Annotated in this window: 462 protein-coding genes and 6 tRNA genes (2 of these 468 only partly in view); 230 read left to right on the top strand and 238 right to left on the bottom strand. The window is 64.9% G+C overall.

The genetic code is table 11. From position 1 onward, the window contains the following. On the top strand, positions 1–1,063 hold the 3' portion of the coding sequence (locus ASG11_RS10720; protein WP_055778828.1) for an MFS transporter. It extends 332 nt beyond the left edge of the window; 1,063 of the gene's 1,395 nt are visible here — the last part of the coding sequence; its start codon lies beyond the left edge, outside the window; its stop codon occupies positions 1,061–1,063. Positions 1,064–1,069: 6 nt separating this feature from the next. On the opposite strand, the gene ASG11_RS18750 is transcribed toward ASG11_RS10720, so the two are convergent. Continuing rightward, positions 1,070–1,555, bottom strand: a complete 486-nt coding sequence (locus ASG11_RS18750) for a DUF4760 domain-containing protein (protein WP_156363733.1) — start codon at positions 1,553–1,555, stop codon at positions 1,070–1,072. 12 nt (positions 1,556–1,567) lie between these two features. Further along, the gene (locus ASG11_RS10715) at positions 1,568–3,304 is read right to left on the bottom strand and encodes a DUF885 domain-containing protein (RefSeq protein ID WP_055780715.1); all 1,737 of its coding nucleotides are present in this window, start codon (positions 3,302–3,304) and stop codon (positions 1,568–1,570) included. Between the two features lie 128 nt (positions 3,305–3,432). On the opposite strand from ASG11_RS10715, the gene ASG11_RS10710 reads away from it, so the two are divergent. Then, a complete protein-coding gene (locus ASG11_RS10710) occupies positions 3,433–4,305 on the top strand; it encodes an alpha/beta fold hydrolase (protein WP_055778825.1) in 873 nt (290 codons plus the stop codon). 136 nt (positions 4,306–4,441) lie between these two features. Here ASG11_RS10710 and ASG11_RS10705 read toward each other — a convergent pair whose 3' ends face one another. Together ASG11_RS10705 and eno are read right to left on the bottom strand one after the other, a co-directional pair. Further along, positions 4,442–4,753, bottom strand: a complete 312-nt coding sequence (locus ASG11_RS10705) for an FtsB family cell division protein (protein WP_055778823.1) — start codon at positions 4,751–4,753, stop codon at positions 4,442–4,444. Positions 4,754–4,818: 65 nt separating this feature from the next. Beyond that, positions 4,819–6,099, bottom strand: a complete 1,281-nt coding sequence (gene eno, locus ASG11_RS10700; RefSeq protein ID WP_055778821.1) for a phosphopyruvate hydratase — start codon at positions 6,097–6,099, stop codon at positions 4,819–4,821. Between the two features lie 153 nt (positions 6,100–6,252). Here eno and ASG11_RS10695 point away from each other — a divergent pair, with 153 nt between their 5' ends. The 5 genes from ASG11_RS10695 (at position 6,253) to ASG11_RS10675 (ending at position 8,446) form a co-directional block, all read left to right on the top strand. Continuing rightward, the gene (locus ASG11_RS10695; RefSeq protein WP_236697457.1) at positions 6,253–6,786 is read left to right on the top strand and encodes a hypothetical protein; all 534 of its coding nucleotides are present in this window, start codon (positions 6,253–6,255) and stop codon (positions 6,784–6,786) included. 23 nt (positions 6,787–6,809) lie between these two features. After that, complete coding sequence (locus tag ASG11_RS10690) at positions 6,810–7,151, top strand: phage holin family protein (protein WP_055778819.1); 342 nt, start codon at positions 6,810–6,812, stop codon at positions 7,149–7,151. Then, positions 7,148–7,519, top strand: a complete 372-nt coding sequence (locus ASG11_RS10685) for a DUF3618 domain-containing protein (RefSeq protein WP_055778817.1) — start codon at positions 7,148–7,150, stop codon at positions 7,517–7,519. Before ASG11_RS10690 ends, ASG11_RS10685 begins: the two co-directional genes overlap by 4 nt. Then, complete coding sequence (locus tag ASG11_RS10680) at positions 7,516–8,013, top strand: hypothetical protein (protein ID WP_082472707.1); 498 nt, start codon at positions 7,516–7,518, stop codon at positions 8,011–8,013. The genes ASG11_RS10685 and ASG11_RS10680 overlap by 4 nt, the downstream gene beginning before the upstream one ends. 208 nt (positions 8,014–8,221) lie before the next feature. After that, a complete protein-coding gene (locus ASG11_RS10675) occupies positions 8,222–8,446 on the top strand; it encodes a DUF4170 domain-containing protein (protein ID WP_055778813.1) in 225 nt (74 codons plus the stop codon). A gap of 160 nt (positions 8,447–8,606) precedes the next feature. On the opposite strand, the gene ASG11_RS10670 is transcribed toward ASG11_RS10675, so the two are convergent. The 5 genes from ASG11_RS10670 to carA form a co-directional block, all read right to left on the bottom strand. Then, positions 8,607–9,236, bottom strand: a complete 630-nt coding sequence (locus ASG11_RS10670; RefSeq protein ID WP_055778811.1) for a rhomboid family intramembrane serine protease — start codon at positions 9,234–9,236, stop codon at positions 8,607–8,609. Positions 9,237–9,245: 9 nt separating this feature from the next. Then, positions 9,246–9,722, bottom strand: a complete 477-nt coding sequence (gene greA / locus ASG11_RS10665; RefSeq protein WP_055778808.1) for a transcription elongation factor GreA — start codon at positions 9,720–9,722, stop codon at positions 9,246–9,248. 79 nt (positions 9,723–9,801) lie between these two features. Then, positions 9,802–13,134 (bottom strand): carbamoyl-phosphate synthase large subunit, encoded by a 3,333-nt coding sequence (carB, locus tag ASG11_RS10660; RefSeq protein ID WP_055778805.1) that lies wholly within the window; start codon positions 13,132–13,134, stop codon positions 9,802–9,804. Then, positions 13,134–13,511 (bottom strand): ribonuclease E inhibitor RraB, encoded by a 378-nt coding sequence (locus ASG11_RS10655; protein WP_055778804.1) that lies wholly within the window; start codon positions 13,509–13,511, stop codon positions 13,134–13,136. The genes carB and ASG11_RS10655 overlap by 1 nt, the downstream gene beginning before the upstream one ends. Beyond that, positions 13,508–14,707, bottom strand: coding sequence for a glutamine-hydrolyzing carbamoyl-phosphate synthase small subunit (gene carA, locus ASG11_RS10650; RefSeq protein ID WP_055778801.1), 1,200 nt, complete (start codon positions 14,705–14,707; stop codon positions 13,508–13,510). Before carA ends, ASG11_RS10655 begins: the two co-directional genes overlap by 4 nt. Positions 14,708–14,825: 118 nt before the next feature. Here carA and ASG11_RS10645 point away from each other — a divergent pair, with 118 nt between their 5' ends. The 11 genes from ASG11_RS10645 (at position 14,826) to ASG11_RS10595 (ending at position 25,439) form a co-directional block, all read left to right on the top strand. Next, a complete protein-coding gene (locus tag ASG11_RS10645) occupies positions 14,826–15,278 on the top strand; it encodes a GatB/YqeY domain-containing protein (protein WP_055778798.1) in 453 nt (150 codons plus the stop codon). Positions 15,279–15,397: 119 nt separating this feature from the next. Then, on the top strand, positions 15,398–15,817 hold the full coding sequence (locus tag ASG11_RS10640) for a GIY-YIG nuclease family protein (protein WP_055778794.1): 420 nt from the start codon (positions 15,398–15,400) through the stop codon (positions 15,815–15,817). Continuing rightward, positions 15,814–17,706, top strand: coding sequence for a DNA primase (gene dnaG / locus ASG11_RS10635; protein WP_055778790.1), 1,893 nt, complete (start codon positions 15,814–15,816; stop codon positions 17,704–17,706). The genes ASG11_RS10640 and dnaG overlap by 4 nt, the downstream gene beginning before the upstream one ends. Then, a complete protein-coding gene (gene rpoD / locus ASG11_RS10630) occupies positions 17,706–19,733 on the top strand; it encodes an RNA polymerase sigma factor RpoD (protein ID WP_055778788.1) in 2,028 nt (675 codons plus the stop codon). Before dnaG ends, rpoD begins: the two co-directional genes overlap by 1 nt. Before the next feature lie 145 nt (positions 19,734–19,878). Beyond that, positions 19,879–20,427 carry a PAS domain-containing protein gene (locus ASG11_RS10625; protein ID WP_055778787.1) on the top strand — a complete coding sequence of 183 codons (549 nt, stop codon included), beginning with the start codon at positions 19,879–19,881 and terminating at the stop codon, positions 20,425–20,427. A 112-nt stretch (positions 20,428–20,539) separates the two neighbouring features. After that, positions 20,540–21,205: a DUF6975 family protein gene (locus ASG11_RS10620; RefSeq protein ID WP_055778785.1), complete on the top strand. Its 666-nt coding sequence runs from the start codon at positions 20,540–20,542 to the stop codon at positions 21,203–21,205. 81 nt (positions 21,206–21,286) lie between these two features. After that, on the top strand, positions 21,287–22,141 hold the full coding sequence (locus ASG11_RS10615) for an AAA family ATPase (RefSeq protein ID WP_055780712.1): 855 nt from the start codon (positions 21,287–21,289) through the stop codon (positions 22,139–22,141). 12 nt (positions 22,142–22,153) lie between these two features. Beyond that, positions 22,154–23,008, top strand: a complete 855-nt coding sequence (locus tag ASG11_RS10610) for a DUF817 domain-containing protein (protein ID WP_055778783.1) — start codon at positions 22,154–22,156, stop codon at positions 23,006–23,008. A gap of 200 nt (positions 23,009–23,208) precedes the next feature. Beyond that, on the top strand, positions 23,209–23,775 hold the full coding sequence (locus ASG11_RS10605) for a CHAP domain-containing protein (protein ID WP_055778782.1): 567 nt from the start codon (positions 23,209–23,211) through the stop codon (positions 23,773–23,775). 141 nt (positions 23,776–23,916) lie between these two features. Next, a complete protein-coding gene (locus tag ASG11_RS10600; RefSeq protein WP_055778779.1) occupies positions 23,917–25,095 on the top strand; it encodes a vWA domain-containing protein in 1,179 nt (392 codons plus the stop codon). A gap of 41 nt (positions 25,096–25,136) precedes the next feature. Then, positions 25,137–25,439 carry a hypothetical protein gene (locus tag ASG11_RS10595; protein ID WP_055778775.1) on the top strand — a complete coding sequence of 101 codons (303 nt, stop codon included), beginning with the start codon at positions 25,137–25,139 and terminating at the stop codon, positions 25,437–25,439. Positions 25,440–25,443: 4 nt separating this feature from the next. Here ASG11_RS10595 and ASG11_RS18745 read toward each other — a convergent pair whose 3' ends face one another. The 4 genes from ASG11_RS18745 to ASG11_RS10580 all read right to left on the bottom strand — a co-directional run bounded on the left by ASG11_RS18745 (position 25,444) and on the right by ASG11_RS10580 (position 27,859). Then, positions 25,444–25,587, bottom strand: a complete 144-nt coding sequence (locus ASG11_RS18745) for a hypothetical protein (protein ID WP_156363732.1) — start codon at positions 25,585–25,587, stop codon at positions 25,444–25,446. Positions 25,588–25,716: 129 nt separating this feature from the next. Further along, complete coding sequence (locus tag ASG11_RS10590) at positions 25,717–26,058, bottom strand: PilZ domain-containing protein (protein WP_055778772.1); 342 nt, start codon at positions 26,056–26,058, stop codon at positions 25,717–25,719. Positions 26,059–26,114: 56 nt separating this feature from the next. Next, positions 26,115–27,311: an exo-beta-N-acetylmuramidase NamZ family protein gene (locus ASG11_RS10585; protein WP_055778769.1), complete on the bottom strand. Its 1,197-nt coding sequence runs from the start codon at positions 27,309–27,311 to the stop codon at positions 26,115–26,117. After that, a complete protein-coding gene (locus ASG11_RS10580; RefSeq protein ID WP_055778766.1) occupies positions 27,308–27,859 on the bottom strand; it encodes a DOMON-like domain-containing protein in 552 nt (183 codons plus the stop codon). The genes ASG11_RS10585 and ASG11_RS10580 overlap by 4 nt, the downstream gene beginning before the upstream one ends. Before the next feature lie 158 nt (positions 27,860–28,017). Between ASG11_RS10580 and rimO the strand changes: the two genes are divergently transcribed. Then, positions 28,018–29,346 (top strand): 30S ribosomal protein S12 methylthiotransferase RimO, encoded by a 1,329-nt coding sequence (gene rimO / locus ASG11_RS10575; RefSeq protein ID WP_055778763.1) that lies wholly within the window; start codon positions 28,018–28,020, stop codon positions 29,344–29,346. Between the two features lie 5 nt (positions 29,347–29,351). Here rimO and ASG11_RS10570 read toward each other — a convergent pair whose 3' ends face one another. The 3 genes from ASG11_RS10570 to ASG11_RS10560 all read right to left on the bottom strand — a co-directional run bounded on the left by ASG11_RS10570 (position 29,352) and on the right by ASG11_RS10560 (position 32,685). Further along, positions 29,352–29,816: a hemerythrin domain-containing protein gene (locus ASG11_RS10570; protein ID WP_055778761.1), complete on the bottom strand. Its 465-nt coding sequence runs from the start codon at positions 29,814–29,816 to the stop codon at positions 29,352–29,354. A gap of 98 nt (positions 29,817–29,914) precedes the next feature. Further along, positions 29,915–30,304 carry an MAPEG family protein gene (locus tag ASG11_RS10565; RefSeq protein ID WP_055778759.1) on the bottom strand — a complete coding sequence of 130 codons (390 nt, stop codon included), beginning with the start codon at positions 30,302–30,304 and terminating at the stop codon, positions 29,915–29,917. Continuing rightward, positions 30,304–32,685 (bottom strand): membrane-bound PQQ-dependent dehydrogenase, glucose/quinate/shikimate family, encoded by a 2,382-nt coding sequence (locus ASG11_RS10560; protein ID WP_055778756.1) that lies wholly within the window; start codon positions 32,683–32,685, stop codon positions 30,304–30,306. Before ASG11_RS10560 ends, ASG11_RS10565 begins: the two co-directional genes overlap by 1 nt. 196 nt (positions 32,686–32,881) lie before the next feature. Here ASG11_RS10560 and ASG11_RS10555 point away from each other — a divergent pair, with 196 nt between their 5' ends. Next, complete coding sequence (locus tag ASG11_RS10555; RefSeq protein ID WP_055778753.1) at positions 32,882–34,264, top strand: leucyl aminopeptidase family protein; 1,383 nt, start codon at positions 32,882–32,884, stop codon at positions 34,262–34,264. A 190-nt stretch (positions 34,265–34,454) separates the two neighbouring features. On the opposite strand, the gene tpiA is transcribed toward ASG11_RS10555, so the two are convergent. Next, positions 34,455–35,201 carry a triose-phosphate isomerase gene (gene tpiA, locus ASG11_RS10550; protein ID WP_055778750.1) on the bottom strand — a complete coding sequence of 249 codons (747 nt, stop codon included), beginning with the start codon at positions 35,199–35,201 and terminating at the stop codon, positions 34,455–34,457. A 139-nt stretch (positions 35,202–35,340) separates the two neighbouring features. On the opposite strand from tpiA, the gene ASG11_RS10545 reads away from it, so the two are divergent. Together ASG11_RS10545 and trpE are read left to right on the top strand one after the other, a co-directional pair. Then, the gene (locus ASG11_RS10545; RefSeq protein ID WP_055778746.1) at positions 35,341–37,290 is read left to right on the top strand and encodes a peptidylprolyl isomerase; all 1,950 of its coding nucleotides are present in this window, start codon (positions 35,341–35,343) and stop codon (positions 37,288–37,290) included. A gap of 5 nt (positions 37,291–37,295) precedes the next feature. Further along, positions 37,296–38,810: an anthranilate synthase component I gene (gene trpE, locus ASG11_RS10540; RefSeq protein ID WP_055778743.1), complete on the top strand. Its 1,515-nt coding sequence runs from the start codon at positions 37,296–37,298 to the stop codon at positions 38,808–38,810. A gap of 4 nt (positions 38,811–38,814) precedes the next feature. Here trpE and ASG11_RS10535 read toward each other — a convergent pair whose 3' ends face one another. After that, entirely contained in the window at positions 38,815–39,237 is a 423-nt protein-coding gene (locus ASG11_RS10535) for a hypothetical protein (protein WP_055778740.1), read from the bottom strand. A 129-nt stretch (positions 39,238–39,366) separates the two neighbouring features. On the opposite strand from ASG11_RS10535, the gene ASG11_RS10530 reads away from it, so the two are divergent. The 4 genes from ASG11_RS10530 (at position 39,367) to moaC (ending at position 42,415) form a co-directional block, all read left to right on the top strand. Continuing rightward, complete coding sequence (locus ASG11_RS10530; protein ID WP_055778737.1) at positions 39,367–39,951, top strand: anthranilate synthase component II; 585 nt, start codon at positions 39,367–39,369, stop codon at positions 39,949–39,951. 124 nt (positions 39,952–40,075) lie between these two features. Beyond that, positions 40,076–41,071, top strand: a complete 996-nt coding sequence (gene trpD / locus ASG11_RS10525; protein ID WP_055778734.1) for an anthranilate phosphoribosyltransferase — start codon at positions 40,076–40,078, stop codon at positions 41,069–41,071. Beyond that, positions 41,068–41,853, top strand: coding sequence for an indole-3-glycerol phosphate synthase TrpC (gene trpC, locus ASG11_RS10520; RefSeq protein WP_055778731.1), 786 nt, complete (start codon positions 41,068–41,070; stop codon positions 41,851–41,853). Before trpD ends, trpC begins: the two co-directional genes overlap by 4 nt. 94 nt (positions 41,854–41,947) lie before the next feature. Next, positions 41,948–42,415, top strand: a complete 468-nt coding sequence (gene moaC, locus ASG11_RS10515) for a cyclic pyranopterin monophosphate synthase MoaC (RefSeq protein ID WP_055778728.1) — start codon at positions 41,948–41,950, stop codon at positions 42,413–42,415. Positions 42,416–42,637: 222 nt separating this feature from the next. On the opposite strand, the gene ASG11_RS10510 is transcribed toward moaC, so the two are convergent. Further along, on the bottom strand, positions 42,638–44,974 hold the full coding sequence (locus tag ASG11_RS10510) for a TonB-dependent receptor (protein WP_055780708.1): 2,337 nt from the start codon (positions 44,972–44,974) through the stop codon (positions 42,638–42,640). A gap of 450 nt (positions 44,975–45,424) precedes the next feature. After that, positions 45,425–46,999, bottom strand: a complete 1,575-nt coding sequence (locus ASG11_RS10505; protein ID WP_055778727.1) for a hypothetical protein — start codon at positions 46,997–46,999, stop codon at positions 45,425–45,427. 231 nt (positions 47,000–47,230) lie between these two features. Here ASG11_RS10505 and ASG11_RS10500 point away from each other — a divergent pair, with 231 nt between their 5' ends. The 3 genes from ASG11_RS10500 to lexA all read left to right on the top strand — a co-directional run bounded on the left by ASG11_RS10500 (position 47,231) and on the right by lexA (position 50,731). Further along, positions 47,231–48,715 carry a hypothetical protein gene (locus tag ASG11_RS10500; RefSeq protein WP_156363731.1) on the top strand — a complete coding sequence of 495 codons (1,485 nt, stop codon included), beginning with the start codon at positions 47,231–47,233 and terminating at the stop codon, positions 48,713–48,715. A 111-nt stretch (positions 48,716–48,826) separates the two neighbouring features. After that, the gene (locus ASG11_RS10495; RefSeq protein WP_055778719.1) at positions 48,827–50,011 is read left to right on the top strand and encodes a molybdopterin molybdotransferase MoeA; all 1,185 of its coding nucleotides are present in this window, start codon (positions 48,827–48,829) and stop codon (positions 50,009–50,011) included. A gap of 54 nt (positions 50,012–50,065) precedes the next feature. Further along, the gene (lexA, locus tag ASG11_RS10490; protein ID WP_055778716.1) at positions 50,066–50,731 is read left to right on the top strand and encodes a transcriptional repressor LexA; all 666 of its coding nucleotides are present in this window, start codon (positions 50,066–50,068) and stop codon (positions 50,729–50,731) included. Between the two features lie 339 nt (positions 50,732–51,070). Here lexA and ASG11_RS10485 read toward each other — a convergent pair whose 3' ends face one another. Continuing rightward, on the bottom strand, positions 51,071–53,314 hold the full coding sequence (locus ASG11_RS10485) for a ComEC/Rec2 family competence protein (protein ID WP_201781307.1): 2,244 nt from the start codon (positions 53,312–53,314) through the stop codon (positions 51,071–51,073). 27 nt (positions 53,315–53,341) lie between these two features. Between ASG11_RS10485 and gltX the strand changes: the two genes are divergently transcribed. The 4 genes from gltX (at position 53,342) to ASG11_RS10465 (ending at position 57,505) form a co-directional block, all read left to right on the top strand. Then, a complete protein-coding gene (gene gltX / locus ASG11_RS10480) occupies positions 53,342–54,787 on the top strand; it encodes a glutamate--tRNA ligase (RefSeq protein WP_055778713.1) in 1,446 nt (481 codons plus the stop codon). A gap of 25 nt (positions 54,788–54,812) precedes the next feature. After that, a complete protein-coding gene (locus tag ASG11_RS10475; protein WP_055778709.1) occupies positions 54,813–56,096 on the top strand; it encodes a citrate synthase in 1,284 nt (427 codons plus the stop codon). Between the two features lies 1 nt (position 56,097). Further along, the gene (locus ASG11_RS10470) at positions 56,098–56,298 is read left to right on the top strand and encodes a hypothetical protein (protein WP_055778707.1); all 201 of its coding nucleotides are present in this window, start codon (positions 56,098–56,100) and stop codon (positions 56,296–56,298) included. Between the two features lie 133 nt (positions 56,299–56,431). Next, a complete protein-coding gene (locus ASG11_RS10465; protein ID WP_055778703.1) occupies positions 56,432–57,505 on the top strand; it encodes an AI-2E family transporter in 1,074 nt (357 codons plus the stop codon). On the opposite strand, the gene ASG11_RS10460 is transcribed toward ASG11_RS10465, so the two are convergent. The 4 genes from ASG11_RS10460 to ASG11_RS10445 all read right to left on the bottom strand — a co-directional run bounded on the left by ASG11_RS10460 (position 57,471) and on the right by ASG11_RS10445 (position 61,571). Next, complete coding sequence (locus tag ASG11_RS10460; RefSeq protein ID WP_055778701.1) at positions 57,471–58,859, bottom strand: sensor histidine kinase; 1,389 nt, start codon at positions 58,857–58,859, stop codon at positions 57,471–57,473. The genes ASG11_RS10465 and ASG11_RS10460 overlap by 35 nt on opposite strands. Continuing rightward, positions 58,856–59,995 (bottom strand): DUF2336 domain-containing protein, encoded by a 1,140-nt coding sequence (locus tag ASG11_RS10455; RefSeq protein WP_055778698.1) that lies wholly within the window; start codon positions 59,993–59,995, stop codon positions 58,856–58,858. The genes ASG11_RS10460 and ASG11_RS10455 overlap by 4 nt, the downstream gene beginning before the upstream one ends. A gap of 35 nt (positions 59,996–60,030) precedes the next feature. Next, on the bottom strand, positions 60,031–61,212 hold the full coding sequence (locus ASG11_RS10450; protein ID WP_055778696.1) for a hypothetical protein: 1,182 nt from the start codon (positions 61,210–61,212) through the stop codon (positions 60,031–60,033). A 65-nt stretch (positions 61,213–61,277) separates the two neighbouring features. Then, the gene (locus tag ASG11_RS10445) at positions 61,278–61,571 is read right to left on the bottom strand and encodes an Hpt domain-containing protein (RefSeq protein WP_055778693.1); all 294 of its coding nucleotides are present in this window, start codon (positions 61,569–61,571) and stop codon (positions 61,278–61,280) included. 97 nt (positions 61,572–61,668) lie between these two features. Here ASG11_RS10445 and ASG11_RS10440 point away from each other — a divergent pair, with 97 nt between their 5' ends. Continuing rightward, on the top strand, positions 61,669–63,990 hold the full coding sequence (locus tag ASG11_RS10440) for a hypothetical protein (protein ID WP_082472706.1): 2,322 nt from the start codon (positions 61,669–61,671) through the stop codon (positions 63,988–63,990). A 198-nt stretch (positions 63,991–64,188) separates the two neighbouring features. Here ASG11_RS10440 and ASG11_RS10435 read toward each other — a convergent pair whose 3' ends face one another. The 24 genes from ASG11_RS10435 to ASG11_RS10320 all read right to left on the bottom strand — a co-directional run bounded on the left by ASG11_RS10435 (position 64,189) and on the right by ASG11_RS10320 (position 86,808). Further along, complete coding sequence (locus ASG11_RS10435; protein ID WP_055780701.1) at positions 64,189–64,458, bottom strand: DUF1467 family protein; 270 nt, start codon at positions 64,456–64,458, stop codon at positions 64,189–64,191. An 8-nt stretch (positions 64,459–64,466) separates the two neighbouring features. Continuing rightward, positions 64,467–66,047 carry a ribonuclease J gene (locus ASG11_RS10430; protein WP_055780698.1) on the bottom strand — a complete coding sequence of 527 codons (1,581 nt, stop codon included), beginning with the start codon at positions 66,045–66,047 and terminating at the stop codon, positions 64,467–64,469. Between the two features lie 185 nt (positions 66,048–66,232). Then, a complete protein-coding gene (locus ASG11_RS10425; protein ID WP_055778691.1) occupies positions 66,233–67,015 on the bottom strand; it encodes a type III pantothenate kinase in 783 nt (260 codons plus the stop codon). Between the two features lie 103 nt (positions 67,016–67,118). After that, complete coding sequence (locus ASG11_RS10420) at positions 67,119–67,814, bottom strand: biotin--[acetyl-CoA-carboxylase] ligase (protein WP_156363799.1); 696 nt, start codon at positions 67,812–67,814, stop codon at positions 67,119–67,121. A gap of 5 nt (positions 67,815–67,819) precedes the next feature. After that, on the bottom strand, positions 67,820–69,265 hold the full coding sequence (gene nuoN, locus ASG11_RS10415; RefSeq protein WP_055778685.1) for an NADH-quinone oxidoreductase subunit NuoN: 1,446 nt from the start codon (positions 69,263–69,265) through the stop codon (positions 67,820–67,822). Beyond that, the gene (locus ASG11_RS10410; RefSeq protein ID WP_055780695.1) at positions 69,262–70,803 is read right to left on the bottom strand and encodes an NADH-quinone oxidoreductase subunit M; all 1,542 of its coding nucleotides are present in this window, start codon (positions 70,801–70,803) and stop codon (positions 69,262–69,264) included. The genes nuoN and ASG11_RS10410 overlap by 4 nt, the downstream gene beginning before the upstream one ends. 11 nt (positions 70,804–70,814) lie before the next feature. Further along, positions 70,815–72,905: an NADH-quinone oxidoreductase subunit L gene (gene nuoL, locus ASG11_RS10405; protein WP_055778682.1), complete on the bottom strand. Its 2,091-nt coding sequence runs from the start codon at positions 72,903–72,905 to the stop codon at positions 70,815–70,817. Positions 72,906–72,912: 7 nt separating this feature from the next. Beyond that, positions 72,913–73,218, bottom strand: a complete 306-nt coding sequence (nuoK, locus tag ASG11_RS10400) for an NADH-quinone oxidoreductase subunit NuoK (protein ID WP_055778679.1) — start codon at positions 73,216–73,218, stop codon at positions 72,913–72,915. 46 nt (positions 73,219–73,264) lie between these two features. Beyond that, the gene (locus tag ASG11_RS10395) at positions 73,265–73,876 is read right to left on the bottom strand and encodes an NADH-quinone oxidoreductase subunit J (protein ID WP_055778675.1); all 612 of its coding nucleotides are present in this window, start codon (positions 73,874–73,876) and stop codon (positions 73,265–73,267) included. Between the two features lie 33 nt (positions 73,877–73,909). Next, positions 73,910–74,395 (bottom strand): NADH-quinone oxidoreductase subunit NuoI, encoded by a 486-nt coding sequence (gene nuoI / locus ASG11_RS10390; protein ID WP_055778673.1) that lies wholly within the window; start codon positions 74,393–74,395, stop codon positions 73,910–73,912. Beyond that, positions 74,392–75,570 (bottom strand): NADH-quinone oxidoreductase subunit NuoH, encoded by a 1,179-nt coding sequence (gene nuoH / locus ASG11_RS10385; RefSeq protein WP_055778670.1) that lies wholly within the window; start codon positions 75,568–75,570, stop codon positions 74,392–74,394. The genes nuoI and nuoH overlap by 4 nt, the downstream gene beginning before the upstream one ends. Further along, positions 75,567–77,567 (bottom strand): NADH-quinone oxidoreductase subunit NuoG, encoded by a 2,001-nt coding sequence (gene nuoG, locus ASG11_RS10380; RefSeq protein ID WP_055778667.1) that lies wholly within the window; start codon positions 77,565–77,567, stop codon positions 75,567–75,569. The genes nuoH and nuoG overlap by 4 nt, the downstream gene beginning before the upstream one ends. Next, entirely contained in the window at positions 77,560–78,246 is a 687-nt protein-coding gene (locus ASG11_RS10375; RefSeq protein WP_156363730.1) for a hypothetical protein, read from the bottom strand. Before ASG11_RS10375 ends, nuoG begins: the two co-directional genes overlap by 8 nt. Then, positions 78,243–79,547 carry an NADH-quinone oxidoreductase subunit NuoF gene (gene nuoF, locus ASG11_RS10370; protein ID WP_055778662.1) on the bottom strand — a complete coding sequence of 435 codons (1,305 nt, stop codon included), beginning with the start codon at positions 79,545–79,547 and terminating at the stop codon, positions 78,243–78,245. Before nuoF ends, ASG11_RS10375 begins: the two co-directional genes overlap by 4 nt. Continuing rightward, a complete protein-coding gene (locus tag ASG11_RS10365) occupies positions 79,547–80,215 on the bottom strand; it encodes a complex I 24 kDa subunit family protein (protein ID WP_055778659.1) in 669 nt (222 codons plus the stop codon). Before ASG11_RS10365 ends, nuoF begins: the two co-directional genes overlap by 1 nt. Further along, positions 80,208–80,456 carry a hypothetical protein gene (locus ASG11_RS10360; protein WP_055778655.1) on the bottom strand — a complete coding sequence of 83 codons (249 nt, stop codon included), beginning with the start codon at positions 80,454–80,456 and terminating at the stop codon, positions 80,208–80,210. Before ASG11_RS10360 ends, ASG11_RS10365 begins: the two co-directional genes overlap by 8 nt. Beyond that, the gene (locus ASG11_RS10355) at positions 80,453–81,688 is read right to left on the bottom strand and encodes an NADH-quinone oxidoreductase subunit D (RefSeq protein ID WP_055778652.1); all 1,236 of its coding nucleotides are present in this window, start codon (positions 81,686–81,688) and stop codon (positions 80,453–80,455) included. The genes ASG11_RS10360 and ASG11_RS10355 overlap by 4 nt, the downstream gene beginning before the upstream one ends. Further along, positions 81,688–82,587 (bottom strand): NADH-quinone oxidoreductase subunit C, encoded by a 900-nt coding sequence (locus ASG11_RS10350; protein ID WP_055778650.1) that lies wholly within the window; start codon positions 82,585–82,587, stop codon positions 81,688–81,690. Before ASG11_RS10350 ends, ASG11_RS10355 begins: the two co-directional genes overlap by 1 nt. Next, the gene (locus ASG11_RS10345) at positions 82,584–83,123 is read right to left on the bottom strand and encodes a NuoB/complex I 20 kDa subunit family protein (protein WP_055778647.1); all 540 of its coding nucleotides are present in this window, start codon (positions 83,121–83,123) and stop codon (positions 82,584–82,586) included. The genes ASG11_RS10350 and ASG11_RS10345 overlap by 4 nt, the downstream gene beginning before the upstream one ends. Further along, complete coding sequence (gene ndhC / locus ASG11_RS10340; protein WP_055778644.1) at positions 83,114–83,488, bottom strand: NADH-quinone oxidoreductase subunit A; 375 nt, start codon at positions 83,486–83,488, stop codon at positions 83,114–83,116. The genes ASG11_RS10345 and ndhC overlap by 10 nt, the downstream gene beginning before the upstream one ends. 197 nt (positions 83,489–83,685) lie before the next feature. After that, positions 83,686–84,498: an inositol monophosphatase family protein gene (locus tag ASG11_RS10335; RefSeq protein WP_055778643.1), complete on the bottom strand. Its 813-nt coding sequence runs from the start codon at positions 84,496–84,498 to the stop codon at positions 83,686–83,688. Positions 84,499–84,660: 162 nt separating this feature from the next. Beyond that, entirely contained in the window at positions 84,661–85,224 is a 564-nt protein-coding gene (gene efp, locus ASG11_RS10330; RefSeq protein WP_055778640.1) for an elongation factor P, read from the bottom strand. A gap of 38 nt (positions 85,225–85,262) precedes the next feature. Continuing rightward, positions 85,263–85,805: a M23 family metallopeptidase gene (locus ASG11_RS10325; RefSeq protein ID WP_236697456.1), complete on the bottom strand. Its 543-nt coding sequence runs from the start codon at positions 85,803–85,805 to the stop codon at positions 85,263–85,265. A 73-nt stretch (positions 85,806–85,878) separates the two neighbouring features. Beyond that, positions 85,879–86,808, bottom strand: a complete 930-nt coding sequence (locus tag ASG11_RS10320; RefSeq protein ID WP_236697455.1) for a L,D-transpeptidase family protein — start codon at positions 86,806–86,808, stop codon at positions 85,879–85,881. A gap of 113 nt (positions 86,809–86,921) precedes the next feature. On the opposite strand from ASG11_RS10320, the gene ASG11_RS10315 reads away from it, so the two are divergent. Then, positions 86,922–87,515 carry a DUF882 domain-containing protein gene (locus ASG11_RS10315; RefSeq protein ID WP_055778635.1) on the top strand — a complete coding sequence of 198 codons (594 nt, stop codon included), beginning with the start codon at positions 86,922–86,924 and terminating at the stop codon, positions 87,513–87,515. Between the two features lie 100 nt (positions 87,516–87,615). On the opposite strand, the gene ASG11_RS18415 is transcribed toward ASG11_RS10315, so the two are convergent. Genes ASG11_RS18415 through ASG11_RS10290 form a run of 6 tightly spaced genes read right to left on the bottom strand, consistent with a single transcriptional unit; the run spans position 87,616 to position 90,554 of the window. Beyond that, positions 87,616–87,807: a type II toxin-antitoxin system RelE/ParE family toxin gene (locus ASG11_RS18415; protein ID WP_236697454.1), complete on the bottom strand. Its 192-nt coding sequence runs from the start codon at positions 87,805–87,807 to the stop codon at positions 87,616–87,618. Further along, positions 87,770–87,964, bottom strand: a complete 195-nt coding sequence (relB, locus tag ASG11_RS10310; protein WP_055778632.1) for a type II toxin-antitoxin system RelB family antitoxin — start codon at positions 87,962–87,964, stop codon at positions 87,770–87,772. The genes ASG11_RS18415 and relB overlap by 38 nt, the downstream gene beginning before the upstream one ends. A 37-nt stretch (positions 87,965–88,001) precedes the next feature. Next, positions 88,002–88,472, bottom strand: coding sequence for a GFA family protein (locus ASG11_RS10305; RefSeq protein ID WP_055778629.1), 471 nt, complete (start codon positions 88,470–88,472; stop codon positions 88,002–88,004). Continuing rightward, positions 88,469–89,194 carry a thiamine phosphate synthase gene (gene thiE / locus ASG11_RS10300; RefSeq protein ID WP_443024454.1) on the bottom strand — a complete coding sequence of 242 codons (726 nt, stop codon included), beginning with the start codon at positions 89,192–89,194 and terminating at the stop codon, positions 88,469–88,471. Before thiE ends, ASG11_RS10305 begins: the two co-directional genes overlap by 4 nt. Further along, on the bottom strand, positions 89,154–89,636 hold the full coding sequence (locus ASG11_RS10295) for a hypothetical protein (protein WP_236697453.1): 483 nt from the start codon (positions 89,634–89,636) through the stop codon (positions 89,154–89,156). Before ASG11_RS10295 ends, thiE begins: the two co-directional genes overlap by 41 nt. A gap of 9 nt (positions 89,637–89,645) precedes the next feature. Next, a complete protein-coding gene (locus tag ASG11_RS10290; protein ID WP_055778625.1) occupies positions 89,646–90,554 on the bottom strand; it encodes a class I fructose-bisphosphate aldolase in 909 nt (302 codons plus the stop codon). A 199-nt stretch (positions 90,555–90,753) separates the two neighbouring features. Here ASG11_RS10290 and ASG11_RS10280 point away from each other — a divergent pair, with 199 nt between their 5' ends. After that, complete coding sequence (locus ASG11_RS10280; RefSeq protein ID WP_236697452.1) at positions 90,754–91,227, top strand: TlpA family protein disulfide reductase; 474 nt, start codon at positions 90,754–90,756, stop codon at positions 91,225–91,227. Positions 91,228–91,389: 162 nt separating this feature from the next. On the opposite strand, the gene ASG11_RS10275 is transcribed toward ASG11_RS10280, so the two are convergent. The 3 genes from ASG11_RS10275 to gap form a co-directional block, all read right to left on the bottom strand. After that, positions 91,390–92,583: a phosphoglycerate kinase gene (locus tag ASG11_RS10275; protein WP_055778616.1), complete on the bottom strand. Its 1,194-nt coding sequence runs from the start codon at positions 92,581–92,583 to the stop codon at positions 91,390–91,392. After that, on the bottom strand, positions 92,580–93,035 hold the full coding sequence (locus ASG11_RS10270) for an MOSC domain-containing protein (RefSeq protein WP_330218902.1): 456 nt from the start codon (positions 93,033–93,035) through the stop codon (positions 92,580–92,582). Before ASG11_RS10270 ends, ASG11_RS10275 begins: the two co-directional genes overlap by 4 nt. A gap of 95 nt (positions 93,036–93,130) precedes the next feature. After that, positions 93,131–94,153, bottom strand: coding sequence for a type I glyceraldehyde-3-phosphate dehydrogenase (gene gap, locus ASG11_RS10265; protein WP_055778613.1), 1,023 nt, complete (start codon positions 94,151–94,153; stop codon positions 93,131–93,133). 264 nt (positions 94,154–94,417) lie between these two features. On the opposite strand from gap, the gene ASG11_RS19005 reads away from it, so the two are divergent. From ASG11_RS19005 to ASG11_RS10250, 4 genes are all read left to right on the top strand, one after another. Continuing rightward, positions 94,418–94,594 (top strand): hypothetical protein, encoded by a 177-nt coding sequence (locus ASG11_RS19005; RefSeq protein WP_168371725.1) that lies wholly within the window; start codon positions 94,418–94,420, stop codon positions 94,592–94,594. A gap of 13 nt (positions 94,595–94,607) precedes the next feature. Then, positions 94,608–94,907 carry a cell division protein ZapA gene (locus ASG11_RS10260; protein ID WP_055778611.1) on the top strand — a complete coding sequence of 100 codons (300 nt, stop codon included), beginning with the start codon at positions 94,608–94,610 and terminating at the stop codon, positions 94,905–94,907. A gap of 383 nt (positions 94,908–95,290) precedes the next feature. Further along, positions 95,291–95,830: a 5-formyltetrahydrofolate cyclo-ligase gene (locus tag ASG11_RS10255; protein ID WP_082472702.1), complete on the top strand. Its 540-nt coding sequence runs from the start codon at positions 95,291–95,293 to the stop codon at positions 95,828–95,830. Next, complete coding sequence (locus ASG11_RS10250) at positions 95,827–96,039, top strand: DUF2842 domain-containing protein (protein ID WP_055778606.1); 213 nt, start codon at positions 95,827–95,829, stop codon at positions 96,037–96,039. The genes ASG11_RS10255 and ASG11_RS10250 overlap by 4 nt, the downstream gene beginning before the upstream one ends. A 171-nt stretch (positions 96,040–96,210) precedes the next feature. Here the strand turns inward: ASG11_RS10250 and ASG11_RS10245 are convergent. Together ASG11_RS10245 and ASG11_RS10240 are read right to left on the bottom strand one after the other, a co-directional pair. After that, positions 96,211–96,287 (bottom strand) — tRNA-Asp (locus ASG11_RS10245). 82 nt (positions 96,288–96,369) lie between these two features. Then, the gene (locus ASG11_RS10240) at positions 96,370–97,617 is read right to left on the bottom strand and encodes an AI-2E family transporter (protein WP_055778603.1); all 1,248 of its coding nucleotides are present in this window, start codon (positions 97,615–97,617) and stop codon (positions 96,370–96,372) included. A gap of 69 nt (positions 97,618–97,686) precedes the next feature. On the opposite strand from ASG11_RS10240, the gene glpK reads away from it, so the two are divergent. After that, entirely contained in the window at positions 97,687–99,177 is a 1,491-nt protein-coding gene (gene glpK / locus ASG11_RS10235) for a glycerol kinase GlpK (RefSeq protein ID WP_055778600.1), read from the top strand. Positions 99,178–99,262: 85 nt separating this feature from the next. On the opposite strand, the gene ASG11_RS10230 is transcribed toward glpK, so the two are convergent. Beyond that, positions 99,263–101,026 carry a class I adenylate-forming enzyme family protein gene (locus tag ASG11_RS10230; protein ID WP_055778596.1) on the bottom strand — a complete coding sequence of 588 codons (1,764 nt, stop codon included), beginning with the start codon at positions 101,024–101,026 and terminating at the stop codon, positions 99,263–99,265. 156 nt (positions 101,027–101,182) lie between these two features. Between ASG11_RS10230 and ASG11_RS10225 the strand changes: the two genes are divergently transcribed. The 5 genes from ASG11_RS10225 to ASG11_RS10205 all read left to right on the top strand — a co-directional run bounded on the left by ASG11_RS10225 (position 101,183) and on the right by ASG11_RS10205 (position 108,160). Further along, complete coding sequence (locus tag ASG11_RS10225; protein WP_156363729.1) at positions 101,183–102,418, top strand: serine hydrolase domain-containing protein; 1,236 nt, start codon at positions 101,183–101,185, stop codon at positions 102,416–102,418. 108 nt (positions 102,419–102,526) lie between these two features. Continuing rightward, positions 102,527–104,557, top strand: a complete 2,031-nt coding sequence (locus tag ASG11_RS10220) for a 3-hydroxyacyl-CoA dehydrogenase NAD-binding domain-containing protein (RefSeq protein WP_055778590.1) — start codon at positions 102,527–102,529, stop codon at positions 104,555–104,557. A 150-nt stretch (positions 104,558–104,707) separates the two neighbouring features. After that, complete coding sequence (locus tag ASG11_RS10215; protein WP_055778587.1) at positions 104,708–105,898, top strand: acyl-CoA dehydrogenase family protein; 1,191 nt, start codon at positions 104,708–104,710, stop codon at positions 105,896–105,898. A gap of 97 nt (positions 105,899–105,995) precedes the next feature. Then, positions 105,996–107,123, top strand: coding sequence for an acyl-CoA dehydrogenase family protein (locus ASG11_RS10210; protein ID WP_055778585.1), 1,128 nt, complete (start codon positions 105,996–105,998; stop codon positions 107,121–107,123). Positions 107,124–107,278: 155 nt separating this feature from the next. After that, positions 107,279–108,160, top strand: a complete 882-nt coding sequence (locus ASG11_RS10205; RefSeq protein ID WP_055780678.1) for an acyl-CoA thioesterase — start codon at positions 107,279–107,281, stop codon at positions 108,158–108,160. Here ASG11_RS10205 and ASG11_RS10200 read toward each other — a convergent pair. The 6 genes from ASG11_RS10200 to ASG11_RS10175 all read right to left on the bottom strand — a co-directional run bounded on the left by ASG11_RS10200 (position 108,157) and on the right by ASG11_RS10175 (position 114,620). Then, positions 108,157–109,215, bottom strand: coding sequence for a methyl-accepting chemotaxis protein (locus tag ASG11_RS10200; protein ID WP_055778582.1), 1,059 nt, complete (start codon positions 109,213–109,215; stop codon positions 108,157–108,159). The genes ASG11_RS10205 and ASG11_RS10200 overlap by 4 nt on opposite strands. A 51-nt stretch (positions 109,216–109,266) precedes the next feature. Beyond that, positions 109,267–110,070 (bottom strand): SDR family NAD(P)-dependent oxidoreductase, encoded by an 804-nt coding sequence (locus tag ASG11_RS10195; RefSeq protein ID WP_055778579.1) that lies wholly within the window; start codon positions 110,068–110,070, stop codon positions 109,267–109,269. Between the two features lie 104 nt (positions 110,071–110,174). Further along, on the bottom strand, positions 110,175–110,939 hold the full coding sequence (locus ASG11_RS10190; protein WP_055778576.1) for an SDR family NAD(P)-dependent oxidoreductase: 765 nt from the start codon (positions 110,937–110,939) through the stop codon (positions 110,175–110,177). 126 nt (positions 110,940–111,065) lie between these two features. Further along, positions 111,066–112,118 carry a phosphotransferase family protein gene (locus ASG11_RS10185; protein ID WP_055778573.1) on the bottom strand — a complete coding sequence of 351 codons (1,053 nt, stop codon included), beginning with the start codon at positions 112,116–112,118 and terminating at the stop codon, positions 111,066–111,068. Beyond that, entirely contained in the window at positions 112,118–113,203 is a 1,086-nt protein-coding gene (locus tag ASG11_RS10180) for a Zn-dependent alcohol dehydrogenase (protein WP_055778571.1), read from the bottom strand. The genes ASG11_RS10185 and ASG11_RS10180 overlap by 1 nt, the downstream gene beginning before the upstream one ends. 139 nt (positions 113,204–113,342) lie before the next feature. Then, entirely contained in the window at positions 113,343–114,620 is a 1,278-nt protein-coding gene (locus ASG11_RS10175) for an acyl-CoA dehydrogenase family protein (RefSeq protein ID WP_055778568.1), read from the bottom strand. 141 nt (positions 114,621–114,761) lie between these two features. On the opposite strand from ASG11_RS10175, the gene ASG11_RS10170 reads away from it, so the two are divergent. Both ASG11_RS10170 and ASG11_RS10165 read left to right on the top strand, forming a co-directional pair. Beyond that, positions 114,762–116,009, top strand: a complete 1,248-nt coding sequence (locus tag ASG11_RS10170) for a TetR/AcrR family transcriptional regulator (RefSeq protein WP_156363728.1) — start codon at positions 114,762–114,764, stop codon at positions 116,007–116,009. 185 nt (positions 116,010–116,194) lie between these two features. Continuing rightward, positions 116,195–117,379, top strand: coding sequence for an acyl-CoA dehydrogenase (locus tag ASG11_RS10165; RefSeq protein ID WP_055778565.1), 1,185 nt, complete (start codon positions 116,195–116,197; stop codon positions 117,377–117,379). Here ASG11_RS10165 and ASG11_RS19265 read toward each other — a convergent pair. Then, positions 117,357–117,725, bottom strand: a complete 369-nt coding sequence (locus ASG11_RS19265) for a hypothetical protein (protein ID WP_236697514.1) — start codon at positions 117,723–117,725, stop codon at positions 117,357–117,359. The genes ASG11_RS10165 and ASG11_RS19265 overlap by 23 nt on opposite strands. Here ASG11_RS19265 and ASG11_RS10160 point away from each other — a divergent pair. From ASG11_RS10160 to ASG11_RS10145, 4 genes are all read left to right on the top strand, one after another. After that, the gene (locus ASG11_RS10160) at positions 117,606–118,694 is read left to right on the top strand and encodes a CaiB/BaiF CoA transferase family protein (protein WP_236697508.1); all 1,089 of its coding nucleotides are present in this window, start codon (positions 117,606–117,608) and stop codon (positions 118,692–118,694) included. The genes ASG11_RS19265 and ASG11_RS10160 overlap by 120 nt on opposite strands. A gap of 132 nt (positions 118,695–118,826) precedes the next feature. Next, positions 118,827–119,951, top strand: coding sequence for a CaiB/BaiF CoA transferase family protein (locus ASG11_RS10155; RefSeq protein WP_055778559.1), 1,125 nt, complete (start codon positions 118,827–118,829; stop codon positions 119,949–119,951). A gap of 64 nt (positions 119,952–120,015) precedes the next feature. Beyond that, entirely contained in the window at positions 120,016–120,774 is a 759-nt protein-coding gene (locus tag ASG11_RS10150) for a class II aldolase/adducin family protein (RefSeq protein ID WP_055778556.1), read from the top strand. Positions 120,775–120,902: 128 nt separating this feature from the next. Beyond that, on the top strand, positions 120,903–121,946 hold the full coding sequence (locus tag ASG11_RS10145) for an aspartyl/asparaginyl beta-hydroxylase domain-containing protein (RefSeq protein ID WP_156363727.1): 1,044 nt from the start codon (positions 120,903–120,905) through the stop codon (positions 121,944–121,946). A 20-nt stretch (positions 121,947–121,966) separates the two neighbouring features. On the opposite strand, the gene ASG11_RS10140 is transcribed toward ASG11_RS10145, so the two are convergent. After that, positions 121,967–122,779 (bottom strand): DODA-type extradiol aromatic ring-opening family dioxygenase, encoded by an 813-nt coding sequence (locus ASG11_RS10140; RefSeq protein ID WP_055778550.1) that lies wholly within the window; start codon positions 122,777–122,779, stop codon positions 121,967–121,969. Between the two features lie 101 nt (positions 122,780–122,880). Between ASG11_RS10140 and ASG11_RS10135 the strand changes: the two genes are divergently transcribed. From ASG11_RS10135 to ASG11_RS10125, 3 genes are all read left to right on the top strand, one after another. Continuing rightward, positions 122,881–123,432: a (2Fe-2S)-binding protein gene (locus ASG11_RS10135; RefSeq protein ID WP_055778547.1), complete on the top strand. Its 552-nt coding sequence runs from the start codon at positions 122,881–122,883 to the stop codon at positions 123,430–123,432. Between the two features lie 113 nt (positions 123,433–123,545). After that, positions 123,546–124,490, top strand: a complete 945-nt coding sequence (locus tag ASG11_RS10130; protein ID WP_055778542.1) for an RcnB family protein — start codon at positions 123,546–123,548, stop codon at positions 124,488–124,490. An 85-nt stretch (positions 124,491–124,575) separates the two neighbouring features. Continuing rightward, a complete protein-coding gene (locus tag ASG11_RS10125) occupies positions 124,576–125,253 on the top strand; it encodes a prolyl hydroxylase family protein (protein WP_055778540.1) in 678 nt (225 codons plus the stop codon). A 76-nt stretch (positions 125,254–125,329) separates the two neighbouring features. Here the strand turns inward: ASG11_RS10125 and ASG11_RS18740 are convergent, their stop codons facing one another. Further along, the gene (locus ASG11_RS18740) at positions 125,330–125,467 is read right to left on the bottom strand and encodes a hypothetical protein (RefSeq protein ID WP_156363726.1); all 138 of its coding nucleotides are present in this window, start codon (positions 125,465–125,467) and stop codon (positions 125,330–125,332) included. Positions 125,468–125,562: 95 nt separating this feature from the next. Next, positions 125,563–126,846, bottom strand: a complete 1,284-nt coding sequence (gene guaD, locus ASG11_RS10120; RefSeq protein WP_055778537.1) for a guanine deaminase — start codon at positions 126,844–126,846, stop codon at positions 125,563–125,565. Positions 126,847–127,002: 156 nt separating this feature from the next. Here guaD and ASG11_RS10115 point away from each other — a divergent pair, with 156 nt between their 5' ends. Both ASG11_RS10115 and ASG11_RS10110 read left to right on the top strand, forming a co-directional pair. Beyond that, positions 127,003–127,815: a hypothetical protein gene (locus ASG11_RS10115; RefSeq protein ID WP_156363725.1), complete on the top strand. Its 813-nt coding sequence runs from the start codon at positions 127,003–127,005 to the stop codon at positions 127,813–127,815. Between the two features lie 157 nt (positions 127,816–127,972). After that, complete coding sequence (locus ASG11_RS10110) at positions 127,973–128,497, top strand: gamma carbonic anhydrase family protein (RefSeq protein WP_055778531.1); 525 nt, start codon at positions 127,973–127,975, stop codon at positions 128,495–128,497. 98 nt (positions 128,498–128,595) lie between these two features. On the opposite strand, the gene ASG11_RS10105 is transcribed toward ASG11_RS10110, so the two are convergent. Continuing rightward, on the bottom strand, positions 128,596–131,178 hold the full coding sequence (locus ASG11_RS10105) for a M1 family metallopeptidase (protein WP_055778528.1): 2,583 nt from the start codon (positions 131,176–131,178) through the stop codon (positions 128,596–128,598). A gap of 114 nt (positions 131,179–131,292) precedes the next feature. Here ASG11_RS10105 and ASG11_RS10100 point away from each other — a divergent pair, with 114 nt between their 5' ends. Then, positions 131,293–132,264 (top strand): NAD(P)H-dependent flavin oxidoreductase, encoded by a 972-nt coding sequence (locus ASG11_RS10100; RefSeq protein WP_055778525.1) that lies wholly within the window; start codon positions 131,293–131,295, stop codon positions 132,262–132,264. Positions 132,265–132,413: 149 nt separating this feature from the next. Here the strand turns inward: ASG11_RS10100 and ASG11_RS10095 are convergent, their stop codons facing one another. Further along, on the bottom strand, positions 132,414–132,872 hold the full coding sequence (locus ASG11_RS10095) for a DUF1465 family protein (protein WP_055778521.1): 459 nt from the start codon (positions 132,870–132,872) through the stop codon (positions 132,414–132,416). A gap of 117 nt (positions 132,873–132,989) precedes the next feature. Beyond that, on the bottom strand, positions 132,990–133,187 hold the full coding sequence (locus ASG11_RS10090) for a YdcH family protein (RefSeq protein WP_055778518.1): 198 nt from the start codon (positions 133,185–133,187) through the stop codon (positions 132,990–132,992). A 174-nt stretch (positions 133,188–133,361) separates the two neighbouring features. Here ASG11_RS10090 and ASG11_RS18410 point away from each other — a divergent pair, with 174 nt between their 5' ends. Then, complete coding sequence (locus ASG11_RS18410; RefSeq protein ID WP_082472700.1) at positions 133,362–133,517, top strand: YdcH family protein; 156 nt, start codon at positions 133,362–133,364, stop codon at positions 133,515–133,517. Positions 133,518–133,657: 140 nt separating this feature from the next. On the opposite strand, the gene dksA is transcribed toward ASG11_RS18410, so the two are convergent. The 4 genes from dksA to ASG11_RS10070 all read right to left on the bottom strand — a co-directional run bounded on the left by dksA (position 133,658) and on the right by ASG11_RS10070 (position 136,194). Further along, positions 133,658–134,116, bottom strand: coding sequence for an RNA polymerase-binding protein DksA (gene dksA / locus ASG11_RS10085; RefSeq protein WP_055778515.1), 459 nt, complete (start codon positions 134,114–134,116; stop codon positions 133,658–133,660). A gap of 642 nt (positions 134,117–134,758) precedes the next feature. After that, the gene (locus ASG11_RS10080) at positions 134,759–135,394 is read right to left on the bottom strand and encodes a hypothetical protein (protein ID WP_156363724.1); all 636 of its coding nucleotides are present in this window, start codon (positions 135,392–135,394) and stop codon (positions 134,759–134,761) included. Positions 135,395–135,454: 60 nt separating this feature from the next. Beyond that, positions 135,455–135,646 (bottom strand): hypothetical protein, encoded by a 192-nt coding sequence (locus tag ASG11_RS10075; RefSeq protein ID WP_055778509.1) that lies wholly within the window; start codon positions 135,644–135,646, stop codon positions 135,455–135,457. A gap of 107 nt (positions 135,647–135,753) precedes the next feature. Beyond that, entirely contained in the window at positions 135,754–136,194 is a 441-nt protein-coding gene (locus ASG11_RS10070) for a host attachment family protein (protein WP_055778507.1), read from the bottom strand. 94 nt (positions 136,195–136,288) lie between these two features. Between ASG11_RS10070 and serS the strand changes: the two genes are divergently transcribed. The 5 genes from serS (at position 136,289) to ASG11_RS10045 (ending at position 141,320) form a co-directional block, all read left to right on the top strand. Next, positions 136,289–137,566 carry a serine--tRNA ligase gene (serS, locus tag ASG11_RS10065; protein WP_055780672.1) on the top strand — a complete coding sequence of 426 codons (1,278 nt, stop codon included), beginning with the start codon at positions 136,289–136,291 and terminating at the stop codon, positions 137,564–137,566. 134 nt (positions 137,567–137,700) lie between these two features. Beyond that, a complete protein-coding gene (gene surE, locus ASG11_RS10060; protein ID WP_055778504.1) occupies positions 137,701–138,465 on the top strand; it encodes a 5'/3'-nucleotidase SurE in 765 nt (254 codons plus the stop codon). A gap of 13 nt (positions 138,466–138,478) precedes the next feature. Beyond that, entirely contained in the window at positions 138,479–139,591 is a 1,113-nt protein-coding gene (locus tag ASG11_RS10055; protein ID WP_055778501.1) for a M23 family metallopeptidase, read from the top strand. Positions 139,592–139,630: 39 nt separating this feature from the next. Next, the gene (gene tyrS, locus ASG11_RS10050; RefSeq protein WP_055778498.1) at positions 139,631–140,857 is read left to right on the top strand and encodes a tyrosine--tRNA ligase; all 1,227 of its coding nucleotides are present in this window, start codon (positions 139,631–139,633) and stop codon (positions 140,855–140,857) included. A gap of 145 nt (positions 140,858–141,002) precedes the next feature. After that, entirely contained in the window at positions 141,003–141,320 is a 318-nt protein-coding gene (locus ASG11_RS10045; protein ID WP_055778497.1) for a PilZ domain-containing protein, read from the top strand. Positions 141,321–141,353: 33 nt separating this feature from the next. Here the strand turns inward: ASG11_RS10045 and recG are convergent, their stop codons facing one another. Further along, on the bottom strand, positions 141,354–143,414 hold the full coding sequence (gene recG / locus ASG11_RS10040; RefSeq protein WP_055778494.1) for an ATP-dependent DNA helicase RecG: 2,061 nt from the start codon (positions 143,412–143,414) through the stop codon (positions 141,354–141,356). Positions 143,415–143,487: 73 nt separating this feature from the next. Between recG and ASG11_RS10035 the strand changes: the two genes are divergently transcribed. From ASG11_RS10035 to ASG11_RS10025, 3 genes are all read left to right on the top strand, one after another. Continuing rightward, positions 143,488–143,754 (top strand): FAD assembly factor SdhE, encoded by a 267-nt coding sequence (locus tag ASG11_RS10035; protein ID WP_055778491.1) that lies wholly within the window; start codon positions 143,488–143,490, stop codon positions 143,752–143,754. 111 nt (positions 143,755–143,865) lie between these two features. Continuing rightward, positions 143,866–147,318: a transcription-repair coupling factor gene (mfd, locus tag ASG11_RS10030; RefSeq protein WP_055778488.1), complete on the top strand. Its 3,453-nt coding sequence runs from the start codon at positions 143,866–143,868 to the stop codon at positions 147,316–147,318. Positions 147,319–147,450: 132 nt separating this feature from the next. Further along, positions 147,451–149,511 carry a M13 family metallopeptidase gene (locus tag ASG11_RS10025; RefSeq protein ID WP_055780669.1) on the top strand — a complete coding sequence of 687 codons (2,061 nt, stop codon included), beginning with the start codon at positions 147,451–147,453 and terminating at the stop codon, positions 149,509–149,511. A 112-nt stretch (positions 149,512–149,623) separates the two neighbouring features. On the opposite strand, the gene ASG11_RS10020 is transcribed toward ASG11_RS10025, so the two are convergent. Both ASG11_RS10020 and ASG11_RS10015 read right to left on the bottom strand, forming a co-directional pair. Then, positions 149,624–150,046 (bottom strand): YybH family protein, encoded by a 423-nt coding sequence (locus ASG11_RS10020; protein WP_055778486.1) that lies wholly within the window; start codon positions 150,044–150,046, stop codon positions 149,624–149,626. Next, on the bottom strand, positions 150,043–152,025 hold the full coding sequence (locus tag ASG11_RS10015) for a putative bifunctional diguanylate cyclase/phosphodiesterase (RefSeq protein WP_055778483.1): 1,983 nt from the start codon (positions 152,023–152,025) through the stop codon (positions 150,043–150,045). The genes ASG11_RS10020 and ASG11_RS10015 overlap by 4 nt, the downstream gene beginning before the upstream one ends. A 156-nt stretch (positions 152,026–152,181) precedes the next feature. On the opposite strand from ASG11_RS10015, the gene moaA reads away from it, so the two are divergent. From moaA to ASG11_RS09990, 5 genes are all read left to right on the top strand, one after another. After that, entirely contained in the window at positions 152,182–153,177 is a 996-nt protein-coding gene (moaA, locus tag ASG11_RS10010; protein ID WP_055778480.1) for a GTP 3',8-cyclase MoaA, read from the top strand. Further along, positions 153,174–153,950 carry an NAD kinase gene (locus tag ASG11_RS10005; protein WP_055778477.1) on the top strand — a complete coding sequence of 259 codons (777 nt, stop codon included), beginning with the start codon at positions 153,174–153,176 and terminating at the stop codon, positions 153,948–153,950. The genes moaA and ASG11_RS10005 overlap by 4 nt, the downstream gene beginning before the upstream one ends. A 78-nt stretch (positions 153,951–154,028) precedes the next feature. After that, positions 154,029–154,103: transfer RNA gene (locus tag ASG11_RS10000), tRNA-Asn, on the top strand. A 238-nt stretch (positions 154,104–154,341) separates the two neighbouring features. Further along, positions 154,342–154,983 carry an SOS response-associated peptidase family protein gene (locus ASG11_RS09995; RefSeq protein WP_055778474.1) on the top strand — a complete coding sequence of 214 codons (642 nt, stop codon included), beginning with the start codon at positions 154,342–154,344 and terminating at the stop codon, positions 154,981–154,983. A 183-nt stretch (positions 154,984–155,166) separates the two neighbouring features. Next, the gene (locus ASG11_RS09990; protein ID WP_055778471.1) at positions 155,167–155,802 is read left to right on the top strand and encodes a PEPxxWA-CTERM sorting domain-containing protein; all 636 of its coding nucleotides are present in this window, start codon (positions 155,167–155,169) and stop codon (positions 155,800–155,802) included. A gap of 60 nt (positions 155,803–155,862) precedes the next feature. Here the strand turns inward: ASG11_RS09990 and ASG11_RS09985 are convergent, their stop codons facing one another. Continuing rightward, positions 155,863–156,186: a hypothetical protein gene (locus tag ASG11_RS09985; RefSeq protein ID WP_055778468.1), complete on the bottom strand. Its 324-nt coding sequence runs from the start codon at positions 156,184–156,186 to the stop codon at positions 155,863–155,865. A 268-nt stretch (positions 156,187–156,454) separates the two neighbouring features. On the opposite strand from ASG11_RS09985, the gene ASG11_RS09980 reads away from it, so the two are divergent. Both ASG11_RS09980 and ASG11_RS18405 read left to right on the top strand, forming a co-directional pair. Beyond that, the gene (locus tag ASG11_RS09980; RefSeq protein WP_156363723.1) at positions 156,455–157,957 is read left to right on the top strand and encodes a recombinase family protein; all 1,503 of its coding nucleotides are present in this window, start codon (positions 156,455–156,457) and stop codon (positions 157,955–157,957) included. A 108-nt stretch (positions 157,958–158,065) separates the two neighbouring features. Further along, the gene (locus ASG11_RS18405; RefSeq protein WP_236697450.1) at positions 158,066–159,232 is read left to right on the top strand and encodes a helix-turn-helix domain-containing protein; all 1,167 of its coding nucleotides are present in this window, start codon (positions 158,066–158,068) and stop codon (positions 159,230–159,232) included. A 56-nt stretch (positions 159,233–159,288) separates the two neighbouring features. Here the strand turns inward: ASG11_RS18405 and ASG11_RS09970 are convergent, their stop codons facing one another. Genes ASG11_RS09970 through ASG11_RS09960 form a run of 3 tightly spaced genes read right to left on the bottom strand, consistent with a single transcriptional unit; the run spans position 159,289 to position 161,277 of the window. After that, on the bottom strand, positions 159,289–160,563 hold the full coding sequence (locus tag ASG11_RS09970) for a Y-family DNA polymerase (protein ID WP_055778460.1): 1,275 nt from the start codon (positions 160,561–160,563) through the stop codon (positions 159,289–159,291). Then, the gene (locus ASG11_RS09965) at positions 160,560–161,003 is read right to left on the bottom strand and encodes a LexA family protein (RefSeq protein ID WP_055778457.1); all 444 of its coding nucleotides are present in this window, start codon (positions 161,001–161,003) and stop codon (positions 160,560–160,562) included. Before ASG11_RS09965 ends, ASG11_RS09970 begins: the two co-directional genes overlap by 4 nt. A 22-nt stretch (positions 161,004–161,025) precedes the next feature. Beyond that, positions 161,026–161,277 carry a hypothetical protein gene (locus tag ASG11_RS09960; RefSeq protein ID WP_443024453.1) on the bottom strand — a complete coding sequence of 84 codons (252 nt, stop codon included), beginning with the start codon at positions 161,275–161,277 and terminating at the stop codon, positions 161,026–161,028. Positions 161,278–161,367: 90 nt separating this feature from the next. Between ASG11_RS09960 and ASG11_RS09955 the strand changes: the two genes are divergently transcribed. The 3 genes from ASG11_RS09955 (at position 161,368) to ASG11_RS09950 (ending at position 162,448) form a co-directional block, all read left to right on the top strand. Then, entirely contained in the window at positions 161,368–161,604 is a 237-nt protein-coding gene (locus tag ASG11_RS09955; RefSeq protein WP_201781306.1) for a hypothetical protein, read from the top strand. Further along, on the top strand, positions 161,589–162,005 hold the full coding sequence (locus tag ASG11_RS18400; RefSeq protein WP_236697449.1) for a thermonuclease family protein: 417 nt from the start codon (positions 161,589–161,591) through the stop codon (positions 162,003–162,005). The genes ASG11_RS09955 and ASG11_RS18400 overlap by 16 nt, the downstream gene beginning before the upstream one ends. Before the next feature lie 71 nt (positions 162,006–162,076). Further along, positions 162,077–162,448 (top strand): hypothetical protein, encoded by a 372-nt coding sequence (locus ASG11_RS09950; RefSeq protein WP_055778454.1) that lies wholly within the window; start codon positions 162,077–162,079, stop codon positions 162,446–162,448. A gap of 282 nt (positions 162,449–162,730) precedes the next feature. Here ASG11_RS09950 and ASG11_RS09945 read toward each other — a convergent pair whose 3' ends face one another. Together ASG11_RS09945 and ASG11_RS18390 are read right to left on the bottom strand one after the other, a co-directional pair. Then, positions 162,731–162,967, bottom strand: coding sequence for a hypothetical protein (locus ASG11_RS09945; RefSeq protein ID WP_055778452.1), 237 nt, complete (start codon positions 162,965–162,967; stop codon positions 162,731–162,733). A gap of 220 nt (positions 162,968–163,187) precedes the next feature. Then, positions 163,188–163,508, bottom strand: coding sequence for a hypothetical protein (locus ASG11_RS18390; protein WP_082472813.1), 321 nt, complete (start codon positions 163,506–163,508; stop codon positions 163,188–163,190). Positions 163,509–163,803: 295 nt separating this feature from the next. On the opposite strand from ASG11_RS18390, the gene ASG11_RS18735 reads away from it, so the two are divergent. Continuing rightward, on the top strand, positions 163,804–164,145 hold the full coding sequence (locus tag ASG11_RS18735; RefSeq protein WP_236697448.1) for a hypothetical protein: 342 nt from the start codon (positions 163,804–163,806) through the stop codon (positions 164,143–164,145). Between the two features lie 11 nt (positions 164,146–164,156). Here ASG11_RS18735 and ASG11_RS09935 read toward each other — a convergent pair whose 3' ends face one another. From ASG11_RS09935 to ASG11_RS09905, 6 genes are all read right to left on the bottom strand, one after another. After that, on the bottom strand, positions 164,157–168,788 hold the full coding sequence (locus ASG11_RS09935) for a thermonuclease family protein (RefSeq protein ID WP_156363720.1): 4,632 nt from the start codon (positions 168,786–168,788) through the stop codon (positions 164,157–164,159). After that, positions 168,785–169,966, bottom strand: a complete 1,182-nt coding sequence (locus tag ASG11_RS09930; protein WP_156363719.1) for a hypothetical protein — start codon at positions 169,964–169,966, stop codon at positions 168,785–168,787. Before ASG11_RS09930 ends, ASG11_RS09935 begins: the two co-directional genes overlap by 4 nt. Before the next feature lie 11 nt (positions 169,967–169,977). Continuing rightward, on the bottom strand, positions 169,978–170,277 hold the full coding sequence (locus ASG11_RS09925) for a hypothetical protein (RefSeq protein ID WP_055778439.1): 300 nt from the start codon (positions 170,275–170,277) through the stop codon (positions 169,978–169,980). Beyond that, the gene (locus ASG11_RS09920; RefSeq protein ID WP_156363718.1) at positions 170,274–170,666 is read right to left on the bottom strand and encodes a hypothetical protein; all 393 of its coding nucleotides are present in this window, start codon (positions 170,664–170,666) and stop codon (positions 170,274–170,276) included. The genes ASG11_RS09925 and ASG11_RS09920 overlap by 4 nt, the downstream gene beginning before the upstream one ends. Further along, positions 170,666–170,848: a ribbon-helix-helix protein, CopG family gene (locus ASG11_RS09915; RefSeq protein WP_055778433.1), complete on the bottom strand. Its 183-nt coding sequence runs from the start codon at positions 170,846–170,848 to the stop codon at positions 170,666–170,668. Before ASG11_RS09915 ends, ASG11_RS09920 begins: the two co-directional genes overlap by 1 nt. 575 nt (positions 170,849–171,423) lie before the next feature. Further along, the gene (locus tag ASG11_RS09905) at positions 171,424–171,636 is read right to left on the bottom strand and encodes a helix-turn-helix domain-containing protein (protein WP_236697507.1); all 213 of its coding nucleotides are present in this window, start codon (positions 171,634–171,636) and stop codon (positions 171,424–171,426) included. 181 nt (positions 171,637–171,817) lie between these two features. Between ASG11_RS09905 and ASG11_RS09900 the strand changes: the two genes are divergently transcribed. The 4 genes from ASG11_RS09900 to ASG11_RS09885 are packed head-to-tail and all read left to right on the top strand — an operon-like array spanning position 171,818 to position 173,082. After that, entirely contained in the window at positions 171,818–172,126 is a 309-nt protein-coding gene (locus ASG11_RS09900; protein ID WP_055778422.1) for a hypothetical protein, read from the top strand. A gap of 3 nt (positions 172,127–172,129) precedes the next feature. Beyond that, entirely contained in the window at positions 172,130–172,582 is a 453-nt protein-coding gene (locus ASG11_RS09895; RefSeq protein WP_055778420.1) for a hypothetical protein, read from the top strand. A gap of 3 nt (positions 172,583–172,585) precedes the next feature. After that, positions 172,586–172,813, top strand: a complete 228-nt coding sequence (locus ASG11_RS09890; protein ID WP_055778417.1) for a hypothetical protein — start codon at positions 172,586–172,588, stop codon at positions 172,811–172,813. Further along, on the top strand, positions 172,813–173,082 hold the full coding sequence (locus ASG11_RS09885; RefSeq protein ID WP_055778415.1) for a hypothetical protein: 270 nt from the start codon (positions 172,813–172,815) through the stop codon (positions 173,080–173,082). The genes ASG11_RS09890 and ASG11_RS09885 overlap by 1 nt, the downstream gene beginning before the upstream one ends. A 91-nt stretch (positions 173,083–173,173) precedes the next feature. On the opposite strand, the gene ASG11_RS09880 is transcribed toward ASG11_RS09885, so the two are convergent. The 4 genes from ASG11_RS09880 to ASG11_RS18725 form a co-directional block, all read right to left on the bottom strand. Next, positions 173,174–173,776, bottom strand: coding sequence for a hypothetical protein (locus ASG11_RS09880; protein ID WP_156363717.1), 603 nt, complete (start codon positions 173,774–173,776; stop codon positions 173,174–173,176). A gap of 854 nt (positions 173,777–174,630) precedes the next feature. Next, positions 174,631–175,143, bottom strand: a complete 513-nt coding sequence (locus tag ASG11_RS18730) for a hypothetical protein (RefSeq protein WP_156363716.1) — start codon at positions 175,141–175,143, stop codon at positions 174,631–174,633. Next, positions 175,136–175,594 (bottom strand): helix-turn-helix domain-containing protein, encoded by a 459-nt coding sequence (locus tag ASG11_RS18385; protein WP_168371723.1) that lies wholly within the window; start codon positions 175,592–175,594, stop codon positions 175,136–175,138. The genes ASG11_RS18730 and ASG11_RS18385 overlap by 8 nt, the downstream gene beginning before the upstream one ends. Next, positions 175,554–175,961, bottom strand: a complete 408-nt coding sequence (locus ASG11_RS18725) for a hypothetical protein (protein ID WP_055778409.1) — start codon at positions 175,959–175,961, stop codon at positions 175,554–175,556. Before ASG11_RS18725 ends, ASG11_RS18385 begins: the two co-directional genes overlap by 41 nt. Positions 175,962–176,430: 469 nt before the next feature. Here ASG11_RS18725 and ASG11_RS09870 point away from each other — a divergent pair, with 469 nt between their 5' ends. After that, positions 176,431–177,150 (top strand): hypothetical protein, encoded by a 720-nt coding sequence (locus ASG11_RS09870; protein WP_156363715.1) that lies wholly within the window; start codon positions 176,431–176,433, stop codon positions 177,148–177,150. A 41-nt stretch (positions 177,151–177,191) separates the two neighbouring features. Here the strand turns inward: ASG11_RS09870 and ASG11_RS09865 are convergent, their stop codons facing one another. The 8 genes from ASG11_RS09865 to ASG11_RS09830 form a co-directional block, all read right to left on the bottom strand. Continuing rightward, a complete protein-coding gene (locus ASG11_RS09865) occupies positions 177,192–178,703 on the bottom strand; it encodes an AAA family ATPase (protein ID WP_055778403.1) in 1,512 nt (503 codons plus the stop codon). Continuing rightward, entirely contained in the window at positions 178,700–179,752 is a 1,053-nt protein-coding gene (locus ASG11_RS09860) for a CHC2 zinc finger domain-containing protein (RefSeq protein WP_055778401.1), read from the bottom strand. Before ASG11_RS09860 ends, ASG11_RS09865 begins: the two co-directional genes overlap by 4 nt. Beyond that, positions 179,749–179,997: a hypothetical protein gene (locus ASG11_RS09855; protein ID WP_055778399.1), complete on the bottom strand. Its 249-nt coding sequence runs from the start codon at positions 179,995–179,997 to the stop codon at positions 179,749–179,751. Before ASG11_RS09855 ends, ASG11_RS09860 begins: the two co-directional genes overlap by 4 nt. Further along, positions 179,990–180,376, bottom strand: a complete 387-nt coding sequence (locus ASG11_RS09850) for a hypothetical protein (protein WP_055778397.1) — start codon at positions 180,374–180,376, stop codon at positions 179,990–179,992. Before ASG11_RS09850 ends, ASG11_RS09855 begins: the two co-directional genes overlap by 8 nt. After that, positions 180,376–180,570 (bottom strand): hypothetical protein, encoded by a 195-nt coding sequence (locus ASG11_RS09845; protein WP_055778395.1) that lies wholly within the window; start codon positions 180,568–180,570, stop codon positions 180,376–180,378. The genes ASG11_RS09850 and ASG11_RS09845 overlap by 1 nt, the downstream gene beginning before the upstream one ends. 206 nt (positions 180,571–180,776) lie before the next feature. Then, complete coding sequence (locus ASG11_RS09840) at positions 180,777–180,944, bottom strand: helix-turn-helix domain-containing protein (protein ID WP_082472696.1); 168 nt, start codon at positions 180,942–180,944, stop codon at positions 180,777–180,779. Between the two features lie 137 nt (positions 180,945–181,081). Further along, positions 181,082–181,774 (bottom strand): hypothetical protein, encoded by a 693-nt coding sequence (locus ASG11_RS09835; RefSeq protein ID WP_156363714.1) that lies wholly within the window; start codon positions 181,772–181,774, stop codon positions 181,082–181,084. Then, positions 181,771–182,955: a tyrosine-type recombinase/integrase gene (locus ASG11_RS09830; protein ID WP_055778385.1), complete on the bottom strand. Its 1,185-nt coding sequence runs from the start codon at positions 182,953–182,955 to the stop codon at positions 181,771–181,773. The genes ASG11_RS09835 and ASG11_RS09830 overlap by 4 nt, the downstream gene beginning before the upstream one ends. Positions 182,956–183,303: 348 nt before the next feature. Between ASG11_RS09830 and ASG11_RS09825 the strand changes: the two genes are divergently transcribed. Beyond that, on the top strand, positions 183,304–183,903 hold the full coding sequence (locus tag ASG11_RS09825) for a CC0125/CC1285 family lipoprotein (protein WP_055778383.1): 600 nt from the start codon (positions 183,304–183,306) through the stop codon (positions 183,901–183,903). A 199-nt stretch (positions 183,904–184,102) separates the two neighbouring features. Here the strand turns inward: ASG11_RS09825 and secA are convergent, their stop codons facing one another. Together secA and ASG11_RS09815 are read right to left on the bottom strand one after the other, a co-directional pair. Beyond that, positions 184,103–186,841 (bottom strand): preprotein translocase subunit SecA, encoded by a 2,739-nt coding sequence (secA, locus tag ASG11_RS09820; RefSeq protein WP_055778380.1) that lies wholly within the window; start codon positions 186,839–186,841, stop codon positions 184,103–184,105. A gap of 106 nt (positions 186,842–186,947) precedes the next feature. Continuing rightward, the gene (locus ASG11_RS09815) at positions 186,948–187,223 is read right to left on the bottom strand and encodes a hypothetical protein (RefSeq protein ID WP_055778376.1); all 276 of its coding nucleotides are present in this window, start codon (positions 187,221–187,223) and stop codon (positions 186,948–186,950) included. A gap of 193 nt (positions 187,224–187,416) precedes the next feature. Here ASG11_RS09815 and ASG11_RS09810 point away from each other — a divergent pair, with 193 nt between their 5' ends. The 6 genes from ASG11_RS09810 to ASG11_RS18720 all read left to right on the top strand — a co-directional run bounded on the left by ASG11_RS09810 (position 187,417) and on the right by ASG11_RS18720 (position 193,328). Next, positions 187,417–188,544 carry a zinc-binding dehydrogenase gene (locus ASG11_RS09810; RefSeq protein ID WP_055778373.1) on the top strand — a complete coding sequence of 376 codons (1,128 nt, stop codon included), beginning with the start codon at positions 187,417–187,419 and terminating at the stop codon, positions 188,542–188,544. Between the two features lie 176 nt (positions 188,545–188,720). Then, positions 188,721–189,941 carry a bifunctional glutamate N-acetyltransferase/amino-acid acetyltransferase ArgJ gene (gene argJ / locus ASG11_RS09805; protein ID WP_201781305.1) on the top strand — a complete coding sequence of 407 codons (1,221 nt, stop codon included), beginning with the start codon at positions 188,721–188,723 and terminating at the stop codon, positions 189,939–189,941. Continuing rightward, the gene (locus ASG11_RS09800; protein ID WP_055778367.1) at positions 189,941–190,744 is read left to right on the top strand and encodes an inositol monophosphatase family protein; all 804 of its coding nucleotides are present in this window, start codon (positions 189,941–189,943) and stop codon (positions 190,742–190,744) included. The genes argJ and ASG11_RS09800 overlap by 1 nt, the downstream gene beginning before the upstream one ends. Before the next feature lie 5 nt (positions 190,745–190,749). Further along, the gene (locus tag ASG11_RS09795) at positions 190,750–191,358 is read left to right on the top strand and encodes a glutathione S-transferase family protein (RefSeq protein ID WP_055778364.1); all 609 of its coding nucleotides are present in this window, start codon (positions 190,750–190,752) and stop codon (positions 191,356–191,358) included. A gap of 110 nt (positions 191,359–191,468) precedes the next feature. Next, the gene (locus ASG11_RS09790; RefSeq protein WP_236697447.1) at positions 191,469–192,464 is read left to right on the top strand and encodes an MlaA family lipoprotein; all 996 of its coding nucleotides are present in this window, start codon (positions 191,469–191,471) and stop codon (positions 192,462–192,464) included. A 144-nt stretch (positions 192,465–192,608) separates the two neighbouring features. Then, positions 192,609–193,328: a hypothetical protein gene (locus tag ASG11_RS18720; RefSeq protein ID WP_156363713.1), complete on the top strand. Its 720-nt coding sequence runs from the start codon at positions 192,609–192,611 to the stop codon at positions 193,326–193,328. A gap of 84 nt (positions 193,329–193,412) precedes the next feature. On the opposite strand, the gene trxA is transcribed toward ASG11_RS18720, so the two are convergent. From trxA to ahcY, 8 genes are all read right to left on the bottom strand, one after another. Continuing rightward, positions 193,413–193,736, bottom strand: a complete 324-nt coding sequence (trxA, locus tag ASG11_RS09780) for a thioredoxin TrxA (protein ID WP_055778358.1) — start codon at positions 193,734–193,736, stop codon at positions 193,413–193,415. A gap of 73 nt (positions 193,737–193,809) precedes the next feature. Then, a complete protein-coding gene (gene addA / locus ASG11_RS09775) occupies positions 193,810–197,244 on the bottom strand; it encodes a double-strand break repair helicase AddA (RefSeq protein WP_055778355.1) in 3,435 nt (1,144 codons plus the stop codon). A gap of 192 nt (positions 197,245–197,436) precedes the next feature. Then, positions 197,437–200,412 carry a double-strand break repair protein AddB gene (gene addB / locus ASG11_RS09770; protein ID WP_055778352.1) on the bottom strand — a complete coding sequence of 992 codons (2,976 nt, stop codon included), beginning with the start codon at positions 200,410–200,412 and terminating at the stop codon, positions 197,437–197,439. Further along, positions 200,405–201,163, bottom strand: a complete 759-nt coding sequence (locus ASG11_RS09765; RefSeq protein WP_055778349.1) for a nucleotidyltransferase family protein — start codon at positions 201,161–201,163, stop codon at positions 200,405–200,407. The genes addB and ASG11_RS09765 overlap by 8 nt, the downstream gene beginning before the upstream one ends. Next, on the bottom strand, positions 201,160–202,125 hold the full coding sequence (locus ASG11_RS09760; protein WP_201781304.1) for an aminoglycoside phosphotransferase family protein: 966 nt from the start codon (positions 202,123–202,125) through the stop codon (positions 201,160–201,162). The genes ASG11_RS09765 and ASG11_RS09760 overlap by 4 nt, the downstream gene beginning before the upstream one ends. Further along, positions 202,122–202,556 carry a tRNA (adenosine(37)-N6)-threonylcarbamoyltransferase complex ATPase subunit type 1 TsaE gene (gene tsaE, locus ASG11_RS09755; protein WP_236697446.1) on the bottom strand — a complete coding sequence of 145 codons (435 nt, stop codon included), beginning with the start codon at positions 202,554–202,556 and terminating at the stop codon, positions 202,122–202,124. The genes ASG11_RS09760 and tsaE overlap by 4 nt, the downstream gene beginning before the upstream one ends. A gap of 17 nt (positions 202,557–202,573) precedes the next feature. Continuing rightward, complete coding sequence (locus tag ASG11_RS09750; RefSeq protein ID WP_055780658.1) at positions 202,574–204,868, bottom strand: PAS domain-containing sensor histidine kinase; 2,295 nt, start codon at positions 204,866–204,868, stop codon at positions 202,574–202,576. A 445-nt stretch (positions 204,869–205,313) separates the two neighbouring features. Continuing rightward, a complete protein-coding gene (gene ahcY / locus ASG11_RS09745; protein WP_055778345.1) occupies positions 205,314–206,735 on the bottom strand; it encodes an adenosylhomocysteinase in 1,422 nt (473 codons plus the stop codon). 193 nt (positions 206,736–206,928) lie between these two features. Between ahcY and ASG11_RS09740 the strand changes: the two genes are divergently transcribed. Beyond that, the gene (locus tag ASG11_RS09740) at positions 206,929–207,945 is read left to right on the top strand and encodes a phosphatase PAP2 family protein (RefSeq protein WP_055778342.1); all 1,017 of its coding nucleotides are present in this window, start codon (positions 206,929–206,931) and stop codon (positions 207,943–207,945) included. Here ASG11_RS09740 and ASG11_RS09735 read toward each other — a convergent pair. Continuing rightward, a complete protein-coding gene (locus ASG11_RS09735; protein ID WP_055778340.1) occupies positions 207,942–208,502 on the bottom strand; it encodes a YqgE/AlgH family protein in 561 nt (186 codons plus the stop codon). The two genes, ASG11_RS09740 and ASG11_RS09735, sit on opposite strands and share 4 nt — an antisense overlap. Before the next feature lie 119 nt (positions 208,503–208,621). Between ASG11_RS09735 and ASG11_RS09730 the strand changes: the two genes are divergently transcribed. The 4 genes from ASG11_RS09730 (at position 208,622) to ASG11_RS09715 (ending at position 211,794) form a co-directional block, all read left to right on the top strand. Beyond that, complete coding sequence (locus ASG11_RS09730) at positions 208,622–209,101, top strand: peroxiredoxin (protein ID WP_055778337.1); 480 nt, start codon at positions 208,622–208,624, stop codon at positions 209,099–209,101. Positions 209,102–209,204: 103 nt separating this feature from the next. Beyond that, complete coding sequence (locus ASG11_RS09725; protein WP_055778334.1) at positions 209,205–209,513, top strand: hypothetical protein; 309 nt, start codon at positions 209,205–209,207, stop codon at positions 209,511–209,513. A 264-nt stretch (positions 209,514–209,777) separates the two neighbouring features. Next, on the top strand, positions 209,778–211,229 hold the full coding sequence (locus ASG11_RS09720) for an AMP nucleosidase (RefSeq protein WP_055778331.1): 1,452 nt from the start codon (positions 209,778–209,780) through the stop codon (positions 211,227–211,229). Positions 211,230–211,305: 76 nt separating this feature from the next. Continuing rightward, positions 211,306–211,794: a hypothetical protein gene (locus ASG11_RS09715; RefSeq protein WP_055778328.1), complete on the top strand. Its 489-nt coding sequence runs from the start codon at positions 211,306–211,308 to the stop codon at positions 211,792–211,794. A 148-nt stretch (positions 211,795–211,942) separates the two neighbouring features. On the opposite strand, the gene ASG11_RS09710 is transcribed toward ASG11_RS09715, so the two are convergent. Genes ASG11_RS09710 through ASG11_RS09670 form a run of 9 tightly spaced genes read right to left on the bottom strand, consistent with a single transcriptional unit; the run spans position 211,943 to position 218,591 of the window. Then, entirely contained in the window at positions 211,943–212,677 is a 735-nt protein-coding gene (locus ASG11_RS09710; RefSeq protein ID WP_168371722.1) for an SIMPL domain-containing protein, read from the bottom strand. A gap of 2 nt (positions 212,678–212,679) precedes the next feature. Then, on the bottom strand, positions 212,680–214,491 hold the full coding sequence (locus tag ASG11_RS09705; protein ID WP_055778322.1) for a M2 family metallopeptidase: 1,812 nt from the start codon (positions 214,489–214,491) through the stop codon (positions 212,680–212,682). A gap of 56 nt (positions 214,492–214,547) precedes the next feature. Further along, a complete protein-coding gene (locus tag ASG11_RS09700; RefSeq protein WP_055778320.1) occupies positions 214,548–215,321 on the bottom strand; it encodes an alpha/beta fold hydrolase in 774 nt (257 codons plus the stop codon). After that, positions 215,302–215,736: a GFA family protein gene (locus ASG11_RS09695; protein WP_443024480.1), complete on the bottom strand. Its 435-nt coding sequence runs from the start codon at positions 215,734–215,736 to the stop codon at positions 215,302–215,304. The genes ASG11_RS09700 and ASG11_RS09695 overlap by 20 nt, the downstream gene beginning before the upstream one ends. Before the next feature lie 36 nt (positions 215,737–215,772). Further along, entirely contained in the window at positions 215,773–216,210 is a 438-nt protein-coding gene (locus ASG11_RS09690) for a GFA family protein (protein WP_055778312.1), read from the bottom strand. Next, the gene (locus tag ASG11_RS09685; protein WP_055778309.1) at positions 216,207–216,632 is read right to left on the bottom strand and encodes a type II toxin-antitoxin system VapC family toxin; all 426 of its coding nucleotides are present in this window, start codon (positions 216,630–216,632) and stop codon (positions 216,207–216,209) included. Before ASG11_RS09685 ends, ASG11_RS09690 begins: the two co-directional genes overlap by 4 nt. Continuing rightward, on the bottom strand, positions 216,629–216,889 hold the full coding sequence (locus tag ASG11_RS09680) for a FitA-like ribbon-helix-helix domain-containing protein (RefSeq protein ID WP_055778306.1): 261 nt from the start codon (positions 216,887–216,889) through the stop codon (positions 216,629–216,631). Before ASG11_RS09680 ends, ASG11_RS09685 begins: the two co-directional genes overlap by 4 nt. A 27-nt stretch (positions 216,890–216,916) precedes the next feature. Then, on the bottom strand, positions 216,917–217,507 hold the full coding sequence (locus tag ASG11_RS09675) for a DUF2238 domain-containing protein (protein ID WP_055778303.1): 591 nt from the start codon (positions 217,505–217,507) through the stop codon (positions 216,917–216,919). A 55-nt stretch (positions 217,508–217,562) separates the two neighbouring features. Next, a complete protein-coding gene (locus tag ASG11_RS09670; protein ID WP_055778301.1) occupies positions 217,563–218,591 on the bottom strand; it encodes an aspartate-semialdehyde dehydrogenase in 1,029 nt (342 codons plus the stop codon). A 323-nt stretch (positions 218,592–218,914) separates the two neighbouring features. Between ASG11_RS09670 and ASG11_RS09665 the strand changes: the two genes are divergently transcribed. Beyond that, positions 218,915–219,313, top strand: coding sequence for a putative quinol monooxygenase (locus ASG11_RS09665; RefSeq protein WP_055778297.1), 399 nt, complete (start codon positions 218,915–218,917; stop codon positions 219,311–219,313). 45 nt (positions 219,314–219,358) lie between these two features. Here ASG11_RS09665 and ASG11_RS09660 read toward each other — a convergent pair whose 3' ends face one another. The 6 genes from ASG11_RS09660 to ASG11_RS09635 form a co-directional block, all read right to left on the bottom strand. Beyond that, complete coding sequence (locus ASG11_RS09660; RefSeq protein ID WP_236697445.1) at positions 219,359–220,009, bottom strand: PEPxxWA-CTERM sorting domain-containing protein; 651 nt, start codon at positions 220,007–220,009, stop codon at positions 219,359–219,361. A 388-nt stretch (positions 220,010–220,397) separates the two neighbouring features. Then, positions 220,398–221,993 (bottom strand): isocitrate lyase, encoded by a 1,596-nt coding sequence (locus ASG11_RS09655; RefSeq protein ID WP_055778292.1) that lies wholly within the window; start codon positions 221,991–221,993, stop codon positions 220,398–220,400. A gap of 148 nt (positions 221,994–222,141) precedes the next feature. Then, positions 222,142–223,593 (bottom strand): S41 family peptidase, encoded by a 1,452-nt coding sequence (locus tag ASG11_RS09650; protein ID WP_082472692.1) that lies wholly within the window; start codon positions 223,591–223,593, stop codon positions 222,142–222,144. A 105-nt stretch (positions 223,594–223,698) separates the two neighbouring features. After that, the gene (locus tag ASG11_RS09645; protein ID WP_055778287.1) at positions 223,699–225,087 is read right to left on the bottom strand and encodes a helix-turn-helix domain-containing protein; all 1,389 of its coding nucleotides are present in this window, start codon (positions 225,085–225,087) and stop codon (positions 223,699–223,701) included. A 287-nt stretch (positions 225,088–225,374) separates the two neighbouring features. Continuing rightward, positions 225,375–225,758 carry a type II toxin-antitoxin system death-on-curing family toxin gene (locus ASG11_RS09640; protein ID WP_055778286.1) on the bottom strand — a complete coding sequence of 128 codons (384 nt, stop codon included), beginning with the start codon at positions 225,756–225,758 and terminating at the stop codon, positions 225,375–225,377. Positions 225,759–225,764: 6 nt separating this feature from the next. Further along, positions 225,765–226,010, bottom strand: a complete 246-nt coding sequence (locus tag ASG11_RS09635) for an AbrB/MazE/SpoVT family DNA-binding domain-containing protein (RefSeq protein ID WP_330218896.1) — start codon at positions 226,008–226,010, stop codon at positions 225,765–225,767. Positions 226,011–226,120: 110 nt separating this feature from the next. Here ASG11_RS09635 and ASG11_RS09630 point away from each other — a divergent pair, with 110 nt between their 5' ends. Beyond that, the gene (locus ASG11_RS09630) at positions 226,121–227,074 is read left to right on the top strand and encodes a cation diffusion facilitator family transporter (RefSeq protein ID WP_055780649.1); all 954 of its coding nucleotides are present in this window, start codon (positions 226,121–226,123) and stop codon (positions 227,072–227,074) included. A 270-nt stretch (positions 227,075–227,344) separates the two neighbouring features. Here ASG11_RS09630 and ASG11_RS09625 read toward each other — a convergent pair whose 3' ends face one another. From ASG11_RS09625 to ASG11_RS09615, 3 genes are all read right to left on the bottom strand, one after another. Then, on the bottom strand, positions 227,345–227,974 hold the full coding sequence (locus ASG11_RS09625; protein ID WP_082472810.1) for a DUF4893 domain-containing protein: 630 nt from the start codon (positions 227,972–227,974) through the stop codon (positions 227,345–227,347). Between the two features lie 219 nt (positions 227,975–228,193). Further along, positions 228,194–228,979: a 3-hydroxybutyrate dehydrogenase gene (locus ASG11_RS09620; protein WP_055778282.1), complete on the bottom strand. Its 786-nt coding sequence runs from the start codon at positions 228,977–228,979 to the stop codon at positions 228,194–228,196. 35 nt (positions 228,980–229,014) lie between these two features. Beyond that, a complete protein-coding gene (locus ASG11_RS09615; protein WP_055778280.1) occupies positions 229,015–230,157 on the bottom strand; it encodes a patatin-like phospholipase family protein in 1,143 nt (380 codons plus the stop codon). Positions 230,158–230,289: 132 nt separating this feature from the next. Between ASG11_RS09615 and ypfJ the strand changes: the two genes are divergently transcribed. Further along, positions 230,290–231,198 (top strand): KPN_02809 family neutral zinc metallopeptidase, encoded by a 909-nt coding sequence (gene ypfJ / locus ASG11_RS09610; protein WP_055778279.1) that lies wholly within the window; start codon positions 230,290–230,292, stop codon positions 231,196–231,198. A 346-nt stretch (positions 231,199–231,544) separates the two neighbouring features. On the opposite strand, the gene ASG11_RS09605 is transcribed toward ypfJ, so the two are convergent. Both ASG11_RS09605 and ASG11_RS09600 read right to left on the bottom strand, forming a co-directional pair. Next, entirely contained in the window at positions 231,545–232,573 is a 1,029-nt protein-coding gene (locus tag ASG11_RS09605) for a DUF2171 domain-containing protein (RefSeq protein ID WP_055778276.1), read from the bottom strand. Between the two features lie 288 nt (positions 232,574–232,861). Beyond that, positions 232,862–233,152, bottom strand: a complete 291-nt coding sequence (locus ASG11_RS09600) for a hypothetical protein (RefSeq protein ID WP_055778274.1) — start codon at positions 233,150–233,152, stop codon at positions 232,862–232,864. Between the two features lie 181 nt (positions 233,153–233,333). On the opposite strand from ASG11_RS09600, the gene ASG11_RS09595 reads away from it, so the two are divergent. The 5 genes from ASG11_RS09595 (at position 233,334) to ASG11_RS09575 (ending at position 238,639) form a co-directional block, all read left to right on the top strand. Next, positions 233,334–233,660: a DUF485 domain-containing protein gene (locus tag ASG11_RS09595; RefSeq protein WP_082472691.1), complete on the top strand. Its 327-nt coding sequence runs from the start codon at positions 233,334–233,336 to the stop codon at positions 233,658–233,660. Then, a complete protein-coding gene (locus ASG11_RS09590; protein ID WP_082472690.1) occupies positions 233,657–235,360 on the top strand; it encodes a cation acetate symporter in 1,704 nt (567 codons plus the stop codon). The genes ASG11_RS09595 and ASG11_RS09590 overlap by 4 nt, the downstream gene beginning before the upstream one ends. A gap of 160 nt (positions 235,361–235,520) precedes the next feature. After that, positions 235,521–235,967: a MarR family winged helix-turn-helix transcriptional regulator gene (locus tag ASG11_RS09585; protein WP_055778267.1), complete on the top strand. Its 447-nt coding sequence runs from the start codon at positions 235,521–235,523 to the stop codon at positions 235,965–235,967. Continuing rightward, positions 235,960–237,039 (top strand): HlyD family secretion protein, encoded by a 1,080-nt coding sequence (locus ASG11_RS09580; protein WP_055778264.1) that lies wholly within the window; start codon positions 235,960–235,962, stop codon positions 237,037–237,039. Before ASG11_RS09585 ends, ASG11_RS09580 begins: the two co-directional genes overlap by 8 nt. After that, positions 237,026–238,639, top strand: a complete 1,614-nt coding sequence (locus tag ASG11_RS09575; protein WP_055778261.1) for a DHA2 family efflux MFS transporter permease subunit — start codon at positions 237,026–237,028, stop codon at positions 238,637–238,639. The genes ASG11_RS09580 and ASG11_RS09575 overlap by 14 nt, the downstream gene beginning before the upstream one ends. A 197-nt stretch (positions 238,640–238,836) precedes the next feature. Here ASG11_RS09575 and ASG11_RS09570 read toward each other — a convergent pair. Continuing rightward, a tRNA-Ala gene (locus tag ASG11_RS09570) sits at positions 238,837–238,912 on the bottom strand. 124 nt (positions 238,913–239,036) lie between these two features. On the opposite strand from ASG11_RS09570, the gene ASG11_RS09565 reads away from it, so the two are divergent. The 3 genes from ASG11_RS09565 to ASG11_RS09555 are packed head-to-tail and all read left to right on the top strand — an operon-like array spanning position 239,037 to position 241,878. Beyond that, a complete protein-coding gene (locus tag ASG11_RS09565) occupies positions 239,037–240,395 on the top strand; it encodes a hypothetical protein (RefSeq protein WP_201781302.1) in 1,359 nt (452 codons plus the stop codon). Then, the gene (locus tag ASG11_RS09560) at positions 240,392–241,150 is read left to right on the top strand and encodes an NUDIX hydrolase (protein WP_055778258.1); all 759 of its coding nucleotides are present in this window, start codon (positions 240,392–240,394) and stop codon (positions 241,148–241,150) included. Before ASG11_RS09565 ends, ASG11_RS09560 begins: the two co-directional genes overlap by 4 nt. Further along, a complete protein-coding gene (locus tag ASG11_RS09555) occupies positions 241,150–241,878 on the top strand; it encodes an extensin-like domain-containing protein (protein WP_055778254.1) in 729 nt (242 codons plus the stop codon). Before ASG11_RS09560 ends, ASG11_RS09555 begins: the two co-directional genes overlap by 1 nt. A 126-nt stretch (positions 241,879–242,004) precedes the next feature. Here ASG11_RS09555 and ASG11_RS09550 read toward each other — a convergent pair whose 3' ends face one another. The 11 genes from ASG11_RS09550 to ASG11_RS09500 all read right to left on the bottom strand — a co-directional run bounded on the left by ASG11_RS09550 (position 242,005) and on the right by ASG11_RS09500 (position 251,919). Beyond that, positions 242,005–242,544, bottom strand: coding sequence for a hypothetical protein (locus tag ASG11_RS09550; RefSeq protein WP_443024450.1), 540 nt, complete (start codon positions 242,542–242,544; stop codon positions 242,005–242,007). Between the two features lie 280 nt (positions 242,545–242,824). Next, positions 242,825–243,121, bottom strand: coding sequence for a hypothetical protein (locus ASG11_RS09545; protein ID WP_055778249.1), 297 nt, complete (start codon positions 243,119–243,121; stop codon positions 242,825–242,827). Positions 243,122–243,188: 67 nt separating this feature from the next. Then, a complete protein-coding gene (locus tag ASG11_RS09540) occupies positions 243,189–243,968 on the bottom strand; it encodes a transglutaminase-like domain-containing protein (protein WP_055778247.1) in 780 nt (259 codons plus the stop codon). A 219-nt stretch (positions 243,969–244,187) separates the two neighbouring features. Beyond that, the gene (locus ASG11_RS09535; protein WP_055778244.1) at positions 244,188–244,925 is read right to left on the bottom strand and encodes a Bax inhibitor-1/YccA family protein; all 738 of its coding nucleotides are present in this window, start codon (positions 244,923–244,925) and stop codon (positions 244,188–244,190) included. Positions 244,926–245,118: 193 nt separating this feature from the next. Further along, positions 245,119–245,652: a superoxide dismutase family protein gene (locus ASG11_RS09530; protein WP_055778239.1), complete on the bottom strand. Its 534-nt coding sequence runs from the start codon at positions 245,650–245,652 to the stop codon at positions 245,119–245,121. Between the two features lie 101 nt (positions 245,653–245,753). Continuing rightward, a complete protein-coding gene (locus ASG11_RS09525; protein ID WP_055780640.1) occupies positions 245,754–247,157 on the bottom strand; it encodes an NAD(P)H-dependent flavin oxidoreductase in 1,404 nt (467 codons plus the stop codon). 78 nt (positions 247,158–247,235) lie between these two features. Beyond that, positions 247,236–248,387: a glycosyltransferase family 4 protein gene (locus ASG11_RS09520; protein WP_055778237.1), complete on the bottom strand. Its 1,152-nt coding sequence runs from the start codon at positions 248,385–248,387 to the stop codon at positions 247,236–247,238. Positions 248,388–248,479: 92 nt separating this feature from the next. Continuing rightward, a complete protein-coding gene (locus tag ASG11_RS09515; RefSeq protein ID WP_055778234.1) occupies positions 248,480–248,659 on the bottom strand; it encodes a CsbD family protein in 180 nt (59 codons plus the stop codon). A 281-nt stretch (positions 248,660–248,940) separates the two neighbouring features. Continuing rightward, positions 248,941–250,056, bottom strand: coding sequence for a glycosidase (locus ASG11_RS09510; protein ID WP_055780637.1), 1,116 nt, complete (start codon positions 250,054–250,056; stop codon positions 248,941–248,943). Positions 250,057–250,211: 155 nt separating this feature from the next. Further along, entirely contained in the window at positions 250,212–250,970 is a 759-nt protein-coding gene (locus ASG11_RS09505) for an SDR family oxidoreductase (RefSeq protein ID WP_055778231.1), read from the bottom strand. 88 nt (positions 250,971–251,058) lie between these two features. Continuing rightward, complete coding sequence (locus ASG11_RS09500; RefSeq protein ID WP_055778228.1) at positions 251,059–251,919, bottom strand: alpha/beta fold hydrolase; 861 nt, start codon at positions 251,917–251,919, stop codon at positions 251,059–251,061. Positions 251,920–251,956: 37 nt separating this feature from the next. Here ASG11_RS09500 and ASG11_RS09495 point away from each other — a divergent pair, with 37 nt between their 5' ends. The 3 genes from ASG11_RS09495 (at position 251,957) to ASG11_RS09485 (ending at position 255,716) form a co-directional block, all read left to right on the top strand. After that, a complete protein-coding gene (locus ASG11_RS09495) occupies positions 251,957–253,321 on the top strand; it encodes a protein adenylyltransferase SelO (protein WP_055778225.1) in 1,365 nt (454 codons plus the stop codon). A 167-nt stretch (positions 253,322–253,488) separates the two neighbouring features. Next, positions 253,489–254,904, top strand: coding sequence for a succinylglutamate-semialdehyde dehydrogenase (astD, locus tag ASG11_RS09490; protein ID WP_055778222.1), 1,416 nt, complete (start codon positions 253,489–253,491; stop codon positions 254,902–254,904). 182 nt (positions 254,905–255,086) lie between these two features. Then, a complete protein-coding gene (locus ASG11_RS09485) occupies positions 255,087–255,716 on the top strand; it encodes a peptidylprolyl isomerase (RefSeq protein WP_055778219.1) in 630 nt (209 codons plus the stop codon). A 97-nt stretch (positions 255,717–255,813) separates the two neighbouring features. On the opposite strand, the gene ASG11_RS19260 is transcribed toward ASG11_RS09485, so the two are convergent. Then, positions 255,814–256,482: a PEPxxWA-CTERM sorting domain-containing protein gene (locus ASG11_RS19260; protein ID WP_055778216.1), complete on the bottom strand. Its 669-nt coding sequence runs from the start codon at positions 256,480–256,482 to the stop codon at positions 255,814–255,816. 192 nt (positions 256,483–256,674) lie between these two features. On the opposite strand from ASG11_RS19260, the gene cobA reads away from it, so the two are divergent. From cobA to ASG11_RS09455, 5 genes are all read left to right on the top strand, one after another. Continuing rightward, positions 256,675–257,463: a uroporphyrinogen-III C-methyltransferase gene (gene cobA, locus ASG11_RS09475; protein WP_055778213.1), complete on the top strand. Its 789-nt coding sequence runs from the start codon at positions 256,675–256,677 to the stop codon at positions 257,461–257,463. Further along, a complete protein-coding gene (locus ASG11_RS09470) occupies positions 257,460–257,756 on the top strand; it encodes a DUF2849 domain-containing protein (RefSeq protein WP_055778210.1) in 297 nt (98 codons plus the stop codon). The genes cobA and ASG11_RS09470 overlap by 4 nt, the downstream gene beginning before the upstream one ends. Before the next feature lie 264 nt (positions 257,757–258,020). Continuing rightward, on the top strand, positions 258,021–259,652 hold the full coding sequence (locus tag ASG11_RS09465; RefSeq protein WP_055778207.1) for a nitrite/sulfite reductase: 1,632 nt from the start codon (positions 258,021–258,023) through the stop codon (positions 259,650–259,652). 135 nt (positions 259,653–259,787) lie between these two features. Next, on the top strand, positions 259,788–260,216 hold the full coding sequence (locus ASG11_RS09460) for a DUF934 domain-containing protein (RefSeq protein WP_055778204.1): 429 nt from the start codon (positions 259,788–259,790) through the stop codon (positions 260,214–260,216). Beyond that, the gene (locus ASG11_RS09455; protein ID WP_055778202.1) at positions 260,209–260,964 is read left to right on the top strand and encodes a phosphoadenylyl-sulfate reductase; all 756 of its coding nucleotides are present in this window, start codon (positions 260,209–260,211) and stop codon (positions 260,962–260,964) included. Before ASG11_RS09460 ends, ASG11_RS09455 begins: the two co-directional genes overlap by 8 nt. A 145-nt stretch (positions 260,965–261,109) precedes the next feature. Here ASG11_RS09455 and ASG11_RS09450 read toward each other — a convergent pair whose 3' ends face one another. From ASG11_RS09450 to ASG11_RS09440, 3 genes are all read right to left on the bottom strand, one after another. Continuing rightward, a complete protein-coding gene (locus ASG11_RS09450) occupies positions 261,110–262,483 on the bottom strand; it encodes an RNB domain-containing ribonuclease (protein WP_236697506.1) in 1,374 nt (457 codons plus the stop codon). 25 nt (positions 262,484–262,508) lie between these two features. Further along, complete coding sequence (locus ASG11_RS09445; protein ID WP_055780634.1) at positions 262,509–264,002, bottom strand: replicative DNA helicase; 1,494 nt, start codon at positions 264,000–264,002, stop codon at positions 262,509–262,511. Between the two features lie 137 nt (positions 264,003–264,139). Next, positions 264,140–264,715 carry a PEPxxWA-CTERM sorting domain-containing protein gene (locus ASG11_RS09440; RefSeq protein ID WP_055778195.1) on the bottom strand — a complete coding sequence of 192 codons (576 nt, stop codon included), beginning with the start codon at positions 264,713–264,715 and terminating at the stop codon, positions 264,140–264,142. Between the two features lie 362 nt (positions 264,716–265,077). Here ASG11_RS09440 and ASG11_RS09435 point away from each other — a divergent pair, with 362 nt between their 5' ends. The 4 genes from ASG11_RS09435 to dcd all read left to right on the top strand — a co-directional run bounded on the left by ASG11_RS09435 (position 265,078) and on the right by dcd (position 267,451). After that, a complete protein-coding gene (locus ASG11_RS09435; protein ID WP_055778192.1) occupies positions 265,078–265,560 on the top strand; it encodes a UPF0262 family protein in 483 nt (160 codons plus the stop codon). A gap of 6 nt (positions 265,561–265,566) precedes the next feature. Next, positions 265,567–266,259 carry a GH25 family lysozyme gene (locus ASG11_RS09430; protein ID WP_236697444.1) on the top strand — a complete coding sequence of 231 codons (693 nt, stop codon included), beginning with the start codon at positions 265,567–265,569 and terminating at the stop codon, positions 266,257–266,259. 106 nt (positions 266,260–266,365) lie between these two features. After that, positions 266,366–266,830: a cytidine deaminase gene (locus tag ASG11_RS09425; RefSeq protein WP_055778189.1), complete on the top strand. Its 465-nt coding sequence runs from the start codon at positions 266,366–266,368 to the stop codon at positions 266,828–266,830. A 66-nt stretch (positions 266,831–266,896) separates the two neighbouring features. Next, positions 266,897–267,451 carry a dCTP deaminase gene (gene dcd / locus ASG11_RS09420; protein WP_055778187.1) on the top strand — a complete coding sequence of 185 codons (555 nt, stop codon included), beginning with the start codon at positions 266,897–266,899 and terminating at the stop codon, positions 267,449–267,451. Positions 267,452–267,580: 129 nt separating this feature from the next. Here the strand turns inward: dcd and ASG11_RS09415 are convergent, their stop codons facing one another. The 5 genes from ASG11_RS09415 to ASG11_RS09395 form a co-directional block, all read right to left on the bottom strand. Next, on the bottom strand, positions 267,581–267,934 hold the full coding sequence (locus ASG11_RS09415; RefSeq protein ID WP_236697443.1) for a tetratricopeptide repeat protein: 354 nt from the start codon (positions 267,932–267,934) through the stop codon (positions 267,581–267,583). Between the two features lie 170 nt (positions 267,935–268,104). Further along, positions 268,105–268,533, bottom strand: coding sequence for an ExbD/TolR family protein (locus ASG11_RS09410; protein WP_055778184.1), 429 nt, complete (start codon positions 268,531–268,533; stop codon positions 268,105–268,107). Positions 268,534–268,563: 30 nt separating this feature from the next. Beyond that, on the bottom strand, positions 268,564–269,049 hold the full coding sequence (locus ASG11_RS09405; RefSeq protein WP_055778181.1) for an ExbD/TolR family protein: 486 nt from the start codon (positions 269,047–269,049) through the stop codon (positions 268,564–268,566). Between the two features lie 96 nt (positions 269,050–269,145). Next, on the bottom strand, positions 269,146–269,928 hold the full coding sequence (locus ASG11_RS09400) for a MotA/TolQ/ExbB proton channel family protein (protein WP_055778176.1): 783 nt from the start codon (positions 269,926–269,928) through the stop codon (positions 269,146–269,148). Positions 269,929–269,996: 68 nt separating this feature from the next. Beyond that, positions 269,997–270,665: an energy transducer TonB gene (locus ASG11_RS09395; RefSeq protein ID WP_055778173.1), complete on the bottom strand. Its 669-nt coding sequence runs from the start codon at positions 270,663–270,665 to the stop codon at positions 269,997–269,999. Between the two features lie 281 nt (positions 270,666–270,946). Between ASG11_RS09395 and ASG11_RS09390 the strand changes: the two genes are divergently transcribed. Further along, on the top strand, positions 270,947–271,714 hold the full coding sequence (locus tag ASG11_RS09390; protein WP_236697442.1) for a hypothetical protein: 768 nt from the start codon (positions 270,947–270,949) through the stop codon (positions 271,712–271,714). A 3-nt stretch (positions 271,715–271,717) separates the two neighbouring features. Here the strand turns inward: ASG11_RS09390 and ASG11_RS09385 are convergent, their stop codons facing one another. Further along, complete coding sequence (locus tag ASG11_RS09385; RefSeq protein ID WP_055778167.1) at positions 271,718–272,050, bottom strand: Rossmann fold domain-containing protein; 333 nt, start codon at positions 272,048–272,050, stop codon at positions 271,718–271,720. Then, positions 272,047–272,418 (bottom strand): dihydroneopterin aldolase, encoded by a 372-nt coding sequence (locus tag ASG11_RS09380; RefSeq protein WP_055778164.1) that lies wholly within the window; start codon positions 272,416–272,418, stop codon positions 272,047–272,049. Before ASG11_RS09380 ends, ASG11_RS09385 begins: the two co-directional genes overlap by 4 nt. A 161-nt stretch (positions 272,419–272,579) precedes the next feature. Here ASG11_RS09380 and ASG11_RS09375 point away from each other — a divergent pair, with 161 nt between their 5' ends. From ASG11_RS09375 to ASG11_RS09360, 4 genes are read left to right on the top strand one after another with little or no spacing between them, the layout of a single operon-like run. Beyond that, positions 272,580–273,092 (top strand): GNAT family N-acetyltransferase, encoded by a 513-nt coding sequence (locus ASG11_RS09375; protein WP_055778161.1) that lies wholly within the window; start codon positions 272,580–272,582, stop codon positions 273,090–273,092. A 39-nt stretch (positions 273,093–273,131) separates the two neighbouring features. After that, entirely contained in the window at positions 273,132–273,698 is a 567-nt protein-coding gene (locus ASG11_RS09370; protein WP_055778158.1) for a DUF1285 domain-containing protein, read from the top strand. Beyond that, entirely contained in the window at positions 273,695–274,294 is a 600-nt protein-coding gene (locus ASG11_RS09365) for a CoA pyrophosphatase (RefSeq protein WP_055778155.1), read from the top strand. The genes ASG11_RS09370 and ASG11_RS09365 overlap by 4 nt, the downstream gene beginning before the upstream one ends. Continuing rightward, positions 274,282–275,481, top strand: coding sequence for a CCA tRNA nucleotidyltransferase (locus tag ASG11_RS09360; protein ID WP_055778152.1), 1,200 nt, complete (start codon positions 274,282–274,284; stop codon positions 275,479–275,481). The genes ASG11_RS09365 and ASG11_RS09360 overlap by 13 nt, the downstream gene beginning before the upstream one ends. Here the strand turns inward: ASG11_RS09360 and ASG11_RS09355 are convergent. The 3 genes from ASG11_RS09355 to ASG11_RS09345 form a co-directional block, all read right to left on the bottom strand. Further along, a complete protein-coding gene (locus ASG11_RS09355; RefSeq protein ID WP_236697441.1) occupies positions 275,457–277,154 on the bottom strand; it encodes a putative bifunctional diguanylate cyclase/phosphodiesterase in 1,698 nt (565 codons plus the stop codon). The two genes, ASG11_RS09360 and ASG11_RS09355, sit on opposite strands and share 25 nt — an antisense overlap. 97 nt (positions 277,155–277,251) lie before the next feature. Next, a complete protein-coding gene (parC, locus tag ASG11_RS09350) occupies positions 277,252–279,507 on the bottom strand; it encodes a DNA topoisomerase IV subunit A (RefSeq protein ID WP_055778149.1) in 2,256 nt (751 codons plus the stop codon). Between the two features lie 22 nt (positions 279,508–279,529). Continuing rightward, the gene (locus ASG11_RS09345) at positions 279,530–280,420 is read right to left on the bottom strand and encodes a LysR substrate-binding domain-containing protein (protein WP_236697440.1); all 891 of its coding nucleotides are present in this window, start codon (positions 280,418–280,420) and stop codon (positions 279,530–279,532) included. Positions 280,421–280,550: 130 nt separating this feature from the next. Here ASG11_RS09345 and ASG11_RS18710 point away from each other — a divergent pair, with 130 nt between their 5' ends. Then, complete coding sequence (locus ASG11_RS18710; protein ID WP_156363712.1) at positions 280,551–280,721, top strand: hypothetical protein; 171 nt, start codon at positions 280,551–280,553, stop codon at positions 280,719–280,721. Here the strand turns inward: ASG11_RS18710 and ASG11_RS09340 are convergent. Next, on the bottom strand, positions 280,718–281,902 hold the full coding sequence (locus ASG11_RS09340) for a glycosyltransferase (RefSeq protein ID WP_055778143.1): 1,185 nt from the start codon (positions 281,900–281,902) through the stop codon (positions 280,718–280,720). The two genes, ASG11_RS18710 and ASG11_RS09340, sit on opposite strands and share 4 nt — an antisense overlap. A gap of 124 nt (positions 281,903–282,026) precedes the next feature. Here ASG11_RS09340 and ASG11_RS09335 point away from each other — a divergent pair, with 124 nt between their 5' ends. From ASG11_RS09335 to purQ, 5 genes are all read left to right on the top strand, one after another. Then, entirely contained in the window at positions 282,027–282,941 is a 915-nt protein-coding gene (locus ASG11_RS09335) for an alpha/beta hydrolase (protein WP_236697439.1), read from the top strand. Positions 282,942–283,017: 76 nt separating this feature from the next. Beyond that, a complete protein-coding gene (locus tag ASG11_RS09330; protein ID WP_156363711.1) occupies positions 283,018–283,866 on the top strand; it encodes a hypothetical protein in 849 nt (282 codons plus the stop codon). A 98-nt stretch (positions 283,867–283,964) separates the two neighbouring features. Next, complete coding sequence (gene purC, locus ASG11_RS09325) at positions 283,965–284,744, top strand: phosphoribosylaminoimidazolesuccinocarboxamide synthase (RefSeq protein WP_055778137.1); 780 nt, start codon at positions 283,965–283,967, stop codon at positions 284,742–284,744. Positions 284,745–284,747: 3 nt separating this feature from the next. Further along, positions 284,748–284,978 carry a phosphoribosylformylglycinamidine synthase subunit PurS gene (gene purS, locus ASG11_RS09320; protein ID WP_055778134.1) on the top strand — a complete coding sequence of 77 codons (231 nt, stop codon included), beginning with the start codon at positions 284,748–284,750 and terminating at the stop codon, positions 284,976–284,978. Continuing rightward, positions 284,975–285,643, top strand: coding sequence for a phosphoribosylformylglycinamidine synthase subunit PurQ (purQ, locus tag ASG11_RS09315; RefSeq protein WP_055778130.1), 669 nt, complete (start codon positions 284,975–284,977; stop codon positions 285,641–285,643). The genes purS and purQ overlap by 4 nt, the downstream gene beginning before the upstream one ends. 113 nt (positions 285,644–285,756) lie before the next feature. Here the strand turns inward: purQ and ASG11_RS09310 are convergent, their stop codons facing one another. Together ASG11_RS09310 and ASG11_RS09305 are read right to left on the bottom strand one after the other, a co-directional pair. Beyond that, positions 285,757–286,074: a hypothetical protein gene (locus ASG11_RS09310; protein ID WP_055778127.1), complete on the bottom strand. Its 318-nt coding sequence runs from the start codon at positions 286,072–286,074 to the stop codon at positions 285,757–285,759. Continuing rightward, positions 286,071–286,799, bottom strand: a complete 729-nt coding sequence (locus tag ASG11_RS09305) for a queuosine precursor transporter (RefSeq protein ID WP_055778124.1) — start codon at positions 286,797–286,799, stop codon at positions 286,071–286,073. Before ASG11_RS09305 ends, ASG11_RS09310 begins: the two co-directional genes overlap by 4 nt. Before the next feature lie 82 nt (positions 286,800–286,881). On the opposite strand from ASG11_RS09305, the gene ASG11_RS09300 reads away from it, so the two are divergent. Both ASG11_RS09300 and ASG11_RS09295 read left to right on the top strand, forming a co-directional pair. Next, positions 286,882–286,958 (top strand) — tRNA-Arg (locus tag ASG11_RS09300). A 24-nt stretch (positions 286,959–286,982) separates the two neighbouring features. After that, positions 286,983–288,284, top strand: coding sequence for a M20/M25/M40 family metallo-hydrolase (locus tag ASG11_RS09295; protein WP_055778121.1), 1,302 nt, complete (start codon positions 286,983–286,985; stop codon positions 288,282–288,284). A gap of 113 nt (positions 288,285–288,397) precedes the next feature. On the opposite strand, the gene ASG11_RS09290 is transcribed toward ASG11_RS09295, so the two are convergent. Both ASG11_RS09290 and ASG11_RS09285 read right to left on the bottom strand, forming a co-directional pair. Then, positions 288,398–288,766 carry a winged helix-turn-helix domain-containing protein gene (locus ASG11_RS09290; protein WP_055778118.1) on the bottom strand — a complete coding sequence of 123 codons (369 nt, stop codon included), beginning with the start codon at positions 288,764–288,766 and terminating at the stop codon, positions 288,398–288,400. A 1-nt stretch (position 288,767) separates the two neighbouring features. Further along, entirely contained in the window at positions 288,768–288,974 is a 207-nt protein-coding gene (locus ASG11_RS09285; RefSeq protein WP_055778114.1) for a TOBE domain-containing protein, read from the bottom strand. Positions 288,975–289,036: 62 nt separating this feature from the next. On the opposite strand from ASG11_RS09285, the gene ASG11_RS09280 reads away from it, so the two are divergent. Continuing rightward, entirely contained in the window at positions 289,037–291,088 is a 2,052-nt protein-coding gene (locus ASG11_RS09280) for an NAD(+) synthase (protein ID WP_055778111.1), read from the top strand. 28 nt (positions 291,089–291,116) lie between these two features. On the opposite strand, the gene ASG11_RS09275 is transcribed toward ASG11_RS09280, so the two are convergent. Together ASG11_RS09275 and ASG11_RS09270 are read right to left on the bottom strand one after the other, a co-directional pair. After that, on the bottom strand, positions 291,117–291,446 hold the full coding sequence (locus ASG11_RS09275) for a DUF6481 family protein (RefSeq protein ID WP_055778107.1): 330 nt from the start codon (positions 291,444–291,446) through the stop codon (positions 291,117–291,119). 42 nt (positions 291,447–291,488) lie between these two features. Next, positions 291,489–291,578: transfer RNA gene (locus ASG11_RS09270), tRNA-Ser, on the bottom strand. A 163-nt stretch (positions 291,579–291,741) separates the two neighbouring features. Here ASG11_RS09270 and hspQ point away from each other — a divergent pair. From hspQ to ASG11_RS09250, 4 genes are all read left to right on the top strand, one after another. Next, on the top strand, positions 291,742–292,122 hold the full coding sequence (gene hspQ / locus ASG11_RS09265; RefSeq protein WP_055778104.1) for a heat shock protein HspQ: 381 nt from the start codon (positions 291,742–291,744) through the stop codon (positions 292,120–292,122). Between the two features lie 142 nt (positions 292,123–292,264). Further along, positions 292,265–292,645, top strand: coding sequence for a 50S ribosomal protein L21 (gene rplU, locus ASG11_RS09260; protein ID WP_055778101.1), 381 nt, complete (start codon positions 292,265–292,267; stop codon positions 292,643–292,645). Between the two features lie 13 nt (positions 292,646–292,658). Next, positions 292,659–292,931: a 50S ribosomal protein L27 gene (gene rpmA, locus ASG11_RS09255; protein ID WP_055778098.1), complete on the top strand. Its 273-nt coding sequence runs from the start codon at positions 292,659–292,661 to the stop codon at positions 292,929–292,931. Between the two features lie 167 nt (positions 292,932–293,098). Next, positions 293,099–293,647, top strand: coding sequence for a GNAT family N-acetyltransferase (locus ASG11_RS09250; RefSeq protein ID WP_330218895.1), 549 nt, complete (start codon positions 293,099–293,101; stop codon positions 293,645–293,647). A gap of 42 nt (positions 293,648–293,689) precedes the next feature. On the opposite strand, the gene ASG11_RS09245 is transcribed toward ASG11_RS09250, so the two are convergent. Further along, positions 293,690–294,562 carry a metal-dependent hydrolase gene (locus ASG11_RS09245; RefSeq protein WP_055778095.1) on the bottom strand — a complete coding sequence of 291 codons (873 nt, stop codon included), beginning with the start codon at positions 294,560–294,562 and terminating at the stop codon, positions 293,690–293,692. Between the two features lie 67 nt (positions 294,563–294,629). Here ASG11_RS09245 and ASG11_RS09240 point away from each other — a divergent pair, with 67 nt between their 5' ends. The 9 genes from ASG11_RS09240 to ASG11_RS09200 all read left to right on the top strand — a co-directional run bounded on the left by ASG11_RS09240 (position 294,630) and on the right by ASG11_RS09200 (position 302,448). Then, entirely contained in the window at positions 294,630–295,214 is a 585-nt protein-coding gene (locus ASG11_RS09240) for a TetR/AcrR family transcriptional regulator (RefSeq protein WP_055778092.1), read from the top strand. 110 nt (positions 295,215–295,324) lie between these two features. Then, positions 295,325–296,371: a GTPase ObgE gene (obgE, locus tag ASG11_RS09235; RefSeq protein WP_055778091.1), complete on the top strand. Its 1,047-nt coding sequence runs from the start codon at positions 295,325–295,327 to the stop codon at positions 296,369–296,371. Positions 296,372–296,401: 30 nt separating this feature from the next. Next, on the top strand, positions 296,402–296,956 hold the full coding sequence (locus ASG11_RS09230) for a Uma2 family endonuclease (RefSeq protein ID WP_055778088.1): 555 nt from the start codon (positions 296,402–296,404) through the stop codon (positions 296,954–296,956). A gap of 51 nt (positions 296,957–297,007) precedes the next feature. Continuing rightward, positions 297,008–298,126 (top strand): glutamate 5-kinase, encoded by a 1,119-nt coding sequence (gene proB / locus ASG11_RS09225; protein ID WP_055778085.1) that lies wholly within the window; start codon positions 297,008–297,010, stop codon positions 298,124–298,126. A 109-nt stretch (positions 298,127–298,235) separates the two neighbouring features. Next, a complete protein-coding gene (locus tag ASG11_RS09220; protein WP_055778082.1) occupies positions 298,236–299,144 on the top strand; it encodes an NAD-dependent epimerase/dehydratase family protein in 909 nt (302 codons plus the stop codon). A 62-nt stretch (positions 299,145–299,206) separates the two neighbouring features. Further along, positions 299,207–299,449 (top strand): acyl carrier protein, encoded by a 243-nt coding sequence (locus ASG11_RS09215; RefSeq protein ID WP_055778080.1) that lies wholly within the window; start codon positions 299,207–299,209, stop codon positions 299,447–299,449. A 4-nt stretch (positions 299,450–299,453) separates the two neighbouring features. Continuing rightward, a complete protein-coding gene (gene spt / locus ASG11_RS09210) occupies positions 299,454–300,713 on the top strand; it encodes a serine palmitoyltransferase (RefSeq protein ID WP_055778077.1) in 1,260 nt (419 codons plus the stop codon). Between the two features lie 127 nt (positions 300,714–300,840). After that, positions 300,841–301,611 (top strand): N-acetylmuramoyl-L-alanine amidase family protein, encoded by a 771-nt coding sequence (locus tag ASG11_RS09205; RefSeq protein WP_055778075.1) that lies wholly within the window; start codon positions 300,841–300,843, stop codon positions 301,609–301,611. An 87-nt stretch (positions 301,612–301,698) separates the two neighbouring features. Further along, positions 301,699–302,448, top strand: coding sequence for a polyphosphate kinase (locus ASG11_RS09200; protein WP_055778073.1), 750 nt, complete (start codon positions 301,699–301,701; stop codon positions 302,446–302,448). A 21-nt stretch (positions 302,449–302,469) separates the two neighbouring features. On the opposite strand, the gene nadA is transcribed toward ASG11_RS09200, so the two are convergent. The 6 genes from nadA to ASG11_RS09170 all read right to left on the bottom strand — a co-directional run bounded on the left by nadA (position 302,470) and on the right by ASG11_RS09170 (position 308,077). Beyond that, positions 302,470–303,492: a quinolinate synthase NadA gene (gene nadA, locus ASG11_RS09195; protein ID WP_055778070.1), complete on the bottom strand. Its 1,023-nt coding sequence runs from the start codon at positions 303,490–303,492 to the stop codon at positions 302,470–302,472. A gap of 37 nt (positions 303,493–303,529) precedes the next feature. Further along, positions 303,530–304,321, bottom strand: coding sequence for a hypothetical protein (locus tag ASG11_RS09190; protein WP_236697438.1), 792 nt, complete (start codon positions 304,319–304,321; stop codon positions 303,530–303,532). Between the two features lie 51 nt (positions 304,322–304,372). Further along, entirely contained in the window at positions 304,373–305,086 is a 714-nt protein-coding gene (locus ASG11_RS09185) for a DUF4230 domain-containing protein (RefSeq protein ID WP_055778067.1), read from the bottom strand. Then, entirely contained in the window at positions 305,086–305,979 is an 894-nt protein-coding gene (locus ASG11_RS09180) for an MBL fold metallo-hydrolase (protein WP_055778064.1), read from the bottom strand. Before ASG11_RS09180 ends, ASG11_RS09185 begins: the two co-directional genes overlap by 1 nt. 182 nt (positions 305,980–306,161) lie before the next feature. Beyond that, positions 306,162–307,712, bottom strand: coding sequence for a M56 family metallopeptidase (locus ASG11_RS09175; RefSeq protein WP_055778061.1), 1,551 nt, complete (start codon positions 307,710–307,712; stop codon positions 306,162–306,164). Continuing rightward, entirely contained in the window at positions 307,709–308,077 is a 369-nt protein-coding gene (locus ASG11_RS09170; protein WP_055778058.1) for a BlaI/MecI/CopY family transcriptional regulator, read from the bottom strand. The genes ASG11_RS09175 and ASG11_RS09170 overlap by 4 nt, the downstream gene beginning before the upstream one ends. Before the next feature lie 116 nt (positions 308,078–308,193). Here ASG11_RS09170 and ASG11_RS09165 point away from each other — a divergent pair, with 116 nt between their 5' ends. The 13 genes from ASG11_RS09165 to ASG11_RS09105 all read left to right on the top strand — a co-directional run bounded on the left by ASG11_RS09165 (position 308,194) and on the right by ASG11_RS09105 (position 319,658). After that, on the top strand, positions 308,194–309,108 hold the full coding sequence (locus ASG11_RS09165; protein WP_055778056.1) for an SMP-30/gluconolactonase/LRE family protein: 915 nt from the start codon (positions 308,194–308,196) through the stop codon (positions 309,106–309,108). A gap of 207 nt (positions 309,109–309,315) precedes the next feature. Further along, the gene (locus ASG11_RS09160) at positions 309,316–310,023 is read left to right on the top strand and encodes a CoA transferase subunit A (RefSeq protein ID WP_055778051.1); all 708 of its coding nucleotides are present in this window, start codon (positions 309,316–309,318) and stop codon (positions 310,021–310,023) included. Next, positions 310,020–311,000: an HAD family acid phosphatase gene (locus ASG11_RS09155; RefSeq protein ID WP_082472689.1), complete on the top strand. Its 981-nt coding sequence runs from the start codon at positions 310,020–310,022 to the stop codon at positions 310,998–311,000. The genes ASG11_RS09160 and ASG11_RS09155 overlap by 4 nt, the downstream gene beginning before the upstream one ends. Position 311,001: 1 nt before the next feature. Beyond that, on the top strand, positions 311,002–311,637 hold the full coding sequence (locus ASG11_RS09150; RefSeq protein WP_055778048.1) for a CoA transferase subunit B: 636 nt from the start codon (positions 311,002–311,004) through the stop codon (positions 311,635–311,637). Positions 311,638–311,641: 4 nt separating this feature from the next. After that, positions 311,642–312,328: a glutathione S-transferase family protein gene (locus ASG11_RS09145; RefSeq protein WP_055778045.1), complete on the top strand. Its 687-nt coding sequence runs from the start codon at positions 311,642–311,644 to the stop codon at positions 312,326–312,328. Continuing rightward, a complete protein-coding gene (locus tag ASG11_RS09140) occupies positions 312,329–313,276 on the top strand; it encodes an NAD-dependent epimerase/dehydratase family protein (protein ID WP_055778042.1) in 948 nt (315 codons plus the stop codon). It begins immediately after the preceding gene. A gap of 81 nt (positions 313,277–313,357) precedes the next feature. Further along, positions 313,358–314,794: a 3-isopropylmalate dehydratase large subunit gene (gene leuC, locus ASG11_RS09135; protein WP_055778039.1), complete on the top strand. Its 1,437-nt coding sequence runs from the start codon at positions 313,358–313,360 to the stop codon at positions 314,792–314,794. Between the two features lie 180 nt (positions 314,795–314,974). After that, a complete protein-coding gene (leuD, locus tag ASG11_RS09130; RefSeq protein ID WP_055778035.1) occupies positions 314,975–315,604 on the top strand; it encodes a 3-isopropylmalate dehydratase small subunit in 630 nt (209 codons plus the stop codon). After that, positions 315,567–316,568 carry an NADPH:quinone oxidoreductase family protein gene (locus ASG11_RS09125; RefSeq protein ID WP_055778032.1) on the top strand — a complete coding sequence of 334 codons (1,002 nt, stop codon included), beginning with the start codon at positions 315,567–315,569 and terminating at the stop codon, positions 316,566–316,568. Before leuD ends, ASG11_RS09125 begins: the two co-directional genes overlap by 38 nt. Before the next feature lie 115 nt (positions 316,569–316,683). Beyond that, positions 316,684–317,007 carry a DUF1476 domain-containing protein gene (locus tag ASG11_RS09120; RefSeq protein WP_055778031.1) on the top strand — a complete coding sequence of 108 codons (324 nt, stop codon included), beginning with the start codon at positions 316,684–316,686 and terminating at the stop codon, positions 317,005–317,007. Between the two features lie 2 nt (positions 317,008–317,009). Further along, complete coding sequence (locus tag ASG11_RS09115) at positions 317,010–317,243, top strand: BolA/IbaG family iron-sulfur metabolism protein (RefSeq protein WP_055778027.1); 234 nt, start codon at positions 317,010–317,012, stop codon at positions 317,241–317,243. 10 nt (positions 317,244–317,253) lie between these two features. Further along, entirely contained in the window at positions 317,254–317,583 is a 330-nt protein-coding gene (gene grxD, locus ASG11_RS09110; RefSeq protein WP_055778024.1) for a Grx4 family monothiol glutaredoxin, read from the top strand. 425 nt (positions 317,584–318,008) lie between these two features. Next, on the top strand, positions 318,009–319,658 hold the full coding sequence (locus tag ASG11_RS09105) for a thiamine pyrophosphate-binding protein (protein WP_055778022.1): 1,650 nt from the start codon (positions 318,009–318,011) through the stop codon (positions 319,656–319,658). 66 nt (positions 319,659–319,724) lie between these two features. Here the strand turns inward: ASG11_RS09105 and ASG11_RS09100 are convergent, their stop codons facing one another. Continuing rightward, positions 319,725–319,895 (bottom strand): CsbD family protein, encoded by a 171-nt coding sequence (locus tag ASG11_RS09100; protein WP_055780608.1) that lies wholly within the window; start codon positions 319,893–319,895, stop codon positions 319,725–319,727. Positions 319,896–319,994: 99 nt separating this feature from the next. Here ASG11_RS09100 and ASG11_RS09095 point away from each other — a divergent pair, with 99 nt between their 5' ends. Then, positions 319,995–320,534 (top strand): class I SAM-dependent methyltransferase, encoded by a 540-nt coding sequence (locus ASG11_RS09095; protein WP_055778018.1) that lies wholly within the window; start codon positions 319,995–319,997, stop codon positions 320,532–320,534. 39 nt (positions 320,535–320,573) lie between these two features. On the opposite strand, the gene ASG11_RS09090 is transcribed toward ASG11_RS09095, so the two are convergent. Further along, on the bottom strand, positions 320,574–320,756 hold the full coding sequence (locus ASG11_RS09090; protein WP_201781301.1) for a hypothetical protein: 183 nt from the start codon (positions 320,754–320,756) through the stop codon (positions 320,574–320,576). A gap of 161 nt (positions 320,757–320,917) precedes the next feature. On the opposite strand from ASG11_RS09090, the gene dut reads away from it, so the two are divergent. The 6 genes from dut (at position 320,918) to ASG11_RS09060 (ending at position 327,737) form a co-directional block, all read left to right on the top strand. Then, complete coding sequence (gene dut, locus ASG11_RS09085; protein WP_055778013.1) at positions 320,918–321,376, top strand: dUTP diphosphatase; 459 nt, start codon at positions 320,918–320,920, stop codon at positions 321,374–321,376. Between the two features lie 8 nt (positions 321,377–321,384). After that, a complete protein-coding gene (locus ASG11_RS09080) occupies positions 321,385–321,801 on the top strand; it encodes a hypothetical protein (protein WP_236697437.1) in 417 nt (138 codons plus the stop codon). Further along, a complete protein-coding gene (locus tag ASG11_RS09075; RefSeq protein WP_055778010.1) occupies positions 321,798–322,574 on the top strand; it encodes a HesA/MoeB/ThiF family protein in 777 nt (258 codons plus the stop codon). The genes ASG11_RS09080 and ASG11_RS09075 overlap by 4 nt, the downstream gene beginning before the upstream one ends. Before the next feature lie 131 nt (positions 322,575–322,705). Continuing rightward, entirely contained in the window at positions 322,706–323,845 is a 1,140-nt protein-coding gene (wecB, locus tag ASG11_RS09070) for a non-hydrolyzing UDP-N-acetylglucosamine 2-epimerase (RefSeq protein WP_055778007.1), read from the top strand. Then, positions 323,829–325,127, top strand: a complete 1,299-nt coding sequence (wecC, locus tag ASG11_RS09065) for a UDP-N-acetyl-D-mannosamine dehydrogenase (RefSeq protein ID WP_055778004.1) — start codon at positions 323,829–323,831, stop codon at positions 325,125–325,127. Before wecB ends, wecC begins: the two co-directional genes overlap by 17 nt. Before the next feature lie 531 nt (positions 325,128–325,658). After that, positions 325,659–327,737 carry a S8 family peptidase gene (locus ASG11_RS09060; RefSeq protein WP_055780602.1) on the top strand — a complete coding sequence of 693 codons (2,079 nt, stop codon included), beginning with the start codon at positions 325,659–325,661 and terminating at the stop codon, positions 327,735–327,737. 11 nt (positions 327,738–327,748) lie between these two features. Here ASG11_RS09060 and ASG11_RS09055 read toward each other — a convergent pair whose 3' ends face one another. From ASG11_RS09055 to rpsU, 4 genes are all read right to left on the bottom strand, one after another. After that, the gene (locus tag ASG11_RS09055) at positions 327,749–328,765 is read right to left on the bottom strand and encodes a hypothetical protein (protein ID WP_055778000.1); all 1,017 of its coding nucleotides are present in this window, start codon (positions 328,763–328,765) and stop codon (positions 327,749–327,751) included. 431 nt (positions 328,766–329,196) lie between these two features. Further along, on the bottom strand, positions 329,197–330,066 hold the full coding sequence (gene galU, locus ASG11_RS09050; RefSeq protein WP_055777997.1) for a UTP--glucose-1-phosphate uridylyltransferase GalU: 870 nt from the start codon (positions 330,064–330,066) through the stop codon (positions 329,197–329,199). Between the two features lie 118 nt (positions 330,067–330,184). Then, positions 330,185–330,817, bottom strand: a complete 633-nt coding sequence (locus tag ASG11_RS09045) for an FKBP-type peptidyl-prolyl cis-trans isomerase (protein WP_055777992.1) — start codon at positions 330,815–330,817, stop codon at positions 330,185–330,187. Between the two features lie 105 nt (positions 330,818–330,922). Then, entirely contained in the window at positions 330,923–331,129 is a 207-nt protein-coding gene (gene rpsU / locus ASG11_RS09040) for a 30S ribosomal protein S21 (RefSeq protein WP_034160206.1), read from the bottom strand. Positions 331,130–331,377: 248 nt separating this feature from the next. Here rpsU and ASG11_RS09035 point away from each other — a divergent pair, with 248 nt between their 5' ends. The 4 genes from ASG11_RS09035 (at position 331,378) to cysS (ending at position 336,075) form a co-directional block, all read left to right on the top strand. After that, on the top strand, positions 331,378–332,097 hold the full coding sequence (locus tag ASG11_RS09035; protein WP_055780599.1) for a response regulator: 720 nt from the start codon (positions 331,378–331,380) through the stop codon (positions 332,095–332,097). Next, on the top strand, positions 332,084–333,373 hold the full coding sequence (locus ASG11_RS09030) for an ATP-binding protein (protein WP_055777990.1): 1,290 nt from the start codon (positions 332,084–332,086) through the stop codon (positions 333,371–333,373). Before ASG11_RS09035 ends, ASG11_RS09030 begins: the two co-directional genes overlap by 14 nt. Before the next feature lie 92 nt (positions 333,374–333,465). Next, positions 333,466–334,377, top strand: a complete 912-nt coding sequence (locus ASG11_RS19105; RefSeq protein ID WP_055777987.1) for an intradiol ring-cleavage dioxygenase — start codon at positions 333,466–333,468, stop codon at positions 334,375–334,377. A 198-nt stretch (positions 334,378–334,575) separates the two neighbouring features. After that, positions 334,576–336,075, top strand: coding sequence for a cysteine--tRNA ligase (gene cysS, locus ASG11_RS09020; protein ID WP_201781300.1), 1,500 nt, complete (start codon positions 334,576–334,578; stop codon positions 336,073–336,075). Positions 336,076–336,186: 111 nt separating this feature from the next. Here the strand turns inward: cysS and ASG11_RS09015 are convergent, their stop codons facing one another. From ASG11_RS09015 to lepA, 4 genes are all read right to left on the bottom strand, one after another. Then, on the bottom strand, positions 336,187–336,795 hold the full coding sequence (locus ASG11_RS09015; protein WP_055777981.1) for an ATP-binding cassette domain-containing protein: 609 nt from the start codon (positions 336,793–336,795) through the stop codon (positions 336,187–336,189). Next, positions 336,785–337,474 carry a molybdate ABC transporter permease subunit gene (gene modB, locus ASG11_RS09010; RefSeq protein WP_055777978.1) on the bottom strand — a complete coding sequence of 230 codons (690 nt, stop codon included), beginning with the start codon at positions 337,472–337,474 and terminating at the stop codon, positions 336,785–336,787. The genes ASG11_RS09015 and modB overlap by 11 nt, the downstream gene beginning before the upstream one ends. A 13-nt stretch (positions 337,475–337,487) precedes the next feature. Further along, complete coding sequence (modA, locus tag ASG11_RS09005) at positions 337,488–338,258, bottom strand: molybdate ABC transporter substrate-binding protein (protein WP_055777977.1); 771 nt, start codon at positions 338,256–338,258, stop codon at positions 337,488–337,490. A gap of 150 nt (positions 338,259–338,408) precedes the next feature. Then, positions 338,409–340,277 (bottom strand): translation elongation factor 4, encoded by a 1,869-nt coding sequence (gene lepA / locus ASG11_RS09000; protein WP_055777974.1) that lies wholly within the window; start codon positions 340,275–340,277, stop codon positions 338,409–338,411. Positions 340,278–340,389: 112 nt separating this feature from the next. On the opposite strand from lepA, the gene ASG11_RS08995 reads away from it, so the two are divergent. From ASG11_RS08995 to ASG11_RS08985, 3 genes are all read left to right on the top strand, one after another. Then, positions 340,390–341,358: a CsgG/HfaB family protein gene (locus ASG11_RS08995; RefSeq protein ID WP_055777972.1), complete on the top strand. Its 969-nt coding sequence runs from the start codon at positions 340,390–340,392 to the stop codon at positions 341,356–341,358. Positions 341,359–341,446: 88 nt separating this feature from the next. Next, on the top strand, positions 341,447–341,983 hold the full coding sequence (locus tag ASG11_RS08990) for a redoxin domain-containing protein (protein WP_055777969.1): 537 nt from the start codon (positions 341,447–341,449) through the stop codon (positions 341,981–341,983). Positions 341,984–342,021: 38 nt separating this feature from the next. Then, on the top strand, positions 342,022–342,312 hold the full coding sequence (locus ASG11_RS08985; RefSeq protein ID WP_055777965.1) for a UvrB/UvrC motif-containing protein: 291 nt from the start codon (positions 342,022–342,024) through the stop codon (positions 342,310–342,312). Here ASG11_RS08985 and ASG11_RS08980 read toward each other — a convergent pair. Both ASG11_RS08980 and pnuC read right to left on the bottom strand, forming a co-directional pair. Then, entirely contained in the window at positions 342,309–342,827 is a 519-nt protein-coding gene (locus ASG11_RS08980) for an AAA family ATPase (RefSeq protein WP_055777963.1), read from the bottom strand. The genes ASG11_RS08985 and ASG11_RS08980 overlap by 4 nt on opposite strands. Further along, entirely contained in the window at positions 342,824–343,381 is a 558-nt protein-coding gene (pnuC, locus tag ASG11_RS08975; RefSeq protein WP_055777960.1) for a nicotinamide riboside transporter PnuC, read from the bottom strand. Before pnuC ends, ASG11_RS08980 begins: the two co-directional genes overlap by 4 nt. Positions 343,382–343,494: 113 nt before the next feature. Here pnuC and ASG11_RS08970 point away from each other — a divergent pair, with 113 nt between their 5' ends. Then, positions 343,495–344,796 carry an FAD-dependent oxidoreductase gene (locus tag ASG11_RS08970; RefSeq protein ID WP_055777957.1) on the top strand — a complete coding sequence of 434 codons (1,302 nt, stop codon included), beginning with the start codon at positions 343,495–343,497 and terminating at the stop codon, positions 344,794–344,796. Positions 344,797–344,839: 43 nt separating this feature from the next. On the opposite strand, the gene ASG11_RS08965 is transcribed toward ASG11_RS08970, so the two are convergent. Beyond that, a tRNA-Pro gene (locus ASG11_RS08965) sits at positions 344,840–344,916 on the bottom strand. Positions 344,917–345,084: 168 nt separating this feature from the next. On the opposite strand from ASG11_RS08965, the gene dinB reads away from it, so the two are divergent. After that, entirely contained in the window at positions 345,085–346,167 is a 1,083-nt protein-coding gene (gene dinB / locus ASG11_RS08960) for a DNA polymerase IV (protein WP_055777954.1), read from the top strand. A gap of 27 nt (positions 346,168–346,194) precedes the next feature. Here the strand turns inward: dinB and ASG11_RS08955 are convergent, their stop codons facing one another. The 4 genes from ASG11_RS08955 to ASG11_RS08940 all read right to left on the bottom strand — a co-directional run bounded on the left by ASG11_RS08955 (position 346,195) and on the right by ASG11_RS08940 (position 350,414). Continuing rightward, complete coding sequence (locus ASG11_RS08955) at positions 346,195–347,094, bottom strand: ROK family protein (RefSeq protein WP_236697436.1); 900 nt, start codon at positions 347,092–347,094, stop codon at positions 346,195–346,197. Further along, the gene (locus ASG11_RS08950; protein WP_055777951.1) at positions 347,091–348,320 is read right to left on the bottom strand and encodes an NAD(P)/FAD-dependent oxidoreductase; all 1,230 of its coding nucleotides are present in this window, start codon (positions 348,318–348,320) and stop codon (positions 347,091–347,093) included. Before ASG11_RS08950 ends, ASG11_RS08955 begins: the two co-directional genes overlap by 4 nt. A gap of 4 nt (positions 348,321–348,324) precedes the next feature. Next, complete coding sequence (gene fghA / locus ASG11_RS08945) at positions 348,325–349,167, bottom strand: S-formylglutathione hydrolase (RefSeq protein ID WP_055777948.1); 843 nt, start codon at positions 349,165–349,167, stop codon at positions 348,325–348,327. Positions 349,168–349,244: 77 nt separating this feature from the next. Next, positions 349,245–350,414, bottom strand: a complete 1,170-nt coding sequence (locus ASG11_RS08940; RefSeq protein ID WP_055777945.1) for a nucleotidyltransferase family protein — start codon at positions 350,412–350,414, stop codon at positions 349,245–349,247. 163 nt (positions 350,415–350,577) lie between these two features. On the opposite strand from ASG11_RS08940, the gene ASG11_RS08935 reads away from it, so the two are divergent. The 6 genes from ASG11_RS08935 (at position 350,578) to ASG11_RS08910 (ending at position 358,314) form a co-directional block, all read left to right on the top strand. Then, the gene (locus ASG11_RS08935) at positions 350,578–351,849 is read left to right on the top strand and encodes a nucleotide sugar dehydrogenase (RefSeq protein ID WP_055777942.1); all 1,272 of its coding nucleotides are present in this window, start codon (positions 350,578–350,580) and stop codon (positions 351,847–351,849) included. Between the two features lie 71 nt (positions 351,850–351,920). Beyond that, entirely contained in the window at positions 351,921–352,688 is a 768-nt protein-coding gene (locus tag ASG11_RS08930) for a metallophosphoesterase (RefSeq protein ID WP_055777939.1), read from the top strand. A gap of 134 nt (positions 352,689–352,822) precedes the next feature. Continuing rightward, positions 352,823–353,473 (top strand): polysaccharide biosynthesis/export family protein, encoded by a 651-nt coding sequence (locus ASG11_RS08925; RefSeq protein WP_236697435.1) that lies wholly within the window; start codon positions 352,823–352,825, stop codon positions 353,471–353,473. Positions 353,474–353,511: 38 nt separating this feature from the next. Then, positions 353,512–355,749 carry a GumC family protein gene (locus ASG11_RS08920; protein WP_055777938.1) on the top strand — a complete coding sequence of 746 codons (2,238 nt, stop codon included), beginning with the start codon at positions 353,512–353,514 and terminating at the stop codon, positions 355,747–355,749. Further along, positions 355,739–356,968 (top strand): tetratricopeptide repeat protein, encoded by a 1,230-nt coding sequence (locus ASG11_RS08915; RefSeq protein ID WP_055777936.1) that lies wholly within the window; start codon positions 355,739–355,741, stop codon positions 356,966–356,968. Before ASG11_RS08920 ends, ASG11_RS08915 begins: the two co-directional genes overlap by 11 nt. Next, positions 356,965–358,314, top strand: a complete 1,350-nt coding sequence (locus ASG11_RS08910; RefSeq protein ID WP_055777933.1) for an O-antigen ligase family protein — start codon at positions 356,965–356,967, stop codon at positions 358,312–358,314. Before ASG11_RS08915 ends, ASG11_RS08910 begins: the two co-directional genes overlap by 4 nt. 1 nt (position 358,315) lies before the next feature. Here ASG11_RS08910 and ASG11_RS08905 read toward each other — a convergent pair whose 3' ends face one another. Beyond that, complete coding sequence (locus tag ASG11_RS08905; protein ID WP_055777929.1) at positions 358,316–359,431, bottom strand: glycosyltransferase family 4 protein; 1,116 nt, start codon at positions 359,429–359,431, stop codon at positions 358,316–358,318. Beyond that, positions 359,424–361,406: an asparagine synthase (glutamine-hydrolyzing) gene (asnB, locus tag ASG11_RS08900; RefSeq protein WP_055777927.1), complete on the bottom strand. Its 1,983-nt coding sequence runs from the start codon at positions 361,404–361,406 to the stop codon at positions 359,424–359,426. The genes ASG11_RS08905 and asnB (ASG11_RS08900) overlap by 8 nt, the downstream gene beginning before the upstream one ends. Positions 361,407–361,591: 185 nt before the next feature. Between asnB (ASG11_RS08900) and ASG11_RS08895 the strand changes: the two genes are divergently transcribed. Further along, a complete protein-coding gene (locus ASG11_RS08895) occupies positions 361,592–362,650 on the top strand; it encodes a glycosyltransferase family 2 protein (protein WP_156363709.1) in 1,059 nt (352 codons plus the stop codon). 29 nt (positions 362,651–362,679) lie between these two features. On the opposite strand, the gene asnB (ASG11_RS08890) is transcribed toward ASG11_RS08895, so the two are convergent. The 3 genes from asnB (ASG11_RS08890) to ASG11_RS08880 all read right to left on the bottom strand — a co-directional run bounded on the left by asnB (ASG11_RS08890) (position 362,680) and on the right by ASG11_RS08880 (position 366,507). Continuing rightward, entirely contained in the window at positions 362,680–364,653 is a 1,974-nt protein-coding gene (gene asnB, locus ASG11_RS08890) for an asparagine synthase (glutamine-hydrolyzing) (protein WP_055777921.1), read from the bottom strand. Between the two features lie 25 nt (positions 364,654–364,678). Further along, a complete protein-coding gene (locus ASG11_RS08885; RefSeq protein WP_055777918.1) occupies positions 364,679–365,644 on the bottom strand; it encodes a methyltransferase domain-containing protein in 966 nt (321 codons plus the stop codon). Positions 365,645–365,721: 77 nt separating this feature from the next. After that, positions 365,722–366,507: an FkbM family methyltransferase gene (locus ASG11_RS08880; RefSeq protein WP_168371720.1), complete on the bottom strand. Its 786-nt coding sequence runs from the start codon at positions 366,505–366,507 to the stop codon at positions 365,722–365,724. Between the two features lie 147 nt (positions 366,508–366,654). Between ASG11_RS08880 and ASG11_RS08875 the strand changes: the two genes are divergently transcribed. From ASG11_RS08875 to ASG11_RS08865, 3 genes are all read left to right on the top strand, one after another. Continuing rightward, the gene (locus ASG11_RS08875; protein ID WP_055777912.1) at positions 366,655–368,106 is read left to right on the top strand and encodes an oligosaccharide flippase family protein; all 1,452 of its coding nucleotides are present in this window, start codon (positions 366,655–366,657) and stop codon (positions 368,104–368,106) included. A 100-nt stretch (positions 368,107–368,206) separates the two neighbouring features. Beyond that, positions 368,207–368,761 carry a DUF1919 domain-containing protein gene (locus ASG11_RS08870; RefSeq protein WP_055777909.1) on the top strand — a complete coding sequence of 185 codons (555 nt, stop codon included), beginning with the start codon at positions 368,207–368,209 and terminating at the stop codon, positions 368,759–368,761. A gap of 22 nt (positions 368,762–368,783) precedes the next feature. Then, entirely contained in the window at positions 368,784–369,908 is a 1,125-nt protein-coding gene (locus tag ASG11_RS08865) for a glycosyltransferase family 4 protein (RefSeq protein WP_055777906.1), read from the top strand. 91 nt (positions 369,909–369,999) lie between these two features. Here the strand turns inward: ASG11_RS08865 and ASG11_RS08860 are convergent, their stop codons facing one another. The 3 genes from ASG11_RS08860 to ASG11_RS08850 all read right to left on the bottom strand — a co-directional run bounded on the left by ASG11_RS08860 (position 370,000) and on the right by ASG11_RS08850 (position 373,403). After that, complete coding sequence (locus ASG11_RS08860; protein ID WP_055777901.1) at positions 370,000–371,076, bottom strand: glycosyltransferase family 4 protein; 1,077 nt, start codon at positions 371,074–371,076, stop codon at positions 370,000–370,002. Next, complete coding sequence (locus ASG11_RS08855; protein WP_236697503.1) at positions 371,076–372,281, bottom strand: glycosyltransferase; 1,206 nt, start codon at positions 372,279–372,281, stop codon at positions 371,076–371,078. Before ASG11_RS08855 ends, ASG11_RS08860 begins: the two co-directional genes overlap by 1 nt. A 75-nt stretch (positions 372,282–372,356) precedes the next feature. After that, a complete protein-coding gene (locus ASG11_RS08850) occupies positions 372,357–373,403 on the bottom strand; it encodes an EpsG family protein (protein WP_082472684.1) in 1,047 nt (348 codons plus the stop codon). 279 nt (positions 373,404–373,682) lie between these two features. Here ASG11_RS08850 and ASG11_RS08845 point away from each other — a divergent pair, with 279 nt between their 5' ends. From ASG11_RS08845 to ASG11_RS08830, 4 genes are all read left to right on the top strand, one after another. Then, complete coding sequence (locus ASG11_RS08845; protein WP_055777892.1) at positions 373,683–374,678, top strand: SDR family NAD(P)-dependent oxidoreductase; 996 nt, start codon at positions 373,683–373,685, stop codon at positions 374,676–374,678. Between the two features lie 220 nt (positions 374,679–374,898). Continuing rightward, positions 374,899–375,138, top strand: coding sequence for a hypothetical protein (locus ASG11_RS08840; RefSeq protein WP_156363708.1), 240 nt, complete (start codon positions 374,899–374,901; stop codon positions 375,136–375,138). Next, positions 375,071–376,225, top strand: a complete 1,155-nt coding sequence (locus ASG11_RS08835; RefSeq protein WP_168371718.1) for a M48 family metallopeptidase — start codon at positions 375,071–375,073, stop codon at positions 376,223–376,225. Before ASG11_RS08840 ends, ASG11_RS08835 begins: the two co-directional genes overlap by 68 nt. Beyond that, the gene (locus tag ASG11_RS08830; RefSeq protein WP_055777882.1) at positions 376,222–376,608 is read left to right on the top strand and encodes a J domain-containing protein; all 387 of its coding nucleotides are present in this window, start codon (positions 376,222–376,224) and stop codon (positions 376,606–376,608) included. Before ASG11_RS08835 ends, ASG11_RS08830 begins: the two co-directional genes overlap by 4 nt. Here the strand turns inward: ASG11_RS08830 and ASG11_RS08825 are convergent, their stop codons facing one another. Continuing rightward, the gene (locus tag ASG11_RS08825; RefSeq protein WP_236697433.1) at positions 376,609–377,844 is read right to left on the bottom strand and encodes a sugar transferase; all 1,236 of its coding nucleotides are present in this window, start codon (positions 377,842–377,844) and stop codon (positions 376,609–376,611) included. A 298-nt stretch (positions 377,845–378,142) separates the two neighbouring features. Here ASG11_RS08825 and ASG11_RS08820 point away from each other — a divergent pair, with 298 nt between their 5' ends. Then, the gene (locus ASG11_RS08820) at positions 378,143–378,508 is read left to right on the top strand and encodes a hypothetical protein (RefSeq protein ID WP_055777879.1); all 366 of its coding nucleotides are present in this window, start codon (positions 378,143–378,145) and stop codon (positions 378,506–378,508) included. Between the two features lie 7 nt (positions 378,509–378,515). On the opposite strand, the gene glmS is transcribed toward ASG11_RS08820, so the two are convergent. Genes glmS through glmU form a run of 4 tightly spaced genes read right to left on the bottom strand, consistent with a single transcriptional unit; the run spans position 378,516 to position 382,472 of the window. Then, the gene (gene glmS / locus ASG11_RS08815; RefSeq protein WP_055777876.1) at positions 378,516–380,339 is read right to left on the bottom strand and encodes a glutamine--fructose-6-phosphate transaminase (isomerizing); all 1,824 of its coding nucleotides are present in this window, start codon (positions 380,337–380,339) and stop codon (positions 378,516–378,518) included. Positions 380,340–380,354: 15 nt separating this feature from the next. Further along, the gene (locus ASG11_RS08810; RefSeq protein WP_055777873.1) at positions 380,355–380,723 is read right to left on the bottom strand and encodes a PIN domain-containing protein; all 369 of its coding nucleotides are present in this window, start codon (positions 380,721–380,723) and stop codon (positions 380,355–380,357) included. Beyond that, the gene (locus ASG11_RS08805) at positions 380,720–381,064 is read right to left on the bottom strand and encodes a ribbon-helix-helix domain-containing protein (protein WP_055777870.1); all 345 of its coding nucleotides are present in this window, start codon (positions 381,062–381,064) and stop codon (positions 380,720–380,722) included. Before ASG11_RS08805 ends, ASG11_RS08810 begins: the two co-directional genes overlap by 4 nt. 25 nt (positions 381,065–381,089) lie before the next feature. Further along, complete coding sequence (gene glmU, locus ASG11_RS08800; protein WP_201781298.1) at positions 381,090–382,472, bottom strand: bifunctional UDP-N-acetylglucosamine diphosphorylase/glucosamine-1-phosphate N-acetyltransferase GlmU; 1,383 nt, start codon at positions 382,470–382,472, stop codon at positions 381,090–381,092. A gap of 61 nt (positions 382,473–382,533) precedes the next feature. Between glmU and ASG11_RS08795 the strand changes: the two genes are divergently transcribed. Next, entirely contained in the window at positions 382,534–383,217 is a 684-nt protein-coding gene (locus tag ASG11_RS08795) for an HAD-IA family hydrolase (RefSeq protein WP_055780588.1), read from the top strand. 58 nt (positions 383,218–383,275) lie between these two features. On the opposite strand, the gene ASG11_RS08790 is transcribed toward ASG11_RS08795, so the two are convergent. From ASG11_RS08790 to ASG11_RS08765, 6 genes are all read right to left on the bottom strand, one after another. Then, positions 383,276–383,596: a hypothetical protein gene (locus ASG11_RS08790; protein ID WP_055777867.1), complete on the bottom strand. Its 321-nt coding sequence runs from the start codon at positions 383,594–383,596 to the stop codon at positions 383,276–383,278. Between the two features lie 45 nt (positions 383,597–383,641). Further along, the gene (locus ASG11_RS08785; protein ID WP_156363706.1) at positions 383,642–383,848 is read right to left on the bottom strand and encodes a hypothetical protein; all 207 of its coding nucleotides are present in this window, start codon (positions 383,846–383,848) and stop codon (positions 383,642–383,644) included. Positions 383,849–383,960: 112 nt separating this feature from the next. Beyond that, positions 383,961–384,962 carry a nucleotidyltransferase domain-containing protein gene (locus tag ASG11_RS08780; RefSeq protein ID WP_055777860.1) on the bottom strand — a complete coding sequence of 334 codons (1,002 nt, stop codon included), beginning with the start codon at positions 384,960–384,962 and terminating at the stop codon, positions 383,961–383,963. Next, a complete protein-coding gene (locus ASG11_RS08775; protein WP_055777857.1) occupies positions 384,959–385,831 on the bottom strand; it encodes an HprK-related kinase A in 873 nt (290 codons plus the stop codon). The genes ASG11_RS08780 and ASG11_RS08775 overlap by 4 nt, the downstream gene beginning before the upstream one ends. Then, a complete protein-coding gene (locus tag ASG11_RS08770) occupies positions 385,828–386,103 on the bottom strand; it encodes an HPr-rel-A system PqqD family peptide chaperone (RefSeq protein ID WP_055777854.1) in 276 nt (91 codons plus the stop codon). The genes ASG11_RS08775 and ASG11_RS08770 overlap by 4 nt, the downstream gene beginning before the upstream one ends. A gap of 4 nt (positions 386,104–386,107) precedes the next feature. Next, positions 386,108–386,521, bottom strand: coding sequence for a hypothetical protein (locus ASG11_RS08765; protein ID WP_055777852.1), 414 nt, complete (start codon positions 386,519–386,521; stop codon positions 386,108–386,110). A gap of 81 nt (positions 386,522–386,602) precedes the next feature. On the opposite strand from ASG11_RS08765, the gene ASG11_RS08760 reads away from it, so the two are divergent. From ASG11_RS08760 to ASG11_RS08705, 12 genes are all read left to right on the top strand, one after another. Continuing rightward, positions 386,603–387,796: an ATP-binding protein gene (locus tag ASG11_RS08760; RefSeq protein ID WP_055777849.1), complete on the top strand. Its 1,194-nt coding sequence runs from the start codon at positions 386,603–386,605 to the stop codon at positions 387,794–387,796. Between the two features lie 199 nt (positions 387,797–387,995). Then, positions 387,996–389,057, top strand: coding sequence for a substrate-binding domain-containing protein (locus ASG11_RS08755; protein WP_156363705.1), 1,062 nt, complete (start codon positions 387,996–387,998; stop codon positions 389,055–389,057). 160 nt (positions 389,058–389,217) lie between these two features. Further along, on the top strand, positions 389,218–390,594 hold the full coding sequence (pstC, locus tag ASG11_RS08750) for a phosphate ABC transporter permease subunit PstC (RefSeq protein ID WP_055777846.1): 1,377 nt from the start codon (positions 389,218–389,220) through the stop codon (positions 390,592–390,594). Beyond that, on the top strand, positions 390,587–391,843 hold the full coding sequence (gene pstA / locus ASG11_RS19255) for a phosphate ABC transporter permease PstA (protein WP_055777844.1): 1,257 nt from the start codon (positions 390,587–390,589) through the stop codon (positions 391,841–391,843). Before pstC ends, pstA begins: the two co-directional genes overlap by 8 nt. Next, positions 391,840–392,598, top strand: coding sequence for a phosphate ABC transporter ATP-binding protein PstB (gene pstB, locus ASG11_RS08740; RefSeq protein ID WP_055777841.1), 759 nt, complete (start codon positions 391,840–391,842; stop codon positions 392,596–392,598). Before pstA ends, pstB begins: the two co-directional genes overlap by 4 nt. Positions 392,599–392,630: 32 nt before the next feature. After that, positions 392,631–393,323, top strand: a complete 693-nt coding sequence (phoU, locus tag ASG11_RS08735) for a phosphate signaling complex protein PhoU (RefSeq protein ID WP_055777839.1) — start codon at positions 392,631–392,633, stop codon at positions 393,321–393,323. Positions 393,324–393,327: 4 nt separating this feature from the next. After that, positions 393,328–394,020: a phosphate regulon transcriptional regulator PhoB gene (gene phoB / locus ASG11_RS08730; protein ID WP_055777837.1), complete on the top strand. Its 693-nt coding sequence runs from the start codon at positions 393,328–393,330 to the stop codon at positions 394,018–394,020. A gap of 211 nt (positions 394,021–394,231) precedes the next feature. Then, a complete protein-coding gene (locus ASG11_RS08725) occupies positions 394,232–394,573 on the top strand; it encodes a hypothetical protein (protein WP_055777835.1) in 342 nt (113 codons plus the stop codon). A gap of 155 nt (positions 394,574–394,728) precedes the next feature. Continuing rightward, a complete protein-coding gene (locus ASG11_RS08720; RefSeq protein ID WP_055777833.1) occupies positions 394,729–395,010 on the top strand; it encodes a hypothetical protein in 282 nt (93 codons plus the stop codon). Between the two features lie 97 nt (positions 395,011–395,107). Next, positions 395,108–396,007: an SDR family NAD(P)-dependent oxidoreductase gene (locus tag ASG11_RS08715; protein WP_055777831.1), complete on the top strand. Its 900-nt coding sequence runs from the start codon at positions 395,108–395,110 to the stop codon at positions 396,005–396,007. A 200-nt stretch (positions 396,008–396,207) separates the two neighbouring features. Beyond that, complete coding sequence (locus tag ASG11_RS08710) at positions 396,208–396,990, top strand: PEPxxWA-CTERM sorting domain-containing protein (protein ID WP_055777828.1); 783 nt, start codon at positions 396,208–396,210, stop codon at positions 396,988–396,990. Positions 396,991–397,270: 280 nt separating this feature from the next. After that, positions 397,271–398,341, top strand: coding sequence for a hypothetical protein (locus tag ASG11_RS08705; protein ID WP_055777825.1), 1,071 nt, complete (start codon positions 397,271–397,273; stop codon positions 398,339–398,341). Positions 398,342–398,459: 118 nt separating this feature from the next. Here the strand turns inward: ASG11_RS08705 and ASG11_RS08700 are convergent, their stop codons facing one another. Then, the gene (locus ASG11_RS08700; protein ID WP_055777822.1) at positions 398,460–398,807 is read right to left on the bottom strand and encodes a DUF2794 domain-containing protein; all 348 of its coding nucleotides are present in this window, start codon (positions 398,805–398,807) and stop codon (positions 398,460–398,462) included. An 18-nt stretch (positions 398,808–398,825) separates the two neighbouring features. After that, a complete protein-coding gene (gene epsC, locus ASG11_RS08695) occupies positions 398,826–399,506 on the bottom strand; it encodes a serine O-acetyltransferase EpsC (protein WP_055777819.1) in 681 nt (226 codons plus the stop codon). Between the two features lie 160 nt (positions 399,507–399,666). Between epsC and ASG11_RS08690 the strand changes: the two genes are divergently transcribed. The 3 genes from ASG11_RS08690 to ASG11_RS08680 all read left to right on the top strand — a co-directional run bounded on the left by ASG11_RS08690 (position 399,667) and on the right by ASG11_RS08680 (position 402,105). Continuing rightward, a complete protein-coding gene (locus tag ASG11_RS08690) occupies positions 399,667–400,434 on the top strand; it encodes a sulfite exporter TauE/SafE family protein (RefSeq protein WP_443024449.1) in 768 nt (255 codons plus the stop codon). Positions 400,435–400,507: 73 nt separating this feature from the next. Then, on the top strand, positions 400,508–401,407 hold the full coding sequence (locus ASG11_RS08685; RefSeq protein WP_055780584.1) for a hydrogen peroxide-inducible genes activator: 900 nt from the start codon (positions 400,508–400,510) through the stop codon (positions 401,405–401,407). Between the two features lie 74 nt (positions 401,408–401,481). Further along, the gene (locus ASG11_RS08680; RefSeq protein ID WP_082472680.1) at positions 401,482–402,105 is read left to right on the top strand and encodes a fasciclin domain-containing protein; all 624 of its coding nucleotides are present in this window, start codon (positions 401,482–401,484) and stop codon (positions 402,103–402,105) included. A gap of 18 nt (positions 402,106–402,123) precedes the next feature. Here the strand turns inward: ASG11_RS08680 and ASG11_RS08675 are convergent, their stop codons facing one another. The 3 genes from ASG11_RS08675 to pgsA are packed head-to-tail and all read right to left on the bottom strand — an operon-like array spanning position 402,124 to position 403,412. Further along, entirely contained in the window at positions 402,124–402,582 is a 459-nt protein-coding gene (locus ASG11_RS08675; protein ID WP_055777813.1) for a molybdenum cofactor biosynthesis protein MoaE, read from the bottom strand. After that, positions 402,579–402,836, bottom strand: coding sequence for a molybdopterin converting factor subunit 1 (gene moaD / locus ASG11_RS08670; RefSeq protein ID WP_055777812.1), 258 nt, complete (start codon positions 402,834–402,836; stop codon positions 402,579–402,581). Before moaD ends, ASG11_RS08675 begins: the two co-directional genes overlap by 4 nt. A 9-nt stretch (positions 402,837–402,845) precedes the next feature. Next, positions 402,846–403,412, bottom strand: coding sequence for a CDP-diacylglycerol--glycerol-3-phosphate 3-phosphatidyltransferase (gene pgsA, locus ASG11_RS08665; RefSeq protein ID WP_055777809.1), 567 nt, complete (start codon positions 403,410–403,412; stop codon positions 402,846–402,848). 137 nt (positions 403,413–403,549) lie between these two features. Here pgsA and ASG11_RS08660 point away from each other — a divergent pair, with 137 nt between their 5' ends. After that, a complete protein-coding gene (locus ASG11_RS08660; RefSeq protein ID WP_055777807.1) occupies positions 403,550–404,836 on the top strand; it encodes an MFS transporter in 1,287 nt (428 codons plus the stop codon). 188 nt (positions 404,837–405,024) lie between these two features. On the opposite strand, the gene ASG11_RS08655 is transcribed toward ASG11_RS08660, so the two are convergent. Further along, positions 405,025–405,804 (bottom strand): helix-turn-helix domain-containing protein, encoded by a 780-nt coding sequence (locus tag ASG11_RS08655; protein WP_055777804.1) that lies wholly within the window; start codon positions 405,802–405,804, stop codon positions 405,025–405,027. A gap of 87 nt (positions 405,805–405,891) precedes the next feature. Next, the gene (locus ASG11_RS19000) at positions 405,892–406,056 is read right to left on the bottom strand and encodes a hypothetical protein (RefSeq protein ID WP_168371717.1); all 165 of its coding nucleotides are present in this window, start codon (positions 406,054–406,056) and stop codon (positions 405,892–405,894) included. Between the two features lie 166 nt (positions 406,057–406,222). Here ASG11_RS19000 and ASG11_RS08650 point away from each other — a divergent pair, with 166 nt between their 5' ends. After that, positions 406,223–407,674, top strand: a complete 1,452-nt coding sequence (locus ASG11_RS08650; RefSeq protein ID WP_055777801.1) for an ATP-binding protein — start codon at positions 406,223–406,225, stop codon at positions 407,672–407,674. 116 nt (positions 407,675–407,790) lie between these two features. Here ASG11_RS08650 and ASG11_RS08645 read toward each other — a convergent pair whose 3' ends face one another. The 5 genes from ASG11_RS08645 to ASG11_RS08625 all read right to left on the bottom strand — a co-directional run bounded on the left by ASG11_RS08645 (position 407,791) and on the right by ASG11_RS08625 (position 413,299). Further along, entirely contained in the window at positions 407,791–408,666 is an 876-nt protein-coding gene (locus tag ASG11_RS08645; RefSeq protein ID WP_055777799.1) for a TorF family putative porin, read from the bottom strand. Between the two features lie 263 nt (positions 408,667–408,929). Beyond that, positions 408,930–410,459: a SulP family inorganic anion transporter gene (locus ASG11_RS08640; protein WP_055777796.1), complete on the bottom strand. Its 1,530-nt coding sequence runs from the start codon at positions 410,457–410,459 to the stop codon at positions 408,930–408,932. Then, positions 410,456–411,151, bottom strand: a complete 696-nt coding sequence (locus tag ASG11_RS08635; protein WP_055777793.1) for a carbonic anhydrase — start codon at positions 411,149–411,151, stop codon at positions 410,456–410,458. The genes ASG11_RS08640 and ASG11_RS08635 overlap by 4 nt, the downstream gene beginning before the upstream one ends. A 46-nt stretch (positions 411,152–411,197) precedes the next feature. Further along, positions 411,198–412,556 (bottom strand): ATP-binding protein, encoded by a 1,359-nt coding sequence (locus ASG11_RS08630; RefSeq protein WP_330218894.1) that lies wholly within the window; start codon positions 412,554–412,556, stop codon positions 411,198–411,200. Positions 412,557–412,564: 8 nt separating this feature from the next. Next, entirely contained in the window at positions 412,565–413,299 is a 735-nt protein-coding gene (locus tag ASG11_RS08625; protein ID WP_055777786.1) for a response regulator transcription factor, read from the bottom strand. 145 nt (positions 413,300–413,444) lie between these two features. Here ASG11_RS08625 and ASG11_RS08620 point away from each other — a divergent pair, with 145 nt between their 5' ends. Both ASG11_RS08620 and ASG11_RS08615 read left to right on the top strand, forming a co-directional pair. Next, complete coding sequence (locus ASG11_RS08620) at positions 413,445–413,687, top strand: hypothetical protein (RefSeq protein WP_055777784.1); 243 nt, start codon at positions 413,445–413,447, stop codon at positions 413,685–413,687. Between the two features lie 140 nt (positions 413,688–413,827). Continuing rightward, entirely contained in the window at positions 413,828–414,307 is a 480-nt protein-coding gene (locus ASG11_RS08615) for a nuclear transport factor 2 family protein (protein ID WP_055777781.1), read from the top strand. 113 nt (positions 414,308–414,420) lie between these two features. On the opposite strand, the gene ASG11_RS08610 is transcribed toward ASG11_RS08615, so the two are convergent. The 10 genes from ASG11_RS08610 to ASG11_RS08570 form a co-directional block, all read right to left on the bottom strand. Further along, a complete protein-coding gene (locus tag ASG11_RS08610) occupies positions 414,421–414,774 on the bottom strand; it encodes a HesB/IscA family protein (protein WP_055777779.1) in 354 nt (117 codons plus the stop codon). Next, entirely contained in the window at positions 414,774–415,274 is a 501-nt protein-coding gene (locus tag ASG11_RS08605) for an SUF system Fe-S cluster assembly protein (protein ID WP_055777775.1), read from the bottom strand. Before ASG11_RS08605 ends, ASG11_RS08610 begins: the two co-directional genes overlap by 1 nt. An 8-nt stretch (positions 415,275–415,282) precedes the next feature. Beyond that, positions 415,283–416,548 (bottom strand): cysteine desulfurase, encoded by a 1,266-nt coding sequence (locus ASG11_RS08600; RefSeq protein WP_082472679.1) that lies wholly within the window; start codon positions 416,546–416,548, stop codon positions 415,283–415,285. Beyond that, positions 416,548–417,375, bottom strand: a complete 828-nt coding sequence (locus ASG11_RS08595) for a SufD family Fe-S cluster assembly protein (protein WP_443024448.1) — start codon at positions 417,373–417,375, stop codon at positions 416,548–416,550. The genes ASG11_RS08600 and ASG11_RS08595 overlap by 1 nt, the downstream gene beginning before the upstream one ends. A gap of 111 nt (positions 417,376–417,486) precedes the next feature. Then, the gene (gene sufC / locus ASG11_RS08590) at positions 417,487–418,230 is read right to left on the bottom strand and encodes a Fe-S cluster assembly ATPase SufC (protein WP_055777772.1); all 744 of its coding nucleotides are present in this window, start codon (positions 418,228–418,230) and stop codon (positions 417,487–417,489) included. Then, positions 418,230–418,544, bottom strand: a complete 315-nt coding sequence (locus ASG11_RS08585; RefSeq protein ID WP_055777769.1) for a hypothetical protein — start codon at positions 418,542–418,544, stop codon at positions 418,230–418,232. Before ASG11_RS08585 ends, sufC begins: the two co-directional genes overlap by 1 nt. Beyond that, positions 418,544–420,007 carry a Fe-S cluster assembly protein SufB gene (gene sufB / locus ASG11_RS08580; RefSeq protein ID WP_055777766.1) on the bottom strand — a complete coding sequence of 488 codons (1,464 nt, stop codon included), beginning with the start codon at positions 420,005–420,007 and terminating at the stop codon, positions 418,544–418,546. Before sufB ends, ASG11_RS08585 begins: the two co-directional genes overlap by 1 nt. Continuing rightward, a complete protein-coding gene (locus tag ASG11_RS18705) occupies positions 420,007–420,198 on the bottom strand; it encodes a hypothetical protein (protein ID WP_156363704.1) in 192 nt (63 codons plus the stop codon). The genes sufB and ASG11_RS18705 overlap by 1 nt, the downstream gene beginning before the upstream one ends. Continuing rightward, positions 420,195–420,608, bottom strand: coding sequence for an SUF system Fe-S cluster assembly regulator (locus ASG11_RS08575; RefSeq protein ID WP_055777763.1), 414 nt, complete (start codon positions 420,606–420,608; stop codon positions 420,195–420,197). Before ASG11_RS08575 ends, ASG11_RS18705 begins: the two co-directional genes overlap by 4 nt. A 90-nt stretch (positions 420,609–420,698) precedes the next feature. Next, positions 420,699–421,556: a helix-turn-helix domain-containing protein gene (locus ASG11_RS08570; RefSeq protein ID WP_055777762.1), complete on the bottom strand. Its 858-nt coding sequence runs from the start codon at positions 421,554–421,556 to the stop codon at positions 420,699–420,701. Between the two features lie 247 nt (positions 421,557–421,803). Here ASG11_RS08570 and ASG11_RS08565 point away from each other — a divergent pair, with 247 nt between their 5' ends. Then, positions 421,804–422,865, top strand: a complete 1,062-nt coding sequence (locus tag ASG11_RS08565) for a quinone-dependent dihydroorotate dehydrogenase (RefSeq protein WP_055780576.1) — start codon at positions 421,804–421,806, stop codon at positions 422,863–422,865. Between the two features lie 147 nt (positions 422,866–423,012). On the opposite strand, the gene ASG11_RS08560 is transcribed toward ASG11_RS08565, so the two are convergent. Beyond that, positions 423,013–424,743, bottom strand: a complete 1,731-nt coding sequence (locus ASG11_RS08560; protein ID WP_055780571.1) for a gamma-glutamyltransferase family protein — start codon at positions 424,741–424,743, stop codon at positions 423,013–423,015. 160 nt (positions 424,744–424,903) lie between these two features. Here ASG11_RS08560 and ASG11_RS08555 point away from each other — a divergent pair, with 160 nt between their 5' ends. After that, positions 424,904–426,712 (top strand): AMP-dependent synthetase/ligase, encoded by a 1,809-nt coding sequence (locus tag ASG11_RS08555; RefSeq protein ID WP_055777759.1) that lies wholly within the window; start codon positions 424,904–424,906, stop codon positions 426,710–426,712. A 37-nt stretch (positions 426,713–426,749) separates the two neighbouring features. Here ASG11_RS08555 and ASG11_RS08550 read toward each other — a convergent pair whose 3' ends face one another. Beyond that, positions 426,750–429,770 (bottom strand): M16 family metallopeptidase, encoded by a 3,021-nt coding sequence (locus ASG11_RS08550; protein ID WP_082472677.1) that lies wholly within the window; start codon positions 429,768–429,770, stop codon positions 426,750–426,752. A gap of 196 nt (positions 429,771–429,966) precedes the next feature. On the opposite strand from ASG11_RS08550, the gene ASG11_RS08545 reads away from it, so the two are divergent. From ASG11_RS08545 to ASG11_RS08475, 15 genes are all read left to right on the top strand, one after another. Further along, positions 429,967–430,830, top strand: a complete 864-nt coding sequence (locus ASG11_RS08545) for an aspartyl/asparaginyl beta-hydroxylase domain-containing protein (RefSeq protein ID WP_236697432.1) — start codon at positions 429,967–429,969, stop codon at positions 430,828–430,830. Positions 430,831–430,975: 145 nt separating this feature from the next. Continuing rightward, positions 430,976–431,551, top strand: coding sequence for a NifU family protein (locus ASG11_RS08540; protein WP_055777756.1), 576 nt, complete (start codon positions 430,976–430,978; stop codon positions 431,549–431,551). Between the two features lie 27 nt (positions 431,552–431,578). Further along, entirely contained in the window at positions 431,579–432,172 is a 594-nt protein-coding gene (locus tag ASG11_RS08535; RefSeq protein WP_055777753.1) for a malonic semialdehyde reductase, read from the top strand. Between the two features lie 112 nt (positions 432,173–432,284). Then, on the top strand, positions 432,285–432,908 hold the full coding sequence (tsaB, locus tag ASG11_RS08530) for a tRNA (adenosine(37)-N6)-threonylcarbamoyltransferase complex dimerization subunit type 1 TsaB (protein ID WP_055780565.1): 624 nt from the start codon (positions 432,285–432,287) through the stop codon (positions 432,906–432,908). After that, positions 432,905–433,381, top strand: a complete 477-nt coding sequence (locus tag ASG11_RS08525) for a GNAT family N-acetyltransferase (protein WP_055777750.1) — start codon at positions 432,905–432,907, stop codon at positions 433,379–433,381. Before tsaB ends, ASG11_RS08525 begins: the two co-directional genes overlap by 4 nt. 128 nt (positions 433,382–433,509) lie before the next feature. Then, positions 433,510–433,929, top strand: coding sequence for a MucR family transcriptional regulator (locus ASG11_RS08520; RefSeq protein ID WP_055777747.1), 420 nt, complete (start codon positions 433,510–433,512; stop codon positions 433,927–433,929). Between the two features lie 196 nt (positions 433,930–434,125). Continuing rightward, entirely contained in the window at positions 434,126–434,548 is a 423-nt protein-coding gene (locus tag ASG11_RS08515; protein ID WP_055777744.1) for a Fur family transcriptional regulator, read from the top strand. 104 nt (positions 434,549–434,652) lie between these two features. Then, positions 434,653–435,522 carry a lysophospholipid acyltransferase family protein gene (locus ASG11_RS08510; RefSeq protein WP_055777741.1) on the top strand — a complete coding sequence of 290 codons (870 nt, stop codon included), beginning with the start codon at positions 434,653–434,655 and terminating at the stop codon, positions 435,520–435,522. A 104-nt stretch (positions 435,523–435,626) separates the two neighbouring features. Then, positions 435,627–436,967, top strand: coding sequence for a tRNA (N6-isopentenyl adenosine(37)-C2)-methylthiotransferase MiaB (gene miaB / locus ASG11_RS08505; protein WP_082472676.1), 1,341 nt, complete (start codon positions 435,627–435,629; stop codon positions 436,965–436,967). Positions 436,968–437,224: 257 nt separating this feature from the next. Continuing rightward, the gene (locus ASG11_RS08500) at positions 437,225–438,223 is read left to right on the top strand and encodes a PhoH family protein (protein WP_055777738.1); all 999 of its coding nucleotides are present in this window, start codon (positions 437,225–437,227) and stop codon (positions 438,221–438,223) included. Between the two features lie 45 nt (positions 438,224–438,268). Continuing rightward, positions 438,269–438,523 carry a type II toxin-antitoxin system VapB family antitoxin gene (locus ASG11_RS08495; RefSeq protein WP_055777734.1) on the top strand — a complete coding sequence of 85 codons (255 nt, stop codon included), beginning with the start codon at positions 438,269–438,271 and terminating at the stop codon, positions 438,521–438,523. Further along, positions 438,520–438,915: a type II toxin-antitoxin system VapC family toxin gene (locus ASG11_RS08490; RefSeq protein ID WP_055777731.1), complete on the top strand. Its 396-nt coding sequence runs from the start codon at positions 438,520–438,522 to the stop codon at positions 438,913–438,915. The genes ASG11_RS08495 and ASG11_RS08490 overlap by 4 nt, the downstream gene beginning before the upstream one ends. Next, positions 438,915–439,424 carry an rRNA maturation RNase YbeY gene (gene ybeY / locus ASG11_RS08485; RefSeq protein ID WP_055777728.1) on the top strand — a complete coding sequence of 170 codons (510 nt, stop codon included), beginning with the start codon at positions 438,915–438,917 and terminating at the stop codon, positions 439,422–439,424. Before ASG11_RS08490 ends, ybeY begins: the two co-directional genes overlap by 1 nt. Positions 439,425–439,432: 8 nt before the next feature. After that, positions 439,433–440,344, top strand: a complete 912-nt coding sequence (locus ASG11_RS08480; RefSeq protein WP_055777725.1) for a hemolysin family protein — start codon at positions 439,433–439,435, stop codon at positions 440,342–440,344. 112 nt (positions 440,345–440,456) lie between these two features. After that, the gene (locus ASG11_RS08475) at positions 440,457–441,785 is read left to right on the top strand and encodes a PQQ-dependent sugar dehydrogenase (RefSeq protein WP_055777720.1); all 1,329 of its coding nucleotides are present in this window, start codon (positions 440,457–440,459) and stop codon (positions 441,783–441,785) included. A 7-nt stretch (positions 441,786–441,792) separates the two neighbouring features. Here ASG11_RS08475 and ASG11_RS08470 read toward each other — a convergent pair whose 3' ends face one another. Next, the gene (locus ASG11_RS08470; RefSeq protein ID WP_055777717.1) at positions 441,793–442,095 is read right to left on the bottom strand and encodes a polyhydroxyalkanoic acid system family protein; all 303 of its coding nucleotides are present in this window, start codon (positions 442,093–442,095) and stop codon (positions 441,793–441,795) included. A 10-nt stretch (positions 442,096–442,105) separates the two neighbouring features. Further along, positions 442,106–442,522, bottom strand: coding sequence for a VOC family protein (locus tag ASG11_RS08465; protein WP_055777715.1), 417 nt, complete (start codon positions 442,520–442,522; stop codon positions 442,106–442,108). Between the two features lie 126 nt (positions 442,523–442,648). Between ASG11_RS08465 and lnt the strand changes: the two genes are divergently transcribed. From lnt to ASG11_RS08445, 4 genes are all read left to right on the top strand, one after another. After that, positions 442,649–444,268, top strand: a complete 1,620-nt coding sequence (lnt, locus tag ASG11_RS08460; protein ID WP_082472675.1) for an apolipoprotein N-acyltransferase — start codon at positions 442,649–442,651, stop codon at positions 444,266–444,268. Positions 444,269–444,355: 87 nt separating this feature from the next. Then, on the top strand, positions 444,356–445,573 hold the full coding sequence (metK, locus tag ASG11_RS08455) for a methionine adenosyltransferase (protein ID WP_055777709.1): 1,218 nt from the start codon (positions 444,356–444,358) through the stop codon (positions 445,571–445,573). Between the two features lie 9 nt (positions 445,574–445,582). Beyond that, positions 445,583–446,263: a tRNA (guanosine(46)-N7)-methyltransferase TrmB gene (gene trmB, locus ASG11_RS08450; RefSeq protein WP_055777706.1), complete on the top strand. Its 681-nt coding sequence runs from the start codon at positions 445,583–445,585 to the stop codon at positions 446,261–446,263. Between the two features lie 199 nt (positions 446,264–446,462). Continuing rightward, positions 446,463–446,684, top strand: partial view of an FxDxF family PEP-CTERM protein gene (locus tag ASG11_RS08445; RefSeq protein ID WP_055777704.1) — the start only. The gene runs 354 nt beyond the window's last position; the window shows 222 of its 576 coding nt (coding positions 1–222); it begins with the start codon at positions 446,463–446,465; the stop codon falls past the right edge of the window.

Below are 446,684 nucleotides of genomic sequence, written 5' to 3'. Positions count from 1 at the left end.
GGCGGGCGCGGCGGCGGCGCTCAGCGTGTCGTCGGCGCTCATCCGCCAGGTCTATCCGGCGAAGCAATTGGGCCGCGGCCTGGGGATCAATTCGGTGATCGTTTCGAGCGCTGCCGCCGCGGCCCCGACGATCGGCGGGCTTGTGCTGGGCATCGCGCCCTGGCCGTGGGTGTTCGCCAGCGCCGTGCCGTTCGCGATCCTCTCGCTGTTCCTCGGCCGCTCGCTGCCTGCGCCCAAACCGCGCGACACGCGTTTCGACGTGCTCGGCGCGGTGATGTGCGCGGCGATGTTCGGGCTGGTGATCGGCGGGCTGGAAAGCGCGGTGCACGGCGATTCGCCCGTCGTCTCGGCCGCGATCGTGCTGGTTGGCGCGGCGATCGGCGTATTCTTCGTTCGCCGGGAGAAACATGAGAGCGATCCGATCCTGCCGATCGATCTGCTCGCCCGCCCCGTCCTCGCCCTCTCGGTGGTCGGTGCCTACACCGCCTTCATCGCCTCGATGACGCTCTTGCTGTCCACGCCCTTCCGACTGGCGCAGATGGGCTTCTCGCCGGCGCAGATCGGCGCGGCGATCGCCCCCTGGCCGCTGACCAACATGATCGTCGCCCCACTCGCCGGCTGGCTGTCGGATCGTATTCCCGCCGGCATCTTGGGCGGGATCGGCATGGCGATCTCGATCACAGCCCTGTTGTTGCTGGGCTTCATGCCCGGAGACCCGAGCTATTTCGACGTCGCGTGGCGCATGGCGTTGTGCGGATCGGGCTTCGGCACGTTCCTGCCCCCCAACGCCCGCCTCATTATCGGCAGCGCCCCGCGCGAGCGCGCCGCGGCGGCCGGCGGTCTGGTCTCGACCGTCCGGCTGGTCGGCCAGACGACCGGTGCGACGCTGGTCGCCGCCTTGCTCGCGATGAACATCGGTGCGGGCAAGGTGCCGGCCCTGGTCGCCGCCGGTCTCGCGCTGGTCGCCGGCCTGTGCAGCCTCGCCCGCCTGCGCCCCTCGATCCGCAATCCGCCGAAGGACGAGATCGAGGAGCAGGTCTCCACGCTCAAACAGGCGCGCTAAAGCTTCTTATTGAACCTTCAACACTTCGGTTGCACTAGTGTACCCTGCTTCGCGAGCTTTACGAGCAGCCTGCTCAAAATGAAGCCAAAGGCTGTTGTCGCCAGGATGCCGGGAATCTCGCCACTTTTTGTAGTCTCGCAGACGGTCGAAATTTGTGACGATGCTATCTCCAAAAGAGGCCAATATTATCTGAAAGTCTATCTCTCCCTTATCATCGAGCAAACTTGCCAAGCCAAATAGGGATGCAATGCTGGCGAATTGAGCACGTTGCGCTTCCGATAAAATTTGAAAATTTCCTCCTTCATCGGCAGCAAGCTTTAGGTGTGATCGCACATTGAATCTAGCAGCACGTGCTTCCGGTTCTAGATATCGCGCGAGAAGATCCAATGTATTCGACACCCTGTTAGACCTACGAGTAGCAGTGCCCTGTTGAATAGCAATTCCGAAGGCCAACAGCACTCCGCCAAGAGCGATATAGTTTTCTAAACTCATGATGAACTCACCTCAAAACACCGCCTTCCCATCTCCGCCCAGCATCGCCTTGCGCACCAGTGGGATCGGCGGCCCGCCATATTGCAGGAACGCGTCGTGGAACGCCTTCCACGCCTTCCGCCCGCCCCGCGTCGCGGTCCAGTCGTCGCGCAATTTGCGGATCAGCAGCTTGCCCATCGTATAGTTGAGATACGCCGGGTCGTACGTCCCCCGCGCCGATTGCTGCTTCGCATTGCCTTCGTCCTGATAGCATTGCTCGACGAACATCCGGCGTGATTGCTCCTGCGTCATCGTGCCCGAATGCATCCCGATCGCCGACAGGAAGCGGCAGTCGCGCAGCAGGGCGTTGGACAACTGCCCGACATGCGTTTCGGGATCGCCGGCATGCAGGCCCGCATCCCACATCATCTCCTCGGCATAATGCGCCCAGCCCTCGGCAAAGGCGTATCCGACGAACAGTCGCCCGAACAAGGATGGCGACGCGTTGGCATGGCGGAACTGCAGGAAATGCCCCGGCATCACTTCGTGGACGAAGGTGAACAGCAGGTCCATCTTGCCGGGGATGAAGCCGTCCTGCTCGGCCTTGCTCCAGGCGGGATCTGGCGGGGAGATATAGTAGATCGACGGCACGCCCTTCTCGAACGGCCCCGGCGGATCGATATACGCGCTGTTCTGCCGGTTATAGGGCGGGCTCTCCTCGACCAGCGCCTTTTCCTTGTCCGGGATCGTGACGATGTCGTGCGCGGTCACGAACGCGGTCAATTCGGGGATCTGCCGCCGCGCCTCGGCGACCGGGCCGCCCTCCGGCTTGTTGGCGTTCATCTTGTCCATGCACACGGGGATCGTCGCACCCGGTGCGAATTGCTGGCATGCCGCCTTCAACGCCTGCTGGTTGCGCGCCAGATCGGCCTTGCCCGCCTGTTCCAGCGTGGCCATCGGCACATCCACGCCCTCGGTCATCTTGACCATCCGCGAGAAGCGCGCGGCACCGAGCGCGAAGCCCTGCGTGGCGGTCGGCCTCTGGCTTTCCAGCCACGCCGCCAGATCCTTCATCGCCTTCGAGGCCGCAACCGACGCCTGATCGAACTCGCCCTGCAGCTTGGGGTCCGCCACGCTGGCGAACGCCTTCTTCGCGTCGCCGGTATAATAATCCGCAAAGCCCCCGAACCCGGCCACGCCATAGGCGATGAAGCTCAGCGGCAACGGCGTCTTCAGATTGGCGCGGATGTTGGCCGCGGCACCCGGCACACGTTGCAGAAACGCGATCATCGCCTTCATCCGCGTCGGCGCATCGGCATAGTTGCGCGCGACATAGACGTTCGGATCGAGCCCGTTGCCGATATACCAGGCCGGATTGGTGTGCGGCTGGTCGGCATCCTCCAGCCAGAACAGTTTGCCCTCCGCGACATTGATCAGGTAATCGCGCTCGAACGCGTCCTGCCCGGACAGGGCCTTGAACCCGCGCGCCTTCAGGATTGCCGCCTTCAAGAAATCGCCCTGCCGCTTCAGCCCGGCCGAGCTCCAGTCGGCCAGCTTGCCGTCGAAATCGTGCCGTCCCTGATACACCGCGTTCGCCGGATCCAGCTTGAACCAATCCTTGATAAAGGCATCGCGGAAGCCCGCCCAACTGGCCGTCGGCAGCGGCAGATCGGCCGGCGTGCCGACCTGCGCCCCGGCCCCGCCGGAAGCCGAAGGCACCCCCGCCGCCAGCGCCAGCAGCGCGATCCCACCGAGCCATTTGATCCGCATGTCCATCCTCTCGAGTCGTTCAGCGACGGGATGCTGGCAGGTTGCGGCAGAGCGCGCCACCCCGACGGAACGTCCGCTTCGAAGGCTCGTTCAGGCCCGGTAATCCATTCTGGAAACTGGAGCTTCCCATGCCCTACATCAAGACGCGCGACGGCACCGATCTCTACGTCAAGGATTGGGGCAGCGGTCGCCCGGTCGTGCTGATCCACGGTTGGCCGCTCTCCGCCGACAGCTGGGATGCGCAGGCCATGGCGCTGGCCGAAGCCGGCTTCCGCGCCATCGCCTACGACCGGCGCGGCTTCGGTCGGTCCGGTCAGCCGTGGAGCGGTTACGATTACGACACGCTCTCGGACGATCTGGCGGACGTCCTGAAGGAAACCGGAGCGGACAGCGACGCGACACTGGTCGGCTTCTCGATGGGTGGCGGCGAAGTCGCCCGCTACATGAGCCGCCACGAGGGGAAGGGCGTGATCGCCGCCGGCCTGATCTCGTCGGTCGTTCCGTACATGCTCAAGACCGAGGACAATCCCAACGGGGTGCCGGAGGAAACGCTGCAAGGCATTACCGACGGCATCAAGAAGGACCGGTTCGGGTTCTGGACCAGCTTCTTCAAGGACTTCTTCGGCGTCGGCATGATCTCCTCGCCGGTCAGCGAGGAAGCGGTGCAATGGGCGTGGCGCACGACCATGCAGGCCGGCCTCAAGCCGATCCTTCAATGCGCCGCATCCTTCGGCCATACGGATTTCCGTGGCGACCTGCCGGCCTTCCGCGTACCGACACTCGTCGTCCACGGCACCGCCGACAAGACGGTCCCGATCGACGCTACCGGCCGCGAGGCGGCCAAGGGTATCTCGGGCGCGCAACTGGTGGAATATGACGGCGCGCCGCACGGCCTGACCATCACCGAAAGCGACCGCTTCACCAACGATCTGCTGACGTTCCTCGGACGCGGACGCGATGACGTCCGTAGCGACCGCGAAGCGCAGTTGATCACGGACTAAGCCTATCTCTGATCATTAACCGTCATCCCGGCGCAGGCCGGGATCTCTGGGAGGCGCGCGCAGCTTCTCCCCACAGAGATCCCGGCCTGCGCCGGTATGACGAAAATGAAGGGGAAATGCTCCCGCACCGCCGAACTCAGTTCAGCGGAACGATCATCTCGTCGGGATGCACGACGTTGAGCTTCTTGCGCGTCAACTCGTCCACCATGTCCGGGTCCGCCTTGCGCGGATCGACCAGCGCGACCTTGTTCTGCCACTCCGCGCGCTTCGCCGAAAGCGCCGCGAGCCGCACTTCGCTCACCGCCAGCTTGCGCTTCACGTCGCCATAGGCACGCGCGCCGTTCGGTCCGAAGATCGTATACGCGCCGAGGCCCGCGATCACGATCACCGCCACCGCCGGCACGATCGCGCGACGGAGCATGACGTTGAAGGTGGAACGCTTTGCCATTCCACGATTCCTGTCAGTCTCCGTCCGCGCAATCAAGCCTTTTTTAATAACGATTCGGTTGGCGTTCAGCGCGCGCGTAGCACGCTGCGCCCGGCATAGACCGCCGCGTCGCCCAGCTCTTCCTCGATCCGGATCAACTGGTTGTACTTCGCCAACCGGTCGGACCGGGCGAGCGAACCTGTCTTGATCTGTCCGCAATTGGTCGCGACCGCGAGATCGGCGATCGTCGCATCTTCGGTTTCGCCCGAGCGGTGCGACATCACGGCGGTGTAGGCCGCGCGATTGGCCATCGATACCGCCTCCAGCGTCTCGGTCAGGCTGCCGATCTGGTTGACCTTGATCAGGATCGAATTGGCGGTCTTCTCCTCGATGCCCCGCTTCAGGCGCTTCGGATTGGTGACGAACAGATCGTCGCCGACCAGTTGCACCTTGTCCCCGATCAGACCGGTCAGCGCCTTCCACCCGGCCCAATCGTCCTCAGCCATGCCATCCTCGATCGAGAAGATCGGGTAGCGTCGCGTCAGATCGGCCAAATACTCCGCCATCTCGCCGCTGGAGAGCAATTTGCCCTCGCCCGAAATGTTGTAGATGCCGTCCTTGTAGAATTCGGTCGCCGCGCAATCCAGCGCGACCATCACGTCCTCGCCCGGCTTGTACCCGGCCTTCTCGATCGAGGACATGATGAAGTCCAGCGCATCGGTCGTGCTGGCGATGTTCGGCGCGAAGCCGCCCTCGTCGCCGACCGACGTCGCCAGCCCCTTGTCGTGCAGGCCCTTCTTCAGCGTGTGGAAGATCTCCGAGCCGCAGCGCACCGCGTCGAACAGCGTGTCCGCGCCGACCGGCACGATCATGAATTCCTGGAAATCGATCGGGTTGTCGGCATGTTCGCCGCCATTGATGATGTTCATCATCGGCACCGGCAGCACGTGCGCCGCCACGCCACCGACATAGCGGTACAGCGGCAACCCGCGCGCATCCGCCGCCGCCTTCGCCGTGGCAAGGCTCACGCCCAGGATCGCATTCGCACCCAGCCGGCCCTTGTTCTCCGTTCCGTCCAGCGCGATCATCGCCCGATCGACGTCCGCCTGGTCCTCGGCATCGATGCCCAGCACGGCGTCGGCGATCTCGCCGTTCACCGCATCCACCGCGCCCTGCACGCCCTTGCCGAGCCACTTGCCCGCGTCGCCATCACGCCGCTCGACCGCCTCGTGCGCTCCGGTCGACGCGCCGGACGGCACCGCCGCACGTCCGAAGCTGCCATCCTCCAGCATGACGTCCACCTCGACCGTCGGATTCCCGCGGCTGTCGATGATCTGGCGGGCGTGCAGGTCGATGATTGCGGTCACGGAACGATCCTTCTAATCATGGCAGTCGGAATGTGGTCGGGCGAATGTTGCGCCGCCTCTATCGGCTTACACGTCACGCTGCAATTCGCCCGTGGATATGGAACCGTAACGGTCGCTGGCCGGTTACGGCGTCAGCATTTGAAAGGGTTCGTGATGGCCGAAGACGCTCCCCAGCCGAACACGGCCGCCGCTACGCCGCGCGCGACCGTGACCAAGCCCCGAACCGCCAAACCGAAAGGCCCTGCCGTGAGTACCGACACGTTCGAAAATCCGACCGGCGACAACCCCGAAGTCGCGAAACCGTCCGGCCCCGCCCAGTCCTTGAAGGACGGAGCGGCCCAGCTTTCCAAGGAGGCCGGTGCCAAAGCCCGTACCTATGTGGAGGACGGCAAGGCGCGTGCCGGCGGCGCGCTGGACGAACTCGCCAAGCTGATGACCGACGCCGCCGGCACGGTGGACGAGAAGGTCGGGGTGCAATACGGCCAATATGCCCGCACCGCCGCCGAAGCCGTCTCGGGCTTCTCGGAATCGCTCAAGTCGAAGAATGTCGACGATCTGATCGCGGACGCGACCGGCTTCGTGAAGAAGAGCCCGGCCATCGCCATTGGCACCGCCGCCGCAATCGGTTTCGTACTGGTCCGCCTGGTCCAGTCCGGCCTCAACGCCGATACCGACGGCAAGGCCTGAACGTCGTAGCCGGGGGTATAGTTTTGGATCAGCCTCCGTCGGAAAGCATCGGCGAATTGCTCAGCCGGCTGGTCGAGGACCTGCGGGAATCGACCAGGGCCGAAGTCGCTTTGTATCGCGCGCAGATCCTCGGCTGGCTCGCCCAGGCGAAGATCGTCGCGACCTACGGCATCATCGCTCTGCTGTTGCTCAATTCGGCGGTGATCGCGCTGTTCGTCGGGCTGCTGTTGATCCTGCAACATCATCTCGGGCCGATCTGGGCAACCGTCATCGTCGTGCTCGGCACGTTGGCGCTCGTCGCGGTCTTCGGCTGGCTCGCGGCGCGCCACGTGAAGCGTCTCATCTCGCAAAGGATGCCGAAATGAGCGACGGCCCGGTCCACCAGCGGATCGTAGAGATCGCCGAAGCGCGCTCCACCGCGGCCCGTGCAAGGCTGGCGAACACGCTTTCGTTGCTGCAATCGCGCCTCAGCCCCAAGGCCCTGGCGCAGGAAGCCGCCAGCAACCTGATCGCCAAGGGTCAGGAGATCGCCAGCGATGGCGTGGACGCCGCCAAAAGGCACCCCTTCAGGATCGCGGGAGCGCTGGCGGCGGCTGGCGTCGTATTGGCCCGCCGTCCCCTGTCGCGCCTTCTGACGCGCAGCGGCCATGCAACCCCTGCCGATCGAAACAGTTTGAACTCACAGCACCATCCCACCCCAGCCAAGGCCGCCGCCAGAAGGAAGCCAGAATGACCGATCCCGTTTCGTCCGCCCCCGTTTCCAATGCCGACGGCACTGATGCCGGCGCAACGTCGTCCACGCGCAAGCCCGCAGCGAAATCCGCCGTCGCCAAGACACGCGCCGCCGCCAACAAGGCCTTGGACCGGACGTTGGATGGCGCCCGTGATGCCGCCGACCGCACCGTCCAGGCGATCGATTCCAACCCCATCCCAGTCCTGGTCGGTGGTCTGGCGATCGGTGCGCTGGCCGGCGCACTGCTCCCACGCAGCAAGGGTGAAACCGAATTGCTCGCCCCCGTCGGCCAACGCATCCGCGCGACGACCAGTGGCGCCATTTCGGCTGCCAAGGATGTCGGCCTCGATGAACTCGGCGCGCTCGGCCTGTCCAAGTCGGCGCTCAACGATCAGGCCGGCAAGCTGGTCGGCAACATCCTGAAGGCCCTGGCCACCGCCGGCACGGCAGCGGTCGCCGCATCGAAAGACGCCGGCGCAAGGAAAGTGGGCTGAGGATCGCCGCTTAACCCTCCGATTGCTACGACCGACTGACGCAGCCCCGGGACCCACCCGGGGCTGCTTTTTTTAAAAGCGTCCGCCCTCATGTCGCCAGCCCGATACGGAACGGGCGATAGGTCCAATATCCTATCACGCTCTAGCCCCCGCCGCCTCGCGGCGCTAAGGACGCGGTGACTTCTGCTTCCCCGGGGAATTCACGATCATGAGCAAACTCCACCTCGTTTTCGGCGGCCGCGTCAGCGACCCGCAGACGCTCGACTTCGACGATCTCAATTCGATCGACGTCGTTGGCATGTTTCCCGATTACAAGAGCGCCGAAAAGGCCTGGCGCGCCGCCGCTCAGCGCACCGTCGACGATGCCGAGATGAAGTATGTCGTCGTCCATCTGCACCGTCTCGTGCAGCCCGATCTCATCGCCAAGCCCTGACCGGTCCCGGCTAAAGTTACCGCGCGGAGTCTACAATGTCTCAGCGCAAGCCGGGCTCGGTCGGGAAACGGGAATGATCGGTCGCTGCGCGACGCAATGTCGATCTATGCCACCAGGCCGACGGCTTTTTCCGGCAGAGAATTGGATCGGGCCGATCGTGTTAAGCCCGGCGGTATTGCCATTTCAGCAACGGCTGAGCGATGGCCATTCCGGCCACTAGCGCGCCGATCGGTTCGACGAACGTCAACGACATCTCGAAACTTTGCGATATCACCATGAAGACCGCTTGGATCGCGAACCAAATCCCCGCCAGCATCGCGATCCGCACCGCACGGCTTTGACCCGCCCCGATCGGCAGGGCGGCCGGCAAGCCATACAGCATGAAATACGCCCCGATCAGCGCGAACACCGCCGGATCGAGACCAGCACCCGGCAGCACGGATCCCGGCGTCAGTAGGAGGCGCGCCAGCGCGCTGGCATAGATCCCGACGACCACCACGATCAGCAACCCGGCCGGCCGCAACGCCTTTTCGACGTAGCGCCCGGTAATCAGCAGCAGCACGATGTTGAATGCCGCCGACAGCACGTCCCGCGCGATGAACGCGGACGCGAGCGGTGACAGCCACGCGCGCACCGGATCGCCGTCCCAGCCCCCGCCCAGAAAATCCTGCGGAATGAAGCCGTATTGAATCGCAGCGATCTGGCTGCCCAGCACGGCGATCACCATCACCGCTGCGAAGACGGCGAAGGCGACGAGCGCATCGGTAACGCGCCCGCGCGGAAGATGCACGCCGTCCAGTTAGATGAACTCGATCTTGGCGACCGAATACCAGCGGTCGCCGGCGGGCACGGTCACTTCGACCTCTTCGTCCACCTTGCGGCCGATCAGCGCCCGTCCGAGCGGCGAGTTGTACGAGATGCGCCCACCCTTGGCATCCGCCTCGGTCTGGCCGACGATCTGGTACGTCGCTTCCTTGTCGTCCTCGTCGAGCAGCGTGACCGTGGCGCCGAACACCACCTTGTCCCCCGACAATTCCTTGGGATCGATCACCTGCGCACGGGACAGTTTGTCCTCGATGTCGCTGATCGACGCCTCGATCTGGCCCTGGCGCTCCTTGGCGGCATGATATTCCGCGTTTTCCGAGAGGTCGCCGTGCGCGCGTGCTTCCTCGATCGCGTCGACGATGGTCGGGCGCTCCGCTTTCAGCCGTTTCAGATCCGCATTGAGCTTTTCATAGCCTTCTTGCAGCATCGGCATCTTTTCGACGGTCGCCATCCCTTTTCGTCCTTCGTCAAATTCCCCCTGTTGGCCGGCCCTTGCTGGGCCCGCCCGCACGTTTCTCGTCTGTGGGGGATTAAGTGTGCGAGTGCGAATAATAGGATTGCAGAGGCATTACTTCAAGCGCGTGGTTTGCAAGAGCGGTAATCGCCTGTGCCGCCTCGACACTCGCGGCCGCCGTGGTGAAGTGCGGGATCTTCTGCATCAGCGCCGCGGCGCGGATCGGTTGCGAGTCCTTCAGGCTCTGCCAGCCTTCCGTCGTGTTGAACACCAGGTCGATATCGCCGTCCTTCATCCGGTCGACGATATGCGGCCGCCCCTGCCCCACCTTGTTGATCCGCTCCACCGCCACGCCGTTGGTGGTCAGGAACGCTGCCGTCCCATCGGTGGCGATGATCCTGAAGCCCTGCTCGGCCAGCAAAGTCACGGCGGGCAGGATCACCGGCTTGTCGCTCGGCTTGACCGATACGAACACCGTGCCCGATTTCGGCAGCACCGTCCCCGCCCCGAGTTCCGCCTTGTAGAAGGCGACCGGGAAAGATCGATCGATCCCCATCACTTCGCCGGTGGATTTCATTTCCGGAGACAGCACCGGGTCGACCCCGGGGAAGCGGTTGAACGGGAACACCGCTTCCTTCACGGCATAATAATCGATGTGGCGGTCGATCTTGGGCAGATTGGCCAGCTTTTCCCCCGCCATCACCCGAGCCGCGATCTTGGCGATCGGCGCGCCGATCGCCTTGGCGACGAACGGCACCGTCCGGCTGGCCCGTGGGTTCACCTCGATCAGATAGACCAGTCCGTCCTTGACCGCGAACTGGATGTTCATCAGCCCGACCACCGACAGCGCATGGGCCAATGCCACCGTCTGCCGCTCGATCTCCGCGATGATCTCGGGCGACAACGAATAAGGCGGGATCGAACAGGCCGAATCGCCCGAATGCACGCCGGCCTCTTCGATATGCTGGAGCACCCCCGCGACGGTCACGTCCGTGCCGTCGCAGATCGCATCCACATCCACCTCGATCGCGTCGCGGAGATATTGATCGATCAAAACCGGCGAGTCGCCAGACACCTGCACCGCCGTCTGGATGTAATCATCGAGCTGCTGGAGCGAATCCACCACCTCCATCGCGCGTCCGCCCAATACGTAGCTCGGGCGCATCAGCACCGGATATCCGATCCGCTCCGCCGCCGCGACCGCCTCGTCGCGGCTCCGCGCAAGGCCATTGGCCGGCTGCAACAGGCCCAGCTTCGTCACCAGCGCCGAGAAGCGCTCGCGGTCCTCCGCCAGATCGATCGCGTCCGGGCTCGTGCCGAGAATCGGGATGCCCTCCGCCTCCAGTGCGCGCGCCAGATTGAGCGGCGTCTGCCCACCGAACTGCACGATCACGCCCACCAGCGTGCCGGACTGCTGCTCGACATGCAGGATTTCCAGCACGTCCTCGGCGGTCAGCGGCTCGAAATACAGCCGGTCGGATGTGTCGTAGTCGGTCGACACCGTCTCCGGATTACAATTGACCATGATCGTCTCATAGCCCGCGTCGCCGAGCGCGAAGCACGCGTGGCAGCAGCAGTAATCGAACTCGATCCCCTGTCCGATCCGGTTCGGCCCGCCGCCCAGGATCACGATCTTGCGCCGGTCGGACGGATGACTTTCATCCTCCGGCGCACCGAAGCTCGGCGCCTCGTAGGTCGAGTACATGTACGGCGTCTTGGCATCGAATTCCGCCGCGCAGGTGTCGATCCGCTTGAACACGGGGCGCACGTCGAGCCGGTGGCGCAACGCACGCACCTCCTCCTCGGTCACGCCGCCGCTCATCGCGACCACCGCATCGTGGATCAACCCCGAGCCCCGCGCGATCCCGCGCTCCATGCCGCGCAGATTGACCGATTTCAGCGCGAGATAGGCCAGCCGCTTGTCGCTGAAGCCCATCGCCTTCAGCTTGCGTAAGCCCGCCGCCTCGATCGGCAGGCCATGGCGGCAGACCTGCTCCTCGGCGGCGATGATCTCGGCGATGCGATCCAGGAACCACGGATCGAACTTCGCGATCGCATGCACTTCGGCGACGGTGAAGCCTTCGCGCAGCGCCTGTGCCGCGACCAGCAACCGGTCCGGCGTCGCCCGTGCCAGCGCCGCCTCGATCTCCTCGCGCGGCGCGCGGGCCAGCGCTTCGACCATGTTGAAGCCGCTCAGCCCGGTCTCCAGGCCCCGCAGCGCCTTTTGCATCGACTCGTGAATATTCCGCCCGATCGCCATCACTTCGCCGACGCTCTTCATCGCGGTCGACAGGATCGGTTCGGCCCCCTTGAACTTCTCGAACGCGAAGCGCGGGATCTTCGTCACGACATAATCGATCGTCGGCTCGAAGCTTGCCGGAGTCGCGCCGGTGATGTCGTTGGTGATCTCGTCCAGCGTGTACCCTACCGCCAGCTTCGCCGCGACCTTGGCGATCGGGAAGCCGGTCGCCTTGGACGCGAGCGCCGACGAGCGCGACACGCGCGGGTTCATCTCGATCACGATCAGCCGGCCATCCTTCGGATTGACCGCGAATTGCACGTTGGAACCGCCTGTTTCCACGCCGATTTCACGCAGCACCGCGATGCTCGCGTTGCGCATGATCTGATATTCCTTGTCGGTCAGCGTCAGTGCCGGCGCGACGGTGATGGAATCGCCGGTATGCACGCCCATCGGATCGACGTTCTCGATCGAACAGATGATGATGCAATTGTCGTTGCGATCCCGCACGACCTCCATCTCATATTCTTTCCAGCCGAGCAGCGACTCTTCGATCAGCACCTCGGTCGTCGGCGAGGCATCCAGCCCTGAGCGAACGATCGCCTCGAATTCCTCGCGGTTGTAGGCGATGCCGCCGCCCGATCCGCCCATCGTGAAGCTCGGCCGGATGATTGCGGGCAGGCCGGTATGCGCCAGCCCCGCCATCGCCTCGTCCAGCGTATGCGCGACCATCGATCGCGCGCTTTCCAGGCCGATGCGATCCATCGCGTCGCGGAATTTCTGCCGGTCCTCCGCCTTGTCGATCGCCTCGGCATCCGCGCCGATCATCTGCACGCCGTATTTCTCCAGCGTCCCGTCGTTGAACAGCGCCAACGCGGTGTTCAGCGCGGTCTGCCCGCCCATCGTCGGCAACACCGCATCGGGGCGCTCCTTGGCGATGATCTTCGCCACGATCTCCGGCGTGATCGGCTCGACATAGGTCGCGTCCGCCAGTTCCGGGTCGGTCATGATCGTCGCCGGGTTCGAATTGACCAGGACGATGCGATAGCCCTCCTCGCGCAGCGCCTTGATCGCCTGCGTACCCGAATAATCGAACTCGCACGCCTGCCCGATCACGATCGGCCCCGCGCCGATGACGAGGATGGAGGAAATGTCGGTACGTTTTGGCATCAATCCTGTCCGTTTTGGCCGGTGCCGTCTTCGGCCGTGCAGCCCCAGCCGTCATATTCCACGTCGTACAGCAGTTCGATCTGCAGGCATTTCAGCGTCAGCGCCTTGATCGCGGCCGCGTCGGCGGCCTGCTCGCAGCCCAGGAACAGCGAGATCTCGCCATCCTCCTCGTCCTCCTCGCGCTCGATCACCTCGAAGCCGAGTTCCTCCGCACTTTCCTCCAGCCGATCCAGCGCCGCCTCGCTCCCGCGAAAACTCACGTCGATCAACCGCACCAGATGCGCAACATCGCCATTCTCGGCGAGGCTTTGCAGCACGTCCTTGTCGGCTGCCCATTCCTCGGCGAGGCGCTCGGGCGAGACTTCGGGGAGGGTCATGAACTGACTTTCAAGCTGCCGACGAATTTCTCGAACAGATACAAACTATCCTGCGGCCCCGGGCTCGCCTCCGGATGATATTGCACCGAAAACGCCGGGCGATCCGTCAGTTCGAACCCGGCATTGCTCCCATCGAACAGCGACACATGCGTCTCGCGCGCCGTGTCCGGCAAAGTCTCGCTGCGCACCGCGAAGCCGTGGTTCATGCTGGTGATCTCGACCACGCCGTCGGCGATGCGCTTCACCGGGTGATTGGCACCGCGATGGCCCTGGAACATCTTGGTCGTCTCCGCCCCCACCGCAAGCGCCAGCAACTGGTGCCCCAGGCATATGCCGAACAGCGGAATGCGCGTCTCGAGCAGCGCGCGGATCACCGGCACCGCATATTCGCCGGTCGCGGCGGGATCGCCCGGGCCGTTCGACAGGAATATGCCGTCGGGCTTCAGCGCCATCACCTGTTCCAACGTCGCGGTCGCCGGCAGCACGCTGACCTTCGCGCCGGCCTTCACCAGATTGCGGTAGATGTTGCGCTTGGCGCCGTAATCGATCGCCACGACGTGCGGGCGGCCAGCCGCCTGGTCCGCGCCCTCCTCGTCGTTCGCGTCGTAACCGAAGCCCAACCGCCACACGCCGCCGTCCCAGCCGTAATGCGTCTCGGTCGTGACATCGATCGCCAGATCCATGCCCTCCAGCCCCGGCCATGCCCGCGCCTTTTCCAGCAGCGCCGGAATATCGAACTCGCCCGCGGCCGAATGCGCGATCACCGCGTTCGGCGCGCCGCCGGTGCGGATCCGCCGCGTCAGCGCGCGCGTGTCGATGCCCGACAGCCCGATCCGCCCGTGCCGCGCCATCCAGCCGTCCAGATGCTCGACCGAGCGGAAATTGCTCGGGGCGGTCACGTCCTCGCGCACGATGATGCCCAGGGCATGCGGATCGTTCGCCTCGATATCGTCCGGGTTCGCGCCGACATTGCCGATATGCGGAAACGTGAACGTCACCATCTGCCCGGCGAACGAGGGATCGGTCATCACCTCCTGATATCCGGTCATCGCGGTGTGGAAGCACACCTCGCCCACCGCCTGCCCTTCCGCGCCGAAGCCGCGTCCCCACGCCATCTCGCCATTCGCGAGCACCAGAACTCCGGTGGCTCCCCCCGGAGCTTTGGCGGGCACGGCAATAGGCTTGGCGTCGGCCATGTCGGCGGGCACTCCATTTGGTTTCGATGTCGCTAAGCGGCGGGGGCTAGTCGTGCTTGGCGGATGCGTCAATCGCTTAAAGCCGCTAGGGAGACGCCCGGTTCAAAAAGGACGATTAATGATTCGGGACGACATCAAGGCCGCGCAGATCACCGCGATGAAGGCCGGCGACAAGGAAGCACGGGCCGCGATCGGCCTGATGCAATCGGCGATCAAGAACCGCGACATCGAAGCCCGCACCGGCAAGGCTCCGGAGAGCGACGACGCGCTAGTGATCGAGGTGCTGCAGAAAATGGTCAAGCAGCGCCGCGAATCGATCGAAATGTTCGTGAAGGGCGGCCGCCAGGAACTCGCCGACAAGGAAGCCGCCGAAGTCGCGGTGATCGAACGTTTCCTGCCCAGACAGATGGACGAGGCCCAGACCACCGCCGCGATCGCCGCGATCAAGGCCGAGATCGGTGCCGAGGGCATGAAGGACATGGGTCGCCTGATGGCCGAGCTAAAAGCCCGCCACGCGAGCGAGCTGGACATGAGCAAGGCGAGCGGGCTGGTGAAGGCGGCGCTTTCGTAACAATCAGTTGCCCCTCTTTCCGTTCGTTTCGAGCGACGTCGAGAAGCAGCTACAAGCGCCTACGCTGATGCGCCCCGGCGCCGCTCGACACGAACAGTTCAATTGGGGCATGAGAGGACATGGCGTTCTGGGCATATATTTTGGCGTGCGCCGATGGCAAATTCTACACTGGCCATACCGACGATCTCGAACGCCGCCTCAGCGAGCATCAGACTGGTAGCCATTGCGATTTCACGTCGCGGCGATTGCCGGTGGAGTTGGTGTGGAGCGAATCCTTTGCCACCAGGATCGAGGCTTTGAAGGCGGAGCGTGTCGTCGGTGGCTGGTCTCGTGCAAAAAAGCAGGCTTTGATCGCGGGCAATTGGAGCCTGGTGTCTCACTTTGCCAAACCACCGCATGAGCGTTCGAATGTCACCTATCGTTCCCCGTTCGTTTCGAGCGAAGTCGAGAAACATGGCGCAGCGCTTGGGGCTTGTTTCTCGACTACGCTCGAAACGAACGGGGAGGAAATTATTGAAACCCGAGAGGGGGGCCTATGAGCCTTTCCCCCCAGTTCCTCGACGAGCTGCGCGCCCGCACGCTCCTCTCCGCGCTGATCGGACGCACCACCAAGCTTCAGAAAGCCGGCCGCGAGTATCGCGCGTGCTGCCCGTTCCACAACGAGAAGACGCCAAGCTTCTACGTCAACGACGACAAGGGCTTCTACCATTGCTTCGGGTGCAGCGCCCACGGTGACGCGATCCGCTGGATGACCGACCAGCGCGGCCTGCCGTTCATGGATGCGGTGAAGGAACTCGCTCAATCCGCCGGCATGGAGATGCCCGCGATGGACCCCCGCGCCGCTGAAAAGGCCGAAGCCGCCAAGGGCCTGCACGAGGCGTGCGCCGATGCCGCGCTGTGGTTCACCGATCAGCTGAACGGCATCGCCGGCGCCGAGGCGCGCAGCATCCTCGAAAAGCGCGGCATCAAGCCCGAGACCGCCCGCGCCTTCGCGCTCGGCTTCGCCCCCGATTCGCGCAGCAAGTTGAAGGAGGCGCTGAAAGGCTATGGCGACCCTATGCTGGTCGAAGCCGGCCTGCTCATCTCGGTCGAACAAAAGGCCCCGTACGATCGCTTCCGCGGCCGCCTGATGATCCCGATTCGCGATCCGCGCGGACGCACCGTCGCGTTCGGCGGGCGCATCATCGGGGACGGCGAGCCGAAATACCTCAATTCCCCGGAGACCCCGCTCTTCGACAAGGGCCGCACGCTCTACAATCTCGATCGCGCCGGCCCCGCCGCGCGCAAGGCGAACCGCGTGCTGGTGGTCGAAGGCTATATGGACGTCATCGCTCTCGCCCAGGCCGGGTTCGAGGAAGCCGTCGCGCCGCTCGGCACCGCGCTTACCGAGGCACAGCTCGAACGGCTGTGGCGGATGAGCGACGTGCCGATCCTGTGCCTCGACGGCGACAGCGCCGGCCAGAAGGCCGCGATCCGCGCCGCCCACCGCGCGCTGCCGATGCTCGCGCCCGGCCGCAGCCTGGCGTTCGTCACGCTCCCCCAGGGCCAGGATCCCGACGATCTCGTCCGCGCCAAGGGCGCCGCCGCCTTCGAAACGCTGTTGAAAGCCCCCGATCCCTTGGTCGACAAGCTCTGGGCGCACGAACTCGCGCTGGAACCGCTCGACACCCCCGAACAGAAGGCCGGTTTCAAACATCGCCTCAACGAGCTCGCCGGTTTGATCGCCGACCAGAACGTCAAACACGAATATCTCGCAGAATTCCGTCGCCGCTTCGACGATCTCTACGCCCGCAAGCGCGAACCCTTCCGCCCATTTACGCCCCAGCCGCGCGGAGCACGCAAGCCGGGCCAGCCGTGGAGGGCCCCGCCCGGCCCGGTCGGCGAGGGCCCCAAGGGCATCCGCGCCGGTGGGATCGATCGCGTTCTCGCCAAGGCCGTGCTCGCCGGACTGATCCGCCATCCGGCCGAGATCGCGCGCCACATGGAAGTGCTCGGCTCGCTGAAACTGGCCGATGGCGCGCTCGGTCGATTGTTCGAAGCGGTGGTCGATTTGGCCCTCGAAGACGCCAATCGCGGTGAGGCGCTTGATAGTGACCGCCTTCTCACCATATTGGCGACATCTGGATTTGATATAATCGCGCACGAATTGCTGCGGCCGGACCAGCTTTCGCTCTCCTTCACCTCGAAGGATGCGGAACTTGGGCGGGCGCGCGAAGACCTCGACGAGGCGATCGCGATCCTGGTGGCGCGCCCCGAAGTGGATGCGGCGCTGGCCGATGCTACGGCGGAAATGCAGAGGCTTCACTCGGATGAAGCGTTCGAGCGGCAAGTGGCGCTCGTGATGGAACAACAGGCGCTCGACGCTCGGCTTGCAAATCTGGTGCAGGCGAACGAAGACGCCAGGGCTTTTGGTGCTGAGGGCAATTAATGGCGAAGACGGACATGGCGGACGCGACCGACACCACGGAAAACGGCGATGCTCCGCTGATCGATCTCAACGACGCATCGATCAAGAAGGTGATCGCGCGCGCCAAGAAGCGCGGCTACATCACCTATGAACAGCTCAACGAGGCACTGCCGCAGGGCGAGATGTCGTCCGACCAGATCGAGGATATCTCGTCGGCGCTGAGCGAGATGGGCATCAACATCGTCGAAAACGACGAAGCCGGCGAGGAAGGCGACGAGAAGCCTGCCGATGACGACGAGGTCGAATCGGTCGACGCGTCGGACGACGGCTCGCAGCATATCGACGTCAAGAAGAAGGAGGTCGTCGATCGCACCGACGATCCCGTGCGCATGTATCTGCGCGAGATGGGCGCGGTCGAACTGCTCAGCCGCGAGGGCGAGATCGCCATCGCCAAGCGGATCGAGGCCGGCCGCGACACGATGATCCTCGGCCTGTGCGAATCGCCGATCACCTTCAACGCGATCATCGACTGGTCGACCGCGCTCAACGAGGGCACGATGCAGCTGCGCGAGATCATGGATCTCGATGCGATGCTGTCGAAGGATCCCGCGCCTGAATCGCTCACCGACGATGAAGAAGGTTCCGGCGAGATCAGCGAGAAGACCGCTGGCCCCAGCTTCAAGGAAGAGGAGGAGCCCGAGGAGGCACCGGCCGACGAGGAAGAGGATTCGATGCAGGAGCGGCGCACGCCGCGCCCGTCCGATGACGAGGAGGAGGACAACACCCTCAGCCTCGCGCAGATGGAAGAGCAGCTGAAGCCGATCGCGCTCGAACGCTTCGCCAGCATCACCGCGCTCTACAAGAAATTCAGCAAGATGCAGGTCCAGCGCCTCGACGCGATGGGCGCCGGCGGCGAACTGTCGAATGCGGACGAGCGCAAATACCAGAAGCTCCGCGAGGAACTCACGGCCGAGGTCGAGAGCGTCCAGTTCCACAACGCCAAGATCGAATATCTCGTCGATCAGCTCTACGCGTATAACCGCCGCCTGACGGCGCTGGGCGGCCAGATGCTGCGTCTGGCCGAGCGCCACAAGGTGCCGCGCAAGGACTTCCTCGATCGCTATATCGGCCACGAACTGGACGAGCAGTGGATCCCGAACCTCGGCAAGCTCGACAAGAAATGGGCCGCGTTCGTCGCCGCCGAGACCGATTCGGTCGACCGGATCCGCATGGAGATTTCCGAAATCTCCCAGCAGACCGGCATGGCGCTTCCGGAATTCCGCCGCATCGTCAACATGGTGCAGAAGGGCGAGCGCGAGGCGCGTATCGCCAAGAAGGAGATGGTCGAGGCGAACCTGCGTCTCGTCATCTCGATCGCCAAGAAGTACACCAATCGCGGCCTGCAGTTTCTGGATCTGATTCAGGAGGGCAATATCGGCCTGATGAAGGCGGTGGATAAGTTCGAATATCGCCGCGGCTACAAGTTCAGCACCTACGCGACATGGTGGATCCGCCAGGCTATCACCCGGTCGATCGCCGATCAGGCGCGCACGATCCGCATTCCGGTCCACATGATCGAGACGATCAACAAGCTGGTCCGCACCAGCCGCCAGTTCCTGCACGAGCAGGGCCGCGAGCCGACCCCGGAGGAGATGGCCGAGCGCCTCTCCATGCCGCTGGAGAAGGTGCGCAAGGTGATGAAGATCGCCAAGGAGCCGATCAGCCTTGAAACGCCGATCGGCGACGAAGAGGATTCGCATCTCGGTGATTTCATCGAGGACAAGAACGCGATCATCCCGGTCGATGCCGCGATCCAGGCGAACCTCAAGGAGACCGTCACCCGGGTTCTGGCGTCGCTCACCCCGCGCGAGGAACGCGTGCTGCGGATGCGCTTCGGCATCGGCATGAACACCGATCACACGCTGGAAGAGGTCGGCCAGCAATTCTCGGTCACGCGCGAGCGCATCCGTCAGATCGAGGCGAAGGCGCTGCGCAAGCTCAAGCATCCGAGCCGTTCGCGCAAGATGCGCAGCTTCCTCGACCAGTAACCGCATCGCCGCCGTCCCCGCGCAGATGGGGACGGCGGATTTGCCGCGTATTTCCCGTGGGTTCGGGGATCGCGGACCCGAAATTGCCACCGCTCCGGACCGGCCTCATTGCATCCGCCACGCAACGGATGTTTGCCTTGTCGCCATGTCCGCTCCCCCAGCACACGCTCCGCGCACCGACGTCACACGATCGGAGATCGTCACCGCATCGGAACTCGTCCGTCATTTCGGTCTGTGGCAGGAACGCGCCGCCCGCACGCCGGTCTATGTCATGTTCCGCGGGCGCCCGCGCCTCGTGCTGACCTCGATCGAGGTGATGGAAGCGCTCGTCGCCCCGCACATCCCGGACCGCGAGATCCAGGGGCCGGACTCCACCGCGCTGCTGGATCTGATCCGCGACATGGTGGTCATCGCCGACGCCGATCTGCGCATCACCGCCACCAGCCGGACCGCGCGCGCCTTTTTCGGCGAACGGGTCGCCCCCGGTATCTCGCTCGACACGCTGGTGCCGATCCCATCGCGCGAGACGCTGCTCAAGACGCTGCGCCATGTCCTGGCGGCCGGAGTCGCTCAGATCGTCGATCTGCCCTCCCCGCGCCGCGCCGGCGGCCTGCTCACGCTGACGATCGAGCCGCACCGTCGCGGCGTCGCGGTGCGCATCGAGGATGTCACCGCGCCCGTTCACGCAGATTGAGACACCCTTAATCGCCGGTACACCAGGTCTTTACGCGGTTCGGTATATCCCTTGGTCCGAACAGGAGATCGGGCGCGCATATGGGCGACGCCAGTATCCACACCGGGGGACTATGGTTTTCGAATCGGCACATCTGGCGCAAGCGGAGGGCAGTTGGGGCATCATCGCCGCATTGTCCGCCGCCGACGGCAGCGGGGCGCACCCGATGATGCGCAAGCTCGCCGCGCGCACCGCGCCGCTGCGCGACCTGGCCGACGCGGTCCACGCTCTGTGCATGCTTCACGGCCGCCACCCGGGCGTGATCGAACACGCCGCGATCCGCAATGCCCAGCCGCTCGCGCAGGATTGGCTGCACGCCGCCTCGGAAGCGTTCACCGAGGAACGCAACTACCTCGCGAAGCTCGCCGTCGCCGCCGGCCACGCCCCCTCCACACCCGGCCAGGCCGAATCCGAAGCCGCCGTGATCGGTCAGCGTCACGCGCTGGAAATGCTGGCGCAGTCGGACCGCGCGGGGTGCGCCACCGGTGCCGCCACCGCGCTGCTGCTCGATTGGGCGACAATCCGTCCTACGCTGGATCTGGCCGCGCACCGCTTCGGCATCACCCCGCCCGAGTGCGTTCTGCCGATCGACAACGAGATCGCCACCGTCATCGGCACGCTCGGCGAGACGCCGGGCGTCGAGCGCGCCATGGCGTTCGGAGCACAGCAATTGCTCGCGCAACATCGCGGACTGTGGGACCTGCTCGAGGCTCGCGCCAGCGCCCGCGACCATCTCTGATATATCAAAGCCGCGCTTGCGCTCGCCCGCGACTTCCCTCTATCGCCATACCCGATAGTCGAAACGGGATTGGATGCCGGCATGAAGCGCTTCGAGGGCACACAGAGCTATGTCGCGACCGACGACCTGAAGGTCGCGGTCAACGCCGCCGTCACGCTTCGCCGCCCGTTGCTCGTCAAGGGCGAGCCCGGCACCGGCAAGACCGTGCTGGCCTACGAGATCGCCAAGGCGGTCGATGCCGAACTGATCGAGTGGAACATCAAATCCACCACCAAGGCTCAGCAGGGCCTGTACGAATATGATGCCGTCGCCCGCCTGCGCGACGGCCAGTTGGGCGACGAACGCGTCCACGACATCGCCAATTACATCCGCAAGGGCAAATTGTGGGAGGCCTTCACCCGCCCCAAGCCCCCCGTCCTGCTGATCGACGAGATCGACAAGGCCGATATCGAATTCCCCAACGATCTGTTGCAGGAACTCGATCGCATGGAATTCCATGTCTACGAGACGAAGGAGACGGTGCGCGCGGTCGAACGCCCGATCGTCGTCATCACCAGCAACAATGAAAAGGAGCTGCCCGACGCCTTTCTGCGCCGCTGCTTCTTCCACTATATCAAATTCCCCGATCGCGAGACGATGCAGGCGATCGTCGACGTCCATTTCCCGGGCATCCAGAAGATCCTCGTCAACCGCGCGATGGACATCTTTTACGACGTCCGCGACGTGCCCGGGCTGAAGAAGAAACCCTCGACCAGCGAGCTGCTCGACTGGCTGAAGCTGCTTCTGCACGAGGACATGCCGCTCGATGTGTTGCAGAACCGCGATCCGACCAAGGCGATCCCGCCGCTACACGGCGCGCTGCTCAAGAACGAACAGGACGTGATGCTGTTCGAGAGGCTGGCCTTCATGGCCAAGCGGCAGCAGAACAAGGGCTGACGGTCACCCGATTTGACCGAGGATGCGGCACCGCCCGGCGCAACGCGGTTCGCGCGGGTGCGGGCCGCACTGGAAGCCAAACAGCCGACGCGCGGCTGGACCGCGGCGGTCTATGAATTCCTGCTATTCGGTTTCAAGCAGGGCTGGGCTTGCCTGTTCGGCGCGCTCTTGCTGCTCATGCTGTTCGCCTCCCACCTGGTCTATCCCGCACATGCGCCGATCGCGCGCTACGACGTGCTCACCATCGGCGCGCTGGCGATCCAGCTCGGCATGCTCGCCTTCCGCCTCGAAAGTCTCGGCGAAGCCAAGCTGATCCTCGCCTTCCACATCGTCGGCACCATTATGGAGGTGTTCAAAACGGCGCACGGATCATGGGTCTATCCCGAGCCGAGCCTGCTGCGGATCGGCGACGTACCTCTGTTCTCCGGCTTCATGTACGCGGCGGTGGGCAGCTATATCGCGCGGGTCTGGCGCATCTTTCGCTTCCGTTTCGATCATTACCCCCCGCGCTGGACGACGATCGTGCTGGCGGTCGCGATCTACGCCAACTTCTTCACCCACCACTGGCTGCCGGACATCCGCATTGGCCTGTTCGCGGCCACGGCCCTGCTGTTCTGGCGCACGCGCATCCATTTCGTGTCGTTCCGCCGCGACCGCTGGATGCCGCTGCTGCTCGGCTGGTTCCTCGTCGCCGGCTTCATCTGGCTCGCGGAAAACATCGCCACCCTCTCGCGCGCCTGGGTCTATCCCGCGCAGGCCGCCGGCTGGGCCCCCGTCGCGCCGGACAAGCTCGGTGCCTGGTATCTGTTGATGATCATCTCGTTCGTGCTGGTGTCACTCGCCCATCTCCCGCGCAAGAGCATGTGAGGCCGGACCACCACCCGTGTCACCCCGGACGTGATCCGGGGTCCCGCTTCTTCGGGAAGCGGGAACAGCGGGACCCCGGGTCAAGCCCGGGGTGACGAAGTAAACGACATCGCCTCACCCAGTCCCTTTCCAATTAACGTCTTGTTAACCATTATCCCCCACCTTCCCGACAGCCGAAAGCAAGGTCAGGGGGTTCGGTAATGAGGCGCAATTTCTTACCGCTATCCATGCTGCTCGCCTCGGCGTGCATCGCCACCAGCCCCGCACGTGCCGCCTCCCTGCTCGATTATGTCGGCGAATGCGTCCCTTTCGCCCGCGCCGCCTCCGGCATCCAGATCTACGGTGACGCCTGGACGTGGTGGGGCCAGGCCGATGGCCGCTACCAACGCGGCGACGTTCCGAAGGTCGGCGCGGTCATCGTGTTCGAGAAATCCGCCCGCCTGCGCCTCGGCCATGTCGCGGTCGTCAGCCGCGTCGTCACCAGCCGGGTCGTGATGGTCACGCACGCCAACTGGTCGCGCCAGAACGGCGAACGCGGCCATGCCGAACAGGACGTGACTCTCACCGACGTCAGCCCCGAAAACGACTGGACCGAGGTGAAGGTGTGGTACCGCGACCGCGACGGCCTCGGCAGCAGCATCTATCCCGTCTACGGCTTCATCTACGGCATTCCGGACGGCACCAGAACCGCCGCCCGCGCCCACACCGCCCCCGAACTCACCGGCCGCAATCCGGACTATGTGGGCGCATTGATCGACGCATATTGATATTGCGCCTGCCGGGGCTGTCCTACACCGTCCAAGTCTGCCATCACTCGCTATCGCCACGCCGTGCCTGCGGTCGCCACCGCGAACCTCGCACGGACCCGTGGAGTGCGTGACTTTGTGTGAACTTCCAGGCGTGCAGCAATGTTTCTGAACTTCCTCGACGAGCTTCGCGCCGCCGGCATTCCCGCCAGCCTGAAGGAGCATCTGATCCTGCTGGAGGCGCTCGACGCCGAGGTGATCAATCGCACGCCGGAGGATTTCTACTACCTCTCTCGCGCGGTATACGTGAAGGACGAAGGGCTGCTCGACAAGTTCGACCAGGTCTTCGGGAAGGTGTTCAAGGGCATCGCCACCACCTTCGGCACGCAGAATGCCGAAATTCCCGAGGATTGGCTGAAAGCCGTCGCCGAGAAATATCTCACCCCCGAAGAGATGGAGGCGATCAAGTCGCTCGGCTCGTGGGACGAGATCATGGAGACGCTCAAGAAGCGGCTCGAGGAGCAGCAGGGCCGACATCAGGGCAGCAACAAATGGATCGGCACCGGCGGCACCAGCCCGTACGGCAATGGCGGCTACAATCCCGAAGGCGTGCGCATCGGCGGCGAATCCAAGCACAAGCGCGCGCTGAAAGTGTGGGACCAGCGCGAGTTCAAGAATCTCGACAACACCAAGGAACTCGGCACCCGCAACATCAAGGTGGCGCTACGCCGCCTGCGCAAGTTCGCTCGCGAAGGCGCCGCCGACGAATTGGATATCGACGCCACGATCGACGGCACCGCGCGGCAGGGCTGGCTCGACGTCGTGATGCGCGCCGAGCGCCGCAACGCCGTCAAACTGTTGTTGTTTCTGGACGTCGGCGGTTCGATGGATCCGTGGGTCAAGCTTTGCGAGGAACTGTTTTCCGCCGCGACGACCGAGTTCAAGAATCTCGAATTCTTCTACTTCCACAATTGCCCGTACGAAGGCGTCTGGAAGGACAACAAGCGCCGCTTCGCCGAGCGGACGCCGATGTGGGACGTGCTCCATAAATTCGGTCACGATTACAAGCTGATCTTCGTCGGCGATGCGTCGATGAGCCCGTACGAGATCACCCATCCCGGCGGCTCGGTCGAACATTTCAACGAGGAATCCGGCGCGGTGTGGATGCACCGCATGGCGACGACCTACCCGGCGGCCGCCTGGCTCAACCCCGTGCCCAGGGAACAATGGGGCTATTCCCAGAGCGTGCGCATCATCCGCGAACTGATGACCGACCGCATGTTTCCGCTGACCCTGGCCGGGCTGGACGACGCGATGCGGGAATTGACGCGCAAGCGCTGATGGTGTGAACTGGGGAGGTCGCAGGTGAAAGGATCGCTATCATGCGCCGTCTGATCTCGCTGGCTCTGATCGCCCCGTTGCTCGCCCCATCCGCCGTCGATGCGGCAGCTCGTCGTACGGTTCTGGATACGAAATGCGGTTCGGAACAGACGTTGGTCGGCGACCCGGTCAAGCCGCTCAAGGCCAAGCCTCTCGGGCGGGAGCCTTCCGCCGCTCAGATCCTCGCCGTATATCGAAATGTGGATGGCTGCCCGCAGCCGGTGGTCTTGCGGGAAGGGATCGGCATCAAGGGCAATGCTCGGCCGGCGCTCAAGGCTCCGCCGAAACTCTCGCCGCTCCGCTAGTCGGTCAGGCGGTCAGCGCCGCCAGCTTCGCGCGATACATCTGCGCCAGCGCCAGCCGGCGTTCGCGCGCTTCGTCGGTCAGCGCGTTGCGCGCGGCGACCTGCTCCTGCATCGCGCGCCGCTGGTAATAGTGATGATCCGATACCATCGAAGTCGTCCCCGCAAACGAATTCCCCTGTCGATTCGGGGCATGCTGCAAAATTACGACGGTTCACAACGCTTTGTGACAGGATGACGCGAGTCCGCGCTCAGTCGTTTTACGTCGCGTCGTTTACCGTCACTTCCTGTACCAATCGTCGATTTCGGCCATCCAGCCCGCCTGCACTGTCGGCAACACGCTCCCGACCTTGAAATCATCTGATTTGGGCGCCGCGCCGAACGCGATTCCGGCATGATCTTCCGTCGCCCAGGCGACCATCGCTTCGACTTCCGGCGTCTTGCCGACCGCGATGCGAATCGCCATTCCGGTGCTCAGGTCGCCCTTGTGCGACACGCCGACGCCGGTCGGCGACGTGTTGCGCACCCGGCATTCGATCCGTCGGCCGGTGTCCAGCATGATGCTGGCGGTTCGAAACACGCTGTCGCGCTTCGCCCGTCCGCCAGCAACCGTCTCGCTCATCGATCAAACTCCTGTTCGAACGACAGTCTGGCCCAAAACCCCTTTGAAAGGGTTAATCAATACAGCAGGAACGGTCGCATCGTCTCCGCCCACGCCGCTTCGTCCGGCCGCGTCACGGCATCGAGATCGCCGGCCCTTGCCGCCGCATCGTCGACCCATTCGCGCAGGCCAGGCCCGCCGTTGATCACGTCGATCGCCAGCTTGCCGAACTCGTATTCGTACGGAAAATCGCGCCACAGATCGTAATCGGGATACAGCGCCCGGATCGCCTTGAACCCCGCCGCCTGCACGCGCCACGGCCGGAACGCGGCATGATCGTATCCGGCGCCTTCGGCGTGAATGAACACCCCATGGCAAAGCTGCCCGACATGCTTGTGGAACGTCGGCTGGAACCAGAAGTCGCGCAAGGTACACCCCGCCAGCCAGTCCGGCGCGATCCGGCGCATCTCGGCGATCACCGCCTTGGCCTCGATGTCCGGAGCGCCGAACAGTTCCAGCGGCCGTGTCGTGCCGCGTCCTTCGGACAGGGTGGTCCCTTCCAGCATCACCGTGCCTGCATAGTCCCGTGCCATGTTGACGTTGGCGGCATTCGGGCTGGGATTGATCCACACGCGATCCTCGGGCCAGCCGAACCCCGGCTCGTCCCCGGGTGCCCAATTCTCCATCGCGATGACGCGATACTCCACGTCGAGCTTGTAGTGTTCGATGAACCAATGGCCTAGTTCACCCAGCGTCATGCCGTGCCGCATCGGCATCGGCCCCGCCCCGACGAAGCTCTCCCACCCCGGCAGCAACGTCAGCCCCTCGATCGGCCGCCCCGCCGGATTGGGCCGGTCCAGCACCCACACCGCCTTGCCATGCGCGGCCGCCGCCTCCAGCACATAGAGCAAGGTCGTGACGAACGTGTAGATCCGGCACCCGACATCCTGCAGGTCGATCAGCATCGTATCGAAGGTGCCCATCGATTGCCCGGTCGGCCGCCGCACTTCGCCGTACAGGCTGAACACCGGAATATTGTAGTGCGGGTCGGTGAAGTCGGGCGACTCCATCATATTGTCCTGCAGGTCGCCGCGCACCCCATGCTGCGGTCCGAACATCGCCGAAACGTTCAGCCCCGCCGCGATCAGGGCATCGAGACTGTGCGTGAGATCCGCCGTCACCGAAGCGGGATGCGCGAGCAGCGCCACTCGCTTCCCCTCCAGCGGCGCGCGTAGTTCAGGGTCGGCGAGCAGGCGATCGATACCGAATTTCATGACACGGCTGGTGCCGGGAGGGTCGCGATAAAGCAATCCCGGTTGTGGAAATCCGGCGGTCCGGGAGCGTGGGCCAGCGCCCAATAGGATTTGGTCCCGTCGGTTTCCTCGATGACGGCGGAGAGGCCCATCAGCAACAATCCCGATCCAAGATCGGACAAATCCTGATCCACCTCGACCAGATAATCGGATTCGTCGTCACCCCGATCGACATGCGGCTCCACGGTCAGCAGCAAATCGCGTCCCCCAGTGCGATATCCGTCGAACCGGTACGCGGCCCACCGCGTCGACGGCGAATAATTGAACTCGAAATAGGCGTCGGACCCGAGCGGCGCGAGGAAAAGCTCGCAACACGTCGTCTTCCAAAGGCCATCGGCGCGGGCGGACGTCACCCATTCGGGGAGCGCGACATATTCGCTGCCCTCGACGATGAAGGTGATCAGCAACTCATCGCCGTTGTCGTCGACGATTTCTGCCCGAACCGCCCGCACGGCATTCGGCGGAGTGTCCGGATGGGCGACCAGCAAGTAAGTGCTCGAAACGCTCATCCCAAATTCCGTCTGTGCTGAGCCTGTCGAAGCACTGCCCTTCTTAACAAGCGTAGAGGGAAAGTCAGTCCTTCGACAAGCTCAGGACACACGGAAAAGCGCAAGCGAAACGCACCGCTGGAAAAATCCGCCCACTTGCCCTACATGCCGCCCCTCCCATGGCAACGATACTCCCCTCCCCGCCGAAGATCGGCATGGTTTCGCTCGGCTGTCCGAAGAACCTGGTCGATAGCGAACGCATCCTCACCAAGCTCCGCTCGGACGGATATGCGATGTCGCCGGACTATGCCGGGGCGGATGTCGTGCTGGTCAATACCTGCGGCTTCCTCGACTCCGCCAAGGAAGAATCGCTCGAGGCGATCGGCGAGGCGATCGCCGAGAACGGCCGCGTCATCGTTACCGGCTGCATGGGCAAGGAAGCGGAGATGATCCGCGCCAAGTTCCCGGGTATCCTCGCCGTCACCGGCGCGCATCAATATGAAGAGGTCGTCGGCGCGGTGCATGACGCGGCGCCGATGCCGCCCAGCGCATTCCTCAATCTCGTGCCCGACAGTGGCCTGAAACTCACCCCGCGCCACTACAGCTATCTGAAGATCAGCGAAGGCTGCAACCACCGCTGCTCCTTCTGCATAATCCCGTCGCTACGCGGCGATCTCGTCAGCCGCCGCCCCGATGCGATCCTGCGCGAGGCGGAAAAGCTGATCGAGGCCGGCACAAAGGAATTGCTGGTCATCAGCCAGGACACGTCGGCGTACGGCGTGGACATCCGCCACCAGCCCCGCATGTGGCATGGCGAGGAAGTTCGCGCTCACATGACCGACCTGTCGCGCGAGCTCGGCAAGCTCGGTGCCTGGGTGCGCCTGCACTACGTCTACCCGTATCCGCACGTCGATCAGGTCATCCCGCTAATGGCCGATGGGCTGATCCTTCCCTATCTCGACATCCCGTTCCAGCATGCCAGCCGTAACGTCCTGAAGCTCATGCGCCGCCCGGCCAACGAGGCGAAGGTCTTGGAGCGGATCAAGAACTGGCGCACGATCGCCCCGGATATCGCGATCCGCTCGACCTTCGTCGTTGGCTTCCCCGGCGAGACGGAGGACGATTTCAGATATCTGATGGACTGGCTGGAAGAGGCGCGGCTCGATCGCGTCGGCGCATTCCGCTTCGAGCCCGTCGAGGGGGCCGCCGCCAACGATCTGCCGAACCACGTGCCGGAAGAGGTCAAGGAGGAGCGGTATGCCCGGTTGATGGAGCTGACCGCGCGCATTTCGGCGGAGAAGCTGCAGGCCAGGATCGGCCGCACGCTGGATGTCATCATCGATGCCGTGGACGAGGAGGGCGGCGCAACCGGACGTTCGAAGGCCGATGCGCCCGAGATCGACGGCGAGGTGTTCCTGCGCGACGCCGGACATCTCAAGCAAGGCGATATCGTGCCCGTCGCGATCGAGGATGCGGACGAGCACGATCTGTACGGCGTGCCCATCTAAGCGCGTCAGCCGGATTTGGCGAACGGCGGGGCCAGATGTCCGCCGGTTACGGCAGCGGTCTCGCCGGTCGCTTCGTACATCGGATACAACTCCGCCTCCTCGCGCTCGACACGCAGCGCCAGGAGCGACAGGATGCGGCGCGTGTCGGCGCGGAACGCATCGCGGTCGGCGCGGATGCTCTCGCCGGCCCAGGCCACCATATAGCGCTGATATTCGACCGACAGGCCGCCCATTTCGCGTTCGAAACGCTGCGCGAGATCCGCGACCTGCGCGTTGCCCTGCTGTTTCAGGCGCGGATAGATGATCTTGTCCTCTTTCGCGAGATGCACGGCCAGCGCATGGCCCAGCCGCCAGCGCATCTTGATCGCCAGGATGACGTCGAAATCCGGTTGCGCGATGATGTCCAGAATGGCGCCGGCGATCTCCAGGATCGCCGCATGCTCGTCCGACAACGTGCTTCGTTCGATCATTCGCGTAAATCCCCAGCTTGTAGCCGGAGACTTGATGAGGCGCAGTTAAGCGGTTCCTAAAAAACCGTTATGGGGCATTTATTCTGCACCGACACGGTTCAAAAGAGCCGCACCAACATCATCCCCAGCCCCAGAAGCGATACGAGAAACGCCACCGATCGCCAGCCGACCACGCCGAGCAGATAGAGCGGCACGTAGACGATCCGAGCCGCGAACCACACGCACGCCCCGATCGCCCCGATCCCGCCGCTCTGCCCGGACACGGCAAGTGCCAGCGCAAGCGCGATGAAAGCGGGCCAGGTCTCCTTGTAATTGTCCAGCGCCCGCTGCGCCCGCCCGGCAACGACCCCCAACGGCCTCTGCTGTTCGTCCCGCGCGCTGGCATTCCACGCCCGCCCACGCTCCTTGGTCACGGTCTGGCCCTGGATGCCGATATGCACGACCAGCAACAGGACCGACAGGCCGAGGATCGTCAGTTCGGTCGTCATCACGCCCTCGGCAAGGCATAGGCGATCACGCTGTCGCCGGCCGGTGTCTCCATGAAGTGATGGCCACCGGCGAAGATCACCAGGAATTCCCGGCCGCCCTGCTCGTAGACCATCGGCGTCGCCTGTCCGCCAGCGGGCAGCTTCGCACTCCATACCGTCTTGCCGGTGCGCAGATCGATCGCGCGGATCAGGTCATCGGTGGCGGCGGCGATGAACACCAGTCCGCTCGCCGTCACCACGCTGCCGCCATTGTTCGGCGTGCCGATGTGGAAGGGCAGACCGGACGGGATGCCGAACGGCCCGTTCTTGCGGGCCGTCCCGAACGGCCGATCCCACAAGGTCTTGCCCGTCGCGATGTCGATCGCGCGGATCCCGCCATATGGCGGCTGCTTGCACAGCATGCCGGTCCACGGCACGCGCCAACCGGCATTCACGTTCACCGCATAGGGCGATGCCCATTGTGGATCGATCGAGTGCGAGGTCGAGGACGATTTGCCCGGCGTCATGAAGCGCGGCAGCACGCCGAGCTTCGTCGCCTCGGCGCGCGGCACCAGCTTCACATAGTTCGGCATGTCGTTGTAATTGGCGACGATCACGCCGCGCACCGGATCGACCGACACGCCGCCCCAATCGCTGCCGCCGTTATAGCCGGGATATTCGACCGAGCGCTTGCCCACGCTCGGTGGCGTGAAGAAGCCGCGATAATCCGCCTGGCGGAACTGGATGCGGCAGAACAGCTGATCGATCGGGGACATGCCCCACATGTCGCGCTCGGTCAGCAGCTGCGGGCGGCGCAGCGTATGCCACAGCGACACGATCTGCGTCGCCGCACGCTGGGCGGGTTCCGCCCCGCCGCCCGGTGCCTGCACCGTGCCGATCGGGGTCAGCGCCCGGCCCGTCGCGCGGTCCAGCACGTACATGTCGCCCTGCTTGCTCGGCACGACGATCGCCGGCGTGCCCTTGTAATCGATCAAGGTCGCCTGGCTGCCGAAGTCGTAATCCCATACGTCCTTCTTCACGGCCTGGAACGTCCAGCGCGGCTTGCCGGTCATCACGTCCAAAGCGACCAGCGAGGTGGCGTACTGGTTTTCCTGGGGGCTGCGATGGCTGCTCAGATAATCGTTCGCGGCATTGCCCATCGGCACATAGGCCAGCCCGAGCTGCTCGTCGCCCGAAGCGCCGGTCCAGGAATTCGGGGTGCCGCGTGACCAATATTGCCCGGCAGGCGGATAGCCGTTCCAGTCCGGGTGCATCATGTCCCATGCCCAGCGCAGCTTGCCGGTCACCATGTCGAAGCCCTGGATCACGCCCGACGGCGCGAACTTGGTCTGCCCGTCGAGGATCTGATGCCCGACCACCGCGACGCCGCGTACCACGGTCGGGGCGGAGTTGATCGAGGCGTAGCCCGGATACACGTCGCCCATGCCGATCTTGGTATCGGTCTGACCGTTGGTACCGAAATCGGTGCACGGCTTGCCGGTCAGCGCATCGACCGCGATCAGCCGCGAATCCAGCGTGCCTTCGACGATCCGGGTCGCGCACAGGCTGCCCTGCGGCGCATTCGGCACGGCATAATAGACCACGCCGCGGCAAGCGGTCGTGTAGGGAATCCAGTCGTCCGGTACCTTCGGGTCGAAGCGCCACGCCTGCTTGCCCGTCGCGGGATCCAGCGCGACGATCACGTTCTTCGCGGTGCACGTGTACAGCAGGTTGCCGACCTTGAGCGGCGTGTTCTCGGTGCCGTACAATTTGGTGAACTGCGGATCGGTCGGCAGGCCACCGGTATGCGTCTCCCACACCTTTTCCAGCTTGCCGACATTGCTGAGACTGATCTGCGTCAGCGGTGAGTAGCGTCGTGCACTCGTCGTTCCGCCATAAGCCGGCCAGTCGGCACCCGTCGCCTGACCGGATGGATCGGCCATGCCCTGCGAATTCTGCGCCGGCAGCGCGGCAACCGCGACATTGTCCTGGAAACCGAGGATGCCGAAGAACAATGCCGCTACGACGAGGACCGCGCCGGCGCTGAACAGCCCGGCCTTCCAGCGGTTCCGCGCCACGCTCAAGGTGGGCATCACCAGCAAGGCCGCGATCAGCAGCACCAGAGGCGCGATCACGCGCGGCACCAGGGCCCAGGGCTCGAGCCCCACTTCCCACAACGCCCACAGGAACGTCAGCACGAAGATTGCGACATAGATCCACACGCCCGCCATCCGGCCGCGCACCAGTTGCAAGCCCGCCGCCAGCATCGCCACGCCGGTCACCAAATAATAAAGCGATCCGCCGAGAGCCGCGAGCCACACCCCACCGATCGCCAGCACGAGCCCGATCGCCGCGATCACGATACCAAGGATCGTGGCGGCCCAGCTGCGGCGCTTCGGCATGATGGAATGTCCTGACTTGAGTGAGTTGGATCGCAAACGGAACGGCATCGTATTGGTTCCGGATGCCGTAGCGTATCCTGCCTGAAACCTGGGTCATCGCGCCTGCATGGATTGCAAGCGCAAATCAGGGCATTTCATCTCGGCAGGTTCCTGCTCTAGGATCGTCCCCCGCCCCAATTGCCGAAATGACCCCGCGATGACCGATTTCTCCACCCTGCTCCAGGCCGATCGCGGCCAGAGCGCGCGCACGATCCACGTCGTCCATCCTGATGCCTATGACGCTTGGCTGGCGAAACAACCGCAGCGCACCCGCACCGCCGTCTCCGCGCACCGGCTGACCGGCAAGGCCGGCAACCGCGCCGTCCTGCCCGGCGACGCGGCGGACGACTGGTCGATGCTGCTGGTCTGCAACGAAAGCCTCGATTCGCCGTGGCGCATCGCTTCGCTCGGCGAGCAATTGCCGGCGGGGACCTATCGCTTGGCCGAGGGCGACCCTGGCGCGGCGATGCTCGGCTGGCTGCTCGCGCAATATCGCTTCGATGCGTACCGCAAGGGCGACGAGGTCGGCGCGCGCGTCCTGCTCACCGGGGACCCCGCCCGGATCGAGGAAACCGTCCGCCTCGCCGCCGCCACCGCGCTCGTGCGCGACCTCGTCAACACGCCCGCGTCCGACATGGGGCCGGCCGATCTGGAGGCGCGGGCCGACACGCTCGCCAAGGCGCATGGGGCCACGCTCACCGTCACCAAGGGCGAACCGCTCGCCAAGGGCTATCCGATGATCCACACGGTCGGCAAAGCCGCCGCGGCCGATCGCGCGCCGCGCCTGATCGAACTCGAATGGGGCGATCCCAAGCATCCGCGCATCGCCATCGTCGGCAAGGGCGTGACGTTCGACACCGGCGGCCTCAACATCAAACCCGGCGGCGGCATGGCGCTGATGAAGAAGGATATGGGCGGCGCGGCGCATGCGCTCGCGCTCGCCAGTCTCGTCATGGCCGCGCGGCTGAAGGTCCGCCTGCATCTGCTCGTGCCGGCGGTGGAGAACAGCATCTCCGGCAGCGCGTTCCGCCCCGGCGACGTGCTCAGGACTCGGCAGGGCCTTACGGTCGAGAACACCAATACCGACGCCGAAGGCCGCCTGGTGCTGGGCGACACGCTGACCAAGGCGGGCGAGGACAAGCCGGAACTCATCATCGACTATGCCACCCTCACCGGGGCCGCGCGCGTCGCACTCGGCCCGGATCTGCCCGCCACCTTCAGCAATGACGACGCGCTGGCAAGCGATCTGCTCGCGGCGGGCGCGCAGGTTGGCGACCCGTTATGGCGCATGCCGCTGTGGGACGGTTATGACGACATGCTCAAATCCGACATCGCCGAACTGGTGAACTCGGCCGAGGGCGGATATGCCGGCGCGACCACCGCCGCTTTGTTCCTGCGTCGCTTCGTGCCGAAAGAGACACCCTGGGCGCACTTCGATACCTTCGCCTGGCGGCCGTCGGCCAAGCCCGGCCGCCCGAAAGGCGGCGACGCACTTGGCCTGCGCGCGGCATGGGCGGTCCTGAAAACGCGTTACGGCTAGAAAGCTCGGTACTCCGGCTGCTTCCCGTCAAGGCTTGCGATCTGTTTGCACCACCCTGATCCGTTGGTGCCGAGCTTGTCGAAGCACCGCCCTTCTTGCCGCCAGTTCATTGCTTGCGGATCAAAGAACGGTGCTTCGACAAGCTCAGCACGAACGGATATGAATTAGGCAACAGCGTAGCTTTTCGACACTAAAGCCCCGCACCAGCCTCCACGATCGGCACGAACTTCGCCGCCGTCAGGCTCGCGCCGCCGACCAGCGCGCCGTCCACGTCGCCGGCCCCCAGCAGCTCAGCCGCATTGTCGCCGGTCACCGACCCGCCATAGAGCAACCGCACCGCATCCGCTTCCGTGCCGATCAACGCGCGCAGCTTGGCCCGGATTGCGCCGTGCATCGCCGCCACGTCGGCAACCGTCGGTGTCCGACCCGTACCGATCGCCCAGACCGGCTCGTAGGCGATCGACAGCCATTTCGCCGCGGCGCCATCCGGCAGGCTCGCCGCCAACTGCCCGGTCACCACCGCCTCGGCCTGCCCGGCATCGCGCTCGGCCAGCGTCTCGCCCACGCACAGGATCGCCTCCAGTCCGCCGGCCAGCAGCGCCTCGGCCTTGGCCTTCACCTGCCCGTCGGTCTCGCCATTGTCGGCCCGCCGCTCGCTATGTCCGACGATCGAGAAGCCAGCCCCGGCCTCGGCGATCATGCCGACCGAGATGCATCCGGTATGCGCGCCCTTGGCCGACCAGTGCACGTCCTGCGCGCCGATGCTCAGGCCCGGCGCGGCAGCCACCGCCGGCGCGATCAGCGTCGCCGGTACGGCGATCGCGACGTCGATCCCCGGCGCGCATTGCGCGGCGATGGCGATTCCACCCAGTTCGCTCAGCGCCGCGCGGTCGCCGTTCATCTTCCAATTGCCCGCTATCAGCCTGCGTCGTGTCATCCCCGCCCCCGAAACCGTTTTTGTCGCTGCCCGACCGATAGAGCGCCCGCGCCGATTCACACAAGCTTGAAGCCGCATCGTCCTGCCCGTAAAGCGACTGCAACTTCTGCCCGGCACGGGCCAACACGATCGGTTCTCCATGCTCAGCGTCATTCGCGGTATCATCCATTCGAAGGTCGGCCTCGTCATCGCCTTCGCGCTTCTGGCGATGCTGGTCCTGTCCTTCGCCGGCGGCGACCTCGCCAATCTGACGAAGGGTACCGGCGATCCGAAGTCCACAACGCTGGCCAAGGTCGGCAAGGGGGAAGTGACCGTCCCGGCGCTGACCCAGGAAATCCAGAGCCAGGTGCAGAATTACGCCCAGCAGCAGCCGGGCCTCGACGTCGTCAAGTTCGTCGCCGGCGGCGGGTTCGAGCCGACGCTCGATCGCAGCATCGTCGAACTGGCGTTGCAGGAGTTCGGGCAAAAGCAAGGCATGGTCATCAGCAAGAAGCTGATCGACGGCCAGATCGCGGGTGTGCCCTCGCTGCAAGGCCCGGATGGCAAGTTCAGCCAGGCGGCCTACGAACAGTTGCTGTCGCAACAGGGGCTGACGGATCGCGGTGTACGCGAAGGCCTCGTCAAGCAGCTTATCGGCCGGCAGCTGATCTTCCCAATCCTGCCCGCAGCGCAGGTGGCGCAGAAGGTCGCCCTGCCCTACGCCTCGCTGCTGCTCGAGAAGCGCCAGGGCGAGATGGGCTTCATTCCCACCAAGGCGATGGGCGACGGCGCGCCCGCCACGGATGCGGAGGTCGCGTCCTGGTATGCCCGCAACCTCGCGCGCTACACGATCCCGGAGCGCCGCGTGATCCGCTACGCGATGGTCACCAACGACCAGATCAAGGCGCAGACCACGCCGACCGAGGCCGAACTCGCCGCCGCCTACAAGGCGCAGGCCCGCACCTTCACCGCGACCGAAAAGCGCGATCTGGTGCAGGTGATCGTCGCCGATCAGGCCGCCGCCAACGCGCTGATCGCCAAGGTCAAGGCGGGCACGCCGCTCGATGCCGCGGCGCGCGCCGCCGGACTCGAACCCACCAAGCTCACCGCGCTCGACAAGGTCGGGTATGCCGCACAGAGTTCGCCGGCGGCCGCCGATGCCGTGTTCGCCGCCGCCAAGGGCGCGCTGGTCGGCCCGGTGCGCTCCGCGATCGGCTTCGCTCTGGTCCGTGTGGACAAGGTCGAACAGGTTCCGGGCAAGACGCTCGAACAGGCGAAGCCGGAACTGATCGCGAGCGTGACAAAGACCAAGACGCTGGAAGTGCTCGGCCGCATTCATGACGCGATCGACGATTCGGTCAGCAACAATCACGCCACCTTCGACGATATCATGACGCAGCAGAAGCTGTCGCCGCAGGCGACCCCGCCGCTGCTCGCCGATGGCCGGGATCCGAACGATCCGACTAAGAAGGCCGCGCCCGATTTCATGCCGATCGTCACCGCCGCCTTCGCCGCCAATCCCAGCGATGCGCCGCAGATGGTGCAGGTCGATCCGACCGGCGGCTTCGCGGTCGTCGCGTTGGGCCGCGTCGTCGCTCCCGGTGCGCCGCCGGTGGCGCAGATCCGCGCCGTCGTCGCCCGCGACTTCCAGATCGATCGCGCCCGCCGCGCCGCGCGCACGATCGCCAACGACATCGTCGCCAAGGCCAATAAGGGCCAGCCGTTCGCGTCGCTGTTCGCGGCCAGCGGCGTGAAGACCCCGCCGGTCCAGCCGCTCAACACCTCGCGCGCGCAGATGGCCGCCAACCCGCGCGGTGCCCCGCCGCCGCTCGTTTTGATGTTCAGCATGGCCGAGAACAGCGCCAAGCTGCTCGAAGCGCCGGACAATCAGGGCTGGTACGTCATCAAGCTCGACAAGATCGACCGCGGCAACGCGACCGGCAACGCCGCGGTGATCCGCGCCACGCAGGGCGATCTCGGCAAGCTGGTCGGCCGCGAATATACCGAGCAGTTCACCAATGCGGTCCGCGACATCGTCGGCGTCAAGAAGAACGCCGCGGCGATCGCCGCGCTGAAGGCGCAATTGCTCGGCCAGACGGCCGCGAACTGACGGATGTGAGCGCGACGCAAGGTATCATCGACCCGCTGGCGGCGCTCGCCGCCGGCCAGCCGGCACTCGTGTGGCGGCGTCAGATCGCCGATACCGAGACGCCGGTCGCCGCCGCGCTCAAGCTGATCGAGCCGGGCCGGGGCGACTTCCTGCTCGAATCGGTCGAGGGCGGCGCGATCCGTGGGCGGCACAGCCTGATCGGCCTTGCCCCCGATCTCGTTTTCCGCGCGCAGGGCAATTCCGCCGAGATCAACCGCAACTGGCTCACCGATCGCGACGCCTTCTCGTCCTGCGAGGCGCCGACGCTCGAGGCCCTGCGCGCTCTGGTCGCCGATTGTCGGATGGCCGTGCCGTCCGAACTGCCGCGCGCGCTCGCCTGCCTGGTGGGCTATTTCGGTTACGAGACGATCGGTCTGGTGGAGACCCTGCCGCAGCCGGAGGCCAATCCGCTCGACCTGCCCGACATGATCTTCGTCCGCCCGACGATCGTGCTGATCTTCGATCGCCTCGCCGACGCGCTGTTCCTCGTCGCCCCGGTCTGGCCCGATGCCACGCGCGATCCCGCCGCGATCGTCGCCGAGGGCGAAGAGCGGATCGACGCCGTCGCCGCGCGCCTCGCCAGCGCCGGCCTGCCCGCGCCCGCGCGTCTGCCCGACGCCCCGCAGGTCGCGCTAACGCCAGTCCTGCCGGAGGGCCGCTACGGCGAGATGGTCGCTCGCGCCAAGGAGTATATCGTCGCCGGGGACATCTTCCAGGTCGTTCTCGCGCAGCGCTTCACCGTGCCGTTCACGCTCCCGCCGATCGAACTGTACCGCGCGCTGCGCCGCATCAACCCGTCGCCCTTCCTCTACCATCTCGATCTGCCCGGCTTCACGCTGACCGGCTCGTCGCCCGAAATCCTCGTCCGCGTCCGCGACGGGGAGGTCACGATCCGGCCGATCGCCGGCACCCGTCCGCGCGGTAGGACCCCGGCCGAAGACGAGGCCAACCGCACCAGCCTCCTCGCCGATCCCAAGGAACGCGCCGAGCATCTGATGCTGCTCGATCTCGGCCGCAACGATGTCGGCCGCATCGCCTCCGCCGGCACCGTCACCGTCACGGACAGCTACACGGTCGAATTCTACAGCCATGTCATGCACATCGTATCGAACGTGGTCGGGCGACTGGACGAACCGCACGACGCGGTCGATGCTTTGCTCGCCGGCTTCCCCGCCGGCACGGTCAGCGGCGCGCCCAAGGTCCGTGCCTGCGGGATCATCGCCGAACTCGAATGCGAGACACGGGGTGCCTATGCCGGCGGCGTAGGCTATTTCTCGCCCGACGGATCGATGGATTCCTGCATCGTGTTGCGGACGGCGGTGGTGAAGGACGGTGTGATGCACGTCCAGGCCGGTGCCGGCATCGTCGCCGACAGCGATCCGGTCTACGAACAGCGCGAGTGCGAGGCCAAGGCCGGAGCGCTGCTCGCCGCCGCACGCGAAGCGATCGCGCGCGCGGGCGAGGCCGGCTTCGGGCAGTGACCGATCAGGGAACCGAACTCGCCTTCCGGCGCTCGTCGACCTTCTCGGCGGTGTAATCGCGCAATAGCTTGGTGGTGCATCCGGTCTGGCCGCCGCTGCCGACCGGCGAACAGGTGTTCGGCAGCCCGCCCGCCTCGCGGCCGACATCGTCGAGCGTGGCCGCGCGGTTCACCCAGCTCTGAGTCGCAGCGCTCGGCTTGGTCTCGCGCAGGTTTTTCGGGATGCGATACGGGTCCTCCAGCGTGCCGCACACGATGATCTCGTCCGCCGCGCCCTTCGGGCAGGGATCACCCGGCTTCAACTGCACATTGCGGATGCGTTGCACCGGCACGGTCCCCGCGGTGGCGGACTGATCGGCCTGCGCCGTCTGCGCCAACGCGGGCGCCCCGATCGAAAGCAGCACTGAAGCGGCGATAAGGCGGATCATCGGGAGAACTCCTGGGGGTGACGCCAAACCAACGTCCGACATGCGCGATTGCTCCATCCTGAATGAAGCGGAATGAGGGCGAAAGCGCGGCGCTGTTGCGCTGCATCACGCATCGGCTATGGCGCGCACATGATATTGGTGATCGACAATTACGACAGCTTCACCTGGAACCTGGTCCACTATCTGATGGAATTGGGTGCCGAGGTGAAGGTGGTGCGAAACGATGCGCTCACCGCGCGCGAGGCGATCGAGAGCAATGCCCAGGCGTTTCTGATCTCGCCCGGCCCGTGCACGCCCACGCAGGCTGGCATCAGCCTCGATCTCGTCGCCGCCTGCGCGGATGCAGGCAAGCCGTTGCTCGGCGTGTGCCTCGGCCATCAGGCGATCGGCCAGCATTTCGGCGGCAATGTCGTGCGCGGCGGGCTGATGCACGGCAAGACCTCGCCGGTCGAGCATGACGGCACCGGCCTGTTCGAAGGCCTGCCCAGCCCGTTCACCGCCACCCGCTACCACTCGCTGATCGTCGAGGACATTCCCGCCGACCTGATCGTCAACGCACGCAGCACCGATGGCTCGGTGATGGGCTTCCGCCACGCGCACCTGCCGATCCACGGCGTGCAGTTCCACCCCGAAAGCATCGCGACCGAACACGGCCACGCGATGCTGGCGAACTTCCTGCGCATCGCCGGAATGCCAGTCGGGGCATTGGCGTGAGTTTTCAAAAGCATCGTCATCCCGGACTTGATCCGGGATCCAACGTGCCGCGTGATCAACGCGCGGTTGGTTTGCGGCGCGTTGGATCCCGGATCGAGTCCGGAATGACGGTTGAGGGTAAGGCATGACGACCCTCATTTCTCTACCCAACCCCACCTCCCCGCTATCCCGCGAATCCGCTGCCCAGGCCTTCGCCGACATCCTCGACGCGCGCACCTCGGAAGAGGCCATCGCCGACTTCCTCATCGCGCTCACCGATCGCGGCGAGACCAGTATCGAGATCGCGGAAGCCGCGCGTGCGCTTCGTGCCCGTCTGATCCCGATCGATGCGCCGGTCGGCGCGATCGACGTCTGCGGCACGGGCGGCGACGGATACCATACGCTCAACGTCTCCACCGCCGTCAGTCTCGTCGTCGCCGCCTGCGGCGTGCCCGTCGCCAAGCACGGCAACCGCGCCGCCTCCTCCAAGGCCGGTGCCGCCGATACGCTTGAGGCGCTCGGCCTCGACATGGAACGCGCCGGCACGCTCGCCCAGGCGACGCTCAACGATCTCGGCATCTGCTTCCTGTTCGCGGCCAATCACCACCCGGTGATGAAGCGCATCACCCCGATCCGCCGCCACATCGGCAGGCGCACGATCTTCAACCTGATGGGTCCGCTCGCCAATCCCGCGCGCGTCACCCGGCAGTTGATCGGCATCGCCCGGCCCGATTACACGTCGCTCTACGCCGAGGCGTTGGAACAGCTCGGCACCGAGGCGGCGATCGTCGTCTCGGGCGAAGAGGGTTTGGACGAACTGTCCGGTGCCGGCCCGAGCGTGATCGTCAATGTCGGCACCGCAGCGCTCCCCGGCCGGCTCGCGCCCGAGGATGCCGGCCTACCCCGCCACCCGATAGCCGCGATCCATGGCGGCGATCCGGCGTACAACGCCCGCGCGCTGCGCCGTCTGCTCGAGGGCGAAACCGGCGGCTATCGCGATGCCGTCCTGCTCAACGCCGCCGCCGCTCTTGTCGTCGCCGGGCATAGCCCCACCCTCACCGATGGAGCCGCCGCCGCCGCCGAAGCGCTCGATGCCGGCCACGCCAACGCGTTGCTGGACTGCTGGATCGCATATTCATGACCGACATTCTCGATCGCATCCTCGAAACCAAGCGCGCCGATATCGCCGCACGCAAGGCGACCACCCCGCTCTCCGCGCTCGACGCCCGCATCGCCGCGCAATCCAAGCCCCGCGGTTTCCGCGCAGCGCTCGATGCCAAGGCGCTGACCGGCCACGCCCTGATCGCCGAGATCAAGAAGGCAAGCCCGTCCAAGGGCCTGATCCGCGAGGACTTCGATCCCCCCGCGCACGCCCGTGCCTATCAGGCCGGCGGTGCCGCCTGCCTGTCGGTGTTGACCGACGAACGCTGGTTCCAAGGTGCCGACCAATATTTGATCGATGCGCGCGCCGCCTGCGACCTGCCCGTCCTGCGCAAGGATTTCATGGTCGATCCATGGCAGGTGCCCGAATCGCGCAGCATCGGGGCCGACGCGATCCTGCTGATCATGTCCGCGCTGGACGATCACCTGCTCGCCGAGATCGAGGCGAGCGCGATCGAGTGCGGCATGGACGTGCTGGTGGAAGTGCACGACCAGAAGGAACTCGATCGCGCGATGAAGCTCAAATCGCGCCTCATCGGCGTCAACAACCGCAATCTGCGCGACTTCACCGTCGATTTCGCCCGCACGTACGAGTTGGTGTCCAGGGCCCCCAAGGGCTGCACCTTCGTCGCCGAAAGCGGCCTGACGGTGCGCGCCGATCTCGAGGCGATGGCCGAACATGGCGTCAAATGCTTCCTGATCGGCGAGGCTCTGATGCGGCAGGACGATGTCGAGGCGGCAACCCGGGCTTTGGTTGGGTAAGCCGCGCTCCCCCTTCGTTTCGAGCGAAGTCGAGAAACAAGCGCCACGCACAGGCTTCTCGACTTCGCTAGAAACGAACGGATAGGGTGCAGATATGACCAACCTCACCCACCTCGATTCCGCCGGCGCGGCGCACATGGTCGACGTCTCCGCCAAGCAGAGCACCGCGCGCGAGGCGATCGCCGAGGGTCGCATCACGATGAGCGCGCAAGCCGCCGCCGCGATCCGATCCGGTGCAGCGGCCAAGGGTGATGTCCTCGCCGTCGCCCGCATCGCCGGCATCATGGCTGCCAAGCGCACGAGCGACCTGATCCCGCTCTGCCATCCGTTGCCGCTGACTCGTGTCGCAATCGACCTCGTCACCGACGACACCGGCGTCACCGCCACCGCCACCGCGCGCACCGACGGCAAGACCGGCGTCGAGATGGAGGCGCTCACCGCCGTCTCAGTCACGTTGCTGACGATCTACGACATGGCCAAGGCGATCGACAAGGCCATGACGATCGACGGAATCCGCCTGCTCGCCAAAACCGGCGGCAAATCCGGCGAGTATCGCGCCTGAGTCTCACCCGGTGCTGCGGTGCGATTCCCAACCCCAATTCCCGTCATCCTGAACTCGTTTCAGGATCCATCGTGCCGCACACACGACCGCCCGAGAGACGAAATGGATCCTGAACCAAGTTCAAGATGACAGCAGCATTCGTTAGCCGCCTCGCACCCAAAAAAAGGGCGGCGCGCCCTAAGCGCACCGCCCTCCCGGATCACGATCCGAAAGACCGCCCGATCAGAACTTGCCGCTCAGCGACACGCCGATGATCCGCGGTTCGTTGAAGATCGCGGCATTGTAGTTCTCGATCACACCCTTGAGGTTCTTCTCGTTGGTGATGTTGCGGGCGAACGCCGCGACCTCGTACTTGTTGTCTGCCGTGGTGTAGCCGACCTTCAGGCCACCTTCGAAATTGCCGTTCGAATAGAATTCCGCCGTCTTGTAGAGCACAAAGTTGGTGTAGCCCTGCACGTTCCAGTCGGTCGAAACGAACATCTTGCCGCCGGTCCACAGCGGAATGTCGTACCGCACGGCGGCGTCGAGCTGCCACTTCGGCGCGTTCGGCAGCGGGTTGCCGTCGATCTGTGCCAGCGTGGCTGGCGCACCGAAGATGATCGCGATCTTGGTCGGGTCCTGCACCGTGCAGGTTACCGCGCCGTTCAGCGCACACACCTGGGCATAGACGTTCTTGTCCTTGATCTCGGTGTGCAGCGCGCTGCCACCCAGCGAGATGCTGATGTTGCGGATCGGCTTCCATTCCAGCTCGGCTTCGAAGCCGTAGGCGTTGGCATGATCGGCGTTGAACAGCACGCCGTTGCCGTTGGCATCGTTGCCGTTCAGCTGGATGTCCTTCACCTTGTAGGTGAAGCCCGTGACGTTGAAGGTCATGTTGTTGAACGGACGGGTCTTCAGGCCCGCCTCATACGACATGATCGTTTCCGAATTGGCCGTGGTGAAGGGCGAGTTGAACACCGCCGAACGCCCCTGGATGGTCGGGCCACGGAAACCACGGGCGACCTTGGCATAGGCGCTGACGTCGGGCGTGAATTCGTAGCGCGCGGAGACATCCCAGCTCGGCTGCGTGTCCTTCAACTGGACATAACGGGGTGCCGTAGCCGGGAACGAATCCACCGTGCCCGCCGCGTTCTTCACACTGCGCACCAGCTCCGTCGACTTCTTGTCCTCGGTCACGCGCCCGCCGGCGGTGATCGTCAGCGCCGGGGTCAGCTGGTAGCTGGCCTGGCCGAACACCGACCACGACGTGTTGATGTCATGCAGCCGCACGAAGTTGTTCGGGTTCGGCAGCGCGCCGTTCAGGTCCGGGCCGGTCAGGAAATAGGTCCGCTGGTAGAATTCGGTATCGTCGCGGCTGTCAAAATACAGGCCGCCGACCTGCCACTTCAGCGCACCGTCGCTGTTGCTGGCGAGGCGCACTTCCTGCGTCCACTGGTCGAGGTTGCGCAGATTACCGCGGCTCTGGCCATAGGACGGGCGACCGGCATAATTCTGTGCCACGCCGCCATCGGTGTCGCCACGGCTCGAACCATGGCTCGTTTCATAGGCGGTGATCGAGGTCAGCGTGACCGGGCCGAAATCCCATGCCGCATTCACCGATGCGCCGTACGTCTTGTACGCCTGCGGGTTGTTGTCGCCCTCGTCCTGCGCAAAGCTGGTGCGCGGCTCGGCCTGAACGTTGTTCGAACCCTTCTTGAGCGCGCCGCGATGGAAGATCGACGCCGTGCCGTCATAATCGCGCGCATGGCCCGAAACGTTGATCGACAGGTCGCTGGTCGGCGTGAACAGCAACTGCAGGCGGACGTCCTTCTCGTCGAAGCCGCCCATCACGTCCTTGCCGCCCTTGGTGCCGTCCGCGCCGGTGCCGGTGAAGGTGTTGCTCACCCAATCGTCACGGTGCTGGTACAGGCCCGAAATGCGGAAGGCGAGCTTGTCGGCGATGATCGGGCCGCCAACGCCGACGTCCGCCGTCACCGTGTTGTAGGTGCCGTACGACGCCGAAGCCCGGCCCTGGAAGACTTGGCTCGGGCGGATCGTGTCGAACTTGATGATGCCGGCCGTCGTGTTGCGACCGAACAGCGACCCCTGCGGACCGCGCAGCACTTCCACCTGGTTGACGTCGAACACCGGATTCGACTTCAGCACGACATGCTCGAGCACGACATCGTCCTGGATGATCGACACCGGCTGCGACGCGCCGAGATAGAAATCCACGTTGCCCAGGCCACGAATGTAAAAGCGCGGGAAGATGCGGCCGGTGGTCGTCTCGGCATACAGGCCGGGCACGCGGCCAGAGAGCGACAGGATGTCTTCGCCGCCGGTCTGGATCGTGCGCAGCGCATCGCCGCTCACGACGGCAACCGACACCGGCACCTTCTGCAAATTTTCGCTGCGGCGCTCGGCCGTCACCACGATCTCGCCGATCTCGCCGTCGCTGGATGCGTCCGCGACCGGCGCTGCGGCGGGAACGTCCTGCGCGGCGGCCAGGGTCGGGATCATCATCGCACCGAAGGCCGTGCCGATCAGCAAGGCGGATTTGGCGAAAGTCTTGTTCAACATCATTCTGTCCCTGAACTCTAAACTATTGGTTTGATTGAATTCGCGCGCAGAAAGGCACGCCGCTCGCCACGCAGGCGACCACCGCTTCCCCTCGCTAAAATTTGGCTCGTCCCCGCCTTGCCGGAAGCATTAAGTAACGATTGAGACCGAATCGTGACACAGTTCTCATCCTCGTCGAAATGTGACGAATGTGGTTTTTTCGCCACGTTGCGATGACACACGAGAAAGGTCGACAACGTGGTGCCTCGATGACGGTTTGTTAACTAAGTCAGGATAACGTCAGCCCCTGTGCTACTATCATCACTCTGCAAAGTCCGGCGCAGGACCTTGTCGCCATCTGCCGAGAAATATCATGAAAACGCTGTTCGCCGACGCCTTGGCCTATGCCGTGATCTTCTTGATTCTGAGTAAGACGTCCGGCCTTTTCTGACACTGCAACCGTCGGCTCCTTTAAATGCCGCGCGGGCACCGGGCGTCGCGCAGGGGATTTAGCGGCCGCACCAGTTGGAAGGCATCGAAATGGCCCGGCAGCTCCAGCCGCCGGTAGTTCTGAATCAGGCGCATGAAATCGGGATCGTGGTTGAAATATCCCAGCGGATTGTCCGATGCGCTGATGACCCCCCTCGCTGCTTTGCCTGGCGAAAAGATGATCCGCTTGGGTGGCAGGCAGCGATAATCCCGCACCGCCTCAGCTACCACATTGCGACCGAGCGCGGCGATCCGCGGATCCTTCTTCCCCTGCATGTTCGCGTCGACCGCCGCAAATATCCAGAAGGATCCGCGCCGCCCGGCAAAGCGCAAGCCGCGTCCCACTGTTGACGGCCAGGCGGTGCGCCCTTCGTTTGAAATGATCGCGATTGCATCACCGGATTTCAAGTCGGCCAGAGCAGCTGCGATGTCGCTATCCGACACCGGCACCCATTGGGTGGGTGCCAGAAACAGCGAGACGGCCCCAATCAGCGCCACGACAGCAATCAGGCGCGGGCGCGCACCGGGCCGGCCCAGAAGGTCGGCCAGCGCAGTTGCCATCGCAATCGCCAGCGTTCCGGTCGTCGCGATGCTCTGATACGGCCAGCCTTTATGCTGGATCGCCCAGCCGATGAAAAAACCGGCCGCTGCGGTCAACAGCGCCATCGTGATCGGCGGCAAAGGGCGTCGCGCAACGCCACGCTCAGCCGCCATGCCGCACAGGATCAGCAACCACACCGGTTGTGCTGGACGGATCATGTATTGCAAGCCGGGTGCCCCGACGGCGCCATAAGCCAGCGCAAGTTCAGGCACCGAAACCCGCAGATAGCCAGGCGTCACGATCAGGATCGCCCCGAAATATCCCAACCCTGCGGACATCAGCACCAGCAACTCGATGCGAAAGGGTCGCCATTTGCGGCGCAAGCTGAACAAGAGCCAAACTTCCAGTAGCAGCGGCACGCCGACGAAATAATGCTTGAGCGCAAATCCGATCGCCGCCCCGAAACCCACGATCCCGGCCAACCAGGCCGAAACGGGCAATCCCTGGCGTCGCGCAGCGATCAACGCGGCATAAGGCACCGCGCCGATCAGGGCCATCTGCTCGCGCTGGCCCAGATCGCGCAACGGCATGATTAGCAGGATACATGCGGCGTATAACAAGATCGGGGTGCGCAGGGCCGGAGTATATCCGATCAGCAGCCGATCCGTCGCGAGCAGGCTGGCCAGCGCCGCGCCGCCCATCACCGTGATCAGACCGTCCTCCGCTCGGATGCCCATCAAATCGGCCAGCAAGTCTATCGGCATCGCCAGCCAAAACCATAACGGCGGATTGATCTCGCTGATGTCGATATAAAGACGCGCACCATGGCGCAGGCGGTCGGCGATCCAGAGCTGACCCGAAATATCCGGACTGAGCGGCCGCGGCAACGCAACCAACAGGATCGCGGTGATCGCACAGATGAACAAGGTTATTGCCAAAGCCGGGCGCGATGCAATGGCGGAAATGGATCGCGCGATGTAGGTCGGCTCCGGCGACGCGCGCATCTTTTTCGTCATGTATGACGCCCCCACGCCACCAGCCATCGCATCGAAGACACCCTCGATATCCTCGAACCTTACGGGATCCGTGGCGAACGGCCAGTAAATTGTGGTCGGAGTCTGCGTGAGGCAGCTGCGCCCTTAACCATCTTTTGAGACCGAACCGATATCCCGGCCCGGTGAGCGCCGATCATGATATCTAATGCCGTCGCTGCGGCGAAGGGCACGCGCGATGTCGCCACGCCGACAATGCTGGTTGCGATCCTGTGTTTCGCGCTGGGTCTCGACCAATTGCTGCTCTGGCTGTTTCTCGGCCTCGTGCCGCTGTGGGGCCTTCCCGTCATTGCTTTAATGGCAGCGCCGGCTTTCCTCCTGGCCCGGCATGCTGGCATCGACGCCGAATACCGGCCGGGTGCCAAGACCGTGCTGGTCTGCGGCTCCGTCGCGGCGATCATATTCCTGCTCGGTGGCGAAGGACGCCTGTTCTACGCGCACACCGATTGGCAGGTGCGCGCCGCGGTTCTGCGCGATCTCACCATCTATCCCTGGCCTTTCGTCTACGATGTCCGGTCGACGCCAGATCTGTTGCGCGCGCCGCTCGGCATGTATTTGGCACCCGCCTTGATCGGCAAAGAGTCGGGCTATCACGCCGCAGAATGGGCATTGTTCGTCCAGAATAGCGCGTTGCTTGCCGTGCTGTTCCTGCTCGGCAGTCACCTGTTTGAGGACGCCCGGTCCCGCAAGATTGCGCTCGCGATCTTTCTCGGCTTCAGCGGAATGGACATCGTCGGTCAGTTGATGGCCGGACAATCGCTTCTGGCGACGTCCGAACGGTGGAACGTCGCCATCTTCACCGCGCATCTGACCCAGGCTTTCGCCGTGCCTCAACATGGACTGGCCGGCTGGGTCGGCGCATTGCTCTTTCTGCTGTGGAGGACCGGCAAAATTTCCCTGGCGGCGTTCCTGGCCCCAATCCCGCTGCTCGCTCTTTGGTCGCCGTTCGCTGTGATGGGCATTGCGCCGTTCGCAGCGTTCGGCGCCATCGCAGCGCTGATGCGCGGGCAGGTTCGCCCGCGCGACATCGGGCCGCCCGCGCTCACGCTGGCACTCTCGACGCCTAGCCTGCTGTATCTTGCATCGGGCAGCGGCGCGGTGGGCGGCGGAAGTGCGGCCATCGACCTGTCCCAATATCTCATCTTCGAACTGATCGAGGTCGGCCCCTATCTGGTCGGGCTCTGGTTCATCGGACGGCACGGTCGATTTGGCGGCACTACGATTGCTGTCACTGCAATCGTCCTGCTCGTTGCGCCATTCATTCAAGTCGGCACCTCGAACGATTTCGTCATGCGCGCCTCGATTCCCGCGCTAGCCATCCTTTCATTGTCGGTCGCCGATGTGCTGGTGAAGCCAGCCGTACCCGGCCGTGAATTGTGGCGCAACATCATGATCGGCGCGTTGCTGCTCGGCGCGGCGACTCCGGCGTTCGATGTCGTCCGCGCTGTCATCTATCCACGCGCGCCGGAAGTCGTCTGCAGCTATTTCGGCGTCGTACCCGGCGGCTTCGATACCTATGTCACGCCTTGGTCGCACGCCAATCGCCTGATCGCACCCCAGACACCGGCGAAGATCAAGCCATACGATCCGGCGAGATGCTGGACCGGCAAATGGCCTAATCCTCTTTATAGGGACTTCCCGGAACGCGTCGCGCCAGAGGACTGGGACGACCGGATATAGCCGTCGGTGCACAGCCGGAATCTCCATCAAATCGAACCGCAGAGAACGCTATTCTCGATCACCACGACAATCCCGCTGTCTTCCGGCGCGCGATCGTGACACTGAGCCGCCATGCCCCCCGCTCTCCTCGCCGTCGTGGACGCCCAGACCCGACTCTTCGCGCTCGCTCCCGCCATCCCGTCGGAGACCGTCCCGCTCGCGCACGCCATCGGCCGCTGGACGACCGATGCCATCCCGGCCCGCCGCACCCAGCCCGAAGCCGATCTATCGGCGATGGACGGCTATGCGATCCGGTACGAAGACCTCCCCGGCCCGTTCGCGCTGGTCGGCGAAAGCGCTGCCGGCCACGCCTTTTCCGGCGCGGTCGGCGCGGGCGAAACGGTGCGCATCTTTACCGGCGCAGCCCTGCCGCCAGGCACCGACACGATCCTCGTCCAGGAAGAGGCTACGCGCGACGGCGACACGATCCACCTCACCGGCGAAGGCCCCGCCCGCCACGCGAGCAGCGTCCGCCCGCGCGGACTGGACTTCTCCACCGGCGACATACTGATCGCGAAAGGCGAGCGCCTGACCCCGGCGGCGCTCGCGCTTGGCGCGCTCGGTGGCCACGCCACGCTCCCGGTCGCGCGCCGCCTAACCGTCGCGATCGCCGCCACCGGCGACGAACTCGCCCGCCCCGGCAGCGGCGATCCGGCCAAGCTTCCCGAAACCAACGGCCTGATGCTCGCCGCGCTGCTGCGCGATCTGCCGGTCGACATCATCGATCTCGGCATCATCCCCGACGATCTCGCCGTCATGACCGCCGCCTTCGCGGCTGTCCGCGCCGACATCCTCGTCACCACCGGCGGAGCGTCGGTCGGCGATCACGATCTCGTCCGGCCCGCGCTCGAGGCCGCCGGCGGCACGATCGATTTCTGGAAGATCGCGCTCCGCCCCGGCAAGCCGATGATGGCCGGGCGACTGGGCGACGCCGTCGTGCTCGGCCTGCCTGGCAATCCGGTATCCGCGTTCGTCACCGCGACGATCTTTCTTCGGCCGCTAGTCGCCGCCATGTCCGGCGCGGCCGATCCCCTGCCCCGCACGTTTGCCGCCCCGCTCGGCGAACCGCTGCGCGCCAACGATCACCGCACCGATTACCTGCGCGCCGAATTGCGTGACGGGCGCGTCCATGCCTCGACCATCCAGGACAGCTCGATGCTCCGAACGCTCGCCCGCGCCGACTGCCTCGTGCTGCGTCCGGCGCACGCGCCGGCAGCGGAAATCGGCGAGTTGGTGGACATCCTCCCTCTCGCTTGACACCCCCCGAAGCGTTCCGTAAAGGTTCCTCGTCTGTTCTGACGGAGGAACGCTATGCTTACGCGCAAGCAGCACGAGCTTATCTGCTTCATCAACGATCGCCTGGAGGAATCGGGCGTATCCCCCTCGTTCGAGGAGATGAAGGAGGCGCTCGACCTCAAGTCGAAGTCGGGTGTCCACCGTCTGATCAGCGCGCTGGAGGAACGCAAGTTCATCCGCCGCCTGCCCAACCGCGCCCGCGCGCTCGAAGTTTTGAAGATGCCGGAACGCGGCGAAACGAAGCCGATCGTCAAGGCACCCCCCAGCAATATCCGCACTCTGCCGGAACCGGCCAACGACGTGATCGAGATTCCGCTGCACGGCCGGATCGCCGCCGGTGTGCCGATCGAGGCGTTCGAGGGTAGCGCGATGCTCGCCGTCCCGGCCGCCTTGCTCGGTAGCGGCGAACATTATGCGCTGGAAGTGTCGGGCGATTCGATGGTCGAGGCCGGTATTCTCGACGGCGACTACGCCCTCATCCGCCGTGCCGATACCGCCCGCGACGGCGAGATCGTGGTGGCACTGATCGAGGATAGCGAAGCGACGCTCAAATACTTCCGCCGCGAAGGTGCCATGGTCCGGCTCGATCCCGCCAACCGCGCCTACGATCCACAGCGTTATGCCCCTCAGCAGGTTCGCGTGCAGGGCAAACTTGCCGGCCTGCTCCGCCGCTACGATTGACGTCCGGTCCTTCGGACTGAAAGCCGTCTTGCATCGCCCTCCAACGAAGGCTGGCAGGTCCGCTCATCGTTGTAGGATGCCGTTCTAACCAAACCGTCGTCTTAGGGTTATCTGGAATCCATCGCGCGGTTCTCGACAGGTCCGTTATTCCGGGCGGCGGCATATGGCATTGGGCGACAACGCCTCCGCCAAACATACATCGTCATGCTGAACTTGTTTCAGCATCCATGCGCGGTCAGCCGGTCCACAGACACCGTCTTTTTGACAGATGACCGCGCCTGGATCCTGAAACAAGTTCAGGATGACGGGCATACATATAGCAACGGCCTGAGCACCGTTTCATTCCGCATCCCTGCGAACCGTACGTCGATGCCAGCGCCCGCCCGAAAAGCGCACCTTCCCGAACGAACCGGACGGCCTGCCATCCGCAACCGCCACCCGCCACGGATGCCGATCCCCGGGCCGCACGACGCTGTCGACATCCTGCCGCGACAAGGTGATCGCCACGCCACCGGTTCGCGCGAGCATATTCCTGTCGAGCCGCAACCAGCGCGGCCGGCACGCTCTGGGCAGCCGCCGCTCGCTCACGACGATGTCCGCCGCCCCGCACGCCGCGATCAATTCCTGTATCGGCACCAGATACAGGCTGCGCGTCGCCAGAATCCGCCACGTCCGCCCGCCCGCCTGACGCTCGATCAGGCACAGATCACGACTGCACCGCGCCTCCGGTCGTTCGGACAGCAACATCGGCACGCCGTCCACGCCGCCATTCTCGGCGAGCGTATCGGAAATGTAATCGCCCGCCCGATCGCGCAGCATCGCCACGCCACCATCCGCCGTCCGTACCGCCAAATGCCGCCCGTCGCCCGTCACCAGCAGGTCCGGTGCCGGCGTCATCATGGCCCAGACGATCCCGAACCCCAGCGGCGCGAGGCCCAGCCGCCGCCACCGCGTCCGCCACAGGGCGATCCACAATCCGCCGACCACCATCGCCGCGAACGCCCCCGCCGGCATCGCGGGCAGCGCGGCGACCGATCCCGGTGCCTGCGCCGTCGTCCGTGCGATCCACAGCAGTATCGTCAGCGCCTTGCCCGTCAGCCACCAGAAGGGCGCGCCCAGACCGAAGAAATCGAGTGCCAGCGCCAGCGCTTCCAAGGGCATGATGACGAACGTCGTCAGCGGGATCGCGACGATGTTCGCCGCCACGCCGTAAAGCCCGGCCTTGTGGAAATGGTACAGCCCGATCGGCAGCAGCGCGATCTCCACGGCCAGCCCGGTCAGCACCAGTGCCCCGATCGCCCGCCCGAAGCGTTTCACCCGCGGTTCGTCGCGCGCCATCACCAACGTCTTGATCCCGGGATGCTCGTTCAACGCCACGATCGCGGTGATCGCCGCGAACGATAGCTGGAAGCTCGGCCCGGCCAGCGCCTCCGGCCATAGCAGCAACACGATCACCGCCCCCGCCGCGACCAGCCGGAGCGTCATCGCCTCGCGCCCCAGCGCCAGCGCGACCAGCACGAGCAACGCCGCAACGCAGGACCGGATCGTCGGTACCTGGCTGCCGGTCAGCAGCGTGTAGCCGATCGCCGCCGCCGCGCCCGCGCCCGCCGCGATCAACGGCAACCGGAAGCGCAGCGCCAGCCACGGGCTCAGTGCCAGCAGCCGCACCACCACCAGCATCGTCGCCGCGACAACGGCGGTGATGTGCAAACCGCTGACCGACAGCAGATGCGCCAGCCCCGATCGCCGCATCGCATCCGCATCCTCTTCGGATATCGCGCCCTCGTCGCCGGTCGCCAGAGCGCTGGCGATGCCGCCCGCACTGCCCCCCAGGCTATTCTCGATATGCGTCGACAATCGCTGCCTGAGCGCCGCCCCCTCGGCTTCACCCGCCGCGACGATCTTCACCGGCGCGAACCCGCGTCCCGTCCCGCCGATCCGGTCGAACCACGCCACCCGCGCATAATCGTACGCGCCCGGCACCGCGGGCTGGGGTGGCGGCATCAGCCTCGCCCTGAGCGCGATCACCGCCCCGCGCGTGAGCCCCTTCGGCACATCCGCCTCGGCCAGATTGACCCGAACGAAGGCGGGGAGTGCCGTTGCCTTCCGCCCCGTTCCGACATCCAGAACCCGCGTCGGCGCCAACCGCAACCGCACCAGCTCCCGCGCCGGCAGCGGCTGGATACTCTCCACCCGCGCCTCGAACGTCGCGATCGTCGCCCGGGTCAGCACCACCCCGCCAGCGTGCTCGGCCCGCCACCACACGGACGCCAGCCCCAAAGCCGCCGCCAGGCCGGCAATCAAGATCGCCCGCGCCGCCCGTCCGCCGCGCCCGATCCCCGCCGCCCCGAACGCCGCCGCGCCGAACAGCAGCAAGGCCAGCACCCAGCTCCGCTCGTTCGGCAGCACGAACCATGCGGCAATCCCCGCCCCCAGCATCACCGGCAGCCACAGCGCGATCTGGTCGCGCTCCGCCTCCAGCCACCGTTCCACCCCGTCCCGCGCCCGCACGAACGCCCCGCGCCCGCCGATTTGAAGCGGCTCGGCACGCGTGCTAGGGGGCTCGGCGGCGGAACTGGCCATCATCATCAAGTTTGGGAGCAAGCGCGGTTGGGCGCAACTAACGAAGCAGGGGCGGCCGATCAGGCGACGCCCCCGGCCACCAAGGTCGTCACCCGGTTCGCGCCATCGCCGACCGGGTTCCTGCACATCGGCGGCGCGCGCACCGCGCTGTTCAACTGGCTCTACGCCCGCCATCACGGCGGCGATTTCCTGCTGCGCATCGAGGATACCGATCGCGCGCGCTCGACCCAGCCGGCGATCGACGCGATCCTCGATTCGATGATGTGGCTCGGGCTCGATTGGGACGGCGACGCCGTGTATCAGTTCGCCCGCGCGGCGCGTCATGCCGAGGTCGCCAAGCAGCTGCTCGCCAGCGGCAATGCGTACAAATGCTATGCCACGCCCGAAGAACTGACCGTTTTGCGCGAGTCCCAGAAGGCCGCCAAACAGCCGATGCGCTATGACGGTCGCTGGCGCGACCGCCCGGATAGCGACGCCCCGCAAGGCGCGCCGTTCGTCGTCCGCATCAAGGCACCGAAAAACGGCGCGACCACGATCGACGACAAGGTTCAGGGCGCGGTCACCGTGCAGAATGCCGAGCTCGACGATTTCGTCTTGCTCCGGTCGGATGGCACGCCGACCTATATGCTCGCGGTCGTCGTCGACGATCACGACATGGGCGTTACCCACGTCATCCGCGGCGACGATCACCTCAACAACGCCTTCCGCCAACTGGCCGTGATCCGCGGCATGGGCTGGCCCGAGCCGATCTACGCCCACATCCCGCTGATCCACGGCACCGACGGCGCCAAGCTCAGCAAGCGCCACGGCGCGGTTGGGGTCGATTCGTATCGCGACGGACTCGGCATCCTGCCCGAGGCATTGGACAACTACCTGCTCAGGCTCGGTTGGGGGCACGGCGACGACGAGGTCATCAGCCGCGAACAGGCGATTGCGTGGTTCGACCTTTCCGGCGTCGGCAAATCGCCGTCGCGCTTCGATCTCAAGAAGCTCGAAAACCTCAACGGCCATTACATGCGGGAGTCGGATGACGCCCGTCTCGCGGCGCTCGTCGCGGGCAAGTTGGGCTTCGTGCCTTCGCAGGCGCAGCACGATCTGATCGTCCGTGCGATGCCGTCGCTGAAACCCCGCGCGGCCAATCTCAACGAGCTGACCGCCGCCACCGCCTTCCTGTTTGCGGTACGGCCGCTTGAAATCGACCCCGCCGCCGCCGATCTGCTGAAGGGTGAGGCTTCCGTCATTCTCGCAACCGCACACAGCGCGCTTGACGCGCTGGACGGCTGGGATACGGAGAAACTCGAAGACGCGGTTCGGCAGGTCGCCGAGCAATCCGGGGTCAAGCTCGGCCAGGTCGCACAGCCCCTCCGGGCTGCGCTGACGGGCAAGAAGACCTCGCCGGGGATTTTCGACGTGCTCGTATTGCTCGGGCGTGAGGAAAGCCTCGGCCGGATCGCCGATCACATGAACGCCTGAACGGGCTACGAGAAAAGGACGTAGTATGAGCGAGACCGCAAAGCTGAGCGTCGGCGGCAAGGAAATCGAAAGCGCCGTCCTGTCGGGCACCGTCGGGCCGGACGTGATCGACATCCGCAAACTCTATGCCCAGACCGGCAAGTTCACCTACGATCCGGGCTTCACGTCCACCGCTTCGTGCGATTCGGCGATCACCTATATCGACGGTGACGAAGGCGTGCTGCTGCATCGCGGCTATCCGATCGGCCAGCTCGCCGAGGATTCCAGCTTCATGGAGGTCAGCTACCTCCTTTTGAACGGCGAACTGCCGTCGAAGGACGAGCTGGACACGTTCAGCCACACGATCAGCCGCCACACGATGCTGCACGAACAACTCGCGACCTTCTATCGCGGCTTCCGGCGCGATGCGCATCCGATGGCGATCATGTGCGGCGTCGTCGGCGCGCTGTCGGCCTTCTACCACGATTCGACCGACATCACCGATCCGCAGCAGCGCATGATCGCCAGCCACCGCCTGATCGCCAAGATGCCGACGATCGCGGCGATGGCGTATAAATATTCGACCGGTCAGCCGTTCCTCTATCCGGACAATTCGCTCAGCTACACCGGCAACTTCCTGCGCATGACCTTCGGCGTCCCGGCCGAGCCCTATGTGGTGAACCCGATCGTCGAGAAGGCGATGGACCGCATCTTCATCCTGCACGCCGATCACGAACAGAACGCCTCGACCTCGACCGTGCGTCTCGCCGGTTCGTCAGGCGCGAATCCGTTCGCCTGCATCGCGGCGGGTATCGCCTGTCTGTGGGGTCCGGCGCATGGCGGCGCCAACGAAGCCGCGCTCAACATGCTGCGCGAGATCGGCACGGTCGACCGGATTCCGGAATTCATCGCCCGCGCCAAGGACAAGAACGATCCGTTCCGCCTGATGGGCTTCGGCCACCGCGTCTATAAGAATTACGATCCCCGCGCGACCGTGATGCAGCAAACCGTGCGCGAGGTGCTCGGCGAACTCGGTGTCACCGATCCCGTGTTCGACGTCGCGCTGAAGCTCGAGGAAATGGCGCTCAGCGATCCCTATTTCATTGAAAAGAAGCTGTTTCCCAACGTCGATTTCTACTCCGGCGTAATCCTCTCGGCGATCGGATTCCCGACCACCATGTTCACGGCCCTGTTCGCACTCGCCCGCACCGTTGGCTGGGTCGCTCAGTGGAACGAGATGATCGCCGATCCGGAGCAGAAGATCGGTCGTCCGCGCCAGCTCTACACCGGCCCGACGCAGCGGGATTACGTCCCCGTGGACAAGCGCTGACATGCCCTTCACCCGCATCCTCGTCCTGGTTGTCGGCGTCGTCGCGGTGGCGATGGGACTGTTGTGGGTCGGACAAGGCCTTGGCTATGTGCACTGGCCGGCCAAGGGCAATTTCATGCTCGATCAGCGCGAATGGGCCGTCAAGGGCGCCCTGCTCGCGTTGCTCGGCGTGATCGCGATCTGGTGGTCGCGCCGGCGCTGAGATAGACTAAGGTCCAAACGGTCGCTGCCTGCCCGGCCCGCTCCGGGCCGGCAGGTCCTTGCGCGCCAACCATATTTAGTGCGCTACAGGTTACAATCTGCCAATATCCGCACCGGAAGGCGGCTACCTGATCATGTCCAATCCCCGATCCAACGGCGTTCACCAGCGGCAGATCGTGCTGACCATTGCGATCGTTTTGCTCGCCTTGTGGATGGCGCTCGAATTCCTCACCCCGATCGCCTGGGCCGCGGTCCTCGCGATCGCCGAATGGCCGCTATATCGCCGCGCCATCAAGCGCTTTCCTCGACATCCCGGCACGATCGCGCTCGGCTTCACCCTGGCCACCGCATTGCTGGTCGTCCTGCCGCTCTCGCTCGCCGCAGTCACGCTGGCACAGGAAAGCGACGGCGCGATCGCCTGGCTGAAACACGCGCAACAGTTCGGCATCGCCGCTCCCTCATGGCTGCCCGGCATACCGCTGATCGGCGCGCGCGTGGCCACCTATTGGCAGGAGCATGTCGCCAACCCGCAGGCGGCCAATGCCCTGCTCGGCACGCTCAGCGCGGGATCGATCCTGGGCTGGACCCGCTCGATCGGCGGCGAGGTGGCACGCGAATCGGCACTGTTCCTGGTGACTTTGCTCGCCTTGGTTTCGCTGCTCGCCAGCGGCCGGACGATCGCCGTGAAGGCGCGCACGATCTTCATCGGCATGTTCGGCGCTTTCGGGGGAGAATTCCTGTCCCGAATGACCGGCGCGGTCCGGGCCACCGTCAATGGCACCATTCTCGTCTCCGTGGTCGAGGGCGGCATCATCGGCATCGGCTACGCCGTCGCCGGCGTGCCCCAGCCTCTGCTGTTCGCCACCTTCACGGTCATTCTCGCGCTGATCCCGTTCGGCGCGTGGCTGATCTTCGGCCTCGCCAGCCTGATCCTGCTCTCGACCGGGCATGTCCTCGCGGGCGCCGTGCTCTTCGCGTTCGGGGCGACGGTCATGACGATCGGCGACAATGTCGTGCAGCCTTCGGTGATCGGCAGCGCGGTCGAATTACCGTTCCTGCTGGCGATGATCGGCGCGTTCGGCGGGCTGGCCGAGTTGGGATTGGTCGGGCTGTTCGTCGGCCCGGTGATCATGGCCGCCCTGCTGCTGGTCCTGCAGGAATGGCTCGAACCGGCTAAGCCCGAGCAGGCGCCCCGTACGGCAGCGTGAACACGAACCGCGCGCCCTGCCCCGGCGCGCTGTCTAGGGTAATGTCCCCGCCCATCGCCCGCGCCAAGCGCCGGGCGATGTACAGGCCCAGCCCGTTGCCGCCCGGCTCGCGTGCATCGACGCGCTCGAACTTCTCGAAGATCCGTTCCTGATCCTCGATCGCGATGCCCTTGCCCTGATCGGCGACGATCACCGCCGCCACCTCGCCCTCGCGTTCGGTGCGGATCCACACCATTCCGCCCTCGGGCGAATAGCGCACCGCGTTGCCGATCAGGTTGACCAGCACCTGCAACGCGCGACGGAATTCGCCGGTCGCAAGCAATGCATCCTCCGGTGCCGGCTTGTCGATCCGCACGCTGGCCTCGCCCGCGCGCAACCCCAGAAGGCCGGCGGCGCGGCGCGACACGTCGGCCAGGTCGATCGCTTCGGAAGCGACGGTGAAATCGGGTCGCTCGATCGCCTGCAGATCGACCAGATCATCGACCAGCCCCATCAGATGCCGGCCGGCACTGGCGATGTCGGCAGCGTAATCGGCATAGTCCTGCCGTAGCGGGCCTTCCGACTGCGCATTGATGCTGTCGGCATTGGCGATGATCCGCCCGAGTGGAAAGCGCAGGGCCGCATCGAGCCGTGCGGCGAAATCGCCCGACAGTGCCTCGACGATCCCGGCCGCCGGTTCGGACCGGGTCGGTTGCGGTGCGATCATATGCACCGCGCCGACAAAGCCGGCGAATACGCCCATTCGGTCGGTGCGCGGCGTCGCCGCGAGCCGCACGGCCTGCCCGGTCGGCCGCAGCGTCGCGCGCTGGTCGTCGAACCGCTGTCGCATCGCGAGCCCGCCGAGGATCGGGAACGCTCCTTCCTTGTCCTCGCCGAGCGCGAAGAGGCCGGTCAGCGGCTTGCCGAGCATCTCGTCGACGTCGAAACCATGACGCGCGCCCGCGCCCGCCGACAGGAACGTCAGACGCAACGATGCGTCCGATTCCCACAGCCAATCCGCGCCGCTGCGCAGGAAATCCGTGTCGCGTTCATCGTCCGACGCGCCTGGCCGCCAGGCCGCTCGCAGCCGCCAGCCGGTGATCTCCAGCCGCACGCCCTGTGCCGTCGGATCGGCCTTCACCCACAGGTCCACATCGCCGTCGCCGTCTCCGGCCACCACGGCGCGCGAGATAAGGATGCCCAGCCGCTGCGCCAGCCGTGAGAGCGTCGCGATCTGTGGGATCGCGACCGCCTGGCCGATCGCTCCGCCGGCGCGTGCGTTCAATTCGTTCAGGCGTTGCTCCGCTTCAACCAACCGCCCCTGCGGGTCGATCAGTCCACGCACCGGCGGCAGGCCGGGATCGACCACGTTCACCCGCGCCGACCCCGCGCCGTAGCGCGGCCGCGAGTCAGCGCCGACAGCGCGGCGCGATAATCCGGATGCAGTTTCAACGGGGCCAACGCCGCCCGCGCACGATCGGCGGGTATTGCGGCGATATCGTCGAGCGCATCGGCAAAGTCCTCCAGGTCACGACGTGGATCGGCCTCGCACAAGGCCAGTCCGATCCGCGCGATCGCCTGACGATCGATCTCCAGCGCGCGCAGTACCAGCCACAAACGTCCGGCATCCGCATCGCTGACGATATCGCGCCCCTGTTCGTAATCCAGACCCACCGCATGCGACAACACGCCAATGAACAAAGCGATCCGCCGATCGCCGAGCGCCTCGACCAATACGGCCGGCAACTCCTGCGGGCTGGCCTCATAGGCGACCGCAAGCCGCATCGCCGCCGCCTCCAGTCGATCGCCTTCGTCGTGCGCCGCCAGGCTGCGGACCGCGGCTTCGGCCAGCGCCCGGTCTAGGATCGTCGGGTCGGCCTGGGCAAGATCCTCGCCCCGCGTCTCGCACCGCTCTCGCAGCGCCGCCGCCACCCACCAGACGAGCCGGTGGTGCAGCTCGGCCGGCAGATCGGTCTGCATCGCGCCTTCGATCGAGCCACGCCGGCGACTTTCCGCCGCGAACAACGCGGTCGCCGCACCGGCGACCACCGAATCGCCGTGATTGGCGAGGCGGGTCAATAGGCTGGGGGCATCCAGTTCGGCCGGGCTGGCGGCGGGCAAGGCGTCGCCGATCACGTCCTGACGCACCCGCGCGATCAACTCGCGCATCATCTCGCTATCGCGCAACAGCCCGGCGGCGACCAGCCGGTCGAGCACCGAGACCGGATTGCCGGTCAGCCGAAGCGCCAGTTCGGGTTCGGCGCGCGCGACGAGCAGTCGCCCGGCATGCTGGGTCAGCGCACCTTCGACGCCCGCAACCAGAGCCGTCAGCGCCGCCGCGATACCGCCACGCATCCGATCGTCGAGCCGAGCATCGTCGGGCAGGAAGAAATCGTCGATCGCTGCCGCCAGCCGCAGATGCGCGCGCTCGTCCGCCGCCGCCGCGCGCGCGATCAGCAGGTCGGCCCGCTTCAGGGGTCCATCATCCGGGTCGCGAACTTCTGTCGACATGACGCCCGGTCTAGGCGGTTGTCGTTAAAACCAGACTAAGGCTTTTCGCGAATGCTCTCGATCGCGGCTGATAGCGTGACGGTGGCGTATAGCGCTGCCGCCGCCAAGGCGATCAGTGGCAGGCCGGTCGCAACGAACGGCAGGATCGTCAGCAGGTACGCGACCGGACTGCCCCACCAGCGTCGCCGCACACCCGCGCCCGCCGCCCGTTCGATCAGCATAGCCGCCACGACCAGCGCGATCGCCAGGGTCCAGCCGGTCGCCGTGCCTTGCGCGACACTCGTGACGTGCCCGATCAGTAAGGCCGACAATGCTGCCACTCCGGGAATCGCGGCCGTCTGGAACCGCGCCAGCGGTTCCTCGTCGCGCAGCCACGCCAGCGCGGAGCCGATCGTGAACGCCAGGCTCGCCACGATCGCCAGGAGCACGCCGCCCCAGCTCAGCCCGAACAGGATTGCCGCCAGCGCCGCCAGCCCCAGGACAACGCCCGCCGCGCACACCGCCCAACTCGGCACGACCCGCGCCATCAATAGCGGCAGCGCCAGCCGCGCCAGCGGAGCGAGGATATAGCGGTCCGCCCACACCAGGGGCTTCGAGACCAGAGCGGCGAGAATGACGTTGCCGCGCTCGGCCAGGGTGCGCGAGTCGCGCTCGATGCCATGCGCCCCGCCCGCCGTGCCGGGCAGCAATGCGATATGCCGTGCCCGCGCCTGCGCCGCAACCCGCAACAGGGTCGACTGGAAATCGTAATCCTTCGGCATCGCCGCCACTTCGGCGATCCGCTTCGCCTCCAGCCGCGCCAGCCCCGCCCACGCGGTTTCCGAACCGACCCGCTCGAACCCGGGAGACGCATCGCGATCGGACACGGTGAGCAGCGCATCGCCGCCATCCTCGGCCATCACCGCCATCACGTCGCTGGTCGTGACCAACCCGTCCGCCACCACCAGAACGCGCGCAAGCGGATGCAACTTCTCCGCCGCCTCGGTCGCCGTTCGCACGACATCCACCGACGCTCCACGCCGCCCGATCCGCGCGATCGCGCCGAGAAGTTCGGGCGTCAGCCGCGCGACCACCACGATCACCTGGCTTACGCCTGCCGATACCAACAGCCGCGCCTGAAACTCGATCAGCGTCAGCCCGCCGAACGGCAGCGTCGCCGCCAGCATGCCCGGCCGGTCATCGGCATCGTCGGTCGCGAAAATCAGTCCAGCCAGCATGGCGGCGGGTGTTAGGCGGTCGTGCGGCGATTGGCAAAGGCCGGGTTGATCGCCCCGGACGGAGGCTAGAGCCGCTCCACCGCGCGCTTCAGTCTCTTCAGCACGCCGACATCCTGCGCCGGCGCATTCGCGGCCTCGGTCGCCAGCGCCATCAGCCGGACCGCGCCGAAACTCGCCGCAAGCCCCTTCAGCCGCGCGGCGGCGGCCTGCCAGTGATCGTCACCCTGCGCGGCCTCCAGGCCTTCGAGCCCACGCCGCACGCTCTCAAGAAACGCGCCGCGCAGTTCCGCGATCAGCGCGGGTTCGTCGCCCACCGCCGCCGCCAGGGCCGCATCGATTGCACCGGGATCATAAGCCATCCAACATTCCTCACGGCCGATCTCTTAATGCCCCATCCCTTAATTCGAAGTTTCGCTATTCGCTTCCTTGTCCGACGATTCATGGTAAACGGTGGGGATGAACGGGGGTTCTCGCATCGTCGATTTCAGATCCGACCGGTCGGATGCTTTGCCGGAGGACGACGAACTGCTGCTGGAACATCTTGGCGAGCCTGAAGACGCCGCACCCTCGCCCGCCCCCGCCAGATACGATGTCGAGATGATTGATCACTACGAATCCTCCAGCTGGACCGGTTTGATCCTGCCGATCCTGGGCGGCTTGGTCTCGTTTGGCTGGATCGGTGGCGCGCTGTATTTTGCCTGGCCGACGCTCGACAACAGCACGCCGATCGCGTTGGCCGGCTTCATCGCCACCTTATGCGTCCCGCCGGCACTGATCGGCATCCTGCTGCTGCTCTCGCTCCGAACCAGCACGGCGGAAGCGCGCCGGTTCGGCAGGACCGCCCAGGCGATGCGCGCGGAGGCTGCCAGCCTAGAGCGTACCGTGGCGATGCTTTCGGAAACCATCGACGCGAACCGCGCACGGCTCGCCGAGCAGGTCACGACACTGCTGGCGCTGGGGGATGGCGCTGCTGGCCGACTCGCCACGATCGGTACCGGTCTGGCCGATCAGGTCACGGCCACCGACGCCCATGCCCGCACGCTGGCGGAAGCCGCCGCCGCCGCACACGCCAAGCTCGAAGTGCTTACCGCCATACTGCCGCGCGCGCACAAGGAAACCGGCGACCTCGCCCAGTCGCTGGAGGCGACCGGCCTGTCCGCCGCCTCCCACGCCGCCGCGCTGGACGCACAATTGTCCGCACTTGCCGAACGTGGTCGCGAGGCGGACAATCTCGCCAGCGGAGCGGCGCAGCGCCTTGCCGCTCACATCACGCGCATGGAGGCGACCGGCGAGACGGCCGGTGCACGTCTCGAACAGGTCACCGGCCAGATGTCGGATGCGGTCGACGGTCTGCTCGGCCGCACCGCCGATGCCGTGGACGAAGCGCGCAAGGGCATCGCCGCGCAGGGCGAGGCGATGCTGGCGATGCTCGGCACCAATCAGGCCGCCCTGGACCGGGTCGGCCATGACAGCGCCGAGGCGCTGTCCACGCGCATCGCCGCGATCGAATCGCTGATCGACCGCATCGCCGACCGGTTAAGCGACCAGCGCACCGCCAGCGACGCGATCATCCACGAGCTCGACAGCGGCATCACCCGGGTCTCGGGCCGCCTCGACGCGCTGCACGGCCAGGGCATCGATCGCACGCAGACGCTTGCCGCGTCGATCAGCGCGCTCGGCGGCTCGGCCGATGCGATGACCGAGGCGCTGAAGACCGGCGATGACATGGCGCGCAACACGATCAACACGACCGAACATCTGCTCGTCGCGCTCGATGCGGCCGCGCGCGAGATCGACGAGACCCTGCCCGATGCGCTCGCCCGCCTCGACGACCGCATCGCCGGCAGCCGTCGCGTGGTCAGCGACGCCAAACCCGAACTGCTCGCACTCGTCACCGCGGCGGAAAGCACGCACGACGCGATCGAGGCGATCGCACAGGTCATTTCCGGCCAGCGCGACGTACTCGACAAGCTTTCCGGCACGATGATCGCCACGCTCAACAACGGCCGGATCAAGGCCGACGAGATCGGCCAGATGGTCGACGAGACGATCGGACGTACCAATCTGTTCGCCGAGGAAGCCGCGCCGCGTCTCGTCGAGGCCTTGCTCCGCGTTCGCGACACCGCCAGCGCCGCTGCCGATCGCGCCCGCGAAACCATGGCCAGCGTCATTCCCGAAGCGGCGGATGCATTGGAAGCGGCCAGCGCCGCCGCGATGCGCCGCGCGACCGAAGGCGCCGTCGATCAGCAGATCACCGCGATCGCCCGCGCCGCCGACGATGCCGTCCTTGCCGCCGCGCGTGCGTCGGATCGCCTTACCCAGCAGATGCTGGCGATCGCCGATTCGACCGCGTTGGTCGAAAGTCGTTTCGAGGAGGAGCGCGCCGAACGCGAGAATTCAGACAAGGATTCGCTCGCCAAGCGCGTGTCGCTCCTGATCGAGGCGCTCAATTCGGCCTCGATCGACATCACCAAATCCTTCTCCGCCGAAGTCACCGACAGCGCGTGGGCCGCCTATCTAAAGGGCGATCGCGGCGTCTTCACGCGCCGCGCGGTGCGCCTAATCGACACTGGCGAGGCCCGTGACATCGTCCGCCTCTACGATGACGACATGGCCTTCCGCGAGCAGGTCAATCGCTACATCCACGATTTCGAAGCGATGCTCCGCACGATCCTCGCCCAGCGTGACGGCTCCCCGCTTGGCGTGACGTTGCTGTCGTCGGACATGGGCAAGCTCTACGTCGCCCTCGCGCAAGCGATCGAGCGCCTGCGAACGTAACCCCTACGAACTGCCGTCATCTTGATGCAGGTCAGGATCCATCGTGCGGCAAGGCCAAGACCACCGGTTCAACTACCAGGATCACCGCTCGCCTGCCTACCTCACCTCGAAACGACGGAATGTGCGGCACGATAGATGCTGAAACAAGTTCAGCATGACGGCAGCTTTGTTATTCCGAAGAGTACGTGAAACGCCCAATCACTCCGCCGGCAAGATCCGGTCGATGATCTGCGGCGTGATCCAACCATAGATATAATTAAGCTGGAACAGCACGAACAACACCGTCGCCACCACCGTCACACGCAACGCGATGCGTCCGGCGCGAAACTCGTGCGGCGCGCTTTCGGCTTGCCCCGGCACGCGCGCCGCCCCGGCCTCGTCCGCCGTTCGAACTCCGAACGGCAGGACGAGGAACACGGAGAGCGACCAGAACAGGAAGTAGATCGCCAGCGCGGAGGTCCACTTCATCATGTCCGTCAGGCCTCAATCAGCAGCACGTCGACGATCGGCTTCTTGCCGGTCCAGCGCGTCGCGACACGACGCACCGCGAGCCGCAGCGATTCACGCAGCTTGGCGCGGTCACGCCCGCCCTGCCGCACCGCCTGGATCAGCGCATCGGTCGCTTCGTCGATAAACGGATCGCGGTCTTCCTCGACCGGTATGCCCTGCAACCGCACCTGCGGCTCGCCGATCAGGCGACCACCCTTGTCGATCGCCACCGCGACGGAAATCTGTCCGTTCACCGCCAGCTTGCGCCGTTCGTTGATCGTCTGGCCGTCGCCCGGCAAGATCACGTCGCCATCGAGCACCAGCCGCCCGAACTGCGCGTTGCCGATCTTGACCGGGTCGCCCGGTGCCAGTCGCACGATATCGCCGTTGGTCTGCACCAGCGCGCGCGGCACGCCCTCGGACAGGCCATAACGCGCCTGCTCCATCAGGTGCCGCATCTCGCCATGCACCGGGATCAGCACTTGCGGCCGCATCCAGCGATACATCTGCGCCAGTTCCGGCCGCCCCGGATGGCCCGACACGTGGACATGCGCCTGACGATCGGTGACCATCACCACGCCCTTCGCCGCCAGCTTGTTCTGGATCAGGCCGATCGCGACCTCGTTGCCCGGAATCTGCTTCGACGAGAAGATCACCGTGTCGCCCGCATCGAGCGAGATCGGATGCGATCCGGCCGCGACCCGACCGAGCGCCGCGCGCTCCTCGCCCTGCCCGCCCGTCGCGATCACCAGCAGCTTGTTTGCCGGCAGCCGCATTGCCGCCTCGGGATCGATCGTCTCGGGGAAATCCTTCAGATACCCGGTCGCCTTCGCAACCTTCAGGATGCGATCGAGCGAGCGCCCCGCGACGCACAATTTGCGCCCCGTCTCGCGCGCCACTTCGCCCAGCGTGTGCAGCCGTGCGGCATTCGATGCGAACGACGTCACCAGCACGCGGCCACGCGCCTTCGCCACCGTCTCCATCAATCCGATCCGGACGTCCGCTTCGGACCCCGAAGCCTCGGTGTTGAACACGTTGGTCGAATCGCACACCAGCGCCAAAATGCCGCTATCGCCGATCGCACTGAGCCGCGCCGGCGTGGCCGGGCTGCCGACCTGCGGCGAGTCGTCCAGCTTCCAGTCGCCGGTGTGGAAGATGCGGCCATACGGCGTATCGATCAGCAGCGCGCTCGGCTCCGGAATCGAATGCGCCATCGGCACGAAGGTGAAGTGGAACGGCCCCAGGTCGAAGCTCTCGCCCACCGGAATGGTCTTCAGCTTGACGCGAGCGGCATTGCCTTCCTCGTCCAGCTTCCCACGGATCAGCCCAGCGGTGAACGGCGTGGCATAGAGCGGCACGCCGAGATCCTCGGCGAGATACGGCAGCGCGCCGATATGATCCTCATGCCCGTGCGTCAGCACGATACCGACCAGATCGTCGAGCCGCTCTTCGATGAAGGACAGATCGGGCAGGATCAGATCTATACCGGGATATTGCGGATCGGCGAACGTCACGCCGCAATCCACCATCACCCACTTGCCGTCGCACCCGTACAGGTTGACGTTCATGCCGATTTCGCCGGAGCCGCCGAGCGCGACGTAAAGGAGTTCTTTCTTTGGATTAGTCACTATTGTCTTTCTTATTCAGCCGTTTGATCGCATCTTGGCGGACGGCGGGTGGTGCGCGGTAAGGCGCGATTGATCTCGTTGAGGAAGAGCGGGGCGCCGCAACCAAGGGCGCGCACTCGAAACTCTTAAGCGTCTATATGGGCGCGATCCCACAGCATCGCCAGCCCCTGAATGGTCAGGTCGCTTTCGATGACGTCGAAAACATCGGTCTGCTTCTCGAACAAGGTGGCGAGCCCGCCGGTCGCGATCACCTTCACCGGGCGGCCGACCTCGGCCTTCATCCGCGCGACCAGCCCCTCGATCATCGCGACATAGCCCCAATAGATGCCGATATGCATCTGGCTCACCGTGTCCCGCCCGATCACGCTGGTGCCGGCCGGCGCCTCGATCGCGATGCGCGGCAGCTTGGCGGCGGCGGTGACCAGCGCGTCGAGCGACAGGTTGATGCCGGGTGCGATAATACCGCCTTTATAAGCGCCGGAATAATCGACCACGTCGAACGTCGTCGCGGTGCCGAAATCGATCACGATCAGGTCGCCGGGATGCAGCGCGTGCGCCGCGATCATCGTGACGGCGCGATCCGCCCCGACCGACCGCGGTTCGTCGACGTCCAGTGCCATGCCCCATTCGACCGGTGGCTCTCCGGCGATCAGCGGTTCGCCCCCGAAATACTTGCGTGCGAGCACCTGCAGATTGTGGAGCGCGCGCGGCACCACCGTGGCGATGATCACGCCGGTGACGTCGTTGCGATCATAGCCTTCCAGGCTGAGCAACTGGCTCAACCAGACGGCATATTCGTCGGCCGTCCGGCGCGGATCGGTCGCGATGCGCCAGCGCGCCTTGATCGTCCCCATTTCCAGCAGGGCGAACACGACATTGGTATTTCCGGCATCGATCGCGAGAAGCATCGGGACTAGTTCCTCACCGTTCGTGTCGAGCGCAGTCGGGACACGGAAGTTGGGCGCTCCGGAACAGTTTCTCGACTACGTTCCAAACGGACGGAGGCGGGAGTCATATCAGGAACACATCGGCGGCGTGAATGACACGCGCAGTGCCATCCGCCAAGCGCAGGATCAGCGCTCCGTCCGCGTCGAGGCCTTGGAAGAGCCCTTCCACCGCGCTGCCATCGGGCAGATGCGCGGTCAACGCGGTCCCCAGGGGGTGCGCCCGCTCCAGCCAGCGGCCGCGCACCGGGGCGATCCCCTCGCCCCGCCAACGCGCCAGCCACCGCGCGAAGCTTTCGGCCAGCGTTTCCAGAAACTCGGCGGCTTCCGGCGTCACGCCCTGCGCCGCCAGGTTCGTCGTCCGACGCTCTAGTCCTGCGGGATGATGCGCCAGATTGACGCCGATGCCGATCACCACCGCGTCATCGGCGCGTTCCAGCAGGATACCGGAGACTTTCGCGCCATCGATCAGCAGATCGTTCGGCCATTTGAGCGCCGCCCGCGCGGGCAGATAGACCGACACCGTCTCCTCAACCGCCACCGCCGCGACCAGCGCAAGCGTCGCCGCCTGTGGATCGGTCACCCGCAGCCGCACCAATGTGCTGGCGCTCAAGTTTCCGACCGGCGAAACCCACGTCCGCCCCTGTCGCCCACGCCCGCTCGACTGCCGCTCGGCACGCAGCCACAGGCCTTCGGCCACCCCGCTACGCGCGAGCGCCAGCATGTCGGCATTGGTCGATCCCGTCTCCGCGACGGTGCGAATATTGCTCAGAACAGCGACTGTGCCGCGCTCAGCGTCAACACGCCCAGCGGCGCGAGCAGCACCCACCCGATCGGCGACACGAACACCGCCGCCGCCGCGATCAGGCCGCCCTCGACCACGCTGCCACCGCGCTCGAATTCCGGTGCCGGATCGTCGAAATACATCACCTTCACGATGCGCAGGTAATAATAGGCCCCGATCACCGACGCGACGAAGCCCGCCACCGCCAGCGGATACAGCCCGCCATCGACGGCCGCCTTGAACACCGCCAGCTTCGCGTTGAACCCGAGCAGCGGCGGAATTCCGGCGAGCGAGAACATGAAGATCGCCAGCGCCGCCGCCAGACCGGGACGCGTCTGCGACAGGCCGGACAGGCTCGCGATCGTCTCGACCGGTTGCCCGCTGGCATCGCGCATCTGCAACACCACCAGGAAACTGCCCAAAGTCACCACGACATAAACGGTGAGATAGAACAGCACCGAGGCAACCCCGGCTTCCGTGCCCGCGGCAAGGCCGACCAGCAGGAAGCCGACATTGTTGATCGACGAATAGGCCAGCAGGCGCTTGATATTGCTCTGTCCGATCGCTGCGACCGCACCCAGGATGATCGAGGCCAGAGCGGCGAAGATCACGATCTGCCGCCAGGCATCGGTCGCCGGGCCCATTGCCTCGATCGCCACGCGCACCGCCATCGCCATCGCCGCGACCTTGGGCGCGCTGGCGAAGAACGCCGTCACCGGCGTCGGCGCGCCCTCATAGACGTCGGGCGTCCACATATGGAACGGCACGGCGCTGATCTTGAACGCCAGACCGGCGAACACGAACACCAGCCCGAACGTCAGGCCGAGCGACTTGCTGCCGGCATAGGCCGCCGAGATCTGGTCGAAGATCGTCGAACCGCTGAACCCATAGATCAGCGAGATGCCGTAGAGCAGGATGCCGCTCGCCAGCGCACCGAGTACGAAATATTTAAGGCCGGCTTCGGCCGAGCGCGTATCGCGCCGCATGAAGCTCGCCAGCACGTACGCCGCGAGGCTCTGCAGTTCGAGGCCGACATACAAGGTCAGCAGGTCGCCCGCCGACACCATCATGCCCATGCCTGCGGCCGAGAGCAGGATCAGCACCGGATATTCTGGTCGCAGATCGTCGCCCGCGGTACGTTCGAAGAAGCGTGGCGCCATGATGATCGCGACCGCGGCCGCGATGTAGATCAGCACCTTAGCGAACGCGCCGAACGCATCGGCATGATACAGTCCGTCGAACGCCAGGCCGCCATGCGAGCTGGGGCCGACAAGCGCGATCCCCGCCCCCGCCAGCACCGCGACGGCAGTCCATGAAACGGCCTTGGTCGACGCCTGGCCACCCCAGGCGGAAACCAGCATCAGTGCCAGCGCGCCGAGCGCCAGCACGACCTCCGGCAGGGTCAACAACAGGTTGGCGGACGTGCTCATTGATGATCCCCGGCATGTTCCCCGGCATGCGCGGGCATGACCGCCGGTGCCTTTCCAATCGTCGGCTTGCTGTCCCCGGCCGGCGCGGCCCGCGCCACGCGAGCGACCAAGGCCGAAACGTCCCCGCGCATCGGTGCCATGAAGCTCTCCGGATAGACGCCCATCCACAGGATCACCGCGGCGATCGGTGCCAGCAACGCGATCTCGCGCAACGACAGGTCCGGCATCGCCTTCACGTCGTCCTTCACCAGATCGCCGAACACCACGCGGCGGTACAGATAGAGCATGTACGCCGCACCCAGGATGATGCCGGTCGTGCACAGCAACGCCGCCCAGGTCGATACCTTGTAAGTGCCCATCAGCGACAGGAACTCACCGACGAACCCGCTCGTCCCCGGCAGGCCGATCGACGCCATCGTGAACAGCAGGAAGAACAGGGCATAGCGCGGCATGTTGATCGCCAGCCCGCCGTAGCGATCGATCTCGCGCGTGTGCAGCCGGTCGTAGATCACGCCGACACACAGGAACAGGGCGCCCGACGCCAGACCATGCGACAGCATGACCATCATCGCGCCCTCGATGCCCTGCTGGTTGAACGCGAACAGCCCGATCGTCACGATCGCCATGTGCGCGACGGACGAATAGGCGATCAGCTTCTTCATGTCCGACTGCACCAGCGCGACGAGCGAGGTGTAGATCACCGCCACCGCCGACAGCGTCAGCACCAGCCACGTCAGCTCCGCGCTCGCCTCCGGAAACATCGGCAGCGAGAAACGCAGGAAACCGTATCCGCCGAGCTTCAGCAGCACGCCGGCCAGGATCACCGACCCCGCCGTCGGTGCCTGAACGTGCGCGTCGGGGAGCCAGGTGTGGACGGGCCACATCGGCATCTTCACCGCGAACGAGGCGAAGAAGGCGAGCCACAGCCAGACTTGCGCATGCGCCGGGAAATCGGTGTTCATCAGCGTCGGGATGTCGCTCGTGCCCGCCGCATTCACCATCCACAGCATTGCGACCAGCATCAGCACCGATCCGAGCAGCGTGTAGAGGAAGAATTTGTAGCTCGCGTAGATCCGGTTCGCCCCGCCCCAGATGCCGATGATCAGATACATCGGGATCAGGCCGGCTTCGAAGAAGATGTAGAACAGGAACAGATCCTGCGCCGCGAACGTGCCGATCATCAGCACTTCGGTCAGCAGGAACGCCGCCATATATTCCGGCACGCGCTTGGTGATCGCGACCCAGCTGGCCCCGATGCAGATCGGCATCAGGAACACGCTGAGCATGATCAGCAGCAGCGCGAAGCCGTCGATGCCGAGCTTCCAGTCGAACACGCCGAGCGACCCCGCATGTTCGACGAACTGCCATTGCGGGCCGCCGATATCGAACTGCGTCCACAGTCCGATGCCGAGCACGAAATCCACCAACGTCGCCGCCAGCGCCAGCCACCGCGCGGTGTTCGCCGACACGAACAGGCACGCCACCGCCGCGACCGCGGGGATTGCCAGCATCACGCTCAGGATGGGAAAGCCGCTCACAATCCCACCGCTCATTGGGAAATCGCCCAGGTAATCGCGGCGGTCAGGCCGATCAGCATGACGAACGCATAGCTATAGAGATACCCCGTTTGCACCCTGGCGGTGACGCGCGTGCCCTGTTGCACCAGCCACGCCGAGCCGTTCGGCCCGAAGCGATCGATCGTCTTCTCGTCGCCACGGTGCCAGAAGAACCGTCCGATCGCGAACGCCGGGCGCACGAAGATCAGGTGATACAGCTCGTCGAAATACCATTTGTGCAGCAGGAAATCGTAGATCACGCTGAACTGCGCGGCGAGCTTCGCCGGGAAGCCCGGGTTGCGGATATACGCCATCCACGCGGTCCACAGGCCGAGCAGCATCGCGATCGTCGCGCTCAGCTTGATCGCCGTCGGCACGCCATGCATTTCGTGCATCAGATGCTCGCGGAACGCGATGGCGTTATGCCAGAACCGCTCGCCCGCTTCGGGTTCGATGAAGAAGCCGTGGAACGCGAAGCCGGCCGCGATCGCACCGATCGACAGGACGACCAGCGGGATCAGCATCGGCAGCGGGCTTTCGTGCGGATGATAGCCCCCCGTCCCTTCCGGCATGTCATGCGCGTCGGCATCGTGCGTGTGGGGATGCGCGGTCGTATCCTCGATCGACTGGTCGTCGTGATCGTCATGATGATGGCCGTGACCATGCGCATCGTGGATCGCATGCTGGATATGCTCCGACTGCGCCCAGCGCGGCGCGCCGTAGAAGGTCAGGAACATCACACGCCACGAATAGAAGCTCGTCAGCAACGCGACCAGCACGCCGACAAACCAAACGCCAGGCTGGCCCGCCGCCCAGGCACCCTCGATGATCGCGTCCTTCGAATGGAAGCCGGCGAAGCCGATCGCCAGATGGTTGCCGAACACCGCCGGCAGGCCGACGCCGGTGATCGCCAGCGTCCCCGCCATCATCGCCCAGAACGTCACCGGAATGCTTTTCCGCAGGCCGCCATAATAGCGCATGTCCTGTTCGTGATGCATCGCATGGATCACCGATCCGGCACCGAGGAACAGCAGCGCCTTGAAGAAAGCGTGCGTGAACAGGTGGAACATCGCCGCACCGTACGCGCCGACGCCCGCCGCGAAGAACATGTAGCCGAGCTGCGAGCAGGTCGAATAGGCGATCACGCGCTTGATATCGGTCTGCACCAGGCCGCAGGTCGCGGCGAACAGGCACGTCGCCGCACCCACCGTCGTCACCACGCCCAAGGCGACCGGGCTCGTTTCGAACATCGGCGACAGGCGGCAGACCATGAAGACGCCCGCCGTGACCATCGTCGCGGCGTGGATCAGCGCCGACACCGGCGTCGGGCCTTCCATCGCGTCCGGCAACCATGTGTGCAGGCCAAGCTGTGCCGATTTGCCCATCGCACCGACGAACAGCAGCAGGCACAGCACCGTCATCGTATCGAAGCGGTGCCCGAGGAATCCGATCGTCGATCCGGCCATGCCTGGCGCGGCGGCCAGGATCTCGGGGATCGAAACGGTGCCGAACACCAGGAACGTGCCGAAGATGCCGAGCATGAAACCCAGATCGCCGACGCGGTTGACGACGAACGCCTTGATCGCCGCGGCATTGGCGCTCGGCTTCTTGAACCAGAACCCGATCAGCAGATAGCTGGCGAGGCCGACGCCTTCCCAGCCGAAGAACATCTGCACGAGGTTGTTGGCCGTCACCAGCATCAGCATCGCGAAGGTGAACAGCGACAGATACGCGAAGAAGCGCGGCTGGCTGTCGTCCTCCGACATATAGCCCCAGCTGTAGAGGTGGACGAGCGCCGAGACGCTGGTCACCACGACCAGCATCACCGCGGTCAGCGAATCCACCTTCAGCGCCCAGGACACGTTCATGTCGCCGGAATGGATGAAGTGCAGCACCGGCACGACATAGGCCTCGGCGCTACCGCCGATGAACGAGAGGAAGATCGGCCAGCTGAGCGCGCACGACGCGAACAGCGCGCCGGTGGTGATCACCTTGGACGGCACCAGCCCGATCACGTTGCGGCCCAGGCCCGCGACGATCGCGGCCAGCAGCGGCAGGAAGACGACGAAGAGGATCGCGTTCACTACTCGATCACCCCTTCATCCGGTTGACGTCGTCGACCGAGATGGTCCCGCGCCCACGGAAATAGATCACCAGGATGGCGAGGCCGATCGCCGCCTCGCCCGCCGCGACGGTCAGCACGAACATCGCGAACACCTGTCCGACCAGATCGTGCAGATAGCTGGAGAAAGCGACGAAGTTCAGGTTCACGCTGAGCAGGATCAGCTCGACCGCCATCAGCATGACGATCAGGTTCTTGCGGTTGGCGATGATGCCCACCACGCCCAGCGCGAACAGGATCGCCGCGACGACCAGATAGTGCGTCAAACCGATCACGTGCGAAGCACTCCGCTGAACCGTACGTCCTGAGCCTGTCGAAGGATCACAATTCCACCCCCTGGCCGACGCCCGGCTGCGTGTTGCGGGTCGCATCCTGCGGACGGCGCGCGACCTGACGCGCGATATTCTGACCGCGCACCCCGCCGCGCTCGCGGTGCGTCAGCACGATCGCCCCGATCATCGCCACCAGCAAAACGAGCCCCGCGCCCTCGAACACGAACAGATAGCGCGTGTAGAGCAACTGCCCGATCGCCTCGATATTCGGCACCGCGTTGTCGATCACCGCCGCGCGCCGCGACAGTTGCAACCCGCCCGCGCTCCACGCGCCGAACGCGATCATGATCTCCGCCGCCAGCGCGATCGCCAGCACCAGGCCGATCGCCGCATAGCGCGCGAAGCCCTGCCGCAATTCGGCGAAATCGATGTTCAGCATCATCACGACGAACAGGAACAGCACCGCGACCGCACCGACATAGACGATCACCAGCAGCATCGCGATGAACTCGGCGCCGACCAGCACCATGAGTCCGGCGGCGTTGAAGAAGGCCAGGATCAGCCACAGCACGGCATGCACCGGGTTGCGCGCCGTAATGGTCAGCGCACCCGACACGATCACCATCGCGGCGAAGAGGTAGAAGGCTATGGCTTGGATCACGGAATCTGTGTGCCCCTCGGAATTGTCGCGCGCTTAACGGTACGGTGCGTCGGCGGCAAGGTTCGCCGCGATCGCGCGCTCCCACCGGTCGCCATTGGCGAGCAGTTTCGCCTTGTCGTAGATCAGTTCCTCGCGCGTTTCCGTCGCATATTCGAAGTTCGGACCCTCGACCACGGCATCGACCGGGCAGGCTTCCTGGCACAGGCCGCAGAAGATGCACTTGGTCATGTCGATATCGTAGCGTGTCGTGCGGCGCGAACCGTCATCACGCGGCTCGGCCTCGATCGTGATCGCCTGCGCCGGGCACACCGCCTCGCACAGCTTGCACGCGATGCAACGCTCCTCGCCGTTGGGATACCGGCGCAACACATGTTCGCCCCGGAAGCGCGGACTGATCGGGTTCTTCTCGAACGGATAGTTGATCGTCGCCTTCGCCTTGAAGAAGTATCTCAACGTCAGGGCATGTGCCTTGACGAACTCCCACAATGTGAATGCCTTGACGTACTGACCGATGCTCACGAGCTGGCCTCCGATTTGGTGACGACCTTGTCACGGCACACGCCGTCGGTCGGGTATTGCGGACGCTGGGCATCGTAGAAGCCGCTCGGCGTCGCATATTGCTTCAGGTACACGCGCTCCGCCGGGCTGCACTCGGTGCCGACGCGGGTCAGCATCAGGAAGCCGGAAACCAGGAATACCCAGAACAGCGACAGCGGCAGGAACACCTTCCAGCCCAGACGCATCAACTGATCGTAACGATAGCGCGGCACCGTCGCCTTCACCCAGCTGAACGCGAAGAAGAAGAACAGGATCTTGGCGAACAGCCAGATGATCCCCGGCACCAGATAGAGCGGCGCCCAGTCGAACGGCGGCAGATACCCGCCCCAGAACAGGGTCGCGTTGAGCGTGCACATCAGGATGACGTTGGCATATTCGCCAAGCCAGTAGAGCGCGAACGACATCGACGAATATTCGGTCTGGTATCCGGCGACGAGTTCGCTCTCCGCCTCGGTCAGATCGAACGGCGCACGCTGGGTCTCGGCCAAAGACGAGATGAAGAACACGATCGCCATCGGAAACAGCAGCGGATTGAACACATAGCCGTTGACGAAGCCATACAGCCCCTTCTGCCCCTCGACGATCGCCGTCAGGTTGAAGCTGCCGGTCCACAAAACGATAGAGATCAGCACGAAACCGATCGCGACTTCGTAGGACACCATCTGCGCCGCGGCACGGATCGCCGAGAAGAACGGGTATTTCGAGTTGGACGACCAGCCCGCCAGGATGATCCCGTACACGCCGAGCGAGGAGGCCGCGAGCACGTAGAGCAGGCCGACATTGATGTTGGCCAGCACCACGCCGACCTGGAACGGCACGACCGCCCATACGATCAACGCGACCGTGAAGGTGATGATCGGCGCGAGCAGGAACAGCACTTTGTTCGCCGCCGTCGGCACGATCGTTTCCTGCAGGAACACCTTCAGGCCATCGGCGAACGATTGCAGCAGGCCGAATGGTCCGACCACGTTCGGCCCGCGCCGGAGTGCCATCGCCGCCCAGATCTTGCGATCGGCATAGATGATCATCGCCACCGCCAGCATCAGCGGCAACGCGATCACGAGGATGCCGATGATCGTGGAGAGGAACCACGCCCAGCCATAATCCATGCCGAAGGATTGGAAGAACGCGGTCATTCCGCTGCCTCCGCATAGTCCTGGCCATGGACCAGTTCGGCCGAGCAGCGCTGCATCGTCGGGCTTGCGCGGCAGATCGCATTGGTCAGGTAGAAATCCTTGATCGGATATGCGACCTCGCCCGATCCGGCGGCGTCGAGCGCCGGCGGGTTCCATGCGAAGGTCTTGAGGCCCAGGGTCGCGAGATCGGGCGTATCGCCGCTCATCGCCGCCCGCAGTTCGTCGAGCGTATCGAACGGCAGCGTCTTGCCCAGCACCGCCGACAGCGCGCGCAGGATCGTCCAGTCTTCACGCGCATCGCCCGGCGGGAACACCGCCCGCTCGCCACGCTGCACGCGCCCTTCGAGATTGACCCACGTGCCGGACTTCTCGGCGTAGCTCGCGCCCGGCAGGATCACGTCGGCATGCGCCGCGCCCTTGTCGCCGTGATGGCCGACATAGACCTTGAAGCTGTCGGCGAAGGCGCTGAAATCCACCTCGTCGGCGCCCAGGAAGAATGTCAGCTTCGGCTTGGCCGCGACGATATCCGCGATCCCGCCTTTCTGTGCCCAGCCGAGCATCAGCCCGCCGTTCCGTGCGGCCGAGAAGTGGAGCACGTTGAAGCCGTTCCAGCCGTCCCGCACCAGATTCAGCGTGCTTGCCAGCGCCAAGGCCGCGCCATGACCGCCCTTGAGCGCCGCACCACCGACGATCATCATCGGCTTGGCCGCATCCTTGAACGCCTCCGTCACCGCATCGGGCAGCTTGCCGAGCAGCGACAGATCGTTGCCGAGCCATTCGACCTTGTAGGTCAGTTCGGTTTCCGGCCCGATCGCAAAGACTTTCGCGCCCTTCTTGATCGCCTTGCGGATTCGCGTGTTCACCAGCGGCGCTTCCCAGCGCACGTTGGTCCCGACCAGCAGGATCACGTCCGCGTCTTCCGCGCCCGCGATCGTGGTGTTGAAATTCACCGCCGCCATCGACGACGTTTCATAGGCCATGCCCGTCTGGCGGCCTTCGAGCAGCGTGGATCCCATCGATGCGAGCAGCGCCTTGGCCGCATACATCGTTTCGCAATCGAGCAGATCGCCATGGATCGCCGCGACGCTGTCGCCCGCGTCTACCGCCTTGATCGCCGCGAACGCCTCGTCCCACGTCGCCGTCGCCAGCTTGCCGTTCACCCGCACATAGGGCGTGTCGAGCCGCCCGCGCACCAGACCGTCCACCGCGTGCCGCGTCTTGTCCGACGCCCATTCCTCGTTGACGTCCTCGTTGATCACCGGAAGCGCGCGCAGCACCTGACGACCACGGCTGTCGAGCCGGATGTTCGTCCCCACCGCGTCCATCACGTCGATGGTCAGCGTCTTCTTGAGTTCCCACGGCCGCGCCTCGAACGCGTACGGCTTGCTGGTCAGCGCGCCCACCGGGCACAGATCGACCACGTTGCCCGAAAGCTCGCTCTTCACGGCATTCTCGAGATAGGACGTGATCTGCATGTCCTCGCCGCGATAGATCGCGCCGATCTCCTCAACGCCGGACACTTCCTCGGCAAAGCGGATGCAGCGCGTGCACTGGATGCACCGCGTCATCACCGTCTTGACGATCGGCCCCATATATTTCTCGGTCACCGCGCGCTTGTTCTCGCCGTAACGCGACTGGCCCCGACCGTAAGCGACCGACTGGTCCTGCAGATCGCACTCGCCGCCCTGATCGCAGATCGGGCAATCGAGCGGATGGTTGATCAGCAGGAATTCCATGATGCCCTCACGGGCATTCTTCACCATCGGCGTGTTGGTGAAGATCTCCTGATTGTCCGCCGCCGGCAGCGCGCACGACGCCTGCGGCTTGGGCGGCCCCGGCTTCACCTCGACCAGACACATGCGGCAATTGCCCGCGATGCTGAGACGCTCGTGATAGCAGAAACGCGGGATTTCCTTGCCGGCAAGCTCGCACGCCTGCAGCACCGTGGCACCCGCAGGAACTTCGATCTCGACGCCGTCGACTTTGAGCTTAGGCACCAGTCGCTCCCAGCATAGAAGATGCGCGGAACAGCGCGTACGAGACGACCGCTCGCAAATTTATCGAATTCAACTTCATTTCAGTTCCGCCAGTCACGCATGGTCCTAAATCCGGCGTGATCGCTTTGAAGGCTACCTTTGCTTCCGAAGTACCCATCTTGCTTTCTACAAAACCACGAGCACGATCCGGATCGCGACGAACAATACAAAGCCCCAGATCTTCCAATGCAGTTCGTGGCCGAAAGGAAGTTTTCTCGAGGGCCTCGTCCGACATTCCCTTTAACGAACTCAGATCGACGTTCTTGAATTCGGTCCGAACGAACCATTCGGCAGCGCCCCCCGCCTGCAACACCTGGCCGAGGACCAATTGATCAAACTCGCTGGCATTACCCAGGCACTCTTCGAACTGGGTACGCAATCTTGCGATTGCCTTGCTCTGCTCGGGCGACACGAATGGGAACGCAAGCGCGTTCCTCATGCTCTTACCTTCACGTCGTGCCAAACACTGAGCGAAAGCATTAGCCGCAACAGCCGCAGTCTCAGCATCAAGGCGGCTGACCGAACCGACCGCACCAGCATTATGATCAATGCGCGTCCCCGTCTTTTGCGCGTGCGCAGGAAGCGCACCCACTGCGGCAACGCCTAAAATTCCAACTAAGAGCGAAACGTGAAGGCTCACTCCGCCGCCTCCAGCATCGCCGAGTCACCGCCGCCGTTCTTGGCGATGATCCGCCGCTCCATCTCGGGGCGGAAATGCTTGATCAGGCCCTGGATCGGCCATGCCGCGGCATCGCCCAGCGCGCAGATCGAATGGCCTTCGACCTGCTTGGTGACCTGCTGCAACATATCGATCTCGGAGATGTCCGCGTCGCCGGTGCGCATGCGCTCCATCACGCGCCACATCCAGCCGGTGCCTTCGCGGCACGGCGTGCACTGGCCGCAGCTCTCATGCTTGTAGAAATACGAGATGCGGCTGATCGCGCGGACGATGTCGGTCGATTTATCCATCACGATCACCGCCGCCGTGCCGAGGCCGGAACCAACCGCCTTCAGCCCGTCGAAATCCATCGGCACGTCCATGATCTCGGCCGCCGGAACCAGCGGCACGGAGGATCCGCCCGGAATCACCGCGAGCAGATTGTCCCACCCGCCGCGAATGCCGCCGCAATGCGTCTCGATCAGTTCGCGGAAGGTGATGCTCATCGCCTCTTCCACGACGCACGGCGTGTTCACATGGCCGCTGATCTGGAACAGCTTGGTGCCCTCGTTCTTCTCGCGCCCGAAGCTGGCGAACCATTCCGGCGACCGGCGCAGGATCGTCGGCACCACCGCGATCGACTCGACATTATTCACCGTCGTCGGGCAGCCATACAGGCCCGCGCCGGCCGGGAACGGCGGCTTCAGGCGCGGCTGGCCCTTCTTGCCCTCCAGGCTTTCGAGCATCGCGGTCTCTTCGCCGCAGATGTACGCGCCGGCACCCCGGTGCACGAAGACGTCGAAATCATAGCCCGACTTGCAGGCATTCTTGCCGATCAGGCCGGCGGCATACGCCTCCGCCACGGCCGCGAACAACGTCTCAGCCTCGCGGATATATTCGCCGCGGATATAGATGTACGCCGCCCGCGCCCGCATCGCGAAGCCAGCGATCAGCGCGCCCTCGATCAGCTTGTGCGGATCGTGACGGATGATCTCGCGATCCTTGCACGAACCCGGTTCGGACTCGTCGGCGTTGATCACCAGAAAGTTCGGCCGGTCGGGCTTCGGTTCCTTGGGCATGAAGCTCCACTTCATGCCGGTCGGGAACCCCGCCCCGCCGCGCCCGCGCAGGCCCGACGCCTTGACCTTGTCGATCAGCCCATCCTGCCCGATCTTCATAAGATCGGCGGTCTTGTCCCAATCGCCCCGCGCCATCGCCGCCTTCAGGTTCCACGGCTGGAACCCGTATACGTTGGTGAAGATGCGGTCCTTGTCGGCGAGCATTATGCCCACTCCCCCCGATAATCGTGGTTCTCGTCCACCATCGCGGCAAGCGACGTCACGCCGCCGGCGGGCTCGCTGGATTTGCGGCCCGTCGTGGAGCCGGGCTTCGGCGTCTGACCATTGGCCAGCGCTTCCAACACTGCAGTGGTGCGATCGTAATCCAGGTCTTCGTAATTATCGTCGTTGATCTGCACCATCGGCGCATTGGCGCAGGTGCCGAGGCATTCGACCTCGGTGAGCGTGAACAGGCCGTCAGGAGTGGTCCGACCCTTGATCAGACCCTTGTTCTTGCACGCCGCCAGCACGTCATCCGATCCGGCCAGCATGCACGGCGTCGTGCCGCACACCTGCACGTGATAGCGGCCGACCGGTGCCAGATTGAACATCGTGTAGAAGGTCACGACCTCGTATACGCGCATGTACGGCACACCGATCTGGCGCGCGACGAACTCGATCACCGGCACCGGCAACCAGCCCTGCGTCTGCGTTTCCGCACCGACCTGCCGCTGCGCGAGATCGAGGAACGGGATCGACGCCGATTGCTCGCGGCCCTTGGGATAGCGACCGAGGATCTCGTTCGCCTTCTTCTGGTTTTCCTCGGTCCACGCAAACGCGCCCCAGCGCGCGCGGGTCTCGGCCTCGTCGGGGATTTGGGATGCTTCAGCCATTTACAATAATCTCGCCAGCCCGGGCAGCGTTATTCTTGCCCGCGCAATAGGACAGCAGGAGAATCAGGGAAATTCCGAAACCAACCCTGATCGGCCATTTCACGGTGCCGACCAAACCACGCTTCTTCGCCAGACGATCTCCGACGAAATATCCAATGATGATCGGGAAGGCGACCATCATCACGAGCCCCAAGATTGCCCCAACCAGACGACCCATCTCATGTGCGGAACCGTCGCTCACCGGTCGCACTCCCCGAACACGATATCCATCGCGCCCAGAATAGCCGTGGTGTCCGCCAGCATGTGCCCCTTGGCCATGAAGTCCATCGCCTGCAGATGGCTGAACGCGGTCGGGCGGATCTTGCAGCGGTACGGCTTGTTGCTGCCATCGGCTACCAGATACACGCCGAACTCGCCTTTGGGGCTTTCGGTCGCGACGTATACGTCACCAGCCGGCACATGGAAGCCTTCGGTGTAGAGCTTGAAGTGGTGGATCAGCGCTTCCATCGACCGCTTCATCTCGCCACGCTTCGGCGGCACGACCTTGCGATCGAGGCTCGCGATCGGCCCATCCGGCATCTCGTTCAGGCACTGCTTCATGATCCGGGCCGACTGGCGGACCTCCTCGACACGCACCATGAAGCGGTCGTAGCAATCGCCACGCGTCCCCACCGGCACGTCGAAGTCCATCTTCGCGTAGACATCGTAAGGCTGCGACTTGCGCAGGTCCCACGGAATGCCCGATCCCCGGATCATCGGGCCGGAGAAGCCCCATTTCACCGCGTCGTCACGGCTGACCGTGGCGATATCCACATTGCGCTGCTTGAAGATGCGGTTGTCCGCGACCAGCGAGATCGCATCCTCGAACAGGCGCGGCAGGCGCGTGTCGAGCCAGTCGGCGATATCGGTCAGCAGTTTCAGTGGCGTATCCTGATGCACGCCGCCCGGCCGGAAATAGGCGGAATGCATGCGTGCGCCGGACACGCGCTCGAAGAAGTTCATGCAGTCTTCGCGGATCTCGAACAGCCACAGGTTCGGCGTCATCGCGCCGACGTCCATGACGTGCGATCCGAGGTTCAGCATGTGGTTCGAGATGCGCGTCAGCTCGGCGAAGAACACGCGCAGATATTGCGCGCGGATCGGCACTTCCAGGTCGAGCAACTTTTCGATCGCCAGTACGAAGCTGTGCTCCATGCACAAGGGCGAACAATAATCGAGCCGGTCGAAATACGGCAACGCCTGGATGTAGGTCTTATGCTCGATCAGCTTCTCGGTCCCGCGGTGCAGCAGTCCGACATGCGGATCGACGCGCTCGACGATCTCGCCGTCCAGCTCCATGACCAGCCGCAACACGCCATGCGCGGCGGGATGCTGGGGTCCGAAATTGATCGTATAGTTCTGGATTTCCACATCGCCCGGCGTCGGGTCCGCGGCATCCATGCGGTGTTCGACCGCTTCGAGATGGTCAGCCATTACTTCTCAGCCTTCGGCTTGCGCGGCGCGCGCGGCTTTGCGGCCGGGGTTTCGTCGGTCGCATCGGGCTTCTGGGCTGCACGCGTCGTCTTGCGCTTGGGCACGACATCCGGATCGGCCGGCTTGGGTTCCGCCTCCGGGGAAGCCTTGCCCGCGCCCGTCTGCGCCGGCGCCTCGGTCGTCTTCACTTCCGGCGGAGGTGCCTTGGCCTCGCTCTTGGCGGCATCGGCCTTGACGATCTCGTCGGCCTTCAGCGGCGTCGGCGCACCCTTGGCCTCGGGCAGTTTCGCCTTCTCGTCACCCGGCAGCACATATTCCGCGCCCTCCCACGGGGAGGTGAAATCGAACGTGCGGAAATCCTGCGCCAGCTTCACCGGCTCGTACACCACGCGCTTCGCCTCTTCCGAATAGCGCAGCTCGACGAAGCCCGAGAGCGGGAAATCCTTGCGTTGCGGATGTCCACGGAACCCGTAGTCGGTCAGGATGCGGCGCAGGTCCGGATTGCCCGAGAACAGCACCCCGTACATGTCGTACACCTCGCGCTCCAGCCAGCCCGCGACCGGCCAGATGCCGGTCACCGACGGCACCGGTTTCTCCTCGTCGGTCTGCACGTGCACGCGGATGCGGTGGTTGCGCGTCAGCGACAACAGGCAATAGACGACTTCGAACCGGTCCGCCCGCTCCGGATAATCGACGCCGGCGATCTCCATCAGCTGCTGGTATTCGAGCCCCGGCGTATCGCGCAGCAGGATCATCGTCTCGACCAGGCTCGCGCGATCGACGGTGAACGAAACCTCGTTCACGGCTTCGAGCGACGACAACACCTTGCCGCCGAGAGCCTTCTCGGCGACGTCGATCACGCCGTCGTTGGAGGTATAAGCGGGTGCGGGCGACCTCACCGTTCGATCGTCCCGACGCGGCGGATCTTACGTTGCAGCTGCATGATGCCGTACAGCAAGGCCTCGGCGGTCGGCGGGCAGCCCGGCACATAGATGTCGACCGGCACGATCCGGTCGCACCCGCGCACGACGCTGTAGCTGTAATGATAATAGCCGCCGCCATTGGCGCACGACCCCATCGAGATGACGTATTTGGGCTCCGACATCTGGTCGTAGACCTTGCGCAGCGCCGGGGCCATCTTGTTGCACAACGTACCCGCCACGATCATCACGTCCGACTGGCGCGGCGAGGCGCGCGGCGCGGCGCCGAAGCGCTCGAGGTCGTAACGCGGCATGTTCACATGGATCATCTCGACCGCGCAGCACGCCAGGCCGAAGGTCATCCACCACAGCGAACCCGTGCGCGCCCACTGGAACAGCTCCTCGGTCGAGGTGACCAGGAAGCCCTTGTCGCCCAACTCGCTGTTGATGTCGTTCAGGAACGCGACGTCGGGCAAGGTGCCGGCCGCCGGTGCTGGCGTAAGCTCTACTCCCATTCCAGCGCTCCCTTCTTCCAGGCATAGATCAGGCCGAGCGCCAGTTCGGCGATGAACACCATCATCGAACCCCAGGCGAGCCAGCCCAGCTTGAACACGCTCACCGCCCATGGATAGAGGAACGCGGCCTCCAGATCGAAGATGATGAACAGGATCGCGACGAGGTAGAACCGCACGTCAAACTGGCTGCGACTGTCCTCGAACGCCGGGAAGCCGCATTCATATTCGGTGAGCTTCTCCGCCGTCGGCTTGTGCGCGCCGGTGAAGCGCGCCGCGATCATCGGCAGGAACACGAACGCGCTCGACAGGACGATGGCAACGCCCAGGAAAAGCAGGATCGGAAGATATTGCGACAGGTCGACCAAGGGTTTCTCGCATGTGCGAAGTGGATGGTCCGGGCTTTAGGACGATGGTCCGAACCGGGCAAGGGCGAGAGACGTGAGAATGACTCGCAAATGGCTCGCCGAGCGGATCAGTAACGGCAGATCCGCGTTGCGCGGCGAGCCCGGCCAGCCTTGCGCAGCAACGACTGACGGCATGGCTGCGCCATGCCGCGCCTCGCCTAGCGCAGTGCGCCGGCCACCAGCTTGTGCAGCTTCGATTGCAGCACGTCGTTCGCCGCCAGGATTTCCTTGCGCGCCAGCATCTGATCGCCGCCGCGATAATCGGTGACGAAGCCGCCCGCTTCCTTGATCAGCAACATGCCCGCCGCGACGTCCCATGGCTGCAGGTCCGATTCCCAGAACCCGTCATACCGCCCCGCCGCGACCCACGCCAAATCCAGAGCCGCCGATCCGAAGCGCCGGATGCCCGCCACTTCCGGAGCGATCGCCCCGAAGATGCGGCTCCATTGCGCGAAATTGCCGTGGCCCAGGAACGGGATGCCGGTCGCGATCAGCGCATCCGCCATGTCGCGGCGTGCCGATACCCGCAGTCGCTCGGACTGGACCCAGGCGCCCTTGCCCTTCTCCGCCCAGAAACTCTCGTCGGTCAGCGGTTGATAGACCAGCCCGGCCGTGATCTCGCGCTTGCCGTTGGCCAGCGTCTCCTCGACCGCGATCGAGATCGCGAAGTGCGGAATCCCGTGCAGGAAGTTCGACGTGCCATCCAGCGGATCGACGATGAAGCGCGGCTTGTTGGGGTCGCCGGCGATCTCGCCGCGCTCTTCCATCAGGAAGCCCCAATCGGGGCGGGCGTGGCTCAGTTCCTCGAACAGCGTCTGTTCGGCGCGCTGGTCGGCCATCGTCACGAAATCGGCCGGCCCCTTGCGGCTGACCTGCAATTGCTGGACCTCGTTGAAGTCGCGCCGAAGCCGCGGCCCCGCCTTGCGCGCGGCGCGGTCCATGATCGTCATCAGGCCGGAATGGGAAACCATAATTTATCCTTAAAGCCCCTCTCCTTCAGGGGAGGGGTTGGGGTGGGGCCGTGCCGCAAGCGCGCGCCACGGGCAAAGCCCGTGTCGTCGGTCGAGCTGCGCTCGCCGGCCGGGCCGGCGGATCGGACAAATAGCATCGCTATTTGGCTCGTCCGCTCGGCCCTATTCCGCCCGCCGGACGTACGTCTGCTCGTAGACATCGACCACGATCCGCGTGCCCGCGCCGATATGCGGCGGCACCATCACGCGCACGCCGTTCTCGAGGATCGCCGGTTTGTAGGAAGACGACGCCGTCTGCCCCTTCACCACCGCATCCGCCTCGACGATCATCGCCTCGATCGTATCGGGCAACTGCACCGAGATCGGGCGCTCGTCCCACAGCTCCATCACCACGTCCATGCCGTCCTGCAGGAACGCGGCGGCATCCCCCAGGATGCCCGCGTCCAGCGAGACCTGTTCGTAGTTGATCTTGTCCATGAAGGTCAGCGTATCGCCTTCGCGGAACAGGAACTGGAAATCGACGGTATCGAGCCGCACGCGCTCGACGCTCTCGGCGGAACGGAAGCGGACGTTGGTCTTACGGCCGTCGATCAGGTTCTTCATCTCGACCTGCATGTATGCCCCGCCCTTGCCCGGCTGGGTATGCTGGATCTTGACGGTCTTCCAGATGCCGCCTTCGTATTCGAGGATGTTGCCGGGACGAATCTCGACCGCGTTGATCTTCATGGGATACCTGTGACTGGAAAGAGCGAGAGGCGCGGCCTTTAGCGGGCGGCGGGCTTTCCGGCAAGGTATGGGAACGGGTCTACATCCCGCCCTTCGTACCAATGCTGCTCCGGCGTGGTGCGGGTCAGCCCGAAATGCAGATGGTAATTGCCCGTCCCGGCATTGCCGGTATCCCCCACGAACCCAAGCGGATCGCCGGTCTTCACCACCTGACCCTCATGCACGCCCGGCGCGTACCCGCTCAGATGCGCGTAATAATATAGCCAGGTGCGCTTCGGCGATCGCACGTAGAGCGTTATTCCCCCGGCTGCGCTGGTCCACAATTTCTCGATCCGCCCCGGTGCCGCCGCGATCACCGGCGTACCCGCCGCGGCGATGATGTCGGTCCCGTGATGCTCGCGCAGCCCGTTCTCGCGCGGATCGCCCCAGCTATCGCTTACCGAACCGCTTGCAATGCCGGCAACCGGTATCGCCAGCGGCCCGTCATGCGCCGAGATCACCGCTTGCGGCGATGGCGAAGGCGGCGCAACGGGATCGCCCAACGGCACCGGAGCATCAGGCAGCAACTTCAGCGCCGCCACCCAAAGGCCGATCGCCGCCAGTAGAGCCGCGATCAGCCCGATGCCCAGTTTGCGGAGCAGTCCCAGAACTACCTCACTTCTGGAAGATCGCCGGCGTCCCCGGCTTGATCATCAGCGACAGCCGCGCCGCATCCCAGTTGGTCAACCGGATGCAGCCATGGCTTTCCGCGCGCCCGATCGTGCTCGGCTCGGGCGTGCCGTGGATGCCGTAATGCGGCTTCGACAGGTCCAGCCAGATCACGCCCACCGGCCCGTTCGGACCGGCCGGCAGCTTCGCCGCCTTGGCACTCGCCTTGGCATCCCAGAACAGGTCCGGATTGTAATGGAAGGTCGGATTGTATGACGCGCCCTTCACGGTCCACTTGCCGATCGGCAGCGGATCATGGCTGCTCCCCATCGTCGCCATGAATTGCGCGACCAGCTTGCCGTCCTTGTCGAGGACCCGCAGCACCTCATCGGACTTGTCGACCACGATCCGCGCGCCCTTCGGCTGGTCGGAACTCACGTTGAGATCGGACAAGGTCTGTCGCCAAGCCGCCGGCAACTTCGCGTCGTAGTCCCGCGTCGTAGCGACCGCGTTGGGCACGATGATCTTGGTGCCGGCAGCAAGCTTCGTTCCCGCCCCGTTGAGTTCGACCAACACTTCGGGCTTGGTGTGGAACATCTCGCCCAGTTTCTCCAGCGCGTTGCGATACCCGAGCGCCGGCAGCTTGGCCTGAAGTTGCGGATCCTTGGGCATCGGATCGACATAAGGCCCGGCCAGTATCGCCTCGGTGAGTGTCACCGTTTGGGTTGGCCGCCAGTCGCGATACTGATGCAACGCGTACAGCGTCGCGGGATCCATTTCGCCGGTGATCTTCACACCGCGCGCCTCCTGAAACCCCTTCAGCGCCGCAGTCAGCGATTTTCCGGATCGCCCGTCGAGCACCCCCGGCGAAAAGCCGAGATGGTCGAGGATCACCTGAACATGCAAGGTCGATCGATCCAAGCCCGGCGTGGCCACGGCGGATTTGGTTCCCTGGGCATTCACAGATATCGGACCAAGCGAGGCAATCGCCAGACAGGCTGCGCCAAAAGCGGTTTTCCTCACGAATTCAAACTCCTACATATCCGGACATGCAGACAACGTTGGATGAGCGGCTTGTTTCCCAGCCGTCACGATTGCCCGATCTTTCCAGGCGCCGGCTGATCGGTGGCGCAGCTATCGGTGGCATGGCCGCGCTCTTCCCGTTTAAGGCGATGGCCTGGGGCGGCGAGATGCGCTTGGCGATCCGCAATGTGCACAACAACGAAAGCGTCGACGCCGTATTTGCGCGCGGCGGCCAGTTCGTCCCCGATGGCCTGGCCGAACTCAATCATGGCCTCCGCGACTGGCGCACCGGCGAGACGACCATGATGGACCGCCGCCTGCTCGCCTTGCTGGTCCAGCTTCGTGAAAAACTCGAATTGACGGGACGCAGCAAGATCGACCTGATCTCCGGCTACCGCTCGCCCCATACCAACGCAGCCCTGCGCGCCCGGGGCGGCGCCCATACCGGCGTCGCCAGCCAGAGCCAGCACATGCTCGGCAAGGCCACCGACATCACGGTGCCGGGTGTCAGCCTGGAAAGGCTCCACGGCGCGGCGATGGCGCTAGGCGGCGGTGGCGTCGGCTATTATCCGCGCGACGGCTTCGTCCATGTGGACACCGGGCGCGTACGGCATTGGTGACGCTTTAAGGGTATTGTTGGCGGGCGTGGAGTATCGATAGTACCCACACGATGTCGTCCCTTACGCGACAAACCATGATATAGTTCGGGTGAACTACCGCCTAGCGCGTTCCGCCAACGCGGCCAGGACGATGTATATGCGGCGCATTTCGCAGCATTTCGGCTGAGTAATCGATCCGCTGCTCCAACCGATCTGCCGCATCGACATTACGCTCGGAAATATACTGGATAATGTGTCGAAGCTCGCGTCGCGCTTCAGGAAGCCAGATTAGCTGCACGGGCTCTGGCGTCATCAATTATCTGGCGCATCTCCGCCATAACTTCTTCGTGCGGGATGCCCGGTTCGTCGCTATCCAGCGCCGCCTGCACCTTGGCGCGGAACCAAGCGTCGTACGCCTCGGCCTCTTCGGTCGATGCGAACTCGGATTCGATCGGTGACAGTTTCGCCATGCCCCGATCCTACTCAGAATCGCAACCGTCGCAAGGATCAGCCGAAGACCGCCATCAGTCGCGCCATCCGGTCTTCGCCCAGGTCGACGCCGACGCCATCGTCCGGCAACGTCTCGAATTGCGCCACGCCTTCGGGCACCGTCACCCAGGAATGCTTTGACCGCGTAAAATAATGCGCGTCCGGCGGCAGCGCCTCGCCGCCATCCAGCGTCCCCACGCGCACGAAGCGCGTCTTGTCACCGAACATCGGGTGGTCCGCCCATAGCAAGGTGTCGCAGCGCTCGCAGCGCCACGCACGCGTATCGCCCCGGTCGCCGCGCTCCAGACTACGCTCTACCACTGTGCCACTCGTCACTTTCACCCGATCGGTCTCGATCATCGCGTTCAGTGCAAAGGCTGATCCGGTGATCGTCTGGCAATCGCGGCAATGACAGCAATTGGTGACGATCGGATCGCTGGCCAGTTGGAATTGCACGTCGCCGCACTCGCACGCTCCGTCGTACGTCATCCCAACACCTCGCCGAATGCCCGAATTGCCGCCGCCTCGTCCCCGCCCCACACCGCGTTCGACACGGCGAGGAAATCCGCGCCTGCCGCAACCAGAGGTGCCGCATTGGCCGGCGTGATCCCGCCGATCGCCACGCAGGGAATCTCGAACACGGTCGACCACCAGCTCAGCAACACCGGGTCCGCGTGATGGCTGACCGTCTTGGTCGTCGTCGGATAGAAGGCACCGAACGCGACATAGTCCGCGCCGCCCTCGCCCGCTTCCATCGCCAGGTGCCGGCTGTCGTGACACGTCACGCCGATCTGCGCCGTCGGGCCGAGTTGCTCGCGCGCCTCGCGCGGATCGCCGTCATCCTGTCCCAGATGCACGCCGTCCGCGCCCAGCCGCTTGGCCAGCGCGATGCTGTCGTTGACGATGAACGCCACGTCGGCATCGGAACAGATGCGCTGCAGCGGTTCGGCCAGCGCCGCCGCCGCGTGCTGATCCACATCCTTGATCCGGAACTGGAACGCCGCGACCGGCCCGGCGTCCAGCGCGCGCTTCAGCCGATCGGCGAACGCCCCGGTCACATCCAGCGGCGAGATCAAATAGAGCTGGCAGGGCGGCCGCCGCATGTCGCGAACGAACCTCGCCGCGAAATCGGGGTCGAGCGGGCCTAGAGGGTCTTCCCCGAACTGGTCTTCAATGTCCATGCTCGCGCGATAGCGCTGCGATGGCGGCATGGAAAGCCGCCGGATCGTCGAGCTTGTGGGCGATCGCCCGCACCGCCCGACCGCGCCGCATCACGATCGGCGCGCGCAGATCGACCACGACGCTCGGCCAGCTCGCCAGTGCGAGGTTCAGAACGGCGCGATCCTTGATCACCGCCGCATCCCAACTCGCCCGCAGTCGGGCGATTTGCCCGACCGGCACCGCGATCGACCGGAGCGACCCCGCCCGCATCGTCAGCACGCCATCCGCGATCGTCACCGGCAATCGCCGGAACGAGCGCAATAGCGCGATCAGCCACACCACCAGCGACAGATCGATCAGGCCCACGATGACCGCGGCCACCAAGCCCCACAGCGCCACGACGACGAGATGCACGACGCACATCTCGACGATCGCGATGCCCAGAAGAACGCCGATCATCGGGCCGAGGCTGCGATGATAGGCGAACTCCATGACGCTGGATTATTCCTCGTTCTTGTAGATTCGCACCAGTTTGTCGAGCATCGCCAGCGCCTCGTCGCGCGGGCGCTGGAAGGTGTTGCGACCGATGATCGATCCGTTGCCGCCGCCATCGCGAATGTCGCGCGCGTCCTGATACACCGCATCGGCACCCTTGGCCGCACCGCCCGAGAACACCACGATACGCCGCCCGGCAAAGCTCGATTGCACGACATGGCGGACGCGGTCGGACTGCTTCGACCAGTCGGTGCCCTCGTACATCGGCTTGGCCTCGGCCTGCTCGATATGATCGCTCGGCAGCTTCACCTTGATGATGTGCGCGCCCAGCAGGGCCGCCATGTGCGCTGCATAGGCACCGACGTCCAACGCCAGCTCGCCGGACTTGGGCAGCGCGCCGCCGCGCGGATACGACCAGATCACCGTCGCGATGCCGAGCGCCTTGGCCTCGGCCGACATCTCCCGAATCTGGCCGATCATGTCGAACAGATCGTCCGATCCAGGATAGATCGTGAAGCCGATCGCCGCGCAGCCGAGCCGCACCGCATCCTCGACCGACCCGGTCACCGCCTGATTCGCACCCTGCGCCCAGCTGTTCGAGCTGTTGACCTTCAGGATCGTCGGCACCTGGCCGGCGAAGGTCGTCGCGCCGGCCTCGATCATGCCGAGCGGTGCCGCAAACGCCGAAAGGCCGGCATCGATCGCCAGTTGCCAATGGTAATGCGGGTCGTAGGCCGGCGGATTGATCGCGAAGCTGCGCGCTGGCCCATGTTCGAAACCCTGATCCACCGGCAGAATGATCAGCTTGCCGGTGCCGCCAAGCTTGCCCTGCATCAGGATGCGGCCCAGATTCGCCTTGGTCGCGGGATTGTCGGACTCGTATTTGTCGAGAATGGCCTTCACGATCGGCGTCATCTTTGATTCCCTGCAAGTAGCGTTTCTGAACAGATATGTGTTGGCCGGGTTGTTAGCGGGCGGGTCGCGGCTCGGCAACCTGCACCGAGACTATTGCGATAGTGCCATTTTTGGCCAATCGAAACGAACCACCGATCCGCGCCGGAACACCGATTGACCGCTGCGGATCGAGCCGCCAGCCTGAGCGTCGATGGTCTGGATGCGCTCCCGAATCGTGCTGATCAGTGTCGCCATGATCGGCGGCGTCGGCGCCGCCGCGCCAGCGCCCCTGCAAAACGGCATGCCGCGCGATTTTCTGTTCGCGGATGGTGCGCGAGTGAAGTTGGAGGACCTTCGCGGCAAGGTCGTGATCGTCAACATCTGGGCGACATGGTGCCTGCCCTGCCGCGCCGAACTTCCGCTGCTCAACGCCTATTACCGCCGCCATCGCTCCGAGGGGCTGGTCGTGATCGGCATCGCGGTCGACCCGGGCAAGGCGAAAGGCGACCAGATGGTCTCGCCCGGCATCGGCTATCCGCAAGCCCGCCACGTTTTCGGCCGCGATCTGACGGTGGCATCGGTGCCGACCAACTACGTCTTCGCGCGCAACGGCCGGCTGGAATCTATCGCGGCGCAGTCGTTCGATGCACGCTCGATCGAACGACTGGTCGGACCGCTGCTCAAGGCGAAGTGAGCCGGCAATGTGACCACCATCTGCCGTCACCCCGGACTTGTTCCGGGGTCCACCGGGCCGCTACGCCTGCACTTGACAGGTAAGTGAAACCGAGCCGCGTGGTGGACCCCGGAACAAGTCCGGGATGACGAAAGCTAAAGTATTTCGATCCGCAGTGAAGTCTTACCGCGAAAGCGCCGCCACGCCGGGCAGATCCTTGCCCTCCATCCACTCCAGAAACGCCCCGCCGGCGGTGGACACGAACGTGAAGTCCTCCCCCGCCCCTGCCTGATTCAGCGCCGCGACCGTATCGCCGCCGCCGGCCACCGACACCAAAGATCTATCGCGCGTCAGCGCCGCCGCCGTGCGCGCCAGTGCCACCGTCGCCGCATCGAACGGCGGCGTCTCGAATGCGCCCAGCGGCCCGTTCCACACCAAGGTCCGACAATTCTTCAGCACGTCGGCCAACGCCTCGACCGCCGCCGGCCCGACATCCAGGATCATCTCGTCCGCCGCCACCTCATGCACGTTGCAGGTGCGCACGCTCGGCGGGTTCGCGGCGAACTCCTTCGCCACCACCACATCGTACGGCAGATGGATCGTGCAGTTCGCCCGCTCCGCCGCGTCGAAGATCTCGTCCGCCGTGCCGGTCAGATCATGTTCGCACAGCGACTTGCCGACATCCACGCCCCGCGCCGCGAGGAAGGTGTTGGCCATCCCGCCGCCGATGATCAGATGATCGACCTTCGTCACCAGATGCTTCAGCACGTCGAGCTTCGAAGACACCTTGGCGCCGCCCACCACCGCCGCGACCGGATGCTCGGGGTTGCCCAACGCCTTGTCGAGCGCGTCGAGTTCCGCCTCCATCGCCCGCCCCGCGAACGCCGGCAAGACGTGCGCCAACCCTTCGGTCGAAACATGCGCGCGGTGCGCGGCCGAAAAGGCGTCGTTGACGTACAGGTCGCCGAGCTTCGCGATCCGCGCGGTCAGTTCGGGATCGTTCTTCTCTTCCCCGGCGAAGAACCGCGTATTTTCCAGCACCGCGACATCGCCCGGCTGCAACGTGGAGATCGCGTCCTCCGCCCCGTCCCAATCGACGAAGCGCACCGGACGCCCCAGCACGGCCTCGTACGGCTTCGTCACCAGCGCCAGCGACATGGCCGGGTTACGCTCGCCCTTGGGCCGACCGAAATGCGCCAGGATCAGCACGATCGCGCCCTTGTCGGCGAGTTCACCGACCGTCGCGAGCGTCGCGCGCAACCGCGTATCGTCGGTCACCGCGCCATCGGCCATCGGTACGTTCAGGTCTTCGCGCACCAACACGCGCTTGCCCGAGACATCGCCCATATCGTCCAGCGTTCTGAAGGCTCTGCTCATGCTTGTTCCACCCTGATCTTATCGCCGATGCGGATCTCGCCACCGGCCAGCACCATCGTACACACGCCGCCGCGCCAGTCCGGCGTCAGCGCCGCGCGCAGCCCCACGGCCAGTTTTTCCATCCGCTCGCACGGATCGGTCTCGACCATCACCTGCAACAGCACATCCTCACCGATGCGCAGCCGCACGCCCTTGGTCTGCGGCAGGTCCAACCCGTCGACCAGCAGGTTCGCGCGCCGTTCCTGCCACGGAATCGAATGCCCCACCTCGGCCATCGCCAGATCCCAGTCGCCGCGTTCGATCAGCGACACCTGTCGCTTGTGCGCCCGGCCCTTCATGCCGCCGCGGAAGTCGCCGGCGATGCCGCCTTCGATCGTGACGGCGACATGATCGATCGTTTCCATCGGGCCCTTGGGGCGACCGTGGCGGGCGATTCCGGCGAGCGTGCCGATCTGCCCGTCACCCCGGAGGTCGGGGTCTCCCTGCGGCGAGCGTTCCGGCTGCCCCAGGGAGACCCCGGCCTGCGCCGGGGTAACGCCGTGTTCCATCAGAGGAACTTGCCCATCGCACCCGCGGTGTCGATCATGCGGTTCGAGAAGCCCCATTCATTGTCGTACCAGCTGACCACCCGGACGAGCTTGCCGTCGAGCACCGCCGTCTCGAGACTGTCGATCGTCGAAGAGGCCGGCGTATGCACGATATCGATCGAGACCAACGGCTCGTCGGAATAGACCAGGATGCCGACCATCGGGCCGCTCTCGCTTGCCGCCTTCAGGATCGCATTCACTTCCTCGACGGTCGTGTCGCGCTTGGGCGTGAAGGTCAGGTCGATCAGGCTGCCATCCGGCACCGGAACGCGGATCGCCGATCCGTCCAGCTTGCCCTTCAACTCGGGCAGGACCTCGCCCACCGCGCGAGCGGCACCGGTCGTGGTCGGGATCATCGACATCGCGGCGGCGCGGGCACGGCGCAGGTCGGGATGGATCTGATCGAGGATCTTCTGGTCGTTGGTATAGGCGTGCACGGTCGTCATCAGCCCGCGCTCGATGCCGATCGCATCGTTCAGCACCTTGGCGACCGGCGCCAGGCAGTTGGTGGTGCACGATGCGTTGGAAACGATGTTGTGGCCCGCCTCCAGCTTGTCGTTGTTCACGCCGTACACCACGGTCAGGTCGACACCCTTGGCCGGAGCGGAGATCAGCACCTTCTTGGCACCCGCATCGATATGCTTCTGCGCGCTCTCGCGATCGGTGAAGAAGCCGGTGCATTCCAGCACGATGTCGACGCCCAATTCCTTGTGCGGCAGGTTCGCCGGATCGCGCTCGGCGGTCACGCGGATACGCTTGCCGTCCACGACCAGGTCGTTGCCCTCGGCCGAGACGCTGCCCGGATATTTGCCATGCACGCTGTCACGGCTGAACAGCCACGCATTCGATTTGGCATCGGCCAGGTCGTTGATCGCGACCAGTTCGAGGCCCCCAAGGTCCTCGGCGCCGCCACGCTCCAGAATCGCACGCGCGACGAGGCGGCCGATGCGCCCGAAACCGTTGATCGCTACCTTGACCGTCATATCCTGTCTCCTGTCCTATCCACGCCCAAGCGGGCCGAAATCCATCGCGTCGCCGCCGCAGCATCGATCCGGCCGCGCGACTCGCGGGGGTCGGGATCGAGGTCGGTGACGCCGCTTGCGCGCGCAATCCTTCACAGGTGCCGGGCGACACGCCCCCCGGCCGTCGATAATTCGCGCGGTCTTTGCGGTGGCTTGTTCGCCGCGTCAACCGCATGAAGGGCAAATCCATGTTGTCGCGGAGACGAGCCGTGCTATCTGCACGCGATGGCCGTTCCTCCCATCGACCGCATCCACGCCGCCATCGCGCGGATCGAAGCGGCGAGCGCCAGGCGCGAGCGCGCCGGCGAAGCCCTTGCCCAGCGTCACGCCGCCCTGCGCACCCGCATGGCCGACGCCGTGATGGCCTTGGACGATGTCATCGCACGCGGCAACGCCGACTGATGGCACCGCGATAATGGCAGACGTCACGCTCACCATCGGCGGCCATCGCCACATCGTCGCCTGCCGCGATGGCGAGGAGGATCAGCTGTTCCGCATCGGTGCGCTGCTGGATGCGCGCTGGCCTGCCGCGACGCGCGCCTCCGGCGGAGTCGGTGGCGAACGGGCCATGCTGTTCGTGGCGCTCATGCTGGCCGATGCCTTGAACGATGCCCAGAACCGACCGGTCGATCGGTCTCCGGAAGTCCCAGGCGTGGAAATGCTCGAATCCCTCGCCGACCGGCTCGAAGCGCTCGCCGCGAGCCTTGAGAATTGACCGCTCGCACGCTATATATCGGGACGGCGGGCACTGCCCGGTACGAGCCTTACCGATTATCCCTGAGGCGATTCTTCTTCCTAGGGGGTTGTCCCTGCGCAGATCCTGGTCTGTCGTACATGATCCCCACCTGATGCTTTTGGCGTCAGAGGATATTCAGGCAAACGGCCACGGTGGTCCCGCCACTCCATCCGGCCGGGTTATGTAGGAAATCGGCGTGGCCATGTTGTGGCCGACACCTTACCCGCGAAACCGTCACCCCGGACTTGTTCCGGGGTCCACCGGGCGGCAGGGTCATCGATAGAGGCTCGAATTTTTCGAGTGCGGCACGGTGGACCCCGGACCAAGTCCGGGGTGACGAACGGTAGCGAGGGCGATCCGGATTGGACAAAAATTCTATTCGCGCCAAAATGCGCACCGATCGCGACCTGTTCGTCTCGCGCACTCGGCGCGAGATCGCCGTGCCGCAAGCTTTTCTCGATCGCCTCGAACACGGCCTGACGGTCGCCTCCTACGTGCCGATGGGCGGCGAGGCGGACCCTTCCCCCCTCGCTCGCGCCGCGGTCGAAGCAGGATGCGAGATCGTCCTGCCCCATGTCGCCGGTGCGAAGCCGCCGTTGCGCTTCCTCGCCTGGGATACCGAAGCCGCCCTGGTCGCCGGCCCGTTCGGCCTGCACCAGCCGGCCGAGACGGCCGGCGAGCGCGCGCCCGACATCATCCTCACCCCGCTCGTCGCCTTCGACGCAGCGCTCAACCGCCTGGGCCAGGGCGCCGGCCATTACGACCGCGCTTTCGTCGCATTCCCCCAGGCCTGGCGCATCGGCGTCGCCTGGAGCATGCAGCAGGTCGATTCGCTTCCCGCCGACTCGTGGGACGTGCCACTGCACGCCATCGCCACCGAACAGCACTGGATTACCCGATGACGCCAAGCTGGCGCAAACCCGCAGGCATGTTGTTCATCCTGTTGCTGATCGCGATCTGGGTGATCGGGGTCGCGAGCCTGTCCAACGTCGTCGCCGAATGGCACTGGCTGCTTCAGCTCGTATTCTACGTCTTCACCGGCATCGTCTGGCTCTGGGTGCTGCCGATGCGCCGCCTGCTGCAATGGATGGAAACCGGGCGCTGGCGGTAGGCCGGCCAAGAAAGATGCCGTCATCCTGAACTCGTTTCAGGATCCATGCGCGGTCACCCGCCAAACCGACACCGTCTTTGAAATCCACTGATCGCGCCTCGATGCTGAAACAAGTTCAGCATGACGTCTTACGTGTGGAAAACCACCTCCAACCATGCCCCTACAGGGCAATGGCGCGAGTGACGGGGCTCGAACCCGCGACCTCCGGCGTGACAGGCCGGCGCTCTAACCAACTGAGCTACACCCGCTTGTAAAGCGTGGAGGCGGCTCACTATGCGTGGGCGAGCACCCTGTCAACGCGGTTTCTGCCCACCCCGCGCACAAATATTCTCAGACGTCGACGCTCGGATCGATCTCCCGCCCACGCCGCTTTCTCTGCTGCGTCAGCGTGCCGTGTTCGAACAGGAAGCCGGCGATATCCGGCTTGCCCGCCGCGCCGATCACGGTCTGCAGGATGATCAGCAGCGGCACCGCGAGCAGCGCCCCCGTCGTGCCCCACACCCAGCCCCAGAAGCTGATCGAGATGAGGATCATGATCGGATTGATCGTCAGCCGGTGCCCGACGATCAGCGGCGTCACCACGTTCGCCTCGATCAGGTGTAGCCCGTACATGATCGCCGGCGGTGCCAGCGCGACCCAGATGTCCGAGAAGGTCATCAGCCCGCCCACCGCCAGCAGCAGCGCCGCCACCACCGGCCCGAAATACGGCACATAGTTCAGCAGCACGACGATGCCGCCCCACATCAATGGAAACGGCATGCCCAGCGCGTACAGTGCCCCCGCGATGCACAGCCCCAGTGCGATGTTGATCGCGGTGATCGTGCCCAGATAGGACGACACGTCGTCGACCACGTCCTGGATCACCCGCGCCGTCGCCATCGCCCCGCCGAAGCTGGTCCGGCTGGTGATCGTGCGCTTGCGCATCCGCGTCCACCCGGCGAGGAAGAAATACGCGGTCAGGATGCCGAAGAACAACTGGATCAGCACCGCCGGCGCGGACGTCGCGGCGAGTTCCAGGATCGAGCTCGGCGGCGCGACACCGGCGGTCGGCGCGGGCTTGATCGGCGTGGAGGCGATCTGGCGCAGCGTGCGGTTCACGTATTTTTCGAGGCTCGAATACAGATCGAGCAACGGCGCCAGGTTGCTCTGGATGCGATCGATGCGCGTGGGCAGCAGGCGGAAGAATTCCGTCGCCGGCACGACGATCGCCGCCAGCGCGATGTTCGCGACGATCAGGAACATCAGCACGCAGAACAAGGCCGCCAGCGGCGACGGCACGCGCCTGCGCTCCAGCCATTCGAGCAAGGGGATCAGCGCGATCGCGATCACCAGCGCGGTCGTCGTCGGCAGGAAGAATTCCGCCCCCGCCTTCAGCGCGAACGGTGTCGCGAGCGCGAGGCCGATCCCCGAGATCAGCGTCAGCGCGGCAAGCAGCCGGTCGCGCCGCTGCGCGATCCGCGCATCCTCCCCGCCATCGTCTCGTCCGTCCGGGCCGCCGGCAAGCGGCAGGCCGAACGCCCCCGACGTGGGCACGGCGGGCGGCAAGGGGGGCGTCGTATCGTCGCTTACCGGGGTCATCGTTCACCTTCTCCGCGCACGACCCTAGCGGCATTCCCCCGGCTTGTAATCCCGGCTAGCGTGAAGCGTATGAGCAAACTCATCTTGGTCATCGACGAAGGCACCACATCGACCCGTGCCATGCTGTTCCAGCCCGACGGCACCTGCACCGCCGTCCAGTCCGAGGAACTCACGCAGCATTATCCCGAACCGGGCCGGGTCGAACACGACGCCGCCGAAATCTGGGACAAGACGCTCGCCGTCACCCGCAAGGTGATCGAAAAGGCCGGCGGCGCGGACCGCATCGCCGCGATCGGTATCACCAACCAGCGCGAGACGATCGTGTTCTGGGACCGCGATACGGGCGAACCGCTCGCCCCCGCGATCGTCTGGCAGGACCGCCGTACCGCAGCGCGCTGTCGGGAATTGAAGGAGGCCGGCAACGAGCCCGCCGTGCAGGCCAAGACCGGCCTGCTGCTCGATCCCTATTTCTCCGGCAGCAAAATCGGCTGGGCGATGGAGAACTGGCCGCAACTGAAGGAGGCGGGCGATCGGCTCGCGGTCGGCACGATCGAATCGTGGCTGATCTGGAAACTGACCGCCACCGAAAAGCGCGGCGGCGTCCATGTCACTGACGCGACCAACGCCAGCCGCACCGCCTTGATGGCGATCGGCAGCGGCCATTGGGACGACGGCCTGATCGAATTGTTCGGCACGCCGCGCAAGGCGCTGCCCGAAATCGTCGATTGCGCCGGCCGATTCGGCGAGACCAGCCTGTTCGGCGCCGCGATCCCGATCTGCGGCATCGCCGGCGACCAGCAGGCCGCGACGATCGGCCAGTCCTGCCTCGAGATCGGCGAGACCAAGGCGACTTTCGGCACCGGTGCCTTCGTCCTGACGCAGGCCGGCCCCACCCCTCCGACCTCGCGCAACCGCCTGCTCTCGACCATCGCATGGCAGATCGATGGCCGCCGCGCCTATGCGCTGGAGGGCTCGGTGTTCGTCGCCGGCAGCCTGGTCAAATGGCTCCGCGACTCGCTCGGCCTGATCGGCAACGCCGCCGAGACCGAGGCGCTCGCGCGCAGCGTGCCCGACAATGGCGGCACCTATCTGGTCCCCGCTCTATCCGGCCTCGGCGCGCCGTGGTGGGAGCCGGAGGCCCGCGGCACGATCTCCGGCCTCAGTTTCTCTACGGCCAGGGCTCATATCGTCCGCGCCGCTTTGGAGGCGATGGCGCATCAGGCGCATGACCTGAAGACCGCCTTCGCCGCCGACGGCATCGACTGGAAATGCGTCCGCATCGACGGCGGCATGGTCTCCAATGACTGGATGGCGCAGGACATGGCGGACATCCTCGACGTGGACGTCGAACGCCCCGAATTCGCCGAAACCACCGCCTTGGGCGCGGCGATGCTGGCCGGCATCGGCTGCGGCCTGTTCAAGGATCTGGCGGCCGCGAGCGTGCTGCGCGCCAAGGTGGAGACGTTCAGGCCGGCGATGAGCGCCGATGTCCGACAGGATCGCCTCGATGGTTGGGAGCGAGCGGTGAAGAGCGTCGTCGCACTGGCCGCATCCCGATAAGGGGGCCAAGCCACTTTCGGACTTAGGGCGATGCCCGAAGATGCTCAGATGACGGACGCATCGGCCGCTTCAGCCGGCAAGACCGTCACGCCGCCACGCCCACCCGGTCCTCGAACAACACCTTCAGATCCTTCTTCAGGATCTTGCCGTTCGCATTCCTCGGCAACGTCTCGTGCACGAAGCGGATCGCCACCGGCGTCTTGAACACCGCGAGCCGCGCCTTCACCCACGCCTGCAGTTCCGCCTCGCTCGCCTCCATGCCCGGCGCCAGATGCACGACCGCCGCCGGCTCCTCGCCCAAAGTGCGGTGCGGGATACCGATCAGCGCGCAGTCGGTGACGGCGGGGTGTTCGTACAGCACGTTCTCCACCTCGCTCGAATAGATGTTCTCGCCGCCGCGGATGATCATGTCCTTCGCCCGGTCCACGACGTAGAGGAATCCCTCCTCGTCCAGCCGCGCGAGATCGCCGGTGCGCACCCACCCGTCGACGAACGTCTCCGCGCTCGCCTCGGGCTTGTTCCAATAGCCCTTCACGATCATCGGCCCGCGCGCCCAGAGTTCGCCGACCTCGCCGGTCGCCAGTTCGGTCGTGCCGTCGTCGGCCATGATCTTCAGGTCGGCGACCGCCACCGGTGGCCCGGCGCTGGTCGGGCGGTTGAGGTAATCCTCGGCCGCATGGCTCGTCACCGTCGCCATCGTCTCGGTCATGCCCCAGCCATTACCGGGCAGCGCGCCGAATTCCTCATGGATGCGCCGCACCAGCTCGGGTGCGGACGGCGCGCCCCCGTAAGCGATCGCCTCGATCGAGGAGAGATCGTATTTGTGCCGGTCGGGATGCTCGATCAGCTGCCAGGCGATCGTCGGCACGCCGCCGGTGATGTTCACCTTTTCGCGCTCGATGATCTCCATCGCGCGCACGACGTCCCATTTGCGCATGAAGATCATCTTGGATCCGGTGGCGATCACGCCCATCAGGCTCGCGCTGCACGCCGTGACATGGAACAAGGGAATTACCGTCAGCATCGTGCGCGGCGTCGGCTCGGGGATCGCCTCGCCCCGCCGCAGCGAGGACCGCGCGCCGGCATAGCCGCCCGACAGGATGTTGGTCATCAGATTGCGATGCGTGCCCAGCGCGCCCTTCGGATGCCCGGTCGTCCCGCTGGTATAGAAGATCGTCGCATCGTCGTCCGGCGCGATCTCGATTTGCGGGAAATCAATATCCGGCAACGCGGCGTAATCGTGCGGCGTGCCTATCAGATCCTCCAGCCGCGATGCCCGCCCGTCCAGCGCCCCCGACGCACGCGACACGATCACCTGCTCCACCGCCGGCAGGGCCAGCCCGGCCTCGACCAGCCGCTGATGCCGTTCGTCATCGACGAACAGCAGCCGCGCACCTGAATCGTCGATGCCATATTCAAGTTCGCCCGCCGTCCACCACGCATTCAACGGCACGACGATCGCGCCGATGCTCGCGGCCGCGAAGAAGATCACCGGCCATTCCGGCAGGTTGCGCATCGCGATGGCGACGCGGTCGCCGCGCCCGATCCCCATGCCCAGCATTTTCGCCGCCAGCGTCGCCACCGCGCGGTAATTCGCTTCGAACGTGACGCGCTCGTCCTCATACACGGTGAACACGTTCTGGCCGTAGGCGCGCGCGGCCTGGATCAGCCAGGACAGGTTCGGCGGCGCGTTCTTCCACACGCGCGTCGGCACGCCGCGAATTGCGATCGTCTCGATCTCGAACTTGCCGCCGGCCACGGTCAGCATCTCCTGCGCCTGCGATAGGGTGACCGCTGGCCAGGACGGATCGAGGGCGAGCGAGAGGGCGGTCGGGGATTCGGTCTGCAAGGCACATCTCTCCAAATCTGAACTTCGGGTTTGGCTTATCTGCCGCTTTGCGCCCGTTTAGTGTTGATTCACGCCGCACTCAAGGCAATAGGGCTGAAGGCAGTAGGATGCGCGCCGGTTCGTTGCCGGTTTCGAATTAGAGGTATGGGCGACCGCATGAAAATCGCAAAGCCGGACAAGCTGGGTTTCGACGGTAGCCGCCTGGCCCGCATCGATGCGTTGCTGAAGGAACGCTATATCGATTCCGGCAAGCTCGCGAACACCCAGATCCTGCTCGCCCGCGACGGCGAGATCGTCCATTTCGGCAGCCAGGGCCCGGCACGAGAGGGCGGCAAACCGGTCGACGAAGGTTCGCTGTTCCGCGTCGCCAGCATGACCAAGCCGATCACCTCGATCGCGTTCATGATGCTGGTCGAGGAAGGCAAGGTCGCGATCGACACGCCGGTCCACCATGTGCTGCCCGAATTCAAGGACATCGGGGTGTTCAACGGCGGCGGCGGCGACGTGCCCTTCGGCACGCTTCCCACCGCCGAGCCGATGCGCATGGTCGATCTGCTGCGCCACACGTCGGGCCTGACCTACGGCTTCCAGTATCGCTCCAACGTCGATGCCGCCTACCGCGCCGGCAAGATCGACAATTGGCACGGCAACCACGATCTCGATGGTTTCGTCGGCGCGCTTGCCAGGCTGCCGCTCGAATTCTCGCCCGGCACGTCGTGGAATTATTCCGTCTCCACCGATGTGCTGGGCGCGGTCGTGCAGCGCGTGTCGGGCCTGCCGCTGGCGGACTTCTTCGCCACCCGCATCTTCGCACCGCTCAAGATGCACGACACCTTCTTCGCCGTCCCCGCCGACAAGATCGATCGGCTGACCGATTGCTACGCCTTCGTGCCCGGCGCCAATGGTTCCAAGGGGGGCCGGGTGATGTACGATCGCGGCGCGGAGAGCCTGTGGGCCAATATGCCCAAGCTCGTCTCGGGTGGCGGCGGTCTCGTATCGTCGGCGCTCGATTATCACAGGTTCAACACGATGCTGCTGAACGGCGGAGAGCTGGACGGCGCGCGCCTGGTCGGGCGCAAGACGATCGACCTGATGACGATGAACCATCTCCCCGGCGGATCGGACCTCTCCAGAATGTCCAAATCGCTGTTCAGCGAAGCGGCCAATGCCGGCACCGGCTTCGGCCTGGGCTTCGCCGTCAACATCGACGTCGCGCGGTCGATGATCCCCGGCTCGGTCGGCGAATATTATTGGGGCGGCATGTTCTCGACCGCCTTCTTCGTCGATCCGGTCGAACGCCTGACGATGGTGTTCATGACGCAGATGTCGCCCAGTTCCACCTACCCCATCCGCCGCGAGTTGAAGACGTTGATCTACAGCGCGCTGACCTAGCCGTCACCCCGGCGAAGGCCGGGGCCGCCGTGTTTTACGCGGAACGTTTGCCTCAAACCAGCGATCCCGGCCTCCGCCGGGATGACGCGAAATTCCAGGAGATCCATCATGACCAGCCCGATCACCACCGAACGCCATGACGACGTGCTCGTCATCATCAGCAACAACCCGCCGGTGAACGCGCTCGGAGCTGCCGTCCGTCAGGGCCTCGAGGCCGGGCTGAAGGAGGCCGCCGCCGATGCCGCGATCAAGGCCGTGGTCATCCGCTGCGACGGGCGCACCTTCTTCGCCGGTGCCGACATCACCGAATTCGGCAAACCGATGGTTGGCCCCGGCCTTGGCGAAGTGATCGAGCAGATCGAGGCCTCGGACAAGCCGGTGATCGCCGCGATCCACGGCACCGCGCTCGGCGGCGGCTGCGAAGTCACGCTTGGTTGCCATTACCGCATCGCCGTGCCCAGCGCGAAGATCGGCACGCCGGAGGTGAAGCTCGGCCTGCTCCCCGGCGCCGGCGGCACGCAGCGTATTCCGCGCATCGCCGGCGTGCCGCTCGCGCTCGAAATGACCGCGAAGGGCGACCCGATCAGCGCCAAGAAGGCGCTCGACGCCGGCCTGATCGATCGCCTCGCGGGTGAAGACAGCCTCATCGCCGACGCCATCGCCTTCGCCCGCGAGGTCGCCGACGTTAAGCCGCTGCCGATCGCCAGCCAGAAGACCGCCAAGGCCGATCCCGAAGCGGTCGCCGCGTTCAAGAAGGAGAACGCCCGCAAGTTCCGCGGCTTCGACGCGCCCGCCGCCAACATCGCCTGCGTCGAAAAGGCCGCCGACGGCTCGTCGTTCGAGGACGGCATCGCGTTCGAGCGCCAGGAATTCATGAAGCTGATGATGGGCACGCAGTCCGCCGCGCAGCGCCACATCTTCTTCGCCGAGCGCCAGGCCGCCAAGATCGACGGCATCGCCGCCGATATCGCGCTCCGCCCGATCAATAAGGTCGGCGTGATCGGCGCCGGCACGATGGGCGGCGGGATCAGCATGAACTTCCTGTCCGCCGGCATCCCCGTCACGATCGTCGAGATGGCGCAGGAGGCACTGGATCGCGGTACTGGCGTGATCCGCAAGAATTACGAGGCCAGCGCCGCCAAGGGCCGCCTCAAGCCCGAACAGGTCGAAGCCGCGATGGGCGCGCTGACCCCGACGCTCGATTTCTCCGCACTCGCCGATTGCGACCTGATCATCGAGGCGGTGTACGAGAATATGGACGTGAAGAAGGAGATCTTTGCCAAGCTCGACGGCATCTGCAAGCCCGGCGCGATCCTCGCCTCGAACACCTCCTATCTCGACGTGAACGAGATCGCCGCCGCCACCAGCCGTCCGCAGGACGTGGTCGGCATGCACTTCTTCTCGCCCGCCAACGTCATGAAGCTGCTCGAGGTCGTGCGCGGCGCGAAGACGGCGGATGACGTGCTCGCCACCGTCATGGCGCTGTCCAAGAAGATCAGGAAGGTCGCGGTCGTCGCCGGCGTATGCGACGGCTTCATCGGCAACCGCATGCTCAAACCGCGTCAGGTCGAGGCGATGAAGTTGCTGATGGAAGGCGCGACGCCGGAACAGATCGACAAGGTGCATGTCGCGTTCGGCATGCCGATGGGGCCGTTCCAGATGAGCGATCTCGCCGGCGTCGATATCGGCTGGCATCGCGATCCCAACCGCATCGAAAGCATCCGCGACGCGCTCGCCGCCGAAGGCCGCTGGGGCCAGAAGACCCAGAAGGGCTTCTACGATTACGACGAGAAGCGGAACCCGACCCCGTCCCCGCGCGTGGCCGAGATCATCGAGGATTTCCGCAGCAAGTCCAACCTGCGGAAGCGCGAGATCAGCGACGAGGAGATCATCGAGAAGACGCTCTACACGATGGTCAACGAAGGCGCCCTGATCCTTGAGGAAAAGATGGCGCAGCGCGCCTCGGACATCGATGTCGTGTGGATCTACGGCTACGGCTGGCCGGTCTATCGCGGCGGCCCGATGTTCTGGGCCGACACCGAAGGCCTGCCCAAGATCGTCGCCGGCCTGGAGAAGCACGGTTTCACGGTCGCCGAACTGCTGAAGAGCAAGGCGGAGTCCGGCGGCAAGTTCAACTGATTTTCCCTCTCCCCGTTTGCGGGGAGAGGGCAAGCGAGGCGAAGCCGAAGCGAGGGAGAGGGGCAGTGCGGCAGCGGTGTCGCCCGAGACTGCCCCTCTCCCCTACCCTCCCCGCCAGCGGGTAGAGGGGGACAGAAGAAGGAAGAAGCCATGACCGATACGAATCTCGACCAGTTCCGCACCGAAACCCGCGCCTGGCTCGCCGAGAACTGCCCTCCCGAAATGCGCGAACCGGTCCGCTCCGAAAAGGACGCCGTCTGGGGCGGCCGCGATCAGTCCATGCTCACGCCCGCCCAGAAATCCTGGATGGACGCGATGGCATCCAAGGGCTGGACCGTGCCCGACTGGCCTAAGGCGTACGGCGGCGGTGGCCTCACCCCGGCCGAAACCAAGGTCCTGCGCGAGGAAATGGCCGCGATCCGCGCCCGCAACCCGCTGAACAGTTTCGGCATCTCGATGCTCGGGCCGGCACTGCTGAAATACGGCACCGAAGAACAGAAGCTCACGCACCTCACCAAGATCGCGCGTGGCGAAATCCGCTGGTGCCAGGGCTATAGCGAGCCGAACGCCGGGTCCGATCTCGCCAGCCTCGCCACCTCGGCCGAAAGCGACGGCGACGATTATATCGTCAACGGCCAGAAGGTCTGGACGAGCTATGCCGACAAGGCCGACTGGATCTTCTGTCTGGTGCGCACCGACAAGACCAACAAGCAGGGCGGCATCAGCTTCGTGCTGTTCGACATGGCCAGCGAAGGCGTCTCGACCAAACCGATCCTGCTGATCTCGGGCTATTCGCCGTTCTGCGAAACCTTCTTCGACAATGTCCGCGTGCCCAAGGCCAACCGCGTCTACGAAGAGAATAAGGGCTGGGACGTCGCCAAATATCTGCTCGGCCACGAGCGCGAGATGATCTCCGGCATGGGCCTCGCCTCGACCGGCGGCAATCCGCTGATCGACGGTGCGATCGCCACCGTCGGCCTCGATCACGACGGCAAGCTCGCCGATCCGCTGCTGCGCGCCAACATCGCCATGTTCGAGGTGCGCGCCAGGGCGTTCGGCATGATGAGCGAGCGCTTCATCGACGAGCTGAAGGCCGGTCGCGCGCATCCCGCCCAGCCCTCGATGATGAAATATTACGGCACCGAGCTGAACAAGAGCCGCTACGAACTGATGATGTCGGCGGGTGGCTCCGACGCGCTCGAATGGGAATCCGATCGCTCCTCCGGCGGCGGCACCCCCCGCGCCTGGCTGCGCACCAAGGCGAACTCGATCGAGGGCGGCACCAGCGAGGTGCAGCTCAACATCATCGCCAAGCGGATCCTGGAACTGCCTTCGACCTGATCGTCGTCCCGGCGCAGGCCGGGACCGCTGCGTGATGAAACGCGGCGACTGCCCAAACCCAGCGGCCCCGGCCTTCGCCGGGGCGACGGAGTAGCAAATGCCCCTCTATCTCAACGACGAACAACAAATGCTCCGCGACACCACCAAGGATTTCGTCGCCGAAAACGCCCCCGTCTCGCACATGCGCGCACTCCGCGACGCCAGGGACGAGGCCGGCTTCTCGCGCGACCTGTGGAAGTCCTTCGCCGAAATGGGCTTCACCGGCATCCTGATCGGCGAGGAGGATGGCGGCCTCGGCCTCGGCCATGTCGAGGCGGGCATCGTGCTGGAGGAGATCGGCCGCAATCTCAGCCCCTCGCCGTTCCTCTCCACCGCCGTCGCCGCGGTCGAGGCGCTGAAGAACACCCCCCACGCTGCGCGCTATTTCCCCGGCATCCTCGCCGGCGAAACCGTCGCCGCGCTCGCGATCGACGAGGGTGCGAAGCATCGCGAACAGGTCGCCCTGAAGGCCGAACGCTCGGGCAACGGCTTCAGGCTTTCAGGCAGGAAGCAGTTCGTCACCCACGGCCATGTCGCCGACCTGATCATCGTCGCCGCCCGCACCTCCGGGTCGGCGAGCGACGTTGACGGCATTACTTTGTTCGCCGTCGATCCAACATTGCCCGGAATTCAACGTGATGCCGAAAGGTTGGCCGATTCCAGCCTCGCCGCGCGCGTAACCTTCGACAACTTCCAGATCGACGCCGACGCCGTCATCGGCGAAGTCGATGCCGGTGCCCATCCGCTCGGCCGCCTGCTCCGCGCCGGCCGCACTGGCGCCTCGGCCGAACTGCTCGGCGTCGGCGGCGGCGCGATGGACATGACCGTCGGTTACCTCAAGGAGCGCAAGCAGTTCGGCGTGACGATCGGGAGCTTCCAGGCGCTGCAGCACCGCGCCGCACACCTCTACAGCGAGATGGAAGTCGCCCGCGCCGCCGTCCTCAAGGCCGCGCAATTGCTCGACGAAGGTAGCGACAAGGCGGATCACGCCGTCTCCGTCGCCAAGGCGATGACCGCGCTCGCCACCACGCTATCGGTGCAGGAGGGCGTGCAGATGCACGGCGGCATCGGCATGACCGACGAATACGATATCGGCTTCTACATGAAGCGCGCCCGCGTCCTCGCCGAGATGTTCGGCGATGCGAACTTCCACGCCGATCGCCTGGCGACGCTATCGGGCTATTGACCCACTAGGCTCCTCCCCGGCACGGGGAGGGGAACCGTTCGCGTTCTTCACGCGAATGGTGGAGGGGGGCTTCCCCAAGCGCTACGCTGCCGGCACACCCCCTCCACCGCTTCGCGGTCCCCCTCCCCGTGCCGGGGAGGATATCAGGAGTGCCGATGACCAACCCCTCCCCCGCCGCGCTCACCGCCAATCTCTGCGATCTTCTCGATGTCGAGGAACTCGACACCGATCTCTATCGCGGCAAGCGCATCGCCAACGGCCACGGCCACGGACGCGTGTTCGGCGGTCAGGTCATCGCCCAGGCGCTTCAGGCCGCGCAGCGCTCCACCGACGCGCCCAAGATCGCCCATTCGCTCCACGCCTATTTCATGCGGCCGGGCAATGACGATTATCCGATCCTGTTCCGCGTCGTGCGCGATTTCGACGGCAAGAGCTTCGCCACGCGCCGGGTCATCGCGATGCAGAAGGGCCAGCCGATCCTCAACATGGCCTGTTCGCTGCAAGTCCCAGAAGACGGCCTGCATCATCAGGACGCGATGCCAGACGTGCCCCCGCCGGAGGATCTGAAATCGGACGTCGAGGTCCGCGCCGCGATGGTGGATTCGATCCCCGAACGTTTCCGCGCGCACTTCACCCGCCCCCGCCCGATCGAGATCCGCCCGGTCGTCCCGCGCGATTTCCTCAACCCCGGCAGGACCGAGCCACGCCAGGACAGCTGGTTCCGCATCTGCGCGCCGATCGGCGACGACGCGGCGATGCATCGCGCGATCCTGGCCTATGCTTCGGACATGGCGTTGCTCGGCACCGGCACGTTGCCGCACGGCGTGAACTGGATGACCCGCAACCTGCAGAGCGCCAGCCTCGATCATTCGCTCTGGCTGCACGAGGATTTCCGCGTCGACGACTGGCTGCTCTACGCCTGCGAAAGCCCGTGGGCCGGCCATGCCCGCAGCTTCAACCGCGGCAAGATCTACAGTCGCGACGGTCGACTCGTTGCCAGCGTCGCGCAGGAAGGATTGATGCGGCTGCGCGACTAGCCCTTCATCATCCCTCGCGCGGCGGTGGTCGCCGCGCGCGTATCCGCCGCCAGCTTCTTCACCTCCGACGCGACGACGCCGAATCCCCGCCCGGCGTCCCCGGCGCGCGCCGCTTCGATCGTGGCGTTCAGCGCCAGCAGGTTGGTCTGCGCGGCGATCCCGGCGATCGTTTCGACCACTTCGGCCATGCGCGACAAGATGGTCTCGACCTCGGAGCGCCGCGCTTCGGCTTCCTCCCGGAACGCCTGGCTCTCGGCGAGGCGCACGCGCACCTCCTCGGCCAGCATCACCTCGCCCGTCACGTCGCTGGCGAATTTCACCACCTTTACCGGCAGTCCGGCGGCATCGAGCACCGGCGTATAGCTCGCCTGCAGCCACACCACCCGGCCGTCCCGCGCGATCCGCGCATACCGCCCGACATCGAACTGCCCTTGGCGCAGTTTTTCCCAGAAGGCGCGATAGTCGAGCGACCCGACATGATTGGGATGGCAGAACATGCGATGATGCTTGCCGGTCACTTCGCCGAGGCGATAGCCGAACAGCCGGACGAAATTGTCGTTCGCGCTCAGCACCCGCCCGGCCATGTCGAACTCGACCACGGCGTTGGACAGGTCGATCGCCTGCCGTCGGGCCAGCGATTCGCTCGTGGTCTGCGCCTCGGCGGTCACATCGCTGGCGATCTTCAGGACCTTCTGCGGCCGGCCCTCGTCGTCGGTGATCGGGTTGTAGCTCGCGCGCAACCACACCACGGAGCCATCGCGAGCCACACGCCGGTACTCGCCGGTATCGAATTCCCCGCGTCCCAGTTTTTCCCAGAAACGCCGATAATCCGTCGATCGTGCGAACGCTTCCTCGCAGAACATCCGGTGATGCTGCCCGACCACCTCGTCGAAGCGATAGCCCATCGCATCGAGGAACCGCTGGTTCGCCCAGGATATCGTCCCGTCCAGCTCGAACTCGATCACCAACTGCGAACGATCGATCGCCGTCCAAAGCGAACCCTGTCGGAGCGCGAAGCTCGGCGTCGGGACAGGAACGGGGTCGCGTATCGTCATGATCGTGCGCTAGTCGCTCATATTTAATTTAATCTAAATCAATCTGCGATTTCATACCGCCGTCTTGCCATATTCCTGGCGCGTCACCGGATGGCTGGACGACAGCCCGCCATCCACAGCGATCGCCTGTCCGTTGACGTAGCTCGCATCGTCGGAGGCCAGGAACGCCGCGACCTTGGCCAGCTCCTCCGGCTGCGCGCCACGCCGCAGCGGGTTGAGCCGCCCGACCTTCTCCATCTTGCCCGCCTCGCGCGCATAATCGAACGTCGGCTTGGTCATGCCCGTCTCCGTCAGCCCGGGGCAGATCGCGTTGACGCGCACGTTCGAACCCGAAAGCTGCTGCGCCGAGACCATCGCGAGGTTGATCACCCCGGCCTTGGATGCGGAGTATGCCGGCGATCCGGCACCCGATCGGATGCCCGCGACGCTCGCGGTCAGGACGATCGCCCCGCCACCCCGCTCGGCGATCTTCGGCGCGGCGTGCTTGATCGCCAGATAGGGACCGATCAGGTTCACCCGCAGCACCTCGGTGATCAGCGCCACGTCGGTGTCGAAGATGTTGGCCATCCCGCCCGAAATACCGGCATTGGCGAACATCACGTCCAGCCCGTCATAATATTCGCACGCCACCGCCACGGCGCGGATCACGTCCTCTTCCTTGCCAGCGTCGATCCTGATGCCGTGCGCGGTGCCACCGGCTTTCGTGATCATTTCCGCGGTTTCCTCCGCCGCATCGGAAATATCGGCGCACAGCACCTGCCCGCCCTCATGCGCGAACAGCAGAGACGCCGCCCGCCCGATGCCCGACCCCGCGCCGGTGACGATGATCGATTTGCCGGTGAAACGCTGTGTCATGTCCATCTCCGTCGCGCCGGCGGAGGCCGGGGCCGCTATGTTTCAGGCACCCGCCGCGCATCACACGCGGCGGTCCCGGCCTCCGCCGGGACGACATGCCGGGGCTAGATCGTCACGCCGCCGTCGATCACGATCGACTGCCCGGTCATGAAGGCGCTCGCCGGGCTGCTCAGGAACACGACCGCCCCGGCGATCTCGTCCGGCACGCCGATGCGGCGCAGCGGCACGCGCGTGTTCGCCGCCTCGATCCGCTCCGGATCCTCCCACAAAGCGCGCGCGAAATCGGTCTTGATCAGGCCCGGCGCGATGCAGTTGATGCGCACATTGTCCGGCCCGAATTCGTGCGCCAGGTTGCGCGCCAATTGCATGTCCGCCGCCTTGGAGATCGCGTACGCGCCGATCGTCGTCGTCCCCCGGATCCCGCCGATAGACGAGACGATCACGATCGCGCCCGATTTCCGCGCCCGCATCTCCGGCGCGACCATCCCGATCAGCCAGTGGTTGGAGATGATGTTGTTGTCGAGGATCTTGCGGAACTGCTCGTCGGTAATCCCGCTCTGCGGGCCGTAATATGGGTTGGATGCCGCGTTGCAGACCAGCACGTCGATCTGCCCGAACGCCGCGCGGGTCTCGTCCACCAGATGCTGCAAGCCGGCCTTGTCGGAAATGTTCGCCGCCACCGCGATCGCGGTCCCCTCGCCATATTTCGCGTTGATCTCGGCTGCGACTGCATCGCACGCATCCTGCTTGCGGCTGGAGATCACGACCTTCGCGCCATGCTCGGCCAGCTCGAACGCGCTCGCCTTCCCGATCCCCTTGGTGGAGCCGGTGATGATGGCGACCTTGTCGGTCAGATCGAACAGCGACATCTCTACTCCCTCTTTTTCTGCTCCCCTCCCGCTTGCGGGAGGGGCTGGGGGAGGGCCTGTTCGGGTAAGCCACCGTTCGTGGCTCGCCCTCCCCGAACCCCTCCCGCAAGCGGGAGGGGAATTGAGTTACGCCCCCGCCTTCACCGCGAAATCCCAAGCCGCATCCGCCAGCCGATACACCCCCGCCGCGGATTTCTCCGCCTGCGCGCTCGATGCCGTGCCCTCCACGATGCGCTTCTTGATCCCCTGTACGATACCCGTCAGCCGGAACAGATTGTACGAGAAATACCAGTTCAGGTCCGGCACTCCGTCCCGCCCGGTTGCCACGCAATAGCGCGCGACCATCTCTTCGATGGTCGGGATGCCCGTTTCCGGCCCGGTATGCCCCAAGACACCGGAGCGCCCCTCCGGTGCCGTCACCCAGCTCATCAGAAAGTACGAGAAATCCGCCAGCGGATCGCCGAGCGTCGACAATTCCCAGTCCAGCAACGCGATCACGCGCGGCTCGGTCTTGTGGAAGATCATGTTGTCGATGCGGTAATCGCCATGCACCACCGAGGTCCGCGTCTGCTCCGGCACGGTGCGGCCGAGATAGTCGATCAGCCGCTCGACCTTCTCCATCCGCTCGGTTTCGGACGCGCGATATTGCTTGGTCCAGCGCGCGACCTGGCGCTCGAAATAATTGCCCGGCCGGCCGTAATCGCCCAGCCCCGCCGACTCGACATCGGTGTTGTGCAAGTCCGCCAGCGTATCGCACATCGCATTGTAGATGCCGGTCCGCTCGGCCGGCGAATAATCCGGCAGCGTCCCGTCCCACAGGTTCCGCCCATCGGCGAAGCTCATCACGTAGAAATCGGTGCCGACCACCTCGGGATCGGTGCACAGCCCGTAAGGTCGCGCCACCGGGAAGCCGGTCGGATACAGCCCGGCGATCACCCGATATTCCCGGTCCACCGCGTGCGCCGATGGCAGCAGATGCCCGAACGGCTTTCGCCTCAGCACATAGGCGCCCGAAGGGGCCTCGATCTTGAACGTCGGATTGGATTGCCCGCCGGAGAATTTCGAATAGCGCAGCGGCCCTTCGAACCCCTCGACATTCGCCTGCATCCACGCGGTCAGCTTCGTCTCGTCCAGCCGATCCTTCTCGGGCACGTCCATCGTCTGCGGGGATTCATCCATCACGAGAACTCGATCACCGAACGCACGGTATCACCGGTGCGAAGCTTCGCCATCGCCGCGTTCACGCCGTCCAGCGTGATCCGTTCGGCCACCATCGTGTCGAGATCGAGCTTCCCGTCGAGATACATCTGCACCAGCCGCGGCATGTCGATCGGGAATTGCGTCGATCCCAGCAGCGATCCCTGCAGCTTCTTCCCGGTCAGGAAGGTCGGTCCCGGAATCTTCACCTCGCCCCCCGGCGCGATCATGCCCAGGATCGTCGCCGTCCCGCCGCGCCGCAGGATATTCCACGCCAGCTCCGCGGTATTGGGCCGTCCGACCGCCTCGATCGCATAGTTCACGCCGCCGTCGGTCATCGCGATCACCTTCTTGGTGAGGTCGGGATCCATCGCGTCCAGCCCGTGCGTCGCGCCCAGCGTCTTGGCCAATTCCAGCTTGTCCGCCACCGGGTCGATCGCGATGATCGACCCCGCGCCGGCGATCTTCGCCGCGTTGATCGCCGCCAGCCCGATCCCGCCACAGCCGATCACCGCCACCGTTTCGCCCGGGCGCAGGCGACTGTCGTTGAAGATCGCGCCCGCCCCGGTGATCACCGCGCACCCCAGCAGCGCCGCACGGTCGAGCGGCATCTCCTTCGAGATCGCGACACAGGCATTCTCGTGCACCAGCATCATCTCGGCATAGGCCGACAGGTTGAGGAACGGTGCCAGCGGCGTGCCGTCCTTCAGGCTCAGGCGTGGCGGCGCGCCCTTGGGCCGCCGCGTCGACGGGTCGATGCACAGGCTCGGCCGTCCGCTGATGCACATCTCGCACGATCCGCAGAACACCGTGAAGAAGGTGATGACATGATCGCCGACCTTCAGATGCGCGACGTCCGATCCCACCGCCTCGACGATCCCCGCCGCCTCGTGCCCCGGCACGGTCGGCACCGGATGCGGGAACGCGCCATCGATGAAGTGCAGGTCGCTGCGACACACCCCGCACGCGACGGTGCGGATCAGCACCTCGCGCGGACCCGGATCGGAGACGGCCACGTCCTCGATGCTGAGCGGCGTCTTCGCCTCGAACAGGACTGCGGCTTTCATCTTATCTCCCTCTCCCCGCCTGCGGGGAGAGGGCTGGGGAGAGGGGCAGTGTGTCCCACCGTCCTCACCGCACCGCCCCTCTCCCGACTTCGGCTTCGCCTCGTCTGCCCTCTCCCCGCCAGCGGGGAGAGCGCGCACCTTACCGCCGCACGGCATCCTTCGCCGCCACCGCCGCCGGCAATTCGGCATATTTCCCGAACTCGTTGCGCGCGATCGCCCGGTTGTGCACCTCGTCGGGACCGTCGGCGAAGCGCAACGTGCGCATCGCCGCCCAATCGTGCGCCAGGCGGAAATCCTGGCTCACGCCGCCGCCGCCATGCGCCTGGATCGCGTCGTCGATGATCTTCAGCGCCATCGTCGGTGCCTGCACCTTGATCATCGCGATTTCCTGCTGCGCGCTCTTGTTGCCGGCGCGATCCATCATGTCCGCCGCCTTCAGGCACAGCAGACGCGTCATCTCGATATCGATCCGCGCGCGCGCGATCCGCTCCTCCCACACCGAGTGGTCCGCGATCCGCTTGCCGAACACCACGCGCGTCAGCAGGCGCTTGGCCATCGCCTCGATCGCCTCTTCCGCTACGCCGATGGTGCGCATGCAGTGATGGATCCGGCCCGGCCCGAGCCGCCCCTGCGCGATCTCGAACCCGCGCCCCTCGCCGAGCAGCACGTTCTCCACCGGTACGCGGACGTTCTCCAGCACCACTTCGCCATGCCCGTGCGGCGCGTGATCATACCCGTAAACCGAAAGCATGCGCTTGATCGTCACGCCCGGCGCGTCCATCGGCACCAGGATCTGGCTCTGCTGGCTGTGGCGCGACGCCCCCGGATTGGTCTTGCCCATCAGGATGCCGATCTTGCAGCGCGGATCGCCCACGCCCGATGACCACCATTTCGTGCCGTTGATCACGTATTCGTCGCCGTCGCGCACGATGCTCGTCTCGATGTTGGTCGCGTCGGACGACGCCACCGCCGGCTCGGTCATCAGGAAGACCGAGCGGATCTCGCCGTTCATCAGCGGCCGCAGCCACTTTTCCTTCTGCTCCAGCGTGCCGTAGCGGTGGAACACCTCCATGTTGCCCGTGTCCGGCGCGGAGCAGTTGAACACCTCCGATGCCCAGCCGACCCGGCCCATCTCCTCGGCGCACAGCGCATATTCGAGGTTGGTGAGTTGCGTGCCCTCGAACTCGAAGCTGTCGTCGACATGCGTCTGGCCGGAATGCGGCGGCATGAAGAAATTCCACAGGCCGGCGTCCTTGGCCTTGGCCTTCATGTCCTCGATCACCTGGATCACCTTCCAGCGCTCGCCGGTGTGCGACTGCTCGTCGTAGATATGCTGGCGCGGGCGGATGTTCTGATCGATGAAATCGCGCACCCGATCCCGGAAATACGTCTCGCGCTCGCTTAGCGTGAAGTCCATGTTCGCTCTCCATCCGTCGGTTTGGAATGGTCGTTAGACCGTACCGCATTTTCGGTAAAGCTTGCAGGTCACATATTTTGTGCCTCTGCCACGCTTCGGAAAAAAGACTGTTTCTTCTAAAGGAACTTGATAGATTGCCGGATGATGGAGGCGATCAAAGCGACCCTGCTGGAGGAAGAAAGCGGCACGAAGCGATTCCGCGCCAAGCGCGATGCGATCCTCGCCGCGGCCGCGCAAGCGATCAACGAACAAAGCGCGAAAGGCATGACCTTCGCCGACGTCGCCCGCCGCGTCGGTCTCAATACCACCAGCGTAACTTATTATTTCAAGCGCAAGGAAGACCTCGCCACCGCGTGCTTCGAGAATACGCTCGAGCGGCTTCAGGCGATGCTCGACGAGGCGCTGAAGGAAGCGACCCCGCAGGCCCGCGTCGCGAAATACCTCTCGATCAACATGGCGCGCCTTGCCGACATCGAACGCGGCGTCGAAACGCCGTTCGCCGTCTTGTCGGATCTGCGCGCGATGGAGGAGCCGGCGCTGGGCCAGTTGATGGCCGGCTGGCGCGACGTGTTCCGCAAGACCCGCACGCTCTGGGGTCCGGCGAAGACTCGCGCCGAAACCGATCTGCGTGGTGCCCGCGCGCACGTGCTGCTCGAAAACACCTTCTGGCTACCGGTCTGGCTCACCCGCTACGATGCGGATGAATTCGGCCGGATCGAGGAACGGCTGATGCATGTGTTCGAACATGGCATCGCCGCGCCCGGGCAGAGCTGGGCGCCCGAACTGATCGATCTCGATCATGGCACGTCCGAACCCGGCCGCGCCGCCTTCCTGCTCGCCGCCACCCGCCTGATCAATCAGCTCGGCTATCGCGGCGCATCGGTGCAGAAGATCGCGTCCGAACTGAACGTCACCAAGGGCAGCTTCTACCACCATCTCGATGCCAAGGACGATCTCGTCATCGCCTGCTACAAGCGCAGCTTCGATACGATCGCCGATGCGCAGCACCTTGCAGACGATGCCGGCGGCAGTTACTGGCAGCGTCTGTCCAGCACCATCGCCACCCTGCTCGACGTGCAATTCTCCGAACGCGGCCCGCTGCTGCGCACCACCGCGCTCAGCGGCCTGCCGCATGGCGTGCGCAACACGATGATCGATCGCTCCAATCGCATCGCCCGCCGCTTCGCCGGCACGATGATGGACGGCATCGCCGAAGGCTCGATCCGCCCGGTCGATGCTTTGGTCGCCGCGCAGGCGCTGATGGCATTGCAGAACGCCGCGTTCGACATGCGCAAATGGGCCGGCACCATGCCCCGAAATCGCGCCATCGCTTTCTATGCATCCACATTGGCGTTCGGTTTGTTCGACGATCGGGTGCTGAGCCTTTGAAAACGCAATCTCTCCCCGTCCCCGTTCGTCTCGAGTAGCGATCGAGCGAAGTCGAGAGCGCGGATCGAGAGGCATTGCCCCGGGTGGAAGTGTCTCGATACGGTGTCTCGACAAGCTCGACATCTACTCGACACGAACGGTATTTTCAGGGCGATCGCGCCCGATAATGTTCTGGAGCTTACCAAATGACCGGCATGGGCCAATTCGACTGGGCAGACCCCTTCCTCTTCGACGATCAGCTCGAAGACGACGAACGCATGATCCGCGATACCGCGCGCGCCTATGCCCAGGAAAAGCTTGCTCCGCGTATCATCGATGCGTTCGCCAACGAGACGACCGACGTGTCGATCTTCCGCGAAATGGGTGAACTCGGCCTGCTCGGCCCCACGGTGCCCGAACAATATGGCGGCGTCGGCGCGTCCTATGTCGCCTACGGCCTCGTCGCGCGCGAGGTCGAGCGGATCGACTCCGGTTACCGCTCGATGATGAGCGTCCAGTCCAGCCTCGTGATGTACCCGATCTACGCCTACGGATCGGAAGAGCAGAAGATGAAATATTTGCCGAAGCTCGCCAGCGGCGAGTTTATCGGCTGCTTCGGCCTGACCGAGCCGGACGCCGGTTCCGACCCCGGCGGCATGACGACGCGGGCGAAGAAGACCGCTGACGGCTATGTCATCTCCGGTGCCAAGACCTGGATCAGCAACGCGCCGATCGCCGACGTGTTCGTCGTCTGGGCCAAGAGCGATGCGCATGGCGGCGGCATCCGCGGCTTCATCCTGGACAAGGGCATGAAGGGCCTCGCCACGCCCAAGATCGAAGGCAAGCTGTCGTTGCGCGCCTCGATCACCGGCATGATCATGATGGACGAGGTCGAGGTCGGCGAGGACGCGCTTCTGCCCGACGTGCAGGGTCTGAAGGGTCCGTTCGGCTGTCTCAATCGCGCACGCTACGGCATCAGCTGGGGCAGCCTCGGCGCGGCGGAATTCTGCATGCACGCCGCCCGCCAATACGGCCTCGATCGCCACCAGTTCGGCAAGCCGCTCGCCGCCAACCAACTGTTTCAGAAGAAGCTCGCCGACATGCAGACCGAGATCGCGCTCGGCCTGCAGGCGTCGCTGCGCGTCGGCCGCCTGATGGACGAGGGCCGCTTCGCCCCGGAAATGATCTCGATCGTGAAGCGAAACAATGTCGGCAAGGCGCTCGACATCGCGCGCATGGCCCGCGACATGCACGGCGGCAATGGCATCAGCGGCGAATATCAGGTCATGCGCCACATGATGAACCTCGAAACCGTCAACACCTACGAAGGCGCGCACGACGTCCACGCGCTGATTCTGGGACGCGCGATCACGGGGATCGCCGCGTTCTGATGCGCCATCCCCGCCAGCGCCACCGGGTGGAAAGAGCAGAAGACGTTTGCTCGCACGAAGACACGAAGACACGAAGAAAGAAATTTTTGTTGCCTTCGGCGGGAGTGAACGTGCGGTGTTGCAGGTCACTCCTTCGTGTCTTCGTGCCTTCGTGCGAGCCCATTCTTCTTGTTCTGTCACGTCCGCTTTCGCGGGGATGACAGTGGCGCACAAACCCCTTGCCGGCATAAAGGTCCTCGAACTCGCCCGCATCCTCGCCGGCCCATGGTGCGGCCAGCTCCTCGCCGATCTCGGGGCCCAGGTAACGAAGATCGAACGCCCAGGCGCGGGTGATGATACGCGCCACTGGGGCCCGCCTTTCATGACCGGCCCGGACGGCGAGAACCTCGACGCGGCCTATTATCACTCCACCAATCGCGGCAAGACGAGCCGTGCCGTCGATATCGCCACCCCGGAAGGCCAGGCCGAGATCCGCGCCCTCGCTGCCGAAGCGGACGTCGTGATCGAAAACTACAAGGTCGGCGGCCTCGTTAAATACGGCCTCGATCACGCCTCGCTCGCCGCACTCAACCCGCGTTTGATCACCTGCTCGATCACCGGTTTCGGCCAGACTGGACCCTATGCCCATCGCGCTGGGTACGACTTCATTATCCAGGGCATGGGCGGCATCATGTCGCTCACGGGTGAACCCGACGGGCCACCACAGAAATCCGGCATCGCCTATGCCGACATCTTCACCGGCGTATATTCCGCCGTCGCGATCCTCGCCGCGCTGCGCACCCGCGACCGCGACGGGAGCGGAGCCCATATCGACATGGCGCTGCTCGACACGCAGGTCGCCGTGCTCGCCAATCAGGCGCTCAACTGGATGGCCAGCGGCAAGGTGCCGCACCGTATGGGCAACGGCCATGCCAATCTTGCGCCCTACCAATCCTTCGCGGCATCGGACGGCGACCTGATCATCGCGGTCGGCAACGATAGCCAGTTCCGCAAGCTCTGCACCGTCCTGAAGCTACCGCTGGCCGACGACGTACGCTTCGCCACCAACCCCGCGCGCGTGCAGAATCGCGCGGAGATGATCCCGCTGCTGAGCGATGCCATCGCCATCTGGCGCAAGGCCGACCTCGCCTGGGCGCTTGAGGAAACCGGCGTCCCGGTCGGCCCGATCAACCGCGTCGACGAAGTCTTCGCCAATGCTCAGGTCGTCGCGCGCGGCCTCGCGATCGAACGCCACGGCATCCCCGGAATCGCTTCCCCGATCGTCATAGACGGCAAGCGCATGGTCTCCGACGCCGCCAGCCCGCCCCGACCGTAAGCTTTCCCGTCACCCCGGACTTGTTCCGGGGTCCACGGTGCCGCACAATCGATCGCCTGAGAATGCGGCGCGCGGTGGATGCCGGAACAAGTTCGGCAGGACGGTAACAAGAACGACTTTGGAGAGCTCCTTATGACCACCCCGCCGCTCCACGGCATCCGCATCGTCGAGATCGCCGGCATCGGCCCGGGCCCGTTCTGCGGCATGATGCTGGCGGACCACGGCGCGGAGGTGATCCGCATCGAACGCCTTGGTGACGCCACCGTGACCGCCCTCGCCAAGGATCCGCTGCTTCGCTCCCGCCGCACGATCGCGCTGAATCTCAAGAACCCGGCGGCGATCGCCGCGGTCCAGCGCATCGTTGCCACCGCCGACGGCCTGATCGAGGGCTTCCGCCCCGGCGTGATGGAACGCCTGGGCCTCGGCCCGGACGTCTTGCTCGAAACCAATCCCAGGCTCGTCTATGGCCGCATGACCGGCTGGGGGCAGACCGGCCCGATGGCGCCGCAACCCGGTCACGACATCAACTACATCGCGCAATCCGGCGCGCTCCACGCGTTCGGCACGGCGGGCGGCAAGCCGCAATTCCCGATCAACATGGTCGGCGATTTCGGCGGTGGCGGCATGATGCTCGCGTTCGGCATGCTCGCCGCCATCCTTCACGCACAGAAGACCGGCCAGGGCCAGGTGGTCGATTGCGCCATGACCGAAGGTTCGGCCGTGCTGATGAGCATGATCTGGGGCTTTCGCGGCTCCGGCCGGTGGAACGACGCGCGCGGCACCAACCTGCTCGACGGCGGAGCGCACTTCTACGACACGTACGAGACCTCGGACGGCAGATGGGTTTCGATCGGCGCGATCGAACCGCAATTCTACGCCGCGTTGCGTCGCGTCATGGCGCTGGATGGCGACCACTGGACCGCGCAGTTCGATCCCCGCCAATGGCCCGCGTTGAAGGCCCGCCTCACCGACCAGTTCAAAACCAAGACCCGCGACGAATGGTGTGCCGCCTTCGAGGGCCACGAAGTCTGCTTTGCCCCCGTCCTGTCGTTCGACGAAGCCGTTACCGATCCCCACAACGCCGCGCGCGGTGCCTTCGTGGAGGCCGGCGGCCTGACCCAGCCCGCCCCCGCCCCGCGCTATTCCGCCAGCCCGACCGTCGCCCCCGTCATGCCCGCCGGCCACGACGAGACCTTGCTTGCCGAACTTGGGTTCGGCAAGGACGAGATCGTCGCCCTGTCGTCCTCCCCGGCCTGACCGGTTTGCAGACCGCGCCCCGCCGTGCGATAATCATACCCACAGTTCAGAATTGGAGAGCATCATGGCCACCGCAATCATCCGCAACAGCCAGATGAGCGAATCCGAACGGGCCGCGCGTCAGGAACTCGCCGCCTGCTACCGCATCTTCGACATGCTCGGCTGGTCGGAGATGATCTACAACCACATCACCGTGAAGCTCGACGAAGAAGGCGCGTTCCTGATCAATCCGTTCGGCCTGCATTTCAGCGAAGTGACGGCCAGCAGCCTCGTCAAGATCGACATCGACGGCAACAAGCTCGACGATTCGCCCTATCCCGTGAACCGCGCCGGCTTCGTCCAGCACGCGCTGTTCCACCGCCACCTGCCCGACGCGCATTGCATCATGCACACCCACACCACCGCTGGCATGGCGGTCAGCTCGGTCGAAGGCGGGTTGCAGCCGATCAATTTCTACGCCTGCAACTTCGCCGGCCAGATCGCATACCATGATTTCGAGGGCGTCACCGTCCGGGACGAGGAAGGCGAACGCCTGCTCGAACATCTCGGCAGCAAGCGTGTCATGCTGCTCAGGAATCACGGCATCCTCGTGATGGGCAAGACCCTGCCCGAGGCATTCATCAAGCACTGGTCGCTGCAACGTGCGTGCGAGATCCAGCTTGCAACGATGAGCATGGGCAAGCCGCTCCTCGTCGACGAGGACGTCATCAAGGTCCACCAGCGCGATCTCTACATGGCCCAGGCCAGCGCCAAGCCCGGCGAAGCCGATTTCGCCGCGATGGTCCGCAAGGTCGACAAGATCGACAGGAGCTGGCGGGATTGAGGCAAGTACTGATTAGTAAAATTTCGGCTCGATCGAATCACTTTATTGATTGGTAATGATAGATAAATTGCGAAATGAGAATTTAACACGCGCGGCGCTGGCGTGATGATTTCGTAGGATTCAGAAACGTGACGAGAACGGATATAGCCTCTAGCCATTTCTGGCTCGATCGGGCCAATTTATGTAAATTGGAAAATGACATCACTGGTGAGGAGGCTGCTCTTGATCGCTTGCTGGACGGCTATCCGCGGTCGGTGGTCGGTCATTTTAGAAAGGCCGATTGCCGAGCAAATGCCGGTGACGAGGCCGCCGCATGTCTTCTGTATACAAAAGGGTTGAGCCTTGCTGATGGACTGGACTTGCCCACCGAGATTGCGGTTGAGCTCCGGCGTGCTGAGCTTTCACTCGCCCGGTTACAAGGCAAAGCGCATGAAAAGCGTGAAAGGCGATTGATGGCGCGAGGTTTTCCACTGAAAAGGTGGAGCGAGCGCTTTCGGCAATCGATGGAAATCGCGGCCGGCAAACGAAAACTATATTTGCAGAATCCAACGGCCTATACTTATCCTGGTCTGCCGCATATCCAGTTTTTCGATCCAGACCAGTTCGACTGGGTTTCCGATATCGAGGCAGCAGCGCCGGTAATTCGCGACGAACTCATAGCGCTTCTCAAACAAGACCAGAGTCGTTTTCGCGCCTATATTCAATCCGAAGGCTCTGGACCACTGGGCGGCAACAAGGCGCTGCTCAACAACAAGAATTGGAGCGTTTTGAGCCTGTGCGAGAACGGTTGGCTCACGCCCGATGTCGTGCAGAATTGCCCCAAAACCTGGGAAGCAATCTTAAAAGCACCATTGCCACGTATTGCGGGTTGGGGCCCTACAATCGTCTTTTCCATGTTAAAAGCGGGTGCACGTATCACCGCGCATACCGGCATGATAAACACCCGATTGATTTGCCACCTGCCTCTCGTTGTTCCACCCGGCTGCGGCTTCCGTGTCGGAAACGAAGTGCGCGAATGGGAAGAAGGCAAGCTGCTCATATTCGACGACACGATCGAACATGAGGCATGGAATGAGGGATCCGAAGACAGGATCGTGCTAATCTTCGACATCTGGCGGCCTGAGTTGACAGAACAGGAACGTTTCGAATTGACGGCTCTTTTTTCCGACTAATGTGTCGCGTCCGATAGGCGCTACGCTGACACTTTACCGAAGCGATACCCGCTCACCGCCCAGCCCAACACGACATCGCGATAATCGCACACCGCCGCATCCTCCCCGCCAGCGCCCAGCGCCACCATCAGCGGCAACAGATGCTCCGCCTCGGGATGCGCGAACCGCGCGTGCGGCAGTTCTTCCCACGCCGCCACCCGCTCCGCCCGCAACGCCGGATCGGGCTCGGTGACGGCGGCCGTCAGCGCCGCATCCCATTCCTCCGCCACCGGCGTCACCTGCGCCCCGCGCGCGCGCAGATTGTGGAAACTCATGCCCGATCCGACGATCAGCACGCCCTCGTCACGCAACGGCGCCAGCGCCCGCCCGATCGCGATATGCGCCGCCGGGTCGAGATCCTTGCGCAAGGACATCTGCACCAGCGGAATGTCCGCCCCCGGCACCGCGACCATCATTGGAATGAACACGCCGTGATCCCATCCCCGCGTGGCTTCCTCGGCGGTCGCGAACCCGGCCGAGTTCAGCAATGCGGCCGCCCGCCGTGCCACGCCGGCATCACCATGCGAGGGCCATTGCAAGTGATAGGTATGTTCGGGGAAACCGAAATAATCGTAGGTCAGCGGCTGCCCGTCGCCGACATGGACCGTCACCGCGTCCGTCTCCCAATGGCCGGATACCATCAGGATCGCCCTGGGACGCTCGCGCAGCGATTCGATCAGCCCGGCGAGATACGCCTGCATCTTGCGCCACATCGGATCGGGCTGTCCTCCGGCCGGATCCATGAAGAAGCAGGGGCCGCCGCCATGCGGAATGAAGAGTGTGGGAAGGGTCATGGCCGGAATATCGCCACGGCACGGCCCGGCAACAATCTCCAGTCAGGAAACGCGTCGTTTCGCTTGGCCGATCCGCCCGCCTTCGCCTAAGCTGGCCGCCGATGACCCGCTTCACCGTCAACAATCAGCCGGTCCAGTATCGCATGGATCCGAACACGCCATTGCTCTGGGCGTTGCGCGATGCGTCCAACCTCACCGGCACCAAATATGGCTGCGGCAACGGGCAATGCGGTGCCTGCACCGTCGATATCGATGGCGAAGCCGTGCACGCCTGCCAGACGACGATCGGCGCGATCGAGGGCAGCTTCGTCACCACGATCGAGGGGCTGTCGCGCGAACGCGATCACCCCGTGCAGCTCGCCTGGATCGCGCACAACGTGCCGCAATGCGGCTTCTGCATCCCCGGCATGATCATGGCGGCGTCGGTGCTGCTGAAGAAGAACCGCAATCCGTCCGAGGACGACGTCCGCACCGGCATCACCAATCTGTGCCGCTGCGGCACCTATCCGCGCATCGTCGAGGCGGTGCTGGCGGCGGCGCGCGTGCAGCGCGGCGACGAGACGATCGCCGCCGGTGCACCGCCCGGCATCGATCCCGCCGACGCGGCCCGGCGCGTCCCCGCACTCACGCCGCTGCAAGATAAGCCCAAGTAATCAATCCTTTCTGATCGCTGACAGGACAGTTCAGAATCGGCTCATCGCCAATGGCGCACATCACGTCCATCGACCGGACAACTCTTTGTTCCGGCGCTTTCGAGGAAACGTGAATGCGTATTTCCATCTTGGCGGCGTTGATGGCCGCTACGGCCTTCGTTCCCGGTGCCGCACTTGCGCAGCGCATGGACCGTGGGGACAATGATCGCGGCGATCGTCAGGCGCGCGTCGAGGCCCGTGCCGACGCGCGCGCGGAGCGCCCGGAGCGCCCCGTCGCGGAACAGCCTCGCGCGGAGCAGCCTCGCCCGGATCAACCACGCTTCGATCGCGGCAATGGCGGCGGCGGCTGGAATCGCGGCAACCGCCCCGATCGCGGCCAGCCGGACGCCCAGCCGCCCCGTCCCCAGCCCCAGGCCGATCAACCGCGCCCGCAACCCCAGGCGCAGTTCAGCCCCGATCGAAATCGCGGCGGCCGCCCGGATGTTCGTGGCGGAAACGGTCAGGGTGGCGGCCAATGGCGTGGCGATCGCGGCGATCGTGGCCCCAATCCCAATGCCCAAGGTGGTCCGGGATACCGTGGCGACCGTGGCGACCGCGTCGCCACCCCCGAGCGTCGCAACGATTGGCGCGGCAACGACAATCGTGGCGGAGATTGGCGCGGCACCGCCGATCGCGGCAACGACTGGCGCGGGAACGCCGGGCGCAACGACAATCGTTTCGCCGGTCGCGGCGGCAACGATCGTGGTGCCTGGAACCGCAACTGGCGCGGCGACACCCGCTACGACTGGAGCCGGCGCCGGCAATATGATCGCAACGCCTTCCATCTGCCGCGCTATTACGCCCCGCGCGGCTGGAATTACGGCTATCGGCGCTTCAGCATCGGCCTCACGCTGAATGCCGGCCTGTTCGCCAACAATTACTGGATCGACGATCCCTACGGTTACGGCCTGCCCGAGGCATATGGCCCGTATCGCTGGGTGCGCTATTACAACGATGCGCTGCTCGTCGACATCTATTCCGGCGAGGTGGTCGATACGGTGTACGACATCTTCTGGTAAGACGCGTTTCGTCAGGGTCGGGCCCGTCGGAGAATATCCGGCGGGTCTTGCCTTTTGGGGTCGCGGCGGCACAGTGCCCGGCGTCATGACCGCAGCGCAAAAAGCCGGGGCAGCCTCGCCCGTCCGCCGCCTCTCGGGCGAGTTCACCTCCCGCCGCCTCGAAGCCAATCCGGCGATCAAGCGCGCCAAGGTCGATGTCGCGCAGATCTATCAGCATCCGGATTTTCTCGATGCCGCGCAATGCGCCGCGCTGGTCAAGATGATCGACGCCAACCGCCGCCCGTCCACGCTGCTCAGCACCAATCCCGACGCCGCCTTCCGCACCTCGGAAAGCTGCGACATGGATCGCTGGTCGCCCGACGTGCGCCCGACCGACGAAGCGATCGCCTCTCTGCTCGGCATCGATCCCAGTCACGGCGAGACGATGCAGGGCCAGCGCTACGCCCCGGGCCAACAATTCCGCGCCCATCACGATTATTTCCACGCCGGCGAAAGCTATTACGACAAGGTGGTCGAGGCCGGCGGGCAACGCACCTGGACCGCGATGATCTATCTCAACGACGTGCCCGAGGGCGGCGCGACCTGGTTCCCGCAAGCCGGCATCCGCGTCGCCCCGAAACGCGGCCTGCTGCTCGCCTGGAACAACATGAACCCCGATGGCAGCCCCAACGTCGCGACGCTCCACGAAGGCATGCCGGTGGTGAAGGGCACGAAGTATATCGTCACGAAGTGGTTCCGCGAGGGAAGCTGGCTGCGGGGGTGAGGGCCCAAGTATGACACCACCTCCGTTCGCCCTGAGCCTGTCGAAGGGCAAGCGCAGCGCTGGGGCTTCGACAGGCTCAGCCCGAACGGATGTCGGAACCGGGTCGCGCCCACGCCAAAACCCCCGGCACATAGGTCCGCGCCACCGCCCGATCGTCCCCCAGCACCTGCAGCGCGAACAGCCGGTCGTGCAGCGACGCCCCCGCCCTCCCCATTCCCGTTCGTGCTGAGCCTGTCGAAGCACCGTTCTTCTTCTCCACGCCACACAAGAAGGACAGCCCCTCGACAGGCTCAGGACGAACGAAATGCGCTAGGTTCGTCGCGCCCACGCCAAAACCCCCGCCACATACGTCCGCGCCACCGCCCGATCATCCCCCAGCACCTGCAGCGCGAACAGCCGGTCGTGCAGCGAAGCCCCCGCCGTCCGCCGCGCCATCAGTGGGGTCGCCGAGGTGTCGAGCACGATGAAGTCCGCCTCCTGCCCCGGCTGCAATCCGCCGATCCGGTCGCCCAGTCCCAGCACCTGCGCGCCGCCAGCGGTCGCCAGATACAGCGCATGGAACGGATCGAGGCGGTCGCCGCACAACTGGGACACTTTGTACGCCTCGCCCAGCGTGGACAGCAGCGAGAAGCTTGTCCCCGCGCCGACATCCGTGCCGATCCCGGTCTTCACCCCGCACGCGTGCGCCCGCGCCAGATCAAACAGCCCGGACCCCAGGAAGAAATTGCTCGTCGGGCAGAATGCGATCCCCGCCCCGGCCCCGGCCATCCGCGCCATCGCCGGATCGTCCATATGGATGCAATGCGCGAACACTGATCGCGGACCGACCAGCCCGAAGCGATCGTACACGTCGAGATAATCCCGCGCCGACGTGAACCGCGCCGCCACCGCCGCCACCTCGCCCATATTCTCGGCCAGATGCGTGTGCATCAATATGTCCGGGTGCGCCGCCACCAGATCGCCGGCGCCCGCAAGTTGCGCATCCGACGAGGTCAAGGCGAAGCGCGGCGTCACCGCATAGCCAAGCCGTCCGCGCCCGCGCCAGCGCGCGATCAGCGCTTCCGTATCCGCCCGCCCGCTCGCCACGTCGTCGCGCAGCGTATCCGGCCCGAGATCCATCAGCACCTTGCCCGAAACGATCCGCATGTTCCGGGCGAGCGCGGCCTCGAACAAAGCATCCACCGACTGCGCATGCACCGTCGCGAACACCAGGGCGCTCGTCGTCCCGTTGCGCAACAATTCGTCCAGGAAGAACGCCGCCACTCCGTCCGCATGCGTCCGATCGGCAAACGCCGCCTCGGCCGGAAAGATGTGCCGCTCCAGCCACTCCAGCAATTGCGCGCCATGCGCCGCGATCCGGTCGGTCTGCGGATAATGGACATGGCAATCGACGAATCCCGGCACGATCAACCCGTCGATCCGCTCGACTGCCACATCGGCAAAGCGCGGTGCCAGATCGGCATGGTCGCCGAACGCCACGACCAGCCCGTCCTCGACCACCAGCAACCCGTCGGGATGATGCCGCACGCCTCCGCCCTGCGCCGGATCCTCCGGCACGCTCAGCAATTCCGCGCGAAACCCGTGCAAACTCATGCCGCCATCACACCGCAAAGCCACCCTGCGCGCAATGGGGCCTCGATCCGGCGACGGCATTCCGCCTCGCGGACGATTGAAAAACCATCGTGGCCGACGCTATTCGAGCATCGCAGGTAACGGGTCAGCCGTCCCGCGCGAGGAACGAAGTTTCGTATGCCCAAGCCGATCGCACTCAGGAACCATGCTTTTCGGACCGTCGTTTCGGCACTGGTGTTTTGCGCAAGCCCGGCGGCCGCCGCGCCGAACCACCCTTTTACCGGGCGATGGCGCATGGATACGACTTCGCTCAAAGGCAACATCAAGCCGACGATCATCGAACTCGCCGCCGAAGGTTTCAGGAAGGATGGCAGCGAAGTCCTCAAGACAGACGGCCAGTTTCATCCGGTTTCCGGTGGAGGCTATATCGACGAGCAATCGATATCCGTCGAAAGCGATCACGTCGTGAAGGAAATCGACAAGGTCCGCGGCAAGCTCGCTTACACCGTCGAATATGTCATCTCCGACGACGGCGACACCTTGACGTGGCACATCGCGAATTACACGAATCCGAACGGTACAGCCGTTATGAGCGAGACGGTGCAACGCCGTGTCGGCGCGGCGACCAAAGGGGCCCATCTGATCTCGGGAACATGGGAACGGGTCAGCGTTAAAGTCGATTCCAAGAGCGACTGGATACTGAAATTGGACGGGAGCCGCTTCAGCTGGCGAACGGAGGAGGGGACCGGTTATGACGCGATCATCGGGGGCAAATCCGTCAAGATCGACGGGGATAATTCCGGTGCCCGTGCGTCGATTACGAGACCGCGAGCCGATACCATCGTGGAAACCGACGTATCGGCGAAGGGCCGGTACGACGCCAGTCTCTCCATGCAGCTGTTGCCGGATAACATGACAATTCGCGGCGTTGCGCACAGCCGCAAACAGAAAGGCCCGACGACGTTCTTCCTGAAACGAATTTCGGAATGAGATTTCGCCAGTAAACGACTGTTTTCTAAGACATAATATGCGAACGCTGCTAAACCGGAAATTTGCTCCCCGAGGCTCCACCCACGCCAACTTCGCCAACTTCCACCCCGACACTCGATCTGTCTGATCGCCACCGCCTGAACTGGACCGACGCGCCATGCCCCAATACGAAATCGATGGAAGACGCCCCGCCCTCGCCCCCGGCGCATGGATCGCGCCCAGCGCGGATCTGATCGGCGACGTGCACCTCGCCGAGGACGCGAACGTGTGGTTCGGCGCGGTGATCCGGGGCGACAACACCCCGATCCTGATCGGCGCGCGCACCAACATCCAGGAAGGCGCGATGTGCCATAGCGACCCCGGCGCGCCGCTGACGGTGGGGGAGGATTGCACGATCGGTCATCACGCGATCCTGCACGGCTGCACGATCGGCAACCGCGTGCTGATCGGCATGGGCGCGATCATCCTCAATCGCGCGACGATCGGCGACAATTGCATCGTCGGCGCGGGCGCGCTTGTCACCGAAGACAAGATCTTCCCGCCGAACAGCCTGATCGTCGGCAGCCCGGCCCGCGCGATCCGCGAACTGGACGCAAATACCGAGACCATGCTCCGCATCTCCGCCCGGCATTATGTCGAGAAGGCCCACGCCTGCGCCACGGGGCTCAAGCGCGTCGATTAAGGCCTATCCCGATCACCTTTTCCGTCCGTTCATGCTGAGCCTGTCGAAGCACATGCCCCGAACTCGCCCTTCGACAGGCTCAGGGCGAACGGTAGGAATCAGCGTGCCGCCCAGGCGGTGACCGCCGGGCGCAACCGTTCGGTGGTCTCACGTCGCGCCGCCATGCCGGCGACGACCCGCGCCGCGCCGTCCTGCGCCCCCGCCGGCAGGTTCTGCCTGGCGAAGGCGATGATCTTCGCCGGCATCGCCGGATCGTTCGATCCCCCGCCCAGCCCCGGCACGTAGTTCGACCGCGCACTCGCCTCGGTGAAGCTATCGACCAGGGCGAAGTTGGCCACCGCGAAATCGAACGCCATGTCGGGATGGCGCGCTGCGACCCCACGCAGCAGCCCCGCTTTCTGCGGAGCGCTGATCTGGTCGGTCTTGATCAGATCGAGCGCGCGCTGCGCCAGCGCAGCGCTTCGCGTACCGCCGAGCGTCCGGATATAGCCGTTGCGGGCCACCGGGTTCTTCTCGGCCAGTGCGATCTTCAGCAGCGCATCCCATTCCGCCGGCGTGGCGTTCAGAGCGTAGGTTGTCAGGATCGGCGTACGGATCGCCGGCGGAATCGCGTTGGAGTTCGTCGCCAGCGCCGCGACATATTTGCGCGCCATCGCCATGATCTCGGGATCACCGGTCGCCCCGAGCCCGCGGATCAGCGTCTCGCGCAGGTTGGTCACCAGCGGCGACTCCCCCGCCACGGCCTGATAGCCGACCCGCCGCATCAAGGGCGCGAGCAGCTTGGCGTTGCGCCGGTCGAGCGTGTCGCCCAGCGGCGTGTTCGCGAACCGCTCGGCGATCCGCCCGACCTGGCCTGCCACCATCGCCCATTCGATCGGATCGGCCTCGACCGACACCTGATCGAGCAGCGCCAGATAACCGGCCAGATCCTGGTCGCCGCTCATCGCCAGCGCGAAATCGTCACCGAGCGTCCCAAGCTGATCGGTCAGCGGCAGTTTGGTGAAATCGCGTACGATAGCGGCATGGCCGGCCGCATCGTATTTGGCCCGCAGATAGCTGCCTTTGCCCTGATTGAGCACGACCGTGCCGCACCCTTTCAGCGTTACCGGCGTCGGCGTCGCGCCGCGCACGATCACATCCGTATCCGCCTGCCCGAGCACGCCGATCCGCAACGGCACACGCCACGTCAGCGGTCGCTTCGATGCCGTATCCAGGCCGAAGCGTCCCTGTGTAAGAGTCGCCGTCGTCATCCCGCCACCGCACGTCGCACTGGTCAGCGTGATCAACGGCACGCCGGGCTGCAGCGTGAAATCATGCGCGATATCGGCCACCGGCTTGCCGGCCGCGGCCGAGAGTTCGGTCCACAACTGGTCGGTGACGGTGTTGCCGTATTTGTATTTCGCCATGTAGCGGCGGATGCCGGCGCGGAACACGTCCGGACCCAGAGTGGACTCGAGCATGCCGATCACCGCCTGCCCCTTCTGGTAGGTGATGCCGTCGAACGCACCGCCGATCTGGTCGACCGACTCGATCTTGCGGATGATCGGGTGCGTCGCGGCCGTCGCATCCGCGCCCAGCGCCGTCTCGCGATCGGACGACACGGCGGTCGCCTGCGCGTTCCATTTGGGGTTCAGGTCGGCGGTCGCCTTGTTCTCCATCCACGAGGCGAAACCCTCGTTCAGCCACAGATCGTCCCACCATTTCATGGTGACGAGATCGCCGAACCATTGATGCGCCATTTCATGCGCGACCACGGTGTAGATGCGCTGCCGGTTGCTCTCGGTCGCGCGCGCCGGATCGAACAGCAATTCGTTCTCGAAATAGAAGATCGCGCCCCAATTCTCCATCGCGCCGAACGTCTGGCTGGAGCCCGGCCCGGCGATCATGTCGAGCTTGGGCAGAGGATACGGCACGCCGAAATATTCGTTGTAATAGCTGAGCAGGCGCTTGGCCGCGTTCAGCGAATACTCGCCCTGCGCACCGACGCCGCGACGGCTGATGATGCCGATCTCGGTCTTGCCGGCCATCACCGTATGGCGCTCGACGTCCCCCATGCCTAGGAACATCAGATAGCTCGACATCCTGGGCGTCACCGCGAAACTGTAGAGTTGGGTGCCGTCGGCCTGTTTCGTCACGCTGGCGGCCGGCATGTTCGAGAAGGCCAACTGCCCCGCCGGCGCCACCGCGCTCACCTTGAACGTGGCCTTGAACGACGGTTCGTCCCACAGGGGCGCAAACCGCCGCGCGTCGGGCGCCTCGAACTGAGTCGCCAGCATCCGCGCCGCGCTGCCGTCGGCATTCTTGTAATCGATCGCGAACAGCCCGAGCGGCGACTGGTTGATCTTGCCGGTCCAGGTGAACCGCAGGTCGTGCAGGCCCTTCGCCGCCGCCTTGGGCAGCTTGACGGTCAATTCCTGCGACTGCTTATCCAGCGTCACCGGTATGTTCGCGCCGTCGAACGTCGCGGTGGCGATCGCCAGATCGGCGGCGTTGAGCGTGATCGTCGCGGTCGACACGCGCACATCGACCTTGATCGTCTCGCTGCCGGCAAAGGTCATCGCCGCCGCATCGGGCGTGATGCGGATATCGTAGGATACCGGCGCCACGGTCGCGGGCAATTGCCCGGCGGCGAAAGCGGGCGTGGAAATGCCGAGCAAAAGGAAAGGGATGACGCGCTTCATTGGGACGACCTTATCGTTGTGTGTTGCCGCCGTAATACGATCGCCGCGCTTGGCAACCCCGCGACACCACCGATGCGCTGGACAGTCATTTCAGTTGCGCTATGAAACGCACCCATGAGTCTGCCCCCCATCCTGCAACGCCTGCGCCTGCCCATCATCGGGTCGCCGCTGTTCATCATCTCCGGTCCGGATCTTGTCATCGCCCAGTGCAAGGCGGGCATCGTCGGCTCCTTCCCCGCGCTGAACGCCCGTCCTCAGGCGCTGCTCGACGAATGGCTGCACCGCATCACCGAGGAACTCTCGGTCTGGAACCGCGATAATCCGGATCGCCCGGCGGCGCCCTTCGCGGTCAACCAGATCGTGCACAAGTCGAACGGGCGGCTCGAAGCCGATCTCGCGACCTGCGCCAAGTGGCAGGTGCCGATCGTCATCACGTCCCTGGGCGCACGTGAGGATCTCAACACCGCCGTCCACGCCTGGGGCGGCATCACGCTGCACGACATCATCGACGATCGTTTCGCGCGCAAGGCGATCGAAAAAGGCGCGGATGGCCTGATCGCGGTCGCCGCCGGCGCGGGCGGCCATGCCGGCCGGCTGTCGCCCTTCGCGCTGATCCAGGAAATCCGGCAGTGGTTCGATGGTCCGCTGGCACTGTCCGGATCAATCGCCACCGGCGACGCGGTGCTCGCGGCGCAGGCGATGGGCGCGGATCTCGGCTATATCGGTTCGCCCTTCATCGCGACCGAGGAAGCCAACGCCGATCCGGCGTACAAGGACGGCATCGTCGCGGGCAAGGCTTCAGACATCGTCTATTCCAACCTGTTCACCGGCGTGCACGGCAATTATCTGCGCCAGTCGATCGAGGCCGCCGGCATGGATCCGGACAATCTGCCCGAGGGCGATCTGAAGACGATGAATTTCGGTTCCGGCGGCAATGATGGTGGCGGATCGAAGCCCAAGGCCTGGAAAGACATCTGGGGATCGGGCCAGGGCATCGGCGCGGTCACGGCGGTCGAGTCCGTTGCTGTGCGCGTCGATCGGCTGGAGCGCGAATATAAAGCGGCGCGGGCACGGCTGGGGGTTTGAATGGGTGATGGGGTCTCGCGCGCTCCAAACACACCGCCTGTCCTGAGCCTGTCGAAGGACCGTACTTTTCTACGGCCGAAAAGAAGTGCAGTGCTTCGACAAGCTCAGCACGGTCGGGCTTTTCAAGGCACCTGCGCCTCGTTCTTGAATCAGAACGCCATCGCCAGCCGGGCATACAAAGACTGCACCGGGCTCGCCGCCACGATCTCCGCCTGCGAGTCATCCAGCCTCGCCACGCGACGATAGAGTTCGGCGCTCGCCGCGATCAGCGCACGCGCCTGGGGCGGCATGCTCGCCACCGCGCCGGGTTCGCTGACCGGTGCAGGGCCCAGCCGCCGCGACGGATCGAGCGCATCCGCCGCGCGCAACTCGCCTGCCTCCACCGCGCGCTGCGTCAACAGCCAGGCGATCACATGCATCAGCCGCGTCGTGACCTTCAGCGATTCGCAGCTGAACGACACCCGTGCCATCGGATCGAGCGCCTCGCGCTCCACCCGTCCGGCCTCGTCGAAATAGCTTCGTGCCTCGTCGGCAAGCACCATCGCATCGACGTACAGCGTGTCGATCAGGCGGCAGTGCATGCGCGGGTCGGTCAATATGCCCTTCATCGGTAACGGAGTGACAGAAAGCCCGCGTGAGCGACATGGGTGCCAGGCGATATTTGTAAAATTCGACTGTCCCAAAGCGGAGCATCACGACTCACCGCTTGATCTTCCCGCACACCGCTAGGCGATGATGTCCGGCACCAACTGATCCTCCAGCATGCCGATCTCGTCGCGCAGCCGCAGCTTGCGCTTCTTCAGCCGCGCCAATTGCAACTGATCGGTCGAGCGGGATTCGATCAGGGCGAGAATCGCCGAATCAAGATCGCGATGTTCGGTCCGCAGAACGTCCAGTCGCTTGGCAATCTGCGTTTCGTCCATGCATCCCCCGTTGCCGGGCACCCTAGCAAATTGCGCTGCGTTGCGTGAACGACAAAACGGTCTGGCGCATAAATCTGCTCCGCCTGTCGAAATGCGACGAATCGGATGAAGACAATTGACCGTTGGCGTGTTTCTATCAGTCCCCAGCCCAAGCACTGAAGGAGGATTGCTTCCATGCAGACCGCACATTTCTCAGCACTTGAAGCCAAGCATGCCGGCCTCGACAAGAAGATCGCAGCCGAGTCGCAGCGCCCCCTCCCAGACGCGGCCACGCTCGCGGCGCTGAAAAAACAGAAACTCCGCATCAAGGAAGAAATGACCGCACAATAGCGGCCCGACGTTCCGCCTCGCGTCCGGGCCTATCCGGACCGCGAGGCCTGGACGACACAGCCTTGACTGGCCAGTGCCGAAATTATTTGCATTCAGTTTTAGCACTCGTGCGCCGCGCCATCCTCGCGACAGGAGGCTGCTCAATCCTCGCGCGAGACCTTCTCGTTACGTTCGTGCTTTTCCTGCGCCTCGACCGTCATGGTCGCGATCGGCCGGGCTTCCAGTCGCGCCAAGCTGATCGGCTCGCCCGTCACTTCGCAATAGCCATATTCGCCGTCGTCGATCCTGCGCATCGCCGCGTCGATCTTGGAAATCAGTTTGCGTTGGCGATCACGCGTGCGCAGTTCGATCGACCAGTCGGTTTCGCTCGATGCGCGATCGGTGAGATCCGCCTCGCGTAACGAATCAACCTGAAGCTGCGACAGCGTGCCTGCGGCCTCCTTCAGGATCGCATCTTTCCAGGCCTGCAGCTTGCCGCGGAAATAATCCTGCTGCTTTGGGTTCATGAAGTCTTCGTCGGCGCTTGGCCGATAGCCCGCGTCATTGGCCGGAGCCAAAGGTTTTCCGGAGTCGTCCAATCGATTCAAGACCGTTGCCATCCCAACTCTCCCCGTGGTCGCCCGACGCTTTCTGCGCCCGTATCGCCCATGTTGCCCACACCCCTAATGGCGCGCCTATACAAGCGCCGATGCCGCTCGACAAGCAATCCGCTGCCACCAGTTCGCGACAAGGTCACGAACACAGCGCCCTAAGCAGCCTATCGTGGCAGTTTCGTGAATCATGGACACTGCCGCTCGATCCCAAGACGCGCCGAACTAACGCCAAAGATTAACGCAATACTAGTAATGAACGGTGATTTCGTACCGCAATGATACGTTAACCGTAGTGCGCCGCAGACCTGCGTAAGAAAACAATCTCCCGCCACACAAAGCTTGGTTAACGACCTTGAACTTAATTCTTTGTTCGGCACTTTGGAGTGATAGCGGCTCATCAGCTGCTGTTGGACGGGGTCTGACTGGAAGGCCGGTAACAGGGCCAGAAGGCCGGTAACAAGAGAGTGACATCATGTCGGTGCGGATGGCTTTGGCTAAATTGTGCGCTTGCACCTGCGGCGGCGCCCTGATCGGCGGCGGTGCGGTGCACGTCGCGGATGGCGCGAAGGCGCGTCAGGTATATGCCCAGAAGCAGACCAAGCGCGTGGTGCGTCGCGTCACCACCACGAAAGTGGCAAGCGCCGGCGTTCATGCCGGCAGCCGGGTGCGCCGAATCGTTACGCAGACCCGAACGGCCTGCCCCCCGGCCGTCGTGACGCTGACCAGCCAGGGCGCGCCGATTCCCCTGCCCCCACCCTCCTTCGCCGGATCGAGCGGCGGCGGTGGTGGCGGCCTGACCGTGATCGGCGGCAGTGGCGGCTTCGGCGGCGGCGGCGGGTTCTTCGGCGGCGGCTCGTTCGGTGGCGGCGGCGGTGGATCGAGCGGCAGTGGCGGGATCGTCATCTCCTCCACCAGCAGTTCGAGCGGCGGATCGACCAGCAGCAGCGGCGGATCGACCTCCTCGGCCAGCGGTGGCTCCAGTGGCGATATCTCGTCGGGCGGCAGCGGCGGTTCCTCCACCAGCAGCAGCACGGGTGGCGCGGAAATCTCCAGCACATCGTCTTCGGCGAGCGGCGGATCGAGCGGCAACGTGTCGTCCGCGTCGGGCGGCAGCAGCGGCAATGTGTCCTCCGCCTCCAGCGGCGACGTTTCGTCCTCCTCGAGCGGCAATGTGTCCTCCTCGACCTCATCGTCGTCCAGCGGGAATGTGTCATCTTCGTCCGCGTCGAGCGGCAACGTGTCCTCCTCTTCGGCAAGTTCGTCCAACGGCAGTTCGACCAGCACGTCGTCCGCCAGCTCCTCGAACGGCAGCGGTGGGACCAGTAGCTCGACCAGTTCGAGCAGTTACGGATCGAGCAGCCACGGCTGGGGCAGCAGCGGTGGCTGGAGTTCGAACGGCGGCTGGAGCAGCAATGGCGGCCACGGCGGATCCAACGGCGGCAGCACCGGATCTAACGGCGGCACCCCGGCTCCGGTGCCCGCCCCGCCGATGGTCCTGCTGTTCGGCGCGGCGGCGGCTGCATTGGTGGCACGCAAGCGTTTTGCGAAGCGGGATGCGGCCGCAGCCTGAACCGTCAACCGCTTCCATCAAATAAAAAGGGCTCCCGCGGCGAGGCGAGAGCGCTTTTTCACGTCAGGGGAGATCAGGCGGCGAGCAAAGCCTTCTCGATCTGGTCGATCGGATGCCCGGTGAGATCCTTGTCGATCTCGCCGGTCAGCCGGCTGCTCACTTCCTTGTGATAATGCTTGCGCAGTTCGCCCAGCGTCTTGGGCGGCGCGACGATGATCAGCGATTCGAAATCGTTCTTCAATGCGCGGCGCTTGAGCAGGTCGGCGGTCTCCGCGGCGAAGCGATCCTCTTCCAATTGGTGGAAATCGACCTCCTGAATCGAATTTTGCCCGCCGCCCACGCTGGATGACGAGCGTCCGGCATGATCGCTCTTCTGGTCGCCGTCGCTGGGATTGTCCTGCTCGACCGCGCGCTCCACGATCAGGTTCGGATGCACGGCGTCACCCTCGTTACGCAGGAACAGCATCTTGCGGCCATCGGCGACGACGACGACGGAATTGTGCGGGACCTGCATACGGAATATCCTTTTTTGGTTGTTCGTAGGACGGGTAACGCCCCGCAACGGCTGCGGGTTGCGCGCGGGCGGACGCGGCGGCATAGCCCGGGCCATGCATGACATCCGCCTGATCCGCGAAAACCCGCAAGCTTTCGACGCCGCTCTGGCCAAGCGCGGCGTATCGCCCGTCGCATCGGAATTGGTGGGCTTGGACGAGCGACGCCGGGCGCTGATCACCGAAGCCCAGACCGGGCAGGCGCGCCGCAACGAGGCGAGCAAGGCGATCGGCGCCGCCAAGGCGCAAAAGGACGAAGCGGCGGCAGCGGCACTCATGGCGGAAGTCGGCGCGCTCAAGGACCGACTGCCGACGATCGAGGCCGAGGAGAGGGCACTCGGCGAGCGGCTCAGTGGCCAGCTCGCCGCCATTCCAAACATCCCCCTCGCCGACGTGCCCGAGGGCGCGGACGAGGACGACAACCAGCTCGTCCACACTCACGGCACCCCGACGATCCTGTCCTTCCCCGCGAAGGAGCATCACGATATCGGCCCGGCGCTCGGCCTCGATTTCGAAACCGGCGCGGCGATGTCCGGCGCGCGATTCACGCTGGTGCGTGGCAGCGCCGCCAAGCTGCACCGCGCGCTCGGCCAGTTCATGCTCGATACGCTGACCGAGCAGCACGGCTACGAACTCTGCGCACCGCCGTTGCTGGTCCGCGACGAGGCGGTGTTCGGCACCGGCCAATTGCCAAAGTTCGCCGACGACCTGTTCCGCACCACCGACGGCCGCTGGCTCATCCCCACCGCCGAGGTCAGCCTGACCAACATCGTCGCCGAAAAGATCCTGCCCGAGGGAGAGTTGCCGCTCCGCTTCACCGCGCTCACCCCCTGCTTCCGCTCCGAGGCCGGATCGGCGGGCCGCGATACGCGCGGCTTCATCCGCCAGCACCAGTTCGAGAAAGTCGAGATGGTCTCTATCGTCACCCCCGACGCGTCCGAGGCCGAGCATGAGCGCATGACCGCGTGCGCCGAAGGCCTGCTCGACGCACTCGGCCTGCCCTTCCGCCGGATGAAGCTGTGCACCGGCGACATGGGCTTCACCGCCGCGCGCACCTACGATCTCGAAGTCTGGCTGCCCGGCCAGAATCAGTATCGCGAGATTTCCAGCTGCTCGACCTGTACCGATTTCCAGGCCCGCCGCATGAACGCCCGCTATCGCCCCGAAGGCGAGAAAGCGACCCGCTTCGTCCATACGCTGAACGGCTCCGGCTTGGCCGTCGGGCGAACGTTGGTCGCGGTGGTCGAGAATTATCAGCAGCAGGATGGGTCGGTCGCGATCCCCGATGTGTTGCAGCCGTATCTCAAGGGGCTGAACCGGCTGGAGCCGGCGTGATCGGCACCGCCCCCCATCCCGTCCGTGCTGAGCCTGCCGAAGCACTGCCCTTCTTCTCGACATTCGAAAAGAAAGCAGTCCTCCGACAAGCTCAGGACGGGCGGCTTCTAGATTGATCGCGGATCCCGAAATTCATGCGCATCCTGATCACCAATGACGACGGCTATCATGCCCCCGGCCTCAAGGTACTGGAGGAGATCGCCGCGCACTTCTCCGACGATATCTGGGTCGTCGCGCCGGCCGAGGAGCAATCCGGCGCGGGCCATTCGCTCACCCTCAGCCGCCCGATCCGCATCCGCCGCCACGCCGACAAGCGCTATGCCGTCGCCGGCACGCCGACCGATGCGGTGATGATGGCACTGGCCCGCATCATGCGGGATTCGCCGCCCGACCTGATCCTGTCGGGCGTCAATCGCGGTGCCAATCTCGCCGAGGACGTGACCTATTCGGGCACCGTCTCCGCCGCGATGGAGGGCGCGCTGGCCGGCGTTCGCTCGATCGCGCTGAGCCAGGCCTATGCCCGCGAAGGCATGGGCGACACCGTCCCGTTCGAGGCCGCCACTGCCTGGGGCCGGCGCATGCTGGCACCGCTGATCGACGCACCGCTCGCCCCGCGTACGCTCGTCAACATCAACTTCCCCGCCGTGCCGGCGTCGCAGGTGAAGGGCATCCGCGTCGCGCATCAGGGCCTGCGCGATTACGGGCGCCTGCAGGTCGACACCCGCCGCGATCCGCGCGGCTACGAATATCACTGGTTCTCGTTGGGGCCGGTGATCCAGACCCCGGCACACGCCACCGATCTCGAGGCGGTCGCCGACGGCTATGTCGCGGTCACCCCGTTGCATCTCGACCTGACACATTACGAATCGGTCGATATGCTGAACGCGGCGTATCGATAGCGGGAGCGAAACCATGGGCGGACGGATCGCGGCACTGATCGCCACCGCCACACTCGGTGTCGCGCTCGGGGGCTGCATCCCCAGCAGTGAGCGCCCGGCCTCATACGATCGCCATGCGCCGCCGGGCCCTGGGCCCCGCGCCGAGAGCGATCCTCAGGTCGATCGTTATGAACCGCGCCGCGCCGATCCCTTCGATGCCGGCAAAAGCGTACGGCAATTGCCCAGCCCTCCGCCAGCCTGGCAATCCCGCCCCGTCACCCCCGATGCGCAGACGATCCCAAGCGGCAGCTATACCGTCCGCCCCGGCGACACGCTGCGCGCCATCGCGGACCGCAGCGGCGCGGGATCGGAGGCGATCGCCCGCGCCAACGCGCTGCCGCCCCCTTATGCGATCCGCGCCGGCCAGCGGCTGACGATCCCGGGCGGCCGCTATCACCTTGTCCGCCAGGGTCAGACCGGCATCGCCATCTCCCGCGCCTACGGCATCGATTGGTCGCGCATCGTCACCGCCAACGAACTTGCCCCGCCGTTCGTGCTGCGCGTCGGGTCGCGCATCGTCATTCCGGGCAATGCGCCTGGCCGCAGCAGCATCGAGGAGCGCGCCGCCGCCTTTAGGCTCGACGTCGACGATCTCGTCACTGGCAGCAGCCCGGCCATCGCCGCGACCGAGCGCCCCGCCGCACCGACCAAATCGCCCGCCCGCGTGCTCGCACCGACCACGCCGTTCAAGGAGCCGGAGCGGCTGCGCGGTGCCTTCATCTGGCCGGTACAGGGGCGCGTCGTCGGCAAGTTCGGCCCCGGTGCCAGCGGCGAAAAGAACAACGGTATCAAGATCGCCACCGCGATCGGCACGCCGATTAAGGCCGCCGCCGATGGCGTGGTCGCCTATGCCGGCGACGAGATCGCGGCGCTCGGCGGGCTGGTGATCGTCAAGCACGGCGACGGCTGGACCACCGTCTACGGCCATGCCAGCCGCCTGCTCGTCCAGCGCGGCCAGGCGGTGAAGCGCGGCCAGACGATCGCGCTGTCGGGGGATTCGGGCTTCGCGGATCGCCCCGAAGTGCATTTCGAGATGCGCAAGGGACGGACGCCGGTAAACCCGGTCGCGCAATTGCCGACACTATAGTTTCGATCGCGGCAAAAACCCGCTAAGCGCCACCGCATCATGACCGAGCACACCTCCCCCCTCCTGCGCACCCTCGCCGAGCGCGGCTATATCCACCAGACCACCGACGCGGCGGCGCTCGACAAGCTTGCCAACACTCAGGTCGTGCCCGGCTATATCGGCTTCGATCCCACCGCCCCCTCGCTCCACGTCGGCAGCCTGGTGCAGATCATGCTTCTGCGCCGCCTGCAGCAGACAGGGCACAAGCCAATCGTCCTGATGGGCGGCGGCACCGGCAAGATCGGCGATCCTAGCTTCAAGGACGAAGCGCGCAAACTCCTCGCGCACGATGGCATTCAGGCCAATGTCACCTCGATCAAGCGTATCTTCGAACGGTTCCTCACCTTCGGCGACGGCCCGACCGACGCGGTGCTGCTCGACAATGCCGAATGGCTCGACGCGCTCGAATATATCCCGTTCCTGCGCGATGTCGGGCAGCATTTCAGCGTCAATCGTATGCTCAGCTTCGACAGCGTGAAGCTGCGGCTCGATCGCGAGCAATCGCTCAGCTTCCTAGAATTCAACTACATGATCCTCCAGGCCTATGATTTCCTGGAATTGTCGCGCCGTGCGGGATGCCGCCTGCAGATGGGCGGCAGCGATCAATGGGGCAACATCGTCAACGGCATCGAATTGTCGCGGCGCATGGACGGCACCGAAGTCTACGGCATCACCACGCCGCTGATTACCACCGCGGACGGCGGCAAGATGGGCAAGACGATGTCGGGCGCGGTATGGCTGCACGAAGACCAGTTGCCGCATTTCGATTACTGGCAATTCTGGCGCAACACCGATGATCGCGACGTCGGCCGCTTCCTGCGCCTGTTCACCGATCTGCCGCTCGACGAGATCGCGCAGTTGGAGGCGCTCGAGGGCGCGGGCATCAACGAGGCCAAGAAAATCCTCGCCAATGCCGCCACCGCGATGTGCCGCGGCCAAGACGCGGCGGACGAGGCCGCCGAGACCGCGCGGCGCACGTTCGAGGAAGGCTCGGTCGGCGGTTCGCTGCCCAGCTTCGTGGTCTCGGGCAGCATCGGCGTGGTCGATGCGCTGGTCGGCCTCGGTTTCGCCAAGTCCAAGGGCGAGGCGCGCCGGCTGATCCAGGGCGGTGGCGCGCGCGTAGCGGGCGAGAAGGTCACCGACGAGGCGATGACAATCGCGGTCGGCACGGATCCCGTGGCGATCGCGGCGGGCAAGAAGAATCACGGCCTGCTCGTCACCGGCTGATCCGCTATCGCACCCAGAACGGGTCGATCTGCCTCATTTTACGCAATTTTCTGCGTGGTCGAAATCGTTAAGCAGGTTCATTTCGATCTGCTTTACGCCCCGGACCATAGCGTTGGTCCCACGATCATTTGGGGGATCAAAGACCATGGCCATGGGCAATGCCGCCTACGCCGACAGCCGCGTCGCACCACGCGACGAAGTCCATTATCGCGCCCGCGCCTTCGGTCCGGATGCGCGCGCTCTGTCGCTGCTCGTGGTCAACATCTCCGCGCAGGGACTGATGGCGCGCTACGATCACGATCTGCCGGTCGGCGCCCGCCTGCGCGTCACCCTGCCGGTGGTGGGCGTGGTCGTCGCGGAAGTGCGCTGGTCGCATCTCGGCCGGATCGGCTGCGAACTGGACAGCGCGATCGGCGTGGCGGAATATTACGAATTGCTCTCTGTGCTGGTGAAGGGTCGCTAGTCCTTAATCCTCCCCGGAACGGAGAGGGTCGAATCAGCCAGAGCGCAGCAACGCCACCCCGGCATCGCGCTCGAACAGATACAAGGCCGTCCGCGCCGCCTGCCCCCGTTCGCCGCTCAGGCCACCGTCGCGATCGATCAGCAGGCGCGCATCGTCGGTGGCGATCGGCAGCAGGTCGCTCAGCATCTCGGGCGTCGCGATGCGAAACGCCGCCTCGCCCGATTGCTTCGTCCCGAGCAATTCGCCCGCGCCGCGCAGTCGCAGATCCTCCTCGGCGATGCGGAACCCGTCGTTCGTCTCGCGCATCAGGGCCAGCCGCGCGCGAGACGTCTCCCCCAGCGCGTTGCCGCGAATCAGCAGGCAGTTCGACTTCCCCCCGCCCCGCCCGACGCGCCCACGCAACTGGTGCAACTGCGCGAGGCCGAAGCGGTCCGCCGCCTCGATCACGATCAACGTCGCATTCGGCACGTCAACGCCGACCTCGATCACCGTCGTCGCCACCAGCACGCCGGTGCGGGCCCCGGAAAAGTCGGCCATTACCGCATCCTTTTCCGGCCCCTTCATCCGTCCATGGACCAGTCCCACGCGATCGCCGAACCGCGCCCGGAGTGTCTCCGCCCGCGCCTCGGCCGCCGCGAGATCGCTCTTGGCGCTTTCCTCCACCAGCGGGCACACCCAATAGGCTTGCCCACCATCCGACAGATGCCGTGCCAGCGCATCGACCACATCGGCCAGACGGTCCTCGGAAATCACCCGGGTCTCGATCGGCTGACGACCCGGCGGCATCTCGTCCAGCTGGCTGACGTCCATCTCGCCGTAATTGGCCAGCGTGAGCGTGCGCGGGATCGGCGTCGCGGTCATCGCCAGCAGGTGCGGCACCGCCTTCGCCTTCGCCTGCAGCATCATCCGCTGCGCCACGCCGAAACGGTGCTGCTCGTCCACCACGACCAGCCCGAGGTCTTTGTACGACACCGCCTCCTGGAAGATCGCATGCGTGCCGATCAGGATATCGATCGTCCCCGCCGCCAGGCCCATCAACGTCGCCTCTCGCACCTTGCCCTTGTCGCGACCGGTGAGGATCGCGACCTCGACGCCCAGCCCCGCCAGTTGCCGCCGCAACGTCTCGTAATGCTGCCGCGCGAGGATTTCGGTCGGTGCCAGCAACGCGCCCTGTGCGCCTGCCTCGACCGCGATCAGCAACGCCATCGCCGCGACCAAGGTCTTGCCCGACCCGACATCGCCCTGCAGCAAGCGGAGCATCGGCTGCTGCTGCGCGAGATCGCCCTCGATCTCGCGCACCGTCCGCGCCTGCGCGCCGGTCAATTCGTACGGCAGTTTCAGCGCATCGCGCAGCCGCCCGTCGCCCTGCAGCGCCCGCCCCCGCCGCGCCCGCGACGATTGCCGCACCAGGCTCAGCGCCAGCTGGTTGGCGAACACCTCGTCATAGGCCAGCCGCTCCTTGGCCTTGCCATCGGAGGGATCGGCATGAACCCGCGCCAGCGCCTCGCGCCACGCCGGCCAGTCGCGTTTCGCCAGCAGGCCCGGCTCGATCCACTCCGGCAGTTCCGGCGCACGCTCGATCGCCTGCGCGGTCAGCTGCCCCATGCGCCGCGACGTGATCCCCTCCGACAGCGGGTAGATCGCCTCGCGCTCCCCGGCATCCGGCGCTTCTTCCAGCGGCAGGCAGTAATCGGGATGCACGATCTGCAATTCCTGCCCGTACATCTCCAGCCGCCCCGAGACGCGCCGCGCCTCCCCCAAGGGCGCCAACTTCTTCGCCCAGCCGGGATGCCCGCCGAAATAGACGAGGCTGACATGATTGCCCGCCGCATCCGTCGCCTGCACCCGCGTCGGCCCGCGCCCGTTGCCGGAACGATAGCTTTGCGCGGTCAGCGTGATTGCGATCGTGCGCCCGGCATCGGCCATGTCGAGCGTCAGCCGCGGCACCCGATCGATCCACCCGGTCGGCAGATGGAACGCGACATCGACGATCCGTTCCAGCCCGAGCCGCTCCAGCGGCTTGGCGAGACCGGGACCGATGCCCTTAAGTGCCGTGACTTCGGCGAACAATGGATTGAGGATATCGGGTCGCATGACTATCTGACATCTCTACAGTCCCCCGACGTGCGCCGCCAGCGCCCGCCGGGCAATTGCCGTTGGGAAGAGAATGGACCGCGAGATACGCCTGAAACGCCTGCACTTCCGCGCTCATCATCGCGGCGTGAAGGAAGCGGACCTGCTGATCGGTGGCTTCTTCGATGCGCACGGCCGTTCGTGGGACGAAGCCGAGATGCAGGTGTTCGAGGATCTGCTGGAGGAACAGGATGTGGATATCATGGCCTGGGCGATCGGGATCGAGGCTTGCCCCGCGCGGTACGAGGGATCGATCATGGCGGCGCTGAAGCTGCTGAATTACGTGAAGGTGCCCGAGTAGCGCGGGCCGTCACCCCGGACGTGTTCCGCGGTCCACTCATCCTCTCGCACCGCGTTCGTTGTTGCACGGTGGACCCCGGAACAAGTCCGGGGTGACGAATACGGAAACCTGATGCCCGACCTCAAAAAAATCCTCGCCGCCAAATCCCCCCTCACCCTGTCCGGCGTGCCGACGGGGTTCGAGCCATGGCTGCTCGCCGATCTCGCCCGCGCCGCGCCGACCCGCGCGGTGTTCATCGCGCCGGACGAGGCCGCGATGCGGGCGATCGCGGCGACCGCGCAGGTCTTCGCGCCCGAACTCGAGGTGCTCACCTTCCCGGCCTGGGATTGCCTGCCCTACGATCGTGCCAGCCCGACCTTGGGCGTCATGGCCGAACGCATGGCGACGCTCCACCGCCTGCAGCAGCCGACCAAGGGCCCGCAGCTCCTCGTCACCACCGCCAACGCCGCCGCGCAGCGTACGCTGACGCCGTTCCGCATCCGCCAGCTCGTCACCACGCTCGCCCCGAAGACGCGGATCGATCGCGACCGGCTGGCGTCGATGCTGCAAGCGAACGGCTATGTCCGCGTCGAGACGGTCACCGATTCCGGCGAGTTCGCCGTGCGCGGCGGGCTGGTCGATCTGTTCCCGAGTGGGCGCGACCAGGCGTTGCGGCTCGATTTTTTCGGCGACGAGATCGAATCCGTCCGCACCTTCGATCCACAGGACCAGCGCACGACCGGCCGGGTCGAGGGCTTCACCTTGCTCCCGGCGTCCGAAACGCTGCTCGATGAGGACAGCATCAAGCGCTTCCGCAGCCGCTACCGCGAACGCTTCGGCGCGACCGCGACGGGCGATCCGCTGTATCAGGCGATCAGCGAAGGCCGGCGTCTCGCCGGCATGGAACATTGGCTGCCGCTGTTCGAAGAGAAGATGGCGACGCTGTTCGATCATCTGGGCGACGGCGCGGTCGTGTTGCGCGAGGACGGGGTGATTGCGGCGGCCGAGCAGCGCTTCGAGGCGATCACCGATTATCACGGCAACCGGGTCGCCGCGCAACGCAGCGATCCGGGCAGCTACCGCCCGCTCCCCGCCGACGCTCTGTACCTCACCGCCAAGGAATTCGCCGAGCGCGCCAATGCCTGCCCGGCGCACCAGACCGCCCAGTTCCACGAACCGGAATCGGCGACCGTCCTCGACTTCAACGTCGACGGCCCGCGCGATTTCGGTGCCGAGCGCTCATCCGGCGTCAACGTCTACGAGGCGGTGGTCGAGCATATCGCGGCGCTGCGGAAAGGCGGCCGGAAGGTCATCCTCGCCAGCTATTCGGTCGGCGCGCGCGAGCGGCTTTCGTCGCTTCTGGCCGATCACGGCCTCAAGAGCGCGAACAAGGTCGATACGTGGCAGGAAGCCCAAGGCATCGCCGCCAGCAGTGTCGCCCTCCTCGTACTGCAGCTCGATCATGGCTTCACCGCGCCCGACGTCGCGCTGCTCACCGAGCAGGACATGCTCGGCGACCGGCTCGTCCGCCGCAAGAAGCGCAAGAAATCCGCCGACGCCTTTCTTGCCGAACTGGCGATGCTCACGCCGGGCGACCTCGTCGTCCATGTCGATCACGGCATCGGTCGGTACGAAGGGCTGACCTCGATCCCCGTCGGCCAGAGCCCGCACGATTGCGTCGCGCTAAGCTATGCCGGCGGCGACAAATTGTTCGTCCCGGTCGAGAATCTCGAAGTCCTGTCGCGCTATGGCTCCGACAGCGAGGGCGCGTCGCTCGACAAGCTCGGCGGCGAGGCGTGGCAGCGTCGCAAGTCGAAGATGAAGGAGCGCATCCGCGAAATCGCGGGCGAGCTCATCGCCACCGCCGCCGAACGCGCGCTTCGCCCCGCCGACGTGATCGAGATCGACCACGGCTACACCCAGTTCGTCGATCGCTTTCCCTATCAGGAAACCGACGATCAGGATCGCGCGATCAACGACGTTCTCGGAGACCTGTCGAAGGGTACGCCGATGGACCGGCTCGTCGTCGGGGACGTCGGCTTCGGCAAGACCGAGGTCGCGCTGCGCGCCGCGTTCGCCGCGGCGATGGCCGGCATGCAGGTCGCCGTCGTCTGCCCGACCACGCTGCTCGCGCGCCAACATTTCAACAATTTTGCCGCGCGTTTCGAAGGCTTCCCGATCAATGTCGGCCGCCTTTCGCGTTTGGTGGGCACAACGGAAACCAAGGCGACCAAGGAAGGCCTGGCCGCAGGCACGATCGACGTCGTCATCGGCACGCACGCGATCCTCGCCAAGGGCATCGAGTTCAAGCGCCTCGGCCTCGTGGTGGTCGATGAGGAACAGCGCTTCGGCGTGACTCATAAGGAACGGCTGAAGGCGCTCAAGACCGACGTCCATGTTCTCACGCTCACCGCAACGCCGATTCCGCGCACGCTGCAAATGGCGATGTCGGGTCTGCGCGAACTTTCGGTCATCCAGACCCCGCCGGTCGATCGCCTTGCGGTCCGCACCTACATCATGCCGTGGGATCCTGTCGTCCTGCGCGAGGCGTTGCTGCGCGAACATTATCGTGGCGGGCAGAGCTTCTTCGTCACCCCGCGCGTCGCCGACATTCCCGAGATCGAGCAGTTCATGCGCGATCACGTGCCGGAGGTCCGCGCCGTCGTCGCGCACGGCCAGATGTCCGCCACCGAGGTCGAGGAGCGCATGTCCGCCTTCTACGACAAGAAGTTCGAGGTGCTGGTCTCCACCACCATCGTCGAATCCGGCCTCGACATTCCCAGCGCCAACACGATGATCATTCACCGCGCCGACCGCTTCGGGCTGGCGCAACTCTATCAGCTGCGTGGCCGCGTCGGCCGCGCCAAGACGCGCGCCTACGCCTATATGACCACCCCGCCCAACCGCATCGTCACCGAGACGGCGGAAAAGCGGCTGAAGGTGCTCTCCGATCTCGACAGCCTCGGCGCGGGGTTCCAGCTCGCCAGCCACGATCTCGACATTCGCGGTGCCGGCAACCTGCTCGGCGACGAGCAGTCCGGTCATATCAAGGAAGTCGGCTACGAACTCTACCAGTCGATGCTGGAGGAGGCGATCATGGACGCCAAGGCCGGCGGCCAGAAGCTGCGTCCGAAGGATTTCAGCCCGCAGATCACCGTCGACGCGCCGATCCTCATCCCGGAAGACTATGTTCCCGATCTCGATCTGCGCATGGGTCTGTACCGTCGCCTCAACGACGTGGACGACCAGGACGGCCTGGAGGCGTTCGCCGCCGAGATGATCGACCGCTTCGGCCCGCTGCCCGACGCGACCGAGAACCTCGTCCGCGTCATCGAGATCAAGCTGAACGCGAAGAAAGCGTGCGTCGCGAAGATCGACATCGGTCCTAAAGGCGCGCTCGTCACCTTCCACGACGATACGCCACCCAACATTCCGGGGCTGCTCGCCTGGGTCGATAAGCTGAACGGCGTGGCGAAGCTGCGTCCCGACAGCAAGTTGGTCGTCAACCGCATCTGGGGCGACCCCAAATCGCGGCTCAACGGCGCGCTGCAACTGTCGAAGGGGCTGGCCAAGGCCGCGGCCTGATTGCGGACGACCGCGTGTTCATGCAACATCGGCGCAGCGCCCGATTCCGGGCTGCGTACATCTTCCCCCGGAGAGTCGCCTGTGATCAAGACGTTAGCATTCGCCGCATCCATCATCGCGCTCGGCGCGGCGATGCCCGCTCTGGCGCAGGACCAGCACGCCTGCCTCGATGACGGCTGCACGATCCAGTCGATCGTGCCGCAAGATTCGGGTGCTCGTGCGGGCGCCGATGCCGCCGCCAGCTACGGCCCCTGGGGTTTCGACCTCGCCGGCATGGACAAGAGCGTCAAGCCCGGCGACGACTGGTTCGAATATGTCAACGGCACCTGGGCGAAGAACACCAAGATCCCTGCCGATCGCTCGTCCTACGGTGCCTTCGCGGTGCTGCGCGATGTGTCGGAAGCGCGGCTGCGCAAGCTGATCGAGGGCTATCGGCCCGGCGACACGAGCCAGCCCGACCGTACGAAGATCGCCATGCTCTATCGCGGTTTCATGGACGAAGCCGCGATCGAGAAAGCCGATGCCACGCCGCTCACTCAGCGCCTCGCCGCGGTCAAGGCCGCCGCCTCGAGGGACGACATCGCCAGACTGATGGGCCAGTCGATGGGCGGCTTCGGTGCCAGCTTCTTCGGCTCCGGCGTCAGCGATGACGCCAAGAACCCGGACGTCTATGCATTGTATCTGCGCCAGTCGGGCCTCGGCCTGGGCGACCGCGATCTTTATCTCGACGCTAAGTTCAAGCCGCAGGTCGAGCGCTACCAACAATATGTCGCGCAATTGCTCGGCATGTCCGGTTGGGCCGACCCCCAGGCGGCCGCCGCGAAGATCATCGCGATGGAAACGAAGATCGCGCAGGCCCATTGGACCCGCGCGCAGAGCCGTGACCGGGACAAGACCTACAACCTCATGACGCTCGCCGAATTGCAGGCCCAGGCTCCCGGCTTCCCCTGGGCGACGTTCTGGACCGCGACCGGCCTCAGCAATGCGGAAAAGGTGATCGTGGCGCAGAACACCGCCATTCCCAAGATCGCCGAGATCTTCGCCACCACCGATCTCGATACGCTGAAGGCGTGGGAAGCATTCCGCACTGCCGACGACATCGCGCCGATGCTGTCGAAGCGCTTCGTCGATGCGAATTTCGACTTCCGCTCGAAATTTCTTAACGGCCAGCCGCAGCAGCGCGAACGCTGGAAGCGCGGGGTCGCCTTTTCGGAGCGCGCGCTGGGCGAGGCGATCGGGCGCGATTACGTAGCCCTGTACTTCCCGCCAGCCTCCAAGGCGAAGATGGACGCCCTTGTCGGCAATCTGCGCGTCGCGTTGGGCGGGCGGATCAAGAACCTGCCGTGGATGGGGGCCGCGACCAAGCAGGAAGCGCTGGCCAAGCTCGCCAACTTCAACGTCAAGATCGGCTACCCCGACACGTGGCGCGATTACACCGCGCTGGAGATCCGGCCCGGTGATGTGGTCGGCAATGCCGAGCGCTCCGGCCGGTTCGAATATGAATATCGCCGGGTCCGCCTGGGCAAGCCGGTCGACAAGGCCGAATGGGGCATGACCCCGCAGACGGTGAACGCGTATTACAACTCGGTGAAGAACGAGATCGTCTTTCCCGCGGCGATCCTGCAACCGCCCTTCTTCGATCCGAAGGCGGACGACGCGGTCAATTACGGCGGCATCGGCGGCGTGATCGGGCACGAGATCAGCCACGGCTTCGACGATCAGGGCCGCAAGTCCGACGGCAAGGGCGTGCTGCGCGACTGGTGGACGGCGGAGGATGCCGCCAAATTCGAGGTTCAGGCCGTGAAGCTGGGCGCGCAATATGAAGCGTACAGCTTCGATGGCCTGCCCGGCGTCCACATCAACGGCCGCGCCTCGATGGGCGAGAATATCGGCGACCTTGGCGGCGTGCTGATCTCGCTCGACGCGTATCACAATTCGCTCGGTGGCAAGAAGGCGCCGGTGATCGACGGCTATACCGGCGACCAGCGCTTCTTCCTCGGCTGGGGCCAGGTCTGGCGCACTTTGTTCCGCAACGAGGCGCTGCGCCAGCAGCTGGTCAGCGATCCGCACTCCCCCGGCCAGATCCGGGCGATCAACCCGCTGCGCAACGCCGATGCCTGGTACAAGGCGTTCGACGTGAAGCCGGGCGACAAGCAGTATCTGGCCCCGGCGGATCGCGTGCGAATTTGGTGAAGCCCACTCCCCCGTTCGTGCTGAGCCTGTCGAAGCACCGTTCTTCTTGCTTCGCGGGGAGAAGACGGCCCTTCGACAAGCTCAGGGCGAACGGTGGGTGAGTGACCGAAACTTAAGAACTATGGTCGGCCGAGATTCGCCACCCGCCGCGCTCCTTCACGAACAGCAACGTCGTCGGCCCCGTCTGGTCCGCTGCACCCGCGATTTTCAGCCGATAGCGCGCCACCAGCAGCGCATGCCGCGCATCGATCAGCGTGAAGCGCAACGTCTCGAACGATAGAACACCCCGCTTCGCCGCGCCTTCCGGCGTGAAGCGCGGGGCATAGCGCTTCGCGATCGCCGGCTTGCCCGTGATCACCCCATCCTTGGCCACGAAACTGGTATCCGGCGCGTCCGAATACACGCGCATGAATCGGTCGAGGTCGCCCGAATTCCAACCCGCCGCGCTGTCCTGCATCGCCGCCAGAACCTGCACCTGCGCGGTGGTGGCCGGCGTCGCCGCAGCCGCCGCCATCGAGATAGCGATTCCCATCATGCCCGCGTCTCCATCATCGCCGCCAGCGCGACGCTGGACACCGCCTCCGAACACAGGAAGCCCTGATAATATTGGCACCCTTCCTTCGCCAGCAGTTCCAGCTGCTCCTCGGTCTCCACCCCTTCCGCGATCACCGACAGGCCGAGCGAACGCGCCATGTCGATCACGCCGCGCACCACCACGCGGTCGCGCGCCGTCCCGGTGATGTCCTGCGCCAGCTTCTTGTCGATCTTGAGATAGTCGAGCGGCAATGATTTGAGATAGGCGAGGCTCGAATAGCCCGTCCCGAAATCGTCGATCGCGATGCGGCATCCCGCCTGGCGGAATACCGTCAGCAGCGCGGAGGCGACGCTCAGATCCTCGATCAGCCCGCTCTCGGTGATCTCGAGCGTCAGCCGCCCGCGCGGGAAGCCGCTCTGGTCGATCCGGTCGAGGAACAGGTCGGCAAAGCCGGGCCGGGCGATATCCCCCGCCGTCAGGTTGAGCGACAAGCGCAGCCTGGAGAGCACCGCCGGCCATGCCGCCGCCCGGTCCAGTACGATCCGCTGGATATGGTCGGACAACGCGATTTCCAGATCGGCCCGCGCCGCGGCGGCGAACAGCAGGTCGGCGCCGATCGTGCCCAGCACCGCATGTTCCCAGCGCGCCAGCGCCTCGACCCCGACGATCACGCCATCGGCCATCGACACCTGCGGCTGGAACACGATATCGATCTCGCCATGATCGATCGCCGGCCCGAGTTCGCCGGCCAGCCGATCGACCGGTGCATCCTCCTCGCCTGCATCGGCCACGCGCAGCGTCGCGCTGTCGGAGGCCTTGGCATCGGCCAGGGCTTCGCTCGCGCGGCGCAGCAAAGTCGCAGCATTTTCCGCGTCGCCGCGTTCCGCCATGCCGATCCGGCATCCGAGGACGGCGATCGAATCCCCCACCACGAACGGCTTGGCCAGCGCGCCGGCGATCCGCTCCACCGCAAGGTCGATCCGCGCCCGCGCTGCATCGGTGGCGATCAGGAATTCGGACCCGCCCATCCGCGCGATCAGCGCGCCTTTCTCCAGCGTCTCGCGCACCGCCTCCTCGATCCGCCGGTGCGCGCCGCGCAGCAGGGCATCGCCCGCCGCGCGACCATAGGCGGTGTTGACCACCTCGAACCGGTTCAGCGCCACCAGCACCACCGCCAGCGGCCCGCCCGCCGCCAGACGCCGCTCGACCCAGCGCCGTGCGCCCCCGGCATCGCGCGCGCCGGCCAGCGCCTCGCGCATCGCCGCGCTCGAATCCGGCGCGCTGCCCAACGGCTCGACCAGCGCGTCGATGCGCTGCGCCTTCCGATCGTGCTGCAGATGCTGCACGACGCGCCCGATCCCGCCGATGTCGTGCGCGAAGGCGGTCGCCGCGCGTTCGTCCGCCAGCCGCCGGAGCGCGAGAAACGCGGCCCGCCGCTCGGACCGGTCGAGCGTGCGGAGCATCACGCGCGGCGGCGCATCCTCCGCCACCTCCAGCAATCGCGCGAAGCCCGGGGTCAACTGCATCGTGCCGCCGCGCAGATCGAAGCGCCAGCCGAGCGGATCGGCCGGCGCGCTAGCCCGCCATTCGCCCGCCATGCGTTCGGCATGGCGCGCGGCGAAACGCAGCGCCTGGACGAATTCCGTCTCGCTGAACGGGCTGGCCAGGAAGTGCGTCGCGCCGGCATCGTGGAAGCGCGCGATCGCCTCGATGTCGCCGCGCGACACCAGCGCCAGCATCGCGCCGCCATTGGATCCGATCGCGCCGTTCAGCGCCTCGGCCGCCGCCAGCCCTTCGTGCAACGCGCCGCGCGCATCGATCACCGCGACCGCCGATCCGCTGTGCAGAAAACGCCGCTCCGCGCCTTCCGCGCGGCGTGCGGCAACCACCTGCCAACCGGCATTCGCGGCGAGCGCGGCGAGTTCGTCGCGCTGGCGGAACGACAGGATATAGAGTGGGGTCGGATGTGTGTCGGTCAACCCTGTCCCTTCCGCCCCAAAAAAGCCTCGGCCCCTTCTTTCACTCTCCGACGTTTACAAAGGAAGAACAAGCCGTCCCGCGGCCCTCTGCGTCTTCCGCCCCCCGTTCGTCATCCAACTCTTGTCCCACCCCCACCAAAGGCTTAGCTCTCGCTCATGACCTGCGCGCCCAACCTGATCGACACTTATGGTCGCACCATCAGCTACCTGCGCATTTCGGTGACCGATCGCTGCGATCTGCGCTGCCGGTATTGCATGGCGGAACACATGACGTTCCTGCCTCGCGCGCAGGTGCTCAGCCTCGACGAGATGGCGATCATCGCCGAACGCTTCATCGCTCGCGGGATCACGAAGATCCGTCTCACAGGTGGGGAGCCGCTCGTACGTCGCGATGTCGATCAGCTCGTTCAGCGCCTGGGCCGGCACATCGGCGCCGGCCTGAACGAACTGACGATGACGACCAACGGCAACCATCTCGTCGAACATGCGCAGGGTCTGGTGGATGCCGGCATGCGTCGCATCAATGTGAGCCTCGACACCCGCGATCCCGACCTGTTCCGTCACATCACCCGCCACGGCGACGTCGCGCGCGTGATCCAGGGCATCTTCGCCGCTCGCGACGCCGGCCTGCGCGTCAAGATCAACATGGTCGCCCTGAAGGGCCAGAATGATCGCGAGATCGCGCCGATGCTGGCTTGGTGCCGCGACGAGGGACTGGACCTGACGCTGATCGAAACGATGCCGCTCGGCGCGATCGACGAGGATCGTACCGATCGCTTCCTGCCGCTCACCGCCGTGATGGACGACCTAAAAAGCGAATTTCCGCTGGTCCGCGACACGCACAACAGCGGCGGGCCGGCACGCTATTGGCGGATCAACGGTACGGATACTCGGCTCGGCCTAATCTCGCCGCTGACCGCCAATTTCTGCAGCACCTGCAATCGCGTGCGGCTGACGACCGAGGGCCTGCTCTACACCTGCCTCGGTCATGACGATCAGGTCGATCTTAAGACCGTCCTGCGCGAACACGGCGTGGCCGGACTCGATGCGGCGCTCGACGACGCGATGCACACCAAGCCCGAGCGCCACGATTTCGACATCGAAGCCGCCGCCCCCGCCGTCGCCCGCCATATGAGCGTGACCGGCGGATGAGCGAACAACGCCGTGCGCTCGTCGCCTCGCCCACCCCGCCGGCCCAGGCGGCCGCGCAGGAGCTGGCCGACGCGCACGATTGGGTGCCGGTCGAGCAGGCCGATCTGATCGTCGCGTTGGGTGGCGACGGTTTCATGCTTCAGACGCTCCATGCAATGCTGGAACGCCGCAAGCCGCCGGTACCGGTCTATGGCATGAATCTCGGCACCGTGGGGTTCCTGATGAACGAATGGCGCCGCCACGGCCTCGACGACCGGCTGGCCCGCACGAAGCCGTTCAAGGTCGTCCCGCTGGCGATGACGGCCGAGACGATGGACGGCGAAATCGTCACCCTGCCGGCGATCAACGAAGTCTCCCTGCTGCGCGAAACCCGCCAGACGGCCAAGCTGGAGGTGACGCTGAACGATCGCATCGTTTTGCCCGAACTCGCCTGCGACGGCATCCTGGTCGCGACCCCCGCCGGATCGACCGCCTATAATTTCTCCGCACAGGGCCCGATCCTGCCGCTCGGCTCGGCGATGCTCGCGCTCACCCCGATCAGTCCCTTCCGCCCCCGACGCTGGCGCGGCGCCATCCTGCCCGACAAGGCGCGGATAACGCTGCGTGTGCTCGAACCGGCCAAGCGCCCGGTCAGTGCCGTCGCCGATCAGCGCGAAGTGCGCGATGTCGCACGCGTCGACATATCGATCGATCGTGCCCGTGAACTGACCCTTCTGTTCGATCCCGAACATGCCCTCGACGACCGCATAACGATGGAGCAGTTCGCCGCTTGAAACGCCTCGTGAAAAGATCGCGTCGAAACAGCCTTGCATCCTCGTTTCAGCCGTTTATAGAGCCGCCCTCGGCTTCATTCCCTGATAGCTCAGCGGTAGAGCTCTCGACTGTTAATCGAGCGGCCGTAGGTTCGAATCCTACTCAGGGAGCCAGTCTCTTAATCCTAAGGGGTTGATTTGACTACATTATTGTCGAGTTATCTCTTCGCCGTTACCACAAGCGAACCACGTCATGTCGCGGTCGTTGACGAACGCAGCCGGAATTGGACGTGCCTTAAACCCAGTGGCTGCCTTACCCATGAGATCGCAAACGGTCTGAACCCAATCGCGCATCTTTTTCCGGAGACCTTCGCCAAGTACGAAGCTGGGATGCCAGAGAGGCAAGCGACAAATGTGCAACAGAGCGCGGATGCTGGGTGAGCCAGAGACGATCATCGAACGCTTCGGTGCGAACTGGCTTGCCGAGAAGCCCCGTGACAATCGCTTCGATCCGGTCGAGCTGCGCCCAAAAGGCCGGGCCTATGTCATCCGTCAACAGGACGGCGCGCGCGGTCTGGACGTAATGGCGTGGGACGTTCTGGGCGGTGCCGCGCCGTGGCCGATGACAAACGTGCGCAACCTGGCGCTGCCGCAGTGGAAGGCGCTGGCTGCGAAGCCTGAACAGCGCTGCCTTATCCCGCTCACCGAGTTCTGCGAATGGACGCCCGACAAGCACGACCTGGGCGACGGTAAGCCTAAGCTGAAGGGCGAGATGTGGTTTCAGGTCACGGACCAGCCGATCTTCGCTGTCGCCGGCTTCTGGCAGCAGACGAAGGAAGGGGCCGGGTTCGCGATGGTTACGTGCGATCCAAACGCGCTGGTTGCACCGATTCACCCGAAGGCGATGATCACAATCCTCAAGCCCGAGGATCACGGTCGGTGGCTAACCGGCAGCCTGGAAGACGTGATGGCGTTGCAGCAGCCATATGCCAAAAGCGCTATGACAGTGCGCGGGCCGGTGTTTCCGACACGCCAACAGCAGAGCGCTGCTTAAGCCAGCTGCGACATATGTTCGGGATCGTGTCTCATGTGCTTAATATAGCGTAAGAAGTTCTTACATTAACCTCGCTCCTCGCGCGCATTTACCATTGTACACAGCGAAAACTCAGCGCTGGCATAGATATTGCTGAGATGTCCCGTAAGCTAGCACTTGGTGTGCGAGCGGGGAGATCACGTGATGAACAAGCTTTTACTGCTAGCCGTCGCAAGCGTCGGCGCAATGGTTGCAAGCCACGCTTCGGCACAGGTCACGCAATACACATCTGAGGCCGCGTTCAACGCCGCCGCCGGAACCACCGCTTTGCAGACGTTCGATAGCTTCGCGGTCGGGACGGCCGTCAGCCCAGGGCCTTTCAATTTCGGTCAGTTTACCGGAACGACCACCGGCAGCGCTTCGATCGCGCTTGGCGGCACGTTTGATGTCAACGGCACTAGGTTCCTGAATATCGATCTCAACCCGGGCAATACGTTCACGTTCAATTTTGCCGCGCCGATCACCAGCTTCGGTGCAAACTTCGCTTCGTTGAACAACGGATCTCCGCTGCGCACCAGCGTGACAATCGGTGGTCAGACATTTGGTCCGGTCGCGGAACCGTCCTTTCTGGGTTTTACCTCGACCACAGCTTTCAACAGCGTGATTTTCACGGTGAACGGAGGTGCGGGGACGGACGATAATTTCGGCTTGGACAACCTGCGTTACACCGCAGCGGCAGTTCCTGAGCCAGCGACCTGGGGTCTGATGATCCTCGGCTTCGGCATGATCGGCGCGGCCGCGCGCAGCCGCAAGGTCAAGACGACCGTCACCTACGCATAATCGATCCTCTCCGGGGGGAGCGAAGCCGCTGGCCGAAAGGCTGGCGGCTTTTTGCTGTTGCTAGTTCGGCTTGCCGATCGGTTCGAGCTTCCAGTTGAAGCCGTCGCCCGTCTTTTCTTTCGCGTCAAACGCTTTCATCGCCAACAGGATCGCTTTGCCCAAATCCTCGCTGAGCAACCGCATATCGCGCGGTGTTGTCACGTTCCCGCTCTGCACCGCCAGCATGCCGATCACGCCGCACAGTCCCTCCAGCGCCAGCGGGAAGTCGATCGTGCCGCCGGGGGCATCATCATCAACCGCTCCGGCGCGAACGACCGCCCATAACGTGCGCTCGATAATCTTCTCGATATAGGCGGCTTCTTCAGGTGTCCGCGTTGATGGCATACTCAGTCCTCAGGATGTGAAGGTTTCAGCATAGGCGGTAGAGCTTGGGTTTATCCACAGGTCTCCGTTTGCACTGGCGACAATAAACATGGCCGGTCAGTCCCAGGTGATTACGAAGGCGAACGGGCGGCAGTGCGTCCTATCTTGCAACCCCGTCCCCTAGATTCCGGCTCACGCCACCGAAAGATCGCGTTAGTCACATGATCCTAGCGTCCTGAAGATCAAAGCATGATACGTAGAAACGCTCATGGCAGGGCGAGAATATGCAATGAGGCAGGATCAACCCGCAAGTGGTGCTCTGGCATATTCATATTTGCGCTTCAGCAGTCCTGACCAGCAATACGGCGATAGCATTAGGCGGCAGACCGCCCTGGCAGCGGCTTATGCCCTTGAGTTCGGCCTAAATCTGGATGACCAACTGACCTACCAGGACTTCGGAATTTCCAGCTTTAGAGGCCAGAATGCCGCCTCTGGCCGGCTCGGAGATTTTCTTGCTGCGATCTCATCTGGCTTGGTACCTGCTGGCAGTGTTCTTCTGGTGGAAAACCTTGATCGGCTAAGCCGGGAGAGCGCTCTCAACGCACAAAACCTACTGACCCAGATCGTGCTGGCTGGGGTTTCCATCGTGACGCTCTCTGATCGCCGAACCTATTCAATCGAGGAATTGAAGCGTGACCCAATGGGGCTGATCTTTGCGCTGATCAACTTCATTCGGGCCAACGAAGAGAGCGAGATCAAGTCGTCACGGGCAAAGGCTAATTGGGTGGCAAAACGGGCAACCGTGTTGACACAGCCCCTAACGGCACGTTGCCCGAGTTGGCTGAAGCTCGATAAAGACCGTAGACGCTTCAGGCAGATCCCCGAGCGCGTCGCAATCGTACAACTAATCTTTCAGCTAGCTGATGAAGGTAGCACGTTGAGCCAGGTTGCCATTACTCTTAATCAGAGAGGTATGCGAACCTGGCGGACAAAGAGTCTGTGGAACCGCAATTCTGTCGGTAACATCATCTGCTTTAGCGCGGTGATTGGGACGTATGTTCCCCATTATCATCATTATGAAGATGGATGCACCCGTCGTCGGCCGCTTAAGCCGGTTCCAGACTACTACCCTGCTATTGTATCAGCAGAGCAGTTCGACCGCGTTCAAGCCATTAGACTTGCTGCTTACACCAGTGGGCGAAGTGCCGTTGGATACCTGCTTCAGCACTTAGCCGTCTGCGAGATTTGCGGCCGTTTTATGAAGATCGTATTGAGGGCCGAGCATGGTTCGAGCATGGTATGTTCAGCGGCGCTCGCCGGCACCGAAACTCATTATAGCGAAATACTCTACTTGCCGATCGATCGAGCGCTCCGCCTGGGCTTACCTCGTATCCTGCGGGATTACGGTCGTCTGGATGAAGAGTGGGGGTCGAACCACAGGTTGCGCGCCGCGCAGAATGTGTTGGACCGGGCGCGTCGTGCCCGTTCGGGCGATCTCCACGTTAAACCAAACAGCCATCTCCAAGCGCTAAAAGCAGCGGAAAACGAAATGAGGGAGGCGGTTGCCAGCTATGAAAGCCGACCGTTAGGACCGCTTCGTAGAAAGATAGAGATCGCTTTGGAATGTCTAGCGGAGACCGACTTTGGCCCGGTGGAAGCGCGGCTTATCAACACCGCATTAAAGGCCGTTTTCACGAAGGCTCTTATCGACATCACAGGCGGCTTTATTGAGCTTCACCAGCAGGATGGCGCGATACAACGTGTTGCATACCAGTCGATCACGAGAAAATAGCCATCGCATTGCAGTGCGTATCCGCCGCACCGACTTCTGGCGGATGCGACGAACTGGACATTAAGCTCGTATGGGTTATTTCGTATCCCATAATCTATTGGATTAACGATGGAACATGAGTTGCCCGCTTCGCCTGATGTCTCGTCACTCCGTCAGCGCGGACGCCGTCGAGGTCCGGCCCTAACCAACGCAAGCATTAGTGACAGTGCGCAATCAGGTCTCGAAGTCGATTTGTATCGGAATGTCGTTTTCCCGAACCGGATCCGAGAGCTACGGATTCATCAAGGGTTTCCGAAGCTATACGCGTTCAGTGAGAAGCTGCCAAGTATCCCCTATATACGCCTGTCTAAGATCGAGCGCGGAGAGGTATTTGCCAGAGCCGAAGAGCTGCGGTTGATCGCCGGCGCACTGGATTCGGCACCTGTAGATCTGCTCCTTGATGTCGAAGCAACCGATTTTAAGCTTGAGGAATGGTTTGTACCATTCGCTGAAGGTGCCTTATTAGATCTTACCGAAGAGGCAGAGTTCGCGCTGTTACTCGCGGCTGCAATTCGAGCTCGACGGGCGGCTAACGACAAGCTCACGGCCGCTACGATGGCGCGTGATTATGGCATTCCGCCGGTAATCTTATCTCGTCTTGAGAACGCCTTTAAAGGTTTGGATCGTTGGAATCATCAGATACTGGAAAATCTTTGTCGGCTCTTTGGTGTGGACAGCGAGACTAGTCTCCGTTCCTATGTTCGAGAACAGCACATAAGTGGGGAGCTTGATCGGTTTCTTCGAGATTTGCCGAACGCTCACAGCAGGCACCAGCGAACACGCGACCGAATCGCCGGACTGCGAAGAGAACTTGATCTTCCCTCCCCGGCGCTGCCTGCATCGCCCCTAGCCAAACGAACCTTAACGCGGACGTCTAAGCTCTTGCCGGTTTTCGGATCCCCGCTGCCTGATGGATTGATTGCGATGACGCCAACGGGTCTCGAAATTGAGGGGCTGGCCGAGGCCGGTTCGCGCTCATTTGGAGTGCGCGTGGGCCGAGCGACTCTAGGTGGAGGATTGCCGGGAAACGCGACCGTCATCGTTGATCCCGACCGCTTCCCCCAGCCCGGCGGGCTGGCGCTGGTCAGAGAGTCCAACGGCTACAGGGTACTTTCCGTTGCTGTCGGACGAGATGGTGCAATGATCGGTTACTCCGTCACCCCGGAACGCGAGGTCGCTCTTGATGGGCTTGCCCCAGAAGATATGGCGTCGGTTGTGGCCGCCGTTTTTATCTGAGAATCGTTCATCGTCCGTTCGGCGAGGCGAAAGTGGTTGAGGATAGGGGCGTCTGCCTAATCTATCGCACTCACGACCGGCACCTCAGCGAGACTGGTCGTCCAGGCAGGCGAGCGCATCTCAGACCGCAGCTTCCATTCGCGGCGGAACCCCTGCGAGGCCGTCACCGCCGTCCACGTGCCGAAGCGCCCGTTTATCTCGTCCAGCGCGGTCATCAAACGATCGCGCTTGCCGGTGTCGTCTTCGAACAGCGTGCGCGGCCGCATATCAGAGGCAATCAACTCATCGAGCAGGATTCCTGCCTTGGTGTAGGCATAGCCATCGCGCCAGGCGCGCTCCGCTGCCCGCCTGGCCGCCGCGATCAGTTCCAGGCTGTCGCTGGTCATCGGATGCAGCACGACCATCCGTGACCCGGCATATTGCGGCCGCTCGGGCTTGTGCTTGTTGGTGTGGAAAAACGCGGTCAGCCGGGCGGCGACCAGGCCATGGCTCCGCAGCTTCTCGCCGGCCCGCATCGCATATTGGCTGAGCGCGCCCATCATGCTGTCAAAGGTCGTCACGGGCGTGCCGAACGATCTGGTCACCGCCATGCCCTTGCGCTGCGGCTCGACGCTCTCGACGGCGTTAGACGGCACGCCGCGCAGTTCGGCCACCAGCCGCTCCAGCACCACCGTGCCAACCGCGCGCGCCTGCTTCATGGGCATGTCCCGAAGCCCGCTCGCCGTATCGATCCCCAAGGCGATCAGCTTGGCAGCGGTCGCGCGGCCGACGCCCCACACATCACTGACCGGGAAGGCGCGCATGACATCATGCCGAATTCCTTCCTCCCGAAGATCCGCCACGCCATCGAAGCGGGGTTCCTGCTTCGCGGCGGCGTTCGCCAGCTTTGCCAGCGTCTTCGTGCCAGCGATGCCGACACAGGTCGGGATCGTGGTCCATAGCCGAACCTCCGCCCGCATGGCGTGGGCATGAGCGACTAGATCGCGATCCTCGAACCCGGCCAGATCGAGGAACGTCTCGTCGATCGAGTATATCTCGGTATCGCGGGCAAACGCATCGCACGCGGCGATCACCCGGCGCTGCATGTCGCCGTAGAGCGTGTAGTTCGACGACAGGACGCGGATGCCGTGATCACGCACCTTGTCGCGCAGGTGGTGGATCGGATCGCCCATCTTGATGCCAAGCGCCTTCGCCTCCGCCGACCGTGCGATGGCGCAGCCGTCGTTATTGGACAGGACGATTACCGGCACGCCGACAAGCTTGGCGTCGAACGCGCGCTCGCATGAGACGTAGTAATTGTTGCAGTCGATCAGCGCGATCGGCGTGGTCATGGGAGCTTGCGGGCGACGCCAACGACCACACCCCATATCTCGACATGCTCATCGACGAGGATCTGCTCGAACCCGTCAGCCTCGGGCACGAGCCAGTGGCGACCATTCAGGAAGCGCAGACGTTTCAGGGTGCGATCACCGTGGACCAGCGCAACGACCACCGCGCCCGATCGCGGCTTCTTGGCGCGATTCACGACGATCAGGTCGCCGTCGTTGATTCCGACGCCGGCCATAGACTGCCCATCGACCCGCATGATGTAGCTGGCGGCCGGATGCTCGACGAGCCAGGCACCGAGGTCAATCGGCTCCTGCATGTCGTCCTGCGCCGGGGACGGGAAGCCGGCGGGCGTGTTGCACAGGAAGAACGGCACCTCATGTGGCACTAGATCGAACGGCACGTCGTGCAGCTTCAGGTCATCCGCTGGGCGAACCAGTGCCAAGTATGCGCGTCGGGGATCCACTCTACAGGATCGAAGCGAACTGGAGCTGCTGATGCTGTGAGGCAAGCACGCACCGCGCCTCTTGCGCCGCGCCGACCGCCTGCCGGTAATGCACCGTGCCGAATCGCTCTGCCTCGTCGAAGCTAACCGGCGCCCATTCCTCGGTCGGATAGCAGGCGTCGTAAATCGCGCGCGCAGCCGCACGCAGTTGCAGGTCGTGCTGCATTGTCATCCTCCAGCAGTGTCGCATCACCGCTTCGGCGGCGCGGGCCATAGCTAGGCCCATAGCGATCCGATTCGCAAGAACATTGCAGGAACAGATTTTGGGTGCGATGGACGGCGCATAGATTCGAGGGACTAGATCATGATCGACCAGCACGACGACGAACAAGAACCAAAGATGCCATTCGGGAAGTGGATCACGACCCAGCGAGATCGTGGCGATTGGGTCGATGGCATTGCCGACGCGGCGCGCGCCGATCGCACGTTTCCGAAGAACGGCGATCCAGAGGCGGTAAGAAAGCACCTGCGCAGTCAGCAGGCCGATGGTGACGCGTTCGCCGCGATCGATGACGCCGAGAGCGAGTGGATGTCGCTCTGATCTTTCCGATCCTGCTTCTGGCCGCTGCACCGACGGCTACTTTCTCGTGCACCGTCATACGCGTTCATGACGGTGATGGGCCTTTGTGGTGCAAGAACGGCATCAGGGTTCGGGTCGCCGGCATCCAGGCACCGGACTTCGAGGATGCCGAACCGTGTCGCCAGCATCGTGCTGCGTATCGATGCGACGACGCCGCCGCCGCGCGCAGCCAACGCATCGTCGAGCGGCTGACGCTCGGTCGCACCTTAGTCTGCCAGCCTGTTGGTGAGAGCTACGCCCGCGTGGTGGCGCGCTGTACGCTGCCGGATGGCCGGAGCCTGTCGTGTGCGATCATCGCGGCTGGCGCGGCGACACGATGGGATAACTATTGGCGACGGTATCACATGGGTCAGTGTCGATGACTAACATTAGAATACCTCGCGTTGCCGTCGGTTATGCCCCACCAAACACGACGATCACTCGCGTCGAGCGGATGTCGCGCGCCTTCACTAAATACCATCTCGACGATGGCCGAGCGCTACACCGGTTCCGGATGGGCGAGCCTCATGCGGATCCGCACGACCACCCGTGGAGCTTCGAAACGGAGATCCTTGCCGGTGGCTATGTCGAAGAGGTGTTCCATATGACGCCCGATGGCTGGCATAGCGAACTGGTCCACCGCCTTCCCGGCACCATCCATCAGATCCCGGCCGAGCACATCCACCGCATCGTCGAGCTGCCGCAGTGCGAATGCTGGACCGTGGTGCGAGCAGGTCCGAACGAACGGGGAACCCGTTTCTGGCGGTTTGGCGACGACATTAGCTCGCGCGCCTGGAATAGGCGGCGGTGGCAGAGGCACGGATAGGGGCAACGATGGCTCAACGCCCGGCACTGCATCTTATCGGCTTTCGCGGTGACGAGTATCATAGCGCCGTTCGCGTGTTCGGCCGGCCCGACTTCATCCATCGGCATTGGGATAGGCGTGCTGTGCAGGACATCGCGCCAGGGGACGTGGCCGTGTTCGCGCGGGGCACAGATCAGGATCCGCTAGCGCCGTATTCGTTCAACGACTCGGCCGGAATGTGACGAAGGCCAGAATAGCGAGCGGCGCACTGTGGAACTGAATGCGTGCTGATGTCAGACCGCGTCAATCATCGGCAAAGCGCATCCGCTCGATCTCGGCATCCAGCTCCGAGGCATATTCACGCAGAGCGCGGATGCTCTCGTCGTCGTTGATACCGGTCAAAACGCGCTCGATCTGTTCAGCGTTGCGGCGAAGGTCATTCAGCATGGTCGTCATCGCAGGGGCGCTAACGAACAGGTTGATCCGCCAATAGGCCTTGCCACGCGGTTTGGCGGCGGTCGGGGATTCGAGCGGGGCCAAGCGAACTTATCCACATTCTCCAACGGGACGTGGTCGATGACGTGTCACGCGATCCTTGATGCGCGGCATCGCGCCTGCCATGCGCCACATCGTCCCGGTGCCAACTCTCAGACCCTCGTCGGTGCCGGGGCAACCCGAAGAGCGAGACGGGTACGTAACCGAATTTCCTTGCTGGAACTTGTCTCTCAAGCCTTGCCAGCAATTGCCGCACGCGCTTTCCTCAACGCCTGGCCATCACCGAGACGATAATTGCGAGTATAACTGATGCAGCTATCGCAATAAGCGTTTCGTAGATCGAATGGCTATTCCATTCCCAAAACTTTAGCCCTTCAAGTCCCGGCATATTAGCACGGCGACCCGCGCCAAATTTCTCGATCCACTGGTATTCGCGCTGTGTGATCTCGCGCATAATGCAAACGGCCGCACCAGCGAAGCATCCTGTCCATATGGAGGCTTCTGTAGGAGCCTTTAATGATCGACCGATCACCCAGCTGGCGATTTGAACACCTAAAGCGAGAGGGACATGATCAAAGGAGGTCACGAATAAGGGTCTCCCATCAAGCCTTTTATTAACCTGCTCGCGCGACCATGCTATGCAGCACAACGCGTAGATCCCATTTACGCCCAGTGTCAGCGCCGATCTTCCACGCCAGGCACGAAGATAATGTCATTTCTCCGCTGTTCACGGCGCTTTATGCGTGCCCGTCGCGACGCCTCGCGCTTCATTGCTCGAGCTGCGAAGATTGCGGCTCCCGCTATGCCAACGCCGAAGACTGCCATTAAGATCGTCATCATCATAGAACCGCCTGCTTTTGCAGGGAATTCCTTACGGCAATATGCTTAACGTTTTCGCACGGTTGCGCTGCGTCACCACATTCTCAAGAGATAATTTGCGCGCCTGTTCAGGCTTTGCCGGCGATCCGCGCAGCGATAAGGCGGCTCAACTCTTTCAACCGCAATTCCCCCTCGCCTATCTCGGCGGAATCGCCACCGCGCTCGCGGAGCAAATGAAGCTCGATGCGCAGCGCGACGCGCTCGTCGTCAAGCGTACGCGTTTCCTCGAGCGTCCTCGTTCTCGTCATGATGATCCCCCGTCACGCCGGTTAACAGGGTCAGATCGTTTCGCCATTGATCGCGATCAGGCATGGGTTAGCCACCATGTTCGCATCGAAAGCTAATGCCCTCACAACTACCGCACGACCTCGCTGAAGCCGGGGGGCGCTGGCGGCACTACCTCAGTAAACCCTGGAGGCGGCGGAGGCATTGCGGCCGATCGGCGCGGGACGGCGCGCATCGCCTGGCCGAACATGCTGACCTTCACCAGCTTGCGAGCCTTCTTCACCACGTTGCTAACCTCGTCGGCGCGATCCTCTTGCGGCAGCCGCTTCCATTCCGGCGTGCGGACCAGTTCGGCCAGCTTGCGGTGCACCTCAGCCCCGGCCCGCTCCTGGAAGCGGTCGTAGTCCTCATCCGTCATCTTGGCTTTGCCCGGTGGCGACATCTTCGCTCCGCTGTCGAGCAGCGCGGCAACGACCGGATCGTTTTTCGCCTGGCTAGTCCAGATTGGCGAAACGATGTCGGGGCCAAGCCCGCCGCCCGCCTCGACTGGACGTCCGAACACGTCGCGCCGTGGTCGGAGACTATCGCTCAAGCCTGGGATTCGCGATCTGATGCGATCGGCCGGCCCGCTGGCTTGGCGCAGTACGGGATCGGAGACTTGTGCCACCTGTGCGGCGAGCGTCGGTACGACGATGCTTCCGGCCGTACGCGAGAAGAAGCTTTCCGCGCTACGGTCGGGATCGTTCAATGCCTCTAGCGCCGAACTCATCCCAGACAGCCACGTCTTGTTCGACAGGTTCTTGAGGATAGCCGCGCCAACTTCAAAGCTGGCGTTCTCACGCTGCTTGTCCGTCATGTAACGCTCTTGGTCGACCAGATCAGCGGCAGTCCCGATAACGGTCGAATAGGGATCGAGGCGCTGATAGCTGTAATACTTGTCGCCGATCTTGAAGCTGTATGGTTGCCAGCCGTCCGCCTTCAGGAGCCGCAACGCGCTTTCATCCGCAGGCCCACCGCCCGTGATCTGTCCAGCCGCAGCCATCTGATATATCGTCGCGGCGATGCCCGTGCCCATGGTGACCCTTGCCAGAGCAAGATCCCGCTTCGGGCCACCCGCTGCGATGTCCCGTCGCCATTCTTTCAGAACGACGGCACCAGGCGAACGCTCGATCGCATATTTCAGGATATTGGTCGGCGTGCGGACGAACGGGACGATGAGCTTCAGGATCGGCATCGACTCGGTAACGCCCGTGATCTTCTGCCCAACAGGGCCAAGCGGCTGTTGGAACGTGACGTAACGCGCATAGTCGAACGACTTTGTCAGCAAATCGCCGGTCGGGTTCGCGACCAACTCCGCCGCCCGCTTGCGCAGCGCATCACCCTTCAAGCCCTCGGACTTCGCGGTGCGCATGACCAGCCCGGCCAACTCCGACCGACGCGCAACCGCCTTGAAGAACTCATCCTCAGCAGCGAGCGCACGGGTGGGCGTGCGGATGATCTTTCCCGCCATACCGCCGATAGCCTCTTGGGACTGCTGCTCCATCTTCGTCACGGCATCACGCGGAGCGCCTGACGCGAACGTGCGTGCCGCCTCCCGCATGCCCTCGCGAGCGCCTTGGATCATCCCGGCTGCTCGCGAACCAATCTCGCCGAACAGGACCGCCTCAGCGTCCGCCTTCCCGATCGCGCGCCGCGCAACGTTGGCAATGCCGCCGATGCCTGCCGCCAAGCCATGCTCCGGTAATTGACCGAGCGCGGTGATAGTGTTCGACAGTACGTTGACCGCGTGCGTTCTTGGCCCTGAGAGCAGCATGTTGTAGTATAGCTCGACCGCCATATCGCGGAACCGAGGCTGTAGCGCCTTGGCCGAGAACTGGTTGATACCTCCTGGCCCGACGCCCGACTTTTCGAGATCAACGATCTTGTTGGCTACATCCTTCAGCCGCGCCGTGCCGCCCGCGATGTCGCCGAGGCTTGGCAGCACCCGCGACCCGAGCGCCCGGCTGTCCGCCGTCATGCGGAACGCCGACAGAGCGCGGCCAGCTTCCGCCGTCATCCCTGCGACCTGTTCCTGAATGGCGACGTGGCGCACCCATGCCTGCCGGAAATTGGCTTCAAGCTCGTCGCCGGGATTGTCCATTGCCGCCATGCGCCGCGCCATGTTGACGAGATCGGTGGACGACTGCGCGAGGATCTGGCGCGATGCCAACGCCTCCTCCGCGTTGAGCGATTGCCCCTTGCGGCGCTTCAGCAGATCGTCGGCGGTCATGCCGAGTTCGCCCGCAAGCCGCTCCGTTTCGGCGTGCGTGATCCGGCCACGCGTAGCAGCATCGAACCCGCCGACGCGGGCGTGCGTATCCGTTAGCGCCCGCTTGATCGACTGAGGGCTGTCCAGCTTGTCCAGGCGCAGGTTGCCCGCCATGCGCGGGGCATTCTCGCCCCATTCCTCATAGGCCGTCACAGGCGGCGCGTTGCGATCGAGATCGGCCAGATCGACCGGCTGGCCGCGATCCTCGACCAGCGGAGCGCCACGCTCTCGGGCACCCTCTACCGAATGACGCAGCGCGCGCTGAGATTCAAAGGCGTCCACCTCCGGCAAATCCTCAGACCGGAAGGCGCGATTACGCCCGGTGTGCGTGGCGTTCAGCGTGTCGAGAAATTCGGAGACAGTCGGACGCTCTGCATGATCGGGAAAGAACCCCGCCTCGTGAGCGCGCATTGTTGCCTCGTCGTAAGTCATGCCGTTGTTTGAGACGAGCGGGCCGAAGCGGTTTTCCCCGCCCGCAAAGTCCATACCGGTGCGGGGCGCATTGCCGATGCCGTAATGCTCAAGCTCGCCGCCCTGCGCGCGGATGCCGCCTTGCGATCGCAGCCAGGACACCAGATCGAGCGGGCCACGCTTAGCAATCGTCTTCGTCCCATCAGTCGGCGACGGGATGCTGCGCGAGCTGAGTGCGTTCGCCTCGTTCGGTGCCTTGACCGGCTGGTACATCCCCGCGCCGATGCGTGCCGCCTCTTCCTCGCTGGCGACTGTGTTCGACGGGATCGGCAGCACGTCGCGCGGGCTGATCCTCGTGGCTTGCGCCGCACGCTGTGCTTCGGTGACATCGCCGAGCAGCGGCGCGGCGCGGGCGTTCACGTCGATGCGATCAACGGCGCGGCTTGGCTCCATGAGATCGGGCGCTTGCAGTATTTCAGAGCCGTGTTCCGCGTCCATCGCGATCATGCCCGGCTGACGAGCAATCGCGGCCTTGGCACGCACCACGAGATCGGCGCTATCCTGCATCCGGCCGGCCAGATCAGCAGGGCTTGGTCCCGCAGTCGCTTGCCGCGCCGTGCCGGTCAATTCGCGGTCACGCTGTAGCTGTTCGGCGAGGGTCGCGGCCCTTAATGCCGTTCGTCCCGTGGTGGCGTCCACGATAGCCTGCCCCGCCGTCCCAGCGACTGCCCCGAGCGTGCCACCAACACCCGCCCCGACCAGCGCCCCCGTGCCGCGATCGGTCCAGTTTTCGCCTGTACCGAAGCCCGAGGCTCCACCCTCGGCAGCGCCGCCGATGATCAACCGGTTACGAACAGCAGTCTTTGCGGCCAGCTCTGCGGCATAGCGCGTCGCCCCGTTACGGATCGCCGCACGAGCAGCGTTGAACCCCACGCCCTCGACAGCGGCCCCAGGCAGCACCAGCCCGCCCGCGATCTGCCCGCCCATTCGGTAGTAAGGGTGCGATGCATCATCGTGCGCGAGGATCGATCGGTTCTGGTCGAGATTGTTGGCGAGGATGTCGCCGAACCGGCGATCGGAGTTGAACAGACTTTCGCGCCCGCCAGTGCCGCCGAGCGTGTCCACGACCGCGCCGGCTTCATCCAGCATGTTGAGCGGGTCCGCTACACCGCGCAGCGTCGTGCCGAGCTTACCGTCGCCGGGATCGGTCAGGACGCGCGGAGCATCCTTGTAGGTGACGCCGCCCGATGGCCTGCCACCCTTGGCCCGGGCAGAGTAGAACTTCGCGACATCGGCCGGGTCGAGGTCGAAGCCGTGCGCTTTGGCGTAGGCCATCGCGTCCGCTGGCGTTGACTTCGGATCGTCCGTTACCGCGACATAGCCAGCCGCGATGTCAGGCCGCAGCCCTTGGAATGGCGTGGCCTCGTCCCAAAAAACGGCCGTGTCACCCGGCTTGGCCGTGTCGCGATAATCCGCCCTTGCCCACGGGTCTGGTGCGCCATGCCGGAAGGTGGACGGGGCCTGAAAGGTGTTTCCGAACGCGCCACGGCGATTGAGCCGCGCATCGCGCTCTGCCTCCATGTAATCATGCAGCCGGGAGGGATCGGCCTTCAGGTATTCCGGCGTCGCCAGCCCCCAACCCTGCTTGAGCATGGCCGTGCCAGCATCACCGCCATTGTCGAGCGTGACGACCGGACGGCCATAGGTGGACGGCCCAACCCGGCCCACCGTTGCCGAAGGCTGCGCGAATGGCGCGAACGCGCTGCGCGCGAGCTGACCGAGTGGCACCGCGTCGCCGGTGGGAGAGCGGCCCGTCTGCCCCAATTCGAACGCGTCCACCCCGTACAGACGCCCGTTGACACCACTGGTCATGCGGAACGTGTCGCCGTCATGCAACGCGCCTGTCGGATGCTCTTCGACAATCTCGTCAAACCCCGGAGGCGGCGGGGGGACATTGGCGGCAGCGCGAGGCACGCGCGGCGGGGGCGCACCGGTCGGGACGATCTCCGTAAAGCCAGGAGGCGGCGGAGGGGTGCCGCTCATTGTGCAGCCACCATGCGTCCGCCCTTATTCTCCATCCACTGCCCATTGATGAGCTGGATTGTGCGCCCGGTCCTCGGATCACGGCGGGTCTGGGTCGGTGCGGCAGTCGGCGCGCTGCCCCCGGCAGGACGCCCACCGCGCCCGGCGCGCTGGTAATCCAGCGTCGATTGCTCAGCCGGCGTGAGAGGCTGGCCGCGCGACATCTTCAGCAGGATCGGGGCGATTACCGCACTGGCGCTCTTCGGCGCACCATTGCCGCCGCTTGGATGTGCCCTGCTGGGGCGACCGCGCACCAGTCCCTCGCGATGGTCGGCAAGCCCCGTCTGATAGCCGTAGCGGTCGCGAAGGATGTCCTCCTGTGCCTGTTGGCGGTCGTCCTGCAAGTCGGCGCGCGCCTGCAACGCAGTCGGGCCGAAAGACTTCAGCGTAAAGTCCGCCAGTGCCTTGTGATATTCGGGATTATCTCGGGTTAGGCCCAAGCCATCCTCGACATAAGCTTGCCCTGCCGATCGATACGGCGTGACCGTCTGCGTGTTGAGCGTGTCCGGATCGACCGCAACCAACCCGACGTTGGGCATGTTCTGGAGGATCGGCCGTCGCGCGATACGGTCTTCGCGAGCCTGCTGGATGCGCAGCGCCGCGTCCTTCCGGGTATCTTCTCGCTCCTTGTCTCGGCGCGCGATCTTGGTGTCCCAATACATCGCCTTGCCCCCTCCGAGGCCAGAGCCAATATCGAGCGCGGTGCCGAGAATATCCCAGCCAAGCCCCCCCTTGCCGAAGAAGCTGGGCCTCTTAACTTCGGGCGTCGGAGCGCGGGTGTTGATAGCGTCCTGAAGCACGCTCGGTGCAGGCTGCGCGTCTCCCATGGCGTCGATCAGCAGCGGGCCGCTAGGCTGGGCTGGCGGGGCAGGCTGGGCCATATGCGGCGCGAGCAGCCCTTGCATGCCCTGCGCGTCTCCGGCGGCGCTCCCGACAGGTGCGGCAGCGCCGGGGATGTAATCGCCGATCGGAGCCAGCGCCCCGCGTTCATCGATCATGTAGGGAGATGGCTGGGCGTATCCGCCCGCCCCCACGCCGATACCCATCGCCAACCGATGTTGATTGCGGGACTTCTCCATTCCCGCGTCGGTCGACGGGTTGGGATCGGCGGGAACGATGCGCAGTTTTCCGAATGCCATCTTTGGCCCTTTCAACAGGAGGCAAGAGTGAGGCGAGCGGGACCGATCTGGCCGGCTCGCAAATATTCGATCTCGTCGCGGAACAGGATCAGGCAGTTCCGCGCGGACGGTTCACCGCTGATCGCAGCAGCCTCGATCAAAATAATGCCGAGTTGCACGATGCCGTAAGCGTCGTCGTCAGTCAGATCGGCGTCGGGCCGCTCGACGTGGGCGAGGAAGTCAGCGCCGACGAGAAAGCAATATTGCGCGTCCGTGCCGTTCAGGGCATCGACTGCCATGCTGTGCGCAACGCTGAACGCATCAGCGCTCACGCCGCACACGCCTGAATTTCGCGAAGCCGTGCGAACGCCCCGGCCGGCATGTAATCTCCGCAGCTAGCCAGCGCCGCCCCGGCGTTCTCGTCGCCGGCCTCGGCCAGGACGTCGAGCAGACCGATCGCTTCGGCGTCCACGCTGTCCGCGAGATCATCCGCACCGATGGACCGCTCATAGTTCGCCCGCACCATCAGGACCGCGACCAGACGGCGAACGTCCACGATGGCACCATGCGACGCGGCCATGCGCGCCCACACCTCGGCAATGCCCAAGCCCTCCGCCACCGCCTCCGGCGCGTCCGCCATTGCGTCGAGCGTCTCGTCGATCATAACCGATTGGGCCTCGCGCGATCCGTTGGCTGCGGCTTGAAGGAGAGTTTGGCTCATTATGCCGCCTCTCGCAGTTCGCGGCGAAGGGCGGCGCGGATCAACTCCGACAGGCTCATGCCCTCGCGATCGGCGAAAGCCTCCGCCCTCGCGATTAAGTCCGAGTTCGCGCGAAAATGAACCTTGCCGTCGTGAACAAATGACCGACCGGATTCAGGGCTGCTGCTGGGTTCAAGGGACATCGGCGCTGTCTCTGCTTCTGGGTAAAAGGGCCAAAAAAGCAGGATCCGCGAAGGGGTGTCCCGTACCAATTCCCTAGCGGAAGGTGGGGCAAAAGTCCAGCGAATTCATCCTCGCAACTGGCACCGATGCGCGACAAGCGGCGCGGGCTGTACCGCGTTAACAAATGTCAGCTTGGGGCAAGTATAGCGCGACAGCGCGACCGAACTAGAGCGAGGTCTTGCGGCCCCAATTCCATATGAGGAAGCCTACGCCACCCAGCAAGATCGGGAGCAAGGTTATGCCCAGACGGCTATCACGCAACATCCCGGGTGCCGCCCAGCTCGCCCCATCGCCAACAGTCGCGCCAGCGCCGGCCCATAGCCACAGGCAGACGCAAGCCGCCATCCAGACAATGCCAACGATACGAGCAACTGAGCGCATTGCGGCAGGCTGCGGCAGCGTTCCAACTTTGTCAAATTTGGTTCGCTCGGGGTTAGCGTGTGGTTTCCGGCGTGGGCACTAGGCTAGTGTGGTTCAAGTTTACGAAGGATTCATAGCGCCTTAAGCCCTAGGCATGGCTCCCCAGTCAGGAACATTACAGACGTAGACGAACCCCTTCGCCCCCATTTAGCGAAGCTTCCCCGTCGCCGACGAAGGCGACCCCCCGGGTCTCCAGCGCCGTTTGCAGCTTAGCAATTGTGGAAGCGTAAGCATCACCCCCGCTTTCGAAGTTCGACACCGTCGCCGCGCGGACACCAGCCGCTTTGCCTAGATCGATGATCGACAGCCCTAAAGCCGCCCGCGCCATGCGCGATTGCGTTGGTGTGATTGCCATAACGCATATTTAATACGCTTTAGGGGTTGACGCAAGCCAATAGAACACGCAATTCAATACGGTCTTAACTATTCCGGTTAAGCAAACGGGACGAGGCGGCGCTTGCAACACCGCCCCGGCCCTATCGCAACCCTCAGGACCGAGGATCACGAATATGACCATACATACCACCAACACGCCCGAGCGCGAGACCGAATGGAAGCGCCTTGTCGGAGAATATAAGACCGCCATTGCCGTCCTGAACAGCGTACCAGCTTCCGACGACGCCGCTTTCGACGTGGCGCACAATGCTTCCGGCAGCGCGTTGCAGGCATTGACCAAACACCCCGCCCCCTCGCTCGCGGCCCTCGCCGAGAAGTGTGAGCTGATCTTGAGCGAGTATCCCGATGCGGATCATCTCGACAGGTACGACGCCTTTGCCGTCATCGCCGACGTTCGCCGGCTTGCAGCGCGGGAGGCTTGAGCGATGAAGACCGCCACCAACGCCGTCATGCCATCGTGCATCAACGCGCTCCACACTCGCTTCGAGCAAGCATCCGCTGAACTCGTGACCGTCAGCAACGCCGAAAGCGAAGCGCGGACGCATGGGTCCGCTCGCGAACGATGGGAAGCCGAGGCCGCAATGCACGTTTTGGGCAGAGAAATTGACGCCCTCCGCATGGCCCTGCTTTATCAGGTGCCGGACACACGGCGCGAAGCGATGACGCTTCAATTCCATATCGTAGGCGCGGCCCACGACCAGACAGGCGGCGGCGTTGATTTGCAGGCCGAAGCGCTTCTGATAGCCACAGATACCCTGTTCGACTTCTTGTGCTGCGAGACCGATGAAGATCACGAAGCGATCGGGCCGGAGTTTCGCGACGAGGCAAACCGTGTGTTCTTCAAGCGCCGGATGCGCACCGGCGTGGTGGAGGGCTGAGCGATGGCAACGCAGATGCGCCCCACCTTCGACGCAGCCGCTTGGCTGTCCGCACTGGTCGCGATCGGCGGGGGTTATGCCCTCGCCTCCGGCCGCAAGCTCTGGCTAGTCGTGCAGGATTGTCCCGCCGACGAGCTGACGCCGATCATGGCCGAGATCGTCGGCAAGCCCGAGCGCGTCGAGGCCGTCCGCTGGACGATCGAGCAGCGCCAGAATGGAGAGGTGCAGTGATGGCGAGTGTCCTGCAACTCGACCAACTCGCGCCGATGCTGCGCGTCATCCCATCGCTTTCACGCCCGATGCTATCACGCCTCACCGAACGGCTGATTGAGCGCCTGGACGAGATCGACGGCGACGACGACTTGGAGCCGAACGGCGACGAGCGGGATGGCGAAAATGCCGAAGACGATTTTTGGTCGCACTGGCTCGACCACCACGCGCAGCCCGGTTGTCCGCTTGCGGATCCCGGCGAAGACGACGACCCCGACGATTATCGTTGACCGCCAAAACAGAGCGGTAGCGAAGCGGCCCCACTGGAGGCGGTGGGGCCATTTCTAATTCGGTCTACTTTAGAGTGTGCAGGCCCAACCGTTACCTAATGCGTGTCATGAGCTTTGCAATTTGAGCGTCCGCGCTTCCACAAATGATCGACAGTTCACTATCGGTAGGGTTCTCCCATATGATCCGAACCTCTTGCTCACCCGAGAACCGCGCCGGTTTAACAAATGGGTTCGGCTGCTCGGCTTCGTCACCATTCAGATTTGCAACCCGCTCTTTGTAGCGTACGCGGCCGATGTGCCACGGGCTTCGTATTCCCGCCACGATAGTTAAACGCTCAGCGAGCGCTGCCGGATCGTCAATGCGAAAGAGAGCTTGCTCGGCACCGAAGCCCTTCCCGCAATCATCCGCCTCGGAGAAACATACGCAATTCAGGTCGCTGCCGGTTGTCTCGATGTTGACATTTTTAATGGAGGACTGGCGACCCTCGCCACTAAAAGCAAAGAGCCCAGATCCTTCCAGATACGCGCGATGTTTCGGGTTGCCGGCACGAAGGTCACTGCCCGGTCGAAATATCGAATGCTCTTCGGCGTCTCTCCTTTCGCTTTCGAGAAGGCCGTAACTACGAAGTGTTCCGATCTTAATCGAGCCTCGTTCCAAATGATGGGCGTGCGAGAGATCGACGTATTTGTACATCGGCACCCCTGGCTCGACCGGATCGAGGTTAACGACAGGGCATTGTTGGGCTTTGAAGACGAGCGTCGTCTCACTCGGGCGCATTTCAGGCGGAGCGAACCCATCACGCCAAGGCGGCCGACTACCAAACGAATTCGAGACGTGACGCGGCGGTTGAATCCCTGGGGGGCGGCGTGAACTCATTCTTTTGCCTTTCGAACGCTCGCGGCCAAGATCAATCGGCACTGCTTAGCCGCCCCTTATATTCTATATATATATAACGCGCGCACGCGCGCTTGCTTGTAGAAATGGCGGCAGGGAGATCGGTTAAGGCATCTTTCCTCATGCCCCGCAGAGCGCAGCGGCCGACCTATTGGCACTAACGGCACTAATGGCATGGACCGTCAGCGCCTCACGCCCTCTCTCAAAATAGTTAGATAGATAGATAGACCTTTTTTAGCCTACGCCGCGCGAGGGGGCTGGCGGGGAGATGAAGCGAGACACCCCATGCCATTAGTGCCAATAGTGCCAATAGCATTTCGATCGACGCCGACGCGCAGCGCAAAGAAAGGGTACCATGTGGCGACGTATCAGGCTGAGCGCTGTGATCGGAGAAGTCGGACGAATGACCGGGCTGTCAGGGCACTCTGCAAAGCTTGAGCGTTGCAGGGCAAATTTCTGGCGCGGCAAAGTTCGGCAAGTGCTGGACCTATGACATCTTTAGATCGCGATACAGGGTCTCGGGCTTCCAAGCTAAGGCCGCGGCTGGTGCGGATGCGTTTCCGTCAAGCGTGGCCCGCACCGCCGTTTGAATTGCGTAGAGGAACATCGCTCTTGTCGCGAAGTCCTTTTAATTGTGCCCTATTGGCGGATGGCTAATTCGCTCGAGACTTTTTACGTGATTTTCGTGAAGCGATAGGTAAAGGCTCAGCCTGTCCGCCAACCTCGTTCTCAATCTGACTATCTCTAATCGATATTCCGTCGCCGAAGATCAGTGGAAGACTTGCCGTTGCCACAACATCGTTTATTTTGCAGCTTGTCACAATGGCGTTTTCTTTTCCAAGCTTCAACCCGGCGAGATCTGCAGCGAGTTGCAATGTCCATTTATCAGCTTTGTCGTGAGAGTCCTGAGAAAAAGTCGCACTGTAATCCTCATCCGGTCCCAATGTTTTACCGTCAATATGAGCACGAACGCTAACAGTTATCTCAACGGAGCGAGTTCCCTGAATGCGAGCGATAAGGACCGCCTTCAGTGTCTCTACGACTGTCGTTCCTTCTGGAATGAATAAACTGCCGCCCAAAACACCAAGCAGGCTCTGCTTCCCTCCACTCTCATGGCGAAGATCCTCACAGAATAGCACAAAGGCTTCTATGGTCGCTTCAGCCATTATCAAGGGCGTCCATCAAAGCGTCGAACGAGACGTTAAGCTCCCGCGCGAGCGCCCGTATAGTTTCTTCACCTGGTTTCTGGCGACGTGTTTCAATTAATGAAAGCATCGATTGGCTAGTACCAATTGCCTCAGCTAACTGCATTTGGGACATGCCTTTTTGAAGCCGCAGCGTCGAGATCGTCACCGGGCTGCCACCTGTCGCCCGCTCGCGCGCAATCTCTTGACGCGCAGCAGGAAGGTGCTCAGCAATATCTTCGTGGGTATCAAATCGATCAAGAAAATCATCTAACCCATGCGCGCAATCGGGTACAGGATGCGAATTAGCAAAATCCAGCAAGATCAATTCGGCGGCTTGGATGCGGGTTGCCGTAACTCTGCCTCCGTCAGCGCGAGTAACGTTGAGCTGATCACCGTCCCAGGTACGGGAAGCCGAGTTCGTCATATTCATTCTCAATTCTTTCCCACAGTCCGCGGTTTTTTTCGTAATCAGCATCACGAGGCATCACCGCGAGGACCACGATGCGCTTTTTGGGCCAGTCAGCGCCCGTAATCAGCCGCCAACGGCCAAGCAGTAGATATTTCACACGATAGGCGTTGATACGCTTCGACTGAAGCGACCAGACCGGCTCAACATCGCCGATCACCTCATCTGAATAGTGCTCATCGACAAGCCGAGCACATATGTTCGGATCGCCACGCAGTTCTCGCAAATGTGCAGAGATTGTAGCAGCGGCATATGCATCCTCCGAACGGCATTTTTCCATATCCAAGGCGGCACCGGTAGCGATGAGCATCTGGTAGCCGATGACGCTCATATACCGTTTCCAGTATAAGAACAATTAATTTTGGGGAGTGTTCCCGAGAGGGTCGGCTGTGCCGGGGGCGAGGGCATCCAAGGCATGTATCAACCACTATCTTCGCCGTCGAGTCAGTCTTGTCGGTTCGAATAGTCAGCACGTCGGCGATGAATTTTATGCGCAACGGTGACGATCCTGCGATTGGCGCGCCGCGCCATGCCACGGCTGGCATCACCGAATCGATCTCCCAAACTCCCATAGCATCAACGGCTCTATCGTCGGGTGCGTCCCGTGCCTCATGCCCCTGCGCACGAAATACCGTCGCTCGCCGGCGCGGTCCAATGCTTCGGCTTTGCACTGCCCTAGGAGCAGATCAGAACCGTTCTGAGTTCGATAACCACTGACAGGCCATGGACAATTGCGCGCTTCGACGCGATGAGCATTTTAGTTAGCCCGGCTGGGGAGCGGGTTCGAAGGGGGTCTGAAAATGAAAGCATTTGGTGTCGTGGCGTTCAGCGCCGCGTTGGTTGTTTCTACGCCTGCAATCGCAGGGGGGCTTGTTGCTAAACCCGTGGCTGCAGACGGCCAGACGATCCGCTACGATCGTGGCATTCCAACAGTTGAAGACGACCTTTCGGACGCAGCCGTTCGCGTCGTGCCGCTTCCGGGCATGGATCATGGTCGCCTGCAATTTAAGGTGGCGGTCTACAACAAGAGCGCGAAGGCGATAAACGTCGGCATCGAAAACATGTTCGTTGTCCACAACACTGTCAGGACTCCGTGCCATACGGCGGATGAACTCGCCAAGATGGCGAAGAGCCGCGCTATGTGGTCGCAGCTCGGTTACGCGATGCTGGCTGGTGCAGCCGCAGCGGCTCAGAACAACAATACGACCGTGACGACCTATGCCCCGTCCGGAAGGGTCTATCGCACCGTGATTGATCGCCCTGGTCTTTCGGACGGACAGATCGCCAGTGTTGCGGCGGGCGGCGCTGCGATTGCGTTGTCTCAGATCGGCCTCAACAAGACACTGGAGGGGATCCAGAACGAGGTTATTCAGACGACGACCCTCGATCCTGAATCGGGCTACGGCGGAATTGTGGTGGCGCATAAGCTCGTGAAGGCGAAGGCGGACGATCTTGTACTGCTCGATGTCGATCTTGATGGTACCCATCATCAATTCTCGTTTCGCCTGGCCAAGTCCTGAGACGGACTGCGCGGGGGACTGTATCAACCCGGCGCAGTCCGTCAGATCGACCAGTCGTCACCTGTCTCACCCTTTGCCCGGATCATGCCCCGCGTTGATCGAGCCGGCCCGCGATCAGGGAACACGACCGGCGACCGAACCAGCGCGGGATTGATAGCAGCAGCCTCCCCACCTCGATTTTCCCCACCTTGATATTTGCCGCCAGCACCTACCCTCCCCACCCCTGCCCCTATAGGGGGGCAGGTGGGGTGGGGATGCTGTAGGACCCCCACTTCCCCACCTTTCCCCACCTGCTTGTCAGAGGTGGGGGCGACGCCTTGAACGGCCCATGTTCCGACTTCGACATAGGTGCGATCATTGCCCTTGGCGTCCCTGTCCACGACCCTGAGCAGCGCGCCGGTCGCGAACCATGTGCCCAGAATCTTATTGATCCGGGCGCGATCGGCCTTGACGCTGCTTTCCGCGCTCAAGCCGAAATGGTCGGCCACCAGCTTCCCCACCCAGGCCGCTGCCTGCACATCCGCCCGATAGCGCTCCTTGCCACTCACGGCGTCAATCACGCGCTGGATAGCCAAGAGATCCTCCGGAGTGACGCCCTCGAATGCGTCGGGCGGCGACCACGGGATGACGACGCCCATGTTATCGCCTTCGTCATTCTCGCCGTTGCCGAGGCTGACCGATGCCATGGTGAACCAATCCGATTTGTCGGACGGTGGCGCGCGGTTGTTCTTGTCATCGTACACGCGGAAGTATCGGCGACGGCGCTCTTCCTCGATGCCCCAGCCGCGGGCTTCCTCGTCGCTCATACGGTTGAGGACCATCACCGAGCGGCAAGCGTTGATCAGCGCCACGGCACCCCGACCGGAGAGCGCGGTAACTTCGGCCGCACCGGCCTTGCTGACGTGATGCGCCAGGCCGATCCCCGCTTTTGCATTCTTCGCGACCATGGCCCACTCCTTGGCGATCGTGTCGATCTCCATATTGTCGTTCTCATTCGCCGCGTGTGACGACACGAACGGATCGACGTGCAGATAGTCAATTCCCCGGCCCAACATCTCGTCGGTAAGGGCCGTCACCAGCGGACGGTTCACGACCAGCCCATCGGTTGCCGTCGAGACTGCCAGCTTCAGCGCCGCGCCTTCCAGCGCGCTATCGACAAACAGCTTGTCGCGGATGTGTTCGGGGCCAATCGACCAATGCTTGCACGCCGCCTGAATGATGCGCGCAAGTTCCTCGCCATCGTCTTCGAGGTTCCAGAGCCAAACCCGCTTAGGGCCACCCGGCACGGATTGGCCGAGCAGGCTGCGACCTGTCGCCATAGCCAGCGCCTCGCCGATGCTCAGGATCGTCTTGCCAGCCGCGCCGGGGGCGAGGATTGCCCGAACGTGCCCGCGCTGGATCGAGCGGCCATAGACCCACTCACGCGGCTTGATCTGGGCAGGATCGCGCCACAGGTACGGCGTGGCGTTGACCGTGACAGATTCGGCCTCGGGCGCGCTGTAGGGTTTCGCCCCAGCCATGCGTTCGTGCAGGGGGATGGGTGTTGCGCTCATGCTCGTATCCCCCTGAGTTCGTCGTTCCAATCCTTGAAGCCGTCGGCGGGGAACATCGCGCGCACTGTGCAGCCCTGCGCGCCGAACGCCTCGGCGGCGTTAGTAACGGCCACCCGCCCCGCGTCGTTATTGTCACCGGCCAGCACGATCGACCGCACCGACGACGGGAACGTGAGACGAGGTAGGAGCGCCGTGCCGCACGCGACGTAGACCGATGCACCCGGAAGCCCCTGCGCCAGCGTCAGGCCATCCTCTGGCCCCTCACAGGCGATTATCTCGACCGGCGTAGCGCTTGACATACTGCTTGCGCGGAATGCCGATCCTACGACTGTCCCGAAGGTCAGCTTAGCCTTGGCTTTCGTGCCGTCGTCGCGGACCCGCTCGTATTTCTTCCGGCCACCGTCGGCGAGGAACACGCACTGCACGCCGACGACCTCGCCCGCCACGTCCTGCAACGCGCAGACCATCGCCGGATAGTCCCGCCCGACTTCGCCCGTCTCCGGGTTGCGCCAGCGAGGGGCCATCACAAACCTGACGCTATCCGGGAGATCCATGACGATCCCCCGCGACCGGGCGTAGACTTCGGCCGGCGTGCCGATCGCCGGGACCGAACGGGACCATATGTTCCGCCCGATCGCCACCCGCTCCGCTACCGCCGAGGCGTCCGCCGTCTTGCGCTTCGCACGATCCGCCTCGGACACGACCGGGAATTGATCGCCCGACAGCATCGCCAGTGCCTCGGAGAAGGTCAGGCCGTCGAGCTTAGTCAGCACGGTCATATGGTCGCCGCCCACCCCGCACCCGTGGCAATAGAACGTGCCCTTGGCGTCGTTTACCTCGAAGCTGGGCGACTTCTCCTGATGGAACGGGCACAGCCCAACCATCTCACGCGGGTTACGGCGTTTGAGGTGGGTGTGCCGTCTAATGATGTCGGAGAGGTTGTGTTGGGTCTTGGCGTCGTCCACCCGCTGGCGGAACGCAGCACCATCATCACGGGGGATCGAGCGCCGGGTACGGCTTGCCCCGTAGGTCGCGAAAGGGTTGCTCATGCGCCCCTCCCCGACATAGCGGCGCGCACGGCGGGGGAGACTTCCACCGCACACACGCCCTCGTAGACATCGCGGTTGAGCGCGTGGGCGGCCGCTATCGCCTCCCCTGCCTCGTCGTAATTCGAGAAGCTGCCCCAGCTACCGCCAGAGGCGCTCTCGTGGCCAATCTCGAAACGATCGCCGCACTCGTAGACGGCGATGACGCCCCGTGTTTCGCGCCGGGGGAATTGGAGGATATCAGCCACAGGCTTTCTCCCCTTCTTCTGCTGGCGCGTACTGCGGCAGGACATAGACGACAGCACGTTTGCGGCTGCTGGCGTTGATCCGACGAATACCACTGTCGACGACCTGGCCCTTAGCCTTCAGCTCGCTAAAGCGGGGCTGCACGCTGACGCGGGCCATGTCCAAGACCTCGCCTGCCTCTTCTGGCGTGACACCAAGCGCGCCGCGATCGGTGACGACACCGAGGACAATCCGCTGAAGCCGCCCAAGGTGCGGAGCGATAGCCGCAGCAGCCTCACGGCCCGTCTCGGCCTCGCCCTTGAAGCCCGGCTGATCCGGGTACGTCACATTCTCAGGATGCGTGACGGTGCCGAAGAGATCAGCGCTATTAAAGCCGTCCATTATTCGCCTCCATTGGCGAGAGGGGGAAGCATGGCGCGATCCAACAGGGTATCAAGCCACTCGCGTTGCTTGCTGGTCAGCGGCGTTTGATCGACGGCGAGCTGGCCCAAGAACGAGCCAGCCTTGCGGGTCAGCACAGTGTCCGAATTAAGCAGGGCAAGCGCCGCGTCGCGCTGGTTGGTGAAAGACATCATGCCGCGCCCCCCCAAGCCATATCGCAAAGGAGAAATGCATGGTGGCCGACGACGCCAACGTGGCGCAGATGTTGCAGTCGAAGGGTTGCGGTGGTATTTCCCTGATCGTCGCCGCCAAGCTGACAATTCAGGAGCCGTCCGGTTACAGCAACCGGGCGGCTTCGTTGCGCTTCAGTGGGCGCATTCCTCAAGGCAAGTGCCATTGCTCACGCGGCCTCGCTGACCAAGGCATGCAGGCTGTCCACTTTGAGCAGGCGACGCCGCCCGACCGTGACGGACTTGATCGTCCCAGCGTTCATCAGCTCATAGAGTTTTGTTTTGCCGAGCCCGGTCATTCGGCAGGCGTCGGCCACAGTCGCGGTGATTTGAGTCATGTTGTGTCGCTCCTAACCGCTGGAGTTCGTCAGCGGGCGACAACACAGATGAACGCGAACCGAGGCGGAATCCAAGGAAACGAATGGGACTCTAAGTACGGAAGAGAAGGCTCAACCTTTTCTGGAAAAGGTCTTTGCTACTCACGCCAGCCAGCAAGTCCGCAGTATGCTGCACCGTCTCGCCGGATCGCGAGAGCCACCTCTTCGGCGGACATTCGAGCGCCATCGGCCAGCAAATCACCATTGTTTTCAGTGTCGGCCATGATTGCGTCGTACTCCGTCTGCCCGAACTTGGTAACGCATGCCTTCTGCCATTTCATGATCGAGCCCCAGGCTGTTTTGAAAGCAAGACCCACCATAGCTTGCCGATCACTTGTCCGAACCCCGCGCCGCTTGAGTAATCGTTCCCAGCCGAGCGCTTTGATTTGCCACTCTGCTTCGGCAAATGCGGATGGGCTTCTACCTTTGACGGACTGCCGGAACTTGAGAAACAAATTGGGTTCATCGCCGCCAGCGACGGCGAAAGCCTCTCGGATCAAGGCATCATAGGAAAAGTCAGACGGCCAATTGCGATCAATAAGCGGCCTCAAGAGGGGCAGCCTATTGGCAAGAAGAAGCATGCCATCCCCATCGTCTGCGCGCATCATGGCATCATCGAGCGCGTCCACCCCTACAATCGTCGTGGCAATTTCGAGCGCGACGGCCAACAATCGCTGGGCGGCTTCCGGTCGGCCAGGGTCGTCGTCATACCGTCCCCGCAGCAACAACGCCGGTTCCAGCATCATGTCGATACCGGCTTTCAGCCGCGCCAGCTTTTCGGGATCGCTCACGCCCGCCGCTCCGCATCCCACAGGGGCAGCACGTTGCTATCCCCCGACAGGTAAACACCCCACCCATCCAACAACTGGCGGCGCATTTCGAGGAACTGCGTGCGCTTGTAGGCGGCGACTACCTTGTCGGGCACCGCATGGGCGAGCGCCGCCTCCGCGACTGCATCGGGAATGTTCGGCATTAACTCCGCCGCCCAATCGCGAAACGAGCTGCGGAACCCGTGCGGGACGTAAGGCAATCCAGCGTCCCGCATAATCTTGGAAACCGTCATGTCGCTGAGCGCGCCGCCGCTCTTTGCCGGGAACACCAGCGTATCCGCCTGTCCAATGCGTAGAGCCGCCGCGCGTCGCAGGATACCAAGGGCAAAGTCGTTCAGCGTCACCGTGTGCGCTACCTTTGACTTCATCACCTCGGCCGGGCGGTTCCACAGCCGCCGCTCAAGGTCGATATGGCTCCAGCGGGTGTTGCGAGCTTCGCCGCTCCGCGCCGCCGTGGCGATCGTGAACAGCAGCGCCAGCCGCCCCATCGTTTCCGTCTTGATCCGTAGATCCTGCATGAACGCCGGCACTTCGGCATAAGGCATCGCGGCCATTGGCGTGCTGACGCCCTGGCGGCTAAGCAGTTGCGAAAGCGATTGCGTCGGTGCTTCCGTCGTCCTCCACTTCGACGCCTTCGAGTAGGACAGCACCGACCCGATACGCTGGCGCACCTTCGCGGCCATCGCCGGCTTGCTCGTCCAGATCGGCTTCAGCGCCCGCGCCACGTCTGCCGCATCGATATGCTCAACCAGCAGATCGCCGAGGATCGGGTAGGCGTGGTCTGCCAGCGACGAAAGAAATGCGTCGGCGGTCTTACTCCCCCACCCCGCCTTCTTCGCCTCATGCACCGCCTGAGCCGCCTCTTTGAACGTCTTGGGGATGAACTCCTTACGGTCACGCTCGGTAACCGGGTCGCGGCCGTTTAAGGCGTGCTTCCGTAGCTCGGCCGCGCGCTCGCGCGCCTCTGCCAACGATAACTTGGCGGTCGATCCGAGACCGATGTCGCGGCGGCGACCATCGACTACGACACGCAGGATCCACGACCTCGCGAGGGTTGGTTTGACGATCAGGTATAAACCGCCCCCATCGCCATGCCTTCCCGGCTTGGCCGACAATACGGATTTGACATTGAGCTTCGCCATAGCGTTGGGTTCCCACAACAGAACCCACACAAAAGCACGATCGGTAGCGAACGTCAACGAACAAGAGCGGAACGCAGATCAATGCTTACCGAGGGGAATACCGAACTTAGAGGATGATGGCGAACGACCGCGAACGCATTGTTATAATCCTACTCAGGGAGCCAGACTTTCGACGGCGCTGAAAAAGCGTTGTCCCGTGCCATATGGCAGTTTCGTCAGCCTGTGTTCAGACAAAGCGTTCGATATTTGCGGCGTGTTCCTCGGGACACTTGTGCCGGATCGTTCGTTCCCCATCTCATAGCAGGTCTCGGTCGCCCCGCCGCACGGGACGGCCACCCGGAGGAAGTCATGTCGCAGTCCAGATTGAAATTCAGTGGCGCGTTGCTCGCCGCTACCGCAACCCTCGCCTTGGGCGCATGCGCGACCGAGACGTCGTATCGACCGGCCACCGGGTCGGGCTTCGCCCGCACCGGCTATAGCGATCGCCAGATCGAGCAGAACCGCTACCTCGTCAGTTTCTCGGGCAACAGCTACACATCGCGCGACACGGTCGAGCGGTATCTGCTGTTCCGCGCCGCCGAACTGACGCTGTCGCGCGGGTTCGACAACTTCATCCTGGTCGACAAGCAGACCGATCTGCGCAGCCGTACCTACAGCACCCCGAGCATTGGCGGAGGCTTCGGTTATGGTGGCGGATTCGGTTACGGGTTCGGCGGCTGGGGGCCGAGCTGGCGCTATCGCGGTCGCGGGTTCGGCTGGCGCTCGTGGGACGGCTTCGGCGGCGACCCCTTCTGGGATCGCGGCGTCGATATCCAGACGATCGACAAGTTTGAGGCCAATGCCGAGATCGTGCTCGGCAAGGGTCCCAAGCCGCGCGACAACATCCGCGCCTTCGACGCCCGTGCGGTGGTCGACAGCATCGGGCCGAGCGTGGTGGTTCCGAAATAACGGATCGCCGATTGCTGACACGAAAAGGGCGGCCCGAGGGTCGCCCTTTTTTTGTTCCGCCGGCCTTCTTAAACCCGCCGTCATCCTGAACTTGTTTCAGGATCCACCGCGCCACACGGACAACGGTCCGCGAGGAACAGTGGACCCTGAACCAAGTTCAGGGTGACGGAGTTTGATCAGCAGTAAGCTTCAAGCCCGGTCAGACCGCGCCGTGACAATGCTTGTACTTGTTGCCCGACCCACATGGGCACGGCGCGTTGCGGCTCACCTTGCCCGCCCATTCCTCCGGATCGCTGCCGAAATCCTCGCCCGAGGGCTGCGGGATCGACAGTGGCGGAATGCGCGTCTGGATCAGACCGAGCGACCCGGCATCCACGTCGTTGCTGTTGTCGTCGCCGGTGAACGGGTCGAAATGCGTCGTGATGAAGTCCGGCAGGTCGGGCAACGCCGGCGCCTGCTGCGCCTGGAATTCGGCGAAGGCGATCGTACGGGTGACGTCCTCGCGGATATTCTCGAGCATGCGTTCGAACAGCGAGAAGGCTTCCTGCTTATACTCGTTGATCGGCGTTTTCTGGGCATAGGCGCGCAGGTGGACGACCTGGCGGAGCGCATCGAGCGTTGCCAGATGCTCCTTCCAGTGATGGTCGAGATTCTGCAAAAGGATCGACTTCTCGACCTGGATCCATACATCCGGCTCCAGCTGCGCCGCCTTGGCCGCGACCTGCTCGTCGGCCTGGGTGCGAACGCGTTCCTCGACCAGTTCGGGATCGATCGCCTCTTCCTCCAGCCACGCCTCGATCTGCGGATCGATCGCCAGCGTCGTCATGAGCCGCTCGCGCAGGCCGGCCACGTCCCATTGCTCGGGGTACGAATTTGGCGGGCACGCCGCGCCGACGATCGCATTGACCGTCTCGGTGCGCATGTCTTCGACCACTTCGCCGACCGTCGCGGCATCCATGATGTCGCTGCGCTGTTCGTACACCACCTTGCGCTGATCGTTCATCACGTCATCATATTCGACGACCTGCTTGCGGATGTCGTAGTTGCGCGCCTCGACCTTTTTCTGCGCGGTCTCGATCGCCTTGCTCAGCCACTTGCTGCCGATCGCCTCGCCATCGCCGATATTGTTGCGCATCATCCGCGCGAACAGCGTGTCCGGGCCGAAGATGCGCAGCAGATCGTCGTCGAGGCTGAGATAGAAGCGCGACAGGCCGGGATCGCCCTGGCGGCCCGAACGGCCGCGCAGCTGGTTGTCGATGCGGCGGCTCTCATGCCGCTCGGTACCGAGCACGAACAGCCCGCCCGCCGCCAGCACGGCCTGCTTCTCGGCCTCGATCTCGGTCGTGATGCGCGCCGCGGCCGTCTCGTATTCGGGCGTGCCGAGCACGAGATCGGGATGCTCGTCCAGCATGCGGAATTCGAGATTGCCGCCCAATTTGATGTCGGTGCCGCGACCGGCCATGTTGGTCGCGATCGTCACCGCCGACTTGCGCCCGGCCTGGGCGACGATATGCGCCTCCATCTCGTGGAAGCGCGCGTTCAGCACCTTATGCTCGACGCCTTCCTTGACCAGGAAGTCGCTGAGCAGTTCGGACTTCTCGATCGAGACCGTGCCGACCAGCACCGGCTGGCCGAGTTCGGCATGATGCTTGATCTTCTTGGCGATCGCCGCGAATTTGTCGGCGGTGTCCTTGTAGAATTCGTCTTCCTCGTCGACGCGCTTCACCTCGACATTGGTCGGGATCGTCACGACGTTCATCTTGTAGATGTCGTAGAATTCCGCCGCTTCGGTCGCCGCCGTACCGGTCATGCCGCTCAGCTTGGGGTACATGCGGAAATAGTTCTGGAAGGTGATCGAGGCCATCGTCTGGTTCTCGGGCTCGATCGTCACGCCCTCCTTGGCCTCGACCGCCTGATGCAGGCCGTCCGACCAGCGCCGGCCGTCCATCATGCGCCCAGTGAACTCGTCGATGATGATGACCTTGCCGTCCTTGACGATGTAATCGGTGTCGGCCTTAAACATCACGATCGCACGCAATGCCTGGTTGAGGTGATGGACGACCTGCGTGTTCTCGAAATCGTAGAGATTGTCGCCCTGCAGCAGCCCGGCCGTCTCCAGCATGCGCTCGACCTTCTCCGTGCCGTCCTCGGTCAGGATGATCGTCTTCTGCTTCTCGTCCTTCTCGTAATCCTCGGGCACCAATTGCTTCACGACCAGATCGACCGAACGATACAGATCGGACTTGTCGTCGGTCGGGCCGGAAATAATCAGCGGCGTGCGCGCCTCGTCGATCAGCACCGAGTCGACCTCGTCGACGATCGCCATCGCGAACGGGCGCTGCACCATCTGGCTGCGCTCGTACTTCATGTTGTCGCGCAGATAGTCGAAGCCGAATTCGTTGTTCGTGCCGTAGGTGATGTCGGCGGCATAGGCATCGCGGCGCTGCTGGTCGGTCAGGTTCGGAATGATCGTGCCGGTGGTGAGGCCGAGGAAGTTGTACACCTGCCCCATCCACTCCGCGTCGCGCGCGGCGAGATAGTCGTTCACGGTGATGACGTGCACGCCCTCGCCCGGCAGCGCGTTGAGATAGGTGGCGAGCGTGGCGACCAGAGTCTTGCCCTCGCCCGTGCGCATCTCGGCGATCTCGCCGCGATGCAGCACGATGCCGCCGATCATCTGCACGTCGTAATGGCGCTGGCCCAGCACGCGGCTGGCCGCCTCGCGCACGGTCGCAAATGCCTCCGGCAGCAGGCTGTCGAGCGTCTCGCCCTCGGCCAGGCGGGCGCGGAACTTCACCGTCTGCGCGGCGAGATCCTCATCCGACATCGCCGAAACGGCGGGTTCGAACGAGGCGATCTTCGCGACGATTCCGCCGAGCGATTTGACGTACCGGTCGTTGGACGATCCGAAGAGCGATTTGGCTAACCCGCCGAGCATGGCAATTTCCTGTGGATATGAGAGGCGCGGACGAGCGTTCGCCGGGCGCAGATAAAGGTGGAATCGTTAAAGGGACGCGCACCCGCGGGCACCGCGTCGACCGGGCTTATTCGCGCGGCTTGTCCAGATAGAGCGGCGCCGTCGCGGTGGGCGCGGCGACCGTCGCGATCGCGGGCATCGCCACAGCCGGGGACGCCCAGCCGCCGGCCAGCGCCAGCCAGGACCGAATCGCCCGCACCGGGGCGAGCCGCACCACGGATGCCGCCTGAGCCTCGGCACCAGCGCCATAGCTGCGCTCGACCTGCACCTCCGCCACGCGCCCGCCCGACATCACGCCGGTCAGCGCGCTCAGGATGGCGGAGAGGAACAGCAGGAGGTTCAAGCGGTAAGGCCCCTTTGATCGATCAGATCGCGACATAGGGACTGAAAGCGCCGCCGTCCACTCACGTGCGTGTTCGGACCGTTCGCAACCGGGGCGGAATCGAACGCCCTGAGCAGCCAGTTGCAAAAAGCCACTGGTCAAACGCGGCCAGCCTCCATACCCACGCATCAGAACCGCAGGAGCAGGATTTCACATGACCGACACGATCCCCACCGAAGGCAAGCAGCTCTTCTCCACCGTCACCGAGGATGGCCGCCTCGAACTGGCGATGCGCACCGTGCCCGTCGGCGAGCCCGGCGATGACGAGGTGCTGATCCGAGTCGATGCCGCGCCGATCAACCCGTCCGATCTCGGCGTGATGCTGACGGTGGCCGATGGCGATGCGTTCGAGGCCGGTACCGACAGCGCCTCCGCACCGATTCCCGAAAAGCTCGCCCGCGCGGTCGCCGCGCGCAAGGGTATTGCGATCCCGATCGGCAACGAAGGCGCCGGGCTGGTGGTCAAGGCCGGCTCCGCGCCAGCCGCACAGGCCCTGCTCGGCAAGACCGTCGCACTCGCCGGCGGCGGCATGTACTCGACCTATCGCACCGCCAAGGCGACCGCGTGCATGGTCGTGCCCGAAGGCACGTCGGCCGAGGAAGGGGCATCGTCGTTCGTCAACCCGCTGACCGCGCTCAGCATGATCGGAACGATGCGCCTCGACGGCTACAAGGCGCTGATCCACACCGCCGCCGCCTCCAATCTCGGCCAGATGCTGGTCAAGCTCTGCCTCGCCGAGGGCGTCGATCTGGTCAACATCGTGCGCAGCCAGGAGCAGGTCGACCTGCTCAAATCGCTTGGCGCCAAATATGTCTGCGATTCGAGCCAGCCCGATTTCCACACCGAGCTGGTCGCCGCGATCGGCGAGACCCAGGCGTTCCTGGCATTCGACGCGACCGGCGGCGGACGCCTCGCCAACCAGATCCTGACCGCGATGGAAGCCGCCGCGCTCAAGACTCAGAAGGCCAACGGCCCCTATGGTTCGACCCAGTACAAGCAGGTCTATCTCTATGGTGGCCTCAACACCGCGCCGACCGAATTGACGCGCGGCTTCGGCATGTCGTGGGGGATCGGCGGCTATCTGCTGACCTATTTCCTGCAGCGCGTCGGGCAGGAGGAAACCGCCAGGCTGCGCGACAAGGTGGGGGCCGAACTCAAGACCACCTTCGCCAGCGCCTATACCAGCCGCATCACGCTGGCCGAGGCGATCGATCCCAAGACCATCGCCGCGTACAACAAACGCGCGACGGGCGAGAAGTATCTGATCACGCCGCAGGTTTGAGGATCGCCCCCATACCGTCTTGACTTCCCGTCATGCTGAACTTGTTTCAGCATCCAGGCGCGGTCATCCGCCCCACGGCCATGGTCTTTTTGGCCTGTGACCGCGCCTGGATCCTGAAACAAGTTCAGGATGACGGAGTGTTGGGAATCGGCGGCACGCCCTCTATGAGGGCGCGCATGACCATCTCCCCCCTCGCCACGCCCTTCCCCGTCCTGCCCGCCATTGCCGGCGTCGCGCCACGCGTCGCCCGCGCGCGGTACAAGACATGGGACCGCTGCGACCTGACCTTCGTCACGCTCGATGCGGGCACGACGGTCGCCGGCGTGACGACGCAGAGCAAATGCCCTTCGCCGGAAGTCGAATGGTGCCGCAAGGCGCTGACCCTCGGTCAGGCACGGGCGCTGGTGGTCAATGCCGGCAATTCCAACGCCTTCACCGGCCATCGGGGTCGCGCCGCGGTCGAGGCGATCGCCGCGCGCACGGCGACGTATCTCGGCTGCCAGCCGTCGGACATCTTCGTCGCCTCCACTGGCGTGATCGGCGTGCCCTTGCCGATCGACAAGGCCGAGGCCGGGCTCGACGCCGCCTTCGTCGCGGACATCTGCAGCTGGCGGGACGCGACCGACACGATCGGCACGACCGACACATTCCCCAAGGCCGCGACGACCTCCGCGATCGTGCAGGGAAAAACGGTCAACCTCGTCGGCATCATCAAGGGATCGGGCATGATCGCGCCGGACATGGCGACGATGCTCGGCTTCGTCTTCACCGATGCCGCCGTCGATCCGGCGTTCCTGCAAGGGTGCCTGACCGCCGCCAACGCCCAGACCTTCTCCTGCATCACGGTGGACAGCGATACCTCGACCAGCGACACCGTTCTGGCCTTCGCGACCGGCAAGGCCGGCAACACCCCGCTCGTTTCGTCGGACGATGACGGCGCGGATGCCTTCGCCGCCGCACTCGCCGATCTGTGCCGCCAACTCGCGCAATTCGTCGTCCGCGACGGCGAGGGCGCGACGAAGTTCATCCGCATCGACGTGACCGGCGCGGAAAGCGATCGCAGCGCGCACCGCATCGCGATGAGCATCGCCAACTCGCCGCTGGTGAAGACCGCGATCGCCGGGGAGGACGCCAATTGGGGCCGCGTCGTGATGGCGGTGGGCAAGGCCGGCGAAGCGGCGGAGCGCGACAAGCTCGCGATCCGCTTCGGCGAAACACAGGTCGCCGAAGGCGGCCTGGCGGTCGCGGGCTATGACGAGACTCCGGTCGCGGCGCATCTGAAAGGGAGCGACGTGGATGTCGGCGTGGACCTGGGCCTCGGCGAGGGCCGCGCCACGGTATGGACCTGCGATCTGACGCACGGCTACATCTCGATCAACGCGGACTATCGCTCGTGATGGCTCAGTCGAGCGAGCGTCACGACGCCGTCGTCGCGCTGATGCGCCGGGTCGCACACGATATCGTGCTGCCGCGCTTCCGGAACCTCGCCGCCGCCGAAATCGAGGAAAAGGCACCCGACGATCTCGTTACGATCGCCGATCGCGAGAGCGAGGATGCGTTGACCGCCGGTCTCGCCGCGCTCGATCCGGCGGCGCGAATCGTCGGTGAGGAAGCTTGCGCAGCCGATCCCACGCTGATCGACGGCATCGATCGCGGCCGGGTGTGGATCATCGATCCGATCGACGGCACTAACAACTTCGCCGCGGGCCAATCGCCGTTCGGCATCATGATCGCTCTGGTCGAGGACGGCGTGACTCAGGCCGGCTGGATCCTTGATCCGGTCTCGAACCGCCTGTGCCATGCGGTGCGCGGTGGTGGCGCGTTCATCGACGGGCAGCGCATCATCGCGCAATCCAGTGGAGCAGCGCTACCGATCACCGCCATCGCGACGTACTTTCTGAACGACGAAGAACGCGCCGACATCGCTCGCCGCGCGGACCGCGAACTCACGCTGACGGCGATCCCGCGCTGCGCCGCCGAACAATATCCCCGGCTCGTGCTCGGCACGAACGACATCGCTTTGTTCAACCGCACTTTGCCCTGGGATCACGCGGCGGGCGCGCTGTTCGTCGCCGAGGCCGGCGGCGTGGTCCGCCGCCCCGATGGCAGCGACTATCGCGTCGGCGACACGCGGCGCGGCATGATCGGCGCGGCATCGCCGGCCTTGTGGGACCACGCGGCGCGCGTGCTGTTCGGCTGAGCCGCATGCTGACGATCTGGGGCCGGCTGAACTCGCACAACGTCAAGAAAGTGGCATGGTTCGCCGAGGAGATCGGCCTGCCGTTCGTCCGGCACGATGTCGGCGGACGGTTCGGCATGAGCGCGGACTATCTCGCGCTCAACCCCAATGCGCTGGTCCCGACGATCGAGGATGATGGCTTCGTGCTGTGGGAATCGAACGCGATCCTGCGCTACCTCGCCGCCGCACACGCTCCCGCATTCTGGCCCGACGATCCGGCGATCCGGGCACGGTCCGATCGCTGGATGGACTGGCAATTCGCCTATGCCGATGCCCAGCGCGACGCGTTCCTGCATCTGGTCCGCAAGGCCCCGCGGGATCGCGACGCAGCGGCGATCGCCGGATCGGCGGAGGCCTGCGCGAAACTGCTGGCCGTCCTCGATACGACGCTGGCGGATCGGCCTTGGCTGTCGGGCGACGGTTTCGGCCTCGGCGACGTGCCGATGGGCGTCTATATCCACACCTGGTTCACGCTCGATATCGTCCGCCCGCCGCTGCGCCATGTCCGGAATTGGTACGATCGGCTGCGGGAGCGGCCGGCATTCGCCGCCAGCGTGATGATTCCGCTCACCTGAGGCCGCGCGGCATCCCCCTGACGGTAGATGATTTCGGTTCAAAATCAGCGCAGACTATGTTTCAGGGATAAGTCCCCGTACGTATCGGGGATCAGGGGAAGGGCATAGATTTGGGCTTGTTGATTCTGACGACCGCGACGGTGCTTGCGGTAACGCCGATGGCGCAGGTCACCCCGCAACCGGTCGAGGCGACGCCGACTGCGACCGCCGCGCCGCAGGAAACGCCCGCAACGCCCGCGCCCATCGAGCCGCCGGTCGTCAGCCAGACCACGCCTGCGCCGGCCCATACCGAAGATCAGGGCGAAGTCGTCGTCACCGGGCGCGATCCGTCCAACGCGCCGGATCCGCTGCGCTCCATCAACGTCACCGCGTTCAACGCCACGCAGGCGGTGGACGACGCGCTGGTCGGTCCGATCTCGATGGCTTATAAAAGGACCGTCCCCTCCCCTTTCCGCAGCGGCGTGCACAACGTGCTCTACAATCTGCGCGAGCCGGTGGTGTTCGTGAACTTCGTGCTGCAGCACAAGATCGGCAAGGCGGCGGAAACCGTCGCGCGCTTCGCGATCAATTCGACCATCGGCGTGCTCGGCATCTTCGACATGGCCAAGCGCAAGACCTTCAAGCTGCCGCGTCGCAGCAACGGCTTCGCTAACACTCTCGGCTTCTACGGCGTACCGTCCGGGCCGTTCATGTTTCTGCCGATCGTCGGGCCGACGACGGTGCGCGATCTCGTCGGCGGCACGCTGGATCGCCTGATCCTCCCGATCGCGTTCGGCAAGCGCATCACGAAGCCGCAATTCGCGATTCCCTTCGGCGTGCTCGGCGTGCTCGATCACCGCGCCGAATTCGACGAGACGCTGCACACGCTGCACGACAACGTGCCGGATCCGTACGCCAACACCCGCGCCTTCTACCTCCAGCGCCGCCAGGCCGAGATCGATCATCTGCGCGGCAAGGCGATCAGCAACAGCAGCCCGATGTCCGAAGCTCCGACCGGCCCGATCCGGCTGAAAAGCAAATATCCCACGCCGCCGGTCGCCCCGGCCCCTGCTCCGGTACCGCAGGAAACGGCACCGGGCGATCCGGTGACGGCACCGAGGAACTGACGTTGCAAAGCTGACGGTTGCGCCGTGGGGATGCCAAAAAATCGCATGATTTTAGGCCGAAAGTGATGAACGCTCTACTCGTGCGCGTTTCGCCCGATTGAAGACCTTCCTCAGCAATGCGACATAGGTTTGTCGGGAGGAATCATGCTGCAAGTCATCATCGGTGGTTCCCCACAAGGACGCGACGCCGTGCTCGCATGGGAAGCAAAGCGGATGCGGAACGTTCGTAAAACGCTTCGGCTTCAACCTTCGGTGGCGCCTCTCGACGAACAGCGTCGGGAACTGACACAGCATAAGTTGGCATTAGGTCACGGCGGTGTGCGCGCGCTGATCCACCGTGGGTTATGGGTGTCTGACAGAATCTCCCGGCTGACGGTAGCGATGTCTGGCAGGTCTCGCCGCTTCAGCGTGTGCGAAATTGCGGTGACGAGCGGTTCGGCCGAGCGGTTTGCACAATGGTTCGAAGACCTGACCACACTGAACAAGGAGCGCGAAATGATCGCATCTTGTCCGGACCATTACATCATCGCGCGTGACCCGGCGGGGCGACAACTTGTCGTAGAAACGACGGGCGGTTCGCCTTTGCCCGCAGAATTTACTGTCGATTACGATGATATCTCCACGCTGCACACACCGCCGGACCCGTCATACCCGCACCAAATCGCCGGAGCCGCGCGGCTGGCGGATGGTTTTGTGATCGGCGGCGTCCGTCATCAGTTCCGACAGGAAGGCGACGGGTTTCGGGCGCTGCTGACAGTGGAGTTTCCAGGGCGGATGCCGAACCGCATGATTGCCGAGCATCGCTGGCATCTGGCCGTCGAATTTTCCAACTGGGTCGAAGCTGCACAAGCGAACGGCGGCTAACCACCAAGACGCGACATTCATATTACGCTGAGAGCCACCTAAAACGAAAAGGCCGGGTGCTTTCACACCCGGCCCCTAGCCTCATCAGGCCAGTTCGCCCTCCAGCCACGCCTTGAGCCGGCCCTTGGGTTCCGCGCCCACCTTGGTCGCGGCGGGCACGCCACCCTTGAACAGGATCATCGTCGGAATGCCCCGCACGCCATAGCGGCCCGGCGCGTCGGGATTGTCGTCGATGTTCAGCTTGGCGATCGTCACCTTTTCGCCCAGCTCATCGGAAATCTCTTCCAGGCTCGGTCCGATCATCTTGCACGGGCCGCACCATTCGGCCCAGAAATCGACCAGCACCGGGCCATCGGCCTTGAGCACGTCGCTGTCCCAACTGGCATCGGTAATCTGCTTCGTCGCCATTATATTTCTCCCTGCCCGGTCTCGGGCCTAGTCTTCGAACTTGTGCCCAATCTAGGGATCGCGCGTCGCAGGCTCAAGCGCTTGAGATCAAGCTTTGCTCCGTCCCCGCGAAGCCGGGCTTGTGCGCGTCGATCACCGCCTGCGGCAGCGCGAACAGCGTCGGGCCCGAGGTGTAGAGCAACGCCGCCTCGACCGGGCGATCGGGAAAGATCACGCCCAGCGCCGCGACATAGGCCGCCATTTGGCGCAGATGGTACACCGGCACCTCGCCCAAAGACCCTGGCGCATGCCGTCCGGTCTTGAAATCGACCAGTCGTACGCGCTCGGCCGTCACCAGCAGGCGATCGACCGTGCCGGAGACGACGACGCCCTCCCCCACCACCGCCGCGATCGGTGCCTCGGCGAGCGATTCCGGCCCGAACAGGTCGGTATGCGCGTCGATCACGCGCAGCACGGTGGCGGCGATGTCCGCGCGCGCGGCGGCATCGTCGACGCCACCCGCCCCCGCCAGCCAGCGGTCCGCCGCATCGGCGCGCGCATCGGCCGGCACGGCCGGCAGGCGTTCGAACAGCGCGTGGATCAGCCGCCCGCGCTCCGCCGCGACTCGCATCGCCGGCGACGGCGGTGGATCGGCCACCGCATCCTCGCCGAGCGAGGACGGGGCGAGCGGTCGCGGGGGCTTGGCTTCGACCGGGGCCTGCCGGCGTGCCCAGTCCGGCACCGCATCCATGGCGGCGTGCGGTTCGTCGGACCCGCGCTGCAGCGGCACCGGGCTTTGGCGCTCATGGCCGCCGAACACGCGCTCGCCCGCGTCCGCGGGGATGCCGATCGCCGTGAACGCGCGGTCGGCGGCGGCATACCAGCTGTTCTCCGGCGGCACCCCGCCCGCCATCGGCCCGAGCGCGCCGGCGATCACCAGCCGCTCCTCCGCGCGCGTCGCCGCGACGTAGAACAATCGCCAATGTTCCTGCAGCTCGCGCGTCGCGCTCAGCTCGATCAACCTCCCCAAAGCCCCACTCCTCTCCCCACCGCGCGGGCGGAAGATCGGCACCGGCTTCTGCACGCCGTCGGGCGACCAGTTCAGCACCCGCGTCGGCGTGCGCGACGGATCGGCGGTGGCATCGGCCAGGATCACCAGCGGCGCTTGTAGCCCCTTCGCGCCATGCGCGGTCATTACGCGCACCGCATCCAGCGGTGCGGACGGATCGCGCACGATCTCGACATCGCCGCGATCGAACCAGTCGAGGAAGCGCTGCAACGACGGCGTGGTCTGGGTCTCGAAATCGAGCGCGGCGTTGAGCAATTCCTCGATCGGGTCGCGCGCCTCCTGCCCCAGCCGCCTGAGCAGCTTGCGCCGCCCGTCGAGCGCGCCCGAAAGCAGTTCCTCAAAAAACCGATACGGCGTGGCGATGTCCGCCCGCGCCAGCATGCCGAGCAGAGGCGCGAGCCGCTCGCGCGGCTGCGTGCGGGACAGATGCTGCCACAAGCTGACCGATCCGCGCGGCGCGGCGGCCATCAACTCGTCTTGCGTCCATCCGATCAATGGCGACACCAACAGGCTCGCCACCGAAAGGTCATCGCCCGGTTGCAGCACGAAGCGGATCGCGGCGAGCAGATCTTGCACCGATAGCGGCGCGTTGAGCCGCAGCCGATCCACCCCCGCTACCGGCACGCCTTCGGCATAGAGCCGCGCGACGATCAGCGAGGCGAGTTCGCCGCGCCGCTTGACCAGGATCATCACGTCCTCGGGCCGCAGCGGGCGCCCTTTGCTCTCGAGCATCAACGGCGTTGGGCCGTACAGCCAGCCTTTCACGGCCTTCGCGATGGTCCCGGCCAGCGCGCGCGTCGCATCCGGGATCCAGCCCTCGGCATCCTCCTCGCTGCCGCCCGTCACCACCGGCGGCCAGAGCGTCACCGTGCCCGGCCCGCGCACCTCGCTCGCATGCAACTCGACTTCGGCCGCGCCCATTGCCGCCGGGCCGACCGCTGCGATCGCCGCATCGACGAATTCCAGCACGGGGCGGGTCGATCGGAACGATTGGGTGAGCGCCAATTGCTCCATCGGCAGCCCGCGATCGTCGGGGTCGGTATCCTCGTCGCCCAGCGCCTCGAGCGCCCGTGCGCTGAAATAGCGTTCCGCCGCCTCGAAATTGTGCGGGTCGGTGCCCTGAAAGCCGAAGATCGCCTGCTTGCGGTCGCCCACCGTGAACAGGGTGCGCGTGCCTGGCGCATGACTCCCCCGCCCGGTGAAGAATTCGTCGGCCAACGCGCGGACGATGCGCCACTGCGCGACATTGGTGTCCTGCGCCTCGTCGATCAGGACATGTTCGGTCGTCTGGTCGAGCTTGTAGCGGATCCATTCGCCCATGCCCGGCTGATCGAACAGATCGACCGTTGCTCGGATCAGATCGTCGAAATCCACCGCGCCGACGCGACGCTTGGCCAGTGCGTAGGCGGAGGCATAATCGCGCCCGACGGTCAGCGCCTCCGCGAGAAGATCGGCATAGGCGGCCTGCTCGGCCATCGCCAGCAACTCCAGGCAGCGCATACCGACGCCTTCCGCCAGCTCCGCATAATCCGGCTCCGCGGCAATCAGTTTTGGGGAATATTTACGCGCTACGCGCTGCGCGGTGAACGGCACGCCGATCAGGTCGCCGAGCATCCGCACGCGCATCTCGGCGTTCGCCTCGATCCAGCATTCGGCGATGTCGGCATGGTTGCCGCCGGTCGCGGTACCCCAGGCGCGGTTCGCGGCAGCGATAGCGGCGACGGCGTCGGTGTCAAACTCGTCGTCGGAAACGCAACGCGCCATCTCCACCGCGATGTCGCCCTGTGGCAAGCCGAGGCTTGTGCGCAGGAACGGCCCGATCTCGGGCGGAAGCGCCCTCATTCCCTCGGGCGCCTTGGCGCAGGCGCGGAGGAAATTCTCCGCCTCGCCTTCGCCCAATCTGAGGCTCAATTTGCCGACCTGTTCGATCCCGCTCGGCGGCGCATCGGTGAGCATCGCCGCCAGCGTCTCGCGCGCCAGCAAAGACTCCTCGCGCCCCTCCAGCGGCCGGAACCCCGGCACCAGCCCCGCCTCGATCGGGAAGGCCGCGAGCACCCCCTGGCAGAAGCCGTGGATCGTCTGAATGCGGATTCCTCCGCCCGGGGCATCTAGCACCTTGGCGAACAACGTGCGCGCGAACGCTATCAGATCCGGATCGAGATGGTTCTCGCCGAGCGCAAACAGATCCTTCTTCAGATCCGCCTCGGCCATGCGCACCCACGCCGCGAGCCGCCCGGAAATCCGCGCCGCCATTTCCGCCGCGCCTGCTTTGGTGAAGGTGAGGCACAGGATCGCCCCCGGATCGGTGCCGCGCAGCAACAACCGGAACACGCGTGCGGCCAGCACCTGAGTCTTCCCCGTTCCCGCCGAAGCCGACAGCCAGACATGTGCATCGGGCGCACTGGCGCGCGCCTGATTGTCCTTCAGGATCGGGAGTGCGGATCTGTGCTGGCCGGACATCAGCGGCGCTGCTGCCGAGGAGGGTTTGCTCGCGCTAAGACGCGAAGACGCGAAGGGGTTTCGCTTTGCCCAACAGGGCGATCACACTTCGTCTCCGATCGATGTTCGCCGAACGCCGTTCCCAAATCCAACATCTTCGCGCCTTCGCGCCTTCGCGCGAGCAAATCTCCTTTTTGCGCGCAGGCGCACGCTCTACCGCTCACGGCCATACCATTCGTCGCGGCGCATCAGCTGGTCGTATTCGGCATAGGGCGCATATTCGGGATGCAGCTTGGCGGTGAACGGCGCGTCGCCGGTCAGCCATTCGCGCACCGCTTCGACAAAGTGATGCGCGGCGGTGGCGGTGAAGTCGGACGTGACGATGCGGTCGCGCTTGCCCTCTGGATCTACCGGCGAGGTGACGTAACCGAACCCGTCTCCCTTGCGTCCCAGCGACCAATATTCGAACGCCGTCGCCGTGCCCGAAATGCCCTCATATCCGCCGCGTTCCGCGATCAGCCCGAGCAAGCCGAGTTGCAGGCTGAACCCCGCGCGCAACGCCGCAGCGGAGGGGGGCTGCCCGGTCTTGTAATCGATCACCGCCAGGCCGCCCTCAGCCATGCGATCGATCCGGTCGAACTTGCCCGTCAGGGTCACGCCGGCGATCTCGATCCGGCCCTCCTGCTCCACCGCCAGCACTTTGCGCCCGGTCTCCAGCCCCTCGATGATCCGGCCCGCGATCCAATCGATCGCCTCCATCAAACGCGGCTGCCACAAAGCGCGCATCATCGGATGCGTGCGCTCGTCCGCCAGCATGCGCAGCGCGCGTGGGCGCAGCGATGCAGGATCGCAATCGTCCTCGCGCGCCCATGCCTCCAGCACGTCGTGCACCGCCGTCCCACGCCACGTCGCGCTCGGATCGGCATCGACCGGATCGAGCGCCGCCAGCCGTAATATGCGCTTGGCGTAGAAGGCATACGGATCGGCCTTCAGGCGATCGACATCCGTCACCGCGATCCGCTTGGGACGAAGTTCGGCCGGCGGCACCGGCGCAGGCTGCGGCTCGAGCGCGTAGTCACCCGGCGTATCCAGCGCGCGCGTCCAGGCTTCGAGCGCGCGCGCGCGCTCGAAGCGCTCACCCGCCAGTGCCTGCAAGCGCAGCCAGAAACGCGAGGCGATGGCGGGCGACTTCGCGTCGCGTCGCGCGCGCGTCATCAGCGCGGTAGGTGCGCCCAGCGCTCCGGACAGATCATGCGCCGATACGCCGACGCGACGCTCCAACCCCGGCAAGCCGAGTTCACTGCGGATCCGCGGCGCAAGCCACGGATCGGGCGCCGGCTGGCCCGGCCATGTGCCTTCGTTCAGGCCGCCGAGGATCATCAGATCGGCGGTCTGCAAACGCGCCTCGATCAGGCCGTAGATCGCCAGACGCGGATGCCCGCCCTGCGGCGGCCGAACGGCGATCTCATCCATCAAGGTCTTCAGCAACGGGGCGAGACTGTCCGGTTCGACCAGAGCCGGCCCCGCCGCCGCCTGCACTTCCAGATCAGACAGCAACTCCGCCGCCGCACGCCCCGCCGGCCCGGCCCAAAGTTCGTCGCCGCACAACGCCTGCGCCGTCTCGCGCAACGCCGCGATCATCGCAGGCAAAGGCTGCGCCCCGCCGGCGAACAGCGCCTCGACCGGGGCGAGCAAGACGCGTGCTTCCGGCCACCACGCGGCGGCTTCGGCGCGGCGCTTCACTTCCCGCTCCGGCGCTGCGCAGAGATGAGCGTCGACCCCCGCCAACCCGACCGCCGGCCTCGGCCCGCGAAGCACCCGGTCAAGACTTCGCACGCCGTCCAGCCATGCCGTCCGCCCCGCTCCGCTCCGCACCAACGGATGCTTCAGCAATGCCAGCAACCCGAGCGGCGCGAACCTCTGCACCGCCGCTTCGGCCAAAGCGGTCAGCAACGTGCCCGGCGGAAGAATGGACAACGGCCGGCCGGCGGTGTCGTCGATTTCGATATTCCAGCGCTGCATATGCGCCGCCACCCGCCGCGCCAGCGCGCGATCCGGAGTGACAAGTGCCGCAGTTTTACCGGTATTCTCGAGCGCCTGCCGAAGCGACAGGGCGATCGCCTGCGCCTCCTCGGCCGGCGTCGCCAGTTCGGCCGCAACGATACCCGACAAGCGCCGCTGGTCGGCATCCAGCGTCGTCCACTTGCCGGTGAAATCCGCCGGGGCCAGCGCGTTCGCCACCGCCCGGCTGCGTGCCAGCGTCGCATCCGCCCCGCCGCTGCCGCCGCGCCACACATCCACCTCGGCGCGGTTCACGCTCATCCGGTCGAGCAGCAGCTTCAGATGGAATTGCGGGTGCGTTTCGATGCTGCGCTTGCGCCGCCCGGTCACCGGATCGGCGACGTGCGGCCCCAGCGCCGCCCATTCCCGCTCGTCCATCTCGGTCGCCAGATCGGCGAGCACAACCATCCCCTCGGGCAATTCCGCCACGCGGCGCAGCAGGCGTGCCACCGCCGGCGCGCTATCGGTGATGCCCGCCGCGCAGACGAAGCCGGCGGGTGCAGCGGACTTCCACCGCTCCGTCAGGCGGTCGAGCAGCATCGATCGCCGCGTCGCCAGATCGATCCGCTTGAGCCGCGCAAGTTCGCCCGGCCAGCGATCCAGCACGATGCCGAACAGCGCGAGCGATTTTTGCCAATGGCTCGACAATTCCTCGGTCAGTTCCAGTTCGCGCAGGCGGCTCGGAGGCACCTCCTCGACCAGCAACTGGTCCAGCGTGCGGACCAGTTCACCCGCCAGTCGCACCGCCTCCGCCGCATCGACCGGCTGCCCGGCCTTGGCGCGTTCCTCGGACACGAGCCGCGCGAGGATCATGCGCCGCTGCAAGGGCGGCACGGCGGGCGGCACGGGATCGCGCTCGTCGGCGGGATCGATCGCCGCGCCGGCCGCTTCGTCCAGTTCGGGGTCGCCGATCGCCACCAGCCGGGGCAGCAGCAGCCCGCCGTCGCTTGCCCGCACGAACGCGTCGGTCACCGCGCGTTTCGCGCGATTGTTCGGCAGCAGCACCAAACCACGCGCGAGGCGCATTCGGTCCCCGCCCGCGCGCCGGATCAGCCCGGCAGCGAGCGCATCAGCGAACGCGCGGTGGGCAGGGATCGTGTAAAGCGAGGGCTTGCGGCCCTCAGCCATCCGCCATCAACGCTTCGGCGTGCGTGATCGCGCCGGGCGTGCCGACATCGAACCACAGTCCCTGATGCACGAGGCCGTACGCCCGGCCGGCGGCGATCGCGCGTTCCCAGAACAGCATCGTCGAGAACGGCCCTTCCGGCCAGTCCGCGATGACGCGCGGGGAGAGGATCTGCACGCCGGTATAGACGAACGGCGCCGGCTTGCCCGGCAGGCGTCGCCCGACGATCTTGCCGTCGGGATCGAGCCGGAAGTCGCCCTGCCCGCCATGGCAATGCGCACGCGCCAGCGGGACCATCAGCAGCAGCGCATCCATCGTCTCGTCATTCCATCGCGCCGCCAGCGCGCGGATCGCATCGGTCGGCCCGTCGAGCCACAGATTGTCAGAATTGACGACGAGGAACGGTTTGCCGTCCTGCATCAGTGTTGCGCGCGCCTTGACGATCCCGCCGCCGGTTTCCAGCAACTCGCCGCGTTCGTCGGAAACGACCACGTCGATGCCCTTTACCCGGTGCACCAGATGCGCTTCGAGCGCGTCGGCCAGATAATGCACGTTGACCACCGCACGCTTTACGCCCGAACTGCGCAGCCGGTCGAACACATGATCGATCAGCGCCTTGCCACCGACTTCGACCAGCGGCTTGGGTCGCGTCGCCGTCAACGGCCGCATCCGCTTGCCGAGGCCGGCCGCCATCACCATCGCCGTCTCCGGCACGTCACCGCCGGGATCGGGCCGGATCGCGAGCGTCTTCATGCCGCGATCAGCATCGGGTCGCCGCGCTTGTCAGCGGGAATATTGGCATCGAACCACGCCTTCACCGGAGCAAGCGCGGGATGCGCCAGATCCCGCTCCAGATAGCGCCACACGCGCGGGCAGAGCGTCGGATACCGCGTCTTTCCGTCGCGCTTCCACAGCCGTGTAAAGATGCCGATGATCTTCGCGTTCCTCTGCGCCCCGAGTACGTGATAGGCGGCGTCGAACGCCCCGCCCTCACCGGTTATTTGCTTGTAGCGCTCCAGCATGACAGCTTCGAGTTCGGGCGGGACATCGCGCCGCGCGTCCTGCAGCAGCGACACGAGATCATAGGCCGGATGGCCCGCCAACGCATCCTGGAAGTCGAGCAACCCGAGCGTGCCGTCCCCGATCAGCATGAGATTCTCGGCATGATAATCCCGTAGCACGCGGACTTTCACGCCGGCCAGAACGACGTCGAACACCGCATCCCACGCGGCGTCGTACCCCGCCTGATCCGGCATGATCCCGATGGCGGGGCAATACCACTCGGTCAGCAGATCGGCCTCGCGATGCAGCACGGCAGCATCGTAAGCGGGGACATCGCCTGCCTCGTGGCCCCGCAACCGGATCAGGATATCGATGGCATTCTCGTACAATGCGGTCGACCCGTCCGGTGCGTCGTTCACCGTCTCGCACATGCGTACATCGCCGAAATCGTCGATCAGCACGAGCCCTTGATCGAGATCGACACCGTGGATCGCGGGGGCGGCAAAGCCACGCTCGACCAGCCACTGGGCGATCGCAATGAACGGCCGCGGGTCTTCGTGCGGTGGCGGCGCATCCATCAGGATCGCGCTGCGCTCACCTGAAACGGCACGAAAATACCGCCGGAACGACGCATCGCCTGCGACCGGCAGGATATCGGCCCCGGCCCAGCCGTGCCGGGCAAGAAAATCGGCCGCGCCGGCGGGAGGGATCATGTCTGCTGCCATCGCGCCTTCCATGCCGCCGGCACCTGCGCTGTCAAGGCGCGAGTCCCGTCGGGCAGGATCTCCAGCGACAAAGCGAGTGCATCGGGCCAATGGTCCGGTGCTCGCTCCGGCCATTCGACGATCAGCGCCGAGTCGGCCAAAGCCTCGTCCAGGCCGAGCTCCTCCATCTCCGCCAGATCCTCGATCCGGTAGAGATCAACGTGCAGCACGGACAGGCGAACTTCGGGCGGAGCGTATGGCTGCACGATCGCGAAGCTGGGCGAAGGCGCCTCGCCGACGAGGCCGAGCGCAGCGAGCAAGCCCCGCGCGATGCTTGTCTTACCCGCGCCGAGTTGCCCGGCGAGCGTGATGACGTCGCCCGCCGCGATCAACCCGGCCAGCCGCGCGCCAAGCGCTTCGGTTGCCTCAGCATCGTTCAAATTGCGAACCGCATCTATCACCGGCGCGGCAGTTCCACGGTGATCAGGGTGCCCTCGCCCGGCTCGGACAGCAACTGGATCGTCCCGCCATGCGCCTCGACAAATTGCTTGGCGAGCGGCAGGCCGAGGCCGAATTCCTCGCCACGCACCGCGCCTCCCTGCGCGAAGCGATCGAAGGCGCGCGCCACCGCCGCGGGCGTCATCCCCGCGCCGTCGTCCGATACCACGATCCGCGCTGCCGCCGCCGTGCCATCGGTGTGCAGAAGGATGCGGCCGCCTTCGGGGGTTCCGGTGACCGCATGCTTCAACAGATGTTCGATCACCTGGCGCAACCGCTCCGCATCGCCCTTGATACTACCGGTCGAGGGCTGGATCTCGACCGCGAAATCCTGTTTCTTGCGCTTCGCCACCGTGGCCGAGGCATCCGCCGCCACGCGCGCGATGCGCTCCAGATCGACGTCGAGCATTTCCAGCGGTGGCGTCTTGCCCTCGTTCTGCGTCAGGTCGAGCACCTCGTCGACCAGCATGCCGAGCCGCCCGACCGATTCCAGGATCGCATCGACATAGGAATCGCCCGCCTTGCTCAGCTTGCCGGCATAGCCTTCGCTCAGCATCTCGGCGAAGCCGCTGATCGAGGTGAGCGGGGTACGCAATTCGTAGCTCATATTGGCGACGAACGCGGTCTTTACTTGGTCTGCCGCTTCGAGTGCCTCGTTGCGGTCGCGCAGCGCGCGTTCGATCCGCCGGCTGTCGGAGATGTCGAGCATCGTGAACAGCCCGTTCCCGTCGGGCAGCGGAACCGCGGCGAATTCGAAATGCCGCCCGTCGGCGAACGCCACCCGCCCGGCGCGCTGCTGCCGATCGACCGTCGCGGCGCGCACAAGATCGCCGATCAGCCGTGCCCGCGCCGGATTGGACAGCTTGGCAGCCGCCGCCTCTGACAAAGCATCGACGCGCGGGTGAGTCGACAGGAACTCCTCGTCGAAGCCCCACAGCGCGCGGAACTTGTTGTTCCAGATCTGCAGCCGCCCGTCTGCGGCGAACACGCCCAGCGCCTCGTACAGATTGTCGAAGGTGGCCGTCCGGACGCGCAGCAGCGTATCGCGCGCCGACGCCAACTGCACCTGTTCGGTGCGATCCTCGAAGATCAACAGCAGGCCACCATCGGGCAGAGGCTGCGCCACCACGCGCAGATGCACACCGCCCGGCAGGTGCCAATTCTCCTCAATCGCGCCGCCGGTCGCCACGAACCAGTCGCGCCGCTCCGCCTTCCAGCCGGGAAAGTCCCGCACCTCGGGCAGGCGATTGGCCTCGCGCATGCGTTCCAGAACGCGGTCGAACTCCGGACGATCGGACAGCCATTCGCTCTTCATCGCGAACAGGCGCTGGAACGGCTGGTTGCTGAAGATCAGCGTGCGGTCGGCGGCGAACTGGACCACGCCGGCGGAGAGCCGATCGAGCATCGCGCGCTGCGCATCTCCGAAGCGCTTGATGCCGCTGCGCGCCTGCTCCAGTTCCTCGATATCGACCGCGAAGCCCGCTACCCCGCCGCCGGGCAACGGCACGTCGTGCACGCGCAGCATGCGACGCGCGCCGCGGATCGTCGCCGGCATCGCCTGCATTTGCGGGTGATCGGTATCGCGCGCCAGCACCGCACTGGCCAGCGGGCCGCCCACGCCCGAACCCTCGACCAATTCGACTCCGCGCCGCACCACATCCTCGGCATCCACGCCCTCGACCGCCGCGACATAGGCCGAATTGACCATCGCCAGCCGCAGGTCGGCTCCGCGATACCACATCGGCAGGGGTGCGGCTTCGATCAGGCCGGTCAGCGCATCGAATGCGGCATGCGCCTCGGCACCCTCGTTAGCCAGCCGCGCGATCTCGGCCTGGCTGGCGGTCGCGTCGAACACCCACAGCACCACCCCGCCCGGCGCCGCCAGATCGCGCGGCGCACGGCTGCCGTGGATCATCAACGAGCGCTGCGATCCCTGCGACTGGACTGCCCGGGTGAACGGCCGCCCGGCCTTCTGAGCGGCCGCCACATCCTCGGCCAGCGATGCGGCATCCTCCGCGGTCAGCCCGGTCGTCCCGGTCGACAGGTCCGCGAGATAGCCCGGAGGGGGCGACAGCCCGAGCCAGTCGGCGAGCCGATCCGGCAATTCGAGCCGGCCGTCGGCGCGGACCACCATCGCCAGCGCCGGCGCGGACCCGACCAGCGCCTCCAGTCGGGCATTGGCGGCGATCGCGGCGGTCGCGCCGCGCTGCGCCCGCAATCCGAGATACAGCGCCCACATCGCCAGGGCGATCATGACCGCCAGCACGACGCCGCCCAGTACCGGCGCGAGGTCACCACTCACGACGAGCCGTCCGGAAGATCGAGCGGGGTACAGCAACGCAATTGCATGACTACCCTTTAAGCCGGTGTTTGCCCGCGGGGGAAGCGGCTATTGTTTATCGGAAGATTGAGAGTTCTGACCTACGCCGCAGACGCGAGTTTTCCTTCCAAGGCCAAACCTAGTCAGCGAGGCGTCCAACCGAAGCCGATCAGGAATTCGCTCGACGACAATCGCGCGTGACACGATCGTGAACTTGGAAACAGACCGGCTCTTAGATCGGAAAACGCAGGAACACTTGCCGGCGCGAACAGCGATCGCGCCGATCCCAACGGTCGGTAGTCGCACGGCGATCGCGCAAAAAAGAAGGGGCCACGGATCGCTCCGCAGCCCCTCTTTTTCCATTAGCCGAAGCCGCCGATCAGTAGCGGTAGTGATCCGGCTTGAACGGGCCTTCCACCGGCACGCCGATATAGCCGGCCTGCTTGGCGGTGAGCTGCGACAGCTTCACGCCGAGCTTTTCGAGGTGCAGCGCGGCGACCTTTTCGTCGAGATGCTTCGGCAGGACGTACACCTCGTTCTTGTACTTCTCGCCGGCCGTCCAGAGCTCGATCTGCGCCAGCGTCTGGTTGGTGAACGATGCCGACATCACGAACGACGGATGGCCGGTCGCGCAACCCAGGTTCACCAGGCGGCCCTTGGCGAGGATGATGATCTGCTTGCCGTCGGGGAACTTCACCAGATCGGTGCCCGGCTTCACTTCGGTCCATTCGTAGTTCGACAGAGCGGCGATCTGGATTTCGCTGTCGAAGTGACCGATGTTGCAGACGATCGACATCGGTTTCATCGCCTTCATGTGATCGGCGGTGATGACGTCGGCATTTCCGGTCGCCGTGCAGAAGATGTCCGCGCGGGTCACGGCCTCTTCCATCGTCACGACCTCGAAGCCTTCCATCGCGGCCTGCAACGCGCAGATCGGATCGACTTCGGTGACCATCACGCGGGCGCCGCCGTTGCGGAGCGACTGGGCCGACCCCTTGCCGACGTCACCGAAACCGGCGACGCAGGCGACCTTGCCGGCGAGCATCACGTCGGTGGCGCGACGGATCGCGTCGACCAGAGATTCTTTGCAGCCGTAGAGATTGTCGAACTTCGACTTGGTGACCGAGTCGTTGACGTTGATCGCCGGGAAGGGAAGCTCGCCCTTCTTCGCAATCTCGTACAGGCGGTGCACGCCGGTGGTGGTCTCTTCCGAAACACCCTTCAGGTTCTTGACCGTCTCGGTCAGATAGCCAGGATACTTGGCGACGAACGCCTTGAGTGCGCGCTGAAACTCGACTTCCTCGTCATTTTCCGGCTCGCCCAAGGTCGCGCCGGCTTCGAGCTTGGCGCCCCAGAGTGCGAACATCGTCGCGTCGCCGCCATCGTCGAGGATGATGTTGGCGGTCTGGCCGTCGGTGTCAGCACCCCAGTTGAAGATGTCGCCGACATAATCCCAATAATCGGCCAGGCTCTCGCCCTTGATCGCGAACACCGGCACGCCGGTGGCGGCGATGGCGGCGGCGGCGTGATCCTGGGTCGAGAAGATGTTGCAGGTCGCCCAGCGCACGTCGGCACCCAGGGCGGTCAGCGTTTCGATCAGCACGGCGGTCTGGATCGTCATGTGCAACGAACCCGTGATGCGCGCGCCCTTCAGCGGCTGCGACGGGCCGAACTCGCTGCGCAGGCTCATCAGGCCGGGCATCTCGGTTTCGGCGATGTTGATCTCCGCGCGGCCGAAGTCGGCGAGCGAGATGTCGGCAACGACATAGTCTTTGGTTTTGGCGTCAAGGACGGTAGCCACGGGATATCTCCGGAAGGTGTCAAAGTTGGCGCGCTCTTAGCCCCTGCGGCGCTCCGGATCAAATATAAAGATGTCTTTATATGTTGCACGAAAGCAGCACCGTCCACGTAACAAATCCGTAGCATCGACGCGCGGTTCAGCATGCCGTAAGGGCGGCCCTGTTCAACCATGTCGGTCGAATAAGGTAAAGCTTATGTCCCCACCGCTCGGCGGTACATCCTCGGACCCGGTCAATCGCCCGCACGCATTCCTGTCCGACATCGTAATTCCGGCACCCAGAACCGCGGTTCGACCGTCACGGGCCAATCGCGGCATTCCGGCGGTGTGGATCGCGTGCGGCCTGTTCGCGACGTTCGCCATCCTCGCGCTGATGATGCAGCGCGCCGGACTGGCGGTGGACCCTTGGGGCCGCAGCACCCTGCCCTTCTACGTCGTCGGCGCGGTCGCGGTCGCGGCGCGCATGCTGCTGCCCGGAAGCGCCTGGCGTCACGCCCGAACGGCTGCCGACGGTGCCGAATATTACGGCATCTTCATCGCGATCGCGCTGATGGGCGCGATCTCCTGCTATCCCGTCTCGGCGCTGACGCACGGCTATGCCGATGCCAAGCTGCAGGCGGTGGATGCGCTGCTGCATTTCGACTGGCTCGCCTGGTACACCACCGTCGCGGCCAGCCCGACGCTGCAGATCCTGGGCACCGCCGCCTATCGCAGCATCTTCATCACGCCCGCCGTCCTGCTGGCGTATTACGCGGTCACCGCGCAGCGTGCCGAGGCGCACCGTTTCATCTTCACCTTCTGGCTGGCCGCGATCATCACGCTGAGCCTGTTCGCGTTCATGCCGGCGGTCGGCCCGTTCTCGTATCTGTGGCATGCCGCGATCCCGTACATGCCGGAGAGCGAACTATGGCAGCCGGACCTGATCCCGCAACTGCGCGCGCACACCGTGCATGTCGTGGATCTCGGGCAATTGCGCGGGCTGGTCTCCGCGCCCAGCTTCCACGCCTGTGCCGGAACGCTCTACGCCGCCGCGGCGTGGCGCGTGGCGCGGTTGCGCTGGCCGCTGATCGCCGTGAACGGCGCGATGCTGTTGTCCACCCCGGTCGAGGGGACGCATTATCTGTCGGATATCCTGCTCGGCATGTCGGTCGCCGTCGCCGCATTGCTGATCGTGCACCACGGTCTGGCCGCGATCCAACGCCGCGCGGCTTAAGCCGTCCCGGCAGCACTCGCCAACAAGCGCGAATCCACACCCGCCTCGGCGAACCCGCGACCCCAGCGGTCCGCCGCCGGCGTGTCATAGAGCAGCCCGAGATCGCCGCCGACGTTGAACCAGCCGTGCCGGGTGAGTTCCTCGTCGAGCTGCCCCTCGCCCCAGCCGGCATAGCCCAAGGCCACGACGAAGCGGCGCGGCCCGGTGCCCGCCGCGATCGCTCGGAGCACGTCCACCGTGCCGGACAGGGCCCAGCGCCCCGCGACGTCGAGAGTGTCCTGCCCCGACCAGTCGGTGGAATGCACGACGAAACCACGCCTCGGCTCCACCGGGCCACCCAGATGCACCGGGGCATCGGGCGCGACACCGGGATCGATCTCGAACTGTGCCAGCAGCGTGTGCAGCCCCAGCCCCGAGATCACCTCGCCCAAGCCGATGCCGATCGCGCCATTGCCGTCATGCGCGCATATCGCGATCGCCGCGCGTTCGAAGCGCGGATCGCCGATGCCGGGCATGGCGAGCAGGAATTGCCCGGTCAGATATCGCGCGCTGTCCATAACTTAGCGTCTTAGCCGCCCGGATGCGCCCTCGCCATGCTTGAAATCAGTTCGGCTCCATACGAGATGTGTGCCGGACGCCGCGCAGCCCTTGCGCCGCGCAAAGGAGAATTTTTCACATGACCATCGGCGTCGGCGACAAGATCCCCAGCACCACGATCACCAAGGTGACCGAAAGCGGCCCGGAACAGGTCAGCTCGGAAGACTATTTCGCCGGCCGCAAGGTCGCACTCGTGGCGGTGCCCGGCGCCTTCACCCCGACCTGCTCGGCCCGCCACCTGCCCGGCTTCGTCGACAAGGCCAGCGAGCTCAAGGCCAAGGGCGTGGACGAGATCGCCTTCACCTCGGTCAACGACGCCTTCGTGATGGGCGCCTGGGGCAAGGCCAGCGACGCCGGCGAGATCACCATGCTCGCCGACGGCAATGCCGATTTCGCCAAGGCCGTGGGCCTGACCTTCGACGGATCGAAGTTCGGCATGGGCGAGCGTAGCCAGCGTTATTCCATGATCGTCAACGACGGCGTCGTCGAACAGCTGCACGTCGAGGCTCCGGGCGAGTTCAACGTGTCGTCGGCCGAATATCTGCTCGGCGAACTCTAAGTCGTGACGCTCCGTGCCTGCGCCCGAATGCGGCGCGGGCACGGAACGGCGCGCGCGGTGTTGCGTTGTCGAAACGATACCCAGCACTGAAAGGAACCTCGTTATGACCGACGCAGCCGATACCGCAGACAAGATCGCCGACACCGTCAAGGATGCCGCCAAGGACGCCGGCCTCGAGAAATCGATTTTCGATCAGGCACAGGAAGCCGTAACCGCCGCGATCGAAAGCGCGACCAAGTCGGTCACCGCCGCCTTCGACACCGCGCTGGAAGCCGCCAAGGAAAACCCCAAGACCGCCGCTGCGATCGCCGCAGGTGCCGCCGCCGCCGTCGCGGGTGCCGCGTTCGGGGTGAGCAAGCTGCTCGAAGACGACAAGCCTGCCGCGAAGAAGCCGGGGCCGAAAAAAGGTTAAGATCCAGCTCGCCGTCACCTTGGACTGGTTCCGAGGTCCACCGCGCCGCGAACCCGGCATTCACACCGTGTTCGTATCGAAAGGCGCTTGGTGGACCCCGGAACCAGTCCGGGGTGACGATTTCGGTCTGAGAAAACCGCTATCAAGAACTTTCAAAGCCGGATACCCATCCGTTCGAATTCCGGACTGATGCAAGCGAGCTAGTGACGCGGCAAACTACACCCCTGTCTTGCCACCGTAACGATCCTGCCTTAGCGACAGCAGATGACAAACGCCGCCGCCATCGTTGCCGAACTCGACTCCCTCTATCGCGCCTCGGTCGACCGCCTGCAGGCCGCGCTCACCGCCTATATCGCCGATGGCACGATCCCCGATCCGGCAGCGCGCCGTGACGGCAGCTTCGCCTATCCCGAGATCCGCCTGATCTATCGCGGCGGCAGCGACCGGCCCGCGCCGATGCGATCGTTCGGCCGCCTGGTCACCGAGGGCGAATACAAGATCAGCGTCACCAAGCCCGCGATCTTCGCCGATTACCTGATCGAACAGCTGACCCTGTTGATCGAGGATTACGACGTCGAGGTCGAGGCGGTCGCCGGTCGCCAGGAAATTCCCTTTCCGTATGTGATCGATCCCGGCCATGCGCTCAGCCTGGACGAGATATCCGCCTCGGATCTGGCGCGTTTCTTCCCGGCGACCGAGCTCGCCCATATCGGCGACGAGATCGCCGACGGCCTGTGGGTGGCGAGCGACGATACGCAGCCGCTCGCGTTGTTCGACGGGCTGCGCACCGATTTCAGCCTAGCGCGCCTGCGCCATTACATGGGCACGCCGGCGGAGCATGCGCAGCGCTACGTGCTGTTCACCAATTATCATCGCTATGTCGACGAGTTCGTCCGCTGGGCGGCGAGCCAGCTCGGTCCGGACGCGGACGGCAATCCCAGTCGCTTTACCGGACTTTCTGGTGCGGGCGGGATCATGATCCACGCCGGCGACGATGCCGACAAGATCGTGAGCGACAGCGCATGGCGTCGCCACCAGATGCCGGCCTATCATCTGATGGCCGCGGACGGCACCGGCATCACGCTCGTCAATATCGGCGTGGGGCCCTCCAACGCGAAGACGATCACCGATCATCTCGCGGTGCTGCGGCCCGAGGCGTGGCTGATGATCGGCCATTGCGGCGGCCTGCGCCCGAGCCAGCGGATCGGCGATTACGTCCTCGCGCATGCCTATCTGCGCGACGATCATGTGCTGGACGATGTGCTGCCGCCCGAAATCCCGGTGCCGGCCATCGCCGAAGTGCAGGTCGCGATGGCGCGCGCGGCGGAGACGATCTCCGGCCAGTCGGGCGAGGAACTGAAGCGCCGCCTGCGCACCGGCACGATCGTGACGACCGACGATCGCAACTGGGAGCTGCGCTACTCGCGCTCGGCGCTGCGCTTCTCGCTCAGCCGCGCGGTTGGCATCGACATGGAATCCGCGACGATCGCCGCGCAGGGTTATCGCTTCCGCGTCCCCTATGGCACGCTGCTGTGCGTGTCGGACAAGCCACTGCACGGCGAACTGAAGCTGCCCGGCCAGGCCAACCGCTTCTACGAGCGCGCGATCAACGAACATATGCGCATCGGCATCGAGACCTGCGAGGAACTGCGCCGCGAGGGTGAGAAGCTCCACAGTCGCAAGCTGCGCGCTTTCAACGAGCCGCCTTTCCGGTAAGACGAATCCGCGTGGCAGGGAAACCCGAAGCGAGTTATGCGTTACCCTAGCGCAACGATTTCAGGAGTCCCTCGCGATGGCCACCCCGCCGAAGAAGCCGACCGACGGCACGACCAAGCCACCCGCCCCGCGTAAACCCGCCACGCCGCGCAAGACGACGGTGCGCAAGACCGCCGCGACGAGCACCGCCAAGCCGGCTGCACGCAAGGCTCCGGCGGCGCGCAAACCAGCCACGACGGCAGCAGCCGCCAAGCCGACGACCGCACCAAAGACCGCCGCCAAGCGCGCGACCGTGACCGCGACGAACAAGTCGGCCACGGCCAAGGCCTTCACGACCGCCAAGGCGGCCGTTACCGGGGACAACAGCAAATGGGGCATCGCGGCATTGGTCGGCACGGTCGGCGCCGCGCTCACCGCCGGGATCCTTGCGCTCCGGGGCAGCACGCCGGCGAACGACGACTTCGCCAAACCGAACAAGGGCAAGACGGCACATCAGGCCGACGGCAGCGATTCGAGCAAGTCGTTCGAGGCCGGGATCGCCGATGAGGGTACGATCCCGGAATAAGCGCATTCCCATCTTTGCGGTTCCCCGGCGAAGGCCGGGGCCCAGTCGGGAAACGACAATGATCTTGCATTGCGCGACGTAAATCCGGCCGTCGCGACTGGGCCCCGCCCTCCGCCGGGGAAGCGCAGTTTAGGGCATCCCCTTCACATCACCGCCCTTCCAGCCGGAACGACACCGTGAGCGTGACATCAGTCACGACCTTGTCGCTCGGGCCGGCCCCGGCCAGACCGATCGTTCGCATGATCTGGCCCATGAAATCGAGCGAGCCCCAATCCTGCCGCTCGCTGATCCCGGTCAACGTCGCCGTCCCGAACCCGAGTGGCGCGCCGTAAGCTTCGGCCTCCACCCGCGCCTTTGCCAAAGCCTGTTGCTTGGCAGACCGCTTGGCCGCCGTTTCGTCGAGCAGAACCGGGATCGCCTTGTCGGATGGCTTGGCGTCCGCCGCCTTCAACGCCGCGATCGCGCGTGATGCGGTGGCGGCATCGCGTGCGTCGAACGACAGCGGCGCACTCGCGCCGACCTTGGCCGCGGGCTTGTCCTTGGCTTTCTCATCGGCGGCAGCGGACAGCATGTCGTCCAGCCCCGATTTGTTGCACTCGCTCGCACCCCGCCCGGCCGACATCGCGCCCATCATGCTCGCGAAGGACAGCTTTTCGCCCGCGACCGCCGCCGGGGTCACGCGCATCCCGCTCATCGTCCTGGTGATCGCGGCCGTCTTCTGCGCGAGCAAAGCATCCGCCTCGGCCTGCGTCGCCGCGCAGGCCAGAACGCTGCCCGAGATGCGGTAGCGATCGGCCGGCGTCTCGACATGGCCGGACGCGACGATCTCCACCGTCACCGGAGTCCCGCTGGCTCCGGTGAGCAAGGCTGCCGCTATCGACACCATCACCATCCCGTGGGTTTCCCTTTATTCTGCTGGTCGAGCCATGCCTTCAGCGGCGCGAAATATGCCACCATCGCCTTGCCGGACATTTCCCGGCTGCCGGTGAACGCCTGCAGGGCGTCCGGCCAGGGTTTGGACTGCCCCATTTCCAGCATCGCGTTCAGCTTCTCGCCGACCGCCTTGTTGCCGTAGAACGAGCAGCGATGCAGCGGGCCCTTCCAGCCCGCCTGCTTGCAGGCCGCCTGATAGAATTGGAACTGCAACAGGCGTGCGAGAAAGTAGCGCGTGTACGGCACGCTGGCCGGCACGTGATATTTGGCACCCGGATCGAACTTCGTCTCGTCGCGTGCGACCGGCGGGGCGATACCCTGATACTTCAGGCGCAGATCGTTCCAGCCCTTCTCGTATCCGGTCGCCGGGATCTCGCCCGAAAACACGCCCCAGCGCCATTTGTCGATCAACAGCCCAAACGGCAGGAACGCCACCTTGTCCATCGCCTGACGCAGGAGCAGGCCGATATCCTTGTCCGCGCTCGGCACCTTCGCCTTGTCGAGCAGGCCGATCTGCACGAGATAGTCAGGCGTGATCGACAGCGCGACGAAATCGCCGATCGCCTCGTGGAAGCCGTCGTTCGCGCCGTTCAGGTACAGCATCGGCTGCTTCTGATAGGCGCGCTGGTAATAATTGTGGCCGAGTTCGTGGTGGATCGTGACGAAATCGTCGCCGTTCACCTTCGTGCACATCTTGATGCGGACGTCGTTCTTGTTGTCGAGATCCCAGGCCGAGGCGTGGCAGATCACCTCGCGATCGGCCGGCTTGGTGATCTGCGACCGTTCCCAGAACGTCGTCGGCAAGGGTGCGAAGCCGAGCGAGGAATAGAACCCCTCGCCGGTCTTCACCATCTTCAGCGGATCATAGCCCTTCGCCTTGAGCAGATCGGTGGTGTCGAAGCCGAGATCGCCCGCGCCCTTCGGTGCGACGATGTCATAGATATTGCCCCATTCCTGCGCCCACATGTTGCCGAGCAGGTCGCTGCGGATCGGCCCGGTCTTGGGCTGCACCGCGTCGCCATATTTCTCGTTGAGCTTCCAGCGGACATAGGTGTGGAGCGATTTGTAGAGCGGCTCGACCTCGATCCAGAGCTTGTCGGTCAGCTTGGCGAAGTCCTCCGGGCTCATGTCGTAGCCCGATCGCCACATCGACCCGACATCCTTGTAGCCGAGTTCGGCCGTGCCCTTATTGGCGATCTCAACCGTCTTGGCGTAATCGGCCCGCATCGGTGCGCCGACATTGTCGTGCCAGCTGACCCACATCTCCTTCAGCTTGGCCGGATCGCGCTCGGTGCCCATCGCCGCCTCGATATCGCTGCCGTTGATCGGCTTGCCGTCGAGCGTACCTTTGCCCTTGCCGTAGGAGGACGACATCTTCGTCACCAGCGTGGAGAGTTCGGTCGCCGCGCCGGGGGTGGTCGGCGCGGGCAAGGTGATGCCGCCACGCAGCAGATCGAGCTTGCGCCGCGTGTCGGGCGCGAGGCCGGCGACCTTGTCGTACTTCGCCGCCTCCAGCGCGAGCTTGACCGAGAGTTCGGTGCCTTCCGCATTGATGCGCGCGGCCATCGCGTCGGTATCGTCGGTGATGTAGGTCGCGTTGACCCAGTTCACCTGGCTCGACTGGATCGAGAAATCGTAGAGCGTCTTCTCGGACTGCGCGACGAAGGCGTCGGCCGCCGCTGCGGTGGGTGCGCTCTGGGCGAACGCCGGAACCGCGGCCAGCGCCAACGACAGTGCCACGATCGAAATGCCGGTGCGGATCATGTATGTCCCTTGGGAAATTGGAGATATCCGCAGAGTGTCCCTCCGCCGTCGCTCGGTCAAGCGGCGAGGAAGTCGGCGATCTCCCGGCCCAATTCGGGCTTCACCACGGCGCTCATATGCCCGCCCGGTACGGCGCGATACTGGCCATGCGGCAGCAGATCGGCCAATTCCGGCGCCGGGCCGTTATCCTCATCCTCCTCGCCCGAAACGACCAGTACCGGCTGCCGGATCGCGGCAATCTGCGCCTCGGGCGTATCGACGAACGTGTCGAGCACGCGTACCAGCGCCTCGGGATCGCCATTCGTCGTCTTCAGGAACGCCTCGGTCAGCCATTCCGGCGTGCCGCGTTCGAAGCTGCCAAGATTGGTCAGGATGCGGCGGAAATAGCTGCCCCGCCCTTCGGTGTCGGTCAGCCCGCGCAGCCCCATGCCGGACAGAACGACGCGCTTCGGCGCGACGCCGTTGGCAAGCATCCGCACCGTGGTGCGCGCGCCGAGCGAATATCCGCCGAGATCGTAATCGGTGAGGCCAAGATGGTCGATCAACGCCATGTTATCGCGCATCAGCACGTCCGGCGGATAGCTCGCCGCATCATGCGGGCGGGCGCTGTCGCCGTGCCCGCGCAGGTCCGGCATGATCACGCGAAAGCCCCTCTCCGCCACCGCCGCGGCATGACCGTAGCGGATCCAGTTGGTCTGGGCGTTGGAGAAATAGCCGTGAATCAGGACGACCGGACGCCCCCCTCCCGACTTCGGGCCCAGTTCGCGCCACGCGATGCGCGCGCCATCGAAGCTGTCGAAATATTGCGGTTCAATCGGGGAGTTTGCCAACGGCTTTGATCCAGCGGTCACGAGTGGAGGGATTTTCATCGACCCGCGTAGCAGGCAGGCCGCGCGTGTCGAGCCAGTCCTCGTGCCAGGTTTCCGGCGAGAAATGGTGCGTCGGCTTGAAGCGATACGGCGCGTCGAAACTGCCGACCGTCAGGTCGAGATGGTCGCTGCCCTCGAGAAATTCGAACGTCAGCGGCGTGCCGCATGCGGAGCAGAAACCGCGCTCGGCGATCGGCGACGATCGGTACCGATCCGGCTCGCGGTCCCACTGGAGATCGGCGCGCTTCATGCTGCGGAACGCGATCGATACGCCGCCGGTGGCGCGCTGACACATGCGGCAATGGCAGAGATAGGCGTCGTCGCTGTCCACCTCGGCGCGATAGCGGATGCGGCCGCACTGGCAGCCGCCGGTCATCTCGGTCATGGCACGCTCCTCGACATGCTATATATTTCAGCGCGAAAACAGCCGCACGATCGCCTCGGGCGGCGCGGCTTCCTCATAAGATTCCGCGCCTTCGGGCAATCGCACCCAGGGCTGTTTACGCTTGACCCAGATGTGCAACGGCACGTCCAGTTCGTCGCTGCGATCGAGCGAGCCGGCACGAACCACGGCGATGCCGGCGCGCATCGTATTGGTGTTGTACAGCCGGACATGACACACGCCGCACATGCGCTGATGCGACTGCGAGCCGCTCGGCGACTGGAACACATAGTCCACGACCGGGCCGGTGACGGCGATCGCGCTTTCCATCACCAGCACCTGTTCCGAAAACGCGCTGCCCGACCAGGTCTGGCAGGTGCGGCAGTGGCAGGCATAGGCCTTGGGCAGCGCCCCCAGCGCCAGCGTGTAGCGGCATGCGCCGCAATGGCATCCGCCGGTGATGGTCATGGCCCCTCATCCTTCAGGAACTCGACATAGTCGGCAAAACCGCCTTGGCTGGCGTTCTCCACAAATCTTTTATCAGCAGTCAGCACCCTGACCTGTTCGACCTGCGCCAGCGCCAGATACAGACAGTCGTAAATCGGGTGCCGAAGATCGTATGACAATGCGAGCGCCGCGGACATCAGCAAGCTTGCAGGATAGGTTCGATCGACGATCTTCGCCAACGCGTCGACACCTGCGTCGGCCGCCTTCCGATCGAGCTCCCCGGCCTTGACTTTCTTCCAGAGCGCATGTGCCGTTTCGAGCGCCATCCAGTCTGGTGCGACGATCTCGGTTGCATCGGCGACACGGCCTAATGCGGCCTCGCTGCCAGCCTCACGACTGACCAGCTTAACCGCAACGCTCGCGTCGAGAACGATCCCCGTCAATCCGAAAACCCATATCCCTTGTCGCGCATCTCGCGGATGATCGCGGTACTGTCGCTCTGCGTGACGCCCGGCGGAGTCATGGCCTGCACCTCACGTAAAAGCGCAATCAGTTCTTCCTTGGACAAACGCCGCTTGGGCCGAGCACGAAGGAGTCCGTCCCGCAATTCCGCTTCGAGCGACCGCCCATGCTCCTTTGCCACGCGCCGGTAATCGTCCAGCAGCGCATCATCGAGATTGCGGATCAGCACCTGTCCCATATCGGAATGATAGCATCATGCTATCAATCACTCAATCCGCCTCCGCGTGCCCAGCCATCCGATCGACACGCACGCCCCGAAGATGGCGACCGCCATGTCCTTCTGCGCGTCCCAGATGTCACCCTGCTGGCCGTTATAGTCGTCGGCCATATCGGGGGCGAGGACGAGGGTGAGCAGCCATTCGAAGATTTCGTACAGCGCGCTGACGCCGCAGACGAACAGGAAGGCGATCCACAGAGCCAGTCTCGGGCCAACGCCGGCATAACGTCGCATCGCCTCCGCCACCGGGGGCACCGCGAGCAAACCGAACGCCAGATGCACCAGCCGATCGAAATCATTGCGCGTCCAGCCCATCGCCGCATCGATCGAATGGCCGGTCAGAGCCAGCGCCCAATCGTCATAGGGCACGTTCGAATAGGTGTAGCGCCCGGCCAGCGTGTGCAGCGCGAAGAAGCCGGCGATCGCCGCGACCGCCCCGTTCGACAGCGGCCAGCGCCGCAGCAGCCATGGCGACGCGAGCAGCAGCGCAAGCGTCGGGATATGCTGTAGCGGCGCGATCTCCGGGAAGGGCTGCCACAGGTTCGCCAGCAGCACCGCCACCGCCAGCGCGCGGATCATCCGCCGCTGGGGGAGCGGAACCTCCTGCCAGCGGCGGCGATACGCGCCGATCAGATCACGCCGCCTTCTGCAGGTGCCGCCGGCCGAGCAGTTCGGCGATCTGCACCGCGTTCAGCGCCGCGCCCTTGCGCAGATTGTCCGATACGCACCACAGGTTGAGCCCGTTCTCGATCGTCGAATCCTCGCGCACGCGGCTGATGAAGGTCGCGAATTCGCCGACGCATTCGATCGGCGTGATGTACCCGCCATCCTCGCGCTTGTCGTAGAGCATGATACCCGGTGCCTCGCGCAGGATATCCTGCGCCTGTTGCGCCGAGATTTCCTTCTCGAATTCGATGTTGATCGCCTCCGAATGGCCGACGAACACCGGCACGCGCACGCACGTCGCGGTCACCTTGATCTTGGCGTCGAGGATCTTCTTGGTCTCGACCACCATCTTCCATTCTTCCTTGGTCGATCCGTCGTCCAGGAAGCTGTCGATGTGCGGGATCACGTTGAAGGCGATCTGCTTGGTAAACTTCTTGGGCTCGGCGCTGTCGCCGACGAAGATGTTGCGGCTCTGTTCGAACAGCTCGTCCATGCCCTGCTTGCCCGCGCCCGAGACCGACTGATAGGTCGAGACGACGACGCGCTTGATCCTGGCGAAATCATGCAGCGGCTTCAGCGCGACGACCATCTGCGCGGTCGAGCAGTTCGGATTGGCGATGATGTTGCGCGCTTTGTAGCCGTCGATCGCCTCCGGGTTCACCTCGGGCACGATCAGGGGCACGTCCGGGTCCATGCGGTAGAGCGACGAATTGTCGATCACCGTGCAGCCCGCCGCCGCCGCGATCGGCGCGTATTTGGCGGTCGCCTCGGATCCGATCGCGAACAGCGCCATATCCCAGCCGTTCCAGTCGAAATGCTCGATATTCTGGACCTTGAACTGCTTGCCCGTGTCGCCGTAATCGACCGACAGACCCTGGCTGCGCGAGGAGGCGACGACCGCGATCTCGTCGGCCGGGAATTCCCGCTCCGCCAGGATGTTGAGCATCTCGCGCCCGACATTGCCGGTCGCGCCCGCGACGACGATTCTATAGCCCATGATCGTATTCCCGTATTCAGTGTCGCCGCGCGCGATAGCAGAACCGTGCGTGTGGGGAAGATAGGATTGCTATCCGGCGGATCGCCGAAGTTCACACAAGGTCACGCGGTTTCGGCCTTTCGGTGCGGCGTGGCCAAACGCCAGCCGGCAAGGATCTGAGGCAAGCATGCGCATGACGTCACGGTGCCATTGTCGGCCGTGTGTAGGACAGCGGATTATGATCTTCGGCGCTTTTTTCGAAAGGCCCGCCTGGCACCCCCTCTCCAGGCCGGCTTGCCAGCGCGCGGACGGCATGCTCCGTTGCGCATCGGATAAAAGAGAGGATGACCGAAATGGACACCGACCAGCCGGACACGAGCCGTCGTACGATCCTGTCGCTCGCCGCCGTCGCCGCCGTCTTTCCCTGGGCGAGCGTGGCGCAGACGGTGGACGGCACCGTCTATGTCATCGCCGAACTGATCGCGAAACCGGGCAAGGACGCGACCGTGCGCGCCGCGCTCATCGCATTCGCGCGGCGCGCGCCGAAGGAGGCCGGCTGCATCTCGTATCACCTGCACGAGGATGTCGCCGTGCCGGGCCGCTTCCTCACCTACGAGGTGTGGCGGGACAAGGCCGCGATCGAGGCGCATTTCCAGGCCCCGGCGATGAAGGCCGCGGGGCCGGCGCTGGCGAAGCTGCTGGCCAAGCCGCTCGGCGTTACGAGCATGAAGTTGCTGGTCTGAGGGCGGTCCTGCCCGCCGCCGTTCGGGCGAAGGGCAGCGCGACCTTCAGATCGCGAACGCCACGCGCGACACCTTGGCACGCCGACGCATCGCCGCCCCGACGACGCCGAAGCCGAGGATCATCATGCCCCAGGTCGCCGGCTCGGGCACCGCGCCGGAGACGAACTGGAACACCAATTTGTCATATCCGGTGCTGGTATACATGCCGTTGATCGAATAGCCGCCCGCGCCGTTGACCGTATGGATGCACATGCTGCCGTTCGCCGGGCCGATACCGCACTGATATTTGGTCAGGCTCTGGCCAGCGCCGACAAAGCCCCACGACCAATTGTCGGCGTTGAACCAGTTGGTGCCGTTCGCCAGATGGAACACGCCGTTATTGGCCGCGCCGGTATCGAACAGCACATCGGCGCGCGGAGCCTGCGCCAGAGCGAGCAAGGTGTCGCTGCCCGTCACCCGGCCCGCGAGCATCAGGCGATCGCCGGTGCAGTTCGAGATCGCCGCCGCCGCGCTGTTGCCGATGGCACTGCCCATGCTCGCCGAATAGCACAGCGACCAGCCGCCGCCCGTGACGGTGGACAGCGCCACATTGGTCTGTGGGCCGACCGGCAGATAGTCGGCGGCCATCGCCGGTGCGGCGGCGAGCGTGATGGTCGCGGCGAACGTGGTCGCGAGCAGCGTCTTGATCGTGTTCATCATAATCCCCTTTTGCAATTCCTCGATCGACGGATGCCGTGTTCGGCATTTCCGTCGCTTCCGAAGAGTTGATCGCGCTGTAACGGATGCCATCGCGGCGGGCGCGGTGTATTTCTTACAATTTTCACGCTGTGTCAGACTGATACGAATGATAGTTAATATAATCTTATCGGGCGGGGGGGCGTTGCCGCCGGGCTGGACCGACGCAAAAAGCCCGGGGCTTTCGCTCCGGGCTTTCGCATCCTCTCCCAAGGATGGCGCGCGGTTCTGGCCGCTGCGTGTCTTGCGGGGCGCCGCGGCAAGGCCGCGTCGTCGGACGGCGACCCCGAAGGGCCGCCGCCGGCCCGGCGTGTGCGTCTCAGGTGCAGCTACGCTGCATCTGTGCGCATCACGCCGCGAACTGGTTCATCGTGTTGTGCGCGCCGCCGGCCTTCAATGCCGCTTCGCCCGCGAAATACTCCTTATGATCGTCGCCCAGATCGGAGCCCGACATGTTCTGGTGCTTCACGCAGGCGATGCCCTCGCGGATCTCCTTGCGCTGCACGCCCTTGACGTAGCCGAGCATGCCCTGGTCGCCGAAATATTCCTTGGCCAGATTGTCGGTCGACAGTGCCGCGGTGTGATAGGTCGGCAGCGTGATCAGGTGATGGAAGATGCCGGCCCGCGCCGCCGCATCCTTCTGGAAGGTGCGGATGCGCTCGTCGGCCTCGTCGGCCAGTTCGGTGCCGTCATAATCGACCGACATCAGCCGCGCGCGATCGAAGGCCGAGACGTCCTTGCCCGCTTCCGCCCACGCATCATAGACTTGCTGGCGGAAGTTGAGCGTCCAGTTGAAGCTCGGGCTGTTGTTGTAGACCAGCTTCGCGTTGGGCACGACCTCGCGAATGCGATCGACCATGCCGGCGATCTGCTCGATATGCGGCTTCTCGGTCTCGATCCACAGCAGGTCGGCACCGTTCTGAAGCGAGGCGATGCAATCCATCACGCAGCGGTCGGCGCCGGTGCCTTCACGGAACTGGAACAGGTTCGACGGCAGACGCTTCGGGCGCAGCAACTTGCCGTCGCGATTGAGGATCAAGTCGCCATTCTTTGCGGTGGCGGGATCGATCTCCTCGCAATCGAGATAGCTGTTATATTGATCGCCGAGATCGCCCGGGGTGGTGCTGACCGCAATCTGCTTGGTCAGGCCGGCGCCCAGCGAATCCGTGCGCGTGACGATGATGCCGTCCTCGACGCCGAGTTCCAGGAAAGCGTAGCGGCAGGCGCGGACCTTTGCGAGGAAGTCCTCGTGCGGCACGGTAACCTTGCCGTCCTGATGGCCGCACTGCTTCTCGTCGGACACCTGATTCTCGATCTGCAGCGCGCAGGCACCGGCCTCGATCATCTTCCGGGCGAGCAGGTACGTCGCCTCGGCATTGCCGAAGCCAGCGTCGATATCGGCGATGATCGGCACGACGTGCGTCTGGTGGTTCTCGATCGCGTTGAGCAGGCGCGCCGCCTCGATCTCGTTGCCGCCGTCGCGGGCATGATCGAGATCGCGGAACATCATGCCCAGTTCGCGCGCATCGGCCTGGCGCAGGAAGGTGTAGAGTTCCTCGATCAGCGCCGGAACGCTGGTCTTCTCGTGCATCGACTGGTCCGGCAGCGGGCCGAACTCGCTGCGCAAAGCGGCGACCATCCAGCCCGACAGATACAGGTAACGGCGATCGGTGGTGCCGAAATGCTTCTTGATGCTGATCATCTTCTGCTGGCCGATGAACCCGTGCCAGCAGCCCAGCGACTGGGTGTAATTGGCGGGATCGAGATCATAAGCCGCCATGTCCTTGCGCATGATCGCCGCGGTGTAGCGCGCGATATCGAGCCCGGTCTGGAAGCGGTTCTGCAGGCGCATGCGGGCGACCGCCTCGGCATCGATTCCGTCCCAGGTGCCGTTATAGCTGCGGATCAGGTCCGTCGTCTGCGCGATATGGGTCTGGTAGGTCATGGCTCGATTCCTGCTGTGTAGATGCAGGCTGAATGCGACAGATTTACACGACGCTCCAGCAGTCATGGCGGTAGCACGGGGTGTTCTTGTGCAGACCGAGGGCGTCAACCCTGTTACGGTGTAAATGATTTACACTAGAGCTATGTATTCAAAACGCGCCGGGCACCTCGCGCTGAACCGTGCTCGGCCGATCGGGCGACAGCAGTTCGAGCTTGCGCTGCGTGGTCGCATTCAGCGCCTGGGCCGATTGGGCTGACGAGGAAATCGGTGTGCAACTTCGTCCGGCGAGGAAGTCGAGCGCCTGGCGGGTCGAGCCCTCCTGCGCATCGCCCATCGGTCTGCTCAGATCGTCGGGCGCCTGGCAGCTCGCCTCCACCGTGCCGACCAGACCATCATAATATTCGCCCTGTCGCGCGGCATTCTGCAGCGAGAAAGCGATGACGCGCAGCCGGTCGTCGCAGGCGGTATTGTCCCGCGCGATCTGCCCCACCGGCTTACCGAAGGTGTTCGTGCCGATCAGCGCGCCGTTCGCGTGGAGGTAGGGGATCATCGCCGCGATCACGAGTTCGCTGGCCGAGGCGCTGCCGCCGGTGCCGATGAACGCGACCTTCATCGGCGCGATCGATTGCGGCTGCGGTGAGAAGGTCCGCGTCGTGTTGTTGGCGGATTTCTCGCTGCGATAGGTGACGTAATCGAACACGTCGGACGTCGACCGGTTGGCGCCGAGCAGGTCGCCCATCAATTCCGCGATCGAGATCAGGCCGCCGCCATTATAGCGCAGGTCGACGATCACGTTGGTGACGCCCTGCGCACGGAATTGCGCGAAGGCGTCGCGCAAGGCCGGATCGGCGGTGCTGATGAAGGTGCGCAGATTGACATAGCCGACCTTCCGTCCGCCATCGTCGATCACCTTCGCGCCATAACGGGAGGACACCGGCGTCAGGCTGTACTCCGCCTTGGTGACGGAGACGTCGCGAGTGACGCCACCGGTCACCACGCGCAGCAGTCGCGTGGTGCCGGCGGTGCTCGGCCCCAGCGCGTCGGTGACGGCGGGGGAGCCGCCGGCGGCGATGATCGAGCTGACCGTGCGCAGATCGCTCGTGCCGGTACCGATCGCCAGGATCTCGGTGCCGCGATCGATTCCCGCCGCCAAGGCCGGCGCACCCTCGAACGCTTCCGAAATGTATGCGCGCTGCGCCGGCGTGTCGATCGAGAGGCGCACGCCGAACCCGGCGCTGGACCCGGAATTGTAGAACGCAGTCTCCTCGGCGATCGAGGTGAGATAGGTGAAATAGCGATCCTTGCGCTGCGCCCGCGCCGTGGCCGTCAGCGCATCGATATAATCGCCGACGGTCGTGTAGGGCGTCGGATCGAGGTTCGCGGGCAGCGTATCGGGAAAGAGATACCATTCGCGCATCTGCCCGGCGACCCAATCCTGCCGATTGCGCAGCGAACATCCCGCAGTTGTCGTCGGCGTCGGTGTCGGTGTCGGCGAAGCGCCGGTCGCCGTGCCGGTCGACCCGCCGGATCCGCCACCCCCGCCGCAAGCGGACACGGTGGCGGCCAAGGCGAGCAGACTGGCGATCGGGCGGCGGGTCATGCGTTTCTCTCTGCTATGCCAATCGTTTAGCCGAAACCGACGGCCTTGTCGCGGACTCACGATCCAGCTTGCAGCTATGGATGGCGCGACGCAACAGATGCCTGATCAATCGCCGCCGAAGGTGAAGGCACTCACGCCGCGCTCGCGATCGTTGATCGACAGCGCGCGACCGATCGGCGGCACGGAACGTTGCGGACAGGCGCTGCGCAGGCACGCCCGGCACCCCAGGCCGATCGGCGTCGCCTCGCCTTTCAGGTCGATTCCGCGTGCCGCCGCCAGCGTGCCGGCATGCTCGCTCGCCACGCCGATCCCGACCGCGAACTCGGCCGGCACCGCGCCGTAGCGCCGCCCCTGCGGCGTCACCGTGCGCGCCAGCGTGAGCCAGCGCGCACCGTCTTCCAGTTCGACCAGCTGGACCGCCAATGCCCCCGGCCGATCGAAGGCGTGATGCACGCGCCATAACGGGCAGCGCCCCTCGGCCTCGGCCAACGCCGCGTTGCTCGCGCCGGAAAATCGCTTCGATGCCTGCCCCGCGCGATCGATCCGCACCATGAAGAACGGCAGGCCGCGCGCGCCGACGCGCTGCAACGTCGTCAAGCGATGCGCGACCTGTTCGAAACCCGCGCCGAAGCGCCGTTGCAGCAGTTCGATGTCGTAGCCGGTCGCCTCGCATGCGCGCAGGAAACGGGCATAGGGCATCATCACCGCCGCGGCGAAATAGCTCGCCAGATGGCGGCGATAGAGCCGCTCGGCCGCGCGATCCGCGAACCCCGCACCCTTGGCCAGCGCCTCGATTTCCGCGCGCGCCTCGATCTGCGCCAGCTGGAACGCGGCAGCGAAGGTGCGCGATGCGGGGTCGAGCGTCTCGCTCAACTGCAATTGCCGCGCGTGCAGATCGGTGCGGCGCAGCAGGTCCGGCATCACCTCGACCGGCAGCACGCGGATCGTCAGTTGATGCTTCACGCGCAGCCGTTCGGCGATCGCGCCGTACAGGTCGCCCGCGCCGAGCCGCAATTCGTCGGCCAACGCCTCGGCCATGGTATCCAGATCGGCGAAATGCCCGCGCCAGCGCTCGATCTCGCGCCGTACCTCGGCAATCGGATCGTTCGCAGCCTCGCCCGCAGCCCCTCCCCCGACCCCGGCCCGGTCGTAGGCCCGTGCGAACGCCTCCGCCCCGCCCGGCGCCCCGGCGAGCCATTCCTCGATCTCGTTGCGGTCGATTTCGAGATCGGCGAAGATCGGATCGGCCAGCCGCCGCCGGATCGCCGCCTCGCCCCCGCCCGGCTCCCCCGCCGCCAGCGCGCGCGGATCGAAATCGAACGACTCCGCCAGCTTGACGAGCAACGACGCCGACAAGGGGCGCTGGTTTTTCTCGACCAGGTTCAGGTAGCTGGGGGAGATTGTCAGCAGCTCGGCCATCGCGGCCTGGGTCAGCCCGGCCTGACGCCGCAACCGCCGCACCGCGTGCCCGGCAAAGAGTTTGCGATCCGCCATGATCCGAAAGTCCCAAGCCAGTGTCCGGGCGCACGATCACCCGGTTCACCTCTTGGACTAGGCTGTCATGTCTTTACAACACCACAATAGGCGCGTCGCATTCCATCGACACGATGACCTCCGCTTCGATCCGCGTGGGCTGCACAAAGCCCGATTATCATGGCTTTGCATCTCCAGCGACGCGAGGCGGCACAGAAGAAGCTGTAAAGCCTTCACCCCGCCGCCCGTCGTAACGATTTCCTGGGGAGGAAAGGATGCCCGCCGAGTTCGTCTCGGCGGGCATTTCCTTATCGGACGATACGCGCCCTGAACCAGTCGGCAAATGCATCCTCCGACAATTCACCGGACGCCAGAGCCAGGACGGTTTCGATCGCATCGGTTTTTTCGAACGCGATATCGACGTCGTTGAGCCGCAGGAACAAGCGCGCGATCACCCAAGCGGTACGCTTGTTGCCATCGTTGAACGGATGATTGCGTGCGATGCCGAAACCATAAGAAGCAGCCAAGGCGCACAGATCGCTTTCGCCATAAGCATGCTTGTTCAGCGGGCGGCTCATGGCGGATTCGAGCAAGCCGCTATCCTTGATGCCCGACAGGCCACCATGTTCGGCCAATTGCCGTTCATGCACCGCAAACGCCACGTCGACGTCGATGAAGCGAATATCCGCCATCGCGGGCTATTTCGCGAGCACGGCGAGAATGTCGCGATCCTCGCGCATGATTTCCTCGGCCTTGCTCATGGCATCGACGAATTCGGGGTTGGTGGCAGTCAGCATATAGCCGTTGGGAGTCTCGCTCAGGTACAGCGTCTCGCCCTGCGAAACGCGAAGCTTGGACAATACATCCTTCGACAGCACGACGCCGACCGAATTGCCGATCTTGATGAGTTTCAGCGGTTTGAAGATCCGCGAGAGCATGTTCATACGTCCGTTATAACATAATCTACCGAGTTGGGCAAACCTCGCTGGACGCCACCTGTCTCGCCGCATAAGCCCGCAACGATCCGGCAATGAATCAGGGCAAGGGCAAGATAATGTCGGCGACAAAACAGGGCGGCTCGAACCTCGTCATCTTCGCGGCACTGGCGGCCAATCTCGGGATCGCGGTGGCGAAGTTCATCGCCGCCGGGATTTCGGGCTCGTCCTCGATGCTGACCGAGGGCTTCCACTCGGTCGTCGACAGTCTCAACCAGGTGCTGCTGCTGTACGGCCAGAGCCGCGGCAAGCGGGCGCCCGACGAGGCGCACCCCTTCGGCTATGGCCGCGAACTGTATTTCTGGTCGTTCGTCGTCGCGATCCTGATCTTCGCGGTCGGCGCGGGCGTGTCGATATACGAAGGCTATACCCATATCCTCGAACCCGAGCCGCTGCGCGATCCGCTGATCAACTATATCGTCCTGGGCGTCGCCTTCGCGATGGAGGGCACGTCGTGGTGCATCGCGATGCGCGAGTTCTCCGCGTCGAAGGGCAACACCGGCTGGTGGCAGGCGGTGCGCCGATCAAAGGATCCGGCCGGGTTCATCATCTTGTTCGAGGATAGCGCCGCGTTGGCCGGGCTGATCATCGCCGGCGTCGGCGTCTGGGCCAGCCACGCATATGCCGACGCGCGGATCGACGGGATCGCGTCGATCGCGATCGGCGTGATCCTGGCGCTGGTCGCGGCATTGCTGGCGCGCGAGGCGAAGGGGCTGCTGATCGGCGAAGGCGCGGACCCGGCGGTGGTCGCCAAGGTCCGCGCGGTGGTCGATCGACAGAAAGCGATCACCCACGTCAACCACGTGCGCACGATCCATACCGCACCGGACAGCATCTTCGTCGCGATCAGCGCGGACTTCGAGGATCGGCTGACGATGGGCGAGGCGGAAAATTTGATCGAGCGGATCGAGGACGAATTGCGCGTGGCGGAACCGATGCTGTCGTCGATCTATATCCGTCCGGAAAAGCGCGAGAATGCGGCGGTGTTCAAGCCGACGGTTCCTGCCGGATAGTCTGGAGCAGACGGGTGCCCGTCCAACCACGCCGTCGCCCACTCGATCCGGGGGCCAACATGCGGCTTCCGATGGGGCTTGATCTGAAAGTGCGCGCTCGCGGCATGATGGACCCCGGATCAAGTCCGGGGTGACGGCATTTTGTTGGCTCGGTTTCTATCCTCTCGACGCGCACGTGCTTCGCCAGGCTCAGCTTGAGCGGGGAATTCGGTTCGCTTTCACAGCGTCCCTGCTCTGCCCTTTCACCGCTGCCCGCCCGTCCGCGTGGCCTCATTTGGCGGGTACGATCTCCACCACGTCCAGCATCGACTCGAAGCGCGGAGAGGGCAAGGCGATCCGCCAGATCTTGGCGTCCACCCGTTGCAGGATTCCCGCCATGTCGCGGTCGGCATCGCGGCCATATTGCAGCGCGACCTTCTCGTCCCCGATCATCATCGTGCCGAGGAAGACCGCGCGCGTATCGCTGTCGGGAAAGGCCAGGCCGACCGGCCGCTGCGACCCGTCGGCCTTGTAGAAGCTCGACACGTCGCCCTCGGCCTCGACCCGGCAATCGAAGAACGGGAAGGCGCTGAAATCGCGCGACCCGACGCCCTTCGCACCCAGCTTGAACACCCGGCAGCGATACGTCCCGGGCGGGGGCACCGCTCCGGCCAGCGCATGATCGGGATCGAACAACTTGCCCTGCGCCGCCAGTGCCGCGCCGTTGCCGGCCGCGCGCGCCTTGTCCGTCGCCGCGACCCAGGATTCGCGCCAGGTGCGCAATCGATCGCGATCCGCCTTGGTCGCCACCTGCCGCCAGTCGGCCACGGCGGGCTTGGACGCGGTCGCCGGGCGGTTGCCGCCGCCGCATGCCGCCAGTGCCACGCATGCGGCCAGGCCAAATCCCGTTCTGACAATCATGCGCGACCAATTCTCGTTATGGCCGGCCATCAAACCATGTCGCCGAACGCTTGCCAACCCGTTGATACCAAAGGATTGGAATATGAGAGCGGCATACCTTCATCCATCCCCGTTCGTTTCGAGCGCAGTCGAGAAACAGGCCCCACGCGCCGCGCCATGTTTCTCGACTGCGCTCGAAACGAACGGAGGTTGTTGGTTTATCCGATACAAGCCGTTCCGTCAGGCCGCGGTCCAGCCCCCGTCCATCGACAGGTTCGCGCCGGTGATCGCCTTGGCCGCATCGCCGCACAGATAGACCGCCAGCGCGGCGACCTGTTCGGAGGTGACGAATTCCTTGGTCGGCTGCGCGGCGAGCAGCACGTCGTTAATCACCTGATCGCGCGTCAGCCCGCGCGTCTTCATCGTATCGGGGATCTGCGCCTCGACCAACGGCGTCCAGACATAGCCCGGGGAGATGCAATTGACCGTGATGCCGAAGGTCGCGGTTTCCAGCGCGATCGTCTTGGTGAGGCCGGCGATGCCGTGCTTGGCCATCACATAGGCCGACTTGTTGGGCGAGGCGACGAGCGAATGCGCCGAGGCGGTGGAGATGATCCGGCCCCATTTCGCCGCCTTCATCAGTGGCACGGCCGCCTGCATCAGATACCAGGCCGAGGTGAGATTGATCTTCATGATCGCCTCGAACTTGTCGGCGGGGAAGTCCTCGATCGGCGCGACATGCTGGATGCCGGCATTGTTGACGATGATGTCCGGCCCGCCGAGTTCGGCATGGCAGCGCGCGACCATCGCGGCGATCTCGTCCGGCTTGGTCATGTCGGCGGCGTCGTACAGCGCCCTAGCGCCGCTCGTCGCCTCAAGCGCGGCGCGTTCCTTCTCGATGTCGCTCGCATCGCCGAAGCCGTTGATGACGACGCTCGCGCCCTCGGCGGCGAACGCCTTGGCATAGGCCAGGCCGATGCCCGACGTGGATCCGGTGACGATCGCGCTCTTGCCCTTCAGGAACATGCTGTCTTCTCCTTCATGCGAACCCTGTCCGGGTATCAAATCTTCGGCACCAGATCGAACGCCGCGCTCTTGCCCGTCTCGATGTTCGCCGCGACGAGTTGCGCGTTCGCCATCGTCTCGGCCACCGCGTCCATCCCGGCCTGCCAATGCTCGCGCATCGTGCGCGTCGAGAATTCGAAATCGCGGCTGCCGCCTTCCCACGCATTGGCGCGGTAAACGAGCTGGACGAGGTTCACCGCATCCTCCGCCGACCGGCCGATCAGCGCCTTCACGTCGGGATCGTCGCGCATCTCGGGCGGCAGCTTGGCGAGCACCTTGCGTACGCCCTCGCGGTCCTGCCGGATGCGCATCACCTGATCCGAAATCTGGCGGGTGCGGCTGGAGAACAGGATCTCTTTCTGCCGCGCCGCCACGTCCATGATCGTGCGCGGGCGCTCCGCCGAGGCCGAGAACAGATCGACCTGGAACGCCAGCAGATCGCCCTGCTGATGATCCAGCACGTGCGTCAACGGCGTGTTCGAGACGAGCCCGCCGTCCCACCACAGCCGGCCGTCGATCTCGACCGGCGGCAAGCCCGGGGGCAGCGCGCCCGAGGCCATGATGTGGCGCGCGTCGATGCGCGTCTCGGTCGTGTCGAAATAGTTGAAATTGCCGCTCTCCACGTCCACCGCGCCGACCGACAGCCGCACCGCGCCGCTGTTGAGCAGATCCCAGTCGACCAAAGCGTCCAGTGTCTCCTTCAACGGTGCGGAATCGTAGAAGCTCAGCGCCTCGGGCGTCCCCGGCACGGCGAAGGCCGGCGAGATCATGCGCGGCGCGAAGAATCCCGGCACGCCCGCCAGCATCACGAAGCCCGCCGACCATTCGTGCACGAACTCGCGCACATGATCGTTGGGGAAGATCGGAAAGCTCGGGAGCGCGCCGGTCACCTTGCCCCAGAAAGCGTGGAGCGCCGCGACACGTTTCTCCGGCGGATTGCCGGCATAGATCGCCGCGTTGACCGCGCCGATCGATATCCCGGCGACCCAGTCGATCTCGATCCCGCTACCCGCCAGCCCCTCGATCACGCCCGCCTGATAGCTGCCCAGTGCGCCACCGCCTTGCAGCACGAGCGCCACGCAATCGGGGAGCGGCATCGCCTTGGCGCGGCGGGCGGGCTTTGGTTCGATATCGGCCATCGTCCGCAGCCATGCGCCGGGTGAACGGCGGGATCAACCTCCCGTGCGGCGAGGATAAAGTCCGAACTCTTGCAACAAGGCCCGTCCCCACGCATTCATACCGCAACGACAACGAACCAAGGCGCCATCCCCATGCGGCTCGACGATTTCGATCCCAATATCAATGTCGAGGATCAGCGCGGCGCGAGCGGCGGCGGCGGGTTCGGCGGTGGCGGTGGCGGCATGCTGCTCGGCCTGTTGCCGTTGGTGTTCAGCCGGTTCGGGTGTGGCGGGGTCGCACTCTTGCTGATCGGGCTTGCGGTGTTCGGCGGGCTGGGATCGATCACCGGCGGCGGCCCACGGCAGGCACCGAGCGAGCAGGTCGGCCAGTCGAGCGAGCGTCAGGCGGGCACCGACACGGCCTCCAGCTGCAACCTCAACGCGGAAAGCAAATCCGCTTGCAACGCCTTCAGTTCGGCGGACAATACCTGGAAGAAACTGCTCGGCGCCGAATTCAAGGCACCGAAACTCGTATTCTTCGGCGATCAGGGCGGCCAGTCCGGCTGCGGCGCGGCGCAGAGCGCGATGGGGCCGTTCTACTGCCCGACCGATCAGGGCATCTATCTCGACACCAACTTCTTCGGCGAACTCGCCAACCGCTTCGGCGCGAAGGGCGATTTCGCGCAGGATTATGTCATCGCGCACGAGTTCGGCCATCACGTCCAGAACTTGATGGGCACGTCGTCGCAGGTCCAGCAGCAGCAGGCGCAATCGAGCCGGACCGAGGGCAACGCGCTGTCGGTTCGCCTCGAACTGCAGGCCGATTGCTATGCCGGCGTGTGGGCCGCGCAGAACCGCGACCGGCTCGAACCCGGCGATATCGAGGAAGGCATGACCGCAGCCCATGCGATCGGCGACGATACGCTGCAACAGCAATCGCAGGGCCGCGTCGTGCCCGACAGCTTCACGCACGGCACCTCGGCGGAACGCATGGCGTGGCTGAAGCGCGGCCTGGACAGCGGCGATCCGCGCCAGTGCGATACGTTCAGCGGGGCGATCTGAGGGGGCGTTGCTCCGACGTTTGTTGCAGCGTCGATGCTGTTCTTCGTTCAGGTGATCATAAATAAGATGCGGCGATCATCAGACGGCAGCTGAACACCCTGCAGCGTCAATAGGCCCGAACCACTCTCCACCGCTAGCGGCCGTAAGAGCAGTGTTGCGCCACTCGTTGCCGGTGAAGGCTGATCGCCCTCACCCTTCCGCCGCTGCGCTCCTCCCTCCCTCTCCCGATGGGAGAGGGAAAAGACGCCGAAGGCGGCGAAGGGTGAGGGTGATTACAGAAGAGCGAAACATAAAAAGGCCCCCTCCGTCGCCGGAGGGAGCCTCTTCACGCTAACCGGGCAAGCCCTCAATAGGTGCCCGAGAAGCTCCGGTTGAGAACGCGCGGACCGTTATTGTCCGTCTCGTTGCCCGGCGTGTTGTCGCCGAACAGCGCCTGGTTGTTCTCTTCGTCGCGCCAATGCGCCTTGGCTTCCTCGGCGGTCTTGCGCACCGTCACCTTGTCGTCGACCTTGTCGATCCAGCGCGACGGGATCGAGTGATGACGGCCGCCGGCATCGGCATCGCTCTTGGTCAGCAGGATGCGATCGCCACGCACCTTGTCGACCGTGCCGATATGCTCGCCATCCGATCCGACCACTTCCTGATGCTCGCGCACCTGCGACAGCGATCCGCGCTGCGTCTGGCGCTCGGTGCGCCACGATCCGAACTCGTTTTCGAACTTCGTGCGGTTTTCCTGGCGATATTCGTGATAGTCGCGATCGAGCGCGTCAATCTGGCCCTTGCGCCACTGGTGATAGTCGTCGTCGCGACCATAAGCCGACTGGCCATAGCCGGACTGACCATAAGCGCGCTCGTCGTACCGCGCATCGAGATCGCGCCGGCGTTCGGCCTCGTCGTCGCCGAACCACGAGCGGACCTCGTCCCCGGCGCGGGCGAAGAAGCCGCGATCGTCATAATCGTAACCCTGCGGCTGACGGCCATACCCTTGTTGGCGATCGCGATGCTGGCCGGGATTGCGCTCCGGCCGGTAATAATCGCGCCCACCTTCCTCGTCGGTGAAACGGTGCCCGTCATGCGCATAGCTGCCATAATAGGGTTGCGACGGACCGCGCTGCCGGTTCTGGAACCCGCGACCGGCATTCTGTTGATCGCGCTGGCCGTACCGTGAATTGCCATATTCGCGAGCGCCGTAATTGCCGCGGCCATAGCCACCGCGATCGGAATCGCCATACTGGCCGGCGGCGGCGTAATCTTCCGCGCTCGAATAATTGCCGTTGGACAGACGGTGGCTCTGGTGGTCGGTATCCCAGGGTTCGCGTGCGCCGAAATATTCGCCTTGCGATCCGGCGGTCGGGTAATTGCGGTCATAGCCCATGATCGGTCTCCTCAAATACACTCCTGCGGCGGCGCGACAGCCTCTCGGGCTGCCCGCTCGTCGTGGGTATAAATCATCCTAAACGACCAATGTTCCGGCACTTGGGCGACCGCGCGACACACATCGTCGCTTGCGAAGCGCGGCTGGTCGCGGATCATTTCGGATCGTCGACGCGGCGCATGGACGACCGCGCCGGATCGGCTTTCCGAGGCCGATCCGACTGATACGTGGCGCTCCGTGATCGTCTCGGACAAACCTTCGGCGAGCCTGTCGGCCTGCCCGCGACGATCAGTCCTGCGTCACATCGCTGGCGCCGAATTCCTGAAGGACGTCGCCCACATCGTCCAGACCGTCCTCGTCTTCGAGCGTGATCGTGATCTTGATGCCGCCTTCGAGCGCCGCATCCTCCTCGCTGCCGTCCTCCAGATCCGCGCCGCCGGCGTCATTGCCCGCGCTATTTTCCGCCGTGGCACTTTCGAGCGCGATATCGCCGCGCTCGATATCGTGCTCCTGCACGAGATGCTCGACTGCGAGATCGGCATCGCGTCGCGTTTCGAATATCGCCGTAATCGTTGCCATGGACGCTTCCTGTCATCGTGATCCCCGCACCCAACGCGCGCTCGGCCATTAAGTCCCACGACGGTCGCGCACGAGCGACACGATACCCGGAATCGATCGAGCGGCGCGCGGATCTCCATGCCGTGCCCGACCGACCGGCATGGAACGTTGCCATGACCGCGAACCTGTCCGATGATGGGGCATGTCGACACCCTCCCCCGCGCCGAGCGCGCTTGAAGCCAGGGTCGCCGCCGATCCCCGCTACGCCGCATTGGTGCGGGACCGGCAGCGCTTTTCGTGGGCGCTGACCGCCATCACGGTGATCGTGTACAGCAGCTTCATCGCGTTGATCGCGTTCGACAAGCCGCTGATGGCCCGGCCGATCTGGGGCGAGACGATCAGCATCGCGGTGGTGCTGGGCGCAGCGATGCTGGTCGGTACGGTCGCCATCTGCGCGGTCTATGTCCGGCGCGCTAACACGGTCTACGATCCGCGCCTTGCGGAGCTGCTCGCGGAGACCGGAGCGTGATCGGTCGACTGGCCCGGAGCGCCATCCTCGTGTCGCTTCTCGGCTGGGCGACGGGGGCGAACGCCGCGATCGCCGGCGCGGTGCAGCGCCAACCGACGAACTGGACCGCGATCCTGATGTTCGGCGGCTTCGTCGCGATCACGCTGTGGATCACCGGTGCAGCGGCGCGGCGCACGCGCACGGTATCCGATTTCTACACCGGCGGCGGGATCACCGGCTTCCAGAACGGACTGGCGATGGCCGGCGACTATTGCTCCGCCGCGTCCTTCCTCGGCATCACCTCGCAAATCTTCAACGATGGCTATGACGGGCTGATCTATGCGATCGGCTTCCTCGTCGGCTGGCCGATCGTGCTGTTCCTCGTCGCGGAAAAACTGCGCAACCTCGGTCGGTTCACCTTCGCCGACGTCGCCTCCTATCGCTTCCTGCAAGGCCCGGTGCGGAGCTTTTCGGCGATCAGCACGCTGCTCGTGGTCGCCTTCTACCTGATCGCGCAGATGGTCGGCGCGGGGCAGCTGATCCAGCTGCTGTTCGGGCTGCCCTATCTCTACGCGATCACCACGGTCGGCGGATTGATGATGGTCTATGTGCTGTTCGGGGGCATGCGGGCCACGTCCTGGGTGCAGATCATCAAGGCGGTGATGCTGTTGTGCGGCGCGACCTTTCTTGTCCTCGGGGTCATGGCGCATGTCGGCTTCTCGTTCGATGCGCTGTTCGCCCGCGCGGTGGCGGTGAAGACGAAGGTCGCGCTCGACACCGGCCTGTCCCCGGCGGACGCCGCGGCGAAGGGGCGCGCCATCATGGGGCCGGGCGGCTTCATCAAGGATCCGATCTCGGCTCTGTCCTTCGGCTTCGCCTTGATGCTGGGAACGGCCGGCCTGCCCCATATCCTGATGCGCTTCTTCACCGTTCCGGATGCCCGCGAGGCCCGCAAATCGATCATGTGGGCGACGGTGTGGATCGGATATTTCTATGCGCTGACGTTCATCCTTGGGTTCGGCGCGATCGTCATGATCTCGTTCAATCCCGATTATGTCGATGCGGCCGGGCTCCTGCGCGGCGGCAACAACATGGCGGTGATGCATCTCGCCCATGCGATCGGCGGCAATCTGTTTCTGGGCTTCATTTCCGCGGTGGCCTTCGCCACGATCCTGGCGGTGGTGGCCGGGCTTACGCTATCCGCCGCCTCGGCGATCTCGCACGACGTCTATGCCAGCGTCATCCGCAAGGGAAATGCCGATCCGGCGAAGGAATTGCGCGTATCCCGGATCACGACCGTGCTGCTCGGCATTTCCGCGATCATCCTGGGCATCGTGTTCGAGAAACAGAATGTCGCGTTCATGGTCAGCCTGGCATTCGCGCTCGCCGCGTCCGGAAACTTTCCGGTCCTGGTGATGTCGCTGCTGTGGAAGGGCTGCACGACCAATGGGGCGGCGTGGGGCGGCGCGATCGGCCTGTTCGCCGCGTTCGCGCTGACCGTGCTGTCGCCGGTGATCTGGGTGGCGGTGTTCGGCTTCGACCACGCAATCTTCCCGTACAGTTCGCCCGCCTTGTTCTCGGTGCCGATGGGGTTCCTGGCGATCTGGCTGATCTCCACGCTTGATCGGTCGCCGCGCTCCGCGATCGACAAAGCGGGATATCCCGAGCAGCGGCTCCGGTCGGAGACCGGCATCGGCGTCCATGACGCCGCCGCGCACTGACGAGACTTCGGCCACCGTCGCTCTCGCCGCATTGAAAGCCGCGACGCCTTTCGGACGAAACGGGACGAACTTGTCACGAAAGCGTTCGGCGCAGACGTGAAATCCATCCGTGCATGTCATGAGCATTGTATTATCTGACCATGCTTATTATATGCCGGCAATGAGTGACTCTCTTGGCTTTCTGATCGGCGATGTCGCGCGCCTGATGCGGCGGCGGTTCGACGAGCGCGCGCGCGCCATCGGCGTGACGCGGCAGCAATGGCACACCTTGACCAAGCTCTCGCGCGTCGAAGGCATCAATCAGGGCGGCTTGGCCGATCTGCTCGAGGTCGAACCGATCAGCCTGTGCCGCATGATCGACCGGCTCGAAGAAGCCGGCCTGGTCGAGCGTCGCCGCGATCCGAACGATCGCCGTGCCTGGCGCATCTTCATCACCGACAAGGCCCGGCCGTTGATCGATCAACTTCACGTCGTGGCAGCCGGGCTGTTCGAGGACGCGCTGGTCGGTATCGGCGACGCCGAGCAATCGGCCCTCATCGGATCGCTGATGCGGATCCAGACCAATCTCAACGATCTTCCGGAAGGCAAAGAGGCCCGGCATGGCTGATGCAGACCCCAGAATCGACCGCACGACCAGCGTCGCGATGGCCGAGCCGCAACCCGTCAAGGCCCCGCGTGCATGGCGCAAGACTGCGCTGCTCGTCAGCGTTCCGTTAATCATCATCGCCATCGCCGCGTATTTCTGGCTGACCGCGGGTCGTTTCGTCTCGACCGACAATGCCTATGTCCAGCAGGACCGGGTTTCGGTCTCGTCCGACGTCGGCGGCCGGATCGTCGCCGTCGCGGTGCGCGAGAACCAGCCGGTCAAGGCCGGCGATTTGCTGTTCCGCATCGATCCCGCGCCGTACCGGATCGCGTTGGAACAGGCCAATGCGGCGATCGCGACCGCGCGCGTCCAGGTCGATACGCTGGCGACCGACAGCGGCGGCGCCGCGGCCGACATCGCCAGCGCCAAGGCGGATATCGCTTTGGCCCAGGCCACCTACGATCGGCAGGCCACGCTGATGAAGCAGGGCTTCACGACGCGCGCCAGCTTCGATGCCGCCGCGCAGCAGGTCGCCGCCGGCAAGGCGCGGCTGGCGACCGCCAATGCAGCCGCCGCGAAGGCGCGCGCGCAGGTGGGCAGCGGCACCGGCAACTCGGGCGTTCCCGCCGCCGTGCAGGCCGCGATGGCGCAGCGCGACAAGGCGCTGCTCGATCTCCAGCGGACCTCCGCCTACGCGCCGGTCGCCGGCACGGTGACGCAATCGACCCGGCTGCAGGTCGGGCAGATGATGGTCTCGGGCCTGCCCGCGGTCAGCATCGTCGCCAGCAACCGGACCTGGGTCGAGGCGAATTTCAAGGAAACCGATCTCGACAGGATGCGCGTCGGCCAGCCTGCCGAAGTGTCGTTCGACGCCTATAGCGGGCTGAAGCTGAAGGGCCATGTCCAGTCGATCGGGGCCGGCACGGGATCGGAATTCTCGGTGCTGCCGGCGCAGAACGCGACCGGCAACTGGGTGAAGGTCACGCAGCGGGTGCCCGTGCGCGTCGCGATCGACGACGCCAGCCCCCGGCCCCTGATCGCCGGGCTGAGCGCGAAGATCGAGGTCGACGTCCGCGACCATGGCCAGCGCTAACCCGCCGCAGGGCGGGGTCGATCCGCTTGCCGATGCCCCGTCGACCGAAGCCGCCGAGCCGATGGAGGAACGCGCGGCGCTGCATACGAGCAATCGCCCGCTTTTGACGATTGGCGTCATGGCGGCGACGATCATGCAGATCCTGGATTCGACGATCGCCAACGTGGCGCTGCCGCATATGGCGGCGTCGCTCAGTGCCACGTCCGACACGATCACCTGGGTTCTCACCAGCTATATCGTCGCCTCGGCCGTCGCGATCCCGCTGACCGGCTGGCTTGCGGACCGGATCGGATCGCGCAACCTCTTCCTCTATGCGATCGTCGGGTTCGTGCTCGCCTCGATGCTGTGCGGGTTGGCGACGAACCTGCCCGAAATGGTCGTCTTCCGCGTGCTGCAGGGCATTGCCGCGGCCTTCATGAACCCGCTCAGCCAGACCGTGATGATGGACATCAACCCCAAGTCCAAACAGGCCTCCGCGATGTCGATCTGGGGCATGGGCGTCATGGTCGGGCCGATCATGGGGCCGGTGATCGGCGGCTGGCTGACCGAGAATTACGATTGGCGGTGGTGTTTCTACGTCAACGTGCCGGTGGGCGTCGCCTGCTTCGCGGTGCTCTGGGCCTTGCTGCCCTCGCGCGAAACGCGCCGCCGGAAATTCGATCTGTTCGGTTTCTCGATGCTCGCCGTCGCGATCAGTTCGCTTCAGTTGATGCTCGATCGCGGACAGACCAACGACTGGTTCAATTCGTGGGAAGTCTTGATCGAGGGCATGGTCGCGCTGGGCACGGCGTGGATGTTCTTCGTGCACATGTTCACCGCCCGGAACCCGATGTTCGACCGCAGCCTGTTCGCCAATCGCAACCTGCTGACCGGCATCGGCTTCATGCTGGTGATCGGCCTGCTGATGACCGCGACGATGGCGTTGCTGCCGCCGATGCTGCAGAACCTGTTCAACTATCCGGTGCTGGACACCGGTCTCCTGCTGGTGCCGCGCGGTGTCGGGATCATGGCGAGCATGTGGGTGGCCGGGCGGCTCACCCAGCGCGGCATCGATCCGCGGATCCTGGTCGGCGTCGGCCTGTCGATCGCGACCTATTCCTTGTGGGAAATGACGGGTTGGACGATCGAGATGAGCGCCAGACCCTTCATCGTCACGGGGCTCGTCCAGGGGGTAGGCCTCGGGCTCGTCTTCATTCCCCTCAACATCATGGCGTTCGGCACCTTGCCCTCGCATCAGCGTACGGAGGGCGCGAGCCTCACCAACCTGTCGCGCAACATGGGCGGATCGGTCGGCATATCGGTGGTCACGGCTTTGCTCGGGTCGAACATCCAGACGCAGCACGAGGTACTCGGCGCGCATATCCCCGACCCAGGTCTGACGGCCACGGATCCGGTAGTCGGTTCGCTGTTCGGTGGCAGTACCGATGGCCTGCTGGCGATCGCCGACGGCATCGTCAACCAGCAGGCGTCGATGATCGCCTATCTCGACGATTTCAAGCTGATGATGATCATGACCGCCTGCACGATCCCGCTCGTATTCTTGCTCAAGCGGCCCGAGGGCCCCGCCGGTCCGGTCGATCCCGGTGCCGCCGGCCATTGAGGCCGGACGCCGGTTGCTGGACCTGACTGCGATCGAGCGATCTTTTTTCGCCTAGAGCGGACGATCTGGCAGCGCGCACTCCAAGATCGCGGCCAGCCCAAAGGATCTCAGGCGGCGGACCGATCGTCACCTCTGGGCGGCCGACACGCAATTCCGTCGCGCCGTCATCCGCAAATTTTCGAGTGATCTCGGAGACTTGGTGGAGCTGAGGGGAATCGAACCCCTGACCTCTGCAGTGCGATTGCAGCGCTCTCCCATCTGAGCTACAGCCCCGCTCCGGCCGCCGGCGATGCCGGGACGCGACGCATTTAACCGGGCTTTTCAGACGACGCAACCGCCGCCACCCGGGATATTCGCCAGCGACGATCGCCCTTTCCCGCGCGACGAACCCCCGCGCATGCGCTCGCCAGTCCGCGGCGATGCTGATAACGCAGGCGCGGTGCGCAAGGTGATGTTCGGATTGATGCTGGCCGCGATGGCCGCTGCGGGCGTGCCGGCCGGTGCCCAGACAGCGACACCGACCGCGCCGACATCCGCGCCGCCGCCCACGCCGCTGGAGACCCCCGCCGACGCGCTTGCGCAGGACGCGGTGGAATATGCCAAGCAATTCTCGGTGCCGGTGGCGGAGGCCATCCGCCGCCTCACCGCGCAGCAACTGAGCGTGCCGATCACCGACGAACTGGCCGAGAAGTATCGCGACCGTCTCGCCGGCATCGCGATCGAGCACACGCCGGTGTATCGCATCATCGTCTATCTCGCGGGCGAGGAGCCGGTGCGCGAGAAGATGTTCAAGGCCGGCGGCTTCGACGTGCCGATCGCGTTCCGCACCGGCGCGCGCGTCACGCGCGACCGCGTGATCTGGGCGATGACCTGGCACCAGCGCGATATCCGCGCCGCGCTCCCCCGCCCGCCCGGCATCGGGCTCGATCCGCGCACCGGCGAACTGGTCGTCATCGTCGGCCCCTCCGACGTGCGCGGCAGCGCCGCCGACCTGAAAGCGAAGCTGGAGACGATCGCCGAGGTGCCGGTGCAATTGCGCATCCTGAAACAGACCGACAAGAATCTCGACATTGCGGGCGGGGCGCGCATGGAGGGCACCAGCCCGGCCGACGGCAAGCGCTACATCTGCACCAGCGCGTTCGCCGTGGGCGACGGCACGCGCACCGCGCTCACCACCGCCGCGCACTGCCTCGACAACATGAACTTCCGCGATCCCAAGCGGGGCGTTCGGCCGCTCGAATTCCTCGGTCAATGGGGTTGGGGGTATCGCGACGTACAGCTCCACGGCAGCGCGGAGCCCCTGCCCCCGGCGATCTATACCGACACCGAAAAGACCCGCCTGCGTCCGATCACCGGCCAGCGCACCCGCGCCGCCACCCGCGCGGGCGACTTCGTGTGTCATCGCGGGGAGCGGACGGGGTATAGCTGCGCGTTGGTCGAGCTGACCGACTTCGCACCGGCCGGGGATATCTGCGGTGGGGCGTGCCTGCCGACCTGGGTGACGGTCGCCGGGCCGAGCTGCAAGGGCGGCGACAGCGGATCGCCGGTGTTCAGCGGCACCACCGCCTTCGGCATCCTGAAGGGCGGCAGCTATCGCGGCGACGGCAGTTGCGCCTTCTATTTCTACATGTCGGTCGATTACCTGCCGGTGGGCTGGTCGCTGCTGCACGCCGCGCCGGATGGCAGCTACGTCCCCGCCTATGCCCCTGCCCCGACCTATGCAGGATCGCCGCCGCCGCCTACAGCCAAGCCATGAGCGACCAGCAGACCCCGATCCCCGCCGCCACCCTGGTGCTGTTCCGCGAGCGCGCCGCCGGCCCGCCCGAAGTGCTGATGGTCGAACGCGCCAAGGCGATGGTGTTCGCGGCCGGCGCGCTGGTCTTCCCCGGCGGGCGGATCGACCCCGGCGATTACGATTTGGCCGAAACGCTCGGCGGAGAGCCCGCCGACACCGCGGCGCGCATCGCCGCGATCCGCGAGACGCTGGAGGAGGTCGGCCTGCCGATCGGCCTGACGCCGGTGCCGGCCGGCGATACGCTAGCCGCGTTGCGCACTTCGCTCCACGCCGGGACCGCATTCGGCGACGCGCTCGCCGCGCATGGCCTGGGCCTCGATCTCGCCGCGCTCGTGCCGTTCGCGCGCTGGCTTCCCGCCCATGCCCATATGCGCATCTTCGACACCCGCTTCTACCTCGCGCGCCTGCCCGCCGACGCGCCGGATGCCGAGGTGGATGCGACCGAGAATGTCCGCCTCTGCTGGACCGCCGCACAGGCCGTGCTGGATGCCGCCGACGCCGGGCGCGCGCGCATCATCTTCCCGACGCGACGCAATCTCGAACGCCTCGCCCGTTTCTCCGATTTCGACGTGGCGGCGGAAGATGCCGCGCGGCACGAACTGCGCGCGATAACGCCGTGGATCGAGCCGCGCGATGGCGTCGACCATCTCTGCATCCCGACCGATCTCGGCTACCCGGTCACCTCGGAAGCGATCGAAAGCGCGTTGCGCGGCTGATGCGGCGTCTGCGCCGGATCATCGGCTGGCTGGTCGCGATCGTCGCCATCGGCATCGCCTGCCTGCTGCTGTTCGCGCTGGCACGCGGACGGCCGCAAGATCTGCCCTGGACGCCGCTCGATCTCGCCCAACCGGTCGGCATGTTCACCGGCCGCAAGATCGCCGGGATGACGCAGGATTTCCCCAAATGCCGCGCGCTACTGGCCCGCGCCGGCGTGCGCTATACCGCGTTATCGCCGGTCCGCGACGGCCAGTGCGGCTATGCCGACGGTGTGCGGCTGGATGTCGGCGGCAGCCGCCGCATCGCGCTGTCGCCGCCCAATCTCGGCATGTCGTGCCCGGTCGCCGCCGCCCTGGCGGTGTGGGAATGGGAAGTCGTACAGCCTGCCGCGCGGCGCTATTTCGGCCAGCGCGTCGTCGGCATCGACCACCTCGGCAGCTACAATTGCCGCCGCATGTATGGCCGCAGCCAGGGTGACTTCAGCGAACACGCCACCGCCGACGCGATCGATATCGCAGGGTTCCGCCTTGAGGATGGCACGCGGATCACGGTGCTGGGCGACTGGAAGGACACTGGCGACAAGGGCACCTTCCTGCGCAGCGTGCGCAACGGCGCATGCGATCTGTATGCGACCGTGCTCAGCCCGGAATACAATGCCGCGCACCGCGACCATCTGCATCTCGATCAGGCGGAACGCGGCCGGATGGGCTGGCGGGCGTGTCGGTAAATAGCGCCGGCAGAAACACAAACCGTCCGTCCTGAGCTCGTCGAAGGACTGTCTTTTCTTTCCTGCGTCGCAAAGAAGGGCAGTGCTTCGACAAGCTCAGCACGGACGGATCGGATCAATCCAAACTCAATGCGGTAGCGCGGCCGTCTCCACCTTCTCCACCCATTTCGGGAAGAATGCCGGCGCGCGGTTCGACCAGCCCGACGCCGTCGCCGCCGCCTCGCTGATCGATTGCAGCAGCTTGCGCCGCAGATCGGGATGGAGGTGCGGCAGCGCCGCCGAGGAACAGAAAGCCGCCGGCAGCCATGGGCGGACATCCGCGCCGATCAGCCGCTCGTACAGGAACCGATACGCCGAAAACGTCGTCAGCCGCCCCTGCCCCAGGTCGAACGCCGTCACGGTCATCAGCGGCGCGAGGAACGGCTCCACCGCGTCCAGCCCGCTATCGTCGGGCACCATCGCGCGAATGTCCGGCAGGCGTTCGTACAGCCGCGCCTGCGCGCGGATGCTCGCCGCCTCGACCACGTCGCGCGACCAGAGCAGCATCGCGTCGTCGCGATCCAGCCCGATATCGAGCGAGCGGCGCACGTAGCGCTGCGTCGCCGCCGGAAAGCTCGCGAATTCCTTCATTTCCGCCAGGGTCATCGCCCCGTTGGCCTGTTTCATTCTGGAAGCCATATCGTCACCCCACCCCGCTATCGTGGAACCGAGTCTTCAACCCGACCGATCATGCGCTCAGATGGTTAACGCCACCCTTAACGACATTTCGTGTCGTGAGCCCAAGGCATCACAGTTCTTTGTGCGGTGCAACAAGCGTTGCGACGAATGGAAGCTTGCGCGTGAAAAGCGCCAGGAAAGTGCGACAGTTCCGCAACATGCAGGCGTAACGAAAAAGCCCGCCCCCGATCGGGACGGGCTTCGATTTCAAATTGCGAACCGAGCGGGCCTATTTCCCGGCCTGGATCTTCGCCTCGGCTTCCGCGTCGAACCCGGACGATTCCGGAGCCTCGTGATTGTGTACCGGCTGCGTCGAGGCGGGGGGATCCGACGCATCCATCGATTCGTCCAATCCGGCATCCAGACGCGCTTCCCGGTTCTCGGGATCGCGCTCGAGCCGCTCGGCGATGGATTTGTCCTGGCCCGCATCCTGACGCGGATCGTGGATATGGCCCTTCCCGTCGTCGGGATCGGGCGGCGCCACCGACAGGCTGTCGAGCGCCTTCTGGTCGATTGTGTCGGTCATGGCCCATCCTCTTATTGCTGTTATGTTTCCTAAACGAGCCGTTCCCCCAGCCGGTTCCGCCCGATCCTCATTCCAGCAGCTCCACCTTCACCGACTGGCTGTTCATGAAGGCCGTGCCGAACACGGTCATGAAGGCGATATCGGTCGCATCGCGCCCCACCGCGACGCGCGCCAGATCGCCGCATGCCGCCATGCCCGTCGCGTCGATCAGATGCCACCCGCCGGCGAGCCACACTTCGGCCACCGCATGGAAATCGGGCGGGCTGACGCCCGGCGCATAGGCTGCGACGCAGCGCGCCGGAATGCCGCCCGCGCGGGCGAGCGACACCACCAGATGCGCATAATCCCGGCACACGCCGCGCCGGTCGGCAAAGGTCATCAGCGCGGTCGTCTCGCCTGCGCTCGACCCGGACGCGTAGGTCATGTTCGCCTGCACCCATGTGCCGATCGCCGCCGCGAGCGCGCCGCCGCGCAGATCGCCGAATTCGGCCTTCACGAAGCCCTCGAACCGATCGGATTCGCAATAGCGGCTGGGCATCAGATACGGCACGGCATCGCCCGGCAGGTCCGCCATCGGCGTCTCGGGCAGCTCGGAAAAATCGATGCTCGCGCGCTCGATCTTCACCACCGCATTGTATTCGACGCGGAAATGCCCCTCGGCCTGCGCCCAGGTGCGCTGCCCGATCGCGTCCTCGCCCGGCACCGCGCGGATCGGATGCGCGCTGAACACGCGCATGTCCTGATGCTCGAGCCGCTGATCGACCATCGCCGCCGCCTCGACCTGCAACAGGATCTCGGCATGGTCGGGGATCCAGTAATCGAGGACGACGGCGATCGACAGGCGCATGTATTTTCCCGGAAATGAAATGAGGCAGGCTTAACGATGCGGCGTTTTGCCGCGAACGCCGCCATCCTGACGAAGGTTAGGATCCATTGCGCCTCATGAACGATCCTTAACGAGGCGCGATGGATCCTGAAACGGGTTCAGGATGACGGCGGTAGTGCGTACGAAAAAGGCCCGGCAGGTCTCCCTGCCGGGCCTTCGCTGTAGCGATCCTTGCGCGGCTTAGTTCCGGCTGGAACCGAACAAACGCAGGATGAACAGGAACATGTTGATGAAGTCGAGATACAGCGACAGTGCCGACATGATCACCGTGCGGCCTTCTTCGGCGGTGCCGGCGACGTAGGCGTACATGCTCTTGGTGCGCTGCGTGTCGTAGGCGGTGAGGCCGGCGAACAGCAGCACGCCGACGATGCTGATCACCAGCGCCATCACGCTCGACTGGAAGAACAGGTTGAGCAGGCTGGCGACGATCAGACCGACCAGGCCCATGATCAGGAACGTGCCGAACGCCGACAAGTCGCGCTTCGTGGTGTAGCCGTACAGCGACAGCGCACCGAACGACGCGGCGGTCGCGAAGAACGCCTGCGCGACCGAAGTGCCGCTATATTGCAGGAACACCGTCGACAGCGAGAGACCCATCGCCACCGCGAAGCCCCAGAACATCGCCTGCAGCGTGCCGAACGCCATGCGACCCTGCCCGAAGCTCATGCCGAACACGAACGCGAGCGGCGCCAGCATGATGACGTATTTCAGGATGCCACCACTGGTGAACACCGTCGCGGCATAGCCCGAACTGGCGAACAGCAACGCCACGATGCCGGTCAGCAGAATGCCCGACGTCATGTAATTGTAGACCGACAGCATGTAAGACCGAAGGCCCGCATCGTACGCTTCCGTACGCGCACCCGTCGCCGTCGCGAACGTCGCGCCGCTCGACCGTGGGTCAGACCAGTTAGCCATTGCGAAAAAACTCCTTTGCCCGGCCTCATGCCGGATAGCTCGAATATCGGCGCTCGGGGGCCGCTTTTCAAGCGATTTGGCCCGATCCGGACCCAGCAACACTTCGTTACAAGCAGTCGAGGTTTGGGACAGATGATCTGTCCTTCAAGGGGCCGTCACCCCGGAACCAGTCCGGGGTGACGCCTTTCGTGGCTCAACCCGCCACGAACACTCCGCACGCGATCCGCCCGCCGCTGTTCCCCGACGGATCGGTCATCAGATCGTCCGGTCCGGCATGCACCACCAGCGCCGATCCATCCGCGTCGAGCAGCCCGGCCAGGGTCGCGCCCGGCACGGTGATGCCGATCGTGCCGCGACCGTCGGTACCGACGGTCAGGTTGGGCAGGTCGCCCTCATGCGGCCCCTGTGGGTTCATCGACCCGTGCTTCATGCTCGTCGGGTTCCAGTGGCCACCCGCCGTCGTGAAATCCGGGGCATCGCAGCGCCCGGTCGTGTGGACGTGCACGCCATGCGTGCCCGCCGGCAGGCCCTTGACGTCGATCGTGAAGCGCAGGCCGCCGGCGACCTCGCTCGCGCTGGCCGTCCCGGCGTCCGCGCCGGTCGCGTTCTTCAGCATCGCCACCGCACGCGCGCCGCCCGCGACTGGGGCGCCGATCGTCATATCATCCTTGCAGGCGGAAATGCCGAGCGTGAGCAGGGCTGCGGTACCGATGATCGCGAGGCGCATGTCGTATCTCCCAGGGAAATGAATCTTGCCGAGCGAACACATACGCACGCGTAACGGTTCCGGCGCTGCGATCTGCAGCGCGTCGGTGGCAGCGACCCGCCTCAGTCGCCCGTCAGGATGCGATCGACCAGTTGCTTCACCGTCGGCACGAAACCGTTCGAATAGAACGGGTCCTTCTTGAAATTATACGCGCCGTGGCCGGCGAACATGAGGTTCTCGTCGATCGGCCCGCCATGCGCGATGTCCTGCAACGTCTTCTGGATACAGAAGCTGCGCGGATCGGCCAGCCGCCCGGTCGAATTGGTCTCGCTGTCCGCCCAGGACGAGAAGGAGCATTGGCTGAGGCAGCCCATGCAATCGGCCTGATCCTTGCGGATCACGCCCTTCTCCTCGGGCGACACGAACACCAGGGTATTGTCGGGCGTCTTAAGCGCGTCGGTATGCCCCTCGCCGAACCACTGCCGCGCGCGCAGCAGATCGTTGCGCGTCACCCAGAAATTCTTGCCCTTAACACCGACATCGAGCTGGAAGACATGATCGCCCGCTTCCTGCGTCGAAAACGCGATCTGCCGTTCGGAGCGCGATTCCAGCCGGCGCAGAAACGGATTGCGCACCGCCGAGGAATAGAATCCGGTCGGGCTGAAGCGGTGCAACAGCACCTCGCCCGGCTCGATCTCCATCAGCTTGTTCTTCCACTCTTCCGGGATCGGGCTCTCCTTCGTCAGCAAGGGACGCGTCCCGAACTGGAAGGCGATCGCGCCGAGTTCCGGGTTCTCGAGCCAATTGTCCCAGTCGCGCAGATACCAGACGCCACCCGCCATCACGATCGGCACGTCGTCGGAAATGCCGCCCTCTCGCATCACGTCGCGCAATTCCTTCACGCGCGGATACGGGTCCTGCGGCTTTAGCGGATCCTCGGCATTGGACAAGCCGTTATGTCCGCCCGCAAGCCAGGGATCCTCATACACCACCGCGCCGAGCAGGTGCGCGACCTTCGAATAGGCACGCTTCCACAATGCCCGGAACGCCCGGCCGGAACTGACGATCGGCAGATACTGCACATTGTACTGCGCCGCGATCTCGCTCAATTTGTACGGCATGCCGGCACCGCACGTCACGCCGGCGACCATGCCCCGGGTGCGCTCCAGCACGCCGTGCAGGATCCGTTGCGCCCCGCCCATTTCCCACAACACGTTGATGTTCACGGCGCCCTTGCCGTCGGAAATCTCGAACGCCTTCTTCACCTGCTGGACCGCGCCTTCGATGGCATAGTCGATCAGCTCTTCGTGCCGCTCGCGCCGGGTCAGCGCCTTGTAGACCTGGGGGATGATCTTGCCGTCGGGATCGTAGCTGTCGGCGTTCACCGCGCTGACCGTGCCGATCCCGCCCGCCGCCGCCCACGCGCCGGCCGAGGCGTGGTTGGTCGCAGCGACGCCCTTGCCGCCCTCGACGATCGGCCAGACCTCGCGGCCGTTATAGACGATGGGCTTCAGACCTTTGAACACCAAACTCTCCGACTTAACATACGTCCGATATAGCCAAAGGATGCCTGGGCGCGAGCGAATTGCGACTCAAACAAGGCATTAGCCGAGGCAGCCGGGCCGGCCCATCGCAGCTTCGTAGAGCTTCGCATAGCGGGCGATCATGATATTCTCGTCATACTCGGCCACCGCCTTGGCGCGGTTGGCGGCACCGACGCGCGCGCGGAGCGTGGCGTCCCGCGCCAGTTTCTCGATCGCGTCGCGCAGCGGAACCTCGCCTTTCAGCCGGGGAATGTAATCGGCGTTTTCGGGTGCGACCATATACGGCACGTCGCCCACCGCCGGCGCCACGATCGGCAGCCCCGACGCCATCCCCTCGATCACCGAGATCGGGAATTGCTCGCTCTTGGACGACATCGCCATGATGTCGAACAGACCGACGAACCTGTGCGGATCGCGCAGGAAACCGGGCAGCAGCACCGTATCGGCGATGCCCATATTCTCCGCCGTGTCCGCGATCCGCTCGCGCTCCGGCCCCTCGCCCACGATCACCAGGCGGATCCGCGACGAACACCCGCCGACCGCGCGGACCAGCATCGGCAGGTCCTTCACGTCGCGCAAACCCGCCAGCGTGCCGACGACGATCTCGCCCGGCTTGCGCCTGAACCCCGGGATCGCCTTGGGATCGCACTTGCCGGCATAGGCCTGGGTCGCGATGCCGTTGACGATGCGGTGGACGCGCGCCTCGGGCTGCTTCCACACATCGAGCGCGATGCGGTGCAGCACCTCGGACGGCACCGCCAATGCATGCGCGGCGGGCAGCGCGAAGCGGCGATAATAATTGCGCTCGCGCTTCAGGCCGGTCGCCTCGTCGGAATTGAACCCGTCCTCGTGATGCACCAAGGGCGGCGTGCCCCCCCCATTTCTCAGGGCGCCGAACACACGCCGGGCCATCACGCCGTCGATCGCGCCCCAATTATAGGTCAGCACCAGATCGAAGCGCCGCATATAGCGCGCCAGCGCTTCGAACCGCGCCACCGACGGACGCCCGGTCAGCGGCGGCGGATCCTGCGCGATCTCGTACTTGATGCCCGGGGCGATCGCGTCGCGCGCGCTCAACTGGTCCGGCATCCCCGACACGATCGTATGCCGCGCCCTGTCTCCGAACGCGTTCATCAGCCGGACGGCACGCGCCTCCTTGCCGCCGAGATTGAAGGTCGAATGCAGGTGCAGGATGTTGACGGGCTGGGCCATGGCGAGCGGGATTAGCGGGGAATTGCGCCGGACACAAAAAAGCCGCCCCGAAATATCCGAGACGGCCTTTCGTTATACGTCGGGACAGACGATCAGAGATCGTTGAGCTTGCCCTTCACGGTGCCCTTGACGTCCTGCGCCGAGCCCTTGAGCTGCTGCGCCTTGCCTTCGGCTTCCAGCTCTGCGTTGTCGGTCGCATCGCCGTAGAGTTCCTTGGCCTTGCCGGCGATCTTGTTGCCAGCGGCGTCGAGCTTGTCGGTGAATTCACCCATGATAAATCTCCAATTGCGACCGCCTCGTGGTCGTCGCACCGCTCAACCCGGAGCGGCGAAATCGGTTCCCGACGCACGCCGCTATGACGGTTTTTTCATGTCGTCCTAACCGCCAAAGCAGCCCGTCACCCCGGACTTGTTCCGGAATCCACCAAGCGGCTTTCGATACGCATAATGCTCTGATCGCTAAGTTTGCGGCACGGTGGACCCCGGAACAAGTCCGGGGTGACGGGCTTGCTGCAAGGGAATGCTGTCCTCGAAACCATGCGGTCAGCCCCGCCTCACTCCACCGCCGCCTTGTCGATCCACGTCACGCGGCACGCCAGATCGGCCTCGCCGCTCGCCACCACCCAATGGTCCCCGCCGTCCGCGATGCCGGTGGTGAACACCACATTGTCGAGGTACATCAGATCCTTGATCGCCTCGGTCAGCACCGGCGCGGGTTGGAGCAGCGCGTCGTGGCTGGTGCGCACCACCTTGCTCGGATCGTCGCGGTCGAGGATCGACCAATAGGTGCGATAGATGCCGACCACGCCCGACGGCTCGACGCCGTGCCACAAGGTCAGCCAGCCGGCGTCGGTCAGCACCGGCGGCGCGCCGCCGCCGATCCTCGCCGTCGCGGTCGTCGCGGCATGCGGGCGGATGCCGGGTTTGTCATAGGGCTTCCAGTGCAGCGCATCGGGTGAAGTGGCCAGGTTGATCGACGGCCCGCTGCGCCATTCGCTACCCGGCGGATACGCGAAGTACAGATCGCCGAGCGGCCGGGTCTGCGCGAAATACTTGCCCCCGACGAGACCCTCGAAGATCAGCATGTCCTTGTTCTGGTGATCGAGCACGATCCCCTCCAGCGTCCAGTCCAGCGCATCCTCCGACGAATACAGCGTCGTGGAATGCCGCTCCGGGCTCACCGAACAGGTCGTCATCAGATACCGATCGCCGACCTTGCTGATCCGCGCATCCTCGACTCCGTAACATTGGTAGTCCGCGCGCGGTTCGATCGCGCGATCGTAATGCACTGTCACCACCTCGCGCCCGTCGGCCGAGAGTTCGACCGGCAGCAGCCATGACAGCGACGTCAGCGCCATCACCTTCCACCCGCCGCCCGGGATCATGAACTTTCGCGGATCCTTGGTGTCGACCATCTCCAGCGGCCAGGGGTCCATCACATAGCCGTCCGCCGTCCAGCGGATCGCATGGATGAACTGCTCCTTCACCGGATGCCTGAGCGCTTCCGCCACGCGCACCATCAGCAGCAGATTGCCGTTCGCGAGCCGGGTCATGCCGGGGTTGAACGCGCCAAGGATATACGTCTTGACGCCGAGCTTCCCCGCCAGCGGCGAGCGCGACAGGTCGACATCTGCGGGGGTGAAGACGAGCTGGTCGAAGGCGAAGGTCATGAATTCCATCCGGTCCGAGCCCCAAGCCACCACCGTCACCCCGGACTTGGTCCGGGGTCCACCAGGCGGCCTGGGGCGAATTTAGTGCCGTGAACGCTGCAATGCCGGCACAGTGGACCCCGAAACACGTCCGGGGTGACGAATATCTCTTCTACTCACTCCGCCGCCACCCCGCGTGGCGTGATCGTCAGTTGCTGCACCACCGCGCGGCGCGGTTGGGTCAGCAAATAATGCACCCCGACCGCAATGTCCTCCGCGCGCAGCATCTCGTCCTTGGCGATCGCCTCGCGCTGTTCCTCGACCGAGATATCGGGCAGTTGCATGTTCGATCCGGTCTTGCCCGGCTCGACGTTGGCGACCCGGATACCCTTCGGCCCAAGCTCGCGGCGCAGCGCCTCGGCGAACCCCTGGATGCCGTATTTGATCCCGGCATAGACGGTCGATCCCGGCCCGAGCACGTGCGCGCTCATCGATCCGATGAGCACGATGTCGCCGCGATCGACCAGCGCGGCGGCGGCGGCATGCGCGGTGAGCAGATAGGCGGTGAAGTTCGTCGCGATGGCATAGCGCAGATCGGCCTCGGTCATGTCCGTCAGGCCCTCGGCGGAGATCGCGGCATTGACCACCGCGATGTCGAGACCGCCCAGAGCGCGCGTGCCGGCGGCAACGAAGGTCTTGCTGGCATCCGGCTCGGACAGATCGAGCGTCATGCCGTCGCCCTCGCCGACCTCGCGGACACGTTGCAGCGCGTCGGCCAGATGCCCCTCGTCGCGCCCGCCGATGAACACCTTCACGCCCTCTGACGCCAGCAGCACCGCGATCGCGCGTCCGATCCCCGTCGTCCCGCCGGTGATGATCGCCCGCTTGCCCTTCAGGCTCGGCATTGCGGTATGCGCGTCGGCGGTATCGGTCATGTGCGTCTCCTGTTGTGCAGGGCAGACGCGTCGGACGAAGGGAGGTTCCGGCACTTTTTTCCTCCCCTCACTCGTGAAGGGAGGGGAGTTAAGCGGTCACCCGCGCCAACAACCGGTCGATCGCCGCCACGACCTCCGGCTCGCTGAGCGTCGGCGTGTGCCCCACCTCGGCCACCGTCACCAGTTCCGCGCCCGGCAATTCGGCCAGCATTCGCGCCGCCGTCTTCGCGCCCAGCACATCGGATCGTCCGCCGCGCACGATCAGCGCCGGCACGCCCTTCAGCCCGTCCAGCGCGCGCCACATGTCCGGCCCGGCCTCGTTGCCCGGCACGCGGAACGGCTCGGCGATCTTCATGTCGTAATCCAGCACGATCCGCCCGGCCGAATTCAGACGGTACAGCCGCTTGGCCATCGCCAGCCAATCCTCGATGTCATAGCCCGGATAGACGTCGCCATTCGCCTCCATCACCGCGCGCGCGGCATGCATCCAGGTCGGCCAGGTGTTCGATTTGCCGACATAGGAGCGGATGCGGGAAAGGCCCGCCGTCTCGATCTCCGGCCCGACATCGTTGAGCAGCACGCCCGCCAGCCGCTCGCGCGCCGTGCCGGACAGCAGCATCGACACGATCCCGCCGAGCGACGTGCCGAACGCGACATAGGAATCGACCCCCAGCTCGCCCAGCAATTTCTCGACATCCTGCACGTACGTCAGCGGCACATAGGACATCGGATCCTTGGCATAGCCGCTCTCGCCGCGCCCGCGCAGGTCGATCGCGATCACCCGCCAGTCGCCCGCAAGCCGCTCCGCCACCTCGGAAAAGTCGCGTGCGTTGCGGGTCAGGCCGGGGATGCACAGGATCGGCGGCTTGCCCGAGGGGCCCGCATAATCGCGATAATGCAGGCGCACCTCGTCGCGCGACCACCAATATTCGTTCGTATAGGCGGCCATGCTTGCGTCCCGTGGTTGCAAGCCACCATATCGCCGCATGACCCCTTCCCCGCAAGCATATCGACCCGAAGCCCGCATCCTCGATCTCGGGGGAGCGTTCTACGATCCCGTCGCGGCGGCGGATTTCCCCGCGACGATCCTGCGCTTCCGCAACGACCGCGCCGCCGCCCAGGTCGGCCTGGAGACGCTGGGCGACGAGGATTGGGTCGCCCATTTCGGCCGCTTCACCCCCCTTCCCGGCAGCCTCGAACAGCCGTTGGCGCTACGCTATCACGGCCACCAGTTCCGCGTGTACAATCCCGACATCGGCGACGGTCGCGGCTTCCTGTTCGCGCAACTTCGCGATTCGAGCGGTCGCCTGATGGACCTCGGCACCAAGGGCACCGGCCCGACGCCGTGGAGCCGTTCCGGCGACGGCCGCCTGACGCTGAAAGGCGGCGTGCGCGAGATCCTCGCCACCGAGATGCTCGAGGCGCTGGGCGTCGAGACCTCGCGCACCTTCTCGCTGATCGAGACCGGCGAGGCGCTGACCCGCGGCGACGAACCTTCCCCCACCCGCTCGGCGGTGCTGGTCCGGCTCAGCCACGGCCACATCCGCATCGGCACGTTCCAGCGCCTGGCCTATCAGCGCGACGCCGAGAACATGACGCGCCTGATCGCCTATGTCCTGCGCAACTATTATGGCGAAGAGGCCGGCGACGATGCTCCGCAACGCCTGCTCGCGCATGTCGTCGGCCGCACCGCGAAACTCGCCGCCAGCTACATGGCCGCCGGTTTCGTCCACGGCGTGCTCAACAGCGACAATATCAACGTGACCGGCGAAAGCTTCGACTACGGCCCGTGGCGCTTCAATCCGACCTGGGATCCGGCCTTCACCGCCGCCTATTTCGATCATCAGGGCCTCTACGCCTTCGGCCGCCAGCCCGAGGCGATCCACTGGGACGCGATGCAACTCGCCGTCTCGCTGCGCACGGTGAGCGAGGCGCAACCGCTGATCGACGTGCTGGACACGTTCGGCGAGATTTATCAGCCCGCCGTCTCCACCGCGATCCTGTGGCGGCTCGGCTTTGCGCCCGAGACCCCGGAGGAGGACCGCGCGCTGGTTCAGGCGCTCGAACCGGCACTGCGCGAACAGGCCATCGGCATCGACCGCTTCTTCCACGATTGTTTCGCGACGGGCATCCCCGACCAATACGGACCAGCCTTCGAGGAGGCCCGCGCTCTGCTCGCCACCTATACCTCGCGCAAGGACCGCTCGCACCCGTATTGGCTGGACGAACCCTGTTCGATGCTGATCGACGAGGTCGAAACGCTCTGGTCCGCGATCGACGAGCGCGACGACTGGGCCCCGCTCCACGCCAAGGTGGCCAAGATCCGCGAGATGGGAGAAGCGCTCTCTTAGATCCTCCCCGGCACGGGGAGGGGGACCATCAGCATTCAGCGAATGGTGGAGGGGGCTCCCCCCAAGCGGTTCGCTATCGGCCCACCCCCTTTGTCGCGCCGCGCGCGCCACCTCCCCGTTCCGGGGAGGATAGACCCCCTCCGAAATCTCAGGCAAACACTTCCCCCATGTCCGCTTTCGAAATCATCTCCCACGAACCGGCGACCGGCGCGATCCTGTGGCGCGGTGCGATCGGCGATGTCGATGCCGAGGTCGCCCGCGCCCGCGCCAGTTGGGCCAGTTGGGCCGCGCAGCCCCTCGCCTACCGGATCGAGGCGCTGCGCCGCTTCGGCAATGTCGTGCGCCAGCGGATGGACGCGTTCAGCGATCTGATCGCCCGCGAAACCGGCAAGCCGATGTGGGAGGCTCGTACCGAGGTCGAGAGCGTCATCGCCAAGGTCGACATCTCGGTGAAGGCCTATGCCGAGCGCACCTCGCAGCGCCGGCTCGATTCCCCAATGGGCAGCCGCATGGCGGTGCGCCACAAGCCGCACGGCGTGCTCGCGGTGCTCGGACCGTACAATTTCCCGGCGCATCTGCCGAACGGCCACATCGTGCCCGCTCTGCTCGCCGGCAATGCGGTGGTGTTCAAGCCGTCGGAAAAGACCCCCGCAACCGGCGCGTTCCTGGTCGAATGCTTCCACGCCGCCGGCATTCCGGAGGGCTGCATCCGCGTCGTCATCGGCGGCCCGGACGAGGGCAAGGCGCTGGCCGCGCATGACGGGATCGACGGGCTGCTGTTCACCGGCTCGGCGCGCACCGGCATCGCGCTCAACCGCGCCTTCGCGACCAAGCCGGAAAAGATCCTAGCGCTGGAGATGGGCGGCAACAATCCGATCATCGTATGGGAATCGCCCGACATCCACTCGACCGCTGCGCTGATCGTACAGAGCGCCTTCACCACCGCCGGGCAACGCTGCACCGCCGCGCGCCGCCTGATCATCGACACCCGGGTCTACGACCAGGTGGTCGAGCAGGTCGTGAAGCTGTGCAGCAAGCTGATCGTCGATGAACCGCACGCCACGCCCGCGCCATTCATGGGCTGCGTGATCGACAACGAATCCGCCGATCTGCTGACCGAGAGCTTCATCGAACTGATGATGCGCGGCGGTCGTCCGATCCGCCACCCGGAACGCCCGATCGCCGACCGTCCGTTTCTCACCCCCGGCCTGATCGACACCACCGACATGAACGACCGGCCCGACATCGAACTGTTTGGACCGGTATTGCAGGTGATCCGCGCGAACACCTTCGACGACGCCATCGCCGAGGCCAACAATACGCGCTACGGCCTGTCGGCGTCGTTGCTCAGCCAGAACCCGGAACTCTACGACCGCTTCTGGGCCAATGCCCGCGCCGGCATCGTCAACTGGAACAAGCCGACCAACGGCGCCTCGTCCGGCGCGCCGTTCGGCGGCATCGGCTGGTCCGGCAACCACCGCCCGAGCGCCTATTACGCGGCGGACTATTGCGCCTATCCCGTCGTATCGAACGAAGCGGATCAGGCGCGCGCCAGCATCGGCATCGGCCTGCGCGACGGCTGAGCGCCCGCCCGACCGCCTGCTTTCCATCCCCCCAACGATCGTCATCCCGGCGAAGGCCGGGATCTCAAGCGGCCCAAGCGCGCCGATTGCCACGAGATCCCAGCCTGCGCTGGGATGACGGTGGTGGACGTCATGGAAGGGCGAAGGTTGCGATCCCCCGCCCCAGACCCTAGCTCATCCGCATGCGCTTCATCCCCCTCGCCCTCGCCGCCCTGACGCTCGCCGCCCCCGCCATCGCGCAAAAGAAGCCGGCCCCCGGCCTGGTCCGCGTCCAGATCGTCACCTCGGAAGGCCCGATCACGCTCGCGCTGGAAACCCGCCGCGCGCCGGAGACGAGCAAAAACTTCCTCGCCTATGTCGACGACGGCCGCTTCGACGGCGCGGTGATCTACCGCTCGGCCAAGACGAAAAACGCCACGCAATACGGCTTCATCCAGGGCGGCATCCGCACCGACGCGCGCCGCATCCTGCCGCCGTTCAAGCACGAACGCACCGATCGCACCGGCATCCACCACACCGACGGTACGATCAGCATGGCACGCCGCACCGAACCCAATTCCGCCGGCGGCAACTTCTTCATCACATTGGGCGCGCTGCCCAGCTTCGATGCCAAAGGCGATTTCCCCGGCTACGCCGCGTTCGGCCATGTCGTCGGCGGCATGGCGGTGGTGAAGCGCATCCATGACGGCGCGACCGGCGGCGGCATGGGCGGCCAGATGCTGATGAAGCCGATACGCATCCTCAGCGCCAAACGCCTCGACGGCCCGACCAAGCCGACCGGCCTCGTCAAGCCGTGGCTGATCAAGAAATAGGCTGCCGGATCCACCCGGATGAGCGTTCCAAAGAGAAAGGCCGCCGATCGAACGATCGACGGCCTCGCGCCAAGCCATTCGGAAGCGGATCTGCGAATCAGGCGAACCGTACGCCCGCCGTCGCCTTGCGACGCCGCACCGCCGAACCGATCATCCCGAAGCCGAGCAGCATCATGCCCCAGGTCGCCGGTTCCGGCACCGCCGCCACATCGTTCAGCACGATGTTGTCGAACTGCACGCCGCCGCCCGTCACCGGCGTCCAGCTGAACGACCGCAGCGGGGCGAGCGAGAAGCTGAAGGTCGTCGGCAGATACGCCCCGTCGTTGCTGAAGGTGCGCGTGGTCGTGCCCGTGCTGCCATCGGCGAAGACGTAGCTGAAGATCACGTCGGTCGTGAACGGCGCGTAGATCAGATTGTCGAAATATTCCGAGAAATCGATCGATTGCAGCAGGAACGCCGCACCGCTGTCGCGCGTCAGCGTGACCTTGGGCGAAACGTACTGCGTGGCGATCGCCGCGCCCACCTTGTCCATGCTCTTGAAGCGCTGCACGCCGATGAAGCAGCCGCTATTGTTCGGCCCCTGACACAACGACGAAGTCAAGGTGAAGCCGGCCTCCTTATAAGGCCCAGTCACGTACGTGTAATCGGTAGGATCGGCGGCGCGCAGCGAATCGAAATTCATCACGGTCGTGGCACCGGCGCCAGTAGCGGCACAGGACAGCAGGCTGGCGGCAAGCACGAGCTTGCCCTGCGAGATGAAGTTCATCCGAAATACCCCTTTAATGTCATTGAATTGTTCGAGAGGGCTGAAGTACTAGCCATGGTTAATGACTTCCAGATGACATGCAAAGCGGCGATCTCGCGCTCGCCGTCCGCCGACCGCCCCGAAAAGTTTCCCTACCCCCCACAATAGCAAGCTTCGGTTGCAAGGCGCACGGCACACGGCCATCTGACAGCGATGGCCAATCTTCTCGATCCCACCGCCCGCGGGCGCGTCATCCTCGTCGGTGCCGGTCCGGGCGACCCCGGCCTGCTCACCGTCCGCGCGGTCGAGGCGCTGCGCAGCGCGGATATCGTCGTGCATGACGGGCTGATCGATCCGCGCGTGCTGGAGATCGCCCCCGCCGCCGCGCAGCGCATCTCGGTCGCCAAGCAGCGCGCGCGCCACACCCTGCCGCAGGAAGCGATCAACGCGCTGATCGTCGCGCATGTGAAGACCGGCGCGATCGTCGTTCGCCTGAAGGGGGGCGATCCCTTCATCTTCGGGCGTGGCGGCGAAGAGGTCGAGGCGGTGCGCGCCGCCGGCCTGCCGGTCGAGGTCATTCCCGGCGTCTCCGCCGCACTCGGTTGCGCCGCCGAGGCGATGCTCCCGCTCACCCACCGCGATCACAGCAGCGTCGTCAGCTTCGTCGCCGGCCAATGCAAGGGCCTGACCGATCAGGACTGGTCCGGCCTCGCCGGGCAGGGCCGCACGCTCGTCATCTATATGGGCGTGGCCACCGCGACCGATATCGCCGACAAGCTGATCGCCGACGGTGTCGCCCCCGACATGCCGGTCGCCGTCTTGGAAAAGGGCACGCTCAAAGGCCACCGCGCGATCAAGACGCTGCTCGCCGATCTCGGCCCGATGGTCACGCGCGAGAAGGTCGTTAGCCCGGCGATCATCGTCGTCGGCGAGGTCGTGGATTTGAGCGACGCCGAAGACAAGCTTGCCCGCTGGGCACGTATGGCAGAGGCAGCGGCATGAAACTCCTGACCGGAAACGACCTGCCCTCGGGCGACGTCATCTGGTGGACCGGCAACGGCTGGTCGCGCCATGTCGAGGATGCCGCCGACGTCGCCGACAAGGGCGAGGCGATCGGCCGTGCCGAGGAAAGCGTGCAGCACGTCACAGGCCCGTACGTGATCGACGCGACCCGCACCGAAGACGGCCCCCGCCCCGCCCATATCAAGGAGCGCATCCGCGCCTTGGGCCCGACCGTCCGGCCCGACCTGACGCTGAAGCCCGCCGACCCGCAGGCCGGGAGCTGGGTGATATGAAGGTATTTCACGCGAAGGCGCGAAGGCGTGAAATTGGTGTTCGCGCGGAGGCGCGGAGGCGCGGAGATGTTATGTCTTCCGCGCAGCGGCCATCAAACCAACCAGCCGCCTGGAATGAAAGAGTTGCAGCCGCGATCCGGATCGGCAAGCGCACCATCTCCGCGCCTCCGCGCCTCCGCGCGGACACCCCCTTCTTCTTCTTTGCGCCTTCCTCCTTCCTCACTTCGCGCCTTTGCGTGAAAACCCCCTTCAGGGTGCCAACCCATGTATAAATATGACCAATACGACCAGCAGATCGTCGACGATCGCGTCGAGGAATTCCGCGATCAGGTGAAGCGCCGCCTCGCCGGCCAGATTACCGAGGATCAGTTCAAGCCGCTGCGCCTGATGAACGGCCTGTACCTGCAATTGCACGCCTATATGCTGCGCGTCGCGATTCCCTATGGCACGCTCGACAGCCGCCAGATGCGCATGCTCGCGCACATCGCGCGCAAGTACGATCGCGATTACGGCCACTTCACCACGCGCCAGAACCTGCAATACAATTGGATCAAGCTGGAGGACGCGCCGGACATCCTCGCTGAGCTCGCGACGGTCGAGATGCACGCGATCCAGACGTCCGGAAACTGCATCCGCAACATCAGCTCCGATCAATATGCCGGTGCCGCCGCCGACGAGGTGGCCGATCCGCGCATCTGGGCCGAATTGCTGCGCCAGTGGAGTACGTTCCACCCCGAATTCAGCTATCTGCCGCGCAAGTTCAAGATCTGCGTGATCGGCGCGGACGAGGATCGCGCGGCGATGCGCCTGCACGATATCGGTATCCAGCTTATCGTGCGTGACGGCGTGCTGGGCGGCAAGATCTTCGTCGGCGGCGGCATGGGCCGCACGCCGATGATCGCGCCCGAGATCAAGGACTTCGTCACCGCCGACGATCTGCTCAGCTATGTCGAGGCATGCCTGCGCGTCTACAATCGCTACGGCCGGCGCGACAATATCTACAAGGCGCGGATCAAGATCCTGATCCACGAGATCGGCGCGGACTCGTACCGCGCGCAGGTCGAGGAGGAATTCGCGCAGGTGAAGTCGCTCGGCCTCGATCCGCCCCGGGCAGAATTCGAGCGCATCACCAGGATGTTCGCCGATCCCGCTTTCGAGGCCGACGACGGCACGCAACCGGACCGCAGCGATCCCGATTTCGCGCTCTGGCTCGACCAGAACGTGAAGCCGCACAAGCAGCCCGGCTACGCCATCGTCAACATCAGCCTGAAGCCGACCGGCGGCATTCCCGGCGACGCATCATCGGCGCAGATCGACCTGATGGCCGATTTGGCAGAACAGTTCAGTTTCAATGAGTTACGCGTAACGCATGCGCAGAATATCGTCCTTCCGCACGTCGCAGTGCGCCACCTTCGCCAACTTTGGGAACAGCTCGACGCCGCCGGCCTCGCACCTGCCAATCTCGATCTGATCAGCGACATCATCGCCTGCCCGGGCCTCGATTATTGCAGCCTCGCCAATGCCCGCTCGATCCCGCTCGCGCAGAAGATCACCGAGCGCTACGCCGACCCGGCCAAGCAGCGCGAGATCGGCGAGTTGAAGCTCAAGATCAGCGGCTGCATCAATGCCTGCGGCCATCATCATGCCGGGCACATCGGCATCCTCGGCGTCGACAAGAAGGGCACCGAAAACTACCAATTGCTGCTCGGCGGATCGGGCGCGGAGGATGTCAGCCTCGGCAAGATCACCGGCCCCGGCTTCGACGAGGACGGCGTGGTCGATGCGATCGAACGCGTCACCGACAAGTACCTCGTCGTCCGCGAAACCGGCGAACGCTTCATCGACACGTATCGCCGCGTCGGCATGGCCCCGTTCAAGGAGGCGATCTATGGGTGAGGTCGGCCTGGTCGAGACGGCCGTCGCCGCCCCCCTCGTCATCCCAGCGCAGGCTGGGATCTCGAGCGGCTCACACGCTCCGCTCCCCACAAAGACCCCAGCCTTCGCTGGGGTGACGGGAATGGGATCAGCACAATGACCGAAACCCTGCTCCGCTTCCGCACCGACGAGCCGCATGACGAACCCGCCGTCACGCTGGAATCCTTCCTCGGCCAGAGCAACGCCACCGCCGTCCGGATCGAGGCCGGCGACGACGCCCGCGCTCTGATCCCGCATCTCGAACAGATCGCGTTGGTCGAAGTGAGCTTTCCCAGTTTCCGCGACGGCCGCGGCTACAGCGCCGCGCGCATCCTGCGCGAGGCCGGCTATACCGGCGAATTGCGTGCGCAGGGCGATGTCCTGGTCGATCAATTGCTGCCGATGCGACGCTGCGGTTTCGACAGCTTCGCGCCCGAGGCCGAGATCGACGCGGCCACCGCCGAGGCCAGCCTGTCGCGCTACGAAGACTTTTACCAGAAAGCCGCCGACGCCATCGTGCCGGTGTGGAAGAAACGTCATGGCTGAAGCCGCCCGTCGCCTCGATACGATCCACGTCACGCCCTTCACCAAGGTCGATGCGGCGGAGATGAACGCGCGCTTCGCCGGGGTCGGCACGCAGGACATGCTCGCCGAACTGCTGACCGGCGAGTTGAGGAACCGCGTCGCCGCCGTCTCCTCGTTCGGTGCGGAGAGCGCGGTGCTGCTCCACATCATCGCCGAGATCGACAAGGACGTGCCGGTCATCTTCATCAACACGCAGAAGATCTTCGGCGAGACCCTGCAATATCGCGACGAACTGTCCGAACGGCTGGGCTTCACCGAACTGCGCGTGTTCCGCCCCGATCCGCGTATCCTCGCCGCCAAGGACGGCACCGGCCTGCGCTGGAACTACGACCCCGACGGCTGCTGCGACCTGCGCAAGGTCGAGCCACTGCGCCGCGCGCTCGCGCCGTTCGATGCGTGGATTTCCGGCCGTAAGGGCTTCCAGGCCGGCACCCGCCTGGCGATGCCGCGCTTCGAGGAAGACGAAGGCCGGCTGAAACTCAATCCGCTCGCCGATTGGGACAAGGACCGCCTCAACGCGTATTTCGCGGCGCACAAGCTCCCCCGCCACCCGCTGGAGGCCGAAGGCTATCCCTCGATCGGCTGCGCGCCCTGCACCTCCAAGGTCCAACCCGGCGAAGACCCCCGCGCCGGCCGCTGGCGCGGCTGGGAGAAGGTGGAATGCGGCATTCACGTCGCCGAAAAACCGGGCGAGGAACCGGTTTTCTAGGACGCGCGGATCCGAAATCGACGTCGGTTAGAAGCGAGCACCCGGCCCCGTTCGTGCCGAGCCTGTCGAAGCACCGTTCTTCTCTTCAACCGCAGACAAGGAAAACGGCCCTTCGATAGGCTCAGGGCGCACGGTGGTGGGCGGGTCAATCCGCCACCGCAAAACTCAGCGTCCGCGCCTCGACTTCCGCCGCTACCAACCGGACCGAAACCGCATCTCCCGGGCGCCCGGCCGTCTTCACGCTCGCCAACACCGCCAGATCGCGCAACTGGATGTGCGCCCCGCGATCGTCGGCATCGACGATCGTCGCCGCGAACACCTCGCCCTCTCGCCCGTGCAGCATCACCGCCTCGGCCAGATCGACCACCACGCGATCGATCCGCCCGCCGATCGCATCGGCGCGCGCCATCACCAGCGGCAGCGTTTCGAACGCCTGCGCGACGACATCCGGCACCGTCTTGCCATTCGCCACCGCCAATGCCGCCTGAACGACATAGCGGTCGGCCAGCCGCCGCAGCGGCGCGGTCGCATGCGCATAGGTCGCCGCCATCGCCGCATGCCACGGCGTCACGCCCGCGCGATACGGCACATAGGACGCCCCGCTCCCCGCCCGGCGCAGCGCGATCATGAACGCCGCCTGCGCCGGATCCGCGCCGTTCAGGGTCGGCTCGAACGCGGTCAGCGACACGGCCGCCGGCCAGTCCAGCCCCAGCCCCGCCGCGATCTGCCGCAGGCGTAGCACCGCGCGGTCGTCCGGTCCGGCCATCACTCGGAACAGCCCGGTATGATGCGCCTCCAGCGCCGCCGCGACCGCCAGGTTCGTCGCCAGCGACAGCGCCGCATTGCGATCCTCCGATTCCAGCCGAGGCGCGAAGGCCAGCCGGAAGCGGCCATCGCCGGTCGGCTCGACCTCCTGTTGCGGTGGATCGACCCGGCTTGCCCCCCGCCGGGTCTCCGCATCGGTAATCCGCCGCGACAGTTCCGCGAAGTCCGCGGGCAGATCGCCGTCCTGCACGCTGTCATAGGCCAGCTTGGCCCGGCTGCGGATCACCGCACGCTCAACGCCGTCCAGCGCCACCGCTCCGTCCGGTGCCACCCGCACTACGAACACCACCGCTGGGCGCGGCCCGTCCGGCAACAGGCTCGCCGCGCCTTCCGCCAGCACCGGGGGATACAGCCCGGCCTTGCCATCGGGCAGATACAGGGTCGTGCCGCGCTTCCACGCCTCGATGTCGATCGCCCCGCCGTCATCGACGAACCACGCCACATCGGCGATCGCATAATGCAGCAGCAGGTCGGCCCCGCTGCGCTCGATCGCGAACGCCTGGTCGAGATCGGTGGAGCTCGCCGGATCGAGCGTGACGAACGGAGCTCCGGCGCGATCCACATGCTCGGTCGGCGCGCGTTTCGCCGCCACCGCGGCTGCCGCCAGCACCTCGGGCGGAAATCCCGCCGGTACCGTAAACTGCGCCCGGATCGCCGCCAGCCCGGGCGAAAGCGCTAGCCCGGTATCGATCACCGTCTTCAAGGCCGGAGGCCCGCGATCAATATCCTTCGCCGACCAGATCGGAGAAGCGGGTCACGCTCGGCTCGAACTTCAGCATCACCTTGCCGGTCGCACCGTGACGCTGTTTCGCCACGATCAGCTCGGCCAACCCGAACACGCGCTCCATGTCCGTCGCCCATTGCGCATGATCTTCGAAGATCTTGGCATTGTCGCCTTCGGTCGGGCGCTTCGGCTCCTTCGCCGCGACATAATAATCCTCGCGGAACACGAACATCACGATATCGGCGTCCTGCTCGATCGATCCCGATTCACGCAAATCCGAGAGCTGCGGCCGTTTATCCTCGCGACTTTCGACCTGACGGCTGAGCTGCGACAGCGCCATCACGGGCACGTTCATATCCTTGGCAAGCGTCTTGAGCCCGCGCGAAATCTCGGAGATTTCCTGCACGCGCCCATCGCTCGACGCCTTGGCCGATCCGGTCAGCAGTTGGAGGTAATCGATAATCACCAGCCCGATCTCGTTATTGTGCCGCCGCTGCAGCCGCCGCATCCGCGTGTGCAGCCCGCCGATCGTCAGGCCGGCGGTATCGTCGATGAACAGCGGCAGATTCTCCAGATCGGCGGCTGCGGCGGCGAGCTGGTTGAACTCCTGCCGGCTGATCTTGCCCATGCGCAGCGCCTCGGAACTGATCCGTGCCTGCTCGGCCAGGATACGCGTCGCCAGCTGGTCGGCGGACATTTCCAGGCTGAAGAACGCCACCTTCGCGCCCATCGACGCCGAATGCTCCATCCCGTCCGCCCGATCGCGCATGTAGCGCTGTGCGGCATTGAACGCGATGTTGGTGGCCAGCGACGTCTTGCCCATGCCCGGACGCCCGGCGAGGATCATTAGATCCGAATTGTGCATGCCGCCGATCTTGGAATTGACGCTATCGAGACCGGTGGTGATGCCCGACAGATGCCCGCCGGAATTCAGCGCGCGCTGCGCCATCTTCACCGCCATTGTCGTCGCCTGCGCGAAGGTCTTCACCGCGCTTTCGGTGCCGCCATCCGCCGCGACCTTGAACAATTCCTCTTCCGCCGCCTCGATCTGCGCGCGCGGATTGACCTCCTCGGACGTATCCATCGCCCGCTCGACCAGCCCGCGCCCGACCGTCACCAGCGTGCGCAGCATCGCCAGATCGTAGATCTGCTGCGCGAACTGCCGCGCACCGATCAGGCCCGCCCCACTGCCGGTCAATTGCGCGAGATAGGCCGGCCCGCCGACCTCCTTCATTCCGGCATCGCTCTCGAACATCGGGCGCAGCGTCACCGGCGTGGCCAGCATGTCGGCGGCGCGCGCGGTCTTGATCGCGCCGAAGATGCGCCCGTGAAGCGGCTCGAAGAAATGCTCCGGTTCCAGCTTGTCGATCAGATCGTCGGCCAGCCGGTTGTCGATCATCATCGCTCCCAGCATCGCCGCCTCCGCCTCCACGTTCTGCGGCAGGCTGGTCGATTCGGTAACGGGCGAGATTGGGATGATGGTGGCCATCGGCCGGTCATAGCCCCGCCGCGTCATCCCTCAACCCGCTTTGCGCCGAACGGCATGTGGATTGCGGGGAGGGATGACGCAGCAAAAAACCGCCGGCCTCCCGGCCGACGGCTTTTCGTTGAGGCGATTAAGCCGTCTTATGCGTAAGAAACGCTCGTCTTGACCTTACGGCTGCGCACGGCCGCACCGATCATGCCGAAGCCGAGGATCATCATGCCCCAGGTGGCCGTTTCCGGCACGGCGGCAACCGATGCGAACTGAACGTTGCCCGTCTTGGTGTTGTTCAGATATCCGCCGGTGATGCGCAGACCCTGGCCCGGGATGCTGGCCGGATTGAAACAGCCAGACACCTGCAAGCAGAAATAGGTGACGCTCGATCCGATCGTGGGCGCCTGGAACAGTGCCAGGCCGCTGGCCGCCGAATAGTTGAAGAACAACCCCGATCCTGTTGCCGTCAGGGCGCTGTCAGCGACAAGAACCTGACCGTTGGAATTGGTGAGATTGAACGTCGTCGTGCCATCGTTCAGCGTCAGGTTGAAGGCGGTAATGTTCGCCGTTGAGATCGTGCCGATCGTGTTGTCGGTCGTGATCGTGCCCGTAACTCCGCCGGCGCCGATCGTCTGCGATACGACATAGGTGGTTGCCGAAGCCGGCAATGCGATTGCGGCGCCGGCGATCATCGTGGCGGCGAGCAGGGCGTTCATCTTGTTCATGGTCGTTTCCTAATTGAGCGAGCCGCTGACGGCCTCGCATCAATCATCGCAAACATCGTGCCAATAACGGATTTCCCGTAAGTAATTTGGTAAACAGCCCCGCGCGGAATGGTAAACGTAAGAATTTCTTACGCTGCATTAATCATTTAAGCATCTTCCCTGCGATTGCTTCATATCTTACAAACCAGTTCGGTGTTTAGGTTTTCCGCGCTGGGACGGCTTGACCCACGTTGCGCTCAGGCCACGCTTGCGGGCACGGAAACTCCGGAGAACGCGAGCGGGCACGATGCACCAGTTAATGCCGCTCTGCACCGCCCCTCACACGGATTGTCCCCGCGGCGCTTCCCCGATAGGGCGTGACGATGGCCGACCCGCGGATCATCAATGTCGAATTGGACGAACGCACCATCCTGTGGCGCTCGGCCGATATCGAACAGGAACGCCGCATCGCGATCTTCGACCTGATCGAGGGCAATCATTTCGCGCCGCAGCGCGAGCATGCCGACGGCTATGCCGGCCCGTACCGGATCGCGCTCAGCGTGGAGGAAGGGCGGCTCGGCATCGCGATCCATCGCGAAGACGACAGCCATCTCGAAACCTATGTCCTCGGGCTCGGCCGCTTCCGCCGCCCGATTAAGGATTATTTCGCGATCTGCGACAGCTATTATGCCGCGATCCGCAACGCGACGCCCGCGCAGATCGAGACCGTCGACATGGCGCGGCGCGGTATTCACAACGAAGCCGCCGAATTGCTCAAGGAGCGACTGGAGGGCAAGATCGAGATCGATTTCGACACCGCCCGGCGTCTGTTCACGCTCATCTGCGTGCTGCACATCAAGGGTTGAGGACGAGTGAGTTTGCGCCTTTTCGGACGTCGTCTGGGTTGGGCGGGCGTGGCCCTGTTCGGCCTATTGGCGATCGCGCTGCTGGGCTGGGTGTTCGTCACCGGATGGCATCCTTCGCGCAAGGATTACGAGTTCCAGGGCGTCGATGTCGACGAGAGCAAGGGCGCGATCCACTGGCCGACCGTCGCCGCCTCCGGCGCCGACTTCGCGTACATGCGCGCGACGATGGGTGCGGATGGGCGCGATGCGCAATTCGCCACCAGCTGGGCCGATGCCCATGCCGCCGGCATGCGGCGCGGCGCGCTGCACGTCTGGTCCTTCTGCCGGCTGGCGGCGGACCAGGCGAACAATTTCAACACCACCGTCCCGCGCGTGGAGGACGCATTGCCCGCCGCGGTGCTGATCGATTTCTCCCCCGATTGCACGTCGCATCCGGAGCGGGACGTGGTGATAGCCGAGGTGACCCGTTTCGTGACGATGGTCGAATCGCACACCGGGAAGCCGATCCTGCTCAAGATCGCCGCCCCGGTCGAGGCCGCCTATTCGCTTTCCGCCGGGGTCGACCGTCCGTTATGGAGCCTGCGCAACTTCTTCCCGCCCGATTACGCCGCCCGCCCCTGGCGCATGTGGCAGGCGAGCGACGTCAAACGGATCGACGGCATCGACGGCCCGGTGCACTGGAACGTGGTCGCGCCGTGAGGATCGCGTCTCGAAAAGCGCACCCGCCGGTCGTGCTGGGCCTGTCGAGGCACCGTCTTACTCTTCTTGCGCATACAGACGAAAACCCGCGATGACTGGAAACCCGATGCCCGCTCCGATCTTCGACGACATTACCCGCAACCGCCTCATCGCCGCCGCCCGCGACGCCGCGACCCGCGCCCACGCCCCCTATTCCAATTTCGGCGTGGGGGCCGCGCTGCTGCTCACCGACGGCAGCATCGTCACCGGAACCAATTTCGAAAACGCCAGCTACGGCCTGTCGCTATGCGCCGAGACGGTCGCCCTCGCCACCGCCAACAGCGCCGGTCGCCTCGCCGACGTGCTGGCGGTCGGTGTCATCGGCGGCGCGATCCGTGACGGCGCGGTGACGGGCGACACGCCGGTCGGACCCTGCGGCCGTTGCCGCCAGGTGATCAACGAAGCCGCCCAGATCGGCGGACGCGATATCGTCGTGTGGTGCGGCAGCGCGACTGGCGACGCGGTCGATCGCCACATGCTGTCCGAACTGCTGCCCCACGCCTTCGGCCCGAAGGATCTGGGAATCGGCTGATCGCCCACTTGCGCGATCCCGCGCGAGCCGTGAAACAGGCCCCACGCAACCCGGAGCAAGCCCAAGATGTCCATCCTCTCCGACCGCTGGATCCGCGAACAGGCCCTGTCGTCCGGAATGATCGAGCCGTTCGTCGATCGCCAGCAGCGCGACGGCTGCATCAGCTACGGCCTGTCTTCCTACGGCTATGATGCGCGCGTATCGGACGAGTTCAAGATCTTCACCAACATCGACAGCGTCATCGTCGATCCGAAGGATTTTGCCGCCAACAGCTTCGTCGACCGCAAGACCGACGTGTGCGTCATTCCCCCAAACAGCTTCGCGCTTGCCCGCACCGTGGAATATTTTCGCGTGCCGCGCGACGTACTGGTGATCTGCCTCGGTAAATCTACCTATGCCCGCTGCGGGATCATCGTCAACGTTACCCCGCTCGAGCCCGGCTGGGAGGGCCATGTGACGCTCGAATTCTCGAACACCACCCCGCTACCCGCGAAGATCTACGCCAACGAGGGTGCCTGCCAATTCCTGTTCCTGCAGGGCAACGAACCCTGCGAAGTCAGCTATGCCGACCGCGCAGGGAAATATATGGGGCAACGCGGCGTGACGTTGCCGAAGCTGTAGCGTTCACGAACACGGGGCATCGCAGCCGGCGGGTCAATTGGCCGCGTCCGAATTGAAGACCTGGCGTCTTGAACAGACCGTTAAATTGTCTCGACAATCAAGAAGCGCCGAAGATTCCCAAGAACGGAATCAGCGTGAAGAAAGCTGAACGCCCGACAATTGGCGCAAGCCCTTCTGCGCCAGCACATGCGACGACGCCGTGGTGTCAGCCGAAAGATCCATCAACACGTCCGGCTGAGCCAGCACTGATTCGTACAGCGCTCGAGCCTCACCCGCGCGATCGGTGTGCCGATAAATCGCAGCGAGGTTGAGCATCAGCTCCGGCCGTTGCGGAAAGGATTTCAATTCGGTGGTCAGCGTCCGCTCGGCGCGGGCGTAGTTGCCGGCGGCGATCTGCCGATAGCCGGTGTGATCCTGTGCGTTGGCGGCGGATGGCGTCGCGGCAATCCCTAGCACAACCATCGTAACAGCCAGCATCCGCATGATCGATCTCCCGCGCCGCCCTTCCATTGCCCGGAAGGTTTCAGTTTTGTGACATCAATATTTCACTTTTACGTCATGCTGACAAGTGTATCGCGAGACCACAGCATCAGACGAAAAAGGGACGGCCCCAGCGGGACCGCCCTCCAATTCTAAACTGCTGATCTCGAGGATCAGAAGTCGTTGCGATACTGCTCGTTGCCGATGAAGCCGAGCTTCGTCACGCCGGAGCGCTTGATCACCGCCAGAATCTCGTCGACGCGAGCGTAACGCGCCTGCGGATCGGGCTGGAAATGCAGTTCCGGCTCGGGCTTGATCTGAGTCGTCTGCTCCAGATATTGCTGGAGTGTCACCGGATCGACCGGTGCGCCGTTCCAGGAAATCTGGCCCGCCGGATCGATCACGACCTTGTTCTTTTGCGGATCGATGATCGGCTGCTTGTTCGACGGATCGTTGACCGGGAGGTCGACCTTCACCGCGTGCGTCTGGATCGGAATGGTGATGATGAACATGATGAGGAGCACGAGCAGGACGTCGATCAACGGCGTCATGTTCATTTCCATCATCGGTTCACCGTCGTCGGAACCGCCACTCATTGCCATATCAAATTACTCCTGAGTCTCAGCGGACCGTTACAGACGGGTCGTCGCTTCGCCGGGGGGCGGTTCGGAAATGAACCCGACCTTGGCGAAACCGGCCATCTGCATCGTGTAGATTGCGCCACCGATGCACTGGTACGGCGTGGCCACGTCACCGCGAATATGCGCTTCCGGCAGCTCGTATCCCGCCGGGAGGTTGTTGGCACCACCGGCACGATCGATCTCGGCCTGCAGCTTCTTCACGGCACGGTCGAGCAGTTCCTGATGCGTCACCCGCGTCATGTTCCAGTAGATCGCGCACCGGCCATCCTTGTCGGTCGTGATCGACAGCGACACGTTTTCCGGCTTGGTCGTGGTCGGGTCGTACTTCACGCTAGGAAGCTTGACCTTGATCGCCTGGATGGCGACCGGAACCGCGATCAAGAAGATGATCAGCAGCACGAGCATCACGTCGACCAATGGGGTCGTGTTGATGTCGGACATCGGCTTTTCGTTATCGCCGCCAGCACTTATTGCCATTGAGGGCTATCCCTATCCGTTCATTCGCGCCGCCAACTTGAGTGTGGCGGCGAAGGACGAGGCCGCAAGCCGAAGCTTGCGACCCCTAATCCGTTATTACGCGCGGGGCGTGGTCGTGGTCGTCGTCGTAGCGGCCGGCTTGGCTGCTACCGGGGGTGCCTTGCGAGCGGTGCTCACAGGGCGAACCGCGCCGTTCGAAGCCAGGAAGCCGAGCACGTCGTTCGAGAAGGCAGCAAGGTCTTCCGCGATCGACTTGTTGCGGCGCTGCAGCCAGTTGTAGGCAAGCACGGCCGGCACGGCGACCGCGAGGCCGAGTGCGGTCATGATCAGAGCCTCACCGACCGGGCCGGCAACGGCGTCGATCGATGCCTGACCTGCCGCACCGATCTTGATCAGTGCGCGGTAGATGCCGATGACCGTACCGAACAGACCGATGAACGGTGCGACCGAACCCACCGTCGCCAGGAAGGCGAGACCGCCGCCCAGCTTCGAGTTGATCGTCGCTTCCGAACGGGCGAGCGAACCGTGCAGCCAGTCATGCGCTTCGACCGGATCGGTCAGCTGCGTGTGCTGGTCCTGAGCGGCGAGACCGTCATCGACGATCTGACGATAGGCCGAGTTCTTCTCGAGCTTGGCAGCACCCTCTTTCAGGTTGTTCGAGCTCCAGAAACCCTGACGCACGCGCTTGGCCTGGTTCATCACCTTCTGCTGTTCGAACAGCTTGGTGAACATGATGTAGAACGACACGATCGACATGAAGGCCAGGATGCAGAACACGGTCCAGGCGATCACGCCGCCCTGCTGGAGCGCTTCCCAGAAACCGTACGGGTTGGCACCGGCGGCAGGCGCCGCTCCTGCGGCGAGAATGGTGGTCATCATTGCGGTAAATCCCTCTCAAATAGCAGCATGTAGGTCGCCGAAGCCCAGCGGGCTCCGGCGAATAATCGTCATTCCGGCAGGCGCCAGGTGAACTTCAGCGTCTTCGTACCGCCCGGAACCGGCTGGCCCGCGGCGTTCAACGCCGGTGTGTAGCGACCACGACGCGTGACCAGCGAGCAGGCCGTGCGATCGAGCGTCGCGGAACCGGAACTGGAGCTGACACGGCAGTTCTCGATGCGCCCTTGTGCGTTCACGTCGAAGGTCAGGCCGCTGACGCCCTGTTCCTGATCACGCACCGAAGACGGCGGATAATCGTCACCCGTCACCCACGAAGCGGGATTACCCTTCGCGGACGCAGCCTTGCTGATGACCGTCGGCGGTGCCGGCGGTGCTGGCGGAGCCGGCGGCGCCGCGATCGGCACCATCGGCGCAGCCGGCGGCGGCGTCGTTACGGTCTGCATGACGACCGGCGGACGCGGCGTGTTAACGATCGGCGGCGGCGACACCACGGGTGGTGGCGGCAGCGGCTGGTCTGGCGGCGGCGGGGGCGGTGGCTCGTCCGGCGGCGGGGGAGGCGGCTCCTCCACGTCAAACACGTCCATCTTCTCCGTTGCCTTCTTCACGTACTTGTACGCGAGCCCGGTAACGAAGGCATACCCAATAACGGCGTGGATGAGCGCGACGATAACGATCGCGACCACCTTGCCACCGCTCATCTTTTGGTCAGCATAGGCCATTCAGAAACGACACTCCTCAATCACGGCAACCCCGGCTCCGGCCTATTGACCATGAATCCGCCTGCCGTGGGCTAGTGTATCCTCGGACAGAGCCCAAACCTCTATCGCGACGTAAACTACGACGCAAACGCTTTGTCGGACGCAACAAACGTACAATCGCCAGGCGACAGAATTATTTCTGTTTAACGACGGGACGATCGCGTACCGTTTGGTCCATGCAAACCTTAACGAAAAAGCTCGCTTTGGCGGCGCTTTCCGCCATCGTTGTCATATCGCCGTCGATGGCGCAGCGCGCGCCGGCGCCGCTCCCCGCACCGGCCCCGCCCCCGCCTTATGCGCTGTACGCCGACTTGGTGCTCGATGCGCCGGTGATCGTCGACGCGGCGATTCGCAGCACTTCGCGAATCAAAGGCGCGGAGGCCGCCACCGTGCCGCCAGGACTGACCCGATTCTACGTCGAGGCCGATGTGCTGGCGCTGATCCGGGGTCCGGTCGCATTGCCGCCCAGAATTGGGTATCTGCTGGACGTCCGTCCCGATGCCCGCGGGAAGCTGCCGAATCTCCGCAAGCTGCGCGTTCTGCTGTTTGCCCGGCCGGTCGCCGGATCCAGCTCTCAAATCCAGTTGGTTCGCCCTGACGCGATGCGCGACTGGACGCCGGCGGCGGACGCGCTCGCGCGCCGTATCACGACCGAGACGCTGGCCGCCGACGCGCCGCCCAAGATCACCGGGCTGGGCAATTCCTTCCACACCGCCGGCGCCCTGCCCGGCGAGGGGGAAACCCAGATTTTCCTGACCACGGCCGACGCACGGCCGGTTTCTCTGAGTATCACGACCAAGCCCGCCGGCACGCGGCGCTGGGCGGTTTCGCTGAGCGATGTGGTGAGCGATTCGGCCGTTCCGCCGGCGCGTGACACGCTGCTTTGGTATCGCCTCGCCTGTTTCCTGCCGCCCGCGTTACCGGAAACGGCCGCGCCGGAGGCTGCGGAGGATTATCGCTTCGTGCTCGATTCGCTCGGCCCCTGCGACCGGGGCAACGCACCTCGCTGAATATCAGGCGGAAGCCGCCAACACCTGCCCGGTGGTCGATTCAGCGCCGACGAGGAAGCGCGCAGTTTCCAGAATATCCGCCTGCCGGGCACCCGCGCCGATATCCAGGGCTCCGATTCGCCGGTCCGGTCCGAGTTCGACCGCCAGCGGGCCGACACTTGCGAGAATCATCGCCCGATCCACCGGCGAGATCTCCTGCCCGACGATCACCAGCGCGAATCGGGCCGCGCTTGCCCTGATTCGCGACAGCGCTTCATGGCAAGAACCGGACGCTTCGATCACCACAACGTCCGAATTGCCCGCGAAAACCGTCTCGACCGCCGCCGACACGTTCATCGCCGGTAGCGGCGAAGCGTCATGCCGATCGATTCGCCGGCCTCCGCGATCGCCAGCTTGACGATCTTCACCTCGGCCCAGGTCACGCGCCGGTCCTGCAGGAACAGCGTCTCGCAAATGTGGTCGGCTACCCCTTCGATCAGCGTGAAATGCACGCCCGGCGGCAATGCGGTGGTCGCGGCATGCTTCAGGTCGAGGTAATTCTTCGATGCCGATAGCGGCGTATCCGGCGTGAAACGCTCCGGGCATCGCAACCCGACCGTGATCGAGATCCGCAGCGGCTGAGGCAGATGCGTTTCCTCGGAATAGATGCCGGTCAGCACCTGGACTTCGAGATCGTGCACTTCGAGGATGAGACTGTCGTCCAAGCCGGGACATTCCTTTGCTGGCAAGCGCGCGCCATAGCAGATGCGCGAGGCAGTGAAAGTGTGGGGGAAAGCGCGGCGCATTATACTTGCGTTCAGGCGACACCCGCCTACATCGCGCGGCGCCGGCTCGGTTCCCCCGCGCTCGGGTAGGAGTGCCTGCCTTGGTACAGTTCGTGCCGATCGCCGAGATATCCGCCGATGCCGTCGAGCAGCTGCTCGACCGCGCATTCGGCACGGATCGCCATGGTCGCACCGCGTATCGCATCCGTGAGGGCGCAGTCGCGCTTCCCGATCTCAGCTTCGCGGCGATCGAGGAGGACACCTTGATCGGTACGATCCAGTGCTGGCCGATCGCGCTGTGCGGAGATGACGGGCGCGATGTGCCGCTGATCATGCTCGGCCCGGTCGCGGTCGAGCCGCTGCGCCAGCAGGGCGGCATCGGTCGCCTGCTGACGGCGCGGGCGCTGGAGGCCGTCGATGCCGATCCGGCCAGCCCCGCCGTGATGCTGATCGGTGACCCGGAATATTATGGCCGCTTCTTCGGCTTCGTCGCCGACCGGACCGGAGGTTGGCGGGTGCCGGGTCCGGTGGAACGCCGCCGCCTGCTCGCGCGCGGAACGCATGCGCCGCTCGGCGACGGACTGCTCGGGCCGCGCGTCGTCGCGCACGTCTGACGCTTGCGGCGGCGCGACCCCGCGCCTACCGCAAGGCGCATGCCGATGCCTCCCCTGCCCGACCTCGCCACGCTCTCGCTCACCGATATTGCGCGGCTGGCGGAAGAAAACCGCCTGCCACCGGTCGAACGCTGGAACCCGACGCATTGCGGCGACAGCGAAATGCGGATCGCGCGCGACGGGACGTGGTTCCACCAGGGCTCGCCGATCGGCCGCCAGGCCATGGTGCGACTGTTCTCGACGATCTTGCGCCGCGAGCCCGATGGCGGCTACGTCCTCGTCACGCCGGTCGAGAAGCTGGATATCGAGGTGGAGGACGCGCCGTTCCAGGCCGTGGAGGTTAAGGTCGACGGCACCGGCAAGGCCACCACCCTCGCCTTCCGGCTCAACACCGGCGATCTCGTCACGGCGAGCGCGACGCATCCGCTGCGCTTCGAGACGACGGAGGACGGCCCGCGTCCCTATCTTCATGTCCGCGGCGGCCTGGAAGCGCTGGTCGCGCGCCCGGTCTATTACGAACTTGCCACCCTGGCGCTCGCGAGCGAGGATTCGCCCCCCGGCGTTTGGAGCGCCGGTGCGTTCTTCGCGCTGGAGACGACGGCATGACGCTCGCCGAACGGCTGAGCCGGGCACTGGAGTCCGGCCATGCGCAGGACATGGCATTGCTGACCGGCGACCACCGCGACGGCGCGCCCGATATCGCCACGCCGACACAGGCCGCCGTCCTGATCGCGGTCACCGAACGCGCGGCACCCGGCGTGCTCCTGACCCGGCGGACCGATACGCTGAGCAACCATCCCGGCCAGGTCGCTTTTCCCGGCGGCCGGATCGACGCCGGCGACAGCGGCCCGGTGGCGGCCGCGCTGCGCGAGGCGGAGGAAGAAATCGCCCTGCCCGCGGCTTCGGTGCAGATCATCGGCATCGCCGACCGCTATCGCACGATCACCGGCTTCGAGGTCACGCCCGTGATCGGCGTGGTGCCACCGGATCTCGTCCTCACGCCGAGCGAGGCCGAGGTGGCCGAGGTGTTCGAAGTGCCGCTGGACTTCATCCTCGACAGCGCCAACCATCTCGAGGCGGCGGTCGAGTGGCAGGGACACAACCGGCATTATTACGAGATCTTCTGGAACGACCAGCGCATCTGGGGCGCGACCGCAGCGATGATCGTCAACCTTTCGCGGCGGCTGCGATGGGGCAGCTGATCCCCGCCGACGCCACCTTCCTGAACCGGGCGGGCCTGGCCGAACTGACCGAAGTGCTGGGAGCGGACCGGGGTGAAGTGCGTTTCGTCGGCGGGATCGTGCGCGACACGATGCTCGGCATCGACGCGGCGGATGTCGACCTGGCTACGACGCATCAGCCGGAAGATGTGCTCCACGCCCTGAAGCGCGCCGGGATCAAGGCGGTGCCAACCGGGCTTGCGCATGGAACGATCACCGCAATACTCCCGTCCGGCCCGGTCGAGGTGACGACGTTGCGTCGCGACGTCGCCACCGACGGCCGCCATGCAACGGTAGCATTCACCGACAACTGGCGGGAAGATGCGGCGCGGCGCGATTTCACGATGAACGCGCTCTATGCCGATCCGCGCACGCTGGAAGTGATCGATTATTTCGGCGGACTGGACGATCTCGCGGCGCGGCGCGTCCGTTTCATCGGCGATCCCCTGCAGCGAGTCGCCGAGGATCACCTTCGCATCCTGCGCTTCTTTCGCTTCTACGCCCGGTTCGGCGACTCGCCCGATGCCGATGGACTGGCGGTCTGCACGGCCCGCGCCAACGACCTGATGGCCTTGTCGCGCGAGCGCGTCGCGGCGGAACTACTGAAATTGCTGGTCGCGGCGCATGCGGTGCGGGCGGTGGGCTTGATGATCGCACACGGCATCTTTCGCCCCGTCCTGCCCGAGATCGCGGACGCCGATCGCCTCGCAACACTCGCCGCACGCGAGGCCGAAACGCGCATTCCGCCGGACCCGATCCGTCGCCTTGCCGCCCTGCTTCCCCGGGATGCCGCCGTCGCCGAAGATGTCGGCGCGCGCCTGCGCCTGTCCAACCACGATCGCCGTCGCCTGATCGCCGGCACCGAACCCGTCGGCGGCGAAGCCCCCCGGGAGCTGCTCTATCGGTTGGGTGCGACGCTGGCCGCCGATCGCCTGCTGCTGTCGGATCGCCCGATCGAACAGATCGAGTCGCTGGCGTCCCTCACCGCCCCGATCTTCCCGATCAAGGGCGGCGATCTGGTGCAGCGTGGGATCGGAAGGGGCCCCGACGTCGCACGGTTGCTCCGCACGATCGAAGACTTGTGGATCGCGGAGGATTTTCCCGATGCCGAGCGCACCGGGCGGATCGCCGATTCGGCCGTGGATCAGTGGTTGATATCGAGCAGATAGGCATAGGCCGCGTCTGCTTCCAACGGACGGGCATAGGTATAGCCCTGCCCATAAGTGCAGCCCAGCGCCGCCAGCGTCTGCGCCAATTCGGTCGTCTCGATGCCTTCGGCGGTGGTCTTCATCCCCAGCGCCGAGGCCAGGCTGAGGATCGCGCGGACGATCGCCACCTTGTCGCGATCGGCCAACATGCCGGTGATGAAGCTACGGTCGATCTTCAGCACGTCGATCGGCAACTTCTGAAGATAGGCCAGGTTGGAATAGCCGGTGCCGAAATCGTCCATCGCGATCGTCGTTCCCAAACCCTTCAGCGCATGCATGATCCCGGCGATGCGATCCGGATCGGTGACCAGCGCGCTTTCGGTCAGTTCCAAAGTCAGGCGGCGTCCGTCCAGTCCATTGGCCATCAAGGCACGTTCGACCAGCATCGAGATGCGATCGCGTTGCAACTGGATGGCGGACAGGTTGACGGCCAACTTCACCCCGCAATCGCCGCCGAATCGCACATCCCAGCTCGCCAGGGTTTGCGCCGCCTCGTCGATCGCCCAGCGGCCGAGTGGCACGATCAGCCCGGATTCCTCGGCGACCGGAATGAAATCGTTGGGCGAATGCGCGCGGCCCGTCTCGTCGGTCCAGCGCGCCAAGGATTCGAACGCGACGACCCGGCCAGTCGCGAGATCGCAGATCGGCTGATACGTCAGGCGCATCTCGCCATTCTCGATCGCCCGGCGCAGCGCGGTTTCCATGCCGAACTGTTCGCGCGCGATGTCGAATTGCTGGGTCTGATAGGCCTCGGCGCGGCCGCTGATCTTCGAACGCTTCACGGCGAACTGGGCGTGGCGGATCAATTCCTCGGCATCATCAAGTTCGGCCGACCCGAACGCGATGCCGATCGAGCACGACACCTTGATCTCGAAATCGCTCAGGCGGAACGGCGTGGCGAGCGCGCCCTCGATCCGCTTGGCGACATGCTGCGCGTCGCTCGGCCCGTCCTCGAGGGTCAGCAAGATGCCGAATTCATCACCTCCGGTACGCGCCAAAATGTCGTGCGCGCGGAGCGCACCCTTCAGACGTCGCGCCAAGGTGATGAGCAGTTCGTCGCCGTCCATCGAACCGAGACAGGCGTTCACGCGGCTGAAGCGATCCAGGTCCAGCACCAGCACGGCATAGCGCGCGCGTTCGGCGGGATCGGTCAGCAAGCCTTCGAGCCGATCCGAGAAGCCGGCGCGATTGGGCAGCCCGGTCAGGCTGTCGGTCATCATTTCGCGGCGGAGATTGTGTTCGGTGCGCAGTTCGGACGTGTGGTCGACCAACGTGACGAGGCAGCGCCGCGCCGCGCTGCGTTCGAGCCGCGCCAGAGTGATTCGGTAATGCCGGCAATCGACGCTGTCGCCGAACTGCCAGGCGAACTCCTCTTTCAGAGAGTCGCCATCAAGAAAGCTGGCGATGCGCAACCCGACGCTGTTGAGAAAGGGCGATTTGTCCGACGAATTGCCCAGACCAGCCAGCTGAAACGCATCGTTATGCCCCTGCAACACGAAGCGGCCATCGACATTGGTGACGATCGCGGCGGGGATCGGCAGCAGGTTGATCGTCGTCGCCGCGCGCGCCGTGTCCGGCGCATGATCCGCCGCGCCGTCCGCGGGGGCGGGCAGCATCTTGCGGAACAGGTTCATCGGCTTTGTCGCGACCATTACGGACGAGCGGTAGCGCGATTTGGTTAAAGTACGCTGAAGCCGGGATTATTTCGCTATCGTTACGAAATGTTCGCGCTCAGAATTTGTTGTCGCGCGGGAAACCGGTCGGCGGCATCCGGCCGGCGGCACCGCGCGCCGCGCGCCATTGTGTCAGGTCGGTTTCGGTCCGGGTGCGGCCGGTTTCGCCGCCCATCGCCCAGCTGAGACCGTTCGCGAACACGAACGTGATCGCGTCGGACAATCCGCCGTCGCCATAGCGCTGCAACTGCACCCCCTGCCCCTTCGACAGTTCGGCCAGTTCGGTCAGCGGGAAAACGAGCAGGCGGCGATTGTCGCCGATCGCCGCGACGTAATCCGCCGCCGGATCGACCGGTTTCACGATCTTGAGCTTGGCACCGATGCGTGGCGTGACGACCGTCTTGCCCTTGCGCGTTTCGGCGATCGTGTCAGCGGTCTGCACGACGAATCCGCGCCCGTCGCTTGCGGCGACCAGCAGCTTTTTGGCACGGCTGGCCGGCAGCAAGGCGACGATGCCGACCTCCCCGTCGAGATCGATCATCAGTCGGACGGGCTCGCCGAACCCGCGTCCGCCGGGCAAGCGGTCGGCCGCCAGCGTGTAGAAACGCCCGTTTTCCGCCGCGAGCAGGATCTTGTCGGTGGTCTGAGCCGAAAAGGCGAAGGCCGGCCCATCGCCCTCCTTGAACTTCAGTGCGGCGATCGCGGCGTCATCGGCATGCCCCTTCATCGCGCGGATCCAGCCGCGTTCGGACAGGATCACGGTGATCGGCTCGCGCTCGATCATCAGTTCCAGCGGGATCTCGCGTGCCGGCGCCGCTTCGGACACCGTGGTGCGGCGCTTGCCGAGCGGGGTTTCCGGCCCGTAGCGCTCGCGCAGCTTGGCCATATCGCGCTTCAGCCGCGTGCGCTGTCGCGCGTCGCTGCCGAGCAGCGCCTCGAGCGTGGACTTTTCCGCCTCTAGCCCGTCGCGCTCCTTGCGGATCTGCATTTCCTCCAGCTTGCGCAGGCGGCGCAGGCGCATGTCGAGGATCGCTTCCGCCTGGCGATCGGTGAGGCCGAATTCGGCGATCATGATCGGCTTCGGCTCGTCCTCGGTGCGGATGATCTCGATCACGCGATCGAGGTTGAGATAGGCTATCAGGTAACCGTCGAGCAGTTCGACCCGATCGGCGATCTTATCAAGCCGGTATTGCGAACGCCGCTGCAGTACGACAAATTGGTGATCGACCCAGCCCTTCAGCGCCTCCCGCAGGCTCATCACGCGCGGCGTGCGCGTCTTGTCGAGCACGTTGAGGTTGAGGCTGACCCGGTTTTCCAGATCGCTCATCCGGAACAGGCTTTCCATCAGCATGTCGGCATCGACCGTGCGACTGCGCGGTTCGATGACGATGCGGATCGCGCTGTCGGATTCGTCGCGCACATCGGCCAGGATCGGGAGTTTCTTGTCGTTGATCAGCCCGGCGATCTGCTCGATCAGCTTGCCTTTCTGTATGCCGTACGGAATTTCGGTGATGACCGCATTCCAGCCGCCGCCCTTCTCCCTCTCGACCGACCAGCGCGCGCGCACCCGGAAGCCGCCGCGCCCGGTGGCATACGCCTCGGCGATCGCGTTGGGGCTGTCCACAACCAGGCCGCCGGTGGGGAAGTCCGGGCCCTTCACATGCTCCAGCATCTGCGCGTCGCTGGCGTCGGGCTGGTCGATCAGCAGGATCGCGGCGTCGAACAGTTCGGCGGCGTTGTGCGGCGGAATGCTGGTCGCCATGCCGACCGCGATGCCCGCCGCGCCGTTGGCGAGCAGGTTCGGGAACAGGCCGGGGAACAGTTCCGGCTCGTGATCCTCATTATTGTAGGTCGGGCGGTAATCGACGGCGTCCTCGTCGAGGCCGTCCATCATGTCGATCGCGACCTGGGTCAGCCGCGCTTCGGTGTAGCGATAAGCGGCGGCGTTATCGCCGTCGATGTTGCCAAAGTTGCCTTGCCCGTCGACCAAGGGATAGCGCATCGCGAACGATTGGGCGAGGCGGACCATCGCGTCGTAGACGGACTGATCGCCATGCGGATGGTATTTGCCGATCACGTCGCCGACGACGCGGGCGCATTTCTTGTAACCCTGCGACGGATCGAGCTTCAGCAACCGCATCGCCCATAACAGGCGGCGATGCACCGGTTTCAGCCCGTCGCGCACATCGGGCAGCGACCGGGCGGTGATCGTGGACAGTGCATAGACGAGATACCGGTCGCTGAGCGCACTGTCGAAGGGCGCATCCACAATCGCGTTGAAGGGATCTTCCGGGTCTTTGACGTCTGTCGGCATATCGTCTCGATTAGCAGCGCGTTTACGCGCGCGCCATGGTGTCGGCGATGTCGCGTGCGATCTCCGCCAGCAACCAATCGCGGAACTGGCGGATCTTGGGCACCGTTCGGCGATGCTCGGGATAGACCAGCCAATAGGCATAGCCGCGCGTCGACACTTGCGGGAACAGGCGCACCAGCTTGCCGTCGGCGAGATCGTTGCGCCAGAAAAACGGCGTCAACAATGCGACCCCTTGCCCCGCCGTCGCGGCGTAACCCTCATGCGCCTGGCTATCGAGGCGGACGCCGGGCTTGGGCGGCCCCTCCGGTGCCGCGACGCCCGCTTCGCTCAGCCAGACCGGCCACCACGGATCGTGCGGGCTGATCAATGGCAAATCGGGCAGATCCTCCGGCCGCAGCGCGCCGCCATGCCGGGCGAGGAATTCCGGGCTGCACATCGGGGTGAAATCGATCTCGAACAGCAGATCGTGCGCCAGGTCGCTCCACCCGCCGAGCCCCGATCGTACCGCGCAATCCACCTCGTCGGAGGCGAAATCGGTCATCGCGTCGCTGGTGTGCAGCCGCACCGCCATGTCGGGATGCGCCATCTGGAACCCGCCTAGCCGCCAAGCGAACCACGTATTGGCGAATGTTTTCGAGGTGGAAACCGTCAGCAGCGACGCATCCTCGGCTCGGATCGCGCCGAACGCGGCGTCCAGCGCATCGAAGGCTCGCGACACCTGCCCGCTGGCGCGGCGACCGGCATCGGTGAGCACCACGCGCTTCCGCTCGCGCCGGAACAGCGGCACGCCCAGCCGTTCCTCCAGCACCTTGATCTGATAGCTGACCGCCGCCTGCGTCATGCCGAGCTCGACCGCGGCAACGGTGAAATTCTCGTGCCGCGCCGCCGCTTCGAAGACTCGAACGGCGGACATGGGCGGCAGGCGGCGCATGCGCGATTGATAAGGCCAGCTTGTCGATCGTGTCCAACGATTTGTTGGCGCCGGTCCGGGCCGACGCGCATATCCGGATGGCCGGGACGGTCCGGCAAGAAGGAGACACGAGATGCGTGACGATTTCCTGAGCGCCGACTGGGCCAGTGGACACCGCTCGATCACCGGCGATATCCATAAGGCCTTCGCGTCGATGGCCAAGGGCCTCGCTTGGCTCAATGCCAATCAGTGGGACGCCCCCTGGCGGCACGACCAGCGCCGACACCAGAACTGCCCGCGCTAATCGCGCCGCGCGCGATATCCGGCCACCGCGGCGGTCAGCAGCGCATGATGCTGCCGCCCGGTATCGCGCCAGTTGAAGGTTTCCGCATAAGCCCTTGTCTTCGCGCGATCGGGCGGGCTGGCGATCAGTTGCGCGATGCCGTGCGCGATGGCCTCGTCGGAGCGATCGGCGGTCAGCACCCCCGCCTCCGCACGGCTGACCACTTCGGGCGAACCCCAGACCGGCGTGGCGACCAATGGCGTACCGCAGGCCATCGCCTCGAGCAGCACGTTGGAAATCCCCTCGCGCGCAGAACAGTTCGCGACCACGTCCGCCGCGCCGTAGAGTTCGGGCAGCGAATCCTGATCGACATGGCCGAGGAAATCGATCCGGTCGCGCACCCCCAGCGATTCGGCGAGCGCCTTGAGTGCGATCTCGCACGGCCCGGTGCCGGCGATCATCAGCCACACGCCGGACAGGCGGGCGATGGCGCGGATCGCGAGATCGATGCCCTTGTTGTCGACCAGATAGCCGACGCACAGCACCGTCGGTGCCGTCATGCCGAGCTTTTCGCGCAGCGCCTGCCGATCGGTGGGCGGGCTGAACAGGTCGAGATCGACGCCGTGCAACACGACGCGGATATTGTCCGGTCGCGCACCGATCGTCACCAGTTCGTCGCGAAGCGCACCCGCCACCGTCGTTACCGCCGCAGCCTTCGACGCAGCGGACAGGATCATGCGGCGCGCCGGGGCGGATTCGGGAATCTGCGTCACGTCGCTGCCCAGCGCGGTCATCGCCAACGGCACGTCGAACCATTTTGCGAGCAGCGCCGCCGCCACGCCGTCCGGATAGAGATAATAGGAATCGATCACATCGAACTCAAAGTTGCGGCGCAGCCTGGCGATGTGGCGATAGAGCGCGGCGGCCATCAGGAACGGCGCCAGCGTCATGCCCACCTTCGGGATCACCGGATAGCGCGGATACTCGACCCGCACCCCACGCCGATCGGCCTGTCCGGGCACGCGCGCCAGCTTCGCATATTGGCCGAATCTGGGATTGCTGCTCGGGAACCACGGCACCGGGGCTAGGACGCGGATCTCGTCACCGGCGCGTGCGAGATGCGCGACGCGGTGTTCGATGAAGATGCCGTGCCGCGGCTGCACCTCGTTCGGGTAGAGACTGGAAAGAACCAGGATCTTCAACGTCGTTCATTCCTGCGCGCGGCCGTGAGCGGTGATCTAGGCCGAACCGGGATAAATTAGCATTAAGGATCACGCATGACGGTTCGGCTTTCGCCCGGCGCGCATCCGCCTTAGGCTCGCTCGCATGCGCTTTGCCCTGCCCATCCTCGCCCTCCTGATGCCGGTTCCCGCCATGAGCTTGCCCGCCGACACCCCCAAGCTGCTGACCTGGCCCGACCTGACCAAGCGCGACCAGCCCAGACCGGACGCGACGATCGCCTATGGCGACGACACTATGCAGAAAGTCGATCTCTGGCTGCCGGCCGGCAAGCCGAAGCATCGTGGCACGTTCCCCACCGTGCTGATGGTTCATGGCGGATGCTGGACGACCAGCATCGCCGATCGCAGCCTGATGAACTGGATCGCCGACGACCTGCGCAAGAGCGGCATCGCCGTATGGAACATCGATTATCGCGGCGTGGACCGGGCCGGCGGCGGCTATCCCGGCACCTTCCTCGACGCGGCCAAGGCGGCGGACGCATTGCGCGCGAACGCCGCGAAATATCATCTGGATACGCGGCGGATCGTCGCGGTCGGCCATTCGGCGGGCGGGCATCTCGCGCTGTGGCTCGCCGGTCGCGGAAAGCTGCCCGAGACCAGTCCGCTCTCCAGCGCCAGGCCGATCAGGATCGCCCATGTCGTCAGTCTCGGCGGCCTGCCCGATCTGGAAGCGACGGCGGCCAGCCCGGACAATGGTTGCGGCGTCGAGGTGGTCGGCCAGTTGGTCGGCAGCCCTTCCGCAACGCGCAAGGACGTCTATTCCGACACCTCCGTCCCCCGCCTGCTGCCGCTCCACGTACCGCAGGACCTGATCAACGGCGACAAGGACCGCATCATCCCGATCCGCCTCGGCACCGGGTACGAGGCGCAGGCAAAGAAGGCCGGCGACCGAGTGGCGCTGCACGTCATTCCCGACACCGGCCATGTCGAACTGATCGTACCAGAAAGCGCAGCATGGTCGGAAGCGAAGCGGCTGATTGCGACTGCTTTGAGACCTTAAAGCCGACACGGTTGACCGCTGAAATAGAACGGCTCATCATATCCTACTTATGAGATAGAGTATAAGGAGGTGTATGATGCGGATCGCTTGGCTTGCGGTTTTCCTGTTTCTCGGTGCCTGTAGTCGCGCGCCCGAACATGAGCGCGCGAACCCGGACGTCGCGGCTGATAGCGCCGCCCCTGGCGTAAACGTAACCGCCGCACCCGGTGTCGCATTTGCTTATAGTTACGCCTTCCGCCTGCCCCCGGCGCGCATCGCCGCGGCACAGGAAACGCATGCCGCCGCGTGCGAAAAACTTGGCATCGCCCGCTGCCGTATTACCGGCATGCGCTATCAACTGGTCGGCGAAAACGACATCCGTGCGATGCTCGCGTTCAAGCTCGATCCCGCGCTCGCCCGCGCCTTTGGCAAGACTGGCATCGCCGCGATCGAGGCGGCGGAGGGCAGACTGGTCGATGCCGAGATCACCGGCACCGATGCCGGCGCTGCCATCAAGAGCCTGGAAACGGGCAAGGCCGGTGCTGCCGAGGAACTTCGCCGCATCGATTCGCAGCTGGCACGCAAGGATCTGCCAGCCAGCGAGCGCACCGAGTTGCAGCGCCAGCGGGGCGACGTCACGACCAGAATCGCACAAACCAACGTCAGCGCCGCCGAACAGCACGATTCGCTGGCCACCACGCCGATGACCTTCGATTATCAATCGGGTGATGCGGTACGCGGCTTCGATCCCAGCGCGCCGCTCAAGAGTGCGCTCGATACCGCGATCGCCTCCGCCCAGACGACGCTTGCGGTTTTGCTCGGTTTTATCGCCATTTTCGGGCCGCCTGCGATCGTGGCGTTGTTGCTGTGGCTGCTGTGGCGGCGGGTGCGACCGCTGCTGCCCGCCCGCAGGCGTAACGAAGAGGCGACGAACCTTTCCTCGTAATTGCGCCCCACCCCCGCTTTCGATATAGCGCCCCTCATCCCGCCCCGGCCGTGCGAATCCCGCTTGGCCGGGGCGCTTCTTTCAAGGGGTAATGCCGCATGGCTCGCCGCCGCCAGATCTACGAAGGCAAGGCCAAGATCCTGTACGAGGGTCCGGAGCCGGGGACGCTGATCCAATATTTCAAGGACGATGCCACCGCCTTCAACGCGCAGAAAAAGGGCACGATCAGCGGCAAGGGCGTGCTGAACAACCGGATCAGCGAGCATGTCTTCACCCTGCTCGGGCTGATCGGCGTGCCGACGCATTTCATCCGCCGCCTCAACATGCGCGAACAGTTGATCCGCCAGGTCGAGATCATTCCGATCGAGGTCGTGATCCGCAACGTCGCCGCCGGATCGCTCAGCACGCGTCTCGGGATCGAGGAAGGCACGCAGCTGCCGCGCACGATCATCGAATATTACTATAAGGACGATGCGCTGGGCGATCCGATGATCACCGACGAACATATCGCCGCGTTCGGCTGGGCGAGCCAAGAGGAGATGCACGACATCGCGGACCTGGCGATCCGCGTGAACGATTTCCTGTGCGGCATGTTCGCCGCGGTCGGCATCCGCCTGATCGACTTCAAGCTGGAATTCGGCCGGCTGTGGGACAACGATTACGCGCGGATCATCCTGGCCGACGAGATCAGCCCGGACGGTTGCCGCCTGTGGGACATGCAGACCAACGAGAAGCTCGACAAGGATCGCTTCCGCCGCGACCTGGGCGGCGAAGTGGAGGCCTATCAGGAGGTCGCCCGCCGCCTCGGCCTGCTGCCCGAGGGCGCGGACAATGCCGTTCTCGATCTCGAAAAGCATCGCAAGAGCAAGGGCAAGTAAGCCATGAAACTGCGCATCATTGTCACGCTGAAGCCCGGCGTCCTCGACCCACAGGGCAAGGCGATCCACAAGGCGCTGGACGGGCTGGGCTTTACCGGCGTCGAGGACGTGCGGCAGGGTAAGCTGATCGAGCTCGACGTCGCCGACGACACCAGCGATGCGAGCATCGACGAAATGTGCCGCAAGCTGCTCGCCAACACGGTGATCGAGAATTACCGGGTGGAAAAGGCATGAAGGCGGCCGTCATCGTCTTTCCGGGTTCGAATTGCGACCGGGATCTCGCGGTGGCGATCCGCGAGGTCGGCGGCGTGGCCCCGACGATGGTGTGGCACGGCGACAGCGAACTGCCCGAGGGTCTCGACCTGATCGGCGTGCCGGGCGGCTTCTCCTATGGCGATTACCTTCGTTCCGGCGCGATGGCCGCCAGATCACCGATCATGCAGGCGGTGTCGGCGGCGGCGGAGCGCGGCGTCGCGGTATTGGGCGTCTGCAACGGCTTTCAGGTGCTGACCGAGGCGGGCCTGCTGCCCGGCGCGCTGATGCGCAATGCCGGGATCGATTTCGTCTGCCGCGACGTGCCGTTGGTGGTGGAGAATGCGCAGAGCATCTTCACCAGCCGTTACGCGCAGGGCCAGACCATCTCGATTCCCGTCGCGCATCACGACGGCAACTACTTCGCCGACAATGCGACGCTCGACCGGCTGGAGGGCGAAGGCCGGGTGGCGTTCCGCTATGGCGGGCCGGTCAATGGATCGGCGCGGAACATCGCCGGCGTGCTCAACGCGCAGGGCAACGTGCTCGGCATGATGCCGCATCCGGAACGCCGCATCGAGGCGGCGCATGGCGGTACGGACGGACGCGGGATGTTCGAGGGACTTCTGGGATTGGTGGCGGCTTAGACAAGCTCTTCCCACCGTTCGTGCTGAGCTTGTCGAAGCACATGCCCCGAGCGCGCCCGTCGACTGGCTCAGGGCGAACGGATATGGGGTCATCCTGCATCGTGAATAGCGCGCTAACGCCCGCCGAACATCTTCGTCCGACGCGCCAGCAACAGGATGATGCTGGGCCAGAAAAGCGTGTTCCAGATGTCGTGCAGGTTCGCGCCGTAATTCTGCGGAACGTGCCCGATATGCCGATCGCGGATGTCCCAGGCCTCGCCGATCAGCGCCGCCGCCAGCACGACGAGCCAAGGCCTCCAGCCGCGCAGACGCCAACCGAACAGCAGGGCCGAGCCGAAGAACAGGCCCAACGCGACATAGATGTGCAGCGCATCCTTGGCGAGGTGCACATGCTGGACCAGCCAGAGCTTGACGGTTTGCAGCGCGCTCACACGCGCGCCCGGAAGGGTGTGAAATCGGTGCCTTCGTCGAACACGTCGAGCCCCTCGCGGCGCTTGAGGAAGCCGACGACGAGATACGTCACCGGCGTCAGCAATACCTCCCAGCCGACTTTCAACGCCCATTGCGTGACGAGAATCTTCAGGACCAGCGCGTTGGTCCAGCCCTGCGCGCCCCAGAAGGCGAGCGGGTAGAAGATCAGGCTGTCGACCCCCTGCCCCGCGATCGTCGAGCCGATCGTGCGCGCCCAGAGGCGCTTGCCGCCGGTCCACAGCTTCATCTTCGCCAACACATAGGAATTGACGAACTCGCCGGCCCAGAAGGCGCAAAGCGAGGCGAAGACGATGCGCGGCACCTGGCCGAAGATCGTCTCGTACGCCGCCTGGTTGCCCCAATCGGGCGCGGGCGGAAGTTCGACGACTACCCAGGACATGAACGCCATGAACAGCACCGCGATCGATCCGGCCCAGATCACGCGGCGCGCGCGGGCATAGCCATACACTTCGGTCAGCACGTCGCCGATCACGTAGGAAATCGGGAAGAACAATATGCCCGCGCCGAACGGCCAGTAACCGACGCCGGGCAGCCAGATCTGCGCCACCTTCCCCGCGCCGATCACGTTCGACAGCAGGATGATCGCAACGAACGCGGCCATCACGAAATCGAAATAGCGCAGCTGCGCGCCGGTCAGGTCGCGCGCGTTGATCGGTGCCGGCATCGCGCGTCCCCCTTCCTGTCGTCGACCGAGACTATGAAGCCGGTTTCGCACCCGCGCAATCCGCGCTAATGCGTCCCGCGACGCGCCCGTAGCTCAGTTGGATAGAGCAAGGAGCTTCTACCTCCTCGGTCGGGGGTTCGACTCCCTCCGGGCGCGCCATCCTTCCCTTTTCGGAGGCTGCCGATGCGGATGTCCCTGTTCCTCGCCACGACCGCGATGCTTGCCGTCGCCCCGGCGCAGGCGAAGCTGAGCGCGCCCGAAACCGTGATGGCGAAGACGGTGGATGCCGAATACGAACGCTCGGTCGCGCTGCTGCAAAAGCTGGTCGACCAGAATTCGGGCACGATGAATTTCGCTGGGGTCGATGCGGTCGGCAAGATGGTGCGGGCCGAGCTGGAGCCGCTGGGTTTCACCGTGGTGTGGAAACCGATGACGACGGCGCACCGCGCCGGCCACATCATCGCGACCCGCGCGGGCAAGGCCGGTGCGAAACAGCTGTTGCTGATCGGGCATCTCGATACCGTGTTCGAGAAGGATTCGGCGTTTCAGAAATTCGTTCGCACCGGCGAGCAGGCGGAAGGCCCAGGCGCGGGGGACGACAAGGGCGGAATGGTGGTAATGATCGCCGCGCTGCGCGCGATGAAGGCCGCGGGCACGCTGGACTCGGCCAATTTCGAGATCGTGCTGACCGGCGACGAGGAGGATTCGGGCGACCCCATCGCGATCGCCCGCGCCGACCTGATCGCGGCGGGCAAGCGGGCCGATGCCGCGCTCGATTTCGAGGGGCTGTTCGTCGAGGACGGCAAGGACATGGGATCGATCGCCCGGCGCTCCTCGAACAGCTGGGCGCTGACCACCACCGGCAAGACCGGCCATTCCTCCCTGATCTTCAACGCGACCTATGGCGATGGCGCGATCAACGAGCTGGTGCGCATTCTCGCCGCGTTCCGCACCGAATTGCCCGAGCCGAATCTGACCTTCAACACCGGCATCGTCGCCGGTGGCGCGACCGCCGCGCTGGATGCGGACGGGGTGCGGGCGAGCGCGACGGGCAAGAGCAACGTCATCCCCTCCACCGCTTTGGCGCGCGGCGATTTCCGCACATTGTCCGAAGAGCAGACCGAGCGGGTGAAGGCGAAGATGAGCGCGATCGTCGCGAAGCATGCGCCGGGGACGGGGGCGAAGATCGTGTTCGAATCAGGCGGCTATCCGGCGATGGCACCGACGGCGGGCAACCGCGCTCTGCTGGCCAAACTGAACGGCGTGAATGCCGATCTGGGTCTGGCCGAAATGGCACCGCTCGATCCGTTGCGGCGGGGCGCGGGCGATATCTCGTTCGTGGCGAAGGATGTAGACGGGCTGATCGGGCTGGGCACGGCAAGCCGGGGCGATCATGCGCCGGGCGAGACAGTGGATCTGGCGAGCATCAAGCGGCAGGCGAAGCGGGCGGCGATTCTGATGACGCGATTGGGTGGGGGGCGGTAATCCAGATCCCGACTGTGCTGAGCCTGTCGAAGCACTGCCTTCTTGTCAGCGCCGGACCAGAAAGACAGTCCTTCGACAAGCTCAGGACGAACGGTGAGTGAGGTTGGCCGCGCTCAGGCAGGCAAAGGCGCCTCGCGCAGCAAGGTCAGCAATTCCCCCATCGGCTCGCCATCCGCCGCCGTCTGCAAGCGCCCCTCGAGCGCGCGATAGGCGGCCAAGACCTCGCGCCCCATGACGGTCAGCCTGGCACCCCGGCCCGCGCCGCCGCCGGCCACGGTTTCGACCAGCCGATCCTTCCAGCAGCGGTTCATGCCATCGACCAGCAGCCATGTGCGGCGATAACTCATGCCGAGCGCCCGCCCCGCCGCCGAGATCGATCCGTCGCGGTCGATCGCCTCGAGCAGGTCGGCCTTGCCCGGCCCCATCGCGAGTTCGTCGCCGCAATAGACCTGCGCCTTCAGCTTCAGCGCGCCGATCCGCATGTTATTTGCCGATCATCACGTCGCTGGCCTTGACGATGATCGTCACCACGTCGCCGTCGGCCAGCGCGAGATCGGCGATCGCTTCGTTGGTGACGCTCGACGTGACGAGGTTGCCGCCGCCGATATCCACCTTCACCGTCGCGTTGACCGCGCCCGGCGTGACGGAGACGATCGTGCCGGAAATCTGGTTGCGTGCGCTGATCTTCATGAGTGTGTTTCCTTGGGTGGGGCGTGATGACTTGCTAACGGCTGGCCGCTACACCCGCAATCATGGCGAAGACGCACCCGTTCCATTCGATCCACAGCCACGGCCTGATCCGCGTGGGGGCGTGCACCCCGCGGGCCAGCGTCGGCGATACCGCGGCCAACGCCGCCGCGACCATCGCGCTGGCGAAGCAGGGGCACAAGGCCAGTGCGGACCTGCTGGTCTTCCCCGAACTCAACCTGACCTCCTACGCGATCGACGATCTGCACCTGCAGACCGCGCAGCATCACGCCACCGAAGCCGCAATCGGCGCGGTCGTGTCCGCCAGCGCCAAGCTGAAGCCGGTGTTGCTCGTCGGGGCGGCACTGCCGCGCAACGGGCGGATCTACAATTGCTGCGTGGTCATCGCGCGCGGCCGCATCCTTGGCGTGGTGCCGAAGACGTTCCTGCCCAATTACCGTGAATATTACGAGAAGCGATGGTTTGCCTCGGGTGCCAACCTGGCCGGCGCGCAGATCACCCTCGCCGGTCAGACCGCGCCGTTCGGCACCGACCTGATCTTCGCGGCGAGCGACCTGGAGCATTTCGTGTTCCACGCCGAGATCTGCGAAGATTATTGGGCGCCCATTCCGCCCTCGACGTTCGGCGCGCTGGCCGGGGCGCTGATCTGCTGCAACCTCTCCGCCTCCAACGTGACGATCGGCAAGTCGCGCGAGCGCATGATGCTGTCCGCCGCCCAGAGTGCGCGGGGCATGTGCGCTTACGTCTATTCCGCCGCCGGGCCGGGCGAGAGCACGACCGACCTGGCCTGGGACGGCCAGGGCACGATCCACGAACTGGGCGAACTGATCGCCGAGTCGGATCGCTTCGGCCATGATCCGGAGATCCTGCTTGCCGACGTCGATGCGGAGCGGATCGAACAGGAGCGGATGCGCAACGGCACGTTCAACGACGCCGCGCGCCTCGCCGACGACCCCGAGAAGAGTTTCCGGCGCGTGAGTTTCGACCACGTGCCGGACTTTGCGGATATCGGCCTGCTCCGCGCGATCCGCCGCTTCCCGTTCGTACCCAATGCGGCAGAAAAGCTGGATGCCGACTGTTACGAGGCGTTCAATATCCAGGTCGAGGGGCTGCTCAAGCGCTTCGTGGCGGCGAAGGCCGAACGGCTGGTGATCGGCGTATCTGGCGGACTCGATTCGACCCATGCGCTGATCGTCGCGGCCAAGGTCATGGACCGGCTCGGCCGGCCGCGTACGGACATCCTCGGCTTCACCATGCCGGGCTTCGCGACCGGCGAGGATACGAAGGCCAATGCGTGGAAACTGATGCGCGCGCTGGGCGTCGACGGCGACGAGATCGACATCCGCCCGGCCGCGCGGCAGATGCTGGGCGACATGGGTCACCCGTTCGCGGACGGCGAACCGCATTACGACGTGACGTTCGAGAACGTGCAGGCCGGGCTGCGCACCGATTACCTGTTCCGCCTCGCCAACCAGCGCGGCGGCCTCGTGGTCGGCACCGGCGATCTATCGGAACTCGCGCTTGGCTGGTGCACCTATGGCGTCGGCGACCAGATGAGCCATTATGCGGTCAATGCGGGCGTGCCCAAGACGCTGATCCAGTTCCTGATCCGCTGGTGCGTACAGACCGACCAGTTCGATCGCGACACCGATTCGGTGCTGGAGGCGATCCTCGGCACGGAAATCTCACCCGAGCTGGTACCGCCCGGCGCGGACGGCGCGATCCAGAGCACGGAGAGCCGCATCGGGCCGTACGCGCTGAACGACTTCTTCCTGCATTACACGATTCGCCACGGCCTCGCCCCGTCGAAGATCGCGTTCCTCGCCTGGCATGTCTGGTCCGATATGAACGCCGGGCGCTGGCCGAAGGATTTCCCCAAGGCGAACCGGCACGAATATGATCTGGCGACGATCAAGGGCTGGCTGGAGAAATTCCTGGTGCGATTCTTCGTGACCAGCCAGTTCAAGCGGTCCGCCATTCCCAATGGACCGAAGGTTTCGGCCGGCGGGGCGCTGAGCCCGCGTGGGGATTGGCGCGCGCCGTCCGACGGGACGGCGGCGGTGTTTCTGGAGGAATTGGCGCGGAACGTGCCGTAAGCCCCCCCGGACGGGAGGGGAAACGAACCTACCGCTTCGCCTTGCGTGCGGCGTAGCGGGCGTCCCGCGCGGCCTTGGCGGCAATATCGGCATCGATCAGGCGCTGCTTCTCCGCCTCGATCGCGGCGGCGGCGGCTTCGGCCTTGGCGATCTTGTCCAGACGGGCCTGTTCGATCGCCGCGGCCTTTTCCTCGCGCTTCTTGACGATCGCGGCTTCCTTGGCTTCGCGCGCGGCGGCGCGGGCCGCGGCGACGGCGGGATCGACCGGCGGCTTCGCCTTCAGCTTCTCGATCGCCTTCTGTTTCGCCTGCGCGGCGAGCGCCGCACGATCCTGGAAGGTCGGTTCCTTGTAAGCCATTCGTCTCGGGGCCTTTCGGGCGCTGGTCTTCAATCGATACCGTGGCGGAGAGGGTGGGATTCGAACCCACGGTACCCGCGAGGGCACGCCGCATTTCGAGTGCGGTACATTCGACCACTCTGCCACCTCTCCGCGAGGTCATTAGATACCATCCGCGCGGGAACCCGGTGGAGCGATATCGGTCGATGAAGGCGGGCGTCTAATGAACTATCCGAAGCGTTGCAACCCTCCGCAGGCCCCCTGCGCGGACAGCGCAAAAACTTGTGCCGCACGGAAAGCGCATTAGATTGGGTCCATGTCCCGTGCCCACATCCCCATGACGCCCGCCTCCACCGAGATTCCGCTGCCGCCGGTCGCCACCGCGCGGTTCGGCATCGGCGAGGTCGTGCGCCACCGCATGTTCGACTTTCGCGGCGTGATCTTCGACGTCGATCCGATCTTCGCCAATAGCGAGGAATGGTACGATGCTATCCCGCTCGACCTGCGCCCGCGCAAGGACCAGCCGTTCTACCATCTGCTCGCCGAGAATATGGAATCGACCTATGTCGCCTATGTCAGCCAGCAGAACCTGATCCCCGACGATACCGACGAACCGGTCGATCATCCGGCGATCTCCGGCCTGTTCAACGATTATGCCGACGGTCGCTACACGCTGAGGCCGCAGCACCGGCATTGATGTCGGCACGAATTGACGAATTCGCGCCCGGCGAGTGGCGTGAATCGGTTGACAGCCTCGCCCCCGTTGCATAGGTGGCACCTCTTTCCCGCGCCGGGCTTGCTCGACGTGGGGCTCGTTATTTTGAAAGTGATGTAAGGCCATGTTCGCAGTCGTGCGCACAGGCGGCAAGCAATACCGCGTCGCCGCCGGAGACAAGATCGTCGTCGAGAAGCTCGACGGTGAAGCAGGTTCGTCGATCTCGTTCAGCGACATTCTGCTCGCCGGCGAAGGCTCCGAGCTGAAGTCGGTAGAGGGCCTGACGGTCTCCGCCGAGATCATTGCCCAGGCGAAGGCCGACAAGATCATCGTCTTCAAGAAGAAGCGCCGGCACAATTATCGCCGCAAGAACGGCCATCGCCAGCAGCACACGATTCTGAAAATCACTGCGATCGGCAGCGAAGAGAAGAAAAAGGCCGCACCGAAGAAGGCCGCAGCCCCCACCGAAGCGACGGGCGCCGAAGCCCCGGCCGCTCAGGCGTAAGGAGTAGTTCGAGATGGCACATAAGAAAGCAGGCGGCTCTTCGCGCAACGGTCGCGATTCGGCCGGTCGTCGCCTTGGCGTGAAGAAGTTCGGTGGCGAGTCGGTCGTCCCGGGCAACATTCTTGTGCGTCAGCGCGGCACCAAATTCTATCCGGGCACCAATGTCGGCATCGGCAAGGATCACACCTTGTTCGCGCTGACCGAAGGTCGCGTGTCGTTCAAGCAAGGCAAGCTTGGCCGAAAGTTCTGCTCGGTCGACATGCCGGTGGCGATTGCCGCCGAGTAACATCGGGTAACCAGCCGGGTTGCCCACCAGGGTGATCCGGGTTCTCGCGAGAGGACCGAACAAGGGAGACGGGTCACCCCGGCTCCCTTTTTTATTGCTCCCTCCCCTGCCCTGTCGCCGGCCCGTCACATCGATGTGCTTGAGCGACGACGCGACGAGGAGAGTAGATGATGTTCGCTCGCACGAAGAGACTGACGTTGCGGCCCGGTTGGCCGGAGGATGCCGCCGCCCTGGCACGGGCGATCGGCCATGAAAGCGTCGTGACGAAGATTTCACACGCGCCCTGGCCTTATACCGCGGCCGATGCGCGCGATTTCCTGACGCGTCCGGCAACCGCGCGCGACGTCGCGATGCTGATCACCGTGCTGGAGGACGGTATGCCGAGGATCATCGGGTGCATCGGCATCCACCCGGCAGGCGATGCGCATGAACTGGGTTATTGGCTCACGCCCGATGCCTGGGGCCACGGCTATGCCACCGAAGCGGGGCGGCAGGCGGTACAGATCGCGCGCCACGCCCTCGGCCTGAAGCGCCTGTCCGCCGGCTATTATGTCGACAATCCGGCTTCGGGCCGGGTTCTGGCCAAACTCGGCTTCGTGCCGACCGGTCGTACCGAGCAGCAATATTGCCGCGCGCGGGGCCATGACGTCCCGTGCGTGAAGCTGGAACTCAACCTGGAGGATCGACCAGCCTGCGAGGAGTTGATGGCGGCTTGACCCGATAAGGCCCCTCCCCGATGGGGAGGGGCTTCTTCCACTTCAGGCTAACACCGCCTTCGCCTTCTGCGCGGTCGGCAATATCGCCGCCGCATAATCGCTCTCGGCCAGCCCGATCAGTTCGCGGTCGTCATGCTTCCACGGGTGAAAACCGGGCATAAAGAATGCGAGCCATGCGCCCAGGATCTTGCGCGCCATGCCCGGATTGCCGAACGCGTACCACGCCATCCGCGCCCAGACCCTCGGCCCCGTCAGCCCATCCTGGCGCAGCAATTCGATCATGCCGCGCCGCCGCCCCTGGAAGAATTTCACCGTCGTGGCGACCATCACCAGCGACTTGATCCTCCAGCGTTTCCACCGGCTCCAATCCTTCGTGGCGTGCAGCCAGGTGTCGTATGCGACGCCCTTATGCTCGATCTCCTCCGCCGCATGCCAGCGCCACAGCGCCGCCGCCTGCGGATCGCCTCCGGCCAGATGCTTAGGATTGGCGATCAACTGGTGCGCCAGCATCGCGGTGAAATGCTCCAGCGCCATCGTCGCGGCCAGGCTGGCGATCGCCGGCCGGCCCTTGGTCAGCGCGAGGGCGCGATCGACATCACGCTCCAGCGGGGCGGTGTCGTAGCCCTGATCGGTAACATGGCGATTGAACGCGACGTGCTCGCGCGTGTGGATCACCTCCTGCTTGATGAACGCCTGGATTTCGGCGTGCAGGCGTGGCGGCGTGCCGTCGCGAAAGTTGCGGACGCTATCGACGAAGAACCCTTCGCCCTTGGGGAACGTCACCGACAAGGCGTTGTAGAATGCCGTCGCGATCGGATCTTCGTTCAGCCACCAGCGGCGGATATCGGAACCGCGCCCGAAGCGCAGGTCGCGCGGGGTGATCGTCAGATCGGCGGGAGTAGTTGCTTTCGCCATGAAAACCTCCGAACACAAAGAAGCAACATATAGCTTACACGACTGTAAATAGGGGTTACTTACAACAGTGTCAACAACTCGCCGCCGTCTATCCCCCGAGGAGTCCCGCGATACCGCGATCGAGGCGGCACGGGCGCTGCTGGTCGAAGTCGGCCCGCAGGCGGTGACGTTGAAGGCGGTCGCGGCGCGGATGGGGCGCACGCACGCCAATCTGCTGCACCATTTCGGCTCGGCGGCAGACCTGCAAAAGGCGCTGATCGCGCACCTCGCGGATACCATCACGGTGCAAATCGGCGAGGCGGCGAAGCGTGCCCGGGCCAGCGACCACAATCCGCGTGAGGTGGTCGACATGACCTTCGACGCCTTCACGCACGGCGCGGGCGCGATGGCGAGCTGGATGATTCTCAACGGCAATCAGGATGCGCTCGATCCGATCCTGGAAGCGATCCACCGGCTGGTCGACGACCTGTCCGAGGGGCATGAACCGGGACGCCCCTCGATCCACGAGGAGACGTTGCAGTTGGTGCTGACCGCGCTCGGCGATGCGCTGCTCGGCGGGCCGATGGCGAAGGCGCTGGGGCTGCCGCGCGAGACGGCGCGCGAACTGGCGGTGAAATCGCTGGTGATGTCGCATGCCGAGGTGGCCGGGTAGCCGTTTCACCTCGTTCGGCGGCAAAGCCGTGTCGTCTGTTTTCGCTTTTGCGAGGCCGGCCGAGCGAGTGCCGAGTGGCTTTAGCTGCGCTAAAGCGCTACGCACTCGCCATGCATTTCCTAGACCAAGCAAAGATCTTCGTCCGATCGGGCGCGGGCGGCCCCGGAGCCGTCAGTTTCCGGCGCGAGAAGTTCATCGAATATGGCGGTCCGAACGGCGGCAACGGTGGCAAGGGCGGCGACATCGTGTTCGTGGCGGTGCCCGGCCTGAACACGTTGATCGATTTCCGGTACACTCAGCATTTCCGCGCGCCACGCGGGCATGGCGGTGCGGGCTCGAACATGACCGGCGCGGGCGGCGAGGATCTGGTGATCCAGGTACCGATCGGCACGCAGGTGTTGAGCGAAGACAAGGAAGAGGTGCTGGCCGATTTCACGCAGGCCGGCGAGCGGGTCGTGTTCCTGCGCGGCGGCGACGGCGGTCGCGGCAACGCAAGCTACAAGACCAGCACGAACCGCACCCCGCGCCAGCACGGCACCGGCTGGCCGTACGAGGAGATGTGGGTCTGGCTGCGACTGAAGCTGCTCGCCGATGCTGGTCTGGTCGGGCTGCCCAATGCCGGCAAATCGACCTTTATCAACGCCGTCACCAATGCGCAGGCCAAGGTGGGCGAATACGCCTTCACCACCACGCGCCCGCAATTGGGCGTGGTGCGCCACAAGCATAACGAATTCGTCGTCGCCGACATTCCCGGCCTGATCGAGGGCGCATCGGAAGGGGCCGGCATCGGCGACCGCTTCCTGGGCCATATCGAGCGCTGCCGCGTGCTGCTGCACCTGATCGACGCGAACGACACCGACGTTGCCGAAAGTTACCGCATCGTTCGCGACGAACTCGCGGCCTATGGCGGCGGGCTGATCGACAAGCCGGTGGTCGTCGCGCTCAACAAGATCGATACGCTGGACGACGAGTTGATCGCGGCGCTGTCTGCCGAACTGGAAGAGGAAAGCGGCGCGGAGGTGATCCCGATCTCGGGTGCCGCCGGCACGGGTGTGGATTGGGTGCTGGACCGCCTGCTCGAAGCGATCGGGCCGAAGAGCGGCATGGTCGGCGCCGATGACGAAGGCGAGGACGAGATTGCCTGGTCGCCGGTTTGAAGCGCTGCGGTGGTATGATATGGGCTGCACATGGCGACGCACCCCGACTATCCGCTGCTGACAGCCGAGGATTTTCTCGACATCGATTTCGGCGATCACAAGGCCGAACTCGACAATGGCGTGATACGGATGATGGCCGGCGGGACGGCCCGCCATGCCGAAGTCCAGATTAACGTGCTTGCATGGTTGCGGCAAAATCTGAGGGGAAGTGGTTGCCGGCCTTATGGGCCGGATATGGCAACCCGTACCCACGATCTGTCCGTTCGCTATCCAGACGCTTCGGTTTTTTGCCACGATTGGAGTGGAGACGACAAGGCGTTGGCGTTTAATGATCCGCGCGTCATCGTCGAAATTCTGTCGGCCGGAACAGCCCGAACCGACCTACGCGTCAAGCTGGACGAGTACAAGGCGCTGGACAGCGTCGATACAATCATCTTCATCGATACCGCCGCAGAACGGCTGCGCATTGTGCAGCGCACGACAGCACATGGCTGGAACGACGTGGCGTACGACGAAGCCGTCGATGCGCCGCTGCCGTCGCTCGATCTTACCTTGCCGCATGACGAGATCTTCGCGCGCGATTGATCGACACCGTCGCCATTGGCGGTGACGCTTCCCCGCGCTAACGCATCAGGCATGTCGCTCTTTCCCCCCGCCACCTGCCCGCGCCTGATTGTCAAGATCGGGTCGGCCCTGCTTGTCGAGGCCGATGGCGGCGTGCGGCGGGCGTGGTTGCAGGGGATCGCTGCCGATATAGCCGTTCGGGCCGAGGCAGGGCAACAGGTCGCGGTGGTGTCGTCCGGAGCGATCGCGCTTGGGGCGCGGCGGCTCGGGCTGGCCAAGGGCGGCCGCGCCTCGCTCGAGGACGCACAGGCCGCCGCCGCGGTCGGTCAGATCGCCCTATCCCATGTCTGGGCGGAGGCGCTGGGGGCGGTAGGACTGACTGCGGCGCAGATCCTCGTCACGCTCGACGATCTGGAGGATCGCCGTCGCTATCTCAACGCGGCTGCGACGCTCGACCGGTTGCTCGGGCTGGGCGTGGTGCCGGTGCTCAACGAGAACGATTCGGTGGCGACCGAGGAAATCCGCTTCGGCGACAACGACCGGCTGGCGGCGCGCGTGGCGCAGGCGGCGGGGGCGCAGGGCGTGGTGCTGCTGAGCGACGTGGACGGGCTGTACGATCGCAACCCGGCCCTGCCCGGCGCCGAACATATCGCCCGGGTCGAGCGCATCGATGGCCGCGTGGAGGCGATGGCGGATCGCGGATCGGCTTCCGGCATGGGCTCGGGCGGGATGGTGTCGAAGATCGCCGCCGCACGGATCGCCAATGCGGCGGGCGCGCATCTCGCGATCGCGAGCGGGCGGATCGATCGGCCCCTCATCCTGTCGGCGTCGGACGAGGCGCGGCATACCCTGTTCGTGGCGGAGAAATCGGCCCCGGCGCGCAAGGCGTGGCTGGCGGGCGGACTGACGGCGCGGGGCACGGTGCATATCGACGCCGGCGCGGTGGCGGCATTGCGGGCGGGCAAGAGCCTGCTCGCGGCGGGCGCGACTCGGATCGAAGGGAGCTTCGCGCGCGGTGACCTGATCGTGGTGGCCGGGCCGGACGGTGCTGCGCTGGCACGGGGGCTGGCCGAATATGACGCGGCGGATGCGGTGCGGATCACCGGCAAGCGTAGCGATGCGCTGGCGGCGATCCTCGGGTACGCGCCACGCGGGGCATTGGTGCACCGTAACCATATGGCGATGTTGTGAGAACTTTTAACACAGTCCCCGCCTCTGTTCGGGCTGAGCCTGTCGAAGCCCAAGCGCCGCGCGTGCCCTTCAGGCTCAGGGCGAACGGACGTTCGAGTTGGACCCAGGCATGAAAACCCTCGCCATCACCGGCGGCACGGGCTTTGTCGGCAAGCGCCTGATCGCGCTTGCCCGCGATCACGACTACCCTGTCCGCGCGCTGGCCCGCCGCGCGCAGCCTGCCCGGGACGGCGTGACCTGGATCGAGGGGAGCCTGGAAGACACGGACAGCCTCGCCCGCCTGAACGACGGCGCAGACGTCGCGATCCACGTCGCCGGTGTGGTTAACGCGCCCACCCTGCCCGATTTCCTGCGCGGCAATGCCGGGGGGACGGCGAACATGATCGCGGCGGCCGAGGTGACGGGCGTCCGACGCTTCGTCCACGTCTCGTCACTGTCGGCGCGCGAGCCGAAACTCTCGCATTATGGCCACTCGAAGCAACTTGCCGAGGCCGAGGTCCGCGCCTCCAGGCTCGACTGGACCATCGTCCGCCCGCCCGCCATCTATGGCCCTGGCGACATGGAGTTGCGCGACGTGTTCCGCATCGCCCGGATGGGCCTCGCCCTGCTGCCGCCGCCGGGCAGGATGTCGGTGATCCATGTCGATGATCTCGCGCGCCTGCTGATCGCGTTGGTCGAGCGCGATCCGGGGCGGCTGGTCCTCGATCCCGACGATGGCGTTTCCGGTGGCTGGAGCCACACCGATTTCGCCCGCGCCGTCGGCGCGGCGGTGGGGCGGAGCGTGTTGCCCCTGCCCCTCCCCAAGGCGCTGCTGTCGCTTGCCGCACGCGCCGACGCGGCGGTTCGCGGCACGGGGGCCAAGCTGACCCAGGACCGCGTCGGCTATATGTCGCACCCCGACTGGACCAGCGACCCGAAGCATCGCCCCGATACCGCCTTGTGGCAGCCCGAAATCGCGACCCGCGCCGGGCTGGCCGACACCGCCAAATGGTATCGCGCGAACGGCCTGCTCGGCTGACCGCGCCCCCTTCCCGCCGCAATCCCTTGGCAAGGCCGGTGCTGACCGCATAAGGACTTCGCATGACCGACCGCCAAGCCATCTTCGATACCGTCGCCGCGCAGATCGAACCGTTCAACAAGAAACAGGTCGAGGTGACCGACGCGACCACGTTCCAGGGCAATCTGGAATGGGACAGCCTGACCGTGATGGATTTCGTCGCCGCGATCGAGGACGAATTCGACATCATTATCACGATGAACATGCAGGCAGAGATCGAAACCGTCGGCCAGCTGGTCGACGCGGTGGCGAAGCTGAAGGGTTGAGCGGATGACCGACGCCGGACTTGCCACCGAGAAACTGCCCGCCGATCCGGCCGACGTCGCGCCGGAACGCGACCTCATGTCGAAGTTCGATGCGCTGATCGCCGAACGCAAGGCGCTGATCGACACCGGCGTGACCGATCCCTTCGCGATCGTGATGGAGCAGGTGAAATCGCCGACCGAGGCGGTGATCGCGGGCCGCGACACGATCCTGCTCGGCACCTACAATTACATGGGCATGACGTTCGATCCGGACGTGATCCAGGCCGGCAAGGATGCGCTCGACCAGTTCGGGTCCGGCACCAACGGGAGCCGCATGCTCAACGGCACGTTCCGCGATCACATGGAGGTCGAACAGGCGCTGCGCGATTTCTACGGCGTGTCCGGAGCGATCGTCTTCTCGACCGGCTACATGGCCAATCTCGGCATGATCTCGACGCTCGCCGGAAAGGGCGAATACGTCATCCTCGACGCCGACAGCCACGCGTCGATCTATGACGGTTGCAAGCAGGGCAATGCCGAGATCGTCCGCTTCCGCCACAACGACGTGGCGGATCTCGACAAGCGCCTCGGGCGCCTGCCCAAGGAGGCGGGCAAGCTCGTGATCCTCGAAGGCGTCTATTCGATGCTCGGCGATATCGCGCCGCTCAAGGAGATGGTCGCGGTCGCCAAGAAGCACGGCGCGATGGTGTTGAGCGACGAGGCGCATTCGATGGGGTTTTACGGCCCCAACGGCCGCGGAGTGTACGAGGATCAGGGGTGCGAGGCGGATGTTGATTTCGTCGTCGGTACCTTCTCAAAGTCGGTCGGCACGGTCGGTGGGTTCTGCGTGTCGAACCACCCGAAGTTCGAGGCGATCCGCTTGGCCTGCCGCCCGTACATCTTCACTGCGTCACTTCCGCCCTCGGTAGTCGCCACCGCCGCGACCTCGATCCGCAAGCTGATGATCGCGACCAAGAAGCGTGCGCAACTGTGGGATAATGCGCGCAAATTGCACGGTGGCCTCAAAGCGCTGGGCTTCAAGCTCGGCACCGAGACGCCGGACAGCGCGATCATCGCGGTGATCCTGGAGGATCAGGAACAGGCGGTGACGATGTGGCAGGTGCTGCTGGATGGTGGCCTGTACGTCAACATGGCCCGCCCGCCCGCGACGCCGGCCGGCACATACCTGCTGCGCTGCTCGCTCTGCGCGGAACACACGCCGGCGCAGATCGATACCGTGCTCGGCATGTTCGAGGCGGCGGGCAAAGCGGTGGGCGCCCTTTAGGCAGGTCTGTCGGCGCTGCAGCCGGGCAAGTCGAAACATCCGTTTTCGACGAATCGCCCGACGACGCTTGAATTGTTGGAATTGCCGTCAGATCGTTTGCCCCTCAACTCCGGGGGGAGCGAATGTGATGGGCGTCATCGTGATCGATCCGGGCCATGGCGGCACCGCGAATATTCCAAACGACAGCACGTACAACAATGCGACATCGGCCAGCGGCGTGCCGGAAAAGGCGATGACGCTGGATTTCTGCAAACGGATCCGCTGGTCGCTGCAATCAGGCAGCGGCAAGGCGCGCGCGGCGGCGCTGGGCAAGACGGTGAGCGTGGTGATGACGCGCGAGACCGACGTCAATCTGTCGCTTGGCGATCGTGCGGCGGTGGCGGCGGAAAACGATGCGGACCTGTTCCTCAGCCTGCATTTCAACGGCTTCAATCGCAGCGCGCGCGGTACCGAAGCATATATCGACCGCAAGTATATGCAGGCCGTGCAGACCGTGTCGGCGGGGTCGGTGGTGACGGCGGAGGGGCCGGGCGCGCCCTCCAGCGGGCTGCGCAACATCAACGTCGCGCGGGACGCGGCGTTTGCCTCGGCCATCGTGCAGGCGGCTCATGGCGCATTGAAGGCGCTCGATCCCAAGGCGGTGCTACGGTCGGCGAGCTACAGCAAGGCGGCGAACGGCGAGGCCTATGCCCCGCCGCCGGGCGTGAAGATGAAGGGCCTGGGCGTGCTGCGCGATGCCAGGCTCGGCACGCGCGGCAACGGTTGCCGCGCGACGTTGCTCGAACTGGAATTCATCGACGTGCCGGCGGTCGACGCGCTGTTGAACGGTGCCGGCGCGAACGAGGCCCGCAACCAGATCGCCAGTGCGATTGCCGTCGCCCTGGTCGAGGCGCTGTAAAGCGGGAAACCTTTTGCCCCGTCATCGCTTGCCCAATCATGGAGATTACCCGACACTCGGGCACGATCCGGCAAGCGAGGTGAAGGCATGGCGAAGAAGGACGGCGGCGACGCGTTGCAACTGGCATTGGTCCAGATGCAATTGGCCAATGTGGCGGCCGGCGAGCGCACGATTATCATCCTCGAAGGGCGCGACGCGGCCGGAAAGGACGGGACGATCAAGGCGCTGACCGAACATCTCTCCGTGCGCTCCACCCGCGTGATCGCGCTGCCCAAGCCGAACGATCGCGAGAAGACCTTATGGTTCCTCGGGCGATACGTGTCGCACCTGCCGGCGGCGGGCGAACTCGTGATCTTCAACCGCAGCTGGTACAATCGCGCGGGCGTGGAGGTGGTCAACGGCTTTTCCACCCCCGAGGAACAGGCGCAATTCCTGAAAGACGTGCCGAAGTTCGAGGCGATGCTGGTCGAAAGCGGCATCAAGCTGGTCAAGCTGTGGCTCGACATCGACAAGGCCGAGCAGAAGGAACGGCTGGACGAACGCGCGAGCGATCCACTTAAGGCGCTGAAGCGCTCGGCCCTGGATGCCGTCGCGCAGGACAAGTGGGACGATTACACCGCGGCGCGCAATACGATGCTCGCCAAAACGCATTCCAAGGCGGCACCCTGGGTGTGCGTGCGCGCGAACCACAAGAAGCAGGCGCACAAGGCGATCCTCCGCCACGTCCTGCGCCACCTCGCCCCGGAAGAAGTGGCAGCGACGGTGAAGGCCCCGGATAGCGACGTGTTGTTCGTCTACGAGAAGGCCGCGATAAAGGATGGGCGCCTGGCAGAATAGCTCGAAGGCGTCACCGGCCGCTCAGTCCCCGGTCACCCGCAGCGGGCCGAGGTCGCCCATCCCTACCGTCCCACTTGCCATTGCCAGCATCGCGTCGAGGCTCTTCTTCGCTTCGAGGCGCAGACCTTCCTCGACTTCGATGCGGGGCTCGAGATCGCGCAAGGCAAGGTAGAGTTTTTCCATCGTGTTGAGCGCCATGTACGGACAGATATTGCAGTTGCAATTGCCATCCGCACCCGGCGCGCCGATGAAGTGCTTGTGCGGTGCCGCCTTTTCCATCTGGTGGATGATGTGCGGTTCGGTGGCGACGATCAGCGTGTCCCCCGGCATCTGGTCGGCAAAAGCGAGGATGCCGCTGGTCGACCCGACATAATCCGCGTGATCGAGGATGTACGGCGGGCATTCCGGATGCGCGGCGATCGGCGCACCGGGGTGCTTCAACTGCAGTTTCAGCAATTCGGTCTCGCTGAACGCCTCGTGCACGATGCACACGCCGGGCCATAACAGCATGTCCCGCCCGGTCTTGCGCGCGAGATAGCCACCGAGATTCTTGTCCGGGCCGAAGATGATCTTCTGGTCGAGCGGGATCTGGCTGAGGATCTTTTCCGCCGAGCTGCTGGTGACGATGACGTCGCTGAGCGCTTTCACCTCGGTCGAGCAGTTAATGTACGTCAGCGCGATGTGGTCGGGATGCTGCGCGCGGAACTCCGCGAACTGGTCAGGTGGACAGCTGTCCTCCAGCGAACAGCCCGCGTTGAGATCCGGCAGCACCACGATCTTATTCGGCGACAGGATTTTGGCGGTTTCGGCCATGAACTTCACGCCGCAGAAGGCGATGACGTCGGCATCGGTCGCCGCGGCCTTTTTCGACAGATCGAGGCTGTCGCCGACGAAATCGGCGATGTCCTGGATTTCGGGCTTCTGGTAATAATGCGCCAGGATCACGGCGTTGCGCTCCTTGCGCAGCCGGTCGATCTCGCTCCTCAGGTCGAGCCCGGTCAGCGCGCCGCCAATGCGCCCAGAGTCAGCAATGCGTGCGTCCATGATCTTGCCCTCGAAACTGTGGGCCTCAAATGGACGTCTACGCCCCGGTGATCAAGGGAGCACCGGGCGGGGGCGGAAACGCATTGGGGTCGATCCCGGCAGCCGGCGAACCGGCGGTGACAGCGCGATAGAGCGCCGCACCGGCCGGGCCGTGCGCCATGCCCTCGACCAGGAAGAGGAATGCGACCATCGTGCCGATGCCCCAAGCCCAGGCCGGGTGCACCCTGCCCGTCCGGCGCAGATCGGCGACGACGCCGAGGATCGGGAATATCATCGTCGCGACAAACGTCGCCTCGAACGCATACGGCATCAGCAACGGGGAGGGCAGCAGGCGCCCGAAGGCGGGGCCGAGCAGCATTGCCATGCCACAATAATGCAGCCGGCGATGCCAGTCGGTACGGCGGCGCATCACGATCGCCGCCGTAGTGAGGCCGACGAACACGATGAGCGACAGCGGATTGAAGACTAGGAATTGCGCCGGCAGGAAGAAGAACGGTGCATGCCCCGCGCGAACCATCGCGACGGTGACGGTGATGCCGAGGACCAGCATCGCCACCATCCAGCCGGCAGCGACCCAGCCCAACCGCCGATGCAATGCGAGCGAGCCGTTGGCCGCCAGCACCGCCTGCGCGACATAGATCGCCACCCAGCCCAGGAAGACGATGGCGTGCGCATGGACCAATGGAGGCGCATGGAAGCTCGATCGGCCGGCAAGATGCTGGAGTGAAAAACCGGCGACCACGGTCACCGCCATTGCGAACGCAGTGTTGCGGAAGAAACGATCGTCGCGTCCGACCGGTTTCGAATGCGGATAAGCCAAGGTCGCCATATTTCCCCCCGGAAATTATTGCGCCTCGTCTATCCTATTCCAGCCATCGACTCAATTGCGGTTGCCGAGCACTTCGCCGATCGACCTGCTTCGGTCCCACTGCTCGCGCGAGCCCTGCCGCTCGTAGGGAAAGACGACCGCGACTCGCACGTTGCCGATCCCAGCCGCCTCCAGCGGGCCGCCGAGCAATTTGGCGAGCGCGCGACGGGCATTCTCGCGCGCGGCGGCGATACGTTCCGGCTTGCGCGATTCGGCCTGCGCGGTGCGACGCGCGCCGATCGAGACCTGACGGGCGAGCGCCTCGCCGGCCGCGCGGGTGACGAACAGGCCACGCGTCTGGCTGACGGTGGCGGCGCTTTCATCGATGTTCGGTTCGGCCGCGACGACGTCGGGCGACAAGATGGTCAGCACGCGGTTCGCCTGATCCCATTTGTAATCCGCGCCGCTGACGCCCGAGACGTCGACGAAATAATCGACACTGAAGGGAGCCTTCACAACCTTGTCCGATGCCAGCATGCCGAAGCCGCGCACGTCGGAGGCGGTCGATTGAACCGTACCGGAAAGCGCGCCGACCTTGAGCGCACTGGCGTTGGAGAAGGTGGCGCGGACGATGCGATCCACCGCGACACCGTCATCGCGGCGTTCGATCGTGTATTTCTCGGAATACCGTTCGTAGCCGACCTTGGCGATCACCACCGCGACGATGATCGCGAGGATGGCGACGACCACCGAGGCGACCGAGCGGCGGGGCTGGACCAATGCCATCAGGCGTTTCCCCCAAGCGACCAGAAGTCGCCCGTTTCGGCGACCAATCCTCGCTCCCGCAGATCGATCAGGTGCGCCAGCACCGATCGCTCGGCCGCGGCGAAAAGGCGCTTATCGATGCCGACATACATGCGGCCGACCATGTCCGGAATGCACTGCGGGCGCTCGCGCAACTGACGCAAAATCTGTCCCTCACGTTGCTTGCGGTGGCCGATCATCCCGCGCACCAATCGCTTCGGATTGTCCACCGGATCGCCATGGCCCGGATAATAGATGCGGTCCTCGCGCGCCTGAAGCTTCTCCAGGCTGCGGATGTAATCCCCCATGTCGCCATCGGGCGGCGAAACGATGCTGGTCGACCAGCCCATCACGTGATCGCCGCTGAACAATGCGCCGCTGTCGGTCGCGTCGTCTGCGGTCAGCGCAAAGCAGAGGTGGTTGGACGTGTGGCCAGGCGTGGCCACGGCGGTGAGCGTCCACCCTTCGCCGGAGACGGAACCGCCGTCGGCCAGCACGCGATCGGGCGCGTAAGCGTGATCGAAGGCTGCGTCCGAACGGATGCCGTCCCCATCTGGTCCGGAAGAGTTGATCGCCAGCGGCGCGCAGCCGACAATCGGAGCGCCGGTCGCGCCTTTCAGTGGGCGGGCGCCGGGGCTGTGATCGCGGTGGGTGTGAGTGATGACGATCGCCGTCAGCGGCCGTCCGGCGAGCGCATCGAGGATCGCTGCGGTATGCGCCTCGTCCTCGGGGCCGGGATCGATCACCGCCATGTCGGTGGTGCCCACGAGATAGGTCTGCGTGCCGGTATACGTATAGGGCGAGGCATTGGGCGCGAGCAGGCGGACGACGAGGGGTTCGAGCGTCTCGGGGACGCCGGGCTGCTGGTCGCTCATGCCCGGGAGATGGCGTTTTTGGGGCGGTGGTGCAAGTGTTCGAAGTGGCGGGGAAGGTCAGCCCCTCCCCATCAGGGGAGGGGTTGGGGTGGGGCAGTCCCGTCTCGTTGAGACCAGCGCCGGTTTCTGCGGCATGGCCCCACCCCAAACCCCTCCCCTGAAGGGGAGGGGCTCAAGAACGATCAATCCGCCTTGGTCATTTCCGCGGTCACTTCGGCGATCGCTTCGTCGATGCCCTTGATCGCTTCCGCGCGGCCTTCGGCGGGCATGTCCCGATTGGCTTCCATGCTGGCCCGCGTGGCGCGCAGGCTGGCGATGGCGGTTTGCAGGGCGTTGCGCTGGATATCCTTGCTGTTCGCCGCGATCCGTGCCCCGTCCGACGCCGCCTTCTCGATGCGGTTGGTGCAGATGATGATCCGCTGACGGCCGCCCTTCTTCTCGTTGATCACCATCTGCTTGGCGTCACCGCCGGGGCAGTTGGCGGACGAGACTTCGGGCATGTTCTTCAATTCGTCCATGCCCTGCCAGTCCTCGGTGCGCACCTTGCCGTCCTTGTCGCGCACGACGACCTTGATGCGCTTGACGACCTTGCCGTCCCTCGTGGTGGTCGAGCTGGTGATGTCGCGATCCTCACCGGGGCCGGCGGGCGGTAGATTCACGGACTCGGGTGGCGCGGGCGGTGCCGGCGGCTCGGCGGCCTGCGCCGCGCCGGGGGCGGCCGGGGGTGCCGGGGGTGTCAGGTCGAATTTGGCGAGGTTCACGCCGGTCGCCGTCTCGACCTTGGCGCGCACGGTCTCCGCCGCCTGCGTGCCCGAAGCGGTGAGGCCGAGTCCGGCGACGCCGATCAGCGCGATGGCCGCCGCGCCGCCGATCAGGCGCGTGCGGCTGGTCTTGTTGGTCGTCAGCATCTTCAGTCTCCCTTTCAGATCGTTGATGGTGTGGAGGTGGCAGGCGGCGGACACCGCCCCGCCATGGGCGGATTTCACGATCGCGCAGGCATAGGCATGGCGCGCCATCGGCGAGAGGCCGGCCAGCACGCGGGCGTCGTTGGCGATCTCCTGATCGGCGCGGAAGGCGCGGAACGCGCGCCAGGCGATCGGGTTGAACCAGTGCAGCGCGAGCACGCCGAGCGCCGCCCAGTTCGCGACCAGATCGTGCCGCGCATGATGGCCAAGCTCATGCGCCAGCGCCAGATCGCGTTCGTCCTGATCGTAACGCGAGACGAAATCGCGTGGGAAGGCGACGTATTTGCGCACCACCCCAAAGGCGAGCGGACCGCTCGCCGCATCGGTCTCGATCAGGTGGATGCCGCCTTCCATCTGGGTACCGCGCACCTGTTCGTCGAGCATGCGGCGGCAGAAGCGCAGATGCTGCATGGCGTGCCAGCCGAGGAAACCGGCCGCGCCGACGATCCACAGGCCGGCGACAATCGGTCCGAGCAGCGCGAGGCTCTCGGTCGCCGGGGCCACGCTTGCGCCACCGCTCAAGGGTTCGACGACATAGATCGTGATCGTGTCGCTGGCCGCCGCGATCGGCGCGGCGGCCGCTTCGCGCCACGATGCCGGCAAGGGCGGCAGGATCATCCGCAGCGCGGGCAGCGCCCACAGCGCATAGGCGACATCCGGCCCGAACGCGCGGCGCACCGGCGCGCGGAGCAGCAGCACGAGCGCCATCAGCACCGTCGACGCGATCAGCGTCTCGATGCCCCAGCCGAGGAAACCGGGCGCGATCATGCCTTCAACCCCTTCAGCAAGGCCTCGATCTCGGCGATATCGGTGGCGGTCAGTTCGTCGCGCTCGGCGAGGTGGGCGACCAGCGGCGTCAGCTTGCCGCCGAACAACCGATCCATCAGCTTGCGGCTTTCCCCGGCGACGTAATCGCCACGCTCGACCAGCGGGCGATAGAGATAGCGCCGCCCCTCCTCCTGATGGCCGATGATGTTCTTGGCGAGCAGTCGCCCGAGCAGCGTCTTGACGGTGTTCGCGCTCCAGTCGCGCTCCGCCGGGATGCGCTCCGACACGTCCTGCGCGGTGAGCGGGCTCTCGTCCCACAGCACCTCCATCACGGCATGTTCCGCATCGCTGATCCGCTCGGCCATTCGACTCGCTCCCGTACTGACTACGCCTGTAATCATACCGATTACGTCTGTAGTCAAGGGCGGATTTGCCCTGCCCCGGTGGATGTGTACGCTGCCTGAAAACCAGGAGAGCGCCCATGACCAAGTTCACCACCGTCGCCACCGGGCTGCGCTTTCCCGAAGGTCCGGTCGCGATGCCGGACGGCAGCGTCATCCTGGTCGAGATCGCCGCCGGGCGCATCACGCGCGTCCTGCCGGACGGCGGCATGCGGACGGTGGCCGAACCGGGCGGCGGGCCGAATGGCCTCGCCATCGGCCCGGACGGCAAGCTGTACTGCTGCAACAATGGCGGCTTCGACTATCTCGATCACGCTGGCTTGCTGATCCCGCACGGCCAGGCCAAGGATTATTCCGGCGGACGGATCGAGCGGATCGACCTGGAAACCGGCGCGGTGGAGATTCTCTATAAGGATGGCGATTTCGGCTGCACGCTGCGCGGCCCGAACGACATCGTGTTCGACGCGCATGGCGGCTTCTGGTTCACCGATCACGGCAAGACGCGTGAGCGGGACCGCGACGTCACCGGCATCTTCTACGCCAGGGCCGATGGCAGCCATCTGCAAGAGGTGATCTTCCCGAGCGAGAACCCCAACGGCATCGGCCTCTCGCCCGACGGCAACACGCTCTACGCGGCGGAAACCTATACCTGCCGGCTGATGGCGTTCCGCGTGACGGCACCGGGCAAGGTCGACCTCACCGCCGGCCTCGGCGGCGCGGGCATTCCGCTGTACCGGCCGGCGGGCTACAAATTCTTCGATTCGCTGGGGGTCGATGCGGACGGCAATATCTGCGTCGCGACGATCGGCCAGAGCGGCATCTCGGTGGTCTCGCCGACCGGCGAACTGGTCGAATTTGTCGCCACCGACGATCCCTTCACCACCAACATCTGCTGGGGCGGGCCGGACCTCCGGACGGCGTACATCACGCTTTCCGGCACCGGGCGGTTGGTGAGCATGGATTGGCCCAGGCCGGGGCTAAAGCTGAATTACTGAACAGAGCCGTCACTTCGGCGCAGGCTGGGGTCTCTGTGTGGAGATTCCAGCCCGTATCTTGGGAGACCCCGGCCTGCGCTGGGGTGACGATCTCGGTTGTGGCGGCGGCGGCGTCGTGGAGCGATCAAGGCCATCCACGCCCACCGGATTGACCATCCCGGCCCCGCCCGCTTATGCGCCACCGCAACACCAGCCGGAGTTCCGCCGATGAAGAAGCTCTATCCCGATGCCGCCGCCGCGCTCGACGGAGTTCTGTTCGACGGGATGACGATCTGCGCCGGCGGGTTCGGCCTGTCCGGCATCCCCGAACGCCTGATCGACGCGATCCAGGCGGCGGGCACGAAGGATCTGACGATCGCCAGCAACAATGCCGGCATCGATGGCGAGGGCCTTGGCAAGCTGTTGCGAACGCGACAGGTGAAGAAGATGATCTCCTCCTATGTCGGGGAGAACAAGGAGTTCGAGCGGCAATATCTGAGCGGCGAACTGGAGGTGGAATTCTGCCCCCAGGGAACGCTCGCCGAACGCTGCCGCGCGGGCGGCGCGGGCATTCCCGGTTTCTACACCAAGACCGGCGTCGGTACGCTGGTGGCCGAAGGCAAGGAGGTGAAGACCTTCGACGGTGAGGAGTACATCCTCGAACGCGGCATTCGCGCCGATCTGGCGATCATCAAGGGCTGGAAGGCGGATGAAAGCGGGAATTTGATCTTCCGCAAGACCGCGCGCAACTTCAACGCTCCGATGGCCACGGCGGGCAGGATCTGCATCGCCGAGGTCGAGGAAATCGTGCCGGTCGGCAGCCTCGACCCGGACTGCATCCACCTGCCCGGCGTGTATGTGAATCGCCTCGTGATGGGCGGGCCATACGACAAGAAGATCGAATTCCGCATGACCCGGGCCCGCGCCGAGGCATGATCTTGCCTGCCCATCAATTCTTCCGCGCACGAAACTCAGGGCCGCGAGCGAAGCGCTCGGCGCTCGGGGCTTCGGCGTTCGCGGGGGCATTGCTGCTGGCCGGATGCGCCGCCAACCAGCGACTCTACACGCCACATGAGATTGGCGGAGGCGCATCGGCCGGTCTCACCGCGAACGCGGCTTTGCCGGTGCCGCCGGGCACCGTCCCGGCGGGTATGCAGTTCCTTTACGGCTCGGGCGAGTCCGCCGCGCTTTCGGTGCAGGCGTGGCGTGCGCTGGTGACCTATGCGTCGACACAGGTTCGCGCGACGGCAGCGAACGGAGTGGTGCTGGACGAAAAGGCGACGTTGTCCGCCCCGATATGGGTGCCGTGCGGCGCCAAACCCAAGGCCGTCATATTCGATGTCGACGAAACCGTCCTGCTCAACCTCGGCTTCGAGTACGACGCCGCCGCCCATTCCGCACCGTATGACGAGAAACGCTGGCAAGCCTGGGAGCGGACGGGGCTGGATAAGGTGGCGCCGGTGCCCGGTGCGGTCGAGGCGCTGGCGAAGCTTCGCGGCATGGGCATCACCGTCATCTTCAACACCAACCGTTCCGTCGAAAATGCCGCGGCGACCGAAAAGGCCCTGAACGACGCCGGCCTGGGACCAGCGCGACACAAGAAGACGCTCTGGCTGAAGGGCGATGACAATACCGGCAGCCTGAAAGACGTGCGGCGTTGGTGGATAGCGGACACATATTGCGTCATCGCGATGGGCGGCGATCAGCTCGGCGATTTCAGCGATCTGTTCAACGCCGGCCTCGCCCCGTCCGCGCGCCGCGCTGCCGCCCTCTCGCCGCAGATCGCCGACAAATGGGGCAATGGCTGGTTCGTATTGCCCAACCCGGTGTACGGCAGCGCTCTCAAGGGCGGCTTCGACGACGTTTTCCCCACCGACAAACGCTGGGCGCCTCCCGCCCCGCCGGAGAAATAATATGCCCTGGACCCGTGACGAAATGGCCGCCCGCGCCGCGCAGGAATTGCAGGACGGCTTCTACGTCAATCTTGGCATCGGCATCCCGACGCTCGTCGCGAACCATATTCCCGAAGGCGTCACGGTCACGCTGCAATCGGAAAACGGCATGCTCGGCATCGGCCCCTTCCCCTATGAGGGCGAGGAGGATGCCGACCTGATCAATGCGGGCAAGCAGACGATCAGCGAATTGCCGCAATCAGCCTATTTCGGATCCGACCAGAGTTTCGCGATGATCCGGGGCGGGCACATCGACCTGACCGTTTTGGGCGCGATGGAGATCAGCGAGGGCGGCGACATCGCCAACTGGATGATCCCCGGCAAGATGATCAAGGGCATGGGCGGTGCGATGGACCTCGTCGCCGGGGTCAAGAAGATCATCGTCGTGATGGAGCACAATTCCAAGAACGGCGATGCGAAGTTCGTTCCCCAATGCACCCTGCCGCTGACCGGCAAGAACGTGGTCGACATGATCATCACCGAACTGTGCGTGTTCCAGCGCCCCGACCATGGCAGCCCGTTCCGCTTGCTCGAATGCGCGCCCGGCGTGACGCCCGAGGACGTCGCGGCGAAGACGACCGCGCATTATTTGAGCTGAGGCCGTGCCGCTCACCCTGATCACCGCGAACCGGAACTATAGCAGCTGGTCGCTGCGCCCGTGGGTGCTGATGAAGGCGCTGGGCATTCCGTTCGACGATCGACTGGAGCCGTTCCTGGAACCGGACAATTACGCGGCGTTCCGCGCATTCTCGCCATCGGGCCAGGTCCCGGTGCTGATCGACGGCGACCGCACGATCTGGGATTCGCTCGGCATCGCGCTCTTTCTGGCCGAGCGCTTTCCGGGCGTCTGGCCGGCGGACGAGGCCGCGCGCGCCTGGGCGATCTGCGCGACCTGCGAGATGCATGGCGGGTTTTCGGCCCTGCGCAACGATTGCACGATGAATGTCGGCGTACGCGTGAACCCCCGTCCCGCCTCGCCAGCCCTCGAACGCAATGTCGCGCGCGTCGCCGAATTATGGGCCGAGGGAATCGATCGTTTCGGTGGCCCGTGGTTGGCCGGACCCGACTTCACCGCGGTCGATGCCTTTTATGCGCCCGTCGCCTTCCGCGTGCGCACTTATGGCCTCGATGTCGGCCCGATCGGCGCTGCGTGGGTGGCCCAGATGCTCGATCACCCCGCAATGCGCGACTGGGAAGCGACCGCGCTGACCGAGACGTGGCGCGAGGACAGCCACGAAGCTGAACTGCTGGCGGCGGGCGCGATCACCGCGGATTACCGCGCGGGCTGAATGCGCGTCCTGCTCACCGGGTCGAGCGGCTGGCTGGGCCGCTATCTCGCGCCACGCCTGCGCGCCGACGGGCATGAGGTAACGGGGCTGGACGTCGCGCCAGGCGCGGATACCGACATCATCGGATCGGTTGCCGATCGCGCCTTTGTCGATCGCGTATTCCGCGAATGCGGGATCGAAGCCGTCGTTCATGGCGGCGCGCTGCACAAGCCTGATATCGTGCGCTTTCCCCGACAGGCGTTCATCGATGTGAACACCGGCGGCACGCTCAACCTGCTCGAAGCCGCAGTCGCCGCTCGGGCGAGCCGGTTCGTCTTCACATCGACCACATCGCTGATGATCTCCTCCGCGATCCGCGAGGCACGGGGCGACCGCGCGGCTTGGATAGACGAGGATATGGCGCCGCTCGAACCGCGCAACATCTACGGCGTTACCAAGTTGGCCGCCGAGCAGATTTGCCGCTTGATCCACGCCGAATACGGCCTGCCGGTGATCATCCTGCGAACCGCGCGATTTTTTCCCGAGGATGACGACACGCATCGCGATCTAGCGGGCGAGAACATGAAGGCGAACGAATTACTCCACCGCCGCCTGACCGTCGAGGATGCGGCCGACGCGCACATCGTCGCGCTGGACCGCGCAACGGACATCGGGTCCGGCACGTTCATCGTCTCGGCGCCCACGCCGTTCGCACGCGACGATGCGGCCGATCTCAAGCGGGACGCACCGTCGGTTATCTTACGCTATTTCCCAGAAGCGGCAGACCTGTACGCCCGGAACGGCTGGTCGCTGCCGGCCAGCATCGATCGGGTATACGATTCGGGTCGTGCGGAACGCGTGCTGGGGTTCCGCTGCCGTACCGGGTTTGCAGAAATGCTGGACGCGCTGCGCAGCGGAAATCGCCTCCCGGTCGCGCATGATGCTTCCTACGTATCGCCCAAGGATTGAGGTGCGCACTCTATCGCACGTTGTTTCGCGCCCAACCCCACCCTTGCGATGCACCCCAATAAGCGTAAAGCGCGTCATATTATGGCAAGCCGACCCCTCACCTTGTACGAAAAGATCTGGGCCAACCACGTGGTGGAACGCCGCGACGACGGCACATGCCTGATCTATATCGATCGCCACCTCGTCCATGAAGTCACCAGCCCGCAGGCGTTCGAGGGGCTCCGCGTCGCGAACCGCAACGTGCGCCGGACGGATCTGACGCTGGCGGTACCCGATCACAATCTGCCGACCAGTCCGCGCGTCGACGCGACGGGGCGCGAACTACCGATCGAGGACAAGGAAAGCGCCACTCAGCTTGATCTGCTGCGCCGGAACACGCGCGAATTCGGCATCGATTATATCGACGCCACCTCGGTCAATCAGGGTATCGTGCATGTCGTCGGACCGGAACAGGGCTTCACCCTGCCCGGCACCACCCTGGTTTGCGGCGACAGCCATACCTCTGCGCATGGTGCGTTGGGGGCGTTGGCGTTCGGCATCGGCACCAGCGAGGTCGAGCATGTCCTCGCCACGCAGACATTGCTGCTCAGCCAGTCGAAGACGATGGAAGTGCGGGTCGACGGCACGCTGGGCTTCGGCGTGTCGGCCAAGGACGTGATCCTCAGCATCATCGGCAAGATCGGTGCGGCCGGCGGCACCGGCTATGTCATCGAATATACCGGCGAGGTGATCCGCGCGCTCTCGATCGAAGGCCGCCTGACCATCGCCAACATGTCGATCGAGGGCGGTGCGCGGTCCGGTCTGATCGCGCCGGACGAGACGACCTTCGCATATCTCAAGGGTCGCCCGATGGCCCCCAAGGGCGCGGATTGGGACGCGGCGCTCGCCTTCTGGAAGACGCTGCCGAGCGACGCCAATGCCACCTACGATCGCAGCGTCGTGTTGAACGCGACGGACATCGCGCCCGCCCTCACCTGGGGCACCAGCCCTGAGGACGTCGTGTTGATCACCGGCCACGTCCCCGATCCGGAAAGCTTCGCGGATCCGGCGAAGCGGGTCGCCGCGCAGAAGTCGCTCGATTATATGGGCCTGACGCCCGGCATGGCGATGCAGGATATCGGCGTGGATTACGTGTTCATCGGCAGTTGCACCAACAGCCGGATCGAGGACATGCGCGCCGCCGCGGCCGTCGCCAACGGCCGCTCGGTCGCCGACGGCGTGCGCGCATTGGTCGTGCCTGGCTCGGGCCTGGTCAAGCGGCAGGCCGAAGCCGAGGGGCTGGACCGGATCTTCATGGCGGCGGGCTTCGAATGGCGCGAACCCGGCTGTTCGATGTGTCTGGCGATGAACCCCGATAAAGTACCGCCCGGCCTCAGATGCGCTTCCACTTCCAACCGGAACTTCGTAGGACGGCAGGGGCCGGGTGCGCGGACGCATCTGGTCTCGCCGGCGATGGCGGCCGCGGCGGCCGTGACGGGGCGGTTGAGCGACGTTCGTGATTTAATGGGCGCGTCCTGATCAGCGCGAACTAATGGGGGCACTATCATGAAACGCGTTCTGGCTCTGCTCGTCGTCGGCACCGTACTCAGCGGCATCGCCGCTTATGCCGCTACCGCTCGCAATGTGCCGCTGAGCAGGGTTTCCACCACGAAGTAACTCCGGCGGGCTTCATCGGCGCGCTACATCGAAGGTCCGAACATGAACCCCGTCAAACAGGTTTCCGGCCGCGCCTATCCGTGGGGCGCGAAGAATATCGACACCGACGTCATCATCCCGGCGCACTGGCTGAAGACGGTCACGCGCTCCGGTTTGGGCAAGGGCGCGTTCGAGACGATGCGCGCCGACCCCGGCAACATCTTCGACGATCCTCGCTACAGCGGCGCACCCATCCTGATCGCGGGCGACAATTTCGGCTGCGGGTCCAGCCGCGAGCATGCCGCCTGGGCGCTGATCGACATGGGCATCACCGCCGTGATCGCGCCGAGCTTCTCCGACATCTTCTCCAGCAACGCGTTCAAGAACGGCATCGTCGCGGTCGTCCTGCCGCAGGAGGCGATCGACCGGCTGGTCGAGGTCGCCAAGACCGATGCCGTGACCATCGATCTCGAGACGATGACCGTCACCACCCCGTTCCAGGACCGCTTCCCGTTCGCGATGGACCCGTTTCGCCGCCAGTGCCTGATGGAAGGGCTGGACGAGATCGGCCTGACACTGGCAAGGGATACCCAAATTTCGAAATACGAAGCCGGGGTAAACGAACACCGGCCGTGGATGAGCGGAGAACGGGCACATGCGAGCACTTCTGTCGAAAGCGCCGGGCGGACCTGAAACACTAGTTCTGGATGAAGTCGCCGATCCGGTGGCCGGCCCGGGTCAGGTCGTAGTCGCCGTGAAGGCCTGCTCGATCAACTTTCCCGACGTCCTGATCATCGAGGACAAGTACCAGTTCAAGCCGGAACGCCCCTTCGCGCCCGGCGGCGAGATCGCCGGCGTGGTCGACAGCGTCGGCGAGGGCGTGACCGAATGGAGCGTCGGCGATCGGGTGATCGGGATGGTCGGCCATGGCGGACTGGTCGAGAAGGTCGTGGTCGAGGCCGGCAAGCTCTACGCATTGCCCGAGGGCCGCAGCTTCGCCGAGGGCGCGGCGTTGATCCTCACCTATGGCACGACGATCCACGCTCTGCTCGATCGCGGACATCTTGGCGAGGGGCAGACTTTGCTCGTGCTGGGCGCGGCCGGCGGTGTCGGCCTCGCGGCGATCGAACTTGGCAAGGCATTCGGCGCGAAGGTGGTGGCCGCGGTTTCGTCCGAGGAAAAAGCCGCGGTGGCGAAGGACGCGGGGGCGGACGAGACGATCGTCTATGCCCGCGCGCCGTTCGACCGCGATCAGTCCAAGGCCTTGGCCGAACAGTTCAAGGCGGCCGGCGGCAAGGCGGGGTACGACGTGATCTACGATCCGGTGGGCGGCGATTATGCCGAACCGGCATTGCGCTCGATCGGCTGGGAAGGCCGCTATCTGGTCGTCGGCTTCCCCGCGGGCATCCCGAAACTGCCGCTCAACCTGACGCTGCTGAAGTCGTGCGATGTGTGCGGCGTGTTCTGGGGCGCCTTCGCCGCGCGCGACCCGAAGGCCAACGCCGCCCACATCGACCGCCTCTTCCGCCTGTGGAAAGACGGCAAGATCGCCCCGCGCGTCACCGAGACGTTCGCGTTCGAGGACGGCGGCAAGGCGATCGCCAAGATGGCGGCACGGGCCGCAATCGGGAAACTGGTGGTCACGGTGGCGGAGTGAGCTGACACTGCCCCACCCCCTCGGGGAAGGCCCTCGAAAAGGCACCCCCTTCCCTTCCACGTCCCCCCGCCCTATCTCCAATCCGATAGATTAACGGCCCAAGGGGACGAGCCAGATGACCACGTTCGACGACCGCGAGCGCGCGTTCGAGACCAAGTTTGCCCGTGACGAGGAAATGCAGTTCCGCGTCACCGCGCGCCGCAACCGGTTGCTCGGCGTCTGGGCCGCCAAGCAGATGGGTCTGACGGTGGAAGAGACCGACGCCTATGCCAAGGCGGTCGTGCAGGCCGATTTCGAGGAAGCCGGCGACGAGGACGTGATCCGCAAGTTGGTCAGCGACCTGACCGCCGCGAGCGTCGAGATCGACGAAGGCGTCGTGCGCCGTGCGATCGAAGAGCATACGGTCGAGGCACGCCGCCAGCTGATGCAGTCCGAATAATCATGGCGATGGCGGCTACCGAGATCGAGGCGTTGATCGTGGGCGGCATTCCCGACGCCCGGGTCGAGATTACCGATCTGGCCGGTGACGGCGACCATTATGCCGCGCGCGTGGTTTCGGAAAGTTTCCGGGGGCAGCCGCGGATCAAGCAGCATCAGGCGGTCTATGCCGCGCTGGGTGGCCGCATGGGCGGCGTGCTGCATGCCTTGCAACTGACAACAGCCGTTCCCGAGTAAGGATATCAAGATGACTGACGACGCCCAGGCCCGCATCGCCGACATGGTCGCGAAGAACGACGTATTGCTGTTCATGAAGGGCAGCCCGCTCTTCCCGCAATGTGGCTTTTCCAGCCGCGCGATCGCGATCCTCAACCATTTGAACGCCGAATTCGAAAGCGTCGACGTGCTGCAGGATCAGGGCGTGCGCCAGGGGATCAAGGAATTCTCCGACTGGCCGACCATCCCGCAGCTTTATGTGAGGGGCGAGTTCATCGGCGGATCGGACATCATGATGGAGATGTACGAGAGCGGCGAGCTGGCGCAACTGTTCGAGGATCAGGGGTTGGTGCGGGCGTAGTTCGGCACCCGCGGCACCTGAATCGGGTGCCGCCGGCAACACCAACTTCCTGCCGTCACCCCGGACTTGTTCCGGGGTCCACCGTTCCGGAAATCAAAAGCCTCGAGAAGTGCGGCACAGTGGATCCCGGAACAAGTCCGGGTTGACGAAGCATTTGTGCGGCAGCGAGCGCGCACTGTTCATATTCGATATCCTGAAGAGCCGGGTGCGGGCGGGCCGCAAAAACTGAATTTCGCGGGCCCGCCCTGCTGAAGCGTTGAAACGCTCGGCTGCACATACCTTAGCAGGCCGCGTGCCAGTTTCATCCGGCCACGTTTTTCCGCGCATGACACTGGTTAACGCAGATTTCCCCCGACGCGGATCGTAAGATTATCCGACGTTTTCGGCCCCTGTTCAGCCCGCTCGTCGATCGCTAGACCGCGTGCATGACCGAAAATCGTACCGGCGGCCGCATCCTGGTCGACCAGCTCGTCGCGCAAGGCTGCGACCGTATCTTCACCGTGCCGGGGGAAAGCTTTCTCGCCGTGCTCGATGCGTTGCACGACACGCCCGAGATCGATCTGGTGGTGTGCCGGCAGGAAGGCGGCGTCGGCTTCATGGCCTGTGCCGATGGCGCGATGACCGGACGACCCGGAATCGCCTTCGTCACGCGCGGCCCCGGCGCGACCAATGCCTCGATCGGCGTTCATGTCGCGATGCAGGACAGCCAGCCGATGATCCTGTTCATCGGCGACGTCGATCGCGCGACCAAGGACCGCGAGGCGTTCCAGGAGGTCGATTTCACTGCGATGTTCGCGCCGCTGTGCAAATGGGCGGCCAAGATCGACGACGCCCGCCGCATCCCGGAATATATCGCGCGGGCGTTTGCCACCGCGATGAACGGGCGGCCCGGCCCGGTCGTGCTGGCGCTGCCCGAGGATATGTTGCTCGATGCGGTCGAGGCGGTGGATCGGCCTCGGGTCAATCGCGTGGAGCAGGATGCGCTGATCGAGGCGGCCAGTACCGCCAACGACATGCTGAAAGCCGCCAAGCGTCCCGTCGCGATCATCGGCGGCGCAGGCTGGACGCCGCACACCGCCGCAGCCGTCGCGGCGTTCGGCGAGCAATCGGGCGTGCCGCTGGTCGCCGCGTTTCGGCGGCAAGACGCGGTCCCCAACAATTGCCCGGTCTATGCCGGCAATCTCGGCTACGGCCCCAATCCCAAACTGGCGGCGCGCGTGCGCGATGCCGATCTGCTGATCGTGATCGGCGCGCGGCTCGGCGAGGCGACCACCGACGGCTACACGCTCGTCACACCGGATCATCCCGGCCAGTCGCTGATCCACATCCATCCCGACCCGGCCGAACTGAACAGCACCTTCCGCGCGGATCTCGCGATCTGCGCCGATGCCGAACGCTTCGCCAATCTGATGGAAATGCTGGCAGCAGAGCAGACGCCGATTGCCGCCGGGGCCGAAGCCCATGCCGAATATCTCGCCTGGTCCACTCCCGCCCCGCGCGACCTGATGCTCGATCTTGGCCCTTGCGTCGCGGCGATGCGCGAGAAACTCCCTGCCGACAGCATCATCTGCAACGGCGCGGGCAATTATTCCGGCTGGTGGCACCGTTATTGGCGCTATGCCGGTCCGACCAGCCAGCTTGCCCCGACCGCCGGCGCGATGGGTTACGGCGTCCCCGCCGCCACCGCCGCCGCGCTCAGGTACCCCGATCGCACCGTCGTCGCGCTCGCCGGTGACGGCTGCTTCCTGATGAACGGGCAGGAACTCGCCACGGCGGTCGCCCACGGAGCGAGCATGCTGGTGCTGGTGATCGACAATGGCTGGTACGGCACGATCCGGATGCATCAGGAACGCGAATTCCCCGGGCGGGTCACCGGTACGCGACTGCTCAACCCGGACTTCGCCGCGCTCGGCCGCGCTTATGGGTGCTGGGCCGAAACGGTCGAGACGACGGCCGAATTCGTCCCTGCTCTGGACCGCGCGATGGCGAAAACGGGGGTTCGCCTGCTGCACCTGAAGACCGATGTCGAGGCGATCACCGCTGGCACCACGCTGACCAAGGTTCGCGGCGGCTGAAACCTGCAAAAAAGGCCACCCCGATCATCGGGGCGGCCTTCTCGTACTTCGAATTTCCGTCCGTAATCAGATGTCGTCGCCGAGCATTCCCTTAACCTTGCCCTTGAGCTGTTCGGCCTTGCCCTTAGCTTCCTGATTAGTGCCTTCGTCGTGCGTCTCGGGATCGTCGCTGTGCTGCTTGACCTTGCCGATCGCTTCGTTGACGTTGCCTTTGATCTTGTCTGTGAGTTCGCCCATGTCGCCTATCCTCGTTCCGCCGCCGCGCCGGAAATCGGCGAGTTCGGTGCTGCGTAAAGAACGGATGGCGGGCATCCCGGTTCCGGAAACGCGCCTGCGATGATCGGCCCGCCGATTGGCACGAAAGTCTGGCTCGACCGCTTCGTGACGCCCCTGCCGCGCGGCGGCACCGTGCTGGATCTCGGCTGTGGCGGGGGTGAACCGATCGCGCGCTATCTGGTCGATCGCGGATTGCAGGTCGTCGGGCTGGATTACGACGCCCGCGCCATCGGCCTCGCCCAGACCCGCTTCCCGCGCCAGCGCTGGCTGCACGGCGACATGCGCACCTTCACGCTGGACGAAACGTTCGAGGGTGTGCTGGCATGGAACTGCCTGTCGGTGATGGGCCGGGTGGATCAGGGTCGGATGGCCGCGCGCGCCGCCGCCTGGCTCAAGCCCGGCGGGCGGCTGCTGTTCAATGCCGAGGCGGATCCGGACAACAACATGGCAGATTATCGCGCGGGGTCACCCTATCGCGCCGAACTGGGGCCGACCGACTACGAAACCGCCATGACCGCGCAGGGCCTGATCACCGTCGCGCATGTCGAGCAGGATCCCGCCTGCAATGGCGCCGGCATCTGGCTCGCACGCAAGGGGTGAGCGCCCGCCCGAGCCGAAAGCCCGGACGGACGCCCGAAATCACATCGGCTTGGCACCCGGCGTCTTGCAGCTCGCGAACTTGCCGTTAAGGCGGCATTTGGTGGCTGGCTTGGGCGGGCATTTGGTGAACTTGCCCTTGGCATCCTTGCACGGCGCGGCGAATGACGGCGTGGCGCTGACGGCGAAGGCGAGCGCCGTAGCGGCGATGATCAGTTTACGCATAGACATATCTCCCAAGCCCTTTGACAGGGCAGATGGAGGCTACTCGCTTGTGTCCCCGCGTCAAATGTCAAATGATTCACGTTACGGAACGACACGAGACCTTACGGGCTGAAAGAACAATCTCCTTCGTCGCCACCCGGCAGGCCATTAAAGCGAGTTTTATGACCACGAAATTCTCCGCCGATATTGTCATCGCCCTCAAGCGCCTGCCGCATGGCGCCGGCCTGCCTTTGCCCGTCTACGCCACGTCGGGCGCGGCGGGCATGGACGTCGTGGCGGCGGAGGCGCTGACGCTTGCGCCCGGTGCACGGGCGGCGGTCGCCACGGGCTTCGCCATCGCGATTCCGCCGGGCTATGAGGTGCAGGTGCGCCCGCGCTCCGGTCTCGCGCTGAAGCACGGCGTCACCTGCCTCAACACGCCCGGTACGATCGACGAGGATTATCGTGGCGAGGTGAAGGTGATCCTGGCCAATCTTGGACAGGAACCTTTTGAAATCGCGCGCGGCGACCGGATCGCCCAACTCGTTCCGGCCCCCGTCCAACGCGCCGTGCTGGACGAGGTGGAAACGCTGGACGATACTGCGCGCGGAAGCGGAGGGTTCGGGTCCACAGGTCGATGATGTTGAAAATGCTCTTTTTGTTGCAGGGTGCCGTACATCCGACGCCCCCGCCCGTCTTGCCCTTGCCCCCGCAACAGCAGTCCGTCGTACCGGCCGACTGGTCGGGCCTGGCGCCGATGCCCTATGTCAAGCCGCCCGAAGTGGCGAAGTCGCTGTCGAACTTCGTCGCGGCGGAGATCGCCGCCGGCCGCTGCCCGATAGTCAGGCCGGCGGACGGTCATTATGTCGTTAAGGTCGATATCGCGACGCTGGTCGGCACGGACGGCACCGTCCGCCGCACCGTGCCGCGCGCGATCCAATGCCCCACGGTCGAGCAGTATAGCGCCGGCCTGATCCTCAGCTTCGCCCGCGCGAACCTGCGCCACGGCACCGCCGCTGGCGACCAATGGTATCGCGCCACCATCGTGTTCGACTGGCAGGGATGATTCTCTCCAGCAACGAACTCGAACGCTACGCCCGCCATATCGTCCTGCAGGACATCGGCGGCGCGGGGCAGACGCGACTGAAGGCGGCCAGCGTCGCGGTGATCGGCGCGGGCGGCATCGGCAGCCCGGCGATCCAGTATCTCGCCGCCGCCGGGGTGGGCCGGCTGATACTGATCGACGACGATGCGGTCGATCTCTCCAACCTGCAGCGCCAGACGATCTTCGGCACGGACGATCTCGGCCAGCCGAAGGTCGCCGCCGCCGCCATCGCCGTCTCGCGGCTCAACCCGAACGTCGAGGTCGAGATGCACGCCGTGCGGATCGACGCCGGGAACGCGGCCGGGCTGATCGCCGGAGCCCACGTAGTGCTCGACGGATGCGACAATTTCGTCACGCGACTGGCCGTCGCCGATGCGGCACTCGCCGCGCGCCTACCGCTGGTTTCGGCGGCGGTCGGCCAGTTCGAGGGCCAACTCGGCGTATTCCGCGGCTGGGAAGCGGAAAAACCCTGTTACCGCTGCTTCGTCGGTGAAGATCCCGACCGTCCCGACGCCAGCTGCGCCGATCAGGGCGTGCTGGGCGCGATGACGGGTGTCCTGGGCAGCCTGGCCGCGCTGGAGACGATCCGCGCGATCACGCCGTTCGGTGACGACAGCGCGGGGAAGCTCCTGCTGATCGACGCCCTCGCTTTCCGCTTCCGCACGATCACGCTGCCGAAGGATCCGGGCTGCGGGTGCGGCAGCAGCCGTGCCGCACAATCACCGTCATCCTGACGAAGATCAGGACCCACTTCTCCTCGGAAGATCGCCGTCGAGGCGCGATGGGTGCTGAAGCGAGTTCAGCATGACGTTGATCGAGTAAGCGGTTAGCGCCACCTTAAGCCCTTGCTCCTATCCATGGCAGCATGACTGCGCCCAAACCCCGCAAAATCCTCGTCGTCTTCGGCACCCGTCCGGAGGCGATCAAGCTGTTTCCCGTCGTCGCCGCGCTGAAGGCCGTGCCGGGACTCGACGTGCGCACCTGCGTCACCGCGCAGCATCGCGGGCTGCTCGATCAGGTGCTGGGCATCGCCGGGCTCGTGCCCGACATCGATCTCGACATCATGGAACCGGGGCAGAGCCTCGACCGCCTCACCGCGCGCCTGCTCACCGGCCTGGGCGAGGTGATGGACGGCGAGAAACCGGATCGCGTGATCGTGCAGGGCGACACCGCCACCGCGATGGTCGGCGCACTGACCGCTTATTATCGCAAGATCCCGGTCGGCCATGTCGAGGCGGGGCTGCGCTCGGGCAACATCTATCAACCCTGGCCGGAGGAGGTGAATCGGCGAATCGTCGCGCCGATCGCCGACCAGCATTTCGCCCCCACCGAAACCTCGGCCGAGGCGTTGCGGCGCGAGAATATCGACCCCGCCACGGTCCACGTCACCGGCAACACGGTGATCGACGCACTCCATGCGACGCAGGCCAAGCTCGCGCTCGATCCTGGCCTTGCTTCGGGCCTGGACGATATCGCGGCGCGGTTTGCCGACAAGCGCGTCATTCTCGTCACCACGCACCGACGCGAGAATTTCGGCGGCGGCATGGCCAACATCGCCCGCGCCATCCAGCGCATCGCCGATCGTCCCGACACCGCGATCCTCTTCCCGGTCCACCCGAATCCAAATGTTATCAGCGTGATGGACGAGATGTTGGGCAACCGCCCCAACGTCGCCCGCGTCGATCCGCTCGACTATCCCCACTTCGTCCGCGCCCTCGGCCTGTGCGAGATCGCGCTCACCGATTCGGGCGGCGTGCAGGAAGAAGCGCCTGCTCTGGGCAAGCCGGTGTTAGTGATGCGGGAGACGACCGAGCGCCCCGAAGGCGTCGTAGCCGGCACCGCGAAACTGATCGGCACCGATGCCGACCGGATCGTTTCCGAAATATCAACCCTCCTCGACGACAAGGGCGCGTACTCGGCCATGGCCCGCGCCCACAATCCGTTCGGCGACGGCCATGCGTCCGAAAGGATCGCAGGGGTGATTGCCGATGGTTTCGGATGCTGAACTGAACGTCGTCGTCGTCGGGCTGGGCTATATCGGGCTTCCCACCGCCGCCGTCATCGCGCGCACCGGCGCGAAGGTGCTGGGCATCGACGTGCACCAGACCGTCGTCGACACGGTCAATTCCGGCAAGGTGCATATCGAGGAGGTCGATCTCGACGGCCTCGTCTCGGGTGTCGTCGCGCGTGGCAACCTGCGCGCCTCAATGCAGATCGCGCCGGCCGACGTGTTCGTCATCGCAGTTCCGACCCCGTTCGCCGACGATCACGCACCGAATATCGGCTATGTCCTGCGCGCCGCGACGACGATCGCCACGGTGCTCAAGACCGGCGACACGGTGATCCTCGAGTCCACCTCGCCCGTCGGCACGACCGAGAAGGTGCGCGATCTGCTCGCCGAGTTGCGCCCCGATCTGAAGATTCCCGGTCGCTCGCCGGAAAGCCCGGACATCGCCATCGCCTATTGCCCGGAGCGCGTGCTGCCCGGCCGCATTCTGGTCGAACTGATCGACAACGATCGCGTCATCGGCGGCATCACCCCGCGCTGCGCGCGCAAGGCGCTCGCCTTCTACAAGCGCTTCGTGCGCGGTGCGTGTGTCACCACCACGAGCCGCGCGGCGGAAATGACCAAGCTCACCGAAAACGCCTTCCGCGACGTCAACATCGCCTTCGCCAACGAATTGTCGCGCGTGGCGGACACGATGGAGGTCGACGTGTGGGAGGTCATCCGCCTCGCCAACCGTCACCCGCGCGTCAACATCCTGTCGCCCGGCCCCGGGGTCGGCGGACATTGCATCGCGGTCGATCCGTGGTTCCTGGTCCATGCCGATCGCGACAACACGCCGCTGATCCGCACCGCCCGCGAAGTGAACGATGCGAAATGCGATTATACTGTCGATCGCGCAGCCGACCTGATTGCGGCCAACCCGCATCTTCAGGTTGCGTGTCTCGGCCTGGCCTTCAAGGCGAACATCGACGATTTCCGCGAAAGTCCCGCCCTCAAGGTCGCAAGCGATCTTGCCAGACGCTTCGGCAGCCGCATCCATGTGGTCGAACCCTATGCCGACACGCTGCCGGGCGATTTCGACGGGACGGCTGCGACACTGACCGACATCGACACCGCGATCGAGACCTGCGGCATCATGATCGTGCTTGTCGATCATGACGTATTCAAATCCGTGCCGGTGGACGAACGCGTCGGAAAGCTCGTCTACGACACGCGCGGGATCTGGCCCGACCAGCCCCGCATTGCCGCCCGGCCGGAACCGTTGCGTCTGGTGGTTTAAAGGCTTTTCGCGCCGGCCCGACCGATTGTAACGTCGACGACCTATGATATGATCGGGCCGGAAATTGGTCGGCATCAGGTGCACGTCGTTCCACCGGCCCGGTAGACGGGTCGTGCTTTCCAATGGGGCGGGTTTAGAACGATGGCGACGAGTCGCGCGAAACTCATGGATGCCGTTCGCCTGTCGCGAATCGGCCTGACGCAGACATCGGCCCTGGCCGCGTGCCTGTTGCTCGCCGGATGCGGCGGCAGCGACAGCGGCGTGAACAGCGTGCCAACTCCGGTCGCGTCGCCCACTCCAGTTCCGACGCCAACACCTACCCCGGCGCCAACACCCACACCGACTCCGACGCCCACTCCAACTCTGACGCCGACGCCAACTCCGACGCCAACACCCACGCCGACGCCCACTCCCGCTCCGACGCCTACGCCTACGCCTACGCCAACGGCTTCGCCCACCCCGACACCGACCCCGACCCCGACGATCAATTACGACACCGTGAAATATCGCGCGACGGTCGGCGCCGTGTCGATGAACGCGTTGGCAGCCTATCAGGCCGGTGCGACCGGTGCCGGGATCAGGGTCGGTATCGTCGATAGCGGCGTCGATGCCGCCAGCCCGGAATTTGCCGGCCGCATATCGACGGCATCGGCCAACGTCGCCGGTGGCACGGGCACGGACGACGAGGGCGGCCACGGCACCGCCGTCGCCTTTACGATCGCGGGGACGGGCGTAAACATCAACGCGCAGGGCGTGGCGTTCAACGCCAGCCTGATCGTGCTGCGTGCCGATACGCCGGGCAGTTGCGCGACCACGGACGGGTGTTCGTTCAACGACAGCGCCATCGCGCGCGGCATCGATGCGGCGACCACGGGGGGGGCGCGCGTCATCAACCTGTCGCTCGGCGGATCATCGCCCAATTCCAGCGTGCTGTCCGCCATCAATCGCGCGACGGCGGCGGGGGTGATCATCGTCGTCTCGGCCGGCAACGAGTCCGCCGCCGACCCCGACCTGTTCGCGCAGTTTGCCAGCAATACCGCCATCTCGCGCGGGCTGGTGATCATCGCCGGCTCGGTCGGTGCCAGCGACACGATCTCGTCGTTCAGCAACCTCGCGGGCAGCTTCGCAAATTATTATCTCGCGGCCGTCGGAGAAAATGTCCGCGCGCCATGCGACAATGTTCAAATCTGTCTGTGGCGGGGCACGTCCTTGTCGGCGCCGCAGATTTCTGGTGCCGTCGCGCTATTGGCCCAGGCTTTCCCCAATCTCACCAGCAGCCAGATCGTGAGCGTCCTGTTCTCGTCCGCCCGCGATGCCGGAACGGCCGGCGTCGACAGCACCTATGGGCGCGGCATCCTCGATCTCACCCGCGCCTTCCAGCCGATCGGCACCGCCTCGGTCGCGGGCGGCACCGGTGCCATTTCGCTGACGAGCAACGCCACCCTGTCGGCACCGATGGGCGATGCGGCGCAAGGTGCGCTCGGTGCGGTCATTCTCGACGGTTACAGCCGAGCCTTCGCCGTCGATCTCTCGCATACGATCAACCGCGTCGGCATCGCGCGCAATTTCCTGAACTCACTCCAATCCAGCACGCGCAACATCGCCTCCGCAATCAATGGCATGGCGGTTCAGGTCACCTTAGCCTCGACTCCCAATGGCGGCGTTTCGGTCGAACGCCTGATGCTCTCGCCAACTGACGGACAACGTGCCCGGGCGATCGCCGGCATCGTCACGCAACGGCTGGGCAGCGCCGCGCAATTCGCAATGGGCTTCGCGCAAGGCGGCTCGACGCTCGCCGCGCAACTCGTGGGACGCCGGGACCCCGCCTTCCTCGTTGCGCGCGAACCGCTCTCCGATCAGGGCTTCGACAGCCGCGCCAAGGGTTCGGCGGCGCTGCGCAACCGCTTCGGTGCCTGGGGCCTGACGGCGTCGATGGAAAGCGGCGAAGTGCTCAACCCGGGAGAGGCCGGCATCCTCGCCACCCGGCGTGCAATATACCGCCGGTCCGGATATGATCGCACTGCCCTGTCCTTCGATCGGCAGGACGGCGCGCTCGCAACCGGCCTCTCCTTCTCGCGGCTCGGCGAGCGCGAAACCGTGCTTGGCGCACATTTCGGCAACGCCTTCGGCGCGACACGCGCGACCAGCTGGTTCATCGATGCCGTCGCACGCCTGGAGTCCGGCGACGGCTGGTATATCGGCGGATCGATGCGGCAGGGCTGGACGAGCGCCGACGTGCGTGGCGGCCTGTCCGGATCGGGGCTGATCCGCACCGACGCCTTCGCCGCCGATCTCGGCAAGGACGGGCTGTTCGCGCGCGGTGACAGTTTCGGCCTGCGCCTGGCGCAGCCGTTGCGCGTATCGCGCGGTGGGCTCGATCTGCGCCTGCCGACCAATTACGATTACGCCACCGGCACCCCCGACGCCTGGCTGACGCAGCGCCTCAATCTCGCCCCGACCGGCCGTGAAATGGATTTCGAGGCGCGCTACAGTTTCGGCTTGCTCGGCGGTACGCTGCAGACCAATCTGTTCTGGCGTCGCGACCCCGGCAATTACCTCGCCCTACCCGACGATCGTGGTGGCGCGCTGCGATACGCGGTGGCCTTCTGACCGAGGATGGGTCAGGCCGTGCTCGGCCGGGTGCTCGCCAGCGACCATTGTTCGCTTCCCGGCCAGCGCCAGAGCCCGACCGCCCGCATCACGGGTTTGACGGCTGTGCGCGGCACACGGGCACCGCCCTCGAGCATATTCCGCGCCACGATCAGCGATCGGCGCGCATGGGCTAACCGGGTCGCGAAGGGATTGCGTTGCGCGATATGCAGATCGATCGCGACGCGCGATGACCTGAAATTGCCGCCGGCGGCACGCACCACGACCCGGGTCTTAGACCTCGAAGCAAACGTGAGAGGATACTGCGCTGCGACCCCGTGGGCCGCTTTCGCGGTCTTCACGAACGACCGCCGCGCGTCCGAGGACGTGGTGGGAAAGGGGGGCGCCGGCTGCACGGCAGGCATCCTGCGCGACGCGTTCAAAGACCGGCTCGCCAATACGGCCTTAGCCGGGATCGATGTGGCGGTCTTCAAGCCCGATCGGCACGGCGCTCCAGCATCGCCGCCGCAACGCGCCGCGGCCAGCGTTTCAACGTTCGCCCGCGCCACCGCAAGTCGGCGGGCAGCTTCCGCCCGGTGCAGTCGGATCCGCAAATCCGCGATGCGATCCGCATCGGCCCCTTCGGCACGAAGCGTCTCCATCCGCTGTTTCAACAGCGACACCCGCTTTGCATGCGCAGCGATCACCGCATCGATCACGGTGCCGGAAGAGGTAGCGTCTTCATCCTCGGCAATAGTGAAATCGGTCAGCCGGATCGCGCCCGCAGACGACGGCGCAGTTCCATCCTCCGGCTGTTCGACGATGCGCCGCCGCACCTCGGCGCTGATCGCCGCGCCCAGCGATCCGCCGTCCCTGGACTGCTCGCTCAGGGGAGCATCGACGATGATGTAAGGGCGGACCGATTGCGCATCGGCGGCGGGCGTCGCGGCGGTGGGGGTGATGGACATCGCCGACCTCGCGACCGCCGGTTGCGCGGCAAATGCCAGCGGCGACGCAAGATACAGCGCCCTGGTCGCAATTCCCGCCATGATCGCCCCCGATCCTGTTAACCAAGAAATATGTCAGACTTGCGGGACTTGGGGTCGTTACGCAACAGCAAAGAAAAGATCGGCCGGTCGAAACATCAATTCTCGCCGCCGATGTCGTCCGCCGGACATGGCCAAATGGTGAATGCTCCGGAGTAGAGACTGGGACGCTCGTCTCACCGAGAGTATTTGTCGGTCGCAGGCTTCCAAATGATACGTGTCGCGATCAGAGGCTCGGGACGAAAGGGCTGACGACGTCTTGAACGGATCGACATTGAGTATTTCGTCCTCCCGAGACAGTCCCGGCGGGACGGCGAATAGAGAGCACATGCGCGCCAACGGCTGAATGTCGACCGGCACACAGGCAGAGATATGCCGCAGTTGCCCGGGGGCGTGCTATCCGATGGCCGCTTGCCCGGAAGCGACCCCGGCGATCAGCGCAGCAGATCGACCGCGAATGCGCGCACGGCGTCGCCGATATCCGCCCGACCGAGCGCAACCGCAAGGTTGGCCTGAACATATCCCGCCTTGTCACCGCAATCGTAGCGCCGGCCGTCGAACGTGACGCCGTGGAACGGCTGGTCGCCGATCATCTTCGCCATGGCGTCGGTCAGTTGGATCTCGCCGCCGGCACCCTTTTGCTGCGTTTCCAGCACGCGCATCACTTCGGGCTGGAGAATGTAGCGGCCGATTACCGAGAGGTTGGACGGCGCGGTGCCGGGCGCCGGCTTCTCGACCAGGCCCTTGACCTCGGTCAACGATCCGTCGCGCGCGCCGGGCGTGATGACGCCATACATATGCGTTTGATCTTCGGGCACTTCCTGCGCGCAGATCAGATTGCCGCCGACCTTGTTGTACGCCTCGACCATCTGCTTGAGGCATCCGGGCTTGCCGACCATGAAATCGTCCGCCAGCAACACCGCGAACGGCTCGTCGCCGACGATGTCGCGTGCGCACCATACGGCATGGCCCAGCCCCATCGGCTCCTGCTGGCGAACATAGGCAACGGCACCCGGCTTCAACCGCGTGCGCTCCAGAATCTCGAGCGACTTGCCGCGCCCCGACATCGTCGCCTCGAGTTCATAAGCGATGTCGAAATGGTCCTCGATCGCGGACTTTCCGCGACCAGTGACGAAGATCATCTGTTCGATCCCCGCCTCCAGCGCCTCGTCCACCGCGCACTGGATCAGCGGCCGATCGACCACCGGCAACATTTCCTTGGGCATCGCCTTCGTCGCCGGCAGGAATCGCGTTCCAAGGCCACCGACCGGAAACACTGCCTTGCGCAATGGCTTGAAATTCATGTCTTTTCCATCCCGAGAAGATACGCCCGCCACCTTCCCTAAAAGCAGCGCGATCCCTTTGGAAGTGTGGAGGGCGAGACGGGGTCGCGACGATCGGCCGACACGCGGCCGACAGATCTTACCGACCCGGCACGGTGCCGGCTGGCGGTCCTTCCGCTCCGGGCATTCCGCCCGGCGCACCACCCTGTTGCTGCTGCATCATCTGCTGCTGCATCTGCATCCGACGAACCGTTTCCATCGGCAGGAATTCGATCAGCTCGACGTCGAACACCAGGACGTTCTTGGAAAGCTTCTCCATCTGCGGGTCCATCGGCGGCGCGCCTTCGGGGCGCGGGCCGCCATACCCGAGCGACGGCTTGATCCAGAAGCGGTACTTGGCCCCCTTGTTCATCAGCTTCAGCGCTTCGGAGAAGCCCGGCACGACACCGGTCACCGGCATCGGGGTTGGCTGCTGCGACTTGTCGAAGGTGGTACCATCAGGCAGCTTGCCCTCGTAGTTCACCAGCGTGACGTCAGTATCGGTCGGGTGTGGACCGGCACCGGGCGCAATGATCTGATATTGCAGGCCCGAGGCGGTTTCCACCACGCCCTTGTGGCGCTTGTTCCGGGCGAGGAAATCCGTGACCGGATCGCCGGGCGCGGCGGCCGCGAGCAGGAAGGCAGCGCCGATCGCGGCGATCACACCGATCCAGATGGCAACGATCACGCCGCGCTTGGTCGGCTGCAACGGAACTGCGGTGACGGTCGACATCGGTGGGCAGCCTTCGCATCGACGGCGCGCCGCCGGCTATAATGTACGTGAAACGGCGCGAATTCGCGGGCGGCACGTCATGCCGCCGGCGATCCGGCCAAGGTCTTACCGGGCGCCGTCGCGCTCCAGGCGCTTCCGCTCCAGCTTGCGCGCGCGACGGACGGCGGCGGCGCGTTCGCGCGCACGCTTTTCCGACGGCTTCTCGTAATGCCGGCGCAGCTTCATCTCGCGATACACACCTTCGCGCTGCAGCTTCTTCTTGAGAGCGCGCAGCGCCTGATCGACGTTGTTGTCGCGAACGATGATTTGCATGTTGTGTAGACGCTCCGAATCGAAATAGCAGACAGTCGTCGCAGACATCCGTCCGCGCCGTGAAGGCGAGCGCCCTAGCAGCGACCGTTCGGCGTTTCAAGGCGAAACGGCACCGGACGGCTGTTGCCTCGACGCAACACCTGCGGCCGAAATGCCATTCATTGCAGCGGTGCAATGCGGCGGATACGTTGGCCGGCGATGCCCGACACATGCTTCAAACCGCTCCCGTGCTTCATGCCGTCGTCGACATGGATCTAGAAACCCGCCTGCTGATCGTCGACGACGATCCCGGAATCCGCGAGTTGACCGCCGCCTTCCTATCCGGCCATGGGTACATCGTCGACACCGCCGCCGACGGGGTGGAGATGCGCGCGGCGATGGCGCGTTCCAACTACGCTCTCATCGTGCTCGACGTGATGATGCCGGGGGAGGATGGGCTGAGCATCCTGCGCTCGATCGATCGCGCGACGGCACCTGCCGTGATCATCGTGTCGGTGATCGGGCAAGAGGTCGACCGGATCGTAGGACTCGAGATGGGGGCCGACGACTACCTCGCCAAACCGGCCAATCCACGCGAACTGCTGGCGCGCGTGCGGTCGGTGCTCCGCCGCGGCCAGGGCGCCACGCCGGCCATTCCGTCCGGCCCGCCCGCGCGAGGCTGGGTACGCTTTGCCGGGTGGCGGCTGGATCCGATCGGGCGCGAGCTAATCGATCCCGACGACATCGTCATCAACCTGTCCGACGGCGAATTCCGCCTGCTGCTGGCGTTCGTCGAACATCCCCGCCGCGTGCTCAGCCGCGACATGCTGCTCGATCTTTCGCGCGGCGCGAATGCGGAACATTTCGATCGGGCGATCGACGTGCAGGTCAGTCGGTTGCGGCGCAAGCTGACGCGGGACGGGCATGACGACCTGATCCGCACGGTGCGCAACGAAGGCTATATGTTCGTGCCCGATGTCACGCACTAATCGCGCCCATTCGATTGCGGTCCCGATTTTCCTGCTGGTGATCGCGTCGGTCGTCGCGATCGCCCTGGTGCTGTTCACCGTCACGTTCCGCGGCCCCCCGCCCCGGCCCGCGCCGTTGCCGCTGGCCGCGATCGCCAGCGCCCTGCGCACCGGTGCGGACCTGCCGCCGCTGGACATCAGGACCGTCGTCACGATCGCCGATACGGCGCCGCAGCCCTATCATCCCGACGACGAACGTCCGGCCGCGACCATCGCGCTGCTGGCCAAGATGCTGGATCACGATCCTGCCGACATTCGCCTGTTCACCATGTTCCCGCAAAGCGATCCGACCGAAGTGCGCGGCAAGTTCACCGCGGCGTTCCGCCTGCCGGACGGTCGCTGGCGGATCGTCGATGCGACGCGCCCGAGCCTGTTGACCAGTTGGCACATGTTGACCTTGCAGACGCTGTGCTTCGCGCTGCTGGTGCTCGGCATATTGGCATGGTGGGTGGCGCGTGCAATCTCGCGGCCGTTGCGCAAGCTGGCCGACAGCGCGGCGATGGCGCGGGTCGGCGTACCGCTGTCGGATCTGCCGGAAGGCGGGTCGCGCGAGGTGCGCGACCTGACCCGATCTGTCTCCGCCATGCACCGTCGCCTCGCGCAACATGCCGAGGGGCGCACGACCATGCTGGCTGCGATCGCGCACGACCTGGGCACGCCGCTTTCGCGCCTGGCCTTTCGCGTCGAACAATTGCCCGACGATGCGCGCGCGCGCGCCAATGCGGATATCGACGAGATGCGCGCGATGATCGCCGACGCGCTGCGTTTCGCCCGGGACGGGGCCAGCGGCACCGATCGGCAGCGCGTCGATCTCGGCAGCCTGCTCGACAGCCTGATCGAGGACATGACGGCGACCGGCGCGGCGGTATCGATCGACCCCGGCGGCCGGGCGATCGTGCGGGGCGATCCGGGGGCGTTGCGACGGCTGTTCGTCAATCTGGTCGAGAATGCGCTGCGCTATGGCGACCGCGCCGTCGTGACGTGGTGGATCGTCGACGAGACGGTCGAAGTGTTCATCGAGGATGACGGCCCCGGCTTCGATCCGGCACAGGCCGAATCGCTGTTCGAGCCGTTCGTGCGCGGCGATCCGTCGCGCAACCGTGCGACGGGCGGCACCGGCCTGGGCCTCGCCATCGTCCGGTCGATCGCCGAGACGCATGGCGGCACGGTGGCATTAGGCAGCCGGGATGATCAGCCGGGCGGACGAGTCACGGTAAAGCTTCCGATCGACGGCTGAAATATTCGGTAACACTACGGCCACGCCGCGACACATCACGGTGACACTTCGCGCCTAATCATGGCTTCGACAACAGCCCATGAGGAAGCGGAATGCACGACCACGACCATCACGACGAAGATCATGATCGCGGCTTGGCGCATGATCTTCAGGTGATGAGCGCGATGGTCGAACGTCGTCGTGCCCTGAAATGGTTCGCCGGGGCCGGTACGGTCGCGCTGGTCGCGGGTTGCGGCGGATCGGACTCGGGGTCGACCACGGTCGTCGCCGGCAACGCCTCCACGCCGACACCCACGCCCACGCCGACACCCACTCCGACGCCGACCCCCACCGCGACGACGAGCAGTGCCTGCATCGCCGACCCGACCGAGACCAACGGCCCCTACCCGGCCGACGGCACCAACACTTCGAGCGGATCGACCAGCAACGTGCTGACGGCCAGCGGTATCGTGCGCAGCGACATCCGCTCCAGCTTCCTGTCCTCGACCACCACGGCGACCGGCGTGCAGCTTCGGTTGACGCTGAAGGTGGTCGACGTGAATTCGGCCTGCGCCGCGCTGGCGGGCTATGCCGTGTACATTTGGATGTGCGACCGCCAGGGCTATTATTCGCTCTATACCATTCCCGGCGAAAGCTATCTGCGCGGCGTGCAGGTGACCGACGTCAACGGCGAGGTGACCTTCACGATGATCTTCCCCGGCTGTTATCCGGGGCGCTTTCCACACATCCACTTCGAGGTCTTCTCCTCGTTGGCCGCGGCCACGAGCGGACGCTATGCCGTGCTCATCTCGCAACTCGCCCTGCCCTCGGCCATCTGCACGCTCGTCTATGCCGACACGACGACCTATCCCAGCAGCGCGACGAACCTGCGTGCCGCCCCGCTGTCCAGCGACATGATCTTCGCCGACAACACAGCCGCCCAGATCGCGCAGCAGACGCCGACGCTGACGGGCAGCACGACGGCAGGCTATACCGGCACGGTGCTGATCGGCATCGCGCGGTAAGGCCAAGAGTTTCACGGTTGGCACGGCGTATACCCCCTGCGTCGTGTCGCCCCGGTCGGATCGCCCCATCCGGCCGGGGCCCCTTTGCGCCTTGGTGACTCCTTCATCGGCGCGTTCCTCTGCCATCCGGGGGGATGGCAGGCGGGCTGCGACGGTGCGGCGTTTGCAGCACGGTCGCAGCCCGCTATGGCTGCCCGCATGACCGCTACCCCGCTTACGCTCTACAATAGCCTCAGTCGCAGCCTGGAAACCTTCACGCCGCTCGATCCCGACAACGTGCGCGTCTATTCTTGCGGGCCGACGGTCTACAATTACGCGCATATCGGCAATCTGCGCGCCTATGTGTTCACCGACACGCTCAGCCGGGTGCTGACGTGGAAGGGCTACAACCTCACCCACATCATCAACATCACCGATGTCGGACACCTGACGTCGGACGCGGATGCCGGCGACGACAAGATGGAGGCGGCCGCGCGGGCGCGATCGATGAGCATCTGGGACATCGCCGCGCATTACACGGCAGCCTTCAAACAGAATCTGAAGGACCTCAACATCCGCGAGCCAAGCCGGTTCCCGCTCGCCACCGATCATATCCAGGATATGATCGAGTTCGGCGTGAAGATCGGCGCACACTGCTACGAACTCGAGAGCGGCCTGTATTTCGACACCTCGACCGTACCCGATTACGGCCGCCTCGCCGGCACGCGCGAGGACGACCGCGAGGGCCGGATCGACCCCGTCGCCGGCAAGCGCCACCCGCAGGATTTCGCGATCTGGCGCAAGAGCGAACCCGGCGAGAACCGCCAGATGGAATGGGATTCCCCCTGGGGCAGAGGCGCGCCCGGCTGGCACCTCGAATGCTCGGTCATGAGCCAGAAATATCTCGGCGCGAATTTCGACATCCACACCGGCGGCATCGACCATCGCGAGATCCACCATCCCAACGAGATCGCGCAGAACCAGGCGCATTGCGAATGCGCGGACACCGGCGCAGCCTTCTGGATGCACAACAATTTCCTGGTCGAACGCTCTGGAAAGATGAGCAAATCCGGCGGCGGGTTCACGACGTTGCAGACTTTGGTGGATGCCGGATTCCATCCGTTGGCGTATCGGATGATGTGCTTGCAGGCGCATTACCGGAGCGAGTTAGAATTCAGTTGGGAGAATTTGATCGCGTCACAGACCCGCCTTAAACGCCTCTTGATGACCTTCGATGAGCTCCACGGCCAATTGTCCAGCCATACCACTCTGCTCAACGCAAACAGTCTACCGGCGCTTGAAACATTGGCTCCGCAAAACGCTGAACTCACAAACCCTAGTGTCATTAATAAATTAGCCGAATTTGACGCAGCAATGAGCGACGATCTCAACACGGCAAAGGCGCTGGTGGCACTCGAACAAATGCTCGGTTTGAAAAAGACCGACGTCGCTCAGAAGCTGTCTGCCGCGGAAGACATGCTAGCCGTTCTAGGGCTGGAATTTCATTTGCTTGGCTTGCAGCGTACGGATTTGCGCATTCGTCCCACCACCGCGACAATTTCCGAAAACGAAATCCAAGTTCGCCTCACCGAACGGCGCGAAGCGCGCTCCGCAAAAGATTTCGCCCGCTCCGATTCAATACGTGACGAGCTTGCTTCGCTTGGAGTTGAGGTGATGGACGGTGACCCGCTCGGCTGGGATTGGCGTATTTCGTTTTAAGCTCCCACTCCGTTCGCCCTGAGCCTGTCGAAGGGCGTGCCCAAGCCCGCGGGCCCGTTTGGGGCACGTGCTTCGACAAGCTCAGCACGAACGAAGATTGGGTGAAACCAATCACCGCCCCATCGGCACGATCCGCGTGCCCAAACGCTCCGCTTCGCCCGCATCGTGCGTCACCATCAACACCGGCAGCTTTACCATATCGCGGATATGCTCGATCGCTGACATGACCTCCCCACGTCGCGCGGCATCCAGCGACGAGAGCGGCTCGTCCAGCAGCAGAAACGCCGGATCGCTGAGCAGCGCCCGACCAATCGCCACGCGCCGCGCTTCGCCACCAGAGAGACTGCGCGGCCAGCGATCGAGCAGGTGCGCTATACCGAGAAACGCGACTCGCGCCTCATCGAGAGCAGACGTCGGCGCGCCATAGAGGAGGTTCGCGCGCACCCTGAGATGCGGAAACAGCCGGGCGTCCTGAAAGACATAGCCAGCGCGGCGGCGCTCGACCGGCAGGTCGATGCCGGCCGCCGAATCGAACAGCGTCTCGCCACCGACCCGGATCGCTCCACGATCGGGCCGCAACAGGCCGGCGACCATGTTGAGCACGCTCGTCTTGCCCGCGCCGGACGGCCCGAACAGGATCGTAACGCCCTCCCCCGCCGTCAGGTCGAGCGCGATATGGGTGTCGCCCAGCTGCCTGGCGACGTGGATCTCAAAGGACATGCAACCCCCTGCCGCTGCGCCGTGCGAGCAGTTCGGACGCGACCAAAGCAGCCAGCGACAGCGCCACCGCAATCGCCGCCAATCGCAACACCATCGCCTCCCCGTCCGGGCGCTGCAATGCGCTGTAGATCGCCAGCGGCAAGGTCTGCGTCTGGCCGGGGACGTTCGAGACGAAAGTGATTGTCGCGCCGAATTCGCCGATCGATCGCGCGAATCCGAGGACCGCGCCGGCCAGCACGCCGGGCATGCTCAGCGGCAGGGTAATCGTCGCGAACACCCGCCACCGCCCTGCACCCAACGTCGCGGCGGCGTTTTCCAGCCGCCGGTCGACCGCTTCGATCGACAGGCGCATCGCGCGGACCATCAGCGGCAGCGCCATGATGCTCGAGGCGATCGCCGCCCCGGTCCAACGGAACAGCACGCTGACGCCGAACCAGTTCTGCAGCACCGCACCCACCGGCCCGGTCGGTGCGAACGCGATCAGCAACAGCCAGCCCGTCACCACCGGCGGCACCACCAGCGGCAAATGCACCACCGCATCGAGCAGCAATTTGCCGCGAAACCTCCCGCGTGCCAGCGCCCAGGCGAGCGCGAAGGCGATCGGCAGCGTGACCAGCAATGCCACGCCACCGACCTGCAACGTCAGCGCGACGATGCCCCATTCGTCGGGCGTCAGCATCGCGGCGGTAACCTCACCGCGCGGAGAAACCGAACTTCACGAAGATCGCCTTGCCCTCGCGCGACACCAGGAAGCGGCGGAAGGGTTCGGCTTCCGGGTTGGTTGAGGTGACCAGACGGGCGAGCGGATAGACGATCGGCGGATGGCTGGCCTGCGGGAAGATGCCGGCCACGCGCACGGTAAGCGACGCGCGGGCATCGGTCGCATACACGATGCCGAACGGTGCCGCCTGCCGTTCGACCAACGCGAGCGCCGCCCGGACGTTCTCCGCCTGCACGACCCGCGGCGCTACCGCCGCCCAAACGCCGAGCCATTCGAGCGCGGTCTTACCGTATTTGCCCGCCGGGACGCTCGCCGTATCGGCCATCGCCAGCGGTCCCGCGCCGAGCGTGGCGGCCAGCGCCCGCGCGGGGCGGAGCGGGATGCGGGTGTGGCGGCCTTGCGCTTCCACCACGACCAGCCGGTTGCCGAGGAAGTCGCTCCGCGTGCCCCTTGCGATCAGCGACTTCGCGGCCAGCGCATTCATCCAATCCTCGTCCGCCGACGCGAACAGATCGGCCGCCCCGCCCGACAGCACCTGCCGCGCCAGCGCCGAGGATGACGCGAACGAGATCACCGGCCTGGGATGCCCCTTCCTCGCCCAGGCATCGGCGGCGGCCGTCATCGATTCCTGGAGACTGGCGGCGGCGAGCACCAGCGGCGGGCGCGGCTGGGCCTGGCCGAGAGTCGGCACGGCGCAGAGCAGAGCCGCCGCGATCCAGCCGGTGATGCCTTTGAGTGTCATGGGCGATCTCCCTGTGCCGCGTCTCGACTTACGATGGGAAGGCGCCGCGGCAAAGCCGCGTCGTCGGACGGTGCGGTCGAGGACTGGTTCGACCGAACCGCCGGCCGGCATTCGGCTAGTCCGCGGCCAAGCTTCGCTCAGCCCCGGGCCTCATGCATCATCGCCCATCCTGAGCGCGGCGATGAACGCCTCCTGCGGGATGCTGACGCTGCCATATTCGCGCATCTTCAGCTTGCCCTTCTTCTGCTTGTCGAGCAGCTTGCGCTTGCGGCTGGCGTCGCCGCCATAGCATTTCGCGGTCACGTCCTTGCGCATCGCGCTGATCGTCTCGCGCGCGATCACCTTGCCGCCGATCGCCGCCTGGATCGGGATCTTGAACAGGTGGCGCGGGATCAGTTCCTTCAGCCGTTCGACCATGCCGCGCCCGCGCACCTCGGCGGTGCCGCGATGGACGATCATCGACAGCGCATCGACCGGCTCCTCGTTGACGAGGATGCTCATCTTGACGAGATCGCCTTCGCGGTAGCCAATCTGGTTGTAGTCGAAGCTGGCATAGCCCTTCGACAGCGACTTCAGGCGATCGTAGAAATCGAACACCACTTCGTTGAGCGGCAGTTCGTACGTCGCCTGGGCACGGCCGCCGACATAGGTGAGGTTCTTCTGGACGCCGCGGCGATCCTGGCACAGCTTCAGGATCGAGCCGAGATATTCGTCGGGCACATAGATGACCGCCTCGATCCACGGCTCGCTGATCATCGCGATCTTGTTGGGCTCGGGCATGTCGGCGGGGTTGTGCAGCTCGATATGCGTCGTGCCGGCGGGATCGGGGTGGGTCAGCTCGATCTCGTAGACCACGGACGGCGCCGTCGTGATCAGGTCGAGATCATATTCGCGCGTCAGCCTCTCCTGGATGATCTCGAGATGCAGCAGGCCGAGGAAGCCGCAACGGAAGCCGAAGCCCAAGGCCGCGCTGGTCTCCATCTCGAACGAAAAGCTCGCATCGTTCAGGCGCAGCTTCGAGATGCTCTCACGCAGTTTCTCGAAGTCGTTGGCATCGACCGGGAACAGCCCGCAGAACACCACCGGCTGCACTTCCTTGAAGCCCGGCAGCGGTTCGGCGGCCGGACGCTTCACGTCGGTGATCGTGTCGCCGACGCGGGTCTGCGCGACCTCCTTGATCTGCGCGGTGATGAAGCCGATCTCGCCGACGCCGAGATCGGTCAGCTGCTCGATGCGCGGGCGGAAGCAGCCGACGCGATCGATCAGGTGCTGCGTGCCGGTGGCCATGAACTTGATCAGCTGGCCCTTCTTCAAAGTGCCGGCCACGACGCGCACGAGAATAACGACGCCGAGATACGGATCGTACCAGCTGTCGACCAGCATGGCCTTGAGCGGCGCATCGGGATCGCCCTTCGGCGGGGGGATGCGCGTGACGACCGCCTCGAGCACCTCGCGGATGCCGATGCCCGACTTGGCCGACGTCAGCACCGCCTGGCTCGCATCGAGCCCGATCACTTCCTCGATCTCCGCCCGCACCTTCTCGGGATCGGCGGCGGGCAGATCGATCTTGTTGATGACCGGCACGATCTCGTGGTCATGCTCGATCGACTGATAGACGTTGGCGAGCGTCTGCGCCTCGACGCCCTGCGCCGCGTCCACCACCAGCAACGCGCCCTCGCACGCGGCCAGGCTGCGCGACACCTCGTACGCGAAGTCGACATGCCCCGGCGTGTCCATCAGGTTCAGCGTGTAGGTCTCGCCGTCATCCGCCTTGTAGGCGAGGCGCACGGTCTGCGCCTTGATCGTGATGCCGCGCTCCTTCTCGATGTCCATATTGTCGAGCACCTGCTCGGACATCTCACGCGCGGTCAGCCCGCCAGTTTCCTGAATCAGGCGGTCGGCAAGCGTCGACTTGCCATGGTCGATATGGGCGATGATGCTGAAATTGCGGATTTTATCGAGAGGGGTCACGTAATCGCCCGGGCTAGTGCGGATAGGAACAGGCGCGCGCCATAGCATTGCCGGGTGCGCCGCACAAAGGCACAAGCGCGCATGCCCGTTCCGCAACAATCTAGGCGGATCGGGAGAATTTTGATAAGAACTCGCAAGATCAAAAAACCGGGGGGTAAAGATGTTCAAGATCAAGTCTTTGACGACGAGCGCGGTGATTCTCGCGATGTTGCCGCAGGGTGTTTCGGCGCAGCGACTCGCCAAGCCGTCCGGTACGCAGAAGTTGCAGCAGGCGACGATGAACGACGTGCCGAAATGTGCGCGCAAGCATGGCACGATCTCGATCGTCGATGGCGACGATCCCCGCGGCTGGACGCAATATAGCCTCGCCGCGCCGTCGAAACTGCTCAAGGTGATGGTGCAGCGTTCGGGTTGCTTCAACCTCGTCGATCGCGGCAGCGGCCTACAGGCCGCGCAACTGGAGCGCGACATCGGCGGCAATCTCGGGCTGCAACGCCGGTCGAACGTGGGCCAGGGCCAGATCAAGGCGGCCGATTACGTGCTGCAGGCCGAAGTGCAGGCGGCGAACGGCAATGCCAGCGGCAGCGGAATCGGTGCCGGCATCGGCGGCGTGCTGGGCGGGCCGATCGGCGGGATCCTGGGCGGCATCCGCAGCAAGAAGATGGAAGCGAACGTGGTGCTGTCGATCACCAACGTGCGCACGACCGAGACCTTGGCGACCGAAGACGGGTATGCCGCAAAGAACAGCCTGAGCTTCGGCGGTGGCGGCGGCATGTTCGGCGGCGGCGTCGCGGGCGGCGTGGTCGGCGGCGGTTACGACAACACCGATATCGGCCGCATCGTGACGCTGGCGTTCATTCAATCCTACGCCAAGCTGGTCAACAGCCTGGGTTACGTCAATCCGGGCGACACCGGCACGGCGGAGGCGGCTCCGGCCAAGACCTTCACCGCGCAGGGCCCGGTAGCGATGCGCACCGCCGCGGCCACGACCGGCAAGGTCATGCGCACGCTGCCCGCCGGATCGATCCTGTATCCGACCGGGCAGAAAGCTGGCCTGTGGTGGGAGGTCGCCGACGAAAACGACAATGTCGGCTGGGTGCTGAACACGAAGCTCGCCCCGTCACAATAAGCGCGTCAGAATAAGGCCGGCGACACCCATATCGCTCCCGACGATTCCGCATTATGCAGGGGCTACATCCACCGGAGTGTAGCCCCTCATGCGTATCGCCCCTGCCCTGCTCGCCGTCACGGCCCTCTCGCTCGCCACGCCCGCGCTCGCCGCGCTGAAGGTGGGTGCCACCGCGCCCGACATCGTCACCAAGGCGGCGAAAGGCGGGAAGATGTACGATTTCTCCCTCAAATCAGCGCTAAAAAAAGGCCCGGTGGTCCTGTATTTCTTCCCCGCGGCCTTCACCTCGGGCTGCACCGCCGAAGCGCATGAGTTCGCCGAGGCGGCCGCCGAGTTCGAGAAGAACGGCGCGACGCTGATCGGGCTGACCGCCGGCAATGTCGAGCGGATCGCCGAATTCTCCAAGGTGGAATGCCGCGACAAATTTCCCGTCGGTGCGGCGACGCCGGCGGTGATCAGCGGCTATGACGTGGCGCTCGCCGCCAAGGCCGGCTGGACCGACCGGACGAGCTACGTGATCGCGCCGAACGGCAAGATCATCTTCACGCTCAGCCAGATGAACCCGGTCGGCCATGTGCAGGGCACGCTGGACGCGGTGAAGAAGTACAAGCTGGCGAAGAAGTAAGCCGCGCATCGTCCTGGCCGTCCGTGCGTTGGGTGCGGATGGCCGTGACGATCGAAGACTTGCGCCTTCAGATGGAGGCCGCCGCCGAGGCGCAGGATTTCGCGCTGGCCGCGTCTCTACGCGACCGCATCAGCATATTGCGTGGTCAATCCGCCGACGCCGACATGAATACGATCGACCCCAGCGGCCTTACCCGTCAGCAGCCCGGCAGCATGGGAATCGGCACCAGCCGCCAGCGCGTGACTCCGCCGCCGGGATGGAAACCGCCGCCCAAGCCGGACCTGATGACCAAAGGCACGTCCAGATCGAAGGCCCCGCGCAAGAACTAACCCAGCCCTGCCGCCTCCACCGCGGCCAGCGCATTGGCGAACCGTCCGTCACCCTGCCCGCCGACCAGCGCCCAGCGCACCCCGCGCCGCTCCAGTTCGGCTCTGGAGAGATCGAAGAAACGTTGCCGGTCCTCGACCGATCCGAACATCCGCGTTCCGTCTTCCACCCAGGGCAGATCGATATCGAGCAGCAGGTACAGGTCCGCGGTACCCTGCCAGGTATCGAACCACGGATCGCGGTGGCCGAACAGCATGTCGGCCCACACCGCGGTCATCAAAGGATCGGTATCGAGGATCAGCGGATCGATCCCGCCCGCCGCCAGCGCGCGCGTGATGCCGTCATGCGTCTCGGCGATGCGGACCAGATCGGCCATCGTGAAATCCAGCCCATTGGCCTCGGCGAAGGTGCGCCCATATTCGTCGACCACCGCGCCCCCCAATGCCCGCGCCAACCGCGGTGCGAGGGTGGATTTGCCGGTGCTCTCCGGGCCGTGCAGGCAGATCGTGCGGGTCATATGCGTTCCGATTTGCGCCAGTCGATCAAGCCCCAGACCGAGATCGCCAGCAACAGGATGTAGAGGATCGCCGTCGGCCACAGATCCTTGGCGACATACAGACAGACCGCGACGGCATCGACCGCGATCCACAAAATCCAGTTTTCGAGCTTCTGGCGCGAAAGCAGGATCTGCGCGGCCACGCTGGCCATCGCCACGCCGGCATCGACGAACGGATAGGAGGCGTCCGTGAAGCGGTGCATCAGGCCTCCCCAGACGAACGTGGCCACGAGGATCGCGGCAAGCCAAAGCATTCGCGCCGCTACGGTCAGCCGCCCGACCCGCACCTCGCCCGCCTCGGCAATGCCGCGCGCCCAATGTCGCCAGCCGTACAGATTCACGATCAGGAAGAATCCCTGCAGCAGCATGTCGCTGTACAGTTTCGCCTCGAAGAAGATCCAGCCGTAGATCGCGACCCCGGCAATGGCGAAGGCATAGTTCCACACGCTGCGCCGCGCGACGAGCACGACGTTCACGACGATCAGCAACGAGGCGAGGATTTCGACCAGGGACACTGCCCTTTGCCATAGCAGCGCATTCGTTAAGGTCGAGATGCCTCCCGGCGGAATTGGGAACTTCCCCTCTTCTCCGCGCGGTACTAGCATTACCGGCAAAACGGAGAGGCTTTATGCGCCATATCGCGATCATCGGCTCCGGCCCGGCAGGCTATTACACCGCCGAGGCATGTCAGAAGACCTTCGGCGACGACGTACGGGTCGACATCATCGATCGGATGCCAGTGCCGTTCGGGCTGATCCGCAGCGGCGTCGCGCCGGATCATCAGGCGATCAAGGGCGTCTCGCGACGCTACGAAGCCGTGGCGCTGACCGACAATGTCCGTTTCGTCGGCCATGTCTCGGTCGGGCAGGACATCAGCATCGCCGAACTGGGCGAACTCTACGACGCGGTCGTGCTGGCGACCGGCGCCCCGGCCGACCGACCGCTGGGCGTACCGGGCGACGACCTGCCGGGCGTGATCGGATCGGCGGCGTTCGTCGGCTGGTACAACGGGCATCCCGATTTCGCCGGACTGGCCCCGCCGCTCGACGGCCCCGGCGCGGTGGTGGTCGGCCACGGCAACGTCGCGCTCGACGTCGCCCGGATCCTCGCCAAGACCGGGGCGGAATTCGACGGATCGGACATCGTCAGCCACGCGCTGCAGGGCCTGGGACGACATCGGATCGATACCGTCACCCTGCTCGGCCGGCGCGGACCGCATCAGATCGCGATGACGCCCAAGGAACTCGGCGAACTCGGCGACCTAACCCGCGCCACCGCGGTGGTCGATACGGCCGACCTGCCCCCGCTCGCCGAGGATGCGACGCTCGATCCGGGCCAGCGCAAGGCGGTCGCCCATCTGCGCGCCTTCGCCGCGCACCCCGGCGACAAGCCGATCCGGGTCGTGTTCGATTTTTTCGCCATGCCGGTCGCGGTCGAAGGCGACGGCAAGGTCGAGCGCGTGATCGTGGAACGCACCGCGCTCGACAAGGACGGCCACGCGCACGGCACCGGGGAGACCTACGCGATCCCCGCCGGGCTGGTGGTGAGCTGCATCGGCTATCGTACGCCCCCGATCCCCGGCGTGCCGTACGACGAGGCGCTGGGGCGATTCGCGAACGTGGACGGCCGTATTGCGCCGGGCCTGTACGCGGTCGGCTGGGCCCGGCGCGGGCCGACGGGCACGATCGGCACTAACCGCCCGGACGGTTTCCGTATCGCCGAACAGATCGCCGCCGACCTGCCCGGAGACAGCGGCAAGCAGGGCCGCCCGGCGCTCGACGCGCTGCTGGCGGCGCGCAAGGTGGACGTCGTCACCTTCCGCGACTGGCAGAGAATCGAGGCGGCCGAAATCGCCGCCGCGCGCGACGGCGCGCCGCGCGAGAAATTCGTCGGCGTGGAGGAGATGATGGCGGCGCGAGACGGGGTGTGAGGCCGTTGCGGCCTGCGGATCGATATCGGTGATATCGCTGCAATGGTCGGGGCGATAGGATTCGAACCTACGACCCCTGGACCCCGAGACCAGTGCGCTACCAGACTGCGCCACGCCCCGACACATTGCAGGTCGGTGCGCCTAGCTGGCAGGCCCCCGGCGATCAAGTCAAAAGTGGCGACCGGGGCGAATTCGCTGCGCAGGATCGGCGGATTATGCCCGGAATCGCCAATCGAATGCGCCACATAGCTAGTCCCGGCCGGCGCGAACGGTTATGATGTTCTCGTAATGTCCTGCGAAGACACACCCCAGCGCAAGGTGATCCATATCGACATGGATGCCTTTTTCGCGAGCGTCGAACAGCGCGACGATCCCAGCTTGCGCGGCAAACCGGTCGCGGTCGGCGGATCGAAGGCGCGCGGCGTGGTGGCGGCGGCGAGTTACGAGGCGCGCACCTTCGGGGTGAAATCGGCGATGCCCTCGGTCACCGCGATCCGGCGCTGCCCCGATCTGGTGTTCGTGTCGCCGCGCTTCGATGTCTATCGCGAAGTGAGCCAGCAGATCCGGGCGATCTTCGCGGATTATACCGGCCTGATCGAACCGCTGTCGCTGGACGAAGCGTATCTCGACGTCACCGAGGATGTTCGCGGGCTCGGTTCGGCGCGGGCGATCGCGGAGGAGATCCGCGCGCGGATCAAGGCCGAGACCAGGCTCACCGCATCCGCGGGCGTGTCCTACAACAAGTTCATCGCCAAGCTGGCGTCGGACCAGAACAAGCCGGACGGCATTTGCGTCATCCCACCCTCCAAGGGCGCGGCGTTCGTCGCGAGCCTGCCGGTGCGACGCTTCCACGGCGTCGGCCCGGTGACGGCGGCGAAGATGGAGCGACTTGGCATCGTGACCGGGGCGGATTTGCGCGCACAGCCGATCGAGATGCTGCGCGCGAACTTCCGCAGCAGCGCGGACTATCTGTTCGCCGCCGCGCGCGGTGAGGATCATCGCCCGGTGCGGGTGCACCGGCAGACCAAGTCGGTCGGCGCGGAACGCACGTTCGACCAGGACTTCACCGAACGCGCCGACCTGATCGCCGCGCTGGAGCGCGTGGCGGAGGCGGCGTGGGTGCGGATCGACCGCAGCGGGGCGCAGGGCCGCACGGTCACGCTGAAGCTGCGCTTCACGGGCTTCCACACGATCACGCGGGCGCGCTCGTTTTCCGCGCCGGTGGCGGACCAGGCGGCGTTCCTCGCGGCGGGCGTCATGCTGCTGGACGCCCAGCTGCCGGTGCCGAACGGCGTGCGCCTGCTTGGGCTGACGCTATCGGGAATATTGGAGGACGAGGCGGAAGCGGAACAGGCGTTGCTGCTGCTTTGAGCCCCGCCCGCGAAGTGGGATTCGCAGCTAAAGAAGTGCGCGCTGCCCCAGGACGATCGCGCCGAGCGGACCGGCATTGTTGCCGAGTGCCGCCGCCACGACGAAGGCATCGACCGGCTGGATATCCCCGGTCGCGCCATAGCCGCCCAGGCTCTCCACCAGCCGCGTGCGGATCATCGGCAACAGATGCGGCATGCCGGTCATCACGCCGCCGCCCAGGACGATGCGACGCGGAATACCGGTCAGCACCAGCGTGTGGAGCAATTGCGCGAGCGTGTGTGTGACATTGTCCCAGGCGGGATGATCCAGCGCCAGATCCGGCGCGCGGGTGCCGGTGCGGGCCTGAATCGCCGGGCCGGACGCCATGCCCTCCACGCAATCGCCGTGAAAGGTGCAGATGCCGGGCCACGCGTCGCCCGGCAGCCGCGAGGTGCGGACATGGCCGAGTTCGGGATGAGTCATGCCGCTGGTCGGTTCGCCATGCATGACGAGGCCGACTCCGACGCCCGTGCCGACGGTGATGTAGGCGTGATCGGCCAGCCCCTGCGCCGCGCCCCACTTTCCCTCGCCGAGCGCCGCGCCGGCCACGTCGCTGTTGAACCCGGTCGGCACGCCGGCCCGTGCCGCCAGCCGCCGGGCGACGTCGGTGTTCGTCCAGCCGGCCTTGGTCGTCGCGGTTATGAAGCCGTAATTGGCCGCCTGCGGGTCGATCGAGACCGGCCCGAAACTGGCGATGCCGAGCGCCTCGTAGCCGGTCCAGCGATCCAGCACCGCCTCGATCGCCGAGAGGGTTTCCTCCGGCGTGGTCGTCGGGATGCGGATTTCCTCGCGGATATCGTCCGGCCCGGTCGCCAGGATGCAATTGCACTTGGTGCCGCCGAGTTCGACGCCAGCGATAAGGGGACCAGCAATCAGGGGGGCGGTCATGCGAGTTCCTTGAGCACCTGTTCGGGATCGGCGAGTCGCGCGGGATCGGGCGACGATCCGGCCAGCACCAGCGCCCGGCCCTGCACGTAATCCCGCGTCGCGTTGACGCAATCGAGCGCGATGACCTTGCCGCCGCGCAGATAGATCAGCGAGAAACTGCGCGCTGCGGGATCGCCGCGCAGCACGGTCGAATCATAGCCGATCGACAGGCCGACGGTCTGCAGTTTCAGATCGTATTGATTGGACCAGAACCACGGCACCGCGTGATACGGCTGAGCTTCGGCATCACCAGCGGTGATGAACTTGGCGACGCAGGTGGCCTGATCGTTGGCGTTCTGAACCGATTCGAGCCGGATCGGCGCGCCATCGGCAAAGTCGTTGGCATGCATCGCGCAATCGCCGACCGCGAACACGTCCCGCAGGCTGGTGCGGCAATGGCGATCGACGTTGACGCCATTGCCGCCTTCGGCACCGGCGGCGATCAGCGCGGCGACTTCGGGGATGATGCCGATGCCGACGATGACCATATCGGCGGGCACGACCTCGTCGTCGGACAGTCGCACACCGGTGACCTTATCGCCCTCACCCTCGATGCTCGCGACCATCACGCCGAGCCGCACCACGACGCCGTGCGCACGATGTTCGCCCTCGTAGAAGCGAGACAACTGCTCCCCGGCGACGCGCGCGAGAACGCGGTCCTGCGCCTCCAGCACGGTGACGTGCTTGCCCAGCTTGGTCAGCACTGCCGCCGCTTCCAGCCCGATATAGCCACCGCCGATCACGACGACACGCTTGGTGGTGGCCAGTTCGCCCATCAATCTGTCCACATCGGCGCGCGTGCGCACGCCGTGGACACCGGCGTAATCATGGCCCGAACAGGTCATCGGGCGCGGGGATCCGCCGCCGGCCCAAATCAGATGGCCATAGCCGATCGCGGTTTCGCCGACCGACACGGTGTGCGCCTGCGGATCGACCGCCGTCACCCGCTGCCCGAGCAGCATCTCGACATCGCGCTCGACCCAGAAGGCCGGCGGGCGGATCAGCAGGCGTTCGAAAGTCTTTTCGCCCGACAGATAGTCCTTCGACAGCGGCGGGCGTTCATAGGGCAGTTCCGGCTCGTCGCCGATCATCGCGACCGTTCCGGCGAACTTGGCCTGACGCAACGCGATCGCAGCCTGCGCGCCGGCATGGCCCGCGCCGACGATCACCACATCGTAATGCTGCATCCGCCTATCCGCCCTTCAGCCGCTCCGCGTGCCACTTGACGTGATCCGCCATGAACGTCGAGATGAAATAATAGCTGTGATCGTAGCCCGGCTGCATCCTGAGCGTCAGATCGATCCCGGCAGCGTCGCAGGCTGCGCGCAGCAATTCCGGCTTGAGCTGGTCGGTCAGGAACTGATCGGCATCGCCCTGATCGACCAGCAGTTGGGGCACGCGCGCGCCATCCTCGATCAGCGCGCAGGCATCGTAAGCACGCCAGGCGTGGCGATCCGGCCCGAGATACCCGCCCAGCGCCTTCTCGCCCCACGGGCAATTCAGCGGCGAGACGATCGGCGCGAAGGCGGAAACGCTCCTGAAGCGTTCAGGATTGCGCAGCGCGATCGTCAACGCGCCGTGCCCGCCCATAGAATGGCCGGTGATGCCCTGGCGATTCATGTCGGCCATGGGAAATTCCGCCGCGATCAACGCCGGCAATTCGTCCTCGATATAGCGCCGCATGTTGAAGTTCGCCGACCACGGTGCCTCGGTCGCATCGACATAGAAGCCGGCGCCCTGGCCGAAATCGTACTCCTTGTCGTCCGGCACATCGTCACCGCGCGGTGACGTATCGGGCGCGACGAAGATCACCCCAGCCTCGGCGCAGGCGCTACGATACTCGCCCTTGTCGGTAACGTTGACATGCGTGCAGGTCAGGCCCGAGAGATACCACAGTACCGGCAGACGAGCGCATTCGGCATGCGGCGGGACATAGACCGAGAAGGTCATGTCCGTGCCGGTGGCCTCGGATGCGTGGCGATATACGCCCTGCATGCCGCCGAACGCGATCTGTGGATCGGAGACCGCCTTCATCGCCGTAACACTCTCATCTACCGTCCTCGCCGCAGCATCGATTCATGGCGACGACCTCGTTCGGCGCGCCGGCGAAGTCAATTGCTGCTCGATCCGCGCGTCCAGCGATCGCGCAGCAGCATCACCGGTCGCAACGGCAGGCGCAGCCAGCCGAAGCCCCGAGGCAGCGCCGTCGCATCGAAGTCACGCGGGGCCAGGAGAAGCAGGCGCAGCAGATCGCGGCGATATCGCCAGTTGCGTGCCATGCCGAACTGGACGGGCAGCTTGCGCAGGATCCAGCCGACGGGCGGCGCGGATGCATAATCGGCGGGCGCGGCGAGCGCCGCTTCGGACAGTCGCACGATCGCGCGGCTGGTGCGAGACGTCCGGATCGGCGTGGCGACCTTCAGTCCGAAGACCCGGTCGACGAGCGTCAGCGCACTGGTGACGACCGCCTCGGCCCCGCTGGCGCGCGCGGCGGCGATCGCGGCTCGCACGACCGAGGGACCGTCCGCCGATCCCGACAGCGTCGCGATCCGCGCGATATCCTCGAGCCATTTGAGCCGGAACCAGAGGTGCTGCGCGCCGTGCGCGCACAGATACAGCAGGGTATCGACGATCGAGAGCGCCGGGACCGCGACAGTGCCGAGCCACACCGTTTCGCGGCGCGCCCACACGGCTTCGAACGCCAGCGGCAACAGCGCGTCGACGTCGAGCAGGCGCGTATGCACCTCCACCTCGATACCATGGCCAACAAAGGTGCGGTGCTTGTTGGCGAATTGCTCGCCCGCTTCGGCATGACCGGAGGATTCGGCAAAACCCATCGTCTCGAGCGCAGTCGCGGCCCGCGCGATCGTCGCGGGATCAACGAGCAGATCGATATCCTTGCTGTCGCGCGCGCCGATATCGCCGTAGATCTGCTGCGCCAGGACCGGGCCCTTGATCCCGAAATGGCGGATGCCCGCCGCCGACAGCATCGTCGATATCGCCGCCATGCGTTCGGTGCGGTGCAATGCCGCGACGCTGCGCGCCCGGGCCCGTTTTGACAACCAGCCAGCGACGGCGGGATCGTACGGGCGCAACGCCGTGGCGAGCGCGGCGGTCGCTCGTGTCGCGATGCGGTGGCGTCGCACCAGCGCGGGGATCGCGGCCGGATCGTCCGGCACCGCGCCGCCGATCGGCGTATCGGTGGCGACCGCGCCACACAGATCGGCGAGATAGCGAAAGGTGCGCGCTTCGGCTCGGTCGGGATCGGATACACCAAGCATCGCGCGATCATGTGATGACGCGCCGCGCCGCGCAAGCACAACACGGCGCGAAAATGCCGGTCGGCGCGTGGGGCGAGACCCCGGTCGCGCTCTCGCACCGCTTGCCGTGTGGCGCTTTGCCGGTAAAGAAGCCCGCAATTGGATCAGGTTAAGGAAGTCGGCAATGGCCGCAGATACGAATGTCGTGGTGGTCGGGCTGGGTTATGTCGGCTTGCCGCTGGCCGTGGCGCTGGCGAAATCCTTCACGACCTGGGGACTGGACGTCGACACCGGGCGCATCGCCGAATTGCAGGACGGGCACGATCGCACGGGAGAGATCGATGACGATCGCCTTGCCGCCTCCAGCCTGCAATTGACGACCGACCCCGCCGCCTGTCCGGAGGCCGATTTCTATATCGTCACCGTGCCGACGCCGGTCGACGCCAACAACACGCCCGATCTGTCGATCGTGATGGCCGCGACGCGCACCGTGGGCGGGATGCTGAAGGCCGGGCGGCGGCCGATCGTCGTCTATGAAAGCACCGTCTATCCCGGCGTGACCGAGGATATGTGCGGGCCGGAACTGGAACGCGTCAGCGGACTGGTGTGCGGCGAGGACTTCTTTCTCGGGTATTCGCCGGAGCGGATCAATCCGGGCGACCGCGAACATACCGTCGATCGCATCATCAAGGTGGTATCCGGGCAGACGCACGAAATCCTCGATCAGGTCGCCGAACTCTACGGGCGCGTGACGACCGGCGGCGTGTTCCGCGCGGCCTCGATCAAGGCGGCGGAAGCGGCGAAGGTGATCGAGAATGCGCAGCGCGACATCAACATCGCCTTCGTCAACGAGATCACGCAGATCTTCGCGAAGATGAATCTGTCGGTCTACGACGTACTGGCCGCGGCGGGGACGAAGTGGAACTTCCTGAAGTTCGAACCCGGCATGGTCGGCGGCCACTGCATCGGCGTCGATCCCTATTACCTCGCGCACCGGGCGACCGAGCTGGGCTGCGATCCGCGCATCATCCTGGCCGGGCGCGACACCAATGACGGGATGGCCGATTGGGTCGCCGGGCAGGTGCACGACTGGAACGGCGGCAAGGTCGCGAAGGTGCTCGTCCTTGGGCTGGCCTTCAAACAGGACGTGCCCGATCTGCGCAATTCGAAGGTCGCCGATCTGGTCGCCGCGTTCGAGGCACGGGGCCATGCCGTCGAAGTCCACGATCCGCTCGTCTCCGCGCCCGAAGCGCTGCACGAATATGCCATCCCGCTGGTCGATGCGCCGTCGGGGCCATATGATCTCGTCGTGCTGGCGGTGCCGCATCAGGCACTTCTGGCCGATTTCGGGCGCTTCGCCGCACTCGTCGCGCCGGGTGGCGGGATCGTCGACCTGAAGAACGCGCTCGCCGGATCGGCCCAGGTGCCGCACGACATGCGGCTATGGACGCTGTAACGATCGTGCTTACATTGCTGCGGACCGGCTAATCCCGCCGCCGCGGCACGCGCGTCATCATCGAGGTCCGTTTGTTCAAGAAACTGTTCCGTCGCATTTCCGAGAATATCGCCGCGTCCGAATTTTCCGGGCCGGACGGGCAGCGCGTCTATGCGATCGGCGATATCCACGGGCGGCTGGATCTGCTCGACGACCTGCTCGCGCGGATCGAGGACGACATCGTCGAACGTCCGTTGCCGACGATCGGGCTGTGTTTTCTGGGCGACCTGATCGATCGCGGACCGGATTCCGCCGGCGTGGTCGAACGGCTGTGTTCGCTCGGCAATTTCCCGGCCAAGACGCTGGGTCTGATGGGCAATCACGAGGAAATGCTGCTCCGTGTGCTGAACGCGGAACCCAACATCGCCTATGACTGGCTCGATTATGGCGGCGATGCCTGTGTCGAAAGTTACGGCGTCGCGCCCTCCGCGTTGCAGGCGATGAGCGAGGAGCGGATCGCCGAAATGCTGCGCGCGGCGATCCCGCCGGCGCATATCCGGTTTCTCGAAGATCTGGGCGATACGTTCAGCTTCGGCGACTATCTGTTCGTTCACGCCGGAATCCGCCCGGGTGTGAAGATCGAGGAACAACAGCCGCAGGACCTGCGCTGGATCCGCCAGCCATTCCTGTCCGACGGACACGATCATGGCTGCATGGTGATCCACGGCCATACGATCAGCGACGGCGTGGAACGGCGCGCGAACCGGATCGGCATCGATACCGGCGCCTATCGAACCGGAATACTGACTGCGGCCGTGATCGAGGGAGCGAACCTGACCTTCGTGGCAACCGGCGAATAGTCGCGCGGCTTGCGAGAAGACGCGGTTAATTGTAAGCGTTCGGCCCGCATCGGCTTGGATGCGATGGGATTGCAGGGCGATTTGGTATGACGTGTAGCGGATTGATAGGCCGACTCATGGTGGTTGGTCTGGCCATGCTGCTATCCGCGTGCGGGGGCAGCCGCGGTGGCGTAATTCCTTACAATGTCAGCAATTTCGGAACGCCGGATGCGCCCAAGGTGGCCGCGGCCGACGATACCTACAAGCTGGCACCGCTCGATACGATCACCGTCAGCGTGTTCCAGGTGGCGGACATCAGTCGCGATTACGCCGTCGACCAGAGCGGGCGCATCACGATGCCGCTGGTCGGGCGGCTCGACGCGGTCGGGCTGAGCACGGGCCAACTCGCCACGGCGATCGAACGCAAGCTGGGCGAGAAGTATCTGCGCAATCCGAACGTCACCGTCACGCTGAAGGATTCCGCGAGCCGCGTCGTCACGGTCGACGGATCGGTGCGCCAGCCCGGCATCTTCCCCGCCGTCGGCGCGCTCACGCTGTTGCAGGCCGTGGCACTGGCGCGCGGCACCGACGACCTCGCCAATCCCAAGCGCGTGGCGGTGTTCCGCACGATCGACGGCAAGCGCATGGCCGCCGCATTCGACCTAACGCGAATCCGCCGCGGGACCGAGGAAGATCCGCAGATCTATCCCGGCGATACCGTGGTGGTCGATGGATCCGGGGTGAAGAAGGCGCAGCGCGACATTCTGCAGGCGCTGCCGCTGACCACGCTTTTCCTGGCGCTCTGACGCCCTACTCCCGACACAGTTTCTAGGACTTCCGTTACATGGCAAGCAGCGGGCCGGCGGCCCCAACGAACCTCACGGTCACGCGCGAACAATCCCGCGACGTGGCCGTACCCTTTGCAGGTGCCGGGTATGGCGGCTACGGCACCGCCAAGAGCAGCCGCGAATTGTCGCTGGCGCTGTTGTGGCGCGTGCTGGTGGAATGGCGCTGGCTGATCCTCGCCGCGATCGGGATCGGACTGGCGGGCGCGGTGCTGGTCACGTTGCTGACACCGCTCAAATATCGCTCGGTCGCGACGATCGAACTGACCCCGCCCGAAATCGAGGTGATTTCGGGCGAAGGCAGCAAGGGTGGCCGCCAGACGTCGGCGATGCGCGACGTGAATTTCATCGGCACGCAATTGGGCCTGCTGAACAGTCAGGCGCTGGCCGAACGCGTGGCGCAGGATCTCAACCTCGCCAGCAATCCCAAGGTCGTCGGCAAGGGCACGGACCGCACGCAGAACACGAAGATCGCAGCGAGCGTCGTGCAGAGCGGCACGAAAGTGAAACTGCGCCCGCAAAGCCAGCTGGTCGACATAAGCTTCACCGCGCGCGATCCGCAACTCGCCTCGGTGATCGTCAACGGCATCACCGATGCCTATGTCTCGACCAATCTCGAACGGCGCTACGCCTCATCCTCCTATGCGCGCGAGTTCCTGCAGCGTCAGATCGTCAATACGCGGCGCGAATTGGAGAAATCCGAGCGCCAGCTGACGGCCTATGCCCAGCAGGAGGGGCTGATCACCACCGGCAGCAGCGACACCGGCGGCGACACCAACTCGCTGACGGGCAGCACGCTGGTGGCGCTCAACAATGCGCTGGGAGCGACCCAGGCTAAGCGGATCGCCGCCGAACAGCGCTATCGCGAGGCCGTGCTCGGCGGGGCTACTACCGAGGGAAGCGCCAATGCGGCACCGTTGCGCGCCCAGATCGCCGCGCTGGATGCCGAATATCAGCAGAAGCTCCAGACGTTCCGCCCGGAATATCCCGAAATGGTAGCGTTGCGCGCGCGGATCGATGCATTGCGCGCCTCCGTGACCAGTGAGACGCGGACCGCGAATAGCGATCGCGTCGGTTCGTTGCGGCAGGAATATCAGGCGGCGCAAGGCGAGGAAAACCGCCTACGCGCTCAGGTTGCCGGCCTGAGTTCGTCGGTGCTCGACCAGCGCGGACGCCGCATCCAATACACGATCCTGCAACGCGACGTGGACACCAACCGATCACTCTACGACGCCCTGCTGCAACGCTATAAGGAGATCGGCGTCGCCAGCGGCATCGGTACCGCGGTCGCCTCCGTAGTCGATCGCGGCCCCGTGCCGAGCGGCGCGTTCTCGCCCAACCTGTACCTCAACCTCGCCATCGGTGCGGGACTGGGCTTCATCCTCGGTATGCTCGCCGCGATCGCGCTCGAATTCATCAACGATACGATCAAGACACCCGACGACGTGCGCGACAAGATGCAGTTGCCGTTCCTCGGCGGAATCCCCAACGCCAAGCTGGCCAAGCCGATCGACGAGTTGAAGGACCCGCTGTCGCCGGTCACCGAGGCCTATCTGTCGACCGCGACGGCGTTGCAGTTCGTCGCCGAAGGTGGTGCGCCGAAAACGCTGTTGATGACCAGCACGCGACCGGCGGAGGGCAAATCGACGTCGGCCTGGGCGTTGGCGCAGAGCTTTACCCGTCTGGGCAAGACGGTGTTGCTGATCGACGCAGACATGCGCCGCCCCGCCTTCGTGACGGGCAAGGACGAGGTGGGCCTGTCGCACGTCCTGACGAACGGTTCGTCGCTCAGCGAACACGTTCTGCAGACCGAGGTCGAGGGGCTCTGGATCATGCCGGCCGGCACCGTGCCCCCGAGCCCGCCGGAATTGATCGCCTCGGCGCGGTTCGCATCGTTGCTCGCCGATGCGGCGGCGACGTTCGACCACGTCGTCATCGACGGCCCGCCGATCCTCGGCCTTGCCGATTCGCCTCTGCTCTCGACGATGGTGCAGGCGACATTGATGGTGGTCGAATCCGGCCGCACGCGCACCCGCGCGGTGGTCGAGGCGCAGAACCGGCTGCGGACCGCCGGTGCGCATGTGATCGGTGCTATCCTGACGCGCTACCAGGCGCAGGCTTCTTACGGGTACGGCTACGGATATGGCTATGGCCAGAACAAGGATCAGTATCGCTACGTCGCGGACAGCAACGACAAGAAGCGCCGGATCATGTTGACGACGAAAAATGGGGATTGAGCGATTGCTGAACTCGCGCGGGATCATTGTCGCGCTCGTATTGGCGATCGCCGCGGCTTGGGTCGGATATCTTTGCGTGCGGGCCGCCATCGTGCAGGCCGTGCCCGTTACGTCCGCCAGCGTGGCGCAGATCGCACCGCGAGATCCCGATGTGATCCTAGGGCCGGCAGTGACCGCGCTGGTCGAACAGCGCGGCATCCTCGACACCGCGACACTGAACGATGTTCGCCGTGCAGCGCAGCGCGCGCCCCTCGATGCCCGCCCGTTCCTGATCCTGGGCCATCAGCAATTGCTTGACGGGCAAGCCGACCGCGCGCTCGCCACGCTGGAGGCGGCACAGTTGCGCGATCCGCGCGACCGTGTCGTGCACCTGCTCCTGCTCGATCGCTATCTGCGCACCGGTCGCTACAGCGAGGCGGCGGCGCAATTCTCGGTTTCATCGAGGCTGGTCGGCCCGGCCCAGGGCGCGATCGCCAATGCGATGGCGCAGATGAGCCTGGCGCCGGAAACGCGCGACGCCGTCCGCCGCACGCTGGCCGCCGACCCGGCGCTGGAATCCGACGTTCTGGTCGCGTTGGCCAGGTCCGATGCCGCACCGACGACGATCTTCGCGCTGGCCAGCCCAGCCGCGCGGCGGGATGCCGGTGCCCCGCAAGGATGGGGCCCGGTGCTGGTCAACCGGTTGATCGACAAAGGCCACTATGCCGCGGCAAGATCGGTGTGGCAAAGAGTCTACGGCCTGTCCCCCCAACAGACCGCCACCCCGGTTTTCGATGCCAGCTTCCAGCAAGTACCCGGATCATCTCCTTTCAACTGGACTTTGGTCGCCAACAGCCTCGGTGCGGCAGATATCCGCGGCGGGACCTTGTCGATCAATTATTACGGCCGCGACAATGGCGATCTGGCGCAACAATTGCTCGTGCTGCGTCCTGGCCGATATCGCTTCACGATCACTGCGGAAGGGAGCAAGACCGGAACCGGGCCATCCCTGATCTGGTCGCTGCGCTGCAAGACCGGCGGCACGGGCGACCTGATGACGCTGCCCGTCGTTACGACGGGCGGGCCGCATCGCAACACCGCGGACTTCGTCGTTCCAGCCAATTGCCCGGCCCAGCAACTGACGCTATCCGGCGCGGCCGGTGAATTCCCCACGCCGATCAATCTGAGCCTGCGCGACCTCGACCTGCGCACTGTCGCTGCGGCGGGAGCCCCTAAATGAGCCGCCACGCAATCGTCCCGGCCTATCTGCTCGCCTGCCTTCTCCTTGGCGGTGCCAGCGCCGCGGGCTTCATCGCCAATCTGACGCTGCAGCTGATCGCATTGCCACTGATCGTCTGGTCGCTCTGGCATCTGATCGAGTCCGGCGTCTCTCCCCAAGTGCGCACCGCTCTGGCGCTCGGCGCGGCGTTGGTCGCGATCGCGCTGTTGCAACTAATTCCGCTGCCGCCCGCGATATGGACCCTGCTACCCGGGCGCGATGCCATTGCAAAAGGCTACGGCCTGATCGGGGTACCCCTGCCCTGGCTGCCTCTGACGCTGGCACCCGATCGGGCGCTGGCCAGCCTGTTATGGTTGCTGCCGGCATTCGCGACATTCCTCGGCATCATAATGATCGGAGCATTCCGCGCGCGAAGCATTGCAGGGGTAATCGTGCTGGTAACCCTGGCATCGATCGTTCTAGGCGCGCTGCAGGTGGTCGACGGATCGGAAAGCGCATATTTCTACGAGATCACCAATTTCGGCCTCGCCGTCGGCTTTTTCGCCAACAGCAACCACACTGCGACGCTGTTGCTGGTGTGTATTCCGTTTCTTGCCGCGCTGCAGACAAACCTGTTGAGCCGCGGTGCCAAATCGCGCAGCGCATCGGCGATCCGGCTGCTGACCGTCGCGATGTATATCCTGATTTTCGTAGGCCTGCTGCTTAACTCGTCGCTGGCCGGCATTGGGCTGAGCGTGCCCATCGCTCTGGGGACCTGGCTGGTGTTCGGGAAGCAGCGTCCGGTGCTGCGCAAGCCATTGGCGATCGTCACGATCGTCGCGACCGTCGCCACGATCGTGGCGATCGCGGTCGGACCGTTCGGCAACAATCTGTTCGGGCAGCAAAATGCGAACGTCGAGGCCTCTCGCCAGACGTCGTTCTCGCTGACATGGGAAGCAGCACGCGAGTTCTTCCCGATAGGATCGGGGATCGGCAGCTTCCAGTCGGTCTATCACATGCATGAAAAGCTGCCATCGGTCACATCGACGTTCATGAATCACGCCCACAGTGACTGGCTCGAACTGCTGCTCGAAACCGGGCTGCCGGGGATGGTATTGACCGTAGTTTTCCTGGCTTGGGTAGCGGTGCGCGCACGCGCGATCTGGCAGGCGGAAAGCCCTGATCATTTTGCGCAAGCGGCTATCATCGCGATCGTCGCGATGATGCTACACAGCCTCGTCGATTATCCGCTGCGTACCGCCGCGCTGTCCGCCGTATTCTCTGCATGCGTCGCGTTGATTACCGGTGCCCGCCCCTATGTGCGGCGGCAGCGGATCACCTCCTCGGCGCGCCACCTGAACCTGTAGATCAGAGCGACGTCGCGCGCCCGATCGCTTCGAGATAGCGCGCCTCGACCAGCGTCACGTCGAACTCCTGCTCGGCAATCTTCCGGCTGCGCGCGCCCATCGTGGCGCGGTCTGCCGGGGTCAGCGCGAGCATGGCGAGCATCGCTTCGGCAAGCGACGCCGCGTCACGCGCCCGGCACAGCAGCGCGTTGTCGCCATGCCGCGCGATCTCGGTACAACCAGGAACGTCGGTCGCGATCAGCGGGCGCCCCATCGCCGCCGCCTCGAGCAGCGAGCGCGGCATGCCTTCCCGGTAGGATGGCAGCACGACTGCCATGGCTCGCGCAAGATGCGGGCGGACATCGCTCGCCTCGCCCAAATAGTGCAGCACGCCTTCCCGCTCCCAGCACTCGACCATCTCGCGATCGATCGCGGTGCGATTCTGCACGTCTAGAAAGCCGAGCAGTTCGAAGCGGGCGTCCGGGCGCGCCTGCTGCACGATTCGCGCCGCATCGGCAAATTCGACCACGCCCTTGTCGCGCAATAGCCGCGCGACCATCAGGAAGGTTGGTACGGGTGCCTCCTCCGCCGGATCGGGTGCGAAGTGCGCGAGATCGATGCCCGAGCCCGGCAACAACGCGGTCTGCATCGACGAGACCAGATCCTGCGCGACGAACAGGTCGCGATCGTGCCGGTTCTGGAAGAACACCGTCGCCGAGCGCGATAAGGCTGCTCGGTACAAGCGCCGCACCAGTCGCGTGAGCAACCCCACCTTGATGAATGCAGTACCCAGACCCGAAATGTTGTTGATGACCGGAATGCCGAGCGCATGCGCGGCAAGTGACCCGTACACGTTGGGTTTTATCGTCCAGCCGAGATAGGCCGCCGGGCGCAAGCGTTTCAGGATACGATAATATTCTACCGTTAGCATGATATCCTGCAGCGGAGACAGACCCTTACTGTCAATCTCGATCGGAAAATAGCGGACGCCCATTGCCACCAAGGCGGCACTATACGCATCGCGCGGTGCCACCGCGACGACGTCGAAGCCCTCGTGCTGCAACCGTTCGATCAGGTTACGGCGGAAATTGAGGATATTCCAACTGGTGTTGATCGACAGAACGATGGTTTTAGGCATAGCTCGGTGCCGCACCGCCCTGACGCAGCCAGGCTTGAAACATCAATACCGCCCATAAAGCCGGGGTATCTTCCGCCATGCCGGCAAGATGCCGCTGCCAGCGCAACTGGATCGGGGCCGGATCTAGATACCCTTCCTGCAGCATGCGCACGGGATCGAGCAGGTCCTCCGCCCAGTCGCGCAACGGGCCGCGCAGCCATTGGCCGACAGGCATCGCGAAGCCCGCTTTGGGCCGTTCGAACATCGCTTTCGGAGCATGACGATACAGGACTTGGCGCAATACGTGCTTGGTGCTTCCGCCGACGATCTTGTGATCGATTGGCACACGTGCCGCGACGGTCGCGACGTGGTGATCGAGGAACGGCACGCGCGTCTCGAGACTGACCGACATCGCCGCGCGATCGACTTTGGCGAGAATATCGTCGGTCATATAGGTCGTCGCATCGGCATACATCATGCGCACCGCATCGGGTGCGACCCCGATATCCATATCAAGCGGCGTCCGGCGCCAACCGTCCGCGTCGAGCACCGGCGTCGCGCGCAAATGCCACTCGTCGAGCAATGAGGCGAAGACGTCGTCCAGCCCGCGCGCATCCGCCGCCGTGCGCAACGCCTTGCGCACCTTGCCGCCGAAGAAAGGCGGACGCCGCTTGCGCGCGGCGATCGACCCCAGCGTATTCCACGCCGCATCGGGAAGCCGCGCCCCCGCCCCCGCCGCGATCCGGCGTAGCGCGCGCGGCAACGGCGCGAGCGACCGCCACAGCCGCGGCGCGTGGAGATAGCGGTTATAGCCGCCGAACAATTCGTCGCCGCCATCGCCCGATAGTGCGACTGTCACATGCTGGCGCGCGAAAGCGCTGACGAGGTGTGTCGGCAAGGCGGAGGAATCCGCGAACGGTTCGCCATACATGCTAGGCAGGCGAGGAATGACCGCGATCGCATCCGCCGAACCGACATACATCTCGTGGTGTTCGGTGGCGAAATGCCGCGCAACCTCTCGGGCATAAACCGCTTCGTCGAAACCGGCTTCCTCGAACCCGATCGAGAAGGTGCGGATCGTGCCGCGCGAGGCCGCCTGGTACAATGCGACGACAGTGGAGGAATCGAAACCGCCCGACAGAAACGCGCCGACCGGAACATCGGCGATCGCCTGCCCGGCCACGGCCGTAGACATTGCCGCCTCAACCGCCTCGACCGCTTCGGCCTCGCTGGCGAAGGGCGTGTCGAGCCCGTCACGCACGACATCGCGATACGACCAGTAACGCTCCAGGGTCGCGCCATCTTGCATCCCTTCGGCGAACGGAACGCGGCGCGGCTGTGCCACCGCGTCCGGGGTTAGCGTAAGCACCATGGCGGGCGGCAGTTTGAAGATGCCCTGATAGATAGATTGTGGGCACGGAATGTAGGTCCGCGACAGCAAGGACGACAAGGCCGCGCGATCGACAGGATTGGCGAAACCGGGCACAGCGCGGATCGCGCCCAGTTCGGACGCGAAAGCGAAAATACCCCCTGCCCAGCCATAATATAAAGGCTTCTCGCCGAACCGGTCGCGCGCGAGCGTCAACGTACCGCTGTGCCGGTCCCACAGCGCGATCGCGAACATGCCCGTGGCGCGCTCGATCGCTCGGCGCACGCCCCACGCATCGATCGCGGCGAGCAACGTCTCGGTATCCGAGTGGCCGCGCCACACCGGCGCGGTGCCCGACGCCTCCAACTCGGCACGGATCGCGAGGTGATCGTAGATCTCGCCATTATAGACGAGTTCGTAGCGCCCCCCGGCCGACGCCATCGGCTGATGGCCGAGCGGCGAGAGATCCACGATCGACAAGCGCCGATGCAGCAAAGCGATACGACGATCGTCGGAGAACCAGGCCCCCGCATCATCCGGGCCACGATGCGCCAGCGTATCCCGCATCGCTACCGCCACCGGCGGATCGATCGGCTTGACGCCAATCGCGCCTGCGATGCCGCACATCGTCCTGCTACTCCCGAAACACCTAGAGTCGACGCGCTTACCGACCGTGACGGTGGTCGGCAACCTTCGGTTCGAAGAACCTGCTACCGGACGGTAGCTGGACACCTGACGGCTCACGTTTTAACTGCCGACCACACGCGCCATTCAGCGCGAAAACGTCGCGCGAACGCCGGTCACGGTCGTTGATGAAGCTCGACAAAAGGGTGGCTATGACAAGTTCTGAAGACGAGCCGAGAATTAGCGTCGTCATCACGTGTTATAACCTCGAACGATATATTGGCCCGGCCATTCAGTCCGTTTTGGATCAGCGCAGAAGCCCTCACGAAATCATCGTGATCGATGATGCGAGCACCGATCGGTCGGTGGACGTGATAGCCGCCTTCGGGAACGGCGTCAGGCTGGTCAAACTCGATCGAAATGGCGGCGTCTTGAACGCGACACTAACCGGGATTCGGGCCAGCACCGGCAACATAGTCGCATTCCTAGATGGCGATGATCTGTGGAGCCCAGAAAAGCTTGCGGTTATCGCTCCGATCTGGCGGGATCGAGCCGATGTCGTCCTGCTCTCGCATGATTACGCGATCATCGATGCGGAAGGCCTGCGGACCCGGACACTCGACGATACGCAACGCAATACCAGGCGCATCGTTCGACGGCATGCGGACCAGGAGGGACTGTCAGAGGCACTGAAACAGTCGATACTCTCCTACCGGGGCGTATGGTTGGGCAGTGCGTTCAGCATCCGGCGCGCAGCGATCGATCTGGTGGAACTGGAACGCTTCATCGATAGCGTCTCCGTGCCGATGTTCCGGCGACTGAGCTATCAAGATCACCTGATCGCTCAGTTCGTCATCGTAACCAATACCGGCTCGCAAGTCGGTTTCGTGAACCAGCCTCTCTTCCAGTACCGAATATTCACCGGGAACACGAGCGGTCAATCGCAAACCAAGCAACAGGCTCTCAGGACTATCACCCGCGGGTATGTAAACGTTCTCGGAACTCAAAGATTATTGCAGGGCTTTCCCGATCATCGCAAACAATTGCGCCGCCAGGCACTGATGGCGCAAGATTTCAGATACATGGCAGCGCTTTACTCCGGACAGATATTTTATGCCGCCAGCAGGGCAGCGCTTCTCGCCTGCACGTACTGGTCTTCCCGTCGGCTCGCGAAGGAGCTGGCGCGGATCGCCCTGGTCACCGTGTGGGGCAGTGAAAGATTTCTCGATCGGAAAAGCCGGCGATGATCTTTTGCCGATAGTTTCCGACACTTCTGCTATCGATTATTGTGTTGCTTCCAAGCCTGAAACATCAATATCGGCCACAATCGGCTGGCCGGGACAGCGTTGCCCGCAAGAAATTGTCGCCATTCGGTCTGCACACGATCGGTATCGAACCAGCCATCCTCGCGCATTTCCTTGGCATCGAGCAACGCCTCTGCCCAGTCGCGAAGCGGCCCACGGAGCCAATGGTCGACCGGAGCAGCGAAGCCGGCCTTCGGCCGATCGGTAAGACGCACAGGTACGTGCCGGTCGAGCAGGGTCCGCAAAGGTATCTTGCCCTTGCGCTTCTGAATTTTCATCCCGGGCGAAATCCGGGCGGCAACTGCTGCAACGCGGTGATCGAGCATAGGAACTCGGGTCTCCAGGCTCACGGCCATTGCCGCCCGATCGACCTTGCACAGGATATCGTCGCTCATGTAGCTGACCGCATCATGATACGTGACGCGGTCAAGTGCGCTGGCCTTTGACCCCAGATCGAGATCTGGGTGTAGCGCCGACCGGTCCCCGCCCAGCACGATTGAAGGCTGCTGCGTCCATTCGTCGAGGAAGCTCTGAAGGACGTCTTCGAGCCCTCGAGACGTTCCGATGATGGCCAGAAACTTGCGGATCTTACCCGGATCTTTTGCAATCCCGCCGAACCCCGCCGTCCGGGCTGCAGCAGACAAGATGGCATCAGGCATGCCGCTCGCCGGGCGCGCCGCGATCGCGCGTGCAAATCGTGGGACGGATCTCAGCTTTTCCCAAATCGCTTCCACCATGAAATGGCGATAATAGCCGCCGAACAGCTCGTCCCCTGCATCGCCGGTCAGTGCTACGCTGACATGCTGCCGTGCGAAGCGACTGACGAGATAGGTCGGAACCTGGCTCGAATCCGCAAACGGCTCGTCGTAGATTTCCGGGAGAAGCGGAATCACCTCCAGCGCGTCGCCGGGGCTGACGTAGAGCTCGTGATGCACGGTCCCCAGATGCGCTGCGATACGCTTGGCGTCTTCCGCCTCATTATAGCCAGCTTCGGAAAACCCGATCGAAAAGCTCCGAATGGGCGTGTCGCTGATCGACTGGTAGAGCGCCGTCACCGTCGAACTGTCGATCCCGCCCGATAAGAATACTCCGACGGGCACGTCAGCGACCGATTGATCGACGATGGCGGCGCGCAAGGCAGCATTAAGCGCATCCGTGGCGTCACCTTCGGTGACGAAGCGATTTTCTGTCCCGCTCCGAACGACGTTCCGATAGGAATAAAATTGACGGATCGACAAACCGTCGTAGCGCCGCCCGACAACGGGAGCTTTCTTGAGTTCGGATGGCGGGGCGGTACCTTCGATCTCAAGAATAGTGCCTGGCAGAAGTTTATATATCCCGTGATAAATCGAAAACGGTGCGGGAATATAGGCACGCTCGGTCAGCAACGTCAGCGCTGCGCGATCGATGCCGTTGTCGAACCGTGGATGCGCCGCCAGAGCTTTCAATTCCGAACCGAATGCGAAATCTCCACCGACCCAGCCGTAATATAACGGTTTCTCGCCGAACCGATCTCGAACGAGAGATGCGCGGCGCAGCTGGCGATCCCAGATCGCAAGGGCAAACATCCCGACTGCCGAGTCCAGCGCGCTATCGAGCCCCCAATGTTCGATCGCCTCGAGAAACGTTTCGATATCCGAGTGACCGCGCCACCCGCCTTCCGGCGCGCGCCCCTCGGCATCCAGCCGCTTGCGCAGGGCAACGTGGTTATAAATTTCACCGTTGAATACTACGACGAGGCGACCCGACGCGCTGATCATAGGCTCATGGCCCGTCGGCGACAGATCGACGATTGCAAGTCGACGATGTCCCAACGCGATCGGTGTCTCGGCATCGCGCCAAGTACCTTGGTCGTCAGGTCCGCGATGCCCGATGCGTTTGGTCATCGCCGCTATAATTTCCGGGGCAGCAGCGCCCGGGCCGATAAGTCCAGTTATGCCACACATGAGGAGACGCCTGCGCTTTCGTTTCTCAAAGTGGCTTGGCGCATCGAGCCTCGACCCCATTGCCGCCTTTCCAGACGGCGATGTCGACAGCACCCAAACTATCGAGGGTGGATTTAATCGAGCCCACGGTGCGATAGCGATGGTAAAAATCTGTACGGGCGTCGTGCGTGTCCAGCAACGACCATTGATAATGCGCTTCGCGACTTCCCAAAGGCAAATCCGGATAATAGAAATTAATCCCGCCAATCCTGGAAAGAACGCGGCGCATGATCGCGTTATCGCGATACCGCCAGTAGACTGGAAACCAGAAATCGACGCTTTTCTTGACCGCAGGCCATCGCTTTTCTGCAGCCATCCTCAAGATTCTCGGGCGATGGAAAATTTCCGCGCCACCGATCGGTGGCGGCAGGCGCCAACGGTTCCAATCATAATGATCGATCACCAGCGTGCCGCCCGGTTTCACCTTCGTCCAGAGGCTAGCAATGCTTTGTTCGGTGTCTGGCGTATGTTGAAGCACGCCAAGACATACGACCAGGTCGTAAGCCTCGTTTTTGAACGGGATCGACCTGATATCGGCTTGCACGAGATTGAAGGTGTTGGCGGCGTTATTCTTCGCATTCGCCTCGACGGCTGAGGAGATGTCGAACGAGTCTAGTACCGCCCCCTCCGCCAGAAACACCTCCGTAAACCGGCCTGCTCCCGAACCCGCCTCTAACACGGACTTGCCGCGCACGAGATCGAAGCTGCCTCCCAGACAGCGCTTCAGACGATCGCCGGAAATAGGTATTCCGGTAAAAGAATCTAGCTGCGTCTTCGGGAACATACGCCACTGTTTGCCAAAGTTCGCGGCATAGAATTCCGATGGGACAAAACGGGGTATGCCGTCCACGATCGGATACTCGCCGCCCGATCTCGCCACCAGCTTACCGTCCTGCTCGAGCAGCGCATCGCCGGTTTCGGGGTCACACAGCCGCATCAAATCATCGTTCATCAGCTTGAATTTCTTTCAGTTGCGCGTGGCTCAAAGATATCGTCGCATTCAAAGTCTGGCGCCTTTGAAACAAGAAATCAGGCGTCGCGGCGGACAGCAAGGTAATTGATGGTCGCGAAAATTTCCGATCGCCCGCCGGCATATGTCCATGGGACCGGGCCTCCCGGAACGATCCGGAAGAAGTCGTAACCCTGGAGCAAGTTGACGAAGTCACGCATGAATGTGCGTGAATCGATGTTCGGCTCGCCAAATTCGAACTGGATTACGTCGATCGCTCGGCTGGCCAGTAAACGCGTTGCTCCGCGGAGTACGCTCAATTCATGCCCCTCGACATCAACCTTCAGGAAATCGATCCGTGCGATGGCATGCTCCGCGCAATAATCGTCGAGACGCATGCACGCGACGGTCTGGAAATGATCGGGATCGAAAGGTCGTATCGGACTTTCCAGATTCTCCAGTGAGGCAATCGTCGATCCGTCCGCGTCGCTGTGAAGGGTGCGATCCCCCGATGCGTCGCTCAATGCCAGTCGGCTCAACGTGACCGATGGGACAGCGTCGAACTTCTCGCTCAATGCTCCAAAGGCGCCCAGGCTGGGCTCGAAAGCGAATATTTTCGCGGAAGATCCAAACCGGTCGAGCAGCATCGCGGTGTAGTCACCGATATTGGCACCGACATCGAAAAGGATTGGCGCCCGGCCGTTCAATCTTCCGAAAACAACGTCCAGGGCCTCACGCTCCCCACTCGTCCGGAACAGCGACGCCCAGAAGTTCATCGAAACCAACGACGACCGATGTGTGAATTCCCAGACAGGCTGCAGCGAGCGATGTCGGGAAAGATGGATCAGGCGCTGGCGCCACTGCATTGTCGTACCCTCTGATCCGAATAACAAAAACCCACTAGGCATGCTTTTGCAGATAGGCAATTACCCGGCAGTCAGGATGCGGCGGGGACAGCCTTGTGGCGCTCATTCTTCTCGACTAACGACCTCGTCCACGATGCATGACCTGCGATGAGCACCAAGCGAGATACCGCCTATAATCTGCTAGGTGCAGCCCTTCCGGTCGCTGTATCGCTGGCAACAGTCCCCGCATATCTGCACGCGATCGGCGAGGTTAGATTCGGGATCCTGGCGATCGTCTGGCTTTTTCTCGGTTATTTCGGCTTGTTCGATCTCGGACTGGGAATGGCGACGTCCCATCATCTCGCGGCCACCAGCAACGACGCCGATGAAGAGCGGGCCCAACTCGTCTGGAGTGCGCTGATCACGAATTCCGCGATCGGCATGTTGGGCGGCCTGATCCTGTGGCCTATCGCGACTTATTATTTCACCCATGTGATGAAAACCGATCCGGCGATGCGTCTGGAGATGACGACGGCCGTGCCTTGGCTCGCCCTCGGTGTGCCACTCGTCACGATTACCGGAGTTCTGGGCGGCGCGCTTCAGGGATTGAACCGGTTCGGAAAGCTGAACATGTTTTCCGCCGGCGGCACATTGCTGTTTCAAATTCTGCCGCTGCTGGCGGCGCTGCTGGTATCGCCGAAGCTCACGGTCGTTCTTCCCGTTGCTTTGTTGGCGCGCGTGTTGACGCTATTGCTGCTTTGGTTCGAAGTTCGACGCGTGGTCCTGTCCGGCCATCGAGCCAGCTATTCCCGACAACGCATGGTGAGCATGCTCAAGTTCGGTGGATGGGTGACCTTATCGTCGTTATTTTCACCGTTGATGAGCGGCATCGACCGTTTTGCGATCGGTGCCGGCATCAGCGCCGGTGCGGTCAGCTATTTTTCGGTGCCCTACAGCCTCAGCGACCGCTCAACGATCATCGCCAATTCTCTAGGTTCGGCTATCTTCCCTAAACTTTCGGCGTTGAGAGGCGATGACTTGCTGCACCAGAGCGTTCGTTTCGAACGCTTGTTGATGGTGATTATGTTGCCGATCATCGTCGTGGGGATATTCGCGATCGGCCCATTCTTAACGCTTTGGGTCGGGCGGGACTTCGCCAGCTTCTCGGCTGCCGTCGGGCAAATTCTTATGGTCGGTGCTTGGTTCGATTCTATGTCTCGTATTCCTTTATATGCGTTACGCGCGCAGTCTCGCCCCGAGTTGGTCGCCAAGGTCGATCTGGTTCAGGTCGTCCCCTACTGGGTCGTCCTGTATTGCGCACTGACCTTTTTTGGGTTGGTCGGTGTTGCCGCCGCTTATGTGTTCAGGGTCGCCATGAATTATGTATTGCTTGAATTCGAATTAGGGACGCTGCGACGGAGCGGCGTAATGCTAGCGATTTGCAGCCTGGTCCTCGGATTCGCGCTGGCACTTTCCCGATCTACGACTGCTTTCTCCCTGCGCTGGACGGTTGCCTTGGTTGGGTGTCTGGCGATCTCGACTATTCTGGGCCTGTACGGCACGCCGGTTGACTTGCGAAACGGCCTGCTCTCGCGAATCGGATGGCGCACTCGTGCCTGATACGAACACATTATCGGGTCGTCCTCCTGCAACAGGCCGAGTAATCGCCCGCGCGCTCACGCGCGTTCACACGTCGTTGAGCGTGCGGGCCAAAACGGTGATGACGATTCTGGTCCGGCGGCGTCTTTCCCATCAGATGATCGCCCTCGACCGACGCGGTTTTGCACTCCTCGCCAATAATTGTGTGGCCGGATTGCTCTATGAACTTGCGGAGTTGCCCAAACGCACGCCCACTGTTGGGATCTTCTTTCGCGACGACGCCTTTCCCGCGTTCCTAGATGACTATGCGCGCGGAAACCTGACAGGGTGGACCCCGGTAAATGCTGCGGATCTCGTCGTCGATCAGGCGTCGGAATGCCCTATGCTCCTGCACCAGAGCAAGCCGGCGATCGTTTTCCTACATTATCGCGATCCGGAGATCGCTGCCCAGAAGTGGAACAGCCGCTTCAGTCGCCTCGACGCTCGCAAAATGATCGTCATCGCTTCGCTTCGCGACGGCCTTGAGGCTCCGATGCTGTCGCGGCTATCGTCGCAGTACGACGATGTTTTCGTGATCGGACCGGCACCCGCGCCACCCGCCGAGTTGGTGATGCTCGACCGCGCTCTGCTGCGCCGTCTAACGAAGTTCTTCGATGGCATTCTCGTCCGTGACTGACGCCCGCAGTACATCGGAGCCGATGACGATCCTGTTCCTGATCCACGACGATTATGCGGCTGGCGGGTTGCAACGCTCGACCGTGGCGGCGGCCAAGTGCCTCTCCACGGCGGGCCACGACGTCACAATCCTCTGCCTACAACTGGTCGTCGGCGGATTTGCCGAAAGGTTCGATTTCGTGCGCGGCGTCTCGAACTACGGCGCGAACCGGCATGCTGGAGGCTTCACGCTGCTGAAGGAGCTTCGTCGATACGTTATCGATCGACGGCCAGACATTTGTATCGGCATGGGTCAATCGACCTCGGCAATCCTCCGGGGGGTTACGATCGGGTGTCACTGGACGCGGGTTTACGGCAGCGAACGCGCGTACCCACCCATGCTGCAAATGTCGAAGAAGTGGCGGGCCTTACGGGCGCTCACCATCAAGCGGTTAGACGGCATCATCTGTCAGACCAATCGCACCGCCGATTATTATCGGGACCGTCTAGGAATCGGAGCTGATCGTCTGATCGTCATTCCGAACGTGGTTGACCGACCGCTCGACCCGCTCCCGGCTCCCTCACCTGCGCTTGCTCACCTGGCAGACGACGAGGTGATCGCCTGCATCGGCCGGCATGATTGGCAAAAGGGTTTCGATCTAGCGCTGCCAATCTTTGCAAAGATCTTGCACGAACGCCCAGGGGCAAGGCTCATCCTTGTCGGTGAGGGCGACCTCGAAGCGCAACATCGCGCACAGGCAGAAAAGCTTGGCCTGCGGGACCGCGTGCTGTTTCTCCCCCGGTTCGATCACCTTGCAGAAATCTGGTCTCAGATCGACGTGTTTTTGCTGACATCCCGGTACGAAGGCATTCCCAACGTGCTGGCGGAAGCCATGGCGTATGGCAAAGCCTGCGTCGCATTTGATTGTCCGACCGGCCCGTCCGAACTGATCACAGACGGCATCGACGGCTATCTCGTAAACGTCGGTGACGAGGAGATTGCCGCAGAACGCTGCCTGAGGCTTTTACGAGACGAAAATCTGCGGGACCGGATCGGCACGGCGGCACGTTCGATTGCCGATCGTTTTTCCCAGGCAAAGATTTGTCACCTATGGCAAAATCTGGCTGTTCCTCAAAGCGACCCAATCGGCACGCCTAAGAAAACTTGAGCATCACCGAATGATTTCAAGGCCTTGCTGTTCTTTGGAAAATGGCGCGGTCGCGAGCGGTTCTGCTGAATTTCAAATGACCGGCTACGAATCACCTGAATGACCGTAATATCGAAAGATATTGTCTCGCCGTCATCTGCCGCGAGTAGGTATCGACTGCCGTGGCCCGTGCCGCCGCACCGATCTTGTTCCGCAGCCCGGCATCTCGACACAGGCGCTGCAGCACTTCCAACCACTGATCATCGCTATCGACCAGGAAACCGTCGACACCATCGGTCACCTGACGCGTCGCGGTGCCGATCGCGCTCGATACGCTGGGCAGGCCGAACGCCATGTACTGGATAACTTTGAGCCCGGCCTTGCCCAGCACCCAATCGTCGTCCGGCAATGGATATACGCCGATATCCAGGCGCTGCATCTGCGCCACTTCCTCCTGCCGCGACCACGTCAAGACTTCGAGATCGACACCCGGGAGCGCATACGGAAAATTGCCGATTACGATCAACTTGTAGTCGACGCGCCGCGCCAATTCCTGGAACACCGGGCGCAGTAGATCGAGATAGGGTTCCGAACTGAACGTCCCCGTCCAGCCGATCACCGGTTTCTTTTCATTCGACCGGGTGTCGCGCGGGCGAAACGTATCGGTGTCGACGGATGGATAGATCAGCGAAACGGCCCGTCGCGCGTTCAAGGCGCGAAATCGTTCGAGCAGAAATGGCGACGCGGTGATGACGTGATCCGCATGTTCGAGCAGGAAACGCGCCTTGCCCCGATTCTTCAGTCGCTGTCGCAAACCGACCGGTGCGCCATCGTCAGTGAGCAGATTATCCTCGATATCGTAGACCAAAGCACGCGACAGGCGGCGCGTGATGCGCTCCATCCACGACGTGCCGAATGGTGTGACCCACATCGAGATGTATACGATATCATAGTGCCGCAGCCGGATCAGATCGCGCAACCGGCGGAGATGCCCCCGCATCGTTCCAACCACTTTCCCGAACAAATTGCCGCGTTGGTATGCGGTTTCCCAAGTTGCTAGGTCCATGAACGAGGACACGGTGACCGTGAATCCTGCGGCACGCCAGTCATCGAGATATTGTTCGTATTTCAGCCTTTGTCCCGCCGCCACGCCCTGCGGATATGGGCAAAGGATCAGGATATTCGTCATTATAGCGGGCAGCCCGTGGTGAGCGAGCGGTAGATGTCGCGGTACCGCGCGGCACCATCGGTCAGGAGGAAATGTCGGCGCGCCGACGCCGTGCAGCGCGCACCGATCGCGGGATCCTCCAGCCGATCAAGCAAGGCGATTGCGGCGGCCTCGATCGTGTCCGCCCGCGTATCGGCCATCGCGACACCCACGCCGTCGTCTTCGATGATCCGCACCATATCGCCGCAGCCGGCATTGCCGACGACCGGCACGCCACAGCCGAGATATTCGGCGAGCTTGGTCGGGGCGCTGGCGATCTTCGAAAAATATGGTCGGATCAAGGCCAGTCCGGCATCCATCCGGCGGATCTGCTCGGGCATTTCGTCACGAGTCGCGCCGCGTATCTCGACCACCGCGGGATCTATCCCGGCGCGTTCCAACCCCGCGCGCACCTCATCCTGCTGATTTTTGTTGATGACGAGCAATCTCGCCGCCGGACGAAGGCGGCGGATCGCCGCGAAGAAGGCAAGCATCTCCTCGAGCATGTACCAAGTGCCGAGTTGACCGACATAACCGAGCGTGAGCGCGGTCGCGCTGCCCCCCGGGGACCGCGTATCGCACGACGTTTCTTCCGGCGAAAACAAGTCGAGATCAGCACAGGTCGGAATCACGCTGATCGGCGCGTGCGTCCGGCCCAAGCGATCGTCATCGCGCAGATACGGAACTGAGGCGTGTGTCAGCGTGACGATATGATCGGCGTTGCGCAGCATCGTTTTTTCGATACGCTTCAAGACCCGAAAGATGATGCCGCCGTTTGGAATCAACCCGGCATCGACGCGCTCATCGACCCAGAAGCCACGAATATCGACGACGAACCGTGCACGACCGAAGAGGCGGGCCGGATACAGCATCGCCGCACACAGCACGCTACGCGAATGCAAAACGCGCGCTCGGTGGCGGACTGCCAGCCAAATCGCGAGCAGAATCGCCCCGCCCATGTCCCACAGCGTCGACAGGATTCGTGGACGCTTGTGATAGCGTCGACGGTGCCAGATGATGCCGGCCGTCTCCAGCCGCCGCGACATTCGCGCGACAAGCTCTTTCCGTGCGGCATCGGCGGGCTTTTCGAAGCTTATCAGATGAATGGAATACTCGTCCGCCAAGATTTCGAGATATGCCACGACCTGGCTCTCGCCGAGCGGCTCAAGCACGCCGTCGTAGCACATATAGATCACGGGGATCTTCTGATTACCGTCCACCCTATTCGAAGTCATGGTTAGTTGTCCAAGCGGCGCGTCGCATCATTCGCCGAGGAAATAAATCCGGTACGGCACCCAGTATTGCGCATGCGTCGCGAACACCAACCATACCATTTGTACCGCCGCCGAATAACCGCAAACCGCCAGCGTCAACTGAGTGCTGGTCCCACTTTTGTTGCCGAAGACGTACGGGATACGGGGCAGGACAGCGAGTTGAAGCGGGATCAGGAACAGCGCCAGCCGGTCGATCGCCGTCGTGAAATTGGCGAAGATCACCAGCGGAAGGGTTGCCAGCGCAACGAGTGCGATCACGCTCCACATATCTTGCTGGTACGTGTTGAAGCCGAGTCTCTTTCGCAACAACAGGGCCAGAACCGCCGGTACGAAATTCATCGCCACGCGAACGACAGCTCCGGAGGACTCGTAATCCGAATCAACATAGCCGGTGATCAGCTGATCGGCAGAATCGCTCAGCAGTACGTAGAACAACGTCACAAAAATAAGGCCGCCCAAGACAGACTGGACCAAATTGCGGCGCAGGATCGGCGCCATGGCGATCGGCAGCATCAACAACGCGGTCTTGTGAAACAACGCGGCGGCAAAAATGTAAATCACCAACCGAACGATGGATTTCTCTTCGACATCGGCGAACCCCGCCAGGATGATGCCGATCGCGACGCCCTGACGCGTGTACCCCATCCCCACGACGATCACGAGGTACGGGATCGCGACCAGAAAGGTCAGCGCAGGGTTTGGCTGCCGCGCACAGAAACGGATGATACCGAGCGTCATGATCAGCCCGCAAATCGTATTGACCAGCCACATGCCGGCATCGAGCCTGGCCGCGATCAGCACGACCGCGGAATATCCTACGTCGAACTGTGAGATCGCTTCCCGAAAAGCCAGGATCTGGACCAGATTGTAATTCTCGAGATACGGGATCCAGTCGCCGCCCACCTCGAAACGAAGGCCGATCATCAGCGCCGTCGCCAGCCCCATGATGTTGAGGGCAAGCGAAGGTGCCAGACGTTTTGACGCTGCCCCGTCGACCACACTTGGCACCCAATTGTTCGCCAGCGCCGCCAGCATCCAAGCGATGAAAAGGATCCAGTACGGTAGCAGGATGAAGTCCTAGGAAAGCGAGACGAAAATTTCGCTTAGAAGGGATGGCCGCGCTTCGCAACGCGTGGCCTTCGATGCCGCATCGACGCCGCGATCCAGTACCTCACGGAACGGTTGCGTTGTAGTGCCGGCCCGACGTGAGCGGTCGGTTGTTCCGAATCCTATTCTGACAGCATCTGCGCGCGTTTTCCTTGCCGTGCCCACCCCTCATTCTCTAGGGCACCAGCGAAATCCAGGAGTTTCCCCATGAGAGTTCTCGTCACCGGCGCGGCCGGGTTCATCGGCTTCAATGTCTCGCGCCATCTGCTCGCGCGGGGCGACCAGGTTTTCGGGATCGACAGTCTGAACGACTATTACGACGTCAACCTGAAGCATGCCCGTCTCGCCGAACTGGCCAAGTCGGGCGACGCGTTCGCATTCGCGCAGGTCGATTTCGCGGACGAGACTGCACTCGACGCGGTGCTCGACGGGCAGCGTTTCGATCGCATCGTGCATCTGGGGGCGCAGGCCGGCGTACGCTATTCGATCGAGAACCCGCGTGCCTATCTCCGCTCGAATCTCGCCGGGCATCTCAATCTGCTCGAGGTCGCGCGCCATCGGCGGGTCGAGCACATGGTCTATGCATCCTCCTCCTCGGTCTATGGCGGCAACGACACCCTGCCTTTCCGGGTCGAGGATCGCGTCGATCAGCCCTTGTCGCTCTACGCCGCGACCAAGAAGGCGGACGAGTTGATGAGCGAGACCTATGCGCATCTCTATCGCCTGCCGCAGACGGGGCTGCGATTCTTCACGGTCTACGGGCCGTGGGGCCGCCCGGACATGGCGATGTGGCTGTTCACCAAAGCGATCTTCGAAAATCGCCCGATCGACGTCTTCGGCGAAGGGCGCATGCGCCGCGATTTCACATACATCGACGATATCGTCGCCGGCATCGTCGCCTGCCTGGACAATCCCCCGGCGGACGATGGTGCCCCCAACGCCGGCGGCAGCATCAGCCCGCACCGGCTCTACAATATCGGCAACAACCGCTCGGAAGAATTGGGGGAGATGATCTCGCTGATCGAACAGGCGTGCGGACGACCGGCGGAGCGTAACCTGTTGCCGATGCAGCCCGGCGATGTCCGCGACACCTTCGCCGACATCAGCGCGATCCAGCGCGATCTCGGGTTCGAACCGCGCACGACGATCGCCGAGGGTGTGCCGCGCTTCGTGGCGTGGTACCGCAAGTATCACGGCGTCTGATTTTTAAGAGGATCTGTGGCCCGAAAGCCACAGATCCGTGGGATGTTCGTTGCTATAAATTCCATTGGAACTTAAGTATAAAATGCGAGTTTGCGGTTTGGTTACGAACGTCTGTTAGGTCGCTGTCGACGCCGGCTTTTTGGGGTGGACATACCGAGTTACGATGAACTAGAAGCTCTATGAGATTCGGAGCTGAAGGGTTCTGAAAGGGAGAAGCAAAGTGAAGTTTAAAGGTTTCTACACGGCAATGACGGCAGCTTCGCTGCTGGCAGTTCCGACGTTGGCAGCAGCCGCACCGATCGCGACTCCGTTGACGCAGCCGGCAACCGAGAAGGTTGACGGCGACAACGCAGCAGTTGGTGGTTCCTCGCTGATCATCGCTCTCGCAGCGGTTGCAGCAATCGGCGCCGGCATCTACGTCGCTGTCGACAAGAACGACACGAAGCCGACCAGCCCGTAAGCTGTTCTGCATTAGATACGAGGAAGGCCGTCCGATTGACTCGGGCGGCCTTTTTTTGTTGTTCGCTTCTTCGGCTTCGATCCTCTTCGCTTTTACAGGGTTTTTATCTCCGGTGATTTTCTCGACCGTGTCATCGACGGTTCGGGCGCTTTTCCTGAGCGCTGCCGGGTTGACCATCGGCATAGTTGGCACCGGTGCCGCTGTGAACGCGTCCGCCGAAAAGGTCCGCACCTCAATCACGAAGACATCCGCTGGCGGATCCTATCTAGCTGGCCGTGAGGACGACGCGCGCGTGGCCCGATTGGCCTTCAGCCTCGCGATGGCCTCACGCCGGAACTGCTCGAAACTCGATCCCGCCACCGGTCTGGTGCTCCAACACCTATCGCAATTTCAGGCGGCTGATCGTGCGAGCGTGGTCGCCGCATTTCCAATCGATCGCGGTCCCGGGGTAATCGTGGTGGTGCCGGATAGTCCGGCCGCGGTCGCCGGAATCGACGCGGGTGATATTCTGCTCGCGATCGATGGCCAGGCCATCCCGCCCGACCCAGATCTCGCCTTGCCGTTCGATGCCGCACGCGCCCGTCACCGCGCGGATGTCGTCAACGATCTGCTGCAGACGGCGCGGGGGGTGACCGTGCTGCGCGATGGCACCAGCCACACTATCGATATCACACCCCGGCCCGCCTGCCCGTCGCGCGTGCACCTCGCACGCTCGGGACAACGCAACGCCTTTGCCGACGGTCGCCATGTCTTCCTGACGACCGGCGTGGTGGCGCAGCTTCGCAACGACGACGAACTGGCGTTCCTGATCGCGCACGAAATGGCGCACAACATCCTCGGTCACGCGGCCCTGATGCGCAGCGGCACCGTCGGCGGTCGTCAAGGCGTCCGACAGATCGAGAGTGCGGCGGACCGGCTCGGCGCTACGCTGATGCTCGATGCCGGATTCGATCCGGTGCGAGGTGCCGCGCTGTTGCCGCGACTCGGCGGCAGCGATTTCGGCATCGCCTTGCTCGCCCGACACGAATCGCCGGCAACGCGGATCGCTGCCATCCAGGCCCTGGTCGCGGAGCGCCGCACGCCTTGACGCATCGCAATTTCTATCAGGTTCTTGGCATCCAACCCGATGCGACCCAGCCCGACATTCGCGCGGCGTTCGTCCGGCTGAGCAAGTTGCATCATCCTGATGTCGCGAGCGAGGATGGCGATCTGCCCCGCCGCTTTCAGGATGTGCAACAGGCGTATCGCTGCCTGTCGGTGCAGGAGACGCGGAAAGCGCACGATGCGATGCTGGCCGAGGCCGAGAGATTGCACATCCTGCGGCAGCGTGCGGTGCAGCAGCGGCTCGGGCGCTACGACCGGCGCCATCCGCACGCCTTGCCCCGCCCCTATCGCCGCCGGCGCTGGCGCGGGATCGCGCTGGTCGCGCTCGGGATCGGCGCGCTGGTGGCGTTGCGCCTGCTCGCCTGACTATTTCGCGCCGAACCCAGTGATCATGATGCCGATCGTCCGAAGAGCGATCAGCAGATCGAGCCAGGACGAGAAGAATTTGATATAATAGAAATCATAGTGAAGTTTGACGTGGACGTCGTCGAGCCCGGCGACGTGCCCCTGATTGACCTGCGCCCATCCGGTGATCCCCGGCCGCACGATATGCCGATAAGTATAGAAAGGGAGTTCACTTTCATACCATGCGCTGAGCGGGACGGCTTCGGGCCGCGGGCCGATCCAACTCATCTCGCCGCGCAGGATGTTGATGATCTGCGGCAGTTCATCGATCCGTGACCGCCGCAGGAACTTGCCGACGCGCGTGATGCGATCATCGGCATCCTGCGTGATCGCCGACTGTCGCAGCATGTCGTCGTCCCCGCTTTGGTCGTGCTGCACCATCGTGCGAAACTTCAACACGTCGAACGGCACGCCGCGATAGCCCATGCGTCGCTGCCGAAACAGCACCGGCCCGGGCGAACTCAGCGCGACGAACGCGGCGACAATCAGCAGCGGGACGATCAGGATCGGCAGCAGAACGATGCTTGCCAGCAAATCGATCGTCCGCTTGATCCCACGATAGCCGAGTGCGGGCAGCAGCGAGCCGAAGCTGTTTTCGGACAGATGCTCGATCTGCACGCGCCCGGTGAGCGATTCGCGCAATTGCTTGGTATGGTAGACCGGGATGCCGGCGATCGCTGCCTGCGCCAGCATACGTTCCCACTCGGGCGAATGATTGGTACGCAGATCGGCGACGATCGACATGTCGGGATCATCCGGGACGATCGGCGCATCCAGGCGCACCCAATCGATGTCCGTGGCGTCGGCCACGATGCCGGTATTGCCGGTGGGGACGTAATACATGCGTTTCGGAGCGGCACGCTGTCCGAAATAACCGAGCAGGAACGTCACCCCGACCGACGCGATATAACCGACGAGCAGCATCGCGCCGCTGTAATCCGCGCGCGAAAACAGCAACGCCGCCGCCGCGATGCCGAAAGTGGTCGAAAACGCCGGCAGGATGAACCCGAAGGCGCGCGTTCCGGGGTACACCGTCACGCGACGAAACAGGAACAAGGCGGTCACCGCGGAGATCAAGGATGCGATTTGGGTGTTGATCGTGCCGGACATATTCTGCGCCAGCGTTCCGAACGTCACCAGCGGCGCGATCAACGGCACGAAATAAGATGTCAGCGCGACCGCGATCAAGGATCGCAACGCCCGTCCGAAGGCATGACCCGTCCGGCCAGACCCTCCGTGATCGCTCGTGATAAGCAAGAAATCCACCTCGATACAGGGCGATAGACAAATAACATCGATCGCGCGCCAGCCGTGGCGATACCCGTCAGTCCACCACGCCGCCCTTACCCCGCGACGCGACCGTTCCGCAAGCGGTTGAGAGGTCGATAGGATGGAAGCCGGTCGATTGCCGCCTATCCGCGCAACGAGACGCCCGATCTGAGGGTCCTGCCCCGAAACGCTGGACGCCATCGCCGGAATTCACCAAGGGCAGGCGATGTTCGCGATCGTCCTCGACTGGGAAACTTTCAAGGTCTGGCTGTCGGCCACGCTGGATCTGTCCCACCACGATATCCACCTGATCCTGGGGCTGGCGCTGACGTTCGGCTTCGGCTGGATCCTTCGGCGGCCGCTCGGATCCTGGCTGCCGCTGGGGATCGTCCTCGTGCTCGAACTGATCAACGAAGCGTTCGATTTCATCCGCAATCTGGTCCCGGGCTGGCCACTGCTATCGGGTGAGGCGGCGATCGACATTGCGATCACGATCCTGCCCGCGCTGGCCGTCATTCTCGCCGCGCGATGGAACTCGCCGCATTACTACCGCTTCCGGCGTCGCAAGCAGATCGCGGTGCGCACGCTCTAGGCCAGCCTCACTCCACCGTCACCGATTTCGCCAGATTGCGCGGTTGATCGACATCGGTGCCCTTGATCACCGCGACGTGATACGCGAGCAATTGCACCGGTACTGCATAGACCAAAGGCGCGATCAGCGGGTGGACCTTGGGCATGGTGATCGTCGCCATACAGCCCTCGCCCGCAGCCTGGATGCCGTCATAATCGCTGATCAGCACGACCTTGCCGCCGCGCGCCTGCACCTCCTGCATGTTGCTCACGGTCTTGTCGAATAGCGGACCCGAAGGTGCGATGACGATCACCGGCACGTTCTCGTCGATCAAGGCGATCGGGCCGTGCTTCATCTCGCCCGCGGCATAACCTTCCGCATGGATATAGCTGATCTCCTTGAGTTTCAGTGCGCCTTCCAGCGCCAGCGGATAATCCGTGCCGCGCCCGAGATACAGCACGTCGCGCGCGCCGGCGATGTTGTGCGCCATTGCCTCGATCGCCTCGTCATAAGCGAGCGCCCCGTTCAGCGCGGCGGGTGCCTCGGCCAGATGCTTGACGATCGCCTTCTCGGACGCGGTGTCGAGCTTGCCCTTGGCGCGGGCGAGATTGGCGGCGAGCGCCGCCAATACGGCGAGTTGGCATGTGAAGGCCTTGGTCGAGGCGACACCGATCTCCGGTCCGGCATGCGTGGGGAGCAGGATGTCCGCCTCGCGCGCCATCGAGCTGGTCGGCACGTTGACGACCACTGCGATCGTCTGCCCCTCGGCGCGAGCATGGCGCAGCGCCGCCAGCGTGTCGGCCGTCTCGCCGGACTGGCTGATGAACAGGGCCAGGCCGCCCTCTTCCATCACCGGCTCGCGGTAGCGGAATTCGGAGGCGACATCGAGATCGACCGGCACGCGGGCGAATTGCTCGAACCAATATTTCGCGACCATGCCGGCATAGAAGCTGGTGCCGCACGCGACGATCGTCACGCGCCGGATCGTGGAGAGATCGAACTCGGGGATCGGCAGCGTCACGCGCTCCTCCATCCGCCGGAGGTACGAACGCAGGGTCTGCGCGACGACGATCGGCTGTTCGTAGATCTCCTTCAGCATGTAATGCCGATGATTGCCCTTCGACACGAGATCGCCGGTCACGCCCGAGATCGTGATCGCACGCTCTACCGGCGAATTCTCGTGATCATAGACCTGTGCGCCGTCGCGCGTCAGCACGACCCAGTCGCCTTCGTCGAGATAGGAGATGCGCTGCGTCAGCGGCGCGAGCGCGAGCGCGTCCGACCCGAGATACATCTCGCCGTCGCCATGGCCTACTACCAAGGGCGAGCCCAGGCGCGCGCCGATCAGCAGGTCCGGATGCTGGCGGAACAGGATCGCCAACGCGAACGCACCGTGCAGCCGCGGCAAAACCTCGCGCACCGCATCGGCCGGCGCCATTCCGGCCTCGACCTTCTCGCTGATCAGATGCGCGACGACCTCGGTATCGGTCTCGCTGGTGAAGGTCCGGCCCCGCGCGATCAGTTCGTCGCGCAGCGGCTTGAAATTCTCGATGATGCCGTTGTGGACGACCGCCACTTCGCCCGTCGCATGCGGATGCGCATTGTTGGTCGTCGGCCCGCCATGCGTCGCCCAGCGAGTGTGCGCGATTCCGGTATGGCCGGGCAGCGGATTGGCGGCGAGTTCCTTGGCGAGGTTGACCAATTTGCCCGACGCGCGGCGGCGATCGATCTGCCCGTCATGATCGGTGGCGATGCCGGCCGAATCGTAACCGCGATATTCGAGCCGCTTGAGCCCGTCGAGCAGGCGATCCGCGACGTCTTCAGTGCTCAGGATGCCAACGATGCCACACATGGACTGTCTCTTACGCTAGAGGGTGTAGGGAATACGGATGCCGGGCATGTTGACCGGAAAATCCTTGGTATTGCGGGTAACGAGGATACGGCCGTTCGCTTGGGCCGACGCGAGAATCACGGCATCCGGCAGCTTCAGTCGACGCCGCTCACGGCGCAGGGCCGCGGCACGATCGGCGATTTCGATGTCGAGTTCATCGATTTCGAAACCTGCCAGAAAGCGCAAGACCACCGGCATCGTGTCGCCCTCGATCCTCGATAGCACCTCGATCCAGGTCGCCCGGCTGATCCAGCGCTGGGTCGCGCGGGCAATTTCGGTGTGCGCGCGCACCTCGCCGTTGAGCGCGTCGATCAAAATATTGCTGTCGAAAGAAATCGCGCTCACGGCTTTTTTTGCTTCGCGAGATAGATTGCGCGCTGCCGATCGTCCTCTTCGTCGAACAGATCAGGAAATTCTGCTTTCACATCTTCGTAGTCGTGGTCCCAAGGCCGCGTCCAACTTGCGCGTTCCCGTCGCTGCCACTCGACCGCATCTCCGATATCCGTTCGATGCTTCCAGATCCCGAAAGCGTCGTCCAGCCAACTCATGTCTTCTACCGGCTTCGACCCGGCGCGATAGTTGGACACTGCCTCACGGACGAGAGCAGCGCGCGACCTGCCCTGCTCGGCCGCCTTGCGGTCAAGCCACTTCATATCGTCTTCGGGAAGGTCGATCAGCGTGCGCATGATATGCCGATATCATATCGCGATATCATCTGCCAGACTTCTTCGCGCGCATCGCGTCGCGGAAGCGCTTCGCCCAGCCGGGTTTGGACGTCTGTACGGGACGGACGAGACACAATGCGTCCGCTTCGACATTCGCCGTCACGACCGACCCCGCCGCCACGATCGCGCCCGCGCCGATCGACACCGGGGCGACCAGGGCGCTGTTCGATCCGACGAAAGCGCCTGCGCCGATCACCGTCCTGTATTTGAAGAAACCGTCATAGTTGCAGGTGATCGTTCCCGCGCCGATATTCGCGCCCGCGCCGACCTCCGCGTCGCCGAGATACGACAGATGGTTGGCCTTGGCACCTTCGCCCAGTACCGCCTTCTTCATCTCGACGAAATTGCCGATCTTCGATTTCGCGCCCATCACCGCGCCGGGCCGCAGCCGGGCATATGGGCCGACCTCCGCCTGCGCACCGACGCTCGCGCCCTCGATATGGCAGAAGGCGCGGATCGTCGCGCCGTCGGCGATGGTCACGCCGGGGCCGAAGAAGACGTTGGGTTCGATCACCACGTCGCGCCCGATCCGCGTGTCATGGGCGAACCACACGGTTTCGGGCGCGATCAGCGTGACGCCGTCTGCCATCGCGGCGGCGCGGCGCTTGACCTGCCAGCTTGCCTCCACCGTCGCCAGTTCCGCACGGCTGTTGACGCCGGCAACCTCGTCCGCGTCGGTTTCGGTCACGACCGAGAAGCCACCCTCTCCCTGCGCGAGCATTACCACGTCGGGCAGATAATATTCGCCCGCCGCATTGTCATTGCCGACCTTGGCGAGCAACCGGAACAGGTCCGCCGAACGCACGGCCATCAACCCCGAATTGCACAAGGTTTCGGCCAGTTCGGAAGGCGACGCATCCTTCGCCTCGACCATCTTGACGATCCGGCCATCCCCATCGGCAATGATCCGCCCGTAGGCAGCCGGCACGTCCGGCCGGAAGCCCAGCACGACCACGGTCGGCGCATCCTCGGCCTGCAACATATCGAGCATGCGCCGCATCGTCTCCGTCGAGACAAGCGGCACGTCGCCATAGAGGATCAACACGTCGCCTTCGAAGCCAGCCAGCGCAGCCTCCGCCTGCAACACGGCGTGCGCGGTGCCGAGCTGATCGGCCTGCACGGCCGTCGCGATGCCGAGCGGCGCAACCGCCGCCTCGACCTGTTCGCGCCCCGCGCCGGTGACGACAACGGTGCGCTCCGCCCCCAGCTCCGCCACCGACGCCGCCAGATGCAGCAGCATCGGGCGCCCGGCGATCGGATGGAGCACCTTGTGCAGATCGGATTTCATGCGCGTGCCCTTGCCGGCGGCGAGGACGATCGCGGCGATCGGACGGCTCAGGGGCGGTCGGCTCAGGGGGGGCTGGCTCATGCCCCTGCCCTGCCACGACCATATTGCCATTTCCAGAGCGATGCTGTCAGGGTTGGCGATCATGACGCATTTTTCATTCGCCATCGTCGGCTTCGATCTCGACGGCACCTTCCTCGATACCAGCGGCGACCTGACCGCGGCGGTCAACGATACGCTCGCCTTTGCCGGTCGGCCGACGCTGAGCATCGACAAGGTCAAGACGATGATCGGCGGCGGTGCCAAGCACATGCTGACGCTCGGGCTGGAGGCGACCGGCGGCTGCGACGCGGACGAGTTTCGCACGCTCTACAAGCGCATGCTCGGCTATTACGAGGCGCACATTTCGGTTCATTCGCACCCCTATCCCGGTGCGCTGGACGTGCTCGACCGGTTCGATGCGATGGGCGTCAAGACGGCGATCGTGACCAATAAGTTCGAGGCGTTCGCGGCGAAATTGCTCGGCGATCTCGGCCTGCGCGACCGCTTCGCCGCGCTGATCGGGGGCGACACGATGGGCAAGGGATTCTCGAAACCGCACCGCGCGCCGATCGACGAGATGATCCGGCGCTGCGGCGGCGAGGTGGGGACGACCCGCGCGGCATTCGTCGGCGATTCGATCTACGATATCATGGCGGCGAAGAATGCGGGCATCCCCGGCATCGCGGTCGGCTTCGGATTTCTGATGCAGCCGGTCGAGGAACTCGGTGCCGACGCGGTGATCCAGAAGTATGACGAGCTGATCCCGACATTGGAGCGGCTCGCCTGATACGAAAAGGGCCCCCACCGCGTGGTGGAGGCCCCGTTATCAAAAAGATGGCGAATGCTTACTTCTCGCCATTGTCCTTCACGCCGACGGTCGGAACGCTGAGCGTTTCCTTTTCGGTCTTCACCTTGGGAACGTCGACTTCGGTCTTCTTGGTGCCGACGACGACTTCCTTCGAATCCAGATCGACCTTCGGGAGTTCGCCGCCCTTGACCGATACTTCCGGTAGCGCGCCGGTCTTGGTCACGTCGGCGCTCCAGAAGCCGGTGGCGAACAGCAGGCCGACGATCACCAGAGCGGCGACCACAACGATCGCGATGATCGTGCCGCCGCTACGCTTCTTCACCACTACGGTTTCACGATCGTTTCTATAGTCGGTCATTGAGTCTCTCCCTGTTTGTAACGGGGGTGTAACAGGGACTTGCGATTATTGTTCCGCATCTTCGGACGCCCCGCATAAAATGCGTTCGCCCTTGAAGGCGCGCGGCTTGGTGAGGCCTAGAGTCTGCATGCGCGCGCGCGTCGCTTCCTGCGATCGCATGATATCGATCGCGATATCGCGAACACTTTGCCCGGCTGCGACACGGTGGCGCAAATCCTCGACGTCTTCGTCGGTCCAGCGTCGGTTAGCCATGATCAGTCCGTCCTCTTCCATTCAACCAGATAGGACGGGTATTAAAACTATACGGATGTCGAGCGGCTGAATTCTCCTGACAGCTTATTGAAAGCTATCGGTCATCTTGCATTCATCCCGCCGACGGGCCGGCGCCGCCCTTGCGCCACTTCGTCCACAGATGCCGCGCGAGCATCGTCGGCGGCATGCGCAACCAGTGCGAACGGACATAGAAGGCCTGGCGCGCAACCGGGCGGGTCGGCCAGCCCCAGCCATCGCGGGCGGTGATGCGGCGCAGGTATAGCCAATCGACGAGCCCGATCCTGGCGACCTCGCCGTACAGCGCCGCCGCGAGACGCAGCGCGTGCGCCGTTTCCTTCGCCAGCCCGTGATGCGCGGCCCGCGCGGCCAGCCCTTCCGTACCGTATTCCTCGACCAGGCAATGCACGTCCCACAGGTTCCGCATGCCGCCGGCCAGATCGCCATCGGCGAACAGGTGCGCCGCGGCGTGGACCAGCATGTCGTTGGCGGACAGGGTGCGCAGGCCCGGCGCGATCTCCACGCTGTCCGCCAGCAGCGCCGCCGCATCGGGCGTGATCCGCGCGGTCAGCGGCAGGATGGTGTGGTGGACGTCGATCATCCGGTCGCGGTCGCGATGGATCAAAGGGGGAAGCTCGTGCATCCAGCGGCGATAATATGCGTCGTCGTACGGATCGGGCTTCACCCATTCCCAACCGCTCGCGAGCAACGCCGCCTCGACCCGATCGATATCATCGCGCGGCACGAGGATATCGAGATCGCCGATCGACCGCCCCTGCCCCGCCCTCAGCCCGGCGGCGACGAAGGCGGTGCCCTTCAGCAGCACGACCGGCACACCGATCGGCGTCAGCACGCGCCGCGCGACCTCCGCCTCCCACAAGGCGACGGATCGGCCCTGGTCGGCGGAGGCGCGGGCATCCTCCAGAATGCGCTGCACCGCGCTCGGCAGCTTCAGCCCGTTCAGCCGATGCGCGAGCGTGCCGATCATCTGTTCGGCCCGCGCGATGGCGAGCAGGTCGGTCCAACCCGCCGCGTCCAACGCCAGCGTCTGGCCGGGCAGACGCAGCGCGCGCGCCAGGAGCCAGCCGTCGTTCACAGCTTTTCCCCCAGGGCTTCCCAGACGGCTTCGACCTGCGCGATCGCGCTGTCGGTATCGGGATAATCGATCGCCAGCGCGGGCGTATTCTTCACCAGTCCGGTCAGCGCCGCAAAGCCGCGCTCGCCGAGCGAGACATAGTTGGTCGATGCCTGGGTCAGCCGGACGAACGCCTCGCTGTGCGATATCTCGCGCTGCGCCGGATCGAACCCGAAGCTGGGGAACAGGATCAAGGTCGGTCGCGCGGGCACCTGCATCGCCGCGACCGCAGCCGCATCGGGCACGAGATGGCGGATGTCGCCCTTCGGCGTGCCTGCGAGCAACGGCCCGAACCGGCGCTCCGGCGCGGCGCGTTCGACCACGCCGATCGCCGTGTTCTTCAGACTCACGAGGCGCGGAAAGGCGTGGATCAGCCCGGTCGCCGGATCGAGCAAGGCGAATTCGTCGCCCATCAGCCGCCAGCCGCGCAGCGAGAGGAGCGCCGCGAGCGTGGACTTGCCCGCGCCCGACACGCCGGTCATCAACAGCGCCCGCCCATCCCGCTCGACCGCCGAGGCGTGCAGCAGCAGATAGCGCCGCTGCCCGAGCGCCATCTGCAGGTTCATCCCCATCTCCGCCGCGAGCAGCCCCTGCGCAAGCGGCAGCGGCGCGGCCTCGGGCAGCACGAAATCACCGCCGATCATCACCGCCGGGCGCACGAAGCGCCGCCACGGCCGCGCGGCGAACAAGCGCACGGTGAAATCGGGCACGCCGTCGTCGGGCCGGGGATAGCCCGCATAAAGATCGGCCAGTTGCGCGATCGGCGCGCGCCAGTCGGCGCCGACGCGAAACCCGACCGGCCCGATCTTGACCGAGAAGACGTGCTTCATGCGGCGACGACCAGACCGGCCGACACCAGTTCGTCGAGCCGCGCGGCCAGCGCGCCCGCATCCAGATCGGGCAGATCGAACTGTGCCGCCAGAGTGTCGGTCAGTTCCGCCAGCGTCATGCCCGCTTCGCCCAATGTCGCCAGGATCTCCGGCGCGGGCGCGTTCAACAGGTGAGTGATGCCCGATGCACGGTGATAGATCAGCGTGAAATCGTCGAGCCAATCGATGCGCAGCGTCTCCACGCGGACGCTGCGGAACAGCGGATCGGCCAAAGCCTCAGCCGCGCGGCATCTGCAGCGAGGCGAAGCAGGTGAAGCCGCTGGTGCCCGACTGCAGCTTGCGGATGTAGCTCATATACGCGCGGTTAGTTTCGTAATCGGTGCCCGGCAATTGCCCACCGGACATCGCGCGCTTGACGTCGGCGGCCTTGAACACGCGGCCATTGGCGGCGAACGATCCCGGCGTTCCGCGCGGCACGACCGATCCATCGGCGGCGATCGCCGATCCTGCACGGCCGGCATCCGGCACCGGGATCTCGCACGCCATCACCGACGCATTGGTCTGCGCGAGCGCCGGGCGGATCGAGATGATCGCCGACGCCCCCACCGCGCCGAGCATCAGCGCGCGACGCCCGAGCGCGCCGGGCGCGGGCATCTCTTCGGCCGGCAGGGGAGGAACATCGTCGCTCATGCCCCTAGCCCTTTCACAATCGTCCGGCCCACGCAAGCGACCCTATCCCGGTTAAGCACGTTTGCGCTAAGGCGTGCCATAATGGTTCAGGGGTTCGGCATACGCACGCTCACCGCGATCGGCCTCGTCGCCGTGGCCGCGATCGCCGTTTTCCTGCTCGGGCATGATGTACAGGCGACTCTGGTCACGCTGATCGGCGGCGTCGCGGCGGTGCTGACGGCCGCGGGCACGAGCGAGATCGCGGTCGATCCGGACCAGCCCCCGGCTTCCACGGACGCGCCGCCGCTGGATCTCGGCGATGTGCTGGAGGCGATCGTCGAGCCGATCCTGATCGTGACCGAGGGCCGCGTGACGCAGGCCAACGCCCCGGCCCGCGCTTTGCTCGGCGGACATATCCTCGGCCAGAACGTGCGCCTCGCGATCCGCCACCCTGCGGCTGCCGAACGGCTGGTCGGGCCGATCGCGCCGGGCACGGCGGAGCCGATCGATCTGGTCGGGCTCGGCACGCTCGACCAGCGCTGGCAGATGCGCGTCGCGTTGGGGGCCGGAGGCCAGCGCATCGTCCACCTTATCGACCAGACCGGCAATTACGCCGCCGAGCGCATGCGCGTCGATTTCGTCGCCAATGCCAGTCACGAACTGCGCACGCCGCTCGCCTCGATCCTCGGCTATATCGAAACGCTGAGCGACGAGGCCGGAGAGGACGCGGCGCTGCGCGGGCGCTTCCTGAAGATCATGGACGACGAGGCGCGGCGGATGCAGCGGCTCGTCGAGGATCTCATCTCGCTCAGCCGGATCGAAGCGGAGAAATACCGCCTGCCCGACCGCGCCGTCGATCTCGCCGACTTGGTTGGCGAGGTCCGCGCGGAGATCGTCAAGGGCCGGATCGTGCTGGATTTGGGCGACGGCGTGTCGGCGGTCACCGGCGACCGCGTGCAGCTCAGCCAGATGCTCCACAACCTCGTCGGCAACGCGATCAAATATGGCCGCGCCGATGCGCCCGTCACCGTGCGGCTGTGGCAGGATGCCGGCATGGTGCGCCTGAGCGTCGCCGACCAGGGCGACGGCATCCCCAGCGAACACATCCCCCGCCTGACGGAACGCTTCTACCGCGTCGATCCCGGCCGCAGCCGCGCCGGCGGCGGCACCGGCCTCGGCCTCGCGATCGTCAAGCATATCGTAGAGCGGCATCGCGGCCGACTGGATATCGCCAGCGTCGTCGGCACTGGCACGACCGTATCGATCGTGCTGCCAGCGCATGGAGTGAAGGGGTAAGGGCCGGTCAGCGCGATCGACCCCCCGCCCCGGAATGGTGCGGAGCAGGCAGCGTCGCCCTCCAAATCACGCAACTCCGATCACCGCTCCAAATCCGCTGTCATAAAAACGCAACCGAACTGTCACACAGCCGCAGGAGCGACAGGCTAGGCGCGGATTCGCCGGGCCGTTCGTCGCCTTTCGCTGGAGACTTTCGTACGTGCCGAGGCTGTTGCCCTTCCTGCTCATCCCGCTCGCGCTACCCGCTTTGGCGCTGGCGGCGTGCGAGGACCAGGCGAGCGGCGGCGGCGCGGGGTCGCGCGATCATATCACCGCGGTGGGATCGTCGACCGTCTATCCCTTCACCACGATCGCCGCCGAACAGTTCGTCAATTCCGCGCCCGGCATCAAGGCGCCGGTGATCGAATCGACCGGCACCGGGCCGGGGATGAAATTGTTTTGCGCTGGCGTTGGCGCCGGGCATCCCGACATCGCCGATGCCTCGCGCCGGATGAAGGCGTCCGAATACGCCATCTGCGCGAAGAACGGCGTGACCGACATCATCGAGATCCAGATCGGGCTGGACGGCATCGCCTTCGCCGAGGCGAAGAACGGGCCGAAGATGCAGTTGACCCCGGCCGATCTCTACAAGGCGCTCGCCGCGTCGCCGGGCGGCAACCCCAATACCGCGCGCACCTGGGCCGATGTTGACCCCGCTTTGCCCGCCACCCCGATCCAAGTCTACGGCCCGCCCGCGACCAGCGGCACGCGAGATGCCCTGACCGAGCTGATCCTCGATAAGGGCTGCGAGGCGGTCGCGCCCCGCGCACATGCGATGAAGGACGCGGATCACGACGGTTACGCCGCCCTCTGCACCCGCATCCGCGAGGACGGCGCCTATATCGACGCGGGCGAGAACGACAATCTGATAGTCCAGAAGCTGCAGTCCAACCCCAACGCGATCGGCATCTTCGGTTATTCGTATCTGGAAGAGAATCGCGACAACGTGAACGGCGTGCCGCTGAACGGCACCCTGCCGACCTATGCGACGATCGCGGACACTGCCTATCCCGGATCGCGGCCACTCTATCTCTACGTGAAGAAGGCGCATCTGAGCGCAATCCCCGGGCTCGCCGATTTCCTGAAAATCTATGCCGGTCTGTGGAATCCGGGCGGACCGCTCACCGCCAAGGGCCTGATCGCCGCGCCGCCGTCCGTGCGGGCCCAGGCGGTGGCGGTGTTGGCGACCGGCACGCTGCTGAAACCAGCGGAATTGAAGTGACATCCACCGCCCCAAGCCGTCACCCCGGACTCGATCCGGGGTCCAACGTGCCGCAAACGCAACTCCGGGTGGACGTGCGGGGCGTTGGATCCCGGATCAAGTCCGGGATGATGGCAGGGCTTTGGGCACCTCTGGCGCCCACCGGGGAAGCCGCAGTTTAATGTCCGCCCTCACCCTCCTCTTCCTCATCGCCGGGCTCACCCTGATCGGCTGGCTGGCGGCACGCGCGCGGGCCGCGACGTTCAAGCGGAGCAATGGCATGCGGTTCAGTTCGCTGCCGGCGCATCACGGCACCTATGTCGCGCTGTGGACCTTGCTGCCCGCCGCCTTGTTCCTCGCGATCTGGTTGTTCACCTCGCCCGCCCTCGTCACCGATGCGGTGCTGACCGCCCCCGCTGCACAGCAGCTGCCGCCCAAGGGGTTCGAACGCGCGGCAATTCTGTCCGAGGCGCGCAATCTGGGCGCGGGGCGCGGTTTCGGCGCCTTCCACCCGCTCAGCCGCACGCTCGCGCCCTATTATGTCGCCGCGCAATCGCGCTACGATTGGATCGGCAGCGCGGTCGCCCTGTTGCTCGCCTTCGCCAGCGGGGCCTGGGCCTATACCCGCGTCAAGGCGGGCTTCCGCGCGCGCAGCCGGATCGAGCGCGTGGTTATGCTGATGCTGCTCGCGGCTTCGCTCATCGCGATCCTCACGACGATCGGCATCGTCGCTTCGTTACTGTTTGAAAGCGCGCGCTTCTTTCGCATGGTGCCGATCACGGATTTCCTGTTCGGCACGCATTGGAGCCCACAGGTGATCGGCGCGAAAGACCCCGGGGCTTCGTTGGGCGCGGTGCCGCTGTTCTGGGGCACGTTCTTCATCGGCGCGGGGATCGCGATGATCGTCGCGATCCCGTTCGGTCTGATGAGCGCGATCTACCTCACCCAATATGCCGCGCCCGCCGTCCGCAAATGGATGAAGCCGATCCTCGAGATGCTCGCCGGCGTGCCGACCGTGGTCTACGGCTATTTCGCCGCGCTGACCGTCGCGCCTGCCGTGCGCGATTTCGCAGTGTCGATCGGCGTCAGCTGGGCCAGTTCCGAAAGCGCGCTGGCGGCGGGCCTCGTGATGGGCGTGATGATCATCCCGTTCGTGTCCTCGATGGCGGACGATTCGATCGCCGCCGTGCCCGCCTCGATGCGCGACGGCAGCCTGGCGATGGGCGCGACCAGTTCCGAGACGATCCGCAAGGTGCTGCTGCCCGCCGCCTTGCCCGGCGTGGTCGGCGGCGTCCTGCTCGCGATCAGCCGCGCGATCGGCGAGACGATGATCGTCGTCATGGCCGCATCCGGCGTCGCGACGATGACGCTCAACCCCTTCGCCAGCGCCACCACCGTGACCAAGCAGATCGTCGATCTGCTGACCGGCGAGGCGGAGTTCGACAGCGCCAAGACGCTCGCCGCCTTCGCGCTTGGGCTGACCCTGTTCGTCATCACCCTGCTGCTCAACATCGTCGCGCTCGGCGTGGTGAAACGATATCGCGAAGCCTATGACTGATCGGGCTCCGACCAATTGGCGCACCGACGCGATGCAGAAACGCATCCGCAAGCGCTACGCGTCCGAACGTCGCTTCCGCTGGCTCGGGCTGGCCGCCGTCGTGATGTCGGCGGGGTTCCTCGCCTTCCTGCTGATCACCATGCTGATCAACGGCTTGGGAGGATTTTCGCAGACCCAACTGAAACTGCGCATCGATTTTCCCCGGGCCGGCCTGACGCTGGACCCGGCGCGTCTCAGGGGTCCGGGGGCCGATTTCGCGCTCGCCGCCGCGGGTATCGAGAGCGCGACCGACAATGCCGCCAACGCGCAGTTCGGCAAAGACGGGTTCAAGCTGCTGTCCGACGGAGCCTGGCTCCGCGTACGTGCGGCGGTGAAGGCCGATCCGACGCTTCTGCAGGGCGGTGCGATCATCAAGGTTCCCGCCTCAGACGCGATCGACCTCGCCGCAAAGTCTGAAGGCACCCCGCAGGCCGAGGCGATCGTCGCACGGTTGCAGGCACGGAACCTGATCTCCACCGGCTTCAACCCCAACTTCCTCACCGGCTCGGACTCCACCGATCCCACGATGGTCGGCATCTTGGGCGCGCTCAAGGGATCGCTGTTTACGATGATCGTGACGTTGCTGATCGCCTTCCCGATCGGTGTGCTGTCCGCGCTCTATCTCGAGGAATACGCCCCCAAAAACCGCTGGACCGACCTGATCGAGGTGTCGATCAACAATCTCGCCGCGGTGCCCTCGATCATCTTCGGGCTGCTCGGCCTCGCGGTGTTCCTCGGCACCTTCGGCTTGCCGCGTTCGGCCGCCTTGGTCGGCGGGCTGACGCTGGCGCTGATGACCATGCCGGTGATCGTCATCGCCGGGCGGAACGCGATCAAGTCCGTCCCGCCCTCGATCCGTGACGCCGCGCTGGCGGTTGGGGCCAGCCCGATCCAGGTCGTTTTCCACCACGTCCTGCCGCTCGCTCTGCCCGGCATCCTGACCGGCACGATCATCGGCATGGCGCGGGCACTCGGAGAAACCGCGCCGCTCCTGATGATCGGCATGCGCGCCTTCATGGTCTCCCCGCCGGACCGCATCACCGATCCCGCCACCGTCTTGCCGGTGCAGATCTTCCTATGGTCCGATCAGGTCAATCGCGGCTTCGTCGAGAAGACCAGTGCCGCGATCATCGTCCTGCTCGTCTTCCTGCTCGCGATGAACGGGTTCGCCATCTACCTCCGCAACAAGTTCGAGACCCGCTGGTCATGACCACCAAGATTTCCGCCCGAAACGTCAACGTCTTCTACGGCGCGAAACAGGCGATCGACGACGTGTCGATCGAGGTCGATCGCGATCACGTCACCGCGTTCATCGGCCCGTCGGGCTGCGGCAAATCCACCTTCCTGCGCACGCTGAACCGCATGAACGACACGATCCCCTCGGCGCGGGTTTCCGGTGACATCCGCCTCGACGACGAGGATATCTACGCCCCCGACATGGACGTGGTGCAGTTGCGCGCGCGCGTCGGCATGGTGTTCCAGAAACCCAACCCGTTCCCGAAATCGATCTTCGAGAACGTCGCCTACGGCCCACGCATCCACGGCCTGGCCGGCAACAAGACCGACTTGGCCGGGATCGTCGAAAAATCACTGAAGCGCGCCGGCCTGTGGGAAGAGGTGAAGGATCGCCTGACCGAAAGCGGCACCGCTCTGTCGGGTGGCCAGCAGCAGCGGCTCTGCATCGCCCGCGCCATCGCCGTCGATCCGGAGGTGATCCTGATGGACGAGCCGTGCAGCGCGCTCGATCCGATCGCCACCGCGCGGATCGAGGAGTTGATACACGAACTCAAGGGCCGCTACGCGATCGTCATCGTCACGCACAACATGCAGCAGGCCGCGCGCGTCTCGCAACGCACCGCCTTCTTCCACCTCGGAAGCCTCGTCGAATATGGCGAGACGTCGACCATCTTCACCAATCCGCAGGCCGAACGCACCAAGGATTACATCACCGGCCGCTACGGCTGAGCCCCGCTTCGAGATCAAGGACGACCGCGCACGTGAACACCCATACCGTAAAGGCATTCGACGAGGAGATCGGCGATCTGCGCGCGCTGATCGCCCAGATGGGCGGGATGGCCGAACAGGCGATCCTCGCCGCGGTCGAGGCGCTGCGCCGCCACGATCTGGAGGGTGCCGCCGCGATCGTTGCCGGCGACAAGGCGATCGACGCGCTGGAAATGCAGGTCGAAAGCCTCGCGATCCGCATCATCGCGTTGCGCGCGCCGATGGCCGACGATCTGCGCGAGGTGGTCGCCGCGCTGAAGATCGCCGGCGTGATCGAACGGATCGGCGACTATGCCAAGAACATCGCCAAGCGCGTGCCGCTGATCGACGTGCAGGGTGACATGGAGCCGCTGTCGGTGCTGCCGGCGATGGCCACTCTCGCCATCGCGATGGTCCACGACGTGCTCGACGCCTTCGCCGCGCGCGACGCGACCGCCGCGCTCGACGTGTGCGACCGCGACCGGCAGGTCGACGATTTCTACAACAGCCTGTTCCGGGTGCTCGTCACGCACATGATGGAGAACCCCAAGACCATCGGCCAGATGGCGCACGTCTTGTTCATCGCCAAGAACCTCGAACGGGTCGGCGATCATGCGACGAACGTCGCGGAAATGGTCTATTACGCCGCGACCGGCACCCACATGGCCGAGCGCGATCGCAGTTCTTTCCAGATCAACGAAGGATAATCCGATGGCACGCGCCAAGATGTTGCTGGTCGAAGACGACGCCGCGCTCGCGGAACTGCTCGTCTATCATTTCAAACGCGAGGATTTCGAGATCGCGCATACGCCGGACGGCGAGGAGGCGCTGTTGCTGGCGCGCGAACGCGTGCCCGATATCGTGCTGCTCGACTGGATGGTCGAGGGGCTGTCCGGCATCGAGGTCTGCCGCCGCCTGCGCCGCAGCCCCGAGACGCAGAACGTACCGATCATCATGCTGACGGCGCGCGGCGAGGAGGAGGACCGGGTGCGCGGGCTGGAAACCGGCGCGGACGATTACGTCACCAAGCCCTTTTCCCCGCGCGAACTCGTCGCGCGCGTCGGCGCGGTGCTGCGCCGCGTGCGGCCGGCGCTGGCGGGCGAACAGCTCACCTATGCCGATCTCGAGATGGACACGGTCGGCCACAAGGTCCGCCGTGGCGGCGAGTTCATCCCGCTCGGGCCGACCGAATTCCGGTTGCTGAAACATTTCCTCGAACATCCCGGCTGGGTGTTCAGCCGCGAACGCCTGCTCGACGCGGTGTGGGGCCATGACAGCGACATCGAGGCGCGCACGGTCGACGTGCATATCCGCCGCCTGCGCAAGGCGATCAACGGCGAGGACCGGCCGGACATCATCCGCACGGTGCGCTCGGCGGGCTATGCGCTGGATACGGGGGCCTAGAGCGCCGCCGGCCAGGATCCTCCGTCCATGCCGAGCCTGTCGCAGCACCGTCCGTCTTTGCCGACGCAAGAATAAGGACAGTCCTTCGACAGGCTCGGGGCAAACGGTCGAAGACTTCCCAAGAACTCGGCAGGTCGTTGAATCCGCGTGCAGCGAAACGATCCGTGCGCGCGTGCGTTGGGCAGCCGGTACACACTCGAGGAGACTTCCCATGAAGACGATTCTGATGGCCGCCGCCGCCCTGATCGCGATGCCGGCCTTCGCGCAGACCACGCCGCCGCCACCGCCGGCCCCGGATGCCGCGATGCCCGCGCCGCCGGCCGACGCGCCCCCGCCACCGGCCGACGCACCGGCACCCCCGCCGGCTGCCGACGCACCCCCGCCGCCGCCGGCAGCAGCGCCGATGGCCGCACCCGCGCCGATGGCCGCGCCCGCACCGATGGCCGCACCTGCGCCAATGGCCGCTCCTGCGCCAACGGCGTCGACCACCAACTATCCCTATTGCTCGAAGACGGTGACCGATTCCTGTCGCGAGCGTAAGGGCCGCAAGTAAGCCTGATCGGCCGGCACCTTACAGGGCGCCGGCCGTTTCATTTCCGCCCTTCAAAAAATGTCGAATCGCCTGCGCAACGATGGAGCCATGACGCACAATGTGCGTTGGATGGAGCGGAGTCGCCGAGACGCGACCCGTCCGCAGGAGACATTGAAATGAAGATTTTGATCCTCGCCGCCCTGGCGATGGCCGCCCCCGCAGTCGCGCAGACCGCGCCCGACGCAGCCGCCCCCGCCCCGGACGCCGCCGCCATGGCAACGCCGACCGGCGGCTATGGCCCGGCCAATACCACGCTGGTTGTTCCGCCCGGCGCCCGGATCGTCTATCAGCAGGCACCGACGCCCGATCAGGCCTATCCCGCCCCAGCGCCGCTGGCGAAATATCCGGTGTGCAAGAAGGGTCAGACCGACAAGTGCATTGAGCGCGGCGGCCGGTAGGCTCTCATCCGCAGGCGGGGTGGGCGTGATCGTCCACCCCCTTGCCACCAGCGACCGATAGCCTAGGAAGCGCTCACCATTTTGGGAGCGCTTTTTTATGTCTATCCGCTTCGACGACAAAGTCGCCATCGTAACCGGTGCCGGCGGCGGCCTTGGCCGTGCCTATGCCCTCGAACTCGCCAAGCGCGGCGCGAAGGTCGTCGTCAACGATCTCGGCGGCGCGCGCGACGGCACCGGCCATTCCGATGCGGCCCTCAAGGTCGTCGAGGAAATCCAGGCTGCCGGCGGAACCGCGATGTCGAACGGCGGCAGCGTCACCGAATATGAACAGATGGTCGAGATGGTCGCCAAGGCCAAGGAAGCCTGGGGCGGCGTGCATATCGTCATCAACAATGCCGGCGTGTTGCGCGACAAGAGCTTCGCCAAGATGGAGCCGGCCGATTTCCGCTTCGTCATCGACGTCCATCTCAACGGCTCGGCCAACGTCTCCAAGGCGGTGTGGGAGACGATGCGCGCGCAGAATTACGGCCGCCTGTTGATGACCGCATCGTCCACCGGCCTCTACGGCAATTTTGGTCAGGCGAATTATGGCGCAGCCAAGCTCGGCCTGGCCGGCCTGACCAAGACGCTGGCGATCGAAGGTGCCAAGAACAACATCAAGGTCAACACGATCGCCCCGACCGCGGGCACGCGCATGACCGAGGATCTGTTCCCGGCCGAGGCGTTCGCCGCCTTCGCGCCCGAGAAGGTCGCGCCGGCGGCTTTGTATCTCGTATCCGAGGATGCGCCGACCAACATGATCATCGGTGCCGGCGCCGGCGTGTTCCAGGCCGCTTATGTCACGCTGACGCAGGGTAAGTTGCTGACCGGCGACGATCTGTCGCCTGAAGGAATCGCGGCGCATTGGGCCGAGATCACCGATCGTACCGGCGAACTGACCCCGCAATCGGGTTCGGAACAGTCGATCAGCATCCTGGGCAAGCTTCAGGCGGGCTGATCCCCGTCGCTGTCGTCGCGTCTCCGGCCGAGGTCGGGGACGCGACTTGGGGCGAGCTAGTTCTCGACCTACCCCGAAGCCTCGATACTGTATCATTTCGGCACAAAGACACGATTGATACTGCGGCGTAATGAGGTTAACATTCCCTTAATTCTACCGTGTACGCGGGGGCGTCGCACGTGGGTGTAAGGGGAGTTATCATGAAGAAGCTGATGATCGCGGCCGCAACCTTTGCCGCCGCTCTGGGGTCGAGTGCCGGTAACGCGCAGTCGATCAACGTCACGAGCTGGAACTGGTCGCCCGGCCTGGTCGTCGGCGATGTCCGCCGCTACACGCCGTCGTCGCCCAACTATCTCGCGCTGGACAATACCGGTATCGGCCAGTTCGAACTGGTCGGCACGACGTCGTACAACATGCCGGTCGATATCTTCAGCTATTGCATCGATCTCTACACCTCGATGTCGACGGGTTCGTATACCTATGTGACCGGTTCGACGATCGTCCCGGACGCGTCGCGTCGCCAGCAGCTGGGCGCTTTGCTGTCGCACTCCGCCACCGAACTGGCCAACGCGACCGGCGACCAGAAGACGATCGTTTCCGCAGCGACTCAGATGGCGGTGTGGGAGATCGTCTATGAGACGGCGACCACCCCGTTCAACGTCACCGGCGGCGATTTCCGCGTCGGCAATTTCCAGAGCAGCGGTACCTACGTCAATCTGGCGGCCAGCCAGTCGCTCGCCAACCAATATCTCGGCAACGTCGCCAGCGGATCGTGGCAGTTCCTGAGCAACTATCAGCTCAACTATCTCTTCGGCAACAACCAGCGCCAGAGCCAGGTCTTCGCCGTCGCCGTGCCGGAGCCGGCCACCTGGGGCATGATGATCCTGGGCTTCGGCCTGATCGGCATGTTCCTGCGCCGGACGTACAAGACGATCAAGACACGGTTGCTCCTGCGCCACGAGGCGAAACTGCTGCTACGCTGATTTCGGCGCAGGGGCGGCTCATTCCGCTCTCTCTTACTTTCGAACAAGCGCTTCCCCGGCGAAGGCCGGGGTCCAGTTGCGAGGCAGATGTGATCGGCGTTGCGCCTTATCACATCGGACTTTCCGACTGGACCCCGGCCTTCGCCGGGGAAGCGCCGTATCGAACAACAAGCGATCCACGAGAAAGCTGTTCCCCCAGGTAGACCTCACCCTGAATTAGTGTATTGCGCCACCAATACACTAATGATATCCTCCTTCGCACAGACAGGAGGATCCACCAATGTATAGCGAAAGCGATATCGACGGGGCGGTCACGGCCGGGGCGATCAGCGCCCAGACGGCGGCGGCACTGCGCAACCATATCGCCGCCGGGCGCTCCGCCCCTGCGGTCGATGAGGAAAGCTTCCGGTTGCTGACCGGCTTCAACGACATCTTCGTATCGATCGCCGCCTTCGCCGTGTTGCTTGGGGTCGGCTGGCTCGGGCGATCGGTGCACGAAGCGCTCGGTGGCGTCGCGGTGGCGGCGGCAACCTGGGGGCTGGCCGAATATTTCACGCGTCAGCGCCGCATGGCCCTGCCCTCGATCCTGCTGCTGATCGGCTTCATCGGCGGCGTTGCGGGCGCGTTGTTCGGCCTGGTGGTCGCCAATGGCGATGCGCTGCAGGCGTTCGTCCGCGATCACGCCGCCAATCATCCCGAACCGGTCGTCGGCGTGATCGGCGCGGTCATCGCCGCGATCACCGCCGGCGCGGCCGTGCTGCACTGGCGCCGCTTCATGGTGCCGATCACCGTCGCCGCCGGCGCGGTCGCGGTGGTCGCCGTGGTGATGGCCTTGGTCGTCGGATTCATCCCCGCCGCCAAGGACGCGCTTTATTGGCTGGTGCTGGCCGCGGGCATCGCGATGTTCACCTTCGCGATGCGCTGGGACATGAGCGACCGCGAACGCCGCACGCGCCGCTCCGACGTCGCCTTCTGGCTGCACCTCGCCGCCGCCCCGATGATCGCGCATGCCTTGTTCAACATCCTCGGCGTGTTCGACGGGGCGATCGGCATCGGCATGGCGATGATCGTGATCGCGCTCTACCTCGTGTTCGGCTTCGTCGCCCTGGCGGTGGACCGGCGCGCCTTGCTCGTCTCCAGCCTCGTCTACGTGCTCTACGCTCTGTCTTCGCTGTTCGAGACGGCCGGTGCGGTCGAATTGGCCTGGGCGTTCACCGCGCTGATCATCGGTTCCGCATTGCTGACCCTCTCCGCCTTCTGGCACCCGATGCGCAAGCTGGTGGTCGGCACGTTGGGCAGCGTGGCGGATCGCCTGCCACCGGTGGGGCAGATGGTGCCGGTAAGCGCGTAACAAGCGCGTCATCCCAGCGCAGGTTGGGATCTCGGTGGGGCGGGCGCACCGTCCGCCCCATGGATACCCCAGCCTGCGCTGGGGTGACGATGTTGAGACGGTCAGCGGCGGGTGAAGCTCACTCAGCCACCAGCTTCATCAGCCGCCGTTCGACCGGCGCCAGCACCGGGGCCAGATCGTGCCCCCGCTTCAGCACCGCGCCGCCTTCGCCGATCAGCGCCCACATGCCCTGCCGGTTGCGCAACGCCGGGCGCTTCTCGATTCGGAATTCGGGCCGCTCGGCCGCGCGGCGGAAGGCAGAGAAGATCGCGGCCTCGCGCCCGAGATCCATCGCATAATCTTTCCAATGACCCGCCGCGACCATCCGGCCGTAGAGATCGAGGATCCTGGTGAGTTCGGCGCGTTCGAACCCGATCTGGGTCTCCCCGCCGCGCGGCGGCACCGGGAATGGCGTGACGACACCCATCAGGCCTCGGCCCGCCGATCAGGCACGGTCGCGCAGATCCTCATTTTCGGCGAGCAGGGCATCGAGCCGCTTGCGCATCGTCTCCAGTTCGCACCGCAGCAGTTCGACCTTTTGCGTCTGCGGGTCGAACACGTCGCTGCACGGCGTACCATAGGCCAGGAAGCCGGGCTGTTTCTGCCCGCCCTCGACCATCGTCGCGCGCGCTGGGATGCCGACCATCACCGCGCCCTCCGGCACCGGCTTGGTCACGACCGCATTGGCCCCGACCCGCGCGCCCTTGCCGACCAGGATCGGACCCAGCACCTGAGCGCCGGACCCGATGATCACGCCGTCCGCCAAGGTCGGGTGGCGCTTGCCCGCCACGCCATTGTCCGGGCTGGTGCCTCCCAGCGTAACGCATTGATAGATCGTGACGTTATCGCCGATCTCGGCCGTCTCTCCGATCACCACGAAACCGTGGTCGATGAAGAAATCGCGCCCGATCGTCGCGCCGGGATGGATGTCGATCGCGGTGAACATGCGCGACCAGTGGTTGACCAGCCGGGCGAGGAAGAACAATCGCGCCTTGAACAGGCGATGGGCGATGCGATGATAGCCGAGCGCCCACACCCCAGGATAAGTGAGGATTTCCCAGCGCGAACGCGGCGCCGGATCGCGCAGCTTGATCGAATCGAGATAAGCGACCAGCCGCTGTATCATCGTCAGTCCCCTAGTTTTCTGACGCGCTATCTAATCGTTCCGGGCATCAAATTAAAGCACCGCCCCATCGTAAGTTTCTGGCGCCAAACCCTATCTTCCTTGTAGGATATCCCGCGTTGCGCGATTTCGACCGGGTCGCGCCGTCAAACTGGGGATCGTCTTGGAGTCTTATCTGTCGGTTGCGACGCTCGAAGCCCTGCTGCCGTTCATCGCCGTGGGTTTCGCCGCGCAGATGGTGGACGGTGCGCTGGGCATGGCGTTTGGCGTGATCTCCAATTCGCTGCTGCTGTTCCTCGGCGTGCCCCCCGCCGCCGCCTCCGCCGGCGTGCATACGGTCGAGACGTTCACCACCGCCGTGTCCGGCATCAGCCACGCACTGCATCGCAACGTGAACTGGAAGCTGTTCTTCCGCCTGATGATCCCCGGCGTGATCGGCGGCGTGCTCGGGGCGTATGTGCTGTCGAACATCAATGCCGCCACCGCCAAGCCGTTCATCCTCGCCTATCTTGCGTGCATCGGCCTGTACCTGCTGTTCCGCGCGCTGCGCTATCCACCGCGCGAGCGCGAGCCGAAGATCGTCGAGCCGCTCGGCCTGGTCGGCGGTTTCCTTGATGCGGCGGGCGGCGGCGGCTGGGGGCCGGTGGTGACGAGCAACCTGCTGGTCCAGGGTGCCTCGCCACGCATGACGGTCGGCACCGTCAACACCGCCGAATTCTTCCTGACCGCGACGATCTCCGCCACGTTCATCACACAATTGGGGCTCGCTGCGTTCACGATGGCGACGGTCGGCCTGCTGATCGGCGGCGTGATCGCGGCTCCGTTTGGAGCGCTGCTCGCACGGCGCGTTCCGGCAAAGACGCTGATGTTCCTGGTCGGTGCGATCCTGACACTGACCAGCATCTTCAACCTCTATGTCGCGCTGAAATAACGGCGACCGATACTGTCCGGCGCTTTATCGATCCTATAGTCTATCCGACGATTATTGATCGAGCGGAGCGATGATGGCGACCTATCTCCCGACCTTGAAGCAGTTGCAATATCTTGTCGCGCTCAGGGATCATGGTCACTTCAGCCGCGCGGCGGAGGCGTGCTTCGTCACGCAATCCACGCTGTCGGCGGGCATCCGCGAACTCGAGACGCTGATCGGCGTGGTGCTGGTCGAGCGCACGCGCCGCGTGGTGCGCTTCACGCCAATCGGCGAACGCATTTCGGACAAGGCCCGCCGCGTGCTGCGCGAGGCGGAGGAGTTGGGCGATCTCGCCCGCGCCGCCGGCCGGCCGCTATCGGGCGAGCTGCGCATGAGCGTGATCCCGACGATCGCACCGTTCATGCTGCCGAGCATCCTGCCGCGGTTGCGCGCCGAGTATCCCGACCTGAGGCTGTTCCTGCGCGAGGAGCCGAGCGGCGCGGCATGCGAGGGGCTGCACAACGGGCGCACCGATTGCGTGCTGCTGGCGCTGCCTTACGCGTGCGGCGAGGTGTCGAGCGAAACGCTCTTCGAGGACCGTCTGTTCATCGCCGGGCCTGAGGCGGAACTGGGCGCGCATGCCGTGTCGATGCGGGCGGCGGAGATCGACGAGACCCGGCTGCTGCTGCTCGAAGACGGGCATTGCCTGAAGGATCACGCGCTGGCTGCCTGCAACCGCCCGGAACTGCGCGCCGAGGCGACGATAATGGGCACCTCGCTACACACGATCGTGCAGATGGTCGATAACGGCTTGGGCGTGACGATGCTGCCGGAAATGGCGCTGAAGGCGGGAATATTGGAGCATACGGGGTTGACCGCGCGGCCGCTGGAAGCCGAAAATCCGTCGCGCCGGATCGCCCTGGTCTGGCGGCGCGCGTCGCCCCGCGAAAAGGACTTTCACCTGCTCGCCCGTGCCCTGGCCGAGGCGCGCTGAGGAAACCATTCGCGATTTGGAACGTATCTCCCGGTGCGTGCCCTCGGGCGCAGCCTATCAATCCGGAGAGAAACATGACCTTCATCGCCAAATTCCCGCTGGTCGCGCTGGCCGGCGCGTTGTCGATCACCGCCGCCTCGGCCCAGACCGCAGCGCCCGCCGCCCCGGCGCAAGCTGCGCCGGCCGCCGCCGCGCCCGCGCCCGCCGCGCCGAACCCCGCCGTCGGTGGAGCCGCGATGGATGCGACCAAGACGATCGTTGCAAACGCCTCGACCGCACCGAACCTGACGACCCTGGTCGCCGCCGTGAAGGCCGCTGGCCTTGCAGAGACGCTGTCCGGTCCCGGCCCGTTCACCGTCTTCGCGCCGACCAACGACGCCTTCTCGCGCCTCGCCCCGGGCACGGTCGACACGCTGCTGAAGCCCGAGAACAAGGCGACCTTGGTCAAGGTGCTGACCTATCACGTCGTGCCCGGCAAGATCAGCGCGACAGATCTGATCGCCAAGATCGACGCCGGCGGTGGCAAGACCGTGCTGACCACCGTCGAAGGCGAGCCGCTGACCGCAGCCAAGGAAGGCCAGGCCGTCTCGCTGACCGACGTCAACGGCAACAAGAGCTATCTCGAGATCCCGGACGTGCGTCAGTCGAACGGCGTCGTCCACGTGGTTAACGGCGTGGTGCTGCCGAAGCTGAACTGATCGGACTCATCCCCTCCCTCAGGGGAGGGGCCGGTTCACGGTTTCCCATCGCGCGGCGGCGGCATCATCGCTGCCGCGCGATTCTACCCAAGTGGCTTGCCCGGCACGCGTTTCGCGTTTCCAGAACGGCGCATCGGTTTTTAGGCGATCGATGAGAAACGCACAGGCCTCCAGCGCCGCCGAACGGTGCGGCGCGGATACGCCCACGAACACGATCCGCTCGCCCGGACGCATCACGCCAATCCGGTGGACGATCGTCGCCGACAGCAAGGCCCAACGCGTTTTGGCCTGCTCGGCCAGCGACAGCAGAGCCGCCTCGGTCGCGCCGGGATAATGTTCCAGTTCCAGCGTCCCAACCCCGTCGTCCGCGCGCACCAGCCCGGTGAACGTGGCGATCGCACCCGCGCCTTCCGCCTCGATCAGCGCCAGCTCGGCAGCCAGGTCGATCGCAGCATCGTTGACGAGGATGCGGATCATCCGCCCGTCACCGGGGGAAAGATCGCCACCTCGCGCGCCGAACCCAGCGGTGCGTCGATCGGCACGAACACCTGATCCACCGCCGCGCGCAACCGTCCACGATCGGCGAACGTCCGCGCATGCGATTCGCTCGTCGCGCTCAGCCAGTCGATCAACTCGGCCACCGTCGTCACACCGGCCGGCGGATCGACCCGTTCCTGCCCGACGCCCACGCCCTCGCGCACCCAGGCGAAATACACCATCTCGATCGTCATCTCAGGTGATCAATCCATGTGCTTCACGCCGACGCGGAGATAGTCCCAGCCTGTAATGAGCGTCAGGATCGCGGCACCCCATAAAGCCGCCAGCGAGATATCGTGCAGCACCGGATAGACCGGCAGCCCGCCCGCCAGAATGAGCCCGCCCAGCGACACCAGTTGCAGCGTCGTCTTCCACTTGGCCAGCTTGGACACAGGCACCGACACGGAAAGCTGCGCCAGGAATTCGCGCAGCCCCGACACCGCGATCTCGCGCAGCAGGATCACCAGCGCGGCGATCTGGTGGATGCCCGGGATCAGCGCCGGCTGGCTGTCGCGCGTGCCGACCAGCAGCAGGATGACGGCGGCGACCATGATCTTGTCGGCGATCGGATCGAGGAACACGCCCAGCTTCGACACCGCGCCCTGCGCCCGCGCCAGATAACCGTCGAAATAATCGGTGATGCCCATCAGGCAATACAGCACGAACCCGGCAAGATACCCGTCCGACCAGCCCGGCCACCACAGGAACACGGCCAGCAGCGGTACCGCGACGATTCGCGACAGGGTCAGCACGTTTGGCAGCGTCCACATTCCCTCGCTCTAGCCCTCACTTCCCGCAGGGGAAAGCCCGCCTGCAGAGGCACCTAACGGATAACCTGTTGCCGCCCGCCCGGCCGCTCGGCTATGTCCGTGCCATCGTTTCGCCACATCCAAGGCATTTTTCGACCATGCTCAATGCGCTCGGCCTACTCAAAGAGCGCCGATTTCTGCCCTTGTTCACCACCCAGTTCCTGGGCGCTTTCAACGACAATCTGTTCAAACAGGCGATGGTGCTGTTCGCCACCTACAGCATCTTCAACGATGCCAAGGCCGAACAGGGATTCAACGCGCTGGCGACGGGCCTTTCCACCTTGCCCTTCATCCTGTTTTCCGGGCTCGCCGGGCAATTGGCCGACACGCACGACAAGGCCCGCATCATCCGCATCGTGAAGACGGCGGAGATCTTCATCATGATGGTCGGCGCGGGCGGGTTGGTGCTGGCCAAGATGGGGTATACCAACACCGGCATCACGCTGATGCTCGCCACCGTATTCCTGCTCGGCATGCATTCGACGTTCCTCGGGCCGATCAAATACGCGATCCTGCCGCAGCATCTGGACGGGCCGAACGTGCTCGGCGGCACCGGCCTGGTCGAGGCCGGCACCTATATCGCGATCCTGATGGGTACGATCCTGGCCGGCTATATCTCGCCCGAAACGGCGGCGATCGGCGTCTTGATCGTCGCCGGGATCGGCTGGTTCAGCGGGCGCGAAGTGCCGCCCGCCCCGCGCGAGGGCGCCGTGCTGGCGATCAACTGGAACCCGATCACCTCGTCCTGGCGCCTGATCAACGCGACGATGCACATCCCGCGCCTGTTCCTGGCGATCTGCTCGATCAGCTTCTTCTGGACGATCGGCGCGGTGCTGATCATCATCTTTCCTCCACTGGTGAAGAACCTGCTCACCACCACGCAGGAGGTCGCCAGCCTGTTCACCGCGACGCTGTCGGTCGGCATCGCGATCGGATCGGTCGTCATCAACACGCTGTTGAAAGGCAAGATCTCGGCGAAATACGGCCCGGCCTCCGTCATCGCGATGGGTGTCTGCGTGGTCCTGTTTTCGATCCTCGTGCGCACCTGGACGCCGGCGGTGGGCCATTTCTACGACTGGAAGGAATTCATCGCCCAGCCGCTCGCCATTCCGCTGATGCTGTCGCTGCTCGCCATCGCGGTCACCGGCGGGATGTTCGTCGTACCGCTCTACGCCTTCCTGACGACCACCGTGACCAAGGATCAGACGGCGCGCACGGTGGCCGCGAACAACGTCGTCAATTGCGCGGCGATGACGGTCGGCGCGGTGGCGGTGATCTTCATCTCGCACCTCGGCGTCACGCCCGAGAACATGCTGCTGCTCGTCGCCGGCATGTGCCTGATCGCCGCGTGGCTGGCGCAGAAACTGCATCTCGCCTGCGATTGAGGGGGCGGCGCGCCGGCTGCTTCAACGAACAGCCGACGCGCTCGCCTAAACCTGTGGTCGCTTTGGATCGCTTTTAGTCACCCTCACCCTTCGCCGCCTTCGGCGTCTTTCCCCTCTCCCGTTGGGAGAGGGAGGGAGGAGCGCAGCGACGGAAGGGAGAGGGTGACCAAAGGTGATCGAAAACAAATCTAGCCGATCGTCACGCCCACTACGTGCCAACCGCCATTCTCGCGATCGAGCGAGACCGTCTCCACCGCCTCGGTCTTATTGGCGAAGCGTGTGCGGAACTTCACCACTTCGTAGCCGGCCGGCGGAGCGGGCAGGTTTTCCTGGCTGACGAAGGTGCGTGAGATCACCGCGCCCAACGGCACGCGCACCTTCTCCGATACCGTAGCCCAAACCTGCGCCGTGTTCAGCTTGCGGAACGCCGTTCCGGTCGCCTTGTAGCTTTCGTCCCAACGCCCCTGATCGACCAGAACCAGCCAGCGACGCGCCGCGTCCACCACTTCGGCATTGGGTGCGTCGGACGATGTGGCAGGCGTTGGCGGCGAGGTCGTGGCGACTTGCGGCAGGGCGGCGAGCGCCAATAGGCCGAGAATGAGCGTCATGAGCAAAACTCCGATGATCAAGGGACGGCGATATGCCCGCCCCACGCCGTCGATCGGCGCGCCTTCCTGATCCGCTCGGGGCCGAGCCGCGTCTGCCCCGATTCTCGTGTCCCCAAGCAAATCGGTGTCTGGAGCCCCTGCGGCCACGCCTTCGACCTCCAGCAGCAGGCGTGCCGCCTCGCGGCTGCTCGACACCGCCATCTTGCGCCGCACATCGCGAAGGCGTTCGTTGATCGTATGAACCGAAAGATCGAGGCTGCGCGCGATCGATTTGGCGTCGTGACCGCGCACGATCATGCGAAGCGTCTGCTTTTCCTTGTCGGTAAGCGCCCGGATACCGTCTGTCGCCGCCGTGTTCATACCGCTCGGGACTAGGTCAGCGGCACGGGCGTCGCCACCCCGAAAAATTCGTATCCCGCGGTGGCAACCCTGCTCTCTTGCGCGGGCCTAGAAGATCAGCGTGTAGATGCAGATGAAGAAGGCCGTGAAGCTCAGCGCGAACAGCTTCAGATCGTTGTCGTCCGGGTTCGCCGCTTTCACGCGCGTCGGCGCGACCAGGCGGGCACGAAGCGGGTGGCGGGCGGCGCGGGCGAAGGCGGGCTGGTTTCTCATAGCCCGAAGTTAACGCCTCGTTTACAAATTCGGCCATCCGCTTCTTATGGTTAGCGGCGTCTAAATGCGGGACACCCGGCTCCGCTCGCCGCAATCCACATCAATCCGTCGCCATGCGCCCCTTAAGCCTTGCCCCTGCCCGCCCGCATCGGCCACACGGTCTCGGATGACGGTGCGCGTGGATATGGGAATGGATTCGGGGGGTGCCTCAGTGTCCATGGACCTGGAGGAGTTGCTGGCCACGCGCCTGCTCGTCCAAGGCAATTCCGGCTCCGGCAAATCGCACCTGCTGCGCCGCCTGCTCGAACGCAGCGCGGGCCATGTGCAGCAGATCATCATCGATCCGGAGGGCGATTTCGTCACGCTCGCCGGCCCGTACGGCCATGTCGTGGTCGAGGCGGTGAACTATTCCGCCAACGAGATCGTGCGCTTCGCTCAGCGTTGCCGCGAGGCGCGCGCCTCGGTGGTGCTCGATCTGGAGGGACTGGATGCGGAAGGGCAGATGCGCTGCGCCGCCGCGTTCCTGGGCGCCTTGTTCGATGCCCCGCGCGAACATTGGTATCCCGCTTTGGTGGTGGTGGACGAGGCCCAGGTCTTCGCGCCCTCGGTCGCCGGCGATGTCGCGGAGGACGTGCGCAAGGCGTCGCTCGCCGCCATGACCAATCTCATGTGCCGCGGGCGCAAGCGTGGTCTCGCCGGGGTCATCGCCACGCAGCGCCTCGCCAAGCTCGCCAAGAACGTCGCCGCCGAAGCCTCGAACTTCCTGATGGGCCGCACCTTCCTCGATATCGACATGGCACGCGCCGCCGATCTGCTCGGCATGGAGCGCCGCCAGGCCGAGGCGATCCGCGATCTCGCGCGCGGCACGTTCCTGGCACTCGGGCCGGCGGTGTCGCGCCGTCCGGTCGCGATCCGCATCGGCGCGGTCGAGACGTCGGCGCGTAGCAGCAGCCCGGTGCTCGTGCCGCTGCCGCAGCAGGGCGGCCGCGACATGCAGGAGATGCTGTTCGCCGAAGTCGAGCAACCGCAATTCATCATGCCCGCCGCGCCGCCCCGGCCGGTCGCGGCCGATCGGGTGATGCAGGATCTCGAACGCGAGGACCCCGCCCCCGTCCGCGCGCGGCCCGATCTGCCGGAGATCGACCCTGGCCCGGTCGTTACCGAAGTGCTGCGCGCGATCGTCGCCGATCCGGAATCGGCGACTCGCCCGGCGGCGGTGTTGTTCCAGGATTTCCAGGTCCGCTGCCGCATGGCCGGCGTGCCGCGCTCGCCGCTCGATTTGTCCGCTTTCTCGCGCCGGCTGGCCGCCGCGCGCGCGGGCATCTTCGACGGGCTGGACGCGGAATGGGCTCCGGTGATCGAGACCGCGCACGACCTGCCCGACGATATGCTGGGTGCCTTCCTGCTCATTGCCCGCGCCGCGCGCGATGGCGATCCCTGCCCGAGCGACGAGGATGTGGCGCGGATCTACGGTACGTCTTCGTTGGGACGGGCGCGCCGGGTGATGAGCTATATCGAAGGCCGCAACATGTTCGTCACCCGCGTGGACCTGTCGGGTAAGCGCTCGATCACGATCCCACGATTGGGCTGGACGACTCAGCCGGCGGACGCCGCCTGAGATGGACTGACACCCCTCCCGTTCGTGCCGAGCCTGTCGAAGCACCGCCCTTCTTCTCCGACCGTGGAGATGAAGAACGGCCCTTCGACAGGCTCCGGGCGGCCGGCTGACGGTGTTTAGAACGCCGCCGAAACCGAGAACAACACCTTGCTGCCCGCGATCGTGCTGCCATCCTTGGTCGAGGAGAAGTTCGGCTGCAGATAGGCGGACTCGGCCTTGCTGATGTCGGTATCGACATAGGCCACGCCCAACGTCACCGGCCCGAGCACGGCATCCACGCCCAGCAGCCAGTCCCAATATTTACCCGTCGGCGCGATGCTGGTACCGTTGGGGCCGAGGCCGGAATTGCCGTCCGAGAAGCCGAGATGGGCCTTCAGCGTGATCGGCGTACGGGGAATGCCGGCGCTGGCATCGCCCCAGAGGTACAGATTGTCCTCCTTGTCGCCGGCCTTGTCATACGCGCCGCCCGCCAGAACGGCCTGCGCGTTGGCACCGGTGAGCGACCATTTGCCCAGCGCCTGTTGCTTCGGTGCATAGGCCACGCCGGCCAATAGGCTGAGCGGACCGATCGTGCCGGACAGTTTCGCGAACGGCTCGGCGAAGTCGGTCTTGTCCGCGCCGCCCGGATACATGAACCAGGTCAGCCCGACATCGAGCGTACCGCCCCCGCCGATCGGCAATTTGTAGCCGCCGAACAGATCGAGTTCGAGATTGGGGCCGCCGAACGTGCCCCACCCGGCCAGGTTCGACGCCCAGGTGCCGGCATAGAGGCCGCTCTTGTGCGTGACGGTGATACCACCCTGCACGGCCATGCCCTTGTCGGACTGAGAAACGCCACGGAAGCGATAATCGGATACCAGAGCGATGGATCCGCTGGCCTTGAGGTCCGGCGGTGGGTCGGTCTGGTCCTGCGCGGCGGCCGGGGTGGCGATCAGCATGCCGGCAAGGGCGGCGGCGGCAAGGGGGCCGGCGGCGGTGAGCAACGATTTCATGAAACCTCCGAAGACTAAATAAGAGAGGTCCCAGCCTGCTGCCGGATCGTCATCGCCTCTTCCGCCGGGGAAGGTGGGATCGGCGGAGGGCAACGATCGATCCGAACACTGTCAAATTACGGGAACGGTGTTTCTGCCAGATCGATATTGTGTAACGAAACATTGCTGGTTCGCACGTGCAGCATGAATGGCGTGCTTTGAAACGCGAACGGGGAGGCGGATCGCCGGACCCGCCTCCCCGCAACTGTCCCGGCTTCGCGCCGTCACGCGGCCAGTTTGGCCACCTTGCCGGTATCGCCGGCGATGTCGACCACGGCGCCGGTCGCACGACGTCGCTGCAGCCATTCGTGCAGCATCGCCGCCGTCGTATGATCTGCCCCCATCAGGCACGATATGTCGAGGCGGATGCGCTTGCCCGGGGGCACCGCTTCCAGACGGTCCGACAGACGCGGCAGCGACACGAAGGTTGCGGTGCCGTCCAGCACGATGTCGTGCGTGCCGTCGTTCTGCGTTTCGTTCACCTTCAGCCGCAGGCGCTTGAGGTGCGGCAGCAGTTCCAGCGCCGACAGTCCGATGCCGACCAGCACGCCGGTGAGCAGATCGACCGAGACGACCAGCATCAGCGTCACCGCCCAGATCATCGCCGGCAACAGCCCGTAATCGCGGAACAGATGCTTCACGTGATCGAGGCTGACCAGCCGCACGCCGGTCACGACGAGGATCGCGCCCAGAGCGGCCATCGGGATCTCGCGCAACAGCCAGGGCAGCATCGCGACGAAACCGAGGATCCAGATTCCGTGCAGGATCGCCGAGGCGCGGGTGACCGCGCCCGCCTGGACGTTCGCGGACGAGCGCACGATCACGCCGGTCATCGGCAGCGAGCCGGCGGCACCGCAGAGCAGGTTGCCCACGCCTTGCGCCCGCAATTCCTTGTTGTAATCGGTGCGCACGCCGGAATGCATCCGGTCCACCGCCGCCGCCGACAGCAACGTCTCCGCGCTGGCGATGAACGCGATGGCGAGTGCGGCGGCGATGATCGACGGATCGAGCCACTTGGCGAGGAAGCCGTCGTCGGGCAGCGCGATCGCGCCGATGATCGAATTCGGCACCTCGACCTTGGCCACGTCCAGGCCGAGCAGGACCGCGACGATCGTGCCGGCAAGCACGCCCATGAGCGCCCCGGGCACGAGCTTCAGCGCCTGCGGACGGAATTTCTCCCAGCCCAGCATCACCAGGATCGTCGTCACGCCGATCGCGAACGCCAGTTCCGCCGCCTGAATGTCGGTCGACAGGCCGAGCAGTCGGCCCGGCATCGCCGCCAGATTGCCGAGCCCGTTGGGCAAGGGCTTGGCATCGAACAGGACGTGGAACTGCCCGACGACGATCAGCACGCCGATCCCCGCCAGCATGCCGTGAACCACGGCCGGCGAGATCGCCCGGAACCAGCCGCCGAGCTTGAAGATGCCGGCCGCGACTTGGATCGCGCCGGCCAGGATCAGGATCGGACCGAGCGCCGACAGGCCGTGATCGCGCACGAGTTCATAGACGATGACCGCGAGGCCGGCGGCGGGGCCGCTGACCTGCAACGGCGAACCCGCCAGCGCACCGACGACGATGCCGCCGATGATGCCGGTGATCAGCCCGCGCTCCGGCGGCATTCCGCTGGCGACCGCGATGCCCATGCACAGCGGCATCGCGACCAGAAACACCACGATCGACGCGGTGAAATCGCGCGGCAACGCCTTCAGGTTGGGGATCGACACGCCGGGGCGTGCCAAGGCGGAAGATTTCATGCGGCGGCTTCCATTGGCGTGTAATCGGCGGCGCGACGGGCTCCCGCCTCCAGCGCGATCGGCAGGGGGCTGTCTTCCTTGATCGCCGTGAAGCGGCCGGTCTCACCGTCCAGACCCAGGGTCACGCCGTTCTGGATATCGAAGAACCAACCGTGCAGCGACAGCTTGCCCTGCCCGATCGCGCCGGAAACCGACGGATGCGTGCGCAGGTTCGCGATCTGGGCGACCACGTTCTCCATGCCGACGACGCGGACCGCCTCGCCATTGTGCAATTCGGGATAGCAGCTGTCGACCACCGAGCGTGCGGCGGCACCGTGGCGCAGCCACGCCGCGACGTTCGGCATCTTCTCGACCATCTCCGGGTTCATCAACGCCTTCATCGCCCCGCAGTCCGAATGGCCGCAGACGATGATGTCGCTGACGCCCAGGACCATCACGGCATATTCCACCGTGGCGGAAACGCCGCCGGTCATGTTCGAATACGGCGGCACGATGTTGCCGGCGTTGCGGCAGACGAACAGGTCGCCCGGTTCCGCCTGCAACAGATGTTCGGGCACCACACGCGAATCCGCGCAGGAAATGATGAGCGCCTTCGGGCTCTGGCCCTTGTCGGCGAGCCGGGCGTAGAGCGCGCTCTGGTTCGGGAAGACCTGCTTTTCGAAGCTGATCACACGGCCGATGAGTTCGTTCACGGGGAAACTCCTGTCATTGGGGCACACCGTCAGGCGCGCCTAGAGATCAGGAGATAGTAAGTTCCCTTTGCTGCGAAGCAGCATGTTCGTAAGGAATCGTTTCCGCCGGAATCGGCAGCATGATTTCCGCGCGCAACCCTTGCGGAGCGCGGTTGGACAGCAGCAATCGCCCGCCCAGCCCCTCCAGCGTCCGCACCACGATGGCGAGGCCCAGACCGAAGCCGGCCGCGTCGCGCCCGCGCGCCTCGTCGAGCCGCACGAACGGCTCCAGCACGCGCGCCAGATCGGCCTCCGGAATGCCGGGGCCGTTATCCTCGACCGCGATCGAGACCCCCGTCCCATCCTGCGACACGCGCACCCATACCCGGTCGCCATAGCGCACCGCATTGCCGGTCAAGTTGTTGATCGCGCGTTTCAGCGACACCGGCTTGACCGTCAGTTCGAGGTGGTCCGGTCCGTCATATTCCGCCGCGTGCCCGGCGTCGCACAGGCTGTCCACGATCGTCGCCGCCATCACCGCCACGTCGATCCGGGCAGGCTTCTCCGGATCCTCGTCGCCGCCCAGGAACGCGAGCAACGACGCGACCATTGCCTCCATCTCCGCGACATCGCCCTCCACCGCCTGGCGTACCGTCGCATCGGCGATCCCGTCGACGCGCAGCTTGATCCGGGCGAGCGGCGTACGCAGATCGTGCCCGACCGCCGCCAAGGCCTGCGTCTGGTCGGAAATCAGGCGGCGGATGCGTTGCTGCATGCGGTTGAACGCCGCCGTCACGCGGCGCACGTCGCCCGGTCCGGCCTCGGGCACCTCGGCCACGTCGGCCGCGCCGAAATCGTCCGCCGCCGCCGCCAGCCGTCTGAGCGGGAACAGCATGCGCCGCACCAGCAGGATCGCGACGATCATCAGCGCGATCGCCGGGATCAGCGTCAGCAATATGCGCTCGAACGCCAGGTTGACCGTGACCAGCGGCTCGATCGTGCGGAAATACAGCCACGTCCCGTCCGGCAGCTTCAGCCCGCCCGCGACATAAGGATTGCGCCCCGGCGACACGAGCTGCACGCGCAGGTCGGACGCCGCGAGCGAGGGCTCCCACGTCAGGATCTGCTCGCGCATGCTGTCCAGCGAGGGCGAGAGCGGCGGCGGCGGCGGCAGCGCCTCCTGCCAGAGCAGCGCATAGCGATCGGTGGTCAGCTCCGCCGCTTCCTCGGCGCGCTTGTCGGGCTTTTCATCGGCGATCAGCTTGCGGCTGATGACGAGATGTTCGGCCAGCCGGTGCGCCTCGTCCTCGCGCACGGCGAAACGACTGGCGCGTTCGTACAGCAGGGTGCTGACGCCGAATTCCAGCAGCAAGGTGAGCAGAAGAATGGCGACGATGCGACCGGCGATGCCGATCGAAGGCCGCACGAAACGCCTCAACTGCGCGCGACCGACACGTTCAGCATATAGCCCACGCCGCGCACCGTGACGATCGGCGCGGGCTTGCCGTCATGGCTCAGCTTGCGCCGCAGCCGGCTGACCAGCACGTCCACGCTGCGATCCGAACTGTCGCCCAGCCGCGTGCGCGACAATTCGATCAGCCGCTCGCGCGCGATGACGCGGCCGGCATGATCGAGCAGGCTGATCAGCAGGTCGAATTCCGCGCCGGTCAGCTCGACCTGCGCGCCCGACGGCGAGAGCAATTCGCGCCGCGCCAGGATCGCCTGCCAGCCATCGAAGGTCAGGATGCCCTGTTCGGGCCGCCCGTGCCGCCGGTCGAGCGCGCCGCGCCTGAGCACCGCACGCACCCGCGCGACCAGTTCGGACGTGCCGAACGGCTTGGCGAGATAATCGTCCGCGCCCAGCTCCAGCCCGACCACCCGGTCCGTCTCGCTGCCCTTGGCGCTGATGAAGATGATCGGCACGTCGCTCTTCTGGCGCAGCGCGCGACACAGATCGATGCCGTTGGTGCCGGGCAACATGATGTCGAGCAGCACCAGATCGGTCGGCCCCGCCTCCAGCGCCTGCCACATCTCGGGCGCCGAGCAGGCCGGGCGCACGATATAGCCGTTCTGCTGCAGCGCGCGCGTGGTCAGCGTGCGCAGTGCGGGATCGTCCTCGACGAGGACGATCGAGGACGGGCTTTCGGGCGTGTCGAGATGTGGGGTCATTACGAGAGGAATTAGGGCTCGTGCCGCCTCAGGTCAACGCGGCGAAGGTATAGCGCCCCGGGGCAACACTTTGTCACACGCGCGTGGGACGCGGGACATTCGCGGCTCCTATCTACTGGTCACAACTGTCCCGGAGATTTTCCCCATGCGCATTTTCACGGCCACCGCCCTCACCCTCGCCCTGCTCGCCCCGACCGCCGCGTTCGCCGGGGGCAAGCCGTCGCATGCCGAGCTGCGGTCGGCGGGCTGCACCGTCCATCATGTCCGCGTCCCCGCCGGCAAGATCGTCCACCAGACCCCGACCGTGCGCTGCCCGGCCGGCGTGATGGAAGCGCTGACCAAGAAGAAGGCGCTCGAGAACCGCCCGGCCACCGCCGCGGTCAGCTGACCCGTTTTCTTCCACTTTCCCTCGAGCCTGACGGCCTCCTCCCACGCGGGAGGGGGCCTTTTTTTGTGCTACGCGCCTCAAGCTGGCCTCCCGTCGCTCCGCCGACTATCGTCTCATCTTGAACCACAGGATGCTCACTCATGCCGATCGCCGCGCTCGCCGCCTTGCTGCTCGCCCAGACCACGCCGATCCCGGATCTGCCCAAGGGCACCGGCCTGCCGCCCCCCGGCACCGAGGAAGCGTCGGTGATGGCCCCGGTCGACGGCCTGTTCGCCGGCCTCGCCGCGCGCGACGGTGCGGCGATCGCCCGGTTTCTGCGCGACGGCGGCGGCGCGACGTCCGTCACGGAAAACCCCGACGGCACGCGCCGCATCCGCCATCTCGACTGGGCGCAGTTCGCCGCCGGCATCAAGCCCGGCGCGGAGAAGTTCGAGGAACGGCTGATCGATCCTGCGATCGAGATCGACGGCGATATCGCGATGGTCTGGGGCCGCTACGTCTTCCTGATCGACGGCAAGCCGCACCATTGCGGCTACGATCATTTCGATCTCGTGCGCGAAAACGGCACCTGGAAAGTGCAGAACATCACCTGGTCGTCGCGCACCACGGGATGCGCATGAATATCCCCTTATCGTCACCCCAGCGTAGGCTGGGGTCTTCATGAGGCGCGCGCATCGCCTGCCTCCCAAAGATCCCGGCCTGCGCAGGAATGACCCTCGGGCGGGAGATCAACTCAGACCGTGAAGCTTTCTCCGCACCCGCACGCGCCCTTGGCATTCGGATTGGCGAACACGAACCCGGCGGCGAAATCGTCCTCCACCCAGTCCATCGTGCTGCCGATCAGATACAGGATCGATCCGCCATCGACGAACAAGGTGCCGCCGGCGGTGTCGATCCGTTCGTCGAACGCCTTCGCCTCGGTGACGTAATCGACCGAATAGGCCAGGCCCGAACATCCGCGCCGCGGCGTCGACAGCTTCACGCCGATCGCATCCGCCGGCGCCCGGCCCATCAGGTCCGCGATCCGCGCCTCGGCGGACGGCGTGAGGTTCAGCGCGGCGGGGCGTGGTCTCGCGATCGTGGCCATCACAACATCCCCAGTTCGAGCTTCGCTTCGTCGCTCATCTTCTGCGGATCCCATGGCGGATCCCAGACGAGATTGACCTCGGACGATCCCACCCCCGGCACCGCACCGACGCGCAGTTCGACCTCCATCGGCATCGATTCCGCGACCGGGCAGTTCGGCGTCGTCAGCGTCATCGTCACGACGGCATGGCCATCGCCGGTCACGTCCACCCCGTAGATCAGCCCGAGATCATAGATGTTCACCGGAATTTCCGGGTCGTAGATCTCTTTCAGCGCCTCGACCACCGCCTCGTACAGCACGCCGCCCGGCTCGCCAGGCGCATCGCCCGCCGGCTTCTGCGCGAGAAACCCTTCGAGATAATCGCGCTTGCGCTCGAACGTTTCCGCCACCCCCGCTGATCTTTCCGCGGGGGACGAATCAAACGCGCCTTCGACGCGCGCCTTGGGCGGCGCCTCGACCGAATCCACTTCTTCCACCATGATCCTGCGTTCTTCGTTCATGCCGAACCCTACCCAAAAATGCGCGTCACGCGCTCGATCCCGCCCACCAGCGCATCCACGTCGGCGGCGGAATTGTACACGCCGAAGCTTGCCCGCGCCGTCGCGTCCACGCCCAGCGCCTCCATCAGCGGCTGCGCGCAATGATGCCCGGCACGGATCGCGACCTTCGCTTCGTCCAAGATGGTGCCGATGTCGTGCGGATGCACCCCCTGGATGCTGAACGACACGATTCCCGCGCTGTCCTCCGGTCCGAACACCGTCACCGAATTGATCTGCGACAGCGCCTCGCGCGTCTTCGCCACCAACGCCGTTTCGTGCGCGTGGATCGCGTCCAGCCCGATATCCTCGACATAATCGATCGCGGCATGCAGCCCGAGCACGCCGACGATGTGCGGCGTCCCGGCCTCGAACCGGCCCGGCGGCGGCGCATAGGTGGTCCTGGCGAAGCTCACGCGATCGATCATCGACCCGCCACCCTGGTAAGGCGGCATCGCCTCGAGCAGGCCGGCCCGCCCCCACAGCACGCCGATCCCGGTCGGCCCGTACAATTTGTGCCCCGAAAAGACGTAGAAATCGCAATCCAGCGCGGCGACATCGACGCCGAGACGCGGCACCGCCTGGCACCCGTCGAGCAGGATCTTCGCGCCGACCGAATGCGCGATATCCGCCGCCCGGCGACCGTCGAGCACCGACCCGAGCACGTTCGACACATGGCCGAGCGCGACCAGCTTGTGCGCCGGCGTGATCATCGCCGCCATCGCATCGAGATCGATCCGGTGATCGGCGGTCAGCGGCACGACGTCGATCGCCGCGCCGATCCGCTCGGCGACCATCTGCCACGGCACGATGTTCGAATGATGCTCCAGCATCGACAGAAGGATGCGATCGCCCGCCTTCAGCTGCGTTCCGGCCCAGCACTCAGCGACCAGATTGATCCCCTCGGTCGCGCCGCGCACGAACACGATCTCGTCGGGCGATGCGGCACCGATGAACCCGGCCACCCGCCTGCGCGCCGCCTCATAGGCAAGCGTCATGTCTGCCGACCGCTGATACACGCCGCGATGCACGGTGGCGTAGCTCGTGTCGTACCCACGCGTGATCGCGTCGATCACCTGCCGTGGCTTCTGCGCCGTGGCGGCGGTATCGAGATACGCCCAGCCGTCGGGGATTGCCGGGAAATCTGAGACGAGATCGAGCGCTTCAATCCCTCTCCCATTGGGAGAGGGAGGGAGGAGCGAAGCGACGGAAGGGTGAGGGTGAGCGAGCGAGTCCATCAGCCGCCCTCACCCTTCCCACTCGGCTGCGCCTCGCGGGCCCCTTCCCTCTCCCGATGGGAGAGGGAAAGATCAAGCATCCGCTCCAACGCCGCCAGAGCCGCAGCCTCGACCCGCCCGCGCTCGTCCTCATCCACGATCCCCGCGAACGCATTCGCCACGAACGCCTGCAACAGCAGCACCTTCGCCTCGGCCGGCGCGATCCCGCGCGACGCGAGGTAGAACAGCGCCATCGCGTCCAGCTCGCCGACCGTGGCGCCATGCGCGCACTTCACGTCGTCGGCGAAGATCTCCAGTTCGGGCTTGGCGTTCGCCGCCGCCGTCCGGGTCAGCAGCATCGCCTTCACGCTCTGCGACGCATCGGTCTTCTGCGCATCCCGCGCCACCGCGACCTTGCCGAGGTACGATCCGGTCGCGCGCCCGCCGAGCACCGATCGCACCACCTGGTTCGACGTCGCGTTCGGCTCGATATGGTTGAGCGTCGTCACGATCTCCAGCGTCTGATCGCCGCCGCCGAGCATCGCTCCGCCAAGCTCGAAATGCGCGCCCTCATGGCACGTCACGTCGATCGCGATCCGCCCGAGCTGCCCGCCGATGTTGAGAACGTGAAACGCCGCGGTGGCACCCGCGTTCAGCACGACCCGGAAATCCCGGATCGCGACCGCATCCAGCGCCGCATCCTGCACGATGACGCGCGAAACGGACTCGCCCGCCGCGACCTCGATCACTTCGGCGGCCGGCACCGGCCAAACCGAGGCGACAGCTTCCAGATCGGAATAGCGCCAGGATTCATCCCGCCGTGTGGGGAGAGTTGCAAGCTCAGCCACGAAAAACTCCGTCATCCTGAACTTGTTTCAGGATCCATCCCTCCACAAATCCAGCCAGCCGTTGCTGCACGATGGATGCTGAAACAAGTTCAGCATGACGGGGGAATGAAGTCATGCCGCCACCCCGGCATAACCCTCGGACTCCAGCTCCAGCGCCAATTCCGGCCCACCCGAGCGAATGATCCGCCCGCCCGACAACACGTGCACGAAGTCCGGCTTCACATAATCCAGCAACCGCTGATAATGCGTGATCAGGATCACCGCCTTGTCGGGCTTGCGCATGATCCGGTTGATCCCGTCGCCGACCACTCGCAACGCGTCGATGTCCAGCCCGCTATCGGTCTCGTCGAGGATCGCCAGCTTCGGATCGATGATGCCCATCTGCACCATCTCGTTGCGCTTCTTCTCGCCGCCCGAAAAGCCGACATTCACCGGCCGCTTGAGCATCTCCTGATCCATCGACAGCGCATCGGCCTGTGCGCGCGCCAGCTTCAGGAATTCGCCCCCCGACAGCGGCTTCTCGTCGCGCCCCTTGCGCTGCGCATTCAGCGCCTCGCGCAGGAACTGCACGTTCGACACGCCCGGAATCTCGACCGGATACTGGAACCCGAGGAACAGCCCCGCCGCGGCGCGCTCGTGCGGTTCGAGCTCGAGCAGGTCGACCCCGTCGAACGCCACCGAACCTGCGGTCACCTCATAACCGGGCCGCCCGCCGAGCACATAACCGAGCGTCGACTTCCCCGCCCCGTTCGGCCCCATGATCGCATGCACTTCGCCCGCGTTCACGCTGAGCGAAAGGCCCTTGAGGATTTCCTTGCCGTCGATTTCGGCGTGAAGGTTTTCAATTTTTAGCATCAGTGCCGGGCTTTCTTCAGACGATTACGTTTAATCCATGCGGCTTCCAGAACCTTCAGCCGCTCCATGCCGGCCTCCGCTTCCTTCTCATCGGTAATGGAACCGTCCATCGCGTTAAACGCCGTTAATCTCTCGCGAGCGCATTGACGATGAACGAAGACTTGGAATTCGTCGGCACTCATAACACCCACCTGCGGACTATCCGACCAGCCGTTGATGCAAGCCTCATAAAAGCGGACTGATGGCCTTTCCGCTTCCGGCAAGTCGGCGACAGGTCGGGTTGCTTGAAGCAGCGATGCGAGAAGAAGCAGCATCACCCCACGCTCCCCTCAAGCGAGATCCCCAGCAGCTTCTGCGCTTCAACCGCGAATTCCATCGGCAGTTGCTGCAACACCTCGCGCGCGAAGCCGTTGACGATCAGCGCCACCGCGCTCTCCGAATCAAGACCGCGCTGCATCGCGTAGAACATCTGGTCGTCGCTGATCTTCGACGTCGTCGCCTCATGCTCGATCTGCGCGCTCGGGTTGCGCACCTCGATATAGGGCACGGTATGCGCGCCACATTGGTCGCCCAGCAGCAGCGAATCGCATTGCGTGAAGTTGCGCACGCCCTCCGCGGCCGGCGCCACGCGCACCAGCCCGCGATAGGTATTGTCGCTGCGCCCGGCCGAGATGCCCTTCGACACGATCGTCGATCGCGATCCCTTGCCGTTGTGGATCATCTTCGTGCCGGTATCGGCCTGCTGGCGATTGTTCGTCACCGCCACCGAATAGAATTCGCCGACCGAATTCTCGCCGTTCAGGATGCACGACGGGTATTTCCAGGTGATCGCGCTGCCCGTCTCGACCTGCGTCCAGCTGACCTTGCTGTTCTTGCCCTGGCACAGAGCGCGCTTGGTGACGAAATTATAGATCCCGCCCTTGCCGTTCTCGTCGCCGGGATACCAGTTCTGCACGGTCGAATATTTGATCTCGGCATCGTCCAGCGCGATCAGCTCGACCACCGCCGCGTGCAGCTGGTTCTCATCGCGCATCGGCGCGGTGCAGCCTTCGAGGTAGGAGACGTACGCACCCTTGTCCGCGACGATCAGGGTCCGTTCGAACTGCCCGGTATTCTCAGCATTGATACGGAAATAGGTGCTGAGTTCCATCGGGCAGCGCACGCCCTCCGGAATGTAGACGAACGTGCCGTCGCTGAAGACCGCGCAGTTCAGCGCCGCGAAGTAATTGTCATGCGCCGGCACCACCTTGCCCAGCCACTTGCGCACCAGATCGGGATATTCCTTGATCGCCTCGCTGATCGACCGGAAGATCACGCCGGCAGCCTCCAGTTCCTTGCGGAACGTGGTCGCCACCGACACGCTGTCGAACACCGCGTCGACCGCGACACGCCGCGCGCCCTCGACCCCGGCGAGCATCTTCTGCTCCTCGATCGGGATGCCGAGCTTCTCGTAGACGCGCAGGATCTCGGGATCGACCTCGTCCAGCGACCCCAGCTTGGGTTTCACCTTGGGCTCGGCGTAATAATAGGCGTCCTGATAATCGATCGGATCGAGCTGCAGCTTGGCCCAATCCGGCGCTTCCAGCGTCAGCCACAGCTTATAAGCCTTCAGACGCCAGTCGAGCATCCATTCCGGCTCGCCCTTCTTGGCCGAGATGAAGCGCACCGTATCCTCGCTCAACCCCTTGGGCGCGAATTCCTGTTCGATATCCGAATGGAACCCCCATTCGTACGTCTTGTTCGCGGCGGCATGCGCCTCTGCGTTCTTCGTCGCCATTACAAAACCTCTGCCGCAAAACGGCCCTCAAAAAACTCTGCACTCTCCGCGCGGATAAGAATACGTGGAGAAACCTTCTTCTCTTCTTTCGTGGCTTCGTGGCTTTGTGTGAAAAAGATCGTCTCACACGAAGCCACGAAGCCACGAAGAAGAAGAAGGAAAGTGTTGGGCGCTGCGCGCGGGCGGTTCATGCCGGCACCTGCGACAAGGTCGCCAACGACACGCCGGCCAGCGCGCCACGCACCGCGCCGTTCACCGCGCTCCAATGCGGCTTCACCCGGCAATCGCCTTCCAGGCCACAATCGTGCCGCCCGGTCTCGACGCACACGGTGAGCGCGATCGGCCCCTCCACCGCCTCGACGATGTCGGCCAGCGAGATCGCCGCCGCCGGTCGCGACAGGCGAAAGCCGCCGCCGGTGCCGCGCGAGCTTTCGATCAGGCCCGCCGCCGACAAGCGGCTGACCAGCTTCTGCACCGTCGGCAACGGCACGCCCGTCTCCTCGGCCAACACCGTCGCGTTCAGGCGAGCCACGCCGCCACAATGGCGCGCGGCGGCGCTCATCATCACGACGGCATAGTCGGCAAGGCTCGAAAGACGCATTGTTGCGAGTGACTCTCAAATCGGATCGAATCGTTCCGATTGCGCATGTGGGGGCGCGGGCGGGCCGGGTCAACCGCCTTTGCGTGCGTTTTAGGTGTCGCTGATCAGGGGACTCACCTGCCCGCCCAGCGCACTGCGTTGCGCCATCGTCAGCTGTTGCAGGATCGTCGGTTGCGCACGGATCTGGCGCGGGGTCAGCCCGGTAAACTGCTTCACCTCGCGGATGAGGTGCGATTGATCGTAGAACCCCAGGGCGATCACGTCGTCGATATCGCTGCCGTCCATCGTCAGCGCGGATGCCGCCCGCAACGCGCGATATTTGCGCGCCAGCAGCTTGGGCGGTGCGCCATAGGCGGCATTGCAGCGCCGCTCGACCTGCCGGCGCGACAGGCCGGTCGCGGCGATCAGATCGGCGATGTCGGGGGATGGCGACGCTGCCAGCCAGTCGTCGATCCGTCGCAGGAACGCGCTGGTTCCGGGATCGCCGCGCGCCAGCAGGTCGCGGACCAGCGGCTCGCCGATCGCGATACAGCCGGCCAGATCCTTGGTATCCGCCAGCGCCGCCGCCGCCGCACGCAAGCGCGCGGCCCCGAACACGGTGCTGGCGTCGATCGCCCGGTTCAGCAGCGAAGATGCCTCGCTGCCGATCATCGCCGTCCAGCCAGCCGCAGTCAGCCCCATGCCGAACACCCGCACCGGCCCGATCGCACTCGAATTGATCGGCCCGCTGGTCGGCCCGATGACGTGAACGTCGCCCGGCGTCTGAACCGTCCCGTCATGAAACCGATACGTCGCCCCACCCGGCGAGAGGCGAAAGCGGAACTGGGCATTGTCGGCGCGCTCGACATCCTCGAACACCGGCACGTCCGCGCGAAAGTGATAGAAGAGCGTGATGTAGTCGGCCAAATCCGCGGCCGGCACCGCATAGTCCAGCTGAATGTCCGACAAGATACGCGCCCCCGCTTTTCTTATCGCCCGGGCGTAACCGCTCGACGGGTAAAAGAAAAGTGGCCCGGACGGTAAACCGGCCGGGCCAAAGGAAAAGAACCCCCTGTTGCGAAAGGATTCCTTGGGTCGCACAGCCTCTTAAGCAAAGTTCTTCGCGCTTGTATTGTACGAAATCGTCATCGTGACCTCCGCGGCCACATTTATGCCGTCTTTGACCGCATCGATCGGCGGTGCCATGGCCGCGCGGATGCTGTTCCCGCTACTTCGCCCGATCCTGTTCGCGCTCGATGCCGAACGCGCCCACAATCTGACGATCGACATGCTCGCGGCCTGGGGCCGCGACAACACTCCGCCGATGCTGCGGAAGCTGGCGCGCGGACCGGGCGACGCCTGCCTCCGCACCACCGTCGCGGGGCTCGATTTCGCCAATCCGGTCGGGCTGGCGGCCGGGGTCGACAAGGACGGCCGCGCGATCGACGGGTTCTTCGCACTGGGGTTCGGCAGCGTCGAGATCGGCACGCTGACCCCCCTGCCCCAGCCCGGCAACGAAAAGCCGCGCATCTTTCGCCTCGCGGCCGATCGCGCGATCATCAACCGGCTGGGTTTCAACAATGGCGGCATCGACGCCGCTTTGCCCCGCGCCCAGGCGGCGAAGCGCACCGGCCTGCTCGGCATCAATGTCGGTGCCAACAAGGACGCCGCCGACCGGATCGAGGATTACCGCGTCGGCGTGGCGAAAGCGGCTCGGATCGCTGATTACGTTACGATCAACATCTCGTCGCCCAATACGCCGGGCCTGCGCGATCTCCAGCACGGCGCGGCATTGGCCGAATTGCTCGCGGCCGCCGATGCGGCTCGGAATGCGCCGGAGCGTCGGCCACTGTTCCTGAAGGTCGCGCCCGATCTCAACACGCAGGAGATCGACGGCATCGCCCGCGCCGCGATCGACCACCGAGTGGATGCGCTGATCGTCAGCAACACCACCTTGTCGCGCCCGCCGCTCAAATCCGGCAACGCGAAGGAAACCGGCGGCCTCTCCGGCGCCCCGCTTGCGGCCTTGGCGCGCACGCGCCTCGCCGATTTCCGCAAGGCCAGCGGTGGCGCGGTCCCGCTGATCTCGGTCGGCGGCATCGACAGCGCCGACGAAGCCTATGCCCGCATCCGCGCCGGCGCGGGCCTGGTGCAACTCTATTCGGCTTTGGTGTTCGCGGGGCCGGGCCTGCCGGGGCGCATCACGAGCGGCCTGGCGCAGCTGTTGAAGCGCGACGGCTTCGCAAACGTGGCGGATGCCGTGGGCACTCAAGCCTGACCCCACTACCGCGCAGCGGTTTTGCCGTTCTCAAGAAGAATGCTCGCACGAAGACACGAAGGCGCAAAGAAGTGAGATGCTTCTTCTTCGTGCCTTCGTGTCTTCGTGCGAAAAAACGCTCTTGCCTTCGGCGATCGGGCGCGCTCCTCACCGCGTCGCCGGAGCGGCCTCGATCAGAAACCGCCCCTCGCGCCGCGGATCGTAGCCGCCATCCACCACGCCACCGCGGACGATCACGCCCTGTAGCCCCGAATCCTCGCCCTGCCCCGGCCGCAGATCGATTCCCTTCGCCGCCAGCCCGCCCAGTATCGCAGGCGAGAACTTCGTCACCTCGCCCTGAAACGCACCGCCACGCGCCACCAGATTGGGCAACGCCAGAGCATCCTGCATCGGCAAGCCCCAATCGACCGCGCCGACCATCGCCTTGCCGACATAAGCGAGGATCGAATTGCCCCCCGCCGATCCCAGGGCGCCCGCGAAGCGCCGCTCACCGTCCAGCAGGATCAGCGGCGTCATCGAGGAGCGCGGACGCTTGCCCGCCGCCACCGCATTCGCCGCCGGCTTCCCGTCGGGATCGCGCGGCGTGAACGAGAAATCGGTCATCTGATTGTTGAGGAAGAACCCGTCGACCATCCGCCCGGTGCCGAAGATCGATTCGACCGTGGTCGTCATCGACACGACATTGCCCTGCGCATCCCCGACCACGAAATGCGACGTGCCCATCGGCTCCAGCGTGCGGTCCCGCGCCACCTGCGGCGCTCCGGCCGGTAGGCCCGCCACCGGCGGAGGCCCGGCACGATCGCCGATCAGCTTCGCCCGCGTATCGACATAGGCCGGGTCGATCAGCCCGCGCACCGGCACCGAGACGAATGCCGAATCGCCGACATAACGGTCGCGGTCGGCATACATCAGCCGGCTCGCCTCGGCGAACAGGAACCATGCCTGCGGGTCGGTCGCGTTACGGGTCGCGATGTCGGTGCGCTCCAGCAGCATCAGCAATTGCAGCATGCCGACTCCGCTCGACGGCGGCGGCGGCACGCAGACGAGGTACACGCGGTACTGCCCGCACAGCGCCTCGCGCTCGATCGGGCGATACGCGGCGAGGTCGGCCAAGGTCATCGTGCTCGGCAACGCACCTTCGTGCACCTTCGCCACGATCCGCCGCGCCGTCTCGCCCTTGTACAACGCGTCCGGCCCCTGTGCCGACAGCCGCGCGAGGAACGCCGCGAAGGCGGGATTGCGCAACCGGTCCCCGGCGCGCAGCAGCCCGCCGCCGTCGCGCGCGAAATAGCTCAGCACGTCCGGCGCATTGCTCTCCGGAAACGCGCCGCTAGCCAGGAACCGCCCCAGCCGCGGCGAGACGATGAAGCCATCGTGCGCCGTCCGCTCGGCATCGCCGAACAGGTCACGCCACGGCAGGATGCCATATTTGTCGTGCGCCAGCGCCAGCATCTTCACCGCGCCCAGCACACCGGTCGCACGCCCGCTCAACACCGCCACCTGATACGTCAGCGGCTGCCCGGAATCGTCGAGGAACATGTCCGGCGTCGCACCCGCAGGCGCAGTCTCGCGCCCGTCGAACACCGATACGCGCTTCGTCTTCGCATCGTAGAAGGTCATGAACGCGCCGCCGCCGATGCCGGAGCTTTGCGGCTCGACCAGCGACAGCATCGCCTGCATGGCGATCGCCGCATCCACCGCGCTGCCGCCCCGCCGCAGCACCGCCATGCCCGCTTCGCTCGCCAGCGGATTGGCGGCCACGGCGAAGATCTTCGCGTCAGCCTTCGGGGCTGTCGCGACCGGTGCAGGACGCCGTTCGACCGACACACAGGCCGCCAGCGACAGCGACACGCAGACACTCAGGAAAGTCCGAACCATCTTCACTACGCACGCTCCCAAAGCCCTGCCCGCCGGCATCCCCCGGCGATACCGCGCCACCGCAAGGCCGTCCACGCCCTAAAGGCTGGCGAACCCCCGCCGCTCGCCCTAAGCATGACGACACACGTCGCCCACATGAAGGCGCGCCAGGAAGAGGCCCATGCGCAAGCTCGAACATTTCCCCAATCTCGTGACGATGTTCTTCACCCGCGCGGCAACGGAGGGCGACAAGCCGTTCCTGTGGCACAAGGCCGGTGGCGAATGGGTCTCGCTGAGCTGGGCGGATGCCGCGACGAAGGTCGCCAGCCTCGCCGCGGCGCTCACGGCGATCGGGCTGAAACGTGGCGACCGCGTCATGCTGGTCAGCGAGAACCGACCGGAATGGTGCATCAGCGATCTCGCGATCATGGCCGCCGGCTGCGTCACCGTGCCGACCTACGTGACCAATACCGAGCGCGATCATGCGCACATCATCGAGAATTCCGGTGCCAAGGCGATCATCGTCTCGAACGCCAAACTGGCGAAGACGCTGCTCCCCGCCGCGATCCGGTCCTACGACGCGAAGATCATCATCGGCATGGACGATCTGCGCCCGACGCAGGGGCTGGAGGTCCATGGTTGGAACCGCCTGATCGATCAGCACCCCACCACCGCCGCCGGCGCTGCCGCCAGGGCGACGTTCACGCGCGAGGATCTCGCCTGCATCATCTACACCAGCGGCACCGGCGGGGCACCGCGCGGCGTGATGCAGCATCACGGCGCGATCCTGCACAATTGCGCCGGATGTACCGCGGTGATCTCCGAGGAATTCGGCTGGGAGGATGAGGTTTTCCTGTCCTTCCTGCCACTGTCCCACGCGTATGAGCATACCGGCGGACAGCATTTCGCGATCGGCCTCGGCGGCCAGATCTATTACGCGGAGGGACTCGACAAACTCGCCGCCAATATCGAGGAAACCCGCCCGACGATCATGTTCGTCGTCCCCCGATTGTTCGAGGTGCTGCGCACGCGCATTTCAAAGGCGATCGAGAAACAGGGCGGCCTCAGCCAGAAACTGCTCGCCCAGGCGCTGGAGATCGGCGCGCGGGACTATGCGGGGACGCTACGGTTGCGCGATCGGCCGATGCAGCTCGTCGTCAACACGGTGTTCAAGCCGAAGATCGCCAAGAAATTCGGTGGCCGGATCAAGGCGATGGTCTCAGGCGGCGCACCGCTCACGCCCGAAGTCGGCATCTTCTTCCAGTCGCTCGGCCTCACCTTCCTGCAAGGGTACGGCCAGACCGAGGCCGCGCCGGTCATTTCCTGCAACCGCCCGAGCGCCGGATTGAAGATGGACACGGTCGGCCCGGCGCTGGTCGATACCGAGGTGAAGATCGCCGAGGACGGCGAGATCCTGGTGCGCGGCGAACTCGTCATGCACGGTTACTGGCGTAACGACGCCGAAACCGCGCGCGTACTGAAAGTCGACGGGCGCGAGCCCGACAAGGGGCCTTGGCTCCATACCGGCGATATCGGCCTGATCGACGATCGCGGTCGCATCAAGATCACCGATCGCAAGAAGGACATCATCGTCAACGACAAGGGGGACAATGTCGCTCCGCAAAAGGTCGAGGGCATGCTCACCCTGCAGAACGAGATCGCCCAAGCGATGATCTACGGCGACCGCAAGCCGTACATGGTCGCCGTGCTCGTTCCCGATCCGGAATGGACGCAGGAATGGTGCGCCCGGAACGGCAACGCCTGCGATTTCAAGAAACTGGCCCAGAGCCCCGATTATCGCGCCGCGCTGAACGCCGCCGTCGAACGCGTCAATGCGGACCTGTCCGTGATCGAACGCGTCCGCCGCTTCATCATCGCCGACGAGGCGTTCACGATCGAGAACGAGCAACTCACGCCCTCGCTCAAGATCCGCCGCCACGTGCTGAAAGCAGCCTACAGCACGAAGCTGGACGGCCTGTACAAGGGCTGACTTGATCCTCCCCGGAACGGGGAGGGATTTACCGTCCTTACCGCTCCACGCGCTTCTTCGCCGGCACAACCGGCTTCGCCTTGATCGGCGAGCCCTTTGCGGGGACCGCCTTCGCCGGAGCCGCCGTCACCGGCGCGGGTGCCATGCTCACCGCTTTCCCGTCGGGGCCGCGCGGCAGCACCGCCATCGTCCAGTCCACATCCGGCTTCAGATACCGCTGCGCGATCACCTGCAGCATCGCCGAATTCGCCCCGCCGATATCGCGGAACATCTGGCGCAGGCCCTCGATGCGACGTTCGTCATAGGTGCCCTGCTCGACCTGGTTGAGCCAGAAGGTGTTGCCCGTGGCCTGACGCAGCACGAGTTGCTTGAGCGGCTCGATCGTACGACGCAATTCGTCGTCGCTGATCGGATTGGCGACCAGGTCGGCCGCGATCTCGCGCGACATCTTAAAGAACAGGTTCACGTTCGCCGGCGTCACCTGGCCGATCGCGAACAGCCGCCCGCCCGAGGCGAGCCCGTCTGGCCATTGGCTCTGCACGCTCGGCGAGTAGCTCGCACCCGCCTCGCTGCGCAGCCGGTCGAACAGCCGGTCGCTGAACACCTGCGCCAGGATGTCGAGGTAATTGCTGTCGGACTGGTTCTCCATTCCACCGCCGGTCGGCCAGACGATCACCGCCACCGCCTGATTGTCCGGCCCGCCATGCGTCTCGATCAACGGCGTCGCATTGTGCGCGGGGAAGCGCACCGGCGGGGCGGCGGCGGTCGGCTTGGCTCGCGGCGGCAGCGCGCCGATGCTCGCGGCGACCGCGCGGATCGTCGCTTCGGCATCGATGTCGCCGAACACCTGTACTTCGATCGGCCCCTCGGCGATCCGTGGTTCCCACAATTTGCGGAAATCCTCGGGCGTCGTCGCCATCACCTGATCGCGCGTCGGCGTGCCCCAGCGCGGATCGCCGTCGTGCAGCAACCCTTCCAGATCGCGCGCCAACACGCCGCTCGGCGAAGAATCGTAGCCGGCATATTGCGTCAGCGCGGCCGACTTGATCCGCGCCAGCGGGTTCGGATCCCAGCCCGGCGAGGACATATAGCCGGCCATCAACTTCAACTGATCGGCCAGATCGCTCGGCGACGTCATCGCCGAGAACACGAACGAATCGTCGTCGATGCCGAAATCGAGCCCAATCCGCCGCCCGGCGGTCAACTGGTCGAGATCGCCCTGGCGGAGCTTGCCGACGCCGCCGCCGACGATCGCACCGTCCGCCGCCCAGATCGGCGACGGCTTGTCGGCCGGAAGCGCGTTGTATCCGCCGCCGAAGCGCACGCGAACATAGACTCGGGTCTCCTCCGCCGGGCTGACCCGCAGCATCAGCCGCACGCCGTTCGACAGCACGACCTTCTCCAGGTCGAACTCGGGGATCTTCTCGCGGCTGACGATGGTCGCCGGCTTGCCCAATCTGGGCAGCTTGGACCAGTTGACCTTGCCCTGCGCCGTGCGCTTGCCGGCCAGCCCCTTCACATCGGCCTGCAGCGCGGCGGCCAGCTTCGTCACGGCCGCCGGTTCCGGCGTCTGCGTGTTGACGAGCGCGCGCGTCGCGGTGCCGGTGAAGATCCGCCGCGTCGATGCCAGCACCGTCTCGGGCGTGAACATCTTCTTCTTGATGGCGTCGCGCAGCACGGCGTAGATCGTCGCCGGCGCGGTCGTCGTTTCGCGGATATCGACTGCCTGCACCATATCGTCGGCCTGCGAAGCCCCTGCTTCGGCCTTGGCGGTTTCCACCGAGGTCCGCATCACCGTATCCACGTCGGACAGTTCGCGATTGATTTCCGCGACGCTCGGCGGAGTGGTTTTCGCGTCTTCGATCACCGCGCGCACGTCCTTCAGTGCCGCTTCCCAATCGGTGCCGATCGGGATGATCGAGACATAGGTGATGTCGGCGCTGCGCGATTCGTTCGACGTGCCGACCGAGGCGCTGAGGAAGCTGCCACCGGCGCGCGCGCGCGTTTCCAGGCGGCGGCTGATCACCGATGCGGCGATCGAATCGACCAGCCGGTTCTGGTTCATGATGATCGTGTCGTCCTGGTACTTCCACGGCCGCAGCACGCCCAGCGTCACGACCGGCGGCAGGCTCGGTTCGGCGACGACGGCCGTCGCCGGCTTGGACGGATCGGGCTTGCCGAAATCGGGTTCGTCCGGCTTCGGCCCGACACCCTTCCAGTCGGAGAAATTCTTCGCCACCAGCCGTTCGAACACCGCCGGATCGAAATCGCCCGAAATCACCACGACGGCGCGCTCGGGGCGATACCAGCGATCGTGAAACGCCCGTACGCTGTCCGCCGTCGCCGCGTTCAACTTGTCGATCGTGCCGATCGGCGAACGGTCGGCCAGCGGCTGCCCGGCGAAGAACATGGCGAGCCGCGCGTCGCTGAAGCGCACCTGCGGGCCCGGTGCCTCGCGCTGTTCCGCCAGCACCGCCGGGCGCTCAGCGTTCAACGCCGCCGCCGTGATGTTGGGATGATCGACCATGCCGGCCAGGATCTTCAGGCTCTCGTCCAGCCCCGCCTCGGTCGCGCTCGGCAGATCGAGCTTGTAGGTCGTGCCGGTCGGCGTGGTCTGCGCATTGGTGTCAGACCCGAAGGTGGTGCCCATCCGCTGCCAGATGCGCTTGGCCTCGCCGTCGGGCACATATTCGGACCCGCGGAACGTGAGATGCTCGATCAGATGCGCATAGCCGCGCTCGTTGTCGTTCTCCATCAGCGACCCGGCATCGATCCGCACGCGCACCGCCACCTGGCCCGGAGGCACGCCGTTGTTGCGCACCGCATAACGCACGCCGTTGGGCAGCGTGCCGTAATGCCACGCCGGATCGGGCGTGATATCGCTGCCGACATACAGCCAGTTCTTGTGATCGATCTTCTCGGCCGCCGCGGTGGCGGCCGGGCTGGTCGAAGGCGCGGCGGTGGTCGGAGCGGCATTCTGTCCGCTGGCTGGCAGCGTCAGGACGAGCAGGGCGGAAAGGATCAGCGGACGGCGCAGCGCGCGCGAAAGAACATGCATGGCGGCTCTGATAGCGGGCTTCGGATGAACCCGCCAGTAACGGCCACCAAGTTGGCCGTGCGCGCCATCATTTGGTCCCATAGCATCCCTAGAGGGTGTCCCGCCCGGCACGGGGATGCGCATCGTGGCTGCGGCGCAACATGAGGGAACACTCCGGTCGGCATGCGCGCCGCCGGTCACGAAGGCAGGAACAGACGTGACGTTCGAAACCACTTCCGCATTGGCCGAATTGTGTCGAGATTCTGGCGATGTCGCCGAGCAGCGCACCATCCGCGTCCCCGATCTCAACGTCATTTCCGGCGCGCCCGCACCCGGCGCGAAGATGGAAGCGGATCGCAACCGGCCGTTCCTGATCAAATACGGCAAGCATCTGCGCAGCTTCTTCGACAAGCTGATCGCCTCATCGTCGCTCGTGCCGAACGATCCGGTGCTCGACGTGCGCGAATTCGCCTGGACCGCGCTGCTGCGCGACAATTGGCAGGTGATCCGCGACGAGGCGGTCCGCGTCGCGTTGCAGGGCGAGGCTGCGCCGAGCCTCGCCACCATCTCGCCCGATCATCGCTCGATCGCCGAGATCAACAAATGGCGCTCGTTCTTCCTGTGGGGCTACGGCTTCCCGATCACCGACAATCTCGAGCGCTGCCCGAACACGGCGAAGATCGTCGAGCAGATTCCCGGCCTCAACAGCGCCTTCTTCTCGATCCTCGCGCCCGGCACGCACATTCCCGATCATCGCGGCGTCACCAAGGGGCTGATCACCTGCCATCTGGGCCTGATCGTGCCGCGCGACGGCGACGTGCGCATGCGTGTCGACGCGCGCATCGTGCGCTGGGCCGAGGGCGAAACGCTGGTGTTCGACGATACCTATCAACACGAAGTGTGGAACGACACCGCCGGCACCCGCGTCGTCCTGCTTATCCAGTTCGAACGCCCCTTGCGCAATCCCGGCAAGATGATCGCCGGCTTCTTCCTCCGCGTCGTCCGCCGCTCCGCCTTCGTGCAGGAAGCGCGCACCAACATCTCCAAATGGAACGATGCGATGAAGGCGCTGGACGATTGATCGTTCCGGTCCCCGCATTCGCACCGCCGTCATCCTGAACTCGTTTCAGGATGACGGCCTCCATTGAAAGACCACGCCCCTGGGTAAACCGACCGTTTCCTCGACAAACCTTGCGCGCCGCCCGCGAGCGCGCCACATGCCACGCATGTTGATCGAAACCGAAGCCACGCCCAACCCCGCCACGCTGAAGTTCCTGCCCGGCCGCACCGTCATGGACGCCGGAACGCGGGACTTCGCCACGCCGGAGGAGGCCGAAGCCAGTCCGCTCGCCGAACAGCTGTTCAATCTGGGCGACGTGACCGGCGTGTTCTTCGGCAGCGATTTCGTGTCCGTCACCGCCGCGCCGGGCGTGGAATGGTCGATCCTGAAGGGCGACGTGCTCGCCACGCTGCTCGATCACTTCTCCGCCAACATGCCGCTGTTCAAACCCGGCAACGCCGCCGGCTTCAGCGTGCCGGCCGAGGAGGAGGCGTTCGCCGACCATCCCGAGGACGCCGACATCGTGGCGCAGATCAAGGATCTGATCGACACGCGCGTCCGCCCGGCGGTCGCCAACGATGGCGGCGACATCGTCTATCGCGGCTTCGATCAGGGCAAGGTGTACCTCAAGATGCAGGGCGCGTGCGCCGGCTGCCCGTCGTCAAGCGCCACGCTGAAGAACGGGATCGAACAGTTGCTCAAATATTACGTGCCGGAAGTCACCGAGGTTCGCGCCGTCTGATCAACCCCTTACTGCCGAGGTGTTCCCATGACCGAGAAGCTGTCCGACGCGGCGCTCGACACGATCTTCCGTACCGCGCGGTCCTATAACGGCTACACCGATCAGCCGGTTGCCGAGGCCGAACTGCATGCGATCTGGGATCTGATGAAATGGGGGCCGACCTCCGCCAATCAGCTGCCCGCGCGCCTGGTCTGGGTGACGAGCGATGCCGCCAAGCAGAAGCTGGCCGATTGTACCAGCGCTCAGAACGCACCCAAGATCCTGAAGGCTCCGGTCAGCGTCATCATCGGCATGGATACCGAATTCCACGAACACCTGCCCGAACTGTTCCCGCACACCGATGCCAAGGCTTGGTTCGAAGGCAATCTACCGCTGCGCGAGGTGTCGGCGATGCGCAATTCGACGCTGCAGGGTGCGTACTTCATCGTCGCCGCCCGCGCGCTCGGCTTCGATACCGGCCCGATGTCCGGCTTCGACAACGGCAAGGTCGACGCGGCATTCTTCGCCGACACGCCCTCGGTGCGCAGCAACTTCATCTCCACGCTCGGCCATGGCGATCCGGCGACGATCTTCGATCGCCTGCCCCGCCCGGCGTTCGAAAAGTTCAACACGATCGCCTGATAAGCTCCGTTCGTCCTGAGCTTGTCGAAGGACCGTTCTTCTTTTGGAACGGCCGACGTAAGAGCAGCGCTTCGACAAGCTCAGCCCGAACGGTTTGCTTTTGACTGCACCCATCAGAACCTTGGTCATCGAAACCTCCACCGCCGCCTGCTCGGTCGCCCTGATCGAAGCCGGCGCGGTCATAGCGTCCGCGCATGAGGTGGTCGGGCGCGGCCATGCCGAGCGGCTGATCCCGATGATCGCCGAACTGCCCGACGGCGGGCGTGCGGGTCGTATCCTCGTCGATTGCGGCCCTGGCAGCTTCACCGGCGTCCGTGTCGGCATCGCCGCCGCGCGCGGGCTTGCCTTCGGATGGGATGCGGAGGTGCGCGGCTTCGCTTCGCTGCCTCTGGTCGCCGCCGCCGCATTCACCTCCCGCCCCGACCTCTCCGATCTTGCGGTGGTATTGGAAGGCGGGCATGGCGAGGTCTTCATGCAGTCGTTCGAGGCCAATCCCCTTCGCGCCACCGGCCCGTTCGCCTCGCTCCGCCCCGAGGCCGCGCTGGCCGCGCTCGCCGGTCGCCCGGCCTTCGGCAACGGCATCCGCCACCTTGCTCCGCTCGATCCCGCTCTGGACCTGACCGAACGGCTGCCCGACGCCGCGCACGCGATCCTGCTGGCGGACGATCTCACCGCTCTGCCCGCGCGCCCGATCTACGGCCGCGCGCCGGACGCGAAGCCGAAGGCGCTGGCATGAGTACCGTGCTCAACATGATCGAACTGCGCAGCGGAACGACCGCCGATCTTGCGCTCGTCGAGACGCTGATGGCCGAGGCGTTCGACCCGCGTTTCGGGGAGGCGTGGACGCGCGGCCAGTGCCTGGGGATCATGGCGCTGCCCGGCGTGTGGCTGACGATCGCCTCGATCCAGGGCCAGCCGGCCGGCTTCGCGCTCTCGCGCCTCACGGTCGACGAGGTCGAACTGCTCCTGCTTGCCACCGCTCCCGCCGTTCGACGCCGAGGGGTCGGCGCGGCGCTGTTGCGTTCGGTGCTGGGGGACGCGCAGGACAGAGGCGCGGTCGCGATGCACCTCGAAGTGCGCGACGGTAACGAAGCGATCAAGTTGTACCGCAACGCCGGCTTCGTCAAAGTGGGGCAACGCCGGGCGTACTATCGCGGCAATGCCGGCTTAGTCTCCGACGCCTTCACCTACCGTCGCGATCTGCTTTGACGACCAAGATATACCTTCGGCAACTATAATATACTTTTTGCAACTTGCACGCCAGTGTCGGCGCGCCGATAGCCACGAACACGGCCGCGCAAGCAATGCAGCCGATAAAACGGGTCGAAGGAATTATCATGGAATTGCAAACTGATCTGCACGATACGCTGATCACGCTGACGGCGGATATCGTCGCGGCACATGTCAGCAACAACAGTGTTGCCGTCTCCGACTTGCCAATTCTTATTTCCAACGTGCACGGCGCGCTGACCGGTCTCGGTAACCCGGAAACTGCGCCCGAAGTACGGCCGGAGCCGGCGGTTTCGGTCCGCTCGTCGATCAAGCCCGACTTCATCGTCTGCCTCGAAGATGGCAAGAAGCTGAAGATGTTGAAGCGTCACTTGATGACACACTATCAAATGACGCCCGAACAATATCGCGCCAAGTGGAGCCTCCCCGCCGACTATCCGATGGTCGCGCCGAACTATGCCGAACAGCGTCGCACCCTGGCCAAGAAGATCGGGCTCGGTACCAAGCGCCGCAAGGTCGTCCGCTAACCTAGATCCTCCCCGTGACGGGGAGGTCGCAGTCAAAGGCTGACGGAGGGGGTGGGCCGGCAGAGGGGCGCTCGTCGATCGCCCCCTTCATAATGCACGCGAGATGCACGCCGTCCCTCCCCGTTTCGACGACAATCGGCTTATTGCGAATCACTCTTCGCTTTATCAATAAGCCGAAAGCGCCTACAGCGTGGGCATGGCCCGCAAAATCGATCTCGAAGCCCTTTGCAATGAAAAGGGCCTGCGCATTACCGAGCAACGCCGCGTCATCGCGCGCGTTCTGTCCGAAGCGGAGGACCATCCCGATGTCGAGAAGGTTTATGAGCGCGCCTCGCTGATCGATCCCGGCATTTCGATCGCCACCGTCTACCGCACCGTGCGCCTGTTCGAAGAGGCCGGCATCCTCGATCGCCACGATTTCGGCGATGGGCGCGCCCGTTACGAACCCGCGCCCGAGGCGCATCACGATCACCTGATCGACGTCGAGACCGGCAAGGTGATCGAGTTCGTCGATCCGGAACTGGAACAGCTCCAGAAAGCCATCGCCGAACGTCTGGGCTTCCGGCTGGTCGATCACCGCATGGAGCTATACGGCGTCACCCTCGATCGGAAGAATTGAGGGCTAAATACACTCTCCCCGTTCGTTTCGAGCGTAGTCGAGAAACCGTCACGAGCGCCGCAGCAGGTTTCTCGACTTCGCTCGAAACGAACGGACGATAGCGGATGAGCATCACACCCGAACAGCGCGCTGCCGCGGCCGCCGGCACGCCGCCCGTGATCGACGCGCTTGGTCGCCTGCGCATCACGCTCCGCGCCACCGGCCTCTTGCTCGCGCTTCTGGTCACCGTCCCGCTCCATTATCTCTGGCGCCTCTTCCGCCAATCGTCCCCCTGGCCGATGATCTTCCTCGGCTGGGCCGGTCGCCTCGCCGGCGCGCGCGTCACGACGGTCGGCACGCCGCTGAAACGCGATGTTTTCTACATCTCGAATCACCTCAGCTGGATCGACATCCTCGCCATCGCCGGCCGCAGCGGCACCGCGTTCGTCGCCAAGCAGGAGATCCGCGAAGCCCCCGTCGTCGGCTGGCTCAGCACGCTGAACCGCACCGTGTTCGTGAAACGTGAAAACCGCTTGGGCGTCGCCGAGCAGATCAACCAGTTGCGCGATGCGCTGGCCGACAATTGGTCCGTCACCGTCTTCCCAGAAGGCACCACCACCGACGGCCAGTCGCTCCTGCCGTTCAAGACGCCGATGCTCCGCGTCCTCGAACCACCGCCGCCCGGCGTGATGGTCCAGCCGGTGCTGCTCGATTACGGCGCGGTCGCCGAAGAAATCGGCTGGATCGGCGTCGAGACCGGCGTGGACAATGCGAAGCGCCTGCTATCGCGCAAGGGCAGCTTCCCGGTGCGCGTGCATTTCCTCGAGCCGTTCTTCCCGGCGGACTTCCCAGGCCGGAAAGCGATCGCCGCCGAAAGCCGCCGCAGGATCGAGGAAGCCTTGATCGGCGTTTTGGGCAAGCCGCTCCGGCCGTTCGCCTATTCGGTAGACGCCATAAAGTTCGCCCCCGAAACGCCCACACCACCGTCATCCTGACGAAGGTCAGGATCCATCGCGCCTCAATCTTTCCACCACTGAGGCGCCTTGGATGCTGAAACAAGTTCAGCATGACGGCATTTGGGGCTAAGGGCGCTCTGATCATGACCGCTACCAAAAAGTCCCCCAAGACCTTCGCCGTGAAATCCTTCGGTTGCCAGATGAACGTCTATGACGGCGATCGCATGGCCGAACTGATGGCCGCGCAGGGCCTGACGCCCACGGATGCCGATGCCGCCGATCTGGTCGTGCTCAACACCTGCCACATCCGCGAAAAGGCCACCGAAAAGGTCTATTCGGATATCGGCCGCATCCGCAAAACCGCTGGCAAGCAGGGCCGTACGCCGATGATCGCCGTCGCCGGCTGCGTCGCGCAGGCCGAGGGCGCCGAGATCGTGCGCCGCGCCGGGGTGGACGTCGTGGTCGGCCCGCAGGCGTATCACAACCTGCCCGATCTCGTCGCAAAGGCCGCGCGCGGCGAAAGCGCGCTCGATACCGACATGCCGGTCGAAACCAAGTTCGGCCACCTCCCCGCGCGCCGTCGCGTACCGCCCTCCGCCTTCCTCACCGTGCAGGAGGGCTGCGACAAATTCTGCACCTATTGCGTCGTGCCCTACACCCGCGGTGCCGAAGTCAGCCGCCCATGGAGCGCGATCGTCGACGAGGCGAAGGCCTTGGTCGATGCCGGCGCGCGCGAGATCACGCTGCTCGGCCAGAACGTCAACGCCTGGACCGGCACCGACGCCAAGGGCCGCGACGGCGGCCTCGACGCGCTCATCCGCGAGCTCGACCGTGTCGATGGCCTGGCGCGCATCCGCTACACCACCAGCCACCCCAACGACATGACGCAGGCGCTGATCGACGCGCACGCCGATGTCGAAAAGCTCATGCCGTTCCTGCACCTCCCCGTACAAGCCGGCAGCGACCGCATCCTTAAGGCGATGAACCGCAGCCACAGCCGCGATTCCTACCTGCGCATCCTCGATCGCGTCCGCGCCGCGCGCCCCGATATCGCGCTGTCCGGCGACTTCATCGTCGGCTTTCCCGGCGAGAGCGAGGCTGATTTCGCCGAGACGATCAGCTTGGTCGACGAAGTGGCGTATGCCCAGGCCTTCAGCTTCAAATATAGCCCCCGCCCCGGCACCCCGGCCGCCGGCATGGAGGACCAGATCGCGCCGGACGTCATGGACGACCGCCTGCAACGCCTCCAGGCCGCGCTCAACCGCGATCAGTCCGCCTTCAACGCCGGCGTCGTCGGCCGCACGTGCGAGGTGCTGATCGAACGCAAGGGCAAGCTGCCCGGCCAGATGCTTGGCAAGTCGCCCTGGCTGCAATCGATCCACCTGCTCACGGACGCGCAGGTCGGCGATATGGTCGAGGTCGAGATCACCCGCGCCGATCCCAATTCGCTGGCCGGCCTCGAGCGGGTACGGGTGGCAGCCTGATCGATGCGCTCTTGCGGCAGCGCCGGCGCTTAATTGTCGCGCGACGGAAAAGCCGCTGTCCTACACGCTCGGGCTCTGTCAAACTCGGTGTCGGATGAAGCCGACTCGTCTCTTCAGTGTCGCCCGCGACAGCCGCCGCTTCGCTTCACCTGCCTGCTCGTTTCGCGTGAACTTGTGTGAACTTCGGCGCGCCCGATGCACCATTGCGACGTCTGGACCCACTTCTTATCTCCTTTCCTCCGTTTCAAAGGAATTGCATGAGCCGCAAGCCCGTCCCCGCTGTATCCGGTGAACGCAGCCGCGCCGAATTGGTGTTCGATCGCCCGCAACTCATGTCCCAATTGTTCGGAGAGTTCGATCAGAACCTCCTGCAGCTCGAAAGCCGGCTCGGCGTCTATATCACCGCGCGCGGCAACAAGGTCGGCTTGGAAGGTCGGGCGGAAGCGGTGGCCGAGGCGCGCGATGTCCTGCAGGGGCTCTATAACCGCATCTCGCGCGGCGAGCGGATCGATCAGGGCATGGTCGATTCGGTGATCGCGATGTCCGCCGAGCCGACCCTCGCCGGCATCCTGCGCGCCGAAACCGGCGGCGCGCCCAGCGTCATGATCCGGACGCGCAAGAAGACCATCGTTCCGCGCACGCTCGCCCAGGCACATTACATGCGCGAACTCGTCACCAACGACATCATCTTCGCGCTCGGGCCGGCCGGCACCGGCAAGACCTATATTGCCGTCGCGCAGGCCGTTTCGCAGCTCATCACCGGCAGCGTGCAGCGCCTGATCCTGTCGCGCCCCGCCGTCGAGGCGGGCGAGAAACTGGGGTTCCTGCCCGGCGACATGAAGGAGAAGGTCGATCCGTACCTGCGCCCCTTGTACGACGCGCTGAACGACTGCCTCCCCGCCGAACAGGTCGAACGCCGCGTCGCCAGTGGTGAGATCGAGATCGCCCCGATCGCCTTCATGCGCGGCCGCACGCTGGCCGACGCCTTCATCATCCTCGACGAAGCGCAGAACACCACCCCGGCGCAGATGAAGATGTTCCTCACCCGCTTCGGCGAGAACAGCCGCATGGTCGTTTGCGGCGATCCCAAGCAGACCGATCTTCCCGGTGGCATGAACGCCAGCGGCCTTAACGACGCGGTCGTCCGTCTCGACGGGGTCGAAGGCATGTCGATGTGCCGCTTCGGCGCTGGCGACGTCGTCCGCCACCCGATCGTTGGGCGCATCGTGGAAGCCTATGAGGGCGTGGATTCTTGATGGCGGGATATCCCTGGTCTATATTGGGGATATACGGAGGCGATAATGGCATCTCTCTATATCAAGAATCCGGACACGGCCGACTTGGCACGTGAGATAGCGGAACGGATGGGCACGAGCAAAACCGCAGCGGTTCACGACGCATTGGTGCAGCGCAAACGGGCGCTGGACGCCGATCAAGGGGGGAACATTCACGAGCGCATGAAGGCTTGGCGCGCGGCGCATCCCTTGGGTGAGCCGACCGGGCTCGAAGCCGACAAGGCGTTCTATGATTCCTTGAACGACGAGGATGAGGATTGATTCTTTTCGTCGATGCATCTGCGATGGTCGCGATGATGACCGATGAACCAGATGCTGCCGATATCGAGCAGCGTTTCGGGGCGGCGGATGAGATCTTGTATTCTCCGATGTCGGTGTGGGAAACGGTTCGCGCGGTTGCAAGAAAACGTGGGGTCGCCCTTTCACTCGCCCGGTCCGACGTCGAATCTTTCGTTCGGGAATTCGGCCTGCGAGCCGTTACGATCGGCGAGGCGGAAGGGCGCACGGCAATTATCGCACACGAAAAGTACGGCAAAGGCAACCATCCCGCCAACCTCAACATGGGCGACTGCTTCGCCTATGCCTGTGCCAAGGCCAACGATGCCCGCTTGCTCTATAAGGGCAACGACTTCGTCCACACGGACCTCGCCTGATGCTTGAAACCGCACTCTCGATCGAAGCCCCCTGGCCCGACACCACCGACTGGGACGCGCTGGCCCTGCGCGCCGCCACGGCGGCGCTCGAGCGAACCATGCATGGCGAGTGGCTGACGTTGCCGGTGACGATCGAGGTGTCGATCCGCCTCACCACCGACGACGAGGTGCAGACGCTCAACGCGCAGTACCGCCAGAAGGACAAGCCGACCAACGTGCTGTCCTTCCCGATGGTCCAGCCCGACCTGCTCGACGGCGTCGCCAACACCGATGATGGCGAGGTGCTGCTCGGCGACATCGCCTTGGCCTACGGGGTGTGCGAGCGCGAAGCGGCGGACAAGGGCATTTCGGTGCAAGATCACGCCACGCATCTGATCGTGCATGGCACGCTGCACCTTTTGGGCTATGACCATCTCGAGGATCATGAGGCGGAAGCGATGGAGGCGATCGAAATCGATGCCCTGGCCGCGCTCGGTCTCGCCGATCCGTATCTTATACGTGAGGACTGACACACAATATGCCCGAGGGGGACAGTAGCAGCGGGGCTGCGGACGGATCGAACGAAACCAGTATCTGGCGCGGGCTGAAGGCGATGATCTTCGGCCAGCCGGGGGACGAATCGCTCCGGCACCAGCTTGAGGAGGCGATCGACGCGCATGAGGACGATCCGGCGCCCGATGCCAAGGGCGACCTTTCGCCGCTCGAACGCACGATGGTCCGCAACCTGCTGCACTTCGGCGAGCGCGACGCCGGCGATGTCGGCGTGCCGCGCGCGGACATCGTCGCGATCGAGGAGAAGACGCCGTTCGCCGATCTGGTGACGATCTTCGCCGAAGCCGGCCACAGCCGCCTGCCGGTGTACCGCGAGAAGCTCGATACGATCATCGGCATGGTTCACATCAAGGATGTGTTCGCGATCCTCGCCACCGGCGCCCCGCATCCCGAAACGCTCGACGCGTTGATCCGCCAGCCTCTGTTCGTACCGATGTCGCGCGGCGTGCTGGATCTGCTCGCCGACATGCGCGCCAGCCGCGTGCATCTGGCCGTGGTGCTCGATGAATATTTCGGCACCGAAGGCCTGGTCACGATCGAGGATCTGATCGAGGAGATCGTCGGCGATATCGAGGACGAGCATGACGACGCGCCGGAGGCGATGCTCGTGCCGCTCGACGGCGGGGCATGGGACGCCGATGCCCGCGTCGAACTGGAGGATGTCGGCGAAACCGTCGATTCGCGTCTGGCCGAGGTCGAGGAGGATATCGATACGCTGGGCGGTCTCGCGGCTCTGCTCGCGGGCCATGTGCCACAGGCGGGCGAATGCATCGATCACCCCAGCGGCTGGAAGATCGAGGTGGTCGAGGCCGATACCCGCCGCGTCCACCGCCTGCGCCTGCATCCGCCGGTGCCCGCACCGGAGACGGACGAATAACCCTTCAGGGCACGGGCAAGGAATCATCGGCGTTCGGGGAATGGCGGTAGGGACTTGGGCTGCGGCCTTTTAGCCCTTCCGTCCCGGCGCACGCGCTCCTACCTAGGTCTTTATGCGCAAACACATTCTCATCATTGTCGGCCTGATCGTCCTCGTGGTCGCGGGGCTGATCTTCTGGTTCACCCGTCCCGACAAGGCGCAACTCGATTTCGCCGCTGTCACGGGTGCCGCACCGACGATCGGTCAGCCGCGCGCGCAACTGATTCCTACGGTCAAGGTCGCCGATGCGGTCGGTTGGAAGGACGGCCAGAAGCCGATCGCCGCCGCCGGACTGAGCGTCGCGCCGTTCGCCACCGGGCTCGATCACCCTCGCTGGCTGTATCGCCTGCCCAACGGGGATGTGCTGGTCGCGGAAAGCAACTCCCCGCCCCGCAAGGGCGGCGGAATCACCGGTTGGGTGATGGGTGTGCTGATGGGCAAGGCCGGTGCGGGCGTGCCCTCCGCCAACCGGATCACGATCCTGCGCGATGCGAATGGGGACGGTGTCGCGGAACGCAAATCCACCTTCATGATGGGTCTCAATTCGCCCTTCGGCATGGCGCTGATGGGCGACTGGCTGTACATCGGGAATACCGACGCGCTGGTCCGCGTGCCCTACAAGACCGGCGATATCTCGATTACCGCCAAGCCGGAAGTCGTCGTGAAATTGCAGGGCGGCGGCAATCACTGGGCACGCAACGTGATCGCCGATCCCGATGGCAAGACGCTGTACGTCACCGTCGGATCGTCGAGCAATATCGCCGAAAACGGACTGGACCGCGAGAAATTCCGCGCGAACATTCTTCAGGTCTATCCCGAAGCCAAGACCTACCGCATCTTCGCCGCTGGCCTCCGCAACCCCAATGGCCTGGCGTTCGAACCGCACAGCAAGCAGCTCTGGACCACTGTCAACGAGCGCGACATGATCGGGTCCGATCTCGCGCCCGATTACATGAGCCAGATCGAACTCGGCGATCACTTTGGGTGGCCATGGTATTATTGGGGCGGCTACCCCGATAAGCGCGTCGAGCCCGGCAATCCCGCGCTTCAAGAGTATTCCAAGCGCCCGGATTACGCACTGGGGCCGCACGTGGCGGCACTCGGACTGGCCTTCGCCAACGACGCGAAGCTGGGAGCGAATTTCGCCAACGGCGCGTTCGTCGGCGAACACGGATCGTGGAACCGTTCGCCGGTGTCCGGCTACAAGGTCGTGTATGTGCCGTTCGGCTCCAACGGTTTCCCGGCCAAGGGCGCGAAGCCGATCGACGTGCTGACCGGCTTCCTGAACAAAGGCGGCGCGGCGCAGGGACGTCCGGTCGGCGTTATCACGGATCGCACGGGCGCGCTGCTGGTGGCGGATGACGTCGGGAATGTGGTCTGGCGGGTAAAGGCGGCAAAGTAAGCGCCTTTCACTTCAAAAGCTTGGGCGCTTCCTTGGCCAGTTTCTCACGGATCTTGTCCGCGAACAGCGCGAGGAACGGCGGCAAGTCGATCACCGCGTGAACCTTGTCCTCGAATATCTCGACCCGGCTTGCCACCCGTTGCCCCATGCCCTCGATCGTGAAGTGCAGCGTGTCGCCGTCCCAGCGGTGATCGGCGACCACCCCGCCCGGCACCACGCCGGCGATCTTGCCGACGCCGCGATCGAGCTTGGCGCGCACGCCCTCGCGGCCCTGTTGATGGGGGATGTCCATGGTGATCGGCTGGGTCATGCAAACTCTCTCAGGTGGCGAAGATCATCGCGTCATCGGGAAACGCCTTGAACTCCAATGCGTTGCCGCTGGGGTCGCGAAAGAACATCGTCGCCTGTTCGCCCGGTTGGCCCTTGAAACGGATATGTGGCGCGATGCCGAATGCAATCCCCGCCGCCGCGACACGGTCTGCCAGCGCCTGCCAATCCGGCATCGTGAGCACGACACCGAAATGCGGCACCGGCACGTCGTGCCCATCGACCGGATTGGACACCGCGACGGGCCGCGCGGCGGGATCGAGATGCGCCACGATCTGGTGGCCGAACAGGTCGAAATCGATCCAGCTTTCGCTGCTACGACCCTCGGCACAGGCCATCACGCCGCCATAGAAGGCACGCGCGGCGGCCAGATCATGGACGGGAAAGGCGAGATGGAAGGGGCGGATCATTTGAACGGTGATAGCCTATCCTTTCCGCCACGGGGAAGGGTTGAAGGGGTAGGTCGCCAAAACGGCGCCTGCGGCCGCCGACTTCTAGGATCTTGATGGCCAACCCGTCCCCTCCGTCATCCCCGCATGCCACCTCTCGTTCCGGGGAGGATTGTGCGGCCCAGCATTCCCGGCGATAGCGCCCGGGTGAAACGCTTCGTCCTGCTCATCTCCCTCACCCTCGGAGCGGTTGCCGCAACCGGTTTCGCGCCGCTCGACTGGTGGCCGGTCACGCTCGCTTGCCTCGCCGCGTGGCTGTGGCTGGTCCATGACGCCCCCACGCTGAAACAGGCGCTGCTCCGCGGGTGGCTGTTCGGCGTCGGGCATTTCACCATCGGCAACGGCTGGATCCAGAAGGCGTTCACGTTCCAGGACACGATGCCGCACTGGCTCGGCTATGGCGCGGTGGTCGCGCTGGCCTTGTATCTCGCGGTCTATCCGATGCTCGCGGCCGGGCTGGCATGGCGACTGGCGAGCCCGCGATCGACCGGAAACCTGGCAAGCCGGCCCAGCGCAGGTTTCGCCCTGGTGTTCGGCGCAGGCTGGATCATCACCGAATGGCTGCGCGCCACTCTGTTCACCGGCTATCCCTGGAATCCCCTGGGCGTCGTTTGGCTGCCGCTGCCCGGCGTGGCGCACGTAGCGGCATGGTTCGGCACGTATGCGCTGTCCGGCGTGACGGTCGTCATCGCTGGTTTGCTGTTACCGTTGGCGTGGCGGCGCTGGAAGCCGGCCCTGTTCGCGATCCTGCCGATTGCCGTGCTCGCGACGAACGGCCTCGTGATCGGGCAAACACCCACCACAGCCGATCCCAAGGCGCCCCGCGTCCGCATCGTCCAGCCCGATCTCGGGCAGGAGGAACGCCCGCAGGACGATTATGCCGAGATGAACCTGGAGGCCTTGCTCGCGCTGATCGGCAAGCCAGGCCCCGCCCCGCGCCTGATCCTCTGGCCGGAGGGCGCGGTGCGGTTCATGCTGGAGGATGGCTATCCACCGGAGGCCTATTGGCTCGGCTATGCCTCCACGACGCGGCGCCGCATCGCCGCCTTGCTGGGCCCGAACGACGTGGTGCTGACCGGTGGCAACGCTGTGCAGTTCGACAAGGCCGGCGAGATGGTGTCCGCCACCAATGCGATCTTCGCGATCGATCGGCAGGCGCGCATCGTCGGGCGGTACGACAAGGCGCACTTGGTGCCGTACGGCGAGTACCTCCCTGCCCGCCCGATCCTGTCGCGGCTCGGGCTCAGCCGTCTGGTGCCGGGCGACATGGATTTCCTTGACGGCCCCGGCCCCCGCGGCATCGCCCTCCCCGCCTTCGGCTTGGTCGGCATGCAAATCTGCTACGAGATCATCTTCTCCGGCGAGGTTGTCGACCCCGCGCACCGCCCGGCGGCGATCTTCAACCCATCGAACGAAGCATGGTTCGGTCCGTCGGGACCGCCGCAGTTCCTCGCACAGGCGCGCCTCCGCGCGATCGAGGAGGGACTGCCCGTGCTGCGGGCGACGCCGACCGGCATCTCGGCGATCATCGGGCCCGACGGGCGTCTGCTTGCCACGGTCCCGGCCGACACCGCAGGCGCAATCGAATTGGCCCTGCCCGCACCGTATCCGCCGACGCTGTTCGCGCGCCTCGGCAACTGGATGGCCGGCCTCGTCGTCGTGCTTATCCTGTCGTTGGCAATTGCCATCCGCCGCCCGCGCGGCTAGTGGCCGTCATATAAGGAAAGCTTTATATGCGGTTCCGGCGCGCCCGGCCCCGCATCCAGGCCGCCATATCAAGCTAAGGGTTATCAGATGCGCGCTTCGTTTCTCTTCACCTCCGAATCGGTTTCCGAAGGTCATCCCGACAAGGTTGCCGACCAGATCAGCGACACGATCGTCGATCTGTTTCTCGCCAAGGACAGCCAGGCGCGCATCGCCTGCGAGACGCTGACGACCACCCAGCTCGTGGTGTTGGCCGGGGAAATCCGCGGCAAGGGCATCTACGAAAACGGCGAATGGGCGTCGGGCGTGCTCGAAGAGATCGAGACCGCCGTACGCAACACGGTCAAGGAAATCGGCTACGAACAGTCCGGCTTCCACTGGGAAAGCTTCCGCTTCGAAAACAACCTTCACGGCCAGTCGGCGGAAATCGCGATGGGCGTGGACGAAGGCGCGAACAAGGACGAAGGCGCCGGCGACCAGGGCATCATGTTCGGTTACGCGACCGACGAGACGCCGGGCCTGATGCCCGCCACGCTGTATTACAGCCACAAGATCCTCGAGCGCATGGCCGCCGATCGCCATTCGGGCGCCGCGCCGTTCCTGGAGCCGGATGCCAAGAGCCAGGTAACGCTGGAATATGAGAACGAGAAGCCGGTGCGTGCCACCGCTTTGGTCGTCTCGACCCAGCACAAGCCGGGCTATTGCCTGCAAGGCGATAATGCCGATCCCGCGCTGTACGAAAAGCTTCACAGCTATGTCTCGGGCGTCCTCAAGGACACGCTGCCAGAGGGCTTCATCAGCGACGCGACGGACATCTACATCAACCCGACCGGTGCGTTCGAGATCGGTGGACCGGATGGTGACGCGGGCGTGACCGGCCGCAAGATCATCGTCGATACCTATGGCGGCGCAGCGCCACATGGTGGCGGTGCGTTCTCGGGCAAGGATCCGACGAAGGTCGATCGTTCGGCCGCCTATGTCGCGCGCTATATGGCGAAGAACGTCGTCGCGGCCGGCCTTGCCCGTCGCTGCACGATCCAGTTGAGCTATGCGATCGGCATCGCCGAGCCGCTGTCGCTCTATGTCGATCTGCACGGCACGGGTACGGTGGCGGAAGCCAAGGTCGAAGAGGTTCTGCCGAAGCTCGTGCGCCTGACGCCCAAGGGCATCCGCGAGCACCTGAAGCTCAATCAGCCGATCTACAAGCGGACTGCCGCTTACGGCCATTTCGGTCGCGAACCCGATGCTGACGGCTTCACCTGGGAGAAGACCGATCTCGTCGATGCGCTGAAGGCCGCCGTCGCCTGAAGCTGCCCGTTGAACGATCCGATCACCATAAGGCGACTTTACGGCCGCCGCCAAGGGCATAAGCTTCGCCTCGGCCAGTCCGCACTGGTCGAAGATTTGCTGCCGCGTATCAGTGTACCTGAAACCGGCCCGCTCGATGCGCACACGCTGTTCGGCGATGAGCGCCCGCTTCAGGTCGAGATCGGCTTCGGGGCGGGTGAGCATCTCGCCGGCCAGGCTCTTGCCAATCCTGGAACCGGGTTTATTGGCTGCGAACCATTCCTCAACGGGGTGGTGGGCGCGCTCAACCATGTCCGCGACGGCGACCTGACCAATGTGCGCATTCACATGGGCGATGCTCTGGAAGTTGTCGAGCGGCTGCCCGATGCCAGCCTCGACCGGCTGTACCTGTTGCACCCCGATCCATGGCGCAAGGCTCGGCATGCCAAACGGCGCATGATCAATCACGGCCCGCTCGACCTGATCGCCAAGAAGCTGAAACCGGGTGCCGAGTTTCGCCTCGGCACCGACGATCCGACCTATTGCCGCTGGTCGATGATGATCATGAACGCACGTAGCGATTTCGTCTGGCAGGCTCGCGAACCCCGCGATTTCCTTGATCGCCCCGCCGATTGGCCCGAAACGCGCTACGAGCGCAAGGCACGCCGGCAGGGCCGCGAGGTGTGGTACTTCCGGTACATCCGTATTTAGGTCATTCGGCTCGGGTCAATCGGACGATGTCGGTGACTTTAGGGCGCCCCAGACAGGCTGTCGCTGTCGCTTACACCCATACACTGCACTGCAGCAAAAACGGCGGAAAATCGAGACTGGCACGAGTCATGCTACTTGCCCGACCGAGTATGAGTATCACCACGGGGATCTTCCCCGGCAATCGAGAAGGGGCTGCATCATGAGCTTCATGTCCAAGATCACCACTGCAGCAGCCGTCGCTGCGTTCGCCGTCGCAGCCGCACCGGCTGCAAATGCCGCCGTCGTCTACACGGTCATCGGCGACACCAGCGGTGGCCCGACGTTCAATCGCACGCTCGCCGGCACCCCGCCGACCGGCCTGTCGAGCGCCGGCACCGCAGTTGCTTACAACACGTTCCTGTTCTCGCCGCTGGCGTCGGGC

Source organism: Sphingomonas sp. Leaf357 (assembly GCF_001423845.1).
Classification (GTDB): domain Bacteria; phylum Pseudomonadota; class Alphaproteobacteria; order Sphingomonadales; family Sphingomonadaceae; genus Sphingomonas.
Note: the sequence above shows the minus strand (reverse complement) of the source record. Positions and strands in the feature narration are given on the sequence as shown.

Coding starts and splice junctions, on each gene's coding strand:
- ASG11_RS18750 (WP_156363733.1), bottom strand. CDS start 1,555: ATGAGTTTAGAAAACTATATCGCTCTTGGCGGAGTGCTGTTGGCCTTC.
- ASG11_RS10715 (WP_055780715.1), bottom strand. CDS start 3,304: ATGCGGATCAAATGGCTCGGTGGGATCGCGCTGCTGGCGCTGGCGGCG.
- ASG11_RS10710 (WP_055778825.1), top strand. CDS start 3,433: ATGCCCTACATCAAGACGCGCGACGGCACCGATCTCTACGTCAAGGAT.
- ASG11_RS10705 (WP_055778823.1), bottom strand. CDS start 4,753: ATGGCAAAGCGTTCCACCTTCAACGTCATGCTCCGTCGCGCGATCGTG.
- ASG11_RS10695 (WP_236697457.1), top strand. CDS start 6,253: ATGGCCGAAGACGCTCCCCAGCCGAACACGGCCGCCGCTACGCCGCGC.
- ASG11_RS10685 (WP_055778817.1), top strand. CDS start 7,148: ATGAGCGACGGCCCGGTCCACCAGCGGATCGTAGAGATCGCCGAAGCG.
- ASG11_RS10680 (WP_082472707.1), top strand. CDS start 7,516: ATGACCGATCCCGTTTCGTCCGCCCCCGTTTCCAATGCCGACGGCACT.
- ASG11_RS10675 (WP_055778813.1), top strand. CDS start 8,222: ATGAGCAAACTCCACCTCGTTTTCGGCGGCCGCGTCAGCGACCCGCAG.
- greA (WP_055778808.1), bottom strand. CDS start 9,722: ATGGCGACCGTCGAAAAGATGCCGATGCTGCAAGAAGGCTATGAAAAG.
- carB (WP_055778805.1), bottom strand. CDS start 13,134: ATGCCAAAACGTACCGACATTTCCTCCATCCTCGTCATCGGCGCGGGG.
- ASG11_RS10655 (WP_055778804.1), bottom strand. CDS start 13,511: ATGACCCTCCCCGAAGTCTCGCCCGAGCGCCTCGCCGAGGAATGGGCA.
- carA (WP_055778801.1), bottom strand. CDS start 14,707: ATGGCCGACGCCAAGCCTATTGCCGTGCCCGCCAAAGCTCCGGGGGGA.
- ASG11_RS10645 (WP_055778798.1), top strand. CDS start 14,826: ATGATTCGGGACGACATCAAGGCCGCGCAGATCACCGCGATGAAGGCC.
- ASG11_RS10640 (WP_055778794.1), top strand. CDS start 15,398: ATGGCGTTCTGGGCATATATTTTGGCGTGCGCCGATGGCAAATTCTAC.
- dnaG (WP_055778790.1), top strand. CDS start 15,814: ATGAGCCTTTCCCCCCAGTTCCTCGACGAGCTGCGCGCCCGCACGCTC.
- rpoD (WP_055778788.1), top strand. CDS start 17,706: ATGGCGAAGACGGACATGGCGGACGCGACCGACACCACGGAAAACGGC.
- ASG11_RS10625 (WP_055778787.1), top strand. CDS start 19,879: ATGTCCGCTCCCCCAGCACACGCTCCGCGCACCGACGTCACACGATCG.
- ASG11_RS10620 (WP_055778785.1), top strand. CDS start 20,540: ATGGTTTTCGAATCGGCACATCTGGCGCAAGCGGAGGGCAGTTGGGGC.
- ASG11_RS10615 (WP_055780712.1), top strand. CDS start 21,287: ATGAAGCGCTTCGAGGGCACACAGAGCTATGTCGCGACCGACGACCTG.
- ASG11_RS10605 (WP_055778782.1), top strand. CDS start 23,209: ATGAGGCGCAATTTCTTACCGCTATCCATGCTGCTCGCCTCGGCGTGC.
- ASG11_RS10600 (WP_055778779.1), top strand. CDS start 23,917: ATGTTTCTGAACTTCCTCGACGAGCTTCGCGCCGCCGGCATTCCCGCC.
- ASG11_RS10595 (WP_055778775.1), top strand. CDS start 25,137: ATGCGCCGTCTGATCTCGCTGGCTCTGATCGCCCCGTTGCTCGCCCCA.
- ASG11_RS18745 (WP_156363732.1), bottom strand. CDS start 25,587: ATGGTATCGGATCATCACTATTACCAGCGGCGCGCGATGCAGGAGCAG.
- ASG11_RS10590 (WP_055778772.1), bottom strand. CDS start 26,058: ATGAGCGAGACGGTTGCTGGCGGACGGGCGAAGCGCGACAGCGTGTTT.
- ASG11_RS10585 (WP_055778769.1), bottom strand. CDS start 27,311: ATGAAATTCGGTATCGATCGCCTGCTCGCCGACCCTGAACTACGCGCG.
- ASG11_RS10580 (WP_055778766.1), bottom strand. CDS start 27,859: ATGAGCGTTTCGAGCACTTACTTGCTGGTCGCCCATCCGGACACTCCG.
- rimO (WP_055778763.1), top strand. CDS start 28,018: ATGGCAACGATACTCCCCTCCCCGCCGAAGATCGGCATGGTTTCGCTC.
- ASG11_RS10570 (WP_055778761.1), bottom strand. CDS start 29,816: ATGATCGAACGAAGCACGTTGTCGGACGAGCATGCGGCGATCCTGGAG.
- ASG11_RS10565 (WP_055778759.1), bottom strand. CDS start 30,304: ATGACGACCGAACTGACGATCCTCGGCCTGTCGGTCCTGTTGCTGGTC.
- ASG11_RS10560 (WP_055778756.1), bottom strand. CDS start 32,685: ATGCCGAAGCGCCGCAGCTGGGCCGCCACGATCCTTGGTATCGTGATC.
- ASG11_RS10555 (WP_055778753.1), top strand. CDS start 32,882: ATGACCGATTTCTCCACCCTGCTCCAGGCCGATCGCGGCCAGAGCGCG.
- tpiA (WP_055778750.1), bottom strand. CDS start 35,201: ATGACACGACGCAGGCTGATAGCGGGCAATTGGAAGATGAACGGCGAC.
- ASG11_RS10545 (WP_055778746.1), top strand. CDS start 35,341: ATGCTCAGCGTCATTCGCGGTATCATCCATTCGAAGGTCGGCCTCGTC.
- ASG11_RS10535 (WP_055778740.1), bottom strand. CDS start 39,237: ATGATCCGCCTTATCGCCGCTTCAGTGCTGCTTTCGATCGGGGCGCCC.
- ASG11_RS10530 (WP_055778737.1), top strand. CDS start 39,367: ATGATATTGGTGATCGACAATTACGACAGCTTCACCTGGAACCTGGTC.
- trpD (WP_055778734.1), top strand. CDS start 40,076: ATGACGACCCTCATTTCTCTACCCAACCCCACCTCCCCGCTATCCCGC.
- trpC (WP_055778731.1), top strand. CDS start 41,068: ATGACCGACATTCTCGATCGCATCCTCGAAACCAAGCGCGCCGATATC.
- moaC (WP_055778728.1), top strand. CDS start 41,948: ATGACCAACCTCACCCACCTCGATTCCGCCGGCGCGGCGCACATGGTC.
- ASG11_RS10510 (WP_055780708.1), bottom strand. CDS start 44,974: ATGTTGAACAAGACTTTCGCCAAATCCGCCTTGCTGATCGGCACGGCC.
- ASG11_RS10505 (WP_055778727.1), bottom strand. CDS start 46,999: ATGACGAAAAAGATGCGCGCGTCGCCGGAGCCGACCTACATCGCGCGA.
- ASG11_RS10500 (WP_156363731.1), top strand. CDS start 47,231: ATGCTGGTTGCGATCCTGTGTTTCGCGCTGGGTCTCGACCAATTGCTG.
- ASG11_RS10495 (WP_055778719.1), top strand. CDS start 48,827: ATGCCCCCCGCTCTCCTCGCCGTCGTGGACGCCCAGACCCGACTCTTC.
- lexA (WP_055778716.1), top strand. CDS start 50,066: ATGCTTACGCGCAAGCAGCACGAGCTTATCTGCTTCATCAACGATCGC.
- ASG11_RS10485 (WP_201781307.1), bottom strand. CDS start 53,314: ATGGCCAGTTCCGCCGCCGAGCCCCCTAGCACGCGTGCCGAGCCGCTT.
- ASG11_RS10475 (WP_055778709.1), top strand. CDS start 54,813: ATGAGCGAGACCGCAAAGCTGAGCGTCGGCGGCAAGGAAATCGAAAGC.
- ASG11_RS10470 (WP_055778707.1), top strand. CDS start 56,098: ATGCCCTTCACCCGCATCCTCGTCCTGGTTGTCGGCGTCGTCGCGGTG.
- ASG11_RS10465 (WP_055778703.1), top strand. CDS start 56,432: ATGTCCAATCCCCGATCCAACGGCGTTCACCAGCGGCAGATCGTGCTG.
- ASG11_RS10455 (WP_055778698.1), bottom strand. CDS start 59,995: ATGTCGACAGAAGTTCGCGACCCGGATGATGGACCCCTGAAGCGGGCC.
- ASG11_RS10450 (WP_055778696.1), bottom strand. CDS start 61,212: ATGCTGGCTGGACTGATTTTCGCGACCGACGATGCCGATGACCGGCCG.
- ASG11_RS10445 (WP_055778693.1), bottom strand. CDS start 61,571: ATGGCTTATGATCCCGGTGCAATCGATGCGGCCCTGGCGGCGGCGGTG.
- ASG11_RS10440 (WP_082472706.1), top strand. CDS start 61,669: ATGAACGGGGGTTCTCGCATCGTCGATTTCAGATCCGACCGGTCGGAT.
- ASG11_RS10435 (WP_055780701.1), bottom strand. CDS start 64,458: ATGAAGTGGACCTCCGCGCTGGCGATCTACTTCCTGTTCTGGTCGCTC.
- ASG11_RS10430 (WP_055780698.1), bottom strand. CDS start 66,047: ATGAACGTCAACCTGTACGGGTGCGACGGCAAGTGGGTGATGGTGGAT.
- ASG11_RS10425 (WP_055778691.1), bottom strand. CDS start 67,015: ATGCTTCTCGCGATCGATGCCGGAAATACCAATGTCGTGTTCGCCCTG.
- nuoN (WP_055778685.1), bottom strand. CDS start 69,265: ATGAGCACGTCCGCCAACCTGTTGTTGACCCTGCCGGAGGTCGTGCTG.
- nuoH (WP_055778670.1), bottom strand. CDS start 75,570: ATGACCGCGTTCTTCCAATCCTTCGGCATGGATTATGGCTGGGCGTGG.
- nuoF (WP_055778662.1), bottom strand. CDS start 79,547: ATGCTCGCCGACAAGGACCGCATCTTCACCAACGTATACGGGTTCCAG.
- ASG11_RS10365 (WP_055778659.1), bottom strand. CDS start 80,215: ATGGCTGAAGCATCCCAAATCCCCGACGAGGCCGAGACCCGCGCGCGC.
- ASG11_RS10355 (WP_055778652.1), bottom strand. CDS start 81,688: ATGGCTGACCATCTCGAAGCGGTCGAACACCGCATGGATGCCGCGGAC.
- ASG11_RS10345 (WP_055778647.1), bottom strand. CDS start 83,123: ATGGGAGTAGAGCTTACGCCAGCACCGGCGGCCGGCACCTTGCCCGAC.
- ASG11_RS10335 (WP_055778643.1), bottom strand. CDS start 84,498: ATGGTTTCCCATTCCGGCCTGATGACGATCATGGACCGCGCCGCGCGC.
- efp (WP_055778640.1), bottom strand. CDS start 85,224: ATGAAGATCAACGCGGTCGAGATTCGTCCCGGCAACATCCTCGAATAC.
- ASG11_RS10315 (WP_055778635.1), top strand. CDS start 86,922: ATGCAGACAACGTTGGATGAGCGGCTTGTTTCCCAGCCGTCACGATTG.
- ASG11_RS18415 (WP_236697454.1), bottom strand. CDS start 87,807: ATGACGCCAGAGCCCGTGCAGCTAATCTGGCTTCCTGAAGCGCGACGC.
- relB (WP_055778632.1), bottom strand. CDS start 87,964: ATGGCGAAACTGTCACCGATCGAATCCGAGTTCGCATCGACCGAAGAG.
- ASG11_RS10305 (WP_055778629.1), bottom strand. CDS start 88,472: ATGACGTACGACGGAGCGTGCGAGTGCGGCGACGTGCAATTCCAACTG.
- thiE (WP_443024454.1), bottom strand. CDS start 89,194: ATGCCGCCATCGCAGCGCTATCGCGCGAGCATGGACATTGAAGACCAG.
- ASG11_RS10295 (WP_236697453.1), bottom strand. CDS start 89,636: ATGGAGTTCGCCTATCATCGCAGCCTCGGCCCGATGATCGGCGTTCTT.
- ASG11_RS10290 (WP_055778625.1), bottom strand. CDS start 90,554: ATGACGCCGATCGTGAAGGCCATTCTCGACAAATACGAGTCCGACAAT.
- ASG11_RS10280 (WP_236697452.1), top strand. CDS start 90,754: ATGCGCTCCCGAATCGTGCTGATCAGTGTCGCCATGATCGGCGGCGTC.
- ASG11_RS10275 (WP_055778616.1), bottom strand. CDS start 92,583: ATGAGCAGAGCCTTCAGAACGCTGGACGATATGGGCGATGTCTCGGGC.
- gap (WP_055778613.1), bottom strand. CDS start 94,153: ATGACGGTCAAGGTAGCGATCAACGGTTTCGGGCGCATCGGCCGCCTC.
- ASG11_RS19005 (WP_168371725.1), top strand. CDS start 94,418: ATGGCCGTTCCTCCCATCGACCGCATCCACGCCGCCATCGCGCGGATC.
- ASG11_RS10260 (WP_055778611.1), top strand. CDS start 94,608: ATGGCAGACGTCACGCTCACCATCGGCGGCCATCGCCACATCGTCGCC.
- ASG11_RS10250 (WP_055778606.1), top strand. CDS start 95,827: ATGACGCCAAGCTGGCGCAAACCCGCAGGCATGTTGTTCATCCTGTTG.
- ASG11_RS10240 (WP_055778603.1), bottom strand. CDS start 97,617: ATGACCCCGGTAAGCGACGATACGACGCCCCCCTTGCCGCCCGCCGTG.
- glpK (WP_055778600.1), top strand. CDS start 97,687: ATGAGCAAACTCATCTTGGTCATCGACGAAGGCACCACATCGACCCGT.
- ASG11_RS10225 (WP_156363729.1), top strand. CDS start 101,183: ATGAAAATCGCAAAGCCGGACAAGCTGGGTTTCGACGGTAGCCGCCTG.
- ASG11_RS10220 (WP_055778590.1), top strand. CDS start 102,527: ATGACCAGCCCGATCACCACCGAACGCCATGACGACGTGCTCGTCATC.
- ASG11_RS10215 (WP_055778587.1), top strand. CDS start 104,708: ATGACCGATACGAATCTCGACCAGTTCCGCACCGAAACCCGCGCCTGG.
- ASG11_RS10210 (WP_055778585.1), top strand. CDS start 105,996: ATGCCCCTCTATCTCAACGACGAACAACAAATGCTCCGCGACACCACC.
- ASG11_RS10205 (WP_055780678.1), top strand. CDS start 107,279: ATGACCAACCCCTCCCCCGCCGCGCTCACCGCCAATCTCTGCGATCTT.
- ASG11_RS10200 (WP_055778582.1), bottom strand. CDS start 109,215: ATGACGATACGCGACCCCGTTCCTGTCCCGACGCCGAGCTTCGCGCTC.
- ASG11_RS10195 (WP_055778579.1), bottom strand. CDS start 110,070: ATGACACAGCGTTTCACCGGCAAATCGATCATCGTCACCGGCGCGGGG.
- ASG11_RS10190 (WP_055778576.1), bottom strand. CDS start 110,939: ATGTCGCTGTTCGATCTGACCGACAAGGTCGCCATCATCACCGGCTCC.
- ASG11_RS10185 (WP_055778573.1), bottom strand. CDS start 112,118: ATGGATGAATCCCCGCAGACGATGGACGTGCCCGAGAAGGATCGGCTG.
- ASG11_RS10180 (WP_055778571.1), bottom strand. CDS start 113,203: ATGAAAGCCGCAGTCCTGTTCGAGGCGAAGACGCCGCTCAGCATCGAG.
- ASG11_RS10175 (WP_055778568.1), bottom strand. CDS start 114,620: ATGGACTTCACGCTAAGCGAGCGCGAGACGTATTTCCGGGATCGGGTG.
- ASG11_RS10170 (WP_156363728.1), top strand. CDS start 114,762: ATGATGGAGGCGATCAAAGCGACCCTGCTGGAGGAAGAAAGCGGCACG.
- ASG11_RS10165 (WP_055778565.1), top strand. CDS start 116,195: ATGACCGGCATGGGCCAATTCGACTGGGCAGACCCCTTCCTCTTCGAC.
- ASG11_RS10155 (WP_055778559.1), top strand. CDS start 118,827: ATGACCACCCCGCCGCTCCACGGCATCCGCATCGTCGAGATCGCCGGC.
- ASG11_RS10150 (WP_055778556.1), top strand. CDS start 120,016: ATGGCCACCGCAATCATCCGCAACAGCCAGATGAGCGAATCCGAACGG.
- ASG11_RS10140 (WP_055778550.1), bottom strand. CDS start 122,779: ATGACCCTTCCCACACTCTTCATTCCGCATGGCGGCGGCCCCTGCTTC.
- ASG11_RS10135 (WP_055778547.1), top strand. CDS start 122,881: ATGACCCGCTTCACCGTCAACAATCAGCCGGTCCAGTATCGCATGGAT.
- ASG11_RS10130 (WP_055778542.1), top strand. CDS start 123,546: ATGCGTATTTCCATCTTGGCGGCGTTGATGGCCGCTACGGCCTTCGTT.
- ASG11_RS10125 (WP_055778540.1), top strand. CDS start 124,576: ATGACCGCAGCGCAAAAAGCCGGGGCAGCCTCGCCCGTCCGCCGCCTC.
- ASG11_RS18740 (WP_156363726.1), bottom strand. CDS start 125,467: ATGGGGAGGGCGGGGGCGTCGCTGCACGACCGGCTGTTCGCGCTGCAG.
- guaD (WP_055778537.1), bottom strand. CDS start 126,846: ATGAGTTTGCACGGGTTTCGCGCGGAATTGCTGAGCGTGCCGGAGGAT.
- ASG11_RS10115 (WP_156363725.1), top strand. CDS start 127,003: ATGCCCAAGCCGATCGCACTCAGGAACCATGCTTTTCGGACCGTCGTT.
- ASG11_RS10110 (WP_055778531.1), top strand. CDS start 127,973: ATGCCCCAATACGAAATCGATGGAAGACGCCCCGCCCTCGCCCCCGGC.
- ASG11_RS10105 (WP_055778528.1), bottom strand. CDS start 131,178: ATGAAGCGCGTCATCCCTTTCCTTTTGCTCGGCATTTCCACGCCCGCT.
- ASG11_RS10100 (WP_055778525.1), top strand. CDS start 131,293: ATGAGTCTGCCCCCCATCCTGCAACGCCTGCGCCTGCCCATCATCGGG.
- ASG11_RS10095 (WP_055778521.1), bottom strand. CDS start 132,872: ATGAAGGGCATATTGACCGACCCGCGCATGCACTGCCGCCTGATCGAC.
- ASG11_RS10090 (WP_055778518.1), bottom strand. CDS start 133,187: ATGGACGAAACGCAGATTGCCAAGCGACTGGACGTTCTGCGGACCGAA.
- ASG11_RS18410 (WP_082472700.1), top strand. CDS start 133,362: ATGCAGACCGCACATTTCTCAGCACTTGAAGCCAAGCATGCCGGCCTC.
- dksA (WP_055778515.1), bottom strand. CDS start 134,116: ATGGCAACGGTCTTGAATCGATTGGACGACTCCGGAAAACCTTTGGCT.
- ASG11_RS10070 (WP_055778507.1), bottom strand. CDS start 136,194: ATGCAGGTCCCGCACAATTCCGTCGTCGTCGTCGCCGATGGCCGCAAG.
- serS (WP_055780672.1), top strand. CDS start 136,289: ATGCATGACATCCGCCTGATCCGCGAAAACCCGCAAGCTTTCGACGCC.
- surE (WP_055778504.1), top strand. CDS start 137,701: ATGCGCATCCTGATCACCAATGACGACGGCTATCATGCCCCCGGCCTC.
- ASG11_RS10055 (WP_055778501.1), top strand. CDS start 138,479: ATGGGCGGACGGATCGCGGCACTGATCGCCACCGCCACACTCGGTGTC.
- tyrS (WP_055778498.1), top strand. CDS start 139,631: ATGACCGAGCACACCTCCCCCCTCCTGCGCACCCTCGCCGAGCGCGGC.
- ASG11_RS10045 (WP_055778497.1), top strand. CDS start 141,003: ATGGCCATGGGCAATGCCGCCTACGCCGACAGCCGCGTCGCACCACGC.
- recG (WP_055778494.1), bottom strand. CDS start 143,414: ATGCGACCCGATATCCTCAATCCATTGTTCGCCGAAGTCACGGCACTT.
- ASG11_RS10035 (WP_055778491.1), top strand. CDS start 143,488: ATGGACCGCGAGATACGCCTGAAACGCCTGCACTTCCGCGCTCATCAT.
- mfd (WP_055778488.1), top strand. CDS start 143,866: ATGCCCGACCTCAAAAAAATCCTCGCCGCCAAATCCCCCCTCACCCTG.
- ASG11_RS10025 (WP_055780669.1), top strand. CDS start 147,451: ATGCCCGCTCTGGCGCAGGACCAGCACGCCTGCCTCGATGACGGCTGC.
- ASG11_RS10020 (WP_055778486.1), bottom strand. CDS start 150,046: ATGATGGGAATCGCTATCTCGATGGCGGCGGCTGCGGCGACGCCGGCC.
- moaA (WP_055778480.1), top strand. CDS start 152,182: ATGACCTGCGCGCCCAACCTGATCGACACTTATGGTCGCACCATCAGC.
- ASG11_RS10005 (WP_055778477.1), top strand. CDS start 153,174: ATGAGCGAACAACGCCGTGCGCTCGTCGCCTCGCCCACCCCGCCGGCC.
- ASG11_RS09995 (WP_055778474.1), top strand. CDS start 154,342: ATGTGCAACAGAGCGCGGATGCTGGGTGAGCCAGAGACGATCATCGAA.
- ASG11_RS09990 (WP_055778471.1), top strand. CDS start 155,167: ATGAACAAGCTTTTACTGCTAGCCGTCGCAAGCGTCGGCGCAATGGTT.
- ASG11_RS09985 (WP_055778468.1), bottom strand. CDS start 156,186: ATGCCATCAACGCGGACACCTGAAGAAGCCGCCTATATCGAGAAGATT.
- ASG11_RS09980 (WP_156363723.1), top strand. CDS start 156,455: ATGAGGCAGGATCAACCCGCAAGTGGTGCTCTGGCATATTCATATTTG.
- ASG11_RS18405 (WP_236697450.1), top strand. CDS start 158,066: ATGGAACATGAGTTGCCCGCTTCGCCTGATGTCTCGTCACTCCGTCAG.
- ASG11_RS09970 (WP_055778460.1), bottom strand. CDS start 160,563: ATGACCACGCCGATCGCGCTGATCGACTGCAACAATTACTACGTCTCA.
- ASG11_RS09960 (WP_443024453.1), bottom strand. CDS start 161,277: ATGGCCCGCGCCGCCGAAGCGGTGATGCGACACTGCTGGAGGATGACA.
- ASG11_RS09955 (WP_201781306.1), top strand. CDS start 161,368: ATGATCGACCAGCACGACGACGAACAAGAACCAAAGATGCCATTCGGG.
- ASG11_RS09950 (WP_055778454.1), top strand. CDS start 162,077: ATGTCGCGCGCCTTCACTAAATACCATCTCGACGATGGCCGAGCGCTA.
- ASG11_RS18735 (WP_236697448.1), top strand. CDS start 163,804: ATGCTTAACGTTTTCGCACGGTTGCGCTGCGTCACCACATTCTCAAGA.
- ASG11_RS09935 (WP_156363720.1), bottom strand. CDS start 168,788: ATGAGCGGCACCCCTCCGCCGCCTCCTGGCTTTACGGAGATCGTCCCG.
- ASG11_RS09930 (WP_156363719.1), bottom strand. CDS start 169,966: ATGGCATTCGGAAAACTGCGCATCGTTCCCGCCGATCCCAACCCGTCG.
- ASG11_RS09920 (WP_156363718.1), bottom strand. CDS start 170,666: ATGAGCCAAACTCTCCTTCAAGCCGCAGCCAACGGATCGCGCGAGGCC.
- ASG11_RS09915 (WP_055778433.1), bottom strand. CDS start 170,848: ATGTCCCTTGAACCCAGCAGCAGCCCTGAATCCGGTCGGTCATTTGTT.
- ASG11_RS09905 (WP_236697507.1), bottom strand. CDS start 171,636: ATGGCGCGGGCGGCTTTAGGGCTGTCGATCATCGATCTAGGCAAAGCG.
- ASG11_RS09900 (WP_055778422.1), top strand. CDS start 171,818: ATGACCATACATACCACCAACACGCCCGAGCGCGAGACCGAATGGAAG.
- ASG11_RS09895 (WP_055778420.1), top strand. CDS start 172,130: ATGAAGACCGCCACCAACGCCGTCATGCCATCGTGCATCAACGCGCTC.
- ASG11_RS09890 (WP_055778417.1), top strand. CDS start 172,586: ATGGCAACGCAGATGCGCCCCACCTTCGACGCAGCCGCTTGGCTGTCC.
- ASG11_RS09885 (WP_055778415.1), top strand. CDS start 172,813: ATGGCGAGTGTCCTGCAACTCGACCAACTCGCGCCGATGCTGCGCGTC.
- ASG11_RS09880 (WP_156363717.1), bottom strand. CDS start 173,776: ATGTACAAATACGTCGATCTCTCGCACGCCCATCATTTGGAACGAGGC.
- ASG11_RS18730 (WP_156363716.1), bottom strand. CDS start 175,143: ATGGCTGAAGCGACCATAGAAGCCTTTGTGCTATTCTGTGAGGATCTT.
- ASG11_RS18385 (WP_168371723.1), bottom strand. CDS start 175,594: ATGAATATGACGAACTCGGCTTCCCGTACCTGGGACGGTGATCAGCTC.
- ASG11_RS18725 (WP_055778409.1), bottom strand. CDS start 175,961: ATGAGCGTCATCGGCTACCAGATGCTCATCGCTACCGGTGCCGCCTTG.
- ASG11_RS09870 (WP_156363715.1), top strand. CDS start 176,431: ATGAAAGCATTTGGTGTCGTGGCGTTCAGCGCCGCGTTGGTTGTTTCT.
- ASG11_RS09865 (WP_055778403.1), bottom strand. CDS start 178,703: ATGAGCGCAACACCCATCCCCCTGCACGAACGCATGGCTGGGGCGAAA.
- ASG11_RS09860 (WP_055778401.1), bottom strand. CDS start 179,752: ATGAGCAACCCTTTCGCGACCTACGGGGCAAGCCGTACCCGGCGCTCG.
- ASG11_RS09850 (WP_055778397.1), bottom strand. CDS start 180,376: ATGGACGGCTTTAATAGCGCTGATCTCTTCGGCACCGTCACGCATCCT.
- ASG11_RS09845 (WP_055778395.1), bottom strand. CDS start 180,570: ATGATGTCTTTCACCAACCAGCGCGACGCGGCGCTTGCCCTGCTTAAT.
- ASG11_RS09840 (WP_082472696.1), bottom strand. CDS start 180,944: ATGACTCAAATCACCGCGACTGTGGCCGACGCCTGCCGAATGACCGGG.
- ASG11_RS09830 (WP_055778385.1), bottom strand. CDS start 182,955: ATGGCGAAGCTCAATGTCAAATCCGTATTGTCGGCCAAGCCGGGAAGG.
- ASG11_RS09825 (WP_055778383.1), top strand. CDS start 183,304: ATGTCGCAGTCCAGATTGAAATTCAGTGGCGCGTTGCTCGCCGCTACC.
- secA (WP_055778380.1), bottom strand. CDS start 186,841: ATGCTCGGCGGGTTAGCCAAATCGCTCTTCGGATCGTCCAACGACCGG.
- ASG11_RS09810 (WP_055778373.1), top strand. CDS start 187,417: ATGACCGACACGATCCCCACCGAAGGCAAGCAGCTCTTCTCCACCGTC.
- argJ (WP_201781305.1), top strand. CDS start 188,721: ATGACCATCTCCCCCCTCGCCACGCCCTTCCCCGTCCTGCCCGCCATT.
- ASG11_RS09800 (WP_055778367.1), top strand. CDS start 189,941: ATGGCTCAGTCGAGCGAGCGTCACGACGCCGTCGTCGCGCTGATGCGC.
- ASG11_RS09795 (WP_055778364.1), top strand. CDS start 190,750: ATGCTGACGATCTGGGGCCGGCTGAACTCGCACAACGTCAAGAAAGTG.
- ASG11_RS18720 (WP_156363713.1), top strand. CDS start 192,609: ATGCTGCAAGTCATCATCGGTGGTTCCCCACAAGGACGCGACGCCGTG.
- trxA (WP_055778358.1), bottom strand. CDS start 193,736: ATGGCGACGAAGCAGATTACCGATGCCAGTTGGGACAGCGACGTGCTC.
- addA (WP_055778355.1), bottom strand. CDS start 197,244: ATGTCCGGCCAGCACAGATCCGCACTCCCGATCCTGAAGGACAATCAG.
- addB (WP_055778352.1), bottom strand. CDS start 200,412: ATGGCTGAGGGCCGCAAGCCCTCGCTTTACACGATCCCTGCCCACCGC.
- ASG11_RS09765 (WP_055778349.1), bottom strand. CDS start 201,163: ATGAAGACGCTCGCGATCCGGCCCGATCCCGGCGGTGACGTGCCGGAG.
- ASG11_RS09760 (WP_201781304.1), bottom strand. CDS start 202,125: ATGATCCCTCCCGCCGGCGCGGCCGATTTTCTTGCCCGGCACGGCTGG.
- ASG11_RS09750 (WP_055780658.1), bottom strand. CDS start 204,868: ATGATCGCCCTGGCGATGTGGGCGCTGTATCTCGGATTGCGGGCGCAG.
- ASG11_RS09740 (WP_055778342.1), top strand. CDS start 206,929: ATGTCCCCACCGCTCGGCGGTACATCCTCGGACCCGGTCAATCGCCCG.
- ASG11_RS09735 (WP_055778340.1), bottom strand. CDS start 208,502: ATGGACAGCGCGCGATATCTGACCGGGCAATTCCTGCTCGCCATGCCC.
- ASG11_RS09730 (WP_055778337.1), top strand. CDS start 208,622: ATGACCATCGGCGTCGGCGACAAGATCCCCAGCACCACGATCACCAAG.
- ASG11_RS09725 (WP_055778334.1), top strand. CDS start 209,205: ATGACCGACGCAGCCGATACCGCAGACAAGATCGCCGACACCGTCAAG.
- ASG11_RS09720 (WP_055778331.1), top strand. CDS start 209,778: ATGACAAACGCCGCCGCCATCGTTGCCGAACTCGACTCCCTCTATCGC.
- ASG11_RS09715 (WP_055778328.1), top strand. CDS start 211,306: ATGGCCACCCCGCCGAAGAAGCCGACCGACGGCACGACCAAGCCACCC.
- ASG11_RS09705 (WP_055778322.1), bottom strand. CDS start 214,491: ATGATCCGCACCGGCATTTCGATCGTGGCACTGTCGTTGGCGCTGGCC.
- ASG11_RS09695 (WP_443024480.1), bottom strand. CDS start 215,736: ATGACCGGCGGCTGCCAGTGCGGCCGCATCCGCTATCGCGCCGAGGTG.
- ASG11_RS09690 (WP_055778312.1), bottom strand. CDS start 216,210: ATGACCATCACCGGCGGATGCCATTGCGGCGCATGCCGCTACACGCTG.
- ASG11_RS09680 (WP_055778306.1), bottom strand. CDS start 216,889: ATGGGACAGGTGCTGATCCGCAATCTCGATGATGCGCTGCTGGACGAT.
- ASG11_RS09675 (WP_055778303.1), bottom strand. CDS start 217,507: ATGATCCGCGCGCTGGCGGTGGCGGTGCTGCTGGCGAACCTGTGGCAG.
- ASG11_RS09670 (WP_055778301.1), bottom strand. CDS start 218,591: ATGGGCTATAGAATCGTCGTCGCGGGCGCGACCGGCAATGTCGGGCGC.
- ASG11_RS09665 (WP_055778297.1), top strand. CDS start 218,915: ATGACCGAAATGGACACCGACCAGCCGGACACGAGCCGTCGTACGATC.
- ASG11_RS09660 (WP_236697445.1), bottom strand. CDS start 220,009: ATGAACACGATCAAGACGCTGCTCGCGACCACGTTCGCCGCGACCATC.
- ASG11_RS09655 (WP_055778292.1), bottom strand. CDS start 221,993: ATGACCTACCAGACCCATATCGCGCAGACGACGGACCTGATCCGCAGC.
- ASG11_RS09650 (WP_082472692.1), bottom strand. CDS start 223,593: ATGACCCGCCGCCCGATCGCCAGTCTGCTCGCCTTGGCCGCCACCGTG.
- ASG11_RS09645 (WP_055778287.1), bottom strand. CDS start 225,087: ATGGCGGATCGCAAACTCTTTGCCGGGCACGCGGTGCGGCGGTTGCGG.
- ASG11_RS09640 (WP_055778286.1), bottom strand. CDS start 225,758: ATGGCGGATATTCGCTTCATCGACGTCGACGTGGCGTTTGCGGTGCAT.
- ASG11_RS09635 (WP_330218896.1), bottom strand. CDS start 226,010: ATGAACATGCTCTCGCGGATCTTCAAACCGCTGAAACTCATCAAGATC.
- ASG11_RS09630 (WP_055780649.1), top strand. CDS start 226,121: ATGTCGGCGACAAAACAGGGCGGCTCGAACCTCGTCATCTTCGCGGCA.
- ASG11_RS09625 (WP_082472810.1), bottom strand. CDS start 227,974: ATGATTGTCAGAACGGGATTTGGCCTGGCCGCATGCGTGGCACTGGCG.
- ASG11_RS09620 (WP_055778282.1), bottom strand. CDS start 228,979: ATGTTCCTGAAGGGCAAGAGCGCGATCGTCACCGGATCCACGTCGGGC.
- ASG11_RS09615 (WP_055778280.1), bottom strand. CDS start 230,157: ATGGCCGATATCGAACCAAAGCCCGCCCGCCGCGCCAAGGCGATGCCG.
- ypfJ (WP_055778279.1), top strand. CDS start 230,290: ATGCGGCTCGACGATTTCGATCCCAATATCAATGTCGAGGATCAGCGC.
- ASG11_RS09605 (WP_055778276.1), bottom strand. CDS start 232,573: ATGGGCTATGACCGCAATTACCCGACCGCCGGATCGCAAGGCGAATAT.
- ASG11_RS09600 (WP_055778274.1), bottom strand. CDS start 233,152: ATGGCAACGATTACGGCGATATTCGAAACGCGACGCGATGCCGATCTC.
- ASG11_RS09595 (WP_082472691.1), top strand. CDS start 233,334: ATGTCGACACCCTCCCCCGCGCCGAGCGCGCTTGAAGCCAGGGTCGCC.
- ASG11_RS09585 (WP_055778267.1), top strand. CDS start 235,521: ATGAGTGACTCTCTTGGCTTTCTGATCGGCGATGTCGCGCGCCTGATG.
- ASG11_RS09580 (WP_055778264.1), top strand. CDS start 235,960: ATGGCTGATGCAGACCCCAGAATCGACCGCACGACCAGCGTCGCGATG.
- ASG11_RS09575 (WP_055778261.1), top strand. CDS start 237,026: ATGGCCAGCGCTAACCCGCCGCAGGGCGGGGTCGATCCGCTTGCCGAT.
- ASG11_RS09565 (WP_201781302.1), top strand. CDS start 239,037: ATGCGCTCGCCAGTCCGCGGCGATGCTGATAACGCAGGCGCGGTGCGC.
- ASG11_RS09560 (WP_055778258.1), top strand. CDS start 240,392: ATGAGCGACCAGCAGACCCCGATCCCCGCCGCCACCCTGGTGCTGTTC.
- ASG11_RS09555 (WP_055778254.1), top strand. CDS start 241,150: ATGCGGCGTCTGCGCCGGATCATCGGCTGGCTGGTCGCGATCGTCGCC.
- ASG11_RS09550 (WP_443024450.1), bottom strand. CDS start 242,544: ATGAAACAGGCCAACGGGGCGATGACCCTGGCGGAAATGAAGGAATTC.
- ASG11_RS09545 (WP_055778249.1), bottom strand. CDS start 243,121: ATGACCGACACAATCGACCAGAAGGCGCTCGACAGCCTGTCGGTGGCG.
- ASG11_RS09540 (WP_055778247.1), bottom strand. CDS start 243,968: ATGCGCCTGTCGATCGCCGTCGTCCTCGATTACTGGATCCCCGACCAT.
- ASG11_RS09535 (WP_055778244.1), bottom strand. CDS start 244,925: ATGGCTAACTGGTCTGACCCACGGTCGAGCGGCGCGACGTTCGCGACG.
- ASG11_RS09530 (WP_055778239.1), bottom strand. CDS start 245,652: ATGCGCCTCGCGATCATCGGTACCGCAGCCCTGCTCACGCTCGGCATT.
- ASG11_RS09520 (WP_055778237.1), bottom strand. CDS start 248,387: ATGGCCCAGCCCGTCAACATCCTGCACCTGCATTCGACCTTCAATCTC.
- ASG11_RS09515 (WP_055778234.1), bottom strand. CDS start 248,659: ATGGGTGAATTCACCGACAAGCTCGACGCCGCTGGCAACAAGATCGCC.
- ASG11_RS09510 (WP_055780637.1), bottom strand. CDS start 250,056: ATGACCTTCGCCTTCGACCAGCTCGTCTTCACCCCCGCAGATGTCGAC.
- ASG11_RS09505 (WP_055778231.1), bottom strand. CDS start 250,970: ATGACCGATACCGCCGACGCGCATACCGCAATGCCGAGCCTGAAGGGC.
- ASG11_RS09500 (WP_055778228.1), bottom strand. CDS start 251,919: ATGGCCGCCTATACGAACGAATATTGGTGGTCGCGCGACGAGGTGCGC.
- ASG11_RS09495 (WP_055778225.1), top strand. CDS start 251,957: ATGACCCCTTCCCCGCAAGCATATCGACCCGAAGCCCGCATCCTCGAT.
- astD (WP_055778222.1), top strand. CDS start 253,489: ATGTCCGCTTTCGAAATCATCTCCCACGAACCGGCGACCGGCGCGATC.
- ASG11_RS09485 (WP_055778219.1), top strand. CDS start 255,087: ATGCGCTTCATCCCCCTCGCCCTCGCCGCCCTGACGCTCGCCGCCCCC.
- ASG11_RS19260 (WP_055778216.1), bottom strand. CDS start 256,482: ATGAACTTCATCTCGCAGGGCAAGCTCGTGCTTGCCGCCAGCCTGCTG.
- cobA (WP_055778213.1), top strand. CDS start 256,675: ATGGCCAATCTTCTCGATCCCACCGCCCGCGGGCGCGTCATCCTCGTC.
- ASG11_RS09470 (WP_055778210.1), top strand. CDS start 257,460: ATGAAACTCCTGACCGGAAACGACCTGCCCTCGGGCGACGTCATCTGG.
- ASG11_RS09465 (WP_055778207.1), top strand. CDS start 258,021: ATGTATAAATATGACCAATACGACCAGCAGATCGTCGACGATCGCGTC.
- ASG11_RS09460 (WP_055778204.1), top strand. CDS start 259,788: ATGACCGAAACCCTGCTCCGCTTCCGCACCGACGAGCCGCATGACGAA.
- ASG11_RS09455 (WP_055778202.1), top strand. CDS start 260,209: ATGGCTGAAGCCGCCCGTCGCCTCGATACGATCCACGTCACGCCCTTC.
- ASG11_RS09445 (WP_055780634.1), bottom strand. CDS start 264,002: ATGGCCACCATCATCCCAATCTCGCCCGTTACCGAATCGACCAGCCTG.
- ASG11_RS09440 (WP_055778195.1), bottom strand. CDS start 264,715: ATGAACAAGATGAACGCCCTGCTCGCCGCCACGATGATCGCCGGCGCC.
- ASG11_RS09435 (WP_055778192.1), top strand. CDS start 265,078: ATGGCCGACCCGCGGATCATCAATGTCGAATTGGACGAACGCACCATC.
- ASG11_RS09425 (WP_055778189.1), top strand. CDS start 266,366: ATGCCCGCTCCGATCTTCGACGACATTACCCGCAACCGCCTCATCGCC.
- dcd (WP_055778187.1), top strand. CDS start 266,897: ATGTCCATCCTCTCCGACCGCTGGATCCGCGAACAGGCCCTGTCGTCC.
- ASG11_RS09415 (WP_236697443.1), bottom strand. CDS start 267,934: ATGCGGATGCTGGCTGTTACGATGGTTGTGCTAGGGATTGCCGCGACG.
- ASG11_RS09410 (WP_055778184.1), bottom strand. CDS start 268,533: ATGGCAATGAGTGGCGGTTCCGACGACGGTGAACCGATGATGGAAATG.
- ASG11_RS09405 (WP_055778181.1), bottom strand. CDS start 269,049: ATGGCAATAAGTGCTGGCGGCGATAACGAAAAGCCGATGTCCGACATC.
- ASG11_RS09400 (WP_055778176.1), bottom strand. CDS start 269,928: ATGATGACCACCATTCTCGCCGCAGGAGCGGCGCCTGCCGCCGGTGCC.
- ASG11_RS09395 (WP_055778173.1), bottom strand. CDS start 270,665: ATGGCCTATGCTGACCAAAAGATGAGCGGTGGCAAGGTGGTCGCGATC.
- ASG11_RS09390 (WP_236697442.1), top strand. CDS start 270,947: ATGGCGCAGCGCGCGCCGGCGCCGCTCCCCGCACCGGCCCCGCCCCCG.
- ASG11_RS09385 (WP_055778167.1), bottom strand. CDS start 272,050: ATGAACGTGTCGGCGGCGGTCGAGACGGTTTTCGCGGGCAATTCGGAC.
- ASG11_RS09370 (WP_055778158.1), top strand. CDS start 273,132: ATGCCGATGCCTCCCCTGCCCGACCTCGCCACGCTCTCGCTCACCGAT.
- ASG11_RS09365 (WP_055778155.1), top strand. CDS start 273,695: ATGACGCTCGCCGAACGGCTGAGCCGGGCACTGGAGTCCGGCCATGCG.
- ASG11_RS09360 (WP_055778152.1), top strand. CDS start 274,282: ATGGGGCAGCTGATCCCCGCCGACGCCACCTTCCTGAACCGGGCGGGC.
- ASG11_RS09355 (WP_236697441.1), bottom strand. CDS start 277,154: ATGAACCTGTTCCGCAAGATGCTGCCCGCCCCCGCGGACGGCGCGGCG.
- parC (WP_055778149.1), bottom strand. CDS start 279,507: ATGCCGACAGACGTCAAAGACCCGGAAGATCCCTTCAACGCGATTGTG.
- ASG11_RS09345 (WP_236697440.1), bottom strand. CDS start 280,420: ATGTCCGCCGTTCGAGTCTTCGAAGCGGCGGCGCGGCACGAGAATTTC.
- ASG11_RS18710 (WP_156363712.1), top strand. CDS start 280,551: ATGCGTGACGATTTCCTGAGCGCCGACTGGGCCAGTGGACACCGCTCG.
- ASG11_RS09335 (WP_236697439.1), top strand. CDS start 282,027: ATGCGCTTTGCCCTGCCCATCCTCGCCCTCCTGATGCCGGTTCCCGCC.
- ASG11_RS09330 (WP_156363711.1), top strand. CDS start 283,018: ATGCGGATCGCTTGGCTTGCGGTTTTCCTGTTTCTCGGTGCCTGTAGT.
- purC (WP_055778137.1), top strand. CDS start 283,965: ATGGCTCGCCGCCGCCAGATCTACGAAGGCAAGGCCAAGATCCTGTAC.
- purS (WP_055778134.1), top strand. CDS start 284,748: ATGAAACTGCGCATCATTGTCACGCTGAAGCCCGGCGTCCTCGACCCA.
- purQ (WP_055778130.1), top strand. CDS start 284,975: ATGAAGGCGGCCGTCATCGTCTTTCCGGGTTCGAATTGCGACCGGGAT.
- ASG11_RS09305 (WP_055778124.1), bottom strand. CDS start 286,799: ATGCCGGCACCGATCAACGCGCGCGACCTGACCGGCGCGCAGCTGCGC.
- ASG11_RS09295 (WP_055778121.1), top strand. CDS start 286,983: ATGCGGATGTCCCTGTTCCTCGCCACGACCGCGATGCTTGCCGTCGCC.
- ASG11_RS09290 (WP_055778118.1), bottom strand. CDS start 288,766: ATGCGGATCGGCGCGCTGAAGCTGAAGGCGCAGGTCTATTGCGGCGAC.
- ASG11_RS09285 (WP_055778114.1), bottom strand. CDS start 288,974: ATGAAGATCAGCGCACGCAACCAGATTTCCGGCACGATCGTCTCCGTC.
- ASG11_RS09280 (WP_055778111.1), top strand. CDS start 289,037: ATGGCGAAGACGCACCCGTTCCATTCGATCCACAGCCACGGCCTGATC.
- ASG11_RS09275 (WP_055778107.1), bottom strand. CDS start 291,446: ATGGCTTACAAGGAACCGACCTTCCAGGATCGTGCGGCGCTCGCCGCG.
- hspQ (WP_055778104.1), top strand. CDS start 291,742: ATGTCCCGTGCCCACATCCCCATGACGCCCGCCTCCACCGAGATTCCG.
- rplU (WP_055778101.1), top strand. CDS start 292,265: ATGTTCGCAGTCGTGCGCACAGGCGGCAAGCAATACCGCGTCGCCGCC.
- rpmA (WP_055778098.1), top strand. CDS start 292,659: ATGGCACATAAGAAAGCAGGCGGCTCTTCGCGCAACGGTCGCGATTCG.
- ASG11_RS09250 (WP_330218895.1), top strand. CDS start 293,099: ATGATGTTCGCTCGCACGAAGAGACTGACGTTGCGGCCCGGTTGGCCG.
- ASG11_RS09245 (WP_055778095.1), bottom strand. CDS start 294,562: ATGGCGAAAGCAACTACTCCCGCCGATCTGACGATCACCCCGCGCGAC.
- obgE (WP_055778091.1), top strand. CDS start 295,325: ATGCATTTCCTAGACCAAGCAAAGATCTTCGTCCGATCGGGCGCGGGC.
- ASG11_RS09230 (WP_055778088.1), top strand. CDS start 296,402: ATGGCGACGCACCCCGACTATCCGCTGCTGACAGCCGAGGATTTTCTC.
- proB (WP_055778085.1), top strand. CDS start 297,008: ATGTCGCTCTTTCCCCCCGCCACCTGCCCGCGCCTGATTGTCAAGATC.
- ASG11_RS09220 (WP_055778082.1), top strand. CDS start 298,236: ATGAAAACCCTCGCCATCACCGGCGGCACGGGCTTTGTCGGCAAGCGC.
- ASG11_RS09215 (WP_055778080.1), top strand. CDS start 299,207: ATGACCGACCGCCAAGCCATCTTCGATACCGTCGCCGCGCAGATCGAA.
- spt (WP_055778077.1), top strand. CDS start 299,454: ATGACCGACGCCGGACTTGCCACCGAGAAACTGCCCGCCGATCCGGCC.
- ASG11_RS09205 (WP_055778075.1), top strand. CDS start 300,841: ATGGGCGTCATCGTGATCGATCCGGGCCATGGCGGCACCGCGAATATT.
- ASG11_RS09200 (WP_055778073.1), top strand. CDS start 301,699: ATGGCGAAGAAGGACGGCGGCGACGCGTTGCAACTGGCATTGGTCCAG.
- nadA (WP_055778070.1), bottom strand. CDS start 303,492: ATGGACGCACGCATTGCTGACTCTGGGCGCATTGGCGGCGCGCTGACC.
- ASG11_RS09190 (WP_236697438.1), bottom strand. CDS start 304,321: ATGGCGACCTTGGCTTATCCGCATTCGAAACCGGTCGGACGCGACGAT.
- ASG11_RS09185 (WP_055778067.1), bottom strand. CDS start 305,086: ATGGCATTGGTCCAGCCCCGCCGCTCGGTCGCCTCGGTGGTCGTCGCC.
- ASG11_RS09180 (WP_055778064.1), bottom strand. CDS start 305,979: ATGAGCGACCAGCAGCCCGGCGTCCCCGAGACGCTCGAACCCCTCGTC.
- ASG11_RS09175 (WP_055778061.1), bottom strand. CDS start 307,712: ATGATCGCGCCCGGTTTCCTCGGCTGGGGCATCGAGACGCTGATCGCG.
- ASG11_RS09170 (WP_055778058.1), bottom strand. CDS start 308,077: ATGGCCGAGCGGATCAGCGATGCGGAACATGCCGTGATGGAGGTGCTG.
- ASG11_RS09165 (WP_055778056.1), top strand. CDS start 308,194: ATGACCAAGTTCACCACCGTCGCCACCGGGCTGCGCTTTCCCGAAGGT.
- ASG11_RS09160 (WP_055778051.1), top strand. CDS start 309,316: ATGAAGAAGCTCTATCCCGATGCCGCCGCCGCGCTCGACGGAGTTCTG.
- ASG11_RS09155 (WP_082472689.1), top strand. CDS start 310,020: ATGATCTTGCCTGCCCATCAATTCTTCCGCGCACGAAACTCAGGGCCG.
- ASG11_RS09150 (WP_055778048.1), top strand. CDS start 311,002: ATGCCCTGGACCCGTGACGAAATGGCCGCCCGCGCCGCGCAGGAATTG.
- ASG11_RS09140 (WP_055778042.1), top strand. CDS start 312,329: ATGCGCGTCCTGCTCACCGGGTCGAGCGGCTGGCTGGGCCGCTATCTC.
- leuC (WP_055778039.1), top strand. CDS start 313,358: ATGGCAAGCCGACCCCTCACCTTGTACGAAAAGATCTGGGCCAACCAC.
- leuD (WP_055778035.1), top strand. CDS start 314,975: ATGAACCCCGTCAAACAGGTTTCCGGCCGCGCCTATCCGTGGGGCGCG.
- ASG11_RS09125 (WP_055778032.1), top strand. CDS start 315,567: ATGCGAGCACTTCTGTCGAAAGCGCCGGGCGGACCTGAAACACTAGTT.
- ASG11_RS09120 (WP_055778031.1), top strand. CDS start 316,684: ATGACCACGTTCGACGACCGCGAGCGCGCGTTCGAGACCAAGTTTGCC.
- ASG11_RS09115 (WP_055778027.1), top strand. CDS start 317,010: ATGGCGATGGCGGCTACCGAGATCGAGGCGTTGATCGTGGGCGGCATT.
- grxD (WP_055778024.1), top strand. CDS start 317,254: ATGACTGACGACGCCCAGGCCCGCATCGCCGACATGGTCGCGAAGAAC.
- ASG11_RS09105 (WP_055778022.1), top strand. CDS start 318,009: ATGACCGAAAATCGTACCGGCGGCCGCATCCTGGTCGACCAGCTCGTC.
- ASG11_RS09100 (WP_055780608.1), bottom strand. CDS start 319,895: ATGGGCGAACTCACAGACAAGATCAAAGGCAACGTCAACGAAGCGATC.
- ASG11_RS09095 (WP_055778018.1), top strand. CDS start 319,995: ATGATCGGCCCGCCGATTGGCACGAAAGTCTGGCTCGACCGCTTCGTG.
- ASG11_RS09090 (WP_201781301.1), bottom strand. CDS start 320,756: ATGCGTAAACTGATCATCGCCGCTACGGCGCTCGCCTTCGCCGTCAGC.
- dut (WP_055778013.1), top strand. CDS start 320,918: ATGACCACGAAATTCTCCGCCGATATTGTCATCGCCCTCAAGCGCCTG.
- ASG11_RS09080 (WP_236697437.1), top strand. CDS start 321,385: ATGCTCTTTTTGTTGCAGGGTGCCGTACATCCGACGCCCCCGCCCGTC.
- ASG11_RS09075 (WP_055778010.1), top strand. CDS start 321,798: ATGATTCTCTCCAGCAACGAACTCGAACGCTACGCCCGCCATATCGTC.
- wecB (WP_055778007.1), top strand. CDS start 322,706: ATGACTGCGCCCAAACCCCGCAAAATCCTCGTCGTCTTCGGCACCCGT.
- wecC (WP_055778004.1), top strand. CDS start 323,829: ATGGTTTCGGATGCTGAACTGAACGTCGTCGTCGTCGGGCTGGGCTAT.
- ASG11_RS09060 (WP_055780602.1), top strand. CDS start 325,659: ATGAACGCGTTGGCAGCCTATCAGGCCGGTGCGACCGGTGCCGGGATC.
- ASG11_RS09055 (WP_055778000.1), bottom strand. CDS start 328,765: ATGGCGGGAATTGCGACCAGGGCGCTGTATCTTGCGTCGCCGCTGGCA.
- galU (WP_055777997.1), bottom strand. CDS start 330,066: ATGAATTTCAAGCCATTGCGCAAGGCAGTGTTTCCGGTCGGTGGCCTT.
- ASG11_RS09045 (WP_055777992.1), bottom strand. CDS start 330,817: ATGTCGACCGTCACCGCAGTTCCGTTGCAGCCGACCAAGCGCGGCGTG.
- rpsU (WP_034160206.1), bottom strand. CDS start 331,129: ATGCAAATCATCGTTCGCGACAACAACGTCGATCAGGCGCTGCGCGCT.
- ASG11_RS09035 (WP_055780599.1), top strand. CDS start 331,378: ATGGATCTAGAAACCCGCCTGCTGATCGTCGACGACGATCCCGGAATC.
- ASG11_RS09030 (WP_055777990.1), top strand. CDS start 332,084: ATGTCACGCACTAATCGCGCCCATTCGATTGCGGTCCCGATTTTCCTG.
- ASG11_RS19105 (WP_055777987.1), top strand. CDS start 333,466: ATGCACGACCACGACCATCACGACGAAGATCATGATCGCGGCTTGGCG.
- cysS (WP_201781300.1), top strand. CDS start 334,576: ATGACCGCTACCCCGCTTACGCTCTACAATAGCCTCAGTCGCAGCCTG.
- ASG11_RS09015 (WP_055777981.1), bottom strand. CDS start 336,795: ATGTCCTTTGAGATCCACGTCGCCAGGCAGCTGGGCGACACCCATATC.
- modB (WP_055777978.1), bottom strand. CDS start 337,474: ATGCTGACGCCCGACGAATGGGGCATCGTCGCGCTGACGTTGCAGGTC.
- modA (WP_055777977.1), bottom strand. CDS start 338,258: ATGACACTCAAAGGCATCACCGGCTGGATCGCGGCGGCTCTGCTCTGC.
- lepA (WP_055777974.1), bottom strand. CDS start 340,277: ATGCTATGGCGCGCGCCTGTTCCTATCCGCACTAGCCCGGGCGATTAC.
- ASG11_RS08995 (WP_055777972.1), top strand. CDS start 340,390: ATGTTCAAGATCAAGTCTTTGACGACGAGCGCGGTGATTCTCGCGATG.
- ASG11_RS08990 (WP_055777969.1), top strand. CDS start 341,447: ATGCGTATCGCCCCTGCCCTGCTCGCCGTCACGGCCCTCTCGCTCGCC.
- ASG11_RS08985 (WP_055777965.1), top strand. CDS start 342,022: ATGGCCGTGACGATCGAAGACTTGCGCCTTCAGATGGAGGCCGCCGCC.
- ASG11_RS08980 (WP_055777963.1), bottom strand. CDS start 342,827: ATGACCCGCACGATCTGCCTGCACGGCCCGGAGAGCACCGGCAAATCC.
- ASG11_RS08970 (WP_055777957.1), top strand. CDS start 343,495: ATGCGCCATATCGCGATCATCGGCTCCGGCCCGGCAGGCTATTACACC.
- dinB (WP_055777954.1), top strand. CDS start 345,085: ATGTCCTGCGAAGACACACCCCAGCGCAAGGTGATCCATATCGACATG.
- ASG11_RS08955 (WP_236697436.1), bottom strand. CDS start 347,094: ATGACCGCCCCCCTGATTGCTGGTCCCCTTATCGCTGGCGTCGAACTC.
- ASG11_RS08950 (WP_055777951.1), bottom strand. CDS start 348,320: ATGCAGCATTACGATGTGGTGATCGTCGGCGCGGGCCATGCCGGCGCG.
- fghA (WP_055777948.1), bottom strand. CDS start 349,167: ATGAAGGCGGTCTCCGATCCACAGATCGCGTTCGGCGGCATGCAGGGC.
- ASG11_RS08940 (WP_055777945.1), bottom strand. CDS start 350,414: ATGCTTGGTGTATCCGATCCCGACCGAGCCGAAGCGCGCACCTTTCGC.
- ASG11_RS08935 (WP_055777942.1), top strand. CDS start 350,578: ATGGCCGCAGATACGAATGTCGTGGTGGTCGGGCTGGGTTATGTCGGC.
- ASG11_RS08925 (WP_236697435.1), top strand. CDS start 352,823: ATGCTGCTATCCGCGTGCGGGGGCAGCCGCGGTGGCGTAATTCCTTAC.
- ASG11_RS08920 (WP_055777938.1), top strand. CDS start 353,512: ATGGCAAGCAGCGGGCCGGCGGCCCCAACGAACCTCACGGTCACGCGC.
- ASG11_RS08915 (WP_055777936.1), top strand. CDS start 355,739: ATGGGGATTGAGCGATTGCTGAACTCGCGCGGGATCATTGTCGCGCTC.
- ASG11_RS08910 (WP_055777933.1), top strand. CDS start 356,965: ATGAGCCGCCACGCAATCGTCCCGGCCTATCTGCTCGCCTGCCTTCTC.
- ASG11_RS08905 (WP_055777929.1), bottom strand. CDS start 359,431: ATGCCTAAAACCATCGTTCTGTCGATCAACACCAGTTGGAATATCCTC.
- asnB (WP_055777927.1), bottom strand. CDS start 361,406: ATGTGCGGCATCGCAGGCGCGATTGGCGTCAAGCCGATCGATCCGCCG.
- ASG11_RS08895 (WP_156363709.1), top strand. CDS start 361,592: ATGAAGCTCGACAAAAGGGTGGCTATGACAAGTTCTGAAGACGAGCCG.
- asnB (WP_055777921.1), bottom strand. CDS start 364,653: ATGTGTGGCATAACTGGACTTATCGGCCCGGGCGCTGCTGCCCCGGAA.
- ASG11_RS08885 (WP_055777918.1), bottom strand. CDS start 365,644: ATGAACGATGATTTGATGCGGCTGTGTGACCCCGAAACCGGCGATGCG.
- ASG11_RS08880 (WP_168371720.1), bottom strand. CDS start 366,507: ATGCAGTGGCGCCAGCGCCTGATCCATCTTTCCCGACATCGCTCGCTG.
- ASG11_RS08875 (WP_055777912.1), top strand. CDS start 366,655: ATGAGCACCAAGCGAGATACCGCCTATAATCTGCTAGGTGCAGCCCTT.
- ASG11_RS08870 (WP_055777909.1), top strand. CDS start 368,207: ATGACGATTCTGGTCCGGCGGCGTCTTTCCCATCAGATGATCGCCCTC.
- ASG11_RS08865 (WP_055777906.1), top strand. CDS start 368,784: ATGACGATCCTGTTCCTGATCCACGACGATTATGCGGCTGGCGGGTTG.
- ASG11_RS08860 (WP_055777901.1), bottom strand. CDS start 371,076: ATGACGAATATCCTGATCCTTTGCCCATATCCGCAGGGCGTGGCGGCG.
- ASG11_RS08855 (WP_236697503.1), bottom strand. CDS start 372,281: ATGTGCTACGACGGCGTGCTTGAGCCGCTCGGCGAGAGCCAGGTCGTG.
- ASG11_RS08850 (WP_082472684.1), bottom strand. CDS start 373,403: ATGCTGGCGGCGCTGGCGAACAATTGGGTGCCAAGTGTGGTCGACGGG.
- ASG11_RS08845 (WP_055777892.1), top strand. CDS start 373,683: ATGAGAGTTCTCGTCACCGGCGCGGCCGGGTTCATCGGCTTCAATGTC.
- ASG11_RS08820 (WP_055777879.1), top strand. CDS start 378,143: ATGTTCGCGATCGTCCTCGACTGGGAAACTTTCAAGGTCTGGCTGTCG.
- glmS (WP_055777876.1), bottom strand. CDS start 380,339: ATGTGTGGCATCGTTGGCATCCTGAGCACTGAAGACGTCGCGGATCGC.
- ASG11_RS08805 (WP_055777870.1), bottom strand. CDS start 381,064: ATGCGCACGCTGATCGACCTTCCCGAAGACGATATGAAGTGGCTTGAC.
- glmU (WP_201781298.1), bottom strand. CDS start 382,472: ATGAGCCAGCCCCCCCTGAGCCGACCGCCCCTGAGCCGTCCGATCGCC.
- ASG11_RS08795 (WP_055780588.1), top strand. CDS start 382,534: ATGACGCATTTTTCATTCGCCATCGTCGGCTTCGATCTCGACGGCACC.
- ASG11_RS08790 (WP_055777867.1), bottom strand. CDS start 383,596: ATGACCGACTATAGAAACGATCGTGAAACCGTAGTGGTGAAGAAGCGT.
- ASG11_RS08785 (WP_156363706.1), bottom strand. CDS start 383,848: ATGGCTAACCGACGCTGGACCGACGAAGACGTCGAGGATTTGCGCCAC.
- ASG11_RS08775 (WP_055777857.1), bottom strand. CDS start 385,831: ATGAAGCACGTCTTCTCGGTCAAGATCGGGCCGGTCGGGTTTCGCGTC.
- ASG11_RS08765 (WP_055777852.1), bottom strand. CDS start 386,521: ATGAGCGACGATGTTCCTCCCCTGCCGGCCGAAGAGATGCCCGCGCCC.
- ASG11_RS08760 (WP_055777849.1), top strand. CDS start 386,603: ATGGTTCAGGGGTTCGGCATACGCACGCTCACCGCGATCGGCCTCGTC.
- pstC (WP_055777846.1), top strand. CDS start 389,218: ATGTCCGCCCTCACCCTCCTCTTCCTCATCGCCGGGCTCACCCTGATC.
- pstA (WP_055777844.1), top strand. CDS start 390,587: ATGACTGATCGGGCTCCGACCAATTGGCGCACCGACGCGATGCAGAAA.
- pstB (WP_055777841.1), top strand. CDS start 391,840: ATGACCACCAAGATTTCCGCCCGAAACGTCAACGTCTTCTACGGCGCG.
- phoB (WP_055777837.1), top strand. CDS start 393,328: ATGGCACGCGCCAAGATGTTGCTGGTCGAAGACGACGCCGCGCTCGCG.
- ASG11_RS08725 (WP_055777835.1), top strand. CDS start 394,232: ATGAAGACGATTCTGATGGCCGCCGCCGCCCTGATCGCGATGCCGGCC.
- ASG11_RS08720 (WP_055777833.1), top strand. CDS start 394,729: ATGAAGATTTTGATCCTCGCCGCCCTGGCGATGGCCGCCCCCGCAGTC.
- ASG11_RS08715 (WP_055777831.1), top strand. CDS start 395,108: ATGTCTATCCGCTTCGACGACAAAGTCGCCATCGTAACCGGTGCCGGC.
- ASG11_RS08710 (WP_055777828.1), top strand. CDS start 396,208: ATGAAGAAGCTGATGATCGCGGCCGCAACCTTTGCCGCCGCTCTGGGG.
- ASG11_RS08705 (WP_055777825.1), top strand. CDS start 397,271: ATGTATAGCGAAAGCGATATCGACGGGGCGGTCACGGCCGGGGCGATC.
- ASG11_RS08700 (WP_055777822.1), bottom strand. CDS start 398,807: ATGGGTGTCGTCACGCCATTCCCGGTGCCGCCGCGCGGCGGGGAGACC.
- epsC (WP_055777819.1), bottom strand. CDS start 399,506: ATGATACAGCGGCTGGTCGCTTATCTCGATTCGATCAAGCTGCGCGAT.
- ASG11_RS08685 (WP_055780584.1), top strand. CDS start 400,508: ATGGCGACCTATCTCCCGACCTTGAAGCAGTTGCAATATCTTGTCGCG.
- ASG11_RS08680 (WP_082472680.1), top strand. CDS start 401,482: ATGACCTTCATCGCCAAATTCCCGCTGGTCGCGCTGGCCGGCGCGTTG.
- ASG11_RS08675 (WP_055777813.1), bottom strand. CDS start 402,582: ATGATCCGCATCCTCGTCAACGATGCTGCGATCGACCTGGCTGCCGAG.
- moaD (WP_055777812.1), bottom strand. CDS start 402,836: ATGACGATCGAGATGGTGTATTTCGCCTGGGTGCGCGAGGGCGTGGGC.
- pgsA (WP_055777809.1), bottom strand. CDS start 403,412: ATGTGGACGCTGCCAAACGTGCTGACCCTGTCGCGAATCGTCGCGGTA.
- ASG11_RS08660 (WP_055777807.1), top strand. CDS start 403,550: ATGCTCAATGCGCTCGGCCTACTCAAAGAGCGCCGATTTCTGCCCTTG.
- ASG11_RS08655 (WP_055777804.1), bottom strand. CDS start 405,804: ATGAACACGGCGGCGACAGACGGTATCCGGGCGCTTACCGACAAGGAA.
- ASG11_RS19000 (WP_168371717.1), bottom strand. CDS start 406,056: ATGAGAAACCAGCCCGCCTTCGCCCGCGCCGCCCGCCACCCGCTTCGT.
- ASG11_RS08650 (WP_055777801.1), top strand. CDS start 406,223: ATGACGGTGCGCGTGGATATGGGAATGGATTCGGGGGGTGCCTCAGTG.
- ASG11_RS08645 (WP_055777799.1), bottom strand. CDS start 408,666: ATGAAATCGTTGCTCACCGCCGCCGGCCCCCTTGCCGCCGCCGCCCTT.
- ASG11_RS08640 (WP_055777796.1), bottom strand. CDS start 410,459: ATGAAATCTTCCGCCTTGGCACGCCCCGGCGTGTCGATCCCCAACCTG.
- ASG11_RS08625 (WP_055777786.1), bottom strand. CDS start 413,299: ATGACCCCACATCTCGACACGCCCGAAAGCCCGTCCTCGATCGTCCTC.
- ASG11_RS08620 (WP_055777784.1), top strand. CDS start 413,445: ATGCGCATTTTCACGGCCACCGCCCTCACCCTCGCCCTGCTCGCCCCG.
- ASG11_RS08615 (WP_055777781.1), top strand. CDS start 413,828: ATGCCGATCGCCGCGCTCGCCGCCTTGCTGCTCGCCCAGACCACGCCG.
- ASG11_RS08610 (WP_055777779.1), bottom strand. CDS start 414,774: ATGGCCACGATCGCGAGACCACGCCCCGCCGCGCTGAACCTCACGCCG.
- ASG11_RS08605 (WP_055777775.1), bottom strand. CDS start 415,274: ATGAACGAAGAACGCAGGATCATGGTGGAAGAAGTGGATTCGGTCGAG.
- ASG11_RS08600 (WP_082472679.1), bottom strand. CDS start 416,548: ATGGACTCGCTCGCTCACCCTCACCCTTCCGTCGCTTCGCTCCTCCCT.
- sufC (WP_055777772.1), bottom strand. CDS start 418,230: ATGCTAAAAATTGAAAACCTTCACGCCGAAATCGACGGCAAGGAAATC.
- ASG11_RS08585 (WP_055777769.1), bottom strand. CDS start 418,544: ATGCTGCTTCTTCTCGCATCGCTGCTTCAAGCAACCCGACCTGTCGCC.
- sufB (WP_055777766.1), bottom strand. CDS start 420,007: ATGGCGACGAAGAACGCAGAGGCGCATGCCGCCGCGAACAAGACGTAC.
- ASG11_RS18705 (WP_156363704.1), bottom strand. CDS start 420,198: ATGAACCGCCCGCGCGCAGCGCCCAACACTTTCCTTCTTCTTCTTCGT.
- ASG11_RS08575 (WP_055777763.1), bottom strand. CDS start 420,608: ATGCGTCTTTCGAGCCTTGCCGACTATGCCGTCGTGATGATGAGCGCC.
- ASG11_RS08565 (WP_055780576.1), top strand. CDS start 421,804: ATGCTGTTCCCGCTACTTCGCCCGATCCTGTTCGCGCTCGATGCCGAA.
- ASG11_RS08560 (WP_055780571.1), bottom strand. CDS start 424,743: ATGGTTCGGACTTTCCTGAGTGTCTGCGTGTCGCTGTCGCTGGCGGCC.
- ASG11_RS08555 (WP_055777759.1), top strand. CDS start 424,904: ATGCGCAAGCTCGAACATTTCCCCAATCTCGTGACGATGTTCTTCACC.
- ASG11_RS08550 (WP_082472677.1), bottom strand. CDS start 429,770: ATGCATGTTCTTTCGCGCGCGCTGCGCCGTCCGCTGATCCTTTCCGCC.
- ASG11_RS08540 (WP_055777756.1), top strand. CDS start 430,976: ATGTTGATCGAAACCGAAGCCACGCCCAACCCCGCCACGCTGAAGTTC.
- ASG11_RS08535 (WP_055777753.1), top strand. CDS start 431,579: ATGACCGAGAAGCTGTCCGACGCGGCGCTCGACACGATCTTCCGTACC.
- ASG11_RS08525 (WP_055777750.1), top strand. CDS start 432,905: ATGAGTACCGTGCTCAACATGATCGAACTGCGCAGCGGAACGACCGCC.
- ASG11_RS08520 (WP_055777747.1), top strand. CDS start 433,510: ATGGAATTGCAAACTGATCTGCACGATACGCTGATCACGCTGACGGCG.
- ASG11_RS08515 (WP_055777744.1), top strand. CDS start 434,126: ATGGCCCGCAAAATCGATCTCGAAGCCCTTTGCAATGAAAAGGGCCTG.
- ASG11_RS08510 (WP_055777741.1), top strand. CDS start 434,653: ATGAGCATCACACCCGAACAGCGCGCTGCCGCGGCCGCCGGCACGCCG.
- miaB (WP_082472676.1), top strand. CDS start 435,627: ATGACCGCTACCAAAAAGTCCCCCAAGACCTTCGCCGTGAAATCCTTC.
- ASG11_RS08500 (WP_055777738.1), top strand. CDS start 437,225: ATGAGCCGCAAGCCCGTCCCCGCTGTATCCGGTGAACGCAGCCGCGCC.
- ASG11_RS08495 (WP_055777734.1), top strand. CDS start 438,269: ATGGCATCTCTCTATATCAAGAATCCGGACACGGCCGACTTGGCACGT.
- ybeY (WP_055777728.1), top strand. CDS start 438,915: ATGCTTGAAACCGCACTCTCGATCGAAGCCCCCTGGCCCGACACCACC.
- ASG11_RS08480 (WP_055777725.1), top strand. CDS start 439,433: ATGCCCGAGGGGGACAGTAGCAGCGGGGCTGCGGACGGATCGAACGAA.
- ASG11_RS08475 (WP_055777720.1), top strand. CDS start 440,457: ATGCGCAAACACATTCTCATCATTGTCGGCCTGATCGTCCTCGTGGTC.
- ASG11_RS08470 (WP_055777717.1), bottom strand. CDS start 442,095: ATGACCCAGCCGATCACCATGGACATCCCCCATCAACAGGGCCGCGAG.
- ASG11_RS08465 (WP_055777715.1), bottom strand. CDS start 442,522: ATGATCCGCCCCTTCCATCTCGCCTTTCCCGTCCATGATCTGGCCGCC.
- lnt (WP_082472675.1), top strand. CDS start 442,649: ATGCCACCTCTCGTTCCGGGGAGGATTGTGCGGCCCAGCATTCCCGGC.
- metK (WP_055777709.1), top strand. CDS start 444,356: ATGCGCGCTTCGTTTCTCTTCACCTCCGAATCGGTTTCCGAAGGTCAT.